General features: G+C 68.9%; 349 protein-coding genes, 4 tRNA genes, 3 rRNA genes, 97 pseudogenes and 1 riboswitch (2 of these 454 only partly in view). Of the genes and pseudogenes, 250 read left to right on the top strand and 203 right to left on the bottom strand.

Annotated features, from left to right (window positions below):
• From prmA to FRZ33_RS17590, 8 genes and pseudogenes are all read left to right on the top strand, one after another.
• Positions 1-159, top strand: partial view of a 50S ribosomal protein L11 methyltransferase gene (gene prmA / locus FRZ33_RS04625; RefSeq protein ID WP_146907972.1) — the final stretch only. 747 nt of this gene lie to the left of the window's left edge; the window shows 159 of its 906 coding nt (coding positions 748-906); the start codon falls outside the window, past its left edge; it ends in the stop codon at positions 157-159.
• 97 nt (positions 160-256) lie between these two features.
• A complete protein-coding gene (locus FRZ33_RS04620) occupies positions 257-823 on the top strand; it encodes a DUF3426 domain-containing protein (RefSeq protein ID WP_158637088.1) in 567 nt (188 codons plus the stop codon).
• Positions 820-1,098 carry a DNA-binding transcriptional regulator Fis gene (gene fis, locus FRZ33_RS04615; protein ID WP_146907968.1) on the top strand — a complete coding sequence of 93 codons (279 nt, stop codon included), beginning with the start codon at positions 820-822 and terminating at the stop codon, positions 1,096-1,098. The genes FRZ33_RS04620 and fis overlap by 4 nt, the downstream gene beginning before the upstream one ends.
• 40 nt (positions 1,099-1,138) lie before the next feature.
• Positions 1,139-2,708, top strand: a pseudogene (purH, locus tag FRZ33_RS04610) (bifunctional phosphoribosylaminoimidazolecarboxamide formyltransferase/IMP cyclohydrolase).
• A gap of 523 nt (positions 2,709-3,231) precedes the next feature.
• Positions 3,232-4,521, top strand: coding sequence for a phosphoribosylamine--glycine ligase (gene purD / locus FRZ33_RS04605; RefSeq protein WP_146910574.1), 1,290 nt, complete (start codon positions 3,232-3,234; stop codon positions 4,519-4,521).
• 150 nt (positions 4,522-4,671) lie between these two features.
• Positions 4,672-5,469 carry an Ig-like domain-containing protein gene (locus FRZ33_RS16775; RefSeq protein ID WP_146907967.1) on the top strand — a complete coding sequence of 266 codons (798 nt, stop codon included), beginning with the start codon at positions 4,672-4,674 and terminating at the stop codon, positions 5,467-5,469.
• Positions 5,466-5,774 carry an Ig-like domain-containing protein gene (locus tag FRZ33_RS17595; protein WP_425480624.1) on the top strand — a complete coding sequence of 103 codons (309 nt, stop codon included), beginning with the start codon at positions 5,466-5,468 and terminating at the stop codon, positions 5,772-5,774. Before FRZ33_RS16775 ends, FRZ33_RS17595 begins: the two co-directional genes overlap by 4 nt.
• A pseudogene (locus FRZ33_RS17590) lies at positions 5,720-6,166 on the top strand (Ig-like domain-containing protein); the annotation flags it as partial. The gene FRZ33_RS17595 and the pseudogene FRZ33_RS17590, both read left to right, overlap by 55 nt.
• Positions 6,167-6,288: 122 nt before the next feature.
• Here FRZ33_RS17590 and FRZ33_RS15985 read toward each other — a convergent pair.
• Positions 6,289-6,546, bottom strand: a complete 258-nt coding sequence (locus tag FRZ33_RS15985; RefSeq protein WP_227978128.1) for a hypothetical protein — start codon at positions 6,544-6,546, stop codon at positions 6,289-6,291.
• Between FRZ33_RS15985 and FRZ33_RS17585 the strand changes: the two are divergent.
• The 3 genes and pseudogenes from FRZ33_RS17585 to FRZ33_RS04585 all read left to right on the top strand — a co-directional run.
• Positions 6,434-7,027: pseudogene (locus FRZ33_RS17585) on the top strand (putative Ig domain-containing protein); the annotation flags it as partial. The gene FRZ33_RS15985 and the pseudogene FRZ33_RS17585 overlap by 113 nt on opposite strands.
• 94 nt (positions 7,028-7,121) lie before the next feature.
• A complete protein-coding gene (locus FRZ33_RS04590) occupies positions 7,122-8,981 on the top strand; it encodes an autotransporter domain-containing protein (RefSeq protein WP_158637087.1) in 1,860 nt (619 codons plus the stop codon).
• 72 nt (positions 8,982-9,053) lie between these two features.
• A pseudogene (locus FRZ33_RS04585) lies at positions 9,054-10,941 on the top strand (MFS transporter).
• A gap of 4 nt (positions 10,942-10,945) precedes the next feature.
• Here FRZ33_RS04585 and FRZ33_RS15975 read toward each other — a convergent pair.
• The 5 genes and pseudogenes from FRZ33_RS15975 to FRZ33_RS17580 all read right to left on the bottom strand — a co-directional run.
• Complete coding sequence (locus FRZ33_RS15975) at positions 10,946-11,161, bottom strand: hypothetical protein (RefSeq protein WP_227978123.1); 216 nt, start codon at positions 11,159-11,161, stop codon at positions 10,946-10,948.
• A gap of 701 nt (positions 11,162-11,862) precedes the next feature.
• Positions 11,863-12,744, bottom strand: a complete 882-nt coding sequence (gene nudC / locus FRZ33_RS04575) for an NAD(+) diphosphatase (protein WP_146907963.1) — start codon at positions 12,742-12,744, stop codon at positions 11,863-11,865.
• A 10-nt stretch (positions 12,745-12,754) separates the two neighbouring features.
• The gene (gene erpA, locus FRZ33_RS04570; protein WP_146907961.1) at positions 12,755-13,114 is read right to left on the bottom strand and encodes an iron-sulfur cluster insertion protein ErpA; all 360 of its coding nucleotides are present in this window, start codon (positions 13,112-13,114) and stop codon (positions 12,755-12,757) included.
• Positions 13,115-13,146: 32 nt separating this feature from the next.
• Positions 13,147-13,591: pseudogene (locus tag FRZ33_RS04565) on the bottom strand (bactofilin family protein).
• A 145-nt stretch (positions 13,592-13,736) separates the two neighbouring features.
• Positions 13,737-14,207: pseudogene (locus FRZ33_RS17580) on the bottom strand (DUF6776 family protein); the annotation flags it as partial.
• Between the two features lie 236 nt (positions 14,208-14,443).
• Between FRZ33_RS17580 and FRZ33_RS04555 the strand changes: the two are divergent.
• From FRZ33_RS04555 to FRZ33_RS17575, 4 genes are all read left to right on the top strand, one after another.
• Positions 14,444-15,037, top strand: coding sequence for a DUF4126 domain-containing protein (locus FRZ33_RS04555; RefSeq protein ID WP_146907957.1), 594 nt, complete (start codon positions 14,444-14,446; stop codon positions 15,035-15,037).
• A 114-nt stretch (positions 15,038-15,151) separates the two neighbouring features.
• Positions 15,152-17,908 carry an EAL domain-containing response regulator gene (locus FRZ33_RS04550; protein WP_146907955.1) on the top strand — a complete coding sequence of 919 codons (2,757 nt, stop codon included), beginning with the start codon at positions 15,152-15,154 and terminating at the stop codon, positions 17,906-17,908.
• Positions 17,880-19,250, top strand: a complete 1,371-nt coding sequence (locus FRZ33_RS04545) for an ATP-binding protein (RefSeq protein WP_227978118.1) — start codon at positions 17,880-17,882, stop codon at positions 19,248-19,250. Before FRZ33_RS04550 ends, FRZ33_RS04545 begins: the two co-directional genes overlap by 29 nt.
• Positions 19,250-20,518 (top strand): response regulator, encoded by a 1,269-nt coding sequence (locus FRZ33_RS17575; protein WP_146907953.1) that lies wholly within the window; start codon positions 19,250-19,252, stop codon positions 20,516-20,518. Before FRZ33_RS04545 ends, FRZ33_RS17575 begins: the two co-directional genes overlap by 1 nt.
• Before the next feature lie 55 nt (positions 20,519-20,573).
• Here the strand turns inward: FRZ33_RS17575 and bfr are convergent, their stop codons facing one another.
• From bfr to FRZ33_RS04525, 3 genes are all read right to left on the bottom strand, one after another.
• Positions 20,574-21,044, bottom strand: a complete 471-nt coding sequence (gene bfr, locus FRZ33_RS04535; protein ID WP_146907951.1) for a bacterioferritin — start codon at positions 21,042-21,044, stop codon at positions 20,574-20,576.
• 151 nt (positions 21,045-21,195) lie between these two features.
• On the bottom strand, positions 21,196-21,396 hold the full coding sequence (locus FRZ33_RS04530; protein WP_146907949.1) for a bacterioferritin-associated ferredoxin: 201 nt from the start codon (positions 21,394-21,396) through the stop codon (positions 21,196-21,198).
• A 55-nt stretch (positions 21,397-21,451) separates the two neighbouring features.
• Entirely contained in the window at positions 21,452-22,048 is a 597-nt protein-coding gene (locus FRZ33_RS04525) for an RNA pyrophosphohydrolase (RefSeq protein ID WP_146907947.1), read from the bottom strand.
• Positions 22,049-22,192: 144 nt separating this feature from the next.
• Between FRZ33_RS04525 and FRZ33_RS04520 the strand changes: the two genes are divergently transcribed.
• Positions 22,193-22,269, top strand: a tRNA-Met gene (locus FRZ33_RS04520).
• 71 nt (positions 22,270-22,340) lie between these two features.
• Here FRZ33_RS04520 and FRZ33_RS04515 read toward each other — a convergent pair.
• The 11 genes and pseudogenes from FRZ33_RS04515 to FRZ33_RS04465 all read right to left on the bottom strand — a co-directional run bounded on the left by FRZ33_RS04515 (position 22,341) and on the right by FRZ33_RS04465 (position 39,643).
• Entirely contained in the window at positions 22,341-22,748 is a 408-nt protein-coding gene (locus FRZ33_RS04515; protein WP_146907945.1) for a VOC family protein, read from the bottom strand.
• A 94-nt stretch (positions 22,749-22,842) separates the two neighbouring features.
• Complete coding sequence (locus tag FRZ33_RS04510) at positions 22,843-24,105, bottom strand: RNA polymerase sigma factor (RefSeq protein WP_146907943.1); 1,263 nt, start codon at positions 24,103-24,105, stop codon at positions 22,843-22,845.
• A complete protein-coding gene (locus FRZ33_RS04505) occupies positions 24,098-24,541 on the bottom strand; it encodes a YciI family protein (RefSeq protein ID WP_146907941.1) in 444 nt (147 codons plus the stop codon). Before FRZ33_RS04505 ends, FRZ33_RS04510 begins: the two co-directional genes overlap by 8 nt.
• Before the next feature lie 253 nt (positions 24,542-24,794).
• Positions 24,795-25,397: pseudogene (locus tag FRZ33_RS04500) on the bottom strand (SDR family NAD(P)-dependent oxidoreductase); the annotation flags it as partial.
• Positions 25,398-25,452: 55 nt separating this feature from the next.
• Positions 25,453-26,652: a 2-methylaconitate cis-trans isomerase PrpF gene (gene prpF, locus FRZ33_RS04495; RefSeq protein ID WP_146907940.1), complete on the bottom strand. Its 1,200-nt coding sequence runs from the start codon at positions 26,650-26,652 to the stop codon at positions 25,453-25,455.
• A gap of 1 nt (position 26,653) precedes the next feature.
• Positions 26,654-29,261 (bottom strand): annotated as a pseudogene (gene acnD / locus FRZ33_RS04490) (Fe/S-dependent 2-methylisocitrate dehydratase AcnD).
• A 127-nt stretch (positions 29,262-29,388) separates the two neighbouring features.
• On the bottom strand, positions 29,389-30,015 hold the full coding sequence (locus FRZ33_RS04485) for a glutathione S-transferase family protein (RefSeq protein ID WP_146907938.1): 627 nt from the start codon (positions 30,013-30,015) through the stop codon (positions 29,389-29,391).
• A 25-nt stretch (positions 30,016-30,040) separates the two neighbouring features.
• The gene (recD, locus tag FRZ33_RS04480) at positions 30,041-31,774 is read right to left on the bottom strand and encodes an exodeoxyribonuclease V subunit alpha (protein WP_146907936.1); all 1,734 of its coding nucleotides are present in this window, start codon (positions 31,772-31,774) and stop codon (positions 30,041-30,043) included.
• Positions 31,771-35,277 carry a UvrD-helicase domain-containing protein gene (locus FRZ33_RS04475; RefSeq protein ID WP_146907934.1) on the bottom strand — a complete coding sequence of 1,169 codons (3,507 nt, stop codon included), beginning with the start codon at positions 35,275-35,277 and terminating at the stop codon, positions 31,771-31,773. Before FRZ33_RS04475 ends, recD begins: the two co-directional genes overlap by 4 nt.
• A gap of 430 nt (positions 35,278-35,707) precedes the next feature.
• A pseudogene (gene recC, locus FRZ33_RS15960) lies at positions 35,708-38,683 on the bottom strand (exodeoxyribonuclease V subunit gamma); the annotation flags it as partial.
• Between the two features lie 57 nt (positions 38,684-38,740).
• Positions 38,741-39,643 (bottom strand): SDR family NAD(P)-dependent oxidoreductase, encoded by a 903-nt coding sequence (locus tag FRZ33_RS04465; RefSeq protein WP_146907931.1) that lies wholly within the window; start codon positions 39,641-39,643, stop codon positions 38,741-38,743.
• A gap of 101 nt (positions 39,644-39,744) precedes the next feature.
• On the opposite strand from FRZ33_RS04465, the gene queD reads away from it, so the two are divergent.
• Positions 39,745-40,098 (top strand): 6-carboxytetrahydropterin synthase QueD, encoded by a 354-nt coding sequence (gene queD, locus FRZ33_RS04460; protein ID WP_146907929.1) that lies wholly within the window; start codon positions 39,745-39,747, stop codon positions 40,096-40,098.
• 87 nt (positions 40,099-40,185) lie between these two features.
• Here the strand turns inward: queD and FRZ33_RS04455 are convergent, their stop codons facing one another.
• The 5 genes and pseudogenes from FRZ33_RS04455 to FRZ33_RS15085 form a co-directional block, all read right to left on the bottom strand.
• Positions 40,186-40,791 carry a TetR/AcrR family transcriptional regulator gene (locus FRZ33_RS04455; protein WP_146907927.1) on the bottom strand — a complete coding sequence of 202 codons (606 nt, stop codon included), beginning with the start codon at positions 40,789-40,791 and terminating at the stop codon, positions 40,186-40,188.
• Positions 40,788-43,902: pseudogene (locus tag FRZ33_RS04450) on the bottom strand (efflux RND transporter permease subunit). Before FRZ33_RS04450 ends, FRZ33_RS04455 begins: the two are co-directional and overlap by 4 nt.
• A gap of 15 nt (positions 43,903-43,917) precedes the next feature.
• A complete protein-coding gene (locus FRZ33_RS04445; protein WP_322619014.1) occupies positions 43,918-45,066 on the bottom strand; it encodes an efflux RND transporter periplasmic adaptor subunit in 1,149 nt (382 codons plus the stop codon).
• Between the two features lie 187 nt (positions 45,067-45,253).
• Positions 45,254-45,920 (bottom strand): annotated as a pseudogene (gene bioD, locus FRZ33_RS04440) (dethiobiotin synthase).
• Positions 45,917-46,054, bottom strand: coding sequence for a hypothetical protein (locus FRZ33_RS15085; protein WP_158637086.1), 138 nt, complete (start codon positions 46,052-46,054; stop codon positions 45,917-45,919). The pseudogene bioD and the gene FRZ33_RS15085 overlap by 4 nt, the downstream one beginning before the upstream one ends.
• Positions 46,055-46,138: 84 nt before the next feature.
• Here FRZ33_RS15085 and FRZ33_RS04435 point away from each other — a divergent pair, with 84 nt between their 5' ends.
• Positions 46,139-46,627 (top strand): GAF domain-containing protein, encoded by a 489-nt coding sequence (locus FRZ33_RS04435; RefSeq protein WP_146907925.1) that lies wholly within the window; start codon positions 46,139-46,141, stop codon positions 46,625-46,627.
• A gap of 23 nt (positions 46,628-46,650) precedes the next feature.
• Positions 46,651-47,049: a TfoX/Sxy family protein gene (locus FRZ33_RS04430; RefSeq protein ID WP_146907923.1), complete on the top strand. Its 399-nt coding sequence runs from the start codon at positions 46,651-46,653 to the stop codon at positions 47,047-47,049.
• Between the two features lie 39 nt (positions 47,050-47,088).
• Here the strand turns inward: FRZ33_RS04430 and FRZ33_RS04425 are convergent, their stop codons facing one another.
• Together FRZ33_RS04425 and glmS are read right to left on the bottom strand one after the other, a co-directional pair.
• On the bottom strand, positions 47,089-47,667 hold the full coding sequence (locus FRZ33_RS04425; RefSeq protein WP_146907921.1) for an LOG family protein: 579 nt from the start codon (positions 47,665-47,667) through the stop codon (positions 47,089-47,091).
• Positions 47,668-47,671: 4 nt separating this feature from the next.
• Positions 47,672-49,494 (bottom strand): annotated as a pseudogene (gene glmS / locus FRZ33_RS04420) (glutamine--fructose-6-phosphate transaminase (isomerizing)).
• Between the two features lie 225 nt (positions 49,495-49,719).
• Between glmS and FRZ33_RS04415 the strand changes: the two are divergent.
• From FRZ33_RS04415 to FRZ33_RS04390, 7 genes and pseudogenes are all read left to right on the top strand, one after another.
• Complete coding sequence (locus FRZ33_RS04415) at positions 49,720-50,988, top strand: efflux RND transporter periplasmic adaptor subunit (RefSeq protein ID WP_146907919.1); 1,269 nt, start codon at positions 49,720-49,722, stop codon at positions 50,986-50,988.
• A gap of 34 nt (positions 50,989-51,022) precedes the next feature.
• Positions 51,023-51,733 carry an ABC transporter ATP-binding protein gene (locus FRZ33_RS04410; protein WP_146907917.1) on the top strand — a complete coding sequence of 237 codons (711 nt, stop codon included), beginning with the start codon at positions 51,023-51,025 and terminating at the stop codon, positions 51,731-51,733.
• A gap of 10 nt (positions 51,734-51,743) precedes the next feature.
• On the top strand, positions 51,744-53,054 hold the full coding sequence (locus FRZ33_RS04405) for an ABC transporter permease (protein ID WP_146907915.1): 1,311 nt from the start codon (positions 51,744-51,746) through the stop codon (positions 53,052-53,054).
• A gap of 27 nt (positions 53,055-53,081) precedes the next feature.
• Positions 53,082-54,107 (top strand): ABC transporter permease, encoded by a 1,026-nt coding sequence (locus tag FRZ33_RS04400; RefSeq protein ID WP_227978115.1) that lies wholly within the window; start codon positions 53,082-53,084, stop codon positions 54,105-54,107.
• Positions 54,101-54,313 carry an ABC transporter permease gene (locus FRZ33_RS15955; protein WP_227978113.1) on the top strand — a complete coding sequence of 71 codons (213 nt, stop codon included), beginning with the start codon at positions 54,101-54,103 and terminating at the stop codon, positions 54,311-54,313. Before FRZ33_RS04400 ends, FRZ33_RS15955 begins: the two co-directional genes overlap by 7 nt.
• Positions 54,314-54,328: 15 nt before the next feature.
• Positions 54,329-55,691 (top strand): annotated as a pseudogene (locus FRZ33_RS04395) (sigma-54-dependent transcriptional regulator).
• Positions 55,692-55,702: 11 nt separating this feature from the next.
• A complete protein-coding gene (locus FRZ33_RS04390) occupies positions 55,703-57,022 on the top strand; it encodes a sensor histidine kinase (RefSeq protein WP_146907913.1) in 1,320 nt (439 codons plus the stop codon).
• Between the two features lie 8 nt (positions 57,023-57,030).
• Here the strand turns inward: FRZ33_RS04390 and glmU are convergent, their stop codons facing one another.
• Positions 57,031-58,404 carry a bifunctional UDP-N-acetylglucosamine diphosphorylase/glucosamine-1-phosphate N-acetyltransferase GlmU gene (gene glmU, locus FRZ33_RS04385; protein WP_146907911.1) on the bottom strand — a complete coding sequence of 458 codons (1,374 nt, stop codon included), beginning with the start codon at positions 58,402-58,404 and terminating at the stop codon, positions 57,031-57,033.
• Positions 58,405-58,478: 74 nt separating this feature from the next.
• Here glmU and FRZ33_RS04380 point away from each other — a divergent pair, with 74 nt between their 5' ends.
• Positions 58,479-58,865, top strand: a complete 387-nt coding sequence (locus FRZ33_RS04380) for a GtrA family protein (RefSeq protein ID WP_146910571.1) — start codon at positions 58,479-58,481, stop codon at positions 58,863-58,865.
• A gap of 72 nt (positions 58,866-58,937) precedes the next feature.
• Here the strand turns inward: FRZ33_RS04380 and FRZ33_RS04375 are convergent, their stop codons facing one another.
• The 15 genes from FRZ33_RS04375 to tyrS all read right to left on the bottom strand — a co-directional run bounded on the left by FRZ33_RS04375 (position 58,938) and on the right by tyrS (position 73,119).
• Complete coding sequence (locus tag FRZ33_RS04375; protein ID WP_146907909.1) at positions 58,938-59,363, bottom strand: F0F1 ATP synthase subunit epsilon; 426 nt, start codon at positions 59,361-59,363, stop codon at positions 58,938-58,940.
• A gap of 23 nt (positions 59,364-59,386) precedes the next feature.
• Positions 59,387-60,793: a F0F1 ATP synthase subunit beta gene (atpD, locus tag FRZ33_RS04370; protein WP_146907907.1), complete on the bottom strand. Its 1,407-nt coding sequence runs from the start codon at positions 60,791-60,793 to the stop codon at positions 59,387-59,389.
• A 40-nt stretch (positions 60,794-60,833) separates the two neighbouring features.
• Positions 60,834-61,697, bottom strand: coding sequence for a F0F1 ATP synthase subunit gamma (gene atpG / locus FRZ33_RS04365; RefSeq protein ID WP_146907905.1), 864 nt, complete (start codon positions 61,695-61,697; stop codon positions 60,834-60,836).
• A gap of 73 nt (positions 61,698-61,770) precedes the next feature.
• Complete coding sequence (gene atpA / locus FRZ33_RS04360; protein WP_146907903.1) at positions 61,771-63,315, bottom strand: F0F1 ATP synthase subunit alpha; 1,545 nt, start codon at positions 63,313-63,315, stop codon at positions 61,771-61,773.
• 66 nt (positions 63,316-63,381) lie between these two features.
• Positions 63,382-63,912 carry a F0F1 ATP synthase subunit delta gene (locus tag FRZ33_RS04355; RefSeq protein WP_146907902.1) on the bottom strand — a complete coding sequence of 177 codons (531 nt, stop codon included), beginning with the start codon at positions 63,910-63,912 and terminating at the stop codon, positions 63,382-63,384.
• An 11-nt stretch (positions 63,913-63,923) separates the two neighbouring features.
• A complete protein-coding gene (locus FRZ33_RS04350) occupies positions 63,924-64,394 on the bottom strand; it encodes a F0F1 ATP synthase subunit B (RefSeq protein WP_146907900.1) in 471 nt (156 codons plus the stop codon).
• Positions 64,395-64,452: 58 nt separating this feature from the next.
• Positions 64,453-64,728: a F0F1 ATP synthase subunit C gene (gene atpE, locus FRZ33_RS04345; RefSeq protein WP_425456520.1), complete on the bottom strand. Its 276-nt coding sequence runs from the start codon at positions 64,726-64,728 to the stop codon at positions 64,453-64,455.
• On the bottom strand, positions 64,698-65,642 hold the full coding sequence (atpB, locus tag FRZ33_RS04340) for a F0F1 ATP synthase subunit A (RefSeq protein WP_227978111.1): 945 nt from the start codon (positions 65,640-65,642) through the stop codon (positions 64,698-64,700). Before atpB ends, atpE begins: the two co-directional genes overlap by 31 nt.
• A complete protein-coding gene (locus FRZ33_RS04335; protein ID WP_146907898.1) occupies positions 65,639-66,034 on the bottom strand; it encodes an ATP synthase subunit I in 396 nt (131 codons plus the stop codon). Before FRZ33_RS04335 ends, atpB begins: the two co-directional genes overlap by 4 nt.
• A 360-nt stretch (positions 66,035-66,394) precedes the next feature.
• Positions 66,395-66,509: ribosomal RNA gene (rrf, locus tag FRZ33_RS04330) — 5S ribosomal RNA — on the bottom strand.
• A 138-nt stretch (positions 66,510-66,647) separates the two neighbouring features.
• Positions 66,648-69,523, bottom strand: a 23S ribosomal RNA gene (locus tag FRZ33_RS04325).
• Positions 69,524-69,760: 237 nt separating this feature from the next.
• A tRNA-Ala gene (locus FRZ33_RS04320) sits at positions 69,761-69,836 on the bottom strand.
• An 11-nt stretch (positions 69,837-69,847) separates the two neighbouring features.
• Positions 69,848-69,924, bottom strand: a tRNA-Ile gene (locus tag FRZ33_RS04315).
• A gap of 71 nt (positions 69,925-69,995) precedes the next feature.
• Positions 69,996-71,534, bottom strand: a 16S ribosomal RNA gene (locus FRZ33_RS04310).
• The 16S, 23S and 5S rRNA genes sit together here with 2 tRNA genes alongside, the layout of an rRNA operon.
• 373 nt (positions 71,535-71,907) lie before the next feature.
• Positions 71,908-73,119, bottom strand: coding sequence for a tyrosine--tRNA ligase (tyrS, locus tag FRZ33_RS04305; protein WP_146907896.1), 1,212 nt, complete (start codon positions 73,117-73,119; stop codon positions 71,908-71,910).
• 305 nt (positions 73,120-73,424) lie between these two features.
• On the opposite strand from tyrS, the gene FRZ33_RS15950 reads away from it, so the two are divergent.
• The 3 genes and pseudogenes from FRZ33_RS15950 to FRZ33_RS04295 form a co-directional block, all read left to right on the top strand.
• Positions 73,425-74,072, top strand: coding sequence for a LysM-like peptidoglycan-binding domain-containing protein (locus FRZ33_RS15950; protein ID WP_227978109.1), 648 nt, complete (start codon positions 73,425-73,427; stop codon positions 74,070-74,072).
• Positions 74,073-74,098: 26 nt separating this feature from the next.
• Positions 74,099-74,593: a M23 family metallopeptidase gene (locus FRZ33_RS15945; RefSeq protein ID WP_322619033.1), complete on the top strand. Its 495-nt coding sequence runs from the start codon at positions 74,099-74,101 to the stop codon at positions 74,591-74,593.
• Between the two features lie 33 nt (positions 74,594-74,626).
• Positions 74,627-75,739, top strand: a pseudogene (locus FRZ33_RS04295) (anhydro-N-acetylmuramic acid kinase); the annotation flags it as partial.
• Here FRZ33_RS04295 and FRZ33_RS04290 read toward each other — a convergent pair.
• From FRZ33_RS04290 to FRZ33_RS04280, 3 genes are all read right to left on the bottom strand, one after another.
• Positions 75,740-76,036: a hypothetical protein gene (locus tag FRZ33_RS04290; protein ID WP_146907893.1), complete on the bottom strand. Its 297-nt coding sequence runs from the start codon at positions 76,034-76,036 to the stop codon at positions 75,740-75,742.
• Positions 76,037-76,125: 89 nt separating this feature from the next.
• Positions 76,126-77,151 carry an MFS transporter gene (locus FRZ33_RS04285; protein ID WP_265468718.1) on the bottom strand — a complete coding sequence of 342 codons (1,026 nt, stop codon included), beginning with the start codon at positions 77,149-77,151 and terminating at the stop codon, positions 76,126-76,128.
• Between the two features lie 262 nt (positions 77,152-77,413).
• Entirely contained in the window at positions 77,414-78,181 is a 768-nt protein-coding gene (locus FRZ33_RS04280; RefSeq protein WP_146907891.1) for an exodeoxyribonuclease III, read from the bottom strand.
• 122 nt (positions 78,182-78,303) lie between these two features.
• Here FRZ33_RS04280 and pyrE point away from each other — a divergent pair, with 122 nt between their 5' ends.
• Both pyrE and FRZ33_RS04270 read left to right on the top strand, forming a co-directional pair.
• A complete protein-coding gene (gene pyrE / locus FRZ33_RS04275) occupies positions 78,304-78,954 on the top strand; it encodes an orotate phosphoribosyltransferase (protein WP_146907889.1) in 651 nt (216 codons plus the stop codon).
• 15 nt (positions 78,955-78,969) lie between these two features.
• The gene (locus FRZ33_RS04270) at positions 78,970-79,659 is read left to right on the top strand and encodes a DUF4124 domain-containing protein (RefSeq protein WP_146907887.1); all 690 of its coding nucleotides are present in this window, start codon (positions 78,970-78,972) and stop codon (positions 79,657-79,659) included.
• On the opposite strand, the gene FRZ33_RS15940 is transcribed toward FRZ33_RS04270, so the two are convergent.
• Positions 79,660-81,567: a phosphomannomutase/phosphoglucomutase gene (locus FRZ33_RS15940; RefSeq protein ID WP_322619013.1), complete on the bottom strand. Its 1,908-nt coding sequence runs from the start codon at positions 81,565-81,567 to the stop codon at positions 79,660-79,662.
• Between the two features lie 110 nt (positions 81,568-81,677).
• On the opposite strand from FRZ33_RS15940, the gene FRZ33_RS15935 reads away from it, so the two are divergent.
• Positions 81,678-82,001, top strand: coding sequence for a hypothetical protein (locus FRZ33_RS15935; protein WP_227978106.1), 324 nt, complete (start codon positions 81,678-81,680; stop codon positions 81,999-82,001).
• On the opposite strand, the gene dut is transcribed toward FRZ33_RS15935, so the two are convergent.
• The 3 genes and pseudogenes from dut to FRZ33_RS16765 form a co-directional block, all read right to left on the bottom strand.
• A complete protein-coding gene (gene dut / locus FRZ33_RS04260; RefSeq protein WP_146907885.1) occupies positions 81,998-82,456 on the bottom strand; it encodes a dUTP diphosphatase in 459 nt (152 codons plus the stop codon). The genes FRZ33_RS15935 and dut overlap by 4 nt on opposite strands.
• Positions 82,453-83,041, bottom strand: a pseudogene (locus FRZ33_RS16770) (phosphopantothenoylcysteine decarboxylase domain-containing protein). Before FRZ33_RS16770 ends, dut begins: the two are co-directional and overlap by 4 nt.
• Entirely contained in the window at positions 83,019-83,654 is a 636-nt protein-coding gene (locus tag FRZ33_RS16765; RefSeq protein WP_265468717.1) for a flavoprotein, read from the bottom strand. The pseudogene FRZ33_RS16770 and the gene FRZ33_RS16765 overlap by 23 nt, the downstream one beginning before the upstream one ends.
• Before the next feature lie 95 nt (positions 83,655-83,749).
• Between FRZ33_RS16765 and radC the strand changes: the two are divergent.
• From radC to FRZ33_RS04230, 6 genes and pseudogenes are all read left to right on the top strand, one after another.
• A pseudogene (gene radC, locus FRZ33_RS04250) lies at positions 83,750-84,424 on the top strand (RadC family protein).
• A 78-nt stretch (positions 84,425-84,502) separates the two neighbouring features.
• Positions 84,503-85,327 carry a hypothetical protein gene (locus tag FRZ33_RS04245; protein WP_146907883.1) on the top strand — a complete coding sequence of 275 codons (825 nt, stop codon included), beginning with the start codon at positions 84,503-84,505 and terminating at the stop codon, positions 85,325-85,327.
• Between the two features lie 62 nt (positions 85,328-85,389).
• A complete protein-coding gene (locus FRZ33_RS15080; RefSeq protein ID WP_158637085.1) occupies positions 85,390-85,545 on the top strand; it encodes a hypothetical protein in 156 nt (51 codons plus the stop codon).
• A gap of 192 nt (positions 85,546-85,737) precedes the next feature.
• Positions 85,738-87,501: an arginine--tRNA ligase gene (gene argS, locus FRZ33_RS04240; protein ID WP_146907881.1), complete on the top strand. Its 1,764-nt coding sequence runs from the start codon at positions 85,738-85,740 to the stop codon at positions 87,499-87,501.
• Positions 87,501-88,091 (top strand): SPOR domain-containing protein, encoded by a 591-nt coding sequence (locus FRZ33_RS04235; RefSeq protein WP_146907879.1) that lies wholly within the window; start codon positions 87,501-87,503, stop codon positions 88,089-88,091. The genes argS and FRZ33_RS04235 overlap by 1 nt, the downstream gene beginning before the upstream one ends.
• A 23-nt stretch (positions 88,092-88,114) precedes the next feature.
• Positions 88,115-88,513 (top strand): hypothetical protein, encoded by a 399-nt coding sequence (locus tag FRZ33_RS04230; protein ID WP_146907877.1) that lies wholly within the window; start codon positions 88,115-88,117, stop codon positions 88,511-88,513.
• Here the strand turns inward: FRZ33_RS04230 and FRZ33_RS04225 are convergent, their stop codons facing one another.
• Complete coding sequence (locus FRZ33_RS04225) at positions 88,514-89,365, bottom strand: NAD(P)-dependent oxidoreductase (protein ID WP_146907875.1); 852 nt, start codon at positions 89,363-89,365, stop codon at positions 88,514-88,516. It lies immediately after the preceding gene.
• Positions 89,362-91,266, bottom strand: coding sequence for an arginine decarboxylase (gene speA, locus FRZ33_RS04220; RefSeq protein ID WP_146907873.1), 1,905 nt, complete (start codon positions 91,264-91,266; stop codon positions 89,362-89,364). Before speA ends, FRZ33_RS04225 begins: the two co-directional genes overlap by 4 nt.
• A 287-nt stretch (positions 91,267-91,553) precedes the next feature.
• Here speA and FRZ33_RS04215 point away from each other — a divergent pair, with 287 nt between their 5' ends.
• From FRZ33_RS04215 to speE, 4 genes and pseudogenes are all read left to right on the top strand, one after another.
• The gene (locus FRZ33_RS04215) at positions 91,554-92,309 is read left to right on the top strand and encodes a dCTP deaminase domain-containing protein (RefSeq protein ID WP_425480623.1); all 756 of its coding nucleotides are present in this window, start codon (positions 91,554-91,556) and stop codon (positions 92,307-92,309) included.
• Positions 92,239-93,209, top strand: a pseudogene (locus FRZ33_RS16760) (thymidylate synthase). Before FRZ33_RS04215 ends, FRZ33_RS16760 begins: the two are co-directional and overlap by 71 nt.
• A gap of 13 nt (positions 93,210-93,222) precedes the next feature.
• Positions 93,223-93,423, top strand: coding sequence for a hypothetical protein (locus tag FRZ33_RS04200; RefSeq protein WP_146907865.1), 201 nt, complete (start codon positions 93,223-93,225; stop codon positions 93,421-93,423).
• A gap of 39 nt (positions 93,424-93,462) precedes the next feature.
• The gene (gene speE, locus FRZ33_RS04195; RefSeq protein ID WP_146907863.1) at positions 93,463-94,329 is read left to right on the top strand and encodes a polyamine aminopropyltransferase; all 867 of its coding nucleotides are present in this window, start codon (positions 93,463-93,465) and stop codon (positions 94,327-94,329) included.
• Between the two features lie 107 nt (positions 94,330-94,436).
• Here the strand turns inward: speE and glnK are convergent, their stop codons facing one another.
• From glnK to FRZ33_RS17220, 4 genes and pseudogenes are all read right to left on the bottom strand, one after another.
• Positions 94,437-94,775: a P-II family nitrogen regulator gene (gene glnK / locus FRZ33_RS04190; protein WP_146907861.1), complete on the bottom strand. Its 339-nt coding sequence runs from the start codon at positions 94,773-94,775 to the stop codon at positions 94,437-94,439.
• 19 nt (positions 94,776-94,794) lie between these two features.
• Positions 94,795-94,941 (bottom strand): hypothetical protein, encoded by a 147-nt coding sequence (locus FRZ33_RS17230; RefSeq protein ID WP_322619032.1) that lies wholly within the window; start codon positions 94,939-94,941, stop codon positions 94,795-94,797.
• Positions 94,942-95,054: 113 nt separating this feature from the next.
• Positions 95,055-95,810: pseudogene (locus tag FRZ33_RS17225) on the bottom strand (ammonium transporter); the annotation flags it as partial.
• On the bottom strand, positions 95,807-96,031 hold the full coding sequence (locus tag FRZ33_RS17220; protein WP_322619012.1) for a hypothetical protein: 225 nt from the start codon (positions 96,029-96,031) through the stop codon (positions 95,807-95,809). The gene FRZ33_RS17220 and the pseudogene FRZ33_RS17225, both read right to left, overlap by 4 nt.
• 300 nt (positions 96,032-96,331) lie before the next feature.
• Here FRZ33_RS17220 and ubiK point away from each other — a divergent pair.
• From ubiK to FRZ33_RS04170, 3 genes and pseudogenes are all read left to right on the top strand, one after another.
• Positions 96,332-96,597, top strand: a pseudogene (ubiK, locus tag FRZ33_RS04180) (ubiquinone biosynthesis accessory factor UbiK).
• A gap of 20 nt (positions 96,598-96,617) precedes the next feature.
• Complete coding sequence (locus FRZ33_RS04175; RefSeq protein ID WP_146907859.1) at positions 96,618-98,132, top strand: YifB family Mg chelatase-like AAA ATPase; 1,515 nt, start codon at positions 96,618-96,620, stop codon at positions 98,130-98,132.
• Between the two features lie 35 nt (positions 98,133-98,167).
• Entirely contained in the window at positions 98,168-98,575 is a 408-nt protein-coding gene (locus FRZ33_RS04170) for a GFA family protein (RefSeq protein ID WP_146907857.1), read from the top strand.
• On the opposite strand, the gene FRZ33_RS04165 is transcribed toward FRZ33_RS04170, so the two are convergent.
• Positions 98,565-98,981, bottom strand: coding sequence for a nitroreductase family protein (locus FRZ33_RS04165; RefSeq protein ID WP_146907855.1), 417 nt, complete (start codon positions 98,979-98,981; stop codon positions 98,565-98,567). The genes FRZ33_RS04170 and FRZ33_RS04165 overlap by 11 nt on opposite strands.
• Positions 98,982-99,885: 904 nt before the next feature.
• On the opposite strand from FRZ33_RS04165, the gene FRZ33_RS04160 reads away from it, so the two are divergent.
• Positions 99,886-100,155, top strand: a complete 270-nt coding sequence (locus FRZ33_RS04160; protein ID WP_146907853.1) for an NHLP-related RiPP peptide — start codon at positions 99,886-99,888, stop codon at positions 100,153-100,155.
• A 22-nt stretch (positions 100,156-100,177) separates the two neighbouring features.
• On the opposite strand, the gene FRZ33_RS04155 is transcribed toward FRZ33_RS04160, so the two are convergent.
• The 5 genes from FRZ33_RS04155 to aceB form a co-directional block, all read right to left on the bottom strand.
• Positions 100,178-100,822, bottom strand: coding sequence for a hypothetical protein (locus tag FRZ33_RS04155; RefSeq protein ID WP_146907851.1), 645 nt, complete (start codon positions 100,820-100,822; stop codon positions 100,178-100,180).
• The gene (locus FRZ33_RS04150; protein WP_158637083.1) at positions 100,819-102,786 is read right to left on the bottom strand and encodes a putative peptide modification system cyclase; all 1,968 of its coding nucleotides are present in this window, start codon (positions 102,784-102,786) and stop codon (positions 100,819-100,821) included. Before FRZ33_RS04150 ends, FRZ33_RS04155 begins: the two co-directional genes overlap by 4 nt.
• Before the next feature lie 24 nt (positions 102,787-102,810).
• Positions 102,811-103,794, bottom strand: coding sequence for a GGDEF domain-containing protein (locus tag FRZ33_RS04145; protein WP_158637082.1), 984 nt, complete (start codon positions 103,792-103,794; stop codon positions 102,811-102,813).
• A 229-nt stretch (positions 103,795-104,023) separates the two neighbouring features.
• The gene (aceA, locus tag FRZ33_RS04140; protein WP_146907845.1) at positions 104,024-105,328 is read right to left on the bottom strand and encodes an isocitrate lyase; all 1,305 of its coding nucleotides are present in this window, start codon (positions 105,326-105,328) and stop codon (positions 104,024-104,026) included.
• A gap of 79 nt (positions 105,329-105,407) precedes the next feature.
• Complete coding sequence (aceB, locus tag FRZ33_RS04135) at positions 105,408-107,012, bottom strand: malate synthase A (RefSeq protein ID WP_146907843.1); 1,605 nt, start codon at positions 107,010-107,012, stop codon at positions 105,408-105,410.
• Positions 107,013-107,129: 117 nt separating this feature from the next.
• Between aceB and FRZ33_RS04130 the strand changes: the two are divergent.
• Positions 107,130-108,088: pseudogene (locus FRZ33_RS04130) on the top strand (LysR family transcriptional regulator).
• On the opposite strand, the pseudogene FRZ33_RS04125 reads toward FRZ33_RS04130, so the two are convergent.
• Both FRZ33_RS04125 and arfB read right to left on the bottom strand, forming a co-directional pair.
• Positions 108,085-108,671, bottom strand: a pseudogene (locus FRZ33_RS04125) (lysophospholipid acyltransferase family protein). The pseudogenes FRZ33_RS04130 and FRZ33_RS04125 overlap by 4 nt on opposite strands.
• The gene (gene arfB / locus FRZ33_RS04120; RefSeq protein ID WP_146907841.1) at positions 108,668-109,093 is read right to left on the bottom strand and encodes an alternative ribosome rescue aminoacyl-tRNA hydrolase ArfB; all 426 of its coding nucleotides are present in this window, start codon (positions 109,091-109,093) and stop codon (positions 108,668-108,670) included. The pseudogene FRZ33_RS04125 and the gene arfB overlap by 4 nt, the downstream one beginning before the upstream one ends.
• Before the next feature lie 77 nt (positions 109,094-109,170).
• On the opposite strand from arfB, the pseudogene FRZ33_RS04115 reads away from it, so the two are divergent.
• The 5 genes and pseudogenes from FRZ33_RS04115 to plsB all read left to right on the top strand — a co-directional run bounded on the left by FRZ33_RS04115 (position 109,171) and on the right by plsB (position 116,591).
• A pseudogene (locus tag FRZ33_RS04115) lies at positions 109,171-111,147 on the top strand (UvrD-helicase domain-containing protein).
• A 49-nt stretch (positions 111,148-111,196) separates the two neighbouring features.
• The gene (locus tag FRZ33_RS04110) at positions 111,197-112,132 is read left to right on the top strand and encodes a 5'-nucleotidase, lipoprotein e(P4) family (protein WP_227978103.1); all 936 of its coding nucleotides are present in this window, start codon (positions 111,197-111,199) and stop codon (positions 112,130-112,132) included.
• Between the two features lie 4 nt (positions 112,133-112,136).
• A complete protein-coding gene (gene pyrF / locus FRZ33_RS04105) occupies positions 112,137-112,838 on the top strand; it encodes an orotidine-5'-phosphate decarboxylase (RefSeq protein ID WP_146907839.1) in 702 nt (233 codons plus the stop codon).
• Positions 112,839-113,082: 244 nt separating this feature from the next.
• Positions 113,083-114,030 (top strand): hypothetical protein, encoded by a 948-nt coding sequence (locus FRZ33_RS04100; RefSeq protein WP_146907837.1) that lies wholly within the window; start codon positions 113,083-113,085, stop codon positions 114,028-114,030.
• 8 nt (positions 114,031-114,038) lie between these two features.
• Positions 114,039-116,591, top strand: coding sequence for a glycerol-3-phosphate 1-O-acyltransferase PlsB (gene plsB / locus FRZ33_RS04095; RefSeq protein WP_146907835.1), 2,553 nt, complete (start codon positions 114,039-114,041; stop codon positions 116,589-116,591).
• Here the strand turns inward: plsB and FRZ33_RS04090 are convergent.
• The 3 genes from FRZ33_RS04090 to FRZ33_RS04085 form a co-directional block, all read right to left on the bottom strand.
• Positions 116,588-118,423: a S8 family serine peptidase gene (locus FRZ33_RS04090; protein WP_158637081.1), complete on the bottom strand. Its 1,836-nt coding sequence runs from the start codon at positions 118,421-118,423 to the stop codon at positions 116,588-116,590. The genes plsB and FRZ33_RS04090 overlap by 4 nt on opposite strands.
• A complete protein-coding gene (locus FRZ33_RS15075) occupies positions 118,411-118,689 on the bottom strand; it encodes a hypothetical protein (RefSeq protein ID WP_158637080.1) in 279 nt (92 codons plus the stop codon). Before FRZ33_RS15075 ends, FRZ33_RS04090 begins: the two co-directional genes overlap by 13 nt.
• A gap of 223 nt (positions 118,690-118,912) precedes the next feature.
• Entirely contained in the window at positions 118,913-119,119 is a 207-nt protein-coding gene (locus FRZ33_RS04085) for a YdcH family protein (RefSeq protein ID WP_146907831.1), read from the bottom strand.
• Positions 119,120-119,207: 88 nt separating this feature from the next.
• Between FRZ33_RS04085 and ttcA the strand changes: the two genes are divergently transcribed.
• The 4 genes and pseudogenes from ttcA (at position 119,208) to FRZ33_RS04065 (ending at position 122,523) form a co-directional block, all read left to right on the top strand.
• Positions 119,208-120,077, top strand: a complete 870-nt coding sequence (ttcA, locus tag FRZ33_RS04080; protein ID WP_146907829.1) for a tRNA 2-thiocytidine(32) synthetase TtcA — start codon at positions 119,208-119,210, stop codon at positions 120,075-120,077.
• 104 nt (positions 120,078-120,181) lie between these two features.
• A pseudogene (locus tag FRZ33_RS04075) lies at positions 120,182-121,077 on the top strand (recombination-associated protein RdgC).
• Between the two features lie 128 nt (positions 121,078-121,205).
• A pseudogene (locus tag FRZ33_RS04070) lies at positions 121,206-121,969 on the top strand (M48 family metallopeptidase).
• 209 nt (positions 121,970-122,178) lie between these two features.
• Positions 122,179-122,523 carry a hypothetical protein gene (locus FRZ33_RS04065; protein ID WP_146907827.1) on the top strand — a complete coding sequence of 115 codons (345 nt, stop codon included), beginning with the start codon at positions 122,179-122,181 and terminating at the stop codon, positions 122,521-122,523.
• Here FRZ33_RS04065 and FRZ33_RS04060 read toward each other — a convergent pair.
• Together FRZ33_RS04060 and hemH are read right to left on the bottom strand one after the other, a co-directional pair.
• On the bottom strand, positions 122,520-123,383 hold the full coding sequence (locus FRZ33_RS04060; RefSeq protein ID WP_146907825.1) for an alpha/beta fold hydrolase: 864 nt from the start codon (positions 123,381-123,383) through the stop codon (positions 122,520-122,522). The genes FRZ33_RS04065 and FRZ33_RS04060 overlap by 4 nt on opposite strands.
• Positions 123,383-124,392 (bottom strand): annotated as a pseudogene (hemH, locus tag FRZ33_RS04055) (ferrochelatase). Before hemH ends, FRZ33_RS04060 begins: the two are co-directional and overlap by 1 nt.
• A gap of 116 nt (positions 124,393-124,508) precedes the next feature.
• On the opposite strand from hemH, the gene FRZ33_RS04050 reads away from it, so the two are divergent.
• The 5 genes and pseudogenes from FRZ33_RS04050 to FRZ33_RS04030 all read left to right on the top strand — a co-directional run bounded on the left by FRZ33_RS04050 (position 124,509) and on the right by FRZ33_RS04030 (position 127,407).
• Positions 124,509-125,198, top strand: a complete 690-nt coding sequence (locus tag FRZ33_RS04050) for a lipid-binding SYLF domain-containing protein (protein ID WP_158637079.1) — start codon at positions 124,509-124,511, stop codon at positions 125,196-125,198.
• Between the two features lie 67 nt (positions 125,199-125,265).
• The gene (gene tatA, locus FRZ33_RS04045) at positions 125,266-125,493 is read left to right on the top strand and encodes a Sec-independent protein translocase subunit TatA (protein ID WP_146907821.1); all 228 of its coding nucleotides are present in this window, start codon (positions 125,266-125,268) and stop codon (positions 125,491-125,493) included.
• A gap of 29 nt (positions 125,494-125,522) precedes the next feature.
• Positions 125,523-125,712: pseudogene (gene tatB / locus FRZ33_RS04040) on the top strand (Sec-independent protein translocase protein TatB); the annotation flags it as partial.
• A gap of 113 nt (positions 125,713-125,825) precedes the next feature.
• The gene (tatC, locus tag FRZ33_RS04035; protein WP_322619031.1) at positions 125,826-126,707 is read left to right on the top strand and encodes a twin-arginine translocase subunit TatC; all 882 of its coding nucleotides are present in this window, start codon (positions 125,826-125,828) and stop codon (positions 126,705-126,707) included.
• Between the two features lie 4 nt (positions 126,708-126,711).
• On the top strand, positions 126,712-127,407 hold the full coding sequence (locus FRZ33_RS04030; protein ID WP_146907819.1) for an RDD family protein: 696 nt from the start codon (positions 126,712-126,714) through the stop codon (positions 127,405-127,407).
• Between the two features lie 4 nt (positions 127,408-127,411).
• On the opposite strand, the gene FRZ33_RS04025 is transcribed toward FRZ33_RS04030, so the two are convergent.
• Together FRZ33_RS04025 and FRZ33_RS04020 are read right to left on the bottom strand one after the other, a co-directional pair.
• A complete protein-coding gene (locus tag FRZ33_RS04025) occupies positions 127,412-128,299 on the bottom strand; it encodes a hypothetical protein (protein ID WP_146907817.1) in 888 nt (295 codons plus the stop codon).
• Positions 128,300-128,316: 17 nt separating this feature from the next.
• Positions 128,317-129,051, bottom strand: a complete 735-nt coding sequence (locus FRZ33_RS04020) for a glutamine amidotransferase (RefSeq protein WP_146907815.1) — start codon at positions 129,049-129,051, stop codon at positions 128,317-128,319.
• A 68-nt stretch (positions 129,052-129,119) separates the two neighbouring features.
• Here FRZ33_RS04020 and glyQ point away from each other — a divergent pair, with 68 nt between their 5' ends.
• Both glyQ and glyS read left to right on the top strand, forming a co-directional pair.
• Complete coding sequence (glyQ, locus tag FRZ33_RS04015) at positions 129,120-130,034, top strand: glycine--tRNA ligase subunit alpha (RefSeq protein WP_146907813.1); 915 nt, start codon at positions 129,120-129,122, stop codon at positions 130,032-130,034.
• On the top strand, positions 130,027-132,114 hold the full coding sequence (gene glyS / locus FRZ33_RS04010) for a glycine--tRNA ligase subunit beta (protein WP_146907811.1): 2,088 nt from the start codon (positions 130,027-130,029) through the stop codon (positions 132,112-132,114). Before glyQ ends, glyS begins: the two co-directional genes overlap by 8 nt.
• Before the next feature lie 58 nt (positions 132,115-132,172).
• Here the strand turns inward: glyS and FRZ33_RS15920 are convergent, their stop codons facing one another.
• The 5 genes from FRZ33_RS15920 to FRZ33_RS03985 form a co-directional block, all read right to left on the bottom strand.
• Positions 132,173-133,783 carry a sulfite reductase subunit alpha gene (locus tag FRZ33_RS15920; protein WP_265468713.1) on the bottom strand — a complete coding sequence of 537 codons (1,611 nt, stop codon included), beginning with the start codon at positions 133,781-133,783 and terminating at the stop codon, positions 132,173-132,175.
• A 261-nt stretch (positions 133,784-134,044) separates the two neighbouring features.
• Complete coding sequence (locus FRZ33_RS17930; RefSeq protein ID WP_146907807.1) at positions 134,045-134,389, bottom strand: PepSY domain-containing protein; 345 nt, start codon at positions 134,387-134,389, stop codon at positions 134,045-134,047.
• A 2-nt stretch (positions 134,390-134,391) separates the two neighbouring features.
• Positions 134,392-134,781, bottom strand: a complete 390-nt coding sequence (locus FRZ33_RS17925) for a PepSY-associated TM helix domain-containing protein (RefSeq protein WP_146907805.1) — start codon at positions 134,779-134,781, stop codon at positions 134,392-134,394.
• Positions 134,782-134,791: 10 nt separating this feature from the next.
• Positions 134,792-135,481, bottom strand: a complete 690-nt coding sequence (locus FRZ33_RS03990) for a Fe2+-dependent dioxygenase (protein ID WP_146907803.1) — start codon at positions 135,479-135,481, stop codon at positions 134,792-134,794.
• 49 nt (positions 135,482-135,530) lie between these two features.
• Positions 135,531-137,927, bottom strand: coding sequence for a TonB-dependent receptor (locus FRZ33_RS03985; RefSeq protein WP_146907801.1), 2,397 nt, complete (start codon positions 137,925-137,927; stop codon positions 135,531-135,533).
• A gap of 45 nt (positions 137,928-137,972) precedes the next feature.
• On the opposite strand from FRZ33_RS03985, the gene FRZ33_RS03980 reads away from it, so the two are divergent.
• Complete coding sequence (locus tag FRZ33_RS03980; RefSeq protein WP_227978102.1) at positions 137,973-139,877, top strand: autotransporter assembly complex protein TamA; 1,905 nt, start codon at positions 137,973-137,975, stop codon at positions 139,875-139,877.
• On the top strand, positions 139,874-143,650 hold the full coding sequence (locus FRZ33_RS03975; protein ID WP_146907797.1) for a translocation/assembly module TamB domain-containing protein: 3,777 nt from the start codon (positions 139,874-139,876) through the stop codon (positions 143,648-143,650). The genes FRZ33_RS03980 and FRZ33_RS03975 overlap by 4 nt, the downstream gene beginning before the upstream one ends.
• 582 nt (positions 143,651-144,232) lie before the next feature.
• Here the strand turns inward: FRZ33_RS03975 and FRZ33_RS03970 are convergent.
• The 8 genes and pseudogenes from FRZ33_RS03970 to FRZ33_RS03930 form a co-directional block, all read right to left on the bottom strand.
• Positions 144,233-144,820 (bottom strand): ankyrin repeat domain-containing protein, encoded by a 588-nt coding sequence (locus tag FRZ33_RS03970; protein ID WP_146907795.1) that lies wholly within the window; start codon positions 144,818-144,820, stop codon positions 144,233-144,235.
• Between the two features lie 277 nt (positions 144,821-145,097).
• Positions 145,098-145,481 carry a hypothetical protein gene (locus FRZ33_RS03965; protein WP_146907793.1) on the bottom strand — a complete coding sequence of 128 codons (384 nt, stop codon included), beginning with the start codon at positions 145,479-145,481 and terminating at the stop codon, positions 145,098-145,100.
• A gap of 145 nt (positions 145,482-145,626) precedes the next feature.
• A pseudogene (locus FRZ33_RS03955) lies at positions 145,627-147,452 on the bottom strand (autotransporter domain-containing protein).
• A 63-nt stretch (positions 147,453-147,515) separates the two neighbouring features.
• The gene (locus FRZ33_RS03950; RefSeq protein ID WP_146907787.1) at positions 147,516-148,838 is read right to left on the bottom strand and encodes a hypothetical protein; all 1,323 of its coding nucleotides are present in this window, start codon (positions 148,836-148,838) and stop codon (positions 147,516-147,518) included.
• Positions 148,839-148,847: 9 nt separating this feature from the next.
• Positions 148,848-149,438, bottom strand: coding sequence for a DUF2062 domain-containing protein (locus FRZ33_RS03945; protein WP_146907778.1), 591 nt, complete (start codon positions 149,436-149,438; stop codon positions 148,848-148,850).
• A gap of 24 nt (positions 149,439-149,462) precedes the next feature.
• Positions 149,463-151,339 (bottom strand): annotated as a pseudogene (gene mnmG, locus FRZ33_RS03940) (tRNA uridine-5-carboxymethylaminomethyl(34) synthesis enzyme MnmG).
• Between the two features lie 430 nt (positions 151,340-151,769).
• On the bottom strand, positions 151,770-152,069 hold the full coding sequence (locus tag FRZ33_RS03935; RefSeq protein WP_146907776.1) for a hypothetical protein: 300 nt from the start codon (positions 152,067-152,069) through the stop codon (positions 151,770-151,772).
• Positions 152,056-152,799 carry a hypothetical protein gene (locus FRZ33_RS03930; protein ID WP_146907774.1) on the bottom strand — a complete coding sequence of 248 codons (744 nt, stop codon included), beginning with the start codon at positions 152,797-152,799 and terminating at the stop codon, positions 152,056-152,058. Before FRZ33_RS03930 ends, FRZ33_RS03935 begins: the two co-directional genes overlap by 14 nt.
• A gap of 110 nt (positions 152,800-152,909) precedes the next feature.
• Here FRZ33_RS03930 and FRZ33_RS03925 point away from each other — a divergent pair, with 110 nt between their 5' ends.
• Entirely contained in the window at positions 152,910-153,827 is a 918-nt protein-coding gene (locus tag FRZ33_RS03925) for a DMT family transporter (protein ID WP_146907773.1), read from the top strand.
• A 146-nt stretch (positions 153,828-153,973) separates the two neighbouring features.
• Here FRZ33_RS03925 and FRZ33_RS03915 read toward each other — a convergent pair.
• A pseudogene (locus tag FRZ33_RS03915) lies at positions 153,974-155,039 on the bottom strand (aminopeptidase N C-terminal domain-containing protein).
• Positions 155,027-156,583, bottom strand: coding sequence for an aminopeptidase N (gene pepN, locus FRZ33_RS03910; RefSeq protein ID WP_146907769.1), 1,557 nt, complete (start codon positions 156,581-156,583; stop codon positions 155,027-155,029). Before pepN ends, FRZ33_RS03915 begins: the two are co-directional and overlap by 13 nt.
• Positions 156,584-156,678: 95 nt before the next feature.
• On the opposite strand from pepN, the gene FRZ33_RS03905 reads away from it, so the two are divergent.
• Both FRZ33_RS03905 and FRZ33_RS03900 read left to right on the top strand, forming a co-directional pair.
• Positions 156,679-157,704, top strand: a complete 1,026-nt coding sequence (locus tag FRZ33_RS03905; protein ID WP_227978101.1) for a pyridoxal-phosphate dependent enzyme — start codon at positions 156,679-156,681, stop codon at positions 157,702-157,704.
• Positions 157,616-158,062: a ketosteroid isomerase-related protein gene (locus FRZ33_RS03900; RefSeq protein ID WP_146907764.1), complete on the top strand. Its 447-nt coding sequence runs from the start codon at positions 157,616-157,618 to the stop codon at positions 158,060-158,062. The genes FRZ33_RS03905 and FRZ33_RS03900 overlap by 89 nt, the downstream gene beginning before the upstream one ends.
• Here the strand turns inward: FRZ33_RS03900 and FRZ33_RS03895 are convergent, their stop codons facing one another.
• From FRZ33_RS03895 to bioB, 5 genes and pseudogenes are all read right to left on the bottom strand, one after another.
• Complete coding sequence (locus FRZ33_RS03895; protein WP_146907762.1) at positions 158,063-158,791, bottom strand: META and DUF4377 domain-containing protein; 729 nt, start codon at positions 158,789-158,791, stop codon at positions 158,063-158,065.
• A 76-nt stretch (positions 158,792-158,867) separates the two neighbouring features.
• Positions 158,868-159,739, bottom strand: a pseudogene (gene bioC / locus FRZ33_RS03890) (malonyl-ACP O-methyltransferase BioC).
• Positions 159,736-160,509, bottom strand: coding sequence for a pimeloyl-ACP methyl ester esterase BioH (gene bioH, locus FRZ33_RS03885; RefSeq protein WP_425480615.1), 774 nt, complete (start codon positions 160,507-160,509; stop codon positions 159,736-159,738). The pseudogene bioC and the gene bioH overlap by 4 nt, the downstream one beginning before the upstream one ends.
• Positions 160,506-161,699, bottom strand: coding sequence for an 8-amino-7-oxononanoate synthase (gene bioF / locus FRZ33_RS03880; RefSeq protein WP_146907761.1), 1,194 nt, complete (start codon positions 161,697-161,699; stop codon positions 160,506-160,508). The genes bioH and bioF overlap by 4 nt, the downstream gene beginning before the upstream one ends.
• Before the next feature lies 1 nt (position 161,700).
• Positions 161,701-162,894 (bottom strand): biotin synthase BioB, encoded by a 1,194-nt coding sequence (gene bioB, locus FRZ33_RS03875; RefSeq protein ID WP_227978100.1) that lies wholly within the window; start codon positions 162,892-162,894, stop codon positions 161,701-161,703.
• Here bioB and FRZ33_RS03870 point away from each other — a divergent pair.
• Positions 162,893-163,587 (top strand): annotated as a pseudogene (locus tag FRZ33_RS03870) (ComF family protein). The gene bioB and the pseudogene FRZ33_RS03870 overlap by 2 nt on opposite strands.
• A 110-nt stretch (positions 163,588-163,697) precedes the next feature.
• On the top strand, positions 163,698-164,246 hold the full coding sequence (locus FRZ33_RS03865; protein ID WP_146907759.1) for an HdeD family acid-resistance protein: 549 nt from the start codon (positions 163,698-163,700) through the stop codon (positions 164,244-164,246).
• Between the two features lie 39 nt (positions 164,247-164,285).
• Here FRZ33_RS03865 and ubiA read toward each other — a convergent pair.
• A pseudogene (gene ubiA, locus FRZ33_RS03860) lies at positions 164,286-165,212 on the bottom strand (4-hydroxybenzoate octaprenyltransferase).
• Between the two features lie 100 nt (positions 165,213-165,312).
• On the opposite strand from ubiA, the gene FRZ33_RS03855 reads away from it, so the two are divergent.
• From FRZ33_RS03855 to FRZ33_RS03845, 3 genes are all read left to right on the top strand, one after another.
• Positions 165,313-165,552 carry a hypothetical protein gene (locus tag FRZ33_RS03855; RefSeq protein ID WP_146907757.1) on the top strand — a complete coding sequence of 80 codons (240 nt, stop codon included), beginning with the start codon at positions 165,313-165,315 and terminating at the stop codon, positions 165,550-165,552.
• A 139-nt stretch (positions 165,553-165,691) separates the two neighbouring features.
• Positions 165,692-165,767 (top strand) — tRNA-Arg (locus FRZ33_RS03850).
• Between the two features lie 390 nt (positions 165,768-166,157).
• Positions 166,158-166,985 (top strand): bestrophin-like domain, encoded by an 828-nt coding sequence (locus FRZ33_RS03845; protein WP_146907755.1) that lies wholly within the window; start codon positions 166,158-166,160, stop codon positions 166,983-166,985.
• On the opposite strand, the gene FRZ33_RS03840 is transcribed toward FRZ33_RS03845, so the two are convergent.
• Positions 166,957-168,843, bottom strand: a complete 1,887-nt coding sequence (locus FRZ33_RS03840; RefSeq protein ID WP_146907753.1) for an amidohydrolase family protein — start codon at positions 168,841-168,843, stop codon at positions 166,957-166,959. The genes FRZ33_RS03845 and FRZ33_RS03840 overlap by 29 nt on opposite strands.
• A 434-nt stretch (positions 168,844-169,277) precedes the next feature.
• Between FRZ33_RS03840 and FRZ33_RS03835 the strand changes: the two genes are divergently transcribed.
• Positions 169,278-169,547: a hypothetical protein gene (locus tag FRZ33_RS03835; protein WP_227978099.1), complete on the top strand. Its 270-nt coding sequence runs from the start codon at positions 169,278-169,280 to the stop codon at positions 169,545-169,547.
• On the opposite strand, the gene FRZ33_RS03830 is transcribed toward FRZ33_RS03835, so the two are convergent.
• The 5 genes from FRZ33_RS03830 to FRZ33_RS03810 all read right to left on the bottom strand — a co-directional run bounded on the left by FRZ33_RS03830 (position 169,525) and on the right by FRZ33_RS03810 (position 174,222).
• Positions 169,525-170,793: a TraB/GumN family protein gene (locus FRZ33_RS03830; RefSeq protein WP_146907749.1), complete on the bottom strand. Its 1,269-nt coding sequence runs from the start codon at positions 170,791-170,793 to the stop codon at positions 169,525-169,527. The two genes, FRZ33_RS03835 and FRZ33_RS03830, sit on opposite strands and share 23 nt — an antisense overlap.
• Positions 170,794-170,907: 114 nt before the next feature.
• Positions 170,908-171,672 carry a hypothetical protein gene (locus tag FRZ33_RS03825; RefSeq protein ID WP_146907747.1) on the bottom strand — a complete coding sequence of 255 codons (765 nt, stop codon included), beginning with the start codon at positions 171,670-171,672 and terminating at the stop codon, positions 170,908-170,910.
• A 34-nt stretch (positions 171,673-171,706) separates the two neighbouring features.
• On the bottom strand, positions 171,707-172,126 hold the full coding sequence (locus FRZ33_RS03820; RefSeq protein WP_146907745.1) for a hypothetical protein: 420 nt from the start codon (positions 172,124-172,126) through the stop codon (positions 171,707-171,709).
• Between the two features lie 18 nt (positions 172,127-172,144).
• On the bottom strand, positions 172,145-173,068 hold the full coding sequence (locus FRZ33_RS03815) for a lipase family protein (protein ID WP_146907743.1): 924 nt from the start codon (positions 173,066-173,068) through the stop codon (positions 172,145-172,147).
• A 65-nt stretch (positions 173,069-173,133) separates the two neighbouring features.
• The gene (locus FRZ33_RS03810) at positions 173,134-174,222 is read right to left on the bottom strand and encodes an alkene reductase (RefSeq protein ID WP_146907741.1); all 1,089 of its coding nucleotides are present in this window, start codon (positions 174,220-174,222) and stop codon (positions 173,134-173,136) included.
• Positions 174,223-174,390: 168 nt separating this feature from the next.
• Between FRZ33_RS03810 and FRZ33_RS03805 the strand changes: the two genes are divergently transcribed.
• Positions 174,391-175,266, top strand: coding sequence for an alpha/beta fold hydrolase (locus FRZ33_RS03805; protein ID WP_146907740.1), 876 nt, complete (start codon positions 174,391-174,393; stop codon positions 175,264-175,266).
• Here FRZ33_RS03805 and FRZ33_RS03800 read toward each other — a convergent pair whose 3' ends face one another.
• The 3 genes from FRZ33_RS03800 to FRZ33_RS03790 are packed head-to-tail and all read right to left on the bottom strand — an operon-like array spanning position 175,267 to position 178,231.
• Complete coding sequence (locus FRZ33_RS03800; RefSeq protein WP_146907738.1) at positions 175,267-176,598, bottom strand: DUF748 domain-containing protein; 1,332 nt, start codon at positions 176,596-176,598, stop codon at positions 175,267-175,269.
• Positions 176,565-177,194 carry a DUF748 domain-containing protein gene (locus FRZ33_RS03795; protein WP_146907736.1) on the bottom strand — a complete coding sequence of 210 codons (630 nt, stop codon included), beginning with the start codon at positions 177,192-177,194 and terminating at the stop codon, positions 176,565-176,567. The genes FRZ33_RS03800 and FRZ33_RS03795 overlap by 34 nt, the downstream gene beginning before the upstream one ends.
• Positions 177,191-178,231: a DUF748 domain-containing protein gene (locus FRZ33_RS03790; RefSeq protein ID WP_484463045.1), complete on the bottom strand. Its 1,041-nt coding sequence runs from the start codon at positions 178,229-178,231 to the stop codon at positions 177,191-177,193. The genes FRZ33_RS03795 and FRZ33_RS03790 overlap by 4 nt, the downstream gene beginning before the upstream one ends.
• A gap of 171 nt (positions 178,232-178,402) precedes the next feature.
• Here FRZ33_RS03790 and FRZ33_RS03785 point away from each other — a divergent pair, with 171 nt between their 5' ends.
• Entirely contained in the window at positions 178,403-178,777 is a 375-nt protein-coding gene (locus FRZ33_RS03785) for an I78 family peptidase inhibitor (RefSeq protein WP_227978097.1), read from the top strand.
• 52 nt (positions 178,778-178,829) lie between these two features.
• On the top strand, positions 178,830-181,283 hold the full coding sequence (locus tag FRZ33_RS03780) for a serine/threonine-protein kinase (RefSeq protein ID WP_146907732.1): 2,454 nt from the start codon (positions 178,830-178,832) through the stop codon (positions 181,281-181,283).
• On the opposite strand, the gene FRZ33_RS03775 is transcribed toward FRZ33_RS03780, so the two are convergent.
• Entirely contained in the window at positions 181,267-181,797 is a 531-nt protein-coding gene (locus FRZ33_RS03775) for an ECF-type sigma factor (protein WP_146907730.1), read from the bottom strand. The two genes, FRZ33_RS03780 and FRZ33_RS03775, sit on opposite strands and share 17 nt — an antisense overlap.
• Before the next feature lie 106 nt (positions 181,798-181,903).
• On the opposite strand from FRZ33_RS03775, the pseudogene FRZ33_RS03770 reads away from it, so the two are divergent.
• From FRZ33_RS03770 to FRZ33_RS15905, 5 genes and pseudogenes are all read left to right on the top strand, one after another.
• A pseudogene (locus FRZ33_RS03770) lies at positions 181,904-184,334 on the top strand (DEAD/DEAH box helicase).
• A gap of 178 nt (positions 184,335-184,512) precedes the next feature.
• Positions 184,513-185,316 carry a ribonuclease H-like domain-containing protein gene (locus FRZ33_RS03765; protein ID WP_227978095.1) on the top strand — a complete coding sequence of 268 codons (804 nt, stop codon included), beginning with the start codon at positions 184,513-184,515 and terminating at the stop codon, positions 185,314-185,316.
• A gap of 19 nt (positions 185,317-185,335) precedes the next feature.
• Positions 185,336-186,688 carry a DNA alkylation repair protein gene (locus FRZ33_RS03760; RefSeq protein WP_227978093.1) on the top strand — a complete coding sequence of 451 codons (1,353 nt, stop codon included), beginning with the start codon at positions 185,336-185,338 and terminating at the stop codon, positions 186,686-186,688.
• Positions 186,689-187,129: 441 nt separating this feature from the next.
• Positions 187,130-187,453, top strand: a complete 324-nt coding sequence (locus tag FRZ33_RS15910; protein ID WP_227978091.1) for a phosphoribosyltransferase family protein — start codon at positions 187,130-187,132, stop codon at positions 187,451-187,453.
• 18 nt (positions 187,454-187,471) lie between these two features.
• Positions 187,472-187,675: a hypothetical protein gene (locus FRZ33_RS15905; RefSeq protein WP_227978089.1), complete on the top strand. Its 204-nt coding sequence runs from the start codon at positions 187,472-187,474 to the stop codon at positions 187,673-187,675.
• Positions 187,676-187,770: 95 nt separating this feature from the next.
• Here the strand turns inward: FRZ33_RS15905 and FRZ33_RS03745 are convergent, their stop codons facing one another.
• From FRZ33_RS03745 to FRZ33_RS16735, 5 genes and pseudogenes are all read right to left on the bottom strand, one after another.
• Positions 187,771-188,379 carry a BON domain-containing protein gene (locus tag FRZ33_RS03745; protein WP_146907726.1) on the bottom strand — a complete coding sequence of 203 codons (609 nt, stop codon included), beginning with the start codon at positions 188,377-188,379 and terminating at the stop codon, positions 187,771-187,773.
• Between the two features lie 212 nt (positions 188,380-188,591).
• The gene (locus FRZ33_RS03740) at positions 188,592-190,007 is read right to left on the bottom strand and encodes a M64 family metallopeptidase (RefSeq protein ID WP_146907724.1); all 1,416 of its coding nucleotides are present in this window, start codon (positions 190,005-190,007) and stop codon (positions 188,592-188,594) included.
• 84 nt (positions 190,008-190,091) lie between these two features.
• Positions 190,092-190,577, bottom strand: a complete 486-nt coding sequence (locus FRZ33_RS03735) for a TspO/MBR family protein (protein ID WP_146907722.1) — start codon at positions 190,575-190,577, stop codon at positions 190,092-190,094.
• A 202-nt stretch (positions 190,578-190,779) separates the two neighbouring features.
• Positions 190,780-191,076 carry a BON domain-containing protein gene (locus FRZ33_RS16740; RefSeq protein WP_343195855.1) on the bottom strand — a complete coding sequence of 99 codons (297 nt, stop codon included), beginning with the start codon at positions 191,074-191,076 and terminating at the stop codon, positions 190,780-190,782.
• Positions 191,056-191,178, bottom strand: a pseudogene (locus tag FRZ33_RS16735) (BON domain-containing protein); the annotation flags it as partial. The gene FRZ33_RS16740 and the pseudogene FRZ33_RS16735, both read right to left, overlap by 21 nt.
• A 442-nt stretch (positions 191,179-191,620) precedes the next feature.
• Between FRZ33_RS16735 and FRZ33_RS03725 the strand changes: the two are divergent.
• Positions 191,621-192,061 carry an MbcA/ParS/Xre antitoxin family protein gene (locus FRZ33_RS03725; protein WP_146907719.1) on the top strand — a complete coding sequence of 147 codons (441 nt, stop codon included), beginning with the start codon at positions 191,621-191,623 and terminating at the stop codon, positions 192,059-192,061.
• The gene (locus tag FRZ33_RS03720; protein WP_227978087.1) at positions 192,058-192,744 is read left to right on the top strand and encodes an RES family NAD+ phosphorylase; all 687 of its coding nucleotides are present in this window, start codon (positions 192,058-192,060) and stop codon (positions 192,742-192,744) included. Before FRZ33_RS03725 ends, FRZ33_RS03720 begins: the two co-directional genes overlap by 4 nt.
• Here FRZ33_RS03720 and FRZ33_RS03715 read toward each other — a convergent pair.
• Both FRZ33_RS03715 and FRZ33_RS03710 read right to left on the bottom strand, forming a co-directional pair.
• On the bottom strand, positions 192,741-193,253 hold the full coding sequence (locus FRZ33_RS03715) for a hypothetical protein (RefSeq protein ID WP_146907715.1): 513 nt from the start codon (positions 193,251-193,253) through the stop codon (positions 192,741-192,743). The two genes, FRZ33_RS03720 and FRZ33_RS03715, sit on opposite strands and share 4 nt — an antisense overlap.
• Positions 193,254-193,578: 325 nt before the next feature.
• Positions 193,579-194,325 carry a hypothetical protein gene (locus tag FRZ33_RS03710; RefSeq protein WP_146907713.1) on the bottom strand — a complete coding sequence of 249 codons (747 nt, stop codon included), beginning with the start codon at positions 194,323-194,325 and terminating at the stop codon, positions 193,579-193,581.
• A gap of 161 nt (positions 194,326-194,486) precedes the next feature.
• On the opposite strand from FRZ33_RS03710, the gene FRZ33_RS03705 reads away from it, so the two are divergent.
• The 12 genes and pseudogenes from FRZ33_RS03705 to FRZ33_RS15890 all read left to right on the top strand — a co-directional run bounded on the left by FRZ33_RS03705 (position 194,487) and on the right by FRZ33_RS15890 (position 207,390).
• Positions 194,487-195,002, top strand: a complete 516-nt coding sequence (locus FRZ33_RS03705) for a c-type cytochrome (RefSeq protein WP_146907711.1) — start codon at positions 194,487-194,489, stop codon at positions 195,000-195,002.
• Positions 195,003-195,265: 263 nt separating this feature from the next.
• Positions 195,266-196,636: pseudogene (locus FRZ33_RS15900) on the top strand (ExeM/NucH family extracellular endonuclease); the annotation flags it as partial.
• Positions 196,637-196,841: 205 nt separating this feature from the next.
• Positions 196,842-197,514, top strand: a pseudogene (locus FRZ33_RS03695) (alpha/beta hydrolase).
• Positions 197,507-198,617: pseudogene (zapE, locus tag FRZ33_RS03690) on the top strand (cell division protein ZapE). The pseudogenes FRZ33_RS03695 and zapE overlap by 8 nt, the downstream one beginning before the upstream one ends.
• A gap of 165 nt (positions 198,618-198,782) precedes the next feature.
• Positions 198,783-200,080, top strand: a pseudogene (locus FRZ33_RS03685) (amidohydrolase).
• Complete coding sequence (locus tag FRZ33_RS03680) at positions 200,081-200,578, top strand: hypothetical protein (protein ID WP_146907707.1); 498 nt, start codon at positions 200,081-200,083, stop codon at positions 200,576-200,578. It begins immediately after the preceding pseudogene.
• 22 nt (positions 200,579-200,600) lie between these two features.
• Positions 200,601-200,801: riboswitch (cobalamin riboswitch) on the top strand.
• A gap of 220 nt (positions 200,802-201,021) precedes the next feature.
• Positions 201,022-201,948 (top strand): annotated as a pseudogene (locus tag FRZ33_RS03675) (ribonucleotide reductase N-terminal alpha domain-containing protein); the annotation flags it as partial.
• A gap of 434 nt (positions 201,949-202,382) precedes the next feature.
• A pseudogene (locus FRZ33_RS17570) lies at positions 202,383-202,802 on the top strand (LAGLIDADG family homing endonuclease); the annotation flags it as partial.
• A 276-nt stretch (positions 202,803-203,078) separates the two neighbouring features.
• Positions 203,079-204,542: pseudogene (locus tag FRZ33_RS03670) on the top strand (ribonucleoside-diphosphate reductase subunit alpha); the annotation flags it as partial.
• A 126-nt stretch (positions 204,543-204,668) separates the two neighbouring features.
• A pseudogene (locus FRZ33_RS03665) lies at positions 204,669-205,678 on the top strand (ribonucleotide-diphosphate reductase subunit beta).
• A gap of 130 nt (positions 205,679-205,808) precedes the next feature.
• Positions 205,809-206,636, top strand: coding sequence for an NADPH-dependent 7-cyano-7-deazaguanine reductase QueF (gene queF / locus FRZ33_RS03660; protein ID WP_146907703.1), 828 nt, complete (start codon positions 205,809-205,811; stop codon positions 206,634-206,636).
• 199 nt (positions 206,637-206,835) lie between these two features.
• Positions 206,836-207,390 carry a hypothetical protein gene (locus FRZ33_RS15890; RefSeq protein ID WP_227978085.1) on the top strand — a complete coding sequence of 185 codons (555 nt, stop codon included), beginning with the start codon at positions 206,836-206,838 and terminating at the stop codon, positions 207,388-207,390.
• On the opposite strand, the gene FRZ33_RS03655 is transcribed toward FRZ33_RS15890, so the two are convergent.
• Positions 207,297-207,710 carry a nuclear transport factor 2 family protein gene (locus FRZ33_RS03655; protein WP_227978079.1) on the bottom strand — a complete coding sequence of 138 codons (414 nt, stop codon included), beginning with the start codon at positions 207,708-207,710 and terminating at the stop codon, positions 207,297-207,299. The genes FRZ33_RS15890 and FRZ33_RS03655 overlap by 94 nt on opposite strands.
• Positions 207,711-207,996: 286 nt before the next feature.
• On the opposite strand from FRZ33_RS03655, the gene FRZ33_RS03650 reads away from it, so the two are divergent.
• Together FRZ33_RS03650 and FRZ33_RS03645 are read left to right on the top strand one after the other, a co-directional pair.
• Complete coding sequence (locus tag FRZ33_RS03650) at positions 207,997-210,225, top strand: NADP-dependent isocitrate dehydrogenase (protein WP_146907701.1); 2,229 nt, start codon at positions 207,997-207,999, stop codon at positions 210,223-210,225.
• A gap of 233 nt (positions 210,226-210,458) precedes the next feature.
• Positions 210,459-212,111 (top strand): acyl-CoA dehydrogenase family protein, encoded by a 1,653-nt coding sequence (locus FRZ33_RS03645; RefSeq protein ID WP_227978077.1) that lies wholly within the window; start codon positions 210,459-210,461, stop codon positions 212,109-212,111.
• A gap of 69 nt (positions 212,112-212,180) precedes the next feature.
• On the opposite strand, the gene katG is transcribed toward FRZ33_RS03645, so the two are convergent.
• A complete protein-coding gene (gene katG, locus FRZ33_RS03640) occupies positions 212,181-214,388 on the bottom strand; it encodes a catalase/peroxidase HPI (protein ID WP_146907699.1) in 2,208 nt (735 codons plus the stop codon).
• A gap of 157 nt (positions 214,389-214,545) precedes the next feature.
• Between katG and FRZ33_RS15065 the strand changes: the two genes are divergently transcribed.
• From FRZ33_RS15065 to FRZ33_RS17565, 3 genes and pseudogenes are all read left to right on the top strand, one after another.
• Entirely contained in the window at positions 214,546-214,896 is a 351-nt protein-coding gene (locus FRZ33_RS15065) for a hypothetical protein (RefSeq protein WP_158637077.1), read from the top strand.
• Positions 214,890-215,474 (top strand): CPBP family intramembrane glutamic endopeptidase, encoded by a 585-nt coding sequence (locus tag FRZ33_RS03630; RefSeq protein WP_146907695.1) that lies wholly within the window; start codon positions 214,890-214,892, stop codon positions 215,472-215,474. The genes FRZ33_RS15065 and FRZ33_RS03630 overlap by 7 nt, the downstream gene beginning before the upstream one ends.
• 128 nt (positions 215,475-215,602) lie before the next feature.
• Positions 215,603-216,543, top strand: a pseudogene (locus FRZ33_RS17565) (class I SAM-dependent methyltransferase).
• Between the two features lie 529 nt (positions 216,544-217,072).
• Here FRZ33_RS17565 and FRZ33_RS03620 read toward each other — a convergent pair.
• Positions 217,073-218,380: pseudogene (locus tag FRZ33_RS03620) on the bottom strand (ABC transporter transmembrane domain-containing protein); the annotation flags it as partial.
• Between the two features lie 75 nt (positions 218,381-218,455).
• Between FRZ33_RS03620 and FRZ33_RS03615 the strand changes: the two are divergent.
• The 4 genes from FRZ33_RS03615 (at position 218,456) to FRZ33_RS03605 (ending at position 222,345) form a co-directional block, all read left to right on the top strand.
• Positions 218,456-219,001: a pseudouridine synthase gene (locus FRZ33_RS03615; protein WP_146907693.1), complete on the top strand. Its 546-nt coding sequence runs from the start codon at positions 218,456-218,458 to the stop codon at positions 218,999-219,001.
• 41 nt (positions 219,002-219,042) lie between these two features.
• Positions 219,043-219,798 carry a class I SAM-dependent methyltransferase gene (locus FRZ33_RS03610; RefSeq protein WP_146907691.1) on the top strand — a complete coding sequence of 252 codons (756 nt, stop codon included), beginning with the start codon at positions 219,043-219,045 and terminating at the stop codon, positions 219,796-219,798.
• Between the two features lie 61 nt (positions 219,799-219,859).
• Positions 219,860-220,252 carry a hypothetical protein gene (locus FRZ33_RS15885; RefSeq protein WP_227978075.1) on the top strand — a complete coding sequence of 131 codons (393 nt, stop codon included), beginning with the start codon at positions 219,860-219,862 and terminating at the stop codon, positions 220,250-220,252.
• Positions 220,141-222,345 (top strand): DUF885 domain-containing protein, encoded by a 2,205-nt coding sequence (locus tag FRZ33_RS03605; RefSeq protein ID WP_227978257.1) that lies wholly within the window; start codon positions 220,141-220,143, stop codon positions 222,343-222,345. Before FRZ33_RS15885 ends, FRZ33_RS03605 begins: the two co-directional genes overlap by 112 nt.
• Here the strand turns inward: FRZ33_RS03605 and hrpB are convergent.
• Positions 222,270-224,026, bottom strand: a pseudogene (hrpB, locus tag FRZ33_RS03595) (ATP-dependent helicase HrpB); the annotation flags it as partial. The gene FRZ33_RS03605 and the pseudogene hrpB sit on opposite strands and share 76 nt — an antisense overlap.
• 204 nt (positions 224,027-224,230) lie before the next feature.
• A pseudogene (locus FRZ33_RS17210) lies at positions 224,231-224,950 on the bottom strand (DEAD/DEAH box helicase); the annotation flags it as partial.
• 100 nt (positions 224,951-225,050) lie between these two features.
• On the opposite strand from FRZ33_RS17210, the gene FRZ33_RS03590 reads away from it, so the two are divergent.
• On the top strand, positions 225,051-225,842 hold the full coding sequence (locus FRZ33_RS03590; protein WP_146907689.1) for a TatD family hydrolase: 792 nt from the start codon (positions 225,051-225,053) through the stop codon (positions 225,840-225,842).
• Between the two features lie 46 nt (positions 225,843-225,888).
• Here the strand turns inward: FRZ33_RS03590 and FRZ33_RS03585 are convergent.
• Together FRZ33_RS03585 and FRZ33_RS03580 are read right to left on the bottom strand one after the other, a co-directional pair.
• A pseudogene (locus FRZ33_RS03585) lies at positions 225,889-226,658 on the bottom strand (ABC transporter permease).
• Positions 226,658-227,590: an ABC transporter ATP-binding protein gene (locus tag FRZ33_RS03580; RefSeq protein WP_146907686.1), complete on the bottom strand. Its 933-nt coding sequence runs from the start codon at positions 227,588-227,590 to the stop codon at positions 226,658-226,660. The pseudogene FRZ33_RS03585 and the gene FRZ33_RS03580 overlap by 1 nt, the downstream one beginning before the upstream one ends.
• A gap of 94 nt (positions 227,591-227,684) precedes the next feature.
• On the opposite strand from FRZ33_RS03580, the gene FRZ33_RS03575 reads away from it, so the two are divergent.
• The 5 genes from FRZ33_RS03575 (at position 227,685) to FRZ33_RS15875 (ending at position 231,926) form a co-directional block, all read left to right on the top strand.
• Complete coding sequence (locus tag FRZ33_RS03575) at positions 227,685-228,464, top strand: FAD-binding oxidoreductase (RefSeq protein WP_265468712.1); 780 nt, start codon at positions 227,685-227,687, stop codon at positions 228,462-228,464.
• 102 nt (positions 228,465-228,566) lie between these two features.
• Positions 228,567-230,024 (top strand): alpha/beta fold hydrolase, encoded by a 1,458-nt coding sequence (locus FRZ33_RS03570; RefSeq protein WP_146907684.1) that lies wholly within the window; start codon positions 228,567-228,569, stop codon positions 230,022-230,024.
• A complete protein-coding gene (locus tag FRZ33_RS03565) occupies positions 230,021-230,755 on the top strand; it encodes an ABC transporter ATP-binding protein (protein ID WP_146907682.1) in 735 nt (244 codons plus the stop codon). The genes FRZ33_RS03570 and FRZ33_RS03565 overlap by 4 nt, the downstream gene beginning before the upstream one ends.
• Entirely contained in the window at positions 230,752-231,300 is a 549-nt protein-coding gene (locus tag FRZ33_RS15880) for an ABC transporter permease (RefSeq protein ID WP_227978071.1), read from the top strand. The genes FRZ33_RS03565 and FRZ33_RS15880 overlap by 4 nt, the downstream gene beginning before the upstream one ends.
• Complete coding sequence (locus tag FRZ33_RS15875; RefSeq protein ID WP_227978069.1) at positions 231,264-231,926, top strand: ABC transporter permease; 663 nt, start codon at positions 231,264-231,266, stop codon at positions 231,924-231,926. The genes FRZ33_RS15880 and FRZ33_RS15875 overlap by 37 nt, the downstream gene beginning before the upstream one ends.
• A 92-nt stretch (positions 231,927-232,018) precedes the next feature.
• Here FRZ33_RS15875 and FRZ33_RS03555 read toward each other — a convergent pair whose 3' ends face one another.
• The 5 genes and pseudogenes from FRZ33_RS03555 to rpmH all read right to left on the bottom strand — a co-directional run bounded on the left by FRZ33_RS03555 (position 232,019) and on the right by rpmH (position 237,026).
• Positions 232,019-233,014, bottom strand: a complete 996-nt coding sequence (locus tag FRZ33_RS03555) for an energy transducer TonB (protein ID WP_146907679.1) — start codon at positions 233,012-233,014, stop codon at positions 232,019-232,021.
• Positions 233,015-233,143: 129 nt separating this feature from the next.
• A pseudogene (mnmE, locus tag FRZ33_RS03550) lies at positions 233,144-234,475 on the bottom strand (tRNA uridine-5-carboxymethylaminomethyl(34) synthesis GTPase MnmE).
• A gap of 150 nt (positions 234,476-234,625) precedes the next feature.
• Positions 234,626-236,344: pseudogene (gene yidC / locus FRZ33_RS17205) on the bottom strand (membrane protein insertase YidC).
• A 52-nt stretch (positions 236,345-236,396) separates the two neighbouring features.
• Positions 236,397-236,846, bottom strand: a complete 450-nt coding sequence (gene rnpA, locus FRZ33_RS03540) for a ribonuclease P protein component (protein ID WP_227978067.1) — start codon at positions 236,844-236,846, stop codon at positions 236,397-236,399.
• A 39-nt stretch (positions 236,847-236,885) separates the two neighbouring features.
• Positions 236,886-237,026, bottom strand: a complete 141-nt coding sequence (gene rpmH, locus FRZ33_RS03535; protein ID WP_146907677.1) for a 50S ribosomal protein L34 — start codon at positions 237,024-237,026, stop codon at positions 236,886-236,888.
• Positions 237,027-237,203: 177 nt separating this feature from the next.
• Here rpmH and dnaA point away from each other — a divergent pair.
• The 11 genes and pseudogenes from dnaA (at position 237,204) to FRZ33_RS03480 (ending at position 250,769) form a co-directional block, all read left to right on the top strand.
• Positions 237,204-238,527 (top strand): annotated as a pseudogene (dnaA, locus tag FRZ33_RS03530) (chromosomal replication initiator protein DnaA).
• 240 nt (positions 238,528-238,767) lie between these two features.
• Positions 238,768-239,868 carry a DNA polymerase III subunit beta gene (gene dnaN / locus FRZ33_RS03525; protein WP_146907675.1) on the top strand — a complete coding sequence of 367 codons (1,101 nt, stop codon included), beginning with the start codon at positions 238,768-238,770 and terminating at the stop codon, positions 239,866-239,868.
• A 100-nt stretch (positions 239,869-239,968) separates the two neighbouring features.
• Positions 239,969-241,044: pseudogene (gene recF / locus FRZ33_RS03520) on the top strand (DNA replication/repair protein RecF).
• 127 nt (positions 241,045-241,171) lie between these two features.
• Positions 241,172-243,619, top strand: coding sequence for a DNA topoisomerase (ATP-hydrolyzing) subunit B (gene gyrB / locus FRZ33_RS03515; RefSeq protein ID WP_146907674.1), 2,448 nt, complete (start codon positions 241,172-241,174; stop codon positions 243,617-243,619).
• A gap of 120 nt (positions 243,620-243,739) precedes the next feature.
• Positions 243,740-246,328, top strand: a complete 2,589-nt coding sequence (locus tag FRZ33_RS03510) for an alpha-L-glutamate ligase-like protein (protein ID WP_146907671.1) — start codon at positions 243,740-243,742, stop codon at positions 246,326-246,328.
• Positions 246,329-246,515: 187 nt separating this feature from the next.
• A complete protein-coding gene (locus tag FRZ33_RS03505) occupies positions 246,516-247,781 on the top strand; it encodes a tetratricopeptide repeat protein (protein ID WP_146907669.1) in 1,266 nt (421 codons plus the stop codon).
• A 107-nt stretch (positions 247,782-247,888) separates the two neighbouring features.
• Positions 247,889-248,532: pseudogene (locus tag FRZ33_RS03500) on the top strand (energy transducer TonB); the annotation flags it as partial.
• A gap of 62 nt (positions 248,533-248,594) precedes the next feature.
• A pseudogene (locus tag FRZ33_RS03495) lies at positions 248,595-249,388 on the top strand (MotA/TolQ/ExbB proton channel family protein).
• Between the two features lie 30 nt (positions 249,389-249,418).
• On the top strand, positions 249,419-249,832 hold the full coding sequence (locus tag FRZ33_RS03490; RefSeq protein WP_146907667.1) for an ExbD/TolR family protein: 414 nt from the start codon (positions 249,419-249,421) through the stop codon (positions 249,830-249,832).
• 12 nt (positions 249,833-249,844) lie between these two features.
• Positions 249,845-250,257: pseudogene (locus tag FRZ33_RS03485) on the top strand (ExbD/TolR family protein).
• A 113-nt stretch (positions 250,258-250,370) separates the two neighbouring features.
• Positions 250,371-250,769, top strand: a complete 399-nt coding sequence (locus FRZ33_RS03480) for an ExbD/TolR family protein (protein ID WP_146907665.1) — start codon at positions 250,371-250,373, stop codon at positions 250,767-250,769.
• 34 nt (positions 250,770-250,803) lie between these two features.
• Here FRZ33_RS03480 and FRZ33_RS03475 read toward each other — a convergent pair.
• Positions 250,804-251,564, bottom strand: a pseudogene (locus FRZ33_RS03475) (pyridoxine 5'-phosphate synthase).
• A gap of 86 nt (positions 251,565-251,650) precedes the next feature.
• Here FRZ33_RS03475 and FRZ33_RS03470 point away from each other — a divergent pair.
• Positions 251,651-254,545 carry a ligand-binding sensor domain-containing diguanylate cyclase gene (locus FRZ33_RS03470; RefSeq protein WP_146907663.1) on the top strand — a complete coding sequence of 965 codons (2,895 nt, stop codon included), beginning with the start codon at positions 251,651-251,653 and terminating at the stop codon, positions 254,543-254,545.
• A 56-nt stretch (positions 254,546-254,601) separates the two neighbouring features.
• Here FRZ33_RS03470 and FRZ33_RS03465 read toward each other — a convergent pair whose 3' ends face one another.
• From FRZ33_RS03465 to cls, 3 genes and pseudogenes are all read right to left on the bottom strand, one after another.
• Positions 254,602-254,844 carry a GlsB/YeaQ/YmgE family stress response membrane protein gene (locus FRZ33_RS03465; RefSeq protein WP_146907661.1) on the bottom strand — a complete coding sequence of 81 codons (243 nt, stop codon included), beginning with the start codon at positions 254,842-254,844 and terminating at the stop codon, positions 254,602-254,604.
• Between the two features lie 84 nt (positions 254,845-254,928).
• Positions 254,929-255,192, bottom strand: coding sequence for a hypothetical protein (locus FRZ33_RS03460; RefSeq protein ID WP_146910562.1), 264 nt, complete (start codon positions 255,190-255,192; stop codon positions 254,929-254,931).
• A gap of 70 nt (positions 255,193-255,262) precedes the next feature.
• Positions 255,263-256,679: pseudogene (gene cls, locus FRZ33_RS03455) on the bottom strand (cardiolipin synthase).
• Between the two features lie 56 nt (positions 256,680-256,735).
• On the opposite strand from cls, the gene FRZ33_RS03450 reads away from it, so the two are divergent.
• Complete coding sequence (locus FRZ33_RS03450; RefSeq protein WP_146907657.1) at positions 256,736-257,833, top strand: PA0069 family radical SAM protein; 1,098 nt, start codon at positions 256,736-256,738, stop codon at positions 257,831-257,833.
• A 15-nt stretch (positions 257,834-257,848) separates the two neighbouring features.
• Here the strand turns inward: FRZ33_RS03450 and FRZ33_RS03445 are convergent, their stop codons facing one another.
• A complete protein-coding gene (locus tag FRZ33_RS03445) occupies positions 257,849-259,669 on the bottom strand; it encodes an SLC13 family permease (RefSeq protein ID WP_146907655.1) in 1,821 nt (606 codons plus the stop codon).
• A gap of 109 nt (positions 259,670-259,778) precedes the next feature.
• On the opposite strand from FRZ33_RS03445, the gene FRZ33_RS03440 reads away from it, so the two are divergent.
• The gene (locus FRZ33_RS03440; protein ID WP_227978065.1) at positions 259,779-260,201 is read left to right on the top strand and encodes a cupin domain-containing protein; all 423 of its coding nucleotides are present in this window, start codon (positions 259,779-259,781) and stop codon (positions 260,199-260,201) included.
• 12 nt (positions 260,202-260,213) lie between these two features.
• Here the strand turns inward: FRZ33_RS03440 and kduD are convergent.
• The 7 genes and pseudogenes from kduD to FRZ33_RS03405 form a co-directional block, all read right to left on the bottom strand.
• Positions 260,214-260,971 (bottom strand): annotated as a pseudogene (kduD, locus tag FRZ33_RS03435) (2-dehydro-3-deoxy-D-gluconate 5-dehydrogenase KduD).
• Positions 260,972-260,979: 8 nt separating this feature from the next.
• Positions 260,980-261,825, bottom strand: a complete 846-nt coding sequence (kduI, locus tag FRZ33_RS03430) for a 5-dehydro-4-deoxy-D-glucuronate isomerase (protein WP_146907651.1) — start codon at positions 261,823-261,825, stop codon at positions 260,980-260,982.
• 84 nt (positions 261,826-261,909) lie between these two features.
• Positions 261,910-262,998, bottom strand: a complete 1,089-nt coding sequence (locus tag FRZ33_RS03425; protein WP_425480614.1) for a LacI family DNA-binding transcriptional regulator — start codon at positions 262,996-262,998, stop codon at positions 261,910-261,912.
• 35 nt (positions 262,999-263,033) lie between these two features.
• Complete coding sequence (locus tag FRZ33_RS03420) at positions 263,034-264,314, bottom strand: TRAP transporter large permease (protein WP_146907648.1); 1,281 nt, start codon at positions 264,312-264,314, stop codon at positions 263,034-263,036.
• Positions 264,315-264,316: 2 nt separating this feature from the next.
• Positions 264,317-264,816, bottom strand: a pseudogene (locus tag FRZ33_RS03415) (TRAP transporter small permease).
• Between the two features lie 8 nt (positions 264,817-264,824).
• Positions 264,825-265,769: a TRAP transporter substrate-binding protein gene (locus FRZ33_RS03410; RefSeq protein WP_146907646.1), complete on the bottom strand. Its 945-nt coding sequence runs from the start codon at positions 265,767-265,769 to the stop codon at positions 264,825-264,827.
• Between the two features lie 43 nt (positions 265,770-265,812).
• Positions 265,813-266,627 (bottom strand): annotated as a pseudogene (locus FRZ33_RS03405) (2-keto-4-pentenoate hydratase).
• Positions 266,628-266,892: 265 nt separating this feature from the next.
• Here FRZ33_RS03405 and FRZ33_RS03400 point away from each other — a divergent pair.
• A complete protein-coding gene (locus FRZ33_RS03400) occupies positions 266,893-268,155 on the top strand; it encodes a pectate lyase family protein (RefSeq protein ID WP_146907644.1) in 1,263 nt (420 codons plus the stop codon).
• Between the two features lie 71 nt (positions 268,156-268,226).
• On the opposite strand, the gene FRZ33_RS03395 is transcribed toward FRZ33_RS03400, so the two are convergent.
• Together FRZ33_RS03395 and FRZ33_RS16720 are read right to left on the bottom strand one after the other, a co-directional pair.
• Positions 268,227-269,048, bottom strand: a complete 822-nt coding sequence (locus tag FRZ33_RS03395) for a pectinesterase family protein (RefSeq protein ID WP_146907642.1) — start codon at positions 269,046-269,048, stop codon at positions 268,227-268,229.
• Between the two features lie 359 nt (positions 269,049-269,407).
• A pseudogene (locus FRZ33_RS16720) lies at positions 269,408-272,223 on the bottom strand (TonB-dependent receptor).
• Between the two features lie 217 nt (positions 272,224-272,440).
• On the opposite strand from FRZ33_RS16720, the gene FRZ33_RS03385 reads away from it, so the two are divergent.
• Both FRZ33_RS03385 and eda read left to right on the top strand, forming a co-directional pair.
• Positions 272,441-273,460 carry a sugar kinase gene (locus FRZ33_RS03385; RefSeq protein WP_146907640.1) on the top strand — a complete coding sequence of 340 codons (1,020 nt, stop codon included), beginning with the start codon at positions 272,441-272,443 and terminating at the stop codon, positions 273,458-273,460.
• On the top strand, positions 273,447-274,085 hold the full coding sequence (eda, locus tag FRZ33_RS03380) for a bifunctional 4-hydroxy-2-oxoglutarate aldolase/2-dehydro-3-deoxy-phosphogluconate aldolase (protein ID WP_146907638.1): 639 nt from the start codon (positions 273,447-273,449) through the stop codon (positions 274,083-274,085). Before FRZ33_RS03385 ends, eda begins: the two co-directional genes overlap by 14 nt.
• A 3-nt stretch (positions 274,086-274,088) precedes the next feature.
• Here the strand turns inward: eda and FRZ33_RS03375 are convergent.
• From FRZ33_RS03375 to FRZ33_RS03365, 3 genes and pseudogenes are all read right to left on the bottom strand, one after another.
• A pseudogene (locus FRZ33_RS03375) lies at positions 274,089-274,786 on the bottom strand (2OG-Fe(II) oxygenase).
• Between the two features lie 2 nt (positions 274,787-274,788).
• Positions 274,789-274,971 carry a hypothetical protein gene (locus tag FRZ33_RS03370; protein WP_146907636.1) on the bottom strand — a complete coding sequence of 61 codons (183 nt, stop codon included), beginning with the start codon at positions 274,969-274,971 and terminating at the stop codon, positions 274,789-274,791.
• A 210-nt stretch (positions 274,972-275,181) separates the two neighbouring features.
• A pseudogene (locus FRZ33_RS03365) lies at positions 275,182-276,193 on the bottom strand (class 1 fructose-bisphosphatase).
• A gap of 88 nt (positions 276,194-276,281) precedes the next feature.
• On the opposite strand from FRZ33_RS03365, the gene FRZ33_RS03360 reads away from it, so the two are divergent.
• Genes FRZ33_RS03360 through FRZ33_RS03350 form a run of 3 tightly spaced genes read left to right on the top strand, consistent with a single transcriptional unit; the run spans position 276,282 to position 278,044 of the window.
• Positions 276,282-276,500 carry a hypothetical protein gene (locus FRZ33_RS03360; protein WP_146907634.1) on the top strand — a complete coding sequence of 73 codons (219 nt, stop codon included), beginning with the start codon at positions 276,282-276,284 and terminating at the stop codon, positions 276,498-276,500.
• Positions 276,431-277,516 carry an MgtC/SapB family protein gene (locus FRZ33_RS03355; RefSeq protein WP_158637075.1) on the top strand — a complete coding sequence of 362 codons (1,086 nt, stop codon included), beginning with the start codon at positions 276,431-276,433 and terminating at the stop codon, positions 277,514-277,516. The genes FRZ33_RS03360 and FRZ33_RS03355 overlap by 70 nt, the downstream gene beginning before the upstream one ends.
• Before the next feature lie 12 nt (positions 277,517-277,528).
• On the top strand, positions 277,529-278,044 hold the full coding sequence (locus FRZ33_RS03350; protein WP_146907630.1) for a hypothetical protein: 516 nt from the start codon (positions 277,529-277,531) through the stop codon (positions 278,042-278,044).
• On the opposite strand, the gene FRZ33_RS03345 is transcribed toward FRZ33_RS03350, so the two are convergent.
• Positions 278,045-278,686, bottom strand: coding sequence for a response regulator (locus tag FRZ33_RS03345; RefSeq protein ID WP_146907628.1), 642 nt, complete (start codon positions 278,684-278,686; stop codon positions 278,045-278,047).
• Positions 278,683-279,708, bottom strand: coding sequence for a sensor histidine kinase (locus FRZ33_RS03340; protein ID WP_146907626.1), 1,026 nt, complete (start codon positions 279,706-279,708; stop codon positions 278,683-278,685). Before FRZ33_RS03340 ends, FRZ33_RS03345 begins: the two co-directional genes overlap by 4 nt.
• Positions 279,709-279,966: 258 nt before the next feature.
• On the opposite strand from FRZ33_RS03340, the gene FRZ33_RS03335 reads away from it, so the two are divergent.
• A complete protein-coding gene (locus FRZ33_RS03335) occupies positions 279,967-280,674 on the top strand; it encodes a hypothetical protein (RefSeq protein WP_146907624.1) in 708 nt (235 codons plus the stop codon).
• Here FRZ33_RS03335 and phhA read toward each other — a convergent pair.
• Positions 280,671-281,558 (bottom strand): phenylalanine 4-monooxygenase, encoded by an 888-nt coding sequence (gene phhA, locus FRZ33_RS03330; RefSeq protein ID WP_146907622.1) that lies wholly within the window; start codon positions 281,556-281,558, stop codon positions 280,671-280,673. The two genes, FRZ33_RS03335 and phhA, sit on opposite strands and share 4 nt — an antisense overlap.
• A 120-nt stretch (positions 281,559-281,678) precedes the next feature.
• Here phhA and FRZ33_RS03325 point away from each other — a divergent pair, with 120 nt between their 5' ends.
• The 4 genes and pseudogenes from FRZ33_RS03325 (at position 281,679) to FRZ33_RS16715 (ending at position 282,851) form a co-directional block, all read left to right on the top strand.
• Positions 281,679-282,161 carry an Lrp/AsnC family transcriptional regulator gene (locus FRZ33_RS03325; RefSeq protein ID WP_146907620.1) on the top strand — a complete coding sequence of 161 codons (483 nt, stop codon included), beginning with the start codon at positions 281,679-281,681 and terminating at the stop codon, positions 282,159-282,161.
• Between the two features lie 24 nt (positions 282,162-282,185).
• A pseudogene (locus tag FRZ33_RS17920) lies at positions 282,186-282,485 on the top strand (DUF2238 domain-containing protein); the annotation flags it as partial.
• Between the two features lie 74 nt (positions 282,486-282,559).
• Positions 282,560-282,682: pseudogene (locus tag FRZ33_RS17915) on the top strand (DUF2238 domain-containing protein); the annotation flags it as partial.
• 34 nt (positions 282,683-282,716) lie between these two features.
• A complete protein-coding gene (locus FRZ33_RS16715) occupies positions 282,717-282,851 on the top strand; it encodes a DUF2238 domain-containing protein (protein WP_265468710.1) in 135 nt (44 codons plus the stop codon).
• Between the two features lie 10 nt (positions 282,852-282,861).
• Here FRZ33_RS16715 and FRZ33_RS15375 read toward each other — a convergent pair whose 3' ends face one another.
• Together FRZ33_RS15375 and FRZ33_RS17560 are read right to left on the bottom strand one after the other, a co-directional pair.
• A complete protein-coding gene (locus tag FRZ33_RS15375; RefSeq protein ID WP_174754911.1) occupies positions 282,862-283,239 on the bottom strand; it encodes a GGDEF domain-containing protein in 378 nt (125 codons plus the stop codon).
• Positions 283,229-283,432 (bottom strand): annotated as a pseudogene (locus FRZ33_RS17560) (GGDEF domain-containing protein); the annotation flags it as partial. The gene FRZ33_RS15375 and the pseudogene FRZ33_RS17560, both read right to left, overlap by 11 nt.
• 305 nt (positions 283,433-283,737) lie before the next feature.
• On the opposite strand from FRZ33_RS17560, the gene FRZ33_RS03310 reads away from it, so the two are divergent.
• Positions 283,738-283,965 (top strand): hypothetical protein, encoded by a 228-nt coding sequence (locus FRZ33_RS03310; protein WP_146907614.1) that lies wholly within the window; start codon positions 283,738-283,740, stop codon positions 283,963-283,965.
• Positions 283,966-284,149: 184 nt separating this feature from the next.
• On the opposite strand, the pseudogene FRZ33_RS17200 reads toward FRZ33_RS03310, so the two are convergent.
• Positions 284,150-284,908: pseudogene (locus FRZ33_RS17200) on the bottom strand (rhomboid family intramembrane serine protease).
• A 100-nt stretch (positions 284,909-285,008) separates the two neighbouring features.
• Complete coding sequence (locus tag FRZ33_RS03300; protein WP_146907612.1) at positions 285,009-285,977, bottom strand: TerC family protein; 969 nt, start codon at positions 285,975-285,977, stop codon at positions 285,009-285,011.
• Positions 285,978-286,571: 594 nt separating this feature from the next.
• Between FRZ33_RS03300 and FRZ33_RS03295 the strand changes: the two genes are divergently transcribed.
• The 8 genes from FRZ33_RS03295 (at position 286,572) to FRZ33_RS03260 (ending at position 294,968) form a co-directional block, all read left to right on the top strand.
• Positions 286,572-287,438: a GGDEF domain-containing protein gene (locus tag FRZ33_RS03295; protein WP_158637072.1), complete on the top strand. Its 867-nt coding sequence runs from the start codon at positions 286,572-286,574 to the stop codon at positions 287,436-287,438.
• Positions 287,439-287,475: 37 nt separating this feature from the next.
• Complete coding sequence (locus FRZ33_RS03290; RefSeq protein ID WP_146907608.1) at positions 287,476-288,648, top strand: class I SAM-dependent rRNA methyltransferase; 1,173 nt, start codon at positions 287,476-287,478, stop codon at positions 288,646-288,648.
• Between the two features lie 86 nt (positions 288,649-288,734).
• Positions 288,735-289,922, top strand: coding sequence for an MFS transporter (locus tag FRZ33_RS03285; RefSeq protein WP_146910561.1), 1,188 nt, complete (start codon positions 288,735-288,737; stop codon positions 289,920-289,922).
• A 45-nt stretch (positions 289,923-289,967) separates the two neighbouring features.
• Positions 289,968-290,582, top strand: a complete 615-nt coding sequence (folE, locus tag FRZ33_RS03280) for a GTP cyclohydrolase I FolE (protein ID WP_146910560.1) — start codon at positions 289,968-289,970, stop codon at positions 290,580-290,582.
• 80 nt (positions 290,583-290,662) lie between these two features.
• Positions 290,663-291,238, top strand: a complete 576-nt coding sequence (locus FRZ33_RS03275; protein WP_146907606.1) for a hypothetical protein — start codon at positions 290,663-290,665, stop codon at positions 291,236-291,238.
• Between the two features lie 103 nt (positions 291,239-291,341).
• Entirely contained in the window at positions 291,342-291,737 is a 396-nt protein-coding gene (locus FRZ33_RS03270) for a BlaI/MecI/CopY family transcriptional regulator (RefSeq protein WP_146907604.1), read from the top strand.
• On the top strand, positions 291,734-294,073 hold the full coding sequence (locus tag FRZ33_RS03265; RefSeq protein WP_146907602.1) for a M56 family metallopeptidase: 2,340 nt from the start codon (positions 291,734-291,736) through the stop codon (positions 294,071-294,073). Before FRZ33_RS03270 ends, FRZ33_RS03265 begins: the two co-directional genes overlap by 4 nt.
• A gap of 196 nt (positions 294,074-294,269) precedes the next feature.
• A complete protein-coding gene (locus FRZ33_RS03260) occupies positions 294,270-294,968 on the top strand; it encodes a YiaD family glycine zipper/OmpA-like lipoprotein (protein WP_322619008.1) in 699 nt (232 codons plus the stop codon).
• A 114-nt stretch (positions 294,969-295,082) separates the two neighbouring features.
• On the opposite strand, the pseudogene FRZ33_RS03255 reads toward FRZ33_RS03260, so the two are convergent.
• Positions 295,083-298,520, bottom strand: a pseudogene (locus FRZ33_RS03255) (indolepyruvate ferredoxin oxidoreductase family protein).
• A 315-nt stretch (positions 298,521-298,835) separates the two neighbouring features.
• Between FRZ33_RS03255 and FRZ33_RS03250 the strand changes: the two are divergent.
• On the top strand, positions 298,836-300,032 hold the full coding sequence (locus FRZ33_RS03250) for an EAL domain-containing response regulator (RefSeq protein WP_146907600.1): 1,197 nt from the start codon (positions 298,836-298,838) through the stop codon (positions 300,030-300,032).
• Positions 300,033-300,039: 7 nt separating this feature from the next.
• Entirely contained in the window at positions 300,040-302,889 is a 2,850-nt protein-coding gene (locus FRZ33_RS03245; protein ID WP_146907598.1) for an ATP-binding protein, read from the top strand.
• Between the two features lie 69 nt (positions 302,890-302,958).
• On the opposite strand, the pseudogene ggt reads toward FRZ33_RS03245, so the two are convergent.
• Positions 302,959-304,695: pseudogene (gene ggt, locus FRZ33_RS03240) on the bottom strand (gamma-glutamyltransferase).
• Between ggt and FRZ33_RS03235 the strand changes: the two are divergent.
• From FRZ33_RS03235 to FRZ33_RS03220, 4 genes and pseudogenes are all read left to right on the top strand, one after another.
• Positions 304,679-306,585 (top strand): annotated as a pseudogene (locus tag FRZ33_RS03235) (DUF885 domain-containing protein). The pseudogenes ggt and FRZ33_RS03235 overlap by 17 nt on opposite strands.
• Positions 306,586-306,597: 12 nt before the next feature.
• A complete protein-coding gene (locus FRZ33_RS03230; protein WP_146907596.1) occupies positions 306,598-307,512 on the top strand; it encodes an AEC family transporter in 915 nt (304 codons plus the stop codon).
• Between the two features lie 12 nt (positions 307,513-307,524).
• Complete coding sequence (locus FRZ33_RS03225; protein ID WP_146907594.1) at positions 307,525-308,550, top strand: hypothetical protein; 1,026 nt, start codon at positions 307,525-307,527, stop codon at positions 308,548-308,550.
• Positions 308,551-308,713: 163 nt separating this feature from the next.
• Positions 308,714-309,058 (top strand): methyltransferase family protein, encoded by a 345-nt coding sequence (locus tag FRZ33_RS03220; protein ID WP_158637071.1) that lies wholly within the window; start codon positions 308,714-308,716, stop codon positions 309,056-309,058.
• Between the two features lie 115 nt (positions 309,059-309,173).
• Here the strand turns inward: FRZ33_RS03220 and FRZ33_RS03215 are convergent.
• The 4 genes and pseudogenes from FRZ33_RS03215 to gltB form a co-directional block, all read right to left on the bottom strand.
• Positions 309,174-310,660 (bottom strand): annotated as a pseudogene (locus FRZ33_RS03215) (AAA family ATPase).
• Positions 310,661-310,709: 49 nt separating this feature from the next.
• Positions 310,710-311,093, bottom strand: coding sequence for a phosphopantetheine adenylyltransferase (locus FRZ33_RS03210; protein ID WP_146907591.1), 384 nt, complete (start codon positions 311,091-311,093; stop codon positions 310,710-310,712).
• 19 nt (positions 311,094-311,112) lie between these two features.
• Positions 311,113-312,498 carry a glutamate synthase subunit beta gene (locus tag FRZ33_RS03205; protein ID WP_146907589.1) on the bottom strand — a complete coding sequence of 462 codons (1,386 nt, stop codon included), beginning with the start codon at positions 312,496-312,498 and terminating at the stop codon, positions 311,113-311,115.
• A gap of 167 nt (positions 312,499-312,665) precedes the next feature.
• Positions 312,666-317,148 (bottom strand): annotated as a pseudogene (gltB, locus tag FRZ33_RS03200) (glutamate synthase large subunit).
• A 150-nt stretch (positions 317,149-317,298) separates the two neighbouring features.
• Between gltB and FRZ33_RS03195 the strand changes: the two are divergent.
• From FRZ33_RS03195 to FRZ33_RS03150, 10 genes and pseudogenes are all read left to right on the top strand, one after another.
• Complete coding sequence (locus tag FRZ33_RS03195) at positions 317,299-317,931, top strand: ParA family protein (protein ID WP_146907587.1); 633 nt, start codon at positions 317,299-317,301, stop codon at positions 317,929-317,931.
• Positions 317,932-317,960: 29 nt separating this feature from the next.
• The gene (locus tag FRZ33_RS03190) at positions 317,961-318,437 is read left to right on the top strand and encodes a SixA phosphatase family protein (protein ID WP_146907585.1); all 477 of its coding nucleotides are present in this window, start codon (positions 317,961-317,963) and stop codon (positions 318,435-318,437) included.
• 4 nt (positions 318,438-318,441) lie between these two features.
• On the top strand, positions 318,442-319,017 hold the full coding sequence (locus FRZ33_RS03185) for a YceI family protein (RefSeq protein WP_146907584.1): 576 nt from the start codon (positions 318,442-318,444) through the stop codon (positions 319,015-319,017).
• Between the two features lie 16 nt (positions 319,018-319,033).
• A pseudogene (locus tag FRZ33_RS03180) lies at positions 319,034-320,849 on the top strand (phospholipase D-like domain-containing protein).
• Between the two features lie 99 nt (positions 320,850-320,948).
• Positions 320,949-321,554 (top strand): YkvA family protein, encoded by a 606-nt coding sequence (locus FRZ33_RS03175; RefSeq protein WP_146907582.1) that lies wholly within the window; start codon positions 320,949-320,951, stop codon positions 321,552-321,554.
• An 11-nt stretch (positions 321,555-321,565) separates the two neighbouring features.
• Positions 321,566-321,994, top strand: a complete 429-nt coding sequence (locus tag FRZ33_RS03170) for a hotdog fold thioesterase (RefSeq protein ID WP_425480613.1) — start codon at positions 321,566-321,568, stop codon at positions 321,992-321,994.
• A 61-nt stretch (positions 321,995-322,055) separates the two neighbouring features.
• On the top strand, positions 322,056-322,856 hold the full coding sequence (locus FRZ33_RS03165) for a lysophospholipid acyltransferase family protein (protein WP_425480612.1): 801 nt from the start codon (positions 322,056-322,058) through the stop codon (positions 322,854-322,856).
• 10 nt (positions 322,857-322,866) lie between these two features.
• Complete coding sequence (locus FRZ33_RS03160) at positions 322,867-323,892, top strand: YheT family hydrolase (protein ID WP_146910557.1); 1,026 nt, start codon at positions 322,867-322,869, stop codon at positions 323,890-323,892.
• Between the two features lie 10 nt (positions 323,893-323,902).
• A pseudogene (locus FRZ33_RS17555) lies at positions 323,903-324,151 on the top strand (tetratricopeptide repeat protein); the annotation flags it as partial.
• Positions 324,152-324,285: 134 nt separating this feature from the next.
• Entirely contained in the window at positions 324,286-325,920 is a 1,635-nt protein-coding gene (locus tag FRZ33_RS03150; RefSeq protein WP_146907579.1) for a tetratricopeptide repeat protein, read from the top strand.
• Between the two features lie 6 nt (positions 325,921-325,926).
• Here FRZ33_RS03150 and FRZ33_RS03145 read toward each other — a convergent pair.
• A pseudogene (locus tag FRZ33_RS03145) lies at positions 325,927-326,720 on the bottom strand (undecaprenyl-diphosphate phosphatase).
• A gap of 220 nt (positions 326,721-326,940) precedes the next feature.
• On the opposite strand from FRZ33_RS03145, the gene glnA reads away from it, so the two are divergent.
• The 23 genes and pseudogenes from glnA to FRZ33_RS03040 all read left to right on the top strand — a co-directional run bounded on the left by glnA (position 326,941) and on the right by FRZ33_RS03040 (position 347,120).
• Positions 326,941-328,350, top strand: a complete 1,410-nt coding sequence (gene glnA / locus FRZ33_RS03140) for a type I glutamate--ammonia ligase (protein ID WP_146907577.1) — start codon at positions 326,941-326,943, stop codon at positions 328,348-328,350.
• Between the two features lie 107 nt (positions 328,351-328,457).
• The gene (locus tag FRZ33_RS03135; RefSeq protein WP_146907575.1) at positions 328,458-329,834 is read left to right on the top strand and encodes a hypothetical protein; all 1,377 of its coding nucleotides are present in this window, start codon (positions 328,458-328,460) and stop codon (positions 329,832-329,834) included.
• Positions 329,835-329,950: 116 nt separating this feature from the next.
• Positions 329,951-331,456 carry a DUF3300 domain-containing protein gene (locus FRZ33_RS03130; protein ID WP_146907573.1) on the top strand — a complete coding sequence of 502 codons (1,506 nt, stop codon included), beginning with the start codon at positions 329,951-329,953 and terminating at the stop codon, positions 331,454-331,456.
• 19 nt (positions 331,457-331,475) lie between these two features.
• Entirely contained in the window at positions 331,476-332,384 is a 909-nt protein-coding gene (locus FRZ33_RS03125; RefSeq protein ID WP_227978063.1) for a DUF2950 domain-containing protein, read from the top strand.
• 167 nt (positions 332,385-332,551) lie between these two features.
• On the top strand, positions 332,552-333,955 hold the full coding sequence (locus tag FRZ33_RS03120) for a DUF3300 domain-containing protein (protein ID WP_146907572.1): 1,404 nt from the start codon (positions 332,552-332,554) through the stop codon (positions 333,953-333,955).
• 29 nt (positions 333,956-333,984) lie between these two features.
• Complete coding sequence (locus tag FRZ33_RS03115; protein ID WP_227978061.1) at positions 333,985-334,890, top strand: DUF2950 domain-containing protein; 906 nt, start codon at positions 333,985-333,987, stop codon at positions 334,888-334,890.
• Between the two features lie 142 nt (positions 334,891-335,032).
• Positions 335,033-335,329, top strand: coding sequence for a response regulator (locus FRZ33_RS15860; protein ID WP_227978060.1), 297 nt, complete (start codon positions 335,033-335,035; stop codon positions 335,327-335,329).
• Positions 335,320-336,957: pseudogene (locus FRZ33_RS17550) on the top strand (sigma 54-interacting transcriptional regulator); the annotation flags it as partial. The gene FRZ33_RS15860 and the pseudogene FRZ33_RS17550, both read left to right, overlap by 10 nt.
• Positions 336,958-337,438: 481 nt before the next feature.
• Entirely contained in the window at positions 337,439-337,819 is a 381-nt protein-coding gene (locus tag FRZ33_RS17545; RefSeq protein ID WP_227978252.1) for a sensor histidine kinase, read from the top strand.
• A 476-nt stretch (positions 337,820-338,295) separates the two neighbouring features.
• Positions 338,296-339,341 (top strand): annotated as a pseudogene (locus FRZ33_RS03095) (two-component system sensor histidine kinase NtrB).
• A gap of 162 nt (positions 339,342-339,503) precedes the next feature.
• Complete coding sequence (locus tag FRZ33_RS03090; RefSeq protein WP_146907568.1) at positions 339,504-339,803, top strand: hypothetical protein; 300 nt, start codon at positions 339,504-339,506, stop codon at positions 339,801-339,803.
• Positions 339,785-340,978 carry a serine hydrolase domain-containing protein gene (locus FRZ33_RS03085; protein ID WP_146907566.1) on the top strand — a complete coding sequence of 398 codons (1,194 nt, stop codon included), beginning with the start codon at positions 339,785-339,787 and terminating at the stop codon, positions 340,976-340,978. Before FRZ33_RS03090 ends, FRZ33_RS03085 begins: the two co-directional genes overlap by 19 nt.
• A 14-nt stretch (positions 340,979-340,992) precedes the next feature.
• The gene (locus tag FRZ33_RS15055; protein ID WP_158637069.1) at positions 340,993-341,373 is read left to right on the top strand and encodes a DUF6249 domain-containing protein; all 381 of its coding nucleotides are present in this window, start codon (positions 340,993-340,995) and stop codon (positions 341,371-341,373) included.
• A gap of 2 nt (positions 341,374-341,375) precedes the next feature.
• Positions 341,376-341,933 (top strand): RNA polymerase sigma factor, encoded by a 558-nt coding sequence (locus FRZ33_RS15050; protein WP_158637068.1) that lies wholly within the window; start codon positions 341,376-341,378, stop codon positions 341,931-341,933.
• Positions 341,926-342,249 carry a hypothetical protein gene (locus FRZ33_RS03075; protein ID WP_146907562.1) on the top strand — a complete coding sequence of 108 codons (324 nt, stop codon included), beginning with the start codon at positions 341,926-341,928 and terminating at the stop codon, positions 342,247-342,249. The genes FRZ33_RS15050 and FRZ33_RS03075 overlap by 8 nt, the downstream gene beginning before the upstream one ends.
• Before the next feature lie 49 nt (positions 342,250-342,298).
• Positions 342,299-343,722, top strand: a pseudogene (gene ntrC, locus FRZ33_RS03070) (nitrogen regulation protein NR(I)).
• Between the two features lie 104 nt (positions 343,723-343,826).
• Positions 343,827-344,542: pseudogene (locus FRZ33_RS17540) on the top strand (DUF429 domain-containing protein).
• A gap of 70 nt (positions 344,543-344,612) precedes the next feature.
• Entirely contained in the window at positions 344,613-344,969 is a 357-nt protein-coding gene (locus tag FRZ33_RS03060) for a hypothetical protein (protein WP_146907560.1), read from the top strand.
• Complete coding sequence (locus FRZ33_RS03055; protein ID WP_158637067.1) at positions 344,966-345,523, top strand: M20/M25/M40 family metallo-hydrolase; 558 nt, start codon at positions 344,966-344,968, stop codon at positions 345,521-345,523. The genes FRZ33_RS03060 and FRZ33_RS03055 overlap by 4 nt, the downstream gene beginning before the upstream one ends.
• On the top strand, positions 345,481-345,765 hold the full coding sequence (locus FRZ33_RS03050) for a hypothetical protein (RefSeq protein WP_146907556.1): 285 nt from the start codon (positions 345,481-345,483) through the stop codon (positions 345,763-345,765). The genes FRZ33_RS03055 and FRZ33_RS03050 overlap by 43 nt, the downstream gene beginning before the upstream one ends.
• Entirely contained in the window at positions 345,696-346,133 is a 438-nt protein-coding gene (locus FRZ33_RS03045) for a zinc-binding metallopeptidase family protein (protein WP_146907554.1), read from the top strand. Before FRZ33_RS03050 ends, FRZ33_RS03045 begins: the two co-directional genes overlap by 70 nt.
• A 214-nt stretch (positions 346,134-346,347) precedes the next feature.
• A complete protein-coding gene (locus tag FRZ33_RS15845) occupies positions 346,348-346,524 on the top strand; it encodes an alpha/beta fold hydrolase (protein WP_227978058.1) in 177 nt (58 codons plus the stop codon).
• An 11-nt stretch (positions 346,525-346,535) separates the two neighbouring features.
• Positions 346,536-347,120: an alpha/beta hydrolase gene (locus FRZ33_RS03040; protein WP_227978056.1), complete on the top strand. Its 585-nt coding sequence runs from the start codon at positions 346,536-346,538 to the stop codon at positions 347,118-347,120.
• Positions 347,121-347,167: 47 nt separating this feature from the next.
• On the opposite strand, the gene FRZ33_RS03035 is transcribed toward FRZ33_RS03040, so the two are convergent.
• Positions 347,168-348,046, bottom strand: a complete 879-nt coding sequence (locus FRZ33_RS03035) for a hypothetical protein (RefSeq protein ID WP_146907552.1) — start codon at positions 348,044-348,046, stop codon at positions 347,168-347,170.
• Positions 348,047-348,195: 149 nt separating this feature from the next.
• On the opposite strand from FRZ33_RS03035, the gene FRZ33_RS03030 reads away from it, so the two are divergent.
• Both FRZ33_RS03030 and FRZ33_RS03025 read left to right on the top strand, forming a co-directional pair.
• Positions 348,196-348,660 carry a GNAT family N-acetyltransferase gene (locus FRZ33_RS03030; RefSeq protein WP_146907550.1) on the top strand — a complete coding sequence of 155 codons (465 nt, stop codon included), beginning with the start codon at positions 348,196-348,198 and terminating at the stop codon, positions 348,658-348,660.
• Between the two features lie 119 nt (positions 348,661-348,779).
• The gene (locus FRZ33_RS03025; RefSeq protein ID WP_146907548.1) at positions 348,780-350,099 is read left to right on the top strand and encodes a pyridoxal phosphate-dependent decarboxylase family protein; all 1,320 of its coding nucleotides are present in this window, start codon (positions 348,780-348,782) and stop codon (positions 350,097-350,099) included.
• Here FRZ33_RS03025 and asnB read toward each other — a convergent pair.
• Together asnB and FRZ33_RS03015 are read right to left on the bottom strand one after the other, a co-directional pair.
• Complete coding sequence (asnB, locus tag FRZ33_RS03020; protein ID WP_146907546.1) at positions 350,096-351,988, bottom strand: asparagine synthase (glutamine-hydrolyzing); 1,893 nt, start codon at positions 351,986-351,988, stop codon at positions 350,096-350,098. The genes FRZ33_RS03025 and asnB overlap by 4 nt on opposite strands.
• Positions 351,989-351,995: 7 nt before the next feature.
• On the bottom strand, positions 351,996-352,802 hold the full coding sequence (locus FRZ33_RS03015; RefSeq protein WP_146907544.1) for a glycosyltransferase family 2 protein: 807 nt from the start codon (positions 352,800-352,802) through the stop codon (positions 351,996-351,998).
• Here FRZ33_RS03015 and FRZ33_RS03010 point away from each other — a divergent pair.
• Complete coding sequence (locus tag FRZ33_RS03010) at positions 352,798-353,847, top strand: CDP-glycerol glycerophosphotransferase family protein (protein ID WP_174755000.1); 1,050 nt, start codon at positions 352,798-352,800, stop codon at positions 353,845-353,847. The genes FRZ33_RS03015 and FRZ33_RS03010 overlap by 5 nt on opposite strands.
• A 4-nt stretch (positions 353,848-353,851) precedes the next feature.
• Here FRZ33_RS03010 and FRZ33_RS03005 read toward each other — a convergent pair whose 3' ends face one another.
• On the bottom strand, positions 353,852-356,098 hold the full coding sequence (locus FRZ33_RS03005; protein WP_227978250.1) for a patatin-like phospholipase family protein: 2,247 nt from the start codon (positions 356,096-356,098) through the stop codon (positions 353,852-353,854).
• A 111-nt stretch (positions 356,099-356,209) separates the two neighbouring features.
• Positions 356,210-357,085, bottom strand: coding sequence for a hypothetical protein (locus tag FRZ33_RS03000; protein WP_227978054.1), 876 nt, complete (start codon positions 357,083-357,085; stop codon positions 356,210-356,212).
• Positions 357,086-357,230: 145 nt separating this feature from the next.
• Between FRZ33_RS03000 and FRZ33_RS02995 the strand changes: the two are divergent.
• Positions 357,231-358,507 (top strand): annotated as a pseudogene (locus FRZ33_RS02995) (acetyl-CoA C-acetyltransferase).
• A 3-nt stretch (positions 358,508-358,510) separates the two neighbouring features.
• Here FRZ33_RS02995 and FRZ33_RS02990 read toward each other — a convergent pair.
• Genes FRZ33_RS02990 through FRZ33_RS02980 form a run of 3 tightly spaced genes read right to left on the bottom strand, consistent with a single transcriptional unit; the run spans position 358,511 to position 361,589 of the window.
• Complete coding sequence (locus tag FRZ33_RS02990) at positions 358,511-359,761, bottom strand: heme biosynthesis protein HemY (RefSeq protein WP_146907536.1); 1,251 nt, start codon at positions 359,759-359,761, stop codon at positions 358,511-358,513.
• Positions 359,758-360,777: a uroporphyrinogen-III C-methyltransferase gene (locus FRZ33_RS02985; RefSeq protein WP_146907534.1), complete on the bottom strand. Its 1,020-nt coding sequence runs from the start codon at positions 360,775-360,777 to the stop codon at positions 359,758-359,760. The genes FRZ33_RS02990 and FRZ33_RS02985 overlap by 4 nt, the downstream gene beginning before the upstream one ends.
• Positions 360,778-360,809: 32 nt before the next feature.
• Positions 360,810-361,589, bottom strand: a complete 780-nt coding sequence (locus FRZ33_RS02980) for a uroporphyrinogen-III synthase (protein ID WP_146907532.1) — start codon at positions 361,587-361,589, stop codon at positions 360,810-360,812.
• Between the two features lie 38 nt (positions 361,590-361,627).
• On the opposite strand from FRZ33_RS02980, the gene FRZ33_RS02975 reads away from it, so the two are divergent.
• From FRZ33_RS02975 to FRZ33_RS02955, 5 genes and pseudogenes are all read left to right on the top strand, one after another.
• The gene (locus tag FRZ33_RS02975) at positions 361,628-362,077 is read left to right on the top strand and encodes a YiiD C-terminal domain-containing protein (RefSeq protein ID WP_146907530.1); all 450 of its coding nucleotides are present in this window, start codon (positions 361,628-361,630) and stop codon (positions 362,075-362,077) included.
• A gap of 33 nt (positions 362,078-362,110) precedes the next feature.
• A complete protein-coding gene (locus FRZ33_RS02970; RefSeq protein WP_146907528.1) occupies positions 362,111-362,539 on the top strand; it encodes a hypothetical protein in 429 nt (142 codons plus the stop codon).
• 71 nt (positions 362,540-362,610) lie between these two features.
• A complete protein-coding gene (locus FRZ33_RS02965; protein WP_146907527.1) occupies positions 362,611-363,042 on the top strand; it encodes a rhodanese-like domain-containing protein in 432 nt (143 codons plus the stop codon).
• 74 nt (positions 363,043-363,116) lie between these two features.
• Positions 363,117-363,610, top strand: a pseudogene (secB, locus tag FRZ33_RS02960) (protein-export chaperone SecB).
• 16 nt (positions 363,611-363,626) lie between these two features.
• Positions 363,627-364,650: pseudogene (locus FRZ33_RS02955) on the top strand (NAD(P)H-dependent glycerol-3-phosphate dehydrogenase).
• A 46-nt stretch (positions 364,651-364,696) separates the two neighbouring features.
• Here the strand turns inward: FRZ33_RS02955 and FRZ33_RS02950 are convergent.
• The 4 genes from FRZ33_RS02950 to FRZ33_RS02935 all read right to left on the bottom strand — a co-directional run bounded on the left by FRZ33_RS02950 (position 364,697) and on the right by FRZ33_RS02935 (position 366,592).
• Positions 364,697-365,254, bottom strand: coding sequence for an outer membrane beta-barrel protein (locus FRZ33_RS02950; protein WP_146907525.1), 558 nt, complete (start codon positions 365,252-365,254; stop codon positions 364,697-364,699).
• 114 nt (positions 365,255-365,368) lie between these two features.
• Positions 365,369-365,857 (bottom strand): tRNA (uridine(34)/cytosine(34)/5-carboxymethylaminomethyluridine(34)-2'-O)-methyltransferase TrmL, encoded by a 489-nt coding sequence (gene trmL / locus FRZ33_RS02945; RefSeq protein WP_425480611.1) that lies wholly within the window; start codon positions 365,855-365,857, stop codon positions 365,369-365,371.
• Positions 365,858-365,871: 14 nt separating this feature from the next.
• Positions 365,872-366,105, bottom strand: a complete 234-nt coding sequence (locus FRZ33_RS02940; protein WP_146907521.1) for a hypothetical protein — start codon at positions 366,103-366,105, stop codon at positions 365,872-365,874.
• Positions 366,106-366,331: 226 nt separating this feature from the next.
• Positions 366,332-366,592, bottom strand: coding sequence for a hypothetical protein (locus tag FRZ33_RS02935; RefSeq protein ID WP_146907519.1), 261 nt, complete (start codon positions 366,590-366,592; stop codon positions 366,332-366,334).
• Between the two features lie 308 nt (positions 366,593-366,900).
• On the opposite strand from FRZ33_RS02935, the pseudogene FRZ33_RS02930 reads away from it, so the two are divergent.
• From FRZ33_RS02930 to FRZ33_RS02875, 12 genes and pseudogenes are all read left to right on the top strand, one after another.
• Positions 366,901-369,767: pseudogene (locus FRZ33_RS02930) on the top strand (M16 family metallopeptidase).
• 198 nt (positions 369,768-369,965) lie between these two features.
• Positions 369,966-370,274, top strand: a pseudogene (locus FRZ33_RS02925) (DUF4156 domain-containing protein); the annotation flags it as partial.
• 178 nt (positions 370,275-370,452) lie between these two features.
• A complete protein-coding gene (locus tag FRZ33_RS02920; RefSeq protein WP_146907516.1) occupies positions 370,453-371,469 on the top strand; it encodes a 3-oxoacyl-ACP synthase III in 1,017 nt (338 codons plus the stop codon).
• Positions 371,470-371,596: 127 nt separating this feature from the next.
• A pseudogene (locus tag FRZ33_RS02915) lies at positions 371,597-372,528 on the top strand (alpha/beta fold hydrolase).
• A 47-nt stretch (positions 372,529-372,575) separates the two neighbouring features.
• Positions 372,576-374,233 (top strand): annotated as a pseudogene (gene oleC / locus FRZ33_RS02910) (olefin beta-lactone synthetase).
• Positions 374,230-375,228 (top strand): 2-alkyl-3-oxoalkanoate reductase, encoded by a 999-nt coding sequence (gene oleD, locus FRZ33_RS02905; protein WP_146907514.1) that lies wholly within the window; start codon positions 374,230-374,232, stop codon positions 375,226-375,228. The pseudogene oleC and the gene oleD overlap by 4 nt, the downstream one beginning before the upstream one ends.
• A 144-nt stretch (positions 375,229-375,372) precedes the next feature.
• On the top strand, positions 375,373-375,528 hold the full coding sequence (locus FRZ33_RS02900; RefSeq protein ID WP_146907512.1) for a DUF1328 domain-containing protein: 156 nt from the start codon (positions 375,373-375,375) through the stop codon (positions 375,526-375,528).
• A gap of 116 nt (positions 375,529-375,644) precedes the next feature.
• Positions 375,645-376,214, top strand: coding sequence for a ubiquinone biosynthesis accessory factor UbiJ (locus FRZ33_RS02895; protein WP_227978052.1), 570 nt, complete (start codon positions 375,645-375,647; stop codon positions 376,212-376,214).
• Positions 376,215-376,249: 35 nt separating this feature from the next.
• Entirely contained in the window at positions 376,250-377,899 is a 1,650-nt protein-coding gene (ubiB, locus tag FRZ33_RS02890; RefSeq protein WP_146910555.1) for a ubiquinone biosynthesis regulatory protein kinase UbiB, read from the top strand.
• Positions 377,900-377,907: 8 nt separating this feature from the next.
• A pseudogene (locus FRZ33_RS02885) lies at positions 377,908-378,655 on the top strand (pseudouridine synthase).
• 121 nt (positions 378,656-378,776) lie between these two features.
• Positions 378,777-379,511 (top strand): hypothetical protein, encoded by a 735-nt coding sequence (locus tag FRZ33_RS02880; RefSeq protein ID WP_146907509.1) that lies wholly within the window; start codon positions 378,777-378,779, stop codon positions 379,509-379,511.
• Between the two features lie 80 nt (positions 379,512-379,591).
• Positions 379,592-380,224 carry a thymidine kinase gene (locus tag FRZ33_RS02875; protein WP_146910554.1) on the top strand — a complete coding sequence of 211 codons (633 nt, stop codon included), beginning with the start codon at positions 379,592-379,594 and terminating at the stop codon, positions 380,222-380,224.
• Here the strand turns inward: FRZ33_RS02875 and FRZ33_RS02870 are convergent.
• The 3 genes and pseudogenes from FRZ33_RS02870 to mutM all read right to left on the bottom strand — a co-directional run bounded on the left by FRZ33_RS02870 (position 380,221) and on the right by mutM (position 384,490).
• A complete protein-coding gene (locus tag FRZ33_RS02870; RefSeq protein ID WP_146907507.1) occupies positions 380,221-383,031 on the bottom strand; it encodes a serine/threonine-protein kinase in 2,811 nt (936 codons plus the stop codon). The genes FRZ33_RS02875 and FRZ33_RS02870 overlap by 4 nt on opposite strands.
• A 15-nt stretch (positions 383,032-383,046) precedes the next feature.
• Positions 383,047-383,610, bottom strand: a complete 564-nt coding sequence (locus FRZ33_RS02865; RefSeq protein WP_146907505.1) for an ECF-type sigma factor — start codon at positions 383,608-383,610, stop codon at positions 383,047-383,049.
• 69 nt (positions 383,611-383,679) lie between these two features.
• Positions 383,680-384,490: pseudogene (gene mutM / locus FRZ33_RS02860) on the bottom strand (bifunctional DNA-formamidopyrimidine glycosylase/DNA-(apurinic or apyrimidinic site) lyase).
• Between the two features lie 340 nt (positions 384,491-384,830).
• Between mutM and FRZ33_RS02855 the strand changes: the two are divergent.
• Positions 384,831-387,944 carry a mechanosensitive ion channel domain-containing protein gene (locus tag FRZ33_RS02855; RefSeq protein WP_146907503.1) on the top strand — a complete coding sequence of 1,038 codons (3,114 nt, stop codon included), beginning with the start codon at positions 384,831-384,833 and terminating at the stop codon, positions 387,942-387,944.
• Here the strand turns inward: FRZ33_RS02855 and FRZ33_RS02850 are convergent.
• Positions 387,941-388,351, bottom strand: a complete 411-nt coding sequence (locus FRZ33_RS02850; protein WP_146907501.1) for a cupin domain-containing protein — start codon at positions 388,349-388,351, stop codon at positions 387,941-387,943. The two genes, FRZ33_RS02855 and FRZ33_RS02850, sit on opposite strands and share 4 nt — an antisense overlap.
• Positions 388,352-388,535: 184 nt before the next feature.
• Between FRZ33_RS02850 and FRZ33_RS02845 the strand changes: the two are divergent.
• The 4 genes and pseudogenes from FRZ33_RS02845 (at position 388,536) to FRZ33_RS02830 (ending at position 393,557) form a co-directional block, all read left to right on the top strand.
• A pseudogene (locus FRZ33_RS02845) lies at positions 388,536-389,658 on the top strand (DesA family fatty acid desaturase).
• Between the two features lie 857 nt (positions 389,659-390,515).
• The gene (locus FRZ33_RS02840; RefSeq protein WP_227978047.1) at positions 390,516-390,782 is read left to right on the top strand and encodes a ubiquitin family protein; all 267 of its coding nucleotides are present in this window, start codon (positions 390,516-390,518) and stop codon (positions 390,780-390,782) included.
• A 24-nt stretch (positions 390,783-390,806) separates the two neighbouring features.
• A complete protein-coding gene (locus tag FRZ33_RS02835) occupies positions 390,807-391,907 on the top strand; it encodes a WD40/YVTN/BNR-like repeat-containing protein (RefSeq protein WP_146907499.1) in 1,101 nt (366 codons plus the stop codon).
• A 105-nt stretch (positions 391,908-392,012) separates the two neighbouring features.
• Complete coding sequence (locus tag FRZ33_RS02830) at positions 392,013-393,557, top strand: SDR family NAD(P)-dependent oxidoreductase (protein ID WP_146907497.1); 1,545 nt, start codon at positions 392,013-392,015, stop codon at positions 393,555-393,557.
• Position 393,558: 1 nt separating this feature from the next.
• Here the strand turns inward: FRZ33_RS02830 and FRZ33_RS02825 are convergent, their stop codons facing one another.
• The 5 genes from FRZ33_RS02825 to FRZ33_RS02810 all read right to left on the bottom strand — a co-directional run bounded on the left by FRZ33_RS02825 (position 393,559) and on the right by FRZ33_RS02810 (position 398,379).
• Positions 393,559-394,488: an NAD-dependent epimerase/dehydratase family protein gene (locus FRZ33_RS02825; protein ID WP_146907495.1), complete on the bottom strand. Its 930-nt coding sequence runs from the start codon at positions 394,486-394,488 to the stop codon at positions 393,559-393,561.
• Positions 394,489-394,979: 491 nt separating this feature from the next.
• Positions 394,980-396,080: a VC_2705 family sodium/solute symporter gene (locus FRZ33_RS15840; RefSeq protein WP_227978045.1), complete on the bottom strand. Its 1,101-nt coding sequence runs from the start codon at positions 396,078-396,080 to the stop codon at positions 394,980-394,982.
• A complete protein-coding gene (locus tag FRZ33_RS15835; RefSeq protein WP_227978043.1) occupies positions 396,056-396,751 on the bottom strand; it encodes a sodium:solute symporter family transporter in 696 nt (231 codons plus the stop codon). Before FRZ33_RS15835 ends, FRZ33_RS15840 begins: the two co-directional genes overlap by 25 nt.
• Before the next feature lie 3 nt (positions 396,752-396,754).
• Positions 396,755-397,024, bottom strand: a complete 270-nt coding sequence (locus FRZ33_RS02815; protein ID WP_146907493.1) for a DUF4212 domain-containing protein — start codon at positions 397,022-397,024, stop codon at positions 396,755-396,757.
• 20 nt (positions 397,025-397,044) lie between these two features.
• Positions 397,045-398,379 (bottom strand): DcaP family trimeric outer membrane transporter, encoded by a 1,335-nt coding sequence (locus FRZ33_RS02810; protein ID WP_146907491.1) that lies wholly within the window; start codon positions 398,377-398,379, stop codon positions 397,045-397,047.
• A gap of 204 nt (positions 398,380-398,583) precedes the next feature.
• Here FRZ33_RS02810 and acs point away from each other — a divergent pair.
• Positions 398,584-400,544: pseudogene (acs, locus tag FRZ33_RS02805) on the top strand (acetate--CoA ligase).
• Positions 400,545-400,546: 2 nt separating this feature from the next.
• Positions 400,547-401,221, top strand: a complete 675-nt coding sequence (locus tag FRZ33_RS02800) for a response regulator transcription factor (RefSeq protein ID WP_146907490.1) — start codon at positions 400,547-400,549, stop codon at positions 401,219-401,221.
• Between the two features lie 190 nt (positions 401,222-401,411).
• Here the strand turns inward: FRZ33_RS02800 and FRZ33_RS02795 are convergent, their stop codons facing one another.
• The 4 genes from FRZ33_RS02795 to FRZ33_RS02780 form a co-directional block, all read right to left on the bottom strand.
• Positions 401,412-401,939, bottom strand: coding sequence for a transposase (locus tag FRZ33_RS02795; protein ID WP_227978042.1), 528 nt, complete (start codon positions 401,937-401,939; stop codon positions 401,412-401,414).
• Between the two features lie 182 nt (positions 401,940-402,121).
• The gene (locus FRZ33_RS02790) at positions 402,122-405,574 is read right to left on the bottom strand and encodes a hybrid sensor histidine kinase/response regulator (RefSeq protein ID WP_146907488.1); all 3,453 of its coding nucleotides are present in this window, start codon (positions 405,572-405,574) and stop codon (positions 402,122-402,124) included.
• 93 nt (positions 405,575-405,667) lie between these two features.
• Positions 405,668-406,432, bottom strand: coding sequence for a hypothetical protein (locus FRZ33_RS02785; protein WP_146907486.1), 765 nt, complete (start codon positions 406,430-406,432; stop codon positions 405,668-405,670).
• 312 nt (positions 406,433-406,744) lie between these two features.
• Complete coding sequence (locus FRZ33_RS02780; protein WP_146907484.1) at positions 406,745-407,488, bottom strand: lytic transglycosylase domain-containing protein; 744 nt, start codon at positions 407,486-407,488, stop codon at positions 406,745-406,747.
• 107 nt (positions 407,489-407,595) lie between these two features.
• Here FRZ33_RS02780 and FRZ33_RS02775 point away from each other — a divergent pair, with 107 nt between their 5' ends.
• From FRZ33_RS02775 to FRZ33_RS02755, 5 genes are read left to right on the top strand one after another with little or no spacing between them, the layout of a single operon-like run.
• Positions 407,596-408,087 carry an SRPBCC family protein gene (locus tag FRZ33_RS02775; protein WP_146907483.1) on the top strand — a complete coding sequence of 164 codons (492 nt, stop codon included), beginning with the start codon at positions 407,596-407,598 and terminating at the stop codon, positions 408,085-408,087.
• Positions 408,087-408,980 carry a sterol desaturase family protein gene (locus FRZ33_RS02770; RefSeq protein WP_146907481.1) on the top strand — a complete coding sequence of 298 codons (894 nt, stop codon included), beginning with the start codon at positions 408,087-408,089 and terminating at the stop codon, positions 408,978-408,980. The genes FRZ33_RS02775 and FRZ33_RS02770 overlap by 1 nt, the downstream gene beginning before the upstream one ends.
• 32 nt (positions 408,981-409,012) lie before the next feature.
• Complete coding sequence (locus FRZ33_RS02765) at positions 409,013-409,843, top strand: cyclic nucleotide-binding domain-containing protein (protein ID WP_158637065.1); 831 nt, start codon at positions 409,013-409,015, stop codon at positions 409,841-409,843.
• Positions 409,801-410,832 (top strand): DUF294 nucleotidyltransferase-like domain-containing protein, encoded by a 1,032-nt coding sequence (locus FRZ33_RS02760; protein ID WP_146907477.1) that lies wholly within the window; start codon positions 409,801-409,803, stop codon positions 410,830-410,832. The genes FRZ33_RS02765 and FRZ33_RS02760 overlap by 43 nt, the downstream gene beginning before the upstream one ends.
• 1 nt (position 410,833) lies before the next feature.
• Positions 410,834-411,436: an exonuclease domain-containing protein gene (locus FRZ33_RS02755; RefSeq protein ID WP_146907475.1), complete on the top strand. Its 603-nt coding sequence runs from the start codon at positions 410,834-410,836 to the stop codon at positions 411,434-411,436.
• A gap of 59 nt (positions 411,437-411,495) precedes the next feature.
• On the opposite strand, the gene FRZ33_RS15045 is transcribed toward FRZ33_RS02755, so the two are convergent.
• Positions 411,496-411,663 carry a hypothetical protein gene (locus tag FRZ33_RS15045; protein ID WP_158637064.1) on the bottom strand — a complete coding sequence of 56 codons (168 nt, stop codon included), beginning with the start codon at positions 411,661-411,663 and terminating at the stop codon, positions 411,496-411,498.
• A gap of 730 nt (positions 411,664-412,393) precedes the next feature.
• Positions 412,394-412,828, bottom strand: a complete 435-nt coding sequence (locus tag FRZ33_RS02750) for a PepSY domain-containing protein (RefSeq protein WP_146907473.1) — start codon at positions 412,826-412,828, stop codon at positions 412,394-412,396.
• A 118-nt stretch (positions 412,829-412,946) separates the two neighbouring features.
• Between FRZ33_RS02750 and FRZ33_RS02745 the strand changes: the two genes are divergently transcribed.
• From FRZ33_RS02745 to FRZ33_RS02735, 3 genes are read left to right on the top strand one after another with little or no spacing between them, the layout of a single operon-like run.
• On the top strand, positions 412,947-413,240 hold the full coding sequence (locus FRZ33_RS02745; protein WP_146907471.1) for a PepSY domain-containing protein: 294 nt from the start codon (positions 412,947-412,949) through the stop codon (positions 413,238-413,240).
• A complete protein-coding gene (locus FRZ33_RS02740; protein WP_146907469.1) occupies positions 413,240-413,902 on the top strand; it encodes a response regulator transcription factor in 663 nt (220 codons plus the stop codon). Before FRZ33_RS02745 ends, FRZ33_RS02740 begins: the two co-directional genes overlap by 1 nt.
• On the top strand, positions 413,899-415,221 hold the full coding sequence (locus FRZ33_RS02735) for a sensor histidine kinase (protein WP_146907467.1): 1,323 nt from the start codon (positions 413,899-413,901) through the stop codon (positions 415,219-415,221). Before FRZ33_RS02740 ends, FRZ33_RS02735 begins: the two co-directional genes overlap by 4 nt.
• Before the next feature lie 4 nt (positions 415,222-415,225).
• On the opposite strand, the gene fabR is transcribed toward FRZ33_RS02735, so the two are convergent.
• Positions 415,226-415,888: an HTH-type transcriptional repressor FabR gene (fabR, locus tag FRZ33_RS02730; protein WP_227978041.1), complete on the bottom strand. Its 663-nt coding sequence runs from the start codon at positions 415,886-415,888 to the stop codon at positions 415,226-415,228.
• A gap of 155 nt (positions 415,889-416,043) precedes the next feature.
• Between fabR and FRZ33_RS02725 the strand changes: the two genes are divergently transcribed.
• The 4 genes and pseudogenes from FRZ33_RS02725 to FRZ33_RS02710 all read left to right on the top strand — a co-directional run bounded on the left by FRZ33_RS02725 (position 416,044) and on the right by FRZ33_RS02710 (position 419,256).
• Entirely contained in the window at positions 416,044-416,505 is a 462-nt protein-coding gene (locus FRZ33_RS02725) for an FAD-binding oxidoreductase (protein WP_146907463.1), read from the top strand.
• Entirely contained in the window at positions 416,505-417,140 is a 636-nt protein-coding gene (locus FRZ33_RS02720; protein ID WP_146907462.1) for a flavin reductase family protein, read from the top strand. The genes FRZ33_RS02725 and FRZ33_RS02720 overlap by 1 nt, the downstream gene beginning before the upstream one ends.
• 14 nt (positions 417,141-417,154) lie before the next feature.
• Positions 417,155-418,239 (top strand): annotated as a pseudogene (locus FRZ33_RS02715) (fatty acid desaturase family protein).
• Between the two features lie 237 nt (positions 418,240-418,476).
• Positions 418,477-419,256: a CHAD domain-containing protein gene (locus FRZ33_RS02710; protein WP_158637063.1), complete on the top strand. Its 780-nt coding sequence runs from the start codon at positions 418,477-418,479 to the stop codon at positions 419,254-419,256.
• 7 nt (positions 419,257-419,263) lie between these two features.
• Here the strand turns inward: FRZ33_RS02710 and FRZ33_RS15830 are convergent, their stop codons facing one another.
• Positions 419,264-420,811 (bottom strand): P-loop NTPase family protein, encoded by a 1,548-nt coding sequence (locus FRZ33_RS15830; protein WP_227978038.1) that lies wholly within the window; start codon positions 420,809-420,811, stop codon positions 419,264-419,266.
• Positions 420,775-422,208: a DEAD/DEAH box helicase family protein gene (locus FRZ33_RS15825; protein ID WP_227978036.1), complete on the bottom strand. Its 1,434-nt coding sequence runs from the start codon at positions 422,206-422,208 to the stop codon at positions 420,775-420,777. The genes FRZ33_RS15830 and FRZ33_RS15825 overlap by 37 nt, the downstream gene beginning before the upstream one ends.
• 52 nt (positions 422,209-422,260) lie before the next feature.
• Here FRZ33_RS15825 and FRZ33_RS02700 point away from each other — a divergent pair, with 52 nt between their 5' ends.
• Together FRZ33_RS02700 and FRZ33_RS02695 are read left to right on the top strand one after the other, a co-directional pair.
• A complete protein-coding gene (locus FRZ33_RS02700) occupies positions 422,261-422,542 on the top strand; it encodes a type II toxin-antitoxin system RelE/ParE family toxin (protein ID WP_146907458.1) in 282 nt (93 codons plus the stop codon).
• A 12-nt stretch (positions 422,543-422,554) separates the two neighbouring features.
• Entirely contained in the window at positions 422,555-422,854 is a 300-nt protein-coding gene (locus tag FRZ33_RS02695) for a HigA family addiction module antitoxin (protein WP_146907457.1), read from the top strand.
• A gap of 8 nt (positions 422,855-422,862) precedes the next feature.
• On the opposite strand, the gene FRZ33_RS02690 is transcribed toward FRZ33_RS02695, so the two are convergent.
• Entirely contained in the window at positions 422,863-424,800 is a 1,938-nt protein-coding gene (locus FRZ33_RS02690) for a site-specific DNA-methyltransferase (protein ID WP_146907455.1), read from the bottom strand.
• A 102-nt stretch (positions 424,801-424,902) separates the two neighbouring features.
• On the opposite strand from FRZ33_RS02690, the gene FRZ33_RS02685 reads away from it, so the two are divergent.
• The 3 genes from FRZ33_RS02685 to FRZ33_RS02675 all read left to right on the top strand — a co-directional run bounded on the left by FRZ33_RS02685 (position 424,903) and on the right by FRZ33_RS02675 (position 426,108).
• Complete coding sequence (locus tag FRZ33_RS02685) at positions 424,903-425,313, top strand: helix-turn-helix domain-containing protein (RefSeq protein ID WP_146907453.1); 411 nt, start codon at positions 424,903-424,905, stop codon at positions 425,311-425,313.
• A 136-nt stretch (positions 425,314-425,449) separates the two neighbouring features.
• Complete coding sequence (locus FRZ33_RS02680) at positions 425,450-425,752, top strand: type II toxin-antitoxin system HigB family toxin (protein WP_146907452.1); 303 nt, start codon at positions 425,450-425,452, stop codon at positions 425,750-425,752.
• On the top strand, positions 425,749-426,108 hold the full coding sequence (locus FRZ33_RS02675; protein WP_146907450.1) for a helix-turn-helix domain-containing protein: 360 nt from the start codon (positions 425,749-425,751) through the stop codon (positions 426,106-426,108). The genes FRZ33_RS02680 and FRZ33_RS02675 overlap by 4 nt, the downstream gene beginning before the upstream one ends.
• A 72-nt stretch (positions 426,109-426,180) precedes the next feature.
• On the opposite strand, the gene FRZ33_RS02670 is transcribed toward FRZ33_RS02675, so the two are convergent.
• The 8 genes and pseudogenes from FRZ33_RS02670 to FRZ33_RS02635 form a co-directional block, all read right to left on the bottom strand.
• Positions 426,181-426,954 carry an OmpA family protein gene (locus tag FRZ33_RS02670; protein ID WP_146907448.1) on the bottom strand — a complete coding sequence of 258 codons (774 nt, stop codon included), beginning with the start codon at positions 426,952-426,954 and terminating at the stop codon, positions 426,181-426,183.
• 255 nt (positions 426,955-427,209) lie between these two features.
• Positions 427,210-427,374, bottom strand: coding sequence for a 50S ribosomal protein L33 (rpmG, locus tag FRZ33_RS02665; RefSeq protein WP_034224346.1), 165 nt, complete (start codon positions 427,372-427,374; stop codon positions 427,210-427,212).
• Positions 427,375-427,387: 13 nt separating this feature from the next.
• Entirely contained in the window at positions 427,388-427,624 is a 237-nt protein-coding gene (gene rpmB / locus FRZ33_RS02660) for a 50S ribosomal protein L28 (RefSeq protein WP_139449253.1), read from the bottom strand.
• A gap of 304 nt (positions 427,625-427,928) precedes the next feature.
• Positions 427,929-428,903, bottom strand: a complete 975-nt coding sequence (locus tag FRZ33_RS02655; RefSeq protein ID WP_146907447.1) for an NAD-dependent epimerase/dehydratase family protein — start codon at positions 428,901-428,903, stop codon at positions 427,929-427,931.
• A 10-nt stretch (positions 428,904-428,913) separates the two neighbouring features.
• A complete protein-coding gene (locus FRZ33_RS02650) occupies positions 428,914-429,819 on the bottom strand; it encodes a ParB/RepB/Spo0J family partition protein (protein WP_146907445.1) in 906 nt (301 codons plus the stop codon).
• Positions 429,816-430,597 (bottom strand): annotated as a pseudogene (locus tag FRZ33_RS02645) (ParA family protein). The gene FRZ33_RS02650 and the pseudogene FRZ33_RS02645 overlap by 4 nt, the downstream one beginning before the upstream one ends.
• Positions 430,598-430,669: 72 nt before the next feature.
• Positions 430,670-431,317 carry a 16S rRNA (guanine(527)-N(7))-methyltransferase RsmG gene (gene rsmG / locus FRZ33_RS02640; protein ID WP_146907443.1) on the bottom strand — a complete coding sequence of 216 codons (648 nt, stop codon included), beginning with the start codon at positions 431,315-431,317 and terminating at the stop codon, positions 430,670-430,672.
• 97 nt (positions 431,318-431,414) lie between these two features.
• Positions 431,415-431,705: an SPFH domain-containing protein gene (locus FRZ33_RS02635; protein WP_146907442.1), complete on the bottom strand. Its 291-nt coding sequence runs from the start codon at positions 431,703-431,705 to the stop codon at positions 431,415-431,417.
• Between the two features lie 320 nt (positions 431,706-432,025).
• On the opposite strand from FRZ33_RS02635, the gene FRZ33_RS02630 reads away from it, so the two are divergent.
• Entirely contained in the window at positions 432,026-433,021 is a 996-nt protein-coding gene (locus FRZ33_RS02630; protein ID WP_146907440.1) for an NAD-dependent epimerase/dehydratase family protein, read from the top strand.
• On the opposite strand, the gene FRZ33_RS02625 is transcribed toward FRZ33_RS02630, so the two are convergent.
• Genes FRZ33_RS02625 through FRZ33_RS15040 form a run of 3 tightly spaced genes read right to left on the bottom strand, consistent with a single transcriptional unit; the run spans position 432,997 to position 437,983 of the window.
• Entirely contained in the window at positions 432,997-435,618 is a 2,622-nt protein-coding gene (locus FRZ33_RS02625; protein WP_146907439.1) for a GGDEF domain-containing protein, read from the bottom strand. The two genes, FRZ33_RS02630 and FRZ33_RS02625, sit on opposite strands and share 25 nt — an antisense overlap.
• Before the next feature lie 41 nt (positions 435,619-435,659).
• Positions 435,660-437,174: an ATP-binding cassette domain-containing protein gene (locus FRZ33_RS02620; protein ID WP_146907437.1), complete on the bottom strand. Its 1,515-nt coding sequence runs from the start codon at positions 437,172-437,174 to the stop codon at positions 435,660-435,662.
• Positions 437,171-437,983, bottom strand: coding sequence for an ABC transporter permease (locus FRZ33_RS15040; protein ID WP_158637062.1), 813 nt, complete (start codon positions 437,981-437,983; stop codon positions 437,171-437,173). Before FRZ33_RS15040 ends, FRZ33_RS02620 begins: the two co-directional genes overlap by 4 nt.
• Positions 437,984-438,199: 216 nt before the next feature.
• On the opposite strand from FRZ33_RS15040, the gene FRZ33_RS15035 reads away from it, so the two are divergent.
• From FRZ33_RS15035 to FRZ33_RS02590, 7 genes and pseudogenes are all read left to right on the top strand, one after another.
• Positions 438,200-438,613 carry a post-PEP-CTERM-1 domain-containing protein gene (locus tag FRZ33_RS15035; RefSeq protein WP_158637061.1) on the top strand — a complete coding sequence of 138 codons (414 nt, stop codon included), beginning with the start codon at positions 438,200-438,202 and terminating at the stop codon, positions 438,611-438,613.
• Positions 438,600-440,240: a PA domain-containing protein gene (locus FRZ33_RS02610; protein WP_146907434.1), complete on the top strand. Its 1,641-nt coding sequence runs from the start codon at positions 438,600-438,602 to the stop codon at positions 440,238-440,240. Before FRZ33_RS15035 ends, FRZ33_RS02610 begins: the two co-directional genes overlap by 14 nt.
• Positions 440,241-440,337: 97 nt before the next feature.
• Positions 440,338-441,329: pseudogene (hemB, locus tag FRZ33_RS02605) on the top strand (porphobilinogen synthase).
• Position 441,330: 1 nt separating this feature from the next.
• A pseudogene (aroE, locus tag FRZ33_RS02600) lies at positions 441,331-442,171 on the top strand (shikimate dehydrogenase).
• Positions 442,172-442,179: 8 nt separating this feature from the next.
• Positions 442,180-442,410 (top strand): DUF350 domain-containing protein, encoded by a 231-nt coding sequence (locus FRZ33_RS02595; protein WP_139449224.1) that lies wholly within the window; start codon positions 442,180-442,182, stop codon positions 442,408-442,410.
• Positions 442,407-442,607, top strand: coding sequence for a hypothetical protein (locus tag FRZ33_RS15030; protein WP_158637060.1), 201 nt, complete (start codon positions 442,407-442,409; stop codon positions 442,605-442,607). The genes FRZ33_RS02595 and FRZ33_RS15030 overlap by 4 nt, the downstream gene beginning before the upstream one ends.
• Positions 442,558-443,229: a transglutaminase domain-containing protein gene (locus FRZ33_RS02590; protein WP_158637059.1), complete on the top strand. Its 672-nt coding sequence runs from the start codon at positions 442,558-442,560 to the stop codon at positions 443,227-443,229. The genes FRZ33_RS15030 and FRZ33_RS02590 overlap by 50 nt, the downstream gene beginning before the upstream one ends.
• A 9-nt stretch (positions 443,230-443,238) precedes the next feature.
• On the opposite strand, the gene FRZ33_RS02585 is transcribed toward FRZ33_RS02590, so the two are convergent.
• Positions 443,239-443,622, bottom strand: a complete 384-nt coding sequence (locus tag FRZ33_RS02585) for a hypothetical protein (protein WP_146907430.1) — start codon at positions 443,620-443,622, stop codon at positions 443,239-443,241.
• 175 nt (positions 443,623-443,797) lie between these two features.
• Positions 443,798-444,330, bottom strand: a pseudogene (locus FRZ33_RS02580) (gamma carbonic anhydrase family protein).
• 57 nt (positions 444,331-444,387) lie between these two features.
• On the opposite strand from FRZ33_RS02580, the gene FRZ33_RS02575 reads away from it, so the two are divergent.
• Positions 444,388-445,806 (top strand): coniferyl aldehyde dehydrogenase, encoded by a 1,419-nt coding sequence (locus FRZ33_RS02575; RefSeq protein ID WP_146907428.1) that lies wholly within the window; start codon positions 444,388-444,390, stop codon positions 445,804-445,806.
• Between the two features lie 35 nt (positions 445,807-445,841).
• Positions 445,842-447,884 carry a M3 family metallopeptidase gene (locus FRZ33_RS02570; RefSeq protein ID WP_146907426.1) on the top strand — a complete coding sequence of 681 codons (2,043 nt, stop codon included), beginning with the start codon at positions 445,842-445,844 and terminating at the stop codon, positions 447,882-447,884.
• A 1-nt stretch (position 447,885) separates the two neighbouring features.
• On the opposite strand, the gene FRZ33_RS02565 is transcribed toward FRZ33_RS02570, so the two are convergent.
• The 5 genes and pseudogenes from FRZ33_RS02565 to FRZ33_RS17425 all read right to left on the bottom strand — a co-directional run.
• Positions 447,886-448,236: a cupin domain-containing protein gene (locus tag FRZ33_RS02565; RefSeq protein WP_146907425.1), complete on the bottom strand. Its 351-nt coding sequence runs from the start codon at positions 448,234-448,236 to the stop codon at positions 447,886-447,888.
• Positions 448,233-448,877: a methyltransferase domain-containing protein gene (locus FRZ33_RS02560; RefSeq protein WP_146907423.1), complete on the bottom strand. Its 645-nt coding sequence runs from the start codon at positions 448,875-448,877 to the stop codon at positions 448,233-448,235. The genes FRZ33_RS02565 and FRZ33_RS02560 overlap by 4 nt, the downstream gene beginning before the upstream one ends.
• A 78-nt stretch (positions 448,878-448,955) precedes the next feature.
• Positions 448,956-449,975: a low-specificity L-threonine aldolase gene (ltaE, locus tag FRZ33_RS02555; RefSeq protein WP_146907421.1), complete on the bottom strand. Its 1,020-nt coding sequence runs from the start codon at positions 449,973-449,975 to the stop codon at positions 448,956-448,958.
• 73 nt (positions 449,976-450,048) lie between these two features.
• Positions 450,049-450,291, bottom strand: a complete 243-nt coding sequence (locus FRZ33_RS15820) for a cytochrome b (protein WP_227978034.1) — start codon at positions 450,289-450,291, stop codon at positions 450,049-450,051.
• 61 nt (positions 450,292-450,352) lie between these two features.
• Positions 450,353-450,532 (bottom strand): annotated as a pseudogene (locus FRZ33_RS17425) (cytochrome b); the annotation flags it as partial.
• 180 nt (positions 450,533-450,712) lie between these two features.
• Between FRZ33_RS17425 and xth the strand changes: the two are divergent.
• The 3 genes from xth (at position 450,713) to FRZ33_RS02535 (ending at position 452,334) form a co-directional block, all read left to right on the top strand.
• Entirely contained in the window at positions 450,713-451,513 is an 801-nt protein-coding gene (xth, locus tag FRZ33_RS02545; RefSeq protein ID WP_146910553.1) for an exodeoxyribonuclease III, read from the top strand.
• 198 nt (positions 451,514-451,711) lie between these two features.
• Positions 451,712-451,900, top strand: a complete 189-nt coding sequence (locus FRZ33_RS02540; RefSeq protein WP_146907420.1) for a hypothetical protein — start codon at positions 451,712-451,714, stop codon at positions 451,898-451,900.
• Between the two features lie 236 nt (positions 451,901-452,136).
• Positions 452,137-452,334 (top strand): hypothetical protein, encoded by a 198-nt coding sequence (locus tag FRZ33_RS02535; RefSeq protein ID WP_146907418.1) that lies wholly within the window; start codon positions 452,137-452,139, stop codon positions 452,332-452,334.
• Positions 452,335-452,358: 24 nt separating this feature from the next.
• On the opposite strand, the pseudogene FRZ33_RS02530 reads toward FRZ33_RS02535, so the two are convergent.
• Together FRZ33_RS02530 and FRZ33_RS02525 are read right to left on the bottom strand one after the other, a co-directional pair.
• Positions 452,359-454,572: pseudogene (locus tag FRZ33_RS02530) on the bottom strand (S9 family peptidase).
• Between the two features lie 9 nt (positions 454,573-454,581).
• Entirely contained in the window at positions 454,582-455,343 is a 762-nt protein-coding gene (locus FRZ33_RS02525) for a glucose 1-dehydrogenase (RefSeq protein ID WP_146907417.1), read from the bottom strand.
• A 97-nt stretch (positions 455,344-455,440) separates the two neighbouring features.
• Here FRZ33_RS02525 and FRZ33_RS02520 point away from each other — a divergent pair, with 97 nt between their 5' ends.
• The 7 genes and pseudogenes from FRZ33_RS02520 to FRZ33_RS02495 all read left to right on the top strand — a co-directional run.
• Entirely contained in the window at positions 455,441-456,238 is a 798-nt protein-coding gene (locus FRZ33_RS02520) for an SDR family NAD(P)-dependent oxidoreductase (RefSeq protein WP_158637058.1), read from the top strand.
• Between the two features lies 1 nt (position 456,239).
• Positions 456,240-456,854, top strand: a complete 615-nt coding sequence (locus FRZ33_RS15815) for a saccharopine dehydrogenase family protein (protein WP_227978032.1) — start codon at positions 456,240-456,242, stop codon at positions 456,852-456,854.
• Positions 456,794-457,180 carry a saccharopine dehydrogenase family protein gene (locus FRZ33_RS15810; RefSeq protein ID WP_227978030.1) on the top strand — a complete coding sequence of 129 codons (387 nt, stop codon included), beginning with the start codon at positions 456,794-456,796 and terminating at the stop codon, positions 457,178-457,180. Before FRZ33_RS15815 ends, FRZ33_RS15810 begins: the two co-directional genes overlap by 61 nt.
• A gap of 178 nt (positions 457,181-457,358) precedes the next feature.
• On the top strand, positions 457,359-457,577 hold the full coding sequence (locus FRZ33_RS02510; protein WP_146907413.1) for a DUF3185 domain-containing protein: 219 nt from the start codon (positions 457,359-457,361) through the stop codon (positions 457,575-457,577).
• Positions 457,578-457,596: 19 nt separating this feature from the next.
• The gene (locus FRZ33_RS02505; RefSeq protein ID WP_146907411.1) at positions 457,597-458,157 is read left to right on the top strand and encodes a TIGR00645 family protein; all 561 of its coding nucleotides are present in this window, start codon (positions 457,597-457,599) and stop codon (positions 458,155-458,157) included.
• A gap of 42 nt (positions 458,158-458,199) precedes the next feature.
• A pseudogene (gene uvrD / locus FRZ33_RS02500) lies at positions 458,200-460,374 on the top strand (DNA helicase II).
• Between the two features lie 120 nt (positions 460,375-460,494).
• On the top strand, positions 460,495-461,373 hold the 5' portion of the coding sequence (locus FRZ33_RS02495; protein ID WP_158637057.1) for a hypothetical protein. The gene runs 51 nt beyond the window's last position; only the first 879 of its 930 coding nucleotides appear in the window; the start codon lies at positions 460,495-460,497; its stop codon lies beyond the right edge, outside the window.

Genomic DNA, 461,373 nt, shown 5'->3' with positions numbered 1-461,373 from the left:
GCCTCGCGCGTGCAGCCCGGCGGCGTGATCGCGCTGTCCGGCATCCTGCACGGCCAGGAAACCGCGCTGATCGAACGGTATTCCGCCTGGTTCGATGACCTGCAGGCGGCGCAGGACGGCGACTGGATGCGCATCACCGGGGTCCGCCGCACCGGCTGAGCCGGTATCCTTGCCGCATGCCCCGCGCCCCCGTTTCGCCGCCCCTGCCACCCCGAAACCCGCCCGCCCCTTTCCCTGGGCCTGGCTGGGCCTGGCCGTGGCACTGGCGATCGCGTTGCTGCTGCAGCTGGTGCTGGCTGACCGGTATCGTCTCGCCGGCGACGCCAGCTGGCGGCCGCGGCTGGAGACGATGTGCGCTGCGCTGGGCTGCGACCTGCCGCCCTGGCACGAACCCGATGCCTTCCGTGTCACCAACCGCGAAGTACAGCCGCACCCGAAGGTGCCGGGCGTGCTGCTGATCACCACCAGCTTCCGAAACGACGCACGCTGGCCGCAGGCCTGGCCGGTGATGGAAGTGTCGCTGCAGGACCTCGACGGCCAGTCCCTGGGCCTGCGCCGTTTCCAGCCGGTGGAATACCTGGGCAGCCCGCCCGCTTCGTCGTTGATCGCGCCGGGACAATCGGCCGTCGCCACCTGGAGATCCTCGACCCGGGAAAACGCGCGGTCGCCTTCACCTTCGACTTCCACTGAAAGCGATATCCCGCCCCTGTCCGGAAGGACAGTTCGCACCGCGTTTTGGATTGACGTAGACTGCCTGCCCCCGTCGACGACCGACGGCTCCGCAGGGAAGCGGGCAATCAACCACGGAGCTTGCACAGAGTGAACGCCCTACAGGCCGCGCGCGCGGATTCGACGACCCACGCTCCCAGCCACACGCCGCTGCGCGACCACGTCGCCCGCTCGGTGCGGCGCTACCTGCAGGACCTCAACGGTTGCGACATAGACGACCTGTACGAGGTCGTGCTGCGCGAAATCGAAGCGCCGCTGTTCGCCGAAGTACTGCGCCACTGCGACGGCAACCAGAGCCGCGCCGCCGCCTGCCTGGGCATCAACCGCGCCACCCTGCGCAAAAAACTCAAGGCCTACGGCCTGGCCTGAAAAGCCCCGGTATAATCGCGGCTTCCCCACGAGGTGCCCGATGACCGCCGAACGCCAACCCGTCCGCCGCGCCCTGCTGTCCGTGTCCGACAAGGCCGGCCTGATCGAACTGGCCCGCGGCCTGTCTTCCTGGGCGTCGACCTGCTCTCCACCGGCGGCACCGCCAAGGCCCTGCGCGAGGCCGGGCTGCCGGTGCGCGATGTCAGCGAAGTGACCGGTTTTCCGGAAATCATGGACGGCCGGGTCAAGACCCTGCACCCGAAGATCCACGGCGGCCTGCTGGGCCGCGAAGGCGTGGACGACGCGGTGATGGCCGAACACGGCATCGCCCCGATCGACCTGCTGGTGGTGAACCTGTACCCCTTCGCGCAGACCGTGGCCAAACCCGACTGCACGTACGAGGACGCGGTCGAGAACATCGACATCGGCGGCCCGGCGATGCTGCGCGCGACCGCCAAGAACCATGCGCGTACCTCGGTGGTGGTCGATCCGGCCGATTACGGCGCGCTGCTTGCCGCGCTGAAGGAAGGCGGCACCACACCGGCGATGCGTCGCACGTACGCCGCCAAGGCCTACGCCCACACCGCCGCCTACGACGGCCAGATCGCGATGTGGCTTTCGCCGCGGGCCGACGAACCGGAACAGCCCAAGGCCTGGCCGGAAACCTTCCACGCGTCGCTGTCGCTGGCCTCCTCGCTGCGTTACGGCGAAAACCCGCACCAGCGCGGCGCGCTCTACGTCGAGGCCAACGCGCCGCAGGGCATCGTCGCCACCGCGACCTTCCTGCAGGGCAAGGAACTGTCCTACAACAACCTCGCCGACGCCGATGCCGCGCTGGAATGCGTGAAAGCCTTCGAAGCCCCGGCCTGCGTCATCGTCAAACACGCCAATCCCTGCGGCGTCGCCGTCGCGGCGGACCTGATGACGGCCTACGACCGCGCCCATGCCGTGGACCCGACCTCGGCCTTCGGCGGCATCATCGCCTTCAACCGCGAGCTGGACGCCGCCACCGCGGCCGAGATCCTCAAGCGCCAGTTCGTGGAAGTGGTGATCGCGCCGTCGATCGCCGCCGACGCCCTGCCTCATTTCGCCAAGAAGGCGAACGTGCGCGTGCTGGCCTGCGGCGCGCTGCGCGCCACCACCGGCCTGGAATACAAGCGCATCGCCGGCGGCCTGCTCGTGCAGGACGCCGACACCGACACGCTCGGCGCCGCCGACCTGAAGATCGTCAGCAAGCTCGCGCCCAGCGCCGACCAGCTGCGCGACCTGCTGTTCGCCTGGAAGGTGGCGATGTACGTCAAATCCAACGCCATCGTCTACGCGCGCGACCTGCAGACCGTGGGCATCGGCGCCGGCCAGATGAGCCGCGTCGTCAGCGCGAAGATCGCAGGCCTGAAGGCCGAGGAAGCCGGCCTGGTCGTGCCGGGCTCGGTGATGGCCAGCGACGCGTTTTTCCCCTTCCGCGACGGCATCGACGCCGCAGCCAAGGCCGGCATCGCCGCGGTGATCCAACCGGGCGGCTCGATGCGCGCGACGCCGAAGTCATCGCCGCCGCCGACGAACACGGCATGGCGATGGTCTTCACCGGCCGTCGCCACTTCCGCCACTGAGGCACGCATGACCCGAGCCCGCGCCGACGCCGCTCCATCCGACCGCCGCCGCTGGATCGTGGTGGCCCTGCTGATCGCACTCGGCCTCGGCCTGGCCGCCGCCGCCCTGTGGCAGCGCTACAGCCCCGAGGCGCGCGCGCAGGCACAGACGCGGGCGATCGCCGACGCGGTGCTCGCCGAATTCGGCAAGGACCTGCCCAAACCCTTCGGCGAAGGCCTGGTGCTGGAACACGTCGCCTTCGAGGGCACCCGCCTGGTCTTCGTCATCCGCAGCACCTCGCGCCTGGCCGCCGAAGCGGTGCGCGACCCGCAGCGCCTGGAGGCGGTGCGCGCGGCGGAGCAGTCGCAGATGGCCGGGTTCTGCAGGAGCAACGAGCTGCTCTACCTGCTGTCGCGCGGCATGGTCGTCACGCGTCGTTTCGTGGACTCGAAGGGCGACCGCTTCTTCGAAGTCTCGCTCACCGGCGCCGATTGCGCCCAGTCCCCGACCGCACCTGATCGAACCCGCACGGAGAGTTGCCGCATGAAAGTCCTGGTCATCGGTTCCGGCGGCCGCGAGCACGCCCTGGCCTGGAAGCTGGCGCAGTCGCCGCGGGTCACGGAAGTGCTGGTCGCGCCCGGCAATGCCGGCACCGCCACCGAAGCGCGCTGCCGCAACGTGGCGGTCAAGGCCACCGACATCGAAGGCCTGCTGAAACTGGCCGCCGACGAAGACATCGGCGTCACCGTGGTCGGCCCGGAAGCGCCGCTGGTGCGCGGCGTGGTGGACGCCTTCCGCGCCGACGGCCGGCGCATCTTCGGGCCCACGGCCGCCGCCGCGCAGCTGGAAGGCAGCAAGGCCTACGCCAAGGATTTCCTGGCGCGGCACCGCATTCCCACCGCCTATTACGGTGTGTTCGAGGACACCGCGCTGGCGCTGCAGCACGTGCGCGACCACGGCGCGCCAATCGTGATCAAGGCCGACGGCCTGGCCGCCGGCAAGGGCGTCGTCGTGGCGATGACGGTCGCCGAGGCCGAGGCCGCGATCGTGGACATGCTCGAGGGCGAGGCTTTCGGCGAGGCCGGCGCGCGCGTGGTGATCGAGGAATTCCTCGAAGGCGAGGAAGCCAGCTTCATCTCGATGGTGGACGGGCGTTTTGCGCTGCCCATGGCCACCTCGCAGGACCACAAGCGCGTGGGCGACGGCGACACCGGCCCGAACACCGGCGGCATGGGCGCGTATTCGCCGGCACCGGTGGTGACGCCGGAAGTGCATGCACGCGTGATGCGCGAAGTGGTCGAACCGACCGTGCGCGGCATGATCGCCGACGGCGTGCCCTTCACCGGCTTCCTCTACGCCGGCCTGATGATCACGCCCGACGGCGCGCCCAAGGTGATCGAATTCAACGTGCGTTTCGGCGACCCGGAAACGCAGCCGGTGATGCTGCGCCTGCGCAGCGACCTGCTGGACCTGGTGGAAGCGGCGATCGACGGCCGCCTCGACCAGGCGCAGGCCGACTGGGACCCGCGCCCGAGCCTGGGCGTGGTGATGGCCGCCGACCATTACCCGGGCACGCCGCGCACCGGCGACGCCATCGCCGGCCTCGCCACCGACCCCGGCCCGGACGCCAAGGTCTTCCACGCCGGCACCGAACTGCGCAACGGCGTGGTGGTGACCACCGGCGGCCGCGTGCTCTGCGCCTGCGCGCTGGGCGACACAGTGGCCGACGCCCAGCGCCGGGCCTACGCCGCTGCCGACAACATCCACTGGGACGGCGCCTTCTACCGCAGCGACATCGGCTGGCGCGCGATCGAACGCGAACGCGGCGGCTGACGGAAAGCAGGATCGGATTCCGCGGTCCGCGCCGCGACGCCTGCCCTCCCGGCGACAGCGGTCGCCCGGGAGCGCTGGTTTTGACGTAGGCTTCGTGGGCCCGCTGCCGCCGGGAATCGGCGCGCCGGGCATCACACAGGGGATCCATCCATGCATCAGCTTCTTGCCGTCCGGCAGGCGCGGCGGCCTGCGCCGCATTTCCGCGCCGCCTTCCTGTCGCTGTTCTTGCTGGCCCTGGCCTGGTCGCTTCCGGCCGCCGCGCAGGTCACGATCCAGCCGACCACGATCCCCAACCCGGTCCAGGGCTCGGCCTACAACCAGCAGATGACGGCCTCCGGCGGCACGGCGCCCTACACCTACACGGTGTCCTCCGGCGGCCTGCCCCCGGGCCTGTTCTACAACACCGCGGGATTGATTTACGGCACGCCCACCACCCAGGGCACCTACACGTTCACCTTCGGTGCGTACGACGGCACCGCGGCGTTCGGTTCGCGCAGTTACACCGTCACCGTGCAGCCCCCGGCGGTGGCTGGCCCCACCGCCACGATCGTCGTCGCCGACACCGCCCTGGCGGCCAGTGAAACCAGCACGGTCACCATCACCTTCTCCACGGCCGTTACCGGCTTCGCCACGGGCGACCTGACCGTGGCCAACGGTGTGGTGTCGGGACTGGCATCGTCCGATGGTGGCACCACCTGGACCGCGACGCTGACGCCCACGGCCGGCATCAACGACCCCAGCAACGTCATCGTCCTGGACAATGCCGGCGTCACCAATGCCGGCGGCACGCCGGGCACCGGCACCACGACCAGCAACAATTACGCCATCGACACCCAGCGCCCCACGGCCACCGTGGTGGTGGCCGACACCGCCCTGGCCGCGGGCGAAACCAGCACCGTCACCTTCACGTTCTCGGAGGCGGTAACGGGTTTTTCAACGCAGACCTGACGGTCGCGAACGGAAGTCTCAGCGCCGTCTCAAGCGCCGATGGCGGCACCACCTGGACCGCGACCCTGACCCCGACCGCCAACCAGACCGACCCCACCAACCTCATCACGCTCGCCAACACCGGCGTCAGCGATGCCGCCGGCAACACCGGTACCGGCAGCACGAACAGCAACAACTACGCCGTCGATACCTTCCGGCCCACCGCGACGCTGGTCGTCGCCGACACCAGCCTGACCGCCGGCGAGACCTCCTGGTCACCATCGGCTTCAACGAAGCGGTCTCGGGCTTCGCCATCGCAGACCTGACGGTCGCGAACGGAAGTGTCAGCGCCCTCTCGAGTGCCGATGGCGGCATCACCTGGACGGCGACGCTGACCCCGGTCGACAGCCTGAGCGACCCCACCAACGTCATCACGCTCGCCAACACCGGCGTCCAGGACGCCGCCGGCAACGCCGGCATCGGCAGCACGGACAGCAACAATTACGCCATCGACACCTTCGTGGCGCCGACCGCCGCCGATCTGGGTGGCGTCGCCGTCCCCTACAACGACAGCGGCACCGCGATCGACCTCAGCGCTTCGATCACCGGCGTGCACAGCTCGATCGCCATCGGCACCGCACCCGCCAACGGCACCGCACTGGTCGCCGGTGATGTCGTGACCTATACCCCGACTACCGGGCATGCCGGTGCCGACAGCTTCACGTTCACCGCGACCGGACCCGGCGGCACCTCGGCGCCGGCCACGGTGAGCATTACGGTCGGCGATCCGGTCCTGGCCATCACTGGCGGCGGACCGTCCGCCGGTACGGTCGCGGCCGCCTACAGCCAGACTTTCACCTTCAGCGGCGGCAGCGCACCGTACACGGCCGGCGTCAGCGGCCTGCCGGCGGGCGTAGGCGTCAGCGCCGGCACGGCCGACAGCGTGACGGTATCCGGCACGCCGACCCAATCCGGCAACTTCACGATCAGCGTCTCGGGAACCGACAGCAGCACCGGCAGCGGGCCCTTCTCGCTGACCCAGGACTTCCCGCTGACCATCGCGGCGCCCACGCTGGCACTCGCACCGGGCGCTTCCACTTTCAATGCCGACTACAACACCGCCTTCAACCAGGTCTTCACCGCCAGCGGCGGCACGGGACCGCATACCTACACACTGACCGGCACACTGCCGGCGGGCGTCAACTTCAGCGGCGACACGCTGTCGGGCACGCCGACGGCCTCGGGCAGCTTCGGGTTCACGGTCACGGCCACCGACAGCAGCACCGGCGCCGGCGCACCGTTCAGCGTGACGGTGGCCTACACGCTGGACGTCACCGCCGCGACCATCGTGTTGACCCCGGCCAGCCTGCCCGACGGCACCGCCGGTACGGCCTACGGCCAGACCCTGGTCGCCACCGGCGGCATTGGTCCTTACAGCTTCGCACTCACCGGCGGCAGCCTGCCTGCCGGGGTGAACCTGGCGGCGGACGGCACGCTCGGCGGCACGCCCACCGTTGCCGGCAGCTTCAACTTCACCGTCGAGGCCACCGACGCCAACGGCCAGACCGGCAGCCGGGCCTACACGCTGGTGACCTCGGCTCCGGTCCTTGCGATCAGCCGGACCGTACTGCCCGGCGGCGTGGTCGGCACGGCCTACCGCGGAGAACCTGGTGGTGAGTGGCAACACCGCGCCGTACAGCTTCGCGATCACCGGCGGCGCCCTGCCGGCCGGCCTCGCGCTGTCCGGCGACGGCACGATCAGTGGTACGCCCACGACCGCCGGCGACAACGGCTTCACGGTGACCGCCACCGACACGCTGGGCTTCACCGTCGCTGGCACTTTCAACATCGGCATCGCGGAAGCCGTCCCGGTCGCGGCCGACGACAGCGCCACGACGCTGTCGGAACAGCCGGTCAGCGTGGCGGCCACGGCCAACGATGCCGGCGTGATCAGCTCGATCGCCATCGCCAGCGCGCCCGCCAACGGGACCGCGCTGGTCAACGGCCTGGCGCTGGACTACACGCCGGCCGCGGGCTTCTCGGGAGAGGACAGCTTCACCTACACCGCCAGCGGTCCCGGCGGCACCTCGGCGCCGGCCACGGTCACCATCACAGTGAACCCGGTGCCGGTGGCGGTCTCGCGCGAGGTCACCGTGCTGCCCGCAACGCCGGTGCTGGTCGAACTGACCGAAGGCGCCACCGGTGGGCCATTCACCGACGCCACCCTGGTCGCGCTCACGCCGGCCGGTTCCGGTACCGCCACTGTCGCTGCCGTGGGCAGCGGGTACGTGCTCGAATACACGCCCGCCGCCGACTTCACCGGCGTGGCATTGGCTCGGTTCACGCTAACCAACGCCCATGCAACCTCGGCGGTGGCGACGATCACGTTCACCGTCGAACCGCGTCCCGACCCGACCGAGGATGCGGAAGTGCAGGGCCTGCTGGACGCCCAGGTCGAATCGGCCCAACGTTTCGCGACCTCGCAGATCGGCAACTTCCAGCAGCGGCTGCAGCAATTGCGCAATGGCGGCGGAAGCGGGGCCAGCAACGGCATCGGTTTCGCCACCGACAGCCGCTGCCTTGAGCAACCGCTGCAGCCACGCTCGCTGTCGGGCGCCTGCGACCTCGCCTACGGCCAGGATGGCCTGCCAACCGCACCGCTGGCCGACGCCGGCGAAACCGGCGCACAGGACCCGGGCTCGCGCTTCGGCTTCTGGACCGGCGGCATGGTCCGGTCGGGCAGCCAGGACGGCCGCGACGGCAATGCCGACATCTCCTTCGAGACCGATGGCATCAGCGCCGGCGTGGACTACCGGCTCAACGACGCCTTCGCCTTCGGCGCCGGCATCGGCTGGGGCGGGGACGAAAACGAAGTCGGCGGGAACGGAAGCTTCGTGGACGGCGATGCCACTTCTTTCGTGGTTTACGCCAGCTACGACCCGGAAGGGCGGTGGTTCGTGGACGGCCTGCTCGGTTACCAGCGCCTGTCCTACGACCTCAAGCGCTACCTGACCGGTACGGGCGGGTTCGTGCGCGGCGAGCGCGATGGCGACCAGTGGTTCGGCTCGGTCTCCACCGGCGCCGACATCGGCTGGAAGACGATGCAGTTCACGCCCTACGCGCGCCTGGACCTGGCACGCGGCACGCTCGACGGCTACACCGAGAGCGGCCATCCGATCCTGGCCCTGCGCTACGGCGACGTGGACCTGGAAACCAGCACCGGCAACCTCGGCCTGCACCTGCAGTTCTTCAACGAAAGTGTCCATGGCCGCTTCGTCCCGCAGCTGCGCATCGAGTACCAGCACGACTTCAACGGCCGATCTGGCGGAACCGTGCAGTACGCCGACCTGGCCTCGGGCCCGCTGTTCCTGCTCGAATCCAGCGACTACGGCAACAACCGCTGGATCTTCGGCGCCGGCGCCCAGCTGCAGACGTTCAACAACTGGCTGATCGGGCTTGAATACCGCGGCCAGGTCGGCAGCAGCGGCGAAACCGACAACGGCGTGCTGCTGAAGCTGCAGAAGGACCTCTGACCGGAAAGCCGGGCGGCCCACACCGCCCGGCTTTTTTTCTCTGCTAGGCTGCCCCCGTCATCCCGGGGATCCATGGCCCACAACCAGTTCGAACTGCTCCGGCAGCGCCGCTTCCTGCCCTATTTCCTCACCCAGTCGCTGGGCGCATTCAACGACAACGTTTACCGGCAGGCGATCATCGGGCTGCTGTTCTACCTGGGCACCAACCTGGAAGAGCGCACGCTCTACACCAACCTGGCGCCGGCGCTGTTCATCCTTCCCTATTTCCTCTTTTCCGGGCTGGCCGGCCAGGTTGCCGAGAAGCTGGAGAAGTCGCTGCTGGTGCGCATCACCACCATGATGGAGATCGGCATCATGTCGATCGCCGCGGTCGGCTTCCTGATGGAGAGCCTGCCGGTGCTGCTGGTGGCGCTGTTCCTGACCGGCCTGCAGTCCACCCTGTTCGGGCCGGTGAAATATTCGATCCTGCCCAGCGTGCTCAAGCCCGAGGAACTGACCGGCGGCAACGGCCTGGTCGAGATGGGCACTTCGATGTCCATCCTGCTGGGCATGATCTTCGGCGGATTGATCTTCGTCATTGCCGGCGAGTACGGCCCGGAAGCCGCGGCTTTCGCCATCGTCGCGCTGGCGATCACCGGCAACCTGATCAGCCGCGCCATCCCGCGGGTCGAAGCCTCGGCGCCGGACCTGGCGATCAACTGGAACCCGTTCCCGGAATCGCTCAAGGCCCTGCGCCTGACACGCAAGCAGCCGGCGGTGCGCAACGCGGTGCTGGGCGTGAGCTGGTTCTGGTTCGTCGGCACGGTGCTGACCGCGCAGTTGCCGACCTATGCCGAATTGCACCTTGGCGGCGGCAGCACCTTGTACCTGTTCTGCTTCGTGCTGTTCTCGGTCGGCACCGGCGTGGGTTCGCTGCTGTGCGAAAAGCTGTCGCGGCGCACCGTTGAAATCGGCCTGGTGCCGCTGGGTGCCTTCGGCATGACCGCCTTCTGCGTCGACCTGTACTTCGCGCGGCCCGGCATGGCGATCGCTTCGGGCCTGGATGTCGCGGCTTTCGTCGCCATCGAAGGCAGCTGGCGGATCATGGCCGACCTCACCCTGATCGGCCTGTTCGCCGGCTTGTACATCGTGCCGCTGTTCGCACTGGTGCAAAGCCGCACACCCAGGGGGCGAACTCTCGCGCGTCATCGCCGGCCTCAACATCCAGAACGCCTTCTTCATCGTGCTGGCGGCGGGCGTCGGCATCGCCGTGCAGCGTTTCCTCGGCTGGTCGATCCCGGAGGTTTTCCTGGCCCTGGGCATCGCCAATGCGGTGGTGGCGATCTTCATCTTCTCGCTGGTGCCGGAATTCTTCCTGCGTTTCGTCGCCTGGATCTACGTCACGCTGTTCTACCGCGTGCATATCGAAGGCGTGGAAGACAACGTGCCGGACGAAGGCGCCGCGCTGCTGGTCTGCAACCACGTCAGCTACATGGACCCGCTGGCGATCAGCGCCGCGGTGCCGCGGCCGATCCGCTTCGTCATGTATTACAGGATATTCAACGTGCCGGGCATGAACTGGGTGTTCCGCGCCTACCGCGCCATCCCGATCGCCGGCAGCAAGGAAGACCCAGCGGTGAAGGACGCCGCCTTCGCCGAGGTCCACGAAGCGCTGGCCGCTGGCGAGTTGGTCTGCATCTTTCCCGAAGGCGGCCTGACCAAAGACGGCGAGATCGCCGCCTTCCGCGCCGGCGTCGAACAGATCCTGGCCCGCGACCCGGTGCCCGTGGTGCCGATGGCGCTCACCGGCCTGTGGGACAGCATGTGGAGCAAGCGCGATTCGCGCCTGGGCCGCCTGCGCGTGCCGCGCCGGCTGCGCGCCGCCGTCGGCGTGATCGCCGCGCCGCCGGTTCCCGGCGAAACCGCCACCGCCGAATCCCTGGAAAAGATCGTGCGCGAATTGCGCGGCGACAAACCCTGACGGATCAGGTCGCCCAGCCGGCCAGCACGAACAGCGCCAGCACGCCCAGCCACAGCAGCAGGATGCGCCAGACCAGGCTCATCGCGTCGCGCAGTTCCAGCAGGTCGGGCGCCTGCGCGGGGCCGTCCACCGCGTAGGCGTCTTCTTCCGCGAGTTCGCTGGCCACCGAGGCGCGCGGCGGCGTCGAGGAAGCCCAGGTCCAGGCGCACGCCCTGCGCATGCCAGTCACGCCAGGCGCTGAGCACGCGGTCGAAATCGGCCGCCAGGGCCAGCGCGAAGGTCATCAGCTGCGCCACCGGCCAGTTCAGCACCGCCAGTGACGTGCTGGCCAGCCCGCGCTGGCCTTCGGGCAGGCTGCGGCGCGCCTCGCCCTGCGCGCACAGCGAAATCAGGCGATAGGCCAACGCACCGGCCGCACCGGCCACCAGGAACCAGAACAGCACGCCGAACCAGCGCCACAGCGCACAGCGGAACACCGCCGCCACCAGGGTCGGGCCTTCCACCACCGGTTCGCCGCCTTCGGGGAACAGCGCGACCGCCGCCGTGCGACGCGCCTCGGGATCACGCGCCTCGATCACCGCCTCGACGTCGAGGTTCAGGTCACGCGGCCCCCAGGTGTACAGCAGCGCCAGCAGCGCGAAGAAAAACGCCGGCAACCCGTACCAGAGATCGTCGAGCAGGAACTGTGCCGCGCCCACCGCCAGCAGCGGCAGGCCGACCGCGATCAGCAGGCCGACCTTGTTCGGCCAGTCCTCGCCGCCGGTCTGCCGGCCCAGCCAGTGCAGCCAGCCGATGAACCAGTCGTAGCGGCGCAGCGAAGGCAGCGCCGGGAAGACATGGCCCAGCAGCAGGGAAACGACGACGGCGATGAGCGCGGCGGACATGCCCGGATTCTAGCCTCGAACGGCCTGCGCCTGAACGCTAGCCGCGCGCGCGGGCCATCCAGTCGTCTATCAGCCAGCGCGCAATGGACAGCCGCGGCGACAGCAACAGCTCGCCACTGGCGACTTCCGCCTCGATCTCGGCCAGGCTGAACCAGCGGGCCTGTTCGAGTTCGTCGCTGACCACCGGTTCCACCGGCAGGGCGGTGGCATGGAAACCAACCATCAGGGCCATCGGGAAGGGCCAGGGCTGGGAGGCGGCGTAGCGGCTCTCCAGCACCGGCACGCCGGCTTCTTCCATGACCTCGCGCGCCACCGTCTGTTCCAGCGATTCGCCGGGCTCGACGAAGCCGGCCAGCACCGACCAGCGTTTCGCCGGCCAGCCGGCCTGGCGGCCCAGCAGCAGCCGACTACCGTCGGTGACCGCGACGATCACCGCCGGGTCGGTGCGCGGGTAGTGTTCCAGGCCGCATTGGGCGCAACGCGCGCACCAGCCGCCACGCGTCCGCGCCAGCGCGTGCCCGCAGGCACCGCAATGGCGGTTGCGCTGCTGCCAGTGCAGCAGGGCGCGTGCCTGGGCCAGCGCGGCGGCTTCCAGCATCGGCCACTGCAGCGCGGCCTGGCGCAGGTCCAGGCGGCCGGGCAGCGGTTCGGGCAGGGATTCGTGCGGCAGGGCGAACCAGGCGGTGTCGCCGTCCAGTCCTGGGAAACTCGCGTCCTCGGGCAGTTCCGCGAACAGCGATGCGCCGATGACGAACTCGGGTGCCTCGGCGCTGCCGGGAAAACGCGCATGGCCTTCGGCGTCCACCACCACCACGCGCGCGGCGGGCCAGTGGGCCTGCTGCTTCGCAGGGTCCTCGCGCCACAGTTCGGCACGGTCCAGGCCCGGGCCGCGGAAGGCGTAACCGGGCTCGGTGCTCATGCGGGGTGGCTCAGGCGGAGAAGCTGCTGCCGCAGCCGCAGGTGGTCTTGGCGTTGGGGTTGCGGATGACGAACTGCGCGCCCTGCAGGCTTTCGCGGTAATCGACTTCGGCGCCCATCAGGTACTGCAGGCTCAGCGGGTCCACCAGCAGGGTGACGCCGTCGCGCTGCAGGGCCAGGTCGTCCTCGCCCTGCTGCTCGTCGAACTCGAAGCCGTACTGGAAGCCGGAACAGCCGCCGCCGGTGATGTACACACGCAGCTTCAGGCCCGGATTGCCCTCTTCGGCAATCAGGCTGGCGACCTTGGCGGCCGCGGCGGCGGTGAACTCGAGCGGAGCGTCGAGGGTCTGGTAGCTGGGCGTGGGGTCCATGCCCGCCAAGATGGGCGCTGGCGGGGCCGGATTCAAGCTTCCTGGGCCTCGACCCTGGCCTTGGGCTTGCCCGCCGCCCCCGGGGCTTCCGGGCCGGTCAGCTGGGCCAGCGGGGCGTCGGCATGGATCAGGCGGCCGGTGATCATGGCGCCGGCGGCCATCTCCACCACCTTGTAGTGGATGTTGCCGTTGACCCGGGCGTTGGCCGCCAGCTCGATGCGTTCGGCGGCGTAAATATCGCCGGTCATGCGGCCGTTGATCACGACCACCGGCGCACGCACCTCGCCTTCGACGTGGCCACTGTCGGCGATGGTGATCACCGCGGCCGAACCGTCCTCGGCCATCACCTTGCCGTGGATGGTGCCTTCGACATACAGGCCGCCGGTGAAACTGACATCGCCGCGGATCACCGCGTGCGGGCCGACCAGGGTCTCGACGGCGTGATTGCCGTTGCGGGGGATTTTTGTCGCCGAACATGTTCAATCTCCTCGTGGCGTCTCGGCCTGCCAGGGAAAGGCCTGGTCCACGGTGCTGCCGTCCGCGCGCAGCTGCACGCGGACGCGTTGGGGGTGAAGCCCTCGGGCAGCACGATGCTGCCTTCGAGCTGCTGGAAATAGCGGAACGAGAACGCCTGTCCGGGTGCGCCCGGCTTCTGCAGCAGCGTTTCCCACGGCAGCGTGCGCAAGCGCCCGCCGCTGACGCCTTCGACCGATATGCGCGCTTCGCCCTTGCTGATCGCGCCGCGGTTCAGATTCTGGGTCAGGGTGACGGTGTACCGCCAGCTGCCGCCTTCTTCGGGCGCGAACACCGCCTCGTGCACGCTCAGGCCGCGGCGCTGGCCGGTGGCACCGACCAGGCGTTCGTAGAAGGCGACGTCGGCGCGCAGGCCCGACACTTCCTCTTCGCGCTCGGCCAGGCTGGCCTGCAGTTCGGTGTTGGCACTGCGGCTGATCTGGTCGCTGCGACGCAGGGTGGCGACGTTCTGGCGCAGTTGTTTCACCAGCGCCTCGGCTTCATTGGCGCGGCGGCTGGTGACCTCGAGTTCGGCCCGCGCCTTCACCAGGCCCGGCGCCGCCAGCCGGCTCGCCAGCATCCAGGCGCCCACCACCGTCGCCAGCCAGAGCACCAGTCCGACCGCCAGCAGCACCCGGGCATACGGGCGGTGCGGAACGATCACGAAGCGCGGCTTGTCGGGGCCAATGGCACTCATCGGGGGCGGTCGGGTGGGGGATCGAACGGGGGGACGGCAAACTAAGCCCTGCGTCACAGTCAGCGTCAAGGCGGAGGGCCACTATACTGTGATCGCCGTCACCTTCCGGGAACGTGGCCATGACTGAAGCGCATGTTTTCGCCCTGGGCCTGGCCCTGGCCTGCCTGGCCGGCGTGCGGGCCTACTTCACCGTATTCGGCGTCGGCCTTGCCGGCCTGATGGGCTGGATCGACCTGCCGGCGGCGCTGCAGGTCACCACCTCGCCCTGGGTGCTGGGCACCGCGGGCGCCTTGGCGGCGGTCGAGTTCGCGACCGACAAGATCCCGGGCGTGGACTCGGGCTGGGACCTGCTGCAGACCCTGGCGCGCGTACCCGCCGGCGCCTTCCTCGCCGCCGCCACGCTTTCCGATGACGGCCAGCTCAGTGGCGGTGCACTGGCACTCGGCGCCGGCGCCGCACTGGCCACCCATGCGATCAAGTCCAGTACCCGGGCATTGATCAACGCCTCGCCCGAGCCACTGTCGAACTGGACCGCCTCGATCGGCGAAGACGTCGCCGCGGTCGGCGCCCTGGCCCTGGTGTTCGCGCACCCATGGTGGGCCCTGGCCCTGCTGCTCGGCACCCTGGGCCTGCTGGCCTTGACCGTGCTGGTCGTGGTGCGTTGGTTGTGGCGTCGTGGCAATGCCCTGCGCATGCGCACGGGCACGGCCTGAACGCGCCGCTGTCCGCTGCTGCGCACGGACAGCGTTGACGGCCTGCGCATGCCCGCGGCGCCTGACAGCCGCCAGCCCCGGGGGCATAATCCAAGGCCAACCGGGGGCCAAGCGATGAATCCGCACGACGAGTCCAGACTCGCCGAACACCGCCACGCATTCCTGCGCCTGTTGCCCCGGCGCGTGGAAACCATGGGCCGTCGCCTGCACCGCTTCCTTCAGGACGGCTGGGACATCAACGGCCTGGCGCTGCTGCACGACGACGCGCGTTTCCTCGGCGACGCCTGCAGCCGCCATGGCCTCGACGCCGCCAGCGCCCACTTCGGCACGATGCGCGGCCTGCTGGGCGAGGTCCTGGTCCAGCAGGCACTGCCCGACCCGACGCTGGGCGAACGCCTCTGGCACCTGATCGAGAACCTCGGCGAAGCGGTGCCGATGACGGCCGAGCCGGCAAGCGACACCCAGGCGGCCCGCCGCGCCGACCACGCCGGCCGCGCCGAAACCCCGCCCGCGAATTACTGGCGCCGCTGGGGCGACGACGCACCGGCGGCGATCGCCGGCACGCTGGCGCCCGAACCCGAAGCGGCACCGCCCCTGCCGGAATCCGAGGCACCGGCACCAGCCGCCAAACCGGCAGCCAAACCAGCGGCCAAGGCGGCGGCCAAGACCACCCCCAAACCTGCCGCCAAATCCGCTGCCCAACCCGCGGCCACCCCGTCGCCCAAGCCGTCGCCGGCCGCCACGCCGGCACCGCCTCCCCGCAAGGTGCCCGACATGACCGAGCCCAGCCCCGTCGCCGCCGGAATCCGCGTCTACCACCTCACCGACCACGGCGTGCTGTCGCTGGAACTCGACCAGCGCCTGGAAGCCCTGGGCTACGAAGTGGAACTGCTGGGCGACGCCGACGAGCTGCGCGAACTGCTGGGCGCCCTGCCCGCCCACCTGGCCCTGGTGGACGCCGCCTTCAGCGACCAGCTCGAGGCCATCGGCGAAACCGTGCGCAGCGCCAGCGAACGCGGTCCGCACAAGGTGCGGCTGGTCGCGCTGGCGGAAGCCGACGACATCTCGCTGCGGCTCACCGCGCGCCGTGCCGGCGTGGACGCGCTGGTGGTGGAACCCAACGGCGCCAACGACGTGCTGCGCCGGCTGGCCGCCCTGCTCAACCCTGAAAGCGAAGCGCCCTACCGCGTGCTGGTGGTCGAGGACGACCGCAACCAGGCCCTGTTCGCCGAAGGCATCCTGCGCAATGCCGGCATGGAGACCATGGTGGTGCTGGAGCCGCTGGACGTGCTGCAGGCCCTGCACCAGTTCCACCCCGACCTGATCCTGATGGACCTGCACATGCCGCATGCCAACGGCATCGAACTGACGGTGCTGATCCGCGACCAGGAAAGTTTCCTGCACACGCCGATCGTGTTCCTCTCGGGCGAACCGGACCAGGACACGCAGTTCGACGCGCTCGACGCCGGTGGCGACGACTTCATCTCCAAACCCGTACGGCCCAAGCACCTGATCGCCGCCGTGCACAACCGCGTCAGCCGCCACCGCGCGCTCGAGACCCGGCGCCTGCGCCGCAGCGGCCGCAACCCCGACACCGGCCTGCACGACCGCGAAGAGCTGATGGAGAACCTGGCCGACCTGCTCGACGGCGCCCGCGACAACAGCCCCGGCGGCGTGCTCTTCCTCGAGATCGAAAGTGTCAACCTGCTGCGCGACCGCCTGGGCCTGACCGCGCTGGAACAGCTGCTGGCCGGCGTCGGCAAGCTGCTGGGCGAAAAAGCCGAGCCCACGCCCGCAGCGCGTTTCGGCGACGGCAGCTACCTGATCCTGGACAACGAACGCGACGAGGCCGGCCTGGAAGCCCTGGCCACCCAGCTGCGCGGCACCCTGGTGCAGCACCCGTTCAATGTGCAGGGGCATCCGCTGCGGCTGCGCGTGTCCGTGGGCATCTGCGGGCTGAAGCACCGTTTCCACGACAGCGGCGCCATCCTCAACGCAGTCGAACGCATGGCGCGCGAAGCCCGCACCAGCGAGAAGGGCCTCAAGCGCTACGAGCCGGTGAAACCCACCGAAGCCGTGCGCGAAGCCGCGCTGGTGAACCAGATCCGCGAGGCGATCGCGCTCAACAGCCTGGAGCTGCTGTACCAGCCGGTGGTGGCGGTGGCGGGCAGCGACGACTCGCAGTACCAGGTGCTGCTGCGCCTGCGCGGCACCGACGGCAAGCTGCTGCCTGCGGCCGAAGTGATCCCGCTCGCCGAACGCGGCGACTTCATCCTCGACATCGACCGCTGGGTACTGCAGGCCTCGATGAAGCTGATCCGCGACCGTCGCGCCGAAGGCCGGCCGCTGCGCCTGTTCGTCACCCAGTCGGCGCTGACCCTGGCCGATCCCAGCCAGGCCACCTGGCTCAAGTCCGAGCTGGTGGCGCACGACGTGCCCGGCACCTCGGTGGTGATCGAACTGCGGCTGGAGGACGCCGCCATCCACGCCGCCACCGTGTGCCAGTTCTGCGATGCGATGGTGGCCGACGGCGTGCAGTTCTGCCTGAGCCAGTTCGAGTCCGGCCAGGACGCCGAGCGCCTGCTGGACGAACTGCCGCTGGGTTTCGTCAAGCTGGCGCGCAAGTACACCAGCACCGCGCTGTCGGGCACGCTGCGCGATGAGCTGAAGGTGCTGATCGACCGTGCCCACCGCCGCGGCCTGGAAGTGATCGGCCACGGCGTCGAGGACGCGCAGGCCGCGGCCACGCTGTGGATGAGCGGCATCGACTTCATCCAGGCAACCTGGTGCAGCAGGCCGAACGCGACATGGACTTCGACTTCCAGCAGGCGGTGCTCTGAGCATGTTCCCGGCCAACCCCAAACCCAATGACGCGCTGATCGTCCGCTGGCTGGCCATCGCCGGCGCCGCCGGTGCCGCCGCCGCCGCCGCGATGGGCCATGTCAGCGACAACTGGCTGTGGCAGACCATCGCCATGATCGCCGCGCTGCTGGCCGTGGCCGGCATCGCCGGGCTGTGGCGCGCTTTCTTCCTGCGCAACCAGGCCCTGGCCCAGGCCACCCAGCACACCGGTGAACAGACCCGCGAGGTGAACGCGCTGCAGGAAGAACTGGCCCTGCACCGCCGCCTCGAGCGCGAACTGACCGAAGCCAAACAGGCCGCCGAAGCCGCGATGATGGCCAAGGGCGAATTCCTGGCGACCATGAGCCACGAGATCCGCACGCCGCTCAACGGCATCATCCCCATGCTCGACCTGCTGATGAGCAGCCGCCTGCAGGCCGACCAGCAGGACATCGTGCGCACCGCCTACACCTCGGCCCGGCAGATGCAGCGCATCGTTGACGACATCCTCGACTACTCCAAGCTCGAGGCGAACAAGGTCACGCTCGAGACCACCAGCTTCAACCTGCGCGAGCTGCTGGACTCGGTGATCCGGCTGATGGAGAAACCGGCCGAGAGCAAGGGCCTGCGCCTGACCCTGCAGATGGACCCGGCCGTGCGCCTGGCCGTGCGCGGCGACCCGGTGCGCCTGCGCCAGATCCTGACCAACCTGCTGAGCAACGCGGTGAAGTTCACCGAACGCGGCTCGGTGACGCTGGCGGTGACCCGGCGCGGCGAAAGCCGCACCCAGCACGAACTGCGCTTCGAAGTGACCGACACCGGCATCGGCATCGCCAAGGACGCGCGCCTGTTCAAGGCCTTCAGCCAGGCCGACGCCTCCACGACGCGCCTGTACGGCGGCACCGGCCTGGGCCTGGTGATCTGCAAGCGCATCGTGGACCTGATGGGCGGCAGCATCGGCGTGGAATCCGAACCCGGGCGCGGCTCGACCTTCTGGTTCGAAGTGCCACTGCTCAAGGCCACCGGCGACATCCAGGGCCAGCGCAGCGACCTCAACGGCGCACGCATCCTGTTGCTCAGCACCGACGCTGGCCTACGCCAGCGCCTGGGCCAGGCCGCCCCGGGCTGGGGCGTCAACCTGACCCAGACCGAGACCACCCAGGACGCGCTGACCCGCCTGCGCACCGCCTTCACCCGCGGCGCCAGCTGGAGCTTCGACCTGCTGCTGGTGGACCTGACCAGTGTGCGCAGCACCGCCATCGCCCTGCACCGCAACCTGCGCCGCACCGCCGAACTCGAGGACCTGCGCGTGGTTTACCTGCAGGGCGACGATCCGGCCGCCGCGGAGCTGACCCAGGTCCGCATGCGCTGATGCTGTCGCGCGCGATCGGCGGTACCGAACTGCGCAGCGCCCTGACCACCTTCCTCGCCACGCCGGCCGCTGCCAAAGTGGATGAATACGAACTGCCTCCGCCCGAGCGCGTGCTGATGACACCCGAAGAAACCAACGACAGCGGCGGCGCGCCGCGCACCGGCCGCCTGCGCGGACGCATCCTGCTGGTGGAAGACAACCCTGTGAACCTGATGGTGGCCCAGCGCCTGGTCGGCCTGCTGGGCCTGACCTGCGAAACCGCAGACAACGGCGAGAAGGCACTCGATCGCATGGTGCAGGGCAACCTGGACCTGGTGCTGATGGACTGCCAGATGCCGGTCAAGGACGGTTACACCGCCTCGCGCGAATGGCGCCAGCACGAGATCAGCCAGAACCTGGCGCGCCTGCCCATCATCGCCATGACCGCCAACGCCATGGCCGGCGACCGCCAGAAATGCCTGGACGCGGGCATGGACGACTACCTGTCCAAGCCGGTGGACCGCCGCCTGCTGGAAGCCACCATCGCCCGCTGGCTGCAGCACCGCCCGGCAGGCACACCGCCGCCGGAAGCGCCGTCGCCTACGCCCACCCTGCTGCCCGACGAACCGGCGCCGATGCCGGGCCTGGCCGCGGCACCCAGCCCGGTCGTGCCGCGTCCGACGCCCGCGCCGGCCCCTGCCCCCGCACCGGCCATCGCCCGTCCCGCACCGGCCGCCCCCGTCGCACGCCCGGCGACGCCTGCGACACCCACGACGCCCCGACCAGCCGAAGCCGCGCCCGTCGCGCCGCGCCCGACCGTGCCCTTTCCGCCCCGGCCGGCCACGCCCCCGGCCAGCCCGCTGCTGCGCCCGGCCCCGGCCGCACCCGCCGCACCGGCGCCCCGCCCGGAACCGATGTCTGCCGAACTGCGCGGCGACGCGCCGCCGGCGCCGCCGCCGGTGCTGGCCAGCGAAGTCGTGGACGAACTGCGTGCGGTGATGGGCAACGAATACCTGAGCCTGGTGCGCCTGTTCCTGGAGGACGCACCGACCCACGTGCACGCGCTGGAAGCCGCCGCCGCCGCCAACGACATGTCGCGCATGATCGCGCCGGCGCACACGCTCAAGTCGGCCAGCGCCAACCTGGGCGCGATGGCGCTGTCGGCCGCCGCCAAACGCATCGAGCTCGGCGCGCGCCAGGGCGTGCTGCCACGCCCGGCCGTTGCCGTGGCGGTGCTGGAATCCGAATTCCGGCGCGCGTCGCAGGCGCTGCAGGGCCTGCTGCGCTGAGCAAAGAAAGGGCCCGGCATCGCTGCCGGGCCCTTCGTGTTTCGTGGCGCTGGACTCAGCTGCCCATCTTGGCCTGCAGGTAGTTCTGCTCGCCGATGCGCTCGATCAGGGCCAGCTGGGTCTCCAGCCAGTCGATGTGTTCTTCCTCGGACTCGAGGATGTCGGCCAGCACCTTGCGCGACACGTAGTCGTTGGCCTTCTCGCAGTCGATGATGCCGGCCTTGAGGTCGGGCACCGCCTGCATCTCCAGCTTCAGGTCGCACTGCAGGCATTCCTTCGGCGACTGGCCGATGAAGAGCTTGCCCAGGTTCTGCAGGTTCGGCAGGCCGTCGAGGAACAGGATGCGCTCGATCAGCTTGTCGGCGTGTTTCATCTCGTCGATCGATTCCTTGTACTCGTGCTCGCCGAGCTCTTTCAGGCCCCAGTTATTGAACATGCGGGCGTGCAGGAAATACTGGTTGATCGCGATCAGTTCGTTGTAGAGCGCCTTGTTGAGGTGCTCGATGACCTTGGCGTCGCCTTTCATGGCGGGCCTCCTGTTCCGTGGACGTGCCGGCAGCCTACCCCTTCACCCCTGAAGATGAAGAAACGGGAATTGCTTTCGTTTGCAGGCGCACGGCATTCGCGTTTGCGAATGCAGCCAGTTCCATGTGGGAGGGGCTTCAGCCCCGACCGCCTCAGGCCGCGACGGCGAACACCGGCAGCGGGAAAGGTTTCGCGCGGCTTTCGGCCAGGATCTCGCCGGCCATCTCGCTGCAGGTGCCGCAGCCGCTGCCCAGGCCCGTGCGCATGGTCAGCTCGGTGACCGACGCGCAGCCGGCCTCGGCCGCGTTGCGGATGTCCTGGTCGGTAACGCCGTGGCAGATGCAGACGTACATGCGGGCCGGTCTGTGTGAGAACGGTTCGCATTTTCCATGCGAATGCGAACGATTGTCAACTGCCGGAGCCCACCCCCGACCCCGTCTCACCGGCGGCCGCGACCCCCGCCATCGCCGCCGACGCCTGCAGCAGGGCCTGAACCCCCTCCCCGCAGGGCGGCACCGCGGTATCCCCGGCCACGGCCCGGGCCGCGACCGCCAGGTGCTGCAGGGCGCGCACATAGACCTCGCGCTTGAAGCTGACCACGTGTTCGGCCGGGTACCAGAAGTCCACCCAGCGCCAGCTGTCGAATTCGGGCTTTTCGGTCAGGTCCAGCTGCACGTGGTGTTCCTCGCCGGTCAGGCGCAGCAGGAACCAGACCTGTTTCTGGCCGATGCACACCGGACGGTTGCCCCGGCGCACACAGCGGCGGGGCAGGCGGTAGCGCAGCCAACCGGGCGTGGAGCCCAGCACTTCCACGTGCTCGGGCAGCAGGCCGGTTTCCTCGCGCAGCTCGCGGAACATCGCCTCCAGCGGCGTCTCGTCGGTGTTCATGCCGCCCTGCGGGAACTGCCAACCGTCACGGTTGACCCGCCGGGCCCAGAACAGCCGACCATCGCCGTGCATCAGCACGATGCCCACATTGGGGCGGTAACCGTCCGGATCGACCACGATCGGACTCCAAAAATCTACTGGAGCCAGACTGCCACAGGGCTGTTGAAGGCCACAAGCGGGGCGGCCGCGGATTGACAGGAAGGGGGTCGAAGGCCCAGAATTCGCGGCCCTGTCTGCAACGGACAGCGCGTTTTGCCCCATGGCTATGTAGCTCAGCCGGTTAGAGCACAGCACTCATAATGCTGGGGTCGGTGGTTCGAGTCCACCCATAGCCACCAATGAAAAAACCCCGCCAGAAGCGGGGTTTTTGCGTATATGGCTGCTGCGCCAGCCTAGGCGCGGACAGATATCAGCCCGCCGGCACCGCCGCCGGATCCATCCAGAACGCCTCCCACACGTGGCCATCGGGATCGGCCAGGGCGCGGCTGTACATGAAGCCGTGGTCCTGCACCGGGTTGATGTCGGCGGTGCCGCCGTTCGCCTTCGCGGTATCGGCGATGGTGTCCACCGCGTCGCGGCTTTCGAACGAGATGGCGAGCAGCACTTCGCTCGCCGTGGTCGGCGGAATCGGGCGGCTCGTGAACGTGCGCCACTTGTCGTGGGTGAGCAGCATCACGTGGATGGCCTCGCTCCAGACCATGCAGGCGGCGGTGTCGTCGGTGAAGTGCGGGTTGTTGGTGAAACCCAGCGCGGCATAGAAGGCCATGGCCTTGGGCAGGTCGGCGACGGGCAGGTTCACGAAGATCATCTTCTGCATGGTGGTTTCCTCGGGGGTTGGCGGGGACGGGGATCCGGCCCTCATTCCTTCGACGGACGGCAGGGGCGGGATTCGACAATCCCGGAAGAAATTTTCATCCGCAGGCCTCTTGGCGTTTGAGCAGGAACTCCCGTTCGCGGGCGTTCTGCGCCAGTTCGGCGGCGCGGGCGAACTGCAGCTTGGCCTCCAGCACCCGGCCGGCGCGGAACAGGAAGTCGCCGCGGGCCGCCGGCAGTGGCGCATAGGTCTGCAGCGCAGGGGTTTCGGCAATGGCATCGAGCAGACGCAATCCCGCCTCCGGGCCGAAGGCCATGCTGTGCGCCACCGCGCGGTTGAGTTCGACGATGGGCGACGGCATCACTTGCGCCAGCGTGTCGTAGCTGGCGGCGATGCCGGACCAGTCGGTGGCGTCGTAGGTTTTCGCGCGGGCGTGGTGGGCGGCGATCTGCGCCTGCAGCGCGTACGGCCCACGTTCGCCGCCCAGGGCTTCGACCCGCTTCAGCGCGCTCAAGCCACGATGGATGAGGAACTGATCCCAACGCGCGCGCTGCTGCAATGCCAGCGTCAGCAGGCTGCCGTCGGGCGCGGTGCGGGCATTGAGGCGCGAAGCCTGCAGTTCCATCAGCGCCAGCAGGCCTAACACTTCCGGCTCGTCCGGCAGCCGCGCCGACAGCACGCGGCCCAGGCGCTGCGCTTCCTGGCACAGCGCCGGCCGCAGCAGGTCGTCGCCGGCGGTGGCGGCGTAACCTTCATTGAAGATCAGGTAGATCACTTCCAGCACCGAGGCCAGGCGCGGTGCCAGCTCGTGGCCGCGCGGCACCTCGAAGGCGACGCCCGCTTCGCCGATCGCACGTTTCGCCCGCACTATGCGCTGGGCGATGGTGGTTTCCGAAGTCAGGAAGGCGCGGCCGATCTCGCCCGTCTCCAGGCCGCCGAGCAGGCGCAGCGTCAGCGCGGCACGCGCATCCGCCGACAGCACGGGATGGCAGGCGGTGAAGATCAGGCCCAGGCGGTGGTCGCCGATGTCGTGGTCCATGGCGGCTTCGATGTCCTCGATGCTCGCGAAGGGTTGGGACTGTCCGGCGTCGTCGATCAGCTGCGGTTCTTTTTCATCTTGCAGCTGCCGGCGCCGCAGCGCGTCGATGGCCCGGCGTTTGGCCGTGGTCATCAGCCAGGCGCCGGGATTGTCGGGAATGCCCTTGCGCGGCCAGTCGGTGAGCGCGGCCAGGAAGGCGTCCTGCGCCAGTTCCTCGGCCGCGTCCAGGTCGCGCAGCAGGCGTGCCAGCGCGGCGATCAACCGGGACCGCTCGATCCGGAAGACCGCCTCGATGGCCTCGCGTGCCGCGGCTTCAGCCATTGCGCTGGGGGTAGTTCGCGGCGCCCAGTTTTTCGGCCACGCGCCCGTGCACGGCTTCCGCTTCGGGGGTGAGCGCGTCGCCGAAATCCTCCATCCCGTACAGCGGGCGGATGTCGATGTCGCTGGGGCCGAACATCGGGTTCGGGCAGCGCTTCACCCACTCCACGGCCTCGGCCATGTCCTTCACTTCCCACAACCAGTAACCGGCGACGATCTCGCGGGTTTCGGCGAAGGGGCCGTCGGTGACGGTGCGCCTGGTGCCGTCGAAGTGCACGCGTTTGGCCTGCGCGGTGGGCTTCAGGCCTTCGCCGGCCAGCATGATGCCGGCGTTGACCAGCTCTTCGTTGTACTTGCCCATGGCCTCGAGCATTTCGGCGGGAGGCATGACGCCGGCTTCGCTGTCGGCGGTGGCTTTGACGAAAACGATGACGCGCATGGTGGTTCTCCTTGATCGGGTGGATGCAGGGCCGGTCTTGGCCCTGTAACCAGACGACGAACGGCCGGGGCCGGATTCGACAGACTCGACGGGAGTTTTTCGCCGTTTCCGGCGGATCGTGCAAGTGTTTGATTCTGAACGGCCTGCAGACGCCGCCTGCTCGGCTCAGACGCGCCCGGCCACCGGCACCAGGGGCACCGGTGATGGCGCTGGCGCGGTCCGACAGCAGGAACACGATGGCGTCGGCCAGCTCGGCCGGCTTCACCCAGCGGCTGAAATCCGCATCGGGCATGTCGGCGCGGTTGGCCGGCGTGTCGATGATGCTCGGCAACAGGGCGTTGACCGTGATGCCGCGGTCCTTGAGCTCTTCCGCCAGGGCTTCGGTGAGGCGGGCGACACCGGCCTTCGAGGCGGCATAGGCACCCATGCCGGCGCCGGCCTTCACTGCGCCATTGGCACCGATGTTGACGATGCGGCCGCCATCGGGAAGCAGGGCCAGCGCGGCCTGGCAGGCGGACACCGCGGTGCGCAGGTTCATCCGGTACATCGTGTCCCAGGTGTCGAGCGAACCGCCCGGCACTTTCTCCCAACGGAAGCCGCCGGCGATGTTGACCAGACCATCAAGGCCGCCGTGCTGCTTCTTGATCGCCGCGAACACCGCCGCCGCCGCATCGGCCTGGCCGAGATCCACGCCGCCATGCAGGCTGGCGCCCTCCAGCGTGGACGGATCGCGCGGCGCCGCCGCGAAGTCGATGGCGGCGACAGCCGCGCCCTGCGCCAGCAGCGCCTGCACCACGGCGGTGCCGAGGGCGCCGAAGGCGCCGGTGACGGCGATGGTTTTTCCGGTGAGGGACATGGACTTCTCCTGCAGGGGGCGCCGCGATGTTAACCGAGACGCGCGGCGGCGCCGTTCAATCGATGTGGAAATCCGCCGGCACGCGCACCGCGCCTTCCATCAGCACCCGCGCGCTGCGGCTCATGATCGCCTTGCGCACGACCCACTGGCCGTTCTCCTGGCGCGCTTCCGCGCCGACACGCAGGGTACCGCTGGGATGGCCGAAACGCACCGCCTGGCGCTCGCCGCCACCGGCCGCAGTATTCACCAGGGTGCCGGGAATCGCCGCGGCGGTGCCGATGGCGACGGCGGCGGTACCCATCATCGCGTGGTGCAGCTTGCCCATGCTCAGCGCACGCACCAGCAGGTCGATCTCGCCGGCCTCGATGCGCTTGCCGCTGCTCGACACGTGGTCGGCAGGCGGCGCGACGAAGGCGACCTTGGGCGTGTGCTGGCGCTTTGCTGCGTCGGCCACGTCCTTGATCAGACCCATGCGCACGGCACCGTGGGCGCGGATGGCCTCGAACATGGCCAGCGCCTTCGCATCGCCGTTGATCGCGTCCTGCAGTTCGGTGCCGGTGTAGCCGATGTCCTTCGCGTTCACGAACACGGTCGGGATGCCGGCATTGATCATCGTCACCGTCAGCGTGCCGACGCCCGGCACGTCCAGCGTGTCGGTGAGGTGGCCGGTCGGGAACATCGCGCCACCGCCCTCGCCTTCGCCCTCGTCGGCCGGGTCGATGAACTCCAGCACGATCTCGGCCGCCGGGAAGGTGACGCCGTCGAGTTCGAAATCGCCGAGCTCCTGAACTTCGCCGCCGGCAATGGGCACATGGACAACAATCGTCTTGCCGATGTTGGCCTGCCAGACGCGCACCGCGAACACGCCGTTTTCCGGCAGCCGCGACCTGTCGATGAAGCCATTGGCGATCGCGAACGGACCGACCGCGGTGCTGAGGTTGCCGCAGTTGCCGCTCCAGTCCACGAAGGCGGTGTCGATCGACACCTGGCCGTAGAGATAGTCCACGTCGTGGCCGGGCTGCGCGCTCTTGCTGATGATCACGCACTTGCTGGTGCTCGAAGTCGCGCCACCCATGCCGTCGGTGTGTTTGCCGTACGGGTCCGGGCTGCCGATGACGCGCATCAGCAGCGCGTCGCGGGCCGGGCCGGGCACGCGCGCGGCTTCCGGCAGGTCCTGGAGACGGAAGAACACGCCTTTCGACGTGCCCCCGCGCATGTAGGTGGCGGGAATGCGGATCTGCGGGGCGTGTGCCATCTCAGGCCACCTTGTTCGATTCGAGGAAGTCCTGGGCGAAACGCTGCAGCACGCCACCCGCTTCGTAGATGGAAACCTCTTCGGCGGTGTCGAGACGGCAGGTGACCGGCACCTCGAAACGTTCACCGTTGCGGCGGTTGACCACGAGGGTCAGCGTCGCACGCGGCGTACGTTCGCCGGTCACGTCGTAGGTCTCGGTGCCGTCCAGGCCCAGGTCAGGCGCGTGGTGCCGGGCTGGAACTCCAGCGGCAGCACGCCCATGCCGATCAGGTTGGTGCGGTGGATGCGTTCGAAGCCCTCGGCCACGATCGCCTCCACGCCCGCCAGGCGCACGCCCTTGGCCGCCCAGTCGCGCGAGCTGCCCTGGCCGTAGTCGGCGCCGGCGACGATGATCAACGGCTGGCCACGGTCCATGTAGGTCTCGATCGCTTCCCACATGCGCGTCACCTTGCCTTCCGGCTCCACGCGCGCCAGCGAACCCTTCTTCACCACGCCGTCCACCACCGCCATCTCGTTGATCAGCGTCGGGTTGGCGAAGGTGGCGCGCTGCGCCGTCAGGTGGTCGCCGCGGTGCGTCGCGTAGGAATTGAAGTCCTCTTCCGGCAGGCCCATCTTCGCCAGGTATTCGCCGGCGGCGCTGTTCAGAAGGATGGCGTTCGAAGGCGACAGGTGGTCGGTCGTGATGTTGTCGCCCAGCAGCGCCAGCGGACGCAGGCCGGTGAGCGTGCGCGGCTTGGCCAGCGCGCCTTCCCAGTACGGCGGGCGGCGGATGTAGGTGCTCTGCGCGCGCCAGTCGTACAGCGGGCTGACCTTGGCGGCGCTCTCGACGCTGAGCTTGAACATCGGCTCGTAAACCTTGCGGAACTGCTCGGGCTTCACCGCCGCCTTCACGATCGCGTCGATCTCGGCATCGCTCGGCCACAGGTCCTTCAGCGTCACCGGCTTTCCGGCGGCGTCGTGGCCCAGCACGTCCTTCTCGATGTCGAAGCGGATGGTGCCCGCGATGGCATAGGCCACCACCAGCGGCGGCGAGGCCAGGAAGGCCTGCTTGGCATAGGGATGGATGCGGCCGTCAAAGTTGCGGTTGCCGCTGAGCACGGCGGTCGCGTACAGGTCGCGGTCGATGATCTCCTTCTGGATCGCCGGGTCCAGCGCGCCGGACATGCCGTTGCAGGTCGTGCAGGCGAAGGCGACGATGCCGAAGCCGAGCTGTTCGAGTTCGGACTTCAGGCCCGCTTCTTCCAGGTACAGCGCCACGGCCTTCGAGCCCGGCGCCAGCGACGACTTCACCCACGGCTTGCGCGTGAGGCCCGCACGGTTGGCGTTGCGTGCCAGCAGGCCGGCGGCGATCACATTGCGCGGGTTGGAGGTGTTGGTGCAGCTGGTGATGGCGGCGATGATCACGGCGCCGTCGGGCATCAAGCCTTCGGCTTCCTGCGCGCGGGCGGCGGCGAGGTTGCCGGCGATGCCCTTGGCGGCGAGGTCGGCCGTGGCGACGCGGGCGTGCGGATTCGACGGGCCCGCCATGTTGCGTCCCACGCTGGAAAGGTCGAAGGACAGCGTGCGCTCGTACTGAGCCGTCGCCAGCGCATCGGCCCAGAGGCCGGTGTGTTTGGCATAAGTCTCCACCAGCCTCACCTGCTCGTCGCTGCGGCCGGTCAATCGCAGGTAGTCGAGGGTGTTACCGTCGATGAAGAACATCGCCGCAGTCGCGCCGTATTCCGGCGCCATGTTCGAGATCGTGGCACGGTCGCCCAGCGTCAAAGCCGAGGCGCCTTCGCCGCGGAATTCCAGCCATGCACCTACGACCTTCTGCTTGCGCAGGAACTCGGTGAGCGCCAGCACGATGTCGGTGGCAGTGATGCCGGGCTGCGGCTTGCCGGTGAGCTCGACGCCGATGATGTCCGGCAGGCGCATCCACGAGGCGCGGCCCAGCATCACGTTCTCGGCCTCGAGGCCGCCGACGCCGATCGCGATCACGCCCAGCGCGTCCACGTGCGGGGTGTGGCTGTCGGTGCCGACGCAGGTGTCCGGGTACGCCACGCCGTCGAGCACGCCGATCACCGGGCTCATCCGCTCCAGATTGATCTGGTGCATGATCCCGTTGCCCGGCGGGATCACGTCCACGTTCTTGAACGCGAGCTTGGTCCAGTCGATGAAGTGGAAACGGTCCTCGTTGCGACGGTCTTCAATCGCCCGGTTCTTCTGGAACGCCTGCGGATCGAACCCACCACACTCCACCGCCAGCGAGTGGTCGACGATCAGCTGCACCGGCACCACCGGATTTACCTGCGCCGGATCACCACCCTGGTCGGCGATCGCATCACGCAGGCTCGCGAGATCCACCAGCGCGGTCTGGCCCAGGATGTCGTGGCAGACCACGCGCGCCGGGAACCAGGGGGAAGTCGAGGTCGCGTTTGCGTTCGATCAGCTGGCGCAGCGAGGCGTCCAGCGCCGAAGGTTCGCAGCGGCGCACCAGGTTCTCGGCCAGCACGCGCGAGACATAGGGCAGCCCGTCCCAGGCACCGGCCTGCAGCGCGTTCACCGCGGCGCGCGTCGAAGAAGTCGAGGGAGGTGCCGGGCAGCGGCTGGCGGTACGTCGTGTTCATGGCTGGCCTTGTTTCAGGGGCCGCCATTATCCGGGACCGGGCCCGAGGGCGTCATCTTTTCCCGAGTTTTTTGCCGGTTTGCCAGCGCCCAGGCCGGTTCTGCCCCGGGATCTGGCCGCCCTGCCCCCTAGGCCGGCGGCGTGTCCACGCGATACGGCGTCGCCTGGGCCGAGGCCCGCTGGCCGAAAGCCGCCATGAACCCGGTGAGGCGGGGCATCGCCGACAGGCCCATCGGATTGCGGAAAGCGAAGTGTTCCAGCACCGCGAACAGCCCGAGCTCGAACATCCGGATGCGCGCCGCCGGCAGTTCGGACTGCACGGCATCGAGGTTCGCATCCAGCCACACCAGGCAGTTCACCAGACTGGCGCGGCGCTTGCGCGAGGCCGTGTCGGCCGGGCGCTTGGACACGACTTCGTGGAATACCACCTCGACCTGCACGGCCATCGTATGCGCCATGATCTCGTGCGCGTTCATCAGCAGCGGCGTGCGCGCGTCCTCCGCCCAGAACACCCGTGACTCGCCGCCGGGCACCGAACGCGCCAGCGCGCGGCAGACGTTCTGGCTGCCCCATACCACGGTCTCGTCCTGGCGCAGGGCCGGAAGTTTCAACGCGGGGTTGCCGCCGAACACCGCCGGATCCTCGCTGAGCAGGTCGTAGATCGGGCGCAGCGTGTACTGCACGCCCAGTTCGTGCGCGAGCAGCCGCGCCATGCGCGTGTAGTGCGAACCCTGGCGGCCGATGATCTCGATCATGTGAACCTCCGACGACACGACAGGGTCAGTCTCCCGAAAGCCGCGCGGCCAGTCCACCAGCGCGTCGCACCGCCCGCGCCAGCGCCGCGTCGACGCTGGCCCGCGGCGCCCAGACTTCGATGCGCTGTTTGGCGCGCGACAACGCGGTGTACAGCAGCTGCCGCGACAGGATGCGGTGTTCGGGATCGGGTGGCAGCAGCACGGCGGCGTGGCCGTATTCGCTGCCCTGGCTCTTGTGGATGGTGATGGCCCAGGCCGGTTCGTGCGCCGGCAGGGCGCCGGGCGCGAAGGCGCGCGCGCCGCTTCCGTCGGCGGCCACGAACCACACGTGCAGCGTGCCCTCCGCGTCGCGCAGGCACAGGCCGAGGTCGCCGTTGAACAGATGGGCGCCGTAGTCGTTGCGGGTGATCATCACCACGCGGCCCGGATACCAGGTTTGATCCGCGGGCACGTGCCAGCGCTGGCGAAGCTGGCGTTCGATCGCGGCATTCATCGCATCCGCGCCGAAGGGACCGTCGCGCAGCGCACAGAGCAGCTGTCGCGTGGCGAGCGCGCGCAGAACCGGCGTGACGGTCTCGCTTTCTGCCGCACCGGCGACGACGGGCCCGGGCGGGCCCGCGTCTGCCAGCGCATCAGCCCAGCGGCGCGCTTCGCGTGCAAGTGCGGCCGGCGTTTCGACGGTGTGCAGTGTGGCACTGTCGCCCGCACCGACCAGCGCGGCGGCCAGCGCGGCGCCATCGCCGGCACGCACGGCTTCATTCACCGGCACCAGGCGGGTGTCAGCGCGGAAGCTGTGGCGCAGGCGCACGAGTTCGGGCGCGTCCTGTGCTTCCAGCACCGCCACCAGGTCCATCAGCACCGAACCGGCGCCGACCGGGTTGAGCTGGTCGGCATCGCCCACCAGTACCAGCACGGCTTCCAGCGGCAATGCGCGCAGCAGCGCACGCAGTTGCGCCAGGTCGAGCATCGAGGCTTCGTCGACCACGACGATGCCGGCCTCGATCGGCGACTCCGGCCCGCGCGTGTAGGCGTTGCGCGTCGGCGAATAACCCAGCAGGCGATGCACGGTGAGCGCGTCGGCGGTGGGCAGCGCATCGAGACCGGCCTGCCATTCGGCCGGCAGGTGCCCGCGCAGGCGCGCCGATTCGCTGCGCAGCGACTGCACCAGGCGTTGCGCGGCCTTGCCGGTGGGCGCGGCCACCGCGATGCCCTGCCCGCCCGCGCCGTCGCGCTGCAGGCGCAGCAGCATGCGCAATACGGTGGTGGTCTTGCCCGTGCCGGGGCCACCAGTGAGCACGAACAGCCTGCGCCCGCCGACCGAACGCACGGCCTGGCGCTGGGCGCCGTCGAGTGCCGGGTCGCCACCGGGGAACAGGGTGTCCACCGTGGCCTCATCGGTGGTCGAGCGCGTGGCAGCGTCACGCCGCGTGCGGATCAGCGTGGCGACTTCGCCTTCGTGCAGGAAGTTCCGCCATAGGTAGAAACGGCCGGCCTCGTCGAGCACGAAGGGCGTCTGCGTTCCGCCGTCGCCGACCAGCGCTTCGGTCCGCAGTGCGTCGCAGGCATCGTCCGCCAATGGCGCCAGCGCAGTGTCGCCGGCCAGCTCGGCGACTGCGGCGCGGCCGGCCAGTTCCGCCAGGCGCGCGGAACCGCCGTGGCCCAGCACCCAGCGCGCCAGCGCACGGGCCAGTGCACGTTCGCGCAGCGGGCCGTCGGTGTCGGCGGTCGGCGGCCGGGCGTCGTAGCGCAGATGGCTCATGCCGGCACCTCCGCTTCGGCCAGCACCGCATCGACGGCGTGGATCAATCCGTCGCTGAAACGCTCCACGAAAACGCCGGCACCGGGCGCCAGGCCCGCGGCACGGACGAACAGGTAGATGTACGCACCGAGATGTCGCGCCGGCGCGTAATCCGGCAGCCGCTGGCGCAGGAAACGATGCAGCGCCACGGTGTAGAGCAGCGCCTGCAGGCGGTAATGGCTGTGGTCCATCGCGGCGCGCAGCGCCCCGCCGCTGTAGTCCGAAAGGTGTTCGCCCAGCCAATTGCCCTTGTAGTCGAGCACGTGGAAGACGCCGCCGTGTTCGAACACCAGGTCGATCTTGCCGGTCATCAGGCCGCGCAGGCGTTCGGCGGCAAGCGGCGGCACCAGGCCGGCGTCGCCGTGTTCCGCGGCGGCGGCGCGCAGCTGCGACAGGCGTGCGGCGTCGAGCGCGAAGTGGAAGGCCATTTCGGCGCGCTGATTCGCCGCCGGCACCTCACCCAGGCGCAGGCCAGGCAGCAGCTCTGCGGCGAGTGCGCCGTCCATGCGCCGGGCCAGCGGCGCGACGACGGCTTCGGGTTTCGCGTCGTGTGCACGCACACCGAATCCACGCAGCTGGTCCCGCAGCAGGCCGTGCTGGTCGACCAGCGGCCGGTCCTGGCGGCGGTTCTCGAAGGCGGCGTGCAACGCGTTGCCGAAGGCGGTGCCACGCACGTTGGCCAGCGCCAGCAGCTCCGGATGCGGGGCTTCGTCCACGGGCTCCGGCGCCGGCTCGTCGAGTGCCAGCGGTTCGTCGTCGGCCGGGGCTTCTTCGGTCGGCGCCAGGCGCAAGCCGCTGATCAGAGTCGAGAAACTCAGGCGCTGGCGCAGCGGGGTGGCGGCAGGCTCGACAAGCGCGACACGCGCCAGCGGCGGTTCCGGCGCATCCGGCAGCACGGCATCCACCAGCGGCCAGCCTTCGTCGTTCCAGCCGACCTGCGGCAGCGTGTCCTGCCGGTCGGCCTCGATCACACGCGTCAGCATCGCATCCAGTGGCGCGCGTTCCGGATCGGCCTTGGACTTCTGGCTGTTCGCGGCCTGCGGGCGCTCCGGCGGCAATGCGTACACATGGCAGGCATGGATGGCGCGGGTCAGTGCGACGTACAGCGTGCGGAAACGTTCGTCCTGGCCCTCCCAGCGCGCGCTTGTCTTCGCGGCGTCGTCGAAGGCGGCGCGGCGGCCGCCCTGCGGCAGCGGCACCAGGTACGGCGCCTGCAGCGACTGGCCTTCGTGCGCCCACATCAGCGGCAGGAACACGACCGGGAATTCCAGGCCCTTGCTCTTGTGCAGGCTCATCAGCTGCACCCGGCGGGCGTCGGATTCGATGCGCGGCTGGCGTTCGTCGCCGCTGTCTTCGTCGCCGTCGCCGCGGCGCTGTTCGCCCAGCCAGGCCAGCAGTTCGCGCGTGCCGCCGCCCTGTTCACTGCGCAGCTGCAGCAACTCGCCGAGATGGCGCAGGTCGGTGAGATCACGTTCGCCACCGGGCGTGGCCAGCAGGCGCGGCGCGGCATCACTCGCCAGCTGCTGCACCAGGGCCAGCACGCCCTTGCTGCGCCAGGCCTGGCGCAGGCGCTGCAGGCGGTCGGAAACCGCGGTCCACAGCGGCGAACCGGCATCCAGCGACGCCAGCGTGGCCAGGTCGAAACCCCAGAGCCGCGTCAGCAGCGCGGCGCGCAGGGCGGATTCGTCCTCTTCGGCCAGCACCGCGCTCAGTACGAGCTGCAGCTCGAAGGCCCAATCGCCGGCGAATACGCTGTCGCGCGCGCCGCCGACGCAGGGCACGCCGCGTGCCTGCAGGCGGGCGCGCAGGCTGGCGATGTCGCGATTCGTCGGCAGCAGCACCGCCAGGTCGCCGGGCTCCAGTGCGCGGCCGCCGATCGCGTGCTGACCCGAGGCCAGCATCGCCGCGATCTGGTTGGCGCAGGCGTCGAGCGCGAGTCGGCGGCGCTCACCCTGGCGGCCGGGGTCGTCGGCGTGGAAGTGGATCTGCAGCGGGCGTTCAAGCGCGCGGCCGCTGATCGTGTACGGCGTGGCGTCGCGGCGGCCGCTGGCTTCGACGGGGCAGTAGTTCACATCGTCGGCACCGCTGCGGCCCAGGGTCTGGCCACCGGCGGCGTACCACTGGTTCACCGCCTGCACGTAGCCGCGCGAGCTGCGGTGGTTGGTGCCCAGCACCAGCACGTGGCCGGCATCATGACGGGCGCGGCGGTAGGCGTGGATGTCGCCGCCGCGGAAACCGTAGATCGCCTGCTTGGGGTCGCCGATCATCACCAGGCGGCCACGCTGCTGGCCTTCGGCATCACGATAAAGACGGTCGAGGATGCCGTACTGCTGCGCGTCGGTGTCCTGGAACTCGTCCACCAGCGCCACCGGCCAGTCGCGGAACAGCGCGTCGGCCAGCGCGGGATTCGATGCGATGGCCGCGTGCGCGCGCCGGATCATCTCGTCGAAGGTCACCTGGCCACGCGCGGCGAGGCGTTCATCGCGCCAGCGTTGCGCCTGTTCGACCTGGGCGTGCCAGAAGCGCTGCAGCGGCACGAAGCGCGTCGCCTCGATACGGGGCCATTGCGCGAACAAGACCGCGATCGCCGGATGCGCCAGGAAGGCGGCCTGGTGTTCGGGGCGGATGTGTTTTTCCAGCACCTGGCCACGGATCAGCTCGAGGTGGTCCTCCTTCGGCCAGCCGCCTTCGCCAGCGAAACAGGCCGCCAGCGTCGTCAGCCCGGTGCGCAGTGCGCTGTTGACGCGCGTGAACCAGGCCATGCGATCGATCACATCGTGCAGGCCCGATACCAGGTCTTCCGGCAACGCGGCGAGCACGGTGGGCAGGTCTTCGCCGGCCGCGTCGATGCGCACGCCCGGCGCCATCAACTGCCTGAGCTGTCTGCTGAAGGTCGAGAGCTTCAGGTCCTCGAGCGCGATGCCCCGTGCCGCCTCACCATCGCCCTGGTGCAGCACGCGCCAGGCATCACGCGCCAGCTCTTCGGCCAGCGCCTGGCCCGAGGTCGGGTCGCCGGGTTCGAAACGGCTGCCGCTTTCGAACGGATGTTCGGCCAGGATGCGCTGGCACAGGCCGTGCAGCGTGCCCACCGGCGCGCGGTCGAAATCGGCCAGCGCCAGGCGCAGGCGGCGGCGGTCTTCGCGCTGGCGGGCGTCGTCGTTCCAGCGCGCGCACAACCAGGCTTCGTCAGCGGGAAGGCCATCCGGCGCCGGCGGGGCATCCGCCAGTGCCAGCGCGGCGCGCAGCCGACCGCGCAGGCGTTCGCGCAGCTCCTGCGCGGCGGCATCGGTGAAGGTGGTGACGACGACCTGCTCGACCGCGAGCGGCTGCTCGAGCAGCAGGCGCAGGTACAACACCGCGATGGTCCAGGTCTTGCCGGTGCCGGCGCTGGCTTCGACGAGTGCGCGGCCGCCCGGGCCCAGGGGCAGTTTGTTCCAGTGTTCGACCTGGACGGGCGTGTTCATGCCGCATCCTCCGGGCCGATGCGCATCCGCTCCGCCAGCTGCCCCGCCTGTTTGCGCAGGGCCTCGTGATCCTCCGTGCCTTCCTCGAAATCCAGGCCGCGGCCGAGCAGGCGCGCGTATCCGGGCGAATAGCCGCGTTCGACCTGCCAGGCGCCTTCGGCATCGTCCTTTCCGGCGGCCAGCACGCTCGACGCGCGTGGGAAGTACCAGGCCGGATGCGTGACCGGTTGCGCCCACAGCGACAGCAGGTCGAGCACGCGTTCTTCAAGGTCTTCGCGCATGTGCGCCTGCCCTTTCGTGGAGGCGGCGATGAAATCGCGATCCCAGGCAGCGATGCCGTCCTGCCAGGGGCTGCCGGCTTTTTCACCAGCGCAACCAGACGGACCGCGCGGCCCGCATTCTCCGGCGCCAGGCGCAGCAGTGCCCAGGCCAGGAACAGCGGCAGCCGCTCCTGAAGGCCGAGGTCGTTTTCCTTGTCACGGTTCGGGAACACGTCGAGCACCCAGAGCGCATCGCCACTGTCGCAGGCGTTCTTCAGTTCGCCGGTGATGCGGAAACGCCCGGGATCACGGCGCAGTGGTGGCGTCGCTGCCGGCAATCCGGCCGCGAGCAGTGGCGCGATGTCCGCACGAGCACGTGCGGTGTCGACCAGTGCCTGCACGGCCTCGAGCTCGCGCGCCCAGGCGGCGTCACCCAGGCCCGCCGCAGGCAGCAGGCCGGCCAGGCGCATGGCTTCCGGCGCCTTCGCAGGCAGCGGCGTCGAGGGATCGCGCAGGGCCTGCAGGCACAGGGCGCGCGCCGGCGAATCGAGGCGATCGAGCCGGGGCTCCAGCGGTTCGTCTTCGGCCAGGCCGGATTCGTCCAGCGCGTCCAGCCGGACCTGCAGGCGTTCGGCCAGCAGCACCCGCGCGGGATCCCGGAAATAGCGGCGCAGCCCTGACACCGACAGCTCGCGCACCGCGTCGTCGGCCGGCGGCGGATCCGGCGACAGCAGCCGGCGCGGTTCCGCCGCGCCCCGCGTCATCGCCGCGAATTCGCCGCGGTATGAGAACAGGCGCGGATCCTGGCCGTCGAAATAACGCCCGTCGAAGGGCTGCAGCGGATGTTCGACGCGCCAGGCCGGCGCGACGGTTTCGTCGCCGATGCGGTCGCCCGCCGGCAGCGCCGCCATCAGTTCGGCCAGCGGCGCGGCGGGATTCCGCGCGCTGCCACTGACGGCGTCGAAGGCGACATAACTCAGGTGCAGCGCGTCGCGCGCCGACATCAGCGTTTCCAGGAACAGGTAGCGGTCGTCGCTGCGCACGTCGCGATCGCCGAGCCGGCGCAGGCCCGGCCGGCCGATCGGATCGAGGCCGGCATCGACATCGTTGCGCGGGTATTCGCCTTCGTTCAGGCCCAGCACCGCGACCACGCGGAAGGGGATCGCACGCTGCGGCACCATGCCGCAGACGGTGATGCCGCCGGCCAGGAAACGCTGGCGTTCGGGCACGGCCGACAGGCGTTCTTCCAGCCACTGCTTCACCACCGGCCAGCTCAACAGCGGATCGAGGCCGAGGTCGCCGGGTTCGCTGGCCAGCGCGCGCAACAGCGCACGCAGCTGGTCCATCGCTTCGATCGCGGCGGCATCGGAAAGATCGGGCAGGAACAGCGCATCGAGCCGCTCCTCCAGCCGCCGCGCCCACTCGGTGGCCGGTCGTTCGGCCACGGCATCACTGCGCAGCCCCGCGATCTGCTGCAGCAGATGATCGAGCGCACCCAGCGCCGGCGTGGCGCCGCCGGTGACACCGGGCACGGGCACCATCGCGGTGTCGTCCGGCAGGTGCAGCACGGCGTCCATGGCTTCGCTGCCGTGGATGAAACCGGCAACCAGCCGGTCCATCGCCCAGGACAGCGTGTGTTCCTCGGTCGCCGGCACGCCCATCGCGGCGCGGAAGGCCGGGTCCAGGCCCCAGGCTGCACGCGCGTCCGCCAACCACTGCACCAGCGTGTCGAGCGCGCTGTCGTCGAGGCCGAGGCGGCGCATCACGACGGGCTGCCCGAGGAAATCGACCAGCTCGGGCGCGGTCAGTCGCGTGCTCGGCAGCGACAGCAGTTGCCGGAATGCCGTGAACAGCGGCTGCGCACGCGCCATCGGCACGTCGGCCAGGTGGTAGGGCAGCGGGCCTTCGGCGCGGCCGGCTTCGCCGAACACCACCGGCAGCAGCGGCAGGTAGGCGCCGATGTCGGGCGCCATCACGACGATGTCGGACGGCTCGAGGTCGGGGCGTTCGGCGCGTTCGCGCAGCAGCGCGTCGCGCAGGGCTTCGAGTTCGCGCAGGCGCGAATGGGCGGCGTGCACGCGCAGCGAGCGGTCGTGCAGGCGTGAATCCCGATCACGCGGATCCGTGGCCATCAGCGCGGGATCGAGGCGGCGCAGGCTTTCCTGCGTGCGTTCGAGCAGCGAGTCGGGCGTCTTGTCGGCCTCGCGCTCATCGCGGAAATGGCGGATGTCGAGCGCGGCCTCGAGCTGCTGCATCGACAGCATGAAGTGCTGGCCCAGCCGCCCCCAGGCCGCCAGCAGCGGATGGCCTTGGTCGAGGAAATACGCGCTGGCGTCCTCGCCGTGCGGATCGCGCGCCAGTTCGAGCAGGCGCGCGCGTTCGCTGCGCAGGCCGGCCCAGTATTCGCGACAGGGATCGGGCAGGTAGAACACCACCGGTCGATGTACGGCCAGCGCCTGCAGCACGGCCAGTTCGGCGGGCGCGAGATGGCTGACGCCGAACACGTGCAGCGGATCGGTGGCGCCGACATCCACGCCGCCGCCACGCAGCGTCGCGCCCAGGTCCGCCAGGCGTTCGCCACGGTGCGGTTCGTGCAGCGCCTGCCGCAGCAGGCGCCACACCGCCGGATGGAAGCCCGATCCTTCGAAGGTGTTGCGCGAATACGACCAGTCCTCGAGCCAGTCCGGCCGATAGGCCATGTACTGGATGTAGATGCGCGCGAGCCGGTCGGCCAGTTGGAATCGCCTCAGCGCCGCATCGGGACCGGTGAGATAGGCCGCCAGTTCGACATCGGGTGGGGCGGCCAGCACTTCATGGATGCGCCAGCGCAGCCATTCGCGCCGCCAGCCGCGCGGTGACACCGCGTCGCCGCCCTGCACCTGCCGGGCCAGGCTGTCGAGGAAGGTGGTGGGCAACACGATGTCGAGGTTGGCGACGATGCCGCCGGCCCCACGCCGCCGCGCCAGCGCGCCGGCCAGCCACTGGCGCATGCCCGGGTGCGCGGCCACCACCGTCTGGGGCGCCAACGGCGAGGCCGGCGCCTGGGTGGCGAGAAGATGGTCCAGCGGTTCGAGCAGCGCCTCGAGCCGGCTGGCCCGGAACACCGTGATTCCCTCGCTGGCGCGTTGTTTCCAGTCCCCGGGCATCCGTACAGCCTAGCTGATCGACCGGGACAGGATGCCTGCGCCCTGTCTCAAGGCCTGCTACAGGAAGGGCACACCGGTCAGTTCGGCGCTCAGCGCGACCAGTTTCGCGCGCGCTCCGGCATCGTTGGGCTGGGGGTCCATCGGTTCGGCGGGCTTGCCGTCCAGATAGAAAGCGCCGGGCTCGAGCGTGGGCGAGCGGATCAGCGACATCACGTGGTCGCGGCCTTCGTCCACGCTGGTCCGCGGCGCCATGCCGAGGCTGCGGACCATGGTGGTGTCCATCATGGTCGCCGGGTGCAGGGAAATCATGGTGATGCCCTGCCGGGCGAAGGCCGGCGCCAGTTCGACGGTCATGGACACCTGCGCCAGCTTGCTCTGTCCGTAGCCGCGGGCATGGGCACCCGGCTTCTCCAGCATCACGTCGTCGAAGTCGATCGGCGCGGCGCTGCCCGAGGCCACGTTGACGATGCGCGAGGGCGCGGCCGCCGCCAGGTTCGGGCGCAGCTTGTTCACCAGCACCCAGCCGGCCAGGTAATTGACCGCGAACTGCAGTTCATGACCATCGGCGCTGGCGTGACGCGGCTGGTTGCCGGTGAAGGCGACGCCGGCGTTGTTCACCAGCAGGTTGAGTTTCGGGTAGTCCTTGGCGATGGTGTCGGCGAAGTCGCGCACGGCCTGCATCGATGAGAAGTCGGCGGCGTAGAACTTCGCCGAGCCCTTGCCGGCCCTGGTGATCTCGTCCACCACCGCCTGGCCGCGTTCGGCATTGCGGCCGTGCACGATCACGTGCGCGCCGTCGGCCGCCAGCGCCCGGGCCAGTTCGCGGCCCAGGCCGTCGGTGGAGCCGGTGACCAGCACGGTCTTGCCCTGGTAGGACAGGGGCGCCCCGGCGGGTTGCGCCTGCGCGGTGGAGAGCAGGACCAGGGTCGCGATCAGCAGCCAGGCGAGCGGACGGCGCATGGGCGGACTCCTCGGTGCGGACCCGCAGCATAGGCCCGGGTTCCGGCCCCCACAACCGCGCCGCCGGGCGCCCCTGACAGGGCCGGGATACAATACCGGCCATGGATATCTTCAAGGTCTTCCGCATCGAAGCCGCGCACCGGCTGCCGAACGTGCCGCCGGGGCACAAGTGCGCGCGCCTGCACGGGCATTCGTTCGCGGTGGAGCTGCACGTGGGCGGCGAACCGGATGCGCATACCGGCTGGATCATGGACTTCGGCGACATCAAGGCGGTGTTCAAGCCGATCTACGACCGCCTGGACCACCACTACCTGAACGACATCCCGGGCCTCGAAAATCCGACCAGCGAGAACCTCGCGCGCTGGATCTGGGACGAGCTCAAGCCGCAGCTGCCGGCGCTGTCGCTGATCGTGGTGCACGAGACCTGCACCTCCGGCTGCCGCTACGCCGGCTGAAACGGGGTCAGGTTCACTTTCCCGCTTCAAGGGAGGGAGAGGGTTTCGCCCGACTTCCGCGCGCGGGAAAGTGAACCTGACCCCGTTTCAGAGGGCGAGCGACGCCAGCGCTTCGTGCAGGCTGCGGCGCAGCACGGCGCGGTCGATCAGCGGATCGCGCATGTAGCAGAAGATCAGGCCGTCTAGCAGGCAGCGCAGCACGATCGTGCGGCGCCGCAGGGTCTCGGCATCCGGTTCCGCGCCGCGGGTATTGCGCCGCACGAAGTCGTTGAAGTCGGCCCAGACCGCCTGCTCCTGGCCCGCGAGCACCTGGGCGATGTCGGGATCGCGCGTGGCTTCCGCCGTGATCTCCAGGAACAGCGCCGGATCGAAACTGTCGGCCTCGCGTTCGCCGCCCGCGCGCCAGGCGTCGATCTTCTCCAGCAGCCGGTCCACCAGCTCGTCGCTGCCGCGCAGGTCGTCCAGCGCCGCGCGCCGGCCGACGCTCTGGCCATCGGTGATCGCACGCACGATCGCCGCCTTGTTGGTGAAGTAGCGGTAGATCAGGCCCTGGCTCATGCCGGCGGCCTCGGCGATCGCGGCGATGCTGGCGCCCTGGAAACCGCGCTCGGAGAAACACTTGCGCGCCGCATCGAGGATGCGCGCGCGCTGCTGTTCGGCGCGTTGCGTGGCCTTGGCCGGAACGGTGCTCACGACGCCGCCTGCCGGCGCTGGGTCAAGCGGCGCACGACCACGAAGAACAGCGGGATGAAGAAGATGCCCAGGAACGTGCCCATCAGCATGCCGCCGATCACGCCGGTGCCGATCGCACGCTGCGCGCCGGAACCGGCACCGGTGGCGATCGCCAGCGGCAGCACGCCGAAGCCGAAGGCGATCGAGGTCATCAGGATCGGGCGCAGGCGGTCGCCGATGGCGGCCAGCGTGCCCTCGACCAGGCCCATGCCCTTCTCGACGTTGGCCTTGGCGAACTCGATGATCAGCACCGCGTTCTTGCTCGACAGGCCGACCGTGGTGAGCATGCCCACCTGGAAGTACACGTCGCGCTCGAGCCCGCGCAGCCAGGTGAACAGCACCGTGCCCAGGATGCCCAGCGGCACCACCAGCAGCACCGAGGTCGGGATCGACCAGCTTTCGTACAGCGCCGCCAGGCACAGGAACACGATCAGTACCGACAGCGCGTACAGCATCGGCGTCTGCGCGTTGGCCACGCGCTCCCAGTAGGACTGGCCGCTCCATTCGATACCGAAACCCTGCGGCAGCTCGGCGGCGATGCGCTCCATCTCGGCCATCGCGTCGCCCGAGCTCACGCCGGGTGCCGGCATGCCGGTGATGTTGATCGCCGAGGCGCCGTTGAAACGCTCCAGTCGCGGCGAACCGTATTCCCAGTGCGAACTGGCGAAGGACGAGAACGGCACCATCTCGCCCTCGCTGTTGCGCACGTACCAGAGGCCGAAGTCCTCCGGCACCATACGGAAGGGCGCATCGGCCTGCAGGTAGACGCGTTTGACCCGGCCGCGGTCGATGAAGTCGTCGATGTACTGACCGCCCCAGGCCACGCTCAGCGTGTTGTTGATGTTGGCGATCGGCACGCCCAGCGCGGCGGCCTTCTCGGTGTCGATGTCCAGGCGGAACTGCGGCGTGTCCTCCTGGCCGTTCGGGCGCACGCCCATCAGCAGCCTGCTCTGGCCGGCGGCGCCCAGCATCTGGTTGCGCGCCTGCACCAGGGGCCTCGTGGCCGCGGCCGGAATTGTCCTTGAGGTAGAGGTTGAAGCCGCCCGTGGTGCCCAGCTCGGTCACCGGCGGCGGCGCCAGCGCGAACACCATCGCGTCCTTGATCTGGCTGAAGGAGCCCATGGCACGGCCGACCAGCGCGTCCACGCTCGATTCCGGCGACGTGCGCTCGTCCCATTCCTTGAGCTTCACGAACACCATGCCGTTGTTCTGGCCGCTGCCGGCGAAGCTGAAGCCCTGCACCGAGAAGGTGGACTCGATGTACTGCTTCTCGTCTTCCATGTAATGGCGCTCGACCTGCTCCATCACCTTCTGGGTGCGTTGCTGGGTGGCGCCCACCGGCGTCTGCACGATGGTGAACAGCACGCCCTGGTCTTCGTCGGGCAGGAAGGACGAGGGCACGCGCGAATAGATCAGCACTGCCGCCACGGCCAGCGCGGCATAGATCAGCAGGTAACGGCCGGTGCGCTTGAGCATGCGGCCAACGAGGCCCTGGTACTTGCGGTTGCCGGCGTCGAACTTCTTGTTGAACCAGCCGAAGAAACCCTTCTCGCCGTGGTGTTCGCCCTTCTTGAGCGGCTTGAGCATGGTGGCGCACAGCGCCGGCGTCAGGATGATCGCGACCACCACCGACAGGCCCATCGCCGAGACGATGGTCGCGGTGAACTGGCGGTAGATCACGCCAGTCGAACCGGTCAGGAAGGCCATCGGCACGAACACCGCGGCCAGCACCAGGCCGATGCCGACCAGGGCGCCGGTGATCTGGTCCATGGACTTGCGGGTGGCCTCCAGCGGCGACAGGCCTTCCTCGCTCATCACGCGCTCGACGTTCTCGACCACGACGATGGCGTCGTCGACCAGCAGGCCGATCGCCAGCACCATGGCGAACATCGTCAGCATGTTGATCGAGAACCCCAGCGCCAGCAGGATCGCCAGCGTGCCCAGCAGCACCACCGGCACGGCGATGGTCGGGATCAGGGTGGCGCGGAAGTTCTGCAGGAACAGGAAGATGACCAGGAACACCAGGACCACGGCCTCGAGCAGGGTCTTGACCACTTCCTCGATCGAGACGCGCACGAAGGGCGTGGTGTCGAACGGGATCACCACCTTCAGGCCCGGCGGGAACGACGGTTTCATCTGGTCCATCAACTCGGCCATGCCCTCGGCCGTGGTCAGCGCGTTGGCATTGGTCGCCAGCGACACCGCCACGCCGGAGGCGGGCTGGCCGTTGTAGCGGCTGATCACCGAATAGTTGTCCGAGCCAAGTTCCACGCGCGCGACGTCGCCCAGGCGCAGCATCGAACCGTCGGTGTTGCTGCGCAGGATGATCCTGCGGAACTGTTCCGGCGTCTGCAGGCGGTCCTGCGCGGTGATGGTGGCGTTGATCTGCTGGCCGTCGATGGCGGGCGTGCCGCCGAGCTGGCCCACGGCCACCTGGGCGTTCTGGGCGCGGATCGATTCGATCACGTCCGAAGGCGCGATCTTGTAGGTGTTGAGCTTGCCCGGGTCGAGCCAGATGCGCATGGCGTACTTGCCGCCGAACACCTGCACGCTGCCCACGCCCGGCACGCGGCTGAGCGGGTCGACGATGTTCGCCGCCACGTAGTCGGAGATGTCGCCGCGGCTCATGCTGCCGTCTTCGGACACGAAGCCCAGCACCTGCAGGAAGCCGGAGCTGGCCTTGGTGACGCCGATGCCCTGCTGCTGCACGATCTGCGGCAGCAGCGCGGTGGCGCCCTGCAGCTTGTTCTGCACCTGCACCTGGGCGATGTCGGGGTCGGTGCCGGTCTTGAAGGTCAGGGTGACGCTGACGCTACCGTTGGAGTCGCTGGTGGCCGACATGTAGTCGAGGCCATCGAGGCCGGTCATCGACTGCTCGATGATCTGGGTGACCGAATTCTCGACCGCCTGGGCCGACGCGCCCGGATAGCTGGCGTTGATCGTCACCGAGGGCGGCGCGATGGTCGGGTAACGCGAGATCGGCAGTTGGGTCAGCGCCAGCAGGCCCGCGAGCATGATGATGATCGCGATCACCCACGCGAAGATCGGGCGATCGATGAAGAACCTTGCCATGGGGATGCTCCGGCCTTAGTCGGTGGTGGTCGCGGCGGCGGCTTGATTGCCGGCGGGTGCGGCGGCCGCCTGGGCGCCCTGTTCGACCGCCTTGGCCTGACCGCCCGGCTGCACCTTCTGCAGTCCTTCGACGATCACGCGGTCGCCGGCCTCCAGGCCGTCGTCGACCAGCCACTGGTCGCCGAGCGTGCGGTTGGCACGCACCTGGCGCTGCTCGACCTTGCCTTCGGGCGTCACCACCATCGCCACGGCATTGCCCTTGGGATCGCGGGTGATGCCCTGCTGCGGCGCCAGCACGCCGTCCGGGCGCTGGCCCATGTCGACCACCGCACGCACGTACATGCCGGGCAGCAGCATGGTTTCCGGATTGGGCACGCGCACGCGCAGCGAATAGCTGCCGGTGCCCGGATCGACGGTGACGTCGGCGAACTCCAGGCGGCCGTCGTGGGTATAGGTGCTGCCGTCCTCGAGCAGGACCTTCACCGGCACGCCGTCGTTCTGCTCCAGCCGGCCGGCCTTCATCTCCTGGCGCAGCTGCAGGAATTCGCTGCTCGACTGCGTCAGGTCGACGTAGACCGGGTCGAGCTGCTGCACGGTGGCCAGCGCGGCTTCCTGGTTGGCGGTGACCAGGGCGCCCCCGGTCACGCTGGACTTGCCGATGCGGCCGCTGATCGGCGCGACGATGCGGGTGTGGCCAAGGTTGACCTCGGCGGCCTGCAGGTTGGCTTCGGCAGCGGCGACTTCGGCGGCGGCTTCCAGCGCGGCCGACTGGGTGCGCTCGTTGTCCTGGACGCTGACCAGCTTGGACTTCACCAGTTCGGCGGAACGCTCGGCGGCGAGGCGGGCCGAGGTGGCCGAGGCGCGCGCGCGGGCGACGCTGGCCTTGGCGCTGTCGCGGGCGGCGCGGTAGTTGGAGTCGTCGAGTTCGTACAGCGCCTCGCCGGCCTTCACCAGGCCGCCTTCGGTGAACAGCCGGCGCTTGACGATGCCGGTGGCCTGCGGCCGCACTTCGGCGACCAGGAAGGGCACGGTGCGGCCGGCCAGTTCGCGGGTGAGGGACACCGGCGTCGCCTTCAGGGTGACCACGGTCACTTCCGGGACGGGCATCTGCTGGGGCGCCTGTTCACCACCGCAGGCGGCCAGCAGCAGGCTGCCGGCCAGCACCAGGAAGGTTCGCGCGTGGGAACGGGGGTCATGGGCAGCCTCGGCAAAAGGGAAAGATAAGGACGACGCCAGCGCCGGAATGGCGCCTGGGCGGTTATGAGTGAACGGTCATTCTATTTTCGGAATCTGTACTGTCAAGTGCAGTAAGGCCCGGAGGCGCCCTGCCCGGCCGTTTCCGGGCCCGTGTTTAGCCCAGGCTCAGTTCCGCAGCCACATCGGCCGGGTCGCCGCCAGGGCGCCAGGGCAGCCGGCCCAGGCACCGAGCCGGCAGCGCGCTCGCGAGCAGCTCCCGATAGGCCGCCGCATCGGACCCGGGCGGCGCGACCTCGACCCCGATCCAGCCCGCCAGCCGGCAGCCATCGGCCGCCACGGCCGCCGCGGTCAGGCGGGCATGGCTGAGACAGCCCAGTTTCAGCCCGACCACCAGGATCACCGGCAGCTCGAGCGCCCGCACCAGGTCGGACTGCTCCAGCCCGTCGGCCAAAGGCGCCAGCCAGCCGCCCACGCCTTCAACCACGATGTGCTCGGCCATACCGGCCAGTTGCCGATAAGCGTCGATGATCGGCGGCAGGGTCACCGCCACGCCGGCGCGGGCGGCGGCGATCTGCGGCGCGGTCGGATCGGGCAGGGCCCAGGGGATTCACCAGCGCGTAGTCGGGACGCGGATCACTCGCGGCCTGCAGCGCCAGCGCGTCCTCGTTGCGCAGGCCGGCGGGCGTGGCCTCGCAGCCGCTGGCCACCGGCTTCATGCCGACGGCGCGCGTGCCGCCGCGGCGCAGCGCATGCACCAGGGCGACGCTGGCGAAGGTCTTGCCGGCGCCGGTGTCGGTGCCGGTGATGTAGTACGCCGTCACGACAGTCCCGCTTCGGTCATCACGAGAAGGCCGCCGGCGATCAGGACGAAACACGGCACGAACATCGGTGAGTGCCGCAGCGTCTCGCGAAGTCCGGAACAATCTTCTTCGCGCGGAAGTGTGGTCGGGTCCATGGCATTCCTCCGGCGCGGAGCTTAGCAAGCGGCCGCCCTGCCCGTCCGTCGCTGCTAGACTGCGGGTTCCACGCGAGGCCCTTCATGTTCCAGTCCAGCACCCTCAGCGGCGACAAGGCCGACCAGTACGCGCAACTGCTCGAACAGGCGCGCGGCCTGATGCACGGCGAAAGCGACCGCACCGCCAATGCCGCCAATCTGTCGTCCCTGGTGTTCCATTCGCTGCCGGACCTGAACTGGGTCGGCTTCTATTTCTTCGATGGCACCGAACTGGTGGTCGGCCCCTTCCAGGGCCATCCGGCCTGCATCCGGATCGCGCTGGGCCGCGGTGTCTGCGGCACCGCCGCGGCCAGCCGCCAGACCCAGCGCGTGCCGGACGTGGATGCGTTCCCCGGGCATATCCCCTGCGACTCGGCCTCGCGTTCGGAACTGGTGGTGCCGCTGTACCGTGGCGACGCCCTGGTCGGGGTGTTCGACCTCGACAGCCCGATGCTGGACCGTTTCGACGAAACGGACCAGCGTGGCCTCGAAGCCGTCGCGCAGGCGTTCATTGATTCGTTGGGCCCGGGCTGATCCACCGGGCATCGGGAGTGGCGATGAGTTCCGGAACCAAACTTCGCAACATCGGCCCCAAATCCGCCGCCTGGCTGCGCCAGACCGGCATCCGTTCGCAGGAAGACCTGGAAGCGGTCGGCGCCCTGGCCGCCTACGTGCGCGTCAAGCGCGCCGGCTTCAAGCCGAGCCTGAACCTGCTGTACGCGCTCGAGGGCGCGATCCTGGGCTGCCATTGGCAGGAGATCCCGGACGCGCGCCGCAGCGAACTGGTGCTCGCCGCCGGCGAGGAAGTGGCCAAGCTGCCGCTGCCCAAGAACAAGCGCATGCCGGCCGCAGGCCCGGTCACCACGGTGCGCAACGAAGAGGAAGAGGCGTCGATGCCGGAGCCCGACTTCGGCTTCGACGACGACCCGGCCACCGAGCCGAGTTCGGCCGACTGAACCCCTGCCCCGCGCGACCCGCGCGGGGACCCGCGGCGATCACCTGACGACGGCGTATTCGCGCGCGTCCTCGCGCCACTTCGGCGTGGCCGCGATCGTCGGCAGCACGTCCTCGACGCGGTCCACCAGCGACCACATGGCGGCGTGTTCGGGGTTCATGAAGCGCTCGGCGATCACGCTGCCCATGAAGGCCTGCAGCGGCGAATAGAAGCCGCGGATGTTGAGCAGGATGATCGGGCTGAAGTAGATGCCCAGGCGCTTGAGCGTAATCGCCTCGAACAGCTCCTCCAGCGTGCCGCAGCCGCCTGGAAGCGCCACCACGGCATCGGAACCGGTGAGCAGCTTGTGCTTGCGCTCGCGCATGTCCTCGACCAGTTCCAGGTGCGTCAGGCCCGGATGGCCCCACTCCAGGTCGGCCATGAACTTCGGCAGGATGCCGACCACTTCGCCGCCCTTCGACAATGCGCCGTCGGCCAGCGAACCCATCAGGCCCTGCGAGCCGCCGCCATAGACGACGCTGCAGCCGTTGGCCGCCAGGGTTTCGCCGAGCAGGCGCGCGGCGGCGTGGAATTCGGGCGCCACCTTGGCGCTGGAAGCGGCGTAGACGCAGACGCGCATGGGCTTATTCCACCGTGACGGATTTGGCCAGGTTGCGCGGCTGGTCCACGTCGGTGCCGCGCAGCACGGCCACGTGGTAGCTCAGCAGCTGCAGCGGGATGGTGGACACCACCGGTGCGGCGATCTCGCCGGCGGCGGGCATGATCACCACGTGGGCGGCATCCAGGCCATGGGCGACGTTTTCGTCCACGAAGGCATAGAGTTCGCCGCCGCGGGCGCGCACTTCCTCGAGGTTGGACTTGAGCTTGTCGATCAGGCGGTCGTTGGGCGCCACCGCGATCACCGGCATGTCCTCGTCCACCAGGGCCAGCGGGCCGTGCTTGAGCTCGCCGGCGGCATAGGCCTCGGCGTGGATGTAGCTGATCTCCTTGAGCTTGAGCGCGCCTTCCATGGCCACCGGCCAGTGCGTGCCGCGGCCGAGGAACAGCGCGTGCTGCTTGTCCATGAAACGCTGCGCCAGCTCCTGATCTCGGCGTCGAGCTTGAGCGCTTCGCCGATCTGCACGGGCAGGTGCTCGAGCTGGCGCACGCCGTCGGCATAACGCTCGGCGTCCAGGCCCTTGCTGCGCGCCAGTTCCAGCGCGAACAGCGCCAGCGCCACCAATTGGGTGGTGAAGGCCTTGGTCGAGGCCACGCCGATCTCGGGACCGGCGCGGGTCATCAGCACCAGGCTGGATTCGCGCACGATCGAGGATTCGGGCACGTTGCAGATCGCCATCTGCGCCAGGTAGGGACGCTGCTTGGCCAGCTTGAGCGCGGCCAGCGTGTCGGCGGTTTCGCCGGACTGGGAAATGGTGAGGAACAGCGTGCCTTCCTTCACCACCGGGTCGCGGTAGCGGTATTCGCTGGCGATCTCGGCGGTGCAGGGCACGCCCGCCAGCTGTTCGATCCAGTAACGCGCCACCAGGCCGGCGTGGTAGCTGGTGCCGCAGGCGATGATGTGCACGGCATCGGTCTTGGCCAGCAGCTGCTCGGCGTCCACGCCGAAGATCTGGGTCAGGATCTTGCCGCCGGCGATGCGACCCTCGAGCGTATCGGTGACGGCCTGCGCCTGCTCATGGATCTCCTTGAGCATGTAGTGGGCGTAGTCGCCGCGCTCGACCGCGTCGGCGCTGAAGTGCGATTCCTTGACGGGCCGCTGCACCGCGGTGCCGGAGGCGTCGAACACCCGCACGGTGTCGCGGCGCACTTCCACCACGTCGCCTTCCTCCAGGTAGAGGAAACGCCGGGTCAGCGGCAACAGGGCGTGCACGTCGGAAGCGAGGTACTGCTCGCCGTCGCCCAGGCCGGCGATCAGCGGTGCGCCGTAACGCGCGCCTACCACGACCTCGGGCTCGCGCGCCGAAACCACGGCGATGGCGTAGGCGCCGTGCAGGCGCGCCACCGTGTCCTGCACCGCGGGCAGCAGGGCCAGGCCGCGCTGTTGCGCACGCTCGACCAGGTGGGCGATCACCTCGGTGTCGGTCTGGGACAGGAACTCGAAGCCGTCGGCGCGCAGCTCTTCGCGCAGCGCGGCGTGGTTCTCGATGATGCCGTTGTGCACCACGCTCACCTGCCCCGACAGGTGCGGGTGGGCGTTGCCTTCGCTGGGTACGCCGTGGGTGGCCCAGCGGGTGTGTGCGATGCCGCAGTGGCCGTCCAGACGGGTCTCGCGCTGCAGCGCCTCCAGGTCGCGCACCTTGCCCTTGGCGCGCAGCCGCATCACGCCATCCGGGCCGAGCAGGGCGATGCCGGCGGAATCGTAGCCCCGGTATTCAAGCGCGCTCAGGCCCGCGATCAGGTGATGGACGATGTTGCGCTGGGCGCTGATGCCGACGATGCCGCACATGTCAGGGTGACTTCCTTGGGCTGGGGGCGACAGTTTAATGGATGCGGGCTCGGGCCCGGCAGGCCGCCACGGGGGACGGGGCGGGGGTGTCCGCCCCCACGGACCGCGGACGGACGGCGGACGGCCCGGACGCTTGGGCCATCGGAAAATATCCATTGTTTTCCGTGACTTGTAGTTGGCATGGCTCGTGCATTGGTACTGCAAACACCTGCACGAGCCCAGCCCATGATCCGCGACACTTCCGCCCAGGACACCCGCCTCAGCCCACAACAGCAGCCCGTCTCGCGTCGCCCGCTGAAGCTGGTCGCCGCCGCGGTCTTGGCGGTACTGGTGCTGGGCTGGCTGCTCTGGAGCTGGGCCGGCAGTTCGCGCGCGGTGTCGGGCGAACGCCTGCGTTTCGCCGAGGTCAGCCGCGGCACGCTGGTGCGCGACGCCGCGGTGAACGGCCGGGTGGTGGCCGCGGTCAGCCCGACCCTGTACGCCCCCGCCGGCGGCACCGTCACCCTGAAGATCAACGCCGGCGATACCGTGGCCAAGGGCGACGTGATGGCCGTGCTCGATTCGCCCGAACTGCAGAACGAACTGCAGCGCGAGCGCGCCACCCTGACGCAACTGGAAGCCGAAGTGTCGCGCCAGCGCATCCTGGCGCAGAAGGCCAGCCTGCTGGCGCGCCGCGACGCCGACGACGCCGAGGTGGTGCGCACCGCCGCGCTGCGCGACCTGCAGCGCGCCGAACGTGGTTTCGAGCTGGGCGCGATCGCCGAGGTCGAGTACCTGCGCGCCAAGGACGCCATGGCCAGCGCCGAGATCCGCGCCAAACACGCCGGCTCCGCCGCCGGCCTGGAAACCCAGGACGTGGCGCTGGCGCTCAAGACCCAGCAGCAGCTGCTCGAACGCCAGCGCCTGCTCACCGCCAACCTTGAACGCCGCGTGGACGAACTGAACGTGCGTGCGCCGGTGGACGGCATCATCGGCACGCTCAACGTCGCCGACCGCGCCGTGGTGGTGGCCAATACCGCGCTGATGACGGTGGTGGACCTGTCGCGCCTCGAGGTCGAACTGGCGATGCCGGAAAGTTACGCCGAGGACCTGGGCCTGGGCATGAGTGCTGAAGTGCGCGTCGGCGCCGTCACCGCCACCGGCAAGATTTCGGCGATCTCGCCCGAGGTCGTGAACAACCAGGTGCTGGCGCGCGTGCGCTTCGACGGCGACCAGCCGGCCGGCCTGCGCCAGAACCAGCGTGCCTCCGCCCGCGTGCTGTTCGAGGAGAAGCCCGACGTGCTGATGCTGGCCCGCGGTCCCTTCATCGAGGACCAGGGCGGCCGCTACGCCTACGTCATGGACGGCGACATCGCCGTGCGCCGCCCGATCACCCTGGGTGCCACCAGCGTTTCCGCGGTCGAGATCGTCGAGGGCCTGCAGCCCGGCGAACGTGTCGTGATCGCCGGCACCGACAACTTCCGCAACGCCGAACGCGTTTCGATCAACAACTGACCCCGCCGCCCCACGCACCCGGAGAACGCCCGCCATGATGCGCATGAACAACCTCAGCAAGGTCTACCGCACCCACATGATCGAGACGCACGCGCTGCGCGGTTTCGACATCCATGTGAAGGAAGGCGAGTTCGTCGCGGTCACCGGCCCTTCGGGTTCGGGCAAGACCACCTTCCTGAACATCGCCGGCCTGCTGGAGGAGTTCACCGGCGGCGAATACTGGATCGACGGCGTGGACGTGCGCGGCCTGGACGACGCGGCGCGCTCGAAGCTGCGCAACGAGAAGCTGGGCTTCATCTTCCAGGGCTTCAACCTGATCCCCGACCTGAACCTGTTCGACAACGTCGACGTGCCGCTGCGCTACCGCGGCTTCAACGCCGCCGACCGCAAGCGCCGCATCGAGCAGGCCCTGGGCCAGGTCGGCCTGGCCTCGCGCCAGAAGCACTACCCGGCGGAACTTTCCGGCGGCCAGCAGCAGCGCGTGGCGATCGCCCGCGCACTGGCCGGTTCGCCCAAGCTGCTGCTGGCCGACGAACCGACCGGCAACCTCGATTCGCAGATGGCGCGTGGCGTGATGGAACTGCTGGAGGAGATCAACGCAGGCGGCACCACCATCCTGATGGTGACCCACGATCCCGAGCTGGCGGCGCGCGCGCATCGCAACGTGCACATCATCGACGGCCAGGTGTCCGACCTCACCCACGAAACCGCGCGCAGCCTGGCCGCCGCGGTCGCCAGCGCCTGAGGAGACGACCATGTTCCGTTATTACCTGGGCCTTGGCTTTCGCAGCCTGCGTCGCAATCCGGTGCTGACGATCCTGATGGTGCTGACGCTGTCGGTCGGCGTCGCCGCCAGCATGACCACGCTGACCCTGCTGCACGGCATGTCCGGCGACCCGATCCCGCAGAAGTCCGATCGGCTGTTCGTGCCGCGCCTGGACAACTATCCCGCCGACAACCCGCCCGGCGACGGCGAGCCGCCGCAGCAGGTCACCCACACGGACGCGATGGCGCTGTGGGAGCAGGCCAAGGGCCTGCGCCAGACGCCGATCTACGGCACCGGACCCGCCATCGACTCCGGCCGCGCCGACCTGCCGCCCTTCTTCAGCGACGGCCTGGCGGTGGGCAGCGACTTCTTCGCGATGTTCGACGTGCCCTTCCTGTACGGCCAGGCCTGGAGCAAGGCCGAGGACGACAAGGGCGCCTCGGTGGTGGTGATCGGCCGCGGCCTGTCCGAGCGGGTGTTCGGCGATGGCGTGGATCCGGTCGGCAAGACCATCCGCATCAGCGACAACGACTATTCGATCGTCGGCGTGGCCGACACCTGGAACCCGGTGCCGAAGTTCTACCGGCTGATCGGCAACAACCAGTACGGCACCAGCGAGGACGTGTTCCTGCCCTTCCGCACCGCGATCGCGCGCGAAATGCAGGTCAACGGCAGCATCGACTGCAGCTCCAACGCCGACCCGGGCTTCAAGGGCCTGGTGGCGTCGGAGTGCGTGTGGATGCAGTTCTGGGTCGAGCTCGAGAGCGCCTCGGACCGCGCCGAATACGCCGACTACCTCAATGCCTACGTGGCCGAGCAGAAGGCCCTGGGCCGGTTCCCGCGCCCGGCCAACAACCGCCTGCACAACGTGATGGAGTGGCTGGACTTCAACGAGGTGGTCAGCGACGACACCCGTACTTCGACCTGGCTGGCCTTCGGTTTCCTGCTGGTCTGCCTGGTGAATACCGTTGGCCTGCTGCTGGCCAAGTTCAGCGCACGGCCGGGCGAGATCGGCGTGCGCCGCGCACTCGGCGCCACCCGCCGCGACGTGTTCAAGCAGTACCTGACCGAAGCCGGCGTGATCGGCCTGGTGGGCGCGGGGGTGGGCGTGGGCCTGACCTTCGCCGCGCTGGCCTTCATCCGCAACTTCGACGAGGACATCAGCCTGATCACGCGGGTGGACGGCGTGATGCTGGTCAGCGCGATCGTGCTGTCGGTCGCCGCCAGCCTGCTGGCCGGCCTGCTGCCGACCTGGCGCGCCTGCCAGGTGGTGCCCGCGCTGCAGCTCAAGAGCCAATAACCGAACGGCACGTCCGAGGACACGACCATGGAAATCCGCCCCATCTTCTCCGCCATGATGCGCAACAAGACCGCGCCGCTGTTGATCGCCGCGCAGGTCGCGCTGACCCTGGCCATCGTCTGCAACGCGCTGTACATCATCCGCGACCGCCTGGCCACGGCGGCGCGGCCGACCGGCGCCGACGAGCAGAACCTGAGCGAGATCCGCTTCTACCCGCACCGCCAGATCACCGACATCCAGGACATGCAGCGGCGCGACATCGAGGCGATCAAGGCTACGCCCGGCGTGCTCGCCGCAGCCTGGACCAACCAGATCCCGCTCGGTCAGTCGAGCTGGAACTACGGCGGCCTGACCACCGAACGTGGCCAGACCGACAGCAATGTCGGCGCCACCTTCTACTTCAGCGGCGATGGCGACACGCTGGTGCAGACCCTGGGCCTGCGCCTGGTCGAGGGCCGTGATTTCGAGCCCAACGAGTACATCGACCTCGATCCTTCGGTGGAGCGCAAGAACCCGACGGTGCTGATCGTCACCAGGGCGCTGGCGCAAGACCTGTTCCCGGGCGAGACCAAGTTCGTCGGTCGCACCTTCTACCTCGGCAACGGCGATGACGCCGACGGCGTGCGCATCGTTGGCGTGGTCGAGAAACTGCAGAGCCCGAGCGCGCCGGCCAGCGACCAGGCCGAGAACAGCATGATCGGCCCGATCCGCTACATCGATCCCTTCTCCCGCTACACGGTGCGCACCGAACCCGGCGCCCAGGACCGCGTGATGGCCGACGTCGAGAAGGCCTTGCTGGCGCTGCGCAACGACCGCGTGCTGCTGGGCAAGCGCACCTACGCCGAAGCGCGCGCCAGCCGTTATTCGGGCGAGAACATGATGGCCGGACTGCTGATCGCGGTCACCGGCTTCCTGCTGCTGATCACCGCCAGCGGCATCGTCGGCATGGCCAGCCTGTGGGTGAACCAGCGCCGCAAGCAGATCGGCGTGCGCCGTGCCCTGGTGCGCGCAGGCACGACATCCTGCGCTACTTCCTGGTCGAGAACGTGCTGATCACCACCGGCGGCGTCATCGCCGGCGTCGCCCTGGCGCTGGCGTTGAACAACTTCCTGGTCAGCGAACTGGAGATCCCGCGCCTGCCGGTCGCCTATCTGGGCATCACCATGGGCGTGATGTGGGTGCTGGGCCTGCTGGCCGTGCTGGGCCCGGCCTGGCGCGCGGCGGCGGTGTCCCCGGCCATCGCCACCCGCACCGCCTGACGGTAGGCTAGGCGCATGCCACCCGCCCCGGCCACGAACCCTTCCGCCACGATCCTGGTGATCGACGACAACCCGACGGTCGCCACCGCGCTGGAAGTGCTTTTTCGCTGCACGACCTGCGCACCGTCTGCGCCGCTTCGCCGGAGGAGGGCCTGGCCCTGCTCCGGCGCGAGCCGGTGGACCTGGTGATCCAGGACATGAACTTCAGCGCCGACACCACCTCGGGCGAGGAAGGCCAGGCGCTGTTCAAGGCCATCCGCAGCGAACACCCGGACCTGCCGGTGATCCTGCTCACCGCCTGGACGCACCTGGCCTCGGCGGTGGACCTGGTGAAGGCCGGCGCGGCCGATTACCTGGGCAAACCCTGGGACGACCGCAAGCTGCTGGCGGCGGTCGGCAACCTGCTGGAACTGGGCCAGGCCAACCGCGCGCTGGCGCAGCAGGCGGGACGCGAGCGGAGGCAGCGGCACGAACTGGAGCGGCAGTACGACCTGCGCGGCCTGGTCTGGGCAGACCCCGCCACCGAACGTGTGCTGTCGCTGGCCTGCCAGGTCGCCCGCGCGGACGTGCCGGTACTGATCACCGGCCCCAATGGCACCGGCAAGGAGCGGTTCGCCGAGATCATCCAGGCCAACTCGCTGGTCAAGGACGGCCCTTTTGTCACGCTCAACTGCGGCGCCCTGCCCTCGGAACTGATCGAGGCCGAGCTGTTCGGCGCCGAGGCCGGCGCCTACACCGGTGCCGGCAAGGCGCGCGAAGGCAAGTTCGAGGCCGCCGACGGCGGCACCTTGTTCCTCGACGAGATCGGCAACCTGCCGCCGGCCGGCCAGATGAAACTGCTGCGTGTGCTCGAGACCGGCCGCTTCGCGCGCCTGGGTTCGAACAAGGAGCGCCAGGTCACGGTGCGCGTGATCAGCGCCACCAATGCCGACCTCCCGGGCATGATCCGCGCCGGCAGCTTCCGCGAGGACCTGTACTACCGTCTCAACCTGATCGAACTGCGGCTGCCGCCGCTGGCCGAACGCCCGCGCGACATCCTGCCGCTGGCGCTGTCTTTCCTCGCGTCCGGCAAGCAGCTGTCCGACGAAGCCGCCACGGTACTGCAGCGGCACCCTGGCCCGGCAACGTGCGCGAGCTTAAGAACGTGATGCAGCGTGCCGGGCTGCTCAGCGCCGGCAGCAGCATCGGTGCCGCCGACCTGGGCCTGTCGGGCAGCGTGGTTGCGCCGCCGGCCGCGGACAACGAACCCGACCGCCAGAGCATCGAACAGGCGCTGGCGCGTGCCGGCGGCATCGTCGCGCAGGCCGCGGCCGAGCTCGGGCTGAGCCGGCAGGCCCTGTACCGGCGCATGGAGCGGCTGGGCATCGCCCGGCCCTGAGCCCGCCGCCGATGGCCGCGCCCCGCCGTTCGATCGCCGGCCACCTGGCCCTGGTCTGCGGCGGCGTGGCGATCCTCGCGGTGGGGCTGACGCTGTTCTTCGACCATCTGTTCGACAACCCCTGGCTGGCGGGCAGCGTGTCGCTGCTGGTCTGCCTGCCGCTGTCCCTGTGGGCGGTGCGCCGGGCGGTGCGGCCGGCGCTGTCGCTGTTCCGCGCACTGGCCGGCACCGCGCTGAGCTATCGCGACGGCGACTTCAGTTTCGGCCTGCGCTGGAAACACCGCGACGAACTGGGCGACCTGGTCGGCGCGCACAACGAACTGGGCGGCGTGCTGCGCGAACAACGGCTGTCGCTGGTGCAACGCGAACTGCTGCTCGACACCATGGTGCAGAACACGCCGGTGGCCATGCTGCTGGTCGGCGACGGCGGCCACGTGGTGTACGGCAACCTGGCCGCGCGCCGCCTGCTGAACCAGGGCCGCAAGCTCGAGGGCCTGGCGCTGGAAGCGCTGCTTCGCCTCGCCGCGCCGGCCCTGCGCGAAGCCATGGACCGCGGCGGCGACGGCCTGTTTTCGGTCGGCGAAGGCGACGAGGAAGAGGTCTATCATCTCGCCCGCCGCGGCTTCCGCCTAAACGGCCGACCGCACGAATTGCTGCTGCTGCGCCAGCTCACCAGCGAACTGCGCCGGCAGGAAGTGCAGACCTGGAAGAAGGTGATCCGGGTCATCAGCCACGAGCTCAACAATTCGCTGGCACCGGTGGCGTCGCTGGCGCACTCGGGCGCGGAGTTGACGCGGCGCGGCCAGCACCAGCGGCTGGAGGCGATCTTCGGCACCATCGAGGAACGCGCGCGGCACCTGGAGGGTTTCATCCGCGGGTATGCCAGTTTCGCCAAGCTGCCCAGCCCGCGCTTGGAGCCGGTGGACTGGCCGCAGTTCGTGGACCGCCTGCGAAGCCAGATCGAATTCACGCTCGACGGCAGCCTGCCGGCGGAACCCGCGCGCCTGGACCGGCCACAGATGGAACAGGCGCTGCTGAACCTGCTGAAGAACGCGCACGAATCCGGCTCGGCACCCGACCAGGTCAGCCTGCGCGTGCGCCGTACGCCCGGCCTGCTGCGCATCGAGGTGATGGACCGCGGCAGCGGCATGAATGAAGCGGTGCTGGCGAACGCGCTGGTGCCGTTCTATTCGACCAAGCGCAGCGGCACCGGCCTGGGCCTGGCGCTGGCCCGCGAGATTGCCGAAGCGCACGGCGGCCGCATCGGCCTGAGCAACCGCGAAGGGGGCGGACTGTCGGTGGCGATGGTGCTGCCCGTCACCGATCCGTAGGACGCCCTCTACTTCGGTTTCTTGATGGGCCGCTGCCAGCCGTCCACCGTCACCTGGCGGCCGCGTGCGACCGTAAGCTTGTCGGCCGGCGCCGGCTTGCTGATGACGGAACCGGCGCCGATGGTGGCGCCTTCGCCGATTTCAACCGGCGCCACCAGCGAGGAGTTCGAGCCAATGAACGCGCCGTCGCCGATGATGGTGACCGACTTGTTCATACCGTCGTAGTTGCAGGTGATCGTGCCGGCGCCGATGTTCACGCCGGCACCGATCTCCGCATCGCCGAGATATGTCAGGTGGTTGGCTTTGGACCCCTTGCCCAGCCGCGCCTTCTTCGTCTCGACGAAGTTGCCGATGTGCACGCCATCCGCCAGGTCGGTGCCCGGCCGCAGGCGCGCGAACGGTCCGATGTGGCAGGCGCCGTGCGTGACCACGCCTTCGAGGTCGCAGTGCGCGCGCACTTCCGTGCCGGCGGCGAGGTCCACGTCGCGCAGCCGGCAGAAGGGGCCGATGCGGACGTTGTCGCCCAGGCGGACGTGGCCTTCCAGGATCACGTCCACGTCGATCTGCACGTCCTGCCCGGCCTCGACACGACCCCGCTGATCGAAACGCGAAGGATCGAGCAGGCGTACGCCGGCACGCATCAAGGCCTCGGCGGCGCGGCGCTGGTAGGCGCGCTCCAGGCGCGCCAGCTGCACCGGGTCGTTGGCGCCTTCGGCTTCGCCGGGGATGCCGCAGCCGGTCTGCGCGGCGGCGCGACCATCGGTGCGCGCCATCGCGAAGATGTCGGTGAGGTAGTACTCGCCCTGGCTGTTGTCGTTGCGCAGGCGGCCCAGCCAGCGGCGCAGGTCGGCGGCGGGCGCGGCGATGACGCCGGTGTTGACCAGTTTCACGCCGCGCTGGATCTCGTCGGCGTCCTTGTGTTCGACGATGGCCTGCACGTTGCCGTTGCCGTCCAGGATCACGCGGCCGTAGCCGGTCGGGTCGGCCAGGCTGTCGGTCAGCACCGCGGCGCGGTCGCTGGCGGCGGCAAGCAGGCGGCGCAGGGTGTCCACGCCGATCAGCGGCACGTCGGCGTACAGCACCAGCACGCGGGCCTGCTCGGGCACGCCGGGCATCGCCTGCTGCACGGCATGGCCGGTGCCCAGCTGCTGCGCCTGTTCGGCCCAGCGCAGGTCGGCCTGGTCGGCAAAGGCGGCGCGCACCTGGTCGCCGGCATGGCCGTAGACGATGTGGATGCCGGCGGCACCGAGTTCGCGCGCGGCGGCGATCACGTGCGCCAGCATGGGCTGGCCGGCAATCGGCTGCAGCACCTTGGGCGTGCGCGACTTCATGCGTTTGCCCTCGCCGGCGGCGAGGATGATCACGTGCAGGGCCTGGCTCATGGGTTCCTCCGGTACGGCATAGTATCGGCGCTGGATCGCGGCACTGCTAGCATTGCGGAATGACCGGACCCCATATCGCGCTGCCTCGGCAGATCACCCTGTTCCTCGTGATCGGTGCGGCGCAGCTGGCGCTCGACACGGCGGTCTACATCGGCCTGACCGCCGCGGGTTTGCCGGTGGTGTGGGGCAACCTCGCCGGTCGCGTGGCAGGCGCCTGCCTGGGCTTCTGGCTCAACGGCCGTTACACCTTCGCGGACCCGCAGGGGAAGTCGCGCGTACAACGCCGGAACATGGTGCGCTTTGTCATCGCGTGGCTGCTGATGACGGCCTTCACCGGCCTGCTGCTGGACTGGGTTGCCGACACTTTCAGCCTGCAAGGTTCCTGGCTGGCCAAACCGCTGGTCGAACTCGCGACAGCGGGCATCAGTTTCGTCGTCTGGCGGCAGTGGGTTTACCGCTGACGCCGGTTTCCGGCCCCTGAAAGCAGAAACGCCGGCACGAGGCCGGCGTCCTGCAGTCCAAACGGTCTGGACTCAGTGCTTGAGGTTCTTGCGCAGGCGCTCGAGCGCCTGCAGCTGCGCCATGGCCTCTGCCAGCTTGGCCTGGGCTTCGGCGATTTCCATCGCTTCGCCGCGGTTGGCGATCATGCGCTCGGCTTCTTCCTTGGCCTTCTGGGCCACGGCTTCGTCGAGGTCGCCGCCGCGGATCGCGGTGTCGGTCAACACGGTCACGACCTGCGGCTGCACCTCGAGGATGCCGCCGGAAACGTAGAACAGCTGCTCTTCGCCATTGGCCAGGGTCAGACGGATCTGGCCGGGCTTGAGGCGGGTGATCAGCGGGGCGTGCCGCGGCGCGATGCCGAGCTCGCCCATTTCGCCGGTGGCCACGACCATCTGCACTTCGCCGTGGAAGATCTCTTCCTCGGCGCTGACGATGTCGCAACGGATGGTGGATGCCATGGTCAGTCCTTAACGTTCGCGGATCAGGCCGCGGCGCTCATCTTCTTGGCCTTCTCGAAGGCCTCGTCGATGCCGCCGACCATGTAGAAGGCCTGCTCGGGCAGGTGGTCGCACTCGCCTTCGCAGATCATCTTGAAGCCGCGGATGGTCTCCTTCAGGGTGACGTACTTGCCCGGCGAACCGGTGAAGACTTCCGCCACGTGGAAAGGCTGCGAGAAGAAGCGCTCGATCTTGCGGGCGCGGGACACGGCCTGCTTGTCTTCTTCGCTCAGCTCGTCCATGCCCAGGATCGCGATGATGTCCTTGAGCTCCTTGTACTTCTGCAGGGTCGACTGCACCTTGCGCGCGGTGTCGTAGTGCTCGTTGCCGATCACGTTCGGGTCGAGCTGGCGCGAGGTCGAGTCCAGCGGGTCCACGGCCGGGTAGATACCCAGCGAGGCGATGTTTCGCGACAGCACGACGGTGGCGTCGAGGTGGGCGAAGGTGGTCGCCGGCGACGGGTCGGTCAGGTCGTCCGCGGGCACGTACACGGCCTGGATCGAGGTGATCGAGCCGGTCTTGGTCGAGGTGATGCGCTCCTGCAGCACGCCCATTTCCTCAGCCAGCGTCGGCTGGTAACCCACGGCGGACGGCATGCGGCCCAGCAGCGCCGAGACCTCGGTGCCGGCCAGGGTGTAGCGGTAGATGTTGTCCACGAACAGCAGCACGTCCTTGCCCTTGCCCGACGCGTCCTTCTCGTCACGGAAGAACTCGGCCATGGTCAGGCCGGTCAGCGCGACGCGCAGGCGGTTGCCCGGCGGCTCGTTCATCTGGCCGTACACCATCGCGACCTTGTCCAGGACGTTGGAGTCCTTCATCTCGTGGTAGAAGTCGTTGCCCTCGCGGGTACGCTCGCCCACGCCGGCGAACACGGACAGGCCGCTGTGCGCCTTGGCGATGTTGTTGATCAGTTCCATCATGTTGACGGTCTTGCCGACGCCGGCGCCGCCGAACAGGCCGACCTTGCCGCCCTTGGCGAACGGGCACATCAGGTCGATCACCTTGATGCCGGTTTCCAGCAGCTCGTTGCCCGAGGACTGGTCCTCGTAGCTCGGCGCGGCGCGGTGGATTTCCCAATGGTCCTTGGCGTCGACCGGGCCGGCCTCGTCGATCGGGTTGCCCAGCACGTCCATGATGCGGCCCAGGGTGGCCTGGCCGACCGGCACCGAGATCGCCTTGCCGGTGTTGGTGGCGACCAGGTTGCGCTTGAGGCCGTCGGTGGAACCGAGCGCGATGGTGCGCACGACGCCGTCGCCCAGCTGCTGCTGGACCTCGAGCGTGATGTCGGTGTTGGCCACCTTCAGCGCGTCGTACACCTTCGGCACGTCGGCACGCGGGAACTCGACGTCGACGACGGCGCCGATGATCTGAACGATCTTGCCCTGACTCATGGTTGTTTCCTCGGTTCTGATTCTTTGTGGAAGCGTCGCGTCAGACTGCCGCAGCGCCGCCGACGATTTCGGAGATTTCCTGGGTGATCGCCGCCTGGCGCGCCTTGTTGTAGATCAGGTTCAAGGTGCCGATCAGCTTGGTGGCGTTGTCGGAGGCCGACTTCATGGCCACCATGCGCGCCGCGTGTTCGGAGGCGATGTTCTCCAGCAGGGCCTGGTAGACCAGGGACTCGACGTAGCGACGGAGCACGTGGTCTAGCACGGTCTGCGCGTCGGGTTCGTACAGGTAGTCCCAGTCGTGCTTGCTCTCCAGCGACTCGGAGGGCGGCAGCGGCAGGAGCTGGTCCTGGCGCGGCTTCTGGGTCATGGTGTTGACGAACAGGTTGTAGCAGAGGAACACCCGGTCCAGGCGCTCCTCGGCGTAACCGTCGAGCATCATCTTGATGACGCCGACCAGCTTCGCCAGTTCCGGCTTCTCGCCCAGATGGGTGACCGAGCCGATCAGGTTGACCTTGAGGCGGCGGAAGAAGGCGGTGGCCTTCTGGCCGACGCAGACCACGTCGATTTCGACACCCTTGGCCTGCCAGTCGCGCATCTCGCCCAGGATCCGGCGGAACATCACCGAGTTCAGGCCGCCGCAGAGGCCGCGGTCGGTCGAGACGACGACGTAGCCGACCCGCTTGACCTGCTCGCGCTCGGCCAGGAACGGATTGACGTACTCGGAATTGGCCTTGGCGATGTGGCCGATCACCTGGCGCATCAGGCGCGCGTACGGGCGCGAGGCCTTCATGCGGTCCTGCGCCTTGCGGATCTTCGATGCCGAGACCATCTCGAGCGCGCGCGTCACCTTGCGGGTGTTCTGCACGCTCTTGATCTTGGTCTTGATTTCCCTGCCGCCTGCCATGTTCTATCTCGCTGGGTTCTTCGTCTTTACGGTGGCGCGCCGGGGCGCGCCGCTCGTGGTGCCGGTGCGTGGGTTACTGGGAACCGGTGGCTTTGAACTCGGAGATGATGGCCTTGAACGAGGCCTCGATGTCCTTGTCCCAGGCGCCGCTCTCGACGATCTTCTGCTCCAGCGCGCCCTGGGTGTTGCTCAGGTGGGCGTGCAGGCCGGCCTCGAAGGGCAGGATCTTGTTCAGCGGCACGTCGTCGAGGTAACCCTCGTTGACCGCGTAGATCGACAGCGCCATCTGGGCGATCGACATCGGCGCATACTGCTTCTGCTTCATCAGCTCGGTGACGCGCTGGCCGCGCTCGAGCTGCTTGCGGGTGGCTTCGTCGAGGTCCGACGCGAACTGGGCGAACGCCGCCAGCTCGCGGTACTGGGCCAGCGAGATGCGGATGCCGCCCGACAGCTTCTTCATGATCGTGGTCTGGGCCGCACCACCGACGCGCGACACCGAGATACCGGCGTTCACGGCCGGGCGGATGCCGGCGTTGAACAGGTCGGTCTCGAGGAAGATCTGGCCGTCGGTGATCGAGATCACGTTGGTCGGCACGAACGCGGACACGTCGCCGGCCTGGGTCTCGATGATCGGAAGCGCGGTCAGCGAGCCGGTCTTGCCCTTCACGGCGCCGTTGGTGAACTTCTCGACGTACTCTTCGTTCACGCGGGCAGCGCGCTCGAGCAGGCGGGAGTGGAGATAGAACACGTCGCCCGGGTAGGCTTCGCGGCCCGGCGGGCGGCGCAGCAGCAGGGAGATCTGGCGGTAGGCCACGGCCTGCTTGGACAGGTCGTCGTACACGATCAGCGCGTCTTCGCCGCGGTCGCGGAAGTACTCGCCCATGGTGCAGCCCGAGTAGGCCGAGATGTACTGCATGGCGGCGGATTCGGAAGCGGTGGCGGCCACGACGATGGTGTGGGCCAGCGCGCCGTTCTCTTCGAGCTTGCGCACGACGTTGGCGACGGACGAGGCCTTCTGGCCAATCGCCACGTAGATGCACTTAACGCCGGTGCCCTTCTGGTTGATGATCGCGTCGATCGCCAGCGCGGTCTTGCCGGTCTGGCGGTCGCCGATGACCAGCTCACGCTGGCCGCGACCCACCGGGATCATGGCGTCCACCGACTTGTAACCGGTCTGCACCGGCTGCGACACCGACTTGCGCCAGATCACGCCCGGGGCGACCTTCTCCACCGGCGCGCTCAGCGACGCGGTGATCGGACCCTTGCCGTCGATCGGCTCGCCCAGCGCGTTGACCACGCGGCCGAGCAGCTCGGGGCCGACGGGCACCTCGAGGATGCGGGCGGTGGTCTTGGCGACGTCGCCCTCGCGCAGGTGCTCGTAGTCACCCAGCACCACGGCGCCGACGGAGTCGCGCTCGAGGTTCAGCGCCAGCGCGTAGGTGGCGTTCGGCAGCTCGATCATTTCGCCCTGCATCACGTCGGCCAGGCCGTGGATGCGCACGATGCCGTCGGACACCGAGGTGACGGTGCCTTCGTTGCGGGCTTCGGCGGCCAGCTTGACCTTCTCGATGCGGGTCTTGATCAGTTCGCTGATTTCGGACGGGTTGAGCGTCTGCATGGGGGTATCCTGGGTCGTCCGGCTCGCGCCGGCGCTTGGTTCAAAGGAAAATCTGAATTCTTCGGATCAGTTCGCCAGCGCCGCCCCGAGGCGCGCCAGCTTGGTGCGGATGGAGCCGTCGATGACGACGTCGCCGGTGTCGATGACCGCGCCGCCGATCAGCGCCGCGTCCACCGCGGTGCTGATCTCGACGTCCTGGCCGAAACGCTTGCGCAGCGACTCGCGCAGCTTGGCCAGTTCGGCCGCGTCCATCGCCTGCGCGGAGGTCACCGTGGCCTTGACCACGCGTTCGGCTTCGGCGCGCAGCTGGTCGAACAGGCCCGCGATCTCGGCCAGCAGCGGCAGCCGGCGGTTGTCCGCCAGCACCGCCAGGAACTGACGGAAGTTCGGGTCGCTGTCGCCAGGCGGCAGCAGCAGTTCGACCAGGTCGTCGGCCTTGGCCAGCGGATGGCCGAGCACGGACTGGACGCCGGGCACGGCGGAAGCCTGCGCGGCGAAGCCGAGCATGGCCGACCATTGCGGCAGGCGACCGCCTTCCTTGGCCAGCGCGAACGCGGCGCGGGCGTAGGGACGGGCGAGGGTGAGGGCTTGGCTCATCGGGTTCGGCCTCAGATCTCGGCGGCCAGCTCGTCCAGCAGCGCCTTGTGGGCGGCGCTGTCGATCTCGCGGCGGATCAGCTTCTCGGCGCCGGCGACCGCGAGCGCGGACACCTGGCGACGCAGGTCTTCCTTGGCGCGGTTGGCGGCGGACTCGATCTCGGCCATGGCCAGCGCCTTCTGGCGGTTGGCCTCGATGATCGCTTCTTCCTTGGCGGCGTCGATGATCTGGATCTTGCGCGCCTCGGCCTGGGCGATGATCTCGTTGGCCTTGGTGCGCGCCTGACGCAGTTCTTCGGCGACACGCTCCTCGGCCTGGGCAAGATCCTTCTTGCTGCGGTCCGCGGCGGCGAGGCCTTCGGCAATCTGCTGCTGGCGCTGCTCGATGGCCGCCATGATGTGCGGCCAGCCGAACTTCATCACGACCCAGGCCACGGCGAAGAACGCCAGGCCCTGGATGACGAAAGTGATGTTGATATCCATGTCTAGCTCCTGTGTGCCGGCGACGGGTGCCGCCGGCTAACCAAAACCGCGTCGGTGATTAGCCGGCGAGGGTGGCCAGGAACGGGTTGGCGAAGATCAGCAGCAGCGCGATGGCGACGCCGATGATCGGCACGGCGTCGAGCAGGCCGGCGACGATGAACATCTTGGTCTGCAGCATCGGGGTCAGCTCCGGCTGGCGCGCCGCGCCTTCCAGGAACTTGCCGCCGAGGATGGCGAAGCCGATGGCGGTGCCGAGCGCGCCCAGGCCGATCAGCAGGCCGGCCGCGATCACGGTCATGCCCATCACGTCGGCGATAAGGTTGATGTTCTCCATGTTGCTCTCCGTCGAATAACGCTTGGTTGAAAGGTGGTGTTGCTTAGTTTGGAACTGAAAAACCGGTGGATCAGTGCTTCTCGCTCGCCATGCTCAGGTACACGATGGTGAGCATCATGAAAATGAAGGCCTGCAGGGTGATGACCAAGGATGTGGAACGCGGTCCAGACGAAGCCGGCCACGAACTGCACGGGCGCCATCACGTAGGTCATCACTTCGTTCAGGGCCGAACCGAGCGTCATCACCGCGATCAGGATGAAGATCAGCTCGCCGGCGTACATGTTGCCGAACAGTCGCAGGCTCAGGCTGAGCGGGCGCACCAGTTCTTCGATCAGGCGCAGCAGCAGGTTGGCGGGGGCCAGCAGGATCTTGCCGAGCATGCCGTGCGCATGGAACGGCGCGGTGAAGGCCTCGGCCACGAACAGCTTGACGCCCTTGTGGCTGATGCCGAACACGTGGATCAGGAAGAACACGCCCAGCGACATGCCCAGGGTGGTGTTGAGGTCGGCGGTCGGAACGACGCGCAGGTAGGGCACGCCGGCGGCGGCAGCGGTGGCCGGCAGCCAGTCGATCGGGATCATGTCCATGAAGTTCATCAGGAACACCATCGCGAAGATGGTGACCGCCAACGGGGCGATGAACTTGCTCTTGCCGTGGAAGGTCTCGCGCACCAGGCCGTCGATGCCGGTGACCATCATCTCGAGCGCGCACTGCAGCTTGCCCGGCACGCCGGCGGTGGCCTTGCGCGACACGCGCAGGAACACGAACAGGAAGATCGCCGCCATCACCAGCAGGAAGAACACGCTGTCCACGTTGATGGTCCAGAACTTGCCCTCACCCACCTTCCACTGCAGGAAGTGCAGATGGCGCTGGATGTATTCGATCTGTCCGCCGGAACCGGATTCAGCGCTCACTTGTCACCCTGTGTGTCTTGTAGCCGAGCCAGAAAGATGCGCCAGCGGGAAACCAGCAGCGCCAGCACCAACCCCGACAGCGTGGCCAGCGGCGGAAACCGCCCGCGCACCAGCGCCAGGTAAATCAGCAACGCCACCAGCAGCCATTTCAACAGCATGCCGGCCAACAACCTCAGGTACGCGACCCTTGCAGGCTGGACACCGCCGCCGAGCGCGACCCGGGCCAGACCCATCGTGCCCAACGCCGCTGCCGCCGCTCCGGTGAACGCCCCGGCCGCATGTCCCGCACCCCAGGCCAGCCCTGCGAAGGCAGCGGCCAGCAGGCCGGTACCGAGCTGAAGCAGAACGGCTTTTTGGGCGAAACGACGACCGGCAGCAAGGGAGTTGAGCAAGGGCTGACCCGAACAGGCTGCCGCCGAAGGCGCGAAATTATAGCAGCGCGCCTACGGCCGGAACAAGCCGAAAAAGTACTGTTTTCCAGCTTTCGGGTGCGCCTTGTTTTCCCGAAACCTTCACTCTTTGGGGCCACCATGCAGCCGTCGAGACCCTGGCAGGAATGAACCCGGTCTCGACCCCGGGCGGGGAGACAAGAGCGCGTGCAAAAAGAACAAGGCCCCTGGGTTGGCTGGGGGCCTTGCGGGAAAAGAACCCTGGCGATGAGCTGTTGCGGACGCGCCTGGGGCGCCACAGCGGATGTCGGGTTCAGGAAAAGCGAAGGCCGGTCCTTTCGGACCGGCCTTCTGGGATAAAAACCCTGGCGATGACCTACTCTTGCATGGCTTAGGCCACACTACCATTGGCGCAGCTGCGTTTCACTTCCGAGTTCGGGATGGGATCGGGTGGTTCCACAGCGCTATGGTCGCCAGGAGAGGGTGGAGGGTCGCAGTGGCTGCGTCGTATAGACGGAGTTATGCGCTCACGCTCTCAAAGGGGGACGTAGCGAACATTGTTTGGCGATACTTTCATCGACAACGTGTTGTCGAGGGTAAGGCGTCTTGAGGTTATATGATCAAGCCGCACGGATCATTAGTATCAGTTAGCTCAACGCATTGCTGCGCTTACACACCTGACCTATCAACCACCTAGTCTTGATGGTTCCTTTAGGGGACTTGTGTCCCGGGAGATCTCATCTTGAGGCACGCTTCCCGCTTAGATGCTTTCAGCGGTTATCGTTTCCGACCATAGCTACCCGGCAATGCCATTGGCATGACAACCGGAACACCAGGGGGTCGTCCACTCCGGTCCTCTCGTACTAGGAGCAGCCCCTCTCAAATCTCCAACGCCCACGACAGATAGGGACCGAACTGTCTCACGACGTTCTGAACCCAGCTCGCGTACCACTTTAAATGGCGAACAGCCATACCCTTGGGACCGACTACAGCCCTGGGATGTGATGAGCCGACATCGAGGTGCCAAACACCGCCGTCGATATGAACTCTTGGGCGGTATCAGCCTGTTATCCCCGGAGTACCTTTTATCCGTTGAGCGATGGCCCTTCCATACAGAACCACCGGATCACTAAGACCTACTTTCGTACCTGCTTGATCCGTCGATCTTGCAGTCAAGCACGCTTATGCCTTTGCACACAGTGCGCGATGTCCGACCGCGCTGAGCGTACCTTCGTGCTCCTCCGTTACTCTTTGGGAGGAGACCGCCCCAGTCAAACTACCCACCATACATGGTCCCCGGCCCGGATAACGGGCCCAGGTTAGAACGTCAAGCACATCAGGGTGGTATTTCAAGGATGGCTCCATGCGATCTAGCGACCACACTTCATAGCCTCCCACCTATCCTACACAGACGAACTCAACGTTCAATGTAAAGCTATAGTAAAGGTTCACGGGGTCTTTCCGTCTTGCCGCGGGAACGCTGCATCTTCACAGCGATTTCAATTTCACTGAGTCTTGGGTGGAGACAGCGCCGCTGTCGTTACGCCATTCGTGCAGGTCGGAACTTACCCGACAAGGAATTTCGCTACCTTAGGACCGTTATAGTTACGGCCGCCGTTTACCGGGGCTTCGATCAAGAGCTTCGCCTTGCGGCTGACCCCATCAATTAACCTTCCGGCACCGGGCAGGCGTCACACCCTATACGTCCACTTTCGTGTTTGCAGAGTGCTGTGTTTTTGATAAACAGTCGCAGCGGCCTGGTTTCTGCGGCCCTCACGAGCTCAGCCATGCATATGGCCACCCGTGAAGGCGCACCTTCTCCCGAAGTTACGGTGCCATGTTGCCTAGTTCCTTCACCCAAGTTCTCTCAAGCGCCTGAGAATTCTCATCCTGCCCACCTGTGTCGGTTTACGGTACGGTCTGCGTGACCTGAAGCTTAGAGGCTTTTCCTTAAGCGTGGTATCAGTGACTTCGTCCGATAGGACTCGTCTCGGTGCTCGGCATAAAGAAGCGCGGATTTGCCTACGCTTCATGCCTACCTCCTTTCCCCGGGACAACCAACGCCCGGTACACCTAACCTTCTCCGTCCCCCATCGCAGTCACGCGAGGTGCTGGAATATTAACCAGCTTCCCATCGACTACACCTTTCGGTCTCGCCTTAGGGGCCGACTCACCCTGCACCGATTAACGTTGTGCAAGGAAACCTTGGGCTTTCGGCGTGCGGGCTTTTCACCCGCATTATCGTTACTTATGTCAGCATTCGCACTTCCGATACCTCCAGCCGACTTCTCAATCGACCTTCAACGGCTTACGGAACGCTCCTCTACCGCGCACACCAAAGGTGTGCACCCTAAGCTTCGGTATACCGCTTAGCCCCGTTAAATCTTCCGCGCAGGCCGACTCGACCAGTGAGCTATTACGCTTTCTTTAAAGGATGGCTGCTTCTAAGCCAACCTCCTGGCTGTCTGTGCCTTCCCACATCGTTTTCCACTGAGCGGTAATTTGGGGACCTTAGCTGTAGGTCTGGGTTGTTTCCCTTTTCACGACGGACGTTAGCACCCGCCGTGTGTCTCCCGTGTAGTACGTCTTGGTATTCGGAGTTTGCCATGGTTTGGTAAGTCACAATGACCCCCTAGCCATAACAGTGCTCTACCCCAAGAGTATTCGCACGAGGCGCTACCTAAATAGCTTTCGAGGAGAACCAGCTATCTCCGGGTTCGATTAGCTTTTCACTCCTAGCCACACCTCATCCCCTACTTTTGCAACAGGAGTGGGTTCGGGCCTCCAGTCGGTGTTACCCGACCTTCACCCCAGGCATGGCTAGATCACCCGGTTTCGGGTCTATTGCCTGCAACTATGCGCCCTATTCAGACTCGGTTTCCCTTCGCCTCCCTATACGGTTAAGCTTGCTACAGACAATAAGTCGCTGACCCATTATACAAAAGGTACGCAGTCACCGAACAAGTCGGCTCCCACTGCTTGTACGCACACGGTTTCAGGTTCTATTTCACTCCCCTCTCCGGGGTTCTTTTCGCCTTTCCCTCACGGTACTGGTTCGCTATCGGTCGGTCAGGAGTATTTAGCCTTGGAGGATGGTCCCCCATATTCAGACAGGGTTTCACGTGCCCCGCCTTACTCATCATCATCTACTAGGCCCTTTCACATACAGGGCTATCACCTTCTATGGCCGGCCTTTCCAAGCCGTTTTGCTAGAACCTAATAGACTTCAGGGCTGGTCCCCGTTCGCTCGTCACTACTGGGGGAATCTCGGTTGATTTCTTTTCCTCCGGTTAATGAGATATTTCAGTTCACCGGGTTCGCTTCGTACGGCTATGTATTCACCGCACGATACTGCCGAAGCAGTGGGTTTCCCCATTCGGACATTTCCGGATCAAAGTCTGTTGCCGACTCCCGGAACTTTTCGCAGGCTGCCACGTCCTTCATCGCCTCTGACCGCCAAGGCATCCACCGTGTGCGCTTATTCGCTTGACCATATAACCCCAAGTCGCCTCGGAGCCATCGTTTCGCAAATAGTTACAACGATTAAACTCAATAAGGAATCCCTAGCAAGGATTCCCGCCTTAGCCTCTACGACACGTCTTGATGACAGTTTCGTCTCAAACGCTCGCTACGTCCCATGTTTTCAAAGATCACGAAACCGGCCTCTGTGCCGGTTCGATAAACTTGTGTGTGCGCTGTCATTCCACATGACGACTAAGCCGGAAAGCCTGGTGGAGCCAGTCGGGATCGAACCGACGACCCCCTGCTTGCAAAGCAGGTGCTCTCCCAGCTGAGCTATGGCCCCGTGACAAGAAGTGGTGGGTCTAGGAGGACTCGAACCTCCGACCTCACCCTTATCAGGGGTGCGCTCTAACCACCTGAGCTACAGACCCAGGTCGGATCACGTTGTGGAATGCAGGAAACTTGTGCGGACGCCTGACAAGAGCGAACTCGTCGTTGCTCAAAAGGAGGTGATCCAGCCGCACCTTCCGATACGGCTACCTTGTTACGACTTCACCCCAGTCATGAATCACACCGTGGCAAGCGTCCTCCTTGCGGTTAGACTACCTGCTTCTGGTGCAACCCACTCCCATGGTGTGACGGGCGGTGTGTACAAGGCCCGGGAACGTATTCACCGCGGCAATGCTGATCCGCGATTACTAGCGATTCCGACTTCACGGAGTCGAGTTGCAGACTCCGATCCGGACTAGGATGGGGTTTCTGGGATTGGCTCCGCCTCGCGGCCTCGCGACCCTCTGTCCCCACCATTGTAGTACGTGTGTAGCCCTGGCCGTAAGGGCCATGATGACTTGACGTCATCCCCACCTTCCTCCGGTTTGTCACCGGCAGTCTCCTTAGAGTTCCCGACATTACTCGCTGGCAACTAAGGACAAGGGTTGCGCTCGTTGCGGGACTTAACCCAACATCTCACGACACGAGCTGACGACAGCCATGCAGCACCTGTCTCACGGTTCCCGAAGGCACTCCTCTATCTCTAAAGGATTCCGTGGATGTCAAGGCCAAGGTAAGGTTCTGCGCGTTGCATCGAATTAAACCACATACTCCACCGCTTGTGCGGGCCCCGTCAATTCCTTTGAGTTTCAGTCTTGCGACCGTACTCCCCAGGCGGCGGACTTAACGCGTTAGCTTCGACACTGAGCTCCTAATTGAGCCCAACGTCCAGTCCGCATCGTTTAGGGCGTGGACTACCAGGGTATCTAATCCTGTTTGCTCCCCACGCTTTCGTGCCTCAGTGTCAGTGCTGGTCCAGGTGGCCGCCTTCGCCACAGATGTTCCTCCCGATCTCTACGCATTTCACTGCTACACCGGGAATTCCACCACCCTCTACCGCACTCTAGTCCGCCAGTATCCACCGCCATTCCCAGGTTGAGCCCGGGGCTTTCACGGCAGACTTAACGAACCACCTACGCACGCTTTACGCCCAGTAATTCCGAGTAACGCTTGCACCCTTCGTATTACCGCGGCTGCTGGCACGAAGTTAGCCGGTGCTTATTCTTTCGGTACCGTCATCCTCCCGACGTATTAGGTCGGAAGATTTCTTCCCGAACAAAAGTGCTTTACAACCCGAAGGCCTTCTTCACACACGCGGCATGGCTGGATCAGGCTTGCGCCCATTGTCCAATATTCCCCACTGCTGCCTCCCGTAGGAGTCTGGACCGTGTCTCAGTTCCAGTGTGGCTGATCATCCTCTCAGACCAGCTACCGATCGTCGCCTTGGTGAGCCTTTACCTCACCAACTAGCTAATCGGACATCGGCTCATCCAATCGCGCAAGGCCTTGCGGTCCCCTGCTTTCACCCTCAGGTCGTATGCGGTATTAGCGTAAGTTTCCCTACGTTATCCCCCACGACTGGGTAGATTCCGATGTATTCCTCACCCGTCCGCCGCTCGCCGCCAGGGTTGCCCCCGCGCTGCCGCTCGACTTGCATGTGTTAGGCCTGCCGCCAGCGTTCACTCTGAGCCAGGATCAAACTCTTCAGTTGAAGTTTTTAGCTTCGACTTACAGATGTCCGACCGTGGCTTTACGTCGCTTGCATAGCAATACAACTTAAAGCTTGTTGGCTAGACGTCTGCAAGAAATGGACTCGTCCATCCCTCGCCAGGCGCCCGCACAAATTTCCTGCGCACACTGTCAAAGATCAATGGGTTGGCACACTCTGCTCAACCCGGCCCAGAGGACGTTTCGTCCAAGGGAGCCGCACATTATAGGGCAATTTAGGAGCACGTCAACACCCCAAAACCGTCCTTTTTCTTCCCCCGCCACCCGTCCGGACAAGGCCGTCGGCTCAGCGGGGCGCGAATCCTAGCCGCGGCGAACCGGCGAAAGCAAGCGAATCGAAAAAACGCCTGCTTTTCTCAGCCCTTGACCAGCCGGACCCGGGCGAAACTGCGCTTGCCGACCTGAAGGACACCCTCGAATCCGGGGGCGAACAGGCGCTGCGGATCCTCGAACACCTCCCCACCGACCTTCACGGCGCGCTCCTTGAGCTTGCGCGAGGCCTCGGAATTGCTGGCCGCGAGGCCCGCCGCCGCCAGCAGCGGCGCAATGCGCAGGCCCTCGGCGGGCACGACGATCTCGGCCAGCGGCAGCAGCGAGGTATCGCCTTCACCGCGCACGACCGCATGCCAGCCGGCGATCGCCGTTTCGGCGGCGGCCGCGCCATGGAAACGCGCCGCCAGCTCACGCGCCAGCCGCAGCTTGGCATCGCGCGGGTTGAGCGCACCGGACGCCACCTCCTGCTTCATGCGCGCCAGTTCCGCCAGCGACACCTCGAAGCTGAGCAGCTCGAACCAGCGCCACATCAAGTCGTCGCCGATCTTGAGCGTCTTGGTGACGATGTCGATCGCCGGCTCGTTGATGCCGATGTAGTTGCCCAGCGACTTGGACATCTTGTTGACGCCGTCCAGCCCCTCGAGCAACGGCATGGTCAGCACGATCTGCGGCGGCTGGCCGAAGTGCTCCTGCAGGCCGCGCCCCATCAGGAGGTTGAATTTCTGGTCGGTTCCGCCCAGCTCGACGTCCGCCTTCAGCGCCACGGAGTCGTAGCCTTGCACCAGCGGATACAGGAATTCATGGATCGCGATCGGCTGCTGCGATGCGTAACGCTTGGCGAAATCATCGCGCTCCAGCATGCGCGCCACGGTGTGCTGCGCCGCCAGCTTGATCATGTCGGCGGCCGACATCTGGCCGAACCACTCGGAGTTGAAACGCACCTCGGTGCGCTCCTTGTCCAGCACCTTGAACACCTGGTCGGCGTAGGTCTGGGCGTTGGCCAGCACGTCCTCCCGGGTCAGCGGTTTGCGGGTGACGTTCTTGCCGGTCGGGTCGCCGATCATTCCGGTGAAGTCGCCGATCAGGAAAATCACCTGATGACCGAGATCCTGGAACTGCCGCATCTTGTTGAGCAGCACGGTGTGGCCGATATGCAGATCGGGCGCTGTCGGATCAAACCCGGCCTTGATGCGCAGGGGGCGCCCGAGCTTGAGGCGGGCGGCCAGCTCCTCGTGCTTGAGGATCTCTTCGGCGCCGCGGCCGATGGTTTCGAGGGCGTGGTCGTGGTCGGACATGAACGTGACGGAGCTCTTATTCAGGACAGGACCCCGGCCGGGCCCCTTGGCGTTAAAGGCAAGTTAATAGAAAGTTAAACTGCGGCAGGCAAAAAATCCAGATGCGACAAGGGTTTGACGCAACTATTTCGCACTGGTTATCGTACCGCGACTTTCGGTATACGCGGGGACGAACCCTTTGCAGCAGCTCAAATCCTCCCCGTTCGGACGCTGGTCGCGTGAGCACTGGGTGCTGGCCAGCCTGTTCGCCTTCCTTGCCCTGCTCATCATCACTATCGTCCCCGGCTTCGCCAGCGCCACGCGCAGTGCGAACGCCCAGGGACCGCGCCACCCTCAGCCTGCCGCTGCCGCCGCTGGTCGGCAAGGCCGCCGAAGTCGCGGGCAGCAGTGCCTGGCAGGTGGTGCGCGTGCAGAGTGGCCAGACCCTGGGCGCGGTGTTCGAGCAGATGGGCGTGCCGGCATCCGTGATGCACCGGATCCTGGCGCAGCCTAACGCCAAGACCCTGTCGCGTCTGCGCGCTGGTGCCGAGCTGGCCTTCGACCTGGGCCAGGACGGCCAGCTGCGGGGCCTGCGCTTCGAACGCGACGAAGCCAGCCGGGTCGAGCTCAAGCTCGCCGGCGAAAAGATCGAGGAGAAGGTGATCGAGCGCCCGCTCGAGCGCCGGGTGATGGTCGCCAGCGGCGAGATCACCAGCTCGCTGTACGCCGCCGGCGCCAAGGCCGGCCTGAGCAACGCCGCCATCAACCAGATGGCCAACGCATTCTCGTACGACATCGACTTCACCCAGGACCTGCGCGATGGCGACCGCTTCCAGTCGTGTACGAAGAGATCTGGCGCGACGGCGAACGCCTGCGCAGCGGCGGCGTGGTCGCCGCCAGCTTCTTCAACCGCGGCAAGGAATTCACCGCGGTGCGTTACCAGCACAACGGAAAGGACGAATATTTCGACCTGAGCGGCCGCCCGCTGAAGAAGAGCTTCATGCGCATGCCGATCGAGTTCGCGCGCATCAGCTCGCGCTTCAACCCGCGGCGCAAGCACCCGGTGCTGGGCACCGTGCGTGCGCACAAGGGCGTGGACTACGCCGCCGGCACCGGCACGCCGATCATGGCCGCAGGCGATGCCCGCGTCAGTTTCGTCGGCTGGCAGAACGGCTACGGCCGCACCGTCGTTCTCGACCACGGCAACGGCACCACCACGCTGTACGGCCACATGTCGCGCTTCGGCAAGTACAAGACCGGCAGCCGCGTATCGCAGGGCGCGACCATCGGTTACGTCGGCATGACCGGCCTGGCCAGCGGCCCGCACCTGCACTACGAATTCCGGGTCAAGGGCGTGCACCGTGATCCGCTGACCGTGACCATGCCCAAGCCCGATCCGCTGACCGGTGCCGAGCTGGCGCGCTTCCGCGCCGCGACCGCGCCGGCGATGGCCCAGCTCAAGCGTGTGGAGGGCGTGCGCCTCGCCGCACGTTGACCGCATGGCGGTCGCACCGACCTCCGGAAACACCCCGCCCGCCGGCACCGGCGGGCTTTTTCTGGCCTGATCTCGGGCACCAGCGTGGACGGCATCGATGCCGCCCTGATGGCCTTCGATCCGGCGCCGCGCCTGGTGTTCGGCCGGACCTACCCGCTGCCTGCGGAGCTTGCCGCCGAGGTGCTGCGCCTGTCGCAGGCCGAAGCCCGGCTGAGCCTGGACGAAGTCGGGCGCCTGGACACACGGCTCGGCCAGGCCTTCGCCGCTGCAGCACTGCAGGCGCTGCGAGACAGCGGCACCGCCAACACTTCGGTCCGCGCCATCGGGTCGCACGGCCAGACGCTGCGCCACGATCCACGCGGCCCGGCGCCCTTCACCCAGCAGCTGGGCGACGCCAATGTCATCGCCGAGGCCACGGGTCTGGTCACTGTTGCCGATTTCCGCCGCCGCGATGTCGCCGCCGGCGGCCAGGGCGCGCCGCTGATGCCGGCCTTCCACGCCGCGATCCTGCATTCGCAAGACGAAGACCGCGCCGTGCTCAACCTTGGCGGCATCGCCAACCTCACCCTGCTGCCGCGCCAAGGCCTGGTGCGCGGTTTCGACACCGGGCCCGCGAACGGACTCATGGACGCCTGGTGCGCGCTGCACACCGGCGAGTCCTACGACCGCGACGCCGCCTTCGCCCGGTCGGGCACGGTGGACGGCGCGCTGTTGGCGCGCCTGCTGGCCGAGCCCTGGTTCAGCCTGCCGCCGCCCAAGAGCACCGGCCGTGACCAGTTCCACCTGGAATGGCTGGAATCACGCATGGAAGGGGCCACGCTGGCGCCGGCCGATGTCCAGGCCACGCTGTGCGAACTCAGCGCCATCACCGTGGCTCGTGCACTTCGGGACTCACAGGCCGATACCCGACGACTGCTGGTCTGCGGTGGCGGCGTGCACAACCCGCTGCTGATGGCGCGCCTGGGCGCGCACCTGCCGGAGATGCTGGTCGAAAGCACCGCGGCCGCGGGCCTGGATCCTGATTTCATCGAGGCCGCCGGCTTCGCCTGGCTGGCGCGCGAAACCCTGGCGGGCCGGCCCGGCAACCTGCCAGCGGTCACCGGCGCCCGCGGTGCGCGGGTGCTGGGCGCCATCCACGCCCCCTGATCACTGGCCCGGGATCTTGTTGCCCTTCTCGTCGAGCAGATAGGCCGGCGCATCATCCGGCAGGTCGTTCAGGGCTGCCATCGCCTCCTGGAAGGCACGGCTTTCATCGTCGTTCCAGGCGCCCGTGAGGCGTGCGATGTCGCCCGGCACCGGTGCCGGCTCGGGTTCGGCCAGGCCCAGCGCCTGCTTGATCAGCAGAAGGATGACGTCATTCAGCGGCCAGCCCTTCTGGCGCGCTATCTCCTTGATGCGCTCGGCTACACGCTCGTCGATGTCGCGCAACAGGAAGTCGGCCATTGCCTCGATCCTCGGGGGCTTCCAGCATAAGGCCAGACGCGCCGACTGCAAGCCTGGGACGTCAGTCGGCAGGCTGAATGCGACCGGCGTCACCGAGCGAACGCTCGATCAGGCCGGCCCTCAACATGAACAGGTAAAGCAGCACGCCGGGCAAGGCGATCACCGTGGTGAGCAGGTAGAACTGCACATAGCCCAGCGACTCGATCAAGGCGCCTGCCGTGGTGCCTGTCACCACCCGGCCCACCACGCTGGAGGCCGCCGACAGCAGCGCAAACTGGGTGGCCGTGTAAGCCAGATTGCACAATGCCGACAGATAGGCCACCACCACCACGCCACCGATGCCGCTGGCGATGTTCTCGAAGCCGATGGTGAATCCCAGCAGGGCGTTCGAATGGCCCACCCAGGCAAGCAGGGCGAAGCTCAGGTTGGACACGGCCATCAGCACCAGGGGCCACGAGCACCGAACGGTTCATGCCCCAGCGCGCATACAGCACGCCGCCGATGAAGATGCCGACCAGGTAGGCGATCGCGCCCAGGCCCACGTCCCAGTAGGCGATCTCCTCGTTGCTGAACCCCAGGTCGTTGAGCAGAAGGCGGACGGTAAGGTTGGCCAGCGTGTCGCCGATCTTGTGCAGCAGCACGAACAGCAGCACCAGGAAAGCGCCACGCCGCCGCAGGAATTCCAGCAGCGGCCCAGCCACCGATTGCCAGGCCTGGCGCAGGCCACGATGCGTGGCGACCACCACATGCCGCGCCGGCTCGCCCAGCACCAGGCCGGTGAGCATCGCCGGCAGCGCGAATGCCGCGCACAGCACATAGGCCGCCGTCCAGCCGAAAGATGCGGCGACGAACAGGGCCAATGCCCCCGCCGCCACCGAACCAATGCGCCAGCCGTACTGCGACATGCCCGATCCCACGCCGAGCTGCTGGGGCTTCAGCGTCTCGATGCGGTAGGCGTCGATGACGATGTCGTAGGTGGCACCGGCCACGCCCACCGCGACAGCGGCCATCGCGAACACTGCCAGGTCCGCCTTGGGGTCGAGCAAGCCGAGCCAGGCCACCGCGGCCATCACCAGCAGGCCGGCGAACACCAGCCAGGACACCCGCTGGCCCAAACGCCCCAGCAGCGGCAGCCGCAGACCATCGACCGCCGGCGCCCACAGGAACTTGAGGTTGTAGACCAGGGAAGGCCAGCGAGAATGCCGTCACCGACTTCTTGTCGATGCCGTCCTGCGCAAGGCGCGTGGTGAGCGTCGCGGCAAGCATCGCGTACGGGAAGCCGGAGGAGATGCCCAGGGAAGAAGGCCGCCAGCGGCTCCTTCTCGAAATAGGGCCGGACGCCGGCCGGCAGCTGGTCGCGCCAGGTGGCTACGGCCGTCATGCGTAGTCGACCACGTAGGGCGCGTGGTCGGAGAAACGCGGCACCGGGTGGATCGCACAGGCCTTGAGCCGGTCCCGCAGCGAAGGCGTGACCACCTGGTAGTCGATTCGCCAGCCGACGTTCTTGGCGCGCGCGGCGCCGCGCTGGCTCCACCAGGTGTAGTCCTCGCCCTCGGGCCGCAGGTGCCGGTAGCTGTCCACCCAGCCGCACTCATGGAAAAGCCTGTCGAGCCAGGCGCGTTCCTCGGGCAGGCAGCCGGAGTTCTTCTGGTTCGAAGTCCAGTTCCTGATGTCCTTGCGGGTGTGCACGATGTTCCAGTCGCCGCAGATCACGTAGTCGCGGCCGCTGGCCAGCCACTGGTCGAAGATCGGCGTGATCCAGTCGATGCAGCGGAACTTGAACTGCTGGCGCTCGTCGCCCGACGAACCCGACGGAAAATACAGCGACACCACGCTCAGCTTGCCGAAACGCGCCTCGAGGTAACGACCCTCTTCGTCGAATTGATCCCAGCCCAGCGCCGTGCGCACCTCGTCCGGTTCACGCTTCGTATAGATGCCGACGCCGCTGTAGCCCTTCTTGGTGGTGGCGTCGCGGAACCAGGCGGTGTATCCCGGCGGCAACAGTTCCGGCACCCGCAGCTGGTGTTCCTGGGCCTTGGTTTCCTGCACGCAGACCAGGTCGGCCTGCTGTTCCGGCAGCCAGTCGAAAAAACCCTTGCTGGCGGCGGAGCGCAGTCCGTTGGCATTGAAGCTGATGATTCTCACGGCGCGTGGTCCGGGCGGTCTGTCGGGAAAACCGAAGCGTAGCCGAAACCGGCATCGTGGCGCGGGTGCCAGCCCGGCCCCGGCTGTAGCACAATCGGGTTTTCCCTCTGCCGGACCCTTCCGTGAAATCCCACCAGAGCCGCTTCCTCGACCTGGCGCTGGCGCGCCGCGTGCTGCGCTTCGGCGAATTCAGCCTCAAGTCCGGCCGCACCAGCCCCTATTTCTTCAACGCCGGCCTGTTCGATTCCGGCACCGCCCTGGCCGAACTGGGCGAGTGTTACGCCGATGCGCTGGACGAGTCCGGCCTGGCCTTCGACATGCTGTTCGGTCCGGCCTACAAGGGCATCCCGCTGGCCACCACGCTGGCGGTGGCCCTGGCCCGGCGCGGCCGGGACCTGCCGGTGGCCTTCAACCGCAAGGAAGCCAAGGCCCACGGCGAGGGCGGCCTGCTGATCGGCGCGCCGGTACGGGGCCGGGTGCTGATCGTGGACGACGTGATCACGGCCGGTACAGCGATCCGCGAATCCATCCAGACCATCCGCGCCGCCGGCGGCGAGCCCTGCGGGGTGCTGATCGCCCTCGACCGGCAGGAGCGCGGCCAGGCCGGAGAACGCTCGGCGGCGCAGGAAGTGACCGCCGAATTCGGGCTGCCGGTGCACGCCATCGCCGGCCTGGGCGACCTGCTGTCCCATGCCGACGAACGGCCCGAGATCGCCGCGCACAAGGACGCCCTGCTGTCGTATCGTGCGCGGTATGGCAGCCAAGCCGACTGACCGGAGGCACCCCGTATGATCCGCACCCTCATCAGCATCGCCGTGGCTTCGACCCTGCTGGCCGCCGCCGTGGCCGGCGCGCAGGAAAAGCCCAAGAAGCTCTATCGCTGGGTGGACAAGGACGGCAAGGTCCAGTTCAGCGATGCCCTGCCGCCGGAGGCCGTGGACCAGGCGCGCACCGAGATCAATCCCGAGAGCGGCATGGCCACCGCCAGCATCGAGCGCGCCCTGACCGAGGAAGAACGCATCGCCAAGGAAAAGGCCGACGCCGAAAAAGCCCGTATCGCCAAGGACGAAGAGCAGGCGCGCATGACCGAAGAAGCGATGATCGCTTCGTTCCAGACCGAGGAAGAGCTCAAGCGCTCGTTCCAGGTCCGGGTCGATCTGATGCGGCAGACCCTGGACGCGATCGAGGCCGGCATCGGCAGCCAGCGTGCCAGCCTCACCGGCCTGCTCGCGCAGGCCTCGGAGGCCGAGCTGGCCGGGCGGCCCGTCAATGCCAAGCAGACCGGCACCATCCGCGAACTGCACTCGGAAATGATCAAGCAGCAGCAGATGCTGGTGCTCAAGCAGGGTGAACTGGAAGACCTGGACGCGGAGCTGGCGCGGCTGATCGATCGTTTCCGCGAGATCAAGGCGACGAAGCCGGACGCTGCGCCGACGCCCGCCCCGGACGCCGACGCCGCGCAGACGCCAACCGGCTGATCAGAACGGCAGTACGAGCCGCGGGTCCACCGCCAGCAGCTGCTGGCGGAAAGCGTCCTTGATGCGCTCGAGCGCTTCGCTGTCCTTTGCGTCGAAACGAAGCACCAGGACCGGCGTGGTGTTCGAGGCGCGCACCAGGCCCCAGCCATCGGGCCAGTCGGCGCGCAGGCCGTCGATGGTGGCGATGCGTGCACCTTCGAACTTCGCCTGGGCCAGGAACTTCTCGATGAAGGCGTACTGCTCGCCCTCTTCGACCTGGATCTTGAGTTCGGGCGTGGACACACCCTTGGGCAGGGTGTCGAACACTTCCTGTGGCGTCTCGCCGCGGCTGGACAGGATCTCCAGCAGGCGCGCGGCGGCATAGATGCCGTCGTCGAAGCCGTACCAGCGTTCGCGGAAGAAGAAGTGGCCGCTCATCTCGCCGGCCAGCTCGGCTTCGGTCTCGCGCATCTTGGCCTTGATCAGCGAATGCCCGGTCTTCCACATCAGCGGGCTGCCGCCGTGGCGCAGGATGTGCATGGACAGGTGCCCGGTGCACTTGACGTCGTAGATGATGCAGGCGCCCGGATTGCGCTCCAGCACGTCGGCGGCGAACAGCATCAGCAGGCGGTCCGGGTAGATCATCTCGCCCGACTTGGTGACCACGCCCAGCCGGTCGCCGTCGCCGTCGAAGGCCAGGCCCAGGTCGGCGTCCACCCGCTTCACGACATTGATCAGGTCCTGCAGGTTGTGCGGATCGCTGGGGTCGGGGTGGTGATGCGGGAAAGTGCCGTCCACCTCGCAGAACAGCGGCTCGACGTCTGCGCCGATGGCCTCCAGCAGGCGTGGCGCGATCGCGCCGGCGATGCCGCTGCCGCAGTCCACCACCACGCGCAGCTTGCGCTCGATCTGGATGTCGCCGGCGATGCGCTGCACGTAGTCTTCGGAAATGTCGCGCTTGCTGGACAGCCCCGGTGTGTCGGCCGTGTGCAGGCGCCCTTCGGCGATGCGTTCGTAGAGCTTCTGGATGGCGTCGCCCGCCAGCGTCTCGCCCTCGATGACGATCTTGAAGCCGTTGTAGTCCGGCGGATTGTGGCTGCCGGTCACCGACACGCAGGAGCCGGCGCGCAGGTGGTAGGCGCCGAAATAGACCACCGGCGTCGGCGCCTCGCCGATGTCGATCACTTCCCGGCCGGCCTTGCGCAGGCCGTCGATCAATGCGGCGGCCATCTGCGGAGACGAGAGCCTGCCGTCCCGGCCGACCACGATCGTGCGCGCGTCCTGCTGGTGCATCGCGGTGCCGATGGCCTGACCGATCAGGCGCGCCGTGTCGGCATCCAGCGTGGCGCCGACCACGCCGCGGATGTCGTAGGCGCGGAAGATGCTGCGGTCCAGCGTTGCCCGCAGCACCGGCGCGGCCACCTCCGCGGGCTTTTCGGCCGGCGGGGGTGCGTCCAGCGCGCCCTGGCTCTGCAGCTCGGCCATGGTGGGCTCGACGATGGGGCCGGCGTCGTCGGTGCTGCGGTGGATGCGCAACCCTTTCAGGCGCGGCAGCATGAACAGGCCGAAAGCGGCGAGCGCGGACAGGGCCGCGAGCAGGTAGTTCGTGCCGGCGCCCAGACCGGCATCGCCGGACGGCGCAGCCGCGACCACGCGCAGGCTGGTATCCGGGATCGCCACTGCGCCGACCTCGGCCATCTTCGCGAGTTCGACGTCACCGGTTTCCACCACCGAATGCTGGCCCTGGCGCAAGGCCAGGTAGCCGCCGTCCAGGTTCGCGGACTGCAGCGGCGCCACAAGCGCGTCGATCGGCAGGCGGACATAGACCAGGGTCAGTACCTTGCCGTCCTCGAGCACCGGGGCCGCGAGGCCCAGGCGCGGACCGCCGGCGTCCTTCACCACCGCCGCCTGCGTGCCATTGCGCTGCAACGCCAACTCCAGGGATGCCGAGCTTGCCGAAACCGAAGGCCGCCGGGTTCTCGTAGGCAACATCAAGGCCGGGTTCGTGCCATTCCACCGCTTCCACCCCGGCCCAGTCCTTGGACACCAGGTCCTGGGCGGCCTGTGTTTCGCCGCGTTTGAGCGCGGTGGCCAGGGCGATGCGGACGCGCGTGGCGTCCAGCCGCGCCACCGCGGCCTGCAGGTTCTCGCCAATCTTGCTCGCGACTTCCGAGCGCACGTGGCTGGTCTGTGCATTGAGCGCCTCGATCGAGGCCGCCTTCGTGCCCTGCCAGGCGAACCAGGCGGCCGCCAGCACCACCAACACCGCCAGGATCACGTTGGGTTTGACCGACTTTAGCGAGCCGAGCGCCGATGCTTTCATGCTTCCCCTGATTCCGGAAAGGCTTGCGCCGCTCCGTTAGCGCACGCCGGTGTGGCCGAAGCCACCTTCACCGCGTGCGCTGCGTTCGAATTCGTCCACCTGCCGGAGCACCGCCCTGACCACGGGCAGGAACACCAGCTGGGCGACACGATCCCCCGGCGTGATGGTGACGGTTAAGCGCCCGCGATTCCAGAGGCTGACCATCAGCGGTCCCTGGTAGTCGGCATCGATCAGGCCGACCAGGTTGCCCATCACCAGGCCCTGCTTGTGGCCCAGGCCCGAGCGCGGAAGGATGACCGCACACACCGCCGGATCGCCGATGTGTATGGACAGCCCCGTCGGCACCAGCTGCGCATCCCCGGGCGCCAGTTCGATCGGCTGGTCGATCATGGCGCGCAGGTCCATGCCGGCCGAATGCGCGGTCGCGTACTCGGGCAGCGGGAATTCCCGGCCGAGGCGGGCATCCAGGCAGCGGAATTCGATCTCCCGGTTCACTTCGCCTCCAGGCGTTCGGCCACCAGGGCCAGCAGGTCGCGCGCCACCCGCGACTTCGGGCCGTGCGCGATGTCGTGGCGGCCGTCGCGCCAGAACACCGACAGCGCGTTGTCGTCGCATTCGAAGCCCTGGCCGGCGCGGCCGACATCGTTGGCGGCGATCAGGTCCAGGCCCTTGCGCTGCAGCTTGTCGCGGGCATAGGTCTCCATGTCCTGGTTTCCGCGGCGAAACCGACCACCAGCCGCGGGCGCTGCGGATGCGCGGCCACTTCGGCCAGGATGTCGGCGGTGCGCACCAGCTGGATGGCCAGGGTTTCGCCGGACTTCTTGATCTTCTGCGTCAGGGTTTCGGCCGGCGTGTAATCGGCGACAGCGGCGGCGCCCAGGTAGATGTCGTGGCCGGGCAGTTCGGCCAGCACCGCGTCGCGCATCTGCGCAGCACGGCGCACGTCTATCCGGCGCACGCCGGCTGGCGTGGCCAGCGACACCGGGCCGGCCACCAGGTCACCCGGGCGCCCATCGCGCGCGCGGCGGCGGCCACTGCGAAGCCCATCTTTCCGGAGCTACGGTTGCCGATGAAACGCACCGGGTCGATGTCCTCGAAGGTCGGGCCGGCGGTGATCAGCACGCGGCGGCCGGCCAGGCGTGGCGCGGCGGCGCCGGCGATCAGGCCCGCCACGATCTGTACCGGCTCCAGCAGGCGGCCGGCACCCACTTCGCCGCAGGCCTGGTCGCCCGTGGCCGGTCCCAGCACTTCCACGCCGCGCGCCACCAGGGGTGGCGACGTTGGCCTGGGTGGCGGGATGCGCCCACATCACCCGGTTCATGGCCGGCGCCAGGACCACCGGCGCCTCGGTGGCCAGGCACAGCGTGCTCAGCAGGTCGTTGGCTCGGCCCTGCGCAAGCCGGGCGATGGTGTTGGCGCTGGCCGGCGCTACCAGCACCTTCGTGGCCCAGCGCGCGAGTTCAATATGGCCCATCGCCGCTTCCGCGGCTTCGTCCCAGAGCGAGCTGCGCACCGGGTGGCCCGACAGCGCCTGGAAGGTGGTGGAGCCGACGAAGTGCAGGGCCGAGGCGGTCATCACCACCCGCACTTCCGCGCCGGCGTCCTGCAGGCGCCGCACCAGGTCGGCCGCCTTGTAGGCCGCGATGCCGCCGCTGACGCCCAGCAGGATGCGTTGTCCTTGGAGTTCGGCCACCGGTGGTTTTCCTAACTGATCGAGCGCCGCTAGCTTACCCGAAGCCTTCACGCACACCGATGCCCGGCCGGTCCGGCAACACGCAGGCTGACGCCATGCAATTACGCGACTGGCCCGAAGACGAACGACCCCGCGAGAAGCTGCTGGCGCTGGGACCGCCACGGCTGTCCGATGCCGAACTGCTGGCCCTGTTCCTGGGCTCCGGGCCCCGGGGCATGTCCGCGGTGGACCTGGGCCGCCGCTTGCTTGAACAGTGCGGTGGCCTGCGGGCCCTGTTGGATCGGGCTCCGGCCGACCTGGCCCGTCTTCCCGGCCTGGGGCCGGCCCGCGCCAGCGCCCTGGCCGGTGCACTCGAACTGGGGACCCGGCATCTCGCCCAGGGCCTGGCCCGGGGCGCGGCCCTCACCGAACCGGGGCTGGCCGGCGACTACCTGGCGCGCCCGCCTGCGGGCCCTGCCTTACGAGGTCTTCGCCTGCCTGTTCCTGGACACCCGGCACCGGGTGATCGCCTTCGAGGAACTGTTCCGCGGCACCCTGACGGCGCCGAAGTGCACCCGCGGGAAGTGGTGCAACGCTGCCTGGCGCACCATGCCGCGGCGGTGATCATCGGCCACAACCACCCCAGCGGCAGTGCCGAACCCAGCGCCGCGGACCGGGCCGTCACCGCACGCCTGAAGCAGGCGCTGGCCCTGGTCGAAGTCCGGCTGCTGGATCACTTCATCATCGGCGACGGCCCACCCTGCTCCATGGCCCGGCTGGGGGCGCTGTGAGGGGAGACGGGCTGGCTGGATCAGGGTCGCCGCTGCGTATACTCCTCCTGCGGCAGGCCGCCGTTGCAGGGAGCGGGCGTGATCCTCGGGTATTCCAACCTGTATGCCGCCGATGCCACCGAGCGGACCCTGCCCGATCCGTCCGCGGCACGCCGGCTCCTTCTTGAACGGCGCCCGGACATCCCGGCGCGCATCGAGGCCATGGTCCAGCGCGCCACCGCCGGCGCCGGCTCGCCCCAGCATGCGGACGCCGCGCTGCTCGGGCTGTGCCGGCTGGGCCTGCGCCACGGCGCTTTCGGCCAGGACCCGCACGACTACCACAACGAAGACCACGTGCTGGAGCTGGCCGAACGCCGCCTCGGCCGCGTGATGGATGGCCTGGGCGACACCGGCCTGCCGCCGGCCGACTGGCTGGCGCTGCTGCTGTTCGCGGCCTGCCACGACCTGCGCCAGCGTGAGACCTTCGACGTGCCCGGCCCGGTCCGCGGCAACGAGGCGGCAAGCATCGCCGAAACCTTCCGCATCCTCGCGACCTGCGGCTTCGACCCGGCGCGCGACCGTGAACTGTTCGTGGCGATGGAACTGATGATCGCCGGCAGCACCTTCGACGCCAGGCCGCTGCCGCATGCGGACAACGGCGACCTCGCCACCGCCGCCGGCGGTTCCCTGGCCCGCAGCCTGGGGCTGTGGCTGGACGGCGAACGCCCGGAATGGCGTGCCGACGCCCACGCCCGCCGCGGCGAACGCCTGGCCCGCCTGGCCGCCGACCTCGACACCGCCAACGTCGGCGAGGACTTCCACCTGCTGGCCGACAGCGCGATGCGCCTGTGCCGCGAACGTGAACGCCGGGCCGGCCGCGCCTGGACCGGGCGGCCAGCGCGCCCACCTGCCTGGGTTTCCTGAGCCGCGGCCAGACCCACTATTTCTTCGAACTGCACCTGTTCTGTTCCCGCGAGGGTGAACGGGTGTTCGGGCCGACGAAGCTGGAGAACGGCCCGGGTGTGCGGCGGGTCAGCGAGTCCCTGCTGAAACAGTTCGAGGACCAGCCGCCGGCCACCGGCCAGGCCGTGCTGGATGCCTTCCTGGCCCTGTGCCGGGCCGAAGCGCCCGGTACCGGCTGAGGCCGGGCAAAAAAGACCGGCCCGAAGGCCGGTCCTTGCCCCGGATCCCGATGCTCGCACCGGGCCGACAATGGAGAGGAGCGGTGTCTAGGCCGCGGGCGCCATTGTCCCGGGCGGGGGTGACAGCGGCATGACAGCGGTGCCGCCGGCCCGCGCTAGAATAGGCAGTTCCCCTCCGCGGAAACCGATCCCGTGAAAGACCACATTCGCGAACTGGTGGCGCAGTCCCTGCTGGACCTCCGGCGGCACGGCCGCCTGGGCCAGGAACTGGCGACGCCCGACTTCGTGATCGAACGCACCAAGTCGCGCGAGCACGGCGACTACGCCAGCAACATCGCCCTGCTGCTGGCCAAACCGGCCGGCATGAAGCCGCGCGAACTGGCCGACCTGCTGGTCGCCACGCTGCCCAGCTCGCAGCACGTGGAGAAAGTCAGCATCGCCGGCCCGGGATTCATCAACTTCACCCTGGCGCGCGGTTGCCGCCTGGGCACCGTTCGCCGCGTGTTCGAGCTGGGCAAGGATTATGGCCGCCAGCCCGCGGGCAGCCGCGAGTCGGTGACCGTGGAATTCGTCTCGGCCAATCCGAACGGCCCGCTGCACGTCGGCCACGGCCGCGGCGCCGCCTACGGCGCGTCCGTCGCCAGCCTGCTCGACGCCGCCGGCCACAAGGTCCAGCGCGAGTACTACGTCAACGACGCCGGCCGCCAGATGGACATCCTGGCTGTGTCGGTGTGGCTGCGTTACCACGAGCTGGGCGGCGTCAACGTGCGTTTCCCTGACAACGGCTACAAGGGCGACTACGTGGTCGACATCGCCCGCGCCCTGCGCGCCAAGGCCGGTGATTCGCTGCGCCGCAGCGCCATCGAGATCACCGACGGCCTGCCCGCCGACGAAGGCCAGGGCGGCGACAAGGAAGCCCACGTCGATGCGCTGATCGCCCGCGCCAAGCAGCTGCTCGGCGAGCCCGGCTACCGCGGCGTGTTCGACGCCGGCCTGAACTGGTGCCTGGCCGACATCCGCGACGACCTCGCCGGCTTCGGCGTGCACCACGACAACTTCTTCTCCGAACGTTCGCTGATGACCGACGGCTACGTCGATCGCGCCATCGCGACCCTGCAGGCCAACGGCCACCTGTACGAACAGGAAGGCGCGCTCTGGTTCCGCGCCACCGACTTCGGCGACGACAAAGACCGCGTCGTGCGCCGCGAGAATGGCGTCACCACCTATTTCGCCTCCGACCTCGGCTACCTGCTGAGCAAGTTCGAGCGCGGCCACGAGCGCGCGATCTACATCTTCGGCGCCGACCACCACGGCTACATCGCCCGCCTGAAGGCCGCGGCCAAGGGCCTGGGCCTGGACCCGTCGAAGATCGACGTCGACCTGGTGCAATTCGCCATCCTGTTCCGCGGCGGCGAACGCGTGCAGATGTCCACCCGTGCCGGCAGCTTCGTCACCCTGCGCGAACTGCGCGAGGAAGTGGGCACCGACGCGGCGCGTTTCTTCTACATCATGCGCGGCAACGACCAGCACCTGGACTTCGACCTCGACCTGGCCAAGAGCCGTTCGAACGAAAACCCGGTGTATTACATCCAGTACGCCCACGCCCGCGTCTGCTCGCTGTTCCGCCAACTGGCGGAAAAGCAGATGAGCTACCACCGCAGCGCCGCCGAGGCCGCCCGCCACCGACTGGCACAGCCGCAGGAAGAAGAGCTGCTGGACGAGCTGATGCGCTACCCCGAGGTGATCGAGGCCGCGGCTGAAAACCGTGCGCCGCAGGTGCTGGCCAACTACCTGCGCGAACTCGCCGCCGCTTTCCACGGCTTCTACAACGCCCAACCCATCCTCGTGCCCGACGAAGAGCTGCGCAACGCGCGCCTGGGCCTGAGCAAGGCCACCCAGCAGGTCCTGGCCAACGGCCTGGCCCTGCTCGGCGTGTCCGCCCCGGAGACCATGTAATGGCAAGACGTTCCAGCAAGAACCAGGCCCGCCGCAACGGCGGCAGCGGCATCCCCGGCTGGATCTGGCTGCTGGTCGGCCTGCTTGGCGGCCTGGTGATCGCCGCGGTGCTGTTCCTGCGCGGCCAGTGGCGCGACGTGGACAGCCTGCTGCCGCAGCCCAACCCCGAAGCACGCGCGCCGTCCGCGTCCGAGCAGCCGGTGGCCCAGGATGCGCCCGAGCCGAAGAAGCCCAAGTACGATTTCTACGACGTGCTGCGCGACAAGGAAGTCATCATTCCCGACGCCGAGCTCAGCGCCCAGGCCCGGGCCGAAGCCGACGCGCCGTCTGAAACGCCCGCCCCGGAAGCCACCGACGGCCCGCGTTACCTGATCCAGGCCGGCGCCTTCCGGTCCTCGGCCGACGCCGAGGCGCTGAAGGCCCGCATCGCCCTGACCGGCGAAGTGGCCCGGGTCGAGTCGGCGGAGATCCAGGGCGGTACCATCTACCGGGTGCGCCTGGGGCCCTATCCGAACGCCAGCACCCTGGCGGCGGCCAAGCAGGCCCTGGGCAACCACGGCATCGAAGCAGTGGCGATCCGCGCGCAGTAGTTCCCCGGAGGGATGCACAGGCCATGGGCTGGACCGTCGACCACCTCGAAGACCGCGACGTGGTGCGGGTGGTCGCCGAAGGCCCGGCCGACCGGAACCAGCTGCGCGAACTCACCCGCGACGCCGTCGCCGCCGGCCACCGGCACCGCTGTGCGCGTTTCCTGATCGACCATCGCCGCACCCGGCTGGCGCTGGGCACGGCGGAAATCTTCGACATGCCCAAGCGTGGCGAGGACGCCGGCTTCGGCAGCGACCTGCGCATCGCGATACTGATCGGCGAAGACTCGCCCTCGCGCGCCGACTTCGAGTTCTACGCCATCCAGTGCGGCAACCTGGGCATCCACTTCCTGCGGCTGTTCTTCGATGAAGCCGCCGCGCTGGACTGGCTAGACCGCGACCGGACGCGGCCGCCGCACGGCTGATCAGCCGCGCTTGAGCAGGATCAGCGCCGAGGTGTCGGCGTCCGCTTCGCCCCGCTGCACCAGCTCCGCGTAGTCCGCCAGCGCCTGTTCGATCACCGTGGCGCGGATGCCCGCGTCATGCGCCATGCCCTGCACGATGCGCAGGTCCTTGAGCAGGTGCCCGCACTTGAAGCCCGGCGCGAACTGGTTGCGCAGCAGGGTGGCGCCGCGTTTTTCCAGGAACCAGTTGCCGGCCGCGCCCGCCATCAGCGTCGGCAGCAGCTTGTCGGGATCCAGGCCGAGTTTTTCGCCCAGCGCCAGGCCTTCGCACACGGCTTCGTTGATGCCGGCAACCAGCACCTGGTTCACCGCCTTGGTGGCCTGGCCACTGCCGGTGGCGCCCATGTGGGTGATGCGGGCGGCGTAACTCTCCAGCGTCGGGCGGGCGATCTCGAGGTCGGCAGCGTCGCCGCCCACCATCACCGAGAGTTTTCCGTTGCGCGCGCCTTCGACGCCGCCGGAGACCGGCGCGTCGAGGAAGCCGATGCCTTTCGCGGCCAGCAGCGCCTGTGCGCGCTTCGCCGTGGCCACCGACACCGTGCTGTGGTCCACGACCACGCTGCCCGGCTTGAGCACGCCCGCCAGCGCCTCGACCTGTTGCAGCACGTCGGCGTCCATGGACACGCAGAGCGCCACCACCGTGCATCCGGCGAAATCGGCGGGCGTGGCCGCGGCGCGCACACCCAGCTGCGCGGCCAGCGTTTCGGCCTTGCTGCGGGTGCGGTTGTCGATCACCGAAAGCAGCTTGCGCGCAGCGAGGTGGCCCGCCATCGGCGCGCCCATCGCGCCCAGGCCGATGAAGCCGGCGCTCATGCCTGGTCTCCGGAGGCATGTTCCTCGTGCAGGTAGGTGTAACCGGTCAAACCGGTTTCCAGCGCCACCAGCATCTTCGCGGCCTCGGCCGGGTCAAGTGTCGCAGCATCGACCTTGGCCTTGTAGGCACTGCGCAGTTCGGCCAGGTCGTAGCCGACGTAGTCCAGCATCACGTCGGTGGTGTCGCCGCGGCGCTGGCGCGTCACCGAATAGCCACCCTGCGCATCGAGCTGCACGTTGGCCGTGTCGGTGTCGCCGAACAGGTTGTGGATGTCGCCCAACGTCTCCTGGTAGGCGCCGACCATGAAGATGCCCAGGCGATAACTTTCGCCGGCGCGCGGCGAATGCAGCGGCAACGAGCTGTCGAGCGCCTCGGACTCGACATAGGTGTCGATGCGGCCGTCTGAATCGCAGGTCAGGTCGGCGATCACGCCTCGACGGTCCGGTGCCTCGTCCAGGCGCGCGATCGGCACGATCGGGAACACCTGGTCGATCGCCCATACGTCCGGGATCGACTCGAACACCGAGAAGTTGACGAAGTACTTGTCCACCAGGCGCTCGTTGAGTTCGTCCAGCGCGTCGCGATGGCTGCGCTCCTCACCGGTCAGGCGCGAACGCACACCGTGGGCGATGGCGTAGAACAGGTCGTCCAGCATGGCGCGCTGGTCCAGCGTCAGCTGGCCGAGCGAATACAGCGCCTGACCCTCGGCGAGGTGGTGCTGGGCCTCGTGGTAGAGCTCGAGCGCCGGACGCTGGTCGAGCGCGGCGTGCGTTTCGCGAAGGTGGCGCACCACGGCTGGCTCGTTCGCCGATTCGGCCGGCACGGAACCTTCCGGCGCACGCTCGACCTCGGACACGTTCACCACCATCACCGCGTGGTGCGCGGTCATGGCGCGGCCGGCTTCGGTGACCATGCGCGGCGGCGTCAGCCCGTATTCGGCGCAGGCTTCGGCCAGCGGCTGCAGCAGGGTGTGCGCGTACTGGTCGAGGCCATAGTTGATCGAGCAGAAGCCGCGCGAGCGGGTGCCTTCGTAGTCCACGCCCAGGCCGCCGCCGGAATCCATGAAGCGGATGTTCAGGCCCATCTTCGACAGCTCGACGAAATAACGCACCGCCTCGCGCATGCCGTTGGCGATGTCGCGCACGTTCGAGATCTGCGAACCCATGTGGAAGTGCAGCAGCTGCAGGGCGTCGAGCATGCCGGCCGCCTTCAGGCGCGCGACCAGGTCCAGCACCTGGCGCGGCGAAAGGCCGAACTTGGCCTTGTCGCCGCCGCTGTTCTGCCACTTGCCGGCGCCCAGCGAGGCCAGGCGCATGCGCACGCCCAGGCCCGGCTGCACGCCCATAGCCTTCGATTCCTCGATCACCATCGCCAGCTCGCTCGGCTTCTCGATGACGATGAAGGTTTCCAGGCCGAGCTTGCGGCCGATGAGCGCAAGCCGGATGAACTCCCGATCCTTGTAGCCATTGCAGATGACGAGACTCCCGGGCTTCGCAAGCCCCAGCACCGCCATCAGCTCGGGCTTCGACCCGGCCTCCAGACCGAAGCCCTCACCACCTGCCGCCGCCAGCTCGCCGGCGACGCCGCGGTGCTGGTTCACCTTGATCGGGTACACGGCGGTGTAGCCGCCCTGGTAGTCCAACTCGGCCATGGCGCGGCCGAAGGCGGCCTGCAGCTTGCCCAGGCGGTCGCCGAGGATGTCGGAGAAGCGCAGCAGCAGCGGCAGCTTCAGGCCGGCGCCGGTGGCCTGGCCGACCACGGCCGGCAGCGACAGCGCCGGGCCGTCGGCGCCGCGCGGGCGCACCACCATGTGGCCGGCGCCGTCCACGTCGAAATAACCCTCGCTCCAGTACGGCACGGAGTAGGTGTGGCGGGCGCGGTCGAGGGACCAGGCGGGCATGGGCGGCGTTCCTTAACGTAACTGGCCGCTATTGTACCTACGGCTATCCTCCCAAGTTCAGCTTTGCGATTTCCTACATGCTCCGAGCCTAGTTCTGGACGGCACCCCCAGACTTCCAGACCAGTGGCGATGTTCGTCCACTGAGATATGCTATTACGTCAATTTGGCCGACAAGTCTTGGCCAGTAGCTGGGGACACTCCATGGCACTGATACATAGAACGATAGAGCCCTTCTCCAGAGACCCAGCCCTTATGACGATAAAACGCCAAGAGGAAAGTATTGGCAGATTGGTGATGTCCTCACGATCGGAAAGATAGTTACCCACAAAGGCACAGAGGTCGATTCTCTAGTGCTGGAACCTCAGGGTATTGCTCATCTGGTGTCTAAGGAAATTGTGGAGCTCCCTGACGACACGTGTGCTTTTGCTCACGTACTAACCAGGCTGTGCAATCAGGGGCTTCTAACTCTGAATATTGGTGTGGTCGATCCAGGCTGGCGGAATCACGTCAGCACTGCAATACTGAACTTCAGTTCGGAGCGGCGCCTGCTCGAGAAGGGGCAGAAGTTCATTCGCCTGTCCTATCATCGTCTAGATTCAGTGGACGTCCATGCCCCTGGTGAAAGCAACAACTATCCAACCTCCAAGTACTGCCAAGACGTCAGAGCTAGGGCGGTCAACGAGTTTGGCAAGCACTTTCTCGGCATTAAACAGCTAGTCGGCAAGGCGTCAGAAAAGGAAACTACACGGCTACGTGATGCGCTTCTGAAGTACATTCCAATTGCAGCTTTCTCACTAGCTTTTTTTGCAATGATGGTGACCGTCGGCGTTACATTCGCCGCCAAGTTTGTTAACTGGTCGCCCACCGTCAGCTCTGTGGGTAGCGAACCCACTCAAGCATCGTTGGACTCGATGGCCGCTGAGATCGAGTCACTTCGCTCGGAGATTAGAGCGCGCGAGGCTGCTACGTCTCATGAAATGCGACAGCCGCCTGCGAGCATCACCGAGCAAGAGAGGGCCGATGCCCCTGATGCAAGCCAGTAGCGTCCTGAACACCAGAGGAGTTGAAATCATGAAGCCGCTTATGGGCGTTCTGTCGGCAAATGCCGTTCAACAGGAACTTTGTCGGCTTGTGATGAACTTTGGAGATGTCTGTAATCCCCGTGGGATGGAGACGAAGGAGGTCTTGGGCGTCTCTTTTGAGCTGACTTCGCCAAGGAACAGGTTGACCACGATGCCGGCTCGCAAATGGAGCCAGCCCTTAGCCATTGGTGAGTTGCTATGGCATATGCGGGGCGATGAGCGCGTTGATGCGCTGGCGCACTATGCGCCTCGCTGGCGCTCATTCGCTGACGACTCTGGTTTTGTTCGAGGCAGTTGCTATGGCGCAAAAATGTTTGCGTCCGCGCCAGGCGAAACTTCCCAGTGGGAGAACGTAAAAGCCTTGCTGGCGAAGGACCCAAGCTCTCGCCGGGCGGTGATCAACTTCCGCTTTGAGCCGGACGTGTCTGCCGATAGCGTTGATCTTTCATGTGTGAACACTATGCAGTTCGCTATACGGAAGGGAAGGCTGCATGCATTCGTCAACATGCGTAGTAACGATGTGATCTGGGGGTCCCTTATGACCTTTTCCTTTTTACGTCGCTTCAGGAGCTGATGGCGTGCGAGCTTGGACTGGGCCTCGGCAGCTATCACCACTTTGCGGCCTCGATGCATATCTATGAACGGCATTACGCGATCGCATCCAAGATTGCAGATGCAGCCCTAGATGATGTCGGAGAAACGCCCGCGTTGGTGCAAGCGGAATCGCTTCACCAGCTCGCGCGTGACGAAGTAGCTATCCGGACGAAAGGTGCCAGCATTGATCCATACAATGACGCCTTTGCCAATCACTGCCTGCGCGTAATCACTGAAAGATCCAACGAATTGAAGTCAGTTGCCTAAGGTAGAAATAACCATGGTCAATCTCTATTACTTTTTCGGCGCGTTGGCGATGCTTTCTGGTTCACTTATATTCGCCACAGCCGCCTTGAAGTTGGCCGCACGCCCTTTCGCAGAACCCTCAAAATTGATTCACTTTCTTGCCCTCGGATTTGCCGGATTAATGTCCGTCGCAACCCTTGTGATTGGTGCCTGTGTGCTCTTCAAAATCGACTAGAAGGCTAATCCAATAGATGGTTGGTTACCAAAAATACTGGTGAAAAATGAAAATGTTTCTGCGACGTGGCTCCACGAGAACTTCGAGCACACCGGCTCGGCCTTCGGCCTGCGCATGGCCCGCAAGCTCGACGAAGTGCAGTCGCCCTTCCAGAAGATCGAGATGTACGAGAGCACCGACTGGGGCAACGTCATGCTGATCGACGGCGCCATGATGGTGACCACGCGCGACAACTTCTTCTACCACGAGATGATGGCGCACGCGCCGCTGTTCACCCACGCCGACCCGAAGGACGTGGTGATCATCGGCGGCGGCGACTGCGGCACCCTGCGTGAAGTGCTGCGCCACCCCGGCGTGCGCACCGCCGTGCAGTGCGACATCGACGAGCAGGTCACGCGCATGGCCGAGAAGTATTTCCCGGAGCTGTGCGAGTCCAACAACGACCCGCGCGCCACCGTGATGTTCGACGACGGCATCGCCTACATGAAAAACGCCGCGCCGGAATCCATCGACGTGATCATCGTGGATTCGACCGACCCGGTCGGTCCGGCCGAGGGCCTGTTCAACAAGGCCTTCTACGAAACCTGCCTGCGCGCCCTGCGCCCGGGCGGCCTGCTGGTGCAGCAGAGCGAATCGCCGCTGGCCCTGATGCAGCTGATCCTGGACATGCGCCAGGCCATGACCGAAGCCGGCTTCGTCACCTACCGCACCCTGCCCTTCCCGCAGCCGTGTTACCCGACCGGCTGGTGGAGCTGCACCATCGCGGCGAAGGAAAAGCGCGACCTGACCCAGTTCCGCAAGGCCGACGCCGCTGCCAAGGGCTTCGACACCCAGTACTACACCGCCGACGTGCACCAGGGCGCGCTGGCCATGCCGCCTGTCATGCAGAAAGCGCTGGGCGACTGAGCCCCTGTAGGAGGGGCTTCAGCCCCGACCCGCCTCACGTCAAAAGGCCCCGCATTGGCGGGGCCTTTGGTTCGGGGCTGAAACCCCTCCTACAGGATCACTGCGGGTTACAGCGCGTCGCCGTCCAGCTCGCCGGTCCGGATGCGCAGCACCTTCTCCAGCTCGTAGACGAAGATCTTGCCGTCGCCGATCTTGCCGGTGTTGGCCGCCGACTGGATCGCCTCGACCACGCGGTCCACCTGGTCGGTGGTGACCGCGACCTCGAGTTTGATCTTGGGCAGGAAGTCCACGACGTACTCGGCACCGCGGTACAGCTCCGTGTGGCCTTTCTGCCGGCCGAAACCCTTGACCTCGGTGACGGTGACGCCGGTGACGCCGACTTCGCTCAAGGCTTCGCGGACGTCGTCGAGCTTGAATGGCTTGATGATGGCCATGACCATTTTCATTGGATGAGCTCCCTAGTCCTCAAAGGTTGTAGCCGCGTTCGTTGTGCAGGGCGATGTCGAGGCCTTCGCTCTCGGCTTCCTCGCTGACCCGCAGGCCGATCGTCCACTGGATGGCCTTGAGTATGACAAGCGTCGCGATGGCCGTGTAGCCGATGGTGAAGCCCACGCCCTTGGCCTGGATCCAGACCTGGGCACCGATGTCGGTGACCGTGCCGAAGCCGCCCAGGCCGGGGCCGCGAACACGCCGGTCAGGATCGCGCCGACGATGCCGCCGATGGCGTGCACGCCGAACACGTCCAGCGAGTCGTCGTATCCCAGCTTGCGCTTGATGCTGGTCGAGAACACGAAGCAGATGAGGCCCGCCGAAGCGCCGATCGCCAGCGCGCCGATCGGGCCCGCCGTGCCGGAGGCCGGGGTGATCGCCACCAGGCCCGCCACGGCGCCCGAGACGATGCCCAGCACGCTGGCTTTCCGGTGGATCACCCACTCGGCGAACATCCAGCTCAGCGCCGCCGCCGCCGTGGCGACCTGGGTGACCAGCATGGCCATGCCCGCCGTGCCATTGGCCGCCACCGCCGAACCGGCGTTGAAGCCGAACCAGCCCACCCACAGCAGGCTGGCGCCGATCACGGTATAGCCCAGGTTGTGCGGCGGCATCGCCACCGTCGGGTAGCCCCTGCGCTTGCCCAGCACCAGGGCCGCCACCAGGCCGGCGATGCCGGCATTGATGTGCACCACGGTGCCGCCGGCGAAGTCCAGCACGCCCCAGTCCCACATCAGGCCGCCGTCGCCGCTCCAGACCATGTGCGCGATCGGCGCATAGACCAGGGTGAACCACAGCGCCATGAACACCAGCAGGGCCGAGAATTTCATCCGCTCGGCGAAGGCGCCGACGATCAGGGCCGGGGTGATGATGGCGAAGGTCATCTGGAAGGTGACGAAAACACTTTCCGGGATCGCGTAGGAAAGACTGTCCGTGCCCAGCCCGGCCAGCCAGGCCTTGCCGAAGCCGCCGACGAAGGAGTTGAAGTTCACCACCCCTTCTCCATGCCGGCGGTGTCGAACACCAGGCTGTAGCCATAGACCACCCAGAGCACCGTGATCAGGCCGGTGATGGCGAAACACTGGATCAGCACCGACAGCACGTTCTTGGACCGGACCATGCCGGCGTAGAACAGGGCCAGTCCCGGGATCGTCATCATCAGCACCAGCAGCGTGGCGACGATCATCCAGGCGGTGTCACCGGCATTGAGCACCGGGGGCGCGGCCAGGACGGGGAGTGGAGTCAGCAGGGGAGGACGCCCAGGTGTCGCAGGAACTTTACGGGAACCATAAGGGACTGCCTCCTGACGCTGAGGGAAGGGAAACTCGGGGAGAGCGACTGAACCATGACCCACGGATGACGGATTGATTGCTCATCGAAGTCATGGTCTATTTGTGGGCCCACGCCGGCCGTTTCCCGCGCCGGCGTTTTCCTACCGCCCGCTGGCGGAATCTCCCCTGCCTTCCGCGCCGCCGCCGGCGCATCGTGGGGACGTCCACCGGAGCCCAGACCCATGATCGACCTCAAGAACCTCGACGACCTCGCCCGCAAGCTGTCCGACCTGGTGCCCCGGGCCTGAAGGACGCGCGCGCCGACCTGGAACAGAACTTCAAGGCCACGCTGCAGGCGGGCCTGGGCAAGCTGGACCTGGTGACGCGCGAGGAATTCGAAGTGCAGCGCGCCGTGCTGCTGCGCACCCGCGAGAAGCTCGACGCCATGGAGCGCGCCATCACCGTGCTCGAGGCGCGGCTGGCCGAACCCGGCGCGTCCAGGAACTAAGCTCCGCGAACCCCCAAGCCATGAACCTGGCGCTGGCGCACAGCCGCGCCCGGGCCGGCGTGCACGCGCCCGCCGTCCGGGTCGAGGTGCACCTGGGCGGCGGATTGCCGAATTTCACCCTGGTCGGTTTGCCGGCCGCGGCCGTGCGCGAAAGCCGGGAGCGTGTGCGTTCGGCCATCGCCAATGCCCAGTTCGAGTTCCCGCAGCGGCGCATCACCGTCAACCTGGCGCCGGCCGACCTGCCCAAGGACGGCGGGCGGTACGACCTGGCGATCGCATTGGGCATCCTCGCCGCCAGCGGCCAGTTGCCGGTGCAGGCCCTGTCCGATGTCGAGGTGCTGGGCGAGCTGGCGCTGACCGGCGAACTCAAGCCGGTGGACGGCGTGCTGCCCGCGGCGTTGGCCGCGGCGCGCGAAGGCCGGCGCCTGATCGTGCCGGCCGGCAACGGGCCCGAGGCGGCCCTGGCCGCGGGCGGGCGCGCCTGGACCGCCCGCACCCTGCTCGAGGTCTGCGGGTTCCTGCAGGAAACGCACCCGTTGCCGCGCGCGGAAACGCCGGTCGTGGCGCCCTCGGCGGCTTATCCCGACCTCGCCGACGTACGCGGCCAGGCCGCCGCCCGCCGCGCACTGGAAATCGCCGCCGCCGGTGGCCACCACCTGTTGCTGATCGGCCCGCCCGGCTGCGGCAAGACCCTGCTGGCCTCGCGCCTGCCCGGCCTGCTGCCCGACACCAGCGAAACCGAGGCGCTGGAAACCGCCGCCGTGCATTCGGTCAGCCGCCAGGGCATCGACCTGCGGCATTGGCATCGGCGGCCGTACCGCGCCCCGCATCACCTGGCGAGCGCGGTGGCGATCACCGGCGGCGGCAGCGACCCGCGGCCAGGCGAAATCTCGCTGGCCCACAACGGCGTACTGTTCCTGGACGAAATCGCCGAGTGGTCGCGGCACACGCTCGACGTGTTGCGCCAGCCGCTGGAATCCGGCGTGGTGACGGTGTCGCGGGCGGCGCGCCAGGCCGAATTCCCGGCACGCTTCCAACTGGTCGCGGCGATGAACCCCTGCCCCTGCGGCTGGGCCGGCGATCCGTCCGGCCGCTGCGGCTGCAGCGCCGAAGTCGTGCAGCGTTACCGCGGCAAACTTTCCGGCCCGCTGCTCGACCGCATCGACCTGCACCTGGCCGTGCCGCGCCTGCCGCCACAGGACCTGCGGCCTGACGCGCCACGCGGCGAACCCACCGCCGCCGTGCGCGAACGTGTGCTGGCGGCCCGCGCCCGCCAGCTCGCACGCGCCGGCACGATCAACTCGCAGCTGTCCCAGGCCGACACCGAAACCCATTGCCGGCTCACCGACAAGGACCAGAACCTGCTGGAACAGGCCGTGGACACCCTGCAACTTTCCGCCCGCGCCCTGCACCGCATCCTGCGCGTGGCCCGCAGCATCGCCGACCTGGCGGCCTGCGAAGACATCAGCACGGTGCACCTGGCCGAAGCCATCGGCTACCGCCTGCTCGACCGCGGCGCGCCGGCCCAGGGCTAGGCTAGGATGGCCGCCACCGCCCGGAGCTCTCGCCGATGACCAACACCCACGGAAGCTGCCTCTGCGGCGACCTGCGCTTCGAGGCGCAGCTGCCCAGCAAGTGGGTCGCGCACTGCCACTGCTCGATGTGCCGGCGCGCGCACGGCGCCCCGCTGGTGACCTGGGTGGGCCTGAAGACCGAGAACGTGCGCATCGTCGACCCGCAGTCGCGGCTGCGCTGGTACGCCTCGTCCCCCGGCGCCGGACGCGGCTTCTGCGACCGCTGCGGCACCACCCTGTTCTTCCGCTCCGAACGCTGGCCCGGCGAACTGCACGTCGTGCGCAGCAACTTCGACGGCCCGCTAGACCGCGAGCCGCAGGTGCACGTCTCCTACGACAACCACGTGTCCTGGCTGCAGATCGGCGAGGACGGACTGAAACGCCTGGGCGATTTCAGCGCCTGAGATCAGCTTGTTCGTCCTGCGCCCAACGCGCGGCCGGGGTCGCCTCCAGCCGGTCAAGTTCGATGTTCTTTCGTTCGCCCGACACGGGCCCGAAGCCGACGATAGCCAATGCGCCTTCGCGCAAGGGCTGCAAAGCAAGCGCCTGCTCGATGTCACCGTCATTGATCGCCGCCGTCACGAAGGCACCCAGCCCACGGTCCGCCGCCGACAGGTACATCGTCTGGGACAGGTGCCCGACGTCCAGGTGCAGCACCCGCCAGGCCTTGGGATGGCGCCGGTATTTCCAGAACAGGCGATCGAACCGAGCGGTCATCACCACCAGGGCGGGTGCATCCTCGAACCAGTGCTGACCCGCGAGAAACGCGTGGGCCAGGTTCCGGGCCTCGTCCGTCGCAAGCATCCGCATTGGTTCCAGGCGTGCGCGAACGAGAGGTAGTGATAGATGCCGGGCGCCAGGCCTTCGACGCGCAAGGCCAGCAGGTAGGCCTCCACGGCATGCAGTCCTCCCCGGCCGGAGAGGTCTTTTTCACGACCACCGCCCCGGGCGCCAGCTCCTGCGTGCCCACCGCACCCCAGACCCGATGCAACATCACCGAAAGATCGGTCGTCGCCAGCGTGGCGTCGGCATCGAAGTTGCGGCTGGTGCGCCGCTTCGAAAGCAGGGCGTCGAATTCCGAGCGGACGGGCGCCGGCAAGTCCGTCGCCTCTTGCTCCGGCTGTCTCCGGTAGTCATGCGCGGGCGCCGGTCCGTGGGCCGCGACACGATCCTCGCTGGATGACATCAGGCCGGCTTCCTGCCGCTCCTCGATGTCCACGTCGCGCCAGGTCCCCGCGTGATGCGCCACCAGCGCCGGCGGCCACCAGGGCACGTCGCACGCATGACGGTCACGTGCCTGCGCGACCGGATCGCCGCCGGTTTCGGGCATCAAGACCCCGGAGGCCAGCAACGGGGCGATCAAGGCGTCGCCGTGAGCGGCCACGAGGGACGCGTAGTCCGCAGTCTGGCCGGCGCCGAGTTCCGAAAGCACGGAAAGCTGCGCCAGGCTCACCTCGACGGGGGACGCCAGCGTCGGTCCGTGGGCGACCCACCGGGGCGTGCGGTCAAGCCCATCGCCTCCCGTGAACAGCGTCTCGACCTGGAATCGCGGCGCATCATCCAGCTCGACATGCAGCATCGCACAGCGCCTTACCCTCATCGCCCCACCTCCCAGGTCCGAGCGGACAATGCCCGCCCTCCCGCCGCCTGACAAGTTGTTCCCCGCCGGCTAGACTCGCGACGCACCGATTGGTGCACCTCAGGGGGATTCCACGTGGCAAAGAAGCTTTCCGAAAAGACCATCGACGCGCTGCTGGACATGCTGGCCGGTGACGACGAGTTCCGCGCCCGCTTCAAGGCCAATCCGCGCGCGGCCACCCGCTCGCTGGGAACGCAGGATGAGGCGGTCGAGTCGCTGCCCGAAGCGCCGATCACCGACCTCGCCGACAAGGAGGCCTTCCGCAAGTCGCGAGCCGTCGTGCGTCAGTCACTGATCAATGCGCGCGACCCATTCGAGCCGATTTCGCTGGAAGTTCCGCGCTGAAACCGGCCCCGGGCGCGACCTTTCACAAGGTCGCGTCCCGGCGTTTCACGGCTTCGAGCGCTTCACCACCGGGCCAGGCGCGCGAGAACTCCTCGGTACGCTTGTTCGCACGATCCTTCTGGCCCGCCCGCTCCGCGAGTTGTGCGGCCGCCCGCAAGGCCAGGTTGCTTTCGATGACGTTGGCGGCCTGCCATCCACTGCGACTGTTGAATTCGGCAAAGGCCCGTCCTCTATGACTGGCCAGCCAGTCCGTCTGTTCGGCGGCGGCACCCGGCTTGCCCGCGGCGGCCAGCGCTCGCATGAGCACGGCTCGCGAGAAGTACAGCCCATTCGCATCGTCCTGGTCCGGTGCGAGGACCGCGACGGCCTCGGACGGTTTGCCGGACGCCAGGAATATCTCGGCCTGCAGCACACGCTGCATGGCGGCGTTGGCAGGATAGGCCGCGATCAATGGATGGCCTTCGATGCGTTCGAGCAGCCGCTGAGCCAGCGCGACGTCTCCGGTGTAAGCCGCCATCCAGCCGGTGGCGGCCTGCTGGAACAGCAGATGCCTCTGTTCCATGGAGCCCGCCTCGCGGAAACGTGCCGCCAGGTGTTCGGACCATTGGCGCAGGTCATCCGCGAAACGCTCGTCGGGCGCGTAACTGCGCAGCGACAGCGCAATCAATGAGAACCCTGAGGTCGAAGGATCCTGCCCGTCACCGACCGCTTCCTGCCGAAGTTTCTCGGCGGCAGCGCCCGCCTCCAGCCATCGGCCACGATCCAGGGGCACGGAGACTTCGATGAGGCGGCCTTCGAGTGCCTGCGTCGGGGAGCCTGCATTGCCGCTCTGCAGTCTCGCCACCCGGTCGGCATTGGCGTAGTCGCGCTTGGCCAGGTAGGCCTCGACATAGTCGCGGCGGTAAGTGAGGGGACCCAGCGTCTCGACTTTTTTGAACTTGGCGATCGCTTCGTCGTATCGGTCGAGGCTAAGTTCGATCGCTGCCGCCAGGTAGATTGCGGAGGCGCGACTCGGATTCTGCGGTGCATCCGCCGGACCGACCATCGCCAGTGCCTCTGCGTACCGGTGCAGGCTGAAGTGCGCGAAGTAGGCATGGTTGTATCGGGCCCGGTAATCGTCCGGATACAGCTCGGCCAGCAGCCGGAAACGCTCGATCGCCCTGGTCGGGTTGTCCAGCGTCGCGGCGGCACCTTCCATAACAACAGCTCGCGGCGGCTCAGGTGCTCCCGCGACGCCATCGCCTTGGCCAGGTAGGTGCGCGTCCCGACCTCGTCGTTTTCGATGTATCGCAGGAACGCCAGCCGCAACCACGCCATGGAGAACTCGGGATCCAGCTTCACCGCCTCCTGATACAAGGCGGCGGCATCCGCATCGCGGCCATCATTGCGGGCGCGGGCACCCAGCGAGAACGCCTTGAGCGCGTCAAGGTTGTCGGTGGTGGCCTGCTCCAGGGACAGGTTGTTGGATTCGACGTTCGTCATCGCCTCGCCCAGGTTCGACCGCACCTTGGTCAGGGTCGCATCCAGCGAGGGCAACACGCTGCCGATGCCGCGGCCGTCGGCGCTTTCGCTGTAGACGGTCACGCCGCTGTTGGGGTCGATCACCTCCAAGCTGACCCGCACCACGCCGCCGACTTCGGCGACGGTGGGCAGGATCACGGCCTTGGCGCCTTCGCGCAGCGCCAGTTCAGCGGCGAGCTGGCGGTCCACCGGCTGCCCCTGGCGCTGCATGCGCTCGAGCGCGCGGTCGATCTGCAGCTGCGACACCAGGTTGACGTGGCGCGACTGCTCCAGGCCGATGCGCAGGGCGGTGTCGAGCGAATCGTCGAAGACTTTTTCGTCGGTGCGGTTCTGCAGCTGCGCCACCACCACCCAGTCGCGTTCGGCGAAGGCGATCGCGGGCGGGCTGCGCAGCGTGGACCAGAACAGGGCCACGCCCAGCACGCCCAGCAGCAGCGCTTCGACGGCCAGCACCGGCGGGCGCCGCCACAGCGGCAGTTCACGCCAGGCCTTGGCACCGGACACCGGCGGCCGCAGCGGCGACAGGCCGGGCAGGCCGACCTCGTGCACCAGCATCGGCGCCGGCACGCCCTTGAAGCTGTAGCGGCCGTGCATCAGCCAGCGCAGGCCGACGCCGGACGCGCCGAGTTCGCCGGCCGCGCGCTGGCACAGGTTCTGGGCCATGCCCGACATCAATATCTGTCCCGGCAGCGCCAGGTTCATCAGGCGCGCGGCCACCGGCTTGGCCAGGCCTTCGACCTCGTAGGCCTTGGCACCGGCCAGCACGTCCTTGGGGTCGTTGGCCCAGGTCATCACGTCGCCGACGTGGATGCCGATGCGGGCCTGCAGCACCAGCTTTTCGCTTTCGCCCAGTTCGTGCAGTCCACGCTGGTAGCGCAGGGCGAAGTCCAGGGCCTGGATCGGCCGCTCGAACAGGGCCAGCACGCCGTCGGCCTTGTCGATCAGCTGGCCGTGGCACAGGGCCATGGCCTCGCGCAGCAGCTGGTCGTGCTTGCGCAGCAGGGCCACGGCGCGCACGTCGCCCAGGCGTTCGACCAGGGCGGTGGATTCGACGATGTCGCACAACAGCACCGCGCGCAGCACCGGAGTGACGGCGGCGTGGTTGTTCATCGGATGGGGCTCGGCAACATCCATTCAGGCAGGCTCGAAACCGTCTTTCCGGGGTGAACGCAGGGTTCCCGCGGTCGCGGCCACCGGCTCAGCGGGCCAGGCGCCAGTGGTCGCCGCCCTGGCGCTTGGCTTCGTACAGGAGCGGTCGGCCTGGCTGTACCAGTTCGACCAGCCGCCCGGGTCCTCGCAGAAGGCGCCGCCGATGCTCACCGACAGGCGGTGTTCGCGCAGGCTGGGCAGGCGCAGGCTGCGCACCGCGCTCATCAGGCCCAGGGCGCGGTTGGCCAGCTCGCCGTCGTCGCTGACCCGCAGCACCAGGGCGAATTCGTCGCCACCCAGGCGGCAGGGCAGCTCCAGCGGGCCGGCCAGGCGCCGCACTTCCTCGGCCACGGCACGCAGGGCGGCATCGCCGGCCAGGTGGCCGCTGCGGTCGTTGATCTGCTTGAAGTGGTCGATGTCCACCAGCAGCAGCGCCAGCTTCAGGTCGTTCAGCGTCTGCCGGCCGAGTTCGTCCAGATAGCGGTACAGGCCGCGGCGGTTGGCCAGGCCGGTCAGGTCGTCGGTGCGCACCAGCTGCTGGGCGACGGTCAGTTCGGTGCGGGTCTGGCGCAGGGTGTCCAGCGTCTGCATCAGGTCTTCGTTGCGGCGCTTGAGGTGCTGCACCAGCTGGTGCTCGCCGGCGACCAGGTAGGAGAAGCTGCGCTGCATGAAGCGCGCCACGTGCGCCGGTTCCCGTTCGACCAACGTCTGAAACGCGCCCCAGAGATCTCGTACAGCACACCAGGGAGTCTCGGCCACGGCGCGCGCAAATCGCTGGTGCCGGCCGATGAAGACGGCGAGCTCGCCGAAGTATTGGCCCGGACCCAGCAGCTTGTCGGCCAGGCCGTCGTCGAAACCGAGGCGGACCTCGCCCGTATCAATAAGGAACATGCTCTGGGCGGCCTCGCCACGGCGGAACAGCTCCTCGCCCGGCAGCACCGCGCGGCTGATGCCGGCGGCGGCGAGCACCCGGAATTCGTCCGGGGACAACTGGGAAGGGAGTCGTGTGTCCGCGCCGGGAAGCTGCTCGGAGGCGGGCGGCGGGCCCTTGATGTCGTCTGGAGTCACGGGACACTCGGACAGGGAAGCTGCCCGAGTGTATCCAAGCTTCCCGGCCGGGGACAGCGACCCCGGTCAAGGAATCCACCGCCCCCGGCCAGCCCCCGCAGGGCCGGCCGGGGGCGTGGACTCCCCGAACTCAGGCGGCGACGGCCTTGGTGTCGCCGTGGAACTGCTCTTCTTCGGTCGAACCCTTCAGCGCCGTGGTCGAGCTCTGGCCACCCTGGATGGCCTGGGTGACCGAGTCGAAATAGCCGGTGCCGACCTCGCGCTGGTGCTTGACCGCGGTGAAGCCCTTGTCGGCCGCCGCGAACTCCTTCTCCTGCAGCTCGACGAAGGCGCTCATCTGATTGCGGGCGTAACCATGCGCCAGCTCGAACATGCCGTAGTTGAGGCTGTGGAAACCGGCCAGGGTGATGAACTGGAACTTGTAGCCCATCGCGCCCAGCTCCTTCTGGAACTTCGCGATCGTGGCGTCGTCGAGGTTCTTCTTCCAGTTGAAGGACGGCGAGCAGTTGTAGGCCAGCAGCTTGCCCGGGAACTTCGCGTGGATGGCTTCGGCGAACTTCCTGGCGAACGCGAGGTCGGGCTTGCCGGTCTCGCACCAGACCAGGTCGGCATACGGCGCGTAGGCCAGGCCGCGGCTGATGGCCTGGTCGATGCCCGGGCGGGTCTTGTAGAAGCCTTCCACGGTGCGCTCGCCGGTGCAGAACGGCTTGTCGTTGTCGTCGATGTCCGAGGTGATCAGGTCGGCGGCTTCGGCGTCGGTGCGCGCGACCAGCAGGGTCGGCACGTTCATGGTGTCGGCGGCCAGGCGCGCGGCGATGAGCTTCTGCACGGCTTCCTGGGTCGGCACCAGCACCTTGCCGCCCATGTGGCCGCACTTCTTCACGCTGGCCAGCTGGTCCTCGAAGTGCACGCCGGCGGCGCCGGCCTCGATCATCGCCTTCATCAGCTCGAACGCGTTCAGCACGCCACCGAAACCCGCCTCGGCGTCGGCGACGATCGGCTGCAGGAAGTCGATGTCGTCCTTGCCTTCGGCGTGGTGCAGCTGGTCGGCGCGCAGCAGGGTGTTGTTGATGCGCTTGACCACCAGCGGCACCGAATTGGCCGGGTACAGCGACTGGTCGGGGTACATCTCACCGGCCACGTTGGCGTCGGCGGCAACCTGCCAGCCACTGAGGTAGATGGCGTTGAGGCCGGCCTTGACCTGCTGCATGGCCTGGTTGCCGGTGAGCGCGCCGAGCGCGTTCACGAAGGGTTTTTCGCCCAGGTACTTCCACAGCTTGTTGGCGCCCAGGCGCGCCAGCGAATGTTCGACCGCGACGGTGCCGCGCAGGCGCACGACTTCTTCGGCGGAATAGCCGCGTTCAATGCCGGCCCATCGCGGATCGGTCGCCCAGGTCTTCTTCAACTGCTCGGCGGTGGGGAGGGTCGTGGTCATGGCGGAATTCCTTTCAATGTGACGTGGGGTTCTTTGCTCCCTCCCCTGCTTGCAGGGGAGGGTTGGGGAGGGGTGGGCACTAGCCCAGACGCTCATACGCCGGCAGCGTCAAAAACTCCGCCAGCTCGTCGGCATGCGTCAGCTGGTCCAACAACGCGATCGCCTCGTTGATCTTCGCGCCGCCCGGCAGCTTCATCCGGTCGGCCAGCTTCGAAGGCAATGCCAGCAGCGCGCGGTCGAACAGCGAGAAGTCCACCGGCGTACCGTCGTCCAGGTGCAGCTGGCCGTTGTGCAGCCACTGCCACAGCTGGGCGCGGCCGATCTCGGCGGTGGCGGCGTCTTCCATCAGCCAGTGGATCGGCACGCAGCCCTGGCCGTCGAGCCAGGCGGCCAGGTAGCGCACGCAGACCTCGACGTTGTTGTCGAACCCCTTGCGCGTGATCGTGCCCACGCTCGGGCGGATCAGCGTGTCGCGGTCCACGGTGACGTCATCGCGACGCACCGCCTGCTGGTGCGCGCCGGGCATCTTCGCGTCGAACACCTCGCGCGCGATCGGGATCAGCGCGGGATGCGCCACCCAGGTGCCGTCATGGCCGGCGCCGGCTTCGCGCTGCTTGTCGGCGCGCACACGCGCCAGTGCTTCCTCGTTGGCGATGGGATCACCGGCGATCGGGATCTGCGCCGCCATGCCACCCATCGCATGCGCGCCGCGGCGGTGGCAGGTCTGGATCAGCAGTTCCGAATACGCCTTCAGGAACGGCTGGGTCATGCCGACCTGGCCACGCTCAGGCAGCACGCGGTCGCGGTGCTTACGGAAGGTCTTGAGGTAGGAAAAGATGTAATCCCAGCGTCCGCAGTTCAGGCCGGCGATGCGGCCGCGCAGCGCGTGCAGGATCTCGTGCATCTCGAACACCGCCGGCAGCGTCTCGATCAGCACCGTCACCTTCATCGCGCCTTCGGGCAGGCCCAGGCGCGTTTCGATGAAAGCCAGCACCTCGTCCCACAGCGCCGCCTCTTCCATGGACTGCAGCTTGGGCAGGTAGAAGTACGGGCCGCGGTCCTTCGCCTGCAGCGCGGTCGCGTTGTGGAAGGCGAACAGGCCCAGGTCGAACAGGCTGCCGCTCAGGCGCTGGCCGTCGACGATCACGTGTTTTTCGTCCAGGTGCCAGCCGCGCGGGCGCACGATCAGCACGGTCTTGGAAGCCGGGTCGAGCACGTAATGCTTGCTGCCGTCCGGTGCCATCCAGTCCAGGCTGCCGGCCACGGCCTTGCGCAGCGCGCGCTGGCCGGTGAGCAGGTTGTCCCAGGTCGGGCAGGTCGAATCCTCGAAGTCGGCCATGTAGCAGCTGGCGCCCGAGTTCATGGCGTTGATGACCATCTTCGGGTCGACCGGGCCGGTGATCTCGACGCGACGGTCGAGCAGGGCCTGCGGCAGCGGCGCCACAGTCCAGTCGCCTTCGCGGATGGCGCGGGTGTCGGCGCGGAAGTCCGGCAGCTCTCCGGCATCGAAACGGGCCTGGCGCTGTTTGCGGGCGGCCAGTCGGGCCTGGCGCTCGGGCTCGAAGGCCCGGTGCAGGTCAATCAGGAAGCCCAGGGCCGCCGGGGTCAGCAGGTCTTCCTGGCCCGCCAGCCGGGGACCGGTCAGTTCCAGGGGATTGAGGATGCGTGCGGCGTCGCCAGCCATGGGTTTGCTCCACTTGTCTCGTGAGCTCGAACCTAGGCCTGCCGGGTGGCTTTGACAAAACAAATGTTTTGATAGTTAGTATTAGCCCGCCTTATACCGATTAAGGAACAGTGGCTTATGCCCGCTCCGACGGCCCGTTTTACTACAAGGGCGACCGATTGAAGCCCTTGCGGGCCTTCTGCCAGGTCGCCCGGCTCGGTTCCGTGTCGCGCGCGGCCGAGGCGCTGTTCCTCAGCCAGCCGGCCGTGACCCTGCAGCTGCAGGCCCTGGAACGGGAGCTGGGCCAGGCCCTGTTCGAACGCATCGGCCGGCGTTTCAGCCTGACCCGCGAGGGCCAGGTGCTGTACGACCTGGCCCGCCCCCTGGTCGAGGGTCTAGACGGCCTGGACGGGGAATTCCGCAGCCGGCTCAAGGGCCTGCAGGCCGGCGAACTGCATGTCGCGGCTGGCAGCTCGACCATCCTGTACCTGCTGCCGGCCCTGGTGCAGGCCTTCCGGGCCCAGCACCCGGAGGTGCAGCTGGTGCTGCACAACGTCACCGGCAAGGACGGCCTGGGCCTGCTGCGCTCGGACGGCGTCGATCTGGCCGTGGGTTCGATGCTGGACGTGCCCACCGACCTGGCCTACGCCCCGGTCTATTCCTTCGACCCGATGCTGATCTGCCCGCCCGACCACCCGCTGGCCAGCAAGTCCAACCTGATGCTCGAGGACCTGTCGCCCTATGGTCTGATCCTGCCGCCGCGCCGCCTCACGACCTACCGGCTGGTGGACCTGGTGTTCCAGCAGCGGCGCGTGCCCTACACCGTGGCGCTGGAAGTCGGCGGCTGGGAGGTGATCAAGCAGTACGTGGCCATGGGCCTGGGCATCAGCATCGTCACCGCGATCTGCCTGACCGAGGCCGACCAGAAACGCCTGGTCGCACGCAGCCTGGCCGACTATTTCCCGCCACGCAGTTACGGCGTGGTGATGCGCAAGGGCAAATACCTCAGCCCGCAGGCGCGCGCCTTCATCGACCTGATCAAGCCGGGGCTGTTCGAACGCCGCGACTATTTCGACACGGGGCCGTCGGAACGCTAGACGGTGCCGCGGTTCTTGCCCTGGTAGGGGCGGTAGATCGCGGATGCGGGCCATGTCGGCGGCCGGGTCGTCGGTGAGCTCGACCAGCGGGCCCAGGCCGATGGTCTTGTCCGGGTAGTGGAACCAGGCGCAGAACACCGGCACGTCGGCGCGGCGGGCGATCTTCCAGAACCCGGTCTTCCAGTGTTCGACCCGCTTGCGGGTGCCCTCCGGGGCCAGCACGAACCACATGCGCTCGGCCGCGCGGATTTCGTTCGCGGTCTGGTCGACGATGCCGCCCGGCGCGCCACGGTCCACCGGGTGCCCGCCAAAACGGCGCAGCAGCCAGCCCAGCGGCCCCCAGAACAGCTCGGCCTTGGCGATGAAGGTGATGTCCACGCCCCAGGGCCAGCTTCGCCGCCAAGCCCCAGACCGCGTCCCAGCCGGAAGAATGCGGCGCGGCGATCACCACCATGCGCGGCACGTCGGGCCAGTCGCCGGCGATGGTCCAGCCGCCGAGGCGCAGGAGACTGCGACCGATCCAGCGGCCGAACCGGTTGTCGGTGCGCGGCGCCGACGGCGGCAAGGCCGGGATGCGGGTCATTCCCTGTCCCAGGCGCTGGCGCTGCGCTGCCGCTTCACGGTGGCGCGTTCGCGCTTGGCGCCGAGCCGGCGCTCCTTCGATCCCTTGCTCGGCTTGGTGGCGACGCGCTTTTTCGGCGCCACCAGGGCGGCGGCGATCAGGGCGGACAGGCGCTCGCGGGCGTCCTCGCGGTTGCGGTCCTGGGTGCGGTAACGCTGGGCACTGAGCACCAGCACGCCCTCGTCGGTCAGCCGCCGGTCACGCCGGGCCAGCAGGCGCGCGCGCACCGCCTCCGGCAGGGACGGCGAATTCGCCACGTCGAAACGCAGCTCGACCGCAGTCGAGACCTTGTTGACGTTCTGCCCGCCCGGGCCGCTGGAACGCACGAAACGTTCGGACAGCTCGTCGTCGGGGATGGTCAGGCTGGGGCTGATCTGGAGCATGCGGGGGATTGTAAAGCCGTACCGGGCACGCCGGCGCACACGGCAGCGGTCGCCCGGCCCGGTACAATCCCGCCCTCATGTCCGGCCTGAATACCCCCAGAAAGAAGCGGTCGCCTACACCGGCGGCCCCCTGCTCGTGCTCGCCGGCGCGGGCAGCGGCAAGACCAGGGTGATCACCGAGAAGATCGCCCACCTGGTCGCCAGCGGCCGGCACGAGGCCCGGCACATCGCCGCCATCACCTTCACCAACAAGGCCGCGCGCGAGATGCGCGAACGCGTGGCCAAACGCGTGAAGGGCGACGACGCCGACAACCTCACCATCTCCACCTTCCACTCGCTGGGCCTGCGTTTCCTGCAGATCGAACACGAGCGCGCGCAGCTGCGCCGCGGTTTTTCGATCTTCGATTCCGACGACCAGATGGCGATCATCAAGGACCTGGCGACGCCCGGCCTGAAGAACGACGCGCTGTATTCGCTGCACAACCTGATCAGCGCCGCCAAGAACAACGCGCTCTCGCCCGAGCAGGCCGCCGAGGCCGCGCGCTCGGCCCGCGAACGCGAGGCCGCCGGCATCTATGCCCGCTACCAGGCGCGCCTGCAGGCCTACAACGCGGTGGATTTCGACGACCTGATCCGGCTGCCGCTGACCCTGCTGGAGGCCGACCCGGACCTGGCCGCCGGCTGGCGCGAACGCATCCGCTACCTGCTGGTGGACGAATGCCAGGACACCAACGGCGCCCAGTACCGGCTGCTCAAACAGCTGGCGGGCGCCAAGGGCAACATGACCTGCGTCGGCGACGACGACCAGAGCATCTACGCCTGGCGCGGCGCCCAGCCCGAGAACCTGGACCAGCTGGCCAGCGATTACCCGAACCTGAAGGTGATCAAGCTCGAGCAGAACTACCGCTGCACCGGCCGCATCCTGCGCTGCGCCAATACGCTGATCGCGAAGAACCCGCATGCGCACCTCAAGCAGCTCTGGAGCCAGCACGGCGACGGCGAGCCGGTGCGCGTCTGGCAGTGCCGCAACAACGAACACGAAGCCGAACGCGTGGCGGGCGAGATCCACTACCTGCACCAGGCCAAGGAAATCCCCGGGGCGAGTTCGCGATCCTGTTCCGCGGCAACCACCAGTCGCGGCCGCTGGAAAAGGCGCTGCAGCTGCTGCGCATCCCCTATCACCTGACGGGCGGCACGAAGTTATGGATCGCGCCGAAGTGAAGGACGCGCTGTGCTGGCTGCAGGTGCTGGCCAATCCCGACAACGACGCCGCCTTCCTGCGCGCGATCGCCGCGCCCAAACGCGAGGTCGGCGCCACCACGCTGGAAAAACTGGCGGCGATGGCGCAGACCGCGGGCCTGCCGATGTCGGTGGCCGCGGGCCAGATCGGCTTCCTGAAGCAGCTGACGCCACGTGCGGCCGCGGGCCTGGAGGAATTCACCCGCATCGTCGAACGCCTGCGCGACGTCGCCGAAAAGGTGACGCCGGCCGAACTGGTGCCGATGCTGGCCGAACAGAGCGGCCTGCTGGCGATGGTGCGCAGCCAGTGCAAGGACGAGGCTTCGTTCCAGCGCCGAAAGGCCAACCTCGACGAACTCGCGTCGTGGTTCGAGGGCGCACGCGGCGGCGGCCCGGGCGAACTGGCCGCGCAGCTGGCGCTGCTGTCGAACGCCGACCGCGGCGAACCCGGCAACGCGGTGCGGCTGATGAGCCTGCACGCGGCCAAGGGCCTGGAGTTCCGCGCGGTGTTCGTGGTCGGCTGCGAAGACGGCAACCTGCCGCACGAAGCCAGCCTGGAAGAAAACCGGCTCGAGGAAGAACGCCGCCTGATGTACGTCGGCATCACCCGCGCCAAGGAACGCCTGACCCTGTCGCACAGCGCCGAGATCAAACGCTGGGGCGCGATCGAACACCTGCTGCCCAGCCGTTTCCTCGACGAACTGCCGCCCGGCGACCTGCTGCGCGACGGCAGCGACCCCGAACGCGAGACCGCCGAGAAGAAACAGCGCGGCCGCGCCCACATGGACGCGATCGCGGCCATGTTCAACGAATGATTCACTCGCCCCGGCTAGACTGGGCCGCTCAGCTACGGACCAAAAATTGATGACCCCGACCAAGACCCTCACCCTCGGCGCCCTGGTGCTGGCCCTCGCCGCCTGCCAGACGATGCCGGGCCGCAACGCAGAAAGCGGCGCGACCGCCACGCCCGAAAAACCCGGCCCGGTGCGCATGGCGGTCGAACCGCCACCGCGCCGTCTCGGCCCGGCCGCCAACGACAACCTCAATGCCGTGGCCTGGGTGCAGGCTTCGGCCGAATACCGGCTGCTGGCCGGCCAGACCTTCCGCGGCGCCCTGGTCCAGCTCGACCGCGCCCTGAAGACGCCGGACTGGGACGCCCTGGTGCCGGAGGAACGCGCCAACCCCGCCACCGGCCTGCCGCCGGCGGTGATCGTGGACATCGACGAGACCGTGCTCGACAACTCGCCCTACCAGGCCCGCCTGGTGCGTGACGGCGGCCACTACGACGAAGTGACCTGGGACGGCTGGGTGCGCGAGGAGAAGGCCAGGCCGGTGCCCGGCGCGCTGGAGTTCGCCCAGGCCGCCGCCGCCCGCGGCGTCACCGTCTTCTACGTCAGCAACCGCGCCGCCCATCTGGAAGAGCCGACGCTGAAGAACCTGCGCGCCGCCGGCTTCCCGATCGAGAAGCCCGAGCAGTTCCTGGGCCTGGGTTTCTTCGTCGAAGGCTGCGAGCAGCTGGGCTCGGAGAAGGGCTGCCGGCGCCAGTGGGTCGGCCGCACGCACCGGGTGCTGATGCAGTTCGGCGACCAGATCGGCGACATGGCCACGATCCTTATGAACACGCCCGAGGGCCGTGAGCAGGCCATGGCGCCCTACCTGGGCTGGATCGGCGAGCGCTGGTTCGTGCTGCCCAACCCGACCTACGGCAGCTGGGAGCCGGCCCTGTTCAACAATGCCTGGGAACTGCCCGAGGCCGAACGCCGCCGGATGAAGCTCGAACAGCTCGACTACGCGGAGTGAACCGATGATCCCCGTGCGCGACCGCCTGATCTTCGCCCTCGATGTGCCGACCGCCGCCGAGGCCCGTGCCTGGGTCGACCGGCTGGGTGATTCGGTCGGCTTCTACAAGATCGGCATGGAGCTGCTGACCAGCGGCGACTACTTCCGGGTGCTGGAGGAACTGGCCGGCCGCGGCAAGAAGGTGTTCGTTGACCTGAAGTTCCACGACGTGCCGGCCACCGTCGCCAGCACCATCAAGGGCCTCGCCCGTTACCCCGTCACGTTCTGCACCATCCATGGACAACATGACGGCATGATGCGCGCCGCTTCGCAGGAGAAGGGCGACATCAAGCTGCTGGCCGTGACCGTGCTGACTTCCATGGACCGCAGCGATCTTCGGCAATTGGGCATCGATCGTGAGCCTTCCGGGGTCGTCCTGGACCGTGCCGCCGCCGCCCGGGCCGCCGGCTGCGACGGCGTCATCGCCTCGGGCCAGGAAGCCGGCGCCCTGCGCCAGGCCAACGGCGCCGGTTTCCTGATCGTCTGCCCCGGCATCCGCCCGGCCGGCCCCTCGAACGATGACCAGAAGCGCACGGTGGACGTACCGACCGCCTTCACCGCCGGCGCCGACCACATCGTGGTGGGCCGGCCCATCCGCCAGGCGAGCGACCCGGCCGCTGCCGCGGAGGCCATCCAGGCCCAGATCCTGACCGCTATTGGTCAATAAAATCATCAGCTTGCCTGCTTATACTTCAGGTGTTGCATAAACTCGGGGACGGCCTATCCTGCGGCCGTCATCGGGCGACCGGCCCGCCGGAATCCACAACGATGACCCGTCCTCCGGTTCATCCGGACTTCGCGGGAGGCCCTGGGCCTCCCGTTTTTTATGGGGTCCGTCCCCGACCGGCCAGAACAGGCCGCGAACATTCGATCTGCTAGATTCGGCGCCAACCCTTCAAGACCCCTCCCGCATGACCTCACGCCTGCCCGCCTGGGCTTTGTTTGCCCTGCTTTCCTTCGTCATCGTCCTGGGCGCCTGCCGACGCGAGCAGGCCGAACCGGCACGTGCGTCCGGTGACCCGGTGGCCGCCGTGGAAGGCCTGGCCGGGGCCCTGCGCGACAACGACCTGGTGCGCTATTCCCGCCTGAGCCTGCCACCCGACCTGCATGCCCGCAGCGAGGCGCTGTGGCTGCAGCGCCAGGCCGAGGCCGAGCCGCCCACGCCAGAGGACGCTGCCGAATACGAAGACATGATGGCCCGCCTGATGGCGCCCGATGCCGAAACCGCCCTGATGCGCGACCTCGAGCCCAAGCTGGCCAAACTCGAAACCGAGATCGCCGGCCAGTGGCCGCTGATGCAGGCCACCGCCTCGATCTTCCTCAACGCCATGATCCAGGCCAACACCGAACTCAGCGATGCCGAGAAGGCGCACGGCAGCGAAGTCGTGGCCAGCCTGATGGCCTGGGCCCAGCCGTCGCTGTTCACCGACCGCGAGCGTGCCCGCCAGGCCGTGGCCGCGCTGTCGCGCACCGCCCGCGAACTCGACCTGCCGACCCTGGACCAGGCGCGCGCGCTGCCGATGCAGCCGGCGCTGGAAAAGGGTGGCATCGCCCTGGCCGGCGCCAAGGACGTGGCCCGCGCCTATGGCCTGGACCTAGACCGGTCGCTCGATGGCGTGCGGGCGGAACTGGTGTCGGCCGAAGGCGACCAGGCCGTGGTGAAGGTCAGCTACCCCCTGCTCGACAAGACCGTGAGCTTCGAGATGGCCATGCAACGCCGCGACGACGCCTGGTACAGCGCCGAAGCCGTGGCCCAGGCCGAGGCCGAGCTGGCGGAAGCCGCCGGGTCCGCCCCGGCCGATGAGGACGCGCCGGACACCGGCGCCGTTGCCCCGGCCTCCGCCGACACCGCCGAGTGAATCCCGACATGGATGCCCCGCAGGCCCCGGCTCCCCGCCCGCCGTCGAAATCCGCCCGCCCGCCGCTGTGGGCGCGGTTCATGGAAAAACTGCTGCAGCCCTGGATCGAGATCAAGCGCGAGCCGGCCGAGATGCCGTTCAATCTCGACCGACCGATCTGTTATGTGATCGAGAACTACGGCCTTTCGAACTCGCTGATCCTCGACCGCGCCTGCCGCGAAGCCGGACTGCCTTCGCCACTGGCGGCGCTGCCGGGCGATCCGCTGGGCCGCAAGCGTGCCTACGTGGCGCTGTCGCGCCGTCGCGCCGGCCTGTTCGGCCGGCCCAAGAACCGCAGCCATTCCGACGCGCTCTCGCGCCTGCTGATGGCGCACCGCCTGTACCCCGACCAGGACGTGCAACTGGTGCCGGTGTCGATCTTCGTCGGCCGCGCACCGACCCGGCAGTCGGGCTGGTTCTCGGTGCTGTTCTCGGAGAACTGGGACCTGGTGGGCCGCTTCCGGCGCCTGCTGGCGATCCTGCTCAACGGCCGCGACACCATGGTGCAGTTCTCGCCAAGCGTGCGCGTGTGGGAAATCCTGGCCGACGACATGCCGCACGAACGCCAGGTGCGCAAGGTCAGCCGAGTGCTGCGCGCCCACTTCCGCAAGATCAAGACCGCCGTCATCGGCCCCGACCTCTCTACCCGGCGCCTGCTGGTGGACCGCGTGCTCGACGCCGAGCCGGTGCGCAAGGCGATCACCGACCAGGCGCGCCGCGACGGCACCGAATACCTGGAAGCCTGGAAGAAGGCGCACAACTTCGCCTGGGAAATCGCCGCCGACTATTCCAACCCGGTGGTGCGCTCGGCGTCGTTCGCGCTGACGGGTTTCTGGAACCGGATCTACGGCGGCCTCAACGTCAACCACATCGACACGCTCAAGCAGGTGGCGCCCGGGCACGAGGTCATCTACGTGCCCTGCCACCGCAGCCACATGGACTACCTGCTGCTGAGCTACCTGCTGTACACCCGCGGCATCGTGCCGCCGCACATCGTCGCCGGCGTCAACCTGAACATGCCGGTGATCGGACCGATCCTGCGCCGCGGCGGCGCCTTCTTCATCCGCCGTTCGATCCGCGGCAACGCGCTGTACGCGGCGGTGCTGGGCGAATACGTGGCGCAGCTGGTGGGCGAGGGTTTTTCGCTGGAGTACTTCATCGAAGGCGGACGCTCACGCACCGGCCGCCTGCTGCAGCCCAAGGGCGGCATGATCGTGATGACCATCAAGGCCTTCCTGCGCGCGCCGCGCCGGCCGGTGGTGTTCCAGCCGGTCTACATCGGCTACGAGAAGCTGATCGAAGGCAAGAGCTACCTGGACGAGCTGACCGGCCAGCCCAAGGAAAAGGAAACCATCTGGGCCCTGATCAAGGCCGGCGCCGGCATCCTGCGCCAGCACTACGGCAAGGTGGCGGTGAACTTCGGCGAACCGATCTTCCTGGACACGGTGCTGGCCGAACACGCGCCGGACTGGCGCGAACGCAACGCCGACCCGGACGACAAGCCGACCTGGATCAACGGCGCGGTCGAGGACATCGCCCAGCGCATCCAGGTCAACATCAACCGCGCCGCCGACGTGAACCCGGTCAACCTGCTGGCGCTGGCCCTGCTGTCCACGCCCAAGCACGCCATGTCCGAGGCCGACCTGCTGGCGCAGCTGGCCCTGGGCAAGAAGCTGCTGGCGGCGCTGCCGTACTCCGACCGCGTCACCGTGACGGCGCTGGAGCCGGCCGAGATCGTCTCTTACGGCGAGAAGATCGGCGTGCTCACGCGCACTGTGCATCCGCTCGGCGACGTGCTCGGCATCGAGGGCGAAACCGCGGTACTCCAGAGCTACTTCCGCAACAACGTGCTGCACCTGTTCGCCGCGGCGAGCTGGGTGGCGCTTTGTTTCCAGAACAACCGGCGCATGAGCCGCACCGGCCTGCTGCGGCTGGGCCGCACGATCTATCCCTTCGTGCAGGAGGAGCTGTTCCTGCCCTGGACCTCCGAGGAGTTCGCGCAGCGGCTGGACGCGACCGTGGACCTGTTCGTGGCCGAAGGACTGCTGACCGTGGCCAACGAGGACGAGGGCGGCATCATCTCGCGCGGACCAGGCCAGACCGACGAGGTGTTCCGCCTGCGCGCGATCGCGCACAGCCTGCAGCAGGCCTTCGAGCGGTATTTCATCGCCATCACCACCCTGGTGAAGAACGGTCCGCGCACGCTCAGCTCGGGCGAACTCGAGTCGCTCTGCCATCTCACCGCGCAGCGCCTGAGCCTGCTCTATGCGCCGGCGGCGCCGGAGTTCTTCGACAAGTCGCTGTTCCGCGGCTTCATCCAGAAGCTGCGCGAGATGAAGCTGGTCTGGGTCTGCCCGGACGGCAAGCTCGACTTCGACGAGCAGCTGACCACCTGGGAGAAGGACGCCAAGGTGGTGCTGGGTCGCGAGCTGCGGCACACCATCTCGAAACTCTCGCCGGAAGCGGTCAGCCGCATGACCGGGTCACAACCGGCCGCGCCGGCCGCCAGCGTCAAGGGCTAGCGGCCAGCGCGTGGCGCCCCGGTCAGGGCCGGAGGTGCCACTGGTTGATGTGGCCGACGTCTTCGGGACCCTCGTCCTGCGCGCGCAGATACCAGGTGCCGTTGGCGGTTTCGGCCGAGGCGTCCACGTAGTACTGCCTGATGATGTGGTCGGTGTCGCCACCCACGTTGGCCTGCAGCGGGTAAACGGCACCACTCGGCCCCACCAGGTCCAGCTTCATGTCGCCGCTGTAGGTATGGGCGACCTCGACACGAACCAGGGGTGCGGGCCAACGCCCTGCCGGTGCGGCGGAGCACCAGGATCGGGGATTGCGCCGTGCCCAGGTCCGGGATGGTTACGTCTTCGCGGTTGAGGAAAACCCGGGCGTAATGGCTGGTGATCAGCCGCGCACCGCTGTGCGCCGTCGCACCGCGCACATACGCGTAATAGTTCCCCTCCTGCATCTCGGGAATCCTGCAGACTTCACTGTTGCCTGCGTTGGTCGAGCGGCAGTCGTAGTCGGTAAGGGTCGGTGGTGCGCCGAACTTGACATACAGGTCGCCATTGCCGGTTCCCCCGGTAAGGGTGAAGCTGAGGTTCATGCCGCGTGAAATGTTCGGCAGTGAGAACCGGGTCCACGTGCCGGCCGCGCCGGCCGGTACGGAAATCGTCGTGCCGTTCCGGAGCGTGGCGATGGGTGCGGCCGGCAGTATTCCGGCAACGCCGCGGAGCGCGGCATAGGCGTTGATCTTGCCGGCGCCGCAGCCGCCCGGGCAATTGAACGGAGCGATCGGTTTGGAGGTCAGCTTGAGGATCCGTTCGACTTCGGCGGGCGTGTTCGGCGACAGCGACTGCATCAGTGCGACCACGCCGGCGACGTGCGGCGCCGCCATCGAGGTGCCCTGGTAATAGTAGTAACCGGGGCTTTCCGGCACCGTGGTGCCGCTGTCAGCCGTCGAGGCGATCCCCACCGTGCCATCCGGCGTGGTTCCCTCGCCGCCCGGCGCCGTCACGTCGATGAGCCCGCCGGCATTCGAGAAATCCGACCGGGTACCGTCCTGGTCGCTCGAGGCGACCGCAATCACGTTCGGGCAGCTCGCCGGGGTATACGACTCGACACTGGTGTTGCCGTTGCCGGCGGCAACCACCACCACGCTACCGCGTGCGACCGCCCCGTTGATGGCGTTCCGATAGGTTGTTCCGCACGATCCTTCGCCGCCAAGGCTGAGATTGATGACTTCCGCCGGGTTGGCATTCGCGGGTACGCCGCTGACGGCGCCTCCCGAGGCCCAGACGATGGCGTCGGCGATGTCGGAAGTGAAGCCGCCACATTTGCCCAGGACTCGCACCGGCACGATCTTCGCCAGCGGCGCGACACCGGCGACACCCACGCCATTGTTGGTATGCGCCGCGACGGTGCCTGCGACATGGGTGCCGTGCCAGGACGAATCCTCGGCCTCCTCGCCATCTTCGCATTCGTCCGCTTCCACCCAGTCACCCGGGTCGGCAGGGTTGTTGTCGCGACCGTTGCCATCATTGGCGGTAGCGATGTCGCCGATGAAATCGTAGCCCGCCAGCACCTGGGCGTTGAGGTCCGGGTGATTGGTGATGCCCGTATCCAGGACCGCCACGACCGCCCCGCTGCCCTTGCTGGTGTCCCAGGCCAGCGGCAGGTTGATGCCGCCGACCGGGTGGTTGTAGTGCCACTGCAGCGAGTACAGCGGATCGTTGGGCGTGTATGCCGGCTTCATGCGCAGGTCGGGCTCGGCATACTCGACGGCCGGGTCGGCGCGCAGCTGCTCAAGGAAGGCCTCCGCCTCGACCCGGTCGAGCTTCCGGCTCAGGCGGACCACGTCGGCACCCAGGCGATCTGGCGCAGGGACTGCGCCTTGAGGCCGCGGCTGCTGGCGATCCGGTTCAGCGCGCGCTCGCGATAGGTGGCAGCAACAACCGTCCGGTCGCTGTCGCGGAACTTGATGATGAAGCGGTCGTTGGTGGAAAAGTCCTGCTTGAAGCCCGGCTTCAGCGGAGGCTGGATGTCGCGCTCGACGGCGGACAGCGGTGACGCCAACATGGCCGCGACGGTCGCGGCAAGAACGGTTTTGGAAACATGCTTCACGATTGGATCCCCCTAATCTGGCACCAACGGCTGCCAGGACCCCGGCAGGGGTCAGTAATTTGAATGGACGCTGGTCGGATTGTGCTTCAGCGGGACGCCTCGCGAAAGGCCCGGCAGCTCCTGCCCCAGCAAGGGATGTGAACGCCGGATTCCCGCACATTTCACATTCCAGCCGCACCCGACAGTCCAGGTGAGCGGGTCAACCTGAACGGACTGCATGCACTCATGCGTCCAGGTCTGGGATCAGGCGGCTTTCCAGCGTCGAGATCATGTCCTTGATCTTGAGCTTGCGCTTCTTCAGGCGCTTGATCGCCAGCTCGTCCGATTCGATGGTGGCGGCGAGGCGGGCGATGGCCTCGTCCAGGTCGCGGTGTTCGACCTTGAGCTCGACCAGCTGGGCGGCGATCTTGGCGGGATCTTCCTCGGCCATGCGTCCTCTCCGTGCCATTCGAGCTTAAACCTCCGGCCGGACCGGCGACAGGGGTAAAATGCCCGGCCGACCCCTCCACCGCACCGTCATGACCCTGCTGCTGCAAGACCCCGTCCCGCGCAAACAGGCGCACGAACGCCACAAGCTGGCCAAGCGGCTGCGCCGCCAGGTCGGGCAGGCGATCGCCGACTACGGGATGATCGAGGACGGCGACAAGGTGATGGTCTGCCTGTCCGGCGGCAAGGACAGCTACACGATGCTCGACCTCCTGCTGCAGCTGCAGAAGAAGGCGCCGGTGCGCTTCGAGCTGGTGGCGGTGAACCTGGACCAGAAGCAGCCGGGGTTTCCGGAGCACGTGCTGCCGGATTACCTCGCGTCGCTCGGCGTGGCGTATACGATCATCGAGCAGGACACCTATTCGGTGGTCAAGCGCGTGGTGCCCGAGGGCAAGACCATGTGCTCGCTGTGTTCGCGCCTGCGCCGAGGCGCGCTGTACCAGCATGCCAAGGACCACGGCTTCACCAAGATCGCGCTCGGCCACCACCGCGACGACCTGGTGGCGACCTTCTTCATGAACCTGTTCTTCCACGCCAAACTGGCCACCATGCCGCCGAAGCTGCGCAGCGACGACGGCGAACACCTTATGATCCGGCCGCTGGCCACCGTGCGCGAGGCGGACATCGCCGAGTACGCCGAGTGGAAGCGTTTTCCGATCATCCCCTGCACGCTCTGCGGCTCGCAGGAGAACCTGCTGCGCAAACAGGTCGGGAAAATGATGGCGCAGTGGGAAAAGGACCACCCGGGCCGCATCGACACCATCGCCAGGTCACTGGCCGATGTGCGACCCTCGCAGCTCGCCGATCCGTCGCTGTTCGACTTCGCCGCCCTCGGCCGCCAAACGGACTCCCCGCTACCCGACGCCCACGCCTGGCTATCCAGCGACCCCGAACAACAATAAAAAGGGGTCAGACAATATTAACGTTTCAAACGCCGGCTTCAATTGTAAATATTGTCTGACCCCTTTTTGTTTTCTTTGAATGGAAGTTTGATGTTTTTCGCAACCTGACGTTTTTCCGCTTTCCTGCTTCCCTCGCCAAATCCTTCGATGAACTCGACGCCCGCCTGGAGGAGTGCAAGCTCAAGCCGGTCGGTCCGTCCGAGCTGATGTCGCGTGGTTTCATCTCGCCCTTCGGCCGCGATGACGCCACCATGAGCCACCGCGTCGGCGACGCCATCTGGATCACCCTCGGCGGCGAAGACCGCCTGCTGCCCGGCGCCGTCATCAACGACGAGCTCGGCAAGCGCATCGCCGCACTCGAGGAAAAGGAAGGCCGCAAGCTCGGCGGCCGCGCCCGCAAGCGCCTCAAGGAAGACCTGGTGATGGAGCTGCTGCCGCGCGCCTTCGTGCGCCCGACGCGCACCGGCGCCACGCTCGACCTGCAGCACGGTTTCATCGCGGTGGACGCCAGCTCGCGCAAGACCGCCGAAAACGTCGTCTCCGAACTGCGGCACGCCCCTGCAGTTTCCCGGCGCTGCCGCTGAACGCCGAAACCTCGGCGCGCGCCGTGCTCACCGGCTGGATCGCCGGCGAACCGCTGCCGGCCGGCCTGGTGCTGGGCGATGAGTGCGAGCTCAAGGACCCGATCGATGGCGGCGCGGTGGTGAAGTGCCAGCGCCAGGAACTGCTGTGCGACGAGATCAGGAAACATCTCGAGTCCGGCAAGCAGGTCAGCAAGCTGGCGCTCATCCTCGACGACCACGTCAGCTTCGTGCTGGGCGAGGACCTGGTGGTGCGCAAGCTCAAGTTCCTCGACGGCGCCGTCGACCAGCTCGAGAACACCGAGAACGAAGGCCTGCGCGCCGAACTCGACGCCCGTTATGCGCTGATGGCCGGCGAACTCAAGCGGCTGTTCGCGGTGCTTGAGCCGGCCTTGAAGTTCAGCGCTGCCGAGGCCTGATTCCACGCTCCGAAGTTCCACCCCTCCCCGGCCCTCCCCTGCAAGCAGGGAGGGGGACAGGCAGTTGCTCCTCCCCCTGCTTGCAGGGGGAGGCTGGGAGGGGTGTGCACTCGCGCTAGAGTCACCCCATGTTCCTGCGCCTGATCCGCCCCGCTCCACCCGCGACCGAAATCCGGCCGCTGGCCCTGGCCGACGGCACCGAAGTGCCGGTGCGCTGGGTGCGCGACCCGCGCGCCCGCCGCCTGCGCCTGATCGTCTCCGACAAGGGCGCACGGCTGACCCTGCCGCGCGCCGCCTCGCAGAAGCTCGCCCTCGCCTTCCTGCACGAACACCGCGACTGGCTGGCCGAACAGCTTGCGCGCCAGCCCGCGCCCGCTGCCGCAGCGTTCACCCGCGGCAGCACCGAAACCCTGCCCCTGCGCGGCCACGAACTGCCGATCGAATGGCGCGACGGCCGCTACGCCCGCGCCGAACTTGGCGGACACGGTGTCGTGCTGCAACTGCCCGAACGCGCCGGCGACACCCAGGCCCGCGCCGCCCTGCGCGACTTCTACCTCGGCCAGGCGCGCCACGATCTGGGCCGCTGGATGCCGAAATACCTGCCCGGCCTGCCGCGGCCACCGAGCAGCTTCAAGCTGCGGCCGCTGTCCTCGCTCTGGGGTCACTGAGCCCGGGCGACGCCCTGTCCCTGGACCTGTCCCTGGTGCTGGGCCGCCCCGGCGCCTTCGAATACGTGCTGGTGCACGAGCTCTGCCACTTGATCCACGCCAACCACTCGCGTGGCTTCTGGCGCGAGGTCGAGGCCCGCTGGCCTGAATGGCGCGACGAACGGGATTATCTGCGCGGCGAAGGGCTGGCCTTGAAGGCCCGGCTCTCCCGTTTGATTGGCTGAAAGGGCCCGCGAACCGGGCCCTGCCCGCCTCCGGAGCCCGCCATGTTTCCCACCCGCCCCCTGCTGGCCGCCACCGTCCTGGCCACCCTGCTGGCCGCTTGCGGACAGGCCCATAATCGGCCACCGAAACCCTGACCGAACAGGCTCTGGAAGCGCAGACCGGCGCCCAGGTCGACTTCGAGAGCGAAGACGGCCAGAACACCCTGACCATGGAAACCGATGAGGGCCAGCTGCAGCACACCACCGGCGAAAACGTGCCGCTGCCGCCCGACTTCCCCAGGGACGTGGTGCTGCCGGACGACTACACCGTGGTGTCGGTGATGAAACTGGGCCCGGCGCAGTCGGTCGTGCTGCGCAGCCCCGAAGCGATGTCCGCGCTGTACGAGCACTACAAGTCCGGCCAGGCCGACCAGGGCTGGAAGGAAACCCTGTCCATGCAGGGCGCCGAAGGTTCCGCGCTGGGCTTCGAGAAGGACAAGCGCGGCATGCTGGTGAACCTGCGCCCGGACATGGAAGGCCAGACCGTGGTTTCGCTGAGCCTGCAGGCGCCCTAACCCCGCGCGACATCCTCCAGCAGGAATTCCCGCAGCGGCGCCGCCACCCGCGCCGCCTGTTCCATGTGCAGGTGGTGCCCGCCCTCGATCACCTCGACCCGGCCCCGTGCCAGGCAGGCCAGCCGCGCCGCCCGCACTTCGGGCGTGAAATACGGCGGCGACGGCGAGGCCGCGACCACCAGCACCGGTGCCTCGATCGCCCGCAGCAGCGACTGCACCGTGTCCTCGGTCAACCGCAGGTGCGAGGGCAGGGTCAGGCGCGGGTCGCTGCGCCAGGCGTAACCGCCTTCGACCTGCCGCAGATTGCGTTCGACGATCAGGCGTGCGGCTTCCGGCGTCATGCGGCTGGCGGCAAGTCGCGCGGCCACGGCAGTGTCCAGGTCCGGGATCACGCGCGGCGCCTTGGCGGCCAGTGTGCGCCGGGCCGTGGCCGCATCGCGCAGGCGTTTGCCGGCGCCGGTGGCGTCGCCGGTCACCGGCCCCAATGCTTCGATCAAGGCCAGTCGCCGCACCCGTGCCGGCGCCGCGGCGGCGACCGCGCTGGCGATGGCGCCGCCCATGGAATGGCCGAGCCAGTCGGCGGAGTCCCAGCCCAGCGCGTCCAGCGCATCCAGCGCGTCGTGGATCCAGTCCACGAAGGCGTAGTCGTAACCCGGCGCGCGGTGTTCCGAAGCGCCGTGCCCCGGCAGGTCCAGCGCCACCAGGTCGAATTCGCGCAGGTGCGGCGCCAGCGGCAGGAAGCTGGCGGCATTGTCCAGCCAGCCGTGCAGGCACAGCAGCTTCGGGCCGCCGGGCGTGCCGCCGCGCAGCGCCGCCAGCTCGCCGCGGGCGCTGCCCAGCCGGATCTCGCGCAGTGGCATCAGTGCGGCCAACCTTGAAGATGCCGGCGCGACAGCGCGGCCAATGCGGCGACATGGCCGGGTTCGTTGTTCAGGGCGCTGATGTAGCGCAGTTCGCCGCCGCCGGCGTGCCGGAAGGTTTCCGCGTTCTGCACGGCGATTTCCTCCAGTGTCTCCAGGCAGTCCACCGCGAAACCCGGGCAGACGACGTCAACGGTTTTCATGCCGTCGCGCGCCAGCTGTTCCAGCGTTTTGTCGGTGGCGGGTTCGAGCCATTTTTCGCGGCCGAATCGCGACTGGTAGGTGAGCCGCCAGTCGCCGTCGGCCAGCCCCAGGCGGGCGGCCAGCGCGCGTGCGCCGGCTTCGCACTGGCGCGGATAAGGATCACCGGCGGTTTCGAAACGCTGCGGCAGGCCATGGAAGGAGAACAGCAGGCGTTCGGCGCGGCCATGCAGGTCCCAGTGCGCGCGGATGCGCGACTCCATCGCGTCCAGCCAGCCGCCGTCGTCGTGGTAGTCGGCGATGAAACGCAGTTCGGGTACGCGCCGCCAGCCCGCGATTTCCTTCGCCACCGCGTCCAGCACCGAAGCGCTGGTGCTGGCCGAATACTGCGGATACAGCGGCAGCACCAGCAGCCGGGTCATGCCCCGGCCTCGAGCGCGCGCAGGGTGTCGGCGATCGACGGCCCGCCGTAACGCATGGCCAGCCGCACCGCCACATCGGGCAGCGCATGCTGCAGCGCCTGCGCCAGCCGCGACGAATGCACCAGCAGCGGCGACCCTTCCGGCATCCAGACCGACGCGTAATTTCGCGCCACCTTGCCCGCGCGCAGCGGCAGGATCACCAAATGCAGCAGCGGGCACCAGAGCCAGCGCGTCAGCTCGACCACGCGGTGGTCGTGCAGGAACTCGGCCAGGTAACGGCGCACGGCCGAGGGCGTGGCCGCATCGGGCGTGCCCAGGTTGACCAGCAGCAGGGCGGTGCGGCCGGGACCGGCATTGGCCGGGGCGTCGCGGAAAGTCGGGCTCATGCGGAACTGTCCATGTGTGCTGCGCTCAAACTATCATCGCCCGGATGAAGGTGCGGCTCACGCCCGGTTCATTGCCGCCGACCATACTCGACCCGTCGCGCCACCCGGAGACCCCCATGAATCGACTGCTGGCCCCGTTCGCCGCCCTCGTCCTGCTGATCGTCCTGTCCCCGTCCGCGCTGGCCGGCCAGAAGGAAGACACCAAGGCCGCCGACGCCGCCCGGGTGCTGGGCGAGATCATGCGCATCCCGGAGACGTCGGTGCCCGAGAAGATGTTCACCGACGCCCACGCCATCGCCGTGATCCCGGACGTGGTCAAGGCCGGCCTGTTCCTCGGCGGCCGTGGCGGCACCGGCCTGATCTCGGTGCGCAGCCCGGACGGCACCTGGTCCAACCCCAGCTTCATCAAGCTCGGCGGCGGCAGCATCGGCTTCCAGGCCGGCGTGCAGTCTTCCGACGTGATCCTTGGTGTTCCGCAGCCCGCGCGGCGTGGACAACATCGTCAACGGCAAGTTCACCCAGGTGCCGACGCCAGCGTGGCCGCCGGTCCGGTCGGCCGCAGTGCCCAGGCCAGCACCGACGAGCAGTTCAAGGCCGAGATCTACAGCTATTCGCGCGCCCGCGGCCTGTTCGCCGGCGTGGCCCTGGACGGCACCGTGCTGCGCATCAACCACAAGGCCAACGAGGCGGTCTATGGCCGCAACACCACGCCCCGGCAGATCTTCGAGGGCCGGGTGGACGCGCCGTCCAGCCCGGTGGTCGATTTCCGCGACCGGCTCGAGGAAAACACCGTGCCCCAGGACTGATGGCCGGCGCGGCCGGGGTCCGGCTGCGCTATCCTTCGCCCATCGAAACCAAGCGGGAATCACGCACATGGGCAGCTTCAGCATCTGGCACTGGATCATCGTCCTCGTGGTCGTCGTGCTGATCTTCGGCACCAAGAAGCTCAAGGGCGTGGGCAAGGACCTGGGCGAAGGCATCCAGGGCTTCAAGGAAGGCCTGAAGGGCAAGGACGAGCCGCCGTCGCAGATCGGCAGCGAGCGCCGTGACGACACCGGCGCCGGCGAGAAGAGCCAGGACAGCCAGCGCAAGGATTCCTGAGTCCGGCCCCGGCCGGGCGCGGCAGCCCCATGTTCGACATCGGATTCAGCGAACTGCTGGTGATCGCGGTGGTCGCCCTGCTGGTGCTCGGTCCCGAGCGCCTGCCCAAGGCGGCCCGCTTCACCGGGCTGTGGGTGCGCAAGGCGCGCGCGCAGTGGTATTCGGTGAAGTCCGAATTCGAACGCGAAATGGCCGCCGACGAACTCAAGCGCAGCGTCGGCAACCCGGCCCAGGACCTGCGGCGCGAGGTCGAAAGTGTCGGCAAGGACGTCGGCGACACGCTGCGCGAGGTCGAAACCGAAGCCCGCGCCGACGCCGATGCCGCCACCGCCGTGCAGGACATCCCGCCCGCACCGACTGAAGCCGAAGCCGGGCCCGAGCCCGAGCCCAGGATCGAACCCGAACCTTTCGAGCTCAAGCCCGACGACACCGGGCCGTCGATCAGCTTCCCGGCCCGCCGCGACCCCCGCGCCATGAACGGACGCGCCGGCCAGCCCGAAGAATCCCTGATGGGCCACCTGCTGGAGCTGCGCGCGCGCCTGCTCAAGGCGGTGGTGGCGGTGCTGGTGGTGTTCGTGGCCCTGCTGCCGTTCGCCAACCGCCTGTACGGCCAGTTCGCGGCGCCGCTGCTGTCGAAACTGCCGGCGGGCGGCCAGCTGGTGGCCATCGACGTCGCCTCTCCGTTTTTCACGCCGGTGAAGCTGGCCTTCTTCGCGGCGGTGATGCTGACCATGCCGGTGCTGCTGTACCAGGCCTGGGCCTTCGTGGCGCCGGGCCTGTACCAGCACGAAAAACGCCTGGCCAAGCCACTGCTGGCGGCCGCGGTGGTGCTGTTCTACACCGGCTGCGCCTTCGCCTGGTTCCTTATTGCTGCCGACGGTGTTCGGCTTCCTGACGGCGGTGACGCCCGAGGGCGTGGCGATGATGACCGACATCACCAAGTACCTGGACTTCGTGCTGGTGATCTTCCTGGCCTTCGGCCTGAGTTTCAACTGCCGGTGGCGGTGGTCGTGCTGGTACTGCTGGGCGTGGTGACGCCGGCGCAGCTGCGCGAGGCGCGTGGTTACGTGGTGGTCGGCGTGTTCGTCCTGGCCGCGATCATCACGCCGCCGGACGTGGTGTCGCAGCTGCTGCTGGCGATCCCGATGTGCCTGCTCTACGAGCTGGGCATCATCGCCGGCGCCCTGCTGCGGCGCCGGACCGCCGACGCCTGAGGCGATGAATCCCCCGGCCGGCTTCTGGCGCCGCTACGCCGCCTACAGCCTGGACGCGGCGCTGGTCGGCCTGCTGGCCCTGCCGCTGTGCTGGAGCCGCTACCTGGTGCATCGGTCCGGACTGCTGGACGGCCTGGCATCGCTGCAGCGCAGGCTCTGGGAGCTGCTGGACAGCGCACTGCTGCGCCCCGAGGCCACGCCGCTGACGTTGGCCAACGAATGGGCCGCCGATCCGGCCCTGCGCGCCGGCGTCACCACGCTGACCGGCACGCTGTGCGACCTGCTGCTGGAGGCCGGCCTGATCTACGTCGTGCTGGCGGCGGCGTGGTTCATCGCCAGCGAGGCGTCGCCCTGGCAGGCCAGCCCCGGTAAACGGATCTTCGGCCTGCGCGTGACCGACATGAGCGGCGCGCGCGCGGGACCGGGCCGCATCGCCGGGCGCTTCTTCGGCGCCGCGCCCTCGTGGCTGCTGCTCAACCTGGGCCATGCGATCGCGGCGTGGACGCCCGGCAAACGCGCCCTGCACGACTACCTCGCCGGCACCCGGGTCGAACTCGCGCCCAGCGCACCGGCGGCGATGCCGCGTGGCGCGCGCGCCTGGCTGTGGCTGCAGGCCGCGCTGTACTGCGGCCTGCTCGGCTTCATCGTGCTGCGTTACGTGCAGCTGCTGTGGGAAGTCGCCAGCGGCGGCCTGGCCTGAGCCTTCAGGCGACGATGGTCTCGTCCGCAAGCGGTACCGGTGCCACCGGTACGTCGTAGATCTCGCGCCAGGCGTGGTAGTAGAACGCGAACATCACCACGTAGATCACCAGCACCACGACCAGGTAGACCGGTATCGCGATGATCATGCCCAGTACCGGGCTGGCCATCGCCAGCAGGCCGACCACCAGGATCAGCACCAGCATCAGGATGAAGAGCAGCACGAAGCCGACGATGCCCAGCACGATCGCGAAACCGATCAGCGGCAGCAGGTTCTTCAGCGTGCCCATAAAACCGTCGGCGGTGGCACCGAGCGGGCCGCGGCCACCCAGCGACGCCTGCACGAAGGCCAGCATGTAGGCGTTGCCCACCACCAGCGCCGCGAACAGCGCCCCCAGCGTCCACAGCAGCAGGCCCGGCGGCGGCTCCAGGCCGGTCATGTCGGGCTGCTGGCCGGGCGGCGTGGTCATGGCCACCTGCATGATCTCGCCGAAGTAGGTGCCGCCGGGCATCAACACCAACGCCACGAACACCGCGACGTAGATCACCATCAGCAGCAGTGCCGTCAGGATCATCCGCACCGCGGCCGGCCGGTCGCGGAAGACCGCGAACACGTCGGTGGCGCGCGCCGGCTGGCCGGTTTCGCAGGCGTGGACCAGGCGGAAGCCACCGGCGGCCAGCGGCGGCATGATCACCAGGCCGGCCAGCATCACCAGTGCGTACACCGTCAGCATCACCGGCACCGGGGGCTGCAGCCCGTACTGCACCGCCATCTGGATGACGGACGGGATCAGGCCGATCACCAGCAGCAGCGCGAAACCGCCGAACAGCGCGCCCGGCTGGCGCCGGCCGATGTCCAGCGACTTCATCAGCCAACGGAACGGGGACGCCATGCCTACACTGCGAATGCTCATGCGGATCCTTGCTTGCGGGCGCGCTGGTGCGCCAGGTGGATGAAACGCCGCAGCACCCGCCGCGCCTGCGGCGCAGGCTTCACGGCATCGAGCAGACCGCGGTGGCAGGTGCCTTCTTTCGCCAGTGCATCGGAACGCGCCTGGATATAGCCCCGCATCATGCCGGTGCTGAATTCGGGATGGAACTGCACGCCCCAGACCGCGTCGCCCCAGCGGAAGGCGTGGCAGTCGTCGCGTTCGGAATCGGCCAACACCCGGGCCTGCGGCGGCGGCGCCAGCACGGTCTGCAGGTGGGTGGCCTGGGCGGCGATCTGCGTGGGCAGGCCGGAAAACAGCGGATCCTGGGCCGCCGGCTCGTGCAGGCGCACCGACACCGTGCCCATCTCGCGGCCACGCGGGTTGAAGTCCACCTTGCCACCCAGCGCATGCGCGATCAGCTGGTGGCCGTAGCAGATGCCGAACAGCGCCTGGTTGGCCTCGGCGGCGGCGCGCAGCCAGTCGGCGCAGCGTTCGCTCCAGTCCGCGCGTTCGGTGACCATGGCGCCGGAGCCGGTGACCAGCACGCCGGCGTAGTCGCGGGCCTCGGGCAGCGGTTCGCCATCCATCACCCGGACCTGGCGCACCTGGCGGCCGTGCAGGCCGGCGGCCACGCGGATCCAGTGGCCGAAACTGCCATGGCGACGAAGGCTGGGGATGGGGGTGCCGGTCTCGAGGATCAGGAAAGGCTTCATCAGGCGCAGAACAAGCAGTGGTGCGGGCCGCGGCTATACTAGCCCGCTTTGGACACGGCGAAACGGCGATGACCGCACCGACCTTCCAGGAGCTGATCCTGAGGCTCAACCAGTACTGGGCCGAACAGGGCTGCGTCCTGATCCAGCCGCTCGACCTCGAGGTCGGCGCCGGCACCTTCCACCCCGCCACCTTCCTGCGCGCGCTCGGGCCCGAGCCCTGGAGCGCCGCCTACGTGCAGCCCTGCCGCCGCCCCACCGACGGCCGCTACGGCGAGAACCCGAACCGGCTGCAGCGTTATTACCAGTACCAGGTGGTGCTCAAGCCCAATCCCGACAACATCCTCGAGCTCTACATCGGCTCGCTCAAGGCGCTGGGCATCGATCCGCTGGTGCACGACCTGCGCTTCGTCGAGGACAACTGGGAATCGCCGACGCTCGGCGCCTGGGGCCTGGGCTGGGAAGTCTGGCTCAACGGCATGGAAGTCACGCAGTTCACCTATTTCCAGCAGGCCGGCGGCCTGGAGTGCAAGCCGGTGACCGGCGAGATCACCTACGGTCTCGAGCGCCTGTGCATGTACCTGCAGAACGTGGACAACGTGTTCGACCTGGTCTGGACCCGCGGCCCGCACGGCACGGTGACCTACCGCGACGTTTACCACCAGAACGAAGTCGAGCAGAGCACCTACAATTTCGAACATGCCGACGTGGCGGAACTCTTCCACCGCTTCGACGCCTGCGAGAAGGAAGCGCTCAAGCTCGTCGAGCTCGGCCTGCCGCTGCCGGCCTACGAACAGGTCTGCAAGGCCTCGCACAGCTTCAACCTGCTCGATGCCCGCCGCGCGATCTCGGTGACCGAACGCCAGCGCTACATCCTGCGCGTGCGCACGCTGTCGCGCGCCTGCGCCGAGGCCTATTACGCCCAGCGCGAGAAGCTCGGTTTCCCGGGCCTGAAAACCACGGACACGGAGGCCGCGCATGGCTGATTTCCTGCCCCTGCTGATCGAACTGGGCACCGAGGAGCTGCCGCCCAAGGCCCTGCCCGAACTCGCGCAGGCCTTCCACGACGGCGTACTGAAGGCCCTGGCCGCGCGCCGCATCGAAGTCAAACCCGACGCCGGCGCGTTGCCCGCGCGTGCGCTGTACACGCCGCGCCGCCTGGCCAGCTACCTGCCGGCCGTGGCCGTGCAGCAGCCGGTGCAGCACAGCGAGGTGCACGGCCCGTACACCAACATCGGCCTGGACGCGTCCGGCAATCCGACGCCCGCCCTGCTCGGCTTCGCGCAGAAGAACGGCATGGACTGGCAGCAGCTCGACCGCGTCACCGACGCCAAGGGCATGCGCTTCGTCGCGCGCAGCTCGCGTCCCGGCGCCGCCACCCTCGACCTGCTGGGCGAGATCGTCAACGAAGCGGTCAAGGGCCTGCCGATTCCCAAGCCGATGCGCTGGGGCAGCCGCGATGTCGGCTTCGTGCGCCCGGCACACTGGCTGGTGATCCTGTTCGGCCGCGACGCCGCCAAGGCTGAAGTGCTGGGCCTGAAAGCCGACCGCATGAGCCGCGGCCACCGCTTCCACCACGCCAAGCCGGTGTGGCTGAACGAGGCCGACGAATACCTGGAGGCCCTGCGCGCGGCGCATGTGCTGGCCGACCCGAACGAACGCCGAGAACGCGTGCGCGCCGAGATCGCCGCCGCCGCCCGCGAGGCCGGCGGCAGCGCGCGCGTGCCGCCGGAGCTGCTGGAGGAAGTGAACTGCCTGGTCGAGTGGCCCAAGGCCATCCTGTGCAGCTTCGAGCCCGGTTTCCTGCGCGTGCCGCAGGAAGCGCTGATCTCGACCATGGAGAGCAACCAGAAGTTCTTCCCGGTGCTCGACAAGGTCGGCAAGCTCAGCGAGAAGTTCATCGGCATCGCCAACCTCGACAGCAAGGACCCGGCGCAGATCCGCCTGGGTTACGAGCGGGTCATCCGCCCGCGTTTCGCCGACGCGCAGTTCTTCTTCGACGAGGACCTGAAGCAGGGCCTGGCCTCGATGGCCGAGGGCCTGAAGTCGGTGACCTACCAGGCCAAGTTGGGCAGCGTGGCCGACAAGGCCGCGCGCGTGGCGCACCTGGCCGAGATCGTCGCGCTCAAGGCCGGCGGCAATGCCGACCACGCGCGGGTCGCCGCGCTGCTGGGCAAGGCCGACCTGCAGAGCCGCATGGTCAACGAGTTCCCGGAACTGCAGGGCATCGCCGGCCGGTATTACGCCACCGCGGCCAAGCAGCCGGCCGACATCGCCCACGCCATCGACGAGGCCTACCAGCCGCGGTTCGCCGGCGATGCGATCGCACCGTCGAAGCTGGGCCAGGTGCTGGCGATCGCCGAGCGCCTGGACACCCTGGCCGGCGGTTTCGCCGCAGGCCTCAAGCCCACCGGCAACAAGGACCCGTTCGCGCTGCGCCGCAATGCGCTGGGCCTGGCGCGCACCGTCATCGAAGCGCAGCTGGAGCTGGACCTGGTGGTGCTGCTGGATGCCGCCGCCCGCTCGCTGCCGGCCGGGCTGGTGCTGGACACGCAGGAACTGCAGGACTTCATCCTCGATCGTTTGCGTGGTTATTACGCCGACCAGGGCGTGCCGGGCGTGCAGTTCGACGCCGTGGCCGACGTGCGCCCGACCTCGCTGCTGGATTTCGACCGCCGACTGAAGGCGATCGCCGAGTTCGCCAGGATGCGCGAGTCGGCTTCGCTGTCGGCCGCGAACAAACGCATCCGCAACATCCTGCGCAAGGTGGAGACCCCGATTCCGGCCAGCGTCGACGCGTCGAAACTGGTCGAACCCGCCGAACAGTCCCTGCACGGTGCGCTGGCCACGGCCCTGGTGGACACCGGCCCGCTGCTGGCCCAGCGCGACTACATCGGCACGCTCAAGCGCCTGGCACAGCTGCAGGGCCCGGTGGACAACTTCTTCGAGCGCACGATGGTGATGGCCGGGGACGAGTCGCTGCGCGACAACCGCCTGGCGCTGCTCAAGCAGGTGGCGGACCGGTTCGCGGCTGTCGCGGCAGTGGAGCAGTTGTCGGCGAGCTGATCCCGCGGTGGCGGCGTGAAAGAAAAGGCCGGGTCATGCCCGGCCTTTTCCGTTTCCGTCAGTACACGTCGCGGCGATAGCGGCCGCTTTCGGCCATCCGTTCGACCGTCTCCGCGCCCAGCACCTCGGCCAGCACCGCTTCGACGCCCGGCGCCATGCCCTGCAGGCTGCCGCAGACGTAGATCGACGCGCCCAGGCCCACCCACTCGCGCAGGCGCGCCGACTGTTCGCGCAGGCGCTGCTGCACGTACACACGTTCCGGCTGGTCGCGCGAGAAGGCGAAGTCGGCGTGTGCCAGGAAACCACGCGCCTGGGCCGATGCGACCTCGTCGCCGAAGTAGGCGTCATGGGCCTGCGTGCGCTCGCCGAACAGCAGCCAGTTGCGGCCCTGCCCGGCGACGATGCGGGCGCGCAGCAGGGCGCGCAGCCCGGCGATGCCGGTGCCGTTGCCGATCAGGATCAGCGGCCGCGCGTCCTGCGGTGCGTGGAAGCCGGGGTTGGCCTGACCCGCGCCGCGATCGGCGCCCCCAGGCGCGTCGCGGGTCAGCCAGGCCGAACCCAGGCCCAGGCGGCCGTCAGGGCGGAACATGCGCCGCACCAGCAGTTCCAGCCGGCCGTCGGCGGGCAGCGAGGCGATCGAATATTCGCGGTGCGGCAGGGGTTCCAGCGTGTCGGCCAGGGCTTGTGCGTCCAGTCCGCGCGCCGCGTCGGCGTCGGGCAGGCGGGACGCCGCCAACGCGGCGCCCAAAGTGATGGCGTCGCCCTGCCACTGCACCGACGCCGATGCCAGGTGCCCGCTGGCCAGCAGCCACGCGGCGACCTCGGCCTCACCGTGGCGCGGACCGATCTCGACGATGTCACCGGCGGACCAGATCGCACCCGCCGGCGGCTGCAGCGCCAGGCGGTAGACCTCGCCACCGGGGCTGCCGGGGTTGAGGTGCTCGCGTGCCAGCAACGGCCAGGCCTGGTAACGCGGGACGCTCCAGTCCGGCAGCTCGGTCGCGCCCGCCAGCACCGACAGGTGGTGCTGCCAGTGCCGCAGTGCACCGGCATCGCCGCTGTCCACGGCCACGGTGTCGAACAGCGGCGTGGCGCCGTGCTGGCGCAGCCAGTGTTCCAAAGTCTGGCCGAAGCCGCAGTAGTGTTCGTAACTGCGGTCGCCCAGCGCCAGCAGGCCGTACTTCAGGCCCGCCAGGGAGGCCGGCGCACCGAGCACGCGGCGGGCGAAACCCCGCAGCGCATCCGGCGGATCGCCTTCGCCGAAGGTGCTGGCGACGATCAGCAGGCGAGGCGTTTTCGCCAGCGTCGCCACGTCCAGCGACGCCAGCGGAAGCACGCGCGCCGCCAGCCCGCCCGACTGCAGGCCGGCCGCGGTCTGCCAGGCCAGGCGTTCGGCGGTGCCGGTCTGGCTGGCGAACGCGACCAGCAGGTCGTCGCCCTTGCCCGACGCGGGCGCCAGTGCGGACCGGGCCGCACGCGTTTCGCGCTTCTTGCGCCGGCGGTCGAGGTAGAGCATCCAGCCGGTGACCGCGAACAGCGGCATCGCCAGGCTGGCGATCATGAAAAGGATCAGGCCCGGCAAGCCGAAGAACGCGCCGCTGTGCAGCGGGAAGATGCTGGCCATGATCTTCTGGCCCGCGGGCTTGTCGTCATAACGTTCGTGCGCCACGACCGCCCACGTGCCCGGATCGAATACAACGCGGTTGTTCGCGCGCGCTCGTGCGCGGGGTCCGGATCCTGATAAATGAATTCAACCGGCTGCCCCGGCCCGCCCGGGAAGCGCAGATTCACGCTGGAATAAGCCGGCACGGCCGTCTCGAACGCGGCGAAGGCCGCCGCGATGTCCAGCGACGCAGGCGCCTCGGCACGTTCGCGCGACGCCGCGTCGCCACGCGCACCCTCGCGAGCCGCCTCCGCGCGCTTCACCCCGTCACGCGGCGGCGTGGCGGCCGCCGGCCCACCCCTGCGCCGGTACCGGCGTGCCGGTGATCGTGTACAGCCCGCTGCGGTACCAGTCGTAGGACCAGAACAGCCCGGTCAAGGCCATCACCAGATACGCCACCAGCACCCACGTGCCGACGACCGAATGCAGGTGCCAGAGGAAACTGCGGCCCTTCTGCGCCCAGTCCAGCCGCAGCCAGGCGCGCCAGTCCAGCCATTTGCGCGGCCAGCGCAGGTAGAGGCCGGACAGGCAGAAGTAGATCAGCGCGATCGTGGACGCGCCGACGATCTGCTTGCCCACCGCGTCGGCGGCGAGCCAGCGGTGGATCTGCATCGTCAGCCGGAAAAACCTTCGCCCTTCGGCTGGCCGAGCAGTTGGCCGGTGTAGGGATCCACGTAGCGCGTCTCACCGCGCACGCGGCCGCCTGGTCCGGGCCGGGCGTCGGCCGCCGGCGCGAAGCCGACGCGCGCCGACTCTTCCGGGTCGCCCGGCAGACTCAGCGACTGCACGGTTTTCCCAGGTTCGGCGACGGCGATGCGCGCCAGCAGTTCGGCCGGCGACAGCGCGCGGGCCTGCGCCGGCACGGTCATCACGCCGGGGTTCATCGCCTTCAGCAGGTCGTGTTCGAACGACAGCATCGCGCCGGTGATGCCGACCACGGCCAGCACCAGGCCCGCGGTGATGCCGAGCAGCCAGTGCAGCTGGAAGATCAGGTTCTTGAACATGGGCTCCGGCTCAGGCGTCCGCCCAGCGGCGCAGCAGGTTGTGGTAAACGCCGGTCAGCTGCACCAGGGCGGGATTGCCCGGCGCGGCCACGGTCAGGCGCTGGATGGCGAGGTCGAGTTCGAACAGTTCGCGCCGCTGGCCGGCATCGCGCACCAGGCTCTGCAGCCAGAAGAACGAGGCCAGGCGTTCGCCGCGGGTCACCGGCGTCACCTTATGCAGGCTGGTGCCCGGGTACAGCACCAGGTCGCCGGCCGGCAGCTTCACCCGCTGCGTGCCGTAGGTGTCCTGGATCACCAATTCGCCGCCGTCGTAGTCCTCGGGCGCATTGAGGAACAGGGTGGCCGAAATGTCGGTGCGCACCGGCGCTTGCGCGCCGCCCGCACCCCGTTCGTAGCGGATGGCGTTGTCCACGTGGAAACCGAAGGACTGCCCGCCCGCGTAGCGGTTGAACAGCGGCGGGAAGATCCGCCTGGGCAACGCCGCGCTGAAGAACAGCGGGCTGCGGCCCAGCGCATCCAGCACCAGACCTCCGAGTTCGCGCGCCACCGGATCGGAATCCGGCAGCTGCGCGTTGTCCTTGGCCTGCGCCGACTGGTAGCCGGCGGTCAGCCTGCCGTCGGCCCAACCGGCGGTGGCCAGGCGCTGGCGGAAGTGCGCCACCTGTTCTGCATTCAAAACATTCGGTACGTGCAGCAGCATGGCGGACTCCTGGGTGGGCCCGCGTCGCCGCGGGCGTGCCTTGGTCGAATCAGAACTGGTAGCTGGCGCTCAGCACCACCGAGCGCGCTTCGCCGGGCGTGGCCCAGCCGTTGTTGCGCACGCGGATGAAGTACTCCTTGTCGAACAGGTTGTTGGCATTGAGCTGAAGCGCGAACTGTTGATTGAGCTGCCAGGCCACCATCGCCCGGTGCGTGGTGTAACCCTTCACGTCCGGCGCGCCGGCGACGCGGCCGCCGTCGAAGCTGCCCTGAGAGGTGATGCCGTAACCGGCGGTCCAGTCCGGCGCGAACGCGTAGGTGGTCCACAGGCTGGCGGACTTCTCGGGCGTGTTGATGATGCGGTTGCCGCGGTCCGGATCCGGATTGTCCGGCGTGTTGGTGCAGCCGTTGAGGCCCGGGTTGGCCAGGCAGTAGTCGGACACCGACTGCAGCACTTCGCTGTCGAGGAAGGTGGCGTTGGCGAAGATCGACCAGGCGTCGGTCAGCTTGCCGGCGATGCCCAGCGTGATGCCGTCCACGCGCGCCTCGCCGTCGAGCTGCTGCTCGCCGCTGGGGTTGGCGGGGTCGAAGTCGGCGACCTTGTAGTTGGTGCGCTCGTTGCGGAACACCGCTGCGGTCAGCGCCAGGTGCTCGTCCAGCAGGTCCCACTTGGTGCCCAGCTCGATGTTCTGCGCTTCCTCCGGGTCCACGTTGCAGGTGGTGGCGTTGCAGGCGCCGTTCACCGAGGCCTTGGACGGCGTCTTGCTGTTGGCGTAGCTCAGGTACACCGAACCGTTCCCGGCCGGCTTGAACACCACGCCGGTGCGCCAGGAGAACAGGTTCTCCTCGTTCTCGAACGACGGGTTCCTGGCCAGCACCTGGCCGAGGCCGCTGTTGTCGGCGCCGGGCGTGGCGTCGTAGGTCTTGACCAGCCAGCTTTCGCTGTCGCCCTCGTTGTGCTCGTAACGCGCGCCGAGGTTCAGCATCCAGCGCTCGTTGAACTTCAGGGTGTCGAACACGTAGATCGCCTGGTTGTCGAGCGAACCGGCGGACTTGGCGGTGCGGAAATAGTTCACCGGACCGGTCCAGGTCGAATCCGGGTCCGACAGGTCCATCAGTGGCAGCGGCACCGGGCTGCCGTCGGCATTGTTCAGCACGCGGCCGGTCTCGAGCTCGAAGCTTTCGTGGGTGAAGGCGACGCCGGCGACCAGGGCATGTTCAACCGTGCCGGTGGTGAAGCGCGCGGTCAGGTCGGTCTGGCTGACCGCCAGGCCGTTCTGTGTGTCGCGCTGCAGGCCGCGCGGGCCGCTGGGCTGGTAGCTGCCGGCCGGCTGCGGCACGAGCGTTCCCGGCAGGGGCGCGCAGGCCGCGTTGGTGGCCGGGTTGATGCCGCTGTCCAGGCACCAGGTGCCCTGCACCGCGTCCACCACCGTGGTCTGCTCGACCCGCTGGTAACGCGCCAGGCTGCGCAGGCTCAGGTTGTCGTTGAAGTCGTGTTCGAACACGCCGGTGACCGTGTCGTTCTCGATCTCCTGACGGTCGATGTTGTGGTAGCCGTAATACCCTCCGATGTCCGCGCCCGGCAGCAGGCCGCCGTAGCCCGAGAAATACGGCACGCCGTACTGCGGGATGTTGTCGTCGCGCTGGATGAAGGCGCTCAGCGTGAAGCGGGTGTCCGAATCCAGGGCCAGGCCCAGCGACGGCGCGAAACCCCAGCGCTCGAAGTTCTCGTAGTCGCGGCCCGGCACGTCGTTCTGGTGCACCATCGCATTCAGGCGCAGGGCGGTGTCGTCGCCGATCACCTGGTTGCTGTCGGCGGTGATGCGGCCGTAGCTGTCGGTGCCGGCGCCGACCGTGACCACGTTGAAGTCTTCCAGCATCGCGGTCTTGCTGACCAGGTTGATGTTGCCGCCGACCGAACCGGCGCCCGAGTACACCGAGTTGGCGCCGTTGATCAGCTCCAGCGCATCGAGGTTGAAGTTGTCGGTGCGGCTGTACTGGGCGCTGTCGCGCACGCCGTCCACGGTGATGTCGGCGTTGGCGCTGAAACCGCGCAGGTTGATGCTGTCGCCGTAACCGCCGCCGCCTTCGCCGGCACCGAAGGTGATGCCCGGCAGGGTGCTCAGGATGTCGCGCAGGCCCAGCAGGCCCTGCTGGTCCATGGTCGCCTTGTCCACCACGGTGATCGTCTGCGGCGTGTCCAGCAGGGCCTCGGTGTACTTGGGCGAGGACGGCTTGCTCACGCGCTCGCCGGTCACCTCGATGCCGTCCAGGCGGGTGGCGTTGTCGGCGGTGCCGGCCGCGGCCATGCCGGCTTCGGCCGACAGGTCGGCGGCCGGGGCGGCGGCTACCGGCAGGGCGGCGGCCGCGAGGGCCGAGGCGATGGCGAGCGAAACGAGTCGGGGCGCCGGCAGGCGGCGGGCCGTCGGGGAGGACGTGGCAGACATGGAGTTCCCCAAAGTCGGGGCTGGCTTGGCCGGACTGGCTAGCTAATGCGAATCAATCTTATTTGCAACGCGCGCGGGACGCAAGAGGGCATTCGGACGCGACTTCTGTCCGGCGACGCTCGCGAAGTCCGAACATGGGCAGCGGTTATCCTTGTCCGGCATGCCGACCTCTCCCCCGCCCGCCTGCTTTTCCTGGTCGCCGCCCTCTGCCTTTCCGTCCCCGCGGCGCGGGCACTGGAGCTGCAGGCCGTCGAGATCCGCGGCCTGGCCGACGTGGAGATGCGCGACAACGTCGCCGACGCGCTGTCGCTGGAGCGGCTCAACCCCAACCGCCGCAAGCTGCTGACCGAAACCCGGCTGTCCTACCTGCTGCGCCGCGCCCCGCGCGAGGCCCGCGGCGCGCTCGAGCCGTTCGGCTATTACGAACCCGACGTGCAGACCGAAGTGCAGCGCACCGGCGAACAGGTCACCGTCGTGGTCACCGTGGTGCTGGGCGAACCGGTGCGCGTGCGCGGCCACGACGTTACGCTGACCGGACCGGCCGAATCGCAAAGCGCGCTGATGCGCCGGCTGGAGCGTTTCCGCCCGCGCACGGGCCAGCCCTTCCACCACGGCACCTACGAAAACAGCAAGGCTGGCATGGACCGCGCCCTGGCCGAGCTGGGTTATTTCGATGCCGAGCAGACCGTGCACCGCGTGACGGTGAGCCGCGCCGAGCGCGCGGCCGACATCGAACTGGCCTGGATCAGCGGCGAACGTTACCGGCTGGGCCCGGCCACGTTCGAAGGCCACCAGTTCCGCCCCGGACTGCTGGAAAAACTGGTGCCCTGGCAGACGGGCGAAGCCTACGACCAGAAGGAGCTGCTGGCACTGCAGAAGTCGCTGTCCGAGCTCGACTATTTCGGCGCCATCGACATCAGCGCCGACCCCAAACAGGCCGACGCTGAACGCCTCGTGCCGGTGAAGGTGGCGCTGACCCCGGGCAAGCGCACCGTCTATTCGGCCGGCCTGCGTTACGGCACCGACACCGGCCTGGGCGTGACCGCCGGCATCGACCGGCGCTGGGTGAACGACCGCGGCCACAAGCTGCGCAGTCTGGTGGGCCTGGCGGAACGCCGCAGCGACCTCACGGCGCAGTACCGCATCCCGGCCTTCGCCTGGCTGGACGGCTGGTACGCACTCAGCGCCAGCGCGCGCGAGGAAACGATCGACGACTTCACCAACCAGCTGGCGGAACTGATCGGCAGCCGCAGCGGCCGCCTGGGCAAGTGGGACCTGATCGCCGCCGTCAACTTCCGGCGCGAACGTTACGAAGTATTCAACGACGCCAGCGGCCGCGACTTCGCCTACAGCACCCTGTTCTATCCCTCGCTGTGGGCGAAGTGGAGCGAGGCCGACGACCTGCTGTATCCGCGCCGCGCCCTGGGCCTGACCGTCGAACTGCGCGCCGGCGACAGTTCGGTCGGTTCGGACATCGACTTCCTGCAGATGCGCGCCGAGGGCCGCTGGGTGCGCGCCTTCGGCCCCCGCAATCGCCTGCTGCTGCGCGGCGAGGCCGGCACCACCCTCAGCGGCCAGTTCGACGACTTCCCGCCGTCGCTGCGTTTCTACGCCGGCGGCGACCGCAGCGTGCGCGGCTACGGCTACAAGGAAATCGGCGGCTTCCTGATCGAACCCGACGGCAACCGCTACGTCTTCGGCGGCAAGCACCTGCTGGTGGGCAGCGTCGAATTCGAGCGCATGTTCACCCGCGAATGGGGCGGCGCCTTCTTCGTGGACGGCGGCGACGCCTTCGACGGGCGCAGCGACTACGACCTGCAGATCGGCGCCGGTTTCGGCGTGCGCTGGCGTTCGCCGGTGGGGCCGGTGCGGCTGGACATCGCGCACGGTTTCGGCGACGACGCCCAGCAGGCGGTGCGCCTGCACATCAACATCGGGCCGGATGTATGAACACGCCCGCCGCCCGCGCGCCGAAACCGCCGCGCACGCGCCGGCAGCGCTGGCTGCGCCGCTTCGGCCTGGCCGCCGGCGTGCTGGTGCTGGCGGCCGTCGCGCTGCTGTACTGGCTGCTGGACACCACCGGCGGCCGCGACACCTTGCTGGGCCGCGTGCTGCGGCTGCTGCCGCCGGATTCGCTGAGCTGGCAGCGCGCGGAAGGCACGATCAGCGGCCCGCTGGTGCTGCACGGCCTGCGTTACGTGCAGGACGACGGCCTGGTGTTCAGCGCCGAACGCGTGATGCTGGACCCGCAGGTGCTGCCGGTGCTCGGCCGCCGCCTGCAACTCGACCGGCTGGAAGTGGACGGCGCCGTGCTGGTGCTGCCACCCGCCGCCGATGAGCCGTTCACGCTGCCGACCTGGCCCGAGGTGCTGCCGCGGCTGCCGATGCCGCTGCGCATCCGCACCACCGCACTCGATGTCAGCGGCCTGCGCATCGAACGCGACGCGGCGACGCTGTTCGACATCACGCAGCTGGACGCGAGCCAGCTGGACCTGGCCCACGACGGCTTCACGCTCGAGGAACTCACGCTGGACAGCCCGCGCGGCCGGCTGACGCTGAAGGGCGACTACCTCCCGGACCGCGACTTCCGCACCGACCTGGCCGCGACCCTGGCCGTGCCCGCCACCGACACCGCGCCCGCCGCGCACCTGCAGCTGAGCGCGAAGGGCGACCTGGACGACATGCGCCTGGACCTCGCCGGCCAGGCGCCGGAGCCGCTGTCGCTGAGCCTCGAACTGCGTGAATCGGCGTCGGTGCCGGTGTGGACGATGGCGACGCAGTCCGGCGGTTTCGACCCCGTGATTTTCGGCGCCGCGGCGGGCGAGTCCTGGCGCTGGCAGCTCGATGCCAGCGGCCGCGGCGGCGCCGCGGAACTCACCGGCGAACTGCACCAGGGCGACTGGCGCGTCGGCATCGAACCTTCGCAACTGGTGCTGGCGCAGCAGCACCTGCAGGTCGAACCGCTGCAGCTGGTCCTGCCGCAGGGCCCGCTGCGCATCACCGGCGACCTGCAGCTAGATGGCGAACACTCGGAATTCGACGCCCTGCTGTCGAGCCCGGGCCTGCGCCTGGAACCGGCCAGCGCCGAACCCGGCGCGCAGACCGTGACTGCAAGCGGCGAAGTGCGCACCGCCGGTCGTTTTGAGGCCTGGACGATTTCCGGCGACGCCACGCTCGAACGTGCGGGTGAACAGGCCACCGTCAGACTCGCGGGCCAGGGCGATGGCGAGCAGCTCGTGTTCGACACACTGCGCGCCGACACGCCGACCGGTTCGCTCGACGGCCACGGCCGCGTGCGCTGGTCGCCGATGCTGGCGTTCGAACTGCAGGCCGGCCTGGCCGGATTCGATCCCGGTTATTTCCTGCCCGACTATCCGGGTGCGCTGAATGGCGAACTGACCGCAGACGCGGAACGACGCGCGGACGGCACCTGGCACGGAAAGGCACGGGTGGAAAAGCTCCAGGGCGTGTTGCGCGAGCGTCCGGTGTCAGGCCACCTGAGCGCGGAGTGGAACGGCGACCGCGGCACCGGCGAAACCTCGCTGCTTCTGGGCAGCAGCGTGATCGAAGCACGTGGCGGTTTTGGCGCGGTGTACGACCTGGACGCGAGCTTTTCGCCACTGCACCTGGCCGACGTGCTGGCCGGCGCCAGCGGCACGCTGCAGGGCACGCTGGCGATCCGCGGCCCGGCCGCCGCGCCCGACTACAGCGCGCAACTGCAGGGCGAAAGCCTGGTCTGGGACGACCAGCGCGCCGACAGACTGCACCTGTCCGGCACCCTGCCCGCGCGCGGCGACAACGGCCGCTTCGAGATCGCGGGTGAAAAACTGGTGCTCGCCGGCCTGGTGTTCGACCGCCTGGCCGTGAACGGCACCGGCAGCGTCGCCGCGCTGCGGCTGCAGGGCGAGGCCGCCGGCGAACATGGCGAACTTTCGCTGGAAGGCAGCGCCGCCCGCAGCGGCGCCGACTGGAATGGCCGCCTCGAACGACTGCGCATCGCCGCCGAACAGGCGCCGGTGCTCAATCTCGAAGACGGCGCGGATTTCCGTTACGGGCCGAAAGTGCTGCAGCTCGAGCGCAGCTGCCTGGTGGCGGAAACGGTGGGCGGCCGGCTGTGCATCGCCGCCACCGGCAATTCGGTGACCGTGGAGGGCGATGCTGTGCCCTTGGCGCTGGCGCAGCCCTGGCTGTCGCCCGACCCGGCGCTGGACCTGCAGATGGACGGCACGCTCGACGCCCGGGCCGACCTGCACCGCGCCAACGACGGCCGCTGGCGTGGCGACGCACGCATCACCTCCGACAGCGGCGCGCTGCGCCTGGACGAGGAACTGGAACGCGAGGTGCTGGGTTACACCGGCCTGGTGCTGCAGCTGACCGTGGACGGCGACACGGTGGAAGGCGATCTCAACGCCGCGCTCACCGACGAAGGCAGCGTGCGCGCCCGGCTGCGCACCGGCCGCGACGACAGTTCGCCGATCGACGGCGAATTCGAGCTCGACATCCGCGACCTCACCTGGCTGGAACTGTTCTCCGAAGACCTGGCCGCACCCGAGGGCCAACTGCAGGGCCGCCTGCAGGTCGCGGGCACCCGCGCCGAACCCGCGCTGTCGGGCACCGCGCGGCTGCAGGGCTTCGCCACGGAACTGCCGGCGCTGGGCGTGAAGCTGCACGGCGGCGAATTCAAGCTCGTGGGCACGCCCGACGGCGCGGTGCGCCTGGACGGCCAGGTGACTTCCGGCGAAGGCCTGCTGCACCTGGACGGCAGCCTGAACTTCCGCGACGACACGGCGCCGCTGCAGCTGGTGCTGATCGGCAAGGGCGTCACCATCGCCAGCACCGCCGAACTCTATGTCGTCGCCGATTCCGACCTCACGCTGCGCTGGCTCGAAGGCCGGCTGGAAGTGCGTGGCACCCTGACCGTGCCGGAAGCGCGCGTGGACCTGGAAGCGCTCGATTCCAGCGTCGACGTATCGCCCGACGTGGTGGTGCTCGACCCGCTGGACGGCCCGCGCGAACGCGCCACGCCGCTGGACCTAGATTTCCGCGTCACCCTGGGCGACGAAGTGAGTCTCAAGGGCTTCGGCCTGGACGGCAAGATGACCGGCAGCCTCGGCCTGCGCGAATCGCCGGGCCACCGCGCGATCGCCAACGGCACGCTGGAGGTCAGCGGCAAGTACACCGCCTACGGCCGCGCGCTGACGATCGAGCGTGCGCGCCTGAGTTTCGTCGACTCGCCCTACGACAACCCGGCGCTGGACATCCGCGCCGAGCGCGAGTTCGAGGAAGTGATCGTCGGCGTGCAGGTGCGCGGCACCGCCAACCGCCCGGACACCACCATCGTCTCGGTGCCGGCGATGGAAACCAGCGAGGCGCTGTCCTGGCTGGTGTTCGGCCGCCCGCTCAGCACCACCACCGGCAACGAAAGCCAGCAGGTGGGCAGCGCGGCGATGGCACTGGGCGCCGGCGGCGGCCTGGTCGCGCAGCAGCTGACCTCGCAGCTGGGCCTGGACGAAGCCGGCGTCACCGATTCGCGCAACCTCGGCGGCGCCACCTTCACCGTCGGCAAATACGTGTCGCCGCGGCTGTTCCTGAGCTACGGCGTGTCCCTGATCGGCACCGGCCAGGTGGTGACGCTGAAATACCTGCTGACCCGCGACTTCGACATCAGCGTCGAACAGGGCAACGAGAGTGCGGCGTCGGTCAACTGGCGGCGGGAGAAATAACCGCCGATGGCCCGGGTGTCCGTGAAACCGGCAGCAGGCCAAGTGCGGGCCTTGTGCGTCATGTGCCTAACCGGATTCAGATGTTGGCGCGCCACGTCTATTTTTGCACCCAGCGCTGACTACCAAGAGTTATCCAACCGCCTATAACGACAAGCAGCATGGGCACTCCCACCAACTTCATCCCCATCGAGATGGGAAGAAAAAGGGACGCGAACCAGAGTACGGGCACCAGGGATGCCGATGACGCCTCGGACCCAAGAGAAACCAGGCCGGGCGACGTGCTTGCTTCCGCACCTTTTGCAGTTCTGACTGAACAACCGAAACTGACCAAGAGGAAAGCCGCAAGTTCTGCAAACTGGTTTCATTGGCGCGGCACTCCGTAAATCATCACTAACACTACCTCAGCCTCTTCGTTGAGATCTGCGCCTGCAGACAACGCGTTTCCGGCCGATCCCGGGCCTCCTGCCCTACGCGGCACCTGCACATTCATGTGCGGCGTAGGTGAACTACTTGAGCGCCCCGCTCGGGAACAAGTGAACCTGACCCCGTTCTTGCCGGGGACAAGCGGGCCGATTTCGCAGGTCAGCGGCAACGGTCCAAGTCCGCGCTGTCCAGCGGTCGGGATGTTGACCGCTTTCCGCCGGCCAGCGGCGTCAGCTCCGCGCCTGCCTCGAGAAGAGTTCGGCAACTCGTCCAGTCTTCACCAAGCAGCGCGGCCTGCAGAGCAATGTTGAGGTCCCCAGAATGCTTGGGGGCGACGTCATCGCTGCCGAGGACCCAGTTGAAGAACGAAATGTCGCCTGACAGATAGGCATGGGAAACGACGCCGTAGCCATTGATGTTGAGCCGGGCCGGGTCGGCGCCGAGAGCGAGGAGGGTCTTGAAACAGTCGCCGGCTCCGGAAGCTGCGGCCATCAGCAAGACGTTCATGCCGGTGTCATCCACGACGGCCGGATCAGCACCACCCTCCACCAGTGCATTCACGACCTCAGGAGAGCACTGGCGCTGGTGCGCCACAAACACGAGCACCAGGTTCAGTGACGGCACAGCATCGATCTCGCGTCCCTGCGCGAGCAGGCGACGGACCTCGCCAGCATTTCCATTGACTGCGTTGTGCAGCAAAGGATCAGCGAGGACGTCCCTCGGGAAGTCCCGCAACATCTCCGCCAATGCGGGATCGATTTCCCCGGATCCGGCTCACGTGAAGGCGAGCAGGCTGAAAGAAGCATCGTCGCAACAAGTGCTGCAGCAAAATGCGGCTTCATGGCTGTCCGCTCCCTACCCACAGCGCGGGCAATCATTTATTCCTCCTCGTTTGCCATTAATTATGGCCTCAAGGTTTCTACGAAAAACTGGTCGATTCAGTGGCTAGCCGCGTTGGCAAATCTCATCGGCTCAGGAAGAGGTGAACCTGACCCCGTACTTCTAATCGCGCGTGTTGATCTGGCTACCAACGATCGTCTGGTAGCGCAATCGATTGGCCGATCTCCTGAATTTCCGTGGCACGTGCTGAAGAAATGCTTCCGCTGAAGCAACGAACTTCATCAAAGCCAAGGAAAATGAAAGTGCGGCGCGCGTGGTGGAGCCATGCCAGCGGAACCTCTCCATCAAAAACGAGTCGCAGTTCAATGGCCTTCTTCGGCCAGCGATCTTCATTCTCGCGGAAGTACGGCCCAAGCTCGCTCTCGTTGAATGACTTTCCATCTAGGCGGTAAACAAGCTCGGAGGATCCGGCTCTTTTCGCATAAACGTATCCAACTGCGTCAGTTGCCTCAGCGCTAGCGGTCGCAAGAAAGTGAAATAGAAATAGCGCGACTGAAATGAGCCTCATGTCATTCTCCCGTATAGCGCCTGTATGTCACTGGCATGCTGCCGGTTCGGTGGAACGGGTTCAGGTTAACTTACCGCCGCCAATCCAGCGCAAAGAAAAAGGCCGCCCCGAAGGGCGGCCTTTCTTCAAACAATGACCCGACCGATCAGAACGTCGTCCGCAGGCCCAGGCTGATGCTGTTGCGTTCCTGGCTGTCGTCGCTGAAGCGGCCGGTGTAGGCGGCGAAGGCGGTGGTGTTTTCGCCCACGCTCCAGTTGAAGCCCAGGTCGGCGCTGATCCAGTCTTCCGACGGGGTGACGCCGCCGATGGTGAAGCGGCCCGGCATGGAGTTGGAGCCGGCGTTCACCGACACCTGGTCGTCCTCGCCTTCCGAGTTGTAGGCCACGCGCACGAACGGACGGAAGCTGTCGGCGCTGCCGCCCATCAGCTGGTAGCCGGCGCGGCTGACCAGGAGTCGCGGTCGAAGCCGCGGAAGTTCATCGACGTGGCGGTGCCGTTGTCCTCGCTGTAGCCGTCCACTTCCTGCTGCACCCAGCTGGCGCCGATGAACGGGCCGTGCTGCAGGCTGCCGGTGCTGCCGAACAGCCAGCCCAGGCCCAGCTCGGCGCCGAACTGGCCGGCGTTGGTGGAACCGGTTTCGGTGCGCACGGTCGGGCCCATCACGATGTAGCGCTCGATGTCCACGCTGGTGCTGCCGCCGCTGATGGCGCCGCTGACGAAGCCGCCGCCGCCGAAACGCAGTGCGCCGTGGATGGATGCCAGCACCGGGCGGCTGTCGAGGTTGGCGCCCGACACGTCGTTGTCGTGGTTGCCCAGGCTGACGGCCACGCCCCAGTAGGCGGTTTCGCTGGCGCGGTGGTTGGCGCCCAGGGTCAGCGACAGCACGTCGGCATTGCCACCGGTGACGGCGCTGGTGCCTTCGAAGTCCTGGTCGCCGTACTGCACGGTGGCGTAACCGCGCACGCTGCCCACTTCACGGTCGAGCTGGAAGTCGGACATCAGTTCGTCGGTGACGGCGCGGCCGTGGTTTTCGGCGGCCTGGATGCCGGCCTCGCCCGCGTACGACACCTGCACCGGCGCCGAGATCGTGGACAGCACCACGTTGGCCAGCATCGCGTGCGCGGCGCCGGTCGGGTGCACGCCGTCTGCGAACAGGAAGGTTTCGTTGGCACCCGGCGGGTAACCCGCCGGCAGGCCGGAACCGGCCGGGCCGCAGGCCACCGAGCTCGGCGGCGCGCAGGCGGTGCCGGTGACGTTGGTGAAGCCGTACAGGCCCGGGTTGGCCATGATCTCGCCGATCAGGCCGAAGGTGTTGATGGGAATGATGCCGTCGCCCAGCTGGCCGAGGCCGGCGTTGAGCGCGCTGTTGTACACCACCGTGACCTGCGACACCGACGACGCGTTCGGCGTGGAGCCGAACTGCGGGGTCACGCCCAGGTTCGGCAGGTTGTACACGATGATGTAGTTGGCGCCGGCGGCCTGCAGGCGGCCGATCTGCTGCACGTAGGCGGTGGCGGCGGCGACGGTGAGCGCCTGCGCGTTGGCCGGGTCCAGCGTCAGCGCGGCGAAGATGTCGTTGGCGCCGCCCCAGATGCTGTACAGCGCGTTCGGGTCGGCCACGCCGCCGGTCAGCGACAGGTACTGGCTGACCTGGTCGGGGATGGTCGGCACCGGGTTGAGGCAGGGCGCGCCGGCATTCACGCAGGAACCGCCCCAGGCGAAGTTGGGACCGCCCGACAGCGAGTTGGTGCCCGGGAAGCCGAACATGGCCGCGATGATTTCAGCCGCGACCGGATCCGGATTGGTGGTGAAGCTGTTGCCCGGCGGCAGGCCGCTGAACTGGGCGATGTTGCCGGAGTCGCTGAGGCTGTCGCCGAACACGACGAAGCCGGAGAACTCTTGCGCCTGGGCGGCGCCGGCGCAACCGAGCGCCAGGGCAACGGCGCCGGCCAAACGATGGAAACGGGGCATGGGGAAACTCCTGTTGGGTCTTATGGGTTGTGCACGACCACGCGCCCAGGGTCTCCTTCGGCGTCACCGTGCTTGCGCCGGTGCCGCTCCCTCCCCTTGAGCCGCTGCCTTGTCCCGCCGGACAAGGGTCCGGTGGGGCGGCATCACCATAATCCAAAGGCCGATTCCATACCACTGGGTACAGTCAGGGGCGGACCCGGGCCCCCGCAGCCGTGGCTCGCCGGACACGATTTCTGTCCAGGCCAGCCAGGCCGAGCCATCGCCCAGCTGCAGGCGCGGGAAACCGGTGCCGCGGCCCCGGCCGGTGAGGTCGGCGACCTTCAGGCGGAAGTGTTCGGCCGCCAGGTCCGGGCTGTAGCGGGCCAGCCATACCGACTGCCGGCCGGCGCTTTCCTGCAGCCAGCTGACCCAGACGCCGGTGGCGTTCGCCGCCAGGTCCACGCGGCCGTGCTGGGCCTCGCCGCGGGCGATCTCTTTCATGGGGCCGAACCGGCGGCCGGCGTCATCCGAGGCGGCGATGCGGATCGAGGGCATGCCGCCGGCGGCGGTGTACCAGGCCACCCAGGCCTGGCGGCCGCGGGCGGCGATGGCGGGGCCGTTCACCGGGCAGGCCGGCATCATCCAGCGGTCGGCGTGCACGGTGACGGGCGCGGACCAGGCCTTGCCGTCGAAGCGGGCGACGGCGATGTCGCGGATTTCGCCTTCGGCACGGTCACGGTAAGCCAGCAGCAGGCCGTCGTCGGACAGCGCAGCATCGGTCTGGCAGCAGTCGCAGGTGCGGGCGTCGAGTTCGTGCTCGACGCGTTTTTTGCCGTCGGCACCGAACACCGCCGCGCGCAGCGACATCGCGCCGGCGCCGCCGTGTCCGCCGTGGTCGTGGCCGCCGCCGGTGTGGCGGCCGTCGAGCCAAGCGATGCCCAGGCCATCGCGGCCCTGCGGCCAGAGACTGGCGAAACCGTGTTCGGTCGGCGTGCCGTCGTCGTGCACGGCCGCGGTGGCGGTCCAGGTGGTGCCACCGTCGCGCGAGGCGAACAGGCGCACGTCGTAGGCGTAGGTGGCCTGCGCGCTTTTCACCAGCGTGTGCGCCCAGAGGCTGCCGTCGGGCAGGGCCTGCAGTGCGGGGAAGTCGGCCCAGTTGACGAACCAGTTGTCGCCTTCAGTGATCGTGCGCGGTGCCGACCATTTCTGCGTGTTGCCCTGCCGCGCGAACACCAGCCGATGACCGCCTTCTTTCCGGCGCTCGATCCAGCTCAGCAGCCGGTCACCGTCGGGCGACAGCGACAGGTTCGGCTGCGCGGAGCCCGCCGGTACGGGCAGCGGCCAGTCGGACACGGTGGCGGCCTGGGCGGTCGCCGGCAGCAGCAGGAGCGCGAGCAGGGTTTTCATCACGCCAATCTAGCTGTCGCGCGGCGTGCCGTCATCCCGGTGGTGGCGGTAGTCGAAACGCTCGTGCAGCGCCTGCAGCTGGCCACGGAAGCGACGCGCTTCCCAGGCTATCAGGCGCCAGGTCAGGTCCAGCACCAGCGCCAGTCCCAGCCCGCCGACGATGCCACCCACCACCAGTGCATTGATGTGGGTGCCGACTTCGGACGCGCCGGCGCCGTAGCCGGTGAGCCCGATCAGCTTCTGCCCCAGCGTGTGCGTGGCCAGGTAGATCGGGCCCAGGGTCAGCGGGTTGGTGATCATCTGCAGCGCGATCATCACCGTCAGGTTGCCGCGCACCAGCATCGCCAGCACCACGCCGATCGCCACCTGCAGGCCGTACACCGGCATCATCGCCAGCACCGACCCGGCGTACAGCGAGGCCAGCACCTGCGGGCGTTTGAACGACCACAGATAGGGGCGCTTGCGCGCGGCATCGGCGAACCATTTGATGACGGGATATTTCGCGACGTTGGCGCGGCGTGGCAGCGGCCGCAGCCACTTGCGCAGGCGACGCCGGCGCGCCAGCCATCGGCGGTGCAGCGGATGCGAACGGACCGGCATGGCGCTGGCGCGGGACGCGCCGCCTCAGGCGACGCGACGGCCGCGCTGCTTGGCCAGCCGCACCAGCAGCAGCGAGATCGCCGCCGGGGTCATGCCGGGGATGCGCTGCGCCTGGCCGATGGTTTCCGGGCGCACGGCCGCAAGCTTGACTGCAGTTCGGCCGAAAGGCCCGGGATGCCGGCGTAGTCGAAACCGTCCGGGATGCGACTGTCTTCGTGCCGGCGGCTGCGCTCGATCTCTTCGCGCTGGCGTTCGACGTAACCGGAATATTTCACGCCGATCTCGACCTGTTCGGCCACCGCGGCATCGTCCACCGCCGGCTGCAGCGAAGGCAGCGCGGCCAGCGTGGCGTAGTCGAGTTCGGGGCGCTTCATCAGGTCCAGGGCGGTGACTTCGCGCGCCAGCACGATGCCGGTGGCGGTCTCGAGTTCGCGCGCCAGCGTCCCGCCCGGGGCGGCCCAGATCGCCTGCAGGCGCGTGCGTTCGGTTGCCACGGCTTCGGCCTTGCGCGAGAACGTGGTCCAGCGGATGTCGTCCACCAGGCCCAGGTCGCGGCCCACCGGCGTCAGGCGCGCGTCGGCATTGTCCTCGCGCAGCTGCAGCCGGTATTCGGCGCGGCTGGTGAACATGCGGTAGGGCTCGGTGGTGCCGTGCGTCACCAGGTCGTCCACCAGCACGCCCAGGTAGGCCTCGTCGCGGCGCGGCGACCAGGCGTCGCGCTGCATCACATGGCGCGCGGCGTTGAGACCGGCGAGCAGGCCCTGCGCGGCGGCTTCTTCGTAACCGGTGGTGCCGTTGATCTGGCCGGCGAAAAACAGGCCGCCGACCGACTTGGTTTCCAGCGAGGCCTTCAGCCCGCGCGGATCGAAGTAGTCGTATTCGATCGCATAACCCGGGCGCGTGATGTGCGCGTTTTCGAAACCCTTGATCGAACGCACCAGTTCGACCTGCACCTCGTACGGCAGCGAGGTCGAGATGCCGTTGGGATAGATCTCGTGCGTGTCCAGGCCCTCGGGCTCGATGAACACCTGGTGCGAGGCCTTGTCGGCGAAGCGCACCACCTTGTCCTCGATGCTGGGGCAATAACGCGGGCCCACGCCTTCGATCACGCCCGAATACATCGGCGAACGGTCCAGGCCGCCGCGGATGATCTCGTGCGTGCGTTCGCTGGTATGCGTGATCCAGCACGACACCTGGCGCGGATGTTCGGCCGCGCTGCCCAGGAAGGAGAACACCGGAACCGGCGTGTCGCCCGGCTGTTCCGCCAGGCCGTCGAAGTTGATGCTGCGGCCGTCGATGCGCGGCGGCGTGCCGGTCTTCAGGCGGTCCACCACGAACGGCCGCTCGCGCAGGCGCTGCGCCAGCGTGGTCGCGGGCGGGTCGCCGGCGCGGCCGCCGGGGTAGTTCACCAGGCCGACGTGGATGCGGCCGGCCAGGAAGGTGCCGGCGGTCAGCACCACCGCGCGCGCGTCGAAGCGCAGGCCGCTCTGGGTGATGACGCCGGTGACGGTGTCGCCCTTGATCACCAGGTCGTCCACGGCCTGCTGGAACAGGTCCAGGTTCGGCTGGTTCTCGACGATGCGCCGGATCGCCTGCTTGTAGAGCACGCGGTCGGCCTGCGCGCGCGTGGCGCGCACCGCCGGACCCTTGCTGGCGTTGAGCATGCGCCACTGGATGCCGGCGGCGTCGGCAGCGCGGGCCATGGCGCCGCCCAGGGCGTCGATCTCGCGCACCAGGTGCCCCTTGCCGATGCCGCCGATGGCCGGGTTGCAGCTCATCTGGCCGACCGTCTCGATGCTGTGCGTAAGCAGCAGCGTGCGCGCACCCGCGCGCGCGGCCGCCAGCGCGGCCTCGGTGCCCGCGTGGCCGCCGCCGATGACGATGACGTCGTAGCTCAACATGTGACGGAGTTCCTGATTTCGCTGCGGCGCGGATTATCCCGCGCGGCCGGCCCGGCTGCATCCCGGAGCGGTTGGCACGGTTCATGCTTCTTCCCAATGGCACCTGCCACGGCCAAACGCCGGGGGCGTCGACCAGACTGAACAGGGGCTGGTCAGGCGCGTGGCAGGGATGCCAGGGTCGGTAGCTCCCGGGGAGCTACCGACCCTTTTTTTTGCGCGTGATTCAGGGATCGGCCGCGGCGCGGCGGGATCGGAAGAAAGTCGGCGCCCGGCAGGTCTTGGAACAGGGGGAATCCAGGGGACCTGATGCCGGGCGCCGAACAGGCGATGCGGGGGCAACGCTCGCGTCAGAAAGCGACGCGCTGTGTCAGTCAGGGCCGTAGGATGCGCCGGCCCGGTGGCCGACGCAACGGGAAAACTGGACTCGGTGTCAGCGTTCTTCGTCGAGATCCTGTTTCTGTGACGAAGATCTCGTTTCACTGGCCTCGGCACGCGGCGGCGGCGCGGACGGCCGCGCCACTTCCCTGGGTGCCGGGCGCTCCTGTCGAGGCGCGGGCGACGGACGCGACGGCTGGCGGTAAGACCCGTACGAGTCGCCCTGCGCCACCGACGGTTTCACTTCGGTACGGATCGGCTGCGGCGCGCGGGGCTGCGCCGGACGGCGCTGGTCCGGCATCGGCTGACGGACGTAGCGCGGCGGCGGCGAGCTGATCGGCTCACGGTCCTGCACCGGTTGCCGTCCATAACGTGGCGTCACCGGCTTGCCAACCGGTTGGCCGGCGGACATCGGCGGGCGCTGCCCCGGTGTCGGCGTCAGCTCGGCCGGGCCGCGCGAAACGATCGGGGCATGGCGAGTGTCCGGACGCCGGGACGGGTTGCCGGTCGGGTTCGACAGCCCCGGGTTCTGCGTGATCGGTGCCCGGTAGGGCAGGTGCGGCCTGGGGACATCGGGTTTGGCCGGCGGCGGCTCCTGGTCCGGCCCCGGCGGACGGCCATGGTGGGGCGGCCGCTGTCCATGGCCGTAATCGCCGTGGCCGTGATAACCGTAGCCGTAGTAGCCATGGCCGTAATACCCGTGCCCGTACCAGGGGCGCCCAGTACTGGCCGTACCAGCCCCAGGAACCGTACGACCAGTGCTGGCCATAGGACAGGCTCCAGCCGCTGTAGGGCCGGCCGTAGTAGTAGCTCCAGTAAGGCGAGCAGCCACCCCAAGCACCGCAGCCATAACGATGCAGGCCCCAGAAGGGCGTGTAGGTGGAGTAGCCGTAGTCGTAATAGTCGTAGTCGTACCCGTAGTCGGGCGCGGCGTAGTAGTCGCCGTAACCGTCTTCGGCCGGGTAGTAATAACCACCGTCGCTGTAATAGCCGTCGCGGTAATGGTTGCCACTGTAGGTGGTGCAGCCCGCCAGCAGGATCAGGATCAGCAGGAGCGGGGCGAATCTGGCGAGGCGGCGTGTCATCGGTATTCCCCCGGTTGCGCTGGCAGTCTCGGCGCGAGGCAGTGAATCCGTGCTTAATCCTGCCGGCAGCGCCCATGCTACTGTGCGCGACCTTCAGGCGGGGCCAAGTCATGTCGCTGCACCAGGCGTCCGGTCGCTGGAAACTCGGCCTGCTGCTGGCGCTGGTCACCGCCGCCTGCTGGGCGACGCTGCCGGTGGCGCTCAAGCTCACGCTGCAGCAGGTTGATCCCTACACCCTGACCTGGTTCCGCTTCCTGCTGGCGGCCGGCGTGATGCTGGCCTGGCTGGCGGCGCGCGGCGGGCTGGGCGGTTTCGCCACACTCGACCGCAAGCGCTGGCTCCTGCTGCTGGTGGCGGCGCTGTGCCTGATCGGCAACTACATCTTCTACCTGCTGGGCGTGCAGTGGACGTCGCCGGCGAACGCGCAGCTGCTGATCCAGCTGGCGCCGCTGCTGGTGGCGCTGGGCGGCATCTTCGTGTTCCGCGAACGTTTCAACGGCTGGCAGTGGACCGGGTTGGCGCTGCTGTTCGGCGGGCTGGCGCTGTTCTTCGGCGAACAGCTGGGCGTGGGTGCCGCCGGTTACGCCTTCGGTTCGGGGCTGGTGGTGGTCGCGGCGGTGGTGTGGGCGCTGTACGCGCTGCTGCAGAAGCAGCTGCTGCTGCGGCTGTCGTCACCGGCGATCCTTCTGTTCATCTATGTCTGCGCCAGCGTGGTGCTGTTGCCGCTGGCGCGGCCTTCGGCGCTATTGGCGCTCGACGGCCTGCACTGGGCGCTGCTGCTGTTCTGCGCGGTCAACACCCTGGTCGCGTATGGCGCTTTCGCCGAGGCGCTGGCGCACTGGGAGGCGTCGCGGGTGTCGGCGATCCTGGCGACGACGCCGCTGCTGTGCGTCGGTGCGGTGGCGGCGGTGCACGCGTTGTGGCCGGAAAGCATCGCGCCCGAACGCATCGGTGCGTGGGGCTACGTCGGCGCGGCGCTGGTGGTGCTGGGCTCGGCGGCGACCAGCCTGTTGGGAAGCCGCCGCTAAGTGCCCCTCCTCCCTCACGCGTGGAGACCCGTAGTTCTCCTCCCCCTGCTTGCAGGGGGAGGCTGGGAGGGGGTGGAACTTCGGAGCAAGTGCCCACCCCACCCCGGCCCTCCCCTGTAAACAGGGGAGGGAGACAAGCGGAGCCTTCAGTCTTCGAGCAGGCGTTGCAGCAGGTCGCGGCTGTCGGGCGAGGCCAGCTTGCCGTCCATCGCCGCCAGTGCTTCGCGGGCGTGCGACCGCTGCGGTTCGGCCAGGCGGCGCCAGCTTTCGAAACTGCCGAGCAGGCGGGCGGCGACCTGCGGGTTGATGGCGTCGAGCTTGAGGATCTGTCCGGCCACCAGCGCATGCCCGGCACCGTCGCGGCGGTGGAAGCCCAGCGGGTTGCCGCGCGCGAAGGTGCCCAGCAGCGCGCACGCGGTTGGGGTTGGTCGGCTTCCATTCGTCCGAAGCCAGCATCGCCGCGACGGCATCGCGGGTGTCCGGATGCGGACGGCTGGCCACCAGGCCGATCCATTTGTCGGTGACCAGCGGATCGCCCGCGAACGTGGTGCGGAAACGGTGCAGCGCGGTCTCGGCACCCGGTGCATCGAAGTGCAGCAGGCAGCGCAGCGCCGCCAGGCGTTCGGTCATCGCGCCGCCGGCCTCGAACTGCGCCTGCGCCAGCGCGGCGGTCGGGTCCAGGCGCGTCAGCCAGGACAGGCAGGCGTTGCGCAATGCGCGTGCGGCCATCGCCGGGCCGGAGAGACCCGCGCGGGCGATGGGCGCCAGGGCTTCATAACGAAGCTGCAGGCGTTCGACCTGGTCCTCCGCCAGTCGTTCGACCAGGCTTTCGCGCCGCGCGACCAGCCCTTCGACGTCCACCACGTCCACCGCCTCGGCCAGGGTGTCGAAGTCCGGAAGCGCCAGGCATTCGGCCACGAAAGCGGCATCGGCCTGCTCGTCCGACAGCAGGTCGGCCAGCGCGTCGCTGAGCGCGGCGGTCGCGGCTTCGGTGTCCAGCGTGCCCAGCAGCGCACCCGTGGCCAGGCGCTGCAGCAGGTCCCAGCGGTTGAAGGGGTCACGCTCGAGCCGGGCCAGGCGCGCGAGGTCGTGTGCGCCGTAGTCGAAGGCCAGTTTCACCGGCGCGGAAAAACCGTGGTTGAAGGCGGCCAGCGGTTTCGCCTTCAGCCCGCGCCAGCGCAGCACGTGGCGCTCAGCGCTCAACTCGACCATTCCGGACTGTTGGGCGGCGTCGGTGTCGGGGGCGTGGTGATGGCGGTGCCGTCGGCGTCGTACAGCGCAAAACGCAGCGGGATCAGCAGCGGTGCCTTTTCCGCCTGCCCCGGCGTGGGCGGCGTGTGCTGGTCCACGGTCAGGGTGTAGTCGCCGGTGCCGGCGTCGTGTTGTTCAGTGATACGCAACTCCGGCGTGCCCGCCTGCGAATACCAGCGCGCGAACTGCGCCAGGTCGCGGCCGCTGGCGGCTTCATGCGCGGCCAGGAAATCCTCGATGGTCGCCGCGCGGCCGTCGTTGTCGGCGAAATAGCGGTCCATGCCGGCGCGGAACGCCGTCTCGCCCACCAGCGTGTGCAGCACGCGGACGATCTCGGCGCCCTTTTCGTAGATGGTCAGGGTGTAGAAGTTGCTGATCTCGCGGAACCGGTCCGGCCGCACCGCATGCGCCAGCGCGCCGGCGTCCTCGGCGAACTGGCGGCCGCGCAGCAGGCGAACCACCTCGATGCGCTTGAGCGCGCGCGAATGCAGGTCGGAGCTGAACTCGGTGTCGCGGAACACCGTCAGGCCTTCCTTCAGCGACAGCTGGAACCAGTCGCGCAGCGTCACGCGGTTGCCGGACCAGTTGTGCAGGTATTCGTGCGCCACCACCGATTCGATGGCCAGGAAATCGGCATCGGTGGCCGTGGTTTCGTCCGCCAGGATGTAGCGGGCGTTGAAGATGTTCAGGCCCTTGTTCTCCATCGCGCCCATGGTGAAGTCCTGGGCGGCGACGACATTGAACACGTCCAGGTCGTAACCGCGGCCGAAACGCTGTTCGTCCCAACGCAGCGCGCGCTCGACCGCACCCAGCGCGTAGGCGCAGCGCGGCACGTCGGCGGATTCGGCCCAGACATTGAGTTCGACGCGGCGGCCTTCGACGGTCTCGAGTGTTTTCGTCACGCGTTCCAGCGGTCCGGCGGCGATCGCGAACAGGTAACCCGGCGTGGGATGCGGGTTCTCCCAGGTCGCTTCGTGCCGCCCTTCGCCCAGGTCGCTCGACGAGACCGGGTTGCCATTGGCCAGCAGCACCGGATAGTCGGCGTGCGGCGCGCGCAGCACGATGCGCCAGCGCGGCATCACGTCGGGCCGGTCGGCGAAGAAGGTGATGCGGCGGAAACCTTCGGCTTCGCACTGGGTCAGCAGCAGGCGGCCGCTGCGGTACAGGCCTTCGAGCCGGGTGTTGGCGGCGGGATGGATGCGCACGCGGGTCTCGAGCACGCAGTCGCGGTCCAGGCCGGTGACCCGCAGGTGCCGGCCGTCGTAGCGGTAGCGCGTATCGGGCAGGATTTCGCCGTCCACGGCGATCGCCAGCAGTTCCAGGTCCACGCCATCGAGCTCAAGCGGCGCGATCGGCTGGCCGGGATCGGGCTGCAGCTGCAGCCGGGCGCTGACCTCGGTGCTTTCGGCGGCCAGGTCGAACTGCAGTTCGACCCGGAGGATGCGCCAGGCGGGCGCGGTGTAGTCGGCAAGGTGGACGAAGCCGTCGTCTCTGGGGACGCTCATGCGGTGCGGTTTTCCGGGGGAGTGTCGGGCTTTGTTAGGCTAGCACGCACCCCCGACGGACCGCCCATGCCCCCGCCCTGCCCACTTCCGCCGATGTGCTCGCCGCCGCGGCCCGCATCGCCCCCTTCGCCCACCGCACGCCGGTGCTGCGTTCGTTTTCCCTCGATGAACTGGCCGGGGCCGAGCTGCACTTCAAGTGCGAGAACTTCCAGCGCATCGGCGCCTTCAAGTTCCGTGGCGCCTGCAATGCGGTCTGGGCACTGGATGCCGCCACCGCCGCCCGCGGCGTCGTCACCCATTCCTCCGGCAACCATGGCGCGGCGCTGGCGCTGGCCGCACGCGGCCGCGGCATTCCCGCCCACGTGGTGGTGCCGGAAGGCGCGGTCGCCAGCAAGCTCGCGGCCATCCAGGCCTACGGCGCCACCCTGCACCGCTGTGCGCCGACGATCGCCGCGCGCGAGGCCAAGGCCGCGGAAGTGCAGGTGATGACCGGCGCCAGCCTGGTGCACCCGTATGCCGACCCGTTCGTGATCGCCGGCCAGGGCACGGCGGCGCTGGAACTGCTGGCCGAAGCCGGCCCGCTGGACGCGCTGCTGACCCCGCTGGGCGGCGGCGGCCTGGTCTGCGGCACCGCCCTGGCGGCCCATGGCCGCGACCCGGACCTGGCCGTTTACGGCGCCGAACCCGAAGGTGCCGCCGACACCTATCAATCCCTGCGCCAGGGCCGGCACGTCACCGACCTGGTGCCCGACACCGTCTGCGACGGCCTGCGCGGCACGGTCGGCGAGATCAACCTGGCGCTGATGCGCGAACACCGCGTGCAGGCGCTGCTGGTCAGCGACGCACAGACGCTGGCGGCGATGCGCCTGGTCTGGGAGCGCCTGAAGATCATCGTCGAACCGTCCTGCGCCACCGTGCTGGCGGCGGTGCTGCGTAACCCGGATATCTTCGCCGGCCGCCGGATCGGGCTTATCCTGTCGGGCGGCAACGTGGACCTGGCCGCCCTGCCCTGGCAGTTCCCCCGAGGAAGACATGATCATCGACGGCAACCGCGCGGCCGACCGCGCCATCGAACTGGTGCTGGCCTATTACGCCGCGTTCAACCGCGGCGACTGGGATGAGATGCTGTCGTTCGTGTCCGACGACGTGGCGCACGACGTCAACCAGGGCACGCGCGAGATCGGCCGCGATGCCTTCGCCGCCTTCCTGCAGCGCATGAACCGCTGCTACCGGGAACAACTCAAGGAAATCGTGGTGCTGGCCAACCAGGGCGGCGCACGGGTGGCGGCGGAATACGTGGTGCACGGCGAATACCTGGCCGACGACACCGGCCTGCCGCCGGCCCGCGGCCAGAAGTACGTGTTGCCCGGCGGCGCTTTCTTCCATATCCGCGGCGGCCGCATCACCCGCGTCACCAACTACTACAACCTCGAGGACTGGATAACCCAGGTCTCGGGCGGCCGCGACGCGCCGGGCTGATCAGCCCGGCGGGCTGCGTTCCAGCACTTCCTCCAGCACCCAGCGCAGCGAGCTGCCGTCGGCGGGCGGATTGTCCACGGCGTATTCGCGCACGCGGATGACGTATTCGACGCCGACCTGCCAGTCGAAACCCTCGATCTCGCCGTAGTGCAGCTGCCAGGCCGCGCCCGGCTGGGTGCGGATCTGCAGGCACAGGGTCGGCGCCACGCCGGTGCAGGGCGCGCGCTGGCCGGCGACCTGGACGATGCGCTCGCGGCCTTCCGCCGGCGGCAGGTCACGGCTGTCGAAACGCCAGGACGAACCGTCGGCGGCGACCAGGCGCAGGAACGGACCTTCGAACTCCACAGTGAAGGGTTGGGCCATCGCGGTCATCAGCGCCTGTTCGCGCGTCATGATTTCCGGCGGGCACATCATGCGGGTGCTTGCGACCGCGCCGCCTTCCCCGCCCAGTACCAGCTGGTCGCCGTTGCGGCTCCAGGCGCCGGTGTGGCGGTTGCAGGGGCCGCGCATCGAAAAACGGTCTTCCTCGAACCGCAGGGTGGCGGCACCGGCGCCGGACAGCGTGGCGCCCGGCCGGGTATCGGGCGCGGACACCAGCCGCCAGTCCATGCCTTCCAGCGGTTTGCCGCGCGTGCTCATGGGCGTGGGCTCCGACGAGGTGGTGGCGCAGCCGGCGAGCGTGAGCGCGACGGCGAACACGAGCGCGGTACGGAATCGTTGCGTGGTCATGTCGGCTCCTGGCCAGTGCGGATCGGCAGATCTTAGCGCCTGGATCTTGCGATCCCGCGCTGCACTGCCGCATGTGTCAGCGACGGCGGGTGGGAATGCGGTCGGCGGGAAAGCTGGCGAGGTCGGCGCCACCGTCGCGGCGTGGTGCGCCGGGCGCCGGGCCCCAGGCCTGCGCGGTGATCACTTCCCAGGTGCTGGGCAGCACACCGTCGCGACGTTGGGATTCGTAGTTCGCCGTCACCTGCTGCAGGCGCGCGCGGCCGCCCAGGCCACGCGGACGGTCGTGGCGGGCGTCGCCGGCGCCGATGGCGCGCAGTTCGTGCATCAGCGTGCGCAGGTCGGGATAGGTCAGCGTGTAGCGGTCGCGGTCGAGCACGGGATCCTTGAAACCGGCCGCCAGCATCGCGTCGCCGACCTGCTGGATCGCCGCGAACGGCGACAGCGGCGGCGTCACGCCGGCCATCAGGTAGGCGTCGCGCAGTTCCGACAAGGTTTCCGGGCCGAAGGTCGAGAACAGCAGCAGGCCGTCCGGCCGCAGCACGCGCCGGAATTCCGACAGCACCGCCGGCAGGTCGTCCAGCCACTGCAGGCAGAGGCTGGAAAAGATCAGGTCGGTGCTCTGGTCGGCGAACGGCAGCTTCGACACGTCGGCGTTCACGCGCCGCACCGGGCGCCAGAAGCGCGTGTGTTTCGGCACCTCGTGCAACATCGGCAAGGCGGCGTCCACCGCGACCACCTCGGCCTTGGGCCAGCGTTTTTCATCGCGCCGGCGGCGCGGCCCGGGCCGCTGCCCAGGTCGAGGATGCGCTGCGGCTGGCGGTCGTCGAGGTAGGCCAGCTGTTCGAGCAGGCGCGCCTCCACTTCGCGCTGCAGCGCCGCCACTTCGGTGTATTTCGACGCGGCGCGGCCAAAGGAGCGGCGCAACTGGCGGCGGTCGAACACGCTCATGCCGTCGTCTCCGCGAAGGCGCGCACGGTGTCGGTCACTTCGTCGACCTGGGTCAGGAAAGGTGCGTGGCCGCCACTCGAAATCTGGTGGAAGGATGCGCGCGGCGCCAGCGCCGCCGCGGCCTGCATCGCCGCCGGCGACACCAGCCGGTCGCGGCGGCCGGCGATCCACAGGCTCGGCATCGCCAGCGTCGGAAGCACGCCGCGCAGGTCGCTGTCTTCAAGCAGGTTCAAGCCGTCGCACAAGGCCGCGGTGGGCGGCTCGCCGTGCGCGAACGCCTCGGCGCGCAGCAGGCGCAGTTCGTCGCGCATCTTTTCCGAGCCCTGCGCTTCCAGCATCAGGAAACGGTCGAGCGTGGCGCGGTAGTCGCGCTGCAGTTCGCTGGCGAAGGTGCGGAACACCGAAGCTTCCATGCCCTGCGGCCAATCGTCGTAGCGCACGAACCGCGGGCTGGCCGCCACCATCACCAGGCCGCGCAGCCGTTCCGGCATCGTCGCCGCGGCCTGCAGCGCCACTAGGCCGCCGAGCGACCAGCCCAGCCACAACGCGCGCTCCGGCACGACGTCGGCGACGGCCTGCGCCGCGTGGTCCAGCGTCAGCGGCAGGCCGGCATCACGGCTGCGGCCGTGGCCCGGCAGGTCCACCAGGTGCAGGGTGAAATCGCGCTCCAGGCGCGACACCAGCGGCGCGAAGATGCCGGCATGCATGGCCCAGCCGTGCAGCAGCACCAGGGCCGGGCCCTGGCCGCGCACTTCATGGAACAGGTTCATGCCGTGACCGGGTCGGGCCGTGCCTGCACCGCTTCGGCCAGCGCCGTCAGCAGGCCATCCACGTCGGCTTCGCTGTGGTCGCACGACAGCGTTACCCGCAGTCGCGCCTGGCCGTCGGGCACGGTCGGCGGGCGGATGGCCGAGACCAGGTAGCCCTGGGTTTCGAGCGCCTTGGACACGGCCAGTGCGCGCGCGTTATCGCCCAGCAGGATCGGCTGGATCGGCGTGAAGGATTCCTGCACCGGCAGCCCGCGCGCCAGGGCGCCGCGGCGGTAACGCGCCACCAGCGACGCCAGTTTGGCGCGACGCCACGGCTGGGTGCGGATCAGGCGCAGGCTGGCGCGCATCGCCGCCGCCATCGCCGGCGCCGGCGCGGTCGAGAACAGATAGGGGCGCGCGGTTTCGGCGACGTGGCCGACCACGTTCGCGTTGCCCAGCAGTATCGCGCCCTGGCCGCCGAAGGCCTTGCCCAGCGGCACCAGCAGCAGCGGCACTTCGCGTGGGCCAAGGCCGGCGACCGCCAGGCTGCCGCGGCCTTCCGGGCCGAGCACGCCGATGCCGTGCGCGTCGTCCACGTACAGCATCGCGTCCTGCGCGCGCGCCACCAGGGCCAGGTCGGCCAGTGGCGCACGATCACCGTCCATGCTGAAGACGCCGTCGGTGGCCAGGATCGCCACGCCATCGCGGCGTGTCATCAGCTGGCGCATCGCGGCTTCGACGTCGGTGTGCGGATAACGCTTTAGCTCGCAGCCGGACAGGCGCGCACCGTCGATCAGGCAGGCGTGGTTGAGCTTGTCCTGCACGCACAGGTCGCCCTCGCGCAGCAGCGACTGCAGCACGGCCAGGTTGGCCTGGTAGCCGCTGCCGAAGAACAGGCCACGTTCGTAACCCAGCCACTGCGCCATCTCACGTTCGAAGGCGGCGTGTTCGCGGTGGTGGCCGCTGACGCCGGCCGAGCCGGTGCTGCCGACGCCGTGCCAGGCAGCGGCTTCCTGCAGTGCGGCGACGACGTCCAGGTGCTGGCTGAGGCCGAGGTAGTCGTTGCCGCAGAAGCTGGTCAACTGCTGGCCGCCGACCAGCACCTTCACGCCTTCGCGCGCCTCGATCTCGCGGCGCGTGCGCAGCGCGGCCTTGGCCACGCGTTCGGCGCGGGCGGCGGCCAACCGGTCGGCGAGACGGGTACGGGCCATGTCAGGCGGCGCAGGCCGGGTTGGCGGTTTCGACGATGTCGGCGTGCACGGTGTTCGATTCCTGCACGATGGCCATCGGGCGCAGGCCCAGGCGCGCGAACAGCGCCTGGTCGGCCTCGACGTCCGGGTTGCCGGTGGTCAGCAGCTTTTCGCCGTAGAAGATGGAATTGGCGCCGGCCAGGAAACACATCGCCTGCAGTTCCTCGCTCATCTCGGCGCGGCCCGCCGACAGCCGCACCATCGCCGCCGGCATCATCAGGCGGGCCACGGCGATCGTGCGCACGAACTCGAACGGATCCAGCAGGGCGGTACCGGCCAACGGCGTGCCTTCGACCTGCACCAGGCGGTTGATCGGCACCGAATCCGGATGCGCCGGCAGGTTCGCCAGCGCCTGCAGCAGGCCGGCGCGCTGGCCGCGCGATTCGCCCATGCCGACGATACCGCCGCAGCAGGTCTTCATGCCGGCGTCGCGCACGTGTTCCAGCGTGTCCAGGCGGTCCTGGTACTCGCGGGTGTGGATGATCTCGCCGTAGAAGTCCGGCGCGGTGTCCAGGTTGTGGTTGTAGTAGTCCAAGCCGGCGGCGCGCAGGTCGATGGCCTGCTGTTCCTTGAGCATGCCCAGCGTCGCGCAGGTTTCCAGGCCCAGGCCTTCACCTCGCGGATCATCTCGGCCACCTTCGGGATGTCGCGGTCCTTCGGGCTGCGCCAGGCGGCGCCCATGCAGAAGCGTGAGGCGCCGGCGGCCTTGGCGGCGCGGGCCTTTTCCAGCACCGCCTCGGTGCTCATCAGCTTCGTGGCTTCGACACCGGTGTGGTAGCGCGCGGCCTGCGGGCAGTAGGCGCAGTCCTCGGGGCAGCCGCCGGTTTTCACCGACAGCAGGGTCGAGACCTGGACCTCGCTCGGGTCGAAACGCTCGCGGTGCACGGAGGCGGCACGGAACATCAATTCCGGGAAGGGAAGGTCGAACAGGGCGAGGACTTCCTCGCGCGTCCAATCGTGGCGGATGACAGCAGGCATGGTGAAACCCTGACGGCGCGGGGCAGCGGAGAGCGGCAGTCTGGTGAGCATGCCCCACCCTGTCAACCAAACCCGAGGGCCGGAAGTTGACGGGGTTTCCCGGGGGCGGGCCAACCAGGGGCGTCAGACTATTCCGGCGAATCCCCGGGCATCCGTGATGTCGCGCACAGTCCGGCATGACCGCCTGGACGGCCTGCCTGCGCGACCTGGGCCAGGCCCTGTTGCCGGCCCGTTGCCTGGTCTGCGGCGAACGTGGCGCGCAGGGTCAGGACCTCTGCGCCGACTGCCGCGCCGCCCTGCCCTGGAACCGGATCGCCTGCCCGCATTGCGCCCTGCCCCTGACCGAAGCTTCCGCCGCCTGCGGTGCCTGCCTGCAAGCCCCGCCGCCCCAATCGCTGACCCGCGCCGCCCTGCGTTACGGCCACCCGGTAGACCGCCTGTTGCCCCGCTTCAAGTTCCACGCCGACCTGGCCGCCGGCCGGCTGCTTTCAGAACTCATGCTCGAAGGCCTGGCCGGCGCCGAACGCCCGCAGGCCGTGATCCCGCTGCCCTTGCACCGATCGCGCCTGCGCCAGCGTGGCTACGACCAGGCCCTGAACTGGCCCGGCCCATCGCATCCTCCCTGGCGCTGCCCCTGGAGCCGACCCTGCTGCGGCGGCAGCGCCATACCCCACCGCAGTCGGAACTCGATGCGCGGGCCCGCCGAAGCAACCTGCAGGGTGCCTTCTTCGCCCCGGCCACGCCCTTGCGGCATGTGGCCCTGGTGGATGACGTCATGACCACCGGCGCGACCCTGCAGGCGGCTGTCCTCGCCTTGCATGCCGCCGGCGTGACGCGGGTGGATGCCTGGGTCTGCGCACGCGTGCCGTGACCGGGCCTGCGGCCCTCCCTGCGCCGGAGCCCAGGCAGCTTCGTTGACAGTCTTTGTCGGGCGGCGTATCCCCTGAAGGCAACCACGCATGTCCAACCCAGGGGATTTGAATGAGCGACAACGCTGTTTCCACGATGGGACGCAACTGGTGGGTGGCCGTGGCTTTCGGCGTCATCAGCGTACTGTTCGCCTTCTATCTCTTCACCCAGCCGCTGCAGGCCGTGGTGGCCCTGGCCTGGGCATTCGGCGTGCTGGCCCTGGCCGAAGGCATCGCCTCGCTCCTGGCCCTGTTCGATCCGAAGGTGACCGTGCCCAAGGGCTGGTTGGCGCTGTATGGCCTGGCCTCACTTGCCTTCGGTGCCGTGGCCATCGCCAACCCGGTCGCCACCGCCGGCATCCTGCTGATGCTGCTGGCGGGCTGGCTGGTCATCGCCGGCGTGTTCCGGATCCTGTTTGCCATTCGCGTGCGCAAGGCGATCCAGGGCGAATGGATGATCGCGCTCAGCGGCGTGCTGTCGATCGGGCTGGGCGGGCTGTTCCTGGCCAACCTCGGCGTGGCCCTGGTGGCCGCCGCCGTGTGGATCGGCGTGGTGGCGCTGCTGTATGGCGGTCTGCAGATCGCCGTCGGATTGAAGTTGCGCCAGCTCAGGCCGTCCTGAGGCCGCGGGCCCACGCCGTCCGGGCGTGGGTACCGGAACTCAGCGGTTACCGAGGAGCGTCATCAGCCACTCGTCGCCCAACGCGTATTGGGCGGCGATGCCGGCGAACACGAACAGGCCCACCCACTGATTGGTGCGGAAGGCGATGAAACATTCGCCGCGGCCGCGGTGGCGCGCGATCCAGAACTGCAGCCCCACCACCAGCAGGGCCACCGCCAGGCCGCCCCAGGTAGAGCAGGCCCAGTTCCGCGCGCGCGCCCACCAGCCACATCGCCCAGAAGAACCCGGCAAACAGCAGGGCCAGCGCGATCAGGTCGGCCTCGCCGAACAGGATGGCGGTGGATTTCGAACCGGCGCGGATGTCGTCCTCGCGGTCCACCATCGCGTACCAGGTGTCGTAGGCCGTGGTCCACAGCAGGTTGCCCATAACAGCAGCCAGGCCAGCGCCGGCACCTCGCCCTGCACCGCCGCGAACGCCATCGGGATGCCCCAGCCGAAGGCCAGGCCCAGCCAGGCCTGCGGCAGGTAGGTGTAACGCTTGAGGAAAGGATAGGTGGCGGCCAGGACCACCGCGGCCACGCTCAGGTAAACCGTGAGCCGGTTGGTCAGCAGCACCAGGCCGAAGGCGACCAGCATCAGCACGGCGAACAGCGCCAGCGCCTCGCGCGCCGACACCGCGCCGGTGGCCAGCGGCCGCGATTTCGTGCGCTCGACCTGCGGGTCCAGCCAGCGGTCGGCGTAGTCGTTGATCACGCAGCCGGCCGAACGGGTCAGCCAAACGCCGGCGGTGAAGATCAGCAGCGTGCCGACCGGCGGAACTCCCTCGGCGGCCAGCCACAGCGCCCACCAGGTCGGCCACAGCAGCAGCAGGATGCCGACCGGCCGGTCGCCGCGGACCAGCTGCCAGAAATGCGGCAGGCGCTGGCGCCAGAGCGGCGGTACCGGGTCGGGAACCGGGGGGCGTATCGTTCGTAAGACATCGATAAAGCCTAGCAGAGGCCCGGCCCTTGACCGGACGCCGGTACGGCCCCAGCTTTAGCCTTGACCCTTCACGAGGAGCACCCGCATGAGCAACGGTCCAGGTTCCGCCGGCAATGTCATCGCCGCCATCTGCAGCCTGCTGTTTCCGGGGCTGGGCCAGCTGATCCAGGGGCGGGTGCTGTCGGCCCTGTTCTGGTTCGTGTTCGCCTGCCTGGCCTTCGTCGCCAGCTGGCTGATCACCCTGAGCCTGCTGCCCTTCGGCTGGTTCGCGGTGTCGATCTTTGCCTGCATCAATGCGGCGATGTACCGCCGCCCGGTGCTCTGAACCCGTGCCCGGGCCGTTTCGCCCGGGCCTTGGGCTATAATCGCCGGCCGCAGGCCACCGGAAACCCGGTGGCCCTGCGGACCGCCGGCGGCAGCCCCGCTGCCCCGGCCCGGACCGCAAGGTCCCCGCAACACACGACGCGCCCGTAGCTCAGCCGGATAGAGTAGTGGCTTCCGAAGCCATTGGTCGGGGGTTCGAATCCTCCGGGCGCGCCAACTCTCCTGTGACGATCCCGCCCCGGTGGCGCTCCCGGGAGGCGGACTCTGCGGCGACAAGCTTTTGATCAAGGTCAACACGGCCTGCGGTCGCTTGGAGGACAGTCTGCCAAGCGGGTGCCGGTGCACCCGGATCCCGACGGGGAAGCGCCCATGAACCGCAATCGGAAACGACTGGAGTTGCGGACGCCGCGGTCCCGGCGTTCCTTGGCGTCGGCCCGGCGGGAACGCGAGGCGTCGCGCAGGGAACGCAACCGCGAAAGGCGCAAGAAGGAAATGGCAGGCGACGAGACCTGGTAATGCGCCGGCAGGCGGGTCGCGTTGACCCGCAGGGGCGGCGTGGGATCCCGGTCCATTCCGGTACCGCAGGCGATCAAGAGGATCCCGCACATGAACCTCGATTCCGTTCCCGTCTGGATCTTCTTCGTCGCCACCATCGCCGCCGTGATGGCGGCGGTCGAAGCCGGATACCGCCTGGGCCGCAGCTCGCACCGTCGTTCCGAGGACGAGAAGGAATCGCCCGCGTCGGGCGTGGCCGGCGCCATCCTCGGCCTGACCGCGTTCATGCTGGCCTTCACGTTCGGATTGGCCGCGAACCGCTACGACGCCAAGAAGACACTGGTGCGCGAGGATGCAAACGCGATCCGGCTGACTTACCTGCGCTCGGATTTCCTCACCGAGGCCGACCGTGCCGAAACCCGCACCTTGCTGCGCGAGTACCTGGACCTGCGGCTGGCGTTCGCGGACGAGGGCAGCGCACAGCCGGAAGCGGTACGTCCCACGCTGTTGCGGACCGACCAGATCCAGCGTCGCCTCTGGGACATCGCGGTCGCCAACGGCCGCCGGGACATGAACTCCGACGTTGGCGCGCTGTACATCCAATCACTCAGTGATGTTTTTGCGGTCCACGCGTCGCGTGTGTCCGTCGGGCTCCAGCTGCGTATTCCGCCTGGCGTGTGGGTGGCGCTGTACGCACTGATCGTGTTCGGCACCATGAGCATGGGCTACCACACCGGATTGTCCGGCTCCCGGCGGGCCAAGTCGGTCTTCATCCTGGCGGTGTCGTTCGCCCCATGGTCATCACCGTCATCGTGGCGATCGATCGTCCGGGGGTTACGTCCGGGTGACCCAGCAGCCGCTGGTCGACCTGCGGACGTTCATCGACGCCGGGGAATGACCCCAGCCGTCGTCACGGGATCGATTCGACGAACGGCTTGATGCCCAGGCTGCGGTAGATCGCGTCGGGGCGAAACACGCGGTCGCCGCGCACCACCAGCACACCACGCCGCAGCGCGGCGATGTCCTGCAGCGGGTCGCCGTCCACCACCAGCAGGTCCGCGGCCTGGCCCGGCGCGATGCGGCCGACCTTGACGCCGGTATTGGCGATGTCCGCGGCGGACGAAGTGGCCAGCCGGATCACTTCGGCGTTGGGAATGCCCGCCTGCACGTACAGCTCGAGCTCCCGGTGCAGGGTGAAGCCGACGATGCTGTCGGTGCCCGGCACCAATCGGACGCCAGCTTCGTGCAGCCTGCGGATCATGCCGAGCAGCGCCTCGGCCGACGCCGCGTAGCGCGCGGCGTTCCCCTCGTTGATGTCCAGGCTGCCGGCACGGGCCGACCGCTGCACCTGGGGCGGAAGATGATCGGCAACACTGGCCAGCACCGGCGAGACTTCGCCCGAGCGGTGGCGGAACATCTCGTCGAAGATGCTCACCGTCGGGTCCACCACGATGTCGCGCTGCTTGAGCAGGGCGATGAAGTCGCGGACTTCCGCGCTGTCCAGGTCCAGGTCGCCGCCCTTCTCCGCCACCTTCAGGAAACGCTGCGGCGTGCGGCTGTCGGTGTCGGCGTCGGACACGAAGTTCAGGAACAGCATGTTGACGTGCTGGATCTCGTCGAAACCCTGGCGCACCGCCTGTTCGGCGCTCATGAAGGCCGGGATGTGGCCCGACAGCCGCATGCCGTGGCCGTGGATGCGCGCCGCCATCGGCGCCACCCATTCGGGCGGGATGGACGAGTAGATCTTGACCTGCGGGTAACCCTGCGCGGCGTACTGGTCGATCTGCGCCAGGGCCTGCTCGAGCGTGTCCACCGGCGCGCCGGTCGGCGCCGTGTACGGACTTTTCTTGTCGATGAAACCGGAGCGCTGCAGCCGCGGCCCGACGAGTTCGCCGCTGGCGAAACTGGCCGCCACCTTCATCAGCTGCTCGTGGTCGTTGGCCAGGTCGCGCGCGCCGGTCACGCCGTTGGCGATGTGCAGCAGTCCGTCGGACGCACCGGCATGCACGTGCATGTCCCACAGGCCCGGCAGCACGATCCGCCCGGCGGCGGGGATCTGCGGCAGACCGCTGCAGTCGACGTCCGCGGGCGCGCCGACGGCTTCGATCACACCGTCGGCGATCAGCAGGTTGGCGGCCGGGTTCAACTTGCCCGTGTCCACGTCCAGCCAGCGCGCATCGCTCAGGCACCAGCGCGCGGGCATGCGTTGGGTCAGCTCGGTCGCACGCTGGCGCAGCAGGGTGTCTTCCGCCTGGTCCTGCAGCCGGCGGATTTCCTCCAGCACCTCGCCCCGCCCTTCCCGCGCCAGGCCCATCCAGCCATAGCTCAGCGCGAACAGGTCCTCGTCTTCATCCAGCCAGATGAATTCGGGCGTGAAGCCCAGCCCACTGATCGCGTGCAGGGTGGCGCGCTGCTTCTCGCCGCCGGTGGTGAATTCATGGCTCAGCAGCACCTCGATGCGGGCTTCGCCGGCCGGTAGCAGCGGCAGTCGCTGCCCCGGCGCACGCAGCAGCGCACGGGCCAGCAATGCCAGCTGGTCCGGCGTGCCTTCGGCGGCCGCGTAAAAGGACGGGCTTGTGGTGGTGCGCTCGCCGCGGTCCAGCGTGCTGTTCCACTTCGCCGCCCCTTCCACGCGGGAATAATCTTCCTGCACGGGCGCGCCCATGTAGCTGTTGCCGTCCACTTCGATCGCCAGCGGAAGTCCGGCCGCGTCGAGCGTGATCCGCTCGACCAGTTTCGGGCCGCGCCCGCGGTCGTTGAACTCGAACTCGCTGGTGCGTTGGCCCTGTTCGTCCACCCGGGTGACCAGCCCGCCGCTGCGTTCGCCCCGGTGATCCAGTCGTAGCGGATCTCGCGGGACTCGCCAGCTTGCACGGCGGGCGCGACGACGAGCAGGACAAGGACTTGCAGGCGGATCAACATGGCAGGGTTCCGGCACTGGGTTGCATGACCTTACATGAAACCGGCGGCAGGACCGGTGCGCGTCCGGCCGGTGGCCGTGAACGGAAATGACATGTCGCGCGATGCTTCACAGAACTTGTGCACGACCACTTAGCGTCCGGACCGGGAAGGCTGGTTTTCCTGTCGCTCGCGCCACACCGGTCAGTGCGTGTTGACGCGTGCGGGACCCTGGCGGGGCGTCCGCACCGGCCATCGCCATGGGCAGGATGGATGGCGTGCGTTAGGTTTCCGCCGCCAGCAATATTTCTGGCCAGAAGAGAGAACAGAACAATGCGAATGGTCACTTTTGATGAAATCAGCTTCGTTTCCGGCGGTAACGAGTCGCGCGCCGGTTATCAGCTGCCTGCCTGCAGTTCCGGCAGTTTCATCAGCTCCACGGTCCAGGGTGCCGTCGGCGGCGCGATCGGCGGCGCACTGGGCGCAGGCGTCGGCGCCGTGCCTGGAGCGATCATCGGCGCCGTTGGTGGGCTGGCCGCGCAGGGCCTGAGCTGCGCCGCGAGCCAGATCGCCGAAGAGGTCAAGCCCAACAGCGGCTGGTGAATGCATGACGGGGCCTTGCGCGCAGGGCCCCGTCCCTGCGGATTCGATCGATCTGGCGGAAGCCTGGAGATCGGCATCGGTGCCGTGGTGGCGACACGGGTCTTCTTCCTGTTCCTTTCGACGGCCCGCAGCAACCGAGGCCGCAGCTACCGGTCAGTCCGCTGCCGGGGGCGCTGCCTCGTCCGCAGGTCCCGGTTCGCCGGTGACTTCCGGCGACTCCACCGTATAACCCCGCTGCTCCAGCGCCGCCAGGTAACCGCTGGGGCCGATCACCCTGGGACAGGGACAGCATCGCCACGCTTTCGTCGTGCGTCGCCAGCGCCTTCTCGGCCTCGGCCAGCCAGGCGGCCTGCGCACGCGCCGGCACCTGGTCAAAACCGCGCGACTGCGCCAGCCCGCTCTGCAGGATGGCATCGGTGCAGGTCTTGGCGACGTCGGTGTAGGTCAACGCGCGCAGCCCGGCGATGTCGCCCAGCGCCCAGGCGTTGGCGCGTTGCGCAAGCGTGTCCATGTCGTTTTCGACCTGGTCGAGGATGCGGCGGAAACATTCGACGTCGTCCAGCGGTCGGGCGGCGAATTCCTTCACCGCGGCCTTGGCGTCGGCGACTACGAGGGTGACCTGCGGCCGCTGCAGCGGCACGTCGGCCTTCTTCGCCGCCTGCGTCACCGCGCGGCCGATGATGTCGCGCTGGCTCAGGTCGTGCGCGTCCAGAGCGCTTTCGCGCAGTTCGATCGCGGCCAGGATCGGGCGGCGTTTCTCGACGCCGCGGTCACGCCCCAGATAGACCGCCTTCAGCCGCGTCCAGCGTGCGTAGTCGGTCGCCGGCAGCACGTCCGCCAGCTTTTCCTTCTCCGGGTTGTTGCGCGCCGACATCAGCCGCGGCAGCAGGAAGATGCCGCCGAATGCCGCACCTTCGGCCTCGATCTTCACCGTCGGCGGCATCAGCACCACGCCGGCGCGGGCGATGTGGCGCTCCAGCGGCAGCGTGTTCCATTCCATGCGCTTGGGCAGCGGCCACAGGCCGGCCAGCACCCACATCACCTTGCCGTCGCGCGAGACTTTCCACAGGCCGGGACCCGGCTGCACGCCGCTGACCACCACGGCATCGAGCACCTTCATGCCGTCGATCTCGTCCGGCAGCGCTTCTTCTTCGGGTGACGGCGGTTGCGTTTCCGCGGCCTGCAGCGGCGACAGGCACAGGCTGGCGAACAGCAGGACGATCAATCGGGCAGCGGACAACGGCATGCGGGACCCTTCGCGCCCGGCGGAGGCCGGGACCGTGGGCCGATTCTAGGCCGCGTCAATCCGCTGTCACGTCCCCATCGACATACCACCACAGCTCCCGTTCACGCAGCGGCTTCAGCCGCCCCGGCGGGCCTCGACGATGATCTTCGCCATCGCGGCGTCGCCTTTCTCGATCAGCTCGACCGGCGTGAACGAGAAGCCGGTGAGCACCATCGCCTCGCCGACGCACCATTCGCGCTGTTCCTTGGTGAAGGCGGCGGCGCCGGCGGCGGCGGCTTCCAGCAGTTGCGGCGTGGGCACGGTGTCCTGCGGTTCGGGCGCGCGTTTGGCCGCGCGTTCCGGCGACGACGCCATTTCGGTCGCCTTGTTCGCTTCGGCCTTGAGCCAGGACACCCGCGCCAGCGCCACCGCCAGGCGGTCGCCGCCGTCCTTGAGCTGGGGCGCGGCGGTCGCCAGGGCGCCGAGCAGCGCGTCGCGTTCGACTCCCAGCGCCTTGTTTTCCTTTTCCAGCGCGGTGATGCGCGCCTGCATCGTGGCGCTGACCTGTTCGAGCTGGATGATCTCGGTGGCCGGGTCGACCAGCGACTTGGCGCCGAGCAGGCGCATCACCTTCTCGCTCAGGCGCGCGTGGATGGCCGGGTCGGAGAACTTGAGGTCACGCGAAGCGGTCTGCCAGGCCAGCGCGACCTGGCTGACGGTCTGCGCCTTCTCCGGCGGCAGCGCGTCGTTCACCGCTTCGCTGCTGGCGGCGGTCGAGGCGTTGATCGCGGACTGGATGGCCAGGTCCAGGCGTTCGCACAGCTCGGTCTTCTGGAAGTCGCGCGAGAGCTTGCGCAGTTCGATGCGGCAGTCGATGAGCAGGGAACGCAGGTCCTTCATGCGGCCATTCTATGCCCCGCCGGCCGGCCCGCGCTCATCGGCCGAGCAGGAACTGCAGCAGGTTGTTCTGGAAGTAGGCGTTGACCGACAGCTGGTCGTGGGTTTCGCACAGGAAGAAGCTCTGGGCCAGCGGGAAGAAGGCCGAAGGCTGGCCCGCCACGGTCGGCAGGCCGCGGCCGAGCTGGGAGTCACGGGTCACCAGGTCGTCGCCGGGCTGCAGCAGCAGGCGCTCGTAGTCCACGCCCTCGACCCGGGCCTTGACCTCGTCGGGGCGGATCACCAGGCGCTCGCTGGTGCCGTCGAAGTCGAGCACCGCCCGGGCCGGGGTGAGCGTGCAGTCGCCGCCGAACACCGCCACCTCGACGCCGTTGGCCTGCGCCGGCGCGCTGAGCGCCCGCTGGAACTGCTTGGCGCGCGCCAGGTGGCGCACGAAATAGGCCTGCAGCTCGGCCATATGTTCAGTTCGCCGGTTTCACGGTCCGGCGCATCGGCCAGGACACGCGCCTCGACTTCCGGCGAGAACACCGACCAGAGCCGCACGCGCCAGGCATCGGGGTCGTAGATGTCGAAGGGAATGGGCTTGCCTTCGGGTGAATAGATCACCTGCGCGTCCGGATGCGGCAGCGCCTCGAACGGCGTGGCGAAGGTCACCAGCACCTCCACCGGCACCGTGCGCCAGGCGATCCTGAAACCCTGCTGCAGGCGTTCGAGGCTGGTGACGGCGCCCAGGTTGGGCGTGCCCAGCAGCACCATGCGGCGGATCCGGTGCGCGCCCAGGTTCCAGGATGAACTCGTCCGAGGTCAACACGTCCTTGGGGCCGTAGCGCAGGTAGTAGTTGGCGATCAGGCCACCGTTGCTGTGCGCGACGATGTCCACCGCCAGGTCCGGGTCGTTGTAGTCGCGGCGGATCTGGTTGATCAGTTCGTGCAGCTGGCGCACGGCGACCAGGTTTTCCTTGCGCCAGTCGTACAGCAGCACGTAATAGCGGCGGCGGTCGTCGGCGCTGACCGGGGTGCCCGGCGTGCCACGCTTGAAGCGGCCGATGTTCTCCAGCGTGTCGCGCAGCGCGCCGTAGAAGTCGGTGCGGGCGACGCCGTAGAACAGGTCGCCCGGCACCAGGCCGCCGCCCTGCGCCTCGGCGGTCTTCATGCGCGCCAGTTCGCGGTATTCGCTGAAGGCCAGGGAGCCCAGGCCACCGGGCCAGAATTCCTTGCCGGTGTCCTTCTCCACCAGGGTCGAACCCATCAGGCCGTGGATCAGGATCACTGGCGGCTGGTGTGGGTTGCTGGTCTCGGCTTCGTACAGGCGCGCCAGGTCCGGCCGCTCCGGGGTGCCGGCGCAGGCCGCCAACAGCAGCGAGGAAAACAGCAGCAGGCTTCGGAACAGGCGCGTCATATGCCGCAATTCTCCCATCACCACCGCGGCCCGGCCATGCCGCGGTGGTGGGTTGCATCCCTGGTTCAGGGCGCGAGCGCGGCTTCCGCTTCCTGATGGCGAGGATAGTCGGTGTAACCCGCGGCGCCCGGCGTGTAGAGCGTGGCGGCGTCAAGGTCGGCGATAGGCGCACCCGTACGCAAGCGTTCGGGCAGGTCCGGGTTGCTGACGAACGGACGACCGAAGGCCACCAGGTCGGCCAGGCCGGCCGTCACGTCGGCCTGCGCGCGCGCGCCGTCGTAACCGCCGTTGAGGATGAGCGTGCCGGAGAAGGCGGCGCGCACGGCCGGCAGCAGTTCGGCCGGCACGGTGCCGCCGCCCAGGTGCAGGTAGGCGATGCCACGCGCCGAGAGTTCGGCGACGGTGGCCAGGAATTCCTCGCGCTCGCCGGCGAAACCGGACTCGAGGTCGTTGAACGCATTGAACGGGCTCAGGCGCACGCCGACCTTGTCCTTGCCGATCGCGGCGATGGTGGCGTCCACGGTCTCGAGCAGGAAACGGCGGCGGTTCTCGCCATTGCCGCCGTAGGCATCGGTGCGCTGGTTGCTGCGCGGATTCAGGAACTGCGCCAGCAAATAACCGTTGGCGGCGTGCAGCTCGACGCCGTCCACGCCGTGGGCAACGGCGAGTTTCGCGGCCTGCGCGAAACCCTCGCGCGCGCTGGCCAGGTCGGCCGCGTCCATGGCCCTGGGCACCGGGTGGTCCTGCATGCCGGCGCTGTCGGTCCAGATCTGGCCGGCCGCGGCGACCGCCGACGGCGCCAGCAGCTGCGCGCCCGCCGGCAGGTTGGCCGGGTGGCCGATGCGGCCGGTGTGCATCAGCTGGATGAAGAATTTCGCGCCGCCGGCGTGCACGGCATCGGCGATCTCGCCCCAGGCGCGGGCCTGGGCCGCGGTGAACAGGCCGGGGATGCGGGCGTAACCGAGCGCGTCCGGCGTCGGCGCGGTGCCTTCGCTGATGATCAGGCCGGCGCCGGCGCGCTGGGCGTAATAATCGCGCATCAGCGCATTGGGCAGGTTGCCCTCGGCGCGGGAGCGGGTCATCGGGGCCATGACGATGCGGTTGCGCAGGGTCAGGGGGCCGAGGCGGGTGGACTGGGTGAGCGGGGTGGCCATGTCGGGATCTCCGTGGAGGTGGGAGCAAGATGAACCCCTTCATTGCCGCAACAAAGCCCCATGATCGTTACGTATCGTTTCCATAACAGGATGATCCCGTGACACGGCACCCACGTCGATTGCGCTTGAATCGCGGCATGACCGTCCTGCGCCCCTGTTGCTCGGCCTGTGCCTGGCAAGCCCCCGGCGGCCGCCGAGCCCTTCGCCAACTCCCGCTTCGAGACCATCGACAGCGTGCGGGTGCACCTGCGCCACTGGCCGGCGACCGGTGGCGCGACCGGCTGCCCGGTGCTGCTGGTGCATGGCCTGGGCGGTTCGACCTTCAGCTTCCGCGATCTGGCGCCGGCGCTGGCGGCGGCCGGCCACCCGGTCTGGGCCCTGGACCTGCCGGCCTACGGCTACAGCGCCCGCGTGCCGTTCCCGGGCACCGCCGGGTCGGCCCTGCGGCCGTGGCTGGAAACCCAGGCGCCGGGCCGGCGCTGGTGCCTGCTGGGGCATTCGATGGGCACGCGGGTGGTGGCCGAACTGGCGCAGCAGCCGGGCACGGCGCGCAGCGTGGTGTACATCGCCGGCAACCCGATCATCTCGCCACGCGAACTGCGCAGCCGCGAACGTTACCGATCGCCGCGCTTCCGTCGCTTCATCGCCAGCCTGGTCGAGAGCCGCTACCTGCACCATCCCGAACGCATCGCCGGCCTGATCGAACGCGCCTACAACCGCGAACCCAGCGAAGCGGAAGTGAGCGGTTACCTGACGCCGCTGCAACAGCCGGGCACGGCGCTGGCGATCCTGACCGGCTATTCGGCGCAGTGGCCGCCGGCCGCCGACGCACAGCGACTGGACCGCGTGCCGACCCTTATGGTCTGGGGCGAGGACGACCGCTGGGTGAAGGCCGAGGCGGCCGAGCGCCTGCGCCGCGACCTGCCTTCGGCACGCTGGGTCACCATCGCCGGCGCCGGCCACGCGCCGATGGAAACGCATGTCGACGCGACCCGAGACGCGGTGCTGCGGCAGTTCGCCGACGGCGCGGTCGCCGCGCGCTGATCACTCCAGCGCCAGCTCCAGGCTGACCTGGCCGTCCTTGGCCGCCAGCGGCCGCGCACCGGTGACGAACACCCGCGTCGGTTCCAGTTCGCCGCCGGCCAGCAGCGCTTCCTGGATCGCCTGCGCGCGCGCCTGCGCCAGGGTCTCGAGCTCGGTGTCGGTGGGCGTGAACCGCGGCAGCAGCTCGGCCGTCAGCCAGGCCTGTTCGTGCGCCTCGCGCAGGGCCTTGCGGGCGGCGCGGTCGGCGTCTTCCGGCGGTTCGGCTTCGTCGGGGATCTTGGCGCGCCGGTCGAACTGCTGCTTGTACAGGTCGCGCAGCAGGTCGATGCGGTCGTCGGGTTCGAGCGCGTCGAGTGCGAAAGTCCCGTCCTCCGGGGTTTCCGCCAGCACCGCCAGCGCGGCGTCGAAACGCCGCTGCGCCAGCGCCGGCGCATCGAGTTCGGGCACCAGGCCGGCCGGCACTTCGATGCGCAGCTGCGGCCGCTCCGCCAGGCCCTTGGCCAACGCGGCCAGGCTGGTCTGCTGCTCCGGCGACAGCGCGGCGTCGCCAGGCGCGAACACCACGAACTGCGCATCCTCGGCGCCTTCGAACAGCGACCCGAGGAAGGCGAACGGCGCGGTGACGATCTTCACCACCAGGTTCTTGACGATCTGCCACACCACCGGGCCGACGCGGAACGTCGGGTCGTCCAGCGAACCGGTGATCGGCAGGTCCAGGTCGATCACGCCCTCGCGGTCCTTGAGCAGGCTGGTGGCCAGGCGGATCGGCAGCGAGACCTTGTCCTGGCTGTCGGTGGCCTCGCCCCATTCGAGCTGGTCCAGCACCACGTGGTGGTTGGCCTCGAGCTGGCGGTCGCGGATGGTGTAGTCGAGTTCGGTGGTGAGTTTTCCCTTGGCGATCGCGAAACCGGCGTAACGCCCCGAGTACGGATTGAACACCGGCAGGTCGATGTTGCGGAACTGCAGCTTCAGGTCGGTGTGCAGGTCGTAGCGGAAAGGATTGACCTCGCCCTGGATGATCACCGGCGAGAACTTGTTCACCACGAAGCCGGCCAGGTCCACCTTCGCGGCCCGGCGCGGGTTGCTGGACAGGCCGCGCACCGTGCCGTCGAGCGATTCGACCCTGGCGCTGAAGTTGGGCTGGATGAACCGGTCCGAGAAGCTCATGGTCGCGGCCACCAGGCGCAGCTCGGCGACGTCGATCGCCATGTCGGTCGCTTCGGTGACGGTGTGCACGCGTGCCGCCACCGCCTCCGTCAGGTGGGCCTGTGGCCGGGGCGACATCGCACGCACCAGGTTCACGGTCTGGTCGGGCGCGATCGCGACGACCATGGGAAAGGCTGGCGCGCGGTGATCCGCCGTGCTTTCACCGCATCCGGGCCCAGTCCCAGCTCCAGGCCTTCAAGGTCGGTGCGCTGCCAGCGCACGAGTTCTTCGCGATCGATCTGGTCCACCAGGCGGAAACCTTCCACCGAGGCCTCGCCGGCGTAACCGAGCCAGGGCGTGGCGCCTTCCGGGGCCAGCACGGCGCGGCCCTTCGCCGACAGGGTGCCGGAGGTGACGTCGGCGGCCATGCTCTGGTTGAGATACGGCTGCAGTTTCGGCAGCGCGAATCCCGACAGCGTGACCTCGAGGTCGGCCGCCAGGGTTTCCGGCGTGACGCTGCCGGCGGCGGTGAAGTCGGCGCTGTCGTCGATCCGGCCGGCGATCTGCACCGGCACCGGATGCGTGAGGTCCAGGTCGATGCCGGTGGCGGTGACCGACAGCGGCGCGATCCGGAACGGCACCGCCGGCGTCACCGAACGATCCTCGAAGGCGATCTGCGCGCCGGTCAACGTGAAGGTCTTCAGGCGCATCTGCCAGTCGGGTGCGGCCTCGGCCACGGCTTCGCGTGGTGTCTGCGCATCGGCGGGCACCGGCGGGATCACGACATCGGGCGTGGCTTCGACCGGCGGTGCCGGCGTCGGGGCGGCACCGCCTCCGGGGCCGGCGCCGGGGTCTCCTGCGCGGGCGCGGCATCCGCCGGCATACCGGCCAGCAGGCGTTCGATGCTGAAGCGGCCGTCGGGTTCGCGCCAGGAATCCACCTGCGCGCCCTCCACGGTGACGCTGTCCACGTCCACCGTGCCCTGGGCCCAGGACAGCCGGGTGTCGGCGACGGTGAGCTTGGGCAGCACCACCCGGTCCTCGCCGTGGCCGGTTTCGCGCAGCGTGAGCCCGGTGCCGGTGATCTCCGGCAGGCTCGCTTCCAGGGACGTGGCCTGGTCGTAACGGAAATCGTAGGTGCCGGCCAGGTCCAGTTCGCCGGCCGCGAGCTCGAACGGCAATTGTTCGCTGGCGAATTCCCAGACGCTGCGCGCCTTGAGTCCGCGGATGCTGAATTCGCCCTGCGAGCTCACCGGCTGCGCCGCGATCCGGCCCTTCCAGTCGAACCGTTCGCCGGCTTCGCTGGCCGCGCTGAGGGTGAAATCGCCGCCCTCGGGCGTGGTGCGGAAGTCGCTGAGTTCGAACTGGATCGGCGCCAGCACTTTTTCCGGCTGCTGGCGCCGGCTGCGGTCGGCGAAATTGACCTGGCCGCGCGAGACGATCAGCTGTTCGATGTGCACGCCGGGCAAGGGCTCCGGCTCGGCCTGCGGCGGCGCGTCGGGCACCAGGTCCATCAGGTTGAGCGAGCCGTCGGGCCGGATGATGGCGCGCGCGAACGGACCGTTCAGCCGCACGATCCTGAAGGTCCAGGCGCGCCGCCACAGCGAGGCCAGTTCGAAATCGACATAGAGCCGCTCGAGCGCCAGCAGCGGCTCGTCCGGATCCGCGACCACCAGGTCGTGCACGGTCATCTCGAAGGTGAAGGGGTGGGTCTGCACTTCGCCCACCGACACCGGCACGCCGAGCGCGGCGCTGCCGTCGGCGATGATCGCGTCGCGGATCAGCCGTGGCGCCCACCAGAAGCCCGCGGCCGCATACAGGCCCAGGGGCCAGGGCCAGGGCGCCGGGGATCCAGACCCGCTTACGCTTCAGCCAGGGCGGCATGCGGAAACTCTCGTCCGGGGGAGGGCCATCATCGGCCCGCGCGGGTTAAGACGGCAAGACAGCGGCTGCGTTAGGCTGCCGCGGACCCTGCCGATGGAGATCCCCCGATGCGTCACTTCGTCCATGCCTTCGCCGCCGCCGCCGCACTGCTGCTGGTGGCCTGCGCCACGCCGTCGTCCGAAGCCGACGCCAACAGCGAGGCCCCGCCGGCCATGGCCGGCGAACCCGCCGGTACCGAGCCACCCCTTCCCGAAGCCCCCACCGCGGAGACGCCCGCCATGACCTGTGACGCCACCCCGGTGCAGTGGACCCTCGGCCAGGTCGCCGACGAAGCCCTGGTCGCCAAAGCCAAGACCGACTCCGGCTCCGAACGCATGCGCGTGATCAAACCCGGCATGGCCGTGACCATGGACTACCGCGAAGACCGCCTGAACCTGGACGTGGACGCCGACAACAAGGTCACCCGCGCGTACTGCGGCTGAGCCGGCGCCCGGCGGGTTATCGTCGGGCTGGTACCGACCGGGGAACGGCGCGATGAACCAGGACACCACCGGACAGTGGGCGGCCGTCGCCGCCCTGTTCGACAAGCTGCACGAACTCGACCCCGAAGACCGCGAACGCGCCCTCGCCCGCGCCGACGTGGACGAGGCGACGCGGGACCGCGTGCGGCGCATGTTCCGGGCGCTGGAGTCGCAGCCCGGCTTCCTGGAGAAGCCGGCGGAATCGGTGCCGGAGCCCGAAACCCCGGAGTACAGCTCGCTGTCGCCGGAAGAGGTCGTCGGCGATTTCCGGATCGAAAAGCTGATCGGCCGCGGCGGCATGGGCGAGGTCTACCTGGCCGTGCGCCACGATGCCGACTTCGAACAGCACGTGGCACTGAAGCTGATCCGCCCGGAGGCCGCCGGCGCGATGGCGCACTTCGGCAACGAGCGACGCATCCTGGCCGCGCTCGAACACCCCGGCATCGCCCGCCTGGTGGATGGCGGCATCGCACCCGATGGCCGCCCCTACATGGCCATGGAATACGTGGATGGCCTGGACATCCTGCGGTATGCGGATGCCAAACGGCTGGGGCTGGACGCACGCCTGAATCTGTTCCGTGAAATCTGCAACGCGGTGGACTTCGCCCACCGCAACCTGGTGGTGCACCGCGACCTAAAGCCCGCCAACATCCTGGTCACCGGCGACGGCCACGTGAAACTGCTGGATTTCGGAATCGCCCGGCTGATGGCCGAAAGTGCGACGCCAGCCCAGACCCTGCACCTGCTGACGCCCGACTACGCCGCGCCGGAACAGATCGAAGGCGGCGCGATCACCATGGCCACCGACGTGTATTCGCTGGGCCTGCTGCTGTTCGAACTTCTGGTCGGCGCCTCGCCCTGGCGCCTGCGCGACTCCGCCCTGCCCACCACCCTGGCGCGCCGGCTGGAAGCCGACCCGCCGCCGCCCAGCGAGGTCGCCACCCGCGACGGACCGGTGCTGCGGCGCAAGCTGTTCGGCGACCTGGACGCGATCGTGCTCAAGGCCCTGCGCCGCGAACCGGCCGCGCGTTACCAGAGCGCCTCGCAGCTGTGGAACGACATCGCCCGGCACCAGCGCCGCGAACCGGTGCACGCGCGCGGCGACACACGCGGCTACCGGCTGCGGCGTTTCATCAGCCGGCACCGGGTGGCGGTGGCGGTCAGCACGGCGGTGATGGTGCCGCTGCTGGCCGGCCTGGTCGGCGTGGCCTGGCAGGCGCGCGAGGCCGAACGCGAACGCGACCAGGCCCGGCTGGAGATGGCCCGCGCCGAGGCGGTGAAGAACTACCTGATGCTGATGTTCCGCACCGCCGGCGAAAACGCCGGCGCCGATTCGCTCACCGCCAAGCAGGTGCTGGACGAAAGCGCCAAGCGCCTGGCCGACCAGTACCGCGACCAGCCGCAGACCCGCGCCGAACTGCTCGAGACGCTGGGCGCGCTGTACGGCTACATGAACGACTACGAGGGCGCGGCGCCCCTGCTGCGCGAGTTCCTGGCCACGCCCGAGGCGCAGGCCGCGCCCGACCAGCGCGCCGAGATCTCGCTGCAGCTGGCCGAAGTCGAACTGCGGCGCGGCAACACCGCCGAAGCCCGGCGCCTGCTGGACGAGGCCCAGGCCTACTGGAACGCCGACCCCGGCCGGCACCGCATCGCTCTGCTCGGCAGCCGGCAATTGCAGGCGCAGGTGGAACGCGAGGAATCGGGCCTGCAGCGCTCGATCGACACACTGCGGGCCGCACTGGTCGAACACGACGCCCACTTCGGCCGCGAACACGCCTCCACCGCCAGCCTGCTCAACAGCCTGGGCATCGCCTACATGGGCAACAACGAGGTGGAGCCGGCCGATGCCGCCTTCGCCGATGCCTGGGCCGCCTACAGCGCGATCGGCCAGCAGCATTCGGCGGGCGCGCTGCTGACCCTGGGCAACTGGGCCGCGGTCGCGTTCCGGAAAAGCGACCTGGCCGCCGCCGAAGAGCGCCTGCGCCTGGCCAGCGGCCTGCGCCGCGACCTGTACGGACCGTCGGCGGCACTGGCGGCGATGCAGGCCAACCTGGGCAAGATCATCCTGCGCGGCGGCCGCGCCGACGAAGCGCTGCCGTTGCTGGAGGACGCCTTGGCCATGTCGCGCCAGTACACCGGCGAACAGAGCCCGCTCACCGTGGCCGTGCTGCAGAGCCTGGCCGAGACCCGGCTGCAACGCGGCGAGCTGGACCTGGCGGCGGCGCGGCTGGACGAAGCGCGCGCTGCGGCGCGTGCGCATTCGGGCGAAGACCAGGTGCTGTACGCGCTGTGCGACGGACTGGAAGCCCGCCTGCGGCTGGCGCGCGGCGATGCCGGGGGCGCGAACGCGATGGCCGACGTGATGGCGGCGAAACTGGCGGCGCTGGGCCCGGCAGGCGCGCCCTACCAGCCGGAGCTGCAGCGCCTGCGCGCGGACCTGCAGGCGGCCGTCACGAAGAAGGGTTGAGTTCGGTGAACAGCCAGGCCTTGGCCTTGAGCCAGTCCCGGCGCACGGTGCGTTCGCTGATGTCCAGCGCCTGCGCCGTTTCGGCATCGCTGTAACCGGCGAAGAAGCGGCACTCGACCACTTCGGCCAGGCGCGGCTCCATGTCCTGCAGCCGGGCCAGGGCCTCGTCCACGTGCAGGATCTGATCGTCGGACTCGATCACCACGCGTTCGGCTGCCGACAGCGTGTCGGGCACCATGCCGCCGCCGCGCTTGAGCGCGAAACGTTCGCGCGCCGCGTCCACCAGCACCTGGCGCATGGCCACGGCGGCGGCACGCAGGAAGTGTTCGCGGTCGTTCCAGCCCTCGACCTTGTGCAGTTTCAGATAGGTCTCGCTGATCAGGGCCGTGGTCTGCAGGGTCGGGGCATTGCCCAGGCGCCAGCGTTCGCGGCTGGCGACCTGCTTGAGCTCGGCGTACAGCGCCTGCACCAGCTCGCGGGAGGTTTCGCGTCGGGGGTTCGCGTTCTCGGCCATGGCGGCATTGTGTCCCAAGTCGCAGGCGCCCGCATTTCCGCGCGCCGGTCTCACCGGGTGAGACATGCTTACGGTGTCCTGTGGGCCCCATTCCGGCACCCGGCCCATGTTTCCCGCGACTTCCGCACTCTCCACGCCACTGCATCGCCACGCCCCGGGCCTCGTGCCCGCGCCCGAACGCGGCGGCCAGTCGCTGGGCACGCGCCTGGGCCGGAAATACGCCGACCGCATCACCGGCTGTTTCCACCTGCCGGGGCACGACGGCTCGTACGCACCGTTCCCCGCCGACCTGCCCGAAGCGCTGGTCGCGGCCCTGCGGACCCGCGGCATCGACCGGCTGTACAGCCACCAGGCCGAGGCCTGGTCCGCCACCCAGCGCGGCGAACACGTGGTGGTGGTCACGCCCACGGCCTCGGGAAAATCGCTGTGCTACACGCTGCCGGTGGTGGCCGCGGCGATGCGGCGCCAGGCCAAGGCGCTGTACCTGTTCCCGACCAAGGCGCTGGCGCAGGACCAGGTGGCCGAGCTGCTGGAACTGAACGCCGCCGGCGGCCTGGGCGTGAAGGCCTTCACCTTCGACGGCGACACCCCGGGCGATGCGCGCCAGGCGGTGCGCCTTCACGGCGACATCGTGGTGTCCAACCCGGACATGCTGCACCAGGGCATCCTGCCGCACCACACCAAGTGGGCGCAGTTCTTCGAGAACCTGCAGTACGTGGTGATCGACGAGGTGCACAGCTACCGCGGCGTGTTCGGTTCGCACCTGGCCAACGTGCTGCGGCGGCTGAAGCGGGTGTGCGCGTTCTACGGCGCGGACCCGACCTTCATCCTGTGCTCGGCCACCATCGGCAACCCGAAGGAACACGCCGAGGCGGTGATCGAAGCGCCGGTGACCGCCATCACCCGCTCCGGCGCGCCGCGCGGCGACCGCACCGTGCTGCTGTGGAACCCGCCGGTGGTGAACCCGGACCTGGGCCTGCGCGCGTCGGCGCGATCGCAGTCCAACCGCATCGCCCGGCTGGCGATCAAGGCCGGGCTGAAGACCCAGTGTTCGCGCAGTCGCGGACCATGGTCGAAGTGCTGACCAAATACCTCAAGGACGTGTTCGACCACGACCCGCGCAAGCCGGCGCGCATCCGCGCCTACCGCGGCGGTTACCTGCCGCAGGAACGCCGCGCCGCCGAACGCGACATGCGCGCCGGGCGCATAGACGGCATCGTCAGCACCTCGGCGCTGGAGCTGGGCGTGGACATCGGCGCACTCGACGTCGTGGTGCTCAACGGATATCCGGGTTCGATCGCCGCCACCTGGCAGCGCCTGGGCCGCGCCGGCCGCCGGCAGCAGTCGGCGCTGGGCGTGCTGGTGGCCAGCTCCGATCCGCTGGACCAGTACCTTATGGTGCGGCACCCGGAATTTTTCGAAGGCGCGCCGCCCGAACACGCGCGACTGCACGCCGACCAGCCGCTGATCCTGCTCGACCACCTGCGCTGCGCCGCCTTCGAACTGCCTTTCCTGGCCGGCGACCGCTTCGGCCCGGTGGACCCGCAGCCCTGGCTGGAAGTGCTGGCCGAGAGTGGCGTGGTGCACACCGAGGGCGAACGCTGGGACTGGATCGCCGACAGCTACCCGGCCAACGCGGTGTCGCTGCGTTCGGTGGCCGACGGCAACTTCGTGGTGGTGGACCGCAGCGACGGCCGCCAGGCGATCATCGCCGAGGTGGATTATTCCTCCGCCGCGCTCACGCTGTACGAGGGCGCGATCCACATGGTCCAGTCCACGCCCTACCAGGTGGAGCGGCTGGACTGGGACGGCCGCAAGGCCTACGTCACCCGCACGCACGTGGACTATTACACCGACGCGATCGACTACACGAAGCTGAAGGTGCTGGAACGTTTCGACGGCGTGCGCGCCGGCGACGGCAGTGCCCAGCATGGCGAGGTGCACGTGGTGCGGCGGGTGTCGGGCTACAAGAAGATCCGTTACTACACCCACGAAAACATCGGCTACGGGCCGGTCAACCTGCCCGACCAGGAAATCCACACCACCGCATTGTGGTGGCAGCTGCCGCAGGACGTGCTGGAACACGCCTTCGGCTCGCGCCAGGCGGCGCTGGACGGTTTATGGGCGCGGCACACGCACTGCACGTGGTGGCGGCGCTGTCGGTGATGGCGGAGGCGCGCGACCTGCAGAAGGCGATCGGCAGCGGCGACGGCGCCTGGTTCGCCCAGGCCGACGGCCGCGGACGCGGGCAGCTGCGCGGGGCCGACGGTTCGCTGGCGGATCCGGCGTCGGCGGAGCGCTTTACGCCCACTGTCTATCTCTACGACAACTATCCGGGTGGCGTCGGCCTGAGCGAGCCGTTGTGGCGGCGGCAGGCGGAACTGGTGCGGCAGGCGCGCGCGCTGGTGGTGGCCTGCGACTGCCGCGCCGGCTGCCCGGCCTGCGTGGGGCCGGCGCTGGCGGTCGACGAGGCGCGCGAGGGCGAGACGCCGCGCGCGCTGGCGATCCGTGTGTTCGATCTGTTGGCGACGGCATGAGCGTGGCGCTGGCGGAGCGGCTGCGGGTGTTGCGGCGGGATGCGGGGGCCTTGGCAAGTGCGGCCCCCTTTCCCAACCCTCTCCCGCAAGGGGAGAGGGAGTTTGTCCGTCGCGAGCCCGGATCTTCCCCGCAGAGGGAGAGGGAGCTCATTCGTCGCGAGATCGGCTCCCTCTCCCCTTGCGGGAGAGGGCTGGGGAGAGGGGCGCTGTTCGCACCGAAGTCCCGGAACACATCCGCCGCCTGCTCGGCCTGCGCGCCCGGGGTCTGCCGGCCGCGCCACGGTTCGCGCCGGACCGCGACCTGCCCGGCGATGAGATCGCGCCCGGCCTGCGTTATCTGGAATCGCGCCATGCGCCGCCGGACTTGCCGGAACACGTGGACGCACGCTTCGCCCGCCACTTCGAAACCCCCGTCGCGCGCGCCGACCTGCTGTGCTTCGACACCGAAACCACCGGCCTGGCCGGCGGCACCGGCACCCGCGCCTTCATGATCGGTGCGGCGGATCTCGTGCACGGCCAGCTGCGCGTGCGCCAGCTGCTGACCACCACGATGGCCGCCGAGACGGCGATGCTGCGCACCTTCGCGCAGTGGCTGACGCCCGGCACGGTGCTGGTCAGTTACAACGGCCGCAGCTACGACGCGCCGCTGCTCAAGACCCGCTACCGGCTGGCGCGCCTGCCCTGCCCGGTCACGCCGCTGGCGCACCTGGACCTGCTGCACCCGGTGCGGCGCCGCTACCGCGGCCAGTGGGAAAACTGCCGGCTCGGCACGGTCGAACGCCAGCTGCTGAAAGTGCTGCGCGAAGACGACCTGCCCGGCAGCGAAGCGCCGCGCGCCTGGCGCGACTACCTGCGCGGCGGCCCGGCCACCGACCTGCGCCGCGTGCTGGCCCACAACCACACCGACGTGCGCAGCCTGATGCAGCTGCTGGCGGTGCTGGCCGCCGGCGACGATGCGGAGCGCGTTACGCTCGCCTCCTGATCCCCGCGCGGCGAACCCCATGCCCGAACCGTTCAAGAACCTGATCAACCCTGCCCTGGTGCGTGCTTGCGGCGAACACCTGCAGCGCGCCTGGCGCGATTTCGACCGCCGCAGCTTCGAGCGCCGCGCACTGGCCGGCCTGGACGCGCTGGAGATGAAGGCGCGCGCGATGCAGATCGCCGACGCGCTGGAAGCCACACTGCCGCCGGACTTCGACCGCGCCGCCGGCATCATCGAATCCGCCCTGGCGCCGGCCGCAACCGGCGACGAACTCGACTTCGCCATCACCGACGCCGGCCTGGCCGGCTGGATCGGCTGGCCGCTGGGCGAATTCATCGCCCGCCGCGGCCAGGCCGCACCCGCGCGCGGGCTGCAGGCGCTGCATGCGCTGACGCAACGGTTCACCGGCGAGTTCGCGATCCGGCCTTACCTTATGAACCACTTCGACCTGAGCCTGCGCACGCTGGCGCGCTGGCAGCACGACCCCAGCCCGCACGTGCGCCGCCTGGTCAGCGAAGGCAGCCGCCCGCGCCTGCCCTGGGGCCTGCAGATCAAGGCGCTGATCGCCGATCCCACGCCGACCCTGCCGCTGCTGCGGACACTGCAGGACGACGGCAGCGAATACGTGCGCCGCAGCGTCGCCAACCACCTCAACGACATCGCCAAGGACCATCCCGGCGTGGTCGCCGACTGGCTGGACGCGCACCTGCCGGGCGCGACGCCCGAACGCCGCGCCCTGCTCAGGCACGCCAGCCGCACCCTGGTGAAGAAGGGCGATCCGCGCGTGCTGACCGCGTGGGGCTTGGGGCAGGCGTTCAAGGGCGAGGCGGAATTTTCGGTCTCGCCCAAGCGCGTGGCGGTCGGCGGTGGCGTCGTCCTGTCGCTCACGCTGCGGTCCACGTCCGGCAAACCGCAGACGCTGGCGATCGACTACGTGGTGCACCACGTCAAGGCCAATGGCAGCACTTCACCCAAGGTGTTCAAGGGCTGGCAGCTGGTGCTGGCGCCGCGCGAGTCCCGCATGCTGGCGAAAAACATTCGCTCAGGCCGATCACCACCCGCGTCTATCATCCGGGCGAACACCGGGTGGACGTGCAGGTCAACGGCAAGGTCATCGCCAGCGCTGCATTCCGGCTGGCGAGCTGACGAAACCGTCGCGGTCGCGCCACCTTTTCGGCTCAGTTGCCCGGCGCGTCGAAGGAATACTGGCCGGACACCGGCACGTAGACTGCGCCGCTGGCGGTGTATCCCTTTGCCGCCGGCACCGCACCGGCATGGCGGTGGCCGTTGGCGTAAGGGCTGCCGGCCGGCGCCAGGTTGGCCCAGAACGCGCCGTCGGCATCGAGCTCCGGCGGATCGGGTTCGTGCATGAACTGCGGGCCCGGCCGGTTGCCGTTCGCTTTGTGGTGCGCTTCGCCGGCACGTTTGCGCGCGGTCAGGTCCACCGTGTAGTCGATCACCACGGTCTGGCCGGGCCGGGGCGTGTCGGCGTTCTTCTCGTCGATGATTTCGCCCACCAGGGTGACCCGGCGATGGCGGCTGTCGCCGACCGGGAATTCCTGCACCACCCGCGCGGTCTCGCGCAGCCGCACCTGGTCGGGCGCGCCGCGCTGGTACTCGGCCGGGTTGATGGCGGCCTGGGCCGGAAACACCAGGCAGAGGGCGAGAGCGATCGTCGGCAGGCGCATTGACGGCTCCGTATCGGCGGTGGCGGTCGCTCGACTATAACGCCGGCCCGTATGCTTTCCGCATCGCACCGTGCCGCGGCCATGCCGCTCCGTTACGCTAGGGCGTCCCCGACCGGAGTGCCCGCATGCCCGCCGACCGCTACCGCCTGTATTCGGAAACCGACCTGCAGACCGTGGTGGACGACATGGCGCGCCAGGCCGCGGCGATGCTGGACGCCACGCCCACCGTGCTGCTGGGCATGCTGCGCCGGGGCGCGCCGCTGGCCGACCGGCTGCTGGCGCGCATGAAGGTGCACGCGCCCCGGGCGCAGATCGAACGGCTGGACCTGAAGGTCAAACGTTACGCCGACAACCCGGAGCTGCTGCATCCCGAGACCGCGCTCGAAGCGCCGGCCGGGGCCAACCTGATCGGCCGCCGGGTGATCGTGGTGGACGACGTGCTGTACTAGGGCCATTCGCTGTTCCGCGTGTTCGAGTGGCTGGCCACGCAGAAACCGGCCTTCGTGCATGCCGCGGTGCTGGTGGACCGCCAGCGGCACAAAGTTCCGGTGCGCGCCGACATCGTCGGCCTCACGCTGAAGATCGCGCCCGACGACGTGATCGAGTGCAACGTGCCGCCGTACGAAGCGGAGTTCGCCGTGGACCTGTGGCGGCCGGGAACGAGCGCCTAGCCAGACCGCTGCCACACGGCCCGGAAATGAAAACGGCCGGGCCCGAAGGCCCGGCCGCAGCCGGCGAAACCGCGCGCCGGTAACCGGTCAGCGCACTACGTGCAGGCCGCCCGCCTCGACCTGCCGCACGCCCCGGTGCCGGCGGCGATGCGGATGGCGGCCAGGCGCGCGGTGGCGGTGGGCGTGGTGCCGGTCAGGGTGACCACGTTCGCCTTCGTGTCCACGTCGATCATCGTGCCCGCGACCTCGGTGTCGGCCAGCAGCTGGGTCTTCACCTTGCTGGTGATCCAGGCGTCGTCGATGCCGTCGCCGGTTTCGTCCAGGGCCTCGCGCACGTCACCGGACGCGGTGGCCTTGTCGGCGTCCTGGCGGCGTTCGCTGTCGTCGGTGGCGACTATCAGGCGGTTGTCCACGCGACGTACGCCGTCGGCGCTGCCGGCGATCAGGGAGGCATCCTTTTTGGCCTTCGCGCTGTCAGCGCCGCCGCGCAGGGTGACCACGCCCTTGCTGGTGTTGACGTTGATGTCGAAACCCTTGGTGCGTTCGTCGGCCAGCAGCATCGACTTGACCGCGGCGGTGATGCTGGCGTCATCGAGGGTGGTGGCCAGGTTGCGCTTCGCGCCGGCATTGTCGTCGGTGTTCATGCAGGCGCCGACGCAGGCGGCGATGGCGAACGCAAGCAGCGTGGTCTTGAGGATCTTCATGGGGAGTCCTTGGAGGAAGCGGATCGCTGCGGGGCAGCGCACGGCCGGAAGGCCTGGTGGCGACGGAGCCGGAACTGTCCACGGGGCGTCACGCCTGCCCGGAGGCTGCGCCTTGCCGGCACAACCCCGGATGAAGGGCCGCGCGCCTATGTGCGTTGCCGCACGAACCCGCGTGCGCGGCCCGCCCCGACGCACTACGGCCAGGGGTGCTGCTACGGCGTCGCGCCTCGCGAATACAGGTCGATGATGGCCTCGATGCCGTCCTGGCAGACGTGGCAGAAGGCCTCGCTGCGGGTGAACATCAGGCACTGCAGCTGCGGCCGGTAATAACCGGTGGCCTCGTAGTTCGCCCCCTCGAAGGCGCCGATGGCGTGGGCGTGCGGCTTGCCGTCGAACAGCGCCTCGACATGGCGCTGTTCGGCGCTGAACAGCGCGCTCATCTCGCTCTCGGGGCGCCGCTGTTCGCGCAGCTTCGCGCGCCGCGCCTGGTTCTCGCGCTGGAAGGCCTCGAACCCGGCCTTGGGCCAGGGCGTGGGCAGCGGCGTGGCGGGACTGGCCTGCCACTTCAGCCGGGCCGGGTCGAGCAGCGCGGTGACGTTGGGTTCCCAGGGTTCGATGCGCGTCGTCGCCGCGGCCGCATAGGCCACCGGCGAGGTGTAGTACTCGTCGGCCAGGCCGGCGAAGTGGTGGCCGAACTCGTGCACGAACAGGTAATTGGCCCAGTCGTTGTCGGCCGCGACCGTGCTGAACTGGCCGAAGATGCCGCCGCCGCCATAGGTTTCGCTGTTGAACAGGATCTGCACCACGTCATAGGGCGCGTACTGGGCCAGTTCGCGCCAGGCGCGGTTGTCCAGGGTCAGCGCGTATCGTTCGCTGCCGAAGATGTCGTAACGCACGCCGAGCGCGCTGGCGCGGTGCGTGTCCGTGGAGGGCCGTGTGATGCCCGAGACCGGCACCGGCACGGTAAGCGCCCAGACGTTGAAGTCGCCGGCGCGCTCCTTGAACGGCGACACCGTGAACAGGTGCACCACCAGCCGGCGGGCATCGGCCTCGAACTTGTCGAGCTCGTCGGCGGCGTAACCGTCGCCCAGCAGCAGCAGGTCCACCTTCTGCGGCGACGGGCCGCTGCGGTGGATCGCGATCGGCGTCGCCGGCGCCGGCCGCGCGACCCGTTCGATGTCCAGCGCCTTCGGGTCCACCGTGGTCTCCCATACCGGCGCGAAACGGTTGCCGGCGTCACGCGCCGACACCCGCAGGCGCACAGGCTGGTCGGGCATCGGAAAACGCAGCGACTCCTGGAAACTGCGCGGCTGGCTGGCGGCTTGTTCCGTGGTGCGCCACTCGCCGAAGACGGTGCTGTAGCCGCGCGAGTAGAGAAGCTTGCCGCTGGCCGCGTCGAACACCTCGAACAGGTTCACGCCACGGTTGCTGTCATCGATCGGACGTTCGGGATTGCCAGCCCAGGGCAGCGGCTCGACCACCACTCGCTCCAGTGCGTAGTGCTCGCCGTGGGCATCGCCGCCGTGCTGCAGGTCCACGCGCAGGGTGGCGGGCGTGGCGTGTGCAAGCGCCGGCAGAAGACCGGCAAGGACGACAAGGGCGATCAGGATTCGGGAAGGCTGGCGCATGGCGGTCTCCGGACGCGGCTGGCGCGAGTCTCGCATGGCCGCCGGGCGCGTGATGCGCCGACCTCCCCGTCGCAGCTTGATGCCTCAGTTCAGGCGCCAGATCGACGCGTTGAGCAGCGTGGCGAATCCCACCCAGGCCAGGTACGGCAGCAACAGCCACGCCGCCGGCCGGTGCACGCGCCAGGCGGCGACCACCGTGGCCAGGATCGCGAACCACATCAACACGATCACGACCAGCGCGTAGCCGGGCTGTTGCAGTCCGAAAAACACCGGCGTCCACGCGGCATTGAGCAGGAGATGGGCGGCGCTGCACCCCAGGGCGCGCGTGCGCATATCGCCTGCGGGCGCGCGCCACAGCAGCCAAGTGGCCACGGCGATCAACAGGTACAGCAGCGTCCAGGCCGGACCGAACACGGCGTTGGGCGGGTTGAAGGAAGGCTTGGCCAGGCCGGCATACCATTCGCCCGGCGGAAACAGCGCGCCGAGCGCGGCGATGCCCACCACGATCACGAGACAGGCCAGCAGGGCCGGGACCGGATGGTGGCGGGCGAAGGAAAGGGATTCGGTCATGGCGGGTTCGCTCTGGTGACGGCGCCAGTGTGCCGGTCGCGTTGCACGGCGCCGTGAAGGACCATGCCCGCAAACAACAACGGCCGGATCCGAAGATCCGGCCGCTGCCGTCCACTCTGACGTGGAATCGGGCCCGGGGAGAGAACCCGGGTTGCCGCTGACGCTTACTGCTTCACGAGCAACTGGTCGGCGATCACGGTCTTCACGCCCCGGTGCCGGCGGCGATGCGCACCGCGGCGTCCTTGGCGACCGCCGATTCGGCGGTGCCGGTCAGCGTGACCACATTGGCCTTGGTGTCGACGTTGATCTGCGTGCCCTTCACCGCGGTGTCGGCCAGCAGCTGGCTCTTCACCTTGCTGGTGATCCAGGCGTCGTCGATGCCGTCGCCGGCTTCGTCCATGGCTTCGCGCACTTCGCCCGAGGCGGTGGCGGTGTTGGCGTCCTGGCGCGCTTCGGTGCCGTCGGCGGCCACGGTCAATTCGTTCTTGATCAGGACCACGCCTTCGACCTGGCCGGCCAGGTCCTGGGCGGCCGACTTGGCGGCCTGGCTGTCGGCGCCGCCGGTCAGGGTGACCACGCCCTTCATGGTGTCGACGTTGACGTCGAACCCCTGGTGCGTTCGTCGGCCAGCAGCTTGACTTCACGGATGCGGTGATGGAGGCATCGTCGATGGCCTGGCCGGCGGTGCGTTCGGGCTGGGCGTGGTCGTCGGCGAAGACGGGGGCGGCGCCCATGCCGAGGCAGAGGGCGGTGGCGAGCAGGGAAGTCTTGAAAGCGTTCATGGGGTTTCTCCTTGCGAACGTTTGGGGGGTCGACCTTGCGGCCTCGCTCCGGGCGGGATCCTTGTCCCTCAGCACGGCCCGTGAAGCGTGGGGCGAGGTTGGCCCCGGCTTCCGCAACGCGGACTGAAGCGCTTGTTTGAAATCCGTTAGCGGCTACCCGCCATTGGCCCGGAAAACCGGGCGGGGCAAGGGTTTCGCGAACCTGAACAGGCCGGCAACCCCGGTCCGGGCCGGAGGGTGCCGGGCAGGCATAAACTCCATATGTGGAGTAGAGTTCCTGTCATCTCCACACAAGGAGCCACCCATGAGCGCCCGAACCGCTCCCGCCGCCCCCCGGCCGCCGACCTCGGTGGACCGGCCCTGCGCGCCTTCTTCCGCATCGCCCAGGCCTGGGGCCTGAAGTCGTCCGAGGCCCGGCGCCTGCTGGGCGACCCGCCCGAATCCACGTTCTACAAATGGAAGAAGCTGCAGGACGGTGCGCCGCCGCGCGACGTGATCGAGCGCATCAGCTATGTGCTGGGCATCTTCAAGGCGCTGGAGCTGCTGTTCCCCGACCCCACCCGCGCCGACGCCTGGATCCGCAAGCCCAATGCCGCGTTGCCCTTCGGCGGCCGTTCGGCGCTCGATCGCATGCTGTCGGGCAATGTCGCCGACCTGTTCGTCGTGCGCAGCTACCTGGACGCGCAGCGCGGATGGCAGTGAGCCGACTGCCGCCGCTGCGCCGCATCCGCTGGGACGAGGCCTGGCGCATCGTGCCCAGCCGGTTCCCGCCGCGTGGGGTGTTCGACCGCGTCGCCGCGCCCGAGGACCTGGAGGCGCTGTTCGCGATCGAGGCGCTGACCAATGCCCGGCTGCGCCAGGAACTGGGCCAGCTGGACCTGGTGCCGCGCGAGCGCCGCATCAGCGGCCCGGGCACGCAGCCGGTGATGGCGGCGTTCACCCACCTCAATCCCGACGGCAGCCGTTTCAGCGACGGCACGTACGGCGTGTTCTACGCCGCGCGTTCGCTCGACACCGCGGTGGCGGAAACCATGTTCCACCGCGCGAAGTTCATGGCCGCCACGAACGAGCCGGCGATGAAGCTGGAGATGCGTTGTTACCGCACCGGCATCGACGGCCGCCTGCACGACCTGCGCAAGGGCTGGCCGGCGATGCTGAAGCCCGACGACTACGCCGCGCCGCAGGCGCTGGCGCGCGAGCTGCGCACCGCCGGTTCCGACGGCGTGGTCTATCCGAGCGTGCGCCATCCCGGCGGCGAGTGCGTGGGCGTGTTCCATCCCGACCGGGTCAGGCCCTGCGTGCAGGCCCAGCACCTGATCTACAGCTGGGACGGTGCGCGCATCCAGGCCGACTACGCCGTGGCGACGCTGCAGACGCGCGCCTAATCCTCCGCCAGGAAGTGCACGACGTGGCGCTGGCCGTGCACCAGCGGTTCCACGATGTAGCGGCCGTGTTCGGCCAGCACGCGGTCGCGGATCGCGGACAGCGGCTGCAGCGACGGCAGGTGCTGGGCGTAGGGCGAGAATTCCAGGTCGATGCGCAGGTCCACCGCGCGGCCTTCCGGGCCGGGGTCGCCGACGTGCAGCTGCAGGCCGAAATTGCGCACCGTTTCCAGCCGCACCGCTTCGCGCACCGCGGCCTGGCAGATACGGTACACCGCGGTGCGGGCGTCATCGCCCAGGGTGTCGGCGGGGCCGCCGAAGCCGGCCTCGAAGCTGACGCCGGCGTCGTCCAGCATCTCGCGCAGCGGGCCGCTGTCGAGCGCGCGGCGCAGGCCGTGGCTGTCCAGCATGGGCGGGCGCAGCTGGCGCAGGGCGCGGCGCAGGCTGTCCTGGATCTCGCGCACCTGTTCGCGCAGTGATTCCAGGAAACGCGTGCCCTGGTCGTCGCGCACGTCACGGAATGCCAGGCTGATGCGGGTGCCCAGGCGTGGATGGCATGGCCCAGTTCGTAGTCGAGTTCGTTGGCCAGTTCGCGCTGGCCCTGTTCCTCGATGCGCACCAGGCGCTGGCTGATCAGGCGCAGTTCGTTGGCCAGTTCGCCCAGCTCCTCGTTTTTCGCCGCCAGTTCCTTATGCCGCTGCGCCAGCGTCTCGTGGCTCAGGCGCAGGGCGGTGCTGGCGGCGCCCAGCACCAGCGCGCCGGCGCCGACCACGGCCAGCACCAGCTGCACCATGGACACGCTGACGGTCAGCAGGCCGGCGTGCACCAGCGCCTGGATCACCACGCCCAGGCTGGCCGTGCCCAGCGCGGCGCCTTCCCAGCCGTGGCGGAAGCCAAGGAAAAACAACGGCGCGAAAGCCAGCAACAGTACGTACGTCGCCAGCCCGCCATAGGCCTGCAGCAGCAGGAAGACCCCAGCGCGCCGACCAGCACCAGCCCCAGGTCGCGCCACAGGCCCAGGTGCTGGCGGCGATGCAGCAGGCCGTGCAGGCCGGCGATCAGCAGCGGCGCCAGCACGATCTGGCCGATCAGGTCGCCGTAGAGGAAGGCGAACACGCTGGCCAGGGTCTCGGCCGTATCCATCGGTATCGTGACCAGGAACATCCACAACAGCGGCGACACCGCCGCCGCGGCCAGCAGGCCGGTCAGCAGGAACACGATCATCCGGATCGGGCTGTCGAACACCGGCGCCGGCAGCGGGCCGCGCAGGGCGTACACCACGCCGGCATAGATCAGCCAGGGCGCCACGCACACGGCCAGGAAGGTGGTGGAGAACAGGGAATACCCCAGCACCAGCGACTTGGTGGCCTGGGCGCCGACCTCGGCCGCGCCCAGCCAGCCCCAGCGCCGGGCCGGGGTCAGCCACAGCAGGGCCAGGCGCAGGCCGGCGGGCAGGAACCAGAGCTGGGCGGAAAGCTGTTCCAGCGCCAGCCAGGCCAGCAGCACGGCCAGGGCAATCGCCGCCCAGTGCCCGCGCCGTCCCGGTGCGGAATCCTGCAGCAATGCCAGAGTCTGCGACACCATGCCTGCGCCTGTTTCCCCTCGGGCCGGCCAGCCCATGCCCAGCATGGCACCGGACCATGGCGTGAAGAAAGGGCTGCTGCGCGCCTTCCGGTGGCCGCGCGGGGCCGATATAATCGCGCCCTTCGAATCCAGGGGCTCCGGCCCGCCGTCCAGGTACGACAGTGCGCAACCACGATCTGGTCTTCCTCAAGCATTTCTCCCAGGTCATCGCGATCCTGGTCGCCATCACCCTGGCCCTGATCCTCCTGGGCATCTACATCAACAGCCAGCTCGAGCCGGAACCCAACCCGGTGGCCGAGCGTGCGACCGAGCAGCGCCTCCAGCCGGTCGGTGTGGTCTATGCCGGTTCCACCGGCGCGGCCGCGCAGGCCGCGGCCAAGGCCGCCGCCGCCGCGGCTGCCGCCGGCCAGGTCGCCTACGACGGAACCCTGGACGGCTCGGTGATCTACGCCGCTCTCTGCGGCGCCTGCCACACCGCCGGTGCCGGCGGCGCGCCCAAGCTCGAGAAGGCCGCCTGGGCCGCACGCATCGCCCAGGGCATGGACACGATGAACAAGCACGCCATCGAAGGTTTCCAGGGTTCGGCAGGCATCATGCCGGCCAAGGGCGGCAACCCGTCCCTGACCGACGAGCAGGTGGTCGCCACCGTCCAGTGGATGGTCGACAACCTCAAGTAAGCTTGGGCCCCACGCCCTTCGCCGACGCCGCCTCCGGGCGGCGTTGTCGTTTCCGGAGATCCGAATGCGCGCCCTGCTGCCGATGCTCGTCACGTTGCTGCTCGGTGCCTGTGCCGGGCATGCCGGCACCACCGCCGCCCCGGCCGGCGAAAAACCGACGCCGATAGGCGCGGTCCAGGGCCAGGGGCCCGCAGCCCGTTCGAAGGCCGGCGTGTGCTCGTCGAAGGTGTCGTCGGCGCCGACTTCACCGGGGACTGGGCGGCGTGTTCCTGCAGTCGCTGGTGCACGACGGCGATCCGCTGACGTCCGAAGGCCTGTTCCTGACCCGCGGCGACGTGGCCGGGCCGCGGCTGCAGGTCGGTGACCTCGTCCTCGCCGCCGGCACCGTGCGCGAAGCCGGCGACAGCGACGCCACCCTGACCACGCTCGAGGCTGACCAGGTCGAGGTCGTCGGCCAGGTGGCGGTCGAGCCGCTGTTGCTAGCGCGGCCTTCGCAGGACGGCGACGACTGGGAGCCGCTCGAAGGCCGCCTGGTCCACATCACCGAGCCGTTGACGATCAGCGGCAACGACGGCCTGTCGCGCTACGGAGAGCTGGTGGGCAGTTTCGGCGGCCGCCTGTTCACGCCGACTGAAGTCGCGGCGGCCGGTCCGGGCGCCGACGCGGTGGCTGCCGACAATGCGCGGCGCCGCCTGGTGCTCGACGACGGCAGCAGCCGCAGGGACGTCGGCACGCCGTCCTGGTTGCCGCAGGCGCCGCACGACACGAAGCCGCTGCGCACCGGCAGCGTGGTCACCGGCGTGACCGGCGTGATCGACCAGCGTTACGGCAGCTACCGGCTGCAATTGACCGACAAGCCCGGCGCGATCGAACAGGCGCCGCGTCCCGCCGCACCGACGGTGCCCGGCGATCGTCGCATCGCCGGTTTCAACGTGCTCAACCTGTTCAACGGCGACGGCGCGGGCGGTGGCTTTCCGACCGAACGTGGCGCGGCCAGCATCGACGACTACATCCGCCAGCAGGCCAAGCTCATCGCCGTCGTGCAGGCGCTGGACCCGGACCTGGCGGCGCTGATGGAGATCGAAAACGACGGCTACGGTCCGGCGTCGGCGATCGCGCAGTTCGTCGCCGCGCTCAATGCCGCCGGGCCGCACGCCGACTGGCGTTTCGTCGATGCCGGCGAAGGCCCGGGCACGAATCCGATCCGCGTCGGACTGATCTATCGCGCCAGCCGCTTCTCGGCCGTCGGCAAGCCGGCAACGTTGACTGATGGCCCCTTCGCCGACCGCAGCCGCGCGCCTTTGGCGCAGGCGTTCCGTGCCGGGCAGGGGCCGGTGTTCGTGGTGGCCGCCAACCACTTCAAGTCGAAGGGTTGCGGCGATGGCGCCGCCGATGCAGATGCAGATGCCGGCGACCACCAGGGCTGCTTCAACGCCACTCGCGTCGAATCGGCGCGGCGACTGCACGACTGGCTGGCCACCGACCCCACCGGCACCGGTGCCACCGGCACGCTGGTGATCGGCGACCTCAACGCCTACGCGATGGAAGACCCGCTGCGCCTGCTGCGCGAACGTGGCTGGCACGACGCCTTCGCCCTGGCCGGGGCCGAACGGCCGTATTCCTATGTCTGGTCCGGCCAGTCCGGCCGCCTCGACCATGCCCTGCTCGACGCCGGACTGGCCCCCGCCTGCGCGGCGCAGCCGAATGGCACAACAATGCCGACGAAGCCGAGGCCTTCGGCTACCGCCAGGACCGGGACAACGACCCCTGGCGTGCCTCCGATCACGATCCGATGCTCCTGGGCCTCGACCTGGCCAACGGCGGGCTATGATCCCGGCCATGGACGCCCTGCCCGCCTTCCCCAGCGAATCCGGTCCGCTGCACCTGACCGGCCCGGCCGGCCGGCTGGAGCTGATGGTGGACCTGCCCGAACCCGGCCAGGAACGTGCCGGCGTGGCCGTGGTCTGCCATCCCAATCCACCCGACGGCGGCACCCTGCACAACAAGGTGGTCACCATGACCGCCCGCGCCCTGAGCGAACTCGGCCTGGCCGCGGTGCGCTTCAACTTCCGCGGCGTCGGCCAGTCCGAAGGCACGTTCGACAACGGCCGCGGTGAAACCCCTGGACCTGCTGGCCGTCACCGACTGGGTGCGCAAGGTGCGCCCCGACGACCAGCTGTGGCTGGCCGGTTTTTCCTTCGGCAGCTGGGTCGCGCTGCAGGGCGCGCGCCACCTGCCGGTGAAACAGATGGTGTCTATCGCGCCGCCGGTGGGCCTGCGCCCTTTCGCCGGTGTGCTGCCGCCGCCCTGCCCCTGGCTGGTGATCATGGGCGAGGCCGACGACCTGGTGGATCCGCAGGCGGTGTACGCCTGGATCGAGTCGCTGAAGGAAAAGCCGACCCTGGTGCGCATGCCCGACACCGGCCACTTCTTCCACCGGCGGCTGATGGACCTGCGCGGCGCGATCAAGAACGGCGTGCGCAAGAACCTGCCGCCGCCGCGCCATGGCTGAACCCGCGGCGGCCCAGCTGCCGTCGGCCGCCTACGCCGCCGGCGTCCGCAGCGGCCGCTGGCAGGCCGACCCGGCCCAGCAGGCCGCGCTGGGCGAACTCGACCGCATCCACCGCGAACTGCGCGCGCGCGAATCGCATTCTCCGTGGCGGCGGCTGATCGGCAAACTGAGCCCGTCGCCGCCGGTGCGCGGCCTGTATCTGTGGGGCGGTGTCGGGCGCGGCAAGACCTTCCTCAACGACCTGCTGTTCGACCAGCTTGCCGACGAGGTGCCACGCCGGCGCTGGCACTTCCACCGTTTTATGGTCGAAGTGCACGCCCGCATCCAGGCCCTGCCCGACGACACCGCCGACACCGTGGCCGTGGTCGCCGACCAGTTCGCCGACGAGATGCGGCTGCTGGTGCTGGACGAATTCATCGTCAGCGACATCGCCGACGCGATGATCCTGGGCCGCCTGCTAGACCGCCTGTTCGCGCGCGGCGTGGTGCTGGTGACGACCTCGAACACCGCGCCGCCCAACCTGTACAAGGATGGCCTGCAGCGCGCGTTTCCTGCCGGCGATCGCCCTGATAGAGGCGCAGTGCGCGGTGGTGCACCTGGACAGCGCGCAGGACTACCGCCTGCGCCAGTTGACCCAGGCCAGCACCTACATCACGCCGCTGGGCGCCGCCGCCGAACAGGCGCTGGCCGAACATTTCCAGCGCCTGGCCGCCGACTGCCCGCACGAGGACGGGCCGCTGGCGATCAACGGCCGGCCGATCCCGGTGCGCGCGCTGGCCGAGGGCATCGCCTGGTTCGACTTCGCCGCGTTGTGCGAAGGGCCGCGCGCCGCCGCCGACTACATCGAGATCGCACGCGACTTCCACACCGTGCTGGTGTCTGGCGTACCGGTGTTCGACCCGCTGCACGACAACGCCGCGCGCCGTTTCGTGCACCTGGTGGACGAACTCTACGACCGCAACGTCAACCTGCTGCTCAGCGCCGCCGCCGAACCGATGTGGCTGTACGGCGGCGAAAAGCTGATGCAGGAATTCGAGCGCACCGCCTCGCGTCTGGTCGAGATGCGCAGCGCCGAGTTCATGGCGCGCGGGCACCGGCCGTGACCCGGGGTTGTGTGTACCGCAGAGTGCTTTTCTCCCTCCCCTGCTCGCAGGGGAGGGCCGGGGTGGGGTAAAACCTTGCCTCGAATCTTCCACGCTTCGAAGCTCCACCCCCTCCCAGCCTCCCCCTGCCAGCAGGGGGAGGGGCCAAAACTTCCGGAGAAAACGATGCGCCGACTGCTGCTGGTTTCCGCTCTTGCTGCCGCGCTCTGCGGCCCCGTCGCCCACGCGGCCGATGTCGAAACGCTGGCCGCCACGGTGGACGCGAAGGTGCAGGCCTGGCGCCGCGACATCCACCAGCACCCGGAACTGGGCAACCGCGAAGTGCGCACGTCGAAACTGGTGGCCGACCACCTGCGTGCACTGGGCTTCGAGGACGTGCGCACCGGCATCGCCACCACCGGCGTCACCGCCGTGCTGCGCGGCGGCCAGCCCGGCCCGCGCATCGCCCTGCGCGCCGACATGGATGCGCTGCCGGTCACCGAACGCAACGACCTGCCCTTCGCCTCGAAAGCCACCTCCACCTTCCGCGGCGAAACCGTCGGCGTGATGCACGCCTGCGGCCATGACGCCCACACGGGCATCCTGATGGGCGTGGCCGAGGCGCTGGCTTCGATGAAGGCCGACTTGCCCGGGGAGATCCTCTTCATCTTCCAACCGGCCGAGGAAGGCCCGCCGGATGGCGAGGAAGGCGGCGCCGAGGAAATGCTGAAGCAGGGCATTTTCGACGGCTTCAAGCCCGAGGCGGTGTTCGGCCTGCACGTGTTCAGCACGCTCAACGCCGGCCAGGTCGGTTATCGCAGCGGGCCGTTCATGGCCGCGTCCGACCGTTTCAACATCGTGGTGAAGGGCCGGCAGACGCACGGCTCGCGGCCCCGGGCGGCATCGATCCGATCGTCGCCGCGGCCGACATCATCAGCACCAGCCAGACCATCGTCAGCCGCCGCCAGAACATCAGCAAGCAGCCGGTGGTGATGAGCTACGGCGCCATCAAGGGCGGCATCCGCTACAACATCATCCCCGACGAGGTGGAGCTGATCGGCACCATCCGCACCTTCGATGAAGGCATGCGCCAGGCGGTGTTCGCCGACCTCAAGAACGTGGCCGAGAAGGTCGCCGCCGCGCACGGCGCCACCGTCGTGACCCAGGTGCCCGACACCAAGGGCAACCCGGTGACCAGGAACCATCCCGCGCTCACCGCCCGCGTGCTGCCCAGCCTGGAGCGCGCGGTCGGCGCGAAGAACGTGGTCGAGATGGACCTGGTGATGGGTGCCGAGGACTTCAGCTTCTACGCCAACCAGGTGCCGGGTTTCTTTTTCTTCGTCGGCGCGACGCCGAAGGGCCAGGACGCGATCAAGGCGCCCTCGAACCACTCGCCGGAATTTTTCCTGGACGAAGAGGCGCTGAAGGTAGGCACGCGGGCGATGCTGCAGATCGTGCTGGATTACCAGGCGCAGGCCGACTGAATGAAGTTCCATCCGCGCTTGCACAGCTGCCTCGTTTTCGCAGGCAGGCTGTGCGCGTGGGTGGTCGCGTCCCTGCTCGTCGTGGCACTGGTAGCCGACCTGCTCAATGGCCGGCCACCGCTGAACGTGATTCGTGGCGCACCGCTGACGATCATCAGTATCGTCCTGGGCATGTGGCTGGCGTTCGCCGCCACCTTCTACGTCGTGCTTTGGCTGTGGACGTGGACAGTGCATGCCAGCGGCCTTGATGGCCGCAGTTATTGGGGGCGCCGCGTCCATATCCGCTGGGAAGATGTCGGTCAGATCTACGCCACATCGATCGAAGGTATACCGGCGTTGGGCGTCGTTTCGTTGACCAGCAAGCGCGAGATCATGCTTTACGTATTGGGCGTCGACTGGGCCGAAGCGCATCGCGCATTGCTCCGCCACGCTGGGCCAGATCACGCCCTCACGCACGCATTCGCTCCTTCCCGAGCTGATAGCCGGCGCGATATCTAGTGTTGACCTGCTCCGATGACCCCTATATGTTGTGGCCGTCGGTCCCGGCCCCTGCGGTCGGGTTAATAGGGAAGCCGGTGTGAATCCGGCGCTGCCCCGCAGCGGTATGTGGAAACGAACGCCGTCACACGCACTGGGCGCGAGCCTGGGAAGCGACGGTCAGTAGGCGAAGCGCGAGCTTCCGTCCACGAGTCCGAAGACCTGCCGACAGCCGCGCGAAGCACACCGCGCGGTGACCGGCCCAGAAGTCTCCGGGGAGACGGCGCCGGTGTCGCGGCGCCGGTCTCGGTCCCTGCGACACCTGTTCGGCATCCTCCGTCTGACTTCGTACGCCCGCGGGGGCGTGGCCACGATGGCGCCTGTGCGCGCCTTCGTCGCCGCTCTCCGCGCGCCGCTCCCGAGGGAGGAGCGACGACCGTGCGCCATGCACCGGAGAACACCCGATGAACCATCAAACCCTCGAAGCGCCGGCCGACGTCGCCGCGCCGCAGTTCGCCCTCACCCCGCCCGCCGCCGCGCTGGGCATGACCGTGACCAAACGCAATGGCCGCCGCGAGCCGGTGGACCTGAACAAGATCGTGCGCGCGGTGATGCGCCAGTGCGACGACCTGTACGCCGTGGATCCGATGCGCGTCGCCACGCGCACCATCTCGGGCCTGTACGACGGTGCCACCACGCGCGAACTCGACGAACTCTCGATCCGCACCGCCGCGCTGCTGACCGCGGAAGAGCCCGAGTACGGGCGCCTGAGCGCGCGCCTGCTGGCCGACTTCATCGCCAAGGAAGTCGCGGGCCAGGAAATCCACGCCTTCTCGCAATCGGTCGCGCGTGGCCACGAAATCGGCCTGATCAACGACCGCCTGCTGGCCTTCGTGCAGGCCAATGCGCGCAAGCTCAACGACGCGCTGGACGTCTCGCTGGACCGCCGCTTCGATTATTTCGGCCTGCGCACGCTGTACGACCGCTACCTGCTGCGCCACCCGACCCAGCGCACCGTGATCGAAACCCCGCAGCAGTTTTTCCTGCGCATCGCCTGCGCGCTTAGCCAGGACGTGCCCGAGGCGCTGGCGCTGTACCGGCGCATGGGTTCGCTCGATTACCTGCCGAGCTCGCCGACGCTGTTCAACGCCGGCACCACGCACGAGCAGCTGTCGAGCTGCTTCCTGCTCGACTCGCCGGACGACTCGCTGGAGTCGATCTACCGCAAGTACGCCGACGTGGCGATGCTGAGCAAGTTCAGCGGCGGCATCGGCGTGTCGTTCACACGGGTGCGTTCGCGCGGGTCGCTGATCCGGTCGACCAACGGGCATTCCAACGGCATCGTGCCGTGGCTGAAGACGCTCGATTCCTCGGTGGCCGCGGTGAACCAGTGCTTCGCGCCAGAGACCATCGTCTATACCGCCGATGGCCCCACGCCCATCGGTCAAGTTCGCAAAGGAGACTTGGTTCTCGGCATTTCCGGCCAGTACCGGACAGTCCTTGATCGCCTCGAATACAGCCAGAACGACCCGATGGTCGAAATCAACGTCAAGCACGCCATCGAGCCGGTTCGGGTCACGAGCGGGCACCCTCTCTATGCCATCCGCGGCGTGCCGATGGAACAGGCGGATGCCCGTACCATGGCTTGGCTGGAGAAGGGCAAGGTGAAGGCAGCCTGGGCCGACGCAGGCCAACTACGGAAAGGTGACTTCGTCGCTCAGACCATCCCGACCGAAGTGGTCCCCCTGGACGACATCGCCGAGGAGGATGCCCGTCTCTACGGCATCCTGCTGGGAGACGGTCACGCCAGCGGAGACGGCAACGAATGGGGTGTTTCCGGAAATCCTTCCCGCGATACGCACCTGGCCTTTGTGCGGGAGTATCTGGAAAAGCGCGGAATCCATTCCTGGAAACGTCACGAGGCGAAACCTACCAGCAGATTCGCTGGTCTGTGGGTCGCGGTGTTGTCCGGGAGGCCACGACCGGCAGGATAGTCGGCCGCGGTGAAAGCACCCTGCCCTTCACGCGCAGCGATCTATACGACGGCGCCGGCCGCAAACGCATCGCACGGCGACTGAGCCATCTGCCCCGGCCGCAGACGCTGGCCTTGATCCAGGGCCTGCTGGAAACGGACGGCGGCGTGTCACGCGGCAAGGAAATCTACTTCACCAGCTCTTCCGAGGGCCTGGTGCACGGGCTCCGCTACCAGCTCCTGCGCCTGGGGGTGCCCAGCGCAGGACAGCGGCGCCTCAGGGACGAGCCGCACAGCGGCGCGCGCAGCGACGGTTCGGTCATCAACTTCACCAAACCTTCTCTTTCGTTCGATCTCCGTATTCCCGCGACACCGGAAATCGCTCGGCTCGTTGGTTGCCGGGCGATCACCAAGCGCAACTGGCTGGTTTGGCAAGGCCAGGTGTTTTCACGCGTTCGATCTTGCGAATCAGTGGCGCTAGTTCCAACCGTTGTGGACTTGCTGGTTGAAGGCGATGAGTCCTACATGACGGCCATCGGGCTTGCCCACAACGGCGGCAAGCGCAAGGGTGCGGCCTGCGTGTACCTGGAACCCTGGCACGCCGATGTCGAGGAATTCCTGGAGCTGCGCGACAACACCGGCGACGAGGCCCGACGCACCCACAACCTCAACCTCGCCAACTGGATCCCCGACCTGTTCATGCGCCGTGTCGAAGCCGACGGCGAATGGTCGCTGTTCGACCCCAAGGCGGTGCCGCAGTTCACCGATCTGTACGGCAAGGCCTTCGAAGTGGCCTACGAACAGGCGGAAGCCGGCGGCCGCGCGGTGAAGACCGTGCGTGCGCGCGAACTGTACGGAAAGATGATGCGCACCCTGGCCCAGACCGGCAACGGCTGGATGACCTTCAAGGACAAGTGCAACCGCGCCAGCAACCAGACCGCGCGGCCGGGCAACGTCATCCACCTGTCGAACCTGTGCACCGAGATCCTGGAAGTGACTTCCACGGAGGAGACCGCGGTGTGCAACCTCGGCTCGATCAACCTGGGTCAGCACCTCGGCGACGAGGGTTTCGATTTCGAGAAGCTGGCCGAGACCGTGCGCCTGGCCGTGCGCCAGCTCGACCGCGTGATCGACCTGAACTTCTACCCGATCGAGACCGCACGCCGCGGCAACCTGCGCTGGCGGCCGGTGGGCCTGGGCGTGATGGGCCTGCAGGATGTGTTCTTCCGCCTGCGCCTGGCCTTCGATGCGCCCGAGGCGCGCGCGCTGTCGGCGCGCATCGCCGAGGAGATCTACTTCAATGCCCCGGAAGCCAGCTGCGAGCTGGCGCAGGAACGCGGCATGCACCCGAACTTCGAGGAAACCCGTGCCGCCCACGGCGAGCTGCAGTTCGACGCATGGGGCGTGCAGCCGGTGGCGCAGGAACGCTGGAACCTGCTGCGCGAACGCATCAAACAGCATGGCCTGCGCAATTCGCTGCTGATCGCGATCGCGCCGACCGCGACCATCGCTTCGATCGCCGGTTGTTACGAGTGCATCGAGCCCCAGGTCAGCAACCTGTTCAAGCGTGAGACGCTGTCGGGCGACTTCCTGCAGGTGAACAAACACCTGGTCACCGAGCTCAAGCAGCTGGGCCAGTGGACGCCGGAGATGCGCGACCGCATCAAGCTGGCCGAAGGTTCGGTGCAGGGCATCGCCGAGATCCCGGCCGAGCTGCGTGCGGTCTACCGCACGGTGTGGGAGGTGCCGATGCGCAGCCTGATCGACATGGCCGCCGAACGCGGCGCCTTCATCGACCAGAGCCAGTCGCTGAACCTGTTCATGGAATCGCCCAACATCGGCGCGCTGTCGTCCATGTACATGTACGCCTGGAAACAGGGCATCAAGACCACGTATTACCTGCGCTCGCGCCCGGCCACGAAGATCGCCAAGACCACGGTGAATGCGCCGGATGCCACGGCGGCCGTGGTGTGTTCGTTGGAAAACCCCGAGTCCTGCGAAGCCTGCCAGTAACCCGCCCCTCCCCTGCTCGCAGGGGAGGGCTGGGGAGGGGTGAACCCTTGCCCCGCACTCCACGCTTCGAAGTTCCACCCCCTCCCAGCCTCCCCCTGCAAGCAGGGGGAGGAGCCAAGGAAGACCATGACCACGCCAAAACTTCTTGATCCGGGCTTCGACCTCACCCTGCGCCCCATGCGCTACCCGCAGTTCTACGAGATGTACCGCAACGCCATCCGCAACACCTGGACGGTGGAGGAGGTGGATTTCTCGCTGGACACCAAGGACCTGCAGTCCAAGTTCGGCCCGGCCGAACGGCACCTGATCGAGCGGCTGGTGGCGTTTTCGCCACCGGCGACTCGATCGTGTCCAACAACCTGGTGCTCAACCTCTACCAGCACATCAACGCGCCCGAGGCGCGCATGTACCTGTCGCGCCAGCTGTATGAAGAGGCGCTGCACGTGCAGTTCTACCTGACCCTGCTCGACACCTACCTGCCGGACCCGGCGGCGCGCGCCAAGGCCTTCGCCGCGATCGAGAACATCCCGTCCATCCGGCACAAGGCGGAGTTCTGCTTCAAATGGATGGACAGCGTGCAGTCGCTGCAGCGCATCGAGACCCCGGCGCAGCGCCGGCAGTTCCTGCTCAACCTGGTCTGTTTTGCCGCCTGCATCGAAGGGTTGTTCTTTTTCGGCGCCTTCGCCTACGTCTATTACCTGCGCTCGCGCGGGTTGCTGCATGGCCTGGCCAGCGGCACCAACTGGGTGTTCCGCGACGAGAGCGGGCACATGGCCTTCGCCTTCGAGGTCATCCGTACGGCACGCGAGGAAGAGCCCGGGCTGTTCGACGATGAGCTGAAGGCGCAGATCGTGCAGATGCTCACCGAGGCCGTGGACTGCGAATGCCGCTTCAGCGAGGATGTGCTCAGCGGCGGTGTCGCCGGCCTGTCCCCGCGGGACATGCGCCAGTACCTCGAATACTGCGCCGACCAGCGCCTGGCCCAGCTCGGGCTGCCTAAACACTTCGGCGCCCGCAACCCGTTCCCGTTCATGGACCTGCAGGACGTGCAGGAACTCACTAACTTCTTCGAACGCCGGGTATCGGCGTATCAAGTGGGTGTCCAGGGCGAGGTGCAGTTCGACGCGGCGTTCTGAGGACGCCATCGCGGTCGCTTCGACTGGCCGGGGCCAGGGTGTGGTCGTACCGGGAACGGTACGCGACCGCCCCCTGCCCCCGGTGACGTTTAGTACATCGTTCAGCCTGCCCCATGCGAGAATGCGCGCCATGACGTCTCCCGAACTCAGCCCCCTGGGCAAGACCGTCGGCTACAGCGCCGACTACGATCCTTCGCTGCTGTTCCCGATCGCCCGCGCCACCCAGCGCGCGGCTCTGGGGCTGGGCGAGGAACTGCCCTTCGTCGGCGTGGATTTCTGGAACGCCTACGAGCTGAGCTGGCTCGACGGCCGCGGCAAGCCGCGCGTGGCGCTGGCCGAGATCCGCGTGCCGGCCACCTCGGCCAACCTGATCGAATCCAAGAGTTTCAAGCTCTACCTCGGCAGCTACGCACAAGCGAAGTTCGCCGACACCGATGCGCTGCGCGCGCAGCTGGTGCGCGACCTCAGCGATGCCACCGGTGCGCAGGTGAACGTGGTGCTGACGCCGGCCGGTTCGACCAATGCCGCGCTGATCGAGAACCTGGAGGGCGACGTGATCGACGACCTGCCGGTGGAGATCACCCACTACGGCCCGCCGCGCCCGGACTTCCTGTCCTCGGACCCCGAGATCAAGGCCGACGAGATCCTGGTCTCGCACCTGCTCAAGTCCAACTGCCCGGTCACCGGCCAGCCGGACTGGGCCAGCGTGCAGATCCGCTACGCCGGCCCGCGCATCGCCCGCGACGGCCTGCTGCGTTACCTGGTGAGCTACCGCCAGCACAGCGACTTCCACGAACAATGCGTCGAACGCATCTTCATGGACCTGATGCAGCATTGTTCGCCGACGCGCCTGGGCGTTTACGCGCGCTACACGCGCCGCGGCGGCCTGGACATCAATCCCTTCCGCGCCACGCCGGGCCTGCCGCTGCCGGGCAACCCGCGCACCGCCCGCCAATAAGCCACGGAGCCGCCATGCGCCTGAGCGCCCTCGCCCCCTGCTGCTGTGCCTGAGCCTGGCTGCCTGCGGCGGCGACGAGACCCCGGCGACCGACAACACGGCCACCGCCGAAGCCAACACCGACGCCGCGATCGCCGCGGCCGGAGACGGCCCGGCGGAACTGCCGCCGCTGCCGACCGGTGACTACCGCATCGTCTCGGTGGAGCTGGGCAAGGCCGTGGACGACGAGGGCCAGGTGCGCCAGCCGCTGGAAGTCTTCGCGCCTGGCGACAGGATCCATGCCGCCGTCGTCAGCGTCGGCAGCAGCGAGGGCCTGACCCTGTCGGCGCGCTGGACCGCCGCCGACGGCACCGAGGTGGCCAAGGCCGGCCAGAGCCTGACGCCCGAGACGCCCACCGTCGCCACCTTCTCGATTGCGCAGCCCGAACCCTGGCCGGTCGGCGAGTACCAGGGTCGAGATCGCGATCAACGACCGCGTCGCCGAGACGCGCAGCTTCCGCGTCGAATAAATCCCGGCGGCCCGGAGCCGCCCACCGGGCCTGTCGCAGCTGACGCCGGAAGACTGTGCCGCCTAGGGCGAAGCCGCGGCCGGCGCGGCGCGATGTCCGTAGCTGAGCACGCGCGTGATTTCCCAACGCTCGCCGTCCTGGTGCCAGATCATCACGAAATCCGCCATGCCCTCGCAGCTGCCGTCGGCGATCTGGCAGAAACGATGCACGCCCTGGTGATCGCGCCGAAATCCTTGACCGGATAGACCCGCAAGGTACCGGGCACCAGTTCACGCCGGAAGTTGCCGCAGACGAACTTGGCGGTGTTGGCGATCATCGCCTCGCGGTTCCAGGTGACGCCGCCGTTGTCATGATAGAACTCGACCGACGGCGAGAAGAACGCCGCATGCCGATCCAGCTGCCCGGGTTCGTCGCAGCGGTTGAACGCATCGAAGGCGGCGGTATCCAGCGCCGCCAGCGTTTCCGCCAGCGGGGCAGGCGCCTCGCCTTCGGGGCCGGGCTCTACGGCCAAGGCCAGGGCGGGCACGAGCAAGGCGGCGGACAGGAAAGGCAGATGTCGGGGCATGGAAACTCCTGGGGTGGGGCCTGTCCGCCGGTGCGGGCAGGCGACGGCCAACGATCGGCCGCCATGGACTGTGACTCGGAAAACGCCGCCAGGGTTGAAGGCCCGTCCACACCCCATACCAGCGCGTATCTCCCGCGTCGTCCCGGACTCGGCTTCCGCCCCGGCAGCCGACAGGCGACAATGCCGGGCTGCCGCGGCGCGCAAGGCGCTCGCCGTCATCCTTTCCGCGGAGGTTTCGGGCCCATGGCCCGTCCCGCCCCTCCGCCCGCACACGAGACGACGCTCCATGTCCGACACGCCCAAGATCATCTACACCCTCACCGACGAGGCGCCGTTCCTGGCGACCCAGTCGCTGCTGCCGATCGTGCAGGCCTTCGCCGGCGCCGCCGGCATCGCGGTCGAGACGCGCGACATCTCGCTGTCGGGCCGCATCCTGGCGCAGTTCCCCGAGCGCCTGCGCGCCGACCAGCGCATCAACGACGACCTGGCTGAACTGGGCGCGCTGGCGACCCGGCCCGAAGCCAACATCATCAAGCTGCCCAATGTCAGCGCCTCGATGCCGCAGCTGCAGACGGCAATCAGGGAGCTGCAGGCGCAGGGTTACGACCTGCCGGACTACCCCGAGGAACCGAAGGACGCCGCCGAGGCCGACATCAAGGCCCGCTACGACCGCACCAAGGGCAGCGCCGTGAACCCGGTGCTGCGCGAGGGCAATTCCGACCGCCGCGCGCCGAAGTCGGTGAAGGCCTACGCCCGCAAGCACCCGCACCGCATGGGCAAGTGGTCGGCCGACTCGAAGTCGCACGTGGCGCACATGGACGGCGGCGATTTCTACGGCAGCGAGCGCTCGGCCACGATCGCCGAGGCCGGCAAGCTGAAGATCGAGCTGGTGGGCGCCGACGGCAAGACCACCGTGCTCAAGGAAAGCGTGAAGGTGAAGGCCGGCGAGATCGTCGACGCCGCGGTGATGAGCCGCCGCGCGCTGGCCGCCTTCCTCGCCGCGCAGATCGCCGACGCCAAGGCGCAGGGCGTGCTGTTCTCGCTGCACCTCAAGGCCACCATGATGAAGGTGTCCGACCCGATCATGTTCGGCGTGGCCGTGACCGAGTACTACAAGGACGCGCTGGCCAAACACGCCGCCGTGCTCGACCAGGCCGGCTTCGACCCGAACAACGGCATCGGCGACCTGTACGCGCGCCTGGGCACGCTGCCCGAAGCGACGCAGGCGGCGATCAAGGCCGACATCGACGCCGTGTACGCGGCGCGCGCCGGCCTGGCCATGGTCAATTCCGACAAGGGCATCACCAACCTGCACGTGCCGAGTGATGTGATTGTCGACGCTTCGATGCCGGCGATGATCCGCGACTCCGGCGGCATGTGGGACGCGGCCGGCAAGCTGCAGGACGCCAAGGCGGTGATCCCGGACCGCTGCTACGCCGGCATCTACCAGGTGGTGATCGACGACTGCAAGGCGAACGGCGCCTTCGACCCGGCGACCATGGGCAGCGTGCCCAACGTCGGCCTGATGGCGCAGAAGGCCGAGGAATACGGTTCGCACGACAAGACCTTCCAGGTCGCCACGGCCGGCACGGTGCGCGTCACCGACGACGCCGGCGCCGTGGTGTTCGAACATCCGGTCGAAGCCGGCGACATCTGGCGCATGTGCCAGACCAAGGACGCGCCGGTGCAGGACTGGGTGAAGCTGGCCGTGGACCGTGCGCGCACCAGCGGCACGCCGGCCGTGTTCTGGCTCGACCGCAGCCGCGCGCACGACGCGCAGGTGATCGCCAAGGTCGAGCGTTACCTGAAGGACTACGACACCCGCAACCTCGACATCCGCATCCTGGCGCCGGTCGAGGCGATGAAGCTGTCGCTGCAGCGCATCCGCGCCGGCCAGGACACCATCGGTGTCACCGGCAACGTGCTGCGCGACTACCTGACCGACCTGTTCCCGATCCTGGAACTGGGCACCAGCGCCAAGATGCTGTCGATCGTGCCGCTGATGGCCGGTGGCGGCCTGTTCGAAACCGGTGCCGGCGGTTCGGCGCCCAAGCACGTGCAGCAGTTCACCGCGGAAAACTACCTGCGCTGGGATTCGCTGGGCGAATTCCTGGCCCTGGCCGCGTCGCTGGAACACGTCAGCGAGCGCTGGCTCAATTCCTCGGCGCCGGTGCTGGCGAAGACGCTGGACCTGGCCAACGCCCGCATCCTCGACGAGGACCGCGGCCCGTCGCGCAAGGTCGGCGGCCTGGACAACCGCGGCAGCCACTTCTACCTGGCCCTGTACTGGGCGCAGGCGCTGGCCGCGCAGGACGAGGATCCGGCGCTGAAGGCGAAGTTCGCGCCGCTGGCGAAGGCGCTGGCGGAGAACGAAGCGAAGATCGGCGCCGAGCTGATCGCCGTGCAGGGCCAGCCGGTGGACATCGGCGGTTATTACCGCCCGGACCTGGCCAAGGCGGCGGCGGCGATGCGCCCCAGCGCGACCTTCAATGCGGCGCTGGCGTCCCTGGGCTGATTTTTCGCGGCCCGCGACCAGTGGCGTTATGACGGGGCGCTTCGGCGCCCCGTCTGCGTTCCGGGGTGGCGCCGGTGTCACGGTGCAGGCATAGAATCGGCCTCCCGGACCTGCGAGGTGGCGCCATGAACTCCCCGACTCTCCCGGCGCCCCGCCGATGCAGCTCGACCAGAGCGTGGCCAAGAACCTGCTGTTCGGCGAGATCCTAACAGAACCTGTTCCCCTACCCGGTGATGCGCGAACGCGACCGGGAGATGCTGGGGCTGATGGTGGATTCCATCGATCGGTTCCTCGACGGGCACGAAAAGGATTTCCGGCAGTGGGACACGGACGCCGCCCAGCCACCGGAGTTCATCCAGGCGCTGCGTGATCTTGGCCTGTTCGGCCTGATCATTCCCGAAGCGATGGGTGGGCTGGAGCTGTCCAACGCCGCCTACGCACGTGTGCTGGCGCAGACCAGTTCGCACGACAGTTCGGTGTCGCTGACCATCGGCGCGCACAGTTCGATCGGCATGAAGGGCATCCTGCTGTACGGCACCGACGAACAGAAGGCGCGGTACCTGCCGCGGCTGGCGACGGGCGAGATGATCGCGGCCTTCTGCCTGACCGAACCCGGTGCCGGTTCCGACGCGGCGTCCATCCGCACGTCGGCGAAGAAGAACGACGACGGCAGCTGGATCCTCAACGGCGAAAAACTCTGGATCACCAATGGCGGCATCGCCGATCTGTACACGGTGTTCGCCCGCACCGAAGGCGAAGGCGGCAAGATCACCGCCTTCGTGGTCGAGGCCGCGTGGAAGGGCGTCAGTCGCGGCCACCACGAGGACAAGATGGGCATCCGCGCCTCGTCCACCACCACGGTTGCGTTCGCCGACGTGCGCGTGCCGCCGGAAAATGTCCTTGGCGAGCCCGGCAAGGGCTTCAAGGTGGCGATGGGCATCCTCAACAACGGCCGCACGGGGCTGGGTGGCGGCGCGGTCGGGGGCATGAAGGCGCTGATCAAACGTTCGGTGGCGCAGGCGAAAGAGCGCAAGCAGTTCGACACGCCGATTGCCGAATTTGGCCTGGTGCGCGAGAAGATCGCGCAGATGACGGTGGACTGTTTTGCGGCCGAGAGCGCGGTGTGGATGGTCGCGCACTTCATCGACAGCGGGCACCAGGACTATTCGGTGGAGGCGGCGATCAGCAAGGTCTTCGCCAGCGAGGCGATGCAGCGCGCGGCCTACGAGGCCCTGCAGATCGCCGGCGGCAACGGCTACATGAAGGAATTCCCGTACGAGCGCTTCGCGCGCGACGCCCGCATCCTGCCGATCTTCGAGGGCACCAACGAGATCCTGCGCCTGTACATCGCGCTGTCCGGCCTCAAGGGCGTCGGCGCCTCGCTGAAGGAACTGCAGTCGGCGGTGAACTCGATCTTCAACGACCCGATCAAGGGCTTCGGCCTGATGACCGGTTATGCGGAACGTCGTATCGCCCAGGCCACCGGCTTCGGCGCCGACCGCATCCTGCGCCAGCTGGGCCCCGAGCTGCAGCCGCTGGCGAAGATCTACGAAAAATACGCCAGCGAACTCGCGGCCGTGGCCGACAGCCTGCTGCGCAAACACGGCAAGCAGGTGGCCGACCTGCAGCACATGCAGAAGCGCATCGCCGACCTGGTGATCGACCTGTTCGTCGGCCTGTGCGTGCTGTCGCGCGCGGACGCGCTGGTCAAGTCGGACCCGGCGAACGCCGAAACGGTGGTCGCCATCGCCCGCAGCTTCACCCGCCAGGCGCGCAGGCGCATGGCCCGCAACGTGCGCGCCTTCGAGCACAACGAGGATCCGGCGCTGGAACACATCGCCGGCAAGGTGATCGCCGGCGGAACCTATCCCTGGGACGTCATCTGAAAAATCGCCCCGCGCCGTGAAGCGCGGGGCGATGCCAGGGGCAGGACGTCTGGAACCTGCCCGCGGGGTTCAGGCCAGGTCGAAGCGGTCCGCGTTCATCACCTTGGTCCAGGCGGCGACGAAGTCGTTGACGAACTTGCGCTGCGAATCGGACTGGGCATAGACCTCGGCCAGCGCGCGCAGCTGCGAGTTCGAGCCGAACACCAGGTCCGACACCGTGCCGGTCCACTTCAGCTCGCCGGTCTTGCGGTCCCGGCCCTCGAGGATGTCGCGGTTGGTCTCGGAGCGCTTCCACTTCGTGCGCATGTCGAGCAGGTTGACGAAGAAGTCGTTGCTCAGCGTGCCCGGGCGCTGGGTGAACACGCCGTGCTTGCTGCCGCCGTGGTTTGCGTCCAGCGCGCGCAGGCCGCCGACCAGCACCGTCATCTCCGGTGCGCTCAGGGTCAGCAGCGCGGCCTTGTCCACCAGCATCTCGGCCTCGGAGCCTTCGAAACCCTTGGCGACGTAGTTGCGGAAGCCGTCCACCTTCGGCTCCAGCGGAGCAAAGGAATCCGCGTCGGTCTGGGCCTGGCTGGCATCGGTGCGGCCGGGCGCGAACGGCACCGTGACCTCGACGCCGCCCTTCTTCGCCGCCGCCTCCACCGCCGCATTGCCGGCGATGACGATCAGGTCGGCCAGCGACACCTTCTTGCCACCGCCCGCCGAGGCGTTGAAGTCCTTCTGGATGCCTTCCAGCACGCCCAGCACCTTGGCCAGCTGCGCCGGCTGGTTCGCTTCCCAGTCCTTCTGCGGCGCCAGGCGGATGCGCGCGCCGTTGGCGCCGCCGCGCTTGTCGCTGCCGCGGAAGGTCGAGGCGGACGCCCAGGCGGTGGCGACCAGCTGCGGCCCGGTGAGGCCGGACGCGAGCACCCTGGCCTTCAGGCCCTCGACGTCCTTGGCGTCCACCAGCGGGTGGTCCACCTCGGGCACCGGGTCCTGCCAGATCAGCTCTTCCTTCGGCACGTACTTGCCGAGGTAACGCACGCGCGGACCCATGTCGCGATGGGTCAGCTTGTACCAGGCGCGGGCGAAGGCATCGGCGAACTTGTCCGGGTTGGCCAGGAAGTCGCGCGAGATCTTTTCGTAGGCCGGGTCCATGCGCATGGCCATGTCGGCCGTGGTCATCATCGGCTGGTGCTTCTTGGCCGGATCGAACGCGTCCGGCACATTGCGGCCGGCGTCGCCCTTGGGCTTCCACTGGTGCGCGCCGGCCGGGCTCTTGGTCAGCTCCCATTCGTAACCGAACAGGGTTTCGAAGTAGCTCATGTCCCACTTGGTCGGTGTCGGCGTCCACGCGCCCTCGAGGCCGCTGGTGATCGCGTGGCCCGCCATGCCGGACTCGTAGGTGCTGAGCCAGCCGAAACCCTGTGCCTCGATGTCGCCACCTTCGGGCTCGACGCCGACCAGGGCCGCATCACCGGCACCATGCGCCTTGCCGAAGGTGTGGCCGCCGGCGGTGAGCGCGACGGTTTCGGCGTCGTCCATGGCCATGCGGGCGAAGGTCTCGCGGATGTCGCGGGCCGACAGCAGCGGATCGGGGTTGCCGTCCGGGCCCTGCGGGTTCACGTAGATCAGGCCCATCTGCACCGCGGCCAGCGGGTTGGCGAGGTCGCGTTCGCCGGAATAGCGGCTGTTCGGCTTGTCGCTGGTGGCCAGCCATTCGGTCTCCGAGCCCCAGTGCACGTCGGCCTGCGGTTCCCAGATGTCGGCGCGGCCGCCGCCGAAACCGAAGGTCTTGAAGCCCATCGATTCCAGCGCGACGTTGCCGGTGAGGATGAACAGGTCGGCCCAGGAAAGTTTGTTGCCGTACTTCTGCTTGATCGGCCACAGCAGGCGGCGCGCCTTGTCCAGGTTGCCGTTGTCGGGCCAGCTGTTGAGCGGCGCGAAACGCTGGTCGCCGGTGCCACCGCCGCCGCGGCCATCGGCGATGCGATAGGTGCCCGCGGCATGCCAGGCCATGCGGATGAAGAAGGGGCCGTAATGGCCGTAGTCGGCGGGCCACCAGTCCTGCGAATCGGTCATCAGGCCGTGCAGGTCCTTGATGACGGCGTCGAGGTCGAGGGTCTGGAACTCCTTGCGGTAGTCGAAGGCCTCGCCCAGCGGATTCGCGCGCGGCGAATGCTGGTGCAGGATGCCGAGGTTGAGCTGGTTGGGCCACCAGTCCGCATTGCTCCACGCGCCGGTGATGGCCTGACTGCGGGCGCCGCCCGAGAAGGGGCACTTCGATTCGGTGGTCATGGTTCTCTCCTTGGGTAGCGGCTGCGGCCGGGGTCGACCCCACCATAGGCCCCGGGCATTTCAGATAGAAATGAATGTTTCGTATCCTGGCGATAGCCGGCAGCTATCGCCGGACGTCGCGGCTACACTCGCGCTTGATCCGTCCAGCGCCCACGCCATGCCTCCTGACTCCGCCGACCCGAGCCTTCCCCTCCCGCCGGCGCCAGCGGCGCCGGGACCTTCACGCTGGCCGCGCCTGCGCGCCGCCGGCCGGACGCTGGTCTCGCTGCTGCTAGGCGGGGTGATGGTCCTGGGTGCGGTGGCGGCCGTCCGGCTGGGCCTGGTTCCGCTGATCGACCTGGCGTTCCGGCCCGGGCCCGAGTGGCTCAGCGTCTTCCGGCGCGTCGGCATCGTGCTGGCGGCGCTGGCGGCTTACTGGGCCTACGTGCGCTGGCATGAAAAACGCGCCGCGACCGAGCTGCGGCTGCAGCCGGTGCGTCTGCTGCTGGGTGGCGCGGGGGCATGGTGATGGTGGGGCTGCCGATCGCCCTGCTGTTCGCGTTCGGCGCCTACGAACTCGTGCTGTGGCGCGGTTTTTCGCCGGCGCTGTCGGGCGTGGCGGCCCTGATCGGCATCGCCGCCCTCCTGGAGGAGCTGGTTTACCGCTGCCTGCTGTTCCGGGTGCTGGAGCGGACCTGGGGCACGGTGTTCGCGCTGGTGGCCCAGGCCGTGGTTTTTGGTGTCGGGCATCTGGAAAACGTGGTGCAGGGCGGGACCGGCGATGCGCTGGCGATGCTGGTGTCGGTGACCCTGCTGGGCCTGCTGTGGGCCGGGCTGTTCGTGCTGGCACGCAACCTGTGGGTGGTGGCCGCCCACCACGCGGCCTGGAACTTCACCATCCTGCTCAGCGGCGTGCCGCTTTCCGGCATCGAGGACTGGCGCGCGCTGGCGCCGCTGGAAAGCCGCTACGCCGGGCCCGACTGGCTGACGGGCGGGCTGTTCGGTCCGGAGAGTTCGCTGCTGGTGATCGGGCTCACCGCCGTGGCGGTCGTTATGTTGCTGCGCCTGGCGCGGCGACGCGGGGACTTCGTGGCGTCAGCGATGTAACGTTTTCGTCGTCTGCGAACCCGTTGCGATCACCTTCCGCGCGTACTCGCGCGCTTCGTACGTGGACAATCGTTTTACAGGCGCTGTGTTAGCCTCCGGGCACTTTCCGCCAGCCCATTGGAGCCGACATGCGCCTGAATCCTTCCCCGCTCGCCCTCGCCCTTGCCGCCGGCCTGCTGCTGTCCGCCTGCAACCAGGGCCCGGACCTGCCGTCGAACGACGCCCCGGCCGACGCCGTGGCCGCGGCCTCCGACACCACGCTGCCGGCCGACGATGCCGCCGCGCGCGACGCCCAGACCGACCCGCTGGACGCCATCCTGGCCGGCGACTGGCGCGATCCCGCCAACAGCGCCCGCGACACCTGGCGCCACCCCCGCGAGACCCTGGCCTTCTTCGGCGTCGGCCCCAGCCAGCAGATCGTCGAAATCAGCCCGGGCGGCGGCTGGTACACCGAGATCCTGGCGCCGCTGGCCCAGGCAAGGGCCGCTACACCGGCGTCATCAACGACCCGACGACGGCCGGCAGCGAACGTGCGGTCGAGTACTACACCAAGAACAACGCCAAGCTGCGCGAGAAGCTGGCCGCACGCGCCGACGTGTACGGCAACGCCACCCTGGTCGAGATCGACCCGAAGGCACCGGTGATCGGCGAGCCGGGTTCGGCCGACGTGGTGCTGACCTTCCGCAACGTGCACAACTGGGTGAACGACGGCAGCGAGGCGGCGATGTTCAAGGCCTTCTTCGACGTGCTGGCCCCGGGTGGCGTGCTGGGCGTGGTCGAACACCGCGCGGCCGCCGGCAAGACGCTGGACGACGCGAAGGACAGCGGCTACCTGCCCGAGGACTATGTGATCGGCCTGGCCACGGCCGCCGGTTTCGTGCTCGAGGAGAAGAGCGAGGTCAACGCCAACCCGGCCGACACCAAGGACCACCCGAACGGCGTCTGGACCCTGCCGCCGGGCAACCGCCACGACGAAGCGGACAAGGCCAAGTACGCCGCCATCGGCGAAAGCGACCGCATGACCCTGCGCTTCGTGAAGCCGCAGGCGGAAGCCGCGCCGGCACAGTAATCCCCGCGCCCGGTCCGATCGAAAGCCCTCCTGCGCGGAGGGCTTTCTTTTGGTGGCACCGCGTTCCCTTCGCCGCCTCAGCTTTCACCGGTCTGCAGCCGCCACAGCGCGGCGTAGGGGCCATCGCGCGCCACCAGTTCGTCATGGGTGCCCGATTCGACGATGCGACCGGCGTCCAGCACGTGGATGGCGTCAGCATGGCGCACGGTGCTGAGCCGGTGTGCAACCACGACCGTGGTGCGGCCGCGCGCGGCGGTGGCCAGCGAATGCTGGATCGCCGCTTCGGTTTCGTTGTCCACCGCCGAGGTGGCTTCGTCCAGCACCAGGATCGCCGGGTCGCGGTACAACGCGCGCGCCAGGGCGATGCGCTGGCGCTGGCCGCCGCTGAGGTTGCCGCCGCGTTCGCCGACCGGGCTGTCGTAACCGGCCGGCATCGCCGCGATGAAGGCGTGCGCTTCGGCCGCGCGCGCGCGGCGGCTTCGACCCGCGCACGATCAGGCGCACGTTCGCCATAGGCGATGTTGTCGGCGACGCTGCCGTCGGTGAGGAAAGGCTCCTGCGCGACGTAACCGACCACGCGCCGAAGCGACGCCGGATCCACGCCCGCCAGGTCCGCGCCATCGAGCGTGATGCGCCCGCGCGCCGGATCCAGGAAACGCAGCAGCAGTTTCAGCAGCGTGCTCTTGCCGCCGCCGGTGCCGCCGACCAGGGCCACGGTCTGGCCTGCCGGCACCAGCAGCGACACGCCCTGCACGGCCGGGCGGTTGTCGTAGTCGTAACCGACGTTGTCGAACGCGAGCTCGCCGCGCGGCTTGCCTTGCAATGCGGCGCTGCCCCGCGCGGGCACCGGCGTGTCCAGCAGGTCCATCACCCGGTTCACCGACGCCATCGCGCGCTGGTAGAGATCGGTCATGTCGGCCAGGCGCGTCAGCGGCCACAGCAGCCGCTGGGTCAGGTACACCAGTGCGGAATAGCTGCCGACGCCGAGTTCGCCGCGCAAGGTCAACATGCCGCCGTACAGCAGCGTGGCGACGAAACCCGCCAGGATCGCCATGCGGATCACCGGCGTGATCGCCGCCGAGAAACGGATCGCCTCGGCGTTGCGGGCGCGGAAACCGTCGCTGGCCTGGCGCAGGTGTTCGGCCTCGAACTCCTCGGCGGTGTAGGCCTGGATCGTGGCCATGCCGGCCAGGTTGTTGTTCAGCCGCGCCGACACGGTGGCCGCGGCCTCGCGCGCGGCGGCGTAGCGTGGCGCCAGCCGCTTCTGGAACCAGAACGCGCCGACCAGGATCAGCGGGATCGGCAACATCGCCAGCGCCGCCAGGTCGGCGGTGAGCACAAAGAACACGCCGCCCACCAGCAGCGAACTCACCACCACCTGGATCAGGTCGTTGGCGCCGGTGTTGAGGAAACGTTCGATCTGGTTGACGTCCTCGTTCATCAGCGCCATCAGCCGGCCGCTGCGTTCGCGTTCGATCAGCGCCGGCGGCAGCTTCTGCAGGTGGCCGTAGGCCGCCTGGCGCAGCGCGTGTTGCAGGTCCTGCGCCAGCCCGCGCCACTTCAATGCATACAGGTATTCGAACAGCGATTCGGCCATCCAGATCACCACCGTCAGCGCCACCAGCACGTAGAGCTGGTGCAGCGGATCGGGCAGGCCGAAGCCGGCCAGGAACGAGTCCTGCTGGTTCACGACGACGTCCACCGCCACGCCGATCAGCAGCTCGGGCAGCACGTCGAAGATCTTGTTGAGCACCGAAAACACGGTGGCCAGCACGGCGTTGCGCCGGTACGGGCGGGCGAAGCCGGCTAGCCGGCGCAGGGGATGGTCGGGGGCCATACGGGTTTCCTGTTCCTGTCGATGCCGCGTCGGGCGCGGCCTGCGCGAGTGTCCCATGGGGCGTACACTGGCCGGATGCTACTTGCCTTCAACAAACCCTACGGCGTGCTCTGCCAGTTCACCGACAAGACGGTGCCGCCGCGGCCGACCCTGGCCGGGTTCACCCTGCCGCCCGGCGTCTATGCCGCGGGCCGGCTCGACCAGGATTCCGAGGGCCTGCTGCTGCTGTCCGACGACGGCCCGTTGATCGCCCGCATCAGTTCGCCCAAGTTCCATTGGCCCAAGACCTACCTGGTGCAGGTCGAAGGCCAGGCCGGCGACGAACACCTGGCGCAGCTGCGCACGGGCGTCACCCTGGCCGACGGCGTCACCCGCCCGGCCAAGGCCCAGGTGCTGGTGGGCGCGCCCGACTGGCTGTGGCCACGCGACCCGCCCGTGCGCCAGCGCAAGACCGTGCCCGACAGCTGGATCGAACTGACGATTACGGAAGGCCGCAACCGCCAGGTGCGGCGCATGACGGCGGCGGTCGGCCTGCCCACCCTGCGCCTGCTGCGCATCGCCGTCGGCCCGCACCGGCTCGAGGGCCTGCCGCCCGGCCAGTGGCGCGAACTGCAGCAATAGGCGCTTGAGCCCGCCCCGGGACCCGGGCGCATAATCGGCCAATGGCCTTCCAGGACCACTTCTCCAGCCACGCCGCCGACTACGCCGCCGCCCGGCCGACCTATCCGCGCGGACTGTTCGAATGGCTGTCGGAAACCTGCCAGCACCACGAGCTGGCCTGGGACGTGGGCTGCGGCAACGGCCAGGTCAGCCTGGCGCTGGCGCACCATTTCCGCCGTGTGCACGCCAGCGACGCCAGCGCCGAGCAGATCGCCCAGGCGCCGCAGGACCCGCGCATCACCTGGCGGGTCGAGCCGGCCGAAACCAGCAGCCTGCACAACCACAGCGTCGACCTGGTCACCGTGGGCCAGGCCTACCACTGGTTCAACCACGCGCGCTTCTGCGCCGAGGCCACGCGGGTGCTGCGCCCGGGTGGCGTTGTCGCGGTCTGGTGTTACGGCCTCTCGCACGTGGACCCTGCCGTGGACGCGGTATTCCACACCCTCTACGAAGACCGCCTGGGTGCGTACTGGCCGCCCGAGCGCCGGCACGTGGAGAACGGCTACCGGGCGCTGCCGTTTCCGTTCGAGGTGATTTCTGACGTGCCGCGATTCGCGATGCGCATGGACTGGACGCTGGATCAGTACCTGGCCTATCTGCGCAGCTGGTCGGCAAGCCAGCGGTTCCTGCGCGAAACCGGTCGCGACCCCGTGAGCGAACTGGCCGGTGATTTCGCCGTCGCCTGGGGCGAACCGGCGCGGACCCGCCCGGTATCCTGGCCCTTGTCACTGCGCGCCGGCCGCACCGCGGAAGAATGAGCGGCCACGCGTGATCCACCGCATCCTGCCTTCATTGCCCTCTCACCGGAGTACGCACCGAATGATCCGACACCCCCTGCTCACCGGGGCGCTGATGTTTGCGCTGGCCGGCGCCACGCCCATTTCCTTCGCCATGGCCGCCGAGCCCGGCGTCGCCGCGACCTCGAGCCAGGCAAGCACGCGCCTGCACGAACTGTTCGAGACCGACTGGCAGCGCAGCCTGGAACGCAATCCGTTGATGGCCAGCTATTTCGGCGACCCGCGCTACAACGACCGCTGGCCGGATGAATCCCCGCCGCCCGCGAACGCGACCAGGCTGACACCCGCGCCTCGCTGGCCACGCTGCTGGCGATCGATCCGAATGCGCTGTCGCCGGAAGACCAGCTCAACCACGCCATCTACAAACGCCAGCTGGAAACCCGCATCGCCGGTTTCGCCTTCCGCAACGACCTGATGCCGGTGGACCAGCGCGGCGGCCCGCACCTGGCCGCGGTGCAGATGGCACCGGCCCTGCGATTCAACACCGCGAAGGACTACGCCGACTGGATCGCCCGCCTGCGCAGCTACGGCAGGCTGATGGACCAGACCATCGCCCAGATGCGCGAAGGCATCGCCACCGGCTGGGTGCCGCCGAAGGCGGTGATGTCGCGGGTGCCGCCGCAGATCGCCGCGCAGCGCGTGGCCAAGGCCGAGGACAGCAGTTTCTACGCGCCCTTCCGCAAGATGGCGCCGTCGCTGTCGGCGGCCGAACAGGCGAAGTTCCAGGCCGAGGGCCGGGCCGCGATCGCCGAGGTCGTGCTGCCGGCGCTGGAACGTTTCGAGACCTTCTTCAATACCGAATACCTGCCGGCCAGCACCGAATCCGTCGCCACCGGCGACCTGCCCGATGGCCGCGCGTATTACGACTACCTGGCGCGTTATTACACCACCACCGACCTCAGCGCCGACCAGATCCACAACATCGGCCTGCAGGAAGTCGCGCGCATCCGCGCCGAAATGGAGAAGCTCAAGGACGAGGTCGGCTTCAAGGGCGACCTGTCGGCATTCTTCACGCACCTGCGCACCGATCCCAAGTTCTTCCACAGCGATCCGCAGGCCCTGTTGGCCGAATACCGCGCGATGAGCCGGCGCATCGACCCGGAACTGGTGAAAGTGTTCGGCAAACTGCCGCGCACGCCCTACGGCATCATTCCGATCCCCGCCGAAACCGCGCCCGACACCACCACGGCCTATTACCAACGCCCGTCGGGCGACGGCCTGCGCGCGGGCTACTACTACGTGAACCTGTACAAGCCGGAATCACGCCCGCGCTGGGAAATGATGGCGTTGTCGCTGCACGAGGCCGTGCCCGGCCACCACCTGCAGATCGCGCTGGCGCAGGAAATGCCGGACCAGCCGATGTTCCGTCGCCAGGGCGGCTTCACCGCCTTCGTCGAGGGCTGGGGCCTGTACGCCGAACGCCTGGGGTACGACATGGGCCTGTACACCGACCCCTACGACCGCATGGGCCAGCTGGCCTACGACATGTGGCGCGCGGTGCGGCTGGTGGTGGACACCGGGCTGCATTCGAAGGGCTGGTCGCGCCAGCAGGCGATCGACTACTTCGCGGCCAACGCGCCGAAGGCCGAACTCGACATCGCCAACGAGATCGACCGCTACATCAGCACGCCGGGCCAGGCGCTGGCCTACAAGATCGGCCAGCTCAAGATCAGCGAGCTGCGGGCGCGCGCTGAATCGATCCTGGGCGACCAGTTCGACCTGCGTGCCTTCCACGACGCGGTGCTGGCCGAAGGGGCGCTGCCGCTGGCGACGCTGGAGGCGCGCATGGATGCCTGGATCGCGACCCAGGCGGAATGCGCAGCGAAGAGTGAAAAGGCCAGCGTCGGTTTACCGGAAACCTCCCGAGAACCGACGCTGACCCCTGCACTTGAACCGGAAGGGCGCCGCAAGGCGCCCTTCTCGTTTACTTCCTGGCGGCGGTCTTCTTGGCCGGGGCCTTCTTCGCGGCGGCCTTCTTGGCCGGTGCTTTCTTCACCGCGGCCTTTTTCGCGACGGCTTTCTTGGCGGTCGCCTTCTTCGCCGCGATCTGCTTCGAGCCCGGCTTGGCGGCCGCGCCCTTGCGCTTGTTGGCGACGTAGACGGCGGCACCCACCGCGGCGAGCGCGGCGGCGGCGACGGCGGCACCCACCGGATGTTTCTTCACGGCCTTCACTGCTGCGGCGCCACCCTTTTCGCGGCGGCCAGGCTGGCACCGGCGCCGACCAGGGCGCTGGCCTTGCTGGTGAGGTCGGACTTGTCCCAGGCCTTCTTGGCGGCCGTGCCGGTGTTGCCGAGTTTGGCGATGGCCTGGGAAACGATCTCTTTCGTCTTGCTCATGGCGGATCTCCGTTGAGGGGACTGGATCGTGTGTCGGGCTTGCTGCCCAAGACTAAACCCAAAGACATGAACGGGGCGCGGAGGCGGCGCCGGCCTCAGGTGCCGCGGGGTTTCGCGCGGTGCGTGGCCGTCGCCGTCCAGGGGTCGTCCGGCCAGGGGTGGCGCGGGTAGCGGCCCTTCATTTCCTTCTTCACTTCCGGGTAGGTGTTGGCCCAGAAGCTGCGCAGGTCCTGGGTCACCTGCAGCGGTTTGCCGCCGGGAGAGAGCAGGTGCAGGGTCAGCGGCACGCGCCCGTCGGCGACGCGTGGGGTGTCGGCCAGGCCGAACAGCTCCTGCAGCTTCACCGCCAGCACCGGCGCGCTGCCGTGCGCGTATTCGATGCCGCGTTCCATGCCCGAAGGCACGGTGATGCGGCGCGGCGCCAGGCTGTCGAGCTTCTGCCGCAGCGACCAGTCCAGGCCGGACTTGAGTGCCTCGCCGAGCTCGTCCTCGCCCAGCGCGTCCAGCCGGGCCTTGCCGGCGAAGGCGGGGCGCAGCCAGTGCTCGCGCGTCGCCAGCAGGGCGTCGTCGGACAGGTCCGGCAGGCCCAGTTCGGGCATCCAGTCGCGCAGGCAGCGTACGCGTTCGCGCCACTGTCGCAGACCGTCGGTCCAGGGCAGCGCGTCCAGGCCGAGTTCGCCGACGGCCTCGGTGAGTGCCTGCGCGGCCAGCATGGGGTCGGGCCGGCCCGCGGGTTTGCTTTCCAGCGTGATCCGGTCGAAACGTCGCTCGCGTCGCGCCACCAGCGCCCGCGCGCTGCTGTCCCAGCGCACGACGTCGCCTTCGAAAAACGCTGCGGGAAGTCACGTTGCAGGCGCTGTTCGTCCGCCGGCGCGGCGCGCAGCACCAGCGAATCCTTGGCTTCGAAACGCAGCTCGCTGGCGACGATCCAGGGTTCGCCGAACACCGCGCTGTCGTCAAAGATGCGCGCCATGCGGCCGTTGGCCAGCTGGTAGCGGCGTGGTTCGGACGGGTGCTGGCGGGCGATGCGGTCCGGGAAGGCGTGCGCCAGCAGGTCGCCGAGCAGATGGGCTGGCGCGTCGGCGGGCGGTGCGGCATCGCAGCGCAGGCGGCGGCGCCACTGTTTCGCCGCGGCGTCGATGGCGGCGAGCGCGCCGCGGTTGGCATGGCCGGGAGCGCGACCGTTCCTGAAGGCCGCCAGTGCCTGCCAGCGCATCGCCAGGCCGTCGCTGCGTTCGCGCAGCGGGTCGCGCGCTTCCACCAGCGCGGCAAGGTCGCAGGCCAGGGCACGTTCTTTCGGATCGCGCGGCGCCTTCAGCATCGCCGCCAACCGCGGATGTGTGCCCAGCGCCAGCAGTTCACGTCCGAAGGCGGTGATGCGCTGCTCGTCATCCAGTGCGTCGAGCCGCTGCAGCAGTTCGCGGGCGGCGGCCAGCGCGCCGGCCGGTGGCGCATCGACGAAGCGCAGCGTGCTTTCGCCCCAGGCGGCAAGTTCCAGCGCCAGCCCGGCCAGTTCGACCTGGGCGATTTCCGGCGTGCGCATGGCTTCCAGCCGCTGCGACTGCGGCCACAGGCGATAGGCCCAGCCTTCGGCGACACGGCCGGCGCGGCCGGCGCGCTGGTCGGCCGAGGCCTGCGAGATGCTGACGGTGTCGAGCCGGGCGAAGCCGGAGTTCGGGTCGTAGCGGGGTTCGCGCGCCAGGCCGGCGTCGATCACCACGCGCACGCCGGGCAGGGTCACCGAACTTTCCGCGACATTGGTGGCCAGCACGATGCGGCGGCGGCCCTGCGGGTCGGGGGCGAGGGCCGCGGACTGGGCTTCGACGGGCAATTCGCCGTGCAGCGGCAGCAGGACGACTTCGCGGGACCGGGACCCCTCTCCCCGGCCCTCTCCCACAAGGGGAGAGGGAGAAATGCCTGAAAGCCCCTCTCCCACAAGGGGAGAGGAAGAAATGCCCGATAGCCCCTCTCCCACAAGGGGAGAGGGAGAAATGCCGGAAAGCCCCTCTCCCCTTGTGGGAGAGGGGTTGGGGAGAGGGGATGCTTTGTCCGTCACGACCGACTGCAACGCCGCCATCGCCTCGCCGATCTCACGCTGCCCCGACAGGAACACCAGCATGTCGCCGGGATGTTTGGCCAAAGCCTCTTCGACACAGCGGCGCAGCTGCGCGTTCAGCGGCTCGTCGCGGCGCGCGGGGAAGTGCACCGTGGTCACCGGGAAACTGCGGCCGGCGCTGGTCAGGCGCGGCGCATCGAGGAAACGCGCCAGCTTCTCGCCGTCGAGCGTGGCCGACATCACCACGATGCGCAGGTCCTCGCGCAGCTGCGCCTGCACGTCCAGCGCCAGCGCCAGGCCGAGGTCGCCGGCGAGGTGGCGTTCGTGGAATTCGTCGAACACGATCGCCGCCACACCCTCGAGCGTGGGGTCGTCCTGGATCATGCGCGTGAGGATGCCTTCGGTGACGACCTCGACGCGGGTACGCGCCGAGACTTTCGACTCGAAGCGGATGCGGTAGCCGACAGTGTCGCCGGGCTGTTCACCCAGCTGCTTCGCCATGAACCCTGCGGCAGCGCGCGCGGCCACGCGCCGCGGTTCCAGCATCAGGATGCGGCCGTCGCCGCGCCAGGGCGCATCCAGCAGGGCCAGCGGCACCTGGGTGGTCTTGCCGGCGCCGGGCGGGGCCTCAAGCACCAGGCGCGGATGTTCCGCCAGGCTGTCGAGCAGGGCCGGCAGCAGTTCGGCGATCGGGAAATCGGGGCGGGACGGTGTTGTCACCGCGCTAGGCTAGTGAGCGCGGCGCGCCGCGTCGAGCGCCATGCCTCGCCCGGCGACCGCTGCCGGTAGAATCGCCGGCCGGAACGGAGCCTCCCCGCACATGGACCTGATCGACATCGGCGCCAACCTGGGCCACGAAAGTTTCGACCACGACCTCGATGCCGTGCTGGCACGTGCGCGCCTGGCCGGCGTGTCGCAGCTGGTGGTCACCGGCGCCAGCCGGCAGGGCGCTGTGCGTGCGCTGGAACTGGCGCGGGCGCATCCGGGCCAGTTGTTCGCCACCGCCGGCGTGCATCCGCACCATGCGATCGAATACACCGACGAGGCCGATGCCGAAATGCGCGCCCTGCTGGCGTTGCCGGAAGTGGTCGCCGTGGGTGAATGTGGCCTGGACTACCACCGCGACTTCTCGCCGCGGCCGGCACAGCGCCGCGCCTTCGAGCGCCAGCTGCAGCTGGCGGTGGACACCGGCAAACCGCTGTTCCTGCACCAGCGCGACGCGCATGCCGACTTCATGGCAATCATGAAGGACTTCGACGGCCGCATCGGCCCGGCGGTGGTGCACTGTTTCACCGGCACCCGCGAGGAGTGTTTCGAGGCGCTGGATGCTGGTTATTTCATCGGCATCACCGGCTGGCTGTGTGACGAACGCCGCGGCCGGCACCTGCGCGAATTCGTCAAGGACATCCCCGCCGACCGGCTGATGGTGGAAACCGACGCGCCCTACCTGCTGCCGCGCACGGTGCGGCCGATGCCCTCGCACCGCCGCAATGAACCGATGTACCTGGCACACATCGTCGAGGAGCTGGCGCGCGATCGTGGCGAGGACGTGGCGGTCACCGCCGCGGCAACCACGGCGGCGGCACGCGCGTTCTTCCGCCTGCCCGGTTGACCGGGCGCTGCTGCAGCGCGCCTATGAGCGCGCTGGCCCAGCGTTCTCAGCTGCGCAGTCCGACGCCTTTTTCAGCAGCCACAGGCCCAGCGCGGCCAGCGCCACCACGAAACCGATCATCAGCGTATAGGCCATCAGCATGGACACGTCGCTCTGGCCCAGCAGGCCGTAGCGGAAGGCGTTGACCATGTAGAAGATCGGGTTCAGGTGCGTGGCCGCCTCGGCCCAGTCCGGCAGCAGCTTCACCGAATAGAACACGCCGCCCAGGTAGGTCAGCGGGGTCAGGATGAAGGTGGGCACGATGGCGATGTCGTCGAACTTCTTCGCGTACACGGCGTTGACGAAACCGGCCAGCGAGAAGATGGTCGCGCCCAGCAGCACCGTGCTCAGCGTGATCAGCGGGTGCGGGATGCGCACCGGCGTGAAGAACATCGCGATCACCAGCACGATCGCGCCGACCATCAGGCCGCGCAGCACGCCGCCGGCGACGTAGCCGCCCAGGATCACCCAGTTCGGCATCGGGCTGACCAGCAGTTCCTCGACATGGCGGCCGAACTTGGCGCCGAAGAAGGACGAGCTGATGTTGCCGTAGGCGTTCTGGATGATCGCCATCATCACCAGGCCCGGCACGATGAAGTCCATGTAGGTGATGCCGTCCATGGTGCCGATGCGGCTGCCGATCAGGTTGCCGAAGATCAGGAAGTACAGCGTCATCGTGATCGCCGGCGGCACCGGGGTCTGGCCCCAGATGCGCAGGATGCGGTTGACTTCGCGCCGCGCGATCGTCCGGATCGCGACCAGGTTGGGGGAGCTCATCAAACCACCTCCGGCTGGCCGGTGAGCCGCACGAACAGCTCCTCCAGCCGGTTGGACTTGGTGCGCATCGAACGCACGCGGATGCCCGCCTCGCCCAGCGCCGCGAACACGCGATTGAGGTCCATCTCGCGCGGCATCTCCACGTCCAGGGTGTGGTCGTCCTCGGCCATCAGGGTTGCGCCGGGAATGACGGGCAAAACGGCCGGCAGTTCGCCGTCGATGTCGAGCAGGAAGCCCTCGACGTCGAGTTTGGCCAGCAACGCGCGCATCGGGCCCTGTTCGATGATGCGGCCGCGGTCGATGATGGCGAGGTTGCGGCACAGGTTCTCCGCCTCCTCCAGGTAGTGGGTGGTGAGGATGACGGTGGTGCCGGCGGCGTTCACTTCCTTCAGCGTCTTCCACATGCCGCGGCGGATCTCGATGTCCACGCCGGCGGTCGGTTCATCCAGGATCAGCAGGCGCGGCCGGGTCATCATCGCGCGGGCGATCATCAACCGGCGCTTCATGCCGCCCGAGAGCGTGCGCGACATGGTGCGCGCCTTTTCCCACAGCTGCGCCTTCTTCAGTTCCTCTTCGGCACGCTGCTCGGCTTCCGCGCGCGGGATGCCGTAGAAACCGGCGTAGTTCACGCAGATGTCGAAGGGCTGTTCGAACATGTTGAAGTTGATCTCCTGCGGCACCAGCCCGACCTGACGCATGGCCTCGGAACGGTTGGCGTGCAGGTCGATGCCGAACACCTTCACGTCGCCGGAGCTCTTGTTCACCAGCGAACTGACGATGCCGATCAGGGTCGACTTGCCGGCCCCGTTGGGGCCGAGCAGGGCGTAGAAGTCGCCGGGCGCGACCGACAGGGAAATACCCTTGAGGGCCTCGACGCCGGTGGCGTAGGTCTTGCGGAGGTCGGTGACCTCCAGCGCGGGATGGGTCTGCATGGGGCTCCTGGACCACGCCGGCGCTGCGCCGGAGGTCTGCGGGGGCTTATTATAGGCGCCTGGCCGCCCCGGACCCCGGAACCGCGGCGGTACAGTGTTTCCCAATTCCGGAGTTCCCCGCTTGGCCATCGTGCATTTCCCCCTCCGCCTGGTTGGCAGCCGCATGCTCGCGCCGACCGTGCGCCACCTCGCCTTCGCCCGTGACGACGGCTTGCCGCTGGACTTCATCCCGGGGCAGTTCGTGCAGGTGCACTTCACCTATCCCGACGGCACCCCGACCAAACGCAGCTATTCCCTGGCCACCATGCACGACCATGCGCTGGGCCCGGGCGAAACCGTCGAAATCGCGGTCAGCTACGTCGCCGGCGGCGCCGCCACCGCGCTGTTCGAGGCCCTGGACGAAGGCCAGCAGATCCAGGCCAGCGGCCCTTACGGCCGTTTCTGCCTGATGCCGGCCGATGCCAACAAGCGCTACCTGCTGATCGGCACCGGCACCGGCGTCACGCCCTACCGCGCGATGCTGCCGCGCCTGCATGAATTGATGCAGGAGCGTGGCATCGAGGTCGTGCTGCTGTTCGGCTGCCGCACGCCGGCCGAGCTGCTGTACGGCGAGGACTTCACCGCCTTCGCCGAGGGCCATCCAAATTTCCGCTTCGTGCCCTGCTTCAGCCGCGAGCTGCCGGAAAACGCACACCCCGACGTGCGCAAGGGTTATGTGCAGGACGTGCTGGCCGAATTCGCGCCCAATGCCGAAGGCGACATCGCCTACCTGTGCGGCAACCCGAACATGGTCGATGCCTGCTTCGAGGCGCTGAAGACGGCCGGGCTGCCGGTGCCGCACATCCGGCGCGAGAAGTACGTCAGCAGCAAGTAGTCCACGCAGCGGCGGCCGGCCCGGATCGTCCGGCCTGTCACGTTTCGGCCTCCCCATCGTCTGTCATTCTGACGGCCGATCCGGCCCAGACATGGGGATGCCATGAAACCGCTGTTGTTGCCACTAGCCCTCGCGTCCGTGCTGGCCTCCGCGCCCGCCGCCGCGACCACCCTGGGCAGCCTTGAATTCACGCCCTGCGAACTGTCTCAGCCCGGCACGGGCGCCACCACGCGCGCCGAATGCGCAACGCTGGAGGTGCCCGAGGACCCGGGCAAACCCGACGGCCGCAAGCTCTCGCTGAAGGTCGGCCTGGTGGCGGCGCGCGCCGCCGAACCCGAGCCCGACCCGGTGATCTACTTCGCGGGCGGCCCCGGCCAGTCGGCCACGGAGAGTTACGCGCAGATGGCCGGTGCCTTCGCCCGGATGCGCGACAAGCGCCACCTGATCTTCGTGGACCAGCGCGGCACCGGCGGATCGCATCGCCTGGCCTGCGAGTTCCCGGGAGAGATGGCCGAATCCCTGGCCACCGATCCGGCCGTGCAGACGAAGCTGGCGAGCGACTGCCTGGCCTCCTTCGATGCCGATGTGGCGATGTACACGACCACGGTCGCCGCCGGCGACATCGAAGCGCTGCGCCAGGCGATCGGCGCGCCGAAGCTCAACCTCTACGGTGGCTCCTACGGCACCCGCATGGCGCAGGAATATGCGCGCCTGCATCCCGACGCGGTGCGCAGCATCCTGCTCGACGGCGTGGTGCCGCCCGAGCTGGCGCTGGGCAGCGAGCACAGCATCAACCTGGAGACGACGCTGAAGGCCATCCTGGCCCGCTGCGCCGACCAACCTGCCTGCGCCGCGGCCTTCGGCGACCCCTACCGCAGCCTGTACACGCTGCGCGACCAGGCCCGCGCCGCGCCGCTGCCGGTGGCGATGCGCGATCCGCTGGGCAACGGCGCGCGTGAGCTCAAGCTCGACGAGGCGGCGGTGGTCACCATCGCCCGGATGTTGGCCTACAGCCCCGAAACCGCGGCGCTGCTGCCGCTGGTGATCGACGAGGCGATCAAGGGCCGGCCACAGTCGCTGGTGGCGCAGGCGACGCTGATCTATGACTCGCTGACCGGCATGATCAACCACGGCATGCAGCTGTCGGTGATCTGCGCCGAAGACGCCGCACGCCTGGGCAACCGCGACGAGGACGAGGACCTGATCCTCGGCAACGCGCTGGTGGGCGTCACCATCAACCAGTGCGCGGTATGGCCGAAAGGCCCGGTGTCGAAGGACTTCAACCAGCCGCTGAAGACCGATGTGCCGGTGCTGCTGCTCTCGGGCGAGTTCGATCCGGTGACGCCGCCGCGTTACGGCGACCAGGTACTGGCGTCGCTGACGAACGCGCGCCACCTGGTCGGCAAGGGCCAGGGCCACATCCTGCTGCCGCGCGGCTGCATGCCGCGGCTGGCGGCGGAGTTCGTGGACAAGCTCGACCCCAAGGGGCTGGATGCGTCCTGCCTGGACGTGCTGGACGCGTCGCCCTTCTTCATCAACTACAACGGAGCCGAGCCATGATCGAGGTTCGCGACCTGCACAAGGCCTTCGGCACCGTGAAGGCGGTCGATGGCGTCAGCTTCACCGCCAACGACGGCCAGATCACCGGCCTGCTCGGCCCCAACGGCGCCGGCAAGACCACGTCGCTGCGCATGCTCTACACCCTGATGAAACCCGACCGCGGCCAGGTGCTGGTGGACGGCATCGACGCCACCGTCGATCCCACCGGCGTGCGCCGGCGCCTGGGCGTGCTGCCGGACTCGCGCGGCCTGTACAAGCGGCTGAGCAGCCGCGAGAACATCCGCTACTTCGGTCGGCTGCACGGGCTGGACGACGCGCTGATCGCGCAGCGCACCGAGGCGCTGGCCAAGGCACTGGAGATGGGCGACATCATCGACCGCCGCACCGAGGGTTTCTCGCAGGGCCAGCGGGTGAAGACCGCGATCGCCCGCGCCCTGGTGCACGACCCGCGCAACGTCATCCTGGACGAGCCGACCAATGGCCTGGACGTGATGGCCACGCGCGCCATGCGGCGTTTCCTGCTGCAGCTCAAGGCCGAAGGCCGCTGCGTGCTGTTCTCCAGCCACATCATGCAGGAGGTGGCCGCGCTGTGTGACCGCATCGTCATCATCGCCCACGGCAAGGTGGTCGCCGAAGGCACCGCCGATGAATTGCGGGCGATGACCGGCGAAAGCAATCTCGAGGACGCCTTCGTCAAGGCGATCGGCACCGAAGAAGGACTGATGGCATGAACGCGGCCTGGACTGTTTTCCTCAAGGAAGTCACCGAGAACCTGCGTGACCGCAAGACCGTCGTCAACGCGCTGGTGATGGGGCCGCTGCTGGGCCCGATCTTCTTCGCGATCATGATGGGCTTCATCATCACCAAGCAGCTCGACAGCGCCGAGAAGCCGCTGGAGCTGCCGGTGGTCGGCGCCGAACACGCGCCCAACCTGGTCGCCTGGCTGGAACGCCAGAGCGTGGTGGTGAAGCCGGCCCCGGCGGACGTCGACGCGGCGATCCGCGGCCGCGACGCCCGCGCGGTGCTGGTCATTCCCGCCGACTACCCCGAGCACTGGCGCAAGGGCGAGACCGCGCAGGTGGTGCTGCAGTTCGACAGCTCCGACCAGGACGGCCGGGCGCCGGTGGCGCGCATCACCGGCCTGCTCGAAGGTTACGCCCGTACCCAGGCGGCGCTGCGGGTCGCGGCGCGCGGCCTGCATCCGGCGGTGGTTTCGCCGGTGGTGGTCGCCTCCGCGACGTGGCCAGCACCCAGCAGCGCGCCGGCCAGCTGCTGAGCTTCCTGCCCTACCTGCTGGTGCTGGGCGCCTTCCTGGGCGGCATGTACCTGGCGATCGACACCACCGCCGGCGAACGCGAGCGGCAGTCGCTGGAGCCGCTGCTGGCCAACCCGGCCACGCGTGCGCAGATCGTGCTGGGCAAGCTGGGCGCGACCTTCGGCTTCGCGATGGTGAGCATGATGCTGAGCCTGGTCGCGTTCGCGATCGCGTTCCAGTACATCCCGCTCGACCGGCTGGGCATGAAGATCGAGTTCGGCAGCGGACTGATCCTGCGTTCGGGCCTGCTGATGGTGCCGCTGGTGATGGTGTTCGCGGCGCTGCAGACGATCGTGGCGGCCTACGCCAAGTCCTACCGCGAGGCGCAGACCTACCTGTCGCTGCTGATGCTGCTGCCGATGCTGCCGTCGGTGATCCTGATGATCAATCCGATGAAGGCCGAGATGTGGATGGCGGCGGTGCCGCTGCTGTCGCAGAACGTGCTGATCATGGAGCTGGCGCGTGGCGAAGTGGTGGAACTGCTGCGGTTCGCGCTGAGCTTCGGCGCCAGCCTGGTGCTGGCGGCAGCACTGGTGTGGGTGGCGGTGCGCATCTACCACCGCGAGCAGCTGGCGGTGTCGGCCTGACACCGGCAAGGCCCGGCCCGTTGCGGGCCGGGTCGTGGGAACAAAAAAAGGCCCGGCATTGCCGGGCCTTTTTTTGCGCGTCGTTTTTCCGCTTACGGGCGGAAGGTGAAGGTGCGCGTGACGGTCGCGGGGCCGTCCATGGGTTCGAACTGCCAGCCACGGACGGTGCTGACGACGCCACGCTCGAACTGGCCGCGCGGCTGGGCGCGGACCACGCGCACGTCGGTGACGCTGCCGTCGGCGGCGACGCTGATCTCGACGGTCACTTCGCCGGTGATGCCGGCGCGGATGGCATCGCGCGGGTAGGCCGGCTGCGGCGTGCGCACGCCGACCGGGGTGCTGGCGCGGGCGACCGGCGGCGGCGTGGCGGCCGGCGGCGGGGTCACGGGCTGCGGCGGCGGCGCCACCGGTTCCGGCGCGGGTGCCGGCGTCGGGGCGGGCGTCGGCGTGGTCGGCGCCGCTGCGGCCGCGGCGGCCGCAGCGGCGGCTTCGGCGGCAGCGCGCTGGGCGGCGGCTTCGGCTTCACGTGCCCGCTGCTCTTCGCGCGCGAGTTCCTGCGCGGCGCGGTCGGCGACGCCGGCCTGGCCCTTGGCGATGGAGTCGGTGATGCGCGGCAGGGCCGGCGCCTGGGCGTCGGTCTTCTCGATCAGGGCGCGCAGGCGTTCGGCTTCGGTGAAGTCCTCGCGGCCGATGGCCTGTTCGGCGGCGATGATGGCGTAGGGCATCAGGTCGATCAGGGCGCTTTCGGCCGAGGCGTCCGGCTTGTCGCTCTTCGCGCGCAGGGCCAGGTAGTACTCCATGGCGTTGTCGCCGGCCGGGGCGTACAGGCGCTGTTCGCGCAGGGCCTGGCTGCCGCGGCTGCGCAGTTCCTCGGGGCTCAGGGCGGCAACGGCCGCCTGGGCGGCCTGGGCGGCCTCCTGCGCAGCGATCTCCTCGGCGGTGGGCCCGGCGGGCTGGGCGGGCGCGGCGGCCTGCTCAGCGTCGGGCGCGGCCGGCTCGTCCTTGGAGCAGGCGGCCAGCGTCAGGCCCAAGGCCAAGGCGATGCCCCAGCGCAGGGCGCTGGAGGACGAGGAGATCGGAGCGGTCATGGCTTTCCCCTGAAACAGATGAACGAAACATGACCTTCAGCACATAAGACTTTGGCCGGTTTGTCAAGGCGGCAACGTTCCCGAGCGCGACGTGGCGCACAGATTTGCCCGTTTTCAAGGCCCCGGCCGCTACTTGCCGATGCAGAAGTCGCTGAATATGCGCCCCAACAGCGCATCGGCGTCCACCCGCCCGGTGATTTCGCCCAGCGCCTCCCTGGGCCTGGCGCAGTTCCTCGGCCGCCAGTTCACCGGCACCGTGGTGCAGCTGGGTGGCGGCACGTTCGAGCCAGCCGGCGGCGCGATCCAGCGCCTCCAGGTGGCGGGCCCGGGCACTGAACGCGCCCTCGGCACCCTCGCCCTGGCCCGCGGCGTCGTGCAACGCACGCTGCAGCGCGTCCAGACCCTCGCCGGTCTGTGCGGACAGCCACAGGTGCCGGCCATCGACCCGGGTTTCCGCGGCTGCGGCGTGGCCGCTGAGGTCGCACTTGTTGTGCAGCCAAAGCACCGGCCGGCCGGGCGGCAGGGCCAGCGGCGCGCCGGCTCCGGCGCTGTCGTCGAGCACGGCCAGCACCAGGTCGGCGCGTTCGAGTTCGGCGCGGGCGCGGCGGATGCCTTCCTGCTCCACCCGTTCGGGCGTTTCGCGCAGGCCGGCGGTGTCCACCAGCGTGAGTTCGATGCCGTCCACGACGATGCGTTCGCGCAGCAGGTCGCGGGTGGTGCCGGCGATCTCGGTGACGATGGCGCGCTCTTCGCCCGCCAGCGCATTGAGCAGGGATGACTTGCCGGCGTTTGGTGCGCCGGCGATCACCACGTGCAGGCCGTCCACCAGGCGTTTGCCACGCTCGGCGGCGGCGCGCAGCGCGGCCAGGTCGGCGGCGACGGCCTGCAGGCGCTGCTGCAGTTCCGGGGCGGCCAGGAAATCGACCTCCTCGTCCGGGAAATCGAGCGCGGCCTCGATCCACACGCGCAGGCCGGTGAGCCCTTCGACCACCTGCTCCACCTTTTTCGAGAATTCACCCTCCAGCGAACGCCGCGCCGCACGCGCCGCCGCCTCGCTGCCGGCGGCGACGAGGTCGGCCACGGCCTCGGCCTGGGCCAGGTCCAGGCGTCCTTCCATAATGCGCGCTCGGTGAATTCGCCGGGCCGGGCGCCGCGGGCGCCGAGCTCGAGGCAACGGCGCAGCAGTCGCGCCAGCAGCACCGGGCTGCCGTGGCCCTGCAGTTCGAGCACGTCTTCGCCGGTGTAGGAATGGGGCGCCGGGAAATGGATCAGCAGGCCGTCGTCTATCAGCTCGCCGTCGCCGTCGCGGAAGCGGGCGTAATGCGCGTGCCGCGGCAGGGCCGGGCGGCCGAGCAGGGTGGCGGCGATGATCCGGCACCCCGGTCCGCTCAGGCGCACAATGCCGACGCCAGCGGCTCCCGCGGCTGTGGCGATGGCGGCGATGGTGTCGCGTGGCGTCATGGCGGAATGGTGGCAGAAAAATCTTTGCCGCGGATTACGCGGACAAGCGCGAATGAAAGTGGAAGCGCTGGAACGCAAAGGGGGAGCGGTTTCCCGCTCCCCCTTGTGTTGCTTTAGGTTCTATCCGCGTTATCCGCGGCCAAAGGCTATTTATTTCGCCGGCACCGGCGCCGCCGGCTTGTCGCCATGGCGCTTGGTGATCACGTACTGCTGCGCCAGGCCCAGGATGCCGTTGGTGCACCAGTACAGCACCAGGCCGGACGGGAAGAAGGCCATCATCACGCCGAACACCAGCGGCATGAAGGTCATGATCTTCTTCTGCATCGGGTCCATGCCCGGCGTCGGCGTCATCTTCTGGGTCAGGTACATCACCGCCAGGTTGATCGCCGGCAGGATGAAATACGGGTCCGGCGCGGTCAGGTTCTGGATCCAGCCCAGCCACGGCGCCTGGCGCATCTCGACGCTCTCGAGCAGCATCCAGTACAGCGCGATGAAGATCGGAATCGTGATCAGGATCGGCAGGCAGCCGGCGGCCGGGTTCACCTTCTCCTTCTTGTACAGCTCCATCATCGCCATCTGGAACTTCTGCTTGTCGTCGCCGTAACGTTCCTTCAGCGACTCGATGCGCGGCTGGATCGCACGCATCTTGGCGAAGCTCTGGTACTGCTTGGCCGACAGCGGGTAGAGCAGCAGCTTGATGATCAGCACCGTCAGGATGATCGCCCAGCCCCAGTTGCCGGTCAGGTCGTGCAGCGGCTCGAGCACGTAGTCGAACATCGGCTGCGCGAGGAAGGTGAAGATGCCGTAGTCCAGCGTCAGCGTCAGGCCGGGCGCGATCGCCGCCAGTTTCTCCTGCAGCTTCGGGCCGACCCACAGCGTGGACTCGCGGGTGGCGCTCATGCCGGGCGCGACCTCGACCGGCGCGCTCAGGCCGCGCACCAGGGTAACGGTTGGACTCGGGCAGCGGCGCCATCTCGAAACGCTGCGCCTCGTTCTTGTTCGGCACCCAGGCCAGCACGAAATGGTGCTGCAGCATGGCGGTCCAGCCGCCGGTGACGTCGCGGGTGAGCTTGCCGTCCTCGAACAGGTCGGGGATCGCGATCTTCTCGAACTTCTCGGCCGGGCTGTACCAGGCCGCGCCGACGAAGCTGTAGGCCTCGGGGTTGGTCAGGCCGGACGTGGTCGAGGTCGCCGGCGGCACCGCGCGCTGCAGCTGCTCGTAGGCGGCGGCGCGCCAGGGCTGGCTGCCGTCGTTGCGGATCTCGTAGCGTTGGGTGATGGCGTAGGAACCGCGCTCTAGCACCAGCACCTTGCGCACGGTCACGCCACTGGCGGCATCGGTCCAGACCAGCGGCACTTCCAGCTGCTGCGCGCCGTCGGCGAGCCGGTAGTCGCTGCGACCGTCCTCGGTGCGGAAAACCGCTTCATGGTTGGGTGCGCTGCTGCCGGCGGTGGCCAGCAGGCCCGACTGCGCCACCGAGAATTTCGACGGCGTGGTGTCGAGCAGGCGCACCTTCAGGTCGGGCTGATCCTTGTCGACCGGGTAATACAGCAGGTCGGCGCCGACCAGGTTGCCGCCGCGCGGATCCACCTGCAGGCGCAGCGCGTCGGTGGTGATGGTGATCGGGGCGGCCGAAGCCGGCGTCGCGTCCGCGGCGACCGGGGGCGCCGACACCGGCGCGTCCGGAATGGCGCCGGCCGACGGCAGGGCCGCGGCGGAAGGTGTTTCGCCGGCCGCGGGGATCGCCGCCGAGGCCGGGGCTTCGACAACGGCGGGTGCGGGCGCGACCGGACCCTTGTTCCATTCCATAACAGCAGGAAGGCGACGGCAAGCCAGGCGATGAGCAGGAAAGAACGGGTCTGGTTCATGGGCAGGCGGCGGGCGCCGGCGGCAGGGCCGGGGCCGGGCTGGGGGTCTCGGTCAGGATTCGGAGGCGGGGCGTTCGCACGCGCCCGGGGAGGCCGGCATTGTGCCGGGCGGGGGAGCCGGCTTCAACGACCGGGCGCGTTCCAGCAGGAGCAGGAACTGCCCGCGCAGTTCTGCGGCTTCCAGTTTTGCCGCGCCCGGCAGGGCGATCAGCACGTAGTCGCCGGCCGGCAGCGTGGCGCGCTGGCCGCGGAAGACTTCGCGCGCCATGCGCTTGATGCGGTTGCGGCCGACCGCGCGCTTGTCCACCTTCTTGGACACGGCAACGCCGAGCCGGGGCGCGGAGGCCTCGGCCCGGACATGGGCATGCAGCTTCAGGTGAGGGCTGGAGAGCTTGCGCCCCGCCTTGAACACCGCCTGGAATTCGGCGGAAGCGCGCAGTCGCGCGCTGGGCGGAAACGGGCTCGGGGCGGGCGGTGGGAGCGTGTTCACGATCCCGGGCACATCCCGCCGGGTTGCCGCCGGTAAACCGGCAGCAAGGGGTCAGACCGCCAGGCGGGCGCGACCCTTGGCACGACGACGCGACAGGATCTTGCGGCCGTCGGCGGTCTTCATGCGGGCACGGAAGCCGTGGTCACGCTTGCGCTTGAGATTGCTGGGCTGGTAGGTACGCTTGGTGGCCATGGTGGCACCCCGGTTGATGTTTTGGGCGGAAAAGACCGGCGACTATAGCGATCCAACCCCCACCCCGTCAAGCCAGATCAGCGTGGCGGACGCCGCCCGGCGGCGCTAGACTCCCTCCCCGAACACTTATCCACAGCGCCGCCCTGGCGCCGCTGTCGTCTGGACTTTCGCTTGAACATGGATGCTGCCTGGCCCCGCTGCCTGGAACGACTGGAAGCCGAACTGCCGGCCGAAGAGGTCCACACCTGGCTCCGCCCGCTGCAGGCCGAGGCCCGCGCCGACGGCCTGACCCTGTACGCCCCCAACGCCTTCGTGGTGGACCGGGTGCGCGAACACTACCTGGCCCGCATCCGCGAGCTGATGGCGCACTTCGTCGGCGCCCCGGCGCCGGTGGCGGTGGCGGTGGGTTCGACCCGGCGCGCGGAACCGCTGGTGCCGGCCGCGGGCGCGTCCCGCGCCGCCACGCCGGTGGTGGCCGAGTTCGCCGGCAACCTCGACAGCCACTACACCTTCGAGAATTTCGTCGAAGGCCGCAGCAACCAGCTCGGCCGCGCCGCCGCGCTGCAGGTCGCGCAGAATCCCGGCAAGGCCTACAACCCGCTGCTGCTGTACGGCGGTTCGGGCCTGGGCAAGACCCACCTGATGTACGCCGCCGGCAACCTGATGCGCGCCAACAATCCCGGCATGCGCGTGCTGTACCTGCGGTCGGAACAGTTCTTCAGCGCGATGATGAAATCGCTGCAGGAGAAGTCCATGGACCAGTTCAAGCGCCAGTTCCAGCAGGTGGACGCGCTGCTGATCGACGACATCCAGTTCTTCGCCGGCAAGAACACCACCCAGGGAGGAGTTCTTCCACACCTTCAACGCGCTGTTCGACGGCAAGCAGCAGATCATCCTGACCTGCGACCGCTATCCGCGCGAAGTGGAGAACCTGGAGACCCGGCTCAAGACCCGCCTCACCTGGCCTGAGCGTGGCGATCGAGCCGCCGGACTTCGAGACCCGCGCGGCCATCATCACCGCCAAGGCGGTCGAGCGCGGGGTGAAGATCCCGGACGACGTGGCCTACCTGATCGCCAAGCGCATGCGCTCGAACGTGCGCGACCTGGAAGGCGCGCTCAACACCCTGGCGGCGCGTTCGAACTTCATGGCCAAGCCCATCACCGCCGAGTTCGCCCAGGAGACGCTGCGCGACCTGCTGCGGGCCCAGCAGCAGGTGGTGTCGATCAGCAATATCCAGAAGACCGTGGCAGACTACTACCAGCTGCGCATGGCGGACCTGTTGTCGAAGCGGCGGACGCGCTCCTGGCCCGTCCGCGGCAGATGGCGATGGCCCTTTCCAAGGAGCTGACCGAACACAGCCTGCCGGAAATCGGCGATGCCTTCGGGGGACGCGACCACACCACCGTGATGCACGCCTGCAAGGTGGTGCGTGAGCTGCGCGAACTGGACGGCAAGCTGCGCGAGGACTGGGACAAGCTGCTGCGCAAGTTAAGTGAGTGACCGGGAAACCGGGCAGGGCGTGGAACCCGCAGGGGGACGGCCTGTGGACAAGTTGGGGAGCATTTCGGAGGCTGGTTTTTATCCACAGCTTCTGTCACCTGGTCCCGGGTTTGGCACACAGCCTTGTCGCTGCACTAAAACGGTTAAGAATCAACGTCTTACTTGAGTTATCCGGCGTTTTTGCCGGCTCCACCACCACCAGTTTTTGATTTATCCACTCTTTGGAGCATGGGGATCCGCATGCGTTTCAGCCTGACGCGAGAAGTTCTGCTCAAACCCCTTCAGCAGGTCGTGAATGTGGTCGAACGCCGGCAGACCCTGCCCGTGCTGGCCAACCTGCTGGTCAGCGTCGAAGGCAGCAAGCTGTCGATGACCGGTACCGACCTCGAGGTCGAGATGGTCGCGCGCACCGACGTCGATGACGCCCAGGCCGGCGAAACCACGATCCCCGCCCGGAAACTCTTCGAGATCGTGCGTGCCCTGCCCGATGGCAGCCGCGTCACGATCAGCCAGTCGGCCGACAAGGTCACGGTGCAGGCAGGTCGCAGCCGGTTCACCCTGGCCACCCTGCCCGGCAATGATTTCCCGGCGGTCGAGGACCTGGACCTGGTCGAGCGCATCCGGGTGCCGGAAGCCGCGCTCAAGGAACTGATCGAACGCACCGCGTTCGCCATGGCCCAGCAGGACGTGCGGTATTACCTCAATGGCCTACTGCTGGACCTGCGCGAAAACTCGCTGCGCTGCGTCGCCACCGACGGCCATCGCCTTGCCCTGTGTGAAGCGCCCCTGCCCGCCGGCGCCCAGACCCGCAAGCAGATCATCCTGCCGCGCAAGGGTGTGCTGGAACTGCAGCGTCTGCTCGAAGGCGGCGACCGCGAAGTCGAGCTGGAAGTCGGCCGCAACCACCTGCGCATGCGTCGCGAGGACGTGACCTTCACCTCCAAGCTCATTGATGGGCGTTTCCCGGACTACGACGCGGTGATCCCGATCGGCGCCGACAAGGAAGTGAAGGTGGACCGCGAGATCCTGCGCGCCGCCCTGCAGCGTGCCGCGATCCTGTCCAACGAGAAGTACCGTGGCGTGAAGCTCGAGATCAGCCCGGGCCAGCTGCGCATCGTCGCGCACAACCCGGAGCAGGAAGAGGCCCAGGAAGAAGTCGAGGCCGACACCAAGGTCGACGGCCTGAGCATCGGCTTCAACGTCACCTACCTGCTGGACGCCCTCAGCGCCTTGCGCGAGGAGCACGTCATCATCAACCTGCGCGACGCCAACTCCTCGGCCCTGGTCCGCGAGGCCAGCCATGAGCGCAGCCGCCACGTGGTGATGCCGCTGCGGCTGTGATTCCTGACGTCGCCGCGCCCTCCCACCGCCCGGCCCGTGCCGGGCGGTGCCGTTTTGACACCCGGGGTCCGACCGGGCGCGCCCGGCTCCAGGGGCGGCCATGCAGCTGACCCGCCTCGACATCCGCCGGCTGCGCTGCCTGGAACAGGTCGAGTTCCACCCTGCCCCCGGCCTCAACCTGATCACCGGCGGCAACGGGGCCGGCAAGACCAGCCTGATCGAGGCCGTGCACCTGCTGGGCTACGGCCGTTCGTTCCGGGGCCGGGTGCGCGATGGCCTGATCCGCAGCGGCAGCCCGAACCTGGAGCTGTACGCCGAATGGCTGGATGGCCGGGGCCGCCCGCGCCGGGCCGGGCTGCGCCACACGGGCGGCGACTGGGAGGCCCGCCTGGATGGTGCCCCCGCCCCCAGCCTGACCGAACTCTGCGCCGAGCTGGCGGTGGTGACCTTCGAGCCGGGCAGCCACGAACTGATCGCCGGGGTGCCGAACACCGGCGCCGGTTCCTGGACTGGGCGCTGTTCCACGTGGAACCGGGCTTCCTGCCGGTCTGGCGGCGCTACGCCCGGGCCCTGAAGCAGCGCAATGCCCTGCTCAAGCGTCAGCCCGCCCCGTCGGCCCTGGCGCCCTGGGACCGGGAGCTGGCCGAGGCCGGGGAGAGCCTGAGCACGCTGCGCGCGGACTATCTGGCCCGGCTGGAGCCGATCCTGGTCGCCACGGCCGGGGAGTTCCTGCCGGAGCTGGGGGCGCCGGCCTGCGTTTCCTGCCCGGCTGGCGCCGCGAGGAAAGCCCGCTCGAAGACGCCCTGTTGCTGACCCGGGAGCGCGACCTCCTCCAGGGCTACACCACCCAGGGCCCGCACCGGGCCGACTGGCGGGTGGACTACCTGGCCTGCCGGGCCGCGAGGCTTTGTCGCGGGGCCAGGAAAAACTGACCGCCCTGGCCTGCGTGCTGGCCCAGGCCCGCGCATTCGCCGCCGACCGGGGGAATGGCCCCTGGTCTGCCTGGACGACCTGGGGTCGGAGCTGGATCGCCCGCACCAACACCAGGCCCTTGTTTCGGTGCTGGCGTCCGGTGCCCAGGTCCTGCTGACGGCGACCGAAGCCCCCGAGCTGCCGGAAGGTGTCCGCACGAACGCCAGGTTCCACGTGGAACGCGGCCGCCTGGGCGTGCGCTGAGCTCCGCCCGTGGCCGCGCCAGCCGCCCGGCCCCGCGTTATACTCCGCACACATTATTTATAGGCGCGCTGCCGCCCCTCCGGGCGGCGTACGCCCCAGCGTGGCCCAACGCGAGACTGCCTCCGCAATGACCGACACCCCGAACCTGCCGCAAACCCCGAACAACACCTACGACTCCAGCAAGATCACCGTCCTGCGCGGCCTTGAAGCGGTCCGCAAGCGTCCCGGCATGTACATCGGCGACGTGCACGACGGCACCGGCCTGCACCACATGGTCTTCGAGGTGGTGGACAACGCCATCGACGAAGCCCTGGCCGGCTACTGCGACCACGTCGTGGTCACCCTGCACAACGACGGTTCCTGCTCGGTCTCCGACAACGGCCGCGGCATTCCGGTGGACATCCACAAGGAAGAGGGTGTGTCGGCGGCCGAGGTCATCATGACCGTGCTGCATGCGGGCGGTAAGTTCGACGACAACAGCTACAAGGTTTCCGGCGGCCTGCACGGCGTCGGCGTGTCGGTGGTGAACGCGCTGTCCTCGAAGCTGTGGCTCAACATCTGGCGCGACGGCCAGCATTACGAGCAGGAATACGCGCTCGGCGAGCCGGTCTACCCGCTCAAGGCCATCGGCCCCTCCGCCAAGCGCGGCACCGAGCTGCGCTTCCTGCCGGCCGACGAGATCTTCACCGATGTCGAATTCCACTACGACATCCTGGCCAAGCGCCTGCGCGAACTGAGCTTCCTCAACTCCGGCGTCAAGATCGAGCTGATTGACGAGCGCGCCGACGGCAAACGCGACCTGTTCGAATACGAAGGTGGCATCAAGAGCTTCGTCGAACACCTGGCGGCGCTGAAAACCCCGCTGCATCAATCGGTTATCTCCGCCTCGGGCGAAAAGGACGGCATCGTCGTCGACATCGCGGTGCAGTGGACCGACGCCTACTATAAAACGATGTTCTGCTTCACCAACAACATCCCGCAGAAGGACGGCGGCACCCACCTGCAGGGTTTCCGCGCCGCGCTGACCCGCACGCTGACCAACTACATCGAACAGAACGGCATCGCCAAACAGGCCAAGGTCGCGCTGAGCGGCGACGACATGCGCGAAGGCATGATCGCCGTGCTGTCGGTGAAGGTGCCCGACCCGAGCTTCAGTTCGCAGACCAAGGAAAAGCTGGTCAGCTCCGAAGTGCGCCCGGCGGTCGAGTCGGTGATCGGCCAGAAGCTGGAGGAATTCCTGCAGGAGCGTCCGAACGAAGCGCGCGCGATCGCCGGAAAGATCGTCGACGCCGCGCGTGCGCGCGAAGCCGCGCGCAAGGCCCGCGACCTGACCCGCCGCAAGGGCGCGCTCGACATCGCCGGCCTGCCCGGCAAGCTCGCCGACTGCCAGGAAAAAGATCCCGCGTTGTCCGAACTCTTCATCGTCGAGGGTGACTCGGCCGGCGGCTCCGCCAAGCAGGGCCGCAACCGCAAGACCCAGGCGATCCTGCCGCTCAAGGGCAAGATCCTCAACGTCGAACGCGCGCGTTTCGATCGCATGCTCGCGTCGGCCGAAGTCGGCACGCTGATCACCGCGCTCGGCACCGGCATCGGCAAGGACGAATACAACCCGGACAAGCTGCGTTACCACCGCATCATCCTGATGACCGACGCCGACGTCGACGGCTCGCATATCCGCACGCTGCTGCTGACCTTCTTCTACCGGCAGATGCCGGAGCTGATCGAGCGCGGCCACGTCTACATCGGCCTGCCGCCGCTGTACAAGATCAAGCAGGGCAAGAACGAGCAGTACCTCAAGGACGACGGCGCGCTCAACGCCTACCTGGCCAACAACGCGGTGGAAAATGCCGAGCTGCGTCCGGGTGATGGCGTGCCGCCGATCACCGCCACGGCGCTGGAAAAGCTGCTGCTCGACTTCGTCGCCGTGCGCGAGACCATCGCCCGCTTCGCGCACCGCATCGATGCGCCGGTGCTGGAGGCGATGCTGGAGATGCGCCCGCTCACCGCCGACGACTTCGCCGATGCCGAGCGCCTTGCGCCCTGGTGCCGCGAGATCGAGTTGCGCCTCAACGCCACCGGTCTGGGCCGCCCGCGCTACGTGTTCTCGGTGCAGCCGATGAACGATGAAGGCACCGGCGGCGCCCTGGTGGTGCAGAAGCAGCACCATGGCCTGTCGGCCACCCAGGTACTGGCCGCCGGCCAGCTGTTGGGCGGCGAACTGCGCCAGGTGACCGAGATGGCCGGCGCACTGCACGGCCTGCTGCAGCCCGGCGCCAACGTCGGCCGCGGCGGCAAGAGCCAGCCGGTGGCGACCTTCCTGCAGGCGCAGGAATGGCTGCTGGAGGAGGCCAAGAAGGGCCGCACCATCCAGCGCTTCAAGGGCCTGGGTGAAATGAACCCGGAACAGCTGTGGGAAACCACGGTCAACCCGGATACGCGCCGCCTGCTCAAGGTCCGCATCGAGGACGCGGTCGCCGCCGACCAGATCTTCTCGACCCTCATGGGCGACGTGGTCGAACCGCGCCGCGAGTTCATCGAAGACAACGCGCTGCGCGTCGCCAACCTCGACGTCTGACTCCGCGGGCGGGCCCCTGGCCCGCCCGTTCCGGCCGCAGGCCCGTCATGTAAACTGCCGCGACGCCCGCCCCGACCGACAAGAAGCGGGCCTGACGCTGTGCACGGGGACGCCGGAAACATGAGCAAACGCCACCTCTATCTGCTGGCATTCGCGATCGTCGCGGTCGCGTTCTCGGCGATGTACTACAAGTGGAGCGTGCTCAAGTTCCCGCTGCAGCCTGATGCCCAGGTGCAGGTGTGGACCGTGCAGGCGCACATCGAATACCAGCCGCGCAAGGGCGCCAACACCGTCACCCTGCAGCTGCCGTCCACGGCACCGGGCTGGACGGTGCTGGAGGAGCGATTCGTCGCGCGCAACTATTCCAAGCTCGAGGAAGCCGGCGCCGAAGGCCGCGAAGTACAGTGGGCGATCCGCCGCGCGCTGGGCGAACAGGACCTGTATTACCGCGCCACCATCGTGCGCGCCGACGACCAGCAGCAGGCCGCGCTCGACTTCGAGCCGGTGATCGGCGAACCGCCGGTGCTGGAGGAACCCTACGCCACCGCCGCGCAGACCCTGCTCGACCAGGTGCGCGACCGCTCGTCCAACACCGTCACCTTCGCCCGCGAACTGATGCGCCGGTTGGGTGAAAGCGGACAGTTGAGCGAGGAGGTCAAGCTGTTGGCCGAACGCTACGGCCAGGACGACGTCGCCCGCAGCAACTTCATCGTGCAGCTGCTCGCCACCCGCAACATCCCGGCGCGCGTGGTGCATGGCATACGCCTCACCGATGCCGACGCCGATCTCGAGGCCCGGATGCAGACCTGGCTGATCGTGCACGACGGTCTGGCCTGGACCATGCTCGACCCGCGAACCGCCGCCGAGGGTGCGCCGGAAGACCTCTTCGTCTGGAGCGCCAGCAACCAGCCACTGCTGGCAATCGACGGCGAACCACCGACGGCACTGATGTTCACCGTCAGCCGCAACCTGGCCGACGCGATGGCCACCGCCGAGCGCCGCCTGGAAGTGCAGGACGCCAACCTGGTGCGCTACTCGCTGCTCAGCCTGCCGCTGCAGGCGCAGGAAACCTACCGCGTCCTGCTGATGGTGCCGATCGGCGCCTTCATCATGCTGCTGCTGCGCAACCTGGTCGGCGTGAAGACCTATGGCACCTTCATGCCGGTGCTGATCGCACTCGCCTTCCGCGAAACCGCGCTGGTCGCGGGCATTTCGCTGTTCGTGCTGGTGGTCGGCTTCGGCCTGATCGTGCGCTTCTACCTCGAGCGCCTGCGCCTGCTGCTGGTGCCGCGCCTGACCGCGATCCTGATCCTGGTGGTGCTGCTGATGGCCGCGGTGAGCGTGCTGTCGAACCGCCTGGGCATCGAGGTCGGCCTGTCGGTGGCGCTGTTCCCGATGGTGATCATGGCCATGACCATCGAACGCATGTCGGTGGCCTGGGACGAACGTGGCGCCGGCACGGCGATCCGCGAGGGCATCGGCACGCTGATCGTGGCGGCGCTCGCCTACGTCGTCATGAGCTGGCCGCCGCTGGAGCACCTGGTGTTCGTTTATCCGGAAGTGCTGCTGGTGTTGTTTGCGCTGGCGCTGCTGCTGGGCCGTTATTCCGGCTACCGCCTCAACGAACTGCTGCGCTTCCGCGCCCTGGCCCGCGAGCCCGATCCCATTGTTCCCCGCCGGCGGCGAGCGACGCCACCGACACCGCCGCGGCCACTCCGGATACGAAGGCCTGACGCCATGGGCTGGTTCAATCCCTTCCAGATAGCCAGGCGCCTGCGCCAGATCGGGCTGGTCGGCATCGGCCAGCGCAACGCCCACTACGTGCTGATGCACAACCCGCGCAAGTTCTACCCGCGCGTGGACGACAAACTGCTGACCAAGAAGCTGGCGATCCAGGCCGGGTTGCCCGTGCCCGACCTCTACGCCGTGGTGCGCGAAGAGCACCAGATCGCCGAACTGCACGAGAAGCTCAAGGGCCGCGACAGCTTCGTCGTGAAACCCGCGCACGGCTCCGGTGGCGACGGCATCCTGGTGATCTCCGGCCGCCGCGGCGACAAGTACCGGCGCGCCAACGGCTCCCTGATGAGCCGCGAGGAATTCGAGCACCACCTGTCCAACGGCCTGTCGGGCCTGTTCTCGCTGGGCGGCCAGCCCGACCACCTGATCGTCGAATACTGCGTGCAGTTCGACCCGATCTTCGACAACGTCAGCTACAAGGGCGTGCCCGACATCCGCATCATCGTCTTCCTGGGCTATCCGGTGATGGCGATGATCCGCCTGCCCACGCGGATGTCGGACGGCAAGGCCAACCTGCACCAGGGCGCGATCGGCGTCGGCATCGACATCCCCACCGGCAAGACCAAGCGTGGCGTCTGGGGCACCGAGATCATCCGCGACCATCCCGACACCGAGCACACCATCGTCGGCCTGACGATCCCGCATTGGAACAACCTGCTGCAGATGGCCTCGCGTTGTTACGAACTTTCGGGCCTGGGCTACGTCGGCGTGGATTTCGTGCTTGACCGCGACAAGGGCCCGCTGATCCTCGAGCTCAATGCACGCCCCGGTCTGGCGATCCAGATGGCCAATGGCAATGGCCTCGAACATCGTCTGCGCAAGGTCGAAGCGTTGCGTGAACGTGGCCAGCTGTCGAAGGATCCGGCGGAGCGGGTGGCGTTCGCGCTTGCGAATTTTCCCACCACGGGCTGAACGGCGCCGCTGCAATTAACACCGTTTTAAGATTGTGGCGCGATTGAGCCGGCAAGCTTGCGCCCAAGAAATATCCAGTACGGGGGCGAAGGGGAAAAACGGTCACATCCGGCTTGAGCCGGTGCCGCGTTCCCCGGTACCCTAGGCGGCCCACGACCGCGCGGGACGCGGATCCAAGGAGTTTTCGATGAAGGCACTACACCCCCTCAAGCTCGCTGCACTCGTGTTCCTGGTCGCCTCGCTGTCGGCCACGGACGTGGATGCGCAGCGCCGCAGCAAGAAGGAGGAGCCCGCGCCGGCGCTGTATCCGAACGCCACCCGCGTCTCGCCCGAGGCGGTGTACACGCCGCGCCTGCTCAAGCTCAACACCAAGCTGCAGGACGCCTACAACGCAGACGGCAAGGAAGAAGAAACCATCGCCGCCGCCGAAGTGGTGCTTGCCAACGAGAAGGCCGGCCCCTATGACCGCGGCATCGCCCTGCTGCTGGCCGGCAGCGCCTCGATCGACCTTGGCAAGGACGAGCAGGCGATCGGCTACCTCAAGCGCGCCATCGAAGAGAACGGCCTGCCGAACGACAACCACTACTCGGCCATGCTCAGCCTGTCCTCGGTCTACATCAACAACGACCGCAACGACGAAGCCGCCGCGCTGCTCGACCGCGTGGTCGCCGAGACCAAGACCGACGACCCGCAGGTCTATTCCCTGCAGGGCGCCAACCTCTACAACAGCGGCAAGTACGCCGAGGCGATCGCACCGCTGAAGAAGGCGATCGAGCTCAGCAAGGACGGCGACGAGCAGTCCATGACCATGCTGCTGTCCGCCTACGCCGAAACCGGCAACGATGCCGCCGCGATCACCACGGCCGAGGCGCTGTACCAGAAGGACCCGGCCGACAAGCGCGCCCTGATGAACCTGGCCACCCTGTACGGCAATGCCGACCAGCAGGACAAGGCGGTCGCCCTGCTCGACGAGGCCCGCAAGCGCGGCATGCTCACCGACGCCAACGACTACCAGCGCCTGTACGGCACCTACTTCGGCATGGAGCGGGAGAAGGAAGCCGCCCAGGTGATCGAGGAAGGCATCGCCAAGGGCATCCTGCCGGAGGACGGCAAGACCCTGGCGATCCTGGCCCAGGCCCATTACTACAGCGACGACATCCCGGCCGCGATCGCCGCCGCCCAGAAGGGTGGCCCGCTTTCCAGCGACGGTGAACTGTCCCTGTTCCTGGCCCAGGTGCTGGGGCAGGAAGACCGCAATACCGAATCCAAGGCGGCCGCCAGGCAGGCCCTGGACAAGGGATTGAAGAACCCTGGCGAGGCCTGGATGGCCATCGCCCGGGCGGAGTACTACTCGGACAACGTGGCCGCTGCCCAGGCGGCCTACCGCGAAGCCGCCAAGGATCCGAGTACCCGGTCACAGGCCCAGAAGGCCTTGGCCCAGATCAGCCGCTGATCGGTTGGTAAACCGGTAACCTTCGTATAAGCTAACAAGTTCCCGCCGGTCCCCGGCGGGTCACGGCTGACCGCCGGTAGTCCTATAGAGCTCGAGCCGCCACCCGCATGACGGACAAGAATTACAAATACGACGACAAGCCCCAGGGAATCAGCTGGGCACGCATCGGCGGCAACGCGTTTGCGATCGCGCTTCATGCGGTCGCGTTCATGCTGATGATGGCGCCCGTGAACACCCCGGATCTGAACAAGGCGGAAGAGGAGGTGACCCAGGTCAGCTTCATCGAACCCCCGCCGCCGCCCCCGCCGCCGCCCCCGCCGCCGCCGGAACCGCCGAAGGTGGTCCAGAAGATCATCGAGCAGCCCAAGCCGACGCCGGTCCCGCCGCCGCCGGAAGAGCCGCCGGTGGTGTTCGACGACCCGAGCCCGATCGACATCGAGGCCCCGCCGCCGGCTCCCCGGCGCCGCCGGCCCCGCCCGCCGACTTCGCGCCGTCCGAGGACATCAGCGGCCGCGCCCTGAACCAGCCCCGCTATCCCGCCAAGGAAGCCCGCGAAGGCGTGGGTGGTACCGTGGTCCTGCGCGTCACCATCGACGCCGCCGGCAACGTGCTCGAAGTCGCGGTGCAGCGCTCCAGCCGCAACCGCAATCTCGACCGTGCAGCAATGGATGCCGCGCGGCGCTGGAAGTTCAACCCCGGCTTGCGCAATGGCGTGAAGGTGGGTGGCGATGTGCTCGTCCCCGTGAAGTTCACTCCCCGTAACGCTACCCGTCCCAAATCCCGTAACGGTCAATCACAAAGAAAGGCACTCTTATGCTGCAGGACATCCTCCTCATCGCCGCCGCCGCCGCGCCGGCCGCCGCTGGCGGCGCCGCCAACAACGCCGAAGCCCTGTCCCAGATGGGTTTCGCCCACCTCTTCAAGGAAATGGTCGCCGCCCCGGTGACTTCATGGTTTCCCGGGTCGTCTTCCTCATGCTGGTCGTGATGTCGTTCGGCTCCTGGTGGTACACGGTCGTCAACGCGATCAAGAACACCGTGGTCGCCAGCCGCGCCGACGCCGTCGTCCGCACCTTCTGGGAGACCCCGAACGCGCAGGACGCGATCCGCTTCATGGAAGAGCAGCCGGCCAACGAGCCGTTCTCCAAGATCGCCCTGGACTGCGCCCAGGCTGCCGCCCACCACCAGCGTCATGAAGGCAGCCGCCTGGTCGACGCCCTGAACCGTTCGGAGTTCATCGACCGCGCCCTGCGCCAGGCCGTGACCCGCGAGAGCGCCAAGCTCGAGAACGGCCTGACCTGGCTCGCCACCGTCGGTGCGACCGCCCCGTTCGTCGGTCTGCTCGGCACCGTGTGGGGCATCTACGGCGCCCTGATCCGCATCGGCGCCACCGGCCAGGCCTCCATCGACGCCGTTGCCGGCCCGGTGGGCGAGGCGCTGATCATGACCGCCTTCGGTCTGTTCGTCGCGATCCCGGCCGTGCTTGCGTACAACGCCTTCGTGCGTTCGAACCGCAACACCTACGCCAAGTTCGACACCTTCGCGCACGACCTGCACGACTTCTTCGCCACCGGTTCGCGCGTCGGCGACGCGCCGGCCAAGCGCTGAGCGAACGTCGTCTAACCAGGAGCCGCAGTCATGGCCTTTTCCAGCAACTCCTCCGGTGGCGGCCCGATGGCCGACATCAACGTCACGCCCCTGGTGGACGTGATGCTGGTGCTGCTGATCATCTTCATGATCACCGCGCCGCTGATGTCGCATAAGGTCAAGGTGGACTTGCCCCAGGCCACCCTGGAGCAGAAGCCGAAGATCGACCAGCCGCCGATCACCCTCGCGGTGACGGCGAATGGCCAGGTCTACTGGAACGACGAGGCCGTCACCCGTGACGCCCTCGAAGCCCGCCTGGCCGTGCTGGCCCAGCGCACCCCGCAGCCGCAGGTCGACGTCCGCGCCGACAATGTCACCAAGTACGGCGTCATCGCCGAAGTGGTGAAGAAGGTCCGGCTGGCCGGTATCCGCAAGGTGGGCTTCGTGTCCACCCCCGAGCGCTGAGGAGCACCGAGCATGGCATTCACCTCCAACTCCGGCGGCGGCCCGATGGCCGACATCAACGTCACGCCCCTCGTGGACGTGATGCTGGTGCTGCTGATCATCTTCATGGTCACCGCCCCGGCCCTGTCCTACCAGATCCAGGTCGACCTGCCGCAGCGCACCAGCAATCCGCCGCCGCAGCCGAAGGATCCGCCGGAACCGATCCGCCTGCGGATCGACGCCGGTGGCACCGTCACCTGGAACAACTCGCCGATCCCGCTCTCGGTGCTGCAGGCGTCCCTGGAGGTCGAGGCCGAACGCTCGATCCAGCCGACCCGGAGATCGAGACCGACGTTGACGCGCAGTACGAAGTGCTGGCCAAGGTCCTTTCTCGGGCCAAGAACTCCGGCATGGAAAAGATCGCTTTCGTGGAACCCGGCCAGTAAGGCCGCGCTTCCCGCACCCTGCAGCAACGCCGCCTCCGGGCGGCGTTTTTTTTGCTTGCGCGACCCCTCGGCCCGGGCGTAGAAGGAAGGTGTCCACCCCGAGGAGACGCGCCATGGCTTTCGCCGCCGCACGACCCGATTCGGACACGATGGCCGACATGAACATCACGCCCCTTATGGACGTCATGCTCGTGCTGCTGGTCATCTTCATGGTCACCGCTCCGCTGATGGACTGGCGCCTCGACATGCGCCTGCCACAGGCGGATCGCAAACCCCTGGTCCCACCCGCCGAACTCACGCTGGCGGTCGAACCCGGCGACCTGTTCCGCCTCGATGGCGAGGCCATGGCCCCGTCGCACATCGAGGCGCGTCTGGCCGAATGGAGCCGCCAGCAGCCGGAAGGCGTACTCAGGATCGACGTCAGCCCGGACGCGGACTACCAGTCGGCCGCCACGGCCATGGCGGCCGCCCAGCGTGCCGGCGTCGCCCACGCCGGGCTGGTCGAACACTGAGCGCCGGCGCGCGTCTTCGGCCGGATCCGCCGGCTCAGGCGCGACCGTCGACCGCCGCGATGATGTCCAGGTAAGCCCGGACCGTTTGCTCCAGGCCGGCATGAAGGGCTTCGCCGATCAGCGCATGGCCGATCGAAACCTCCAGCACCCCGGAACGCCGCGCAGGAAGTCACCCAGGTTGGCCTGGCTCAGGTCGTGCCCGGCATTCACGCCCAGACCCAAGGCCTGGGCCTCGTGGGCCGTCTTCGCGCACTGGGCCAGTGCGGCATGGGCGTCTCCGGCGGCATGCGCCTCGGCATAGGGCCCGGTGTAGAGCTCGATCCGGTCGGCCCCCAGTGCGGCCGCGAGTTCCAATCCCGGCGCCCCGGCGTCCATGAACAGCGAGACCCGCGTCCCCAGTGCCTTGAGCTCGGCCACCAGCGGCCGCAGCCGTCCGGCATCGCGGGCGAGGTCGAAACCGTGGTCAGAGGTCAGCTGGCCGTCGCCATCAGGCACCAGGGTCGCCTGCTGCGGCCGCACGGCCGCGACCAGGGCCAGGAAGCCCGGATACCCCGGACGCGGCGGGGCGAAGGGATTGCCCTCGAGGTTGTACTCGGCCCGCCCGGCGACCAGGCCGGCCAGGCCCAGCACGTCGTCTGGCCGGATATGGCGCTGGTCCGGGCGCGGATGCACCGTGATGCCGCCGGCACCGGCACGGAGGGCCGCCTCGGCGGCAGCCAGCACGCTGGGTTCGGCCCCGCCCCGGGAGTTCCGGAGCACCGCCACCTTGTTGACGTTGACACTGAGCACAGTCATCCAGCCAGCCTACCTTGCGCACCGGCGGTCGGAAAACCCCGGGCTGCCGCACGTAACGGGCCCGGGCTTTGGGCGATAATCCGGCGATGTTCCTGAACCGCCTGCTACGCGCCGGCCTGCTGGCGGCCGCCCTGTGCCTGACCCTGCCAGTGCAAGCCTTGGCGGTGCCGGGCGCACCTTTGCTGCGCCACTTCACCGCCGACGACACCAAGACGCCGCCCGGCCATCTTGCGTTGGCAACGGGCGTGAACGGTGAACTGTTCGTTGGCAGCAGTGAAGGTGTGTTGCGTTACGACGGCGTCGACTGGCTGTTGACCCCGCTGCCCGGCCGCTCGGCCGGCCGCTCGCTGGGCGCCGGCGCCGATGGACTGGTCTATGTCGGTGGCTACGACACCTTCGGCCGCCTGGTGCGCAACGGCGACGGCGTGTTCGCTTACGAAGAACTGCTGGACCGCGCCGGTCTGCGCAATGAGCAGCGCCATGTCGGCGTGGTCTGGGAAGTGCTGCCCGCGGCCGACGGCGTCTATTTCCGCGCGGACGAGGCATTGCACTTCGTGCCCTACGAAGCGCAGGCCCAGGCGCAGCGCTGGCCCTTGGCCGCGGATGTACGCAGCTTCTACCTCGCGGGCGACACCCTGTACACACGCGTCCAGGGGCGCGGATTCAGCCGTTTCGAACAGGGCCGCCTGGTGCTGGAACCCGGCGGCGAAATTTTCGCCGACCAGCCCTTGCCCGGCGTGGTGGATCGCGGCGACTGGCGCCTGCTGGTCGGGCGCGAAGGGCTGTACCGCGCCGACGCCGAAGGCATCCGGGCCATTCCTGGCGCGGCCAGCCGGCAGCTGGCCGGCAAGGGCAGTTACGTGGTGCAGTCGCTGAGCGACGGCAGCTTCGTCGTCGGCACGCTCGACGGCGAATTGTTCCGCATCGGCGCCAACTTCGAACTGCGCGAACGCATCGACCTCGGCAGCTTCGGCATCCACGACCTGGGCCTGGACCGCGAGGGCGGGCTCTGGGCCGCCACGGAAGGCGACCTGGTGCGCATGTCGCTGCCCTCGCCCTGGTCCTTCCTGGGCGCGGCACATGGCCTGGCCGGCAACCCGCATGATTTCGAATGGCACGATGGCGCGCTGTGGCTGGCCACCAGCCGGGGTGTCTCGAGGCTGGTGGTCGGCGACGACGGCAGCGTGCGGCACCAGGCGCACGACTGGACCGAATACGAAGCCACCTCGCTGCATTCGAGCGATGCCGGCCTGTTGATCGGCCTGCGCGAGGGCCTGAAGGTGCTGGACCCCGGCGCACGCACGCCGCGCGTGCTTTACGAAAACGACAACGACGGTGTTTTCGGCCTGCAGGCGTCCACCCATGTTCCGGGCCTGGTCTATGCCATCTCCTCCACCGAGTTGCTGCTGGTCGAACAGCGTGACAAGCGGTGGCACGTGGACAAACGCATCCCGCTGGACGGTGTCAGCGTCAATGGCCTCGAGGAGACCGCGCCTGGCGTCATCTGGCTGGGAGACACCCGCGGCCCGGTGCAGCGCTGGACCCTTGACCTCAAGGCCGGCAGCGTTGTCGATCGCGAACGTTTCGCCGACGACCGCGGGCTTGTGGTGGATCCGCAGGACGGCACCAGCGTGTACCAGCTGGATGGCCGCCTGCATGCCATCAGCGGCAGCGCCGGATTCCGCCTGGAAGGCGGGAGCTTCGTCCCCGACAAGGCGCCGCCCGTCACCCTGGTGGACCGGCCGCACGAGCTGGTGGTGCAGTCCACGGCCCTGGGAGATTACGCCTACACCACGCGCGAGCTCTGGTGGCGCAAGGACAAGGGCGGCGAATGGCAGGCACTCTACCCCGGTGCGCAGACCGCCGCGGGTTACGCCAACCTGCGCGTCAGTCGCGACGGCGTGTTGCGCATCGCCACCTGGAACGGCTTGCTGCAGTACGACCCCGACGAAGCCGCCATTCCGCCGCAGCCGCTGCGCCTGAGCATGGAAAGCGTGGTCGCCCGCAACGTCGAGGGCGAACAGCTGCGCCTGCCCAACCGCAGTGCCAGCGCCCCGGTGCCGGTGCCGCCAGGGCACAGCCTGAGCCTGCGCTTCGGCATGGTCAGCATGGAAAGCGGCGCCGAGTTCCGCTATCTGCTGCACGGTGTCACGCCCGACTGGAGCGACTGGACCGACCGCGACCTGTTCATCCGCGCCCTGCCTGCCGGCAACTACGTGCTGGAAGTGCAGGCACGTACCCGCAATGGCCGCCAGGCCGCCGCGATGAACTACCACTTCCAGGTGCAACCGCGCTGGTACGAACAGTGGTGGCTGCTGGTGCTGGGCCTGCTGGCGCTGGCCGGGCTTGCGGCGGCGATCACGCTGTGGGCGGTGCGCCAGCGCACCGAACGTTACCTGGCGGCCAACCGCCGGCTCGAGGGCCGCATCGCCGAACGCACGCGCGAACTCGAGGACGTCAACCGCAAGCTGGCCGAACTGGTGACCGAGGATGCGCTGACCGGCGTTTCCAACCGGCGCGCGCTCGAGAACGGCCTGCGCCGCGAGTGGTTCCGTTGCCTCGACCAGCGCAGGCCGCTGTCGGTGCTGATGATCGACGTGGACCACTTCAAGGCCTACAACGACGCCCACGGGCATCTCGAAGGCGACGTCCAGCTCAAGGGCATCGCCCAGCGGCTGAACCAGCAGCACGACCCGGAACGGGAACTGCTGGCGCGTTACGGCGGCGAGGAGTTCGCCCTGCTGTTGCCGGGCGTGCACCAGGAGGAAGCGCTGCGTCGTGCCGAGGTGATCCGTGCCGCCATCGCCGCCAGCGATGCCGGCATGACCGTCAGCATCGGCGTCGCCGGCTTCGTGCCCAACGTGCAGTCCGAACCCGACAGCCTGCTGCGCCGCGCCGACGCCGCGCTGTACGCCGCCAAACGCGCCGGCCGCAACCGCGTGCTGGCCGACGAGGCGGACACGGCCGCTGCGCCCACCTGAGGGCAAAAAAAGAAACGGCGGCCGAAGCCGCCGTTCCCGGGTCGCCACGATGCAGCTCAGGCTTTCTTGATCAGGCCGATGATCGCCAGCAGGATCACTGCGCCGATGAAGGCGGTGATGAACAGGCCGACGTCGCCGCCGAAGTTCACGCCCAACCGCGGCAGCAGCCAGCCGCCGAAGAAGGCGCCGACGACGCCGACCAGGATGTTGACGATGACGCCGAAGCCGCGGCCCTTCATCACCACGCCGGCCAGCCAGCCGGCCAGTGCGCCGATGAGCAGGAAAATGATCAGGTTCATGGATACCTCCCCGGAACGGGCATTGTTGTTGTGTGCGACGGCCGCCGCTGTCTGCGGCGTACCGGGCTCAGGCTAACACGCGTCTCAGGAGTCGTTGCCTTCGCCCGAAGCGCGTGCGCGCCGGTTGGCCTCGGCCTGTTCGCGCAGGCGGCGAAGTTCGTCAGGGCTCATGATGTGGCCGACATCGCGCGTCTGGCTGGCGATGCGCGAGGACATCCAGCCGAGTATCCAGGCGACCATGAAACCGAGCGCGCAGGCCAGGAAGAACAGCACGCCCAACGTCGGCATGCTGCGCATCATGGCCAGGGCCAGGCAGGCCAGGGAAGCGAGCAGATAAAGCCAGTGCATGGGCCACCTCACGGGAATTTCCGGGGAGTGTAGCCCAAGCCGGGCCGGCCGCGGACAGCCCCCGGCGGCCTCAGAGCAGGGGCGAAAACAGCCGGGCACAGGCATCGCCCAGGCGTCGCGGGAACGGCGCCCTCGCGCGGTCGGCCCGGACCTCGTGGCAGTGCTCCAGGTCGAGCAGGATCTGCCGTTCCAGGGGCCGCCGCCACCCCGATGTCGTGCACCAGCAGCGAAAGTTCGAAGTTGAGCCGGAAACTGCGGTGGTCGAAGTTGGCGCTGCCGAACAGGCAGCTGTCTTCGTCCACCAGCAGCGCCTTGCTGTGCAGCATGCGCGGGCCGTATTCGAACACCTTGACGCCGGCGGCGATCAGCTCGTCGTAGTAGGAGCGCGCCGCCGCGCTGACGATGCGCGAGTCGCTGCGAGCCGGCACGATTACCCGCACGTCCAGGCCACGCAGCGCCGCCGACGACAGCGCCATGCGCGCCGCTTCGCCGGGCACGAAATACGGCGTCACCAGCCAGACCCGGTGGTTCGCCTGGTGGATGGCCTCGACCTTGACGCGATGGATTGCTTCCCAGGGCGAGTCCGGGCCCGAGATCAGCACCTGGGCCAGCACCCGGCCGGTCGGCGCGTCCGGCCACAGGTGGTCGTCGCGCAGGGCGATGCCGGTGGCGTAGTGCCAGTCCTCGAGGAAGGCCAGCTGCAGCCAGCGCACGACCTCGCCTTCCAGCCGCAGGTGCAGGTCGTGGTAGGCACCGGGATCGAGGCGTTCGTTCTCCTCGTCGGTGATGTTGATGCCGCCGGTGAAACCGAGCAGGCCGTCGATCACCACCACCTTGCGGTGGTTGCGCAGGTTCACCCGCGGCCGCCAGATCCAGCGCAGTTTCGCCGGGTGGAACCAGGCGAACTCCACGCCGGCCGCGTGCAGTGGCACCAGGAAGGCGCGCGACAGCCGCGAGGAACCGATCGCGTCGAGCAGCAGGCGCACCCGCACGCCGGCACGCGCACGTTCGATCAGCGCATCGCGGATCATCGTGCCGGTGCGGTCGGGTTCGAAGATGTAGTACTCGACGTGCAGGTGGTGGCGGGCGCCGGCGATCGCTGCCAGCAGCGCGTCGTAAGTGGCGGCGCCGTCCACCAGCAGGTCCACGCGTTTGGCCGTGCCCGGCGCGAAACCGGTGGCCGCCTGGCCCAGCCGCGCCACCGTGATGCAGTCGCTGCTGGGCTCGAACCCGGGTGGCAATGCCCTGCTCAGGCCGGCACGCGAACGGGAGCGCCGCGATTGCTGCCGCTTGATCCGCTGCGGGCCGAAGAAGTGGTAGATGACCAGGCCGACGACCGGCAGCAGCGCCAGCGACATGATCCAGCTCAGCGTGGCGATCGGCTCGCGCTGCTGCATCACGATCCAGACCGACAGCACCACCAGGTACAGCGCCCACAGGCTGACCACGACCGGCTTGAGTTCGGGCCAGAGTTCGCTGAAGGACATGACGGCTCCCCGTGGTCGTCTCAGTCCGGGAGACCGGACCGGCGTAGGCTGGGGCCATGATCGCAGACAAACCCGGTCCCGGTGCCAGGACGGCGGCCACCAAGGGCCGTGGCGCCGTGGCCAACACGCCCGGCCGCCACGCGAAGACGGTGCACCAGGCCGAGGACGATGGCTGGTTCCACGACGGCGAGCCCGAGCCCAACCCGCGAACCACCGTCACGGAGGAGCGTGCGCGCAGCGTGCTCCGACGCAACGATTCGCCCGACATCCCCTTCGATCGTTCCGTGAATGCCTACCGTGGTTGCGAACACGGCTGTTCCTACTGTTTCGCCCGGCCATCGCACAGTTACCTGGAGCTCTCGCCGGGCCTGGACTTCGAGACCCGGCTGTTCGCCAAGACCAATGCCGCCGAGGTGCTGCGCGCCGAACTGGCCAGGCCGTCCTACCGCTGCGCGCCGATCGCGATGGGCACCAATACCGACCCTTACCAGCCGATCGAGCGTCGCTACCGCATCACCCGCGGCATCATCGAGCTGCTGGCGGAAACCCGGCATCCCTTCACCCTGCTCACCAAGAACGCGCTGATCGAGCGCGACCTCGACCTGCTGGGGCCGCTGGCGCGCGAAGGCCTGGTCAGTGCCGCGCTGTCGGTGACCACGCTGGACAACCACCTGGCGGCGAAACTCGAACCGCGCGCCAGTGCGCCGCACCGGCGCATCGCGGCGATCCGCCGACTGGCCGACGCCGGCATCCCGACCGGCGTGATGTTCGCGCCGGTGATCCCGGCGGTGAACGACCACGAGATGGAAGCCGTGCTGGAGGCCGCGCGTGACGCCGGCGCCACCCGCGCCGGTTTTGTGCTGCTGCGCCTGCCGCACGAACTCAAGCAGCACTTCCGCGACTGGCTGGACGCGCACGTGCCCGAACGGGCGGAGCACGTGATGAGCCTGGTGCGGCAAAGCCGCGGCGGACGCGACTACGACGCCAGCTTCGGCCAGCGCCAGCGCGGCAGTGGTGCCTGGGCGCAGCTGGTGGAGGCACGGTTCAACCTGGCCTGGCGCCGGCTCGGTTATTCGTTATGGCGCTCGAAACCGCTGGACAGCACGCGGTTCACGCCGCCGCGCCGGCCCTCGCCGCAGGCCGAGCTGTTCTGAGCCGGACGCGTCCGGTCAGAACCATCCCGCCGGCAGCAGCGGGCCGTCCAGCCACAGCCAGCGCGCCATCCAGGTGCAGACGATGCTGATCAGCACGGTCAGCGGTACGCCGATGCGCAGGAAGTCGCCGAAGGTGTACTGGCCCGGGTTGAGGATCAGCAGGTTGCCGTGGTGGCCGATCGGCGTCAGGAAGGACGCCACCGCGCCAAGTGCAGTGCACACCACGAACGGTTCCGGCGGCAGGCCCAGCGCGGACGCCACCGAAAACGCCACCGGCGCCAGCAGCACCGTGGTGGCGGCGTCGGAAAGGATCTGGGTCAGCAGGGCAGCGGCCCAGAACATCACCAGCAGCACGGTCAGCGGCGGCCAGTCGGCGGCGAATCGCAGCAGCTGGTCGGCGAACAGCTGCGCCGTGCCGGTCTTCTGCATCGCCACGCCCAGCGGGATCACGCCGGCGATCATCACGAAGATGCGCACCTCGACGTTGCGGTAGGCGTTCTCGATGTCCACGCAGCGCGTCAGCACCATCGCCACCGCGCCGGCCAGGAAGGCGATCTGTGCCGGCAGCACTTCGGTGGCCGCGGCCACGATCGCGGCGGCCATGATGCCCAGCGCCACCGGCGCGCGCCGGCGCTGGCGGCCGGCGGCGGTGAACGGCATCAGCATCAGGAAACCGCGGTGGGACGCCAGTTCCGACAGCGTCTGCTGCCGGCCCCAGAGCACCAGCAGGTCGCCTTCGCGCAGCACCATCTGCGACATCTCGTCGCGCAGCCAGCCATCGCGCCGCCACAGTCCGACCACCACCACGCCCAGCGTGCGCACGAAATCGATTTCGCCCAGGGTGCGGCCGATGAACTCGGAATCGGGTGCCACCACCGCCTGCACGATCTGTTCTTCGCCCAGCAGTTCCGACTTGTCCTCGTCGGTACGGGATTCGCCGTACTTGGCCACCGAATGCAGGGCCACGCCGGGTTCGTCCTTGATCGAGGCGATCTCGTCGGGCGAGGTGCGTACCAGCAGCACGTCGCCGGCCAGCAGCGGCTGGTCACTGGCGCGGCGGCGGCGGCGCATGCCCTGGCGCAGCCAGTCCACCACCGCCAGGCGGTCGCCGAAGGCCTTCTGGAACTCGGCATAGGGTTTGCCGATCCAGGGCGACGCGTCTTCGATCAGCAGCTCGGTGTAGTAGTGGTCCAGGCGCAGATAGTCGGTTTCTCCGCCGCTGCCGGTGCGGCGCGGCAGGATCCAACGGCCCAGCAGCATGTAGACCAGGCCCAGCAGCACCAGCGCGGCGCCGATCGGCGTGATCGAGAACACGTGCAGGCCTTCGCCGCCATTTCGCTCGAGCAGGTCGGCGGCGATCAGGAAGGCCGGCGCGCTGAACAGCGTCAGCGTGGTGCCCAGCGAGGCCGCCAGCGACATCGGCATCAGCAGGCGCGAGGCCGGGATGGACTTGTCGCGCGCCAGCCGCAGCATGATCGGCAGCATCATCGCCGTCACCATCAGGTGGTGCGAGAACGCGGCCAGCGTGGCCACGGCGGGAATGGTGATCGCGATCGCACGCCACTCGCTGCCGCCCGCGGCCTTGCCGATCAGCGCGCCGATGCGGTCGGTGACGCCGGTGGCGGCCAGGCCCGCCGACAGCACGAACACCGCCGCGACGATGATCGCCGGTTCACTGCTGAATCCCGACAGCGCCTCCTTGCCGTCGAGGATGCCGGTCAGGGCCAGGGCCATCAGCGTCAGCATCGCAGTCACGTCCACGCGCAGCTTGCCGCTGATGAACAACACCAGGGCGCCGGTGAGGATGACCAGAAACAGGATCTGCTGGAAGTCCATGGAAGTCCGGGGATGGGGGCGGCGCAGGCGTCTGCCCGCGCAGGCGAACAGCTTGCCGGTGCGGCCGCCCGCGGCGCAAGCTTGGCTTGACTCATCGTCGGAGCCTGCCGTGGACCGTATCGTTTCGCTGTGCACCGTACTGTTGCTGGCGGCACCCGCTGCGCCCGCGGCGACGCGTGAATCCTATGTCGAGAACGAAGCGGCGATCGCCGTCGAGCAACCGGGGCCGCACGAAGGCGAAGGCACCAGCACCGCCTACCCGTTCTTCGCGGACGCCGAGGGTTTCCGCGTCGTGTTCAGGAAGCGCGCCCTGCACCCGGGGGCCAGCATCGGCCTGCACACCAACGACAAGGACGAGGTGTACTACGTGCTCAGCGGCCGCGGCGAACTCACGCTCGAGGGCAAGGTCAGCGAAGTCGGTCCGGGCGACGCCATCCTTACCCGCGACGGCGACAGCCACGGGCTCAGGCAGCGGGGCGACGAAGACCTGGTGATCCTCGTCGTGTTCCCCAAACGCCCGACGGATCCCTGAACGCGGCGCGCCTCAGCGCGCCAGCCAGCCGCCGTCCACGGGAATGATCGCGCCGTTGACGTAGTCCGATGCCGACGACGCCAGGAAGATCGCGGTGCCGCCCAGGTCCGAGGCCTCGCCCCAGCGGTTGGCCGGGATGCGGTCGAGGATGGACTTGTTGCGGTCGGCATCGGCACGCAGCTGCGCGGTGTTGTCGGTGGCCATGTAACCCGGCGCGATCGCGTTGATGTTGATGCCCTTGGCCGCCCACTCGTTGGCGAGCAGCCGCGTGATGCCGGCGATGCCGGACTTGCTGGCGGTGTAGGACGGCACGCGGATGCCGCCCCAACGACAGCATCGAGGCGATGTTGATGATCTTGCCGCGGCCCCGGGGCGATGAAATGCCGGCCCGCCGCCTGCGACATGAAAAACGCGGACTTGATGTTGACGTTCATCACGTCGTCCCAGTCCTTCTCGCTGAACTCCACCGCGTCGGCGCGGCGGATCAGGCCGGCGTTGTTGACCAGGATGTCGAGCCCGCCCAGCCCGGCCAGCGTTTCCTCGACGATGCGCCCGACCGGCTCGATGCTGATCAGGTTGGCTTCGATGAAGGTGAAGCGCCGGCCGAGCGCGCGGACCCGGGCTTCGGTCTCGGTGGGTTCGGCGATGCCGGCCGCGGCGATGTCCGCGCCGGCCTCGGCCAGCGCCAGCGCGATGCCCTGGCCCAGGCCCGTGTTGGCGCCCGTGACCAGTGCGACCTTTCCCTTGAGGTTGAACAGTTCGGTGGACATGGCCTTCCTTACTTGAGCTGGCAGATGTCGAGCTGGTGCATGTCGGTGTAGTCGAGGTTCTCGCCGCCCATGGCCCAGAGGAAGCAGTAGTTCTTCGTGCCCGAGCCCATGTGGATGGACCACGGCGGCGAGACCACGGCTTCGTCGTTGCCGACAACCAAGTGCCGCGTCGCGGCCGGGTCGCCCATGAAGTGCATCACCTTCTGGTCGGCCAGGTCGAAGTAGAAATAGACCTCGCTGCGGCGGTCGTGCAGGTGCGGCGGCATGGTGTTCCAGACGCTGCCCGGCTTGAGGATGGTCAGGCCCAGCAGCAGCTGGCAGCTGGTGCAGGTGGCCGGCACGATGTACTGGTAGATGGTGCGTTCGTTCGAAGTCTCCAACGCGCCGCGTTCCAGCGGCACGGCCTGCTCGATCGAGATGTGCTTCACGGCGTGGCGCGTGTGCGCCGGGGTCGAGGCCAGGTAGAACTTCGCGGGCGTGCCGGCATCGGCGGAGGCGAACACCACTTCGGCGCTGCCCATCGGCACGTACAGGCCGTCCTTGGGCTTGAGCGTGTAGGCGGTGCCGTCCACGGTGACGGTGCCGGTGCCGGCACCCACGTTCACCACGCCCAGCTCGCGGCGCTCGAGGAAGGGCTTGCCCTTGGCCGAAGCCGGCTCGCTCTGCACCGGCAGCGCCACTGCGGCCGTGGTCGGCGCGGCGCCGCCGATCACGAAGCGTTCGTTGTGCGAATAGTTCAGCACCACCTGGCCGGGCACGAAGAGCCCGCTCATCAGATAGCGGTCGCGCAGTTGGTCGTTGCTGGCGCCGGCCATCATGTCGGGGTGGGTGGCGTGGTAGGTCTTGGTGAACATGGGTCTCTCCGGGTGCTGCACCGGTGGATTTCTACCGGTGTCATTCTGGGTGGCGAAGTGCGGGCGTGGCGGGTGCGTCGGGGCTCAGTTCTGGGGCGGCTGGCAGGAGTCGCGCACCACCAGGTGCGGCGACACCGAGATGCCGGCCTGGGCCTGGGCGGCGCGCGGCCAGTTTTCGGCCAAAAGCATCGCCGCCGCCTGCCGCCCAAGATCGCGCACCGAGAGTCGGAGCGTGGTCAAGGCCGGCCACAACTGCGACGCCAGCGGGCTGTCGTCGTAACCCACCACCGACAGGTCGCCGGGAATGGACAGGCCCATGCGCAGCGCGGCCTTGTAGATGCCGGCGGCCATTTCGTCGTTGCAGGCGAAGATCGCGCTCGGGCGCGGGTGTTTGGTCAGCAGCCATTCGGCGCCGGCGACACCGGACTCGAAGGTGTAGCCGCCTTCGTAGATCATTTCCGGCGGGATCTCGATGCCGCGCTTGGCCAGGGCCTCGGTGAAACCGCCGCCGCGTTCGATCGAGCTGCGGTAGCGTTTCGGGCCGGTGACCAGGGCGATGTGGCGGTGGCCGAGCGACTCGAGGTAGTTGGCGGCCTCGGCACCGGCCTGGCGGTCGTGGGTGAGCACCATGTTGGCCGGCTCGTCCATCGCCACAGAGGCGATGCGCACATAGCGGCAGCCGATCTCCTTGAGCACGTCGGCCAGGGCCTGGTCCTCGGACACGCGCGGGATCAGGATCACGCCGTAGAGTTTCTGCTGCTGCACGAAACGCTTGATGCCCTCGATGTAACCCTCGCTCTTGGAGTCGCAGGGATGCACCACCAGTTCGAAGCCGGAATCGCGCAGCGCGTCCAGCGCGCCGTACTGCAGGTTGACGATGTACTGCGCGGTCGGGTTGTCGAACACCAGGCCGATCAGGAACGAACGCCGGAACGCCAGCCCGCGCGCCTGCGGATCCGGCGCGTAGCCCATCTGCTGCATCAGCGACAGGATCTTCTGGCGGGTGTCGGGCCGCACCAGCGGCGAGTCGTTGATCACGCGCGACACCGTCTTCTTCGACACGCCGGCCAGGCGCGCCACGTCATTGATGGTGTTCTTGCCGTGGGTGCCGCTGCCGGTCGCAGGGGCGGCGGCGGCGGGGGCCAGGGTCTTGGCGTCTTTGCTCATGGTCATCGGATTCTAACCGTCCGTCCGGGCGCGTGCCGGGCTCACTTGAGCAGGCCCGGCAGGGTCAATGTCAGGCCCGGCACGAAGGCCACCAGCAGCAGCACCGCCAGGGCCGCCAGCCAGAACGGCCAGATCGTGCGCAGGCTCTGGGCGATGCTGATCTGGCCGATGGCCGTGCCCACGAACAGCACCGAACCCACCGGCGGCGTCACCAGGCCGATGCCGCCGGTCAGGATCAGCACCACGCCGAAATGGATCGGGTCGATGCCGTAGGCCCTGGCCACCGGCAGGAAGATGGGCGTGCAGATCAGGATCATCGGCGCCAGGTCCATGAAGGTGCCCAGCAGCAGCAACATCACGATCACCAGCAGCAGCATCGTCGTCGGCCGCTCGGCCACCGACTGCAGCGTGTCCACCGCCGCCGCCGGCACCTGCAGGTAGGCCAGCAGCCAGCCGAACACCGCCGCGGCGGCGATCACGAACAGGATGGTCCCGGTGGTGCGGGCCGCACCCATCGCCGTTTCCAGGAAGTCGCGCCAGCCGAGCTTGCGGTAGACCAGGGTGGTGACCAGCAAGGCGTACACCACCGCCACCGCCGCGCTTTCCACCGCGGTGAACACGCCGGCGCGGATGCCGATGAAGATCAGCGCCACCAGGCCCAGGCCCGGCAGGGCGGCGATGAAACGGACCAGCACGGCGGCCCAGCCCGGAAAGGGCTCGGTGCCATAACCGCGCCGGCGCGCCACCGCGTAACCGGTGAACATCAGCACGAGCGTCATCAGCAGCGCCGGCACGATGCCCGCGGCGAACAGGTCGGCGATGGACAGCCCGCCGCCGGCCGCGGCCGAGAACAGGATCAGGTTGTGCGAGGGCGGCACCAGCAGCGCCACCAGCGCGGCGGTAATGCTGACGTTGACGGCGTAGTCGCGGTCGTAACCGCGCTTGACCATCTGCGGGATCATCGCGCCGCCCACCGCCGAGACGTCGGCGATGGCCGAACCCGACACGCCGCCGAAAAACAGCGAGGACAAAATGCTCACCTGCCCCAGGCCGCCGCGCAGCCGGCCCACCAGCGCCGCCGCCAGGCTGATCAGGCGCTCGGAGATGCCGCCGTGCATCATGATCTCGCCGGCGAAGATGAACAGCGGGATCGCGATCAGCGAAGCCGAGCCGGTGCCGGCCGCGGTCTGCTGCACCAGCACGATCGCCGGCAGGTCCAGGTAGAACAAGGTCGCCAGCGCCGCCGCCGCCAGCGCATAGGCCACCGGCACGCCGATCAGCAGCAGCAGTGCGAACAGTCCGAACAGCAGGGCAACGGCCATGCTCAGCCCTCCCCGGCCGGACGCAGCACGCCCAGCAGCCGGTGCAGCGCGAACACCACCATCAGCGCACCGCCCAGGCACAGCGGCAGGTAGGCGCTGCTCTGCGGCAGCGGTGCGCCGGCCAGGCGCACGTCCAGGCCGTCCAGCCACAACACGCCCGCGCCGATTGCCAGGCAGGCGCCGATCGCGGCGACCACCACCCGGTCGCCGCCGCCATCGCGCGCCGTGCCGCCGGGCCCAGCGCCTCGGCCAGCAGCACGAAGCTGAAATGCCGGCCGGTGCGCACGCCGGCCGCGGCGGCCAGGCTCATCGCCGTGCTCAGCAGCAGCACGGTCACCGGCTCGGTCCAGCTGGGGGAATCGTTGATCACGTAGCGCGCGAACACCTGCCAGCCCTGCACGATCACCAGACCGACCAGGGCCAGGGCGGCGACGGCGGTCGCCGCCTGCGCCAGGCGGTCCAGCGGATGGCGCGGGGTAGCGGGAGTTTCGGTTTGTGACATCGGGAACCTCAGGCCAGGTCGCGGATGCGACGGTGCAGGGCGGCGAGCTCAGGCGCCGCCAGGTAATCGCGCAACAAGGGTTCGGCCGCCGCGCGGAATGCGGCGCCGTCCACGGTGTTGAAGGCGACGCCGTGTGCCCGCACCGCCTCGCGGGCGGCCGTTTCAGACGCGTCCCAGGCCTCGCGCATCACCGCCACCGACCGGCGGGCGGCGTCGAGCACGCGTTCGCGGTCGTCGGTGCGCAGGGCGTCGAAACTGCGGCGCGACATCAGCAGCACGTCCGGCGCATACGAATGTTCGGACTGCGACCAGAAACCCGCCGCCTCGAAATGCCGGCTGGAATGGAAGCTGCGGATGTTGTTCTCGGCACCGTCGATCAGGCGTGTTTCCAGCGCCGAGAACACCTCGCCATAGGCCAGCGGCGTCGGGTTCGCGCCCAGCTCGCGCAGCAGGCGGATGAAGATGTCGGACGGCGGCACGCGCAGCTTCAGGCCCTGCAGGTCGCCGGGCGCGTGCAACGGCCGCTGCGTGTTGTAGAAACAGCGCGCGCCGCTGTCGTAGATCGCCAGGCCGACCAGGTCGCGTTGCGCGAACCCCGCCAGCACCGCCGCACCGACTTCGCCGTCTAGCGCGCGCCGCAGGTGCGCCACCGTGTCGAACACGTAGGGCAGGCAAAGCGCCTGGGTCAGCGGGAAGGCGTTGTTCACCGCGCCGGTATAGACACGGGTGAGGTCGATGGCGCCAAAACGTGCCATGTCGATCGCCTCCGACTCGCGGCCCAGCTGGCCCGAGTGGTACTGGCGCAGGCGCACGCGGCCTTCGGTTTCGCGCGCGAGCGTTTCGCCCAGCCATTCGACTGCCAGCACGGTCGGATAACCCTTCACGTGCACGTCGGTGGCAGTCAGTAATTGCGAGCCGTCGATCGCGGCCAGGCCGGGACGGGCCAGGGCCAGTCCGGCGGCGGCCCCAGGCCGGTGAGGAAACGGCGGCGATCAGTCATGGCTGGATGGAAGGCTGGGCCGGCACCGCGTGGCAACGCAGGTCGCCGGCGGCGCCGAAATGGATGCGGGCGGACTGGCCCGCGAGGATGTCATGGATGCCGGTGGCGGCGCCCGTGGTCACCAGCATGCCGGCGCGCAGCGGCAGGCCACGTCGCGCGCACCGGCCCAGGCGAACGCCAGCGCCGCACCCAGGCCGCCGGGTACCGAAGCGGCGCCGCCACGGCCGACGCTGATTTCGTCCACGAAGGTTTCGCAGACCAGGCCGGCCTCGTCGTGCCGGCGCCAGTCGGCGATCTCCGGGCCCAGCACCAGGCCGGCGTTGTTGCCGAAGTCGGACACGACCACGGCCGGGCCCAGCACGTTGATGGTGGCCAGCGGGCTGCCGGCGGTCTCGATGCCGATGTGCAGGGCGGCGACCAGGGCCAGGGCTTCCTCGGCGGTCCACATCGTCTTGCCGGCCGGGGCGTCGGCCGCCAGCTGGAACACGTACTCGGCCTCGACCGCGGCGAAACCGCCCACGAACACCGGCACGTCCGTGCTGTCGCCCACGGCCTGCGGCCAGACCGCGTGCGTGAAGATCGGGCCGACCAGCCGGTCTTCGCCGGAGGCGTCACGCCGGTCCGGGGCGATGTAGCCCACCTTCCAGCCGGCCAGGGTGTCGGGCCAGAGCGCGATGGCGGCGTCCTGGCAACCGTAGCCCGCCGCCAGGTCCGCGGGCGGCGTGCCGGGGAACCCGGGCAGGGCTTGGCCGGCCAGGCGCGCCTGCACGAAGCTGGCGGCGATGGTTTCCGGGTAACTGCCTGTCGTCACGGGGTTCTCCTGGCCTTTGTGGCCTGCTGGGCCCCGCCGGCACTAGCCAGGACAGGGCGGGGATTGGTATAGAGGAAACCGGTGTCATTTACAACACGACCGCGTCCGGACCACAGTCGGCCGAAAGACGCGGCGAATCCTGGGAGGGAGTCATGCCTGAGCACCACCGACCCGCCGGCCCGAGCCGGCGTACCAGCGACCGCGCCACCCTGGCCGCCCTGCTGCTGGCCGTCATCGCCCTGGCTTTGATGCCCCGGCGGAAACCGTGGCGGCCGACCGTGGCCCGCTGGCCTTCCCGGGCGCCCAGGGCTGGGCCGCGCACACGCCAGGCGGCCGCGGCGGCAAGATCCTGCGCGTCACCACGCTGGCGCCCGAGGGCCCGGGCTCCTTCATCGAGGCGGTGAACACGCCCGGACCGCGCATCGTCGTGTTCGAGGTCGGCGGCGTGATCGACCTCGACCGCCGCGAGGTGCGCATCACCGAACCCTTCCTCACCATCGCCGGCCAGACTGCGCCGCAGCCCGGCATCAGCTTCATCCGCGGCGGTTTCATCATCGCCACGCACGACGTGGTGGTGCGGCACATCCGCGTGCGCCCCGGCAGCACCGGGCTGCCGCAGCGCGCGGGCAAGGACTTCGATGCGATCACCACCGTGCGCGGCGCCCGCGACGTCATCGTCGACCACTGCTCGATGACCTGGGCCACCGACGAGAACCTGTCGGCTTCCAGCACCCGCTTCGCCGGCGAAAGCCGCGACGACTGGAAAGCGAACGCCTCGCGCCGCATCACCTTCAGCAACAACCTGCTGGCCGAGGGCCTGGCGAATTCGACCCACGGCAAGGGCGAGCACAGCAAGGGCACGCTGATCCACGACCACGTCAACGACGTGTTGATCGTCGGCAACCTGTACGCGCACAACTACGAGCGCAATCCGCTGTTCAAGGGCGGCGCGCGTGGCCAGGTGATCAACAACCTGATCTACAACCCGGGCCAGCGCGCTGCGCACTACAACCTGATCGCCGAGGAATGGCTGGGCCGCGAGCCTTACGAAACCGGACAGATGGTGCTGCGCGGCAACGTCATGCGCGCCGGCATCGACACCGAATCGCTGGCCTTCTTCATGGTCGGTGGCTCGGGCGATATCGAACTTTTCACCGAGGACAACCTGGTCGTGGACCGCATCGGCCAGCCGCTGCCGTTGCAGGGCAGCTACACCACCGCGCCGCTGAAGGTCATCACGCCGGCGAAGGCGCCCGCGCTGCCGTTCGGCGTGCGCGTGCTGCCTTCGGCCCAGGTGCAGGACGCGGTGGTCGCCAATGCCGGTGCGCGGCCCCGGGACCGCGACGACATCGACCGCCGCATCGTCGCCGATGTGATCGAGGGCCGCGGCCGAATCATCGATCACGAGGACCAGGTCGGCGGCTATCCGAAACCCACGGAAACCCGCCAGCCCTTCGTGCCCGCCGACTGGGACCTGGCGACGATGGAGCCGCTCAAGCCGCTGCCGCGCCGCGAACCCCTGCGCTGAAACACGCGCCGCGCGGCAAACGCGCGGCGTCGGCTCCGGCGGGACGACGGCTTGGCATCGGTGGCGAGCGGTCATGCCGCCACCTCCCAGCCCGCCAGCACGCGCGCGGGAGAAAACGCCGCCGCCTGCTCCGCGTCGAGCCAGCGGCGCACCGGCGAACGTGCCGCGCCCGGCCCGCGGCTGTCGAATTCGTACAACCGCGCATCGAGCGGTTCCAGCATCACCCGCTGGCCGTCGCGCGCGGTGTAGGCCATCGCATCCCAGCCGGCGACCGGGTCGATGTGCGCATCCATCCAGCACGAGAGATACGCGGCGTTGCCGAGCACGTCGGGATCACCGTACTTGCCGTCGGCGAACGTGCGGCCCGGTCGCCAGGCGCGACCCAGCGCCACGCTGGCGTCGGGCACGCGCGCTTCGCGCGTCAGCCGGCAGTGTTCGAACACCAGGCCGCAGTCCTGCGCCGCCGGCGTGCTGGGTACCGCGACGTAACCTTGCCGCGGCTTGCCGGGCCGCCAGCGCGACTGCAGCTCGCAGTCGCGGAACAATGCGCGACCAGCGCCGAACACGAAATCCACACTGCCGCTGATGCGGCAGCCGCGGAACAGGCTGCGCCCTGCGTCCACGAACAGGGTGTCCTGGTGGCCGACCAGATCGACATCAACCAGATGACTGCGGTCGGCGCCCTGATCCAGCATCAGCGCCACTGCCTGCAGCCCGTTCGGGCCGATCGGCTGGAAGCGCGGCGAATCGAGGTTGCCGACGTAGTCGAAGGAATTTTCGATCGTGAGGTTGCGCGCGGAAAAATCCGACGCGCGCACGATCAGGCTGGCGCAGCCCCAGGTGCCACCTGGGCGTGCCGTCCGGGCCGGGTTGTCCGGCCGCGGCGTCGAAATGCATCACGCTGGCCGCGCGGTCCGCGCCGACCAGGTGGACGTTGGGACGATCGATGACGATCTTTTCGCGCCAGCGGCCCGGGCCGACCAGCACGCGCCACGGCCGCCGGCCATCGGCCGGAGCATCGGCGACCGCCGCGGCGATCGTGCGGTGGCTGCCGCGCCCGTCGGCACGCACCAGCGCATCGAAGCCGGTCGGCGGGCGCGCCGCGCGCGCTGCAGGGCAGGCCGCCAGGGTGGCCACGGCCAACCCGGCGCCGAGGAAGGATCTGCGCAACATGGATGCGTTTCCCGGAAGGCGCCGCATCGGCACCGGGACGGCGGAGAGAGGCCGTCCCGGTGCCGCGCGGCGCGGGCGCTCAGAACTTGTAGCGCACGCCCAGCAGGTACTGCCGGCCGGTGTGGGTGTAGACGCTGGCACGGTCGCCGGTCGAGCTGACCCACTGGTCGTTCCACTCGTCGGTGAGGTTCAGGCCCTCCAGCGAAACCTGCCACTGGTCGTTGATGTTCCAGGCCACCGACGCATCCACCGTCATCGTTTCCTCGGTGCCTTCGACGTCGTTGCCGTTGCGGCCGGGGATCGTGGTCAGGTACTCGTCGCGGTAGGCCGTGGACACGCGGGCGGAGAAGCGGCCGTCGTCGTAGTACAGCGTACCGCTGTACGAGTTCTCGGACAGGCCGACCATCGGGCCCTTCGCCGACGGTGCGCCCGACGAGCTCAGGTACTGGATCTCCGAGTCGACGTAGGTGTAGCTGAACTGCACGCCGAGATTGCTGAAGGCGCCCGGCAGGCTCTTGAACTGCTGCTGGTAGTTCAGCTCGTAACCGAGCAGGTCGCCACCCGGGGTGTTGAGCGGCTGGGTGAAGTCGAACTCGTCGGTCGGCACGGCGCCGGTGCCGTCGAGCAGCGAATCCGGCAGGCCCGAGGTGTTGTACGGACGGGTCTCGCGCGAGGTCTGGATGTAGCTGTCGATGTCCTTGTAGAACACGCCCAGGCCCAGCAGCGAACCCTCGGCGAAGTACCACTCCAGGTTCAGGTCGACCGTGCTGGCGCGGAACGGATCCAGCTTGGGGTTGCCGGTGGTGACGGTGCGCGCGCCGCCGCTGACCGTGACCGTGGCGCCGGGGTTGAGGAAGCCCAGGTTCGGGCGCGCCATCACCTTGGCCGCGGAAACGCGCACCAGGAAGTCGGGGGTGAGTTCGGCGACCAGGTTCATGGACGGTAGCGTGTCGCTGTATTCGTGCTCGACGCGGGTCGGCACCGGCACGCCGCCGACGAAGGAGGAACCGTCGCTGGTCAGTTCGGTGCGCACGTGGCGGATACCGATATTGCCGTTCACCGGCACGCTGCCCAGCTCCACCGAGAAGTCGCCCTGCAGGTAGTAGCCGAAGTCCTTCTCGTTGACCGAACGGTTGTTGGCGGCGACGCCCGAAAGCGTATCGAACACCTCGAACAGGCCGCTGTTGCCGTAGATGTCGAACAGTTCGTTGATGGCGTTGACGTCCGGCACCAGCCAGCGACCGTCGGTCACCGTGATGTCCTCCAGGCCCGCCTCGCGCAGCATGGCCGCGAGCGTGGCCGGGTCAAGCGCCGGCACGGCGGATTCCGAGGCGCGGCGCCATTCGCGCGAGGTGTAGGTGTAGTCCTTGAAGGCGATGCCGCCCTTGACGGTGAAGTATTCGTCCACGGTCCAGGCCAGGTCGAACTCGGCGCTGTCGAACTCGTTCTCGACCCACTGCGGGCGCAGGCGGATCTCGGCCAGGGTCCAGCCGTTCGGGTCCAGCGGGTCCACACTGCCATAGTCGAAGTTCGGCAGGCGGTTGTTGCCGCGGTAGTCCCAGGTGTAACCTGGGCATTGAACTTGTCCATGATGACCGTGGTCTGGACCGGGTTGTCGTAGGTCGAACGGGTCGAGCCGATCAGGCCGCTGGCCTTGAGGCTGTCGGTGAACTCGAACTCGCCGCTCAGGCCCCACTGCAGGAACTCGGTCTCCTGCACGTCGGTACGCGACTCGGAGCGGATGTCCACGTTGTCGAACACGCCGTAGACCAGATTTCCGTTCTCGTCGACCACGCCGTCGCGCACGATCGTTTCCGGCTTGCCGGTGCCGCTGCGGCTGAAGGACACGGCTTCGAAATAATCCTCGGTGCGGTTGGCATCGAAGGTCGAGTAGAGCACGTCGAGCGCGAACTCGGCCCGGTCGTTGGGGCGGAACTGCAGCGAACCGGTGGCGCCCAGGCGCTCCTGTTCGTGCTCCATCACGCCGTAGCGCGGAATGCGCGGGTGGAACGTGGTCGGCAGCAGGGCTTCGGAGAACGGCGAGGACGGGTCGAAGCCACCGTTGCTGGTGCCGGAGTCCCAGCGCACCGTGCTGTGGCCTTCCTCGACCAGGGTGCGGTCGGTGTAGGCCACCGACAGCAGTGCGCCGAAGGTGTCGTCGGCCCAGGTGTTGCTGATCAGCGCGGACGCGCGCGGCGACGAGTCGGACGACAGGTCGTTGTAGCCCATCTGGCCACCGGCCGCGAAAGTGAAGCCGTCATAGTCGAACGGGCGCGCGGTGCGCAGGTCGACGGTGGCGCCGAGCGAACCTTCCTCGATGTCGGCCGAGGACGTCTTGCGCACCAGCATCTCGCTGAAGAGTTCCGATGCGAAGGTGTTGAAGTCGAAGCCGCGGCCGCGGTTCACGCCGCCGGAGCTGTCGGTGCCGCCGCCGGTGGCCAGCGCTTCCATGCCGTTGATGCGCACGCGGGTGAACTGCGGGCCCAGGCCGCGCACGGTGATGGTGCGGCCCTCGCCGGCGTCGCGGTCGATCGCCACGCCCGGGATGCGCTGCAGGGACTCGGCCAGGTTGAGGTCGGGGAAGTCGGCCACGTCCTGGGCGACGATGGCGTCCACGGTGCCGACTTCGGCGCGCTTGATGTCCAGGGCGCGGTCCAGGCTGCCGCGGAAACCGGTTACCTCGATCGTGTCGAGGGTGGTCGGATCGCTGGCGGCCTGTTCAGCGGCTGCGTCTGCGGCGGCCTGGCCCGTTGTCGAGGTCTGCGCCGCGGCTTCTTCGGCCGGCGGGGCAGTCTGCGCACGGCTCACGGCCGGCGCGGCATAGAGGGCGACGGCGATCGCCGAACTTAGGACGGCAAGCAGCGGGCCCCGCGGGCCGCGATGGGTCGACTTCATGATGTTCCCCTCCCAGGGATGGTGGACCGACTTCGGAGCCAGTTCCAGATTGATTATTGACACCGGTAGCAAACGAGGGCAAGGATTCGCCTGACACCGGTGGTCATTCGAGCCTAGCAAAAGATTTCGCGATCTGCGACAACTGCGTCGGGCTCCTGTTCCGGGGCCGTCCGGACGCCAGTTCCCGCCGGTCCTGTCACGCACATAAGGAAAGGTAATGCCCAGCCGCATCGTCTGTTTCGGGGAATTGCTGCTGCGCCTGGGGGCCCCGGGCCGCCAGATGCTGCTGCAGTCGCCCCAGTTCGAGGTCTTCGTCGGCGGGGCCGAGGCCAACGTGGCCGTCTCCCTGGCACGGTTCGGCCACGACAGCGCCCAGGTGGGCGTGTATCCGGACAACCCGCTGGGTGCCGCCGCGGCCGGCGAACTGCGCCGGCACGGCGTGGACACCCGCGCCCTGCGCACCGGCCCGGGCCGCATGGGGCTGTATTTCCTGACCCCCGGCGCCGTGCACCGGCCCAGCGAGGTGCTGTACGACCGTGCCGGCTCCGCCTTCGCCCTGGCCGACCCGGCGGTGTACGACTGGCCGGCCCTGCTGGCCGGCGCCGACTGGCTGCATCTGTCCGGCGTCACCCCGGCCCCTGGCGAACGGGCCGCCACCGCCGCGATCGCCGCCGCCCGCGAAGCCCGCCGCCTGGGCGTGAAGGTCTCTTTCGACGGCAATTACCGGCCCAAGCTCTGGGAAGCCTGGAACGGCGATGCGCCGGGCCTGCTGAAGCAGATCCTCGCCCACACCGACCTGCTGTTTGCCGACCACCGCGACATGGCCGTGGTGCTGGGCCACGAATTCAGCCAGGACAGCGCCGAAAAACGCGTGGACGCCGCGGCCGCCGCCGCCTTCGCCGCCTTCCCCGGCCTGGGCCGCCTGGCCACGACCCTGCGCACCCAGCACAGCGTCGACCACCACGCGCTGTCGGCGCGGCTGGTCACCCGCGACGGCCGCGTGTTCCAGGCCGGCTCGCACGAGATCGCGCCGATCGTGGATCGCATCGGTGCCGGCGACGCCTTCGCCGCCGGTGTGCTGCACGGGTTGATCAGCGGACAGGAAGATGGCGACGCGCTGCGTTTCGGTCTCGGCGCGGCCTGCCTGAAGCACTCGCTGCCCGGTGACTTCAATCTGCTGGGCGTGGATGATGTCGCTTCCTTCGTCAACCAGGGCCGTTTCGATGTCCGTCGCTGAAAGCCCGATCCGCGCCCTGCTCCGCCACGCTCCCGTCATTCCCGTTTACACGCCCGCCAGCATCGAGGAAGCGGTGCAGGTCGCGTCGGCGCTGGTGCGCGGCGGCCTGCCGGTGATCGAGGTGACGCTGCGCACGCCCGCCGCGCTCGACGCGATCCGCGCGATCGTGCGCAACGTGCCCGGCGCGATCGTCGGCGCCGGCACGGTGCTGGATGCGGCGCAGGTGGAAGCCGTGCGCGCCGCCGGTGCCGCCTTCGGCGTGTCGCCCGGCGCGACGTCGCGCCTGCTGGCGGCGATCAAGGCCAATCACCTGCCGTTTCTTCCAGGCATCGCCACCGCCTCGGAGCTGATGGCGGGACTCGAAGCCGGCCTCGACACCTTCAAGTTCTTCCCGGCGGTCCCGGCGGGCGGCGTGGCGATGCTGTCGTCCTTCGCCGGCCCGTTCCCGCAGGTAAAGTTCTGCCCGACCGGCGGCATCAGCCCGGCCACGGCGCCCGATTTCCTGGCCCAGCCGAACGTCATCTGCATCGGCGGTTCCTGGCTGACGCCGAAGGGACTGCTGGAACAGCACGACTGGCCCGCCATAGAACACCTCGCCCGCGCCACCGCGGCGCTGCGCGCCTAGTACTCAGCCGCCCGTTCCAAAAATCTGCTCCGCCCGCTGGAACAGGATCCAGCTGGTGGCGATGTACTTGTCGCCGCCCTCGGGCCGGTTGCCGCGGTGCGTATGCGTGAACGCGGCCGGCGCGATCAGCAGGCTGCCCGCCTTCGGCATGATCTTGCGGTCCTGGTACAGGAACTCGGTTTCGCCGGCATCGAAGCCGTCGTTGAGGTAGATCGTCCACAGCACGTGCCGGTGCAGCGTCTCGCAGCCCGGGTCGCGCGGATACAGTTCGCAATGCCAGTAGGGATAACCCCCTGGCCCGCGGTGTAACGCTGCAGGTTGATCGCGCCCGGCCGCATCACCGCGCGCACCAGGCTGGCCAGCGCCTCGTCGTCCATGGTGTCGAAGTCGTCGGCGGCGATGCGCCGCAGTTTTCCGTCGGCGCCCGCCACCTGCAGCATCAGCGGCGAAATCAGCGCGTAGCGGTACTTGCGCAGGTACGACAGCAGGCCGGCGAACACGGCGTGGTTGAGCGCATTGTTGGCCTCGCGCCACTCCGGCTTGCCGGTGATCTGGATGTCGCGGCTGTCCTTGAGCTCGGGCAGGACGCCGCCGCCGACCTGGCCCGGCACCGCGGCGCCGCTGGCCTCGAAGGCGCGCACGAGCTGCGCGCAGACTTCGGGCGGGAGGGCGTTATCGTAGACCTCGATGAAGTCGCCCATGTTCACGGCTCGTAGGGAACTATCTCAGGATAGCCGTCCACGCAGCGCAGCAGGTACGCCTTGCCGATTTCGAATTCATGGCCGACGCTGAAGCCGTGAGGGCTCTCGATGCGCGCAAGCTCATCGCTGTCGTCGGAAACGTCCACCGGCGGCGCAGGACAATGGATGCCGCTGATCCAGTGCATGCCGGGGAAAGCCGGATCGCATCAGGCCCCAGGCCGAAGGTGTCGTCAATGCCGAGGGTGCTGCCACCCAGGGGCTGACGGATGGCCCCGCTGTCGTCCTGCACGTACAGCGACGACGACAACGATGTGTATTCGACATTGTAGGAAGGCGCCGCCGTACAACCGGTGACCAGGGCCGGCAGCAACACGAGGCAGCGGACGATACGCACCTCAGCCAGCGTCGTGTTCGGTGTGGTAACGCACGGCTTCGGCGACTTCGTTGCGCGAGCCCAGCATCACCGGCACGCGCTGGTGCAGGCCGGTGGGCTGCACTTCCAGCATGCGCTGGCGGCCGGTGCTGGCGGCGCCGCCGGCCTGTTCGACGATGAAGCTCATCGGGTTGGCTTCGTACATCAGGCGCAGTTTGCCGCCCTTGTCGCGGCACTTGGCGTCGAGCGGATAGAAGAACACGCCGCCGCGGGTCAGGATGCGGTGCACGTCGGCCACCATGCTGGCGACCCAGCGCATGTTGAAGTCCTTGCCGCGCGGGCCGGTCTTGCCGGCCAGCAGGTCGCCGACGTAACGCTGCATCGGCGGCTCCCAGTGGCGCTGGTTCGACATGTTGATGGCGAACTCCCGGGGTGTCCGGCGGGATCTGGATGTCGCGCGCCGTCATCACGAAGCTGCCGACCTCGCGGTCCAGCGTGAAGGCATGCGTGCCGTGGCCGACCGTCAGCACCAGCATCGTGCTCGGGCCGTACGTGGTGTAGCCGGCGCAGACCTGGGTGGTGCCCGGCTGCAGGAAGTGTTCGTCGCCCGGCGCGGTGACGTCGTCCGGGCAGCGCAGCACCGAGAAGATGGTGCCGACCGAGATGTTCACGTCGATGTTCGAGCTGCCGTCCAGCGGATCGAACAGCAGCAAATAGTTGCCGCGCTGGAAGGCGTCGGGAATCGGCTGGCTGTGGTCCATCTCTTCCGACGCCAGGCCGGCGAGGTGGCCGCCCCAGGCGTTGGCTTCGAGCAGGATGTCGTTCGACAGCACGTCGAGCTTCTTCTGCGCCTCGCCCTGGATGTTGCCGGTACCGGCATCACCGAGCACACCGCCCAGTGCACCCTTGCCGACCGCGATCGAGATGGTCTTGCAGGCGCGGGCCACGACTTCGATCAGCAGGCGCAGGTCGGCGTTGATGCGGCCGGCGTGCTGTTCCTGGATCAGGTAACGGGTGAGGGAAATGGGCTGCATGGCATTCCGGAGTAGCGGGGGACCCGCGCATTGTCCGGCCCGCGCCGGCCATGCAAGCGGATCCGGGCGACGGGGTAGGATTCCGCCCATGCCCGGCTTCGATACTGCGCCCCTGCTTTCGCTGGCCACCGCCCTTGGCCTGGGCCTGCTGGTCGGCGCCGTGCGCGAGCGGCGCAAGCCCGAGGCGGCGGTGGTGGCCGGGCTGCGCACCCACGCCCCGTTGCCCTGGCCGGTGCGGTGGCGCTGTGGCTCGGGCTGGCGGTGTTCGTGGCCCTGCTGGTGCTGCTGGGCGTGTTCGCGGCCCTGAGCTACCGGCAGACCCGCGACCTGGACCCGGGCCTGACCGGCGAGATCGCCCTGGTGCTTACCGGCCTGCTGGGCGGCCTGGCGATGCGGACGCCCGCCCTGGCCGGCGCGCTCGGCGTGGTCGTGGCCGTGCTGCTGTACGCCAAGGCGCCGCTGCACCGGCTCACGCGCGACCTGCTCAGCGAACGCGAACTGCAGGATGGCCTGGTGCTGCTGGCCTCGGCCCTGGTGGTGCTGCCGCTGGTGCCCGACCGCACCCCGGGGCCCTTCGACGTCTTCAACCCGGCCACGCTGTGGAAACTGGTGGTGCTGGTGATGGCGATCAGCGCGCTCGGCCACGTCGCACTGCGCGCCACCGGCAACCGCTGGGGGCTGGCGGTGGCGGGGTTTTTCGCCGGCTACGTGTCCTCGACCGCGGCCATCGCCGGCTTCGGCCAGCGGGTGCGCGAGACGCCGGTGCTGCTGTCGTCGGCGGTGGGTGCGGCGATGCTGGCCAACTTCGCCTCGCTCAGCCTGTTCGTGCCGATCCTGCTGGCGGTGTCGCCGTCGCTGCTGCCGGCCTTGTGGCCGGAACTGGCCGCCGCCGGTGCGGTGATGCTGGCCGGCGGCCTGCTCGGCCTGCGCCGTGGCGAGCGCGCCGACGTGCCGGCGCCGACGGCGCAGACGCGCATGTTCCGCTTCAGCCATGCCTTGATATTCGCGGCGGTCATCACCGCCGTGCTGTTCATCTCGGCCGCGCTCAATGCCTGGCTGGGGCCGCGCGGCGCCATCACCGCCGCCGTGCTGGCGGCGCTGGCGGAACTGCATGCGGCCGTCGCCACCGTCGGCAACCTGTACACCGGCGGCGTGCTGACGGCCGACGACGCGCGCTGGACCTTGCTGGGCCTGCTGGCCGCGAGCTGGGTCGCCAAGACCGCGGTGGCCTGGAGCAGCGGTGGCCGCGCTTTCGGGCTGCGGGTCTGCACCGGGCTTGGTGCGGCAGTGGCCGCGGTGCTTGCCGTATTGCTGTTCACCTGAGAGAGAAGGCCGATGCGCACACTCCTGATGATGTTGTTGCTGGGCCTGGCCGCCTGCTCGCCGATGGCGCCCGCTTCGGAGGACGATGCGGTGCAGGCACCGGCGTCCGTCGCCGAAACGTCCGTGCCGATGCCGCCCACCACGGCCATGCTGCGCGGCCGCGTCAGCTACCCGAGCGAGGAGCTGCCGGAGATGCGCGTCTGCGCGATCGATCCGGCCGATCCGGGCCGCGGTTACTGCACGAAAACCGCTGCCAACGAGCCGCACTACGAACTGATCGTGCCGCCGGGCGCGTGGTGGCTGCTGGCCTGGCCGCAGGACACCGGCGCCGCAGGCGATCCCGGCCTGCTGAGCGTTGCCAGTGAATGCCTCGCCACCGGCGGGCTGGACTGCGACGACCATGCCCTGCGCCCCATCGCGGCGCCGGTGGGCACCGTGACCGAGGGCCTGGACATCAACGACTGGTACTACGACCCGCGCGAAACGCCGCCGCCGATGGAGCCGCGCGGCGAAACCCCGCCGGAATGATCAGATGATGCGCAGCGTGATCGCTTTCAGCACGGCGCGGGTGCGGTCGCGCGTGCCCAGCTTGTCCAGGATCTCGGACACGTAGTTCTTCACCGTGCCCTCGGACAGGAACACCGCGCGCGCGATCTCCTTGTTCGAATAACCGCCCGCCAGCAGCCGCAGGATCGACACCTCGCGTTCGCTGAAGGTGTCGCTGGGTTCGCTCTGGTCGCGGTAGGCGTAACGCGCGCGCACCGGGTCGGTGGGCACCGGCGCCAGCAGGGTTTCGCCCGCCGCCACGCGCGTGATCGCCTCGAACAGGTCCTCGGGCGAGGCGTCCTTCAGCAGGAATCCCTGGGCCCCGGCTTCGGCCGCGCGCAGCGGCAAGGCTTCGTCGTCGAAGGTGGTCAGCAGCACCACGGGCGTGGTGTCGCCGCGTTCGCGCAGGGTGCGCACCAGGCCAAAACCGTCCAGCCCGGGCATGCGGATGTCGGACAGGATCACGTCCACCGGCGTCGCCGTGACCGCATCGAGCAGGGCCTGGCCGTCGCCGGCCTCTATCGCCACGTCCAGGCTCGGGAAACTGGCCAGCAGCGCCTTCAGGCCGCTGCGCACCAGCGCCTGGTCGTCGGCGAGTGCGAGCCTGAGCGGACGCGGGCTCATGCCGGGTCCGACGGAAGCCTGGCGAGCAGGTGCACGCCGCCGGTGTCGGTACGTTCGATCCGCAGGCCGCCGCCGACCGCCTCCAGCCGCTCGCGCATGCCGCGCAGGCCGTTGCCGGGGCGCAGTTCGCCGACTCCGCGGCCGTCGTCGCGCAGGTCCAGCTGCAATTCACCGCCTTCCCGTCGCAACACCACCCACAGGGTCTGCGCCTGCGAATGCCGCGCGGCGTTCACCAGGCCCTCCTGCACCGTGCGCAGCACGGCTTCGGCCTGGCTCAGGCTGGCGGGGCGGGCATCCGGCGCCAGCTCCAGTTCCAGCCTAGGACGCGGGAAACAATCGGCCAGGGTGGTGATCGCGGCGCCGAGGTCCAGGCCCTCGCCTCGGCGCATCGCCTGCACCACGCCGCGGATGTCCGTCAGCAGTTCGTCGGCCAGCTTCGCGCAAAAAGTGGTGCGCGGGTCGGCGCCAGCGGCCGGGTCGCGCGCCAGCGCCGCCAGGTTCAGCTTGAGCGCGGTGAGCTTGTGGCCGGCGACGTCATGCAGATCACGCGCCAGCCGAAGGCGCTCGTGGTCGCGCGCGCCCTCGGCCAGCAGGGAGCGCGTCGCCAGCAGATCGGCGTTGGCGGCACGCAGGGCGTCGCCGGCCTGTTCCGCCTGGGCGGCGTAGCGCATCACCAGGGCCGCGAACATCTGGAAGCTGGCGTAACCCAGCAGCGTTATGCCGATGTAGCGCTCGCGCGTCCAGGTGAACCACATCACCAGGCCCAGGGCCAGGTTGATCAGGCCCAGCCAGACCCACAATTCGCGGCCCCGGTAACGCGAGGCCAGCATCGCTGACAGCAGCACCAGCAGGATCGGCGCCGGCCCGTACGGCGCCAGGCCCACCGGCACGAGGGCCATTGTCGCCAACAGCAGCGCCATCGCCGCAAATCCGTGGCGTCCCAGCCGGGGACCGATCCGGTCCTCGGCCATGAAGCCCAGCAGGAACACGATCGTGCAGGCGCGTGCCGTCCAGCCGCGCACCGGGTCCACTTCGGTCAGGTGTCCCAGCCCGAACCAGACGGCAGCCCAGGCGGCATAGGCGGCCAGGCTGAGCGGGGAGAACCAGGCCGGGGGCCGGTGACAGGGCGGTCTTGCATGGCGTCAGCTTGCGTCCGTGTTGCAGTCGCGACAAGGCGGTGGCCGCAAGTGGTGACTTCCGGCACCTCGATCCGGTGACCGCCGGCACCTGAGCCATCAGCGCCGGGGCCGGAGACTGGCACCCTCACCGGAGGACCCGACATGAGCATCTACAAGATCCTGGCCGCGATGCACGTCGTCCTGGGCACCATGGCGCTGCTGAGTTTCTGGACGGCCGGGCTGGCCCGCAAGGGCAGTGCCCTGCACCGCGCCGCTGGCAAGGTATTCCTGTCGGCGATGGCGGCGTTGCTGGCATTGGCGCTGCCGATGGTGACGATCATCCTGCCGCACGCGCCGGTGTCCGGCGCTTTCCTGGCCTACCTGCTGGTGATCACCGGGACCGCGGTCTGGACGAGTTGGCGCGCGATCCGCGACAAGCGCGACTGGGCCCGCTACACCGGAGGCGTTTACCGTGGGCTGATGTGGCTGAACCTGGCCAGTGGCCTGGGCGTCGCCTGGCTGGGGCTGTTCCGCGCGACCCGGATGCAGCTGGTGATCGTCGCGTTCTCGCTGATCGGCATCGCGATCTTCGTGCAGATGTGGCGATTCTCGCGTCGGCCGCCGACCGACCCGCGCTGGTGGATGAAGGAGCACCTGGAGGCGATGCTTGGCAATGGCATCGCCACCCACATCGCCTTCCCGGGCATCGGCCTGCCGAAAATACTGCCGATGCTCGCCGGCCCCACCCTGCAGAACATCGCCTGGCTCGGCCCATTGGCCGTGGCGTTCGTCGCGGGCAGCTGGCTCACCCGCAAGTACCTGCCGAAACGGCCGGCGATGCAGGGTCTGCGCCAGCCTGCCGTCGACTAGACGTCGCCGCCGTCCAGCCAGCCTTCGCCGGTGCCGCGGTGGTACACCGTGTCGCCCGGCTGCACCGAACCGGCCGGCAGGCTGTCCTGCTGGGCCAGGCGCGCGTAGATCGGCGTGAAGTCCGGCCGCGTCGCGTCCATCAGCTGCTCGTAGCTGTCGATGACGAAGTAGGTTTTCTGGAAGGTGTCGATGCGGTAGCGCGTGCGCATGATGCGCTCGAGGTCGAAGCCGATGCGGTTGGGCGCGTCGCTTTCCAGGCAGTGGATCGATTCGCCCTTCGAGGAGACGATGCCGCTGCCGTAGATGCGCAGGCCGTCGGGCTGGCGGATCAGTCCGAATTCCACCGTGTACCAGTACAGCCGCGTCAGGTTCACCAGCGCGTCGGGGCCGATGGCGTGCGCCTTCACGCCGCCGCGGCCGTAGGCCTGCATGTAGTCGGCGAACACCGGGTTCATCAGCAGCGGCACGTGGCCGAACAGGTCGTGGAAAAGATCCGGTTCGGCCAGGTAGTCGAGCTGTTCGGGCTTGCGGATCCACCAGGTGACCGGGAAACGCCGGTTGGCCAGGTGTTCGAAGAAGGTCAGTTCCGGCAACAGGCCCTCGACGCCGATCAGCTCCCAACCCGTGGCCTTGCGCAGCATCGGGTTGAGCTCGTCGAACTTCGGGATGCGGGTGGGCGTCATGCCCATGGCTTTCTGGGTGGCCAGGAATTCGTCACTGGCGCGGCCGACCAGGATCTCGCGCTGGCGCTGGAACAGGGTTGCCCAGACCTGGTGGTCGACCGCGGTGTAATCGCCCCAGGGCTGTTCGACCACCGCCGTGGTGTAGACCGGCACGTAGCCCTTGTCGGTGAGTTGGTGTTCGACGCGGCTGGGTGAATTCATGGCGGGCTCCGGGGACTGGCACCAGTCTAGCGTCGGGCCGGCGCAAGAGGCTTGCGTTGTTGCGCAGTTATCCGGTCAGGGCGCAAGATTATTGTGCAATACCGCCAAAGAAGGCCACAAATGGACGCTCCCAGCCTGGATCGCACCGATCTTGCCCTGCTCGCCCTGCTGCAGCGCGAGGGCCGCATCAGCAATGCCGAACTGGCCGAACGGGTCAGCCTGTCGGCCTCCGCCTGCCTGCGCCGGGTGCAGCGGCTGGAACAGGCCGGCGTGCTGTCGGGTTATGCCGCGCTGATCGACCCGGCCCGGGTCGGCCTGGGCCTGCAGGCCTTCGTGCGCGTGCAGCTGGCGCGGCACGATGCCGCGGCGATCGCCGAATTCACCGAACGCATCAATGCCTGGGACGAAGTGGTGGCCTGCCACGCGCTGACCGGCGACATGGACTACCTGCTGCACGTGGTGGTGCAGGACCTGGCGCATTTTTCGCGCTTCCTGCTCGACCGCCTGCTCAACGCCAGCGGCGTCGCCGACGTCAATTCCAGCTTCGTGCTGCGCACCGTGAAGCAGGCGCGCGCACTGCCGCTGGCGCACCTGGCGGGTTGAACCAGACGCACCGGCGATCGTGGAATGATGGTGCGTATATCACGGGAGGCAGAGATGTCCGATTCCGGCACGATCCACACGCCCTCGCGGCCCGAGGGCCTGCTGCTCGTCGCGCTGGTGCTCGGCGCCCTGGCCTGGTCGGGCATCGCCCCGCACGACCGGCTGACCTGGCTGCTGGAAGTCATCTGGGTAATGGCGGGCTTGCCGTTGGTGCTGCTGACGCGGCACCGGTTTCCGCTCACGCGCCTGCTGTGCTGGCTGCTCGCCGCGCACGCACTGATCCTGATCTACGGTGGCGCGCACACCTACGCGCTGACGCCGCTGGGCCTGTGGTTCCATAAACATTCGACCTGGCCCGCAACCACTACGACCGCCTGGGTCATTTCGCCCAGGGATTCGTGCCGGCGATCCTGGCGCGTGAGCTGCTGCTGCGAAAAACCCCGCTGCACCCGGGCGGCTGGCTTTCCTATCTGTGCGTCGCGGCGGCGCTGTCGTTCAGCGCCTTCTTCGAGATGATCGAATGGTGGGCCGCCCTGGTCTGGGGCGGCGAGGCTGATGCCTTCCTGGCCACCCAGGGGCGATGTCTGGGACACGCAGTGGGACATGTTCCTGGCGCTGTGCGGGGCGGTGATCGCCCTGGTGCTGCTGTCGCGGCGGCACAACGGGCAGCTGGGGACCGGGCCACGCTGACCGGGCACCCTCACTCGCGGGACGCGGTACCCGGGCTCTCCCAACCGCTCATCGCATCGGCCATCACCAGGTCGCGGCCGGCGTTCTTGGCGGCGTACATGGCGCGGTCGGCGCGCTGCAGCAGCTGCGAGAACAGCCGGTCGGCCGGTGCCAGCACCGCGACGCCGATCGACAGCGTCACCGTGCGTTGATCGCCACCCATGCGCAGCGGCGCTGCCGAAAACCCCTGGCGGATGCGCTCGCCGGCGCTGATGCCGCTGGCGCTGTCGGTATTGGGCATCAGCACGATGAACTCCTCGCCGCCCAGCCGGCCCAGGGATGTCCTCGGTGCGCAGCGTGGTGCGGATGCGGGTGACCGCCTGCACCAGGGCCAGGTCGCCGGCGGCATGGCCGAGTTCGTCGTTGATGCGCTTGAAGTGGTCGATGTCCACGACCAGCACCGCCAGCGGCATGCCGTGCCGGCGCGCCGCGGCAATGGCGCGGGCCCCGTGCTGCTCGATCGCGCGGCGGTTGAAGCAGCCGGTGAGGTAGTCGGTGCCGGCGGCGCGCCGCAGTTCGCGCTGGCTGCGTTCGGTGCACATCAGCAGGAACCCGAAACTCGCCACCACCGGCAGCACGCTGCCCACGGCATAGGTGAGCACCTGCACCGGGCTGAGCGCGAACACGTCGGTCACCTGGCTCGGGTCGAAGAACATCGCCAGCGCGCGGTAACCCAGGATCACGACCGACACCGCCAGCACCACGCCCAGGGATGTGGTGGCTGCGGCTGTCGGGCGTGGGCCGCCGGTAGAGGTTCCAGAAACCGCAGGCCAGCAGTGCCGCCAGCAGCCCCGCCACCACCGACAGGCGGGCCGCGGCCGGCTCCAGCACATGGCCCAGGCCGGCCGTGCAGATCGCGACCGCGGCCACCAGCGCCCACAGATGCAGGCGCCGGCGGGGACGCGACTGGAACACCTCGATCGCGATCGCGACGCAGGCAAGGCTCGCCGCGATCATCGTGTTCGACAGGGTCACCGCGACCCAGGGCGGCGCAACGTCGCGAAGCACCAGCATCACGAAACTGCAGGGCAGCAGGAAGGTGCTGGACACCCACCAGTTCATGCTCTCGCGATAGGCCGGCGGAAGCTGCGGCTGGCGAGCAGCAACAGGCCACCCACCAGCACCGTGAGCAGGGCGCCGACCAGCAGGGCCGAGCGGATATCGAAGGTCCAATGCATCCGTCGTCGCCGCTCCCCGGGGCGGCCTGGCGCCTGAATCCGGCTAGGGTTTCATCGCTCGCGCGGGTGCGCAAGCACGACTTATTCCGGAGGCGTTTCCGGCCCGACCCGTGGCCGGAAGGGCAGCACCACGCCGTTGCGGTCGGGCGGTCGCTGCCACAGCACCGGGACCTCGCTGGGCGCCGGCAGCTCGAGTTCGGCGTCTTCGGCCGCCGGCTCGGGTTCTTCCTCCCAGCTGTAGCGGCGGCGGGGCGGTTCCGGGTCGGCGTGGCGCCAGAGAAAGGCCGAGACAACGCCGGCGATCGCGCCGCACAGGTGGTATTCCCATAAATGCCCACTTCACGCGGCAGCACTGTCAGCAGCATGCCGCCGAAGAAGAAAAAACGCGATCAGGCCCGCCGCGATCGCCGCCTTGTCACGCCGCAGCACGCCCAGGGTGAACAGCAGGAAGCCCAGGCCGTGGGTCAGCCCGCTGGCGCCCAGGTGGAAGGACGGCTGGCCGATGACCCAGGTGCCCAGGCCCGAGGCGATCCAGATCAGTGGAATGGCGCGCAGGCTGGCGCGCGGATACACGGTGCCGACCAGCGGCCCGAGGATCAGCAGCGCGCTGGCATTGGCCAGCCAGTGGCCGGCCGAACCGTGCAGCAGCGGCGCCGTGAACACGCCCACCAGGCCCGCAAGGGACTGCGGCTGGAGCGCGAACATGCGCAGGTCGCCCAGCCACGGGCCGGCGAAGAAGATCGCGCCCAGCAGCGCCACGAAAGCCATGCTCGCCAGCAGCGCACGCCTGAAACGCCCGCGCACCGCGTCGGCATGGGCCTGATGTTCGATGGGATCCATCCCCGGCAAATGGGGCCCGCGATGAGCCCCCGCAAGCCCTGCAAGCCCCTCTCCCCTCGCGGGAGAGGGGTTGGGGAGGGGGAACCCGCCAAACCCCGCCTCAGGCCGACCCGGCCGCTTCCTTGTCGCGCGGCTTGATCCACAGGCTGGCCAGCATCGCGCCGGCCAGGGTCACGGCCACCACGCCCAGCGAGATGGCGACCGGGATCTTCACCACGTCGATCAGCAGCATCTTGGCACCGATGAACACCAGCACCGCCGCCAGTCCGTAGGCCAGCAGGTGGAAGCGGTCGGCCAGGTCGGCCAGCAGGAAATACAGCGCGCGCAGGCCCAGCACCGCGAACACGTTCGAGGTGAGCACGATGAACGGGTCGAGCGTGATGGCGAAGATCGCCGGGATCGAGTCCACCGCGAAGATCACGTCCGTGATCGCGATCATCACCAGCACCACGAACAGCGGCGTGTACTTGCGGCGCTTGCCCTGGCCGATCCACAGCGCCTCGCCGTGGTAACGGCGCACCAGCGGAAGGTGGCCGGTGACCCAGCGCAGGATCGGGCTGGTTTCCAGATTGGGCTCCTGGCCGGCGGCCCGGAACATCTTCAGGCCGGTCAGCAGCAGGAAAGCGCCGAAGATATAGAGGATCCAGTGGAACTGGGCGATCAGCGCCGCGCCGATGAAGATCATGATCGCGCGCAGCACGATCGCGCCCAGCACGCCCAGCACCAGCACCCGTTGCTGGCTCTGCGGCGGCACGGCGAAATAGTTGAACAGCATCAGGAACACGAAGATGTTGTCGACCGCCAGCGCCTTCTCCACCGGGTAGCCGGTGAGGAACTCGAGCGCGATGCGGTCCGCCTCCCCGCCCGGCATGCGGTCCTGCAGGTACCACCACAGGCCGGCGTTGAAGACCAGGGCCAGCCCGATCCAGGCGGCGGACCAGATCAGCGCCTCGCGCGAGCTGACCTTGTGCGGACCGTTCTGGCGCAACACCAGCAGGTCGACCACGAGGGCGGCGAGGACGAAGGCCGTGAACACGGCCCACATGAACGGGGTGGCGATGGTTTCCAAATGGCGTCTCCGGGAACGTGCCTCGCGACCGCATGCGGGCGCGACGTTCCGGGATGGAACGACCTTCGCCGTGGGCGGGCGAAGGTCTCGCTCGCAGGCCTGGCGGCCTGCCTGCCGGACCGGGGCTTTGGACGTGGGTCCGGGCCCGTGATGACGATCTCGGCAGCGGGAGCTACTCCCTTCTGTGGGGCGGAGTCTGCCATGAATCGGTGAAGTTGATGTCAATCACAACCCCGCACCCCGGCCGGGGGTAGGCTTGTGACCAGTGGCCGCTGGCCGCGGGTGGGGACGACATGGCTCTGGACGTGCGTTCGGTGATGCTGGTGGGCGTGCTGCTGAGCGCCCTCACCGTGGTCCTGCTTGCGCAGGCCGGCCGCGGCTTTCCGGCGGAACGGCGGCGCCAGCTGCGGATCTGGACCATCGGCCTGCTGATGCACCCGGCCGCCTGGGCGCTGCTGGCGATGCGCGGCATGGTCTCGGACACGCTCTCCATTTCCCGGGCAACGGCCTGTTGCTGCTGGGTTTCGCCGAGATGTGCCGGGCCGTGCGTGGCTTCCAGGCCTGCCCGAACGGCGCTGGCTGGGCTGGAGCGCCGTGGCCGTGGTGGTCACGCTGCTGCTGGTGTTCACCGATGTCTGGCCGAATTACAGCGCGCGCGTGCTGGTCAATTCCGTGGCGGCGATGGCCCTGCTGGGCGGAATCGCCTGGGCGCTGCGGCCGGCGCTGAGCATCGGTGGTTTCAGCGCGGCCCGACTGACCGGGATCTTCGCGGCCTGCGGCGTCGCCGTGGCGGTCTGGCGCTTCCTCGAACATTCCCTGGCGCCGCGCATCGCCGGCAGCCTGCTCGAAGCCGGGCCCAGCGACCTGGTGGTGTTCGTCTACGCCTGCGTCGGCGTCATGTTCCTGAGCCTGGGCTTCGTGCTGATGCACACCGAGCGCGCCTACGAGGACCTGCGCCGCCTGGCCTCGGTGGACCCGCTGACCGGCGTGCTGGCCCGCAATGGCCTGATCGAACACGGCCAGCGCCTGATCGCCGAGTCCCGCCGGCACATCCGGCCGCTGTCGGCGCTGTTGATGGACATGGACCAGTTCAAGGCAGTCAACGACAACCTCGGCCATGAAGCCGGCGACAACCTGCTGCGGCACCTGACCGAGCGGGCCCGTCTGGTGCTGCGGGGCGAGGACGTGCTGGCGCGCCTGGGCGGTGACGAGTTCGTGGCCCTGCTGCCCAATACCGACGTGGCCGGCGCCCGGGTGGTGGCTGAACGCCTGCGCGAGGCCCTGCTGGACGCGCATATGCTCTTCCACGGGCAGGAAGTGCCGGCCCCGCTTTCGATCGGCGTGGCCCAGCTGCGTGCGGAGGACACCCAGCTCGACACCCTGCTCAAACGCGCCGACCAGGCCATGTACCGTGCCAAACGCGCCGGCGGCGACCGGGTGGAGCTGGCCCCCGCCGGCTGAAACCGGCGTCCGGGGCGGGCCCCGGTATCATTGCGCGATGAATACGCCCGCCCTGCCCGTCATCCAGCTCAAGATCGAGCGCCGCTCCAACCACCCCTGGATCTTCCAGAAAATGGTCGAGAAGCCGGTGGCCAAGCCCAAGCCGGGCAGCCTGGTGGACATCGTCGACAACACCGGCGTCTGGGTCGGGCGCGGTTTCTACAACGGCCATTCGCGCATCGCCCTGCGGGTGCTGACTTCGGATCCGGACGAGGCGATCGACGAGGCCTGGTTCGCGCGCAAGATCCGCGCGGCGGTGGCCCTGCGCCGCGACCTGCTCAAACTCGATGAAAGCACCGACGCCTGGCGCGTGGTGCATTCCGAGGGCGACGGCATTTCCGGCCTGGTGGTGGACCGCTACGGCGACCTGCTGGTGGTCGAGTTCTTCTCGGCCGGTCCGTTCCGCTACCGCGAGTGGATCTACAGCGCGCTGAGCAGGGAATTCCCGGGCTGCCGTTTCTACAGCTTTTCGGAAGAGCACGTGCAGAAGCAGGAAAGTTTCGACTTCCGTTCGCCGCCGGCACCCGAGCCCAGCGTCATCAGCGAACACGGCCTGAAGTTCCGCGCCAGCCCGGGCAGCGGCCACAAGACCGGCTTCTTCGCCGACCAGCGCGACAACCGCGAATACCTGACGCGTTTCACGCAAGGCAAGCGCGTGCTCGACATCTGCTGCAACTCCGGCGGCTTCGCCATCTACGCCAAGGCCCGCGGCGGCGCCGGGGAAGTGATCGGCATCGACCTGGACGAGGAGATCCTGGAGATCGCCGAGAAGAATGCGCGCCTGAACAACGCCAGGGTGAAGTTCGTGCAGGCCGACCTGTTCCCCTACCTGCGCGACGCGCAGCAGCGTGGCGAACAGTTCGACGTGGTGATCCTGGACCCGGCCAAGCTCACCCGCGACCGTGAACAGGTGATCGCCGCACTCAAGAAGTACAACGACATGAACAAGCTGGCCATGCAGGTGGTCAAGCCCGGCGGCATCCTGCTGACCTGTTCCTGCACCGGCCTGGTGAGCGAAGAGGAATTCCTCGACATGATCCGCCGCGCCGCCTTCTATGCCGGCCGCACGGTGCAGATCCTCAAGGTCGCCGGCGCAGGCGCGGACCACCCGGTGATGGCGCATGTGAAGGAAAGCCGCTATCTCAAGGCCGTGTTCTGCCGCGTCGACTGACGCGGCCCTTCCCCGCGCCACCCGCTTCCGGACCGACTTCCTTGGACGCCCCCGTCACCGCCGCGCCGACCGTGCGCCGTGCCGCGATGATCTTCATCTTCGTCACGGTGCTGATCGACATCCTCGCCTTCGGCCTGATCATCCCGGTGCTGCCGCACCTGATCGAGGACTTCGTCGGCGGCGACACCGCGACCGCGGCCTGGTGGGTCGGCATCTTCGGCACCACCTTCGCGGCGATCCAGTTCGTCAGCTCGCCGGTCCAGGGCGCGCTGTCGGACCGCTTCGGGCGCCGGCCGGTGATCCTGCTGTCCTGCCTGGGCCTGGGCGTGGACTTCATCTTCATGGCGGTGGCGGATTCGCTGCCCTGGCTGTTCGTGGGCCGCGTGATCTCGGGGTTCACCGCCGCCAGCTTCTCGATCGCCAACGCCTACATCGCCGACGTGGTCGCGCCGGAGAACCGCGCTAAGAGTTACGGCCTGCTCGGTGCCGCCTTCGGCCTGGGTTTCATCATCGGGCCGGTGGTCGGCGGCCTGCTGGGCGACATCGACCTGCGCGCGCCGTTCTGGGCCGCGTCGGTGCTGGCGCTGGCGAACTTCTGCTACGGCTGGTTCGTGCTGCCCGAATCGCTGCCGAAGGAGAAGCGCACGCCGCGTTTCGACTGGAGCCATGCGAATCCGGTCGGTTCGCTGGTGCTGATCAAACGTTATCCGCAGGTGTTCGGCCTGGCCGCGGTGATCTTCCTCGACAACCTGGCGCACTACGTGTTCCCGAGCGTGTTCGTGCTGTATGCCGACGTGCGCTATGACTGGGGCATCAAGGACGTGGGTTACGTGCTGGCCACGGTCGGTCTCTGCACGGCGATCGTGCAGGCGGGGCTGATCGGTCGCATCGTCAAGGCGCTGGGCGAACGGCGCGCGCTGTTGCTGGGCCAGACCTGCGGGCTGGCGGGTTTCCTGCTGTACGCGGTCGCCGGCGAAGGCTGGCTGTTCCTGGTCGGCATTCCGGTGATGGCGTTCTGGGGCCTGGCCAATCCCTCGGTGCAGGCGTTGGCCACCCGCGACGTGGATCCGAGCGAACAGGGTCGGCTGCAGGGTGCGTTCATGAGCCTGGCGAGCCTGTGCGGCGTGTTCGCGCCGATGATGTACGCCTCGGTGTTCGCCAGCTCGATCGACCCGGACGGGCTGCACTTCCCGGGCGCGCCCTTCCTGCTGGCCGGTTTCATCGTCGCCATCGCCTGGATCGTCTCCGAACGCGCCACCCGTACACGCCGGTAACGGTGTCAGGCACCGGCCTGACACCGTTTGCTACTCTGGCGGGGTATCCGGGTTCAGGAGCTTGCCGATGAGCGCCAAGGAAAAACCGTCACCCAGGCCGAGGCCGAAGACGCCGTGCGCGTGCTGTTGCGCTGGGCCGGCGAGGATCCTTCGCGCGAGGGCCTGCTCGACACGCCCAAGCGCGTCGCCAAGGCCTATGGCGACTGGTTCAGCGGTTACGCGATCGAGCCGCAGGAATACCTGGCGCGAACGTTCAAGGAGGTCGCCGGCTACGACGAGATGATCGTGCTGCGCGACATCGAGTTCGAATCGCACTGCGAACACCACATGGCGCCGATCGTCGGCAAGGCGCACATCGGCTACCTGCCGGACGGCAAGGTCGTTGGCATCAGCAAGCTCGCGCGGGTCGTCGAGGCCTACGCGCGCCGCTTCCAGGTGCAGGAGAAGATGACCGCGCAGATCGCCCAGTGCATCCAGCACGTGCTGGCGCCGCGCGGCGTCGGCGTGGTGATCGAGGGCGCGCACGAGTGCATGACCACGCGCGGCATCCACAAGCGCGGCGTCAGCATGATCACTTCGAAGATGCTGGGCACCTTCCGCGAGGACGCCCGCACCCGCGCCGAGTTCCTGGCCTTCATCGACGTCGGCCCGGGGCGCTGAGGCCCGGTTCCGCGACCGCCGTCGCGGTTCGCCGCGAGGTGGCTGACCACGGTCACGGGGCCGGCCTATACTCGGGCCCCATGAGCGACCCCCGCGCCCAGCTGCAAGCCCTGCGTTCCCTGATCGAAGCCGCACCGGCCCTGCCGGAGCGCGCCGACTGGCTCGACCGGATCGACGCCGTCCTCAAGGACCTGTCCAACGCCGGCACCGGCACCGCCGAACTCGAACGCCTGCGCCAGGACGTCGAGGACGCCGAACACGCCCGCGACGCCGCCAACCTGCAGCGCATGAAAGTGGCCGGCCAGCTCAACACCCTGCACAAGAGCCTCGCCGCGGCAGCGCCGGAAGTCGCCACCGGCAAGGATCCGCAGAGCGACGCATTGCGCCGCATCGAACACCTGGCCACCCACGGTGCCGCCGCCCCCGGCGCCGCCGAAGCCGCCAAGGCCGCCGAAATGGATGCGCCGATGCCGGGCCGCGCCGTGCTCGAGGCGGTCATCGCCGGGCAGCGCAAGTTCACCAAGGCCCAGCTCGAATTCACCATCGCCGAAGCCATGGTGCTCACCGGCTGGGCCCAGACCCCGCTGGAGCTGCTGGAGCAGGGCGAACCCTGGCTGGCCGAGTTGATCCTGAAGAACCAGGCCGAAGCGATCTGAGCCGGGCGGGCCAGCCCGCTTTCTCTTTGCCCATGACTTCCGGCCCATGTTTCCCGGCCCTTCATCTTCTACAACTGTCGTACGACACTTGTAGAGGAAGGCCATGGCCCGCGAGCCCGATACCGACGACATCGCCCTGAGCGAGCTGCAGCTCGACGTGATGCGCGTGCTCTGGCGCGGCGAGGCCAGCGTGGCCGACGTCGCCGCGGCCCCATTCACCTCGCGGGGCCTGGCCCACACCACCATCGCCACCGTGCTGACCCGGCTGGCCAAGCGCGGCCTGGTGGCGGCGGACCGCGACGGCCGGCAGCTGATCTACCGCGCCCTGGTCGAAGAATCCCAGGTCCGCCGCAGCATGGTCGGTGACCTGATCCAGAGCCTGTTCCGCGGCGACCCGCAGGCATTGCTGGCGCATCTGGTCAGCGAAAAGGAAGTCGCGCCCGGCGACCTGGACCGCATCCAGGCCCTGCTGGCGAAGGCGCCGAAGGATCCGTCGTGAACGCCCTCGACCTCAGCCTGTCCCTGCTGCTCACCTTCGCGCTGCACGCCAGCCTGCTGCTGGGAGCCGCGTGGTTGGCCGAACGCCTGGGCCTGCTGCGGCATCCCGGCGTGGCCGAACTGGTCTGGCGCCTGGCGCTGTTCGGCGCATTGGTGACCACGGGCCTGCACGTCGCCCGGTTGCCGGCCGCGCCCGAAAACGAAGCCGTCGCCGCAAGCCACGCGTCCGCAGGCCGGGTCGGTCGCGAAGAGGCCCTGCGGCAGGCACAGGCACTGGCTTCCTCCGAAGCGGCCCGGCCGCGATTGGCGCCGGCGGTTGAAGCCGCGGCTTCGGTTGACCCGATGCCGATCGTCAGCGGGCCGGTGCCCGCAGACGCCGCCGCCAGCCAGACGATGCCGGCCGCCACCACCGCTGCGATGCAGGGCACCGACACGCTGCAGGTTCCGGCACTGCTCGCCGGCGCCATGCTCGCCCTCTGGCTGCTCGTTACCGGCACCGCCGCGCTGCGGCTGGGCGCGCAGATGTTGGCGCTGCACCGCCTGCGCCGCCGCAGCGCGCCCCTGCCGCCCGACGCCAGCACCTTCCGCCACGCCGCCGACATCGCCCGCGGCTTCGGACTCGCGTCACCGCCGCTGCGTGCGCATGCCGGCATCAACAGCCCGATGGCCCTGCCCGGTGGCGCGGTGTTGTTGCCCGACTGGGCCACGAAGATGCCCGAAGCACAGCAGCGCGCGTTGCTGGCGCACGAATTCGCCCACCTGCACCGCCACGACCCGGCCTGGCGCCTGCTGCAGCGCCTGGCCCTGCTGCCGCTGAGCTTCCATCCGCTGGCGCACCACGCCGTGCGCCGGCTTGAAGCCATCGCCGAAGACGCCTGCGACGCCCACGCCGCCCAACGCCTGGGCAGCGGCCGCGCGCTGGCCGAATGCCTGGCCGCCTGCCTTTCCCACGCCGGCGCCCGCGCCGCGCATCCGACCCTTGCGGTGGCCATGGCCGGCGATGCCGGTCCCGTGGTCCGCCGCGTCCAAAACCTGCTGGAGGACATCCCGATGAGCCCGCGTTCGCTGAGCCCCGCCACCCGCCGCACCGCCCTCACGATCGCGCTCGCCGCGGCGATCGCATTGCCGGGCCTGGCCGTGTCCACCTATGCGCCGCCGGCGCAGGCGGGCTGGCTGGAAAACATCTTCGAGAACACCAGCGAGAGCTACAGCTACCGTTCCTCCGAAAACGGCGAGTCGCTGTCGGTGAAGCTGCGCGGCAAGGTCGGTTTCAACGAGGCGGAGACCGACGTGGTCCGCCTCGCGGCCGGCGCAGATCTCCGGATCGAGGAGACCAGGGGCGGCATCACCCGCAAGATCCGCTTCCACGGCGTCGACGGCAAGATCGTGCGCGACTACGAAGTGGAAGGTGACGAAAAGGCCCTCGACGCCGAAGGTCGCGCCTGGCTGGCCGCCCTGTTGCCGCGGGTGCTGCGCGAGTCGGCCATCGATGCCGATGCGCGTGGCAAGCGGATCCTCGCCCGCGGCGGCGCCAATGCGCTGCTCGCCGAGATCGACCTGATCAAGGGCGACTACGCGGCGCGCCGCTACCTCGAAGTGTTGTTCGAGAACACCACGCTCGACGCCGCCCAGCTCAAGCGCGCACTGGCCGCCGCCAATGACATCGGTTCGGACTTCGAGATGCGCCACGCCCTCACCACCGCTTTCGACGGCCAGAAGCTGACGCCCGAACACCAGGCCCAGGTGCTGGCGAGCGCGATGAGCATCGGCTCGGACTTCGAGCTGGCCGAGCTGCTGAGCCACTTCGCACAAACCCAGCCGGTGACCGGCGCCGCACTGCCGGCCTGGCAGCGCGCGCTGGCCACGATCGGCAGCGACTTCGAACATCGCCGCGTGCTGGACGCACTGGTCGAACGTGGCCGCAACACGCCGGGCGCGGCGCGCGTGGCGCTGGAAAGCACCGCCGACATCGGCAGCGACTTCGAACTGCGCCAGGTGCTGGAAAATACCGCTCCCGCGACCCGCGACGATGCCGCCACGCTAGCAGCCTGGTTTCGCGCGGCCGAAGGCGTCGGTTCGGACTTCGAACACCGCGTCGCGCTGGAGGCCCTGATCGAAGCCGGCCCGGTGGATGTCGCGCTGGCGAACGGCGTGCTGACGTCCGTCGAAGGTATCGGCGGCGACTTCGAAGCGCGCGTGGCGCTCGAAGCCCTGGCCGGGCGCATGCCCAACGACCCGGCGCTGATCGAACGCTACCGCGCCGCGGCACGCGGCCTGGGCGACTTCGAACGTGGCCAGGCGGAAAAAGCGCTGGACCGCTTCTACGCCGCGAACTGAAGACCGGTTCCGCCGCTGTGAAAAACCCCGGCTCAGGCCGGGGTTTTTTGTCGAGGCTGTCAAAGCGCCCTGCGCGCCTACGCCGGCTCCGTACGCCTGCGTTGAAACTGAACCGCGACTCGAGCCTGTTTAGGTCCACGCGCACTTCCGTGCTCTGCTGGCCCGGCAATTCCGCGTCTCCCACTCGAGGTCCACCATGAACACCCCCATCAAGACCCTGCTCGCCAGCGCCGTGCTGCTGTCCCTGCTCGGCGGCTGCATGAGCACCGGTGCCACCCAGGCGAGCGCGCCCCAGTCGCAGCCGCAGGACGAGGCCGGCATGACCCGCACCCAGAAGGGCGCCACCATCGGTGCGATCGCCGGCGTCGTGGCCGGCCTGCTCAGTGGCGACGACGCTACCGAACGCCGCCAGCACGCGATGATCGGCGCGGGTGTCGGCGGCCTGGCCGGCGGCGCGATCGGCCGCTACCAGGACAACCAGGAAAAGGCGCTGCGTGCCAGCATGGCCGGCACCGGTGTCGAAGTCGTGCGCCAGGGCGACAACATCACGCTCGACATGCCCGAGGCCATCACCTTCGGCTTCGACAGCGCGAACCTGCGCCAGGGTTCGTACAGCGTGCTCGACCGTGTCGCCTCCACGCTCAAGGAGTACGACCAGACGGTGATCGAGGTCGCCGGCCATACCGACAGCGTAGGCAGCGCCGATTACAACCAGCGCCTGTCGGAACAGCGCGCGCAGACCGTCGGCAACTACGTGTCGGCCCGCGGTGTCGATTCGCGCCGCATGATGATCACCGGCGCCGGTGCCCGCCATCCGGTCGCCAGCAACGGCACCGATGCCGGCCGCGCCGAGAACCGCCGCGTCGAGATCACGATCGTGCCGCTGCGTTCCTGAGCTACCTGTTTCCCGCGACACCGACGCCCGGGCTTGCCCGGGCGTTTTTTTGCAGCCGGAAACACGAAACCCGGCCGGAGCCGGGTTTCGCGTGCATCGAACAACAGGCGCGGATTACGCCGCGACCGCCGGCGCCTTCGGGTCGCGCCACGCCGCCAGCAGCTCGGCCTCGCGGGCCTTGGCCTTGGCGAAGTGCGCTTCCTTGACGTGGCCGTAGCCGCGGATGTGCTCCGGCACCGAAGCGATCTGCGCGGCGAGCTCGACGTTGTGGCTGTCCAGCGCGGCGATCAGTTCCTCCATCGTCTTCGCATAATCCACGATCAGCTGGCGTTCCATGCGGCGTTCTTCGGTCTTGCCGAAGATGTCGAGCGCGCCGCCACGCAGGAACTTCAGCTTCGCGAGGAAACCGAAGGCCGTGAACATCCACGGACCGTATTCCTTCTTGACCAGGTGGCCGTCGGCATCGCGCTTGGCGAACAGCGGCGGCGCCAGGTTGAAGTGGATGGTGTAATCGCCTTCGAACTGCTGCTCGATGCGGCGCTTGAACTCGCCCGAGGTGTACAGGCGTGCCACTTCGTACTCGTCCTTGTAGGCCATGAGTTTGAAGTAATAGCGCGCCACGGCTTCGGTGAGCGCGGTCGAGCCGGGCGCCTTGCGGGCCTCGGCCTGGCGCACCTTGTCCACCAGCGCGACGTAGCGGCCGGCGTAGGCGGTGTCCCTGGTAGTCGGTGAGGAACTTCACGCGGCGCTCGATGGTTTCGTCCAGGTGCGCGACAGGCGCTCGTCGTCCAGCGGCAGCGCGATCGCGTCGGTCTGCGGCGCTTCCACCAGGCCGGCGGCTTCCAGCACCGCCTGCGGGTTGATCGCGGCCAGGCGGCCCCAGGCGAAGGCGGTCTTGTTCATCTCGATCGCGGCGCCGTTGAGCTCGATCGCGCGCACCAGCGCCTCGTAGCTGATTGGCACCAGGCCACGCTGCCAGGCCACGCCCAGCATGAACAGGTTGGTGGCGATGGCGTCGCCCATCAGGGTGGTGGCGATTTCGGTGGCGGCGACCTGCACCGGCTCGCGGCCGCCCAGCGCGGTGCGGATGGCCTCGACGATGCCGTCGGCCGGGAACTGCATGTCCGGCTGGCGGGTGAAGGGGCCCGGCATCGCCTGGTAGTCGTTGATCACGACTTCGGTGCGGTCGGCGCGGATCTTCGACAGCGCCCAGTAGTCGTTCACCACCACCATGTCGCAGCCCAGCACCAGGTCGGCTTCGCCGGCGGCGATGCGCACGGCGTGGATGTCGGCCGGCGAACGCGCGATGCGCACGTGCGTGGTCACCGCGCCGCCCTTCTGGGCCAGGCCGGTCTGGTCGAGCACCGACGCACCCTTGTTTTCCAGGTGCGCGGCCATGCCCAGCAGGGCGCCGATGGTCACCACGCCGGTGCCGCCGACGCCGGTGATCAGGATGTTCCAGGCTGTTCCAGGTCGCTGCGGACCTGCGGTTCCGGCAGGTTGGCCAGCAGCTCCTTGTTGCCGGTGCCCTTGCGCTTGCGCGGCCCGCCGCCCTTGATGGTGACGAAGCTGGGACAGAAGCCCTTCACGCAGCTGAAGTCCTTGTTGCAGTTGCTCTGGTCGATCTCGCGCTTGCGGCCGTATTCGGTTTCCTTGGGCAGCACCGACACGCAGTTCGACTTCACGCCGCAGTCGCCGCAGCCTTCGCAGACCAGCGAATTGATCGCGGTGCGCTTGGCCGGGTCCGGCATCTTGCCGCGCTTGCGGCGGCGGCGCTTCTCGGCGGCGCAGGTCTGGTCGAAGATCAGCACCGACGTGCCCGGCACGTCGCGCAGGCGCTTCTGCTGGGCGTCGAGCTCGGCGCGGTCGAAGAATTCCACGCCGGACGGGAAGATCGAACGGTCGGACCACTTCTCGATGTCGTCGGAGAGCACGACGATGGTCTTCACGCCCTCGCTGCGCACCCGGTGCGCGATGTCGGGCACGGTCAGGGTGCCGTCCACCGGCTGGCCGCCGGTCATGGCGACCGCGTCGTTGTAGAGGATCTTGTAGGTGATGTTCACCTTGGCGGCGATGGACTGGCGAATGGCCAGCGAGCCGGAATGGAAATAGGTGCCGTCGCCGAGGTTCTGGAAGACGTGCTTTTCGTCGGTGAACGGCGCCTGGCCCGACCAGGTGACGCCTTCGCCTCCCATGTGCGTGAACGTGTCGGTCTTCCGATCCATCCACGTGACCATGTAGTGGCAGCCGATGCCGCCGAGCGCGCGCGAGCCTTCCGGCACCACGGTCGAGCTGTTGTGCGGGCAGCCCGAGCAGTAGTGCGGCACGCGCGGGAAGTTGGCGCGCGGCGCGGCCAGTTCCTTCTCCTTGGCGGCGATCCACTGCAGGCGGCTGTCCATCTGCTCGCTGCGGAAGAAGCGCTGCACGCGCGCGGCGATGACACGGGCGATGCGGGCCGGGGTCAGCTCGTTGGTGCTCGGCAGCACCCAGTTCTCTTCCTCATCGTACTTGCCGATGATCGAGGGACGTGCCCCATGCTCCCAGTTGTACATGTATTCCTTCATCTGCCGCTCGATGAAGCTGCGCTTCTCCTCGACGACGATGATGTCCTCCAGCCCGCGCGCGAACTCGCGGATGCCGACCGGCTCCAGCGGCCAGGTCATGCCGACCTTGTAGACGCGGATGCCGATCTCCTCGGCGACCTTGCGGTCGATGCCCAGGTATTCCAGCGCCTGCAGCACGTCCAGGTAGCTCTTGCCGGTGGTGACGATGCCCAGGCGCGCCTTGGGCGAATCCACCACGACCTTGTCGATGTGGTTGGCGCGCGCGAAGGCCTGCGCGGCCTTCACCGCGTACTGGTGCAGGCGCATTTCCTGGTCCAGCGGCGGGTCGGGCCAGCGGATGTTCAGGCCGCCCGCGGGCATCTCGAAATCCTTCGGCAGCAGGATGTCGAGCTGGTGCGGATTGACGTTGACCGAGGCCGAGGACTCCACCGTTTCCGCGATCGTCTTGAAGCCGATCCAGCGGCCGGTGTAGCGGCTCATCGCCCAGCCCAGCAGGCCCATGTCCAGGATGTCCTGCACGCCGGCCGGGTTCAGCACCGGCATCATCGCGCTTTCGAATTCGCCTTCCGAACCGTGCGGCAGGGTGGACGAGCGGCAGGCGTGGTCGTCGGCGGCCAGCGCCAACACGCCGCCCATGCGCGAGGTGCCGGCGGCGTTGCCGTGCTTGAACACGTCGCCGCAGCGGTCCACGCCCGGGCCCTTGCCGTACCACATGGAAAACACGCCGTCGTACTTCGCGCCCCAACAGGTTGGTCTGCTGCGAACCCCAGACCATGGTCGCGCCCAGGTCTTCATTGAGGCCGGGCGTGAACTCGATGCCCGACGCCTGCAGATGCTTGCGCGCCTTCCACAGCTCCAGGTCGAAGCCGCCCAACGGCGAGCCGCGGTAGCCCGAAATGAAACCGGCGGTGTTGGCGCCGGCGGCGCGGTCGCGCATCTGCTGCATCAGCGGCAGGCGCACCTGGGCCTGGACGCCGGACAGATAGATGCGGCCCTCCTCGCGGGTGTACTTCGACTCGAGGTCGTACTCGCGGTCGAGGGCGGGGAGGCAAGCGGGGCTGGCACGGACATGGCGGGCTTCCGGGGCTGGAGCAAAGACTCGGAATTATAGCAGCGGCCTGTCCCGGGCCCGGACCGGGGGACAAACCGCCCGGCCGGATCCGGCCGCCGGTGCCGTTGGCCCTTGGGCGGACGGGCGTGGCGACAGCTGCGACAGGCGTCACGTCGCCACGCTTCCACGCTCCACGGTCGCCGGGTACAGTCGGCGGACGTCTTCAACCAGGCGGACTTTCGGGGGAAAGGCATGAGTCTGGCGGGTCTGAGCATCCTGTTGGTCGAGGACCACGGCTTCCAGCGCCGGCTGGGCCTGCGCCTGCTCGGCGACCTGGGCCTGACTGCCCTGCACGAGGCCGCCGACGGCTTCCAGGCCCTGGACCTGCTGCGCGGCCTGCCGTCCCCGCCCGATGTGGTGCTGGTGGACCTGGACATGCCGGGCATGGACGGCGTCGAGTTCATCGGCATCGTCGCCCAGGACCGCCTGGCGCATTCGATCGTCGTGGTCAGCGCCATGGAACCCGCCCTGCTGCACACCGTGCAGGTGATGGCCAAGGCCTCTGGCCTGCGCGTGCTGGGCTGCATCGAGAAGCCGCTGACGCCGGGCAAGCTGACCACGGTGCTGTCGCTGTACGAAGCCGACCCCAGTGCCGGCAGCGTGGCCGCCGACATCGAGATCACGCTCGAGCAGGCGCGCGAAGCGCTGTCGCGCGGCGAGATCGTGCCCTACTTCCAGCCGCAGGCCGAATTCGGCAACGGCAAGATCATCGGCGTCGAGGCGCTGGCGCGCTGGAGGCTGCCGGACGGCCGCATGGTGGCGCCGGGCGTGTTCGTGCCGGTGATGGAGGCCGGCGGCCTGATCGACGAACTGACCAGCCTGATGCTGGTGCAGAGCTGCGCCTGGTGGAAACGCTGGCAGGCGCGCGGCCTGGACCTGAAGATCTCGGTCAACGTCTCGGCCCACAACCTGACCGGCCCGGAAGTGGCCGACAAATACGAAGCGGTGCTGCGCGAACACGGGCTGAGCCCGGAACAGGTGGTGCTGGAGATCACCGAAAGTTCGGTGATGAGCGACACCGCCCGCGGCCTGGGCATGCTGGCGCGCCTGCGCCTGAAGGGTTTCGGCCTGAGCGTGGACGATTTCGGCACGGGCTATTCGTCCTTGTCGCAGCTCTCGCAGATCCCCTTCACCGAACTCAAGATCGACCGCGGTTTCGTCAGCGGCGCGCCGACCCAGCCGCGCAAGCGGGCCATGATCGAGACCAGCCTGGACCTGGCCCGCAAGCTGGAGCTGAAGGTGGTCGCCGAGGGCGTTGAAACCATCGAGGAATGGCAGCTGCTGGCTGGCCTGGGCTGCAACTACGCCCAGGGTTACCTGATCTCGCCGCCGGTGCCGGGCGAACAGGTGCCCGACGCGATCCAGCGCTGGCGCCAGACCCACCACTAGGCCGGTGATGGCGCGACCGGGCCCCAAGTTCGGCATCCGACTGCAGCTGCTGGGCCTGTTCGGCCTGCTCCTGCTCACCGGCGCCGGGGTCCTGGCGCTCGACGAGATCGAACGCCAGCGCAACCAGCAGGCGCTGCAGCAGCTCAAGGACGAATCCCTGGCCGGCCTGCGCCGCATCAAGGCGGTGTCGGATGCCTACGGCCTGGATATCGTCGACACCACCTTCCGCGTGCGCAACGACCTGATCGCCTGGGAAGAGGGCGTGCAGGTGGTGGACAACGCCCGCCTGCGCATCCGCGAACACTGGGCGGCGCTGGAGAAACTGCCGCAGACACCCGAACAGGCCAAGCTGTTCCAGCAGATCCAGCGCGCCCGCATCCGTGCCGACACCGCGGCGTTGACCCTGCGCAACCTGCTGGTGCAGCAGGACATCGTCGCCCTGGCCCGGTTCGCCGACACCGAGCTGTACCCGGCGATCGACCCGGTGACCACGCGCATGAAACACCTGAGCGACCTGGAGATGATCGAGGCCGAACAGCGTGTGCGCGACCAGGCCCGCGCCGGCCAGCGCGCCGCCTGGATCCGCACCCTGATGAGCCTGTTCACGCTGGCGGTGGTGGCCGTGGTCGGCGCCAAGCTGGTGCGCAACATCTACAAGGGCGTGGAAGGCCTGACCGCGCTGGCGCACCAGATGCGCCGGCACGACTACCAGGCGGTGCCGCGTTACAGGCCCTCGGGCGAACTGGGCGAGGTGCTGGATGCCTTCCCGGGCATGCGCGACGACGTGCGCAAGTTCGAGGGCGAACTCAACCAGCAGCTGGCGCGCAATGAACAGGTGCGGGCGGCGCTGCAGGAGCGCGAGGTGTTCCAGCGCTCGCTGTTCGCGGCGGCGCGGGTGGCGATCATGTCGCTGGACCTGGATGGGCGCTTCACCAGCTTCAATCCGCACGCCGAGCGCCTGACCGGTTACCGCGCCGAGGAGATGATCGGCAAACGCGGCGTGGATCGCCTGCTGCTGGCCGAAGAGGCGCAGCGCGTGGCCGACGACCTCACCGCCGCGCGCGACGAACGCGTGCCGGCCGATGCCCGCATGATCACCGCGATGATCGAAGCCGGCACGCCACCGCTGGAATGGACCGTGGTGCGCAAGGACGGCAGCCACGTGCCGGTGCTGCTGGCGACGTCGGCGATGCGCGACGGCAGCGGCAAGACCGTGGGTTACCTGGGGGTCGGCACCGACCTCACCCAGATCAAACAGCTCGAGCAGCGCCTGCGCAGCAGCGAGGCGAAGGCGCGCGAGGCCAGCGACGCCAAGTCCAGTTTCGTGGCGGCGATGAGCCACGAGATCCGCACGCCGATGATCGGCGTCACAGGCATGCTGGAGGTGCTGCAGCACAGCCAGCTGGACGACGACCAGCGCCGCACCATCCAGGTGATCCAGCAGTCGGCGCGCTCGCTGCTGCAGATCATCGGCGACATCCTGGATTTCTCGAAGGTCGAGGCCGGCCGGCTGGAACTGTCGCCGACCACGATCTCCTTGCCACGGCTGCTGCAGTCCACGGTCGCCAACTTCAGCGGCTCCGCGTCCAGCAAGGGCCTGGTGCTGACCTGCGAGGTGGACGACCGCATCGGCCCGGCGCACGTGGCGGACGGATTGCGGCTGCGCCAGGTGCTGAGCAACTTCCTGTCGAACGCGATCAAGTTCACCGAGTCCGGCGTGGTCGAGGCGGCGCTGGAATGGAAGGGCCGCGACGGTGACGGCGACCGCGTGTGTTTCCGCATCACCGATACCGGCATCGGCGTTACGCCGGAACAGCAGGCGCGGCTGTTCCAGCCGTTCTCGCAGGCCGAGGGCAGCACCACGCGGCGGTTCGGCGGCACCGGCCTGGGCCTGGTGATCTCGCGCCGGCTGGCCGAGTTGATGGATGCCGACGTGGAGATGGACAGCACGCCCGGTGCGGGCACCACGTTGCGAATGACGGTGTCGCTGCCACGCGGCAAGCTCGAGGAGCTGGAACCCGAGTTGGCGCCGGACCCGTTCCAGGGCTTCATGGCGCGGCCGCTGCCTACGATCGAGCAGGCGCTGGCCGAACGCAGCCTGATCCTGATCGTGGACGACCACCCGACCAACCGCCTGGTAGTGGCGCGCCAGCTGGCGCTGGCGGGTTATGCCAGCGAATCGGCCGAGGACGGCATCAAGGGCCTGGCTGCCTGGCGCACCGGGCGATACGCGCTGATCCTTTCCGACGTGCACATGCCCGAGATGGACGGCTACGAAATGGCGCGCGCGCTGCGCGACGAAGAGGCGAAGTCGAACCGGCCGCGCACGCCCGTGATCGCACTGACCGCAGCGGCCCTGAAGGGCGAGGCCGAACGCTGCCTGGCCGCGGGCATGGACCAGTACCTGGCCAAACCGGTCAGCATTCCCGAACTGGTGCAGGCCCTGCAGCGCTGGCTGCCGCACACCACGCCGCTGGCCGGCGACATGCGCGCACCGGCACCGTTGCCGCAGCTGGGCAGCGAGCCGCTGCCACTCGATCCGTCGGTGCTGCTGCCACTTACCGGCGGCGACGTGCGTGAAACCCGCGCCCTGCTCGACGACTACCTCGCCACCACCCAGGCCGACCTGGTCGAACTGCGCACCGCCCAGGCCGCCGGCGACCTGGACCGCCTCGCCCGCGAAGCGCACAAGCTCAAGGGTGCCGCGCGACTGGTCGGCGCGCACCCGCTGGCCGAAGCCGCCGCTTCACTTGAACACGCCTCGAAGCAGGCGGATTGGCCGCAGGTGCTACCGCATGCAGCCGACGTGGCCACCGCCTTCGAACGCCTGAAGCGCCACGTCGCCGAGCGTTACTGAACAAGCCGATCCAGGTTCATTTTCTGTCTCAATGAGACTGAAAATGAACCTGGATCGGCTTGTTCATGTTCAGTAGCCGGCGGCTTGGCCGTCCTTGCGGCTTTCGCTGGCACCGACGTAGACGCCATTGGCGTGATCGCGCTGGATCGCTTGGTAACCGCCGTAGGGGCCGTCGGCGAATTCGACCACATGCCCCTTGCGCATCAGCGCTCGGATGGTTTCGTACGGAAAGCCGGTTTCCAGGTTCAACACGCCGCCGTCGCTCATCTCGACCACCTGGCCCGCCGGGTCGGTGCTGCCGTCGTGCTGGATGCGCGGGGCGTCGCCGGCTTCCTGCAGGTTCATGCCGAAGTCCACCAGGTTCATCACGATCTGGGCGTGGCCCTGCGGCTGCATCGCGCCGCCCATCACGCCGAAGCTGACCCAGGGGCTTGCCATCTTTGGTCAGGAAGGCCGGGATGATGGTGTGGAAGGGACGCTTGCCGGGTTCGAAGGAATTGGCATGGCCGTCGGCAAGCACGAACTGCTCGCCGCGGTCCTGGAAGATGAAGCCCAGCCCCGGCACCGCCATGCCGCTGCCCATGCCGCGGTAGTTGGACTGGATCAGCGACACCATCATGCCGTCCTTGTCGGCCACGGTCATATAGATGGTGTCGCCCTGGTTGAGCGCGCGCCGCCGGCGTCCACGGCCTTGGCCGCCTTGTCGGGATCGATCAGCTTGCGGCGTTCATCGGCGTAGTCCTGCGAGACCAGCCGCTGCACCAGTGCGTCGGACATGCTGCGGTCGCCGCGGCGCGACGGGAAGAAGTCGGGATCGGCGTACAGGCGAGCGCGGTCGGCGAAGGCCAGCTTCTTGGCCTCGACGAACAGGTGCACGTGTTCGGCGCTGCCGAAGGGAATCTTCGAGAAGTCGTAACCTTCCAGGATGTTGAGGATCTGCAGCGCGGCGATGCCCTGGCCGTTGGGCGGCAGTTCCCACACGTCCACGCCGCGGTAGTTCGCCGACACCGGCTCGACCCACTCGCCGGCATGCGTGGCCAGGTCCTCGTAACGCAGGAAGCCCTCGTTGGCCTTGAAATAGGTGTCGATGCGACGGGCGATGTCGCCCTTGTAGAAGGCGTCGCGCCCGTCGCGGCCTAGGGTTTCCAGCGTGTTGGCCAGGTTCGGGTTGCGCCACATCTCGCCCTTGAGTGGCGCGCGGCCATCGATGGTGAACTGCTCGGTGAACCCGGGCCACTTCGACAGCACCGGCACGCTGCGGCCCCAGTAATAGGCAATCACCTCGTGCACCGGGTGGCCGTCGCGTGCGTACTTCACCGTCGGCGCCAGGTTCTGCGCCATGGTGCGGCGGCCGAACTTGCCGTGCAGCGCGAACCAGGCGTCCACCGTGCCCGGCACCGTCACCGGCAGTGGGCCGTGCGGCGGGATGTCGGTGTACCCGTTCTGCGCGAACCATTGCCGCGACAAGGCTTTCGGCGAACGGCCCGAACCGTTGTAGCCGTGCAGTTTCTTCGACTTCGGGTCCCAGACGATGGCGAACAGGTCGCCGCCGATGCCGTTGCCGGTTGGCTCCATCAGGCCCAGCGCGGCATTGGCGGCGATGGCCGCGTCCACCGCGCTGCCGCCCTGGCGCATCGTTTCCAGCGCGATCTGAGTCGCCAGCGGGTGCGAAGTGGCGGCCATGGTCTCGGGTGCGATCACCTCGGACCGGGTCGCGAAGGGCAGGCCGGTGATCCGGTCGGCGGCCTGGGCCAGTCCCGCCAGCAGCACGGTGGAGGCGATCAGGCAGATGGGCATGACTTTCATCGGTAGGCTCCGGAGCATGGACTGGGCGAAGATAGCGCAATCGCCCCCTGCCCCCTGCGAAGGAATCGTGATGCGCACCCTGGTTTTGAGTCTGTCCCTGCTGATGCTTGCCGCCTGCGGCCGCGAACCGGCGCCTGAAGCCACGGTCGAAGCCCCGGCCGCCGATCCCGCCGCGGTCGCCGCCGAACTCGACGCCCTGCTGGCGGAATGGCACGAGTCCGAACTCAAGGCCAACCCGATCTTCGCCACCGCGCTCGGCGACCTGCGCTACAACGACCAGCTGCCGGATTTCCTGTCGGCCGAATACCGCGCCGAATCCGAAGCGCGCGAACGCGACTTCCTGGCGCGCGTGCAGAAGCTCGACCGCGAGGCGCTCACCGGCCAGGCCCGCCTGAGCCGCGACGTCTTCGTCAGCGACCGCGAACTCTCGCTCGAAGGCAACACCTTCCCCGGCTGGATGCTGCCGGTGAACCAATTCGGCAACTACGGCAGCTTCTTCGCCCAGCTCGGTTCGGGCCAGAGCCTGCAGCCCTTCACCGAGGTCAAGCACTACGACGATTTCCTGGCCCGCATCGCCCGCTTCCCGGTGCTCAACGACAGCGCCATCGCCAACCTGCGCGCGGGCATCGCGGCGGGTGTCGTACAGCCCAAGCCGGTGGTCGAGAAGTCGATCCCGCAGTTCGCCGCGCACATCGTTGCCAAGCCCGAGGACAGCGTGTTCTGGGGTCCGATCAAGGCGATGCCGGAATCCTTCAGCGCCGAAGACCGCGAGCGCCTGACCGCCGACTACCGCGCCGCCATCACCGACACCCTGGTGCCGGCCTACACCGCGATGCGCGACTTCCTGCGTGACGAGTACCTGCCGGCCGCGCGCAAGGGCGTTGGCCAGATGCACCTGCCGCAGGGCAAGGCCTGGTACGCCTACAACGTGCGCACCAACACCACCACCGACCTCAGCCCGGAGCAGATCCACCAGTTCGGCCTGGACGAAGTGGCGCGCATCCTGGCCGAGATGAACGGGGTGCGTGAGCAGGTCGGCTTCGAGGGCGACCTGAAGGCCTTCTTCAAGCACCTGCAGACCGACGACCGGTTCTATTTCAAGACCGAGGACGAGGCGGTGCAGGCCTACCGCGACGTGCAGCAGAAGATCAATCCGCTGCTGCCGAAGTTGTTCGACATCTTCCCCAAGGCCGACTACGAAGTGCGTCCGGTCGAGGCCTTCCGCGCCGAGTCGCACGCCGGTGCGTCCTACCAGCCGCCGACGCCGGACGGTTCGCGCCCGGGCGTGTTCTATCTCAACACCTTCAACCTCAAGGCCCAGCCCAACTTCCTGGTCGAGACGCTGTCCATCCACGAAGCTTCTCCGGGCCACCACTTCCAGATCTCGATCCAGCAGGAAGTGGAATCGCTGCCGGCCTTCCGCCGTTTGGTGGTTACACCGCTTATGCCGAAGGCTGGGCGCTGTACGCCGAGTCGCTGGGCAAGGAGCTGGGCCTGTTCACCGATCCCTACCAGTGGTACGGCCGCCTGAGCGACGAGCAGCTGCGGGCGATGCGCCTGGTGGTGGACACCGGCCTGCATTACTACGGCTGGAGCCGGCAGCAGGCGATCGACTACATGCTGGCCAATTCCTCGATGGCCGAGTCCGACGTGGTCGCCGAGGTCGAGCGTTACATCGTGATTCCCGGCCAGGCCCTGGCCTACAAGGTCGGCCAGCGCGTGATCCGCGAGCTGCGCGAGGAAGCCGAAGCCGAGCTGGGCGACCGCTTCGACGTGCGCGCCTTCCACCGCCAGGTGCTGGTCGACGGCGCGCTGCCGATGGGCGTGCTGCAGACCAAGATCCGCGAGTGGATCGCGGCCGAGAAGGCGAAGCCGGCCGCGGCCGGCTGATCCGCAAGCCTGATGGCCTTCGACGCGTTCGCGCTGATCCTGGCGATGCTGGGACTGGGGCTGGGGTTCCAGCGCCTGCGGCTGTTTCCGGAAAACGCGTCCGAAGTCCTGAACAAGGTGGTGCTGTACGTCTGCCTGCCGGCCTCGGTGCTGATCTACGCACCCAGGCTGGAACTGGGCACCCACGTGGCGGCGGTGGCGGTGGTGCCGTGGCTGCTGCTGGGGGCCACCGTCCTGCTGGTGGGCGCCGTGACCCGGATGCTGAAACTGCGGCCCGATGAACACGCGGTGCTGCTGCTGACGGTGGCGCTGGGCAACACCAGTTTCCTGGGTTATCCGCTGGTGCGCGCGTTGATCGGCGAGGATGCGCTGCCGTTCGCCGTGATCTACGACCAGTTCGGCGCCTTCCTGATCCTGTCGACATTTGGGCTGTACGTGCTTGCGCGTTACGGCGGCGATGCGAAACCAACGGCGGCGATGATTGGGCGACGCATCCTCACTTTCCCGCCGTTCATCGCCTTGGTCCTGGGCCTGACGGTGATGCCGGAAGCTCCGCCCGCGTGGATCGCCAGCGGCCTGCAGCGGCTCGCCGATGCGCTGCTGCCGCTGGTGGTGCTGGCAATCGGCCTGGGCCTGAAACTGGCGCTGCCACGCGACGAACTCAAGCCGCTGGCCGCCGGGCTGGCGCTGAAACTGGCGGTTATGCCGCTGATCGCGCTTGCCCTCGCGCCGCTGCTTGGCCTGCAGGGAGTCCAGCACGACACGGTGGTGCTGGAGTCGGCGATGCCGCCGATGATCACCGCGGCCGCGTTGGCGATATCGCACCGATTGGCGCCGGGCCTGGCGGCGGCGATGGTCGGCTATGGCATCCTGTTCTCGCTGGCGACGTTGCCGGCATGGGCGTGGTTGCTGCAGCGCCTGGCCTGAAGGAGACGGATCGTGTTGCGATTTGCGAGCATGCTGTTGCTGGGCCTCGCTGGAACGGCGATGGCGGACGAAGAGTCAGGGAGCTCGACCGTCGAACAGCGCGCCTGGCACGAATACAACCTCGCGGCAGCTGCGCAGCCGGGCGATGCGGTCTCGGACTGGCTGCTGGCCGACCTGTTCGCGAAACAGTTGAAGCATTCGGAAGACGGCATCGGCCTGCCCGTGGATCCTGCGCTGGTCGGTCGCCTGGTCGAAGAGCGCGACCGGCTGGTCGCGCGCGCCGACGCCGCCCTGATGGATGATCCCGTGATGCTGGCGATGCGCCTGCCCTGTTTCGGCGAGCAGCGCGACGACACCTTGTGCGCGGCACGCCGCGCCCGGCTGGCCGAACTCGACGGCGACAACGGCTTCACCGCCCTGGTGCTGATGACCGCCGCCTGGGGCGCGGGCGACAACGCCGGCTTTGCCGCCGCCGCGGCCCGCGGCGCGCAGGCGACGCATTACGAGTCCGGGGTTGTGACCGTCTTCGACAGCATGCGGGCGCGTTTCAGCGCCGTGCCCGATACGGCGGTGCCGGACATCCCGCTGCACACGGACGGCATCGGCCGGGCCGACGCGAACGCCATGGGACTGTTCGCCGCCGTGGCGTCGCCGCCGTTCCAGTATTTTGTCCAGCCCTGCCGGGAGTCCGAGGGCGAACTGCTGCGCAACTGCCTTGCCATCGCGCGTTTGATGCTGCGCAACCAGCAGTCGGTGATCGATGCCTACATCGGCGCCGAACTGCTCAGCCGGCACGGCACCGAAGCGGACAAGAAGGAAGCCGTCGCGCGGCGACGTGAATTGACCTGGCTCCAGCACCAGACGATTTCCATATGGGGGACGCCGCAGCCGGTTGACGCGCCGCTGGTTGATGCCTATTTCGCCACCTATGCCAGCGAGGGCGAGATCGCCGCATTGCGCAAGCTGATGCGCGGTCTCGGGCGGCCATCGACGCCGCCGGCAGACTGGGTGGCGCCGGGAAGCTTGGGTTCGCCTTGAGCGGCAGCGAATCGCCATACGGATCGAGCATGAACGAACCTGTTTCCAATCCCGGCGTGCGTTTCCCCGCCGCCTGATCTTCCTGCTCGGCCTCGGCGCCGGCCTGGCGCTGTCGCGGCTGCTGTTTCCATGGCCGGTGGTGGAGCCGGGCCTGCTGCCCGTCTTGCATGTCCTGGCGGGCCTGTTCGGCCTGGCGGCGCTGGCGCTGCTGCTCAGCGCGCTCGGCGGCTTCCGCCGCAAGGGCAACGACCCGCGGCCCTGGCGCGAGGACACCGCCTTCGTCGAGGACGGCATCTACCGCCACACCCGCAATCCGATGTACGTGGGCATGGCGCTGGCCTATGTCGCGATCACGCTGGCCTTCAACAGCTACTGGCCCTTCCTGGCCCTGGTGCCGGTGCTGATCGTCATCCACTACTACGTGATCGCCCGCGAAGAGGCCTACCTGGCCGAACGTTTCGGCCAGACCTACCTCGACTACTGCACCCGCGTCCGCCGCTGGCTGTGACCCCATCTCCTCCCCCTGCGTGCAGGGGGAGGCCGGGAGGGGGTGGAACTTCGGAGCCTGATGGCAAGGGTTCGCCCCACCCCAACCCTCCCCTGCAAGCAGGGGAGGGAGCCAATCAGTCGGCGGGGACCGTGCGCGTGCTGGCCCACTCGCGCAGGGCGTTGACCTGTTCGGCCATCAGCACGCTCAGCGGGCGGGTCGCCTTCACTTCGGAAATCACGCGGGCTTCGTCCACCGGCACGTTGTCGGCGTGGGCGGCATAGAGCGCACTGACCACGGCCTGCTCGATCTCGGCGCCGGAGAAGCCATCGGCGGCGTCGGCCAGCGAGGACAGCGAGAAGTCTTCCCAGGCCACTTCGCGCTTGGCCAGGTGCAGCCGGAAGATCTCGGCGCGGGCGCCATGGTTGGGCAGGTCCACGAAGAAGATCTCGTCGAAGCGGCCCTTGCGCAGCAGCTCCGGCGGCAGGTCCTGCACGGCGTTGGCGGTGGCGACCAGGAACACCTGCGACTTGCGCTCGGCCATCCAGGTCAGGAAATAGCCCAGCACGCGTCGCGACACACCGCCGTCCTCGCTGCTGCCCGACGCGGCGAGACCTTTTTCCAGCTCGTCGATCCACAGCACGCAGGGTGCGATCTGCTCGGCCGAGGCCAGCGCGTCGCGCAGGTTCTTCTCGGTCTCGCCGTGGTACTTGTTGTAGAGCGTGCCGAAATCCAGCCGCACCAGCGGCACGTTGAACGCACCCGCCACCGCCTTGGCCGCCAGCGACTTGCCGCAGCCCTGCACGCCCAGCAGCAGGATGCCCTTGGGCGGATCCAGCCCAACCGGCAGCGATTCGGAGGTGAAGGCGGCGCGGCGCTGGACCAGCCAGGTCTTCAGGCGCGCCAGGCCGGCGACCTGGGTGAAGCGGGCGGTGTCGTATTCGAAATGCAGGTGGCCGGATTTGTTGAGCAGCTCGAACTTGAGCTTGGCCAGTTCCGGCAGGTCGCCGATGCCGATGGCGCCGTCGCGGAAGATCAGGTGCCGCGCCAGCCGGCGCGCCTCGGTCAGCGACACGCCGCGCAGGTTGCGCACCAGCACCTTCAGCGCTTCCTGGTCCACTTCGACACGTTTGCCGCCGTGTTCGCGCATGTACAGCGCGGCTTCGTCCTGCACCAGCTTCAGCAGCGCCTTTTCGTCGGGCAGGCGCAGCGAGAAGCGCACGGCCAGGTGTTCCAGGTCTGGCGGCAGTTCGATCTTTGCGCCGACCAGAACCAGCGTGTGTTCCTTGCAGCCGCGGCGGTCCAGCGTCTCGCGCACCATGCGCTGCGTGGTCGCGTAGCCCAGGTAGGGATGGAAATCGAGCAGCAGGTGGATGCCGCGCTGGTCCATCTCGCGGATCGCACGCAGGGTGGCGGTGGCGTCGGGCGGCGCGATCGGCGCGTCTTCGCCGTCCAGGTCCACGCGGCGCAGGCCCTCGGTGATCGACCAGCGGTACAGCGGACGCCAGACGTTCATCAGCAGGTGCCGGAACAGGTCCACCACGCGGCCCTCGTCGGGCGTCTCGATCACGATCAGCGCGGTGTTGCGCGGACGAGGGAGGTGAGGTCCTGCAGTTCGCTCATCGTCGTTCCTTCTCGGGAACGCGGATGATACCGGAGCGTGCCGCGGCGGCTAGGCGTCGCGACGACGGTGCAGGATCGCGGCCAGCACCAGGCAGGCCAGGGCCACGAGATCCACCACCACGACCCGGTGCAGGGCCTCGTTGTACCCGCCGACGCCCCAGGCCAGGGCCAGGAAGGACAGCAGGCTGATCCCGCCCACCAGCAGGGCCGCGCCGCGCAAAGCGCCGTGGAATGCGGCACCGACCAGCAGCGCGCCGACCATCCCGAACAGCACGGCGCGGTGCCGCATCAGGATCTCGAGGTTCGGGTCGCTGAAGTCCAGCCCGTAGAGCCGCGTCAGCCCCTCGGCGCCGGCCAGGCCGATCAGCGGCATCAGGTGGATCACGCCGGGCACCAGGAACAACACCGCCATCAACGCGCCGTTTCGTTTCATGGATCCTCCGTCCCCGTATTCAAAGCAACTGGCGGGCGATGGCCAGGCCGGCTTCGCGGCCGTCGTGCACCGCCGTCACCACCAGGTCGGCGCCGCGCACATTGTCGCCGCCGGCGAAGACCTTGGCGTTTGAAGTCGCGCCGCCGATGCCGGCGGTGCGTACGCGGCCGTTGTCGTCCAGGCCGATGCCGTGCTCGTTCCACCACGCGGCCGGGCTGGCGCGGAATCCGAAGGCAAGGATCACCACGTCCGCGGCGACCACTTCCTCGCTGCCCGGCACGATTTCGGCGACGGTGTTGCGGCCGCCGGCAGCCCGGGTTTCGACCAGGCGCACGCCGTTGGCGCGCACCGCTCCCTCGATCGCCAGCGGCTGGCGGTTGAATAGGAACTCCACGCCTTCCTCGCGTGCATTCTTCACTTCGCGGCGCGAGCCGGGCATGTCGGATTCGCCGCGGCGGTAGGCGCAGGTCACCTCGGCCGCGCCCAGGCGCAACGAGGAACGCACGCAGTCCATCGCGGTGTCGCCGCCGCCGAGCACCAGCACGCGCTTGCCGGCCAGGTCCACGGTCGGATCATCACGATGCACATGGCCCAGCTGGCGGCGTGCATTGCCGACCAGGAACGGCAGCGCGGGGAGCACGCCCGACAGGTCCTGGCCGGGCAGGCGGCCGTCCACCGCGGTGTAGGCGCCGGTGCCGAGGAAGACGGCATCAAAATCGCGCAGCAGTTCCGCGCCAAGAACGCCGTCGACCTCGACGCCGAGATGGAAACGCACGCCCATCGCCTCCAGCACGCCGCGGCGCGTGGTGATCACGGGCTTTTCCAGCTTGAAGGCCGGGATCCCGAAACTCAGCAGGCCGCCGATTTCCGGATAACGATCGAACACATGCGCCTCGATGCCGGCGCGTGCCAGCCGGTCGGCGCAGGCCAGGCCCGCGGGCCCGGCACCGATCACCGCGACACGCTTGCCGGAAGCGCGCACCGCCGACAGGTCCGGGCGCCAGCCCTGGCGGAAGGCTTCGTCAACGATGTATTTCTCGACCGCGCCGATCGTCACCGCCTCGAAGCCGGTGTTGATCGTGCAGTCGCCTTCGCACAGGCGGTCCTGCGGGCAGACGCGGCCGCAGATCTCGGGCAGCGGGTTGGTTTCGTGCGCCAGTTCCGCGGCTTCGAACAGCCGGCCTTCGCGCACCAGCGCCAGCCAGTTCGGAATGTAGTTGTGGACCGGGCACTTCCACTCGCAATAGGGATTTCCGCAGTCCAGGCAGCGCCCGGCCTGGTCGGCGGCCTCGGGCGCGGAGAACCCGCCATAGATTTCCTGCCAGCCGAGCACGCGCAACGTCGCCGGCAACTCGCGCGGCAACCGGCGCGGCAAATCCATGAACTGGAAAGGTTTGGACTTCATGCGCTTGTCTCATCCCCCTGCTTGCAGGGGTCCCCGCACTTCTCCTCCCCCTGCTTGCAGGGGGAGGCCGGGAGGGGGTGGAACTTCGGAGCGAGAGCACACCCCACCCCAACCCTCCCCTGCGAGGCAGGGGAGGGGGCTGATCTGGTGAACGTGCAGGCTCTGGCTCATGCCGCGCGCCTCAGCTCTTCGGCCAGCTGTTCCAGCGAGGCGGCCTTGGGCTTGACCAGCCAGAAGCGGCCGGCGACGTCGCGGAATTCCTCCAGCAGCTGCGCGCCCCCAGGCGCTGCCGGTGTGTTCGACATGGCAGCGCAGCAGCGCGCGCAGGTGGTGGCGATGGTGTTCCATGCCCTCGGGCGTGATGCGCAGCACGTCGATCAGTTCGTGGTTGTAGCGGTCGACGAAATCACGGTCGAGGTCGAGCACATAGGCCAGGCCGCCGGTGAGACCGGCGCCGAAATTCAGGCCGGTGCGGCCAAGCACCGCCACCACACCGCCGGTCATGTACTCGCAGCCGTGGTCGCCCACGCCCTCGACCACCGCCGTGGCGCCGGAATTGCGCACCGCGAAACGTTCGCCCGCCCGACCCGCCGCATACAGTTCGCCGCCGGTGGCGCCGTACAGGCAGGTGTTGCCCATGATCGGCGTGTCGCGCGGCACGAACCGCGAGCCCGCCGGCGGCTGCAGCACGATGCGGCCACCGGCCATGCCCTTGCCGACGTAGTCGTTGGCGTCGCCGGTCAGGTGCAGGTGCAGGCCGCCGGCGTTCCAGGCGCCGAAACTCTGGCCGACGTTGCCCTGCAGGCGCACGGTGAGGGGCACGTCGGCCATGCCGTGGTTGCCGTGCACGCGGGCGATCTCGCCCGACAGCCGCGCGCCGAGGCTGCGGTCGGAATTGCGCACCGGGTAGCTGAACTCGCCGCCGGCGCCGGCATGGATCGCGGCGCGCATCTCGTCGAGCATGCGCGTGGCCAGCACGCCGGTGTCGCGCGGGCGGTTGCGGGTCTCGGTGCAGTGGCGTGCCGCGTCGCCGCGGCCGTCGGCGGCCGCCAGAAGCGGTGCCAGATCGAGGCCACGCTGGCGCGGCGTCTGCGCTTCGGCCAGCGCCAGCAGGTCGGTGCGGCCGATCAGGTCCTCGAGTTTCGCCACGCCCAGCACGGCCAGCCAACGGCGCACGTCTTCGGCCACGAAGCGGAAGAAGTTCATCGCCATTTCCGGCAGGCCGATGAAATGGTTCGCGCGCAGGCGCGCATCCTGCGTCGCCACGCCGGTGGCGCAGTTGTTGAGATGGCAGATGCGCAGGTACTTGCAGCCCAGCGCCACCATCGGCGCGGTGCCGAAACCGAAACTCTCGGCGCCCAGGGATCGCGGCCTTGACCACGTCCAGGCCGGTCTTCAGGCCGCCGTCGGCCTGCACGCGCACGCGGTGCCGCAGATCGTTCAGACGCAGCGTCTGCTGCACTTCCGCCAGCCCCAGCTCCTGCGGGCGTGCCGGCATGGTGGATGGAAGACAGCGGCGAGGCGCCGGTGCCGCCGTCGTAACCCGATACCGTGATCAGGTCGGCATAGGCCTTCACCACGCCCGCGGCGATCGTGCCGATGCCGGCGTGCGAGACCAGCTTCACGCTGACCAGCGCGTCCGGGTTCACTTCCTTGAGATCGAAAATGAGCTGGGCGAGGTCTTCGATCGAATAGATGTCGTGGTGCGGCGGCGGCGAGATCAGTCCGATGCCGGGCTTGGCGTAGCGCAAACGCGCGATCATCGGATTCACCTTGTGGCCCGGCAGCTGGCCGCCTTCGCCGGGTTTTGCGCCCTGGGCGATCTTGATCTGCAGCACTTCGGCATTGACCAGGTATTCGGGCGTGACGCCGAACCGGCCCGAGGCGACCTGCTTGATCTTGCTGCGCTTTTCGGTGCCATGCCGTGCGGGATCTTCGCCGCCTTCACCCGAGTTCGAGCGCGCGCCGAGGCGGTTCATCGCCATGGCCAGCGCCTCGTGCGCTTCCGGCGACAGCGCACCCAGCGACATGCCGGCGGAATCGAAACGCGCCAGGATGGCTTCGGCGGGTTCGACCGCGTCGAGTGCGGCCGGCGCCACGTCGTCGCGCAGCTTCAGCAGGTCGCGCAGCGTGCACGCCGGCCGGCCGTCCACGTGGTCGGCGTAGGCCTGGTAGTCGGCCGCGTCGCCGCTGCGCACCGCGCGCTGCAGGCTGGCGATCACGTCCGGGTTGTACATGTGGTACTCGCCGCCGTGCACGTACTTGTGCCGGCCGCCGGGTTCGATCTCCTCGGCCTCCAGCCAGCCACGTTGCGACAACAGCCAGGCTTCCGCCTCGAGCTCCGCGAACCCGGCGCCCTGGATCCGGCTCACCATGCCGGGGAAACACAGATCCACCACTTCCTGCTTCAGGCCGACGATCTCGAACAGCTGCGCCGCGCGGTAGCTGGCGATGGTGCTGATGCCCATCTTCGACAGGATCTTCAGCAGGCCCTTCTTGATGCCGCGCCGGTAACTGCGGCCCAGTTCCGCCGGTTCGTTGCCGGCCTTGCCGTCCACCACGCCGGCGCGGCCCAGGGCCGCCAGCGTCTGGTAGGCGAGATACGGATACACGGCCGTGGCACCGACGCCGATCAGGCAGGCCATGTGGTGGGCGTCGCGGGCGCTGCCGGTTTCGACCACTAAGGTTGGCGCGGCAGCGCAGGCCCGCGGCCACCATATGATGGTGCACGGCGCCGGTGGCCAGCAGGGCCGGTACCAGCGCGCAGTCGCGTTCCGGGTAACGGTCGCTCAGCAGCAGGATGACGGCACCGGAACGCACGGCGGCTTCGGCTTCGGCCTGGAGGCGGTGCAGCGCCTGTTCCAGCGATTCACCGGCCTCCAGGTGCAGGTGGACCAGCGCGTGCGCGGTCTCGAACTGCGGCAGCGCCAGCAGCTGGCGCAGTTTGCGCTGGCTCAGCACCGGCGAGTTGAGCATCACCTGCACGGCGTTGTCCGGCGTGGCTTCGAACACATTGCCTTCCGGGCCCAGCTGGGTGGTCAGCGACATCACGATCTGTTCGCGCAGCGGGTCTATCGGCGGGTTGGTCACCTGCGCGAAGGCCTGGCGGAAATAGTCGCTGACCGGGCGGATCTGGTGCGACAGCACCGCGAACGGCGTGTCGTCGCCCATCGAGCCGGTGGCTTCCTGCTCGGTTTCCGCCAGCACGCGCAACTCGGTCTCACGTTCCTCGCGCGTCAGCTGGAACAGCTTCTGGAACCGCCGCAGCGTCGCTGCATCGAAAGGTTCGGCCGCCAGCGACGGATCCACCAGGCTGGTGCTGAGGTAGGTGACGCCCTGCTTGAGCCAGGCCTTGAACGGCGCCCGCGCCTTGTTGATGTCATCAATGGCGTCGGTGTCGAGCAGTTGCCCACGCTGAAGATCCACCGCGAGCATCTCGCCGGGTCCGAGTTTGCCCTTGGCGACGATGTCCCCGTCGCGCACGTCGTACACGCCCATCTCCGAGGCCACCACCAGGGTGTTGTCGGCGGTCAGCAGCCAGCGCGCCGGGCGCAGGCCGTTGCGGTCGAGCGTGCAGGCGGCGTAACGCGCGTCGCACATCACCACGCCGGCCGGGCCGTCCCAGGGGTCGGTGGACAGGCCGTAGTACTCGTAGAAGGCGGCGAGGTCGGGATCCTTGTATTCCAGCGACGCGGTCGCCGGCGGGATCAGGATACGGATGGCCTGCAGCAGGTCCATGCCGCCGGCCAGCAGCAGTTCCAGCATGTTGTCCAGGCTCTGCGAATCCGAACCTTGAAGGCACACCAGGGGGCTGCAGCGCTGCCAAGTCCAGCCGCGGCGTCTTCCAGTGCGCGGCGCGTGCACGGGCCCAGTGCCGGTTGCCTTCGATGGTGTTGATCTCGCCGTTGTGGGCGAGCAGGCGGAAGGGCTGGGCGAGTTTCCAGGCCGGCGCGGTATTGGTCGAGAAACGCTGGTGGAAGACCACCACCGAGCTGGCCAGCTCGGGCCGCGCCAGGTCGGGAAAAACCTTCGGCAGCGCGTCGGGCAGCACCATGGCCTTGTAGCCCAGGGTCGCGGCCGACAGCGTCACCACGTAGAAGTCCGGGTCGTGTGCCAGCGCCTGTTCGGCGCCGCGGCGGGCCAGGAACAGCGCGCGCTCGAACGCGTCCGCGTCGCCGCTGGACGCCACGAACACCTGCTCGACCCGAGGCAGCCCGCGCAGCGCGATCTCGCCACAGTCGCCGCGCGACACCGGCACCACCCGCCAGCCCGACACCGACAGGCCCTGGGCGGCCAGCGCCTGCACCAGGGCGTCGCGTGCTTGCGAAGCCGCCGTGTCGTCCAACGGCAGGAACACGGTTCCGCAGGCGTCGCCGGTGCCGAAGGCCAGCCCGGCCTCGGCAGCGATGGCTTCCGGAAGGCCTGCGGCCGCCGCATCAGCAGCCCGCAGCCGTCGCCGCTCAGGCCGTCGGCGCCGACCGCGCCGCGATGGGTCAGCCGCGCCAGTGCCCGCAGCCCGGCGTCCACCAGCCCCCGCGAGGCACGGTCGTCGATCTGCGCGATCAGCCCGAACCCGCAGCTGTCGCGCTCGAAATCCGGGGAATGCAGGCCCGGCACCGGGGAGCTGTCATGCGCCCTCCGCGAGATGATGTGGGGGCCCCGCCGCAAGTGACGGACACGCGTCGGCGACAGGGCTGACCCCACGGTCACACAGCGGATTAGAGTTTCTGCTCTCGACCGCCTTCCGCCGCCTGCACCCTCGGGGTAGAGTGCAGGCTCTTCCCGATGCGGAGGTCCGGCATGCGCATGATTCTGGTCGCCAGCTCGAAGGGAGGCGCCGGCAAGACGACCGTCGCCACCAACCTCGCCGCCCATTTCGCCGTTGACGGCAAGGCGACCGCGATCCTGGACGCCGACCCCCAGAAATCCTCGACCCACTGGTGCCAGAAGCGCGCCGCGATGGACACCGCCGTGTTGCCGATCGACGGCAGCAAGCGCGGCTGGGACAAGCATGTGCCCGACGGCGTGCAGCGCCTGGTGGTGGACGCCCGCGCCGGCGCCATGGCCGACGACCTGCTCGCCTTCCTGGACCGGGCCGACGCCGTGATCGTGCCCGTGCTGCCCTCGGCCATCGACCTCGAGGCCACCGTGCCCTTCCTGAACTCACTGGTCGCGCACCCCCGCGTGAAGAAGGGCAAGCTGCCGGTCGGCATCGTCGCCAACCGGCTCAAGCCCTGGACCACCAACTCCGAACAGGCCATCACCCAGCTCAAGGGCTGGCCCTATCCGCTGGTGGCGCAACTTCGCGACACCCAGGCCTATGTACTGATGGCCGCCCTGGGCAAGTCGGTGTTCGACTACCACTCCGAACAGATCCGCAGCCACCAGGACGACTGGGCGCCGCTGCTGCGCTGGCTCAAGAAATCGCTCTGACCCGCCCCAAGCCGCTGACAAGGAATGCCATGCGCGAACTGATCCTGCTCCGCCACGCCCACGCCGAACCCGCCGCGCCCGGCCAGGAGGATTTCGACCGGCCGCTGTCCCTGCAGGGCCAGGCCGAGGCGGAGGCCGCTGGGCGCTGGCTGCGCGACCACGGGTACCTGCCCGACCGCGTGGTCAGCTCGCCGGCCCGGCGGGCCCGGGAAACCACCGAACAGGCCCTGGCGGCACTGGGCTACGTCGAACTGCGGCAGGAACAACGCATCTACGACGCCACCCCGGGCATGCTGATGCAGGTGGCCGACGAACACCGCGAACTGTCCAGGGTGCTGCTGGTGGGCCACAACCCGGGCTTCGAACAGCTGGCAGCCCTGCTGTGTTCCGGCCAGTCCGGCGACTTCCGCGGCATGCCGGCCGGCGGCGTGGCCGTGCTGGCCCTGCCCGCAGACGCGGCGCTGGAGCCGGGCATCGCCCGCCTCGCCGCCTTCTGGTGGCCGTAGGCGGATGATCCGCGCCTGGGCCCGGACCGCCGGCGTCTGCCTGGCGGGCCTGGCCTGCGCCACGGCCCTGGCCACCCCCATGCGTGAAGCCTTCGACCCCGCGGCCTCCCGGGCCGGCTTCGAAGTCAGCCTGCGCGTGCTGGGCGACGTCAGCGGGCGCTTCCGTCAGCTGGAGGGCGAACTGCAGCCGGCCGGCGACCGCTGGCAGGTGCGCGTGCGCCTGGATGCGCGCCAGCTCGACCTCGACGGGCCGGCATGGATGGTGCGCGCCACCCGCTCGGACAAGTTCCTGGACGTGGAACGCCACCCCGACATCCGCTTTGAATCCGACCCCTTCCCGCGCGAACTGCTGCGCCGGGGTGGCGAGCTGAGCGGACGGCTGCAGCTGCGCGGCCGGACCCGGCCGGCGGTGTTCACGGTGGCCCCGTCCTCCTGCAAGGTGCCCGGCCGCCAGTGCGATATCCGGGTGTACGGCAGCGTCAGCCGCCGCGATTTCGGCATGGCCGCCCAGCGCATGTGGGTGCGCGACGACGTGGGTTTCGACTTCCGGGTGCGTTTGAGCGACCCTGTGCGGCCATGATCCGCCGCCCCCGCTGCTGTTGCTCGGCCTGCTGCTGCTGGCCGGCTGCTCCACCCTGTCGTCGCGCGACCGCCAACAGGCGGCCGAACTGGCCGTGCACGGCCGTCCGGTGGCCCTGGACTGTGCGCCCGTCGCCGACTGTGCCGCGGCCTCGCCCCTGCTGGAACAGGCCCATGCCATGGTCGCCGCCTCCACCCCGGACGCGCCGCGGCACCAGGTGGTCCTGCTCGACCGCGGCCAGGACGCCCTGCTGGCACGGGTACACCTGATCCGCGCCGCGCGCGAAAGCATCGAGCTGCAGAGCTTCATTTTCGACGCCGACGACACCGGCGGCCTGGTGCTGGAGGAACTGCTGCGCGCCGCCCGGCGCGGCGTGAAGGTGCGGGTGCTGCTGGACCAGCTCTACGGCCTGCCCGATCCCAACCTGCAGGCCAGCCTGGCCGGCCAGCACCGCAACTTCGAGCTGCGCATCTACAACCCCACCTTCGACGAGGCCAAGACCCAGGCCCTGCAGTACGCCGCCGGCATCCTGTGCTGCTTCCGCAAGTTCAACCAGCGCATGCACACCAAGCTGCTGCTGGTGGACGGCGTGGTCGGCATCACCGGCGGCCGCAACATCCAGGACCGTTATTTCGACTGGGCCGAGGGCTACAACTACCGCGACCGCGACATCCTGGTCGCCGGTCCGGTCGCCGCGGCGATGGCGGACAACTTCAACGCCTTCTGGACCTTCCCGCGCACCCAGCCGGCTGAACGCCTGACCGACGTCGCCGAGCGCCTGCTGCGCGCCGGCGCGGTGCCGCCGCATGCGCTGTTGGCGCCGGACCGCGAGCGCTCGCCGCGGGTGGTGGCGATGGCCGCCCTGGCCGCCGACGGCGACGCGGTCTACACCCACCTGCAGGCGCTGGAAGTGGCGGTGGAGCGCGTCGAATTCTTCGCCGACCTGCCGGAAAAACACCAGGGCAAACTGGCGGCCGAAGAGGACGCCTCGCTGGCCATGCGCGACCTGGTCGCCAATACCCGCCACGAACTGGTGCTGCAGACGCCCTCTGCCAGGTGCTGTCGCGCTCCGCCCGCAAGCTGTTCCGCGAGCTGCACCGCCGCCCGGACGCGCCCGATATCTGGGTCTCGACCAACTCGCTGGCCGCCACCGACGCCTTCCCGGTGTACGCCATGAGCCACAAGTACAAACGTCTTTACCTGCGCGAACTCGGTTTCGAGATCTTCGAGTACAAACCCTACCCGGCCGACGCCCCGATCAACCTGGCCGCCACCGGCGCCCCGGGCGACCAGCCGGCCGCGCACCTGCCGATGTTCGGTTCCGGTTCGGCCGGCTCGACCAGCGGGCCGGTGCCGCTCAAGCGCGCGGGGTGCGCGTCGGCCTGCACGCCAAGTCGCTGGTGGTGGACGACCGCATCGGCGTGGTCGGCAGCCACAACTTCGACCCGCGTTCGGACAACTACAACACCGAGTCCATGGTGGTGGTGCACGACGCCGAGTTCGCCGGCGCGCTCAAGGCCAGCATCCTGCGCGACATGCAGCCCGACAACGCCTGGCGGGTGGCGCGCCAGGAAAAACCGCCGGTGTTCTCCGGCCTGAACTACAGCCTGGGCAAGATTTCGGAAAAACTGCCGATCTTCGACATCTGGCCTTTCCCCTACGCCGTCAGTTTCGAACTGCGCGAGGGCTGCAACCCGTTGCCGCCGACCGACCCCCGGTTCTACGAATGTTACGAGGACGTGGGCCCGTTCCCGGAAGTCGACCTGCCGCTCAAGACCGTCTACACCCGCATCCTGACCGCCTTCGGCGCCGGCCTGACGCCCATCCTGTAAGCCGGTCCGGGGTCCGTCGCGGGCCGCCTTCGATTGACGTCCTTGCCCGGCGGGCCTAGGCTGCCTGTCTCCCGCAAACACCCCGCCGGACACGCCCGCATGCCTCTTTCGATCAGCTTCGAACTCTCCGACCGCGACCTCGAGCACTTCACCCAGGCCATGAACGCGGCCCGCGCGGCCGTCGCCCACAAGAGCGCCGACGAGATCATCGCCGCCGCTTCCTCGCTGCTGATCGAAGCCAACAAGGTCGAGGTGCCGGACTTCATCGCCCAGCGCCTGGACCGGCTGGACGCCCTGATCGCGATGATGAACGACGACGGCTGGCGCCTGCCGGACGAAGACAAGCAGCGCGTGCTGTCGGCCCTGGTCTACTTCGCCGACCCGAAGGACGTGATCCCGGACAGCGTGCCGGTGCTGGGTTATTTCGACGACGCCATCGCCATCGAGATGTGCGTGAAGGAACTGCACCACGAGATCGAGGCCTACGACGAGTTCTGCGAATACCGCCAGGGCGAAGCCGACCGCCGCGGCCAGGACCCGGCCAAGGTCGGCCGCGCCGACTGGCTGGAAGCCCGCCGCGACGAACTCGTGGACCGCATGCACCGTCGCCGCAACCGCGACACCGGCACCGGCTACGGCGGCAGCTCGGGTTATGCCCGCAAGAGCTACACCACCTACCGCCCGGGCCTGATGCGCGTCCGCTGAGCCTTCGTTTGATGGAAGGCCCGTTCCGCCAGCGCATCGATCCGGCCACCATCTCCCGCATGCTCAAGGGCACGGCGGGGGAGAGCCTGGGCATCCAGATCACCGAACAGGGCCCCGACTTCCTGCGCGGGACCATGCCGGTCGATGCCCGCACCAAACAGCCCTTCGGGCTGCTGCATGGCGGATCGTCGGTGGTGCTGGCGGAAACCCTGGCCAGCTTCGCCGGCTACCTGTGCCTGGACCCGGACAGCAACCAGCAGGCCGCCGGCATCGAGATCAACGCCAACCACCTGCGTGCCGTCACCGAGGGCGTGGTCACCGGTACCGCCCGGCCGATCCACATCGGCCGCGCCACCCAGGTCTGGGAAGTCCGGATCGAGGACGAGAAGGGTCGCCTGACCTGCATCTCGCGCATGACCGCCGCGGTCGTCGGCCGCTGACCCGGGCCGGCAATCACGCGTACTCCCCGTCGGGTGATTACTCGGTCCCGCCTGCGGCACAATGCCGGCAATGTCCGCATTCACTGAAACGGGCCGCCGGTCCACCGACTGGCGCCGCCCGCTGCGCTACCTCTGGCGTCTGCCGCTGCTGAGCCTGCACCTGCTGCTGGGCCTGCCGCTGACCCTGCTGATGATCAACCCGATCACGGCGCGCATGGAGCTGCGCGGCGAACGCCTGGACCACCTGGCGGTGCGCCTGTGGTCGGGCACGCTGATGCGCATCTTCGGCTTCCGGCTGCGCCGTTACGGCACGCCGCTGCCGGGTGGCGCACTGTTCGTCGCCAACCATGTCAGCTGGATCGACATCGAGCTGATGCACAGCCAGCGCATGATGGGTTTCGTGGCCAAGGCCGAGATCGCGCGCTGGCCGCTGGTGGGCTGGCTGGCCAGCCGCGGCGGCACCATCTACCACCATCGCGGCAGCAACGATTCGCTGCACGGCGTGATGCACCAGATGGTGCAGCGGCTTGAGCAGGGCCTGGCCGTCGGCGTCTTCCCCGAGGGCAAGACCACCCGCGGCGACGCCATCGGCACCTTCCACGCACGCATCTTCCAGCCGGCCGTGCTGGCGAACGTGCCGGCGCAGCCGGTGGCGTTGAAGTACGGCGCGCGTGGCAATGCGCAGACCATCGTGGCCTTCGGCGAGAAGGAAAGTTTCTTCGCCAACTTCGTGCGCCTGCTGGGCGAACCGGGGCGCGTGGCCGAAGTGCATTTCCTGGAACCGGTCGCCGCCGCCGAGGACGGCCGCCGGCGCATGGCCGAAACCTGCCGCGAGCGCATCGTCGCGGCGATGGCGGGCTGAGCGCGCCATGATCCGCGCCACCGACTACCGTCCACCGCGCTGGTTGCGCAACGCGCACCTGCAGTCGGTGCTCAGCTCGATGCCGCTGCGCCGGGCCAGCGGCCTGCGCGCGCTGGAACGCCTGGGCGCGCTGACCACCGAACACATCATCGAAGTGGAAGGCGACGTGCGCCTGCAGGGCTTCCACACCGCCGTGCCCGGCGCCACGCCGCGCGGCCTGGTGCTGCTGCTGCACGGCTGGGAGGGCAGCAGCGAGTCGGGCTACATGCGCCACACTGCGGCGCAGCTGCTGGCGCGCGGCTTCGAGGTGTTCCGGCTCAACTTCCGCGACCACGGCGACACCCACCACTTGAACAAGGACCTGTTCCACTCCTGCCGCCTGGCCGAAGTGGTGCAGGCGGCGGCCGAAGTCTCGCGCCGTTTCCCGGCGCGACCGATGCTGGCCGCGGGCTATTCGCTGGGCGGCAACTTCGCACTGCGGCTGGCGCTGGCCGCGCCCGGCGCCGGCGTGCCGCTGCTGCATGCGGTGGCGGTGTGTCCGGCCATCGATCCGTCGGGCGTGCTGCACGCGCTCGAGCGCGGGCTGCCGTTCTACCACTGGTACTTCATGAAGAAGTGGCGGCGCTCGCTGCAGCGCAAGCGCGCGCTGTTCCCCGAACACCACGACTTCGACGACCGGGTGCTGGCGCTGGACATGCGCGGGCTGACGCGCTGGATGGTGCAGCGGCACACGACGATGGCCGGCATCGAGGAATACTTCGACGGCTACAGCGTCGCCGGCGACCGCCTGGCCGGCCTGCAGGTACCGGTGAACGTGCTGGCCTCGGCCGACGACCCGGTCATCCCGGCCGAAGGTTTTCCCCGGCTGAGCCTGCCGGCGCACTCGACCCTGGAGATCGCCGACTTCGGCGGCCACTGCGGTTTCCTGGAAGGCGCCGACCTGCGCGGTTACGCCGAACGCTGGGTCGCGGCCCGGGTAGAAGCCGCGGCCGTGGCCGCCGACCGGGCTACAATGCCGCTTTCCGCTCCAGCCTGAAGACCTCCCCATGCTTGCCGACATCACCGAGGCGCTGCGCCGCGGCGACACCGCCGCCGCCCTCGCCGCCGCCCGCACCGCCGTGGCCGCCGACCCCGAAAATGCCGACGCCCAGCACCTGCTGGGCCTGAGCGCCAAGCGTGCCGGCGACGCCGCCACCGCCCGCGCCGCCTTCGAGCGGGCTGTCGAGCTGGCGCCCGACCACGCGCCCTACCAGTTCAGCCTGGCTTCGCTAGCCCTGTCCGAAGGCGATGTCGACGCCGGCACCCGGGGCCTGAAGCAGACCCTGGCCACCGACCCGAACCAGCTGCCGGCCTACGTCACCCCGGTGCACCTGGCCCTGGCCCAGGCGATCTGGAGGAAGCCACGCGCCAGCTGCGCCTGGCCCAGCGCGTGGACGCCGAGCACCCGCAGGTGCTGCTGGCCGAAGGCTACGTGGCCCAGGTCGGCGGCGACGCCGAGCGCGCCATCAAGGCCTTCACCGCCGCCGCGCAGGCGAACCCTGAACTGGCCGGCGCGCAGCACGCGCTCGGCATGGCCTATGTCGGCCGCGGCCTCTGGCCGTTCGCCGAACAGGCCTTCAACAACGCCCTGGCGCTGGAACCCGAAAACCCGGGCGCGCTGCGCGCGCTGGCCGAAACCTGCCGCCACCAGGGCAAGCACGATGAGGCGATGGTGGCGCTTGACCGGCTGCTGGCGCTGCATCCGGACGACATCTTCGCCCGCGCCATGCGCGCCCACCTGCGCCAGGCGCAGGGCAAGGACGACGAGGCCCTGGCGGACATGCTGTCCCTGCTCGACGCGCAGCCGACCGTGGCCCGCGTGCTCGAGTCCGCACTGCCGCTGCTGGTGCAGCGTCGCCGCAACGACGAGGCCCTGGCCCGCATCGAGGCGGCGCTGTCGCTGGCGCCGGGCAAGGACCGCCTGTGGACCGCCCGCCTCTGGCTTTCGGGCGTGCGGCAGGAAGAGCCGCTGGCGCTGCTGCAGCGCTGGAACGCCGCCGTGCCCGACAGTGCGGCTTGCCTGGAGTACCTGGCCGAATATCACGAAGTCACCGGCAACACCGCCCAGGCCGCCGCATTTGCCGACCAGGCCCTGGCCCGCGATCCGAACCGGTTCGGCAGCCGCCTGGTGAAACTGCGCATCGGCTTCACCGCCGATCCGGAAGCGACGCTGGCCCAGGCCCGGGCGATGGCGCCGCTGGCACGCACGCCGAAGGAACAGCGCCTGGCCTACGTCTGGCAGGGACTGGCGCTGGACCAGATGGGGCGCCACCCGGCCGCGGCCGCCTGCTGGCGCGAGATGGTGCGCGGCATCGTTTCGGCCTTCCCGCTGCCGCAGCCGCAGCCGGCCGACGCCGCGCCCGCCGGCGACACCGGCGGCGGCGCCCTGCTCTGGTCGCCGGCCGGCCTGCGACTGGACAGCCTGCTGCCGGTGCTGCAACGCCAGCTCGGCGCGCGCCTGCAGCTCGACCGCATCGGCCAGATGGTGCGTGGCGACGGGTTCGGCCTGGCCCGGCGTGCAGCCGGCCACCCCGAGGCCGGTGATGCCAACAAATGGCGCGCCGCCCTTGAAAAACGCGGCCTGGACCCGGCGACCGTGGTGGACTGGATTCCGCAGATCGACGGCTACACCCTGGCCGCGTTGCGCGGTGCGCGCCTGGTGGCCGTAGTCGCCGATCCGCGCGACGTGTTCCTGAGCTGGATGGTCCAGGGCAGCACCCAGGACTACATCTTCCCGGCCGCGACCGATCGTTCGGCCGAGTGGCTGGCCCAGGGGCTGGAAGCCCTGGCCGCGCACCGCGACGCCGCGCCGGACCAGGTCACGCTGGTGCACATGGACCGGGACGCCGGTGCCGCCGGTGCGGCGCTGGAACAGGCCCTTGGCCTGGCGCAGCCGCTGTCGGCGGTCAGCACCGGCACGCTGCGTTTTTCGCCCGGTCATTGGCGCAAGTACCGCGAGTCCTTCGCGGCCGAGTTCGCGCGCCTGGCGCCGGTGGCCGAGCGCCTGGGTTATTCCGCGGACTGAGGTGCTTCAGCTGCCGGCCGGCAGGCCGAGCAGCAGGGCCGCGCCCAGGCCGATGCGGTACCAGGCGAAGGGCGCGAAGCGGTGCGTGGCGATGTAACCCAGCAGCCAGCGCACGGTGGCGAAACCGGTAATCGTGGCGGCCGCGAAGGCGACCGCCAGGCCGGTCCAGTCTTCGTCGCCGGCCCGGCCCTCGGAAACGGTTTCCAGCAACGCGTAGCCGCTGGCCGCGAACATGGTCGGGATGCCGACCAGGAACACGAATTCGGCCGCCGCCGGCTTGCGGGTCAGGCCCAGCAGCATGGCGATGAAGATCGCCGCGGCCGAGCGCGAGGTGCCGGGGAACACGCCGGCCAGCACCTGGGCCAGGCCCACGGCGATGACGATGGTCCAGGTGATCGCCACCGAATCCGGCCGCGATTCGGCGAAACGTTCCGCCGCCAGCATCCACACGCCGCCGATGATCAGCGCCCAGGCGACCGGCGCCACCGTTTCCGGCAGTTCCCAGCCCAGCAGCCGCATCGGCAGGCCGACCACTGCGGTCACGGCGAAGGCGGCGGCGATCTTGAGCGCGTAGTCGCGCTGTTCGGCCTGGCCCAGGCCGGTGGCCAGCGACCAGATCCGCTGCCGGTAGACCAGGTGATGGCGAGGATGGCGCCGGCCTGGATGGCGATGTTGAACAGGTCCGAGCGTGCGCCCAGCCAGTGCTGGGCGATCAGCAGGTGACCGGTGCTGGAGATCGGCAGGAACTCGGTCAGGCCTTCGATGATGCCGAGCAGCAGTGCGGAAAGCAGGTCGTTCACGGGCGGTGGCGGCGGGCGGAAAGCGGCAAGCATACGTCAGTGCCGGGACGGGGCATTGCACCAGAAAGGTGAAATCTGTGGATTGTTTGTCCCCCGATCAGGGATACGAGGGTGTGTTATCAGCGGATCGACGATCAAAATCAATGAGTTATGAGGGTTCGCGGGCTGGCACGCCCTTTGCTATGTAAGAGCATCCCATCCATCCGCCGGAGCTGCCCGCATGTCCCACGCCCATATCGAAAAACTCATCAAGGACCACGGTGTCGAGTTCGTGGACCTGCGCTTCGCCGACGTGCGCGGCGTGCAGCACCACGTCACCTTCCCGGTTTCGATCATCGAGCCGGCGCTGTTCGAGGACGGCAAGATGTTCGACGGCTCGTCGATCTCGGGCTGGAAGGGCATCAACGAGTCCGACATGGTCCTGCTGCCGGACGCCGACACCGCCGTGCTCGACCCGTTCACCGCCGACCCGACCCTGATCCTGACCTGCGACGTGCTCGACCCGGCCACCATGCAGGGTTATTCGCGCTGCCCGCGCGGCGTCGCCAAGCGCGCCGAGGCTTACCTGAAGGCGTCCGGCATCGCCGACCAGGCCTTCTTCGGTCCCGAGCCCGAGTTCTTCATCTTCGACTCCGTGCGCTGGGCCAACGAGCAGGGCAACACCTTCTTCGAAATCGATTCCGAGGAAGCGCACTGGAACAGCAAGAAGAAGTACGAAGGCGGCAACTCCGGCTACCGCCCGGGCCTGAAGGGCGGCTATTTCCCGGTCGCGCCGACCGACCAGTTGCACGACATCCGCGCCGAGATGTGCAAGCTGCTGATGGCCGCCGGCCAGGAAGTGGAAGTGCACCACCACGAAGTCGCCAACGCCGGCCAGTGCGAGATCGGCACCAAGTTCAATTCGCTGGTGAAGAAGGCCGACGAGCTGCTGATGATGAAGTACATCATCAAGAACGTCGCCCACCGCAACGGCAAGACCGCCACCTTCATGCCCAAGCCGCTGGTCGGCGACAACGGCAGCGGCATGCACGTGCACCAGTCGCTGGCCAAGGGCGGCGTCAACCTGTTCAGCGGTGACGGCTACGGCGGCCTGTCGCAGATGGCGCTGTGGTACATCGGCGGCATCTTCAAGCACGCGCGCGCCATCAATGCCTTCGCCAACTCCACCACCAACTCGTACAAGCGCCTGGTGCCGGGCTTCGAGGCGCCGGTGATGCTGGCCTACTCGGCCCGCAACCGCTCGGCCTCCTGCCGCATCCCGTACGTGTCGAACCCGAAGGCGCGCCGCATCGAGATGCGTTTCCCGGACCCGATGCAGACCGGTTACCTGACCTTCACCGCGCTGATGATGGCCGGCCTGGACGGCATCAAGAACAAGATCGACCCGGGCGCGCCGAGCGACAAGGACCTGTACGACCTGCCGCCCGAGGAAGAGAAGAACATCCCGACCGTCTGCCACTCGCTCGACCAGGCGCTCGAGGCGCTGGACAAGGACCGCGAGTTCCTCAAGGCCGGCGGCGTGATGAGCGACGACTTCATCGACGGCTACATCGCGCTGAAGATGCAGGAAGTGACCAAGTTCCGCGCGGCCACGCACCCGCTGGAATACTCGATGTACTACGGCATCTGATCCTCCCCGGATCTCGTCGGATGCCACAGCGGCCCGGAGCAATCCGGGCCGTTTTCTTTCCGGCTTCGCCCCGCTAGCATCGGACGCACCTTCACGCGGAGCGCGGCATGTCGACCCTGTTCAAATGGCTGCGCCAGATCCTGACCGCGTTGCTGATCCTGTTCGTCATCCTGCTGGTGGGGGTCTGGACGCTGCGCCATTTCGCCAGGGACGACGCCGCGCGCGAGGCCCGCGCGTTGATGGAACAGCCCGTGCCCGCGGCAACCGGCAGCAACGGCTACGCCTGGCTGGCCTTCATCGACCACCGCATTCCCGAGGCCGGGCTGGAAGCGGCGTTGCAGGCCGAAGTCGCCACCTTCGACGCCTGGCAGGCCGGGCAGGGCGACCGCCTGCTGGCCAACAGCCGCAGCCTGACGACGGGCCTCGCCGACACGGGACAGTTCGAATCGCCGGCGGCGGCGCGTTATCCGGAACGGCCGGGCGTGGACGTGCCCGACACCTCCTGCAACCTGCACGACCTCGATTGCCTGGCGCAGGTGCGCGCCAATGCCGAGAGCGTGCGTGCCTGGCTGCAGGCCGATGCCGAGCGCCTCGTGCTGGCCGAACGTTCGCTGGCGGCCGAGCAGATCGGCGATCCGTTTCCGCCGCGTATCGATGCGCCGCTCCCCGGATTCCGCGTCTGGCGCCTGGCGCTCAACGCCGCGGCGCTGCAGGCGGTGGACGGCGACGTCGCCGGCGCCACCGTGCGCGCCTGTCGCCTGTTCGAAACCTCGCGCCGCTTCGCGCGCCAGGGGCCGAGCCTGGTCGCCAAGCTCGTGCCGCTGGCCCTGGCGGAAGGTGCGGGCGGGCTGGTGCTGTCGCTGCAGCGCGAGAACCCGGGCCTGGTGCTGCCGCCGGACTGCGCGTCGGCGCTGGTGCCGGTGGTCGTGGATGATTTCCAGATCTGCGACGCGCTGCGTTACGAGTACCGCATGAATGCCGCCCTGGCCGACCAGATCGACGAATCGCTGGCTGGCTGGCATCCGGGCAATACGGTCCAGCGCCTGCTGCTGCACGACGGCGAACTGCAGCAACTGTGGATGGCGGAAGGTTTCGCGCCCGCCTGCCGCGACGATTTCCGCGCAAAGGTCGCCGCCGGCGAGGTGCCGCCACTGTCGCGGCCCGCGGTCGACCAGGACCAGCTGCGCTGCTATGCCGCGGTGGTGAACTGCATGCTGGTCGCGATGTCGCAGCCGGCGTATGCCGACTACTGGGAACGCCTGCTCGACCACGCCGCCAAGCAGCGCCTGCTGATCGCGGCGATCGCGTACACGGCGGGGACCCTGCCCGAAGCCGAAGTCGCCGCCGCGGCGGCATCACCGGGCTATGCGCTGCAGCGCCATGCGGACGGCTGGTCGCTGGACCTGCGCCACCCGCGGCCGGACCAGGAGGAGGGCTATCTGGTGCGGGCCGGGATGCCGCCGCCGCTGGTTCCGGAAACCTGAACCGCGGCGCATGGAAACCTGCCGCGCACTTCGTTGACGCCCCGGGGGCCGGGAGCATAGTGGCCCGGCACGAGCTTCCGCCGGTTCTCATGATCGTTCTTCCATGAGGCAACCCCATGCGCATTCCGCTCTGTTGTGCCCTCTCCACGGGCCTGCTGCTGATCGTCGGCTGCTCGCGCGACGCTGCTCCGCCGGGCGGCGCCGACCCGGCGGCGACACCTGCCGCCGCGACCACTGAAACTCCAGCGCCCGCGGCGTCCGAACAGATCTTCGGCCCCGAAGAACTCGAGCAGATGGTCGCGCCGATCGCGCTCTATCCGGATCCGCTGCTGGCCCAGGTGCTGATGGGTGCGACCTACCCGGGCGATGTCGCCGACGCGGCCGCCTGGGCGGCCGCCCATCCCGATGCCAAGGGCGACGCGGCCGTGCTGCAGGTCGCCAATCAACCCTGGGACCCGAGCGTGCAGGCGCTGGTGGCCTTCCCGGAGGCGCTCTCGGTGCTGGGCCAGGACCCGGCCTGGGTGCAGCGCCTGGGCGATGCTTTCCTGGCGCAGCCGGAAGCCGTGATGGATGCCGTGCAACGCCTGCGTCACAAGGCCGAGGCTGCCGGCAACCTCGCATCGAACGAATACCAGAGCGTGTTCACGCAGCCGGCGCCGCCACCGGCCGCCGGTGAAGCGGCGCCTGCCGAAAGCACCGTGATCGTGATCGAGCCGAGCGAGCCCGAGGTCGTCTACGTGCCTGCGTACGATCCCAACACGGCCTACGGCGCCTGGTCCTATCCGTCGTATCCGCCGCCGTACTATCCGCCGTCGCCGTACTACTACCCGGGCGGCGCCCTGGCCAGCGGCCTGATGTGGGGCGCCGGCATAGCCATCGCCGGTTCGCTCTGGGGCGACATGGACTGGAACGACAACGACATCAACATCGATGTCGACCGTTACAACAACATCAACCGCAACAACCAGATCAACCGCGGCGACAACACCTGGAACCACAACGCCGCCAACCGCGACGGCGTGCCCTACCGCGACCAGGCCAACCGCGAACGCAACGGCCGCCAGCTCGACGGTGCCGGCAACCGCGACGCCTTCCGCGGCGAGGACGCGCGCCGTACCGAGCAGCGCAACCAGGCCCGCGCTTCCATGCAGGACCGCGGCATCCAGCCGGCCTCCAGCAACCGCGAGGCGCGCGACCAGGCCCGCACCGCGGCCAACCGCCCGGACTCACGCGACGCCGCGCGTGACCGCGCCGGCGCCACGGCCGATCGATCCGCACAGCGCGACCGCGCACAGCAGAGCACCGACCGCAACCGCACCGCCAACCAGGGCAGCCGCGACGGCGGCCGCACCCAAACCCAGCAGCAGCGTTCGCGCGAACAGACCCAGCGCAACAACCAGTCCCGCGACACCGCACGCCAGCAGCAGCAACGGCAGCAGGCGCCACGCAACAATGCCTTCGAGGGCGCCAGCCGGCCGTCGTCGTCGCACCAGGCACAGCAGCGGGGCCAGTCGAGCCGCCAGTCCGCCAGCCGTCCGTCCGGAAGCCGCTCCTCCGGCCAGCCGGTCAGCCGCCCCTCCAGCCCGCCGCAGCGCTCCAGCGGTGGCGGTCGTCGTCGATGAATCGCCCAGGAGTCCCCGCGTGAAGACCGTCATCAAACCGCTCGGATTGACCCTGGCCTTGGCGCTCGCGCTGGCGGCGCTTCCCGCCGCGGCGCAGCAGGCATTCGCCACTCCCGAAGAAGCCGCCCAGGCGCTGGTGCAGGCGGTCACGCCGGCGGAAGGCGACCAGGCGCAGCTCAAGGCCCTGTTCGGCGACCAGTGGCGCGACTACGTGCCGGTCGGCAGCGTCGCCCGCGAGGACGTCGACGCTTTCCTCAGGCGTTATGCCGAACGCCGTGCCTTCGAGAACCCCGCGCCAGACCGCGCCGTGCTATCGGTCGGCACCGAGCCCTGGACGCTGCCGATCCCGCTGGTGAAGGGCAAGGACGGCTGGAGTTTCGACATCGAGGCCGGCGCTGAAGAGGCGCGCATCCGCCGCATCGGCCGCAACGAACTCGCCACCGTGCAGTCGGCGCTCGCCTACCACGACGCGCAGATGGAATATTCCGAACGCGACCTCGACGGCGACGGCGTGCTCGAATACGCGCAGCACCTGCTCAGCACCGACGGCCTGCACGACGGTCTGTACTGGGCCGAAGACGACAGCGGCGAGATCAGCCCGCTCGGCCCCCTGTTCGGCGACGCCGAACCCGGCAGCGACTGGCATGGTTACCACTACCGCATCCTCGACGCGCAGGGCGCGTCCGCGCCGGGCGGCGCCTACAGCTACAAGCTCGGCGACAACATGAGCCGCGGTTTCGCCCTGATCGCCTGGCCCGCGCAATACAACGACAGCGGCGTGATGAGTTTCATGATCAGCCACGAAGGCGTGGTGTTCGAGAAGGACCTCGGGCCTGACAGCGACAGACTGGCCGCGGCGATCACCGTTTTCGATCCGGATTCGAGCTGGACCGAAGTGCCGGCCGCGGCGGAACCTGCCGCACCCTGAACGCCCCGGCGTTTGTTGGGCCTAGGTCCAATACCGCCGGCTGCGTTGAAGCATCCAAATTCAACCCGGCGCGCCCACGCGTTCGTTGACGGTCCCGAGGACCCGGAGCGATAGTGTCGGCGCACGAGCTCCGCCGGTTCTCATGTTTTGCTTCATGAGGAAACACCATGCGCATTCCGCTCCTTTGTGCCCTTTCCGCCGCGCTGCTGGTCGCCAGCAACGCCAGCAGCGCCGGCGCCTTCAGCAAGGCCGGAACGATGGCCGCCCAGGCCGCGGCCAGTCCCGCGCCCGCCGCCGCACCCGCCAGGGAAGTCCTGTTCGGACCCGAGGAACTGGCGCAGGTCGTCGCGCCGATCGCGCTCTATCCGGATCCGCTGCTGGCCCAGGTGTTGATGGGCGCGACCTATCCGGGCGACGTCGCCGATGCCGCCAAGTGGTCCAAGGCCCATCCCGACGAAAAGGGCGAGACGGCCGTGACCAAGGTCGCCGACCAGCCCTGGGATCCCAGCGTGCAGGCCCTGGTGGCCTTCCCGCAGGTGCTGGACATGCTGGGGCAGGACCCGGCCTGGGTGCAGAAGCTGGGCGACGCCTTCCTGGCGCAGTCCAACGACGTGATGGACGCGGTGCAGAAGCTGCGCCGCCAGGCCCAGGACGCCGGCAACCTGAGTTCGAACGAACAACAGAAGGTGTCCACCCTGCCGGCCCTCGACGGGACCCCCACCGGCGCCGACGGTGAAACCGTCATCGTGATCGAGCCGTCGGAGCCCGACGTCATCTACGTGCCCGCGTACAACCCGACCACGGTCTACGGCAGCTGGGCCTATCCCTACTACCCGCCGATGTACTACCCGCCGCCGGCTTACTACTACCCGGGCGGCGCGTTCGCAGCCGGCATCTTCTGGGGTGTCGCGATCTCCGGCGGCTGCTGCTGGGGCAACATGAACTGGGGCGGCGGCGACATCGACATCGACATCGACCGCTACAACGAATTCAACCGCAACAACCAGATCAACGGTGGCGACCGCAACCGCGGCGAACGCGGCGATCGCGGCAGCCGCGGCGAAGGTGGCCGGGAGAAGTGGAACCACAACGCCGCCAACCGCGACGGCGTGCCCTACCGCGACCAGGCCAACCGCGAACGCAACGGCCGCCAGATGGACGGCGCGTCCAACCGCCAGGGCTTCCGCGGCGAATCGCCCCAGCGTTCGCAGCAGCGCGACCAGGCGCGCAACACCATGTCCGACCGCGGCATCAAGCCGGCCACCAGCAATGTGGATGCCCGCAACCAGGCCCGCACCGCGCAGCAGCAGCGCGGGCAGTACGGCGGCCAGGGCATGAGCAACAGCGGCGCCCGCAACAGCGCCCGCGACCTGGACCGGATGAACACGCAGCCGCACAACAATGCCTTCCGCGATGCCAGCCGGCCCTCGTCGTCGAACCTGTCGCAGCAGCGTGGCAACTACAGCCGTAACTCCGCCAGCCGTCCGTCCTCGTCGCGTCCTGCGAGCCGTCCGGTCAGCCGTCCTTCGCGCCCGCCGATGCGTTCCGGCGGTGGCGGACGGCGTCGTTAACCCAAGATCAGGAGTCTGCGCGTGAAGACATGCATGTACCCGCTCCAGTTCGCCCTGCTGACCGCACTCGCGCTGGCGCCGATGGCGCCGGCGGTGGCCCAGCAGGCCTTCGCCACCCCGGAAGAAGCCGCCAAGGTGCTGGTGGAGGCCGTCACGCCCCGGAAGGTGACGAGGCGCGACTCAAGACCCTGTTCGGCGACCAGTGGCGTGACTTCGTGCCGGTCGGCAGCGTCGACCGCGTGGACGTCGATGCCTTCCTCAAGCGTTATGCCGAACGCCACGCTTTCGAGAACCCGAGTCCGGACCGCGCCATCCTCTCGGTCGGCACCGAACCCTGGACGCTGCCGATCCCGCTGGTGAAGGGCCCCAAGGGCTGGAGCTTCGACATCGAGGCCGGTGCCGAGGAGGCACGCGTGCGCCGCATCGGCCGCAACGAACTCGCCACCGTGCAGTCGGTGCTGGCCTACCACGACGCGCAGACCGACTACGCCGAGATCGACCGCGATGACGACGGCGTGCTCGAGTACGCACAGAAGCTGCTCAGCACCGACGGTTTCCACGACGGCCTGTTCTGGGCCGAAGACGACAGCGGCATGATCAGCCCGATCGGCCCGCTGTTCGGTGATGCCGAACCGGGCAGCGCCTGGCACGGCTATCACTTCCGCATCCTCGAAGCGCAGGGCCCGTCGGCCCCGGGTGGCGCCTACAGCTACCTGCTGGGCGACAACATGAGCCGCGGTTTCGCGCTGATCGCCTGGCCGGCCAAGTACAACGACACCGGCGTGATGAGCTTCATGATCAGCCACGAAGGCGTGGTGTTCGAAAAGGACCTCGGTGCCGACAGCACCCAGGCCGCCGCCGCGATCACCGTCTTCGATCCCGATTCGAGCTGGACCGAAGTGGTGCCGCCGGCCGAGCCCGTCGTCACGCCGTAAGCGGCAACCGGCGTCCCCGAACCAGACCCCGGCACCCGCCGGGGTCGTCATTTGTGCTCCCGGGTCCGCGCGCTCCGGCCCGGCGGAGATCCCGCCGGCGTCGAATTGACGCATCGCCGGGTGTCTAGGATGCTGTCGGCCCGTGCAGGCGCTGCATCCGGCGCCGTCACCCGAGACCGATCCTGTGCCCCCTGCGCCGCCGTCCGCGCCCATCGGCCGCATCCTCGCCATCGACGATGATCGCGACCTGCTCGACAACCTGCGCTTCTGCCTGGAATCCGCCGGCTACCAGGTGGCGGTGGCGGACAACCTGGCCCGTGGCCTGGCGCTGGCCGCCAGCCTGCCTTTCCATGTCTGCCTGCTCGACCGGGCCCCGGGCTGGACTCGGGCGTGGAAGCGCTGCCGCGTCTGCGCGAACTCGCGCCAAGGATGCCGGTGATCATGCTCACCGCGCATGCGGTGGTGGACGACGCCGTGGCCGCGCTGGCCGCCGGTGCCGCGGACTATCTGGTCAAGCCCTGCTCGCCGCCGCAACTGCTGGTGGCGGTGGCGCGCCAGCTCGACACCCGCCGCCTGCTCGACCGCGTGGCGGCGCTGGAAAGCGACCGCGAAGAAGACAGCACGGACTTCGACAGCGCCAACGCCGCCATGCAGTCCCTGCTGGCCGACGCCCGCCGCGCCGCCGCCACCGACGCCACCGTGCTGCTGCTGGGCGAAAGCGGCACCGGCAAGGGCATGCTGGCGCGCGCCATCCACGGCTGGAGTCCACGTGCCGCCGCGCCGATGGCGACCGTGAACTGCCCGTCGCTGGCGCCCGACCTGCTGGAAAGCGAACTGTTCGGCCACGCCCGCGGCGCCTTCACCGGCGCCGCGCACAGCACCACCGGCCGGGTCGGCACCGCCGAGGGCGGCACGCTGTTCCTGGACGAGGTCGGTGATTTCCCGCTGCCACTGCAGGCCAAGCTGTTGCGCTTCATCGAAGACAAGGCCTACGAACGGGTCGGCGACCCGAGCACGCGCCGCGCCGACGTGCGCATCGTCGCGGCGACCAACCACGACCTGGGCACGATGGTGGGCGCCGGCCGGTTCCGCGCCGACCTCTACTACCGCCTGAAGGTGATCGCGATCGAAGTGCCGCCGCTGCGCGCGCGTGTCGAAGACATCGAGACCCTGGCCCTGGGTTTCCTGCGCCGTTTCGCGCGCCGCCACGGCATGCCGGCGCGCGAACTGGCGCCGGCGGCGCTGGCGCGCCTGCGCGCCTATGCCTGGCCGGGCAATGTGCGCGAACTGCAGAACGTGATCGAACGCGCCGTGATCCTCGGCCGCGAGCCGGTGATCGGTGCCTCGCAGCTGATGCTCGAACCGCTGGCCAACGCCACGCCGGCCGCGACGATGACGTTGGAAGAGGTCGAACGCCGGCACATCGACGCGGTGCTCGCCGCCAGCGACACGCTGGAGGCGGCCGCGCGCACCCCTGGGCATGGATGTTTCGACGTTGTACCGCAAGCGCAAGGTCTACGGACTGTGAGCGCACCGGCCGGCGCCAGCCGCCAGTGGCACATCGCCCTGCGGCTGTTGGCCGCGGGCGCGTTGCTCGCCGTGCTGGGCAGCGTGGCGCTTTCGCTGCGCACCACCGAACGGCTGGCGGAATCGGTGGCCTCGGTCAGCCACACCCAGCGCGCGCTCGAACAGATCAACCGGCTGTGGGGCGTACTGGGCGACCGCGACAGCAGCATCCTGCGCTATCTGCTGACCGGCAATCCGGACAACCTGGAAGAGTTCTGGCGCACGCTCGGCGAGATGGAAGGTGCCACCGTGCAGCTGCGTGACCTGCTGGGCGACAATCCGGCGCAGCGTGCCCGGATCGACCGGCTGGACGCACTGCACCAGGAGCGCATCACCCGCGCGCGCGAAGTGATCGAGGTCAAGCAGCGCGCGCTGGACGGCGACGTGCAGGCGCAGGCGCAGCTGGACGCGGAGTTCGGGCAGTCGAGCCGGTCGCACAATGCCGAGTTGATGCGTGACCTGCTCGAACGCATGGCGGCGCACGAAAAGGCGCTGCTGGCCGAGCGCAGCAACCAGCGCACGCAGATGATCGAACAGAATCGCCGCATCGTGCTGAGCGCCAACGGGCTGGCGCTGGCCGCGGGAGTCGTGGTGCTGCTGGCGGTCCGCCGCCTGCGCCGGCGCGCCGACGAGGCGGAGCGGGCCCGGCGCGCCGACCGCGAAAAGCGAGCTGCTGGCGGTGCAGCAGCGCCTGGCCCGCGAGCGCCAGCAGGGGCTGGACCTGATCGCGCACGACCTGCGTCAGCATCTGGGCAACATCCTGTTTTCGCTAGACCTGCTGCCGGCGGCGGACACGCCCGAGGCGCGCGGCAAGCTGGTGCAGACCGCGCGCGGCGCCGCCAACGGCGGGCTGTTGTTCCTGCGCGCGGTGCTGGAACAGGGCGCCAACGAAGCGCGTGGCGAAGACATCGGCCCGCTGGAACTGGCCACGGAAGTGGCCTCGGCGGTGCAGGCGCACGCGGAACGCGCCCGGGCCAAGGGCATGCGTTTCGAGCTGCGCCTGGATCCGGAACTGCGGGTGCGCGCGCAGGCCTCGGGCCTGGGCCGGGTGCTGGGCAACCTGCTGTCGAACGCGGTGAAGTACGGCCCCGAGGGCGGTGTGATCGAAGTCGAGGCGCAGCGGGGTTCCGACCGGGCCGTGCTGTGCGTGCTCGATCGCGGGCCGGGCGTGCCGGCGGCCGAACAGCCGGCGCTGTTCCGCCGTTACGCGCGGCTTTCGCCCCAACCCAGCGGCGGCGAGGAAACGACCGGTCTCGGCCTGGCCCTGGCGCGCCAGCACGCACGGGCCCAGGGCGCGGACCTGCGTTACGAAGACCGCCCCGGCGGCGGCGCCTGCTTCCGACTGGAGTGGCCGCTGGCCTGAAGCCAGGCCGCCGGGCATTTCACCCGGTCATCGTGCGTAATTGCACGACCCCGGCGCGCGGACCGACGGAAAACCGCGCCACTGAAGCCTCTCCGGATTGGCCTGCATCTTGCAGCCCGTGCCCAGGATCACGCCGAGGCCGCCCCGTTGTCAGCCAGCGACGACTGTTTCAATCCCACCCGCGAAGGCCCCACCGACGACAGTGTGGAGGTGGCGCGGTCGCTCCCGCCGCGACCCCCGGCACCAGGGGTCCCGCTGCCGGCATGGACGCTGTGCACCCCCACGCCTGCCAGCGCACCCGGTGGCGCGCTGGATCCGGCCTGGCTCGAATTCCTGGGCGTTGATGCCCCCGGTGCCGGCGAGGCACCGGACGCCCCGTGGCTGGACCTGCTGCGGCGCTGAGGCCGCGGACCTTTCCACCGGCCGCCGGCCCGTGACCTGAGCGGCAACCGCCGGCTTCGCACTATGCTGGCGCGATGCCGGACCCCCTGCCGCCCACCACCGAACACCTGAGCACACCCCTGGCCTGGGCCGATGCCGGGGGCCGGCTGCTGGGCTGCAATCCGGCCTTCGCCAGTTGGCTGGGCGTCAGTGCACGCCGCCTTGTCGGCCTGGACCTGGGCGAACTCGACGCCGAGGGCGGGCGCCTGCTCGAACTGCTGCCGCGCCTGCCGCCCTCCGGCGAAGCGGTGCGGGTGCGGCGCGCCCGCCTGGCGTTCCCGGGGGCGGTGAACGTTTTGCCGACCTGTGGCTGGCGCGCAACGAAGACGGCAGCCTGCGGCTGGAAGCGCATCTGGCCGAAGAGTTCCCCGGCGAAGATCCCGCCACCGCGCTGCCCGCGGCCCTGTCCGCCGCGCTGAAAGGCCTGGCGCACGAGATCCGCAATCCGCTGGCGGGCATGAAGGGCGCCGCGCAACTGCTGGCCCGCCGCGTCGAAGGCGACGACAACCGCGAACTGGTGGACCTGATCGGCAGTGAAGTCGACCGCCTAGCAGGCCTGGTCGACCGCCTGCTCAACCCGGAACCACCGCGCGATTTCGCACCGACCAACATCCACGCCGTGCTCGAACGTGTGCGCCAGCTGGCCGAGGTCGAAGCCGGCTGGGCGATCAAGCTGGTGCGCGACTTCGATCCGTCATTGCCGGAATTCCCCGGCGACGGCGACCGCCTGGCGCAGGCGTTGTGGAACCTGGTGCGCAACGCGCTCGAATCCGGCGCCACCACCGTGCAGCTGCGCACCCGCGCCGAACACCATCTGTTGATCGGCGACAGCGCCCACCGCCTGGCCGTGCGTGTCGAGATCGCCGACGACGGCCGCGGCGTGCCCGAAGACCTCGCCGAACGCATCTTCCTGCCGTTGGTCAGCGGCCGCGCGGAAGGCAGCGGCCTCGGCCTGCCGCTGGCGCAGCAGGTGGCGCGTGAACATCGCGGCTCGCTGAGCTACCGCTCGCGGCCGGGGCATACCGTGTTCACGCTGCTGATCCCGGTGCCGGATTCAGACGAAACAGAAACCGCGGCCTGACGCCTTTGAAGCCCTTCCCACCGGTTCCCGAAAGCCTGGCCACGCGCCTGGCCCGCGCCATCACGCCGGTGAATCCAAACCGCCTGCACCGCGCATCCAAGCCTCCGAAGCGCTGAAACAGCTCGGCGCACCCGGGAGCGGGCAATGTTGGTTATCAATGTCATGGGACGCGCCCTGTGCGCCCTCGGCCTGGCGGCGGTCCTGGCCGGGACCCCGGTCGCCGCGTCCGGTCCGGACTCCGGCCCCGCGCCCGCCGGCGTGCCGAACGGCGTGCTGGAAGAACAGGCCGCCCACTTCTGGCAGGCGGTGACCGCCCGCGCGGAAGAACGTCCGTCCCTGCTCGAGCGCCATTTCAGTCCCGGCATGCGCGAGCGCAATGGCGATGCGGATCTGCTGGAAACCTTGGCCATGCTTTCCGAGGCCCCGGGCCGGACTTGGCGACCTTGCCCAAACCCCTTATGATCCCGGGCAAGGAAGGTCTGGGTGGCGAGCTGCAGTACACATTGCCGACCGGCCGGCGCCTGTCGCTGAAGCTGGCCGTGACCGAGGGTGATGCGCCCCGGATCGATCGGTTCGGCCTGCGGCCCCTGCCGCCGGAAGTGGCCGCGGTGACGCCGGAGCAGTTGCCCGCGGTCATCGCCGAGCGGGTCAAGGCCGAGTCCGAAGCCGGCCGCTTCTCCGGCGCCGTGCTGGTGGCGCGCGGCGACACGCTGATCTACGCCGACGCGGTTGGCCTGGCGGACCGGAAGTCCGGTCGCGCCAACACGCTGGACACGCCCATCAACCTCGGCTCGATCAACAAGATGTTCACCGGCATCGCCATCGCCCAGCTGCAGGCGGCGGGCAAGCTGGACTGGCAGGACACCGTGGGCAAACACCTTCCGGATTTCCCCAACAAGAAGATCCGCGACCAGGTGACGATCCACCAGCTGCTCACCCACACGTCCGGCGTCGGCGACTACTTCAATCCGACGCACGACGCGCGCAGGCACGAGCTCGACACCCAGCAGGAATTCCTGGACACCTTCGTGGACCAGCCGCTGGCGTTCGAGCCGGGCGAAGGCATGGCGTACAGCAACGGCGGGCCGGTCATCCTGGGCCTGATCATCGAAGCGCTCAGCGGCAGCGACTACTACCAGTACATCCGCGACCACCTCTACCGGCCGGCCGGCATGGCGCACGCGGACCATTACCGCCGCGACGACACGACCTCCGGCATGGCGCTCGGCTACCTCAAGACTGAAGACGGCGCATGGCAGGACAACAGCGGCGACCTGAGCCTGCGCGGATCCGCGGCCGGCGGCGGTTACGCCTCTGCACGCGACTTGTTCGCCTACTCGCGCGCCCTGGCCAACGAACGCCTGCTGACGCGCGCCCAGCTCGAGACCCTGTGGACACCCCACCAGCAGACCGGGCCCATGGCTTACGGCTATCTTTTCACCATCGGCGGCACACCCGACCGGCGCTGGGTGGGACACAACGGCGGCGCGCCGGGCATCTCGGCCGAGTTCATCCACTACCCGGACGACGGCCTGATGATCGTCGTGCTGGCCAACCAGGACCATGCCGCGGAAGGCCTGCGCGAATGGCTGCACGCCCAGGTGGAAGCGTCCCTTTTCGAAACCACCGAACCCTGACCGGAGCAGACCCCATGGAGATCCTTCCCGTACTGATCATTCCGGCGGCGCTGATGCTGCCGCCGGTGCTGATCACCGCCCTGGTGCTGCGCTACCGCCGCGCCCGCGCCGAGTTGCGTTACAGCTTCCTGCTGAAGTTGGCCGAATCCGGCGTCGCGCTGCCGGCCACCTTGCCCGGCGAAGCGACGCCGCAGGACTGCGACCGTCGCCGCGCGCTGGTGCTGCTGGCCGGTGGTTTCGGACTGGCCCTCATGCTGATCGCGCTGCCCTTCGAATTCCCCCGCGGCCACCGAGTGGCGGAGCTCTGGGGCCTGGGCATCCTGCCGGTGGTGCTGGGCCTGGGTTATCTGTGCAACTGGTTCCTGTCGCGGCCCGGAAGCACGCATGGGAGATAACGATGCGCAGGCGCGCATCGATGCGGCCCTGGTCATCAGGGCCCGGCAACCGGACGGCGCCCCCGCCTTCGAACAACTGGTGCGACGGCACCAGGCTGGTGCGCGCGCAACTGCGGCGGCTGCTGGGCGACGACCCCGCGCTGGCCGACGACCTGGCGCAGGAAGTGTTCGTCCTGGCCTGGCGCAAGCTGGACCAGTTCCGCGGCGAATCGCGCTTCGGCACCTGGCTGTACCGCATCACGTACGCGTGTTTCCTGCAGTACCTGCGTGGCCGCGGCGCGCGCATGCAGGACGAGCAGGCACTGGACGCCGAAGAGGCGCCGGGCGCGGACGGACCGGGCCCCGAATGGGGCCTCGACCTGGACGCCGCCCTGCGCCGGCTTTCCATCCACCAGCGCGCGGCGTTGCTGTATTGCGTGCAGCTCGAATTCACCCACGAAGAGGCGGCCGTGGTGCTGGACATGCCGCTGGGCAGCGTGAAAACGCATGTGGCGCGCGGCAAGGCCAAGCTGCGGCAACTACTCAAGGACTGGGCACCCGGAGAACAGGGCAATGACTGACCTCGACGACACATCCGACCCGAAACTCGACGACCTGCTGCGCCGCCAGTTCCCCGGCGCCGTGGCAGACGACGGCTTCACCATGCGCGTGATGCACGCACTGCCGCCGCGTCGTTCACCGCGGCAGTGGCTGCTGCCGGCCGCCGCGGTGGCCGGCACCGGGCTGGCCTGGCTGGCCCTGATGCCTTCGCCGGTGTGGCAGCAGGCCGCGCGCGAATGGCTGCAGGGCGATCTGGGCGCCGCGTCCGCCGGCATCGGCGTTCTGGTGCTGGCCGTGACGCTGGTCAGCTGCGCCTGGTCGCTCGAAGAAAACTAGCCCTCGTGGCCCCGGGATTTTTGCACCCCTTTGGTGCAAACTTCGGCCCATGACCACCCCCTCCCGCCTCTGGGTCATCGACGACGACCGCGCCGTGCGCTTCGTGCTGGCCGAGGCCCTGCGCGACGCCGGTTACGCCGTCTCCGCCTTCGAAGGCGCGAAACAGGCCCTGGCCGCGCTGGCCGACGAACCCGCGCCCGACCTCGTATTCACCGACGTCCGCATGCCCGAAATGGACGGCCTGGCCCTACTCGACGCGCTGAAGGCCCGCCGCCCCGACCTGCCCGTGATCGTGATGTCGGCCTACACCGACGTCGCCAGCACCGCCGGCGCCTTCCGCGGCGGTGCGCACGAATTCCTGTCCAAGCCCTTCGACCTGGACGAGGCCGTGGCCCTGGCGGAACGTGCGCTGCCGCAGCGCGACCCCGCGCCGCAGACCACCGCCCCGGAAATCAGCAACGAACTGCTGGGCGACAGCCCCGCCATGCGCGAACTGTTCCGCGCCATCGGCCGCCTGGCGCAGGCGCCGCTGAGCGTGCTGGTCACCGGCGAAACCGGCACCGGCAAGGAACTCGTGGCGCGCGCCCTGCACCGCGAATCGCCGCGCGCGCGCAAACCCTTCGTCGCGCTCAACACCGCTGCCATTCCGGCCGAACTGCTGGAAAGCGAACTGTTCGGTCACGAGGCCGGCGCCTTCACCGGCGCCAACAAGCGCCACGTGGGCCGCTTCGAACAGGCCGACGGCGGCACGCTCTTCCTGGACGAGATCGGCGACATGCCCGCCGCCCTGCAGACCCGCCTTCTGCGCGTGCTGGCCGAGGGCGAGTTCTTCCGCGTCGGCGGCCGCGAACTGATCAAGGTGGACGTGCGCGTCATCGCCGCCACCCACCAGGACCTGGAAACCAGGGTGCGCGACGGCAGCTTCCGCGCCGACCTGCTGCATCGCCTCGACGTGGTGCGCCTGCAGCTGCCGCCCCTGCGCGAACGCAAGGGCGACGTGCCGGCCCTGGCCGCGCGTTTCCTGGCCCAGGCCGCGAAAAACTCGGCGCCCCCGCCAAGCGCTTCCACCCCGAAGCCCTCAAGCGCCTGCAGCAGCACGACTGGCCCGGCAACGTGCGCGAGCTCGAAAACCTGTGCTGGCGCCTGGCCGCCCTGGCCCCGGGCGAAGCCATCACCCCGCGCGACCTGGGCAGCGCCCTGCGCAGCGGCGGCAGCGACCCCACCGACTGGACCCGCGGCCTGGCCCAGGCTGTGCGCGAAGCCCTGACCCGCGGCGACCCCACCCTGCACGCCACCCTGCGCGAACGTTTTGACCAGGTTCTGCTGGAGACGGCGTTGGAACACACCGAGGGGCATCGCCAGCAGGCGGCGGAGAAGCTGGGGTTGGGGAGGAATACGGTGACGCGGAAGTTGGGGGTGGTGCGGGGCGGAAGAAGTCCTGACCTCACGGCCATTGAATCGCAAGCGACTTGATCGATCCGGCGGACCCACGGATCTTTGAACGACTGATTTCGAAACAATGCGGTCGCTGACACCGCTCTTCCGGTAGTTGAGGCGCTGCTGTTGGAGGTAAGTCGATGGAGCGCGAGTCAAGCTGCGTCGGTGTGGATGGGGCGAAATCGGGCTGGATAGCCGTTTGGCGGTCGGGCAATGTATTTGCCTACTGCGTGTATCTCCGCGCACGTTCGCTTGTAGATGATCATCGGCAGGCACGGGTCATTGCCGTGGACATTCCGATTGGTCTCCCAGAGCACGGTGGACGAAGGGCAGATGTCGAAGCGCGGCAGTTTGTCGGAGGCCGACGGGCCAGCAGTGTTTTTCGGCGCCTGTAAGAGGCATTCTGGATGCGACGTCGCAGCCAGAAGCATCACGAAGGCATAGGGAGATAGACGGGCGCGGATTCGGCGCGCAGTCGTTTGCAATCCTGTCCAAGATCCGTGAGTGGGATGACTTGCTGCAATCAGATCCATCGGCACGCGCAGTGGTGAGGGAGATTCATCCCGAGGTCTCTTTCTCAGCGCTGAACGGTGGTCGAGGGAGAGGGCTAGCCTTCAAGAAGAAGTCAGTAGAAGGCGCTGGAATCCGAACCCAGTTGTTGTCGTCTGTGTTTAGTCCCGATCAAGTCGAGCAGTTGGTTCGATCGGTCGCACGGCGGCAGGCCGCTACGGACGATGTACTCGACGCATTGGTTGCACTTTGGAGCGCGGAACGCATCGCCGAAGGGAAGTCTGTCAGTTTGCCGACGCCCCCAGTTTCCGATGCCACCGGCTTGAACACTTCAATCTGGTATTAGCCTCGCGTTCGCGTCTCTGAAGGCTTGTCCGGCATACTCGGCTCGACTCCCTTTCGAAGGTGCATCGACCATGCTGCGCAGATCCCGCCTCTTGCTCGGTGCTTGCCTCACCTGTGTGCTTGCCGGCGCGGCCACGGCTCAACCGGCCGCGCCGACGATCCCGGCTGCAACGCGTGCAAAGCTCAGCAGCGCCATCGAAGCCGACCACGACCAGGCCATCGCCCGGCTCCGCGAGTGGATCGCGCTGCCCTCGATCAACGCCGAGAAACTCAACCGCCAGGAAGGCGCCGAGCTGATGCAGCGGATGCTGCTCGACGCGGGCTTCGACACGGCGCGCATCATTCCCACCGACGGGCCCCCGGCGTCTTCGCCCGCCTCGATGCCGGCGCACCGACCACCCTGGCCGTCTACTTCATGTATGACGTGAAGCAGTTCGATCCGCAGGAATGGAGCCAGCCCCCGCTCGAGGGCAAGATCGTCGAACGCGACGACGGCAAGACCGTGCTGATCGCGCGCGGCGCGATCAACCAGAAGGGTCCGGAAGCGACCTTCCTCACGGCCATCCGGGCCTTCAAGGCCACCGGCACGCCGCTGCCGGTCAACCTCGTGCTGGTGGCCGAAGGCGAGGAGGAAACCGGGTCCGAACATTTCGGCCAGATCACCGGGGATCCGGAAGTCGCCAAGGCGCTCGCCGATTCGGTCGGCGTCATCCTGCCCGTGGCCTGGCAGGGCGAAGACGGCGGCGTCGAAATCCACCTGGGCGCCAAGGGCGTGGCCGAGGTCCAGCTGGTGGCCGACGGTGCCCGCTCGGGTCGTGGCCCGGGCATGGAAATCCATTCGATGAACGCGGCGCGTGTGGAGAACCCGGCCTGGCGCCTGATCAAGGCACTGGACACCTGGTCGCCGACGACGGCTACACGCCGACCATCGATGGCTGGATGGAAGAGGTTCGCCCGCTGTCCGCCGATCAGATCGCGCTGATCGATGCGGGCCTGCGGCCCGAGGCCGAGGCAGCGATCAAGAAGAACCTGAAGATCCAGGGCTGGATCGCGGGCGAAGATTTCCGCACCAGCCTGGTGCGGCTGGCCTCGCAGCCGACCGTCAACATCCAGGGCCTGGTCAGCGGTTACACGGGTCCGGGGGCAAGACCTCAATGCCCAATCGCGCCGAGGCGAAGATCGATTTCCGGCTGGTGCCCGACATGCGCGCGGACCAGGTGGTGACCAAGCTGCGCGCCCACCTCGACAAGCGCGGCTTCACCGATATCCAGATCGTGCCCGGCGGCATCTACGGCCCCACCGAAACGCCGCGCGACGCGGCCATCGTCGACGCCCTGGTCGCCGCCGTGGCCGGCGCCGGCCTGCCGCACACGGTCAATCCGCGCCTGGCCGGGTCCTGGCCCGGGTATCGCTTCACCGACCCGCCGGTGTCGCTGCCTGCGGTGTTCGTCGGCATCGGCCAGGGCGGCCAGATGCATGCGCCGGACGAGTGGTACCTGATCGATGCCGAGAATCCCAAGCTCGCCGGCATCGACCGCCAGGCCCTGTTCTACGCCGAGTTCCTGTTCGCGCTCGCCAACGCCAAACCCTGAGCGCCGCGGTACCAGGCCGCTCATCAGGCCGGCCTGGCCGCGCTGGCTTTCCATCGGGCGGGGGGAGCCCCAGGGTCAGCCCCCGCTCGCGTATCGGCCTATTCCGGACGATACGTCAATTAATTAGGACGAAGTGGCACGTAACGTCCGACTGGCTCCGGGATAGTGGCCTCACCGGGAACGACCCGGCCCACCTACTCCCAAGGAAACCGCCATGAACCTCCTCGCCCCGCTGGTCCTCGCCTCCGCCCTCGGCCTGAGCGCCGCCGCCTCGGCCGCCACCCCGTCCCCGATCGCCGACACCCGCCCGACCGTGGTCCTGGTGCACGGCGCCTTCGCCGACGGCTCGTCCTGGAACAAGGTCATCCCGCTGCTGCAGGCCCAGGCCTGAACGCGGTCGCGGTGCAGAACCCGCTGACCTCGCTGGAAGACGACGTCGCCTTCGCCAACCGCGTCATCAACGCCCAGACCGGCCCGGTCGTGCTGGTCGGCCATTCCTGGGGCGGTTCGGTCATCACCCAGGCCGGCGGCCACGACAAGGTGAAGGCGCTGGTCTATGTCGCCGCGTTCGCGCCCTCGCTGAATGTCGCGCCGACCGCCGACACGAAGGACTTCCCGACCCCGCCGGGCTTCGAGCACTTCATCACCGACGCCGACGGCTTCGTCACCCTGCCGAGCTACGCGATCGCCGAGTATTTCGCGCAGGACGTCAGCGCCGAAGAAGCCAACCTGATCCACGCCACCCAGGGCGCGGTGCGCGGCGCCAACTTCGAACAGCCGGTGACCGTGGCTGCGTGGACCGGCAAGCCGTCCTGGTACATCGTCGCGGCCAACGACCGCATGATCGACCCGGGTGCGCAGCGCGCGCTGGCGAAGAAAATCGGCGCCACCACCGTCGAACTGCCGACCAGCCATGTGCCGATGGTGTCGAGCCCGGAAGACGTGGCGAAGGTGATCGTCGAGGCGGCACGGGCGGCCGCGAAGTAAGCAGGCAACAGATCGGGAGCCCGGCATGGGCTCCCCGATCCAGAGTTTCAGCGCTCGACTTTCCGCGAGGCGGCCAGCAGTTCATCCACCCGGCCTTCCTCCGGCCAGCCTTCGACCGTCGCCACCAGCGCGTCATCGACCAGGAAGAAAAACTGCGGCGTGTTCCACTTGCGCACGAAGGACCAGGCCTGCGGCCGATCCGCCAGCACGTGTCGTGCCCGCGGATGGGCGGCGTTCCATCCGCCGATGTGTTCGAGATCCAGGCTGGCGAAAGCGGGGGCCACGAAAACCCGGCGCGCAGGCAGGGCCTGGTCGAGCGCGGGGTCGTTTTCGATCGCAGCCATCGCGGCCCGGGAATAGCGGCAGCCGGGGTGCGAAACCACCACAAGCGTGACGCCGCCCGTCGCCAGCGGCTCGCGCGTCAGCCGGTCTTCGCTGGCATCGAAACGCCAGTAGTGCGCCCCCGTCGTGTTGCCGTTGTCGCCATCGAAATGGGCCGGAAGCGCCTCCAGCGGAACGTCCGGATGTTGCCGGGCCAGGGTGCTGGCGTCCTGCCACCGGCGCGCGGCGATCAGGCTGCGGTGGTAATCCTCGATCTGCAGGCCGGTCGCCAGGTCTCTTCGCACCAGTTCCGCGAACACCGTCCCGTGCGCTTCGGCCCGGGTTCCGCCGTAATAGAAGTTCGCGGCCGCGGCATCGGCGGCGAGGCCGCGCAGCGTGTCGTCGGGCAAGGCCGTCACATCGCCTGCCGCAGCGAACAGGGCATCGAAGCGGGCCAGCGCCTGAGGGGACTGGTGGATTTCGGTGCGACCGTCTTCGGCGTAGGCCTGGAACTGTCCGGGCAGCAGCGGCTGCGCCAGCGCGGGCGCGGTGGCCAGGCGCAGGACCAGAGCAGCTCCCAGCAGTGCGAGGCGGATCGTCGGCATCATGCGCGTCGGTTCTCCGGATCAGGGTCCCGGAAGGCCGGGGCGTCCGGATGCTAGCAGCCGCACCGGCAAGTCCGCCGCCACCGCACGCCGCGGAGCAGCGATAAGCTGCGTGGACCCACGGCATCCGAACAGGCGGGGAAGTGCACATGACCCAACCCGAAATCCGCAACGCCACGACGGACGACATCGACCGCATGGCCGACTGGGCCGTCGCGATGGCCTGGGAAACCGAGCAGAAGAAGCTCGACGGCGACAGCGTGCGCCGCGGCATTCGTGCCGTGTTCGAACAGCCCGGCCGCGGCCGCTACTTCATCGCCGAACGCGATGGCGAAGCCGCCGGCACCCTGATGCTGACCTACGAATGGAGCGACTGGCGCGACGGCGACTGGTGGTGGATCCAGAGCGTGTATGTGGCGCCGGCACATCGCCGCCAGGGCGTGTACGCCGCGCTGTACGCACACGTGAAGCAGTTGGCGCAGGCGACGCCGCAGGTCTGCGGCCTGCGGCTGTACGTTGAGCACCATAACGCCAATGCCCAGCGCACCTACGAATCGCTGGGCATGGTGGATGCGGGTTACCGCATGTACGAGACGGCGCTGCCGAAACGCTGAGCCCAGCGCCGCATCGCGCCGCACCCGGGCAACGCAACACGGCGTTCACCGCCGGCGGTTTCCGGGCAGGGTGGGCCTTGGGCACACTGCGGGCCGGACATCTTTTGCCTGGAATTCCGATGAGCACCGCCGACGACTACCGCACGGCCCTGGACCACACCCGCCGCCTGGCCGACCGCTACCTGGCCAGCCTGCCCGACCGCCCCGCGACGCCCGCCCAGGTGCCCGTGGCGGGCCCGCTGCCCGAAGGCATTGGCCTGCAGGCGGCGTTCGAACATCTCGCGGCGCAGGTCGAACCGTTCCTGTCGGCCTCGCCCGGTCCGCGTTACCTGGGTTACGTCACCGGCGGCGCCACGCCGGAAGCGCTGGCGGCGGACTGGCTGGCCAGCGCCTGGGACCAGAACGTGTCCAACCACGCCGGCTCGATCGCGGCCAGCGTGGAAGCGATGACGGTTATCGCCTTCGCCGGGGCATTCGGCCTGGGCGGGAACCTGCACGGGCACTTCGTCAGCGGCGCCACGGCCGCCAACCTGGTCTGCCTGGCCACCGCGCGCCAGTGGGCGCAGCAGGAAGGCGGCGCGCTGCCGAAGGTGTTCGCCGGCGCCGCGCATTCGAGCATCCTCAAGGCGATGGCGATCACCGGCATCGGCCGCGAGCGCCACGTGCCCGTCGCCACCTTGCCCGGACGCACCGCGGTGGATCCCGCCGCACTGCGCGCCGCACTGGCGGCCGAGACCGGCCCGAAGATCGTGGTCGCCAGCGCGGGTGAAGTGAACATCGGTGACTTCGACGACCTGCAGGCGCTTGCGGACATCTGCCGCGAAGCCGGCGCCTGGCTGCACGTGGACGGCGCCTTCGGACTGTTCGCGGCGCTGGAGCCGTCGCTGCGGCACCGGGTGGTGGGTGTCGAACGCGCCGATTCGGTCACGGTGGACCTGCACAAGTGGCTGAACGTGCCCTACGACAGCGCCATCGCCTACACCACGCGGCCGGACCTGCAGCGGCAGGTGTTCGCGGCTTCGTCCGCCTACCTCGGCGACGACCCGGATCCGCTGCACTACACGCCGGAAAACTCGCGCCGCTTCCGCGCACTGGCCGCCTGGATGGTGCTGGCCGTGCGCGGCCGCGACGGCATCGCGCAATGGGTGGCGGCCAACTGCCGGCAGGCGCGCACGCTGGCCGCGGGCCTGCAGGTACGCGGGTACGACGTGCTCAATCCGGAAGTGGCGTTGAACATCGTCGCGTTCGCGCCGCCCGCCGGCGACGCCGCGGCGCGCGACGCGCTGCTGCAGGCCATCAATGCCAGCGGCGTCACCTTCATGACGCCGACCGTGCTGCACGGCCGGCCGGCGATCCGTGCGGCCTTTTCGAACTGGTCCACCACCGATGCCGACGTGGACCGGATCCTGGCGATGATCGAAAGCCTGCCGCGTCGTTAGCGCAAGGTCTCGCGCCAGGCCTGGAACATCAGCACGCCCCACAGGTGGGTGTGCCACTTGCGTTCGCCGGCCTGGAACTCGTGCCACAGTGCGCGGATCGGTTTCGGGTCGAAATGGCCTTCCTCGCGCAGGCGTCTGTCGTCGAGCTGCGCTTCGGCCCAGTCGCGCAGCGGGCCGCGCAGCCAGTCGCCCACCGGCGCGCCGAAGCCGGACTTGCTGCGGTACACGAGTTCGCGCGGCAGGTAGCGTTCCAGCAGGCGCTTGGGCAGGACCTTGAGCTGGCCGTTGCGCCATTTCATGTGCAGCGGCAGCGACCAGGCGAACTGCGCCACGCGCCAGTCCAGCAGCGGTGCGCGTGCTTCCAGTGCATACGCCATGCTGGCGCGGTCCACCTTGGTCAGGATGTCTTCGGGCAGGTAACAGGCGGTGTCCAGCGCCATCAGCGCATCGGCCGCGTGGCCGACGCCGGGCATCGCCGCGGGGTCGTCGTAGGCGGTGCGCAGGCGGCGGGCGCCGATCACCACCGCTTCCGGCAGCCGCCAGTGGCTGATGCGGTGATGGGCCAGGCCCTGCAGGTCGCCGGCGGCCAGTTCGGCCCGCAGCGCGGCCAGGCCACCCAGGCGCGCGCGTTCACCGGGGTCGCCGGCCAGGCGGGCCAGCGACGCGCGAGGCAGCCAGCGCAGCAGCGCGTGGTTCTGCAGCGTGCGCGCGTAACGCCGGTAGCCGAAGAACAGTTCGTCGCCACCGTCGCCCGACAGCGCCACGGTGACGTGTTCGCGGGTCAGCCGGCACAGCAGGGCGGTGGGAATCTGCGAGGAGTCGGCGAAGGGTTCGTCGAACAGCCGCGGCAGATGCGGCACCAGGTCCAGCGCCGCGCGGCCATCCACGTGCAGCGGCGTGTGCGCCGTGCCCAGGTGGGCGGCGACCGCGGCGGCCTGTTCGCTTTCGTCGTGCACGGCATTGTCGAAACCGATCGAGAAGGTGCGCACCGGCTGCGAGGACTGCGCCTGCATCAGCGCGGTCACCAGCGAAGAATCGGTGCCGCCGGACGGGAAACTGCCCAGCGGCACGTCGGCTTCCATGCGCAGGGCCGTGGCGTCGCGCAGCAGGGCGTCCAGCTGGTCCAGCGCCTCGTCGTCGCTGCCGTCGAAGCCTTGCGCGATGGCGGCGCGCTGCGTGTCCAGCGCGCTCCACCAGGTACGCGGCGCCGGCAGGGCATTGCCGGCGATGTCGGATGCTTTCAGGCGCAGGAACTGGCCCGCGGGCAGCTTGTGCACACCGCGCAGGATCGAATACGGCGCGGGGATGAAGTCGAAACGCAGCAGCAGGGCCAGCGCGTCGGGGTCCACGTCGGCGTGGAAACCCGGCAGGGCGCGCAGCGCCGCGAGCTCGCTGCCGAAGACGAAGGTGCCGTCGGCGGCACGGCCGTAATACAGCGGCTTCTTGCCCAGCCGGTCGCGGGCCAGCCACAGCGTGCGGTCCTGTCGGTCCCAGGCCGCCAGCGCCAGCATGCCGTTGCCGCGCGCCAGCGCCGCTTCGACGCCCCACTGCGCGATCGCCGCCAGCAGTACTTCGGTATCGGAATGGCCGCGGAAGCGATGGCCGAGCGCGGCCAGTTCCGTGCGGATCGCACCGTGGTCGTAGATCTCGCCGTTGAAGGCGATCACCCAGCGGCCGTCGGCCGACACCATGGGCTGGTGGCCTTCCGGGCTGAGGTCGACGATGGACAGGCGGCGGTGCGACAGCACCAGGCCCGCCTCGGCATCGGCCCAGGCGCCGGAATCGTCCGGGCCGCGGTGCGCGATCGCGTCGCCGAGGCGGTGCCCGAGTGCGATCAGCGTCGCCTGGCTGTTGCCGCCGGGGAACCAGACGCCTGCGATGCCGCACATGGCGCGGTCAGTCCCGCGCAGCCGGCGGATCCACGACCGCCTGCCCGTTCTGCAGCAGCCACAACATCACGGTCTTCTGCCGCACGTAGTTGGCGCGCACGTAGGCATAGACCAGGCCGTGCCAACCATCGAGGAAACCACCGCGCAGCAGGTAACCGCGCCAGAACCGCCAGGCCGGCGAAACCACCAGCTTCAACAGCGACGCACGCTTGCCGCGGGCGAAATCGTGTTCCGCCATCAGGCGCGCGTACTTCTGTGTCTTGGCCAGCTGCTGTTCCAGCGAACGGTAGGGGTAGTGGATCAGGTCGCCGTGCAGGGTCTTCACCGCGCCGTCAACACTGGCGGCTTCGTGGATCTCGCGTTTCCCGCGCCAGCCGCCGCGGCGCCGGTCGAACAGGCGCAGTACGCGGTCGGGATAGGCGTTGCCGTGGCGCAGGAAGCGGCCGAAATAATCCGACAGCCGCGCGAAGCGGTAACCCGCGGCGCCTTCGAACCCGCCATCGCGGGCGGCCACCAGGCTGGTGCGCAGTTCCGGGCTGATCCGCTCGTCGGCGTCCAGGCACAGCACCCAGTCGTGCGTGGCCTGTTCGACCGCGAACTGCTTCTGGCTGCGGAACCCGTCGAAGGGCCGCTGCAACACGCGCGCCCCGGCGGCGGTGGCGATTTCGACCGTGGCGTCGGTGGAGAACGAGTCCACCACCAGCACCTCGTCGCAGAAATCCAGCGAGGCCAGGCAGTCGCCCAGGCGCCCGGCCTCGTTGAAGGCGATAATGCAGGCCGAGACACGGGGCGGGCTGGCGGAGGAAGGATTGATGGCGGACTACCTGTTGTTCGCGACCGAACGGTATGCGCTGCCCATTCTGCGGCCGCTGGCGGAAACGCTGCAAGCCGCGGGGCACGGCGTTTCCGCGCTGCTGGTACGTGGTGCCGCGGGTTCGGCGCTGCCGGCGCCGGTGCGTGCCGTGGACGTACGTGGTGCCGTCGCCCTGAAGCCGCGCGCGGTGTTCAGCGCCGCCAACGACGTGCCCACCTTCGTGTCCGGCGCCAAGGTGCAGCTGTTCCATGGCTTCAACGTCGAAAAACGTGGCGACGCCCGAGGACATTTCCGGGTGCGCGGGCTGTTCGACCTGTATTGCACGCAGGGCCCGCTGACCACGGCGCCGTTCCAGGAGTTGGCGGCGCAGCTCGGCCATTTTGCCGTGGTCGAAACCGGCTGGCCCAAGCTCGACCCGCTGTTCCGCGGCGAGGATCCGGAAGCAGCCGCACTCCGTGCAAAAGCCGGCGGCCGCCCGGTGGTGATGTTCGCCTCCACCTTCACCGAACGCCTGAGCGCCGCGCCGGTGCTGTTCGACGCCATCGCGGCGGAGATCGCGCGCGGCGACCGCTACTGGCTGCTGACCCTGCATCCCAAATGTGCGCCGGAGCTGTTCGATCGCTACCGCGCGCTGGCCGGCGCCAACGCCCACTTCGTCGAACCCGAACAACTGGTGCCGGCACAGCGCGCCGCCGACGTGCTGCTGGCCGACACCACCTCGGTGGTTTCGGAGTTCGTCGTCCAGCGCAAGCCGGTGGTCACGTTCCGCAACCGCGCGCCGAAGCCGCACATGCTCGACTTCAGCGATCCGGCGCAGTTGCCGGCGATGATCGAACGTGGCTTCGCACCGACACCGGAACTGCAGCGGGCGTTGGCCGACTACGCCGACGCCATCCACCCTGCGCGCGACGGCCGCGCCAGCGAGCGTGTGCTGGCCGCCACGGAAGCCCTGATCGCCGGTGAACTCGGCCCGCTCAAGCGCAAGCCGCTCGGCGCCTGGCGCCGCGGCCTGCAGATGCGCTGGGAACTCGGCTACTGGGGTTAGCGGCTCAGCGCGGCCGGCCGATTTCCAGCAGGAAGACGCCGTCGCCGCCCTCGCGCACGCCGTAGCCGAACTGCATCGGGCCGATCCAGGAATCGAAGCTGAAGTACAGGCTGCCGTGCAGCTCGTCCTCGCCGTCGTCCATGTCTTCGTGCGCCAGCCAGGTGCGGCCGTATTCCAGCGTGCCGCCCAACACCGCCGGCCGGCTCCACACGCGGCCCAGCTCGTAGGTGTAGCCGGCGTAGCCCATGGCGTAGTTGTCGGCCAGGCGTTCGTTCGGCCGGTAACCCGCGAACCGGGTCAGGCCGCCGAGCCGGAACTTGCTCTGGATCGGCACCGTGTCGCCGCCCGAGTCGTGGTAGCGCAGGCCGACGAAACCCGAATGTTTGCCGATCGCCTGGGCGTGCAGCAGGTCGAAGTTGGTCTGCTCGAAATCGGCGTCGGCACCCAAGGCGGTGCGCGACACCAGGCCACCGAGCACCCCGTAGGTGCCCTTGCGCGGAATGTAGACGCTGTCGATGCGGTCGTAGGTGAGCGCCAGTTCGACCTCGCCCTGGTCGTAGCTCAGGTCATCGAACTGCGGTTCGCCCAGCTCCAGTTCGGCCTTGCCCTCGCGCCGGCGCAGGGTCATCGCGATCGCGCCGTGGTTGCCATATTCGCGGCCGAAGGTCACTTCTCCGCCCCAGTTCGGGGCGCGATAGCTGGCGATGCGCTCGCCGGTGGACTCGTCGAAGGCGCTGAAGCGCGGCGTCTCGATGCTGGCCAGCGCGCCGAAGAAATAGCGGCCCTGCACGCCCAGCGGCTGGTAGTAGTCCACCAGCAGGCCGGGCTCGTTGCCGATCTGCAGCAGGCCGCGCACTTCGCCGCCCAGGGGATTGAGCGGCGCCCGCAGCACGCCGGCGCGCAGGTTGAAGAAGAAGTCACCGCTGAAGTCCGAATACAGGCTCAGGCCGGTTTCCAGGTAGTTCGGGCCGTAGCTGTGCGGCACCACGGTCACCAGCACGCCGGTCTCGCCGTCCTCCTCGATCAGGTCGTAGGTGACCAGGTCCAGGGTGTCCAGGCCGTAGATGCGCTGCAGGTTGCGCTGCAGGCGGTCGGTGTCCAGCGGCAGGCCGGGCGCGATGTCGATCTTCGACAGCAGCACTTCGTCGGCGTAACGGCTGCGGTTGTCCAGGCGCACGAAGTCGATCACCGGCGGCAGCGGGTCGGGCATCGGCCGTGCGGCCTGCAGGCCGTCGTAGCGGGCGCGGTCCACGGCCAGCGCGGCCAGCCGCGGGCGCGCCGCTTCCGCCGACGCGTCGCCGAGCTTCAGCGCCAGCTCGAGTTTCTCGAAGTCGCCGGTGCCGACTTCGGTGCCCAGCGCGGGCTTGATCAGGATGTCGTCGGGACCCAGCGTGGCGATCTGCGTGTTGGCGCTGCCCACGGTCATGAAGCCGCTGATCTGGTCGACGATCTCGAACGGGCTGGCGCCCTCGTCGAGTTTGAGCAGGGGCGAGCTGACGTCCACCGCGATCACCCGCTCGGCGCCCATCGCCCGCACCACGTCCACCGGCAGCTGGTTGACCAGGCCGCCGTCCACCAGCAGGCGATCGTCGCGCGTCACCGGCCGGAACACGCCGGGGATGGACATGCTGGCGCGCATCGCCAGCGCCAGGTTGCCCTGGTCCATCACCACCGCCTGGCCGCTGTTGAGGTCGGTGGCGACCGCGCGGAACGGGATCGGCAGGTCGTCGAAATGCGCGCGCGCGGCCACCGGCTGGGTCAGGCGTTCGAGCAGCAGCAGCACACGTTCGCCCGACAGCACGCCGGGCGCGATCTTGATGCCCTCGTTGCCGATGCCGGGTTTGCCGGCGATCAGCGCCAGGTCGTCGTCGCGCTTGCGCCGGAACGAACGTTCCGGCCGTGCCACGCGGTCGTTGAACATCTGCACCCAGTCCATCTCGCGCAGCGCCTTCTCGATGTCGTCGGCCGGCATGCCCGCGGCATACAGGCCGCCGACCAGCGCGCCCATGCTGGTGCCGGCGATGCAGTCCACCGGGATGCGCTGGCGTTCGAGTTCCTTGAGCACGGCCACGTGCGCAAAACCGCGCGCCGCCGCCGCCCAGCACCAGGCCGATGCGCGGGCGGCCGGGGTCGCCGGCGGGGCCGCAGGTGCCGGCCACCGGCAGCGGCGTGGTCGTGGGCACGGGGTCTGCGGCCAGGGTGCCGGCGGCGGACAGGAACAACAGGGCGCCGGCGAACCAGCGGCTGGGATGCGTCATGGCGGAGTCCTCGGCGCGCGGTGGGGGCGCACCCGATCGCCCGGAAGTCTAGCCTGCGCGTCCGTTTTTCCGGCCCCAGCGCGGACGCGGCGCTAAAGGCATGTTCAGGCCATGAGGATCTTGCGTGGATCGCGTCCGGCGGGGCAGTGGTCGTAGGTGACCGGGATACCGTGCGCGTCGAGCACGGCGGCCAACTGGCGCTGGCGCATCTGGAATCGTTCGAAGGCACGCGTCAGTTGCCCCGGATCCGCCGGTGTCGGCGCGAAGCCGCCCTCGGCCCAGGCCTCGGCGTCGAGCAGGGCGATGCGCACTTCGCCCGCGTGGTAACGCAGCAGCGGTTCGGGCGGCGTGTCCAGCCACTGTTCGCTGTCGGGGGCCAGCAGTGCGGCCTCGACCAGGGGCCACAGGGGCGCCAGGCCGGCATGTTCGTACTGCAGGGCCATCATCGCCGCCAGGTCGTGCAGGGTCAGCAGGCGGGCGTGTTCCACCGATGCGCCGAACCCGTCCTGGGCCAGCAGGGCGGTGTCGGCGCCGGCCATGCCGGTGTCCAGCAGCACCTGTTCCAGGCGCTCGCCGACTTCGGCGACCCGGCCGGCGTCGCCACGCAGCAGGAACGGCAGCAGGCGCAGCGGACCCGCGGCGTGTGCGGGGTCGGGGCGCAGCGGTTCCGGCAGGCCCGCGGCATCGGCGCCGAAGCCGATGACCTGGCCACCGGCCGCGCCGGGCGCGCGCGCCACCAGGCGTTCGAGTTCGGCGTGCAGCGGATGGCCCGGGCGCAGCAGTTCGACCGGATCGAACAGTGCGGCCACCAGGCCCAGGTCCAGTTGCGCGGCCTCGGGGACCAGCTTGGCCAGATCGCGCGCGACCAGCGCCGCCAATTCGCCGGCGCTGGCCGGGGCAAGCGCCGCGCGCTCGGCGTGGCTGCCGGGCGCGAGCTCCAGTGCGAGTGCACCGAGGCAACTGAGGACGGTCTGGGGCATGGGCATACGGTGGCGTCGGGTTATGATCGGCATCATACCCGCCGCACCCCGGAAGGCCGTCCCGCAGGCCGCCCGGTGCGGTTTCCCCAGGCGCTCCCGCCCCTCCGCGGCGGTGCCCGTACGTCCCGAGTCAAGGAGTGTTCCGATGCAGCTCACCCGTCGTGTCGCCATCCTCGGCGGCGTCCGCATCCCCTTCTGCCGCAACAACACGGCGTATCACGACGTCGGCAACCTCGGCATGTCGATCAAGGCGCTGGGTGCGCTGGTGGAGAAGTTCCAGCTGCATGGCGAAGTGCTGGGCGAAGTGGCGATGGGCGCCGTGCTCAAGCACAGCAGCGACTGGAACCTGGGCCGCGAGGCCGCGCTGTCGTCCGGCCTGTCGCCGATGACGCCGGGCATCACCCTGCAGCGTGCCTGCGGCACCGGCCTGGACACGGTGATCCTGGTCGCCAACAAGATCGCGGTGGGGCAGATGGAAGCCGGCATCGGCGGTGGTTCCGACACCACGTCCGACGTGCCGATCGTGGTCGGCAAGCGCCTGCGCCGCCGGCTGCTCGACGCCAACATGGCCCGCAGCTTCGGCGCGCGGCTGAAGGCGTTCAAGGGATTCAAGTTCAAGGAACTCAAGCCGGAATTCCCGGGCGTGGGCGAACCGCGCACCGGCAAGTCCATGGGCGAGCACTGCGAGCTGATGGCCAGGAATGGCAGATCCCGCGCGAGGCGCAGGACCAGCTGGCGATGGAATCGCACAGGAAGGCCGCGGCGGCGTACGAGCGTGGTTTCTATGCGGACCTGGTGACGCCGTTCCGCGGCCTGGAGCGCGACAACATCCTGCGCCCGGACACCTCGCTGGAAAAACTCGCGACGCTCAAGCCCGCCTTCGACAAGACCTCGGGCCAGGGCACGCTGACCGCCGGCAACTCCACGCCGCTCACCGATGGCGCCTCGGCGGCGCTGCTGGCGTCGGAGGGCTGGGCCAAGGCGCGCAACCCGGAAGTGCAGGCCTGGCTGGTGGACGCGCAGGTGGCGGCGGTCGATTTCGTGCACGGCGAAGGCCTGCTGATGGCGCCGTGCTGGGCGGTGGCGACCCTGCTCAAGCGCAACAACCTGACGCTGCAGGACTTCGATTTCTACGAGATCCACGAGGCTTTCGCGGCCCAGGTGCTGTGCACACTCAAGGCCTGGGAAGACCCGGAGTTCTGCAAGACCAAGCTGGGCCTGGACGCGCCGCTGGGCAGCATCGACCGCAGCAAGCTCAACGTGGTCGGCAGTTCGCTGGCGCTGGGCCATCCGTTCGCGGCCACCGGCGCGCGCATCGTCGCCACCGCCGCCAAGCTGCTCAAGGAAAAGGGCCAGGGCCGCGCGTTGATCTCGATCTGTACCGCCGGCGGCATGGGTGTAGCCGCGATCGTCGAGCGCTGAGGTTCAGCGCGGCAGTTGCGGGATGCCGTGTTCGTTGCGGAGCTCGGCCACCGCCTGGTCGGCGATCTGTTCGCGCAGGCCGCGGCCGCCGAGTGGCAGCGCGGTTTCGCTGCGGCCCATGCGCAAGGCATTGGCATAGGCCAGCTGGGCGCGGTTGGCGTCGTTCTGCGCGGTACAGACATCCCCCAGGGCTTCCCAGGCGTCGGCACCGGCGCCCTGCGCCAGCGCGCGGTGCAGGTAGTCCTCGGCCTTGCCCCAGAGCTGTTGTCCGCGGCACAGCCGGCCCAGGGCCAGCAGCAGGGCCGGGCTGGCGGCGTGCGCGGCCAGCCAGCCTTCGGCGCGGGTCAGGCGCGGACCACCGTCGCAGCCGCCGGGCAATTGGCCGTACAGCGCCACCAGCGATTCGTCCCACTGCGCGTCCAGCGTCTCGGCCACGGCCTGGTGCCCGGGCTCGTCCAGCCCCAGCTGCGCGGCGCGGCGGGCGAAGGCGGCGGTCACGTCCGGCGTCTGCTGCAGCCGTTGCGGCATGGCGTTCCAGCGCTGCAGCAGGCTGTCGGCCTGCGGCGCCTGCGTGAGTGCGGCGGCGCAGAGCTCGCGTTCCAGTGCGGCCAGCGCGTCGGCGGGCAGCGTCTGTTCGCGGCGCAGCGTGTTGAGCTGGACCTGGGCGTCGTGCGCACGCCCGGTGGCGGCCAGCGCCCGCGCCTGCAGCAGCAGCGCCCGTGGCGGCAGTGCACCGGTCAGGCCCGACAGCGCCGCCAGCGTGTCGTCGTGCCGGCCGAGGCTGGCCAGGCGCGAGGCCTGTTCCAGCGCGGCGGCCTGCGGTTCGTGTTCCAGCAGCGCGGCCTGGTGGCGGGCGGCGGCCTCGACGTCACCGCGGGCACTGGCGGCCTGATGCGCGCCGATCAGGGCGGCGGTGCGCAGGTCGGTTTCATCGGCGGCTTTGACCAGCAGCGATTCCGCGCGGGCCCAGCGACCCTGGTGCAGCGCCTGCAGGCCGCTGACCAGGCGGTTGCGTGCCTGCTGGCGCGCGTGCCGCTGCCAGGCCCGCAGCGGCAGCCGCAGCAGCCACCACAGCGCCCACAGCGAAAACCAGAGCAGACCCCAGGCCAGCACGAAATACGCCAGCGTGGTCGTGTAGGTGAGGCCGCGGAAGCGCACCACCACATCGCCCAGGTCCTGCGAGAACCAGTGCCAGGCCAGCGCGCCGGCCACGGCCAGCAGCAGCCACCACACCAGTTGGCGGTACAGGTTCACGGCCGCTCGATCCGGCTGCCCTGGCGCAGGCTGCGCAGCTGCTGCAGGCCGGCGCCCTGCACCGGCAGGTCGGGCGTCAGCGACAGGCTGGCCAGCACCACCAGGCGCTCGCGCTGCACGCGCAGCGTGTTGCTTTCCGCGTACAGCCGCTGCAGCCACTGATCGATGCGTTCAAGACCGGCGCGGAAGCTGGCCTGGTCGCGACGGTCCAGGGCGGTGCGGGCCAGGGCCAGCTCCAGGCCGAGCGCGGCCTCGCCGGTGGCGCGGTCCGATGGCGAGATCAGGTCCTGCGCACTGCTGGGCCGCACCTGCACGACGGCGTCGAGCAGGCGCTGCCAGCGCGAGTCGCTGCCGCCGGCCATCGTCGGCGCCCCGGGCGCGCGGCTGGCCAGGTGGCCCAGGCTGGACTGCAGGGCGTCGAGTTCAGCGGCCGCGATCCGGCGCGGGTCGGCCGGCAGCGCGCGCAGTGCCGACAGTTCCTGGCCCAGGGTCTGGCGCAGGCTGATGAACTGCGGATCGGTGAGCGGCGCCAGGACGTCGCGCGCCATCACGGTGGCGCGGATCGCGCCTTCGACATCGCCGGCGATCGCCAGACGCGCCTGCGCCAGGCTCAACAGCAGTTCGGCTTCGTCCAGGCGCAGCGCTTCGCGGCCTTCGCTGGCCTGTGCCGAAAGTTCGCGCAGGTTGTCTTCGAGGATGGCGGCGCGCTGGCCGACGCCCAGCACTTCGTCGCGCAGCAGGCCGGTGCGCGCGCTGGTGTCGGTCAGGCGCTGGTCCAGGCCCTGGTGGGTGCGGCGCAGCGTGGCGAGGGCCTGTTCGGCCTCGAGCAGGCGGGCGTCGAGCGCTTCGGGACTGAGGTCGGGGCCGGCGTCTTCGGCGGGTCGCCAGGCCTGCCACGCGCGCCAGCCGCCGTAGCCGGCGACGACCAGCACCACGAGCAGCAGCAGCCATCCCAGCGCACCGGAACGGCGTCGGACAGGCGGAGTTTCGGGAGAAGTGTCGAGCACGGTGTCCATTACCGACAGAGAACGCGAATTCGCCGGCAATCCTACCGGAAGCGACCCTGCGCCACATCGGCGGCGAGGGCCGCGAGCATGGCCGCTGGCGTGGCCCCCTCGGCCGGCACGATCAAGCTGAAACCCGCGTCCGCCAGCATCATCGCCAGGCGCGGGCTGCTGGCCACGGCCGGACGCTGCTGCAAACGATCGCGCGACTTGTCGGGCAGGCCTTTCCACAGGCTATCGAACGCCTCGGCGCTGCTCACCAGCAGGGCGCAGGAAGCCGGCGCGTCGAGCGCCGCCCGCAGGCGGTCGGCACGCGGGACGATGGCTTCACGCCGGTACACCGGGGCGACATGCACACGCGCGCCGCGCCGCGCCAGGGTTTCGGCGATCAGGCCGCGGCCGCCGGGCGCGGTGACCAGGCCGATGTCGCGGCCGGCGGGATCCTGCAGTTCCGGCAGCGCCAGCAGCGCCTCGGAGTCGGCCCGGCCGGCCGGCACCCGTGCGCCGGTGATGCCCGCGCGCCGCAGTGTCGCCGCCGTGCCCTTGCCCACCGCCAGCCAGCGTTGCCCGCGTCGCGCCCGCAGCACGACCTGCCGGGCGGCGAAAGCCACCGCACTGGGGCTGGTGAACACCACATCGTCGCAGGCCAGTGCCGCCGTCAGCGCCGCGCCCGCATCCAGCGGCGCCAGCCGCAGCGTGGACAGCGCCAGCACACGCGCGCCTTGCGCGGCGGCGGCCCGGCGCACCGGCGCGTGGCCACCCGAAGGGCGCAGCGAGATGACGTACCATCCCGCCAGCGTTGGCGTGGATCCTGGCTTGGCCATGGCGCCAGCTTGGCACAGCCCCAGGACACCGTCATCGCATGCCCGACCTCGAAAGACTCAATGCGCATTACCAGGCGATGCCGCCGGTCGCCGCGATGCGCATCCGCGCCACCGGCTTCGACGGCGACTGCCTGCGCCTGCACGCGCCGCTGGACGCCAACCTCAACGACAAGGGCTGCGCCTTCGGCGGCAGCTTGGCCGGGCTGATGACCCTGGGCGGCTGGGGCCTGCTGACCCTGAAGCTGGAGGCGGCGGGCCTGGACGCCGAGGTCTATGTCGCCGACAGCCAGCTGCGCTACCTCAAGCCGCTGTACGCCGACCTGATGGCCGAGGCCCGGCTCGAACCCGGGACCGACTGGGACAACGTGCTGCGCACCTTCCGCGAACGCGGCCGCGCCCGCGCCGTCGTCCAGGCCGTGGTGCGTGGTCCCGACGGCGAGCCGGTGGCCGACCTGGGCGGTCGTTTCGCCCTGCTGCGCGCGCCCTGATGCCGTCCGGGCGGCTTTGTGCATAATGCGGCCATGAACCTCCGACCGATCCGGATTCCCGCACTGCTCGTGCTGCTCCTGCTGGCGACGCTGGCCGGCTGCAGTTCGGCCACCAAGACCAACCCGCGCGACGAGATGCTCTACCACTACGTCAGCGTGATCCGTTGGAGCGAGTTCGAAGCGGCCCTGGGTTTCATCGACCCCAAGATCCTTGAGGCCGATCCGGTGTCGTCCTTCGAGCTCGAGCGCTACAAGCAGTTCAAGGTCTCCGGTTACGAGGTCAAGTCCGCGCGCGACCTGAGCGAGGACGAGTACGAACAGATCGTCGAGATCCGCCTGGTCAACATCAACACACAGGTCGAGAAGATCATCACCGACCACCAGATCTGGCGCTGGGACCCGGAGGGCAAACGCTGGTGGCTGGCCAGCGGCCTGCCGGACCTCGACGCCGAAGTGCACTGACCCGGGTTTTGCCCGCGGCCGCGGCGGCGCCCATAATGCCGGCCCCCGCTGCCCGGAATGCCCCGCCCACCATGGATCGCCTGCTCGACTTCGCCCAAGCCAACCCGCTGCTGTCCATCGCCTTCGTGGGCCTGACCCTGGCCATCGTCTACACCGAGATCCGCGGGCTGTTCCGCGGCTACAAGGCCGTCAACCCGGCCCAGCTGACCGAACTGATCAACCGCGAGGACGCCCTGGTGCTGGACCTGCGCGGCCAGCCGGACTTCGAGAAGGGCCACATCATCGGTTCCCGGCACCTGCTGCCCAGCCAGATCGAGCCCGAGGGCAAGCTGCTGGCCAAGGCGAAGGAAAACCCCGTGGTCCTGGTCTGCGCCGCCGGCGTCACCGCGTCCGCCGCCGCCGAGAAGCTGGTCAAGGCCGGTTTCAAGCGGGTGAGCGTGCTCGATGGCGGCATCACCAGCTGGCAGTCCGCCGGCCTGCCGCTGGCCAAGGGCCGGACCTGAGCGCGGACCCGGAACAGCCGGGCATGCGATAATCGCGGCCCTTTCACCTTTCCACCTTTCCCGGAGTTGCCGTCATGGCCGAGCAGAACAATGGTGCCACTGGCGCCGAACAGGCGCAGTTCACCATCCAGAAGATCTACGTCAAGGACGTGTCCTTCGAAGTCCCGGGCGCGCCGCAGATCTTCAACGAGCCGGGCCAGCCGAACCTCGAGCTCAACCTCAACCAGAAGGTGGCCCGCGCCGCCGACGGCGTGTTCGAAGTGGCCCCGGCATCACCCTGACCTGCAAGCTGGGCGAGAAGACCGTGTACCTGGCCGAGCTCGAGCAGGCCGGCCTGTTCGGCCTGGCCGGTTTCGACGACCGCACCCTGGACATGATGCTGGGCACCTACTGCCCGAACGTGCTGTTCCCGTACGCCCGCCAGGCGATCGGCGACCTGGTCGCGCAGGGCGGCTTCCCGCCGTTCTACCTGCAGCCGATCAACTTCGAGGCGCTGTACGCCGAAGGCCTGCGTCGTCGCGCCGAAGCCGCCCAGGGCGGTCCGGCGGCCGAGGCCGGCAACGCCTGATCCGGCTGCGGCGCCGATGAGCACCGCCAAGCCTGCGATCGCCGTGCTCGGGAGTGGTTCCTGGGGCACGGCGCTGGCGTCGCTGATTGCCCGCAATGGCCATGCGACCACGATCTGGGGCCGTGATGCGTCCCAGGTCGAGGCCATCGCCACCCGGCACGAGAATCCGCGCTACCTGCCGGACATCCCGCTGCCGGCGTCGCTGGCCGCCACCACCGACCTGGCCGCGGCCGTCGCCGGCGCCGACCTGGTGCTGGTGGTGACGCCCAGCCATGCCTTCACCGAAACCCTGCACGCGCTGGCGCCGCACCGCCGCGCGCATGCCGGCGTGGCCTGGGCCACCAAGGGCTTCGAACCCGGCTCGGGCCGTTTCCTGCACGAGGTCGCCGGCCAGGTGCTCGGCTTCGCCGTGCCGCTGGCGGTGGTCACCGGCCCGTCCTTCGCCAAGGAAGTGGCCCAGGCCTGCCGACCGCAGTGACGGTGCATTCGGACGACGAGCAGTTCGCGCTGTCGGTGGCCGAGGCGCTGCACGGCGCGGCCTTCCGCGCCTACACCGGCAACGACATGCTCGGCGCCGAGCTCGGCGGCGCGATGAAAACGTGCTGGCGGTCGCCACCGGCGTCGCCGATGGCATGGAACTGGGCCTCAACGCCCGCGCCGGTCTGATCACGCGCGGGCTCAACGAGATGCTGCGGCTCAATGTCGCGCTCGGCGGCCGTGCCGAAACCCTGATGGGCCTGGCGGGCCTGGGCGACCTGGTGCTGACCTGCACGGGCGACCTGTCGCGCAACCGCCGCCTGGGCCTGGCGCTGGGCCGCGGGCAGTCCATCAAGGAAGCGGTGGCGGCGATCGGCCAGGTGGTGGAGTCGGTGCAGACCGCTGACGAAGTGATGCGCCTGGGCGAACGCCACGGCATCGAACTGCCGATCTCGGCCCTGGTGCGCGAGGTGCTGCACGAACGCATCACGCCGATCGAGGGCCTGGGCATGCTGCTGTCGCGCGAGCAGAAACCCGAATACCCCGAAGGCCTGTTCGAATAAAAAAGCCCGGCCGAAGCCGGGCTTTTCATTCGCAGGACGCCTTGGATCAGAAGCTGGCGCGCACGCCCACCAGGTAGGACTCGCCGTTGTCGCCGAATTCGGCTTCGCCGGTGATGCCCCAGGTCTGGGTGATCTTGTACTGGGCGCCGACGGTGCCGGTGAAATCACCGTCGAAATCGCTGCCGTCGTAGTAGTTGGCCTTGATCAGGCCCTCGAAGCTGTCGCTGAACGAACCGCGCACACCGACCGAGGTGCGGAAGCCGTCGAGCTTGGCGAAGTCGAGGTCCGAACGGCTGTGGGCCACTTCACCGATCAGGTCGGCGTTGGCGCCGAGGCTGTGGTGGTAACCCAGGCCGAAGTCGGTGGTGTCGGCGTCGATGTTGGTGTCGTCGAATTCGGTCTGCGAGTAGCCGCCAAACGCGTAGAAGCCGGACTGGCCGAACTCGTAGGAACCGCGCAGGCCGAAGCCGTCGGCATCGAGGCTGTTGTCGCCCTGGGTGTTCAGGTAGTTGCCTTCGACATAGGTGTAGCTGAGCTTGTCGTCGGCCTGGGCGGCGAAGGGAACGGTGGCGAGCAGGGCCAGGGCAAGAAGGGAACGCTTCATGTTGAACTTCCTTATTTCGACTTTGGGGACGCCCGTGGGGAGCGCAGGGCCGAGTATGGGAAGTGCAACGTAACGCGGGATTAACGACGCGATGTTTTGATGCGACCCGTGTCGTCAGTCATGCATCGCGGCATCGGCGAAGCCGGATTGCCGCCAGGCTTCGAACACCGCGACCGCGACGGCGTTGGAAAGATTGAGACTGCGTTGTCCCGCGCGCATGGGCAGGCGGAGCCTGTTTTCAAGCGGTATTCGCGCCATCACGGCGTCGGGCAGGCCGCGCGTTTCCGGACCGAACACGAACGCATCGTTCAGCTGATAGGCGACGCGATCGTAGCGATTGCTCGAACGCGCGCTGAATGCGAACAGCCGTGGCGCGTTCAGGAATTCCAGGCAGTGTTCGAGCGAAGCATGCCGATGCACACGTGCGAATTCGTGGTAGTCGAGTCCGGCGCGGCGAAGCTTCGCGTCCTCGAGATCGAAGCCGAGTGGTTCGACCAGGTGCAGCCCGGCGCCGGTGTTGGCGCACAGCCGGATGATGTTGCCGGTGTTGGGCGGGATCTCGGGTTGGTAGAGGATGACGTTGAGCATCCGGCGATTATCCATCGCCGGCCCGCGCTTCAGCCGGCGCAGTGGATGCGGCGGCTGATCAGGCCCAGGTCGCCGGGCATGCGGGCCAGGGCGAGCATGCCGGCGGGCCGCGGCGCGTTGCTGCAATCGACGCCGGCGGCGACGACCCGTTCCAGGCTCAGCCCCAGGGAGGGAGGCTCATGCATGGCGGCGGCGAGAGCCACGGCCAACAGGGGCAGGCAGAACAGGCTGCGATGGATCGGAGTGGAGAGTCGGTGGCTCATGGCGTCGTCCTCGGGATCACTTTCCCTGGAGACAGCAGGAACCGTGCCAAGTCCTGGAATCAACAAAAATCAATGGCTTGCGTCAGGCGCGGATCTGTCCGCAGGCGTCCGCGCCGCGGACCGGACACCCGCGCCGGACAGCTCCGGGCTCCACCCTCTAAAAGGAAACGGGGCCGGGAAACCCCAGCCCCGCGCCATGACCGGCGTGATATCCCGCCGTGACGGTTCAATCGTCGCCGTCGTGCTTTTCCGAGCGCCCTTCCTGGCGTGAGTCCTGCTTGATATCGCGCTTTTCCTGGCGGCATTCGATGCGGTTGCCGCCGGCGTCCTTGCATTCCTCTTTCGCGTCGCGCCCAGCCTCGCGCCCGTCCTGCTTGATGTCGCGCTTTTCACCGCGGTCATCGCGGCGGTCATCGCGGCGCTCCATGCCCCGGGTCTGCGCGGACGCAGGCTCGGGCCAGGCCATCACACCTGCCGTGATCAGCACGGCCAGGGCTCCAAACCGAAATCCCGTGACATGACTCATCGTGACGCACTCCTTTTGTTGTGCCCCTGAAATCCCGGTACACACCTGAGCCGTCCCACGATTTCACAAGGGTATATGGCAGTCAAATGGACGTTCGCCCAATACGACGCCGCCCGCCGGGAAAGCCGTACGGCTGCGTCCGGAGCCGCCCGCCGGGACGCCAGCGCGAAACTGCCCGTGATCATGGCCTCCGGCCTAGTGTGTGCCCCGCCAAGGCAGGCTAGGATTCGGGTCCCCGGTATATCCGGCCGTCACTGCAAGGTACCCGAATGACCCAGAACCGCCGTCCGCGCGTCCGCGCGCTTGCCCTGGCCCTCGGCCTCGCCGTCGCCAGCTTCTCGCCGCTGCACTCGCCGGACGCGCTGGCCCGGGAACAGGCCGCCGCGGCCCTGCCCGCCGATATCGCCTTCGAAGAATTCACCCTGCCCAATGGCTTGCGCGTGATCGTGCACACCGACCGCAAGGCGCCGATCGTCGCGGTGAATATCTGGTACCACGTCGGCGCGAAGAACGAGGTGCCCGGCCGCACCGGTTTCGCGCACCTGTTCGAACACCTGATGTTCCAGAGCAGCGAAAACCACCAGGGTGAATTCTTCACCCCGTTCGAACTGGTCGGCGCCACCGACCAGAACGGCACCACCAATTCCGACCGCACCAACTACTTCCAGAACGTGCCCACCACCGCGCTGGACATGGCGCTGTGGATGGAGTCCGACCGCATGGGCCACTTCCTCGGCGCCGTCACCTGGACGTGCTGGACGAGCAGCGCGGCGTGGTGCAGAACGAAAAGCGCCAGGGCGAGAACCAGCCCTACGGCCAGGTGTTCGAGCGCCTGCTCAAGGCCAGCTATCCCAAGGGCCATCCCTACAGCTGGATGACCATCGGCTCGATGAGCGACCTCAACGCCGCCTCGCTCGAGGACGTGCAGCGTTTCTTCAAGACCTGGTACGGCCCCAACAATGCCGTGCTGGTGCTGGCCGGCGACATCGACGTCGCCACCGCGAAGCAGAAGGTCGCGAAATATTTCGGCGACATCCCGGCCGGCCCGAGCATGGCCCAGCCCAAGGTCGACCCGGCGCCGCGCACCGCCTCCACCCGCGAGGTGATGACCGACAACGTGCCGCAGGCGCGCGTGTACCGCGTCTGGAACGCCGCCGAATACGGCCAGGCCGACGTCGAGCGCCTGCAGCTGCTGTCGCAGGTGCTGGGCGGTTCCAGGAGCTCGCGCCTGGACAAGCGCCTGGTGTTCCAGGACAAGCTGGCCGACAGCGTTTCCGCCGGTGCCTGGCCGAACCAGCTGGGCGGCCTGTTCTTCGTGCAGGTGGACGTGAAGCAGGGCGTGGACGTGGCCAAGGTCGAAGCCGCGCTCGATGAAGAGATGGCGAAGCTGCTGGCCGACGGTCCCAGCAAGGCCGAACTCGAGCAGGCGCGCACCGTGTTCACCGCCGGCTTCGTGCGCGGCATCGAGCGCATCGGCGGTTTCGGCGGCAAGGCCGACGCCCTGGCCGAGTGCGCCGTGTTCGCCAAGGACCCGGGCTGCTTCCGCGACGGCCTGCGCACGATCGAAACCGCCACCGCCGCCGACCTGATCGCCGCCGGCAACCGCTGGCTGGCCAAGGGCGACCACACCCCGGTGGTGACGCCGGGCGAGCGCGTGGCCACGGTGGAGGAAGAAAGCAAGACGCATCCGGACATGGCGCCGGTGCCGGCCGCCGACCCGAAGTACACCACGCTCGAGTCCGACGTGGACCGCAGCCAGGGCGTGCCGGTGACCACGGAATTCCCGGCGTTGAAGTTCCCGGCGCTGCAGCGCGCCACGCTGTCGAACGGCGTGCAGGTGATCCTGGCCGAACGCCACGACATTCCGGTGGTGCGCCTGAGCCTGGAGCTGCCGGCCGGTTACGTGGCCGACGTCGGCCGCAAGCTCGGCACCGCCAGCTTCACCCTGGGCATGCTCGACGAAGGCGCCGGCAACTACGACGCCCTGGCCTTCGGCGACCGCGCCGAAGCGCTGGGCGCGCAGCTCGGCGCCGGTGCCTCGCTCGACGGGGGCAACGCCTACCTGTCGGCGCTGAAGCAGAACCCGGAGCCGTCGGTGCAGCTGTTCGCGACCATGCTGCGCGAGCCGCGTTTCGACGAAAAGGAAATCGAGCGCGTGCGCCAGACCTGGATCGCCGGCATCAAGCAGGAGAAGGCGCGCCCGAATTCGGCCGCGCTGCGCCTGCTGCCGCCGCTGCTCTACAACGAAGGCCACCCGTACGCGATCCCGTTCAGCGGCAGCGGCGACGAAGCCTCGATCCAGTCGCTGACGCGCGCCGACCTGCAGGCGTTCCATCGCGAGTGGGTGCGGCCCGAGGGCGCGACCCTGATCGTGGTCGGCGATACCACGCTGGCCGAAATCACGCCGGTGCTCGAGAAGCACCTGGGCAGCTGGAAGGGTGCCGGCCCGGCGCCGAAGCCGGTGGTGGTGCCGTCGGTGGCCCTGCCGGCCAAGCCGCGCGTGTTCCTGGTGGACCAGCCGGGTGCGATCCAGGCCAATGTCTTCGTCGGCCAGGTCGTGCCTTCGACCATGGACCCGAAGGCCACCGAGTTCGAGATCGCCAACTCGGTGCTGGGCGGCGAGTTCAGCTCGCGCCTGAACATGAACCTGCGCGAAGACAAACACTGGGCCTACGGTTCCTACAGCTGGGTGTCCGGTGCCAAGGGCCAGCGCCCGTGGATGGCGTTCGCGGCGGTGCAGATCGACAAGACCACCGAGTCGATCGCCGAACTGCAGCGCGAGATCAGCGAGTACGCCAGCGGCAAGGTGCCGGCCAAGGCCGAGGAAGTGGCCAAGATCCAGGCCACCGAGATCCGCAGCCTGCCCGGTTCGTACGAAACCGCCGGCGCGGTGATGGGCGCGATCGGCGGCATCGTGCGCTACCAGCGCCCGGACGATTACGTGGTGCAGCGCCGCGCCAAGGTTGAAGCGCTGACGCCCGAAGAGGTCAACGCCGCCGCCCGCACCCTGCAGCCGCAGGCGCTGACCTGGGTGGTGGTGGGCGACCTGTCCAAGATCGAGGCCGGTGTGCGTGCGCTGGATCTCGGCGAGGTGCAGGTGGTGGACGCGGATGGGAAGCCGGTGGCGGCGAAGTAACCTGCTCCGCGTACACCCCCCCCCAGCCCTCCCCTGCAAGCAGGGGAGGGAGTCCGTCTTTCGCAAGGGCCCACATTTCTCCTCCCCCTGCTTGCAGGGGGAGGCCGGGAGGGGTGGAACTTCGAAGCGCGAACGCGTCATTGCCGGTTCAGTGCGGGCGGGGCGACAATCCCGCCCGTACTCTTTGGAGAGACCTTCATGCGAACGCTTGCACTGGCTTTGCTTCTTGTTCCCGTCGTCTCCGCCTGTACGTGGGTCAAGATGGCCCCGGGTGGCGCCGAGGTGCGGGTGGCGCGCGCCGGCCAGGACCTGGGCGCCTGCGAGAAGCGCGGCGAAGTGTCGGTATCGGTCAAGAACCGCCTGGGGCCCTATGAGCGCAACAACATCCGGGTGCGCGACGAGCTGGAGACCCTGGCCCGCAACGAGGCCCCCGGCCTGCAGGCCGACACCGTGATGCCCAAGGGCGAGCCGGAAGACGGCGAGCAGCGTTTCCTGGCTTTCCGCTGCGGCAGCGCCCGCATCGGCACGGCGCCGGCTGGCACGCCGGCCGCCGAAACCGAGGGCACGGTGAACCCGGTCCAGGACTGAGTTTCCGGTCACGGTCTTCACGCCGCCGGCCCCCGAAGTGGAGCCGGGGGCCTGAAAAGGGTAATCTTCGCGGGTTTCCCCGAAGGCGACCCTGCCCATGCTGTTCCAGCACGTTTCCATTGCCGGCCTCGCGCACATCGATGCGCCCAACCGCCTGAGCTCGGCCGATATCAATGCCCAGCTCCAGCCCACGATGGACCGCCTCGGCATCAAGACCGACGTCCTGCAGGACATCGCCGGCATCTATGCCCGCCGCCTCTGGGGTGACGAGGTCGAGGCGTCCGACGCCGCGACCCTGGCCGCCGAGAAGGCGATCGCCGACGCCGGCATCGACCGCGCGAAGATCGGCCTGCTGGTGAACACCTCGGTCAGCCGCGACTTCCTGGAGCCGTCCACCGCCTCCATCGTCTCGGGCAACCTGGGCCTGGGCGAGAACTGCCAGAACTTCGACGTCGCCAACGCCTGCCTGGCCTTCCTCAACGGCATGGACATCGCCAGCCGCATGATCGAACGCGGCGAGATCGACTACGCCCTGGTCGTGGACGGCGAAACCGCCAACCTCGCCTACAAGAAGACGCTCGAGCGCCTGAGTGCCCCGGACGTGACCGAAGAACAGTTCCGCAACGAACTGGCCACGCTCACCCTCGGCTGCGGCGCCGCCGCGATGGTGCTCTCGCGCACCGAACTGACCCCGGACGCGCCCAGATACCGCGGCGGCGTCACCAAGGCCGCCACGCAGTGGAACACCCTGTGCCGCGGCAACCTCGACCGCATGGTCACCGACACCCGCATGCTGCTGATCGAAGGCCTGAAGCTGGCCACCGCCACCTTCGGCGCCGCCCGCCAGGCGCTGGGCTGGGTGGTGGACGAGCTGGACGAATTCGTCATCCACCAGGTCAGCCAGGTGCACACCCAGGCCTTCATCAAGGCCTTCGGCATCGACCCGAAGAAGGTGCTGACCATCTTCAACGAGCACGGCAACATCGGCCCGGCCTCGGTGCCGATCGTGCTGAGCAAGCTCAAGGAAATGGGCCGCCTGAAGAAGGGCGACCGCGTCGCCCTGCTGGGCATCGGCTCGGGCCTGAACTGCTCGATGGCCGAAGTCGTCTGGTAAAGCAGCACTTCTCCCTCTCCCCTTGCGGGAGAGGGCCGCGGAGAGGGGAATCACTCTCGCCGCCAAGCCCGCCCTCCGGCGGGCTTTTTATTGGCCTCGCCGTCGTGTCGCGTAGAATCCCGCCCCTATGACCGACACCGCCCTGACCCCCGAACAGTCCCGGATCCTGGCCAAGGGCCCGTTCCCGGACTATCCCTGGACGCCGAAGACCTTCCTGCACCCGAACGGGCTGCAGCAGTCCTACCTGGACGAAGGCGAGGGCGACCCGGTGGTGATGCTGCACGGCAACCCGTCCTGGTCCTACTACTGGCGCCACCTATGGTGCGCGGCCTGCAGGACGATTACCGCTGCATCGTGCCCGACCACATCGGCATGGGCCTGTCGGACAAACCCGCCGACGCCGACTACGGCTACACGCTGCGCAACCGTGTGCAGGACCTGGACCGGCTGCTCGATTCGCTCAACCTCGGCAATGACATCACCCTCGCCGTGCACGACTGGGGCGGCATGATCGGCTTCGGCTGGGCGCTCAAACACGCCGCGCGCGTGAAGCGCCTGGTCATCCTCAACACCGCCGCTTTCCCGCTGCCGGCCGCCAAGGCGCTGCCCTGGCAGTTGAACCTGGGCCGCAACTGGGCGCTGGGCGAATGGCTGATCCGCGGCGCCAACGCCTTCGCGGCGGGTGCGGCGCGCGACGGCGTGGTGCGTCCGCTGTCGCCGGAAGTGAAGGCCGCGCTGCTGGCGCCCTACGACAGCTGGGCCAACCGCATTTCCACCGTGCGCTTCGTGCAGGACATCCCGCTGGGCCCGGGCGACCGCGCCTGGGACCTGGTCGAGGACGCGGGCCGCCGCCTGGCGTCCTTCGCGGACCGCCCGGCCTTCCTCGGCTGGGGCCTGAAGGACTTCGTGTTCGACGACCATTTCCTGAAGGGTTTCGAGCGGGCGCTGCCGCGCGCCGAGAAGCAGATCTACGAAGACGCCGGCCACTACGTGCTGGAAGACAAGCACGAAGTGCTGGTGCCGCGGATCCGGGATTTCCTCGACCGCAACCTGCTCTAGCCCATCTCCTCCCCCTGCAGGCAGGGGAGGGAGCCAATCCAGCCGTGATGCCCGACGCCTGCAACATCGCCGCTGCTGTTCCGCGCCTCGCCGCCGAGGCGCCGGAACGCATCGCCATGCGTTGCCCGGGGTCGCGCGGTGCCGGCGGAATGGCGCGCTATGACCTGACGCTGACATACGCCGAACTCGACCGACGCTCCGATGCCATTGCCGCCGGCCTGGCGAAACACGGCCTGCACCGCGGCCAGCGCGCGGTGGTGATGGTGCGGCCCTCGCCCGAGTTCTTCCTGCTGATGTTCGCCCTGTTCAAGGCCGGCGTGGTGCCGGTGCTGGTGGACCCGGGCATCGACAAACGTGCGCTCAAGCAGTGTCTGGACGAGGCGCAACCGCAGGCCTTCATCGGCATTCCGCTGGCGCATGCCGCGCGGCTGCTGCTGGGCTGGGCGCGCGGCGCGAAGCAGGTCGTCACCGTGGGCCGGCGCTGGTTCTGGGGAGGTCCGACGCTGGCGGCGGTGGAAGCCGAAGGCGCGAATGCCGGGCCGCAGCTGGCCGCCACCGCACCCGACGACGTGGCCGCGATCCTGTTCACCTCCGGCTCCACCGGCGTGCCCAAGGGCGTGGTGTACCGGCACCGGCATTTTGTCGCGCAGGTGCAGATGCTGCGCGACGCCTTCGGCATCGAGGCGGGTGGCGTGGACCTGCCGACCTTTCCGCCGTTCGCGCTGTTCGACCCGGCGCTGGGCGTGAGTTCGATCATCCCCGACATGGACCCGACCCGACCCGCGAAGGCCGAACCGCGCAGGCTGCACGACGCCATCCGGCGTTTCGGCGTGGACCAGCTGTTCGGCTCGCCGGCGCTGATGCGCGTGCTGGCCGAACACGGCGAAGCGCTGCCGACCCTGCGCCGCGTGACCTCGGCCGGCGCCCCGGTGCCGGCCGACGTGGTGGCGAAGATGCGCACGCTGCTGCCCGCGCAGGCGCAGTTCTGGACCCCTACGGCGCCACCGAATGCCTGCCCGTGGCGGTGATCGAAGGTGCCGAACTGCAGGCCACGCGCGAAGCGACCGAGCAGGGTTCAGGCACCTGCGTCGGCCGCCCGGTGGCGCCGAACGAGGTGCGCATCATCGCCATCACCGATGAAGCGATTCCCGAGTGGTCGCAGGCCCAGGTGCTGGGCGCGGAAGCCATCGGCGAGATCACCGTCGCCGGCCCCACCGCCACCGACGAATATTTCAATCGCCCGCAGGCGACCGCGCTGGCGAAGATCCGCGAAACCCTGCCCGACGGCAGCACGCGCATCGTGCATCGCATGGGTGACCTTGGCCGTTTCGACGCGCAGGGGCGGCTGTGGTTCTGCGGCCGCAAGTCGCATCGCGTGCGCACCGAGCTCGGTGGCCTGTACACCGAACAGGTGGAACCGGTGTTCAACGTGCATCCCGAAGTGGCGCGCACGGCCCTGGTCGGCATCGGCGAACCCGGGCGGCAGCGGCCGGTGCTGTGCGTGGAGATGGCGCCGCACCTGCCGATGTACGAACACGAGCGGGTGCTGGCGGAACTGCGCCGGCTCGGCATGGGCTTCGTGCACACCGCGCGCATCCAGGATTTCCTGATCCACCCGGGCTTCCCGGTGGACATCCGCCACAACGCCAAGATCGGCCGCGAGCAGCTGGCGGTCTGGGCGGCGAAGGAGCTGCGAAATCGATGAAGGTGTTGGTGACCGGCGGTGCGGGATTCCTGGGCCAGGCGCTGTGCAGGGCGCTGCTGGCCGAAGGCCATGCCGTGACCAGCTTCCAGCGCAGCCATTCGCCCGCGCTCGAGGCGATGGGCGTGCGCCAGCTGCGCGGCGACCTGGCCGATGCCGGTGCCGTGCACACGGCGTTCGAAGGCCAGGACGCGATCTTCCACAACGCCGCCAAGGCCGGCGCCTGGGGCAGCCACGAAAGTTATTTCAGCGCCAACGTCACCGGCACCCGCAACGTGCTGGCGGCGATGCGCGCGCACGGCATCGGCCGGCTGGTCTACACCTCGACGCCCAGCGTCACCCACAGCGGCCGCACACCGGTCGAAGGCGGCAACGAAACCAACACGCCCTACGGCCATGGTTTCAAGGCGCCCTACCCGGCCACCAAGTTGATCGCGGAGGAAGAAGTGCTGGCGGCCAACGACGCCATGCTCGCCACCGTCGCCTTGCGCCCGCGCCTGATCTGGGGTCCGGGCGACACCCAGCTGCTGCCGCGCCTGGTCGAACGCGCCCTGGCCGGCCGCCTGCGTTTCGTCGGCGGCGGCCACAACCGCATGGACACCACCTACATCGACAATGCCGCACAGGCGCATGTGGACGCGTTCAAGGCGCTGGCGCCCGGTGCGGCCTGCGCCGGCAAGGCCTATTTCATTTCCAACGGCGAACCGCGCGAAGTGCGCCGGATCGTCAACGACATGCTCGGTGCCGCGGGCGTGGCACCGGTGACAGGCAGCGTGCCGTACCCGATCGCCTACGGCGCCGGTGCCCTGCTCGAAGGCGTGTGGGCGGTGTTCCGGCTTTCGGGCGAACCACCGATGACGCGTTTCCTCGCCGAGCAGCTTTCGACGCCCCATTGGTACGACATCTCCGCCGCGCAGCGCGATTTCGGCTACCTGCCGCGTGTGTCCACCGCCGAGGGCCTGCAGCGACTGGCGGCGTGGTGGCGTGATCGCGGGTGACGTCGCGCGCCTTGCGCGGCGCGTGAAGCGGTGTTCACGGCGATGAATCCCCGAGTAACGCGGACTGAACCTGCCTGCAGGGGTTCAGGTTCAGGGGCTAGGGTCTGTGCGTCCCACGAGGGGCAAAAAACAAGGAGAGCAAACATGCTCCATTACGCGCTGATCTTTCTCGTCGTGGCCATCATCGCCGCCGTGCTGGGTTTCGGCAGCCTGGCCGGCCTGGCCGCCACCATCGCCAAGGTGCTGTTCGTCGTTTTCCTGATCCTGGCGATCGTTTCCTTCCTCAAGCGGGCCGCCTAGGCCCCGGGGCCGCGCCGTAAGCCCGCGTCGGCCCGCTAGAATGGCGGCATGACGGACCGTGCCGCTTCCCCTTCGACGCCCTCAAGCCCCTGGCCGGCCGTGCGCTGGAACAGGCCTTGAACCGGATCGTCGCGCTGGACCCGGACACCGCCGGGGCGCTGGAGCGCCTCGGCGGCCGGCGCATCGGCCTGGCCCTGGAGGCCCCGCCGGTCGCGCTCGATATCACCGTGGACGCCGGCCGCCTGAGGGTCGGCCCGCCGAAGGACGAACCCGACCTCGGCATCCGCGCGACGCTGTCCGGCGTGCTTTCGCAGCTGCCTTTCCTGCGCCAGGACGGCGCGCCGCCGGTCGGCAAGGTCCGCATCAACGGCGACGCCGAACTCGCGCGCACGCTGCAGCACCTGGCGCAGCGCTTCGATCCCGACTGGGAAAAACCCTTCGCCGAAGTGTTCGGCCCGGTGCTGGGCCCGCAGATCGGCCGCGGCCTGCGCGAGGCGCTGAAGGCCGGTGCCGGTTTCGCCAAGGGTTTCAGCCGCGACGCCGTCGACTACCTCACCGAAGAATCGCGCGACCTGGTCGGCAAGGCCGAACTGTCCGCTTTCCACGATGACGTGGACACGCTGCGCGACCGCGCCGAACGGCTGGCCGCGCGCCTGGCCCGGCTCGATCCGGAGCGTGGCGCATGAGTGCCGCCGGCCTGGTGCGCGGCGGTTCGCGCGGCCTGAAGTCCACCCTGCGCGCCGTCGGCATCGCCCGCGTGCTGCTGCGGCACCGGCTCGACGAACTGCTCGAAAGCACCGTGTTCGGCCGCTGGCTCTGGCTGCTGCGGCCGATCACGCCCGCGCACGACGGCGAAACCGGCCTTCCGCGCGGCCAGCGCCTGCGCCTGGCGCTGCAGGAGCTGGGCCCGATCTTCGTCAAGTTCGGCCAGGTGCTGTCCACGCGCCGCGACCTGCTGCCGCCGGACATCGCTGAAGAGCTCACATTGCTGCAGGACCGGGTGGCGCCGTTTCCGGGCGAGCAGGCGCAGACGCTGATCGAAGCGGCGCTCGGCAAGCCGATCGCTGCGGTGTACACGGAGTTCGACCTAACGCCCCTGGCCTCGGCCTCGATCGCCCAGGTGCATGCGGCGCGCCTGCACGACGGCCGCGAAGTGGTGGTCAAGGTGCTGCGCCCCGGCATCCGCCGGCAGATCCGGGCCGATGTCGAATTGCTGCGCACCCTGGCCTCGCTGGCCGACCGCCACCACCCCGCCGCCGACAAGATCCGCCCGCAGGAAGTGGTGTCGGAGATCGAGGCGACGCTGCACGCCGAACTCGACCTGCAGCGCGAAGGCGCCAACGCCAGCCTGATGCGCCGCACCTGGCTGGGCAGCGACGAGCTGTACGTGCCCGAAGTGTTCTGGGACTACAGCACCGAAACCGTGCTGACCATGGAGCGCGTGCGTGGCATCCCGTCCGACGACATCGCCGCGCTGGACGCCGCCGGCATCGACCGCAAGCTGCTGGCCGCGCGTGGCGTGCGCGTGTTCTACACCCAGGTCTTCCGCGACAATTTCTTCCACGCCGACGCCCACGCCGGCAACATCTGGGTGGACGCCACCCGCCCGGACAATCCGCGTTTCATCGCCATAGATTTCGGCATCGTCGGCCAGCTCGACCGCCGCGACCAGTACTACCTGGCCGAGAACTTCATGGCGATCTTCCAGCGCGACTACCGCCGCATCGCCGAGCTGCACATCGAGGCCGGCTGGATGCCCGGCCACATCCGCATCGACGAACTCGAGGCCGCCACGCGCGCCGTCTGTGAACCCTATTTCACCCGCCCGCTGAGCGAGATCTCGCTGGGCGAGGTGCTGGTGAAGCTGTTCAAGACTGCGCAGCGTTACGAGCTGACGCTGCAGCCGCAGTTGATCCTGCTGCAGAAGACGCTGCTCAACATCGAAGGCGTCGGCCGCCTGCTCGACCCGAAGCTCGACATCTGGGCCGAGGCGCGACCGGTGCTGGAGAAGATCCTGCGCGAACGCTACAGCCCGCAGACGCTGGGATCCGAATTCCGCAAGCGCCTGCCCGAGCTGATCACGCACGCGCCGGACATGCCGCGCCTGCTGCACGACTTCCTGGCCCTGCAGGTGCGTGGCCAGCACACGCTGAACATGCGCAGCGAAGACCTGGCGGAGCTCGCCCGCATCTCGAAGGCGGGCCAGCGCCAGACCGTGTACGCGATCCTGGGCACCGGCCTGATGGTGGTCGCTGCAGTGCTCGTCGGCCTCGATGCCGGCGGCCCGCGCCTGCTCGGCATCCCCGCCGCCGCGGGCATCGCCGGCCTCGGCGCCTTCGGCGCCTTCCTCGCCGCCTGGCCCCGCCGCTGACCGCGGCGATGCACGAACCGCCAGTGGACGAAATCGCGCTACGCGCCCTGGACGTCCTGTACGCCGACGACCAGCTGGCCGTCGTCAACAAACCCGCCGGCCTGATGGTGCATGACAGTGCGCTGGCGCGCGGCGAGACCGATTTCGCCGCCGACCGCCTGCGCGAACAGTTCGGAAAACCCATCTTCCTCGTGCACCGCCTCGACCGTGCGACCAGCGGCTGCCTGCTGCTGGCCTTCGACCGCGAGTGCGTCGGCGCTGGGCAAGCGCCTGATGGAACGCGAGTTCGAGAAGGACTACCTGGCGGTCTGCCGTGGCTGGCCGGCGCCGCCGGAAGGGCTGATCGACCACGCGCTGGACGGCGGCCCCGGCAAGCCGCAGAAAAAACCGGCGCAGACCCGCTACCGCACGCTGGCCACGGCCGAAGTCGACTGGCCCAGCGCCCAGCACCCCAGCTCGCGTTACGCACTGCTGTGCTGCACGCCGCTGACCGGCCGCTTCCGGCAGATCCGCCGCCACCTCAAGCACCTGCACCATCACCTGATCGGTGATTCCAGCCATGGCGACGGCCGGCACAGCCAGGCGTTCCGCATGCGCGGCGTGCACCGCATGCTGCTGCATGCGCGGCGCCTGTCCTTCCCGCACCCGCTGGACGGACGCCGCATCACCGTGGTGGCGCCGCTGGACGAAGGTTTCGCGCGTGCCCTGGCCCTGCTGGACCTGGCGCCCCCGACCAGGCATGACCAGGGGGCCTGACGACACGGCATGACTTGCGACCGATGCCGTCGCCATGGCATCCCTCCATAGTCGCTGCGTCGCATCGCAGCGCACGACACACGCGCCCCGCCCACGCAGACCCGACCCAGAGGTTGTCCCCATGCGTCCAGTTCTCGCCCCGTTGCTGATCGCCCTCGTCCTGCCGCTGCCCCCGCTCGTTGCGGCACAGGAAGGCAGCCCGCCGCCGTCGCTGAACAAGACCGACCGGGAAATCATGAGTTCGGAAGCCTTCCTCGGTGCGCACCCGGACCTCAAACACCGCCTGGCGGGCCTGGATGCCTACAGCCGCGGTGAATTCGAGACGGCGCGGAAGGAATTCCTGCGCGCGGCGCGATACGCCGACAAACCGTCGCAGGGCCTGCTGGGCGAGATGCACTGGAAGGGCCAGGGTGCCGCCGCCGACCGTGCGCTGGCCTACGCCTGGATGGACATCGCGGCCGAGCGCGCCTATCCGATGCTGCTCATCAAGCGCGAGGAGTACTGGGCCGCGATGACGCCGGAAGAGCGCGACCGCGCCATCGTGGTCGGCCGTGACCTGTTGGACGAATACGGCGACGCCGCCGCCAAGCCGCGCCTGGAGAAGCGACTGAAGCAGGCGCGCCGCGAGACCACCGGCAGCCGGGTCGGTTCGGTTGGCAACCTGCAGATCCAGATCCCGACCGCCAATGGCTGGCGCACGGTGCGCGGCGAGGAGTACTACGCCGAGACGTTCTGGAAACCCGAGCAGTACTGGCAGTGGCAGGACTTCGACTGGAAGCACCCGGGCCAGGGCACCGTAGAGGTGGGCGACGTGATGACCGGCCGGGACGTGCCGCCGCCGGATGCCGACGACTGAACGGATGACCACCGCGCCCGGCCGGACAGGCCGGGCCGGCCGGGCGATAATGGCGGCCCACCCCGCAGTTGGACGCTGTTTTGGCCAAGCTTTATTTCTACTACTCGGCGATGAACGCCGGTAAGACCACCACCCTGCTGCAGAGCGCGCACAACTACCACGAGCGCGGCATGCGCACGCTCATCCTCACGCCGCGGCTGGACGACCGCTACGGCGAGGGCGTGGTGGCCTCGCGCATCGGCCTGAAGGCGCGCGGCCGCATTTTCGGTCGCGAAGAAGACCTGCAGGCGCTGGTGGCTGCCGACATCGCCGCGCACGGCCCGCTGCACTGCGTGCTGGTCGACGAGGCGCAGTTCCTGGGCAAGTCCCAGGTCTGGCAGCTCACCGAGATCGTCGACCGGCTGAACGTGCCGGCGCTGGCTTACGGGCTGCGCACCGATTTCCGCGGCGAGCTGTTCGAGGGCAGCCAGTACCTGCTGGCCTGGGCCGACAACCTGGTCGAGATCAAGACCATCTGCCACACCGGCCGCAAGGCGACGATGGTGGTGCGCGTGGACGAACACGGGCGTGCGATCACCGATGGCCCCCAGGTCGAGATCGGCGGCAATGACCGCTATGTGTCGGTGAGCCGCGGCGAGTTCAAGAAAGTGATGGCGGGCGAGGGCTGCATTGATCTGCAGCAGCCGCGCCTGCCGCTGGGCGGCGACGACTAGGTACGGCCGCAGGCGGCGGAAAGCCGGGCGATGTCGTCGAGCAGGCGTTTGCGTTCGGGTTGCCGGCTGCCGGCTTCTTCCAGCGCGCGGTCGCGCTGCAGGCGTCCGTCGGCGCCCTGGCCGCGCCGGCACTCCAGCCCGGCCTGCAGCGCTTCGAAACGCAAGGCCCAGACCTGGGCTTCAGGCGTGCGTCCGTCGCTCAGCCGCGCCCGCATCGCCGCGGCCACCGCGCCGGCACCGGGGTAGTCGCCTTCCGCCATCGCGATGCGTGCGCGCATCAGCACCACCGGTGCGAACGCCAGCGACGTGACCGGGTCTTGGCCGTCTTCCAGCAGCCGCTGTTCGGCCGAGTTCATCAGCGCCTGCGCGGCGTCGGCATGGCCGCGACCGAGCGCGACGTCGGCCAGCAGGCCGTCGGCGCGTGCCGCCAGGGCCGGTCCCGGCGCCATCTGCTGGCACTCGCGCGCCAGCAGTTCCGCGCTGTCGGGTTGCGCCAGCGCCAATCGGGTTTCCGCCAGGTCGCAGAGCACCGACGCGTGCGCGCCGAGTTCGTTGCTGCGCCGGCGCAGCTGCAGGCTGCGCTGGAAGGCGTCCTGGGCCTGCGGCGTGCGGCCCTGCTCCCAGGCCAGCCGGCCCAGCTGGTGCCAGGACGCGGCGACTTCCGGATGTTCGGGGCCGAAACGGGCCAGCAGCCGCTCGTGCGCCAGGCGCAGCAGGCGTTCGGCCTCCTCGAGCTTGCCGGCTTCGATCAGCACGCGGCCCAGCGGCCGCTGCACGGCGGTGCTGGCCGGGTGGTTGGGACCGAACCGGTTCAAGGCGATCTCGAGCGCCTGCCGGTACGAGGCCTCGCTTTCCATGCGGTCGCCGATGGCGCGGTACAGGCCGCCCAGGTCGCGCCAGATCTCCACGCCCAATGCGTTGCGATCGCCGCCACTCTCGCGCAGCAGGCCCAGCGCGCCGCGTATGGCGGTGATCGCCTCTTCGTAACGCGCCTCGTCGGCCAGCAGGCCCGCCAGGTCGGCCTGGCTTTCGGCCTGCAGCGGCTTGGACTCGTTCAGGCCGCTGCGCAGCGCCAGCGCCTGGCCGAACAGGTCGCGCGCCACGTCCAGCCCGCCCAGGCTGCGATGGCAGCGGCCGAGCTGGGACAGGAATTCGGATACCGCGCGCGGATGCCGCGGCGCCTGCAGTTGGCTTACCGGCAGCCAGGGTTTGAGCGTGCGTACGCAGACCTCGGGCTGGCCGAGTGCGCGCAGGCTGCGGCCGCGCAGTGCCGCCGCCTCGATGCCCAGCCGGGCCGGTGCTTCGCCGCTCAATGCGGTCAGCACCTGCGACTGCCGGTCCAGCAGTTCCAGCGCCTGGCGGTCGTCGCCCAGGCCCTGGCGCAGGCGCGCCACCAGGCCCAGCAGTTCGGCGCGGGTCTGCGGTTGGCCGATCAGTTCGGTGTCGGCGCGGCGCACGCCGGAATCCAGCAGCGTGCGCACGTCCAGTCCGCCGTTGCCGGCCTGTTCGGTGTTCTCGAACAGCGCCACCACGAAGTCCTGCATCGCCTGCGCGCGCTGCGCCTCGGCGATCGCCTTGCGTGCCTGCCAGGACACGAACACCAATGCCGACACCAGCAGCCCGCCGACCAGCAGGCTCATGCCCAGGCTCAGTGAATTGCGCCGGACGAACTTCTGCACGCGGTAGCCCAGGCTCTGCGGCCGCGCCAGCACCGGTTCGCCGTCGAGGTAGCGGCGCAGGTCCTGGGCCAGTGCCTCCACCGAGACGTAGCGGTTCTCCGGCAGCTTGGCCAGGGCCCGCAGCAGGATGTTGTCCAGGTCGCCGGACAATTCGCGCGCCACCCGGCGCGGCGCCAGCAGGCCCGATTCGCGCGCCACCCGCAGCGCCGCCGCCGACGGGCGCACCGGGTCGGCGTCGAGGATCGCCTCTTCCCAGGCGGCGTCCGTGGCGCGTGTCGGGTCGTAGGGTTTGCGGCCGACCAGCAGTTCGTACAGCACCACGCCGAGCGAATACACGTCGGTCATGGTGGTGATCACGCCGTTGCGCAACTGTTCGGGCGCGGCGTAGTGCAGGGTGAAGGCGCGGGTGCCGGTGCCGGTGATCTCGGTGGCGCCGACGTCGGATTCGTCCAGCAGCTTGGCGATGCCGAAGTCGAGCAGGCAGACCTCGCCGGCCGAGGTCACCAGGATGTTCGAAGGCTTGAGGTCGCGGTGCACCACCAGGTTGGCGTGCGCGTGGCTGACCGCGGCGCAGACCTGCAGGAACAGGCGCAGCCGGTCCGCCGTCGGCAACCCGAGTTTCTGCGCATAGGCGGTGATCGGTTCACCCTGCACGTAGTCCAGCGCGAGATAGGGCTGGCCGTCGCTGCTGACGCCGGCGTCGAGCAGGCGGGCGATGTGGGCGTGGCCCAGGCGCGCCAGGATCTGCCGTTCGCGGGTGAAGCGGGTGCGCAGGCCGGCGTCGCCCAGGCCCGGGCGCAGCAGCTTCAGCGCAACGCGCCGGTGGTAGAGGCCGTCGGCGCGCAGCGCCAGCCAGACCTGGCCCATGCCACCTTCGCCCAGCGGGCGTTCGAGTTTGTAGGGGCCGATCGACTGCCCGGGCTGCGGCGAGAACACCGCCGCGTCCACCACCGACTGCGACAGGAAGTCGGGGCGGTCGTCCTCCAGCGCCATCAACCGCGACAGTTCTTCGCCCAGCGACGCATCGCCCGCGGTGATCTCGGCCAGGCGGCGTGCGCGTACGGGCGGTTCGAGCTCGAGCAGTTCGTCGAGCAGCGCCGACAGCGTGGACCAGCGTTCGGTGTCCACGCGGGCGCGCCGACCTCAGCCCTGCAGGGCGGCCAGCAGGAACATGCGGGCCTTTTGCCAGTCGCGGCGCACGCTGCGTTCGGAGCGCTTGAGCAGGCCGGCGATCTCGGTTTCGGACAGGCCGGCGAAATAGCGCATCTCGACCACCTGGGCCAGGCGCGGGTCGAGGTCGTGCAGCTTGTTCAGCGCGACATCGAGGCCGAGCATGTCCTCGTCCAGGCGCATGCCGCCGCCGGCGTCCTCGGGCAGGTCGGTGACGCGGTGCAGGTCGCCGCCGCGTTTGACCGCCATGCGCTGGCGGGCGTAGTCCACCACCACCGAGCGCATGGCGCTGGCGGCGTAGGCGAAGAAGTGGGCGCGGTCCTCGAACTCGGCCTCGGCACGGCCGGCGAGCTTGAGGTAGGCCTCGTGCACCGGGGCGGTGGTGTCGAGCGTGTGGCCGTACTGCTGGCCGCCCAGCTGGCGCCGGGCCATGCCGTGCAGCTCACGGTAAAGCGTCGCCAGCACCCGGTCGAGCGCGGACTTGTCGCCGCCACGGGCAGCGCTCAACCACTGGGTGATTTCGGCAGTTTCGTTCATGGCTCCCCGGGCCCGTCTGCGCGGGCTGGGGACAATATAGCCGCATTGGAGGGCGGGCGTCGTCCGGGCTCAACGCTGGCAGCCGGGACACCAGGCGGTGGCGCGGTTGCCCATGCGGCCGTCGCGGATCCGGCGGCCGCAGGTCCGGCAGGGCTCGCCCTCGCGGCCGTAAACGAACAACTCCTGCTCGAAATAGCCCGGCGCGCCGTCCGGGCTGAGGAAATCGCGCAGGGTCGTGCCGCCGCGGGTGATGGCGTGGGCCAGGATCTGCTGCACCGCCGTCGCCAGCCGGGCATATCGCTCCCGGCTCACCGAGCCCGCGGCCCGGCCCGGGGCGATGCCGGCGCGGAACAGGCTTTCGGCGGCGTAGATGTTGCCCACCCCGACCACCACCGCCTGGTCCATCAGGAAGGCCTTCACCGGCGCCTTGCGGCCGCGGCTGCGCTCGAACAGATAGTCGCCGTCGAAATCGTCCGACAGCGGTTCGGGGCCGAGGTGTTCGAGCAGTGCGTGGATCGCGCCGGCCGGCTGCCAGAGCAGGCAACCGAACCGCCGCGGGTCGGTGAAGCGCAGCACGCGGCCCGAATCCAGGCCAGGTCGACGTGGTCGTGCGCGGCCACCGGTGTCGCCGCCGGCAGCACGCGCAGCATGCCGGACATGCCCAGTGCAGCAGCGCGCTGCCCGGCGCGGTGTCGAGCAGCAGGTATTTGGCGCGGCGGCGCACGCCCAGCACCTGCTGGCCCGGAAGTTCGCGCGCGACTTCGGGCGGGATCGGCCAGCGCAGGTCGGGCCGGCGCAGCACCACGCCGGTGATGCGGCGGCCTTCGAGGTGCGGCGCCAGGCCGCGGCGGGTGGTCTCGACTTCGGGTAGTTCGGGCATGGCGCCAGTGTCGCAGAGCCGCGGGGCAGGCCGTGAATTGCCCGGCCGCTGCGCGGGGATAGCCTAGGCCCATGGGCCCGAACCGATCGTCCGCCGTTTCCCTCCGGTTCTGTCTGGCCGTCCTGCTGGTGCTGACGACGTCCGTACAGGCCAAGCCGTCGGGGTCGAGCCCGCTGGACTCGTTGCGCGCCGCCGCCAGCGATCTGGCCGACCCGCAGGCCAAGGCCACCCATAAGCGCTGGACGCCGCCGCTGCCGCCGACCGCGATGCCGATACCCTCACCCAGCGCCTGGAAGCGCTGCATGCCGAGGTCGCGAATGCCCCGACCCGTACCGCCGAGTTGCAGTCCCAACTGGCCGTGGACACGCGCGAGGCGCTGCAGGTCTGGCGCAGCATGCTGCCCGCCAACGCCGACATCGAGACCCTGGAGCGCCTGCTGGAGCAGGAGCGCACCACCGCCAGCCAGTTGCGCGACCGCATCGATGTCCTGACCAGCGAACTGTCGGCCACCATCGCCCAGGGCACCGCCGGCCAGCTGAGCCAGGGCGAGCGCCAGCGCCGCATCGACGAACTGGCCGTGCCCGTGGTGCCCGGCGACGGCGAGCCCGCCGCCCTCACCACCGCGCGCCAGGCCCGCAATACCGCCGAACGCCGTCGACTGGTCGCCGAGCAGGCGCTGTGGCAGGCCGAACAGGATGTCGCGGGCACCCGCCAGGCCCTGCAGGACCTGGAACTGCGCGACCTGCGCAACCGCCTGTCGATGCACGAACCGCGGCTGGCCACGCTGCGCGCCCTGATCGCCGAGCGCGGCCGCCGGGAACTCGAGGCGCTGACCGCCCGGTTGACCCAGCAGGCAGAAGCCGCCACTCCGGATGCCGTGACCTCGAAGGTCGCGCGGGAAAACCTGGCCCTGGGCGAGGAACTGCTGGCCACCAACCAGCGCCTCAACGACCAACGCCGCGCCCAAGCCGCGCAGGAACAGGCGCTGGAGCGCGACCTCGCCGGCGTGCGCGACAGCCAGACCCGCGTGGACCTCGGCGGCCGCAGCGAACAGGTCGGCATCTGGCTCTGGGCCGAACTGCGGCGGCTCGAACCCGAGGCCCGCATCCGCCGGCAGCTCGACAGCGTGCGCCAGACCGAGGCCGAACTGCGCCTGCGCCTGATCGGCCTGGCCGACTTCAAGCGCGACCTGGCCGACCTGCCGGCGGCGGCGCGCGTACTGCGCGAAAACGCACTCGGCCGGGAAGACGCGGCCGCCCCGGCCGCCGAGGCGACCGGTGAAGACCCGCTGGAATCGCTGTTGAGCGAGCGGGTGGACCTGGTCTACCGGCTGGAGCCGATGATCTGGCGCCTGATCGCCGCCTGCGAGCAGAGCGGCCGGCGCCTGCAGTCGCGCCTGGACGCCAACCGCGAGCTGCGCCAGACCCTCAACCGGCACCTGCTGTGGATACGCAGCCACCCGCCGGTGGACCTGGCCTGGCTGGCCCAGGTGCCGGCCGGAGCCTATGACCTGGTGAACCCTTCGCGTCTGGCCACCAGCGGCCAGCAGCTGCTGCATTCGATCCGGGAACGCCCCTGGGCCCATGCGGGCGCCGTGCTGGTGCTGGCTGCGCTGCTGGTGCTGCGCCGGCGCGCGCCGGTGCGGCTGGGGATCCTGGCGCAGGCGATCCGCGACGCGCGCGCGGACCGTTACCGGCGCACGCTCGAGAGCCTGGCCTGGACGGTCGTGGCGGCGCTGCCGGCGGCGATGGCACTGCTGATGTTCGGCGGCCTGCTGCAGAGCGTGGGCGCCGGCAAGTACAGCGACTCGCTGGGCCAGGCCCTGATCGCGCTGGCCCTGCCGGTGTTCACCCTGGGATTCCTGCGCTGGCTGGTGCGCGAACGCGGCCTGGCGCACGCGCACTTCCGCTGGACCCGGCCGCGCCGCGAGGCGCTGCAGCTCTGGGTGCCGCGCCTGCAGTGGCTGTTGCTGCCGGCCTACTTCGTCATGCTGCTGGCCTTCATCCGCAACCAGGACCTGGCGGTGAACGTGCATGCGCGCATCGCGGTGACGTTCGCCTCGATCAGCGGCGCCTGGGCGATCTGGCAACTGCTGGCGCCGGGCAGGCTGTGGCATACGCGCGCCGGCGACGACACCGGCTCGCGCGCGCGGCGCCTGCTGCGGGCCACGGTGCCGCTGTTCCTGGCGGTCTGCGCCGTGCTTGCGCTGGAGGGATACGTTTATTCGGCCGCGATCCTGGTGGATTCGGTGTTCTCCAGCGTCGGCGTGATCACCGTGGTGGCGGTGGTGAACGGCATGCTGTCGCGCTGGTTCGTGCTGGGCGAACGCCGGCTGGCCCTGCGCCGGCTGCAGCAGCGCCGCGAGGCCGAGGCGCAGGCCGGGGAAGGCCCGGCCGAGACCAGCGGCGAAGCGGTGCCGGTCGAGCTCGACGAGGAAATCACCTTGGAGCAGGTCAACACCCACAGCCGCAGCCTGTTGCGCGCGCTCAAGCTGACCCTGCTGGCGATCGGCCTGGGTTGGGTCTGGGCCGACGTGTTGCCGGCGATCGCGCGCTTCGACGAGATCGCGCTCTGGAGCATCACCGAAACCGGCGCCGACGGCGCCAACGTGCTGGTGCCGGTCACCCTGGTCGCGGTGATGGTGGGCGTGCTGGTGCTGGCCCTGACCTTCGTCGCCGCGCGCAACCTGCCGGGCCTGATCGAGATCGCGCTGATGTCGCGGGGCGGCATCGACGCGGCCTCGCGTTACGCCATCACCAGCGTCTCGCGCTACGCCATCGTGGTGATCGGCGTCATCGCCGGCCTGGGCCTGCTCGGCCTGCGCTGGGGCCAGCTGCAGTGGATGGCGGCGGCGCTGACCGTCGGCCTGGGCTTCGGCCTGCAGGAGATCTTCGCCAACTTCGTCTCGGGCCTGATCCTGCTGTTCGAGCGGCCGTTCCGGGTCGGCGACACCATCACCGTCAACAACCTCGACGGCACCGTCACCCGCATCCGCACCCGCGCCACCACGATCCTGGATTTCGACAACAAGGAGATCGTGGTCCCGAACAAGGTCTTCATCACCGGCCAGCTGGTGAACTGGACCCTGAGCGACGAGACCACGCGCGTCACCATCAAGATGGGCGTGGACTACGGCACCGACCCGGCCCTGGTGCACCGGCTGCTGCTGCAGGCGGCCGAGGAGAACCCGCGCGTGCTCACGGACTGGCCGCCGCGCAGCTGGCTGCTGGGCTTCGGCGCCAGCACGATGGATTTCGAGCTGCGGGTGTTCGTCGGCTCGATGAACGACCGCCTGCACGTGAGCAACGAGATCAATGCCCGGCTGGTCGAGCTGTTCGCCGAGAACGGCATCGCCTTCGCCTATCCGCAGCTGGACGTGCACGTGCGCGAACTTCCGGAGCCGCGGCGGCCGCAGGATCCGCGCGAGCCCGAACCAACGAAACCCGGGGCCTAGCGCTCCGGCGCGGCGAACCAGGCGACGATGCCCGGCATCTCCCGCTCGAAGCCGCCGGGGATGTAGAGGTTGAGCAGGCCGGCGCGCACTGCGCCGGGATTGCTGAAGTCGTGCACCACGCCAGCCGGCACGCGCAGGAAGTCGCCCGGGCCGGCGTCGATGAAGTCGTCGCCGGCCTGGAACCTGAACCGGCCTTCGAGCACGTAGAAGATGTCGTCGTTGGCCTCGTGCGAATGCGGGCCGGGGCCGGGCGTGCCCGGTTCCAGCCACCATTCCGAGATCGAATAGGTGTCGGCGGTTTCCTCGCCGTCGGCCAGGAACACGCTGCGCATCGGGCCCAGCGCATAGACCCGGCCGGCGCCCTTTGGCAGGTGGATCACACGCTGCCGGGATGAATCCGCGTTCATGTCCGCCCCTTGTGGTGGCCGAGGCTGAACACCATACCTCGACGCAGGGTGACGGAGCATGGTGCCGAGGGCATCATCCGCAGCTGATACCGGGCCAAGCGCCCGTTTTTTACGGAGTTTTCCCCATGTCCTGGACCTGTTCGACTGGTTGGCGCGTGGCTTCACGCAGGCCAGCTACTGGCAGATGGCGGTCTATTTCCTGGTGGTGACGCAGCTCACCATCATGACCACCACGCTGTACCTGCACCGCAGCGCGGCGCACCGCGGCGTGGACTTCCACCCGGTGCTGACGCACTTCTTCCGTTTCTGGGCCTGGCTGACCACCGCCATGGTCACCAAGGAGTGGACCGCGGTGCACCGCAAGCACCACGCCAAGTGCGAGACCGAGGAAGATCCGCACAGCCCGCGTTTGGGGCATCCACCAGGTGCTGTGGCGCGGCGTCGAGCTCTACCAAGCGCGCCTGGACAAGGACATGCTGGAGAAGTACGGCAAGGGTTCGCCGGACGACTGGATCGAACGCAAGCTGTACACGCCGCGCGCGACTTTCGGCCCGATCCTGATGCTGGCCATCAACCTCACCCTGTTCGGCATCCCGGGCATCGTGATGTGGGCGCTGCAGATGGCGTGGATCCCGTTCTGGGCCGCCGGCGTCATCAACGGCCTGGGCCACTGGTGGGGTTACCGCAACTTCGACACCGCCGACACCGCGACCAACCTGACGCCGTGGGCGTTCTGGGTGGGCGGCGAGGAGCTGCACAACAACCACCACCACGCGTTCCCGAGTTCGGCAAAGTTCGCGCTGCGCAAGTACGAATTCGACATCGGCTGGACCGTGATCCGCGGCCTGCAGGCCGTCGGCCTGGCCAAGGTGCTGCGCGTGGCGCCGGAACTCGACGTGCGCCCGAACATCCAGGTCCCCGACGCGGACACGATGCGTGCGGTGATGGCGCATCGCTGGCAGGTGGCGACCGACTATTTCCAGATGGTGCTCAAGCCGCATCTGCAGGCGGAGGCCAAGGATCTGCCGGGTCGATTGCGTCGTGCGTTCCGCAGTGAGGGCCGTTGGCTGGACGAGGCGCACCGGGCGCGGTTCAGTGCCTGGATCGCGGAGCGTCCGAATACGCAGCGGTTGATGGAGTTCCGTGCGCGCCTGCTCGGCATCTACGAGCTCAGGAGCGCCGAGGCGGAAGCCAAGATGGAGGCGCTGCGCGCCTGGTGCGCCGAGGCCGAAGCCTCGGGCATCCGCCAGCTCGAGGAGTTCTCGGCGCGCCTGAAGGGCTATTCGATGGCGCCGGCACGGGTCTGATTCCACGCGCTGGTGCTGCAGGAAGGCCCGCTTCGGCGGGCCTTTTTGTTTGGCATTGCTGTGACGTTCTGCACGTGGGGATCTGGGCCGTCGACACCGGGGAAGTGAACACCTCTTTCTGCTCAGTGAAGCCTTTTATTTCGCAGAAAGAGGTATTCACTTCCCCGGCGCCGTCGGTCGGGTCGGCCCGGTTTCGTGACGGAGTTCTTGCTGGCATCGGCGTTTTGCATACGCGTGCATGTGTACGGGCTTCCGCATGCGCGATCTTTCCTGCGGATCTGGCGGTTAATCGTGCCGAGGCCCTTCTCCACCACGCGCCACGTCGCGGCGCGTTCCCCTGAACGCGTCTGGTGCCTTCGGGGCTAGGCCGGAAGGAGTACCCGCCGCGCAGCGGCGAAGAGCGGGCGGCGCGATGCGCCGCACACAACTGCCCGGTTTTCGCACGAAGCGCCGCACTCGCCTACAACCCAACCTCGCACGGAAGGCACCAGACGCGTTCAGGGAACGCGCCCGCGATAGACGTGTCGCTGGCTTTTCGCCTTGCCCGTCTTAGCCAAGCGTGATGCGCAGGAAAGATCGCACATGCGGAAGCCCGCGAAGCCGCACGCGTATGCAAAACGCCGATGCCACACCTGCCCTCCAATCAGCGGCCCGGGTAGAACGTACCGGCAGCGCCGGGGAAGTGAAGGGCTCTTTCTGCGAAATAAAAGGCTTCACTGAGCAGAAAGAGCCCTTCACTTCCCCGGTGATGACGGCGCCAGATCCAGCACTATGCGAGTACACAAATCCAGCACACAGCGAGCATGGCATCGGCGCAGGGACTGGCCTATGCTGGCCGCCCACGCCGGAGCACAACCATGGCCAAGGTCGTGATCGCATCCGCCCTCGCGCGCTGGCTGACGCCGGCGCCGGCGGGGGATGGCGAAGTGGCAGTGCAGGTGCCGGGTGCCAGCGTCGGCGCCGTGCTCGACGGACTGTTCCGAATCCATCCCGGCCTGCGCGGCTACGTGCTGGACGAACGCGGCGCACTGCGCCGCCACGTCGCCCTGTTCGTTGACGGCGACGCACTGCAACCGAAATCAACTTCGCCCTCGCCGTGCGCGAGGACGCGGAAATCTACGTGATGCAGGCGCTTTCAGGAGGCTGACATGACCGACACGTTGCTGGTTTCGACCCGCAAGGGACTGTTCGTGCTGCGGCGTGGGCGCGTGGGCTGGGAAACCGAACACGTGGCGTTCCTCGGCGACAAGGTCGCACTGTCGCTCGCCGATCCACGCGACGGCGCCTGGTACGCGGCGCTCGACCTCGGGCATTTCGGCGCCAAACTGCAGCGCTCCGACGACCGCGGCCGCACCTGGACCGAACTGGCGGTGCCGGCCTACGGCCCCGACGACAGCGTCGCCACCGGCGACGGCAAACCGCCCAAACCCGCCACGCTGGAACTGATCTGGTCGCTGGAAGCCGGTGACGCGGACCAGCCCGGGCGGCTCTGGGCCGGCACCTTGCCGGGCGGGCTGTTCCGCTCCGACGATCGCGGCGCGAGTTGGCAGCTGATGCGCGGCCTCTGGGACCAGCCGTCGCGTTCGGGCTGGTTCGGCGGCGGATACGACTCGCCGGGCATCCATTCGATCTGCGTGGATCCGCGCGATCCGCGCTGCATCCGCATCGCGGTGTCCTGCGGCGGCGTCTGGCGCAGCGACGACGACGGCGCCACCTGGCGCGTCACCAGCGACGGCATGTTTGCCGAATACATGCCGGAGGACCGTCGTTTCGATCCGGTGATCCAGGATCCGCACCGCATGGTGCAGTGCGCCGCCGCGCCCGACACGCTGTGGGTGCAGCACCACAACGGCGTCTTCCGCAGCGACGACGGCGGCGCACGCTGGCACGAAGTCGCCACGGTGAAACCCTCGGTGTTCGGTTTCGCCGTCGGCGTGCATCCGCGCGAGCCGGGCACGGCCTGGTTCGTGCCGGCCATCAAGGACGAGCGCCGGGTGCCGGTGGATGGCCGCCTGGTGGTGGCGCGCACGCGCGACGGCGGCGCGAATTTCGACGTGCTGTCCGAAGGGCTGCCCCACGATCCGGCCTATGACCTGGTCTACCGGCACGGCCTGGCCGTGGACGGCAGCGGCGACCAGGTGGCGATCGGTTCGACCACCGGCGGCCTGTGGATCAGCGAGGACCAGGGCGATTGCTGGATGGCGCCGGCCCTGCGGCTGCCGCCGATCCATGCCTTGACCTTCGCCTGAGGCGGCGGGCCCGGGGCCGCGAGGCCCGGACCGGGGCAATCGTGGCCCGGTCCTGCGACAATGCCGCCCCTCGACGGCCGCCGCGCCCGCTTTCCGACCCCTTTCATGACCGATAAACCCACCCCTCCGCCCGCCGGCGGTGATTCCCTGCTCGAACGCCTGCGCGTCGCCGCTGAACTGCTCGACGCCATCGCGGCCGACCGGTCGGTGCTCGAAACCCTGCCCGAAGTCGAGCAGAAGCGCCTGAAAGCGGCCGTGCACCGGTTCCACAATCCCGACCCGATCGACCACCGCAAGCGGCGGCGCGAGAAGAAGCGTGCGCAGGTGGCGCAGAAGAACACGCACGACGACGAAGTGCTGAACGCCACCGGCATCCGCGAGCTGCGGCGCAAGCCGGTGTTCACCACGCCGAACTATTTCCCGCCCTCGAAGGCGCCGGTGGACACCATCACCGACGAACCCGCGCGCGAAACCATCGAGCCGCAGCACTGCTACGTGTGCAAGGAAAAGTACACGCGCATCCACCACTTCTACGACCAGATGTGCCCGGCCTGCGGCGAGTTCAATTTCCACAAGCGCACCGAAACCGCCGACCTGCGCGGGCGTGTCGCGCTGCTCACCGGCGGTCGCGTCAAGATCGGCTACCAGGCCGGCCTGAAGCTGCTGCGCGCCGGCGCCTCGCTGATCGTCACCACGCGTTTCCCGCGCGACTCCGCGGCGCGTTATGCCGAGGAGCCCGATTTCGCCGAGTGGGGCCATCGCCTCGAGGTCTTCGGCCTGGACCTGCGCCACACGCCCAGCGTGGAAGCCTTCTGCCAGACCCTGCTGCAGACGCGCGATCGCCTGGACTTCATCATCAACAACGCCTGCCAGACCGTGCGCCGCCCGCCGGCGTTCTACGCGCACATGATCGCCGGCGAAACCGCCGCGCATTCGGACATGCCCGAACACGTGCGCAAGCTGCTGGGCAGCTACGAAGGCCTGCGCGGTTACGACCTGGTGCCGGACGGCAACGCACTGGCGCACGGCGCCGAGGCGCCGGGCCTGGTGCGCGCCGCCGAACTCTCGCAGGTGCCGCTGCTGGCCGAGGAACTGCTGGGCCAGCAGCACCTGTTCCCGGAAGGTCGCCTGGACGCCGACCTGCAGCAGGTGGACCTGCGCGGTCGCAATTCCTGGCGCCTGCTGATGCACGAAGTGCCGGCGGTCGAGCTGCTGGAAGTGCAGCTGGTGAACGCGGTCGCGCCCTTCATCATCAACGCGCGCCTGAAGCCGCTGATGCAGCGCACGCCCGAACACGACAAGCACATCGTCAACGTCTCGGCGATGGAGGGGCAGTTCTACCGCAACTTCAAGACCACGCGGCACCCGCACACCAACATGGCCAAGGCCGCGCTGAACATGATGACGCGCACCTCGGCCGCCGATTACCAGTCCGACGGCATCCACATGAACGCCGTGGACACCGGCTGGGTGACCGACGAGGATCCGCTGGAGATCGCCGAGCGCAAGACCCGCGAGGAGCGCTTCCATCCGCCGCTGGACATCGTCGACGGCGCGGCGCGCATCGTCGATCCGATCATCGACGGCTTCAACACCGGCCACCACGTCTGGGGCCAGTTCCTGAAGGACTACCGGCCGACCGACTGGTGATTCAGTCGGCCGACCAGGCCAGGCTTTCGTCGGGCGGCAACACTTCGCCCGACCCGGCCACCAGCATCGCCAGGACTTCACCCGGGCCGTAGCGCGGATACCAGCCCAGTTCGCGGCCCGCGGCCTCGGGGTTGTACACGCGGTCGATGCGCGCCGGCAGCCGCCAGCCACGCGCGGCGAACGCCGCCACCAGGGACGGTGCCCGCCGGGCCAGGACCGTCGGCGCGTCGTGCCACAGCGCATCGACGTCCTCGACCACGAAGGGCGTGGCGCCGGAAATGACGAAGGTGGCGCAGGGTGGTCCGTCGTGTTCCATGGCCGCCTCGTGCGCGGCGGCGACATCGCGGGCGTCCACGCCCCGGTGCAGCCGGAACAGCGCCATCACGTTCGCCGGCTCCGGGAAACAGCGCGACATGCGCAGGATGCGCAGGCTCGGCCCGCCCGCCAGCGCCGCTTCGCGCAGCAGCGCTTCGGCCTCCAGTTTGGTGCGGTGGTAGATGGTGCGGGGTTCGGGTGGCAGCGCCTCGTCCACCCAGCCGGCGCAGCCTGGCGGCGTCGCCGCGTCGCCATACAGCGCCGTGGTGCTGGTGAAGACAATGCGCCGCACGCCGGCGGCGGTGGCGGCATCCAGCAGGCGCCGGGTGCCGTCCACGTTGACCCGGCGGAATTCGGCCTCGGACAGGTGCGGCACGTGTGGTGCATGCAGCGCGGCGGTATGCACCACCGTGTCGACGTCCTGCAGCGCCCATTCCAGCAGCCCGGGCGAGTCCAGTTCGCCGACCCAGGCGGCCGTGGAGGACGGCTGGCGGTCCAGGCCGCTCACGTCGAAACGCGAGGACAGGCGGATGTGGATGGCGCGGCCGACGCGGCCGGAGCTGCCGGTGACGAGGACTTTCTTTTTCGTTGCGGGCGAGGGGGACGGGGTCGACATGGGGGCTCCATCGGGGAACCGGAGGTTAGCCGATCGTGTCGTTGGCGCCGTGTTCCCGTCGTGGCATTTTGCGTGCGTCGCGCCGAAGTTTCATCCGGCCGCCGGGGCAGCACCAGCCAGCCCTGGCTGTAGAACAGCATGTACAGGCCCACGCGCAGGGCGATCAGTGCGATCAGCGCGTACCAGCCCAGGTGTGAATGTGGCACCACGCGGCCCAGGTGGCGCGCGCAGCGGTGCCAGCACGGGCCAGCAGGCCCAGGTGAAGATGCGGTAGACCGGGTTTTCGACGGGTCGCCCGGGATCATCAGGCGCAGTACGCCGCGCCCGATCAGGGTCCACATCAGCACGGCCAGCAGGAACTGCAGCAGGGTATAGGTCGTCAGCATGGGTCGAGTCTAACGGCAGGCGAAAAAAAAAAAGCGCCGGTGCCTGGGGGCACCGGCGCTCATCTAAGCCGCGGCCTTCGGGGAGGAAGACCGCGGCGGGCTCCATCAGCCCTGGGACAGCCTGGGATAACGCAGGTCCTCGACCATGTCCTTGGTCTCCTGCGACGGTTCCTGCGTCATCAGGCTCACGGCCCAGATGGTGATGAAACCGAGCGGGATGCCGAAGATGCCGGCCGAGACGTCCTTGATGCCGAACCACGGGGTCATGCCGAGGAACTTCACGTTGATCAGGTAGTACAGCGTGAGCCCGAAGCCGACCAGCATGCCCGCCACCGCACCGGCCTTGTTCGCCCGCTTCCAGAAGATGCCAAGCACCAGCGCGGGGAAGAAGGATGCCGCGGCGATCGAGAATGCCCAGGCCACGATCGACAGGATGGTCGCCGGTGCGTTCGAGGCCGCGAAGGCGGCGATCGCCGCCACGCCCAGCAGCAGGACGCGGGCGATGGTGAGGCGCTTCTTGGCGGACGCGTTCGGGTTCACCATCTTGTAGTACACGTCATGCGAAAGCGCATTGGAGATCGTCAGCAGCAGGCCGTCGGCCGTCGACAGCGCCGCCGCCAGGCCACCCGCGGCCACCAGGCCGGCGATGACATAGGGCAGGCCGGCGATTTCCGGCGTGGCCAGCACGATCGCGTCGGCGTTGAGCACCAGCTCCGCCAGCTGCAGGATGCCGTCGCCGTTGCCGTTGGCCGCGCAGCCCTTGACCGTGGTCATCGCGTCCACCGCATCGCAGACCGAAACCAGGCCCACCTGCGCCCACGACGCGACCCAGGCCGGCAGCGTCGCCACCGACTGGCCGATCACGTTCGAATACACCTCCAGCTTGGCGAAGGCCGCATAGGCCGGCGCGGTGAAATACAGCAGGAAGATGAAGAACAGCGACCAGCCCACCGACTTGCGCGCTTCCTTGACGCTCGGGGTGGTGAAGAAGCGCATCAGGATGTGCGGAAGCGCCGCGGTACCCACCATCAGGCAGAAGGTCAGCGCCATGAAGTTGACGATGTCGTTCTTCACGAACGGCGTGGCGTGTCCGGCGGTGATGCCCAGCTGCTGCTCGAGCTGGCCGATCTGCTGCAGCACTTCGCCATAGGCCAGCTGCGGGATCGGGTTGCCGGTGACCTTCAGCGACAGCCAGACCACGGGCACCGGTAGGCGATGATCAGGACGATGTACTGGGCCACCTGGGTCCAGGTCACCGCGCGCATGCCGCCCAGCAGCGAACACACCAGCACGCCGATCAGGCCGACCCAGACGCCGGTGGCCAGGTCGATGCCCAGGAAGCGGCTGGTGATGATGCCGGCGCCGTAGATCTGCGCGATCACGTAGGTGAAGCTGGCCGTGATGGCGCAGATGATGCCGATGGTGCGCGGCAGGTTGCCGCCATAACGCGTGCCCAGGAAGTCCGGGATCGTGTACTGGCCGAACTTGCGCAGGTAGGGCGCCAGGAACAGCGCCACCAGCACGTAACCGCCGGTCCAGCCCATCACGAAGGCCAGGCCGTCGTAACCCTGCGCGTACAGCGTGCCGGCCATGCCGATGAAACTGGCCGCCGACATCCAGTCAGCGCCGGTGGCCATGCCATTGAACAGCGCGGGCACGCGCCGGCCGGCGACGTAGTATTCGTCGGTCTCGGCGGTGCGGCTCATGATGCCGATCATCGCGTACAGGCCGATGGTGGCGGCCATGAACACGTAACCGATCCAGACGTTGGGCAGGCCCATCTGCTCCGCAATGGCCAGGCCGACCACGAAGGCCAGGAATCCGCCTGTGTACATGGCGTAGATCTTGGGCAAGCGGCTTACGAAATCACCGGACATGGGTCAGCCCTCCTCGGAAACGCCGAATTCGCGATCCAGCCGGTTCATGTACCAGGCATAGAAGACGATCAGCACGACATAGATGGCCAGCGAACCCTGCGCACCCATGTAGAAGGCGAGCGGGAAGCCGAGGAAGGTGAACTGGTTCAGGGGTACCGCGAACCAGATCACGACGTAGGTGACGAGGAACCAGATCGCCAGCAGGATGGCGGTGATCCTCAGGGTGCGGCGCCAGTACTCCTGGCGCCGTTCTTCGGTAACGGGGGTGCTCATGGTTTGCCTCCCGGCGCGGGTCAGAAGTTGTACTTGACGTGCATGTGCAGGCGGTTGAGGTCGCCGTCCAGGCCGCTCTCGATCTCGCGTTCGCCGAAGATGATCTCGGCGCCGATGTCGAGTTTCGGGATCGGCGAATAGATCAGGTTGGCGTGGATGGACTGCGAGGACTCGGTCACCGCCAGGCCGGTGAGTGCCGGGTCGTTGTCGAACTGCGCCGCCGAATAGAACAGGTTGCCGCGCAGTTTCGGGCTGAAGGCGTGGCGCCAGGCGATGAAGCCGCCGAAGCCGTCGAGCGCCTCCAGCGAACCGTCCGCCTGCTGCATCGCGTCCGCGCCCAGGCCGAAGGCCAAGTAACGGCCCAGGCCGCTGCCGCCGCTCAGCATGTAGCGCAGGTCGTTGTTGGCGTTGAGGTTCCACTTGCCCGACAGGCTGAGCGAGAAGCCGGTCTCGGACTCATCCAGCGTGGCGGTTTCGTACTTGAGCTGCCGCGCCAGGCCGGCGACCGTGAAGTGGCCCCAGCTGCCCTTGTGCAGGTAGCGTGCGGTGAAGTCGGGCACGTTGTTGTCGTCGCTGGTGATGCGGGCCGCGGTTTGATAGCCGTTGATCAGCGTTTCCGGGTTCTCCACCGAGAACGACCAGGGGCCATTGGTGTAACGCAGCTGCGGCTGGCGCACGAAGATGGTGCCGTCGGTCGGGCCGACGAAGTCCACGGCGTCGGGCAGTGCCGCCGCATCCTGGAAGTTCGACCAGGTCTGGCCGGCCAGCCACTTGTCCCAGCTCACGTAGGCATGGCGGATGGTGACGCCGTAGGTGTTGGTGGACGTCTCGTTGCCGAGCGAACCACCGAACAGGTCCATCTCGAGGTAGGCCTTGAGCTTGTGGCCGTCGATGTCGGTGTCGGCGCCGAACCAGAAGCGCGAGAACTGCGCATGCATGTCCAGGTCGGTGCCTTCGTCGGCGCCGCCGACCGGGATCGTGCTGGGCACGTAGAACAGGCGGCCCGTGCTGCTGTCGGGAATCTCGCCGCCGTCGGTGTTGGTGTACATCATGTCGAGCTTGATGAAGCCGCCGTAGCTGAACCGGGTGCCGGCATTGGCGGCCGGCATCACCGTGGTGGCCTGGACCGGCTGGGCGCCGGCCGGCAGCGGTGCGGGCACCGGTTTCGCGGCTTCGGCGGCCTTCTGGGCTTCGAGTTCGGACTTCAGTCCCTGCACCATCTGTTCGAGCTGGGCGATGCGGGCCTCGAGGTCCTGCGGGCTGGCGGTCTGCGCCAGGGCCATGCCCGGCGCGAGCAGCGCCAGACTGAGCGCGAGCGGCAGCGCCGCACGGCGACGAGCTGTGAATCGGTTCATCCTTCCCCTCCCGGAATTCGGACCGTTGCCACATTGGCCGGCCGAGTCTGTGGCGCGTGGGGGTGGCGAACCATTACCCATTGGTCGAAGGACGGGCGGCTTTAGACGAAGGTCTAATTGGGCAGACGGAGCACGCCGCCAGAATGGTGCCGAGACGAGTAATCTTGTGCTGTCCCTACGCGGCCGCGGGCCGCAGGAGTCCCCATGTCCGATCGCATCCATCCCGTCCCCGCCGGTTTCGAGGCCGCTGCCGCGCTCAGGCGCGCCGACTACGACCGCCTGTATGCCGAATCCATCGCTTCGCCGGATACCTTCTGGGGCCGCATCGGCCAGCGGCTGCAGTGGTCCAGGCCATACACGAAGGTCAAGGACACCAGTTACGACGTGGACGACTTCCACATCCGCTGGTTCGAGGACGGCGAGCTGAACGTCAGCGTGAACTGCCTGGACCGGCACCTGGCCGAGCGCGGCGACAAGACCGCCATCGTCTGGGAAGCCGACGACCCGGCCACGCCGTCGCGCCGGATCAGCTATCGCGAGCTGCACGCGATGGTCTGCAAACTGACCAACGCGCTGGAAGCCCTGGGCGTGGTCAAGGGCGACCGCATCACCCTGTACCTGCCGATGATTCCCGAAGCGGCGGCGGCGATGCTGGCCTGCGCGCGCATCGGCGCCATCCATTCCGTGGTGTTCGGCGGCTTCTCGCCCGACTCCATCGCCAACCGCATCGCCGACTGCGGCAGCAAGCTGGTGATCACCGCCGATGAAGGCCTGCGCGGCGGCAAGAAGATTCCGCTCAAGGCCAACGTGGACGAAGCCCTGCGCAAGCCGGGCACCAATACCGTGGAAACCGTGCTGGTGGTGCGCCACACTGGCGCCGGCGTGCCCATGCAGATGCCGCGCGACCGCTGGTACGACGCCGTGGTGGACCCGCAGCCGGCCACGCACGATGCCAAGCCCATGAACGCCGAAGATCCGCTGTTCATCCTCTACACCTCGGGCAGCACCGGCAAACCCAAGGGCGTGCTGCACACGACCGGCGGCTACCTGACCTGGGCCAGCTACACCCACGAGTGCGTGTTCGACCTCAAGGACAGCGATGTGTTCTGGTGCACGGCCGACGTCGGCTGGGTCACCGGCCACAGCTACGTCGTGTACGGACCGCTGGCCAACGGCGCCACCACGGTGATGTTCGAGGGCGTGCCGAACTTCCCCGATGCCGGCCGCTTCTGGCAGGTCTGCGACAAGCACCAGGTGACGATCTTCTACACCGCGCCCACCGCCATCCGCGCGTTGATGCGCGAGGGCGATGCGCCGGTGAAAAACATTCCCGCCAGTCCATCCGCCTGCTCGGCACGGTCGGCGAGCCGATCAACCCCGAGGCATGGGAGTGGTACCACCGCGTGGTCGGCGACGAACGTTGCCCGATCGTGGACACCTGGTGGCAGACCGAGACTGGCGGCATCCTCATTTCGCCGCTGCCGGGCGCCATCGCCACCAAGCCCGGTTCGGCGACCCTGCCCTTCTTCGGCGTGCAGCCGGCCCTGGTGAGTGCAGAAGGCCAGTTGCTCGAGGGCGCGACCGAAGGCAACCTGGTACTGCTCGATTCCTGGCCCGGCCAGATGCGCACCGTCTACGGCGACCACCCGCGCTTCATCGAGACCTATTTCAAGACCTATCCGGGCATGTACTTCACCGGCGACGGCTGCCGCCGCGACGCCGACGGCTATTACTGGATCACCGGGCGCGTGGACGACGTGATCAACGTCTCCGGCCACCGCATGGGCACGGCGGAAGTCGAGAGCGCGCTGGTGGGCCATCCGGCGGTGGCCGAAGCCGCCGTGGTCGGCGCGCCGCACGACATCAAGGGCCAGGGCATCTACGCCTACGTCACGCTGAAGGCCGGCATCGAGCCCAGCGACGAGCTGCGCAAGGACCTGGTGGCGCACGTGCGCCACGACATCGGCGCGATCGCCGCGCCGGACTGGCTGCAGTGGGCCCCGGGCCTGCCCAAGACCCGCAGCGGCAAGATCATGCGGCGCATCCTGCGCAAGATCGCCGAAGCCGGCCCCGAAGGCGTGGACCGCGCCGGCCTGGGCGACACGTCCACGCTGGCCGATCCGGCGGTGGTGGAATCGCTGGTGCGCGAGCGCCAGGTCCGCTGAACATGACCGTCACCGCCCGGACCATCCTGGTCGCCGACGACCATCCCTTGTTCCGGGAGGCGTTGAAGGGGGCGGTGGCGAAGTTGCTTCCGGGGGCGGCGTTGGTGGAATCGGAAAACGCCGAGTCGCTGTTCGCCAGCGCCGAAGCGCATCCCGAGGCCGACCTGCTGCTGCTCGACCTGAACATGCCCGGAGCGCACGGCTTCAGCGCGCTGGTGCACCTTCGCGCGGTGCAGCCGCAGCTGCCGGTGATCGTGGTCTCGGCGCGCGAGGAGGCGAACGTGGTGCGGCGCGCGCTCGAGCACGGCGCGGTCGGCTTCATCCCGAAGTCGTCCAGTCCGGCGGTGATCCGCGATGCGATCGCGACCGTGTTGGACGGCGGCACCTGGGTGCCGGCGCAGGCCGACCAGGCCGAGGGCCTGGCCCCGGAGGAAGCCGACATCGCCGCCCGCATCCGCGAACTGACACCGCAGCAGTTCCGTGTGCTGAGCATGCTGGGCAGCGGCCTGCTGAACAAGCAGATCGCGCACGCGCTGGGTGTGTCCGAAGCCACCGTGAAAGCGCACATGACCGCCGTGCTGCGCAAACTCGGCGCCAGCAACCGCACCCAGGCGGTGCTGATGGCGGGGCGCCTGGCGGTGGATCCGGCGGCCGTGTCCGACGTGGACGTGGCCTAAACTGAACAAGCCGATCCAGGTTCATTTTCTTTCTGCCTGAGACGGGCGCCCCTTCCCGCGGATATCACAGCGCCTTCCGAGCAGCGCCTCGATCTGGGCCTGGAACCTTGCGCTTCCCCACGCCTTCCCTTGCCGGGCACGGTCCCTGAGCTGCGCAAGTTCGGCCGGCGGTGTACCGATACCGACGAAGTCACGATAAATGGCGCAGCGCCGCGTGCGATCGGGCGACAGGGCCAAGTACGCGGAATGCGAACGGACCAGTGGATCGGGTTGGCCACGCGCATTGCAGTGATAGCTGGACCAACGGTACAAGTCGGGGGACGCCACCATTCCCGCCCGGACCGGATTGAGCTCGATGTAGCGCTGACATCCAAGAAGGTATGCGTCGGTATCGATCAGGCACGACTTGAACCTGCCCTCCCACAATGTGCCCGTGCGCATGTGGCAGCGATTGAAGTACCCCACGTAGCGTCGTCCAAGCCGCTGCATCATCAGGCTGGCGGCTCCCCTGGAGGTGGGTTGTGGCCAGCAAGTGCACATGGTTCGTCATAAGGACGTAGGCATGGATCTCGCAGCCATGCTGCTCCGCGCATTCGGAAAGTTCGTGCAGGTAGCGGATGTAGTCCCAGTCGCGGATGAAGCAGGGTTGGCGGTCCACGCCTCGCTGGATGATGTGCAGCGGAATGCCGGGTGCTTCGAGGCGTGGGGTTCTGGCCATGGACTGCGTGGCGGTGAAGTTTGCTGAAGGTAGTGCGCCACTGTGGCTTGGGCTGTCGGACAGGCCCCCGGTGTGTGTCAGAAATCCGCGCTCGGCCAAAGTGCCTACTGTCTCAGCCAGAAAGAAAATGAACCTGGATCGGCTTGTTCAGGCTGGATCGGCTTGTTCAGGCTCGGCAACCGCTATCCGCCCACGACGACCCGCCGCTGCTGCGCCGCCAGGAACGCCCGCAGGCTCGCCGGCTTCACCGGCTTGGTAAGCACGGGGATGCCGAGATCGCGAGCCGCACGCTTGAGCGCATCGCTGCCATCGGCGGTCACCAGCACGGCGGGAATGCGCGGCCCGCAGACGGCGCGCAGGGCCTGCAGCGCACCCAGGCCGTCGAGCTCGTCGTGCAGGTGGTAGTCGGCCACCAGCACGTCGGGGGTTTCCGCCTGTGCCAGGGCCAGTGCTTCGGCCACGGTTTCGGCCACGCGCACGTCCACGCCCCAGCGGGTCAGCAGCGCTTCCATGCCGTCCAGGATCTCGCGGTCGTTGTCCAGGCACAGCACGCGCAGGCCGGCCAGGTCGCGGTGCGCCGCCGGCGCGCGCGGCGGTTTCGACGGCGCCACCGTGTCGGCGATCGGCACCCGCATGCTGAACACGCTGCCGCGCCCCGGCCAGGAGCGCACGCCGATCGGGTGGTCGAGCATGCGCGACACGCGCTGGCAGATGCTCAGGCCCAGGCCCAGGCCGCGTTCGCCCCAGGGCGAGGGCTGGTCGAAGCGGCGGAACTCTTCGAAGATCTGCGCCAGGTGATGCGGCGGGATGCCCGGGCCGCTGTCCCAGACTTCGACCTCGACCCCGCCGCCGCGCCGCCGCGCACCGATGATCACCCGGCCTTCCTTGGTGTAGCGCAGCGCATTGGCCACGAAATTCTGCAGCGCGCGCCGCAGCAGGCGCCGGTCGCTGTGCACCGAAAGTCTGCTGGCGTGCACGCGGAACTTCAGCCCGCGCGTCGCTGCCAGCGGTGCGTACTGGGCGGCGACGCTGGCCAGCAGTTCGTCCAGCCGGAACACCGTCAGCTCGGGCTTCAGCGAGCCCGCGTCCAGGCGCGAGATGTCCAGCAGCCCGTCCAGCAGTTCCTCGGCGTCGCGCAGCGAGGCGTCCACGCGTTCGGCCAGCCGGTGCTGTTCGGCGCTTTCCTCGCTGTCGCGCAGGGCCGAAGTGAACAGGCGCGCGGCATTGATCGGCTGCAGCACGTCATGGCTGATCGCGGCCAGGAAGCGGGTCTTGGACAGGTTGGCGTCCTCGGCCTCGCGGGTGCGCAGTTCGACGCGTTGTTCCAGGGTTTCGTTCGACTCGCGCAGCGCCTGTTCCACCGATTTGTAATCGGTCACGTCGCTGTAGGTGGTGACATAACCGCCGCCCGGCAGCGGCTGCCCGCGCATCTCGATCACCTGGCCGTTGGCGCGCACACGTTCGAACACGTGCGGCGACCCCTGGCGCAGGTAGCTGACGCGCTTGCCAACCTGCCGTTCGACATCGCCCGGGCCCATCTCGCCACGTTCGGCGTTGTAGCGGATCAGGTCGGCCACCGGCCGGCCGACGTACAGCATGCCGTCCGGGTACTCGAACAGCTGCTGGTAACGCCGGTTCCAGGCCACCAGGCGCAGGTCGCGGTCCACCACGCTGACCGCCTGCGACAGGTTTTCCAGCGTGGCCGAGAGGATCTCGCGGTTGAAGCGCAGCTCGTGGCTGGCTTCGTCCAGCAGCGACATCACTTCGCCCAGCTCCATGCCCGAACCGCGCAGCGCGGTGGTCAGCGTCAGGCGCGCCGAGGCGGCGCCGATGGCGCCGGCGAGCAGGCGCTCGGTGAACTGGATCAGCACGCGGTCGGCCGGCGCGCCCGGCGCCAGCTCGCGGCCCAGGCCGGCGGCATGTTCGGCGAAGGCGCGCTGCGCGGCGCGTTCGCCCAGGATGCGCGAAGCCAGCGCCTGCAGGTCGCCTGCGGTCAGGCTGCCCTGCCAGCCGCCCGGCGAGGCCAGCGGCCGCTGCGCGTACGGGTCCAGGAAAGGCGTGGCGCGGATGCGTTCTTCCAGGCTGGGCCGGAAACGCGCCGACACCACCAGCAGCGCCAGCACGTTCATCAGCAGCGACCAGAACGTGCCATGCGTGATCGGGTCCCAGCCGCGCAGGCGGAACAGGCTTTCCGGTCGCAGCCATTCGATGCCGAGCGGGCCGACCACCAGCCAGCCGGTGTCGAACCAGCCCGCCCGGGTCAACGTGGGCAGCAGCAGCGTGTAGATCCACAGCGCGAAGCCCGCCACCAGGCCCGCCAGCACGCCGCGTCGGCTGGCGCCGCGCCAGTACAGGCCGCCGATCAGGGCGGGGGCGAACTGGCCGACCGCCGCGAACGCCAGCAGGCCGAACGCCGCCAGGCTGCCGCTGGCGCCGGCGCCGCGGTAATACGCATAGGCCAGCAGTGCGATACCGATGATGGCCACGCGCCGCACCCACAGCACGCGCCGGCCCAGGTGCTGGCGCTGGTCGGCGTCGGTCAGGCTGTCGCGCCACAGCAGCGGCATCACCAGGTCGTTGCTGACCATCGTCGCCAGCGCCACCGAGGCCACGATCACCATGCCGGTGGCGGCCGAGAATCCGCCCACGTACACCGCCAGCGCCAATGCGGTGTTGTCCATCGCCATCGGCAGCGCCAGCACATAGGTGTCGGGTGCCGCGCCGCTGCCGGCCAGCACGAACTGCCCGGCGGCGGTGATCGGCAGCACGAACAGGCAGATCACCGCCAGGTAACCGCTGAACAGCCAGCGCGCCCGCCGCACGTCGGCGACATCGCCGCATTCGACCACGGCGACATGGAACTGCCGCGGCAGGCAGACGATGGCGGCAAAGGCCAGCAGCGACTGCGCCACGAACCCCTGCGGGATGCCCGGCGCGACGAAATCCCGCGCCGCGCTCTGGAAACGTTGCAGCAGGTCCTCGCTGCCCGGCAGGTGGCCCAGCGCGAACACGCCCACGGCGACGAAGGCCACCAGCTTCACCAGCGATTCCAGCGCCACCGCCAGGATCATGCCGTGGTGGTGTTCGGTGGCGTCGATCTCGCGGGTGCCGAACAGGATCGCAAACAGCGCCAGCAGCAGCGCCACGTACAGCGCCGGATCGGCCAGCACGGCGCCGTTGCCCGAAGGCGTGCCCGACAGCACGTCGATGCTCATCGCCACCGCCTTGAACTGCAGCGCGATGTAGGGGATGGCGGCGATCACCGCGATCAGCGTCACCGTGGCGGCGATGCTCTGGGCGCGGCCGTAGCGGGCGGCCAGGAAGTCGGCGATCGAGACCGTGCTCTGTTCGCGCGCCACCAGCACCAGGCGTTCGAGGATGCGCCAGCCGAACACGAACAGCAGGATCGGCCCGAGGTAGATCGGCAGGAAACCCAGGCCCGACTTCGCCGCCGTGCCGACCGCGCCGTAGAAAGTCCAGGACGAGCAGTACACCGCCAGCGCCAGCGAATACACCAGCGGCCGCAGCCAGTCGCGGCCCGGGTACAGCGGCTTGCGGTCGCCGATCCAGGCCACGCCGAACAGCAGCCCGACGTAACCGACCGACACCAGCAGCAGGATCCAGCCTGGAATCACGGGCCCTCCTGCCGCGAATCCTGGGAAGGCCGAGTGTAGCGCCGGGGCCGCGCCGTGCGCGGCTACGACCAAAGTCGTAGCCGGGACGACCGGTCAGCGTGTTGGGGCCGGCTCGAAGTACGCCTTGGCGCCAGGATAGTCCACCACTACGCGGAAGTACTTCAGCCCCGAGCCGCCGATCGCACCCCAGGTTGGCCGGTCCATCCACTGCGCCATGTATTTCTGGAACGCGCCCGGCGGCTGTTCGGCGAACCACACCGGTCCCACGCGGTGCCCGGCGATCACGATTTCAGGCACTTCGATCATGCGCCGCTGCTGGTCGCCCTTGGCGTCGGCCTGCGCCAGTACGCGCCAGTCGGGATGGCGCTGCACCCAGCGCTCGAACTTCGCGTTCTCGATGAAGGAGGTGCCGATATGCGTGCCGGCCGGCAGGCCGAAGGCGGGACCGGAGGTGTCGGTCAGCGTGGCCGTGGCACCGGTGTCGAACAGCATGTCCAGCACTTCGCCGTCCACTTCCACGGCGACGGACGGGAAATGCGTCGTTCGTTCGCCGGCGTCGTTCACCTGGAAGCCGAGCGGCACGGCGGTGGCGTCTTTCGCGGGCGTGTGGCGTTCGAGCTTCGTCAGCCGCTGGCGCGGATAGTCGAAGTCCCAGATGCCGTCGGCGAACCAGCGGCCGCCCAGGAAACCGTCGCCGCCGTGCAGCAACGGGCCCTCGCCAGCCACCATCAGCCGGCCCTGCATGAAGTGGTTCGGTGCCGCGGGCAGCGCGCGGCAGGGATCGAACGACGGGTAATGCACCAGTGCCGCCGACTTGCCGTCCACGTCCATCGATTCGAAGGCCAGCCCGAGATCCATCGCCGTCTGTCTTGCGATCGCATTCCAGCCACCCCCGTGTCGGTGAAGAAGCGCAGCTCGCGGCCATCGACCTTCGGCGTCAGCCAGATCTGGTCGTGCACGAATTCCGCGGGCACCGGGTCGGCGCCTGCGGCGACGGTGGACCAGGCCAGCAGGCAGGCGGCGGCGTGGTGCAGGACTCGGGTCATGGCAACTCCGGAGCGCATGGTCACAGGAGCGCACAGGCTAGCGGTTGCCCGCAGGCCCATGCCAGCCATGCGACGGAAGGCGCGCAGGACCGCGCGGAACACCGTGAGGCGGCGACGGAACCGGTCAGCGGGTCACGCGGCGATATTCACCGTGCAGCCTCATCACCTTCTCGACGTAGTCCAGGGTCTCGGCATACGGCGGCACGCCTCCGTGCCGGTCCACGGCCTCCGCGCCGGCGTTGTAGGCCGCCGCGACCTTGCGCAGGTCCTTGGGATACCGCCGCATCAGGTCGCCCAGGTGGCGCGCGCCGGCCTGGATGGACTGGTTCGGGTCGAAGGGGTCGGTGACCTCGTAGGCGGCCGCGGTGTCGGGCATCAGCTGCATCAGGCCCTGGGCGCCCTTGGGCGAGACCGCTTGCGGGTCGTAGCCGCTTTCCACGTGCGCGATCGCACGCAGCCAGGCTTCGTCCACGCCGGTCAGCCGGGCGGCGGCGCGGAACTGATCGCGGTAGACGTCTGTGCGCGGCGGGCCGGGGTCGGCCAGGCCGGCATGTGCGGGCGAACCTGGCGGCGCCGGCACGGCGAAGGCCAGCACGCGGGTGGAGCCGGGCAGTTCGCGGGTGCTGTAGACGGTGCGGCCGTCCTGCTGGCGCTGGTACAGCACGCCGCGCTGCGCGCCCGGCACGCCCCACAGGTCGGGCAGCCTGGCGGCATTGGCGTCGTAGGTGATGGCCTGGCAGCGCGAGCCGGGTTCGGGCGCCGTGGCCAGGCTGACCGTGCCGTCGCGGGTGCAGCGGTAGACCGTGCGGGTCTCCGCCGGTGGCGGCGCGGCCTGGGACAGGGCCAGCAGGACGGCGAACAGGGTCATGGCGCGAGTGTAGTGGGTGTGCACAGGCGTGCGCGCCTGCGGCACATGCGCCCGCGTAGGGTCGTTGCGGCGTGGACAGCCGCGCGCCCGGCGGCCAAAATCGGCGCATGTCCGTCACCTGTTCCGCCGAACGCAGCCTGCCCTGCACCCCCGAAGTGGCGTTTGCGATGGCCACCGACCCCGACCGTTTCCCCGGGTTTTTCACCGGTTTCGGGCCGATCCCGGCCGTGCGCGGCATCCGCCTGCATTCGCAGCTCGCCGTCGGTAGCCAACGCCGCGTGCACAACGCCGACGGCACCGTGCTCAGCGAACGCATCACCGCGCACGACCCGCCGGTGCGCCACGCCTACACGCTCAGCGGCTTCCGCCCGCCGTTCGCCTGGCTGGTGGACAAGGGCGAGGCCAACTGGACCTTCACCGGCCACGAGTTCGGTTCGCGCGTGCGCTGGGACTACGAGTTCACGCTGGCGCGCGCGTGGCTGTGGCCGGTGGCGGCGCTGCTGCTGAAGCTGTTCATGGCCCGGGCGATGCACCGCTGCCTGAAGAACATGGCGCGTGCCCTGGTCGCGCCCGACGCCGAACCCGCCGGCCGCGCCTGATGGGCGAGTGGATCCTGCTGGCGATGGCCCCGGTGTTCCTGGGCTTCGTCGCCTGGGAGGCCTGGTATTTCCGGCGCCGCGGCCGCGACGCCTACAGCCTGCGCGACACGCTGAGCAACGCCGCGCTGGCGCTGATGCACCAGGGCGCCGACGCGCTGGCCTGGGCCGCGGTGATCGGCATTTACTGGTGGATATACCAGTACCGCCTGTTCGAACTGCCGACGGCGTGGTGGACGATCCTGCTGCTGTTCGTCGCGCAGGACTTCTTCTACTACTTCTTCCATCGGGCGCACCACCGCATCCGCTGGATGTGGGCCTCGCACGTCACCCACCATTCCTCGCCGCGGCTGAACTTCTCCACCGCGTTCCGGCAGAGCCTGACCTACCCGGTGTCGGGCATGTGGGTCTTCTGGCTGCCGCTGGCCTGGATCGGATTTTCGCCACCGCACATCGTCGCGGTGGTGGCGATCAATCTGGGCTTCCAGTTCTTCGTGCACACCGAAGCGGTCGGGAAACTGGGCTGGCTGGAGAAGGTGTTCAACACGCCTTCGCACCACCGTGTGCACCACGCGCGCAACCCGAAGTACATCGACCGCAACTACGCCGGCGTGCTGATCGTCTGGGACAAGCTGTTCGGCAGCTTCGTCGAGGAAGACCCGGCGGTGCCCTGCGACTACGGCATCGTCAAGCCGGTGCCTTCGTACAATCCGCTGGTGCTGACCTTCCACGAATGGCGCGACATGTTCCGCGACGCGGCGCGGCCGCAGCCCTGGCGCTCGCGGCTGGCACAGCTGTTCGGGCCGCCGGAACGCGCGCATGCGCAACGCGTCGAAGCCGATCCGGCCGAAGCCACGGCGGCGCCGGACGCACTCGTCCCACCAAGGTCGTACTGACGCCACCGCCGTGCCGTGGCAGGCTGGCGGCCATGACCGCCACGGTGCCCGGGCTGGACCTGGATTCGCCACCCTTCGACCTGCTCGACGCAGGCCAGAAGGCGCGCCTGTCCGCGGCCGTGGACCTGGGCTTCCATCCCGCCGGCACGCGCCTGATCGAAGCAGGCGCTGCGTCGGCGCAGGTTTACGTGGTGCTCAAGGGCAGCGTGCAGGCCAGCGATCCGCGCAGGCAGGGCGAGGACGCGCGTTTCGCCGACTACGGGCCGGGCGACCTGTTCGGCGCTTTCGCGGTGATCGCCGGACGCGCGCGCCACCGATACACCGCGTTGGAAGACACGCTGTGTTTCCTGGTTCCGGCACCCGTGTTCGAAAGCCTGCTGGCCGACAATCCGCAGTTCGCCGCCTATTTCCACGAAGCCCTCTCGGTGAAACGCCGCCTGCTGGCCGACCAGCAGCAGCCCGGCGAACTGGGCCGCATGATGCTGACCCGCGTGCGCGACGCCCAGCTGGCGCCGGTGCGCGAAGTCGCGCCCAACACGACCATCGCCGATGCCGCCGCGCAGCTGCGCGAACACCGCGTCGACTGCCTGCTGGTGGCCGGCGATGCCGCGGGCCCCGGCATCGTCACCCGCACCGATCTGCTGGACGCGCTGACCGCGCGCGGCCTGGACGGCCAGGCGCCGGTAGGCCTGCTGGCCAGCCGACCGCTGCGCGCCGTGCGCGGCGACGAAGTGCTGTTCCAGGCCCTGGTCACCATGACCGAACACCACATCGAGCGCGTGGTGGTGATGCACGACGGCGGCGCCATCGGCACCTGGGCATGGCCGAGGTGCTGGCGCACTACGCCAGCAGTTCGCACCTGATCAGCCTGCGCCTGGCGCGCGCGCAGACGCTGGAGGACATCGCCGACGCCGCCCGCGGCATGACCGACCTGGTGCGCCAGCTGCACGCCCAGGGCGCGAAGATGAGTTACCTGATGGAACTGGTGAGCGCGCTCAACAGCCGGGTGATGGCGCGCGTGTTCGAACAGGTGGTGCCGGAGGAATTCCGCGACCGCCTCTGCCTGCTGCTGCTGGGCAGCGAAGGCCGGCGCGAACAGATACTGAAGACCGACCAGGACAACGCCCTGATCCTGGCCGACGGCTTCGACTGGCCAGGCCTGCCGGCGGCGATGCAGCGCTTTTCCGAAGCGCTGGCGCGCATCGGCTATCCGCCCTGCCCCGGCCAGGTGATGGTCAACAACCCGCACTGGCGCCTGGACCAGACGGCCTGGCGCGAACGTTTCGCCCAGTGGTCGCGGGTGGCCGACGGGCAGACGTCGCTGGACCTGGCGATCGTGCTGGACGCACGCCCGGTGGCCGGCAACACCGCCTTGTACGAAAGCCTGCTGCCGTCGCTGCGCGCGCTGGGCAAGGACGCCATCCTGCTGCGTTACCTGGCGGACGCCACGCTGAGCAAGGGCAACCCGCTGACCTGGCGCGGCCAGGTGCGCGAGGCCGAGGGCCGCGCCGACCTCAAGCGCGGCGGCGTGTTCCCGCTGGTGCACGGGCTGCGCACGCTGGCGCTGAAACACGGCATCGCCCACCGCAACAGCTTCGACCGCTGCGCGTCACTGGTGGCGGCCGGTGCGATGGACGCCGAGCTCGGCCGCGACGTGCCGCAGGCGCTGGCGGTGCTGATGCGCCTGCGCCTGGGCCAGCAGTTGGCCGACCTGGACGCCGGCTGCGTGCCCGGCAACGGCGTGGACGTGGCCGCGCTGCGCCGGCTCGACCGCGAACTGCTGCGCGACGCGCTGCGCGTGGTCAACGGCTTCAAGGAACACGTGCAGTCCGAGTTCCACCTGGGGGCCTGAGATGCATCCGCTGCGGCGCTGGTGGCTGGCGAGGCGCCATGGTGACGGCGACTGGGGCGGTTTGTTCGCCGCGCCACCCGCGCGCGAATGGGTGTCGCTGGACCTGGAGACCACTGGCCTGGACACCGGCAGCGACGCGGTGCTGAGCCTGGCCGCGGTGCCGGTGCGCGGTGGCCGTGTGCGGCTGAGCGAACGTTTCGAACGCCTGGTGCAGCCGGGCCGCGACTTCGACATCGAGTCGATCCGCCACCATCGCCTGACGCCGACCGACGTCGCCGACGCGGTGCCACTGGCCCAGGTGCTGCCGGACTTCCTGCGCTGGCTCGGCCCACGCACCCTGCTGGGCCACCATCTCGCCTTCGACCTGGCCATGCTCGATCCGCACGTCCGTGCGCTCACCGGGTTTCCGCTGCCCAATCCGCGCGTGGAACTGGGCCAGGCCTGGCTGGAGCGCCGGCGATGGGAAACGCCGCAGGGCGACATCGACCTGTCGCTGGAGGCGATCGCCGCGGGTCTGGGCCTGCCGGTGCTGGCGCGCCACACCGCACTGGGCGACGCCACCGTGGTCGGGCTGGCCTGGCTGGCACTGTCCGCCAAGGCCTGATCCGCGCTACCTGCCGCAGTCGCGGAAGTACTGCGTATCCTGCACCTGGAACGGGCGGCTCAGCGCAGCGACAACACCCCGTCCGGGTCGGAATAGGGCGCGTGCCATAGCGGCGTCGGACGATGCTCCGAGCCGACCAGGATCGTGCCGGGCGTGGCGTGCAGAGCCATCGCCTCGGCCTTGCGCATGGCCGGCAGCGGCAGCGACTGCGGGGCGCGCTGCAGCACGATCGCCCAGTCTTCGTCGCCGTTGCGGCGCCACAGGTACAGCCCTGGTAAGTGAGCACGGCCAGCTCACGGCCGTCTTCGCTCAGATCCAGGCCGGTGACGGCGCCATCGATCGCATCGCGGCGCGGTGAACCGAGGTATTCGGCGGTCGCCGGCTCGGTCTCATCCCGCGCCGACAGCGGCACACGGTACAGGCGTGCGGGGCGGTCGCGTTTGCTCAGCACCAGTAATTCGGCACGGGCCTGGTCCACGGCGATGCCCTCGGCATCGCGCGGGCCGTCCGGATAACTGAAGCGCAGCGACCAGACGATGGGCGCGCGATCTTCATCGACGCCCGGCTCGGCCACCGCATGCACGACCACATGCCCGCGACGCGCGCGGTTGTCACCGACGTCGCCGATCAGCAGCCAGTCGCGCTCGGGCTGGCGCCAGCGCGCCAGGGTTTCGGTGTCGTGCAGCCAGGCGCCGGACACCTTCACCCTTCCGAGTGCCTGGCCCTGCAGGCCGACACGGTAGAGCCGGGCGAAACTGCCGCTGTCGTTGATGCTCCACAACACGCCCGGCTGGCGGTGCGACGCGACCAGGCCGCTCATCTCGCTCAGCGCGCGGTCCTGGACCGTGTGCGCGCCTTCTGGCACGTGCCCGCTGTCGGCACAGGCGACGAGCGCCAGTGCCAGCAGCGACGGGAGCCAGCGGCCAAGGCCCGGAGCGCGGGGCGTGTACATGCCCATCAGTCTTCGTTGTCGGCGCGTACGGTCACGATGCGGCCGTCGTAACCGCTGATGCGCAGTTCGACACGTTGGCCCCGGGCATCGTAGGCGTCGGCATCCCACAGCGCGCCGTCGCGGTCGACGTCGTGCACCTGCTGGTAACCGGCGCGCTCGAGCGATGCCAGCACCTGCGGCAGGTCGATGAGCGGGCGCGCGGAAGCGGCGTCGAACACCTCGCCATTCGCCGGGTCGATGGACACTTCGCCCCACAGGCCGTTCGCGCGGCGCACTTCGGCTTCCCACAGGCCGTCGTCGTACTCGAGCTCGCGGACTTCGGCGTATCCGGCGGCGCGCAGGGTGTCGGTGATCTCGTTCGGGCCGGCGGCGACGGCGGCGAAGGCGGTGTTGCCCAGGCCGGCCAGGACCAGGGCGGCGGTCAGGAGGGACTTGTTCATCGGGGAGGCTCCGTGGAGGCGTCGGATGACGCGGTGAGGGCCAGTTTCCGGGCCGGCCCTAACGCGGGAATGAGCGCCCCGTTCACCCAGAAGTTAGGGCCCAGGGCATGCTGCCGGCATGCGCGCCTGCCTGTTCCTGCTCTGCCTCCTGTCCGTGATGCCCGCGGCCGCCGCCGAGCTGTCGGCGCGCGACCACGAGCGCGTGCGTGCCGCCGTGGCGCGGGGCGAAATGGTGCCGCTGGCCGAGGTGCTGGCCGATGCCCAGCGCCGCCATCCCGGCCAGGTGCTGGAAGTGGAACTCGAAGGCGATGAATATGAGGTGGAGATCCTCGGTGACGACGGCGTGATCCGCGAACTCGAGTACGACGTGCGCACCGGCGCGCTGCTCGAGGTCGAGGTCGAGGACGACTGATGCGCGTGCTGCTGGTCGAAGACGACGCCGACCTGGCGCAGCGCCTCGCCGCCGCGCTCACCGAGGCCGGTTATGCCGTGGATCACGCCGCCGACGGCGTGGACGCCGAGTTCCGCGGCCAGACCGAAACCTACGACGCCGCCGTGCTCGACCTGGGCCTGCCCGGCATGGATGGCCTGAGCGTGCTCGACGCCTGGCGCGGCAACGGCCAGCGCCTGCCGGTGATCGTGCTGACCGCGCGCGGCCGCTGGCACGACAAGCTCGCCGGTTTCGACGCCGGCGCCGACGACTATCTGGTCAAGCCCTTCGCCACCGAAGAACTGGTGCTGCGCCTGCGCGCGCTGATCCGGCGCAGCGGCGGCCATGCGCATCCACAGCTGGCCTGCGGTGGCCTGTCGCTGGACGACAACGCCGGCCGTTTCACCCTGCGTGGCGAAGCGTTGTCGCTGACTGCGCAGGAACATCGCATCCTCGCTTACCTGATGCACCGCCGCGACGCGACCGTCAGTCGCAGCGAGCTGGGCGAACACGTGTACGAACAGGGTTACGACCCCGATTCGAACGTGCTGGACGTGCTGATCGGCCGCATCCGCCGCAAGATCGGCGCCGACCGCCTGGTCACCGAACGCGGAAAGGGCTTCCGCCTGATGGAGTTGCCGTGATCGACCGCCGGTCGCTGCGCCTGCGGCTGCTGGTCTCGGGCAGCGTGGGCGTGCTGCTGGCGTCGCTCGCGGTGGCGTGGTGGCTGGGCCAGGCCTTCACCGAAGCCAGCGAACGTGCGTTCGACCGTGACCTCGCCGACGAGCTGCAGACCCTGATCGTGATGGGCGAAGTGGACGATCGCGGCGGATTCGCGCTGCAGAACGAGCCCGAGGACCAGCACTACGCCCAGCTGTATTCCGGCCACTATTGGCGCGTGGTGGCCGGCGACCGCCAGTTCCAGTCACGGTCCTTGTGGGACGGCAGCCTGGACATCGCCCTGCCCGACAAACCCGGCCGGCCGCGCGTACGCGAGGTGAAGGGCCCACGCGACGAAACCCTGCGCGTGCTGGTGCAGGCCGTGCGTTACCCGGACCTGCCCCGTCCGGTGGTGTTCATCGTCGCAGCGGACCGCGCCGAGCTCAGCGCCGAAGCCGCCGACTTCCGCCTGCTCGCGGGCGGTGCGGTGGCGGTGGTGGCGGTGACCCTGTTGCTGCTGCTGGCCCTGCAGGTGGGTTTCGCACTGCGTCCGCTGACCCGACTGGCCGACACCGCCGCGCGAGTGCGCCGCGGCGAGGCCGCGAGTTTCCCGACCGAGGGCTTGCCACCGGAAGTCGCGCCGCTGGCCAACCACCTCAACGAACTGCTCGAACACCACGACCGTTCGGTGCAGCGCGCCCGCACCGCCGCCCAGGACCTGGCGCACGCGCTGAAGACGCCGCTGACCGTGCTGTCGCTGGAAGCCCAGCGCCCCGGCCCGCAACTGCCGGCGCAGGTGCTGGCCCAGGTGGCGAACATGCAGGCCTCGGTGGACCGCCACCTGGGCCGCAGCGTCACCGCCGACCAGCGCAGCCGCACGCCGGTGGCGGCGGTGGTGGACGCCCTGATCGCCCTCATGCAGCGTGTCCACGCCGATCGCGGCGTGGTGTTCGAACGAATGCCCGGCGCCGACGCCGTATTCGCCGGCAGCCGCGAGGATCTCGAGGAAATGCTGGGCAACCTGCTCGACAACGCCGGCAAGTGGGCGCGGTCGAAGGTGCGCGTGGGCGTTGCGGCCGATGCGGGGCGCTTGAGGATCGAGGTGCGCGACGATGGCCCCGGCCTGCCGGCGGAAGCGCTGGAGGAAGTCACCGGGCGCGGCGTGCGCCTGGACGAACGCACACCCGGCTCGGGCCTGGGCCTGGCGATCGTGCAGGACATCGCCGGGGGCTATGGCGGGCGACTGACGCTGGCCTCGGAGGCCTCGGGCCTGATCGCGGGCCTGGACCTGCCCGCGGGCTGAAGACCTATTCGCGCCAGTGGCGCGCGCCGAGGAACACCAGCCGCAGCTGCCGCACGAAGTTCTCGACCAGCTCCTGTTCCTGGCGCGGCTGGCCCGGCGGCAGGTCGAGGATGTCCGAGGCCGCGTTGAGCATGGTCGTCACCACCAGGCCGCAGATCATCTGCAGGCTGGCGCTCGAGAGGTCCGGCAGGGTGCCGAGGGCGCGCAGGTCCTGGGCCATTTCCGAAGCGAAGTGGCTTTCCTCGGTGCGGATCGCCTGGCGGATGGCGCGTGAGCCGCCGCCGCGTTCGCCGGCGATGAAGCGGAACACCAGCGGTCGTTCCTCGACGAAACGTTTGTAGATCAACACCGAGCCGCGAAGCATGTCGGTGGGCGGAATGCCGTCGCGGCGCGCCTCGCGCAGCAGCCGGCGCAGGGTGACGCCGCCCATTTCGACCAGGGCCAGTCCCAGTTCGTCCAGGTCGCGGAAGTGGCGGTAGAAGGCGGCCGGCACCACGCCCGCTTCGCGGGTGATCTCGCGCAGGCCCAGCGAGGAGTAACCGCGGCCTTGGCCGATCAGCGACAGCGCGGCCTCGACCAGGCGTTGCCGGGTACGTTCCTTGCGCTCGATGCGGGTGACCGGGGCTTCCGATTCGGACGGCAGGGAGGCGGGTTTGCTGACGGACAAAGCGGTCTCCAGAGCCGGAACGGCGGGGCTTCCAGCGGAGCGGGCGACTCCGGGGCTGGGCGCCAGTATAGGCGGCCGGCTCCGGAACGGGCGTTTGGAGTGGAAACTCCGTTGATGTTGGGTAAACATATGTTCACCCAAAGACCGGACCCGGAATGATTCCCTCGCCCACCCCTGCCCAGCGCCCTGTTTCGCCCGTCCAGCGCCTCTGGCGGCATCCCCTGTGGGCGCCGCTGAACGACGTACAGGCCTGGAACCGGCTGGCCCGGGTGCTGAATCCGGCCTGGTCGTTCACCGAATCGACGGCGCGGGTGCTGCGGGTGGTGGACGAGGCGCCCGGTGTGCGCAGTCTGTGGCTGCGGCCGAACCGCCGATTCGCCGGCTTCCGGCCAGGCCAGCACGTCCTGCTGGAGCTCGAGATCAATGGCGCCCGCCAGGCGCGCTGCTTCAGCTTCTCGCACGCTCCACGCCCGGACGGCCTGGTCCGCCTGACCATCAAGGCCAAGCCGGAAGGTCCGGTATCCGCGGCGGCGCACCGCCTGCAGCCGGGCCAGGTGCTGCGGCTGGGCCGCGCCCAGGAGACTTCCAGCCGCGACGCGACGATTCGCCGCTGCTGATGCTCGGTGCCGGCAGCGGCATCACGCCGATGATGGCGCTGTTGCAGGACCTGGCGGCGCGGGCGCCGCAGCGGTCGGTGCAGCTGCTGCACAGCGTGCGCACGGAAGCGGACGCGATCTTCGCGGATGAACTCAAGGCGCTGTCCGCGGACTTCCCCGGCCTGCGCGTGCAGCTGCATTGCACGGGCGAACACGGACAGCTCGACGCGACCCGGATCGCCGCGCGGGTGCCCGACTGGCGCGAGCGCGAGACGCTGCTGTGTGGTCCCGACGGCTTCATGCGCACGGTCGAGGCGATGTTCGACGCCGCCGGCCTGCGCGACCGCCTGCAGAGCGAAAGTTTCGGCCGCCGCGCCGCGCCGGTGGATCCGCAGGCGCAGGAACACGTCGTGGTCTACGGCGAAACGACGCGCGTTTTCACCGCACGCACCGGCCAGACCCTGCTCGACGCCGCCGAGGCCGCCGGCCTGCAGCCGAAGTTCGGATGCCGCCGCGGCATCTGCCGCACCTGCCAGTGCCGCAAGCGCAGCGGCACCGTCACCAACCGGCTCACCGGCCAGGCTTCGGGCCCGGGCGAGGAGTGGATCCAGCTGTGCATCTCCACGCCCGACAGCGCCGTCGAGCTGATGCCGTGACATCGAGGAAGCCCATGATCGCCAAGACCCGACTTGATCCCGAATCGCTGGCCCGTTTCCAGGCCGAGCTGGACGCGCTGCGCGTGGAAGCGTTCGCGCAGGTGGGTGAAGCCGACGCCCGCCACATCCGCCGCATGCGCGGCATCGTGCAGGGTTCGGCGATCGCCGGCCGCGGCCTGCTGATGTTCGGCTGGGGCCCGGTCAGCTGGATCGCCGGCGTGATCAGCCTGGCCGCGGCCAAGATCATGGAGAACATGGAGATCGGCCACAACGTGATGCACGGCCAGTACGATTTCATGAACGACCCGTCGTTCAACTCGGCCACGTATGAGTGGGACATCGTCTGCGACGGCGACCACTGGCGGAACTCGCATAACGTCGAACACCACGACCACACCAACGTCATCGGAAAGGACCACGATTTCGGCTACGGCATGCTGCGCCTGAGCGGCCAGCAGAAGTGGAAGCCGGCGACCCTGCTGCAGCCGTTCTGGTATTTCCTGCTGTGCATCAACTTCCAGTGGGGCGTGGCGGTGCACGACATCAAGATCGGCCGTTTCCTGAAGGGCAGGATGAAACGCGCCGAGTTCCGCGAGCGCATGCGGCCCTTCCTGCGCAAGGCCGGGCGGCAGCTGTTCAAGGACTACGTGCTGTTCCCGGCGCTGGCCTTCTGGCAGTGGCCGCGTGTGCTGCTGGGCAACCTGGCGGCGAACCTGATCCGCAACGTGTGGACGAACGCCATCATCTTCTGCGGCCACTTCACCGAAAACGTGCAGACCTACACGCGGCGCAAAGTGGAGGAGGAAACCCGCGGCGGCTGGTACCTGCGCCAGATCCAGGGTTCGAGCAACCTCGAGGGCGGCAAGCTCTTCCACGTGCTGACCGGCTACCTCAGCCACCAGATCGAACACCACCTGTTCCCCGACCTGCCGGCGCCGCACTACCCGCGCATCGCCCCGCGCGTGCGCGAGATCTGCGCGCGTTACGGCGTGCACTACAACAGCGGCGGGTTCTGGAAGCAGTACACGGGGTGCTGGCGCGCATCATCAGGTACTCGGTGCCGACGCCGACGCGCGCGGCGGCGGCCGGAGCGGGATGAGCAGGCTGGGGCGCCTGCTCCAGCCGATTTCCGGCTGCGCGGCGGTGTGCCCGGTCGGCTCGCGGCAGCTTGATGCGGATCAATGCGCGGAAACGGATTGGCCCTAGACTGGCGTCCTCCCGAGTCAGGGGCGCGAACGATGCAGGAAGGCGCGAATTACCTTAAGCGGCACCGCGTGGCGGAACACGCGACCCGACAGGCACGTCCGGTTCATCGGCCCTCCTGCCTGGCGAGCGATTGCGCGCCTTCGCGCTGGCCGAACTGCAGGCCGCGGCGGCCGAGCTGGCCCGTCCCGACGAGACCCGGCACAAGGGCGTGCACCAGGCGCGCAAGCACCTGCGCCGGACCCGCGCCACGCTGGCCTTGGGCCGGTCTTGCCTGGGCAGTGCCAGCCGTCGCCTGGACGACGACATCGGCCAGCTGTGCCGTGGCCTCGCGCCGCTGCGGGACGCGCAGGCCTTGATCGAAGGCCTGGAGCGGCTCGGCCAGGGCGCCCCACAGGAACTGGACGCCGAGTGGCCGGAAGCGATCGGACTGGCGCGGCAGCGTCGCGATGATCTGATGGCGCGGGCCTTGTCCCGCGATCCCGACTTCCGGCGCCGGCGCGATCGTGTCGTGGCCCTGGCCATGCGACTGGCCAGGCTGGACTGGGAGAGCGTGGACGAGTCCATCGTGGCCGCCGCGATCGTGCGCAGCGAACGGCGCCTGCTCAAGGCGCGCCGGCGCGTCGAACGCCACCCCGGGGAGGAAGAACGTTGGCACGTGCTGCGCCGCCGCCTGCGCCGCCTGCGCCAGCAGGAGCACCTGCTGGTGCAGGAACTGCCGGCGCTGTATCCGGGGCGGACCGTACCCGCCGACGAGGCGACCCGTCTGGGCGATGCCCAGGACGACGCGCTGATCCTCCGGCATTGTGGCCGGCATACCCCGTTCCCACCCGGGCTCCGCCAGACCCTGCGGCGCGTCGCCCGCGAGCGGCTGCGCGCGGCGCGGGCACCGGCGCCGCCGGTGATGCACTGAGCGGCAGTCAGAGATCCAACGCCGCTTGGGCTTCCCGGCCCGGACTCGGGCGGACGCGCGAGAATGCCAGCAGCTCCTGCAGGCGCGCGCCCTTTTCGCGCCAGTCGTGGAACAGCTCCTCGCCCAACAGGGCGTAGTGCCAGGTCCGGCCGTCGCGGTGTTCGGGCGCCAGTGCGTTGACGCGCTCGCACCAAGCGACGGCGGCTTTCAACTTGCGCTGCACGTTCGGGTGCGTGAGCTGGCCTTGGGCCTTGGTCTCGGCCAGATAGACGGCGTCGGCGGTCCGCACCAGGAAGTCCGGATGGTAGTGCGCGGCGATGCCGTCGTCCTTCAGGTAACGCAGGCGCATGAAGGCGTGGCGGTTCTCGCTGATGCGGCAGAAGGCCTGCACGCCGCTGTCGGCCTGGGCCCATTCGATGAAGGCGCGCTCCAGGCCGCCGGCGCGGGATGGATAACCGAGCCGGTCGTAGATGCACTTGGAAACTTCCAGCGAACCGCTTTCGCGCACCATGATCCGGTCCACTTCCGAGAGGTGGCGGTAGCGGATTTCGGTGTCGCCGTAGGGCGCGCGCTGTTCAGCCTGGTGCAGGGCCAGGCCGAACACCTTGACGATGTGGTCGACCACCGGCTGCAAGGCCAGCAGGCGCCAGCCTTCGTCCAGCAAGGGTTCGAAGGGTTCGCCGAACAGGCGCTCGCGGATGAAGTCGTCCACGGCCGCCGCCAGCTCCACGCTGCCGGTCTGCTGGTAGGGTCGGGGCAGGTGGCTGGCGATGCGGTTGCCGCCGGGCAGCGGCGCGTTCTGCGCCTGGGCGATGCGCCGGGTCAGGCGCGACAGCAGTTCGTTGTAGCCGCTGACGCCCATCACGGCGCCGGCGACACGGTAGTCGCCGAACAGCGTCGCGCTCTGCAGGTCCTTGGACACGAACGTTTCGCCCTTGCCGACCAGGACCGCAAGTTCGGCGCGGCCCATGGCGCCGAAGGGCGGCAGCGCGGCGATGTCGATGTGCGAATGCCGAAGTTCTTCGTCCGCTTCGTGCAGGACGAAGGGAATGGGGATGTCGTAGGCCTCGAAACCGGGTCGCAGCGTCGCGGCGACGAGGTCGCCGGTCGTGCCGCCCTCGTCGTCGTCGCCGGTGGTGCCGACCAGGCCCTCGGACATCAACTCGTCGTAGAAGGACTGGAAGGCCGGGTGTTCGACGATCGAAAGGATGTCGACCAGGCTGCCCGGCTCTTCGCCGCGGTTGATGCGTTCGCGGTTCTCGCGTTTGAGGTCGGCGAACTCCGGATCTCGCCACATCAGGCGCAGGCCGCGGCCGATGGTCTGTTCCAGCAGGATCTGCGCCCCGGACGCCCGCAGCGGCACGATCACGCAGATGTTGTTGACGTCGAAACCCTCGCGCAGCATCAGTACGCTGACGATCACGCGCGGCTGCGCATGCCGGTCGATATCGAACAGGCGCTGGCGCAGCGGCGCCCACTCCTTCTCGCCGAGTTCGGCTTTCTTCCCTGAATCCACGGTCAGCACATCGTCCGGCTGCAGGCCTTCCTCTTCCATAAGTCGGCCACGAGCGGCGTGATCGTGGTGTCCTCGCAGACCACCATCATCTTCGGCTTGCGCTCCGGGTCCACCTTCGCGAAGTCGGCCTCCAGCCGCCGCAGCTTCTGCAGGCCGGCGCGCAGCATGATCTTCTGGCCGTCGGAAAGCGCGACGTTGCCGTCGGCGTCGCGTTCGGCCTTGAATTCCAGGGGCAGCGCGTCGGTGATCGCCTTGCGCTTGTCCAGCACCAGCGATTTCACGAGGCCCAGACGCATCGCCGCCTTCAGGTCAAAGTCGACGATGATGTGCGGGAACCAGGCCTTGGACTTCCGTTTTGCCGTGCCCAGGTCGTTGTAGGGCGTGGCCGAGAAGTCGACCTGCACGAATCGCCGTCCCTTGCCTTCGGCCAGGCGCAGCAGGCTCTTCTGCCACTCCACCTCGCTGGCTTCGCCGGCCTTGCGGATCTCGTGGATGTGGTGGGCTTCGTCGTTGAAGACCATCAGGTCCGGCAGCCCGGCGAGATAGGCCAGCACGTTGCCGCGGGCCCAGCGGCGGTCGAGCATGTCCAGGGCATTGCCGGTCGCGCGGCCGGGTGCCACCGGCAGCACGCGCCTGGCGACGATGTCGGCCGCCGGCGCGACGACGGGCGTCAGCACCGCCTCTTCCGATTCGAGTTCTTCCTCTTCCTCACCCGCGTCGCTCAGCAGGTGCCAGTTGGTGATGGCGATCAGCCCGTTGCCGGTCGCCTTCAGGCCGATCTCGGCCTTGCTGCAGGTGTTGCCGCGCACGAACTGGTGCACCTGTTCGCGGCAGGCTGGCGGCAGGAACAGGTCGGCATGGACCGCCAGGTCGGCGCAGGCGAAATCGCGCTGGCCGTCCTCGCGCTGTTTGCCGAGAAAGGCATCGAGCAGGCGTTCGTAGACGATCAGGCCCGGCGCCACCAGCAGGAAGCGGCGGGTGAAGCGCGGGTCGTCGCGCCCCTCGTCCTGGGCGGCGCTGCGGTTTAGCAACTGCCACACAATGAGCGCCTGCAGCACCCAGGTCTTGCCGGTGCCGGTGGCCATCTTCAGGCAGTACTTCGGGTGTGCGTGGTGCGGCCGCGACACCTCGATCAGCCGGTCATCCTCCAGCAGAGCCCCGGGGCAAACTTCGCGATACAGGTGCGCCAGGTCGGTGCAGCCAAGCACCTCGTGCGCAACGATGGCGTTGAGGATGGCCTGGCGCTGGCCGGTGTGGAAATTCACGCCGCGCGCCTGGCAGGCCTCGTCGCCGAACCACCAGCGCAGCAGTTCGGCCGTGACCGGCGTGACCAGGTCGTAGAGGTCGGCGATGCCCTGCTCCAGGCCGACGCAGAGCTGCTGCGTGCGTGCGGTGAGCGCCTTTGCCAGCGGCAGGGGATGGGCGGCTTCAGCCACTGGCCCGACTCCCGGACTTGCCTGGCGTAAACAGGATGTTTATAGTGGCCGCGTGATCAGGAGCGTCGCCGACAAAGAAACCGTGCAGCTGCTGGCCACGGGCAAGTCCAAGCGACTGCCGCCGGCAATCCTGCGGCGCGCGTTGCTGCGACTCAACCAGCTTGATCATGCCAAGGCGCTGGACGACATGCGCTTCCCGCCGGCCAACCACCTGGAAGCGTTGAAGGGCGACCGGGTCGGGCAATGGAGCGTCCGCATCAACGACCAATGGCGCCTGTGCTTTCGTTTCGTGGACGGCGATGCATTCGATGTCGAGATCGTCGACTATCACTGAGGAATCCGGACAATGAGCAACCCCGTCAATGGCATGCCGGCGATCCATCCCGGCGAATACGTTCGAGAGGCCCTGGAGGCGCTCGGGCTCAGCCAGGCGGCCTTCGCCAAGGCCATCGGCGTCTCGGCGATGCGCATCTCGCACCTGGTCCGCGAAGAGCGCCCGGTGACCGCAGATCTTGCGCTGCGGCTGGGTCGCGCCTTCGGACAGAGCCCGGAATATTGGCTCGGCCTGCAGGCCGGTTACGAACTGAAGCTGGCCCAGCTTCGTCTCGGCAAGAGCCTCGGCAAGATCCGGCAACTGGCTGCCTGAGCCGGCGCTCACGGGCCGGGCTCCGCGACGACCTGCACGACCTCCGCCTCGAAGCCGAACACGTCGACCGCACGCACGCAGACCCGGCGATCGCCGGCCTTGCGCGGCACGACCACGTCGGCGCGGGCGACCACACGTAGCGCGTCACCGTCGTTGGCGGTGTTGCCGCGGTAGTCCTGCCAGACCGAGCGGAACACCTGGCCGTCGTAGTCCGGGTCGACCGCCCAGTATTCGATCAGGGCCAGCGGTTCGGCGTTCATCACCTTCAGCAGCTTCACGCGGTTCTCGTCGTCGAGGTTGATCGCCTCGGGAGACAGCAGCACGTAGTTGGCCAGCGTCACCTTCAGGGTTTCTTCCTCGCCGCTGCGTTCGCGGACCACCGGCTTGAGGCTCAGGTACTGAAGGCTGGAGAAACGGACCTGGCCGCGCAGCTTCTCGATGCCGCCCTTCTTCTTCAGCCGGTCGATCAGGTCGGGCGGGATCACCAGCACTTCCAGGCGCTCATCGGCCAGCTTGCCGATGTCGTCGCCGATCGAGGGCTCGAAGTTCCAGCCCAGCACGACCACGCGATCCCAGCCGCCCATCAGGCTGTCGCGCAGCGCCTGCGCCTTGCGCAGCGTGGCGACGCCGGTGAGCTTGCTGGGCGAGTCGGCCAGCACCAGGGTCTTCTTACCTCCGAACACGATCTGCCCGAGATTGCGCAGCGGGTTCTCCTCCGCCGGCACCGGCAGCGCGCCATAAAGCGACAGCACGATCTCCGACAGGTCGCCGATGCGCATGCTGCGGCCGAAGTGGCTCCTCGCAGCCTCCACCTGGTAGTCGCCGACCGCCTGGTACAGGAAGGGCTTCGCGCCCTGGTCGATCAGGCGCTTGCGCATGATCATGCAGGCGGGCTTGCCGAGATCGGTGGTTATCCATCGGCGGCCAAGTCGTTCTGCAGAAGCAGCTGTTGTTCCGGACCCGCCGAAGATATCGAGCACTAACCCGTTCTCCGGGCAAGAAGAGGAAATCACCCGATCGAGAAGTTTCTCAGGCTTCTGGGTCGCATAATCGACCCGTTCGTTTGCAACGGGATTTACCGGAGGAATGTCGTCCCACACTGAGTCGACGATGTCTCCTTCAACTTCATCGAGATAGATTTTCCGGCTACCACCACCCGTTGGATTGACATCACTCCTGCAAAGGCGACCCGTCTCGTCGGGGCGAAACCTCTTCAGGTAGTCGGGATTGTGAGGTTTGAACTGCGTCTTCCAGAAGTACTCATCTGACTTGGCATAAGAGAAGATGAGATCGTGCTTCTGAGGAAATTTTCGTGCGGTCGAGCGCTTGAAGCCGAAGTAGCTCCAGACAACTTCGTTTCGGAGGTTTTCCTTCCCGAAGACCTCATCCAAGGCGACTTTCACGTAGTGGCTGACATGCCAGTCTAGGTGGACGTAAATCGAGCCCGTGCTAGAGAGAAGCTCCCGCATCAACACCAACCGCGGCACGATCATCGCCAGGTACGACGCTGTGCCATCCGACCACGTATCCGAATACGCGAACTGCTCGATCACCGTCGGCCGCTGCTCCAGCTCCACGCCCGGCAGCGTGACCTTGGTGCGGTAGTCGGCCTTGGAATCGAAGGGCGGGTCGATGTAGATCAGGTCGACCTTGCCGCGCAGCGAGGGCGTGCGTTCGTCGCCGGCCAGCAGTGCGGCCATGGCCAGCAGGTTGTCGCCGTAGATCAGGCGGTTGGTCCAGTCGTCCTGCCCGGCTTCGCCCAGGCGCGCGCGGCGTTCGGCCTGGGCGATCCAGTCGCCCGCCGACACGTCCTTCGAAGGCAGCACCCATTCGCGGGTCTGCAGACCGATACGGTGTTTTCCTTCCAGCCCCTCGAGGATGCGCTCGGCCTGCGCGCGACCGTCGGCGACGATCCTCGGCAGTTGTTCGAGCAGGGACTTGGACATCGGGACGCCGAAAGTGAATGAAAGCGAATGAAAGCAAAACTTCCATTCGATTGAAAGCGAAACTTTCAATCGGCTTCGGCGTGGCCCCTATGGTCTGGCCCCATGAAAGAGGAGCAGGCCAGGTTCTCGGAGCGATTGCGGGCCGCGTTGCGCGATGCCGGCATCGAGGAGAGCGCGGTCGCGCTGATGAAACGCTTCAACAGTCGCTACGGCGGCACCTCGGTGACCTCGCAGGCGGTGTCGGGCTGGCTCAACGGCAAGTCGATGCCGCGCCAGGACAAGCTGCGCTCGCTGGCCGAGCTGCTGGACGTGGACCTGCATTACCTGCAGACGGGCGAGGGCAAGTCGAAGCTGCTGCGCGAAGGGCGGGCCGCCTGGCCCGAGTCGGTGACCCCGGAAGAGCGCCAGGCGATCGAGGCCTTCCTCGGGCTGCCCGAGCCGTCCCGCCGGCTGGTCGGGCAGTTGATAGACGCTTTGGCGAAAATCCCAGGCAAGGGCGCGGCGAAGCGCTGATGCCGGGAGGCGCCCGGGATGGTGATCTGGGGTGGTTCCCGGGTTCCGGAGTCGCCATGCCCTGTCTGCTGGTCAAGCCGAGCGCCGTATCGATGCCACGGCTTGTCATGGTCCCAAATTGGGACTATGGTCGGCCATGAGGATCATCTCGGTCGGCACCCTGAGGCATTTCTGGGCCCGGCATCCGGAGGCCGAGCAGGCCTTGAGGGCCTGGCATGACGAGGCCAGGCACGCGGCCTGGCAATCGCCCCAGGACATCCGCGAGCGCTACGCCAGCGCCAGTTTCGTCGGCAGCAACCGGGTGGTCTTCAACATCAAGGGCAACCAGTACCGGCTGGTGATCGCGGTGGCCTGGCGGTTCCAGGCCGTCTACATCAAGTTCGTCGGCCGCCATGCCGACTACGACCGCATCGACGCCGCCACCGTGGAGGACGCATGAACATCCGCCCCATCCGTACCGAGGACGATCACCGGGCGTCGCTGCGCGAGTTGTCGGCGTATTTCGAGCGCGAACCGGAGCCGGACACCGAAGACGGTGATCGCTTCGAAATCCTGTTGACCCTGGTCGAGGCCTACGAGGCGAAGCACCAGCCGGTCGCACCGCCCGATCCGATCGAGGCGATCCGCTTCCGCATGGAACAGGGCGGTCTGACGGTGAAGGACCTGGTGCCGTCGATCGGCCAGCCCAACCGGGTCTACGAAGTGCTCAACCGCAAGCGCGGCCTGACGCTGGAGATGATCCGCAACCTGCACCGCAATCTCGGCATTCCGGCGGAAAGCCTGATCGGCGGCTGAAAAAGGAAAACCCGCCACGAGGGCGGGTTTCCGGTTGGCTGTCGGTGGCGCCGGGGCTGCAGGCGCCGTTCGTTACTCCTTGCCGCCCTGCACGCCCTTGTCGACCACCAGCTTCACCACGACCTTGCGCGCGCCGGCATTGCTGCCCGAACCCGCGTCGGTGGCCACGCCCATGCCGTCGCCCGCGCGCACGCGGCCCGGCATCAGGCCGGCGCTCTGCTGGAGGTAGTTGGCGACCGCCTCGGCACGTGCCGCGCTGAGCCGCTGGTTGGCGACCGGGTCGCCGACCGAGTCGGTGAAGCCCTGCAGCACGACCTGGTAGTTCTCGGTGGCCTTGGCCTTGTCGGCGAAGCCGCTGAGTTCGGTCTTGTCTTCGGCCGAAATCGCGGTGCTGCCACTGGCGAAGTGCACTTCCACCTCGGCCAGCGACTCGTAGGTTCCGAAGTCGTCCATGCGCGCCTGGGTCGGCGCCAGGCCGGCCTGGACCTGCTGCGCGGTGCGGTGGTCCTCGGCCTTGAACGAGACCTCGGTCGCGTTGAAGCCGTCACCGGCGGCGATCACATCGGCGTTGACCGGCAGGCCGGGAATCAGCGAGCCCTGCTCGACGTTCTCGTGCACGACGCCGGTCAGGCCCTTGGTCATCTTGAATTTCGTGTCGGCCGAGACGGTGAACTGGAGATCGGCGTTGTTGGCGTCCCGCACCGTGATCGTATTGCCATCGATGGCGGTGATCAGGCCCTTGATCTTGCTCTTGTCGCCGTCGGCCGCGAACGCCGGCAGCATCGCCAGCACGGCCGCGAATGCGGCGGCCAGCAGCACGTGTTTCCGAAGATGTCTGGTGTCCATGTCCAACCCCTTTGCGTGGGTGAGGAGATCCGGCGCCGAACCCCGTTTCCTGAATCCTGCCGATGTGTCCGGGCGTCCGGACTGCCGTCCCGGCAGGCATGCCGGAGAGGTCGGGGAGCGCCCGTTGCGGAAGCTCCGTCGGCATTGTCTGGGCCTGGCGATGCAGTCGCCATTGACCCTTGGCCCAACGCTCCAGGCAAAAGAAAACCCGCCACGTGGGCGGGTTTCCTGGGGAGGGGATCGAAGCCGGTGGGCTTACTTGATCTTGCCTTCCTTGTACATCACGTGCTTCCGGACGACGGGATCGTACTTCTTGATCTCCATCTTGTTCGGGGTCGTCTTCTTGTTCTTGTCGGTCGTGTAGAAATGACCGGTGCCGGCAGAAGACGTCAGGCGGATCTTGTCGCGCTTGGATGCCATGGTTCAGTCCTCCTCAGATCTTTTCGCCGCGGGCGCGCATTTCGGCCAGGACGGAGTCGATGCCGTTCTTGTCGATGGTGCGCAGGGCGTGCATGGAAAGGCGCAGCTTCACCCAACGGTTCTCAGAGGCAACCCAGAAGCGGCGCTCGTGCAGGTTGGGAAGGAAACGGCGGCGGGTCTTGTTGTTGGCGTGCGAGACGTTGTTGCCGGTCTGCACGCGCTTGCCGGTAACTTGGCAAACTCGGCTCATGGTCGAACTCCTGGGGTCGGACTGGCCGCCCATAGCCCGGGCGGCGGCGGCCCCGCGCGGCTGGCCCGGAGGCTGGCTGGCGCATGCGATGCGGGATGTTGCGGGCGCTCCGCCACCGGACGGGATCGCATTCCCGGGGCCGGAGACCAAAGGCGGGGTGCGGAGCGAGCCGCGCATTATGCCTACCTTTCCTTTGCCGGGCAATCACTTAGCCCAGCGGTCGAGCGGGCGTGTGGGATTGCCGCGGACTTGGCTACCGGGGCTGGCCGCCCCGATTCTTTAAAAACAACAACTTAGGGCAGGCTCAGCCCGTCCCGAAATAGTCGCGGCACCAGGCCACCACTTCGGGCAGGCCGGTCTCGATTGGCGTCCCCGGTTCGAAACCAAAAGCAGCCTTCGCGGCGCGGGTGTCGGCCATGGTTTCGACCATGTCGCCCGGCTGCATCGGCCGGTAGGTCTTGTCGGCCGGCCGGCCGGCGGCCTGTTCGATCACCGCGATGAAACGCTCGAGTTCCACCGGCGTGTGGTTGCCCAGGTTGAACACGCGGTGCGGCGGCGCTTCGGCGCCGCCATCGGCGGGTGGATGGTCCAGCGCGCCCAGCACGCCGGCGACGATGTCGCTGACGTGGGTGAAGTCGCGGCGCATGCGCCCGTGGTTGAACACCTCGATGCCACGCCCGGCCAGCACCGCGCGCGAGAACAGCACCGGCGCCATGTCCGGCCGGCCCCAGGCGCCGTACACGGTGAAAAAGCGCAGGCCGGTGGCGCGCAGCCGGAACAGGTGCGCGTAGGTGTGCGCCATCGCCTCGTTGGCGACCTTGGTGGCGGCGTAAAAGCTCAGCGGCTTGTCCACGCGCTGGTCTTCGGAGAAGGGCGGCACGGCGCTGCCGCCGTACACCGACGAGGACGAGGCGTACACCAGGTGCTGCACGCCGCGGTGGCGGCACAGCTCGAGGATGTTCGTGAAGCCGGTCAGGTTGCTGTCAACATAGGCCTGCGGGTTCTGCAGCGAATAACGCACGCCGGCCTGGGCCGCCAGGTGCAGCACGCGGGTGGGCTGCTCACGTTCGAACAGCGCCTCGAGACCGGCGCGGTCGGTGAGATCGAGCTCCGCGATCGGTACGTCCGGGCACAGCGCCGCGACGCGGTCGCGTTTGATCCGCGGGTCGTAGTAACTGTTGTAGTTGTCCAGGCCCACCACGCGCTCGCCGCGCGCGGCCAGGGCCCGGCAGGCGTAGGCACCGATGAAACCCGCGGCGCCGGTGACCAGGGTCGTCATGGCCGGCGGCTCAGCGGCGCAGGCGCTCGAGGATGCCGTCGAGCGTGTCCAGGCCGTGGTAGGCGATCACCAGCTTGCCGCGGCCGCCGCGACCGTGCTGCACGGCCACCTTGGCGCTGAGCTTTTCCGACAGCTCGCGTTCGAGCGCGGCGATGTCGGCGTCGGTCTTCTTGCCGGCGGGTTTGGCGGGTTTCTTGCCCGGCAACTGGCCCTTGCCCAGCAGCTGCGCGCGGCGCTCGACCTCGCGCACCGACCAGCCTTCGGCCACGGCCTCTTTCGCCAGCGCGAGCGCGGCGGCCGGCGCGAGCGTGAGCAGCGCGCGGGCATGGCCCATCTCGAGCTGCTTGCTCTCCAGCAGGGCGCGGATGCCGTCGGGCAGTTCCAGCAGGCGCAGCAGGTTCGACACCGCGGCGCGCGAACGGCCCACGGCTTCAGCGGCCTGCTGATGGGTCAGCGAGAATTCGTCGATCAGGCGGCTCAGTGCCTGCGCTTCTTCCAGCGGGTTGAGATCCTCGCGCTGGATGTTCTCGATCAGCGCCATGGCGATGACCGCGCGGTCGTCCACTTCGCGCAGCACCACCGGCACGTCGGTCAGGCCGGCCTGGGTGGCGGCGCGCCAGCGGCGTTCGCCGGCGATGATCTCGTAACGTGGGCTGCCGTCCTTGTGGGTGCCGATCTCGCGCACCACGATCGGCTGGATCAGGCCCAGGGCCTTGATCGATTCCGCCAGCTCGGTGAGCTTGTCCGGGTCCATGCCGGTACGCGGCTGGTACTTGCCCGGCTGCATCGCCTGGATCGGCAGGGTGCGCAGGCCGTCGCCGGACGCGGCCGGTTCGGCCGACGGTGCGGCGCCCTTGTTGCCGGTGCCCAGCAGGGCCTCCAGGCCGCGGCCGAGGCCGCGCTTCTTGGTGCTCATGCCGTCTCCTTGAACATCTTCTTCTCGCGCCGCACGATCTCGCCGGCCAGGCCCAGTAGGCGATGCCGCCGCGCGAGGCCCGGTCGTAGCCCACGATGCTCTGGCCGTGGCTGGGCGCCTCGGCCAGGCGCACGTTGCGCGGGATGATCGAGCGGAACACCTTGTCGCCGAAATGTTTGGTCAGTTCGCCCGAGACCGCGTTGGCGAGGTTGTTGCGCACGTCGTACATGGTGCGCACGATGCCCTCGATCTCCAGCGCCGGGTTGAGCTTGCCCTTGAGCGCATTGATGGTGTCCACCAGCGAGCTCAGGCCCTCGAGCGCGAAGTATTCGCACTGCATCGGCACGATCACGCCGTCGGCGGCGGCCAGTGCGTTGAGCGTCAGCAGCGACAGCGAGGGCGGGCAGTCGATCAGGATGTAGTCGTAGTTGTCGCGCTGCGGCGCCAGCGCGGTCTTGAGCCGCTGTTCGCGCGCGGACTCGTCCATCAGCCGGATCTCGGCCGCGGTCAGGTCGATGTTGCCCGGCAGCAGGTCGTAGGCCTCGGGCGTGGTGACGATGGCCGCGGCGGCGTCGCATTCGCCCAGCAGCACTTCGCAGGTCGAGTTCTCGAGCTCACGTTTGTCCACGCCGGACGCCATGGTGGCGTTGCCCTGCGGGTCCAGGTCCACCAGCAGCACCTTGCGCGGCGTCGCGGCGAGCGCGGCGGCCAGGTTGACGGCGGTGGTGGTCTTGCCGACGCCGCCCTTCTGGTTGGCTATGGCGATGATGCGACCCATGCAGGCTCCTTGCGCCGGACCCGAAGGACCGGTGGGTGGGATTTCAAGCGGGAGGTTTGGCCCGGAGGGGGATTATGCCGTCTCGGCCGGGGTGCGGGTGACGGTGACCAGGTGGCGGTCGCCTTCCAGGCCCGGAACGGTGAGCGCCTGCACGGATTCGACCCGCCAGCCGGGCGGCAGGGCGGCGATCTCGGCGTCGGGGCGCTGGCCCTTCATCGCCAGCAGCCGGCCGCCGGGCGCCAGCAGGTGGCCGCCGACCGCGAGGATGCCGGCCAGTGTGTCCATGGCGCGGGCGGTGATCTGGTCGTAGGCGCCGGGTTCATCCACGGCCTCGGCCCGCGATTCCAGCACCCGCACGTTGGTGAGACCAAGCTGGCGCACGACCTCGCGTTGGAAACGGGTCTTCTTGGCGATGCTTTCGACCAGGGTGACCTGCAGCCTGGGGTTGGCCAGCGCCAGCGGGATGCCAGGCAACCCGGGGCCGGTGCCGAGATCGGCCAGCTTGCCGTCGGCGACGTGTCGCCACATGGACAGCGAATCGAGCAGGTGCTTGTAGAGCATCTCGCGCGGATCGCGGACGGCAGTCAGGTTGTAGGTCTTGTTCCAGCGATCGAGCAGGGCCAGGTAATCCAGCAGCTTCCCGGCGAGCGGGTCGGTCGGCAGGCCGAGGGCGGACAGGCCGGACTCGAGCTCCGGCAGCAGGTGCGACAGGGGATTCATGCCGCGTATTGTCAGGCAGAACGGGGTCAGGCGGCGTGCAGCGAGCACCGGATGACGCGCAGGCCCAGGCGGCCGATGCGCTGGTTGAGTTCGGTCTTCAGCGCTTCGGCCATCGGGCGGGTGGAGTCGGCCAGGGCCTGCAGCGAGGCCAGGGCGTCGCGGGCCTGGTCGCTGACTGGGCGTCCACCCGGTCCAGGGCTTCGCCGGCCTGGGCTGGGTCCAGGATCTGGTAGTAGAGCTCGGCATGGGCGCCGGTGGCGTCGGGGATGTCCAGGTGGTGGCCGATCAGGCAGACCGGCTGCCCCAGCTGGTCCAGGCCCGGCAGGGTCCAGCGCCAGCCCGGCCCCAGGGCGCGCACGAAGCGGCCGAAACGGTGCACGGTGACCACGCAGTTGTCGGGAACGCGGCGGAAACCCGTTAGCCAGGCTAACGAGGCGAGCGGCAGGGGAGCGGCAGCAGGGGGCTCATGATTGCCATTTGCACCAGGGGTTTAGGCAGTGTTGCTCAAGCATAATCTACATAACGTGACCGATTTCACAATACGGACAGCGTTGGCTTGACAGCGGGGTTCACCCCGGCTGCTCCCTCCCCCTGCTTGCAGGGGAGGGTTGGGGAGGGGTAGACCCTTGCGGGGAAGGTTCATGCTCGAACTTCGACCCCCTCCCGGCCTCCCCTGCAAGCAGGGGGAGGAGCAGATCAAAGGAACGCATGCCTACCGTTCTAGTCACCGGCGCCACCGGCTTCCTGGGCCAACACCTGGTCCGCGAACTGCTTGCGGACGGCGCGCGGGTGCGTGGGCTGTCGCGCAGCCCGGCCGGTGACGCGGCCGTGGCCGCGCTCGGCGCCCAGCCGGTGCGCGGCCACCTCGGCGATGCCGATTCCCTGGCCGCGGCGACCGAAGGCGCTTCCGCGGTTTTCCACACCGCCGCCGACACCAACAACTGGGGCCCGGGCGATGCCGCCCAGACCGAGACCAATGTCGGCGGCACCGCCCGGCTGATCGCCGCCGCGCGCCGGGCCGGCGTCACCACCTTCGCGCACACCTCCAGCGTCTCGGCGTATTCCCACCTCGTGCACGGCACCCTGCGCGAGGACCTGCCGCAGCGCGGCGCCGAGTCCTGGATCAACTACGAACGGAGCAAATACGCCGCCGAACGCCAGGTGCGCGAAACCGGCCTGCCCTTCCTGGTGTTCCAACCCGCGCACATCCTCGGCCCGGGCGACCGCAACAACTGGTCGAAGCTGATCCGCCTGATCGATGCCGGCACCCTGCCGGGCGCGCCGCCGGGGTCAGGCGCCTTCGCCGACGTGCGCGAGATCGCCCGCGCCCAGGTGCGCGCCTGGCGCGGGCCGCGGCGCGACGAAACCTGGCTGCTCGGCGGCGAGCACGCGAGTTTCCTGGCGTTGATCCAGGAGGCCGGCCGCCAGCTCGGCAAGAAGACGCCGTCGCGGCCGATGCCAGCGCCGGTGCTGCGGATCTATGCGCGTGCCCTCGACCTGCTGTCGCGCCTTTCCCGGCGGCCGCCGGAACTGACGCCGGTCGCGGCGGCCTTCACCAGCCACCACCTGCGCGTGGATTCATCCAAGGCCGAACGCGAGCTGGACTACCGCAGCACGCCACTGCCGCAGCTGCTGGCCGACACCATCGCCTGGCTGCGGGCCGAAGGCCTGCTGGCGCCTCAGTCTTCGGTGGCCAGCCCGTAACGCGTCAGGATCTCGCCGGCCGCGGCGGGCTTGGAGAACAGATACCCCTGGCCCAGGCTCAGACCGAGCAGGCGCAGCTGGTAACGCTGCTCCTCGGTCTCGATGCCTTCGGCGATCACTTCCAGGCCCAGCGAATCGGCCAGCAGCCGGATCGCGCGCACGATCGCCGTGCTGCCGCCGCTTTCGCCGCTGCGCAGTTCGGCGACGAAGCTGCGGTCGATCTTCAGCCCGTGCAGCGGGAAACGGTGCAGGTAGGACAGCGAGGAATACCCGGTGCCGAAGTCGTCGAGCAGGGTCATCACCCCGGCCTCGCGCAGGCGGGCCAGGCAGGCCTGCACTTGCTCGGGCTGTTCGAGCAGGGCGCCCTCGGTGACTTCCAGGCGCAGGTGCGCCGGCCGCACCTCGTGGCGCGACATCATTTCCAGCAGGCGCTGGTCGAAGTCCGGTGCGCGCAGGTGCCGCGGCGAGACGTTGAGCGTGGTGTAGGCATTGCGTGCCGACAGGCGGCGGATGTCGCGGCAGACCAGCTCGTAGATCTGCCAGTCCATGTGCTCCAGGCTGCCGGTTTCCTCGGCGATGCCGATGAAATCGCCGGGCATGCTGAGCCCGCGCATCGGGTGGTGCCAGCGCATCAGCGCCTCGAAGCCGACCAGGCCGCCATCGGCCAGGCTGATGATGGGCTGGTAGTAGGGTTCGAATTCCTGGCGCTGCAGCGCGCGGCGCAGGTCGCCTTCGAGTTCGAGCAGCTTGAGCGCGGCTTCGTGCAGGTGCTCGTCGAACAGCGCGTACCGCTGGCGGCCGGTGGCCTTGGCGCGGTACATGGCCACGTCGGCGTCGCGCAGCAGTTCTTCCGGGCTGCGGTAGCGGCCGTCCACCAGGGCGATGCCGATGCTGGCCGAGGTGTAGAGCTCCTTGCCGGCGATGCGCATCGGCTCCGCCAGCGACTTGATCACGCGCTCGGCCACCGCCACCGCGTCGTCGGAAGTGTGGATGAAGTCGAGCACGATGGCGAACTCGTCGCCGCCCAGGCGCGAGACCATGTCCGGGTCGCGCACGCAGCGGCCGATGCGGCGTGCGGCCTCTTTCAGCAGCTCGTCGCCGACCAGGTGGCCGACCGAGTCGTTGACCACCTTGAAGCGGTCGAGGTCGAGGAACAGCACCGCGAACAGCTGGGTCGGGTCGTAGCGGTAGCGCGACAGCGCCATGCCCATGCGCCCCAGCAGGTGGCTGCGGTTGGGCAGGCCGGTCAGCGTGTCGTGCATGGCCTCGTGCTTGAGCTTGTGCTCCATGCGCTCGCGCACCGAGATCTGGTCGAGCAGCTCGCGGTTGGCGTCGGCCAGCTCGCTGGTGCGCGAGGCGACGCGCTGCTCAAGTTCGGCATAGGCCTCGCGCAGCGATTCGTGCGCCTGGCGCCGCTCCAGTGCCTGGGCGATGTGGAAGGAGACGAAGCTCAGCAGTTCCTGGTCGCGCTTGCTGTACAGGTAGTCGGGCGTATAGCTCTGCACTGCGATCACGCCGACCGGTTTGCCGCCGATCTGCAGCGGCACGCCCAGCCAGCACACCGAGGGCGTGCCGAAGGACTGCACCTTGCCTTCGGCCACCAGGCGGTGGATGTCGTCGCGGTCGGCCAGCAGCGGCCGGCCCGAGGCCAGCACGAATTCGGTCAGGCCCTTGGCCAGGCGGCGGCGCGGCCGTTTCTGGTCGCGTTCGTCCACCGAGTACGGGAAGTCGAGTTCCTGGCCGTCGTCGGTCAGCAGGGCGATGAAGAAGTTGCGGGCGTCGAGCAGCGCGCTGACGATGCCGTGCACCTCGGCATAGAACACCTCGATGCTTTCGCTGCGACCGGCCTGCTCGGCGATGCGGAACAGGGCGGCCTGCAGGCGTTCGCTGCGTTCGCGTTCGGCGACCTGTTCGCGCAGCTCGCGGGTGCGTTCGTCCACGCGCCGCTCCAGCTCCTGCTGGGCGTCGCGACGGGCCAGCGCGGTGAGGATGTGTTGGGCGACATAACCGAGCAGGACGCGGTCGTCCTCGCTGTATCGATTTTTCGGGTCGTAGCTCTGCACGACGATGGCGCCACGCACCACGCCCTCGTCCACCATCGGTACGCCCAGCCAGTCTTCGCTGTCCGGACCCAGGGTCTCGTCGCGCGGCACGTCCAGTTCGCGCCGGACATCATCGGAAGGGCCGAGCACCGGCTTGCCGTGCCGGATCAGGGCCAGGGTGAGGCTGTTGGCCATCTTCTCGGCCGACACCACTTCTTCGGGGTCCGGGGTCACCGGGTCCAGGCTGTCGGCGAAGTAGATGAAACGCATGGACTCGTCATCGGGCGAGTAGCGCACGATGTAGAAGTTCTCCGCGTACATCAGCCGGCCGACGATCTCGTGCAGGCCGTGCAGCACCGTGGCGGTGTCCTGGTCGGAACTGGCCAGGTCGCTGATGGCGAACAGGGCGCGCTGCAGGCGCTCGGCGCGGCCCAGGCGCTCCACGTCCACACGCAGGCGCTGGACCTCGGCGGCGAGCGCGGCCGGGTCGTCGGCCCGGGGCAGGGCCTGGATCGTGGATCTTGCTTCGCCTGGCGACAGCGGCTGTTGCGACATGGGTCTTCTGGCTCCCCCTCCCCGGGGTTCGGCCGAGTGTATCAGCCGGCCCGGACCTCGCCGGCCAGCAGGGTGGCGGTGTCGCCGATGGCCACCAGCCGCCCGTCCACCAGCAGCGCGGTGCGTTCGGCCAGGGCCCGCGCAGCGGCGAAATCGTGGGTGATGAACAGCAGCGCCAGGCCACGCTCGCGCTTGAGCCGGGCCAGCAGCGCCAGCACGCCGGCACGGTGGTGTGCGTCCAGCGCCGACACCGCCTCGTCGCAGACCAGCAGCTCGGGGTCGGTGGCCAGGGCCCGGGCGATCGCCACACGCTGGCGCTGGCCGCCGGACAGCTGGTGCGGGTAGCGGTCGGCCAGCGCCGGGTCCAGCCCGACCGCCGACAGCAGTGCCCGCGCCCGCGCGTCACGCGACGCCGCGTTGCCCAGCGCATGGATGCGCAGCGGCTCGGCGACCAGGGCGGCCACGCGCATGCGCGGGTCCAGCGAGGCATAGGGGTCCTGGAACACCACGCCGATGCGCCGGCGCAGTACCCGCAGCTGGCCGGGACCAGCGTCCAGCAGGTCTTCGCCGTCCAGCAGGATGCGGCCGCTGACGCCCTGCCGCGCCAGCCGCAGCACCGTGCGCCCCAGCGTGCTCTTGCCGCTGCCGCTTTCGCCGACCACGGCCAGGCATTCGCCGCGGTGCAGGTCCAGGCTTGCCGCCTGCAGGGCGGGTGTGGGCGCGCGCGGGTAGCTGACACTCACCGATTCCAGCCGCAGCAGGCGTGGACCGGGTGCCGCGGGTTCCGGCGCGGGCAGGCGTTCGGCGGCGAGCAGTTCGCGCGTGTAGGCATGCTGCGGATTCGCGAACACCTCCCCGGCATCGCCGGTTTCCACCAGTCCGCCGTCGCGCAGGATCGCCACCCGCCGCGCATGCGCCGCCACCAGCGGCAGGTCGTGGCTGACCAGCAGCACGGCCAGGCCGAACTCCCGGCGCAGCCCGTCCAGCAAGGCCAGCGCCTCTTCCGCCAGGCGCGGGTCCAGGGCCGAGGTCGGTTCGTCGGCGAGCAGCAGGCGGGGTTTGCCGGCCAGGGCCAGGGCCAGCAGCACCCGCTGGCGCTGGCCACCGGAGAGCTGGTGCGGATGGCGTGCCAGCAGCGTCGACGGGTCCGGCAACTGCAGGCGTTCGAACAGGGAAAGGGCGGCGCGTCGGGCGCCAGCGGCATCCAGTCCGCGCAGGGTGCGCAGGCTTTCGATCAGCTGCGCGCCGACCGTGCGCAACGGATGCAGGCTGGCCTGCGGGTCCTGCGGCATCCAGGCGATCGCGCGGCCGCGCAGGGCGTGGTGCGCAGGCGAACCCAGTTCGATACGTTCGCCGTCGAGCAGCAGTTCGCCCTGCGCGGTCAGACCGGGCGGCAGCAGGCCCAGCAGGGACAACACGGTCAGGCTCTTGCCGCTGCCGCTTTCGCCGACCAGACCCAGGCACTGGCCCGGGGCGAGGTCCAGGTCCAGCGGGCCGAGCAGGCGGCGGGTGCCGGCATGCACCTGCAGGCCCCGCAGGGCCAGGCGCGCGCTCATGCCGCGGCCCCACGCACGTCCAGCCAGTCGCGCAGGCCGTCGCCGAGGAACTGGAAGGCCGCCAGCGTCGCCACCAGGAAGCCGGCGGGAAACAGCAGCGACCACGGCGCGGTGTCGAGCTCCTGGCTGCCTTCGTGCAGCAGGCTGCCCCAGCTGGCGGAGGGCTCGTCGAGGCCCAGGCCGAGGAAGCCAAGGAAACTTTCCACCAGGATCGCCTGCGGCAGGATCAGGCCCAGGTACACCAGCGCCAGCGGCAGCAGGTTGGGCAGCAGGTGCCAGCGCAGCACCTGGTCGAAACGTGCACCGGCCGCGCGCGCCGCCAGCACGAAGGGCGCCTCGCGCAGGCGTGCCGCTTCGGCGCGCACCACCCGCGCCAGGTCGATCCAGACGTAGCCGCCGATCGCCAGCAACAGCAGCCACAGGGAGCGGCCGAACAAGGCCAGCAGCAGGATCACGATCAGCAGGAAGGGCAGCGCCGACAGCACGTCGAGCAGGCGCACCATCGCGCGCTCGATGCGGCCGCCGGCGTAACCGGCGACGGCGCCGTAACCCAGGCCGATGACCAGCGCGACCGCGGTCGCCAGCGCGCCGATGGTCAGCGACAGGCGTCCGCCGGCCAGCGTGCGCGCCAGGATGTCGCGACCGATCGCATCGGTACCGAACCAGTGTCCGCTGCTAAGTGATGGTGACGCCGATAGTGAATCCCAGTCCGGACGATGCGGATCCAACCCGACCATCAGCGGTCCCAGCCAGCAGGCGGCGGCCAGCAGCGCGATCACGACCAGGCAGGCCACGGCGCTGCGGGGCATGTCTTGACCTGGATTTAACGAGGTCTTCATCCGGCGTCGATTCGGTCGGCGTAGTCTCGGCCGCGGAGGGAGCCTGGCCATCGAGGGAGAAGCATCGGCCGAGCGCCTCCGTCCACCGTTGCAGGGTCCAGACAAGTGATGTGCCGACCATTGGCCGGCGCGGCACAGCGTCCTTGCTTTTGGTTCCTGCGTCCACCCTCTGTTCTGGAGAAAGGCATGCAGATCTCCGCACTCAAGCCACTCGCCATCCCCCTGGCACTGGCCTTCACGCTCGCACTTCCGGCCCATGCGGCCGATTCCGATTCCACCGAACCGGGCAGCAAGACCGGCATCGACCGGGATACCGGTCGCCTGCGCGCGACCACCGTGGCCGAGGATCGCGCACTGGAACGCGACGCCGAACGCCTGCGCCAGTCCGCGCGCGCTCCCGCCGCGCCCGGTGTCGCCGGCCTGGTCCGGCCGGCCACCGAAGCCGAGGCGCAACGGACCCTGGTCCGCCATGCCGACGGCACGGTGTCCATGCTCGTCCCCGAAAGCCTCGACAGCCAGGTGCTGGCGACCCGCGACGCCCAGGGCAACCTGGTGATCTCCCACGCCGGCGAAGCGGAGGTGGACCATGTCGAGGAATAAGTCCGCACTCGCCATCGCCCTGCTGGTCGCGCTCGCCGCCGCCCCGCTGTCGGCCGCCGAACTGGTGGTGGTCAATCTCGATGCCGGCACCGGTGCCGGTCTCGACGATCCCACGCCGCGCCCGCCCGAAGGCGGCAACCCCGGCACCACCCTCGGCGAGCAGCGCCAGGTCGCCTATGCCTATGCGGCCCGCATGTGGGGCGCGATCATGCAGAGTGACGTGCCGATCATCGTCGGCGCCCGCTTCATCCCGCAGGCGTGCACGCCGACCGGCGCGGTGCTCGGTTCCGCCGGCACCACCTCGGTGTTCCGCGATTTCCCCGGGGCCATCGCGCCGGGCACCTGGCACAACGTGGCGCTGACCGAGGCGATCGTCGGTTTCGACGCCAACCCCGGTTCGCTCGACATCAGCTCGCAGTTCAACAGCCGCATCAGCGGCGATCCGGCCTGCCTGGGCGGCGCGGACTGGTACTACGGCCTCGACGGCCAGACGCCGGCCGGCAGCGTGAACTTCCTCAACGTGGTGATGCACGAGATCGGCCACGGCATCGGCTTCCAGAGTTTCCTCAACGTCACCACCGGATCGATGTTCGCGCCGGATGCCGCCAATCCTTCCGGTTATCCCGACGTGTACCTGCGCAACGCCTACAACAACACCCTCGGCAAGGCCTTCCCGGTCATGAACAATGCCGAGCGTGCGTTCTCGGTGCGCGACGCCGGGCGCACGGTCTGGACCGGCGGCAACGTCGGGGCAGTGGCGCCGGACTCTGCTGGATCCGCGGCTGGCGATCGAGATCACCGCGCCGCCGGGGCTGGAGGGTCCGCGCGAAGTGGGCCGTTCGACCCTGGACCCGTCGTCACGCCGGGCAATTTCGCCGGTGAGGTCGCCGTGGCCGACGACGGCGTGGGTGCCGGCGGCGACGCCTGCGAGCCCCTGGTCAACGCAGCGGCCGTGGCAGGCAGGATCGCCCTGGTGGACCGCGGCGTCTGCACGTTCGCCATCAAGGTGCTCAATGCCCAGGCCGCGGGTGCGACCGGCGTGCTGGTGGCCAACAACGTGGCCGGAGTGTTCGAGCCCGGTGGTGTGGATCCGGCAGTCACCATCCCGGTGCTGGGCCTGAGCCAGGCCGACGGCAACGTGGTACGCGGGGCGTCGCCCGGCGTGCAGGTCGCGGCCGTGGTGGACGACACCAAGCTGGTCGGTGCCGACGATGCCGGTCGGGTGCGCCTGAACACCCCGACCACGCTGGCACCGGGCTCCACGTTCTCGCACTACGACACCGCGCTGAATCCGAATGCGCTGATGGAGCCGTCCATCACCGGCACGTTGCGCGGTGACATCGACGTGGACCTGACGCCGGCGCTGTTCCGCGACACCGGCTGGAACACCAACCCGGGCAACGCCACGCTGGGTGGCTGCGACACCGGCGTTCCGGTGGTGGACCCGGCCGGCGTGGCGGTGGGCGCCAGCATCGAGGCGCGCGGATTGATCTGCAAGGCCTTCGCCAAGAACCACGGCAAGTACGTCAGCTGCATGGCCCAGTACGCCGACACGCAATGGGACCAGGGGCTGATCGGGGGTAGCGACAAGGGCCGCGTCACCAGCTGCGCCGCCCGCGACAAGTAAGCGTTCGGACCGGGGGCCGGAGTTTCCGGCCCCCGCGTTCCGGGGGCGTCGGGCGTATCATTCGGGGACGCGAACCCGCACCGGAATCCCGCCCGCCATGTCCTTCCCGTACACCCGCCTGCGCCGCATGCGCCGCGACGATTTTTCCCGCCGGCTGATGCGCGAACACCGGCTCAGCGCCGACGACCTGATCCTGCCGGTGTTCATCCACGAGCTGCAGGGCCGCACACCGGTCGCCTCGATGCCCGGTGTCGAGCGTCAGTCCATCGACGAGCTGCTGCGCACGGCCGAACAGGCGGTGCAGCTGAAGATCCCGGCGATCGTGCTGTTCCCGGTCACCGCGCCCGAAGCCAAGTCGCTCGACGCCGTCGCCGCCTGGGACGAAAACGGCCTGGCCCAGCGGGCCATCCGCGCGCTGAAGAAGAACTTCCCCGACCTGGGCGTCATCACCGACGTCGCTCTCGACCCCTACACCAGCCACGGCCAGGACGGCCTGGTGGACGACAGCGGCTACGTCACCAACGACGACACCGTCGAGGCGCTGGTGAAACAGGCGCTCTCGCATGCCGACGCCGGCGCCGACGTGGTCGCGCCCAGCGACATGATGGACGGCCGCATCGGCGCCATCCGCGAGGCGCTGGAGGAGTCGGGCCACGTCAACACCCGCATCCTGGCCTATTCGGCGAAATACGCCTCGGCCTTCTACGGCCCCTTCCGCGATGCGGTCGGCAGCGCCGGCGCGCTGGGCAAGGGCAACAAGTACACCTACCAGATGGACCCGGCCAATTCCGACGAGGCCCTGCGCGAAGTCGGCCAGGACCTGGACGAAGGTGCCGACATGGTGATGGTCAAGCCGGGCCTGCCCTCTGCCTGGACATCGTGCGCCGGGTGAAGGACCACTACGGCGCGCCGACCTTCGTCTATCAGGTCAGCGGCGAATACGCGATGCTCAAGGCCGCCGCGCTCAACGGCTGGCTGGACGAACGTGCCTGCGCGCTGGAAGCGCTGACGGCGATCAAACGCGCCGGGGCCGACGGCGTGCTCACCTATTTCGCGCTCGACGCGGCGCGCTGGCTGAAGGAGGAGTGACATGACCGCACGTTATGCCGTGTTCGGACATCCGGTGGCGCATTCGCTGTCGCCGCGCATCCACGCCGCCTTCGCCCGCCAGACCGGCGTGGAGCTGGAATACGTCGCCATCGACACCGCGCCGAACGACTTCGAGCGCGCTCGCCGCCTTCGCCAGCGTCGGCGGCCGCGGCGCCAACGTCACGTTGCCGCTCAAGGAGCAGGCGCTGTCGCTGTGCAGCGGCCTGACCGCACGGGCGAAACGCGCCGGCGCGGTCAACACGCTCATCCGCCACGGCGACCGCTGGGACGGCGACAACACCGACGGCATCGGCCTGGTGCACGACCTCACCGAACGCCGGCGGCTGGACCTGCGCGGCCGCCGCGTGCTGATGCTCGGCGCCGGCGGCGCCGCCCGCGGCGTGGCGCCGGCGCTGCTCGATGCCGGCATCGCCGAACTGTGGATCGTCAACCGCACGCCGGAAAAAGCCGATGCGCTGTCCGACGCGCTGGGCGAACCCGGCCGCGTCCACACGCGCTACGTCGAGGACCTGGCCCAGCTCGGCGCCTTCGACATGCTGGTGAACGCCACTTCGGCCGGCCGCGGCGACGGCGGCCTGAACCTGCCGTTCTCGCTGGCCACCTCGCGTTCGCTGGCCGTGGACCTGAGCTACGGCGAGGCCGCGATCTCCTTCCTGGCCTGGGCCGGTGCTGCCGGCTGCGAACACCGCTTCGACGGCCTGGGCATGCTGGTGGAACAGGCGGCCGAAAGTTTCGCGATCTGGCACGGCAAGCGCCCCGACACCGACGCCGTGTACGACGCGCTGAGCGCCCGCGCCGACACCCTGCTGACCGCCGACTGAGGTAGCGCATGACCACCGACTTCCTGATCGCCACCTTCTTCAACCTCGGCGTCAACATCGTCCAGACCCTGGTGGCGCTGGTGGTGGCGGTGCTGGGCCTGCAGTTCATCGACCGCAAGCTGCTCAAGCACATCGATATCGAGCAGGAGCTGCAGAAGGGCAACCTCGCGGTGTCGATCTTCGCTTCGACCATCCTGCTGTTCGTGGCGGTGGTGACGGTGTTCGGCCTGCGCGGATGATCGATGCCGGCGGCGGCAACCGACCGCTGGTGTGGATGGCGCTGCTGGCGGTGCTGTTCCTGGGCCTGCGCGCCTGCGACGGACCGCTGGCACCGGTGGATGCCCAGGGGTGGCGAGCTGGACTGGCGGCGTGCGCTGCCGGGGCGCGTGGGCGACGACTTCGCCGCGCCGCCGGAAACCCGGCGTATCCGCCTTGAGGACGGCAACGAGCTGCACGAAGGGCAGGTCGCCTTTGGTCTGCAACGCGCCGGACATGCGCAGACCTGGTCGTCGTTCACCTGGCAGGTCGACCAGCAGCCGGTGACCACGGTCGCGCCGGGCCTGGACCGCCGGCACCACTTCGCCAATGCCTACCTGGTCGGTTACGTGCCCTTCCCGGGCGTCGAGGCCTGGGTGCCGCTGGCGGCGCTGGCGCAGCGCAAGCGCTACCAGTTCGACCACGAACAGTACCCGGGCGCCCCCGAACTCTGGCAGACCTCGCGCGAGGCGTTTTTCCACCCGCGCGGCGACTGCGAGGACCACGCGATCGCGCTGGCCGACTGGCTGATCGGCCTGGGCCACGACGCGCGCGTGGTGATCGGCACGATGCGCGGCGGCGGCCACGCCTGGGTGGTGCTGTTCGACGGCCCGCGCACCTATCTGCTGGAAGCCACCGACAAGCGGCCGGCGCGCGCGCTGCCGCTGGCCTCGCAGTTGCCCGACTACCGGCCCGAGGCGATGTTCAACCGCGAGGGCTACTGGGTGAACGCCGGAAGCCCGCTCACCACCGACTATCGCGGTGTCCAATGGCAGCGCCGGTCGGTGTTCCGGCGCGGTTGAGCCGCGCGGTTATTCGCGCTGGAAGTTGATGCGTATGTGCTCGACGGTGCTGCTGACCAGCGCGGCGTCGAAATTCGGCTGGCCGCTGCGCTTCTTGATCAGCACGTCCTCGCCGTCGTCGCGCGATACCCGGTGGGTTTCGGCGAGCGCGGCCTTGAGCGAATCGCGGACCTTGGCGGCGACGCGGTTCTCGCCGTCGTTCTTCTGGATCTCGGTCGAGACCTCGACGGCCTCGCCACCTTCCGGCGTGACCGAGATGACGATGGTGCCGGCCGACTCGGCGGCGCCGCTGAACTCCAGCCGCCACTTGTTGGAAGGGTTCGCGAAGGCGGAGCTGCTGGCGATTGCCAGAGTGAACACGAGCAGGACGCGGGAAAGGACGGAAAGCTTCATGAACGAGCTCCGGCAAGGGTGGCGGCCCCGGCCGACCGGACGGGGCACCGGGCCAGTCTGCCACGCCGCCGGCCCCGCCACGAACCGCACATTCCGGGTCGAAATTCACCCGCACGCCCTGCACCGTATTGTGCTCGGGGCGGCCGTGAAATGAACGCGGGCTGGCCCGGGCCGTTCAGCCGGCGAGGTACTGGTCCTTCAGTCGCACGTAATGTTTCGCGCTGTAGTAGAGCTGCTCGATTTCCTTGTCCGACAGTCGGCGCACCGGCTTGGCCGGATTGCCCAGCCACAGCTCGCCGCTTTCGACCACCTTGCCCGGCGGCACCACGGCGCCGGCGCCGACGAAGCCGTGGTCCTGACCACCGCGCCGTCGAGCACGGTGGCGCCCATGCCGATCAGCACCGCGTTGCCGATGGTGCAGGCGTGGATGATGGCGCCGTGGCCGATGGTGACGTCGTCGCCGATCAGGGTCGGCCAGCCGCCCGGACGCGTGTACGGACCTTCGTGGGTGACATGCACGATGGTGCCGTCCTGGACATTGGTGCGGGCGCCGATGCGGATGTGGTTGACGTCGCCGCGCACCACGCAGCCGGGCCAGACCGAGGCGTCTTCGCCCAGGTGCACGTCGCCGATGACGCAGGCGGCGGGGTCGACATAGGCGCGGGCGCCGAGGGTGGGGACGATGCCCCGGAAGGGTCGCAGGTTCATGCCGGCATTCTAACCGCGCCGTCGCGCCCGGGGCCCGGATCGCCGTACACTGCGGTCATGGACACGCCCGCCCACCCCGACCACGATCTGCGCCCCCTGCTCGACCAGGTGCGCGCCGCCCACCGCCGCCAGCCGCCGGCCTATGCCCAGCGCATGGCCGACCTCGAGCGACTGGGTGACGCCGTGCGCCGGCACAAGGACGACCTGGCCCGCGCGGTGTCGGCCGACTTCGGCCGCCGCTCGCGGCACGAGACCCTGGCCGCCGACGTGATGACCACGCTCGACGAGATCAAACACCTGCGCAAGAACCTGCGCCGCTGGATGCGCCCGCAGCGCCGCGGCGTGAACCTGACCTTCCTGCCTGCGCGTGGCGAGATCCGCCAGCAGCCGCTGGGCGTGGTCGGCATTGTCGCGCCCTGGAACTACCCGATCCAGCTGGCCCTGATCCCGCTGGCCGACGCCATCGCCGCCGGCAACCATGTGCTGGTCAAGCCGTCCGAACACACGCCGCGCACGGCCGAACTGCTGGCGCGCATCGTCGGCGAAGTCTTCCCGCCCGAACGGGTCAGCGTGGTGCAGGGCGATGCCACGGTCGGCGCCGCCTTCACCCGCCTGGCCTTCGACCACCTGCTTTTCACCGGTTCGACCACGGTGGGTCGCGCGGTGATGGCCGCGGCCGCGCCGAACCTGACGCCGGTGACGCTCGAGCTGGGCGGCAAGTCGCCGGCACTGATCGCGCCGGGTTACCCGATCGAGCACGCGGCCGAACGCATCGCCGCGGGCAAGTGTTTCAACGCCGGCCAGACCTGCGTGGCGCCCGACTACGTGCTGGTGCCGCGCGAGCAGCGTGACGAGTTCGTGCGCGCCTACATGGCCAGCGTGCGTCGCCGGTACCCGGCTGTGTCGGCCAATCCCGACTACAGCGCCGTGGTGAACCACCGCCAGGCCGACCGCCTGCGCGCCTGGATCGACGACGCCCGCGACCGCGGCGTCACGGTGATGCAGCACCGGCCCGACAGCGACCCGCCGCCGCCCGGCGTCGAGGTGATCCCGCCCACCGTGCTGCTGGACCCGCCGGACGAGGCGATGGTGATGCAGGAGGAAATCTTCGGCCCGCTGCTGCCGGTGAAGTCCTACGACAGCCACGACGCCGCCATCGCCTACATCCAGGGCCGCGACCGCCCGCTCGCCTTCTATGCCTTCGATCGCGACCGCAGGCGCCTGCAGCGCACGCTCGACGCCATCGTCGCCGGCAGCGTCTGCGTCAACGACACCATCATCCAGTTCGGCCAGCACGACCTGCCGGTCGGCGGCGTCGGCCCCAGCGGCATGGGCCATTACCACGGCCATGCGGGCTTCCTGACCTTCAGCAAGCCGATGCCGGTGATGTACCAGTCGCGCCTGAACAGCATGTGGGTGTTCGACCCGCCGTACGGGAAACTGGCCGATTTCATGGTGAAACTGCTGACCCGCTGACTTGAATCGGCCGCGCCGGCCGCCATTTCCAGACCATGACCCAGACCAATCCCCTGCTCGCCCCGGGCGAGCTGCCCGCCTTCTCCGCCATCGCGCCGGAGCACGTCAACCCCGCCATCGACGAGGTGCTGGCCGGTTTCCGCACCGAAGTCGACCGGCTCACCGCCGACCCGTCCGCGCGCGACTTCGCCACGCTGATGGCGCCGCTGGAGCGCTGGGAGGAAAAACTCGGCCGCACGTTCGCGCCGGTGTCGCACCTGCATGGCGTGAAGGATTCGCCGGAACTGCGCGAAGCCTATTCGGCGGCGCTGGAGAAACTCACCGAACACGGCACCGAGCTCGGGCAGAACCGCGAGCTCTACGCCGCCGTGAAGGCGCTGCACGAGGCGCCGGATTTCGCCGCGCTCGACCGAGCCCGCCGCACCGTCGTCGAAGACAGCCTGCGCGGATTCCGGCTGTCGGGCGTCGCGCTGGAAGAACCGGCCCGCTCGCGCTTCAAGGCGATCCAGAACGAACTGAGCAAGGTCGAGACCGGCTTCGAGGAAGCCGTGCTCGACGCCACCGATGCCTGGACACGGCCGGTGTCCGACGCCGAACTCTCGGGGTTGCCGGAATCGGCGCGCGGCATGCTGCGGGCGATGGCGCAGGACAAGGGCGTCGAAGGCCACCTCGCCACGCTAAAGGGTCCGGTGGTGCAGGCCATCCTGACCTTCGCCGACACCCGCGCGCTGCGCGAGGAGATCTACACCGCCTACAACACCCGTGCCTCCGACCAGGGCCCGGGCGCCGGCACGCACGACAACAGCGGGCGCATCAAGAAGATCCTGGCGCTGCGCCATGAAGCGGCGCTGCTGCTCGACTTCGCCTCGGCCGCGCATGTGTCGCTGGCCGACAAGATGGCCGGCACGCCGGAACGTGTGCTCGGCTTCCTGCGCGAACTGGCCGCCAAGGCGAAGCCGGTGGCACAGCGGGAACTCGACGAGCTGCGCGCCTTCGCCGCGCGCGAACTCGGTATCGCCGACCTGCAGCCCTGGGACGTCGCCTACGCCTCGGAAAAACTTCGCGAGCGGCTTTTCGCCTTCAGCGAGGAAGACCTCAAGCCCTACTTCCCGCTGCCGGCGGTGATGCAGGGCCTGTTCACCGTGGCCGAGCGGGTTTTCGGCGTGCGGCTGGTCGAACGCCAGGGCGTCGATGCCTGGCATCCGGACGTGCATTTCTTCGATGTCGTGGATCTCGATGGCACCGTGCGCGCCGGTGTGTACCTGGACCACTACGCACGCGCCGGAAAACGTGGCGGGGCATGGATGGATGTCTGCCGCGCACGCCTGAACGACGGCGAGTCGGCGTTCAAGCCGGTCGCGTACCTGACCTGCAACTTCGCGCCCCCTTCGGACGGCAAGCCTGCGCTGCTTACCCACGACGACGTGATCACGCTCTTCCACGAGTTCGGCCACGGCATCCACCACCTGCTCACCGAAGTGGACTGGCCCAGCGTCGGCGGCATCAGCGGCGTGGAATGGGACGCGGTTGAACTGCCCAGCCAGTTCATGGAGAACTTTGCCTGGCAGCGCGAAGCGCTGGACCTGTTCGCCAAACACCACGAGACCGGCGAACGCCTGCCCGACGACCTCTACGCCAAGATGCTGCAGGCCCGGCATTTCCACGCCGGCCTGTTCCTGGTTCGGCAGCTGGAGTTCGCGCTGTTCGATTTCCGCCTGCATCTGGAGTACGACCCGGCCCGCGGCGCGCATGTGCTCGAAGTCCTGGGCGAAGTGCGCGACGAGGTCGCGGTGCTGCCGCCGCCGGCCTGGCACCGGGGTCCGCATGCCTTCACCCACATCTTCTCGGGCGGTTATTCGGCCGGTTATTACAGCTACCTGTGGGCCGAAGTGCTGAGCGCCGATGCTTTCGGTGCGTTCGAGGAAGCGGGCGTGTTCGACGCCAGTACCGGCGCGCGTTACCGCCGCGAGATCCTGGCGGTCGGCGGTTCACGCCCGGCGCTGGAAAGTTTCGTCGCCTTCCGCGGCCGCGAACCGATGCCCGACGCCCTGCTGCGCAGTTACGGCCTGGCGGCCTGAGTCAGATCTCGCGGTGCGGCGCCGCGGTCGCGGCGTCGCCGGTGTTGGGCGTGCCCGAGGGTTCGATGATCACAAGGTGCGTCTCTTCCTCGGCCACCGGCCGGTGTTCAACGCCCTTGGGCACGATGAACATTTCGCCCGGCCCGAGCTCGACGCTGCGGTCGCGCAGGTCGATGCGCAGCCGGCCCTTGAGCACCAGGAAGAAGTCGTCGGTGTCCTCGTGCCTGTGCCAGACGAATTCGCCCTTGGCCTTGACCACCATCACGTCGTTGCCGTTATGGCGGGCGACGGTGCGCGGCTGCCAATAACCCTCGAACTGCGCGAGTTTCTCCGCGAGGTTGATGGCGCTCATGCCTTGGTCTCCGGTTTGACAGCTTCAAGTTCCCAGAGCAGCCAGGCCGGGGACAGGCTGGCGCGTTTGCCGCGCAGGAAGCGGATCCAGCGGCGCACATGGCGCGCGGCACGTTTGGCCGGGCCGTGGTTCTGCGGCGAGCCGGCGACGGCGCTGTAGGCGCTGGCGCGTTCGGTGCGCAGCACGCGGATCACCTCGAAGCGGCCGCTGAAACCGTACATGCGGCCCAGCGGCGATTCACCGCAGAAGTAGGTGTGGCTCTCGTCGGTGATGATGTTGACGTGGGTCGGGTCGACGAAGGCTTCCGGATGCGGATAGGCCGGCGTCAGCGCATACAGCCGGCCACCCGGCGCGAGCACGCGCCAGATCTCGTCCATCAGCTGCACGAAGGGAAAACGCGTGCCGCCCTTGTCGTCGGGAAACAGCCGCGGCACGTGTTCGAGGTAGTCGAAGGCCGAGACCGAGCCCAGGCTGCTGTCTTCGAACGGGATCGGCTCGAGCACGAGGTTGGCGACCCGGTGCTCGTAGTCCACCGGGCCCGAGGGCGCACGGATGTCCACGCCGTAAAGCCGTGTGCGGCCGTAGGGATTGCGCGGGTGTTCGCCGCAACCGAGGTCGAGGTGGCAATCGGGAAGGCTCATGCCGGCATTATGCCCCGGGCCTGTGGCCCGGAAAGGAAGTGGTCGTGCAGACGCCCGGGCAGTGCCCGGCGATCGGGTTCAGGCGAAAAACTCCCGGAACGCGGCGATCGTGCGGGCGAGGCCTTCGTCGTCCACGTCCAGGTGCGTGACCAGGCGGATGCGCGGCCCGCGGCCGGCGGCGATGCGGATGCCGCGTGCCATCAGGAACTCCGCGAGCGCCGTTTCGCGACCCGTCGGCACCGTGACGAACAGAAGATTGGTGAACGCACCGTCCACGGACAGGCCGGGCAGCGCGCGCAGCGCCGCCGCGAGTTCATCGGCGCGGCGATGGTCGTCCGCAAGCCGCGCGACGTGGTGGTCGAGCGCGTAACTGGCCATCGCCGCCAGGATGCCGGCCTGGCGCCAGCCGCCGCCCAGCACCTTGCGCCATCGCCGCGCCTTGTCGATCAGCTCGCGTCGCCCGACCAGCACCGAACCGACGGGTGCGCCAAGGCCCTTCGACAGGCAGACCGACACGCTGTCGAAATGCCGCGCGATCTCCCGCGCCGGCACGCCACCGGCGACCGCGGCGTTGTACAGCCGCGCGCCGTCGAGGTGATAGGCGAGGCCATGTTCGCGGGCCAGTGCGCCGGCTTCCGCGAGATAGGCCTGCGGCAATGGCCGGCCGTGCCAGGTGTTCTCCAGCGCCAGCAGCCGGGTGCGCGCGAAATGCGGGTCGCCGAGCGGCTTGATCGCGGCGCGCACGGCATCCAGCGGCAGCGTGCCGTCGGTCGCGTGCGGAATGGGCTGCGGCTGGATCGAGCCCAGCACCGCGGCGCCGCCGCCTTCGTACTTGTAGGTGTGCGCGTCCATGCCGACCAGGTATTCGTCGCCGCGTTCGCAGTGCGCCATCAGCGCCAGAAGGTTCGACTGGGTTCCACTGGGCAGAAACAGGCCAGCCTCGAAACCGAGGTCGCCGGCCAGGCGGTCCTGCAGTGCGTTCACGCTGGGGTCGTCGCCGAACACATCGTCGCCGACTTCGGCGCGCAGGCCGGCTTCGCGCATGGCGGCGGCAGGCTGGGTGACGGTGTCGCTGCGCAGGTCGACCCAGGCGGTCATCGGCGGTCCTCGGGCGGGGTGTTCGGGCAAGGCAGGCAGGATGCCGGCCGTGCGCGTCGCCGTCCACCGGGGATCAGCGCATGCGGGCCAGGGTGTCGTCGCGACGCACGAGGTGATGGAAGAGCGCCGCCACGACATGCAGGCCGATGACCCAGTAGAACAGGCTGCCGATCGTCCCGTGCAGGTCCTCGAGCGTGTGTGCCAGCGCCGCGTCCGGCGCCATCAGCGCGGGCAGCTCCGCCTGGGTGAAGGGGATCAGGACCGGCTTGCCGTCGGTCCAGGCCGTCATCAGGCCCAGCACCGGCTGCATGACCATGGAAGGCGTAGAGCGACAGGTGCAGGATCCGCGCCGGCCAGGCCTGCCAGGCCGGCAGCGCAGGGGTGATCGGCGGCGCGCCGCGGCGCAGCCGCAGCCAGAGCCGCGGCAGCACCAGGGCCAACACCGCCAGGCCCATCCAGAAATGGCCCTGCACCGCCAGCGTGCGCGCCAGCGAGCCGCGCTCGAAATTGCCGCGGGTCTCGATGGCCAGGTAGGCCAGGGCCACCAGCCCGAACATCAGCCAGTGCAGCCGACGCTGGGCGTGGGAATAGCGGGCGGGTTCGGCGATGGCCATGGGCGGATCCTGCGGGTTGCCGGAACTAATACAGACTAGCGCACACCCGGGCGTCCGGGTTGACGCAGGTCAAGGGTTCGATGCTTGGACGGGAACGGTTAGCATCCGCATATGGACACCCCGATCACCATCGCCAGCTGGAACGTCAACTCGCTCAACGTGCGCCTGCCGCACCTGGAGCAGTGGCTCAAGTCCGCCGCGCCCGACATCGTCGCGCTGCAGGAGACCAAGCTCGAGGACAGCCGCTTCCCCGACGATGCACTGGCGGCGCTGGGCTACCGCAGTGTGTTCTGCGGCCAGAAGACCTACAACGGCGTGGCGATCCTGGCGCGCGAGCCGATCCACGAGGCCAGCTGCGTGATGGGCATCCCGGGTTTCGCCGACGAGCAGAAGCGCGTGATCGCGGCCACCGTCGGCGACCTGCGCATCGTCAACCTGTACGTGGTCAACGGCCAGGACGTCGGCACCGAGAAATACGACTACAAGCTGCGCTGGCTCGACGCCGTGCACGGCTGGCTGGCGGAAGAGATCAGACAGCATCCGAACCTGATCGTGCTGGGCGACTTCAACATCGCGCCCGACGATCGCGACGTGCACGACCCGGCGGTGTGGAACGACAGCAGCATCCTGACCTCCACTGCCGAACGCGCGGCACTGAAGCGGCTGCTGGACCTGGGCCTGCACGACAGCTACCGCCTGCATCATGAGGAGGGCGGCGTGTTCAGCTGGTGGGATTACCGCGCCGCCGGTTTCCGGCGCAACCTCGGCCTGCGCATCGATCTTTGCCTCATCAGCGACGCGCTGAAGCCGCGCTGCGTCGGTGCCAGCATCGATCGCGAACCGCGCGAGTGGGAGCGGCCGAGCGACCACGCGCCGGCGCTGGTGCAGATTGCGCGGCAGCCGCCGGTGGCGCCGGCGGGATGATCGAAACGAACTCCCGCGGGGCTTCTGGCGCGGGCAACGGCTGCGCGGGATCGAACCGCGACTCTAGCCAGGCGGAAAGTACGAAATGGCGAGCCGTGCTACGCGCCGTGCTCGCGCCATGCTAGTTTCCGCGCCTCCCGTTGCCGTGGACGCACCTGCTTGCAAGAAGACAAAGCACTTCCAGGACATTCCGGCTGGATGTTCGATGAAAGCAGGCTGCGTTTCAGGTTGTCGGTGGCGGCGGCCGTCGTACTGCTGCATCTGGTGTTCTATCACGTGATCGCCCGTGGCCAGGAGGCATCGGGCAGGATTCCTGCGATGGCCACTTCGATGCGCGTCGAATTCATCGAGCGGACACCACGGCAGAGGTCGTTCCAGCGCGGATGACGCCAGAACCCAAGCCACGAACTGCATCCGGTCGGTCCGTCGCGAGGGCGTACCGAAACTCTCGGCCCGCATCTGCACCTCTCGCCGCCATTCCCGAAGAGATCGCGACGGCTGCCCGGGAGCCACTGGTCCTGGAGTGGACGGACCCGGGCGCGCGTGAGCCTGCATTCAGTCAGAACTTTCCGGCCGATGCGTTCGCTGCTCCCGAGGCCAGGTACGAACAGGACCGGATCCGGATGCGCCGCCAGATCAGCGGAAAGGATGTCATCGAGGGCGCCGCACAGCTGGTGGGGCTGTGGCCCGAGGGCTACACCACCGATCCGTGTCCCCGCATCGGGCGCAACGTCGGCGACCTGATGACCGATGGGCGACCGGCCGGCCGGCGAGCGCTGGACGAGGAGTTGCGAAGGCAGCGGGCGGCCTGCAAGCGGTGAGCGGGCGCATCCTTGCCGTAGCGGTCAACCCTTCAGGCAGCGCGCGAAAAAGTCCTCGCTGAGGCGGCAGCGGTGCAGCAGGTCGGCGCCCTGCAGGCCGTGTTTTGCGCCCGGGTAAGTCATCAGTTCGAAGTGCGTGCCGCGCTTCTGCAGGTCGGACATCAGCTTGGTCGAGTTCGAGAACAGCACGTTGTCGTCGGCCATGCCGTGGATCAACAGCAGCTTCGAACGCAGGCCGTCGAGGTGCGCGAACACCGCACCGTTGCGGTAGCCCTCGGGATTGCGCGCCGGGTGGTCCATGTAGCGTTCGGTGTAGTGCGTGTCGTACAGGCCCCAGTCGGTCACCGGCGCGCCGGCGATGCCGCAGGCGTAATGGTCGCTGGCCTGGGCCAGCAGCATCAGGGTCATGTAGCCGCCGTTGCTCCAGCCGTGCACGCCGATGCGTTCGCCATCGACCCAGGGCTGCGAGCGCAGGAAATCCACGCCGGCCTTCTGGTCCTCGACCTCCACCGTGCCCTGTTTGCCGTAGAGCGCGCCGCCGAATTTCGCACCGCGCCGCGGCGTGCCGCGGTTGTCCAGGAGAACACCACGTAGCCGTTCTGGGCCAGGTACTGGTTGAAGAAGTGGTCGCCGCGGCTGGGCCAGCCGCGGATCACCGTCTGCGACGCGGGGCCGCCATAGACGTAGACCACGACCGGGTACTTCTTCGACGGGTCGAAACCCTCGGGCTTGATCAGGCTGTAGTGCAGGGTTTCGCCACTGGCGGCCTTGAACTCACCGAACTCGACCGGCCGGTGCGCGGCGCGGTACTTCGCGTACGGATGCGCCGGATCGGCGGCCTCATTGGCCACGAGCGTCGCCAGCTTGCCGCCATCGGCCCTGAACAGCTCGGTCTGCGGCGGCGTGGCCGGGTTCGACCACAGGTCTACGAAGACGCTGGCGTTGGCGCTGAACACGGCCTCGTGCATGCCGGGTTCCTTGCTCAGCCGGCGCGGTTCACCGCCGGCCAGCGGCACGGCATAGACATGCTTTTCCAGCGGCGAATCCTTCGTGCCCGCGACGTAGGCGAAACCCGCGGTTTCGTCCACGCCCAGCAGCGCATCCACCGTCCAGTCACCCGAGGTCAGCGCGTGCAGCGGCTTGCCGTCGGCATCGTGCAGGTAGAGGTGCTCGAAACCCGTGCGCTCGGACAGCCACAGGAAACGCCCGTCGGCCAGGAACTTCAGGCCGTCGTGCAGCGGCACCCAGGTCGACGAGGTTTCGGTCAGCAACGTGCGCTGAGTGCCGTCGGCCAGGTTGGCCTCGATCAGCTCGAGCCGGCGCTGGTCACGCGACTGGCGCTGGAACGTCAGCAACTTCGGGCCGCGCCAGCCGACGCGGGCCAGGTAGATGTCGGGATCGGCACCGAGCGACACCTCGTGGCGCGTGACCGCCGCGCCCAGCGTCGCCACGTGCAGCGACACAAGGACGTTCGGATCACCCGCAGCGGGATAACGCTGCTCGATCACCTCGGTGCGGTCGGGGTAGACCTCGTAACGCTTCTGCACCGGCACCGGCGATTCGTCGATGCGCGCGAATGCGATCGCGGAATCATCCGGCGCCCACCAGTAACCGGTGTGGCGGCCCATCTCCTCGTCGGCCACGAACTCGGCCACGCCATTGCCGATCGTGTCGCTGCCGTCGGTGGTGAGGCGGATCTCGCGGCCGCTGGCCAACTCGATCACCCAGACATCCCGGTCGCGCACGAAACTCACGTACCGCCCGCGCGGCGACACTTTCGGATCGGTGGCGAACCCTTCACCCGTGGTCAGCTTGCGCACCGGGTTGGGCTGCGAAACGCGAAGGTCGTAGAGATACAGCTGGCCGCCCAGGGGAACAGCAGGGACTCGCCGTCGGGCGCCCACTGGTATTCGACGATGCCGCGGAAGGCGGCAATGCGCTGGCGTTCACGCCGCGCCTTCTCCTCGTCCGACAGGGTCTCGTTCGGCAACACCACCGCCGAATCCACCAGCAGGCGCTGCTGGCCGGCGGCGACGTTGTATTCCCACAGGTCGAGCTGGAAGCGGTCGCTGTCCTTGCCCTTGAGGAAGCTCACGCGGGTGCCGTCGGGCGAGATCGCCGGTTTCATCAGGGTCGGGCCCGACAGCGGTGCGCCACCGGTGATGGCTTCGAGCGTGAGTTTTCAGCGTGCACGGCGGCGGCGAGGCTCATGGCGGCAATCAACAGGATCGATTTCATCGGCAGGGCTCAGGACAGGTAGCCGCCGTCCACCGGCAGTGCGGCGCCGGTGAGGTAGGACGAGGCAGGCGAGGCGAGGAAGAGCACGGCGGGCGCGATCTCGTCGGGCTGGGCGACGCGGCCGAGCGGGATCATCCGCAGCATCATCTCCAGGATCTTGGGGCTGCCGGTCAGCGCGGAGGCGAACTTCGTGTCGGTCAGGCCCGGCAGCACCGCGTTCACGCGCACGCCCAGCGGCGCCAGTTCCTTGGCGAAACCTTCGGTCATGTTGACGATGCCGGCCTTGGTCATCGAATACACCAGCTGGCCCGGCGCCGCACGCCTGGCGTTCACCGAGGCGATGTTGACGATGCAACCGCCGCGGCCCTTCATGCGTTTCGCCGCCTGCACCGTGGTCCAGAAATAACCGCGCAGGTTCACCTCGACCGTCTTTTCGTAGGCGTCGAGTGTCATGTCGATCGCCGGTCCGAAATAGGGATTGGCGGCGGCGTTGTTGACAAGGATGTCGACGGTGCGGCCGGCGGCGTCGAGCGTGGCGAACAGTGCCTCGATCGCCGCCGGGTCGCCGACGTGAACCGCATGCGCTTCGGCCGAACCACCATTGGCACGGATGTCGCTGGCCACCGCCTCGCAGCCCTCTAGCTTGCGGCTGGTGCAGATGACGTGGGCGCCGAAGCCCGCCAGCAGCTTGGCGATGGCCTCGCCGATGCCGCGAGAGGCGCCGCTGACCAGGGCGGTCTTGCCGGAAAGGTCGAACAGGGAATCGGACACGTGGACTCCGTCGGATGCGCGTGTGAACGTACGGCTTGGTATGCTCCCGAGCCTAGCACAGGCCCCTCCGAGGCCCGGCTACACCGGGGACAGAATCATGGCGCAACGACGGGTGTTGATCACGGGGGCCGGCAGCGGCCTGGGCCAGGCACTCGCGCAGCGCTACGCCAAGGCCGGCGACCGCGTCGCCTGCGTGGACCTGGACTCCGCCCGCGCCGAACTCACGCGCGCGTCCCTGCCCGGCAGCGGCCACCTGGCCATCACCGCGAATGTCGGCAGCGACGACGCGATGGAGCAGGTGCACGAACGCATCGCCGGCGAATGGGGCGGCGTGGACGTGCTGGTCAACAACGCCGGCATCGCCACCGGCGGCGCCATGGTCGACACGACCATGCAGGAATGGCACAACGTGCTCGAGATCAACCTGCTCAGCGTGGTGCGCGGCTGCCGCCTGTTCCTGCCCGGCATGATCGCCGCGGGCCGCGGCCAGATCATCAACACCGCCAGTTTCGCCGGGCTCGCCAGCGCGCCCAGCATCATGAGCTACGGTGTGTCCAAGGCGGCGGTGGTGGCCTTGTCCGACCAACTGCGCGCCGAAGTGCACGACAAGGGCATCCGCGTCAGCGTGCTGTGCCCGGCCTTCTTCCGCACCAACCTGCTGGAGAGCTGGCAGGGCAATCCGCGCCTGAAGTCCTTCGCCGACAAGATGATGGAAACCTCGCCCGACACGCTCGACAGCGTGGCCGATGCGGTGTTCGCGGCGGTCGAGCGCGGCGAGTTCCTGGTGCTGCCGACCAAGCGCGAGCCGATGCGCTGGCGCCTGAAGCGCTGGTTCCCGGATTTCTACTTCAGGCAGGTGCTCAAGCTGGTGAAAGCGCGCCAGGCGGGCCACTGACATGGAATGGATGATCTACGGCGCCAACGGTTACACCGGCAAGCTCATCGTCGAGGAAGCGGTGCGCCGCGGCCTGCGGCCGGTGCTGGCCGGACGCAACTCCCAGGCATTGCAGGCGCTGGCGGCGCCGTTTGGCCTGCCGGTGCGCGCCTTCGGTCTCGACGACCCGCATGTGGTCGCGAAGAACCTGCACGGCATGGGCCTGGTGCTGCACTGCGCCGGCCCGTTTTCGGCGACCTGCGCGCCGATGTTGGAAGGCTGCCTTGCCGAGGGCGTGCATTACCTGGACATCACCGGCGAGATCGACGTGTTCGCGCACTGCCACGCACAGCACCTGCGGGCGCGGGAAAAGGGCATCGTCGTGCTGCCGGGCTCGGGTTTCGACGTGGTGCCGACCGACTGCATGGCAGCCCGGCTCAAGCGCGAGCTGCCGGCGGCGACGTCGCTGGTGCTGGCCTTCGAGGCCGGCGGCGGGCCCAGCCCCGGCACCGCCAAGACCAGCGTCGAAGGCTTGGGCAAGGGCGGCCGCGCGCGCGTTGAAGGAGAGTTGACGCGGTGCCGCTGGCCTGGAAGACGCGCAGTTTCGAGCGCGACGGCGAGCAGCGTTTCGCCATGACCATTCCCTGGGGCGACGTCTACACTTCGTTCGTCTCCACCGGCATACCCAATGTCGAGGTCTACATGGGCGTACCGCCCGCGACCGCCGCACGCCTGCGCCGGCTGCGTTTGCTCGGGCCGCTGCTGGACACCGGGATCGTGCAGGGCTGGCTCAAGCGCCAGGTCGAGAAGAAGGTGAAGGGGCCGTCCGACAGCACGCGCGGCAAGACCGGCTGCGTGGTCTGGGGCGAGGTGACCGATGCCGAAGGAAACCAGGCCAGGTGCCGCGCCTGCGAACGCCCAATGGCTATGAAATCACCGTCACCGCGTCCCTGGGCATCGTAGGGCGCCTGCTGGGTGAAGCACGTCCGGCAGGCGGTTTCTACACCCCGTCGCAGCTGATGGGCGCCGACTACGTGCTGGATCTGCCCGGCGTGAGCCTGGACTGAACGCATCGGCTTGGCAGCCGGCGGCGATGCCACTACGCTTGCGCTGCCCGATCCCGGGTGCGGAGGAGAACACCATGCGCATGCCCGCCCTTCTGGTCGGCGTCATCCTGCTCGTTGTCGGCGGCCTGATCGCGGCAGGGGTGTTCAAGTTCCAGACCACCGACAAGGTCGTGGACATGGGCCCGATCGAGATCACGAAGACCGACACCAAAAAGCCGCCGCTCAACCTGGGCTGGATCCTGATGGGCGCGGGCGCGCTCGCCGTGGTCGTCGGTGCCGCCAGCAAGAAGTAACCCTTACAACGGATTCCCAATGTCAAACCAGGCCACCACCGGCGCGCCGAGACTCGGCCCGCTTTCCACCTTGATCTTCGCTTCGCGCTGGCTGCAGCTGCCGCTGTACCTGGGCCTGATCCTGGCGCAGTGCGTGTACGTGTTCCTGTTCATGAAGGAACTGGTGCACCTGATCACCGACGCGAACATCCTCACCGAGCAGGGCATCATGCTGCTGGTGCTGGGCCTGATCGACGTGGTGATGATCTCCAACCTGCTGGTGATGGTGATCGTCGGCGGTTACGAGACCTTCGTGTCGCGCCTGAACCTGCAGGGGCACCCGGACCAGCCCGAATGGCTGAGCCATGTGAACGCCTCGGTGCTGAAGGTGAAGCTGGCAATGGCGATCATCGGCATCTCCTCGATCCACCTGCTCAAGACCTTCATCGACATCAGCAGCCTGGGCACCGCCGATTCGAAGTTCACCGAGGCCGGCGTGATGTGGCAGACCATCATCCACATGGTCTTCATCCTCTCGGCCATCGGCATCGCCTGGACCGACAAGCTGATGGCCCACGCCACGGCGCCGAAGAAACACTGACTCGGCGCGGCCGGGTCGCCGTGGCGCCGGTACAATGGCGCCATGGATGTTTCCCACCTGCTCGACGAACTCAATCCCGCCCAGCGCGAAGTCGTATCCGCGCCTCCGGGCCATGTGCTGGTCCTTGCCGGCGCCGGCTCCGGCAAGACCCGGTCCTGACCCACCGCATCGGCTGGCTGCATGAAGTGGTCGGGGTGCCGGCGCACGGCATCCTCGCGGTCACCTTCACCAACAAGGCCGCCGCCGAGATGCGCGGCCGCGTCGAGGCGCTGCTGCGCAACGGCGCCCGCGGCATGTGGATCGGCACCTTCCACGGCCTGGCGCATCGCCTGCTGCGCCTGCACTGGCAGGAGGCCGGCCTGCCCGAATCCTTCCAGGTGCTGGACCAGGACGACCAGGTGCGGCTGCTCAAGCGCATCGCCGCCGACCTCGAACTCGACGAAGGCCGCTTCCCGCCTCGGCAGATGGCCTGGTGGATCAATGCGCAGAAGGACGAGGGCCGGCGACCGAAACACATCCAGCCGGCCGGCGGTGACTTCTTCGGCAGCACCATGCTGCGCGTGTACGAGGCCTACTGGGAACGTTGCCAGCGTGCCGGCCTGGTGGACTTCGCCGAACTGCTGCTGCGCGCGCACGAACTCTGGCTCGAACATCCGGCCTTGCTGCACCACTACCAGCAGCGTTTCCGCCACCTGCTGGTGGACGAGTTCCAGGACACCAATTCGATCCAGTACGCCTTCATCCGCGTGCTGGCGGGCGAGACCGGCGAAGTGTTCGTGGTCGGCGACGACGACCAGGCCATCTACGGCTGGCGCGGCGCCAAGGTCGAAAACGTGCAGCGCTTTCTGAACGACTACCCGGGTGCGCGCACGCTCAAGCTGGAACAGAACTACCGCTCCAGCGGCAACATACTTGCTGCGGCGAACGCGGTGATCACCCACAACCCCGACCGGCTCGGCAAGCAGCTGTGGACGGCGGACGGCGAGGGCGAACCGATCGACCTGTTCGCGGCCTACAACGAGGTGGACGAGGCGCGGTTCGTCATCGAACGCATCCAGGCCTGGATCCGCGACGGTGGCAGCGCCGGCGACAACGCGGTGCTCTACCGGTCGAACGCACAGTCGCGGGCGATGGAAGAACAGCTGGTGCAGGCCGGCCTGCCGTATCGTGTACGGCGGCCAGCGCTTCTTCGAACGCATGGAAATCAAGGACGCCCTGGCCTACCTGCGCCTGGTCGCCAACCGCGACGACGACGCGGCCTTCGAACGCGCCGTGAACACGCCGCCGCGCGGCATCGGCGGCAAGACCCTGGACGAAGTGCGCCGGCATGCGCGCGACCAGGCGGTGTCGTTGTGGCAGGCGGCGGTCGCGCTGTCGGGCGGCGGGGTGCTGCCGGGACGTGCGCGCAATGCGCTCAAGGCCTTCTCCGACCTGGTGGACGGGCTTCAGGCCGGCATCGCCGATTCGCCGCTGCACGAGCAGTTCGACCATGTGATCAACACCTCGGGCTTGCGTATGCACTACGCCGCGGAGTCCAGGGGCCAGCTCGACTCGCGCACCGACAACCTGGACGAACTGGTGTCGGTCGCCAGCCGCTTCGAACGCCGCGACGACGAGGCCAGCCAGCAGATGAGCGAACTGGTCGCCTTCCTCAGCTACGCCGCGCTCGAGGCCGGCGAGGGCCAGGCCGAGGCCGGCGAGGACGGCGTGCAGCTGATGACCCTGCACAGCGCCAAGGGCCTGGAATTCCCGCAGGTGTTCCTGGTCGGCATGGAAGAGGGCCTGTTCCCGAGCGGCAAGTCGATCGAGGAAAGCGGGCGGCTGGAGGAGGAGCGCCGGCTGGCCTACGTCGGCCTGACCCGGGCGCGCCAGAAGCTGGTGCTCAGCTACGCCGAGTCGCGGCGCCTGCACGGCATGGAGATGTTCGGGACCCCCTCGCGTTTCCTGCGTGAGATCCCGCCGGCGCTGCTGCGGGAGGTCCGGCCGAAGGTCAACATCAGCCGGCCGGTGTCCTACGGTGCACCCCGGGCCGCCGCACTGGAAAGCTCCTCCGGGCCGACCCTGCGCCTGGGCCAGCGGGTGGTACACCCGAGCTTCGGCACCGGGGTGGTGATGGACGCCGAAGGCAGCGGCGCGCACGCCCGGGTGCAGGTGAACTTCGAGCGCGGCGGGGCCAAATGGCTGGTCCTGGGGTATGCCAACCTGCAGCCGGCCTGAGCCGACGGGCGGTTCTATTTGGGGTGCCGAAAGTTGGGCGGGCGGCCAATGTCGGCCCTGTTGCTGCGTGATAGCATCGAGCCGGATTCCCGCGTCTTGACCCACTTCGAGGACTCACCGATGTCTCTTTACCGTTCGGCAACACTGGTCGCGGCAATGGTGGCAGCAGCGGCGCTAGCGCCGCGGACGGGTTTGGCGCAGGACCTGCAGCCGGTCGACCGCGCCAGCATCCAGATCGGCTTCACGCTTCCCGATTTCGATACGTCCGTGCGCGCCGATGGCCAGACCAGCAGCGGCGACCAGGTCGACCTCTCGCGTGACCTCGGGCTGGAAAGCTCCAACGTCGTCGGCAGCCTGGGCCTGACCTGGCGGCCCTGGGAAAACCACGAGTTCTCGCTCACCTATTTCAACGACGACTCCGACGCCACCCGCCGCATCAGCCGCGACATCACCTTCGACGACGTGACCTACACGGTGAATTCCACGTTGCGTTCCGAAATGGACGTCGATGCGTACACCTTCGCCTACGTCTGGTGGCTCAAGCATGAAGACAACTGGGCGATCGGCCCGCGCGTGGGCATGGTCTATTACGACATCGACCTCAGCATGCAGCTGACCGTCGACTCTTCGGGCAACGAGGTTTCCGGTGGCGCGCGTGCCAGCACCTCGCCCGAACTGCCGGTGCCGGTGATCGGCGGCTCCTGGCGCTGGGTGCCGGCCAAGAACTGGCGCCTGAAGGTGGACGCGGGTTATTTCAGCACCAACCTGAGCGACATCGACGGTTCGGTGTCCTACGTCAACGGCGGCGTCGAGTGGTTCCCCCTGGGAAAACTGGGGCCTGACCCTGAACTACTCGTACCAGAGCATCGACGTGAATGCGACGCGCAACGCCTTCACCGGCGACCTCGACTTCGTCAACAGCACCGCCACGCTGGGCATGATCTACCGGTTCTGAGCGGACGCGAACGGCACCGGCGGGCGGGAAACTTTCCCGCCGGT

The organism is Arenimonas daejeonensis (genome assembly GCF_007993735.1).
In the GTDB taxonomy this organism is placed as follows: domain Bacteria; phylum Pseudomonadota; class Gammaproteobacteria; order Xanthomonadales; family Xanthomonadaceae; genus Arenimonas; species Arenimonas daejeonensis.
Note: the sequence above shows the minus strand (reverse complement) of the source record. Positions and strands in the feature narration are given on the sequence as shown.

Bases quoted from the DNA above. Each gene is read 5' to 3' on its own strand.
- purD (WP_146910574.1), top strand. From the start codon at position 3,232: ATGAAAGTCCTGGTCATCGGTTCCGGCGGCCGCGAGCACGCCCTGGCC.
- FRZ33_RS16775 (WP_146907967.1), top strand. From the start codon at position 4,672: ATGCATCAGCTTCTTGCCGTCCGGCAGGCGCGGCGGCCTGCGCCGCAT.
- FRZ33_RS15975 (WP_227978123.1), bottom strand. From the start codon at position 11,161: ATGCGCAGGGCGTGCGCCTGGACCTGGGCTTCCTCGACGCCGCCGCGC.
- nudC (WP_146907963.1), bottom strand. From the start codon at position 12,744: ATGAGCACCGAGCCCGGTTACGCCTTCCGCGGCCCGGGCCTGGACCGT.
- erpA (WP_146907961.1), bottom strand. From the start codon at position 13,114: ATGGACCCCACGCCCAGCTACCAGACCCTCGACGCTCCGCTCGAGTTC.
- FRZ33_RS04555 (WP_146907957.1), top strand. From the start codon at position 14,444: ATGACTGAAGCGCATGTTTTCGCCCTGGGCCTGGCCCTGGCCTGCCTG.
- FRZ33_RS04550 (WP_146907955.1), top strand. From the start codon at position 15,152: ATGAATCCGCACGACGAGTCCAGACTCGCCGAACACCGCCACGCATTC.
- FRZ33_RS04545 (WP_227978118.1), top strand. From the start codon at position 17,880: ATGTTCCCGGCCAACCCCAAACCCAATGACGCGCTGATCGTCCGCTGG.
- FRZ33_RS17575 (WP_146907953.1), top strand. From the start codon at position 19,250: ATGCTGTCGCGCGCGATCGGCGGTACCGAACTGCGCAGCGCCCTGACC.
- bfr (WP_146907951.1), bottom strand. From the start codon at position 21,044: ATGAAAGGCGACGCCAAGGTCATCGAGCACCTCAACAAGGCGCTCTAC.
- FRZ33_RS04530 (WP_146907949.1), bottom strand. From the start codon at position 21,396: ATGTACGTCTGCATCTGCCACGGCGTTACCGACCAGGACATCCGCAAC.
- FRZ33_RS04515 (WP_146907945.1), bottom strand. From the start codon at position 22,748: ATGCAGAAGATGATCTTCGTGAACCTGCCCGTCGCCGACCTGCCCAAG.
- FRZ33_RS04510 (WP_146907943.1), bottom strand. From the start codon at position 24,105: ATGGCTGAAGCCGCGGCACGCGAGGCCATCGAGGCGGTCTTCCGGATC.
- FRZ33_RS04505 (WP_146907941.1), bottom strand. From the start codon at position 24,541: ATGCGCGTCATCGTTTTCGTCAAAGCCACCGCCGACAGCGAAGCCGGC.
- prpF (WP_146907940.1), bottom strand. From the start codon at position 26,652: ATGGCACACGCCCCGCAGATCCGCATTCCCGCCACCTACATGCGCGGG.
- FRZ33_RS04485 (WP_146907938.1), bottom strand. From the start codon at position 30,015: ATGATCGAGATCATCGGCCGCCAGGGTTCGCACTACACGCGCATGGCG.
- recD (WP_146907936.1), bottom strand. From the start codon at position 31,774: ATGAGCCATCTGCGCTACGACGCCCGGCCGCCGACCGCCGACACCGAC.
- FRZ33_RS04475 (WP_146907934.1), bottom strand. From the start codon at position 35,277: ATGAACACGCCCGTCCAGGTCGAACACTGGAACAAACTGCCCCTGGGC.
- FRZ33_RS04465 (WP_146907931.1), bottom strand. From the start codon at position 39,643: ATGCGCCGTCCGCTCGCCTGGCTGCTGATCGCGACCCTGGTCCTGCTC.
- queD (WP_146907929.1), top strand. From the start codon at position 39,745: ATGGATATCTTCAAGGTCTTCCGCATCGAAGCCGCGCACCGGCTGCCG.
- FRZ33_RS15085 (WP_158637086.1), bottom strand. From the start codon at position 46,054: ATGGACCCGACCACACTTCCGCGCGAAGAAGATTGTTCCGGACTTCGC.
- FRZ33_RS04435 (WP_146907925.1), top strand. From the start codon at position 46,139: ATGTTCCAGTCCAGCACCCTCAGCGGCGACAAGGCCGACCAGTACGCG.
- FRZ33_RS04430 (WP_146907923.1), top strand. From the start codon at position 46,651: ATGAGTTCCGGAACCAAACTTCGCAACATCGGCCCCAAATCCGCCGCC.
- FRZ33_RS04425 (WP_146907921.1), bottom strand. From the start codon at position 47,667: ATGCGCGTCTGCGTCTACGCCGCTTCCAGCGCCAAGGTGGCGCCCGAA.
- FRZ33_RS04415 (WP_146907919.1), top strand. From the start codon at position 49,720: ATGATCCGCGACACTTCCGCCCAGGACACCCGCCTCAGCCCACAACAG.
- FRZ33_RS04410 (WP_146907917.1), top strand. From the start codon at position 51,023: ATGATGCGCATGAACAACCTCAGCAAGGTCTACCGCACCCACATGATC.
- FRZ33_RS04405 (WP_146907915.1), top strand. From the start codon at position 51,744: ATGTTCCGTTATTACCTGGGCCTTGGCTTTCGCAGCCTGCGTCGCAAT.
- FRZ33_RS04400 (WP_227978115.1), top strand. From the start codon at position 53,082: ATGGAAATCCGCCCCATCTTCTCCGCCATGATGCGCAACAAGACCGCG.
- FRZ33_RS04390 (WP_146907913.1), top strand. From the start codon at position 55,703: ATGGCCGCGCCCCGCCGTTCGATCGCCGGCCACCTGGCCCTGGTCTGC.
- glmU (WP_146907911.1), bottom strand. From the start codon at position 58,404: ATGAGCCAGGCCCTGCACGTGATCATCCTCGCCGCCGGCGAGGGCAAA.
- FRZ33_RS04375 (WP_146907909.1), bottom strand. From the start codon at position 59,363: ATGGCATCCACCATCCGTTGCGACATCGTCAGCGCCGAGGAAGAGATC.
- atpD (WP_146907907.1), bottom strand. From the start codon at position 60,793: ATGAGTCAGGGCAAGATCGTTCAGATCATCGGCGCCGTCGTCGACGTC.
- atpG (WP_146907905.1), bottom strand. From the start codon at position 61,697: ATGGCAGGCGGCAGGGAAATCAAGACCAAGATCAAGAGCGTGCAGAAC.
- atpA (WP_146907903.1), bottom strand. From the start codon at position 63,315: ATGCAGACGCTCAACCCGTCCGAAATCAGCGAACTGATCAAGACCCGC.
- FRZ33_RS04355 (WP_146907902.1), bottom strand. From the start codon at position 63,912: ATGAGCCAAGCCCTCACCCTCGCCCGTCCCTACGCCCGCGCCGCGTTC.
- FRZ33_RS04350 (WP_146907900.1), bottom strand. From the start codon at position 64,394: ATGGATATCAACATCACTTTCGTCATCCAGGGCCTGGCGTTCTTCGCC.
- atpE (WP_425456520.1), bottom strand. From the start codon at position 64,728: ATGGAGAACATCAACCTTATCGCCGACGTGATGGGCATGACCGTGATC.
- tyrS (WP_146907896.1), bottom strand. From the start codon at position 73,119: ATGTCCGACCACGACCACGCCCTCGAAACCATCGGCCGCGGCGCCGAA.
- FRZ33_RS15945 (WP_322619033.1), top strand. From the start codon at position 74,099: ATGCGCATGCCGATCGAGTTCGCGCGCATCAGCTCGCGCTTCAACCCG.
- FRZ33_RS04290 (WP_146907893.1), bottom strand. From the start codon at position 76,036: ATGGCCGACTTCCTGTTGCGCGACATCGACGAGCGTGTAGCCGAGCGC.
- FRZ33_RS04270 (WP_146907887.1), top strand. From the start codon at position 78,970: ATGATCCGCACCCTCATCAGCATCGCCGTGGCTTCGACCCTGCTGGCC.
- FRZ33_RS04235 (WP_146907879.1), top strand. From the start codon at position 87,501: ATGGCAAGACGTTCCAGCAAGAACCAGGCCCGCCGCAACGGCGGCAGC.
- FRZ33_RS04230 (WP_146907877.1), top strand. From the start codon at position 88,115: ATGGGCTGGACCGTCGACCACCTCGAAGACCGCGACGTGGTGCGGGTG.
- FRZ33_RS04225 (WP_146907875.1), bottom strand. From the start codon at position 89,365: ATGAGCGCCGGCTTCATCGGCCTGGGCGCGATGGGCGCGCCGATGGCG.
- speA (WP_146907873.1), bottom strand. From the start codon at position 91,266: ATGCCCGCCTGGTCCCTCGACCGCGCCCGCCACACCTACTCCGTGCCG.
- FRZ33_RS04200 (WP_146907865.1), top strand. From the start codon at position 93,223: ATGGTCAATCTCTATTACTTTTTCGGCGCGTTGGCGATGCTTTCTGGT.
- glnK (WP_146907861.1), bottom strand. From the start codon at position 94,775: ATGAAAATGGTCATGGCCATCATCAAGCCATTCAAGCTCGACGACGTC.
- FRZ33_RS04175 (WP_146907859.1), top strand. From the start codon at position 96,618: ATGAACCTGGCGCTGGCGCACAGCCGCGCCCGGGCCGGCGTGCACGCG.
- FRZ33_RS04170 (WP_146907857.1), top strand. From the start codon at position 98,168: ATGACCAACACCCACGGAAGCTGCCTCTGCGGCGACCTGCGCTTCGAG.
- FRZ33_RS04165 (WP_146907855.1), bottom strand. From the start codon at position 98,981: ATGCGGATGCTTGCGACGGACGAGGCCCGGAACCTGGCCCACGCGTTT.
- FRZ33_RS04150 (WP_158637083.1), bottom strand. From the start codon at position 102,786: ATGAACAACCACGCCGCCGTCACTCCGGTGCTGCGCGCGGTGCTGTTG.
- aceA (WP_146907845.1), bottom strand. From the start codon at position 105,328: ATGACCACGACCCTCCCCACCGCCGAGCAGTTGAAGAAGACCTGGGCG.
- aceB (WP_146907843.1), bottom strand. From the start codon at position 107,012: ATGGCTGGCGACGCCGCACGCATCCTCAATCCCCTGGAACTGACCGGT.
- arfB (WP_146907841.1), bottom strand. From the start codon at position 109,093: ATGCTCCAGATCAGCCCCAGCCTGACCATCCCCGACGACGAGCTGTCC.
- FRZ33_RS04110 (WP_227978103.1), top strand. From the start codon at position 111,197: ATGACCCCGACCAAGACCCTCACCCTCGGCGCCCTGGTGCTGGCCCTC.
- pyrF (WP_146907839.1), top strand. From the start codon at position 112,137: ATGATCCCCGTGCGCGACCGCCTGATCTTCGCCCTCGATGTGCCGACC.
- FRZ33_RS04100 (WP_146907837.1), top strand. From the start codon at position 113,083: ATGACCTCACGCCTGCCCGCCTGGGCTTTGTTTGCCCTGCTTTCCTTC.
- plsB (WP_146907835.1), top strand. From the start codon at position 114,039: ATGGATGCCCCGCAGGCCCCGGCTCCCCGCCCGCCGTCGAAATCCGCC.
- FRZ33_RS04085 (WP_146907831.1), bottom strand. From the start codon at position 119,119: ATGGCCGAGGAAGATCCCGCCAAGATCGCCGCCCAGCTGGTCGAGCTC.
- ttcA (WP_146907829.1), top strand. From the start codon at position 119,208: ATGACCCTGCTGCTGCAAGACCCCGTCCCGCGCAAACAGGCGCACGAA.
- FRZ33_RS04065 (WP_146907827.1), top strand. From the start codon at position 122,179: ATGGAAACCGATGAGGGCCAGCTGCAGCACACCACCGGCGAAAACGTG.
- FRZ33_RS04060 (WP_146907825.1), bottom strand. From the start codon at position 123,383: ATGCCACTGCGCGAGATCCGGCTGGGCAGCGCCCGCGGCGAGCTGGCG.
- FRZ33_RS04050 (WP_158637079.1), top strand. From the start codon at position 124,509: ATGAATCGACTGCTGGCCCCGTTCGCCGCCCTCGTCCTGCTGATCGTC.
- tatA (WP_146907821.1), top strand. From the start codon at position 125,266: ATGGGCAGCTTCAGCATCTGGCACTGGATCATCGTCCTCGTGGTCGTC.
- FRZ33_RS04030 (WP_146907819.1), top strand. From the start codon at position 126,712: ATGAATCCCCCGGCCGGCTTCTGGCGCCGCTACGCCGCCTACAGCCTG.
- FRZ33_RS04025 (WP_146907817.1), bottom strand. From the start codon at position 128,299: ATGGCGTCCCCGTTCCGTTGGCTGATGAAGTCGCTGGACATCGGCCGG.
- FRZ33_RS04020 (WP_146907815.1), bottom strand. From the start codon at position 129,051: ATGAAGCCTTTCCTGATCCTCGAGACCGGCACCCCCATCCCCAGCCTT.
- glyQ (WP_146907813.1), top strand. From the start codon at position 129,120: ATGACCGCACCGACCTTCCAGGAGCTGATCCTGAGGCTCAACCAGTAC.
- glyS (WP_146907811.1), top strand. From the start codon at position 130,027: ATGGCTGATTTCCTGCCCCTGCTGATCGAACTGGGCACCGAGGAGCTG.
- FRZ33_RS17930 (WP_146907807.1), bottom strand. From the start codon at position 134,389: ATGCAGATCCACCGCTGGCTCGCCGCCGACGCGGTGGGCAAGCAGATC.
- FRZ33_RS17925 (WP_146907805.1), bottom strand. From the start codon at position 134,781: ATGTTCAAGAACCTGATCTTCCAGCTGCACTGGCTGCTCGGCATCACC.
- FRZ33_RS03990 (WP_146907803.1), bottom strand. From the start codon at position 135,481: ATGCTGCTGCACGTACCGAATGTTTTGAATGCAGAACAGGTGGCGCAC.
- FRZ33_RS03985 (WP_146907801.1), bottom strand. From the start codon at position 137,927: ATGTCTGCCACGTCCTCCCCGACGGCCCGCCGCCTGCCGGCGCCCCGA.
- FRZ33_RS03980 (WP_227978102.1), top strand. From the start codon at position 137,973: ATGCGAATCAATCTTATTTGCAACGCGCGCGGGACGCAAGAGGGCATT.
- FRZ33_RS03975 (WP_146907797.1), top strand. From the start codon at position 139,874: ATGAACACGCCCGCCGCCCGCGCGCCGAAACCGCCGCGCACGCGCCGG.
- FRZ33_RS03965 (WP_146907793.1), bottom strand. From the start codon at position 145,481: ATGAGGCTCATTTCAGTCGCGCTATTTCTATTTCACTTTCTTGCGACC.
- FRZ33_RS03950 (WP_146907787.1), bottom strand. From the start codon at position 148,838: ATGAAAACCCTGCTCGCGCTCCTGCTGCTGCCGGCGACCGCCCAGGCC.
- FRZ33_RS03945 (WP_146907778.1), bottom strand. From the start codon at position 149,438: ATGCCGGTCCGTTCGCATCCGCTGCACCGCCGATGGCTGGCGCGCCGG.
- FRZ33_RS03930 (WP_146907774.1), bottom strand. From the start codon at position 152,799: ATGACACGCCGCCTCGCCAGATTCGCCCCGCTCCTGCTGATCCTGATC.
- FRZ33_RS03925 (WP_146907773.1), top strand. From the start codon at position 152,910: ATGTCGCTGCACCAGGCGTCCGGTCGCTGGAAACTCGGCCTGCTGCTG.
- pepN (WP_146907769.1), bottom strand. From the start codon at position 156,583: ATGAGCGTCCCCAGAGACGACGGCTTCGTCCACCTTGCCGACTACACC.
- FRZ33_RS03900 (WP_146907764.1), top strand. From the start codon at position 157,616: ATGATCATCGACGGCAACCGCGCGGCCGACCGCGCCATCGAACTGGTG.
- FRZ33_RS03895 (WP_146907762.1), bottom strand. From the start codon at position 158,791: ATGACCACGCAACGATTCCGTACCGCGCTCGTGTTCGCCGTCGCGCTC.
- bioH (WP_425480615.1), bottom strand. From the start codon at position 160,509: ATGAACCTGTTCCATGAAGTGCGCGGCCAGGGCCCGGCCCTGGTGCTG.
- bioF (WP_146907761.1), bottom strand. From the start codon at position 161,699: ATGGCCCGTACCCGTCTCGCCGACCGGTTGGCCGCCGCCCGCGCCGAA.
- bioB (WP_227978100.1), bottom strand. From the start codon at position 162,894: ATGCCGGACTGTGCGCGACATCACGGATGCCCGGGGATTCGCCGGAAT.
- FRZ33_RS03865 (WP_146907759.1), top strand. From the start codon at position 163,698: ATGAGCGACAACGCTGTTTCCACGATGGGACGCAACTGGTGGGTGGCC.
- FRZ33_RS03855 (WP_146907757.1), top strand. From the start codon at position 165,313: ATGAGCAACGGTCCAGGTTCCGCCGGCAATGTCATCGCCGCCATCTGC.
- FRZ33_RS03845 (WP_146907755.1), top strand. From the start codon at position 166,158: ATGAACCTCGATTCCGTTCCCGTCTGGATCTTCTTCGTCGCCACCATC.
- FRZ33_RS03835 (WP_227978099.1), top strand. From the start codon at position 169,278: ATGCGAATGGTCACTTTTGATGAAATCAGCTTCGTTTCCGGCGGTAAC.
- FRZ33_RS03830 (WP_146907749.1), bottom strand. From the start codon at position 170,793: ATGCCGTTGTCCGCTGCCCGATTGATCGTCCTGCTGTTCGCCAGCCTG.
- FRZ33_RS03825 (WP_146907747.1), bottom strand. From the start codon at position 171,672: ATGAAGGACCTGCGTTCCCTGCTCATCGACTGCCGCATCGAACTGCGC.
- FRZ33_RS03820 (WP_146907745.1), bottom strand. From the start codon at position 172,126: ATGGCCGAGCTGCAGGCCTATTTCGTGCGCCACCTGGCGCGCGCCAAG.
- FRZ33_RS03815 (WP_146907743.1), bottom strand. From the start codon at position 173,068: ATGACGCGCCTGTTCCGAAGCCTGCTGCTGTTTTCCTCGCTGCTGTTG.
- FRZ33_RS03810 (WP_146907741.1), bottom strand. From the start codon at position 174,222: ATGGCCACCCCGCTCACCCAGTCCACCCGCCTCGGCCCCCTGACCCTG.
- FRZ33_RS03800 (WP_146907738.1), bottom strand. From the start codon at position 176,598: ATGGTCGTCGCGATCGCGCCCGACCAGACCGTGAACCTGGTGCGTGCG.
- FRZ33_RS03785 (WP_227978097.1), top strand. From the start codon at position 178,403: ATGCGTCACTTCGTCCATGCCTTCGCCGCCGCCGCCGCACTGCTGCTG.
- FRZ33_RS03780 (WP_146907732.1), top strand. From the start codon at position 178,830: ATGAACCAGGACACCACCGGACAGTGGGCGGCCGTCGCCGCCCTGTTC.
- FRZ33_RS03775 (WP_146907730.1), bottom strand. From the start codon at position 181,797: ATGGCCGAGAACGCGAACCCCCGACGCGAAACCTCCCGCGAGCTGGTG.
- FRZ33_RS03760 (WP_227978093.1), top strand. From the start codon at position 185,336: ATGCCCGAACCGTTCAAGAACCTGATCAACCCTGCCCTGGTGCGTGCT.
- FRZ33_RS15910 (WP_227978091.1), top strand. From the start codon at position 187,130: ATGCCCGCCGACCGCTACCGCCTGTATTCGGAAACCGACCTGCAGACC.
- FRZ33_RS03745 (WP_146907726.1), bottom strand. From the start codon at position 188,379: ATGAAGATCCTCAAGACCACGCTGCTTGCGTTCGCCATCGCCGCCTGC.
- FRZ33_RS03740 (WP_146907724.1), bottom strand. From the start codon at position 190,007: ATGCGCCAGCCTTCCCGAATCCTGATCGCCCTTGTCGTCCTTGCCGGT.
- FRZ33_RS03735 (WP_146907722.1), bottom strand. From the start codon at position 190,577: ATGACCGAATCCCTTTCCTTCGCCCGCCACCATCCGGTCCCGGCCCTG.
- FRZ33_RS03725 (WP_146907719.1), top strand. From the start codon at position 191,621: ATGTGGAGTAGAGTTCCTGTCATCTCCACACAAGGAGCCACCCATGAG.
- FRZ33_RS03710 (WP_146907713.1), bottom strand. From the start codon at position 194,325: ATGGTGTCGCAGACTCTGGCATTGCTGCAGGATTCCGCACCGGGACGG.
- FRZ33_RS03680 (WP_146907707.1), top strand. From the start codon at position 200,081: ATGAAGTTCCATCCGCGCTTGCACAGCTGCCTCGTTTTCGCAGGCAGG.
- queF (WP_146907703.1), top strand. From the start codon at position 205,809: ATGACGTCTCCCGAACTCAGCCCCCTGGGCAAGACCGTCGGCTACAGC.
- FRZ33_RS03655 (WP_227978079.1), bottom strand. From the start codon at position 207,710: ATGCCCCGACATCTGCCTTTCCTGTCCGCCGCCTTGCTCGTGCCCGCC.
- FRZ33_RS03650 (WP_146907701.1), top strand. From the start codon at position 207,997: ATGTCCGACACGCCCAAGATCATCTACACCCTCACCGACGAGGCGCCG.
- FRZ33_RS03645 (WP_227978077.1), top strand. From the start codon at position 210,459: ATGCGCGAACGCGACCGGGAGATGCTGGGGCTGATGGTGGATTCCATC.
- katG (WP_146907699.1), bottom strand. From the start codon at position 214,388: ATGACCACCGAATCGAAGTGCCCCTTCTCGGGCGGCGCCCGCAGTCAG.
- FRZ33_RS15065 (WP_158637077.1), top strand. From the start codon at position 214,546: ATGCCTCCTGACTCCGCCGACCCGAGCCTTCCCCTCCCGCCGGCGCCA.
- FRZ33_RS03630 (WP_146907695.1), top strand. From the start codon at position 214,890: ATGGTGATGGTGGGGCTGCCGATCGCCCTGCTGTTCGCGTTCGGCGCC.
- FRZ33_RS03615 (WP_146907693.1), top strand. From the start codon at position 218,456: ATGCTACTTGCCTTCAACAAACCCTACGGCGTGCTCTGCCAGTTCACC.
- FRZ33_RS03610 (WP_146907691.1), top strand. From the start codon at position 219,043: ATGGCCTTCCAGGACCACTTCTCCAGCCACGCCGCCGACTACGCCGCC.
- FRZ33_RS15885 (WP_227978075.1), top strand. From the start codon at position 219,860: ATGATCCGACACCCCCTGCTCACCGGGGCGCTGATGTTTGCGCTGGCC.
- FRZ33_RS03590 (WP_146907689.1), top strand. From the start codon at position 225,051: ATGGACCTGATCGACATCGGCGCCAACCTGGGCCACGAAAGTTTCGAC.
- FRZ33_RS03580 (WP_146907686.1), bottom strand. From the start codon at position 227,590: ATGCAGACCCATCCCGCGCTGGAGGTCACCGACCTCCGCAAGACCTAC.
- FRZ33_RS03570 (WP_146907684.1), top strand. From the start codon at position 228,567: ATGAAACCGCTGTTGTTGCCACTAGCCCTCGCGTCCGTGCTGGCCTCC.
- FRZ33_RS03565 (WP_146907682.1), top strand. From the start codon at position 230,021: ATGATCGAGGTTCGCGACCTGCACAAGGCCTTCGGCACCGTGAAGGCG.
- FRZ33_RS15880 (WP_227978071.1), top strand. From the start codon at position 230,752: ATGAACGCGGCCTGGACTGTTTTCCTCAAGGAAGTCACCGAGAACCTG.
- FRZ33_RS03555 (WP_146907679.1), bottom strand. From the start codon at position 233,014: ATGACCGCTCCGATCTCCTCGTCCTCCAGCGCCCTGCGCTGGGGCATC.
- rpmH (WP_146907677.1), bottom strand. From the start codon at position 237,026: ATGGCCACCAAGCGTACCTACCAGCCCAGCAATCTCAAGCGCAAGCGT.
- dnaN (WP_146907675.1), top strand. From the start codon at position 238,768: ATGCGTTTCAGCCTGACGCGAGAAGTTCTGCTCAAACCCCTTCAGCAG.
- gyrB (WP_146907674.1), top strand. From the start codon at position 241,172: ATGACCGACACCCCGAACCTGCCGCAAACCCCGAACAACACCTACGAC.
- FRZ33_RS03510 (WP_146907671.1), top strand. From the start codon at position 243,740: ATGAGCAAACGCCACCTCTATCTGCTGGCATTCGCGATCGTCGCGGTC.
- FRZ33_RS03505 (WP_146907669.1), top strand. From the start codon at position 246,516: ATGAAGGCACTACACCCCCTCAAGCTCGCTGCACTCGTGTTCCTGGTC.
- FRZ33_RS03490 (WP_146907667.1), top strand. From the start codon at position 249,419: ATGGCCTTTTCCAGCAACTCCTCCGGTGGCGGCCCGATGGCCGACATC.
- FRZ33_RS03480 (WP_146907665.1), top strand. From the start codon at position 250,371: ATGGCTTTCGCCGCCGCACGACCCGATTCGGACACGATGGCCGACATG.
- FRZ33_RS03470 (WP_146907663.1), top strand. From the start codon at position 251,651: ATGTTCCTGAACCGCCTGCTACGCGCCGGCCTGCTGGCGGCCGCCCTG.
- FRZ33_RS03465 (WP_146907661.1), bottom strand. From the start codon at position 254,844: ATGAACCTGATCATTTTCCTGCTCATCGGCGCACTGGCCGGCTGGCTG.
- FRZ33_RS03460 (WP_146910562.1), bottom strand. From the start codon at position 255,192: ATGCACTGGCTTTATCTGCTCGCTTCCCTGGCCTGCCTGGCCCTGGCC.
- FRZ33_RS03450 (WP_146907657.1), top strand. From the start codon at position 256,736: ATGATCGCAGACAAACCCGGTCCCGGTGCCAGGACGGCGGCCACCAAG.
- FRZ33_RS03445 (WP_146907655.1), bottom strand. From the start codon at position 259,669: ATGGACTTCCAGCAGATCCTGTTTCTGGTCATCCTCACCGGCGCCCTG.
- kduI (WP_146907651.1), bottom strand. From the start codon at position 261,825: ATGTTCACCAAGACCTACCACGCCACCCACCCCGACATGATGGCCGGC.
- FRZ33_RS03425 (WP_425480614.1), bottom strand. From the start codon at position 262,998: ATGACCATGAGCAAAGACGCCAAGACCCTGGCCCCCGCCGCCGCCGCC.
- FRZ33_RS03420 (WP_146907648.1), bottom strand. From the start codon at position 264,314: ATGGCCGTTGCCCTGCTGTTCGGACTGTTCGCACTGCTGCTGCTGATC.
- FRZ33_RS03385 (WP_146907640.1), top strand. From the start codon at position 272,441: ATGCCCAGCCGCATCGTCTGTTTCGGGGAATTGCTGCTGCGCCTGGGG.
- eda (WP_146907638.1), top strand. From the start codon at position 273,447: ATGTCCGTCGCTGAAAGCCCGATCCGCGCCCTGCTCCGCCACGCTCCC.
- FRZ33_RS03370 (WP_146907636.1), bottom strand. From the start codon at position 274,971: ATGCACTGGATCAGCGGCATCCATTGTCCTGCGCCGCCGGTGGACGTT.
- FRZ33_RS03360 (WP_146907634.1), top strand. From the start codon at position 276,282: ATGCCCGGCTTCGATACTGCGCCCCTGCTTTCGCTGGCCACCGCCCTT.
- FRZ33_RS03350 (WP_146907630.1), top strand. From the start codon at position 277,529: ATGCGCACACTCCTGATGATGTTGTTGCTGGGCCTGGCCGCCTGCTCG.
- FRZ33_RS03345 (WP_146907628.1), bottom strand. From the start codon at position 278,686: ATGAGCCCGCGTCCGCTCAGGCTCGCACTCGCCGACGACCAGGCGCTG.
- FRZ33_RS03335 (WP_146907624.1), top strand. From the start codon at position 279,967: ATGAGCATCTACAAGATCCTGGCCGCGATGCACGTCGTCCTGGGCACC.
- phhA (WP_146907622.1), bottom strand. From the start codon at position 281,558: ATGAATTCACCCAGCCGCGTCGAACACCAACTCACCGACAAGGGCTAC.
- FRZ33_RS03325 (WP_146907620.1), top strand. From the start codon at position 281,679: ATGGACGCTCCCAGCCTGGATCGCACCGATCTTGCCCTGCTCGCCCTG.
- FRZ33_RS16715 (WP_265468710.1), top strand. From the start codon at position 282,717: ATGCCTTCCTGGCCACCCAGGGGCGATGTCTGGGACACGCAGTGGGAC.
- FRZ33_RS15375 (WP_174754911.1), bottom strand. From the start codon at position 283,239: ATGCCGCCGGCGACCTGGCCCTGGTGCAGGCGGTCACCCGCATCCGCA.
- FRZ33_RS03290 (WP_146907608.1), top strand. From the start codon at position 287,476: ATGAATACGCCCGCCCTGCCCGTCATCCAGCTCAAGATCGAGCGCCGC.
- FRZ33_RS03285 (WP_146910561.1), top strand. From the start codon at position 288,735: ATGATCTTCATCTTCGTCACGGTGCTGATCGACATCCTCGCCTTCGGC.
- FRZ33_RS03275 (WP_146907606.1), top strand. From the start codon at position 290,663: ATGAGCGACCCCCGCGCCCAGCTGCAAGCCCTGCGTTCCCTGATCGAA.
- FRZ33_RS03270 (WP_146907604.1), top strand. From the start codon at position 291,342: ATGGCCCGCGAGCCCGATACCGACGACATCGCCCTGAGCGAGCTGCAG.
- FRZ33_RS03260 (WP_322619008.1), top strand. From the start codon at position 294,270: ATGAACACCCCCATCAAGACCCTGCTCGCCAGCGCCGTGCTGCTGTCC.
- FRZ33_RS03250 (WP_146907600.1), top strand. From the start codon at position 298,836: ATGAGTCTGGCGGGTCTGAGCATCCTGTTGGTCGAGGACCACGGCTTC.
- FRZ33_RS03245 (WP_146907598.1), top strand. From the start codon at position 300,040: ATGGCGCGACCGGGCCCCAAGTTCGGCATCCGACTGCAGCTGCTGGGC.
- FRZ33_RS03230 (WP_146907596.1), top strand. From the start codon at position 306,598: ATGGCCTTCGACGCGTTCGCGCTGATCCTGGCGATGCTGGGACTGGGG.
- FRZ33_RS03210 (WP_146907591.1), bottom strand. From the start codon at position 311,093: ATGAAACGAAACGGCGCGTTGATGGCGGTGTTGTTCCTGGTGCCCGGC.
- FRZ33_RS03205 (WP_146907589.1), bottom strand. From the start codon at position 312,498: ATGAAGTCCAAACCTTTCCAGTTCATGGATTTGCCGCGCCGGTTGCCG.
- FRZ33_RS03195 (WP_146907587.1), top strand. From the start codon at position 317,299: ATGCGCATGATTCTGGTCGCCAGCTCGAAGGGAGGCGCCGGCAAGACG.
- FRZ33_RS03190 (WP_146907585.1), top strand. From the start codon at position 317,961: ATGCGCGAACTGATCCTGCTCCGCCACGCCCACGCCGAACCCGCCGCG.
- FRZ33_RS03185 (WP_146907584.1), top strand. From the start codon at position 318,442: ATGATCCGCGCCTGGGCCCGGACCGCCGGCGTCTGCCTGGCGGGCCTG.
- FRZ33_RS03175 (WP_146907582.1), top strand. From the start codon at position 320,949: ATGCCTCTTTCGATCAGCTTCGAACTCTCCGACCGCGACCTCGAGCAC.
- FRZ33_RS03170 (WP_425480613.1), top strand. From the start codon at position 321,566: ATGGAAGGCCCGTTCCGCCAGCGCATCGATCCGGCCACCATCTCCCGC.
- FRZ33_RS03165 (WP_425480612.1), top strand. From the start codon at position 322,056: ATGCCGGCAATGTCCGCATTCACTGAAACGGGCCGCCGGTCCACCGAC.
- glnA (WP_146907577.1), top strand. From the start codon at position 326,941: ATGTCCCACGCCCATATCGAAAAACTCATCAAGGACCACGGTGTCGAG.
- FRZ33_RS03135 (WP_146907575.1), top strand. From the start codon at position 328,458: ATGTCGACCCTGTTCAAATGGCTGCGCCAGATCCTGACCGCGTTGCTG.
- FRZ33_RS03130 (WP_146907573.1), top strand. From the start codon at position 329,951: ATGCGCATTCCGCTCTGTTGTGCCCTCTCCACGGGCCTGCTGCTGATC.
- FRZ33_RS03120 (WP_146907572.1), top strand. From the start codon at position 332,552: ATGCGCATTCCGCTCCTTTGTGCCCTTTCCGCCGCGCTGCTGGTCGCC.
- FRZ33_RS03115 (WP_227978061.1), top strand. From the start codon at position 333,985: ATGCATGTACCCGCTCCAGTTCGCCCTGCTGACCGCACTCGCGCTGGC.
- FRZ33_RS17545 (WP_227978252.1), top strand. From the start codon at position 337,439: ATGCGTTTCGAGCTGCGCCTGGATCCGGAACTGCGGGTGCGCGCGCAG.
- FRZ33_RS03090 (WP_146907568.1), top strand. From the start codon at position 339,504: ATGGGACGCGCCCTGTGCGCCCTCGGCCTGGCGGCGGTCCTGGCCGGG.
- FRZ33_RS15055 (WP_158637069.1), top strand. From the start codon at position 340,993: ATGGAGATCCTTCCCGTACTGATCATTCCGGCGGCGCTGATGCTGCCG.
- FRZ33_RS15050 (WP_158637068.1), top strand. From the start codon at position 341,376: ATGCGCAGGCGCGCATCGATGCGGCCCTGGTCATCAGGGCCCGGCAAC.
- FRZ33_RS03075 (WP_146907562.1), top strand. From the start codon at position 341,926: ATGACTGACCTCGACGACACATCCGACCCGAAACTCGACGACCTGCTG.
- FRZ33_RS03060 (WP_146907560.1), top strand. From the start codon at position 344,613: ATGCTGCGCAGATCCCGCCTCTTGCTCGGTGCTTGCCTCACCTGTGTG.
- FRZ33_RS03050 (WP_146907556.1), top strand. From the start codon at position 345,481: ATGGAAGAGGTTCGCCCGCTGTCCGCCGATCAGATCGCGCTGATCGAT.
- FRZ33_RS03045 (WP_146907554.1), top strand. From the start codon at position 345,696: ATGCCCAATCGCGCCGAGGCGAAGATCGATTTCCGGCTGGTGCCCGAC.
- FRZ33_RS15845 (WP_227978058.1), top strand. From the start codon at position 346,348: ATGAACCTCCTCGCCCCGCTGGTCCTCGCCTCCGCCCTCGGCCTGAGC.
- FRZ33_RS03035 (WP_146907552.1), bottom strand. From the start codon at position 348,046: ATGCCGACGATCCGCCTCGCACTGCTGGGAGCTGCTCTGGTCCTGCGC.
- FRZ33_RS03030 (WP_146907550.1), top strand. From the start codon at position 348,196: ATGACCCAACCCGAAATCCGCAACGCCACGACGGACGACATCGACCGC.
- FRZ33_RS03025 (WP_146907548.1), top strand. From the start codon at position 348,780: ATGAGCACCGCCGACGACTACCGCACGGCCCTGGACCACACCCGCCGC.
- asnB (WP_146907546.1), bottom strand. From the start codon at position 351,988: ATGTGCGGCATCGCAGGCGTCTGGTTCCCCGGCGGCAACAGCCAGGCG.
- FRZ33_RS03000 (WP_227978054.1), bottom strand. From the start codon at position 357,085: ATGCCCCAGACCGTCCTCAGTTGCCTCGGTGCACTCGCACTGGAGCTC.
- FRZ33_RS02985 (WP_146907534.1), bottom strand. From the start codon at position 360,777: ATGGACACCGTGCTCGACACTTCTCCCGAAACTCCGCCTGTCCGACGC.
- FRZ33_RS02980 (WP_146907532.1), bottom strand. From the start codon at position 361,589: ATGGCCAAGCCAGGATCCACGCCAACGCTGGCGGGATGGTACGTCATC.
- FRZ33_RS02975 (WP_146907530.1), top strand. From the start codon at position 361,628: ATGCCCGACCTCGAAAGACTCAATGCGCATTACCAGGCGATGCCGCCG.
- FRZ33_RS02970 (WP_146907528.1), top strand. From the start codon at position 362,111: ATGAACCTCCGACCGATCCGGATTCCCGCACTGCTCGTGCTGCTCCTG.
- FRZ33_RS02965 (WP_146907527.1), top strand. From the start codon at position 362,611: ATGGATCGCCTGCTCGACTTCGCCCAAGCCAACCCGCTGCTGTCCATC.
- FRZ33_RS02950 (WP_146907525.1), bottom strand. From the start codon at position 365,254: ATGAAGCGTTCCCTTCTTGCCCTGGCCCTGCTCGCCACCGTTCCCTTC.
- trmL (WP_425480611.1), bottom strand. From the start codon at position 365,857: ATGGATAATCGCCGGATGCTCAACGTCATCCTCTACCAACCCGAGATC.
- FRZ33_RS02940 (WP_146907521.1), bottom strand. From the start codon at position 366,105: ATGAGCCACCGACTCTCCACTCCGATCCATCGCAGCCTGTTCTGCCTG.
- FRZ33_RS02920 (WP_146907516.1), top strand. From the start codon at position 370,453: ATGCTGTTCCAGCACGTTTCCATTGCCGGCCTCGCGCACATCGATGCG.
- oleD (WP_146907514.1), top strand. From the start codon at position 374,230: ATGAAGGTGTTGGTGACCGGCGGTGCGGGATTCCTGGGCCAGGCGCTG.
- FRZ33_RS02900 (WP_146907512.1), top strand. From the start codon at position 375,373: ATGCTCCATTACGCGCTGATCTTTCTCGTCGTGGCCATCATCGCCGCC.
- FRZ33_RS02880 (WP_146907509.1), top strand. From the start codon at position 378,777: ATGCGTCCAGTTCTCGCCCCGTTGCTGATCGCCCTCGTCCTGCCGCTG.
- FRZ33_RS02865 (WP_146907505.1), bottom strand. From the start codon at position 383,610: ATGAACGAAACTGCCGAAATCACCCAGTGGTTGAGCGCTGCCCGTGGC.
- FRZ33_RS02850 (WP_146907501.1), bottom strand. From the start codon at position 388,351: ATGAACGCGGATTCATCCCGGCAGCGTGTGATCCACCTGCCAAAGGGC.
- FRZ33_RS02840 (WP_227978047.1), top strand. From the start codon at position 390,516: ATGGCCAAGGTCGTGATCGCATCCGCCCTCGCGCGCTGGCTGACGCCG.
- FRZ33_RS02835 (WP_146907499.1), top strand. From the start codon at position 390,807: ATGACCGACACGTTGCTGGTTTCGACCCGCAAGGGACTGTTCGTGCTG.
- FRZ33_RS02830 (WP_146907497.1), top strand. From the start codon at position 392,013: ATGACCGATAAACCCACCCCTCCGCCCGCCGGCGGTGATTCCCTGCTC.
- FRZ33_RS02825 (WP_146907495.1), bottom strand. From the start codon at position 394,488: ATGTCGACCCCGTCCCCCTCGCCCGCAACGAAAAAGAAAGTCCTCGTC.
- FRZ33_RS15835 (WP_227978043.1), bottom strand. From the start codon at position 396,751: ATGTCCGGTGATTTCGTAAGCCGCTTGCCCAAGATCTACGCCATGTAC.
- FRZ33_RS02815 (WP_146907493.1), bottom strand. From the start codon at position 397,024: ATGAGCACCCCCGTTACCGAAGAACGGCGCCAGGAGTACTGGCGCCGC.
- FRZ33_RS02810 (WP_146907491.1), bottom strand. From the start codon at position 398,379: ATGAACCGATTCACAGCTCGTCGCCGTGCGGCGCTGCCGCTCGCGCTC.
- FRZ33_RS02800 (WP_146907490.1), top strand. From the start codon at position 400,547: ATGACCGTCACCGCCCGGACCATCCTGGTCGCCGACGACCATCCCTTG.
- FRZ33_RS02795 (WP_227978042.1), bottom strand. From the start codon at position 401,939: ATGGCCAGAACCCCACGCCTCGAAGCACCCGGCATTCCGCTGCACATC.
- FRZ33_RS02785 (WP_146907486.1), bottom strand. From the start codon at position 406,432: ATGGATCTCGGGCTGGCCTTCGAATCGATGGACGTGGACGGCAAGTCG.
- FRZ33_RS02780 (WP_146907484.1), bottom strand. From the start codon at position 407,488: ATGACCCTGTTCGCCGTCCTGCTGGCCCTGTCCCAGGCCGCGCCGCCA.
- FRZ33_RS02775 (WP_146907483.1), top strand. From the start codon at position 407,596: ATGTCCGTCACCTGTTCCGCCGAACGCAGCCTGCCCTGCACCCCCGAA.
- FRZ33_RS02770 (WP_146907481.1), top strand. From the start codon at position 408,087: ATGGGCGAGTGGATCCTGCTGGCGATGGCCCCGGTGTTCCTGGGCTTC.
- FRZ33_RS02765 (WP_158637065.1), top strand. From the start codon at position 409,013: ATGACCGCCACGGTGCCCGGGCTGGACCTGGATTCGCCACCCTTCGAC.
- FRZ33_RS02760 (WP_146907477.1), top strand. From the start codon at position 409,801: ATGGCCGAGGTGCTGGCGCACTACGCCAGCAGTTCGCACCTGATCAGC.
- FRZ33_RS02755 (WP_146907475.1), top strand. From the start codon at position 410,834: ATGCATCCGCTGCGGCGCTGGTGGCTGGCGAGGCGCCATGGTGACGGC.
- FRZ33_RS02750 (WP_146907473.1), bottom strand. From the start codon at position 412,828: ATGAACAAGTCCCTCCTGACCGCCGCCCTGGTCCTGGCCGGCCTGGGC.
- FRZ33_RS02745 (WP_146907471.1), top strand. From the start codon at position 412,947: ATGCGCGCCTGCCTGTTCCTGCTCTGCCTCCTGTCCGTGATGCCCGCG.
- FRZ33_RS02740 (WP_146907469.1), top strand. From the start codon at position 413,240: ATGCGCGTGCTGCTGGTCGAAGACGACGCCGACCTGGCGCAGCGCCTC.
- FRZ33_RS02725 (WP_146907463.1), top strand. From the start codon at position 416,044: ATGATTCCCTCGCCCACCCCTGCCCAGCGCCCTGTTTCGCCCGTCCAG.
- FRZ33_RS02720 (WP_146907462.1), top strand. From the start codon at position 416,505: ATGCTCGGTGCCGGCAGCGGCATCACGCCGATGATGGCGCTGTTGCAG.
- FRZ33_RS15830 (WP_227978038.1), bottom strand. From the start codon at position 420,811: ATGGAAGAGGAAGGCCTGCAGCCGGACGATGTGCTGACCGTGGATTCA.
- FRZ33_RS02695 (WP_146907457.1), top strand. From the start codon at position 422,555: ATGAGCAACCCCGTCAATGGCATGCCGGCGATCCATCCCGGCGAATAC.
- FRZ33_RS02690 (WP_146907455.1), bottom strand. From the start codon at position 424,800: ATGTCCAAGTCCCTGCTCGAACAACTGCCGAGGATCGTCGCCGACGGT.
- FRZ33_RS02685 (WP_146907453.1), top strand. From the start codon at position 424,903: ATGAAAGAGGAGCAGGCCAGGTTCTCGGAGCGATTGCGGGCCGCGTTG.
- FRZ33_RS02680 (WP_146907452.1), top strand. From the start codon at position 425,450: ATGAGGATCATCTCGGTCGGCACCCTGAGGCATTTCTGGGCCCGGCAT.
- FRZ33_RS02675 (WP_146907450.1), top strand. From the start codon at position 425,749: ATGAACATCCGCCCCATCCGTACCGAGGACGATCACCGGGCGTCGCTG.
- FRZ33_RS02670 (WP_146907448.1), bottom strand. From the start codon at position 426,954: ATGGACACCAGACATCTTCGGAAACACGTGCTGCTGGCCGCCGCATTC.
- rpmG (WP_034224346.1), bottom strand. From the start codon at position 427,374: ATGGCATCCAAGCGCGACAAGATCCGCCTGACGTCTTCTGCCGGCACC.
- rpmB (WP_139449253.1), bottom strand. From the start codon at position 427,624: ATGAGCCGAGTTTGCCAAGTTACCGGCAAGCGCGTGCAGACCGGCAAC.
- FRZ33_RS02655 (WP_146907447.1), bottom strand. From the start codon at position 428,903: ATGACGACCCTGGTCACCGGCGCCGCGGGTTTCATCGGTGCCTACGCC.
- FRZ33_RS02650 (WP_146907445.1), bottom strand. From the start codon at position 429,819: ATGAGCACCAAGAAGCGCGGCCTCGGCCGCGGCCTGGAGGCCCTGCTG.
- rsmG (WP_146907443.1), bottom strand. From the start codon at position 431,317: ATGAATCCCCTGTCGCACCTGCTGCCGGAGCTCGAGTCCGGCCTGTCC.
- FRZ33_RS02630 (WP_146907440.1), top strand. From the start codon at position 432,026: ATGCCTACCGTTCTAGTCACCGGCGCCACCGGCTTCCTGGGCCAACAC.
- FRZ33_RS02625 (WP_146907439.1), bottom strand. From the start codon at position 435,618: ATGTCGCAACAGCCGCTGTCGCCAGGCGAAGCAAGATCCACGATCCAG.
- FRZ33_RS02620 (WP_146907437.1), bottom strand. From the start codon at position 437,174: ATGAGCGCGCGCCTGGCCCTGCGGGGCCTGCAGGTGCATGCCGGCACC.
- FRZ33_RS15040 (WP_158637062.1), bottom strand. From the start codon at position 437,983: ATGCCCCGCAGCGCCGTGGCCTGCCTGGTCGTGATCGCGCTGCTGGCC.
- FRZ33_RS15035 (WP_158637061.1), top strand. From the start codon at position 438,200: ATGCAGATCTCCGCACTCAAGCCACTCGCCATCCCCCTGGCACTGGCC.
- FRZ33_RS02610 (WP_146907434.1), top strand. From the start codon at position 438,600: ATGTCGAGGAATAAGTCCGCACTCGCCATCGCCCTGCTGGTCGCGCTC.
- FRZ33_RS02595 (WP_139449224.1), top strand. From the start codon at position 442,180: ATGACCACCGACTTCCTGATCGCCACCTTCTTCAACCTCGGCGTCAAC.
- FRZ33_RS15030 (WP_158637060.1), top strand. From the start codon at position 442,407: ATGATCGATGCCGGCGGCGGCAACCGACCGCTGGTGTGGATGGCGCTG.
- FRZ33_RS02585 (WP_146907430.1), bottom strand. From the start codon at position 443,622: ATGAAGCTTTCCGTCCTTTCCCGCGTCCTGCTCGTGTTCACTCTGGCA.
- FRZ33_RS02575 (WP_146907428.1), top strand. From the start codon at position 444,388: ATGGACACGCCCGCCCACCCCGACCACGATCTGCGCCCCCTGCTCGAC.
- FRZ33_RS02570 (WP_146907426.1), top strand. From the start codon at position 445,842: ATGACCCAGACCAATCCCCTGCTCGCCCCGGGCGAGCTGCCCGCCTTC.
- FRZ33_RS02565 (WP_146907425.1), bottom strand. From the start codon at position 448,236: ATGAGCGCCATCAACCTCGCGGAGAAACTCGCGCAGTTCGAGGGTTAT.
- FRZ33_RS02560 (WP_146907423.1), bottom strand. From the start codon at position 448,877: ATGAGCCTTCCCGATTGCCACCTCGACCTCGGTTGCGGCGAACACCCG.
- ltaE (WP_146907421.1), bottom strand. From the start codon at position 449,975: ATGACCGCCTGGGTCGACCTGCGCAGCGACACCGTCACCCAGCCTGCC.
- FRZ33_RS15820 (WP_227978034.1), bottom strand. From the start codon at position 450,291: ATGGTCATGCAGCCGGTGCTGGGCCTGATGACGGCCTGGACCGACGGC.
- FRZ33_RS02540 (WP_146907420.1), top strand. From the start codon at position 451,712: ATGTTCGATGAAAGCAGGCTGCGTTTCAGGTTGTCGGTGGCGGCGGCC.
- FRZ33_RS02535 (WP_146907418.1), top strand. From the start codon at position 452,137: ATGCGCCGCCAGATCAGCGGAAAGGATGTCATCGAGGGCGCCGCACAG.
- FRZ33_RS02520 (WP_158637058.1), top strand. From the start codon at position 455,441: ATGGCGCAACGACGGGTGTTGATCACGGGGGCCGGCAGCGGCCTGGGC.
- FRZ33_RS15815 (WP_227978032.1), top strand. From the start codon at position 456,240: ATGGAATGGATGATCTACGGCGCCAACGGTTACACCGGCAAGCTCATC.
- FRZ33_RS02510 (WP_146907413.1), top strand. From the start codon at position 457,359: ATGCGCATGCCCGCCCTTCTGGTCGGCGTCATCCTGCTCGTTGTCGGC.
- FRZ33_RS02505 (WP_146907411.1), top strand. From the start codon at position 457,597: ATGTCAAACCAGGCCACCACCGGCGCGCCGAGACTCGGCCCGCTTTCC.